Annotated in this window: 332 protein-coding genes, 3 tRNA genes, 2 rRNA genes, 2 other RNA genes and 9 pseudogenes (2 of these 348 only partly in view); 203 read left to right on the top strand and 145 right to left on the bottom strand. The window is 61.0% G+C overall.

What is annotated here, in order from left to right; translation table 11 throughout:
* The 8 genes from J3P94_RS24075 to J3P94_RS24040 all read left to right on the top strand — a co-directional run.
* Positions 1 to 591 (top strand): 23S ribosomal RNA (locus J3P94_RS24075) (it extends 2,301 nt beyond the left edge of the window).
* 149 nt (positions 592 to 740) lie between these two features.
* Positions 741 to 856 (top strand): 5S ribosomal RNA (gene rrf / locus J3P94_RS24070).
* A gap of 155 nt (positions 857 to 1,011) precedes the next feature.
* Positions 1,012 to 4,464: an exodeoxyribonuclease V subunit gamma gene (gene recC, locus J3P94_RS24065; protein WP_434569904.1), complete on the top strand. Its 3,453-nt coding sequence runs from the start codon at positions 1,012 to 1,014 to the stop codon at positions 4,462 to 4,464.
* The gene (gene recB, locus J3P94_RS24060; protein WP_434569903.1) at positions 4,461 to 8,150 is read left to right on the top strand and encodes an exodeoxyribonuclease V subunit beta; all 3,690 of its coding nucleotides are present in this window, start codon (positions 4,461 to 4,463) and stop codon (positions 8,148 to 8,150) included. The genes recC and recB overlap by 4 nt, the downstream gene beginning before the upstream one ends.
* Positions 8,147 to 10,243 carry an exodeoxyribonuclease V subunit alpha gene (gene recD / locus J3P94_RS24055; protein ID WP_434569902.1) on the top strand — a complete coding sequence of 699 codons (2,097 nt, stop codon included), beginning with the start codon at positions 8,147 to 8,149 and terminating at the stop codon, positions 10,241 to 10,243. Before recB ends, recD begins: the two co-directional genes overlap by 4 nt.
* A 133-nt stretch (positions 10,244 to 10,376) precedes the next feature.
* A complete protein-coding gene (locus tag J3P94_RS24050; RefSeq protein WP_305497013.1) occupies positions 10,377 to 10,952 on the top strand; it encodes a YfiR family protein in 576 nt (191 codons plus the stop codon).
* Entirely contained in the window at positions 10,949 to 12,217 is a 1,269-nt protein-coding gene (locus J3P94_RS24045; protein WP_305497012.1) for a diguanylate cyclase domain-containing protein, read from the top strand. The genes J3P94_RS24050 and J3P94_RS24045 overlap by 4 nt, the downstream gene beginning before the upstream one ends.
* 5 nt (positions 12,218 to 12,222) lie before the next feature.
* Positions 12,223 to 12,726 carry an OmpA family protein gene (locus J3P94_RS24040; protein ID WP_434569901.1) on the top strand — a complete coding sequence of 168 codons (504 nt, stop codon included), beginning with the start codon at positions 12,223 to 12,225 and terminating at the stop codon, positions 12,724 to 12,726.
* Here the strand turns inward: J3P94_RS24040 and J3P94_RS24035 are convergent.
* Positions 12,723 to 13,670: a LysR family transcriptional regulator gene (locus J3P94_RS24035; RefSeq protein WP_434569900.1), complete on the bottom strand. Its 948-nt coding sequence runs from the start codon at positions 13,668 to 13,670 to the stop codon at positions 12,723 to 12,725. The genes J3P94_RS24040 and J3P94_RS24035 overlap by 4 nt on opposite strands.
* A 139-nt stretch (positions 13,671 to 13,809) precedes the next feature.
* Between J3P94_RS24035 and J3P94_RS24030 the strand changes: the two genes are divergently transcribed.
* Both J3P94_RS24030 and mmsB read left to right on the top strand, forming a co-directional pair.
* Positions 13,810 to 15,336, top strand: coding sequence for a CoA-acylating methylmalonate-semialdehyde dehydrogenase (locus J3P94_RS24030; RefSeq protein ID WP_434569899.1), 1,527 nt, complete (start codon positions 13,810 to 13,812; stop codon positions 15,334 to 15,336).
* Between the two features lie 10 nt (positions 15,337 to 15,346).
* Positions 15,347 to 16,234, top strand: a complete 888-nt coding sequence (gene mmsB / locus J3P94_RS24025; protein WP_434569898.1) for a 3-hydroxyisobutyrate dehydrogenase — start codon at positions 15,347 to 15,349, stop codon at positions 16,232 to 16,234.
* Positions 16,235 to 16,371: 137 nt separating this feature from the next.
* Here the strand turns inward: mmsB and J3P94_RS24020 are convergent, their stop codons facing one another.
* Together J3P94_RS24020 and J3P94_RS24015 are read right to left on the bottom strand one after the other, a co-directional pair.
* The gene (locus J3P94_RS24020; protein WP_434569897.1) at positions 16,372 to 16,716 is read right to left on the bottom strand and encodes a cupin domain-containing protein; all 345 of its coding nucleotides are present in this window, start codon (positions 16,714 to 16,716) and stop codon (positions 16,372 to 16,374) included.
* Between the two features lie 96 nt (positions 16,717 to 16,812).
* A complete protein-coding gene (locus tag J3P94_RS24015; RefSeq protein ID WP_434569896.1) occupies positions 16,813 to 17,694 on the bottom strand; it encodes a LysR substrate-binding domain-containing protein in 882 nt (293 codons plus the stop codon).
* Positions 17,695 to 17,891: 197 nt separating this feature from the next.
* Here J3P94_RS24015 and J3P94_RS24010 point away from each other — a divergent pair, with 197 nt between their 5' ends.
* Complete coding sequence (locus J3P94_RS24010; RefSeq protein ID WP_434569895.1) at positions 17,892 to 18,656, top strand: sulfite exporter TauE/SafE family protein; 765 nt, start codon at positions 17,892 to 17,894, stop codon at positions 18,654 to 18,656.
* Here the strand turns inward: J3P94_RS24010 and J3P94_RS24005 are convergent.
* Positions 18,646 to 18,960, bottom strand: a complete 315-nt coding sequence (locus J3P94_RS24005; protein ID WP_434569894.1) for a putative quinol monooxygenase — start codon at positions 18,958 to 18,960, stop codon at positions 18,646 to 18,648. The genes J3P94_RS24010 and J3P94_RS24005 overlap by 11 nt on opposite strands.
* A 199-nt stretch (positions 18,961 to 19,159) precedes the next feature.
* Here J3P94_RS24005 and J3P94_RS24000 point away from each other — a divergent pair, with 199 nt between their 5' ends.
* The 3 genes from J3P94_RS24000 to J3P94_RS23990 all read left to right on the top strand — a co-directional run bounded on the left by J3P94_RS24000 (position 19,160) and on the right by J3P94_RS23990 (position 21,830).
* Complete coding sequence (locus J3P94_RS24000) at positions 19,160 to 19,750, top strand: NAD(P)H-dependent oxidoreductase (protein ID WP_434569893.1); 591 nt, start codon at positions 19,160 to 19,162, stop codon at positions 19,748 to 19,750.
* A 171-nt stretch (positions 19,751 to 19,921) separates the two neighbouring features.
* Positions 19,922 to 20,833 carry a LysR substrate-binding domain-containing protein gene (locus tag J3P94_RS23995; RefSeq protein ID WP_434569892.1) on the top strand — a complete coding sequence of 304 codons (912 nt, stop codon included), beginning with the start codon at positions 19,922 to 19,924 and terminating at the stop codon, positions 20,831 to 20,833.
* A gap of 103 nt (positions 20,834 to 20,936) precedes the next feature.
* On the top strand, positions 20,937 to 21,830 hold the full coding sequence (locus tag J3P94_RS23990; protein WP_434569891.1) for an NAD-dependent epimerase/dehydratase family protein: 894 nt from the start codon (positions 20,937 to 20,939) through the stop codon (positions 21,828 to 21,830).
* Between the two features lie 153 nt (positions 21,831 to 21,983).
* On the opposite strand, the gene J3P94_RS23985 is transcribed toward J3P94_RS23990, so the two are convergent.
* Positions 21,984 to 23,429 carry a SulP family inorganic anion transporter gene (locus J3P94_RS23985; protein ID WP_434569890.1) on the bottom strand — a complete coding sequence of 482 codons (1,446 nt, stop codon included), beginning with the start codon at positions 23,427 to 23,429 and terminating at the stop codon, positions 21,984 to 21,986.
* Positions 23,430 to 23,762: 333 nt separating this feature from the next.
* Here J3P94_RS23985 and J3P94_RS23980 point away from each other — a divergent pair, with 333 nt between their 5' ends.
* From J3P94_RS23980 to J3P94_RS23965, 4 genes are all read left to right on the top strand, one after another.
* Positions 23,763 to 25,112, top strand: coding sequence for a gluconate:H+ symporter (locus tag J3P94_RS23980; RefSeq protein ID WP_434569889.1), 1,350 nt, complete (start codon positions 23,763 to 23,765; stop codon positions 25,110 to 25,112).
* A 24-nt stretch (positions 25,113 to 25,136) separates the two neighbouring features.
* Entirely contained in the window at positions 25,137 to 25,997 is an 861-nt protein-coding gene (locus J3P94_RS23975) for a MurR/RpiR family transcriptional regulator (protein WP_434569888.1), read from the top strand.
* 1 nt (position 25,998) lies between these two features.
* A complete protein-coding gene (locus J3P94_RS23970; RefSeq protein ID WP_434569887.1) occupies positions 25,999 to 27,471 on the top strand; it encodes an N-acyl-D-amino-acid deacylase family protein in 1,473 nt (490 codons plus the stop codon).
* Between the two features lie 124 nt (positions 27,472 to 27,595).
* Positions 27,596 to 27,964, top strand: coding sequence for a glyoxalase superfamily protein (locus tag J3P94_RS23965; protein WP_434569886.1), 369 nt, complete (start codon positions 27,596 to 27,598; stop codon positions 27,962 to 27,964).
* A 336-nt stretch (positions 27,965 to 28,300) separates the two neighbouring features.
* Here the strand turns inward: J3P94_RS23965 and J3P94_RS23960 are convergent, their stop codons facing one another.
* The 6 genes and pseudogenes from J3P94_RS23960 to J3P94_RS23935 form a co-directional block, all read right to left on the bottom strand.
* Positions 28,301 to 29,005: a methyl-accepting chemotaxis protein gene (locus J3P94_RS23960; protein WP_370871140.1), complete on the bottom strand. Its 705-nt coding sequence runs from the start codon at positions 29,003 to 29,005 to the stop codon at positions 28,301 to 28,303.
* Between the two features lie 201 nt (positions 29,006 to 29,206).
* A pseudogene (locus J3P94_RS23955) lies at positions 29,207 to 30,085 on the bottom strand (methyl-accepting chemotaxis protein); the annotation flags it as partial.
* Positions 30,086 to 30,550: 465 nt separating this feature from the next.
* Positions 30,551 to 31,492, bottom strand: a complete 942-nt coding sequence (locus tag J3P94_RS23950; protein ID WP_434569885.1) for a LysR family transcriptional regulator — start codon at positions 31,490 to 31,492, stop codon at positions 30,551 to 30,553.
* Between the two features lie 69 nt (positions 31,493 to 31,561).
* The gene (locus J3P94_RS23945) at positions 31,562 to 33,091 is read right to left on the bottom strand and encodes a tripartite tricarboxylate transporter permease (RefSeq protein ID WP_434569884.1); all 1,530 of its coding nucleotides are present in this window, start codon (positions 33,089 to 33,091) and stop codon (positions 31,562 to 31,564) included.
* On the bottom strand, positions 33,088 to 33,621 hold the full coding sequence (locus J3P94_RS23940; RefSeq protein ID WP_434569883.1) for a tripartite tricarboxylate transporter TctB family protein: 534 nt from the start codon (positions 33,619 to 33,621) through the stop codon (positions 33,088 to 33,090). The genes J3P94_RS23945 and J3P94_RS23940 overlap by 4 nt, the downstream gene beginning before the upstream one ends.
* Positions 33,622 to 33,673: 52 nt before the next feature.
* Positions 33,674 to 34,690, bottom strand: a complete 1,017-nt coding sequence (locus J3P94_RS23935; protein WP_434569882.1) for a Bug family tripartite tricarboxylate transporter substrate binding protein — start codon at positions 34,688 to 34,690, stop codon at positions 33,674 to 33,676.
* A gap of 420 nt (positions 34,691 to 35,110) precedes the next feature.
* Here J3P94_RS23935 and J3P94_RS23930 point away from each other — a divergent pair, with 420 nt between their 5' ends.
* From J3P94_RS23930 to J3P94_RS23890, 9 genes are all read left to right on the top strand, one after another.
* Positions 35,111 to 36,115, top strand: coding sequence for a 4-hydroxythreonine-4-phosphate dehydrogenase PdxA (locus tag J3P94_RS23930; protein WP_434569881.1), 1,005 nt, complete (start codon positions 35,111 to 35,113; stop codon positions 36,113 to 36,115).
* Between the two features lie 318 nt (positions 36,116 to 36,433).
* Positions 36,434 to 37,609 (top strand): L-rhamnonate dehydratase, encoded by a 1,176-nt coding sequence (locus tag J3P94_RS23925; RefSeq protein ID WP_434569880.1) that lies wholly within the window; start codon positions 36,434 to 36,436, stop codon positions 37,607 to 37,609.
* Positions 37,610 to 37,661: 52 nt separating this feature from the next.
* Positions 37,662 to 38,657 carry an AraD1 family protein gene (gene araD1 / locus J3P94_RS23920; protein WP_434569879.1) on the top strand — a complete coding sequence of 332 codons (996 nt, stop codon included), beginning with the start codon at positions 37,662 to 37,664 and terminating at the stop codon, positions 38,655 to 38,657.
* A gap of 23 nt (positions 38,658 to 38,680) precedes the next feature.
* Positions 38,681 to 40,261, top strand: coding sequence for an aldehyde dehydrogenase (NADP(+)) (locus tag J3P94_RS23915; protein ID WP_434569878.1), 1,581 nt, complete (start codon positions 38,681 to 38,683; stop codon positions 40,259 to 40,261).
* Positions 40,262 to 40,379: 118 nt separating this feature from the next.
* Positions 40,380 to 41,051, top strand: coding sequence for a histidine phosphatase family protein (locus J3P94_RS23910; RefSeq protein WP_434569877.1), 672 nt, complete (start codon positions 40,380 to 40,382; stop codon positions 41,049 to 41,051).
* 24 nt (positions 41,052 to 41,075) lie between these two features.
* The gene (locus J3P94_RS23905; protein WP_434569876.1) at positions 41,076 to 41,921 is read left to right on the top strand and encodes a phosphatase PAP2 family protein; all 846 of its coding nucleotides are present in this window, start codon (positions 41,076 to 41,078) and stop codon (positions 41,919 to 41,921) included.
* A 262-nt stretch (positions 41,922 to 42,183) separates the two neighbouring features.
* A complete protein-coding gene (locus J3P94_RS23900; protein ID WP_434569875.1) occupies positions 42,184 to 43,833 on the top strand; it encodes a ShlB/FhaC/HecB family hemolysin secretion/activation protein in 1,650 nt (549 codons plus the stop codon).
* Positions 43,834 to 43,857: 24 nt separating this feature from the next.
* Positions 43,858 to 51,633, top strand: a complete 7,776-nt coding sequence (locus tag J3P94_RS23895) for a DUF637 domain-containing protein (RefSeq protein ID WP_434569874.1) — start codon at positions 43,858 to 43,860, stop codon at positions 51,631 to 51,633.
* Complete coding sequence (locus tag J3P94_RS23890; protein ID WP_434569873.1) at positions 51,630 to 51,992, top strand: hypothetical protein; 363 nt, start codon at positions 51,630 to 51,632, stop codon at positions 51,990 to 51,992. The genes J3P94_RS23895 and J3P94_RS23890 overlap by 4 nt, the downstream gene beginning before the upstream one ends.
* Before the next feature lie 229 nt (positions 51,993 to 52,221).
* Here J3P94_RS23890 and J3P94_RS23885 read toward each other — a convergent pair whose 3' ends face one another.
* Both J3P94_RS23885 and J3P94_RS23880 read right to left on the bottom strand, forming a co-directional pair.
* Positions 52,222 to 52,398, bottom strand: a complete 177-nt coding sequence (locus J3P94_RS23885) for a hypothetical protein (protein WP_434569872.1) — start codon at positions 52,396 to 52,398, stop codon at positions 52,222 to 52,224.
* 121 nt (positions 52,399 to 52,519) lie between these two features.
* Positions 52,520 to 53,089: a hypothetical protein gene (locus J3P94_RS23880; RefSeq protein ID WP_434569871.1), complete on the bottom strand. Its 570-nt coding sequence runs from the start codon at positions 53,087 to 53,089 to the stop codon at positions 52,520 to 52,522.
* 216 nt (positions 53,090 to 53,305) lie between these two features.
* On the opposite strand from J3P94_RS23880, the gene J3P94_RS23875 reads away from it, so the two are divergent.
* Entirely contained in the window at positions 53,306 to 54,139 is an 834-nt protein-coding gene (locus J3P94_RS23875; RefSeq protein ID WP_434569870.1) for an oxidoreductase, read from the top strand.
* Positions 54,140 to 54,162: 23 nt separating this feature from the next.
* A pseudogene (locus tag J3P94_RS23870) lies at positions 54,163 to 55,134 on the top strand (AraC family transcriptional regulator N-terminal domain-containing protein).
* A 41-nt stretch (positions 55,135 to 55,175) separates the two neighbouring features.
* Here J3P94_RS23870 and J3P94_RS23865 read toward each other — a convergent pair.
* The 8 genes and pseudogenes from J3P94_RS23865 to J3P94_RS23830 form a co-directional block, all read right to left on the bottom strand.
* A pseudogene (locus tag J3P94_RS23865) lies at positions 55,176 to 55,378 on the bottom strand (integrase arm-type DNA-binding domain-containing protein); the annotation flags it as partial.
* A 145-nt stretch (positions 55,379 to 55,523) separates the two neighbouring features.
* Positions 55,524 to 55,917: a transfer-messenger RNA gene (gene ssrA, locus J3P94_RS23860) on the bottom strand.
* Between the two features lie 93 nt (positions 55,918 to 56,010).
* A complete protein-coding gene (locus tag J3P94_RS23855) occupies positions 56,011 to 56,301 on the bottom strand; it encodes a hypothetical protein (RefSeq protein ID WP_434569869.1) in 291 nt (96 codons plus the stop codon).
* A 122-nt stretch (positions 56,302 to 56,423) separates the two neighbouring features.
* A complete protein-coding gene (locus tag J3P94_RS23850) occupies positions 56,424 to 59,234 on the bottom strand; it encodes an FAD-binding and (Fe-S)-binding domain-containing protein (protein ID WP_434569868.1) in 2,811 nt (936 codons plus the stop codon).
* Positions 59,231 to 59,902, bottom strand: coding sequence for a LutC/YkgG family protein (locus tag J3P94_RS23845; protein ID WP_434569867.1), 672 nt, complete (start codon positions 59,900 to 59,902; stop codon positions 59,231 to 59,233). Before J3P94_RS23845 ends, J3P94_RS23850 begins: the two co-directional genes overlap by 4 nt.
* On the bottom strand, positions 59,899 to 61,356 hold the full coding sequence (locus J3P94_RS23840; RefSeq protein ID WP_434569866.1) for a LutB/LldF family L-lactate oxidation iron-sulfur protein: 1,458 nt from the start codon (positions 61,354 to 61,356) through the stop codon (positions 59,899 to 59,901). Before J3P94_RS23840 ends, J3P94_RS23845 begins: the two co-directional genes overlap by 4 nt.
* The gene (locus J3P94_RS23835; protein WP_434569865.1) at positions 61,353 to 62,177 is read right to left on the bottom strand and encodes a (Fe-S)-binding protein; all 825 of its coding nucleotides are present in this window, start codon (positions 62,175 to 62,177) and stop codon (positions 61,353 to 61,355) included. Before J3P94_RS23835 ends, J3P94_RS23840 begins: the two co-directional genes overlap by 4 nt.
* 150 nt (positions 62,178 to 62,327) lie before the next feature.
* Positions 62,328 to 64,022 (bottom strand): lactate permease LctP family transporter, encoded by a 1,695-nt coding sequence (locus tag J3P94_RS23830; protein WP_434569864.1) that lies wholly within the window; start codon positions 64,020 to 64,022, stop codon positions 62,328 to 62,330.
* 263 nt (positions 64,023 to 64,285) lie between these two features.
* Here J3P94_RS23830 and J3P94_RS23825 point away from each other — a divergent pair, with 263 nt between their 5' ends.
* Positions 64,286 to 65,053, top strand: a complete 768-nt coding sequence (locus J3P94_RS23825; RefSeq protein WP_434569863.1) for an FCD domain-containing protein — start codon at positions 64,286 to 64,288, stop codon at positions 65,051 to 65,053.
* Positions 65,054 to 65,173: 120 nt separating this feature from the next.
* On the opposite strand, the gene smpB is transcribed toward J3P94_RS23825, so the two are convergent.
* The gene (smpB, locus tag J3P94_RS23820; RefSeq protein WP_030139770.1) at positions 65,174 to 65,656 is read right to left on the bottom strand and encodes an SsrA-binding protein SmpB; all 483 of its coding nucleotides are present in this window, start codon (positions 65,654 to 65,656) and stop codon (positions 65,174 to 65,176) included.
* A 118-nt stretch (positions 65,657 to 65,774) separates the two neighbouring features.
* Between smpB and J3P94_RS23815 the strand changes: the two genes are divergently transcribed.
* The 3 genes from J3P94_RS23815 to J3P94_RS23805 are packed head-to-tail and all read left to right on the top strand — an operon-like array spanning position 65,775 to position 67,928.
* Complete coding sequence (locus tag J3P94_RS23815) at positions 65,775 to 67,178, top strand: sodium-dependent transporter (protein ID WP_305496927.1); 1,404 nt, start codon at positions 65,775 to 65,777, stop codon at positions 67,176 to 67,178.
* Positions 67,179 to 67,185: 7 nt separating this feature from the next.
* Positions 67,186 to 67,629, top strand: a complete 444-nt coding sequence (locus tag J3P94_RS23810) for a type II toxin-antitoxin system RatA family toxin (protein WP_434569862.1) — start codon at positions 67,186 to 67,188, stop codon at positions 67,627 to 67,629.
* Positions 67,626 to 67,928 (top strand): RnfH family protein, encoded by a 303-nt coding sequence (locus tag J3P94_RS23805; protein WP_434569861.1) that lies wholly within the window; start codon positions 67,626 to 67,628, stop codon positions 67,926 to 67,928. The genes J3P94_RS23810 and J3P94_RS23805 overlap by 4 nt, the downstream gene beginning before the upstream one ends.
* Positions 67,929 to 67,988: 60 nt before the next feature.
* Here the strand turns inward: J3P94_RS23805 and bamE are convergent, their stop codons facing one another.
* On the bottom strand, positions 67,989 to 68,516 hold the full coding sequence (gene bamE / locus J3P94_RS23800) for an outer membrane protein assembly factor BamE (RefSeq protein ID WP_305496923.1): 528 nt from the start codon (positions 68,514 to 68,516) through the stop codon (positions 67,989 to 67,991).
* 97 nt (positions 68,517 to 68,613) lie between these two features.
* On the opposite strand from bamE, the gene fur reads away from it, so the two are divergent.
* On the top strand, positions 68,614 to 69,018 hold the full coding sequence (gene fur, locus J3P94_RS23795; protein WP_305496921.1) for a ferric iron uptake transcriptional regulator: 405 nt from the start codon (positions 68,614 to 68,616) through the stop codon (positions 69,016 to 69,018).
* Positions 69,019 to 69,092: 74 nt separating this feature from the next.
* Here fur and recN read toward each other — a convergent pair whose 3' ends face one another.
* Positions 69,093 to 70,766: a DNA repair protein RecN gene (gene recN / locus J3P94_RS23790; protein WP_434569860.1), complete on the bottom strand. Its 1,674-nt coding sequence runs from the start codon at positions 70,764 to 70,766 to the stop codon at positions 69,093 to 69,095.
* Between the two features lie 240 nt (positions 70,767 to 71,006).
* Between recN and grpE the strand changes: the two genes are divergently transcribed.
* The 8 genes from grpE to J3P94_RS23750 all read left to right on the top strand — a co-directional run bounded on the left by grpE (position 71,007) and on the right by J3P94_RS23750 (position 81,452).
* Positions 71,007 to 71,573: a nucleotide exchange factor GrpE gene (grpE, locus tag J3P94_RS23785; protein WP_181287537.1), complete on the top strand. Its 567-nt coding sequence runs from the start codon at positions 71,007 to 71,009 to the stop codon at positions 71,571 to 71,573.
* 101 nt (positions 71,574 to 71,674) lie between these two features.
* A complete protein-coding gene (gene dnaK, locus J3P94_RS23780) occupies positions 71,675 to 73,591 on the top strand; it encodes a molecular chaperone DnaK (protein ID WP_434569859.1) in 1,917 nt (638 codons plus the stop codon).
* 290 nt (positions 73,592 to 73,881) lie between these two features.
* A complete protein-coding gene (gene dnaJ, locus J3P94_RS23775; protein ID WP_030139779.1) occupies positions 73,882 to 75,006 on the top strand; it encodes a molecular chaperone DnaJ in 1,125 nt (374 codons plus the stop codon).
* 9 nt (positions 75,007 to 75,015) lie between these two features.
* The gene (dapB, locus tag J3P94_RS23770; protein ID WP_434569858.1) at positions 75,016 to 75,822 is read left to right on the top strand and encodes a 4-hydroxy-tetrahydrodipicolinate reductase; all 807 of its coding nucleotides are present in this window, start codon (positions 75,016 to 75,018) and stop codon (positions 75,820 to 75,822) included.
* Between the two features lie 254 nt (positions 75,823 to 76,076).
* On the top strand, positions 76,077 to 77,213 hold the full coding sequence (carA, locus tag J3P94_RS23765; RefSeq protein WP_305496914.1) for a glutamine-hydrolyzing carbamoyl-phosphate synthase small subunit: 1,137 nt from the start codon (positions 76,077 to 76,079) through the stop codon (positions 77,211 to 77,213).
* A gap of 105 nt (positions 77,214 to 77,318) precedes the next feature.
* Positions 77,319 to 80,540 carry a carbamoyl-phosphate synthase large subunit gene (carB, locus tag J3P94_RS23760; protein ID WP_305496913.1) on the top strand — a complete coding sequence of 1,074 codons (3,222 nt, stop codon included), beginning with the start codon at positions 77,319 to 77,321 and terminating at the stop codon, positions 80,538 to 80,540.
* A gap of 2 nt (positions 80,541 to 80,542) precedes the next feature.
* Positions 80,543 to 81,019, top strand: coding sequence for a transcription elongation factor GreA (greA, locus tag J3P94_RS23755; protein ID WP_030139783.1), 477 nt, complete (start codon positions 80,543 to 80,545; stop codon positions 81,017 to 81,019).
* A 28-nt stretch (positions 81,020 to 81,047) separates the two neighbouring features.
* The gene (locus J3P94_RS23750) at positions 81,048 to 81,452 is read left to right on the top strand and encodes an MFS transporter (protein WP_305496910.1); all 405 of its coding nucleotides are present in this window, start codon (positions 81,048 to 81,050) and stop codon (positions 81,450 to 81,452) included.
* Positions 81,453 to 81,461: 9 nt separating this feature from the next.
* On the opposite strand, the gene J3P94_RS23745 is transcribed toward J3P94_RS23750, so the two are convergent.
* The gene (locus J3P94_RS23745; protein WP_181287543.1) at positions 81,462 to 81,770 is read right to left on the bottom strand and encodes a YhbY family RNA-binding protein; all 309 of its coding nucleotides are present in this window, start codon (positions 81,768 to 81,770) and stop codon (positions 81,462 to 81,464) included.
* Positions 81,771 to 81,876: 106 nt separating this feature from the next.
* Here J3P94_RS23745 and rlmE point away from each other — a divergent pair, with 106 nt between their 5' ends.
* The 16 genes from rlmE (at position 81,877) to J3P94_RS23665 (ending at position 97,419) form a co-directional block, all read left to right on the top strand.
* Positions 81,877 to 82,527, top strand: a complete 651-nt coding sequence (gene rlmE, locus J3P94_RS23740) for a 23S rRNA (uridine(2552)-2'-O)-methyltransferase RlmE (protein ID WP_305496908.1) — start codon at positions 81,877 to 81,879, stop codon at positions 82,525 to 82,527.
* A 192-nt stretch (positions 82,528 to 82,719) separates the two neighbouring features.
* Positions 82,720 to 84,633 (top strand): ATP-dependent zinc metalloprotease FtsH, encoded by a 1,914-nt coding sequence (gene ftsH / locus J3P94_RS23735; protein WP_305496907.1) that lies wholly within the window; start codon positions 82,720 to 82,722, stop codon positions 84,631 to 84,633.
* An 8-nt stretch (positions 84,634 to 84,641) separates the two neighbouring features.
* Positions 84,642 to 85,493, top strand: a complete 852-nt coding sequence (gene folP / locus J3P94_RS23730) for a dihydropteroate synthase (RefSeq protein WP_434569857.1) — start codon at positions 84,642 to 84,644, stop codon at positions 85,491 to 85,493.
* Positions 85,494 to 85,509: 16 nt separating this feature from the next.
* Entirely contained in the window at positions 85,510 to 86,847 is a 1,338-nt protein-coding gene (glmM, locus tag J3P94_RS23725; RefSeq protein WP_434569856.1) for a phosphoglucosamine mutase, read from the top strand.
* 66 nt (positions 86,848 to 86,913) lie between these two features.
* Positions 86,914 to 87,669, top strand: a complete 756-nt coding sequence (gene tpiA / locus J3P94_RS23720) for a triose-phosphate isomerase (protein ID WP_305496904.1) — start codon at positions 86,914 to 86,916, stop codon at positions 87,667 to 87,669.
* Between the two features lie 4 nt (positions 87,670 to 87,673).
* Complete coding sequence (gene secG / locus J3P94_RS23715) at positions 87,674 to 88,057, top strand: preprotein translocase subunit SecG (RefSeq protein ID WP_025211789.1); 384 nt, start codon at positions 87,674 to 87,676, stop codon at positions 88,055 to 88,057.
* Between the two features lie 21 nt (positions 88,058 to 88,078).
* Positions 88,079 to 88,164, top strand: a tRNA-Leu gene (locus J3P94_RS23710).
* 97 nt (positions 88,165 to 88,261) lie between these two features.
* Positions 88,262 to 88,338, top strand: a tRNA-Met gene (locus tag J3P94_RS23705).
* Positions 88,339 to 88,476: 138 nt separating this feature from the next.
* Positions 88,477 to 88,935, top strand: a complete 459-nt coding sequence (rimP, locus tag J3P94_RS23700; RefSeq protein WP_053118762.1) for a ribosome maturation factor RimP — start codon at positions 88,477 to 88,479, stop codon at positions 88,933 to 88,935.
* Positions 88,936 to 88,994: 59 nt separating this feature from the next.
* Entirely contained in the window at positions 88,995 to 90,476 is a 1,482-nt protein-coding gene (nusA, locus tag J3P94_RS23695) for a transcription termination factor NusA (protein ID WP_047229054.1), read from the top strand.
* Between the two features lie 27 nt (positions 90,477 to 90,503).
* Positions 90,504 to 93,023 carry a translation initiation factor IF-2 gene (gene infB, locus J3P94_RS23690; RefSeq protein ID WP_434569855.1) on the top strand — a complete coding sequence of 840 codons (2,520 nt, stop codon included), beginning with the start codon at positions 90,504 to 90,506 and terminating at the stop codon, positions 93,021 to 93,023.
* Positions 93,024 to 93,182: 159 nt separating this feature from the next.
* The gene (gene rbfA / locus J3P94_RS23685) at positions 93,183 to 93,584 is read left to right on the top strand and encodes a 30S ribosome-binding factor RbfA (protein WP_181287552.1); all 402 of its coding nucleotides are present in this window, start codon (positions 93,183 to 93,185) and stop codon (positions 93,582 to 93,584) included.
* 3 nt (positions 93,585 to 93,587) lie between these two features.
* Positions 93,588 to 94,505: a tRNA pseudouridine(55) synthase TruB gene (gene truB, locus J3P94_RS23680; RefSeq protein ID WP_030139793.1), complete on the top strand. Its 918-nt coding sequence runs from the start codon at positions 93,588 to 93,590 to the stop codon at positions 94,503 to 94,505.
* A gap of 143 nt (positions 94,506 to 94,648) precedes the next feature.
* Entirely contained in the window at positions 94,649 to 94,918 is a 270-nt protein-coding gene (rpsO, locus tag J3P94_RS23675; protein ID WP_011332409.1) for a 30S ribosomal protein S15, read from the top strand.
* Between the two features lie 194 nt (positions 94,919 to 95,112).
* Entirely contained in the window at positions 95,113 to 97,218 is a 2,106-nt protein-coding gene (gene pnp / locus J3P94_RS23670; RefSeq protein WP_434569854.1) for a polyribonucleotide nucleotidyltransferase, read from the top strand.
* A gap of 125 nt (positions 97,219 to 97,343) precedes the next feature.
* Positions 97,344 to 97,419, top strand: a tRNA-Thr gene (locus J3P94_RS23665).
* 13 nt (positions 97,420 to 97,432) lie between these two features.
* Here the strand turns inward: J3P94_RS23665 and J3P94_RS23660 are convergent.
* Positions 97,433 to 97,978, bottom strand: a complete 546-nt coding sequence (locus J3P94_RS23660) for a hypothetical protein (RefSeq protein ID WP_434574290.1) — start codon at positions 97,976 to 97,978, stop codon at positions 97,433 to 97,435.
* A 299-nt stretch (positions 97,979 to 98,277) separates the two neighbouring features.
* Between J3P94_RS23660 and J3P94_RS23655 the strand changes: the two genes are divergently transcribed.
* On the top strand, positions 98,278 to 98,583 hold the full coding sequence (locus J3P94_RS23655; protein ID WP_434569853.1) for a DUF6388 family protein: 306 nt from the start codon (positions 98,278 to 98,280) through the stop codon (positions 98,581 to 98,583).
* Between the two features lie 81 nt (positions 98,584 to 98,664).
* On the opposite strand, the gene nadC is transcribed toward J3P94_RS23655, so the two are convergent.
* Positions 98,665 to 99,513, bottom strand: a complete 849-nt coding sequence (nadC, locus tag J3P94_RS23650) for a carboxylating nicotinate-nucleotide diphosphorylase (RefSeq protein ID WP_434569852.1) — start codon at positions 99,511 to 99,513, stop codon at positions 98,665 to 98,667.
* A gap of 267 nt (positions 99,514 to 99,780) precedes the next feature.
* Between nadC and J3P94_RS23645 the strand changes: the two genes are divergently transcribed.
* The 5 genes and pseudogenes from J3P94_RS23645 to J3P94_RS23625 all read left to right on the top strand — a co-directional run bounded on the left by J3P94_RS23645 (position 99,781) and on the right by J3P94_RS23625 (position 105,772).
* Positions 99,781 to 101,991 carry a DUF1631 domain-containing protein gene (locus tag J3P94_RS23645; RefSeq protein ID WP_434569851.1) on the top strand — a complete coding sequence of 737 codons (2,211 nt, stop codon included), beginning with the start codon at positions 99,781 to 99,783 and terminating at the stop codon, positions 101,989 to 101,991.
* 64 nt (positions 101,992 to 102,055) lie between these two features.
* Entirely contained in the window at positions 102,056 to 102,616 is a 561-nt protein-coding gene (gene ampD, locus J3P94_RS23640) for a 1,6-anhydro-N-acetylmuramyl-L-alanine amidase AmpD (RefSeq protein WP_434569850.1), read from the top strand.
* On the top strand, positions 102,613 to 103,449 hold the full coding sequence (ampE, locus tag J3P94_RS23635) for a regulatory signaling modulator protein AmpE (RefSeq protein ID WP_305496891.1): 837 nt from the start codon (positions 102,613 to 102,615) through the stop codon (positions 103,447 to 103,449). The genes ampD and ampE overlap by 4 nt, the downstream gene beginning before the upstream one ends.
* 325 nt (positions 103,450 to 103,774) lie before the next feature.
* Positions 103,775 to 104,866: pseudogene (locus tag J3P94_RS23630) on the top strand (methyl-accepting chemotaxis protein); the annotation flags it as partial.
* Positions 104,843 to 105,772 carry a methyl-accepting chemotaxis protein gene (locus J3P94_RS23625; protein ID WP_434574289.1) on the top strand — a complete coding sequence of 310 codons (930 nt, stop codon included), beginning with the start codon at positions 104,843 to 104,845 and terminating at the stop codon, positions 105,770 to 105,772. The pseudogene J3P94_RS23630 and the gene J3P94_RS23625, both read left to right, overlap by 24 nt.
* Before the next feature lie 117 nt (positions 105,773 to 105,889).
* Here J3P94_RS23625 and J3P94_RS23620 read toward each other — a convergent pair whose 3' ends face one another.
* Entirely contained in the window at positions 105,890 to 106,666 is a 777-nt protein-coding gene (locus J3P94_RS23620) for a TatD family hydrolase (RefSeq protein WP_434569849.1), read from the bottom strand.
* 20 nt (positions 106,667 to 106,686) lie between these two features.
* Complete coding sequence (cra, locus tag J3P94_RS23615; RefSeq protein WP_434569848.1) at positions 106,687 to 107,682, bottom strand: catabolite repressor/activator; 996 nt, start codon at positions 107,680 to 107,682, stop codon at positions 106,687 to 106,689.
* Positions 107,683 to 107,970: 288 nt separating this feature from the next.
* On the opposite strand from cra, the gene ptsP (J3P94_RS23610) reads away from it, so the two are divergent.
* The 4 genes from ptsP (J3P94_RS23610) to J3P94_RS23595 all read left to right on the top strand — a co-directional run bounded on the left by ptsP (J3P94_RS23610) (position 107,971) and on the right by J3P94_RS23595 (position 115,265).
* The gene (ptsP, locus tag J3P94_RS23610; RefSeq protein ID WP_434569847.1) at positions 107,971 to 110,835 is read left to right on the top strand and encodes a phosphoenolpyruvate--protein phosphotransferase; all 2,865 of its coding nucleotides are present in this window, start codon (positions 107,971 to 107,973) and stop codon (positions 110,833 to 110,835) included.
* Positions 110,835 to 111,776, top strand: a complete 942-nt coding sequence (gene pfkB / locus J3P94_RS23605) for a 1-phosphofructokinase (protein WP_434569846.1) — start codon at positions 110,835 to 110,837, stop codon at positions 111,774 to 111,776. The genes ptsP (J3P94_RS23610) and pfkB overlap by 1 nt, the downstream gene beginning before the upstream one ends.
* 13 nt (positions 111,777 to 111,789) lie before the next feature.
* On the top strand, positions 111,790 to 113,532 hold the full coding sequence (locus J3P94_RS23600) for a PTS fructose-like transporter subunit IIB (protein WP_434569845.1): 1,743 nt from the start codon (positions 111,790 to 111,792) through the stop codon (positions 113,530 to 113,532).
* A 191-nt stretch (positions 113,533 to 113,723) separates the two neighbouring features.
* Complete coding sequence (locus tag J3P94_RS23595) at positions 113,724 to 115,265, top strand: alkaline phosphatase D family protein (RefSeq protein ID WP_434569844.1); 1,542 nt, start codon at positions 113,724 to 113,726, stop codon at positions 115,263 to 115,265.
* 144 nt (positions 115,266 to 115,409) lie between these two features.
* Here J3P94_RS23595 and J3P94_RS23590 read toward each other — a convergent pair whose 3' ends face one another.
* The gene (locus J3P94_RS23590; RefSeq protein WP_434574287.1) at positions 115,410 to 117,935 is read right to left on the bottom strand and encodes a PepSY domain-containing protein; all 2,526 of its coding nucleotides are present in this window, start codon (positions 117,933 to 117,935) and stop codon (positions 115,410 to 115,412) included.
* 284 nt (positions 117,936 to 118,219) lie between these two features.
* Entirely contained in the window at positions 118,220 to 120,538 is a 2,319-nt protein-coding gene (locus J3P94_RS23585; RefSeq protein WP_434569843.1) for a TonB-dependent receptor, read from the bottom strand.
* Positions 120,539 to 120,747: 209 nt separating this feature from the next.
* On the opposite strand from J3P94_RS23585, the gene J3P94_RS23580 reads away from it, so the two are divergent.
* Complete coding sequence (locus J3P94_RS23580) at positions 120,748 to 121,428, top strand: Fe2+-dependent dioxygenase (protein WP_434569842.1); 681 nt, start codon at positions 120,748 to 120,750, stop codon at positions 121,426 to 121,428.
* Positions 121,429 to 122,190, top strand: coding sequence for a tetratricopeptide repeat protein (locus J3P94_RS23575; RefSeq protein WP_434569841.1), 762 nt, complete (start codon positions 121,429 to 121,431; stop codon positions 122,188 to 122,190).
* A 36-nt stretch (positions 122,191 to 122,226) separates the two neighbouring features.
* Here the strand turns inward: J3P94_RS23575 and J3P94_RS23570 are convergent, their stop codons facing one another.
* From J3P94_RS23570 to J3P94_RS23550, 5 genes are all read right to left on the bottom strand, one after another.
* On the bottom strand, positions 122,227 to 123,390 hold the full coding sequence (locus tag J3P94_RS23570) for a type III PLP-dependent enzyme (protein ID WP_434569840.1): 1,164 nt from the start codon (positions 123,388 to 123,390) through the stop codon (positions 122,227 to 122,229).
* Between the two features lie 638 nt (positions 123,391 to 124,028).
* The gene (locus J3P94_RS23565) at positions 124,029 to 125,186 is read right to left on the bottom strand and encodes an osmoprotectant ABC transporter ATP-binding protein OsmV (RefSeq protein ID WP_434569839.1); all 1,158 of its coding nucleotides are present in this window, start codon (positions 125,184 to 125,186) and stop codon (positions 124,029 to 124,031) included.
* The gene (locus tag J3P94_RS23560; protein ID WP_305496867.1) at positions 125,183 to 125,836 is read right to left on the bottom strand and encodes an ABC transporter permease; all 654 of its coding nucleotides are present in this window, start codon (positions 125,834 to 125,836) and stop codon (positions 125,183 to 125,185) included. The genes J3P94_RS23565 and J3P94_RS23560 overlap by 4 nt, the downstream gene beginning before the upstream one ends.
* A gap of 15 nt (positions 125,837 to 125,851) precedes the next feature.
* Positions 125,852 to 126,754, bottom strand: coding sequence for a glycine betaine ABC transporter substrate-binding protein (locus J3P94_RS23555; RefSeq protein ID WP_434569838.1), 903 nt, complete (start codon positions 126,752 to 126,754; stop codon positions 125,852 to 125,854).
* Positions 126,755 to 126,778: 24 nt separating this feature from the next.
* Positions 126,779 to 127,495 carry an ABC transporter permease gene (locus J3P94_RS23550; protein WP_186612146.1) on the bottom strand — a complete coding sequence of 239 codons (717 nt, stop codon included), beginning with the start codon at positions 127,493 to 127,495 and terminating at the stop codon, positions 126,779 to 126,781.
* Between the two features lie 334 nt (positions 127,496 to 127,829).
* Between J3P94_RS23550 and J3P94_RS23545 the strand changes: the two genes are divergently transcribed.
* Positions 127,830 to 129,413: a peptide chain release factor 3 gene (locus J3P94_RS23545; protein ID WP_434569837.1), complete on the top strand. Its 1,584-nt coding sequence runs from the start codon at positions 127,830 to 127,832 to the stop codon at positions 129,411 to 129,413.
* 506 nt (positions 129,414 to 129,919) lie between these two features.
* Positions 129,920 to 130,171: a hypothetical protein gene (locus J3P94_RS23540; RefSeq protein WP_434569836.1), complete on the top strand. Its 252-nt coding sequence runs from the start codon at positions 129,920 to 129,922 to the stop codon at positions 130,169 to 130,171.
* A gap of 249 nt (positions 130,172 to 130,420) precedes the next feature.
* Here the strand turns inward: J3P94_RS23540 and J3P94_RS23535 are convergent, their stop codons facing one another.
* The 9 genes and pseudogenes from J3P94_RS23535 to J3P94_RS23495 all read right to left on the bottom strand — a co-directional run bounded on the left by J3P94_RS23535 (position 130,421) and on the right by J3P94_RS23495 (position 143,136).
* Positions 130,421 to 131,401, bottom strand: a complete 981-nt coding sequence (locus tag J3P94_RS23535; protein ID WP_305496858.1) for a peptide ABC transporter ATP-binding protein — start codon at positions 131,399 to 131,401, stop codon at positions 130,421 to 130,423.
* A complete protein-coding gene (locus J3P94_RS23530; RefSeq protein WP_305496856.1) occupies positions 131,401 to 132,369 on the bottom strand; it encodes an ABC transporter ATP-binding protein in 969 nt (322 codons plus the stop codon). Before J3P94_RS23530 ends, J3P94_RS23535 begins: the two co-directional genes overlap by 1 nt.
* A gap of 10 nt (positions 132,370 to 132,379) precedes the next feature.
* Complete coding sequence (locus J3P94_RS23525; protein WP_434569835.1) at positions 132,380 to 133,291, bottom strand: ABC transporter permease subunit; 912 nt, start codon at positions 133,289 to 133,291, stop codon at positions 132,380 to 132,382.
* Between the two features lie 10 nt (positions 133,292 to 133,301).
* Entirely contained in the window at positions 133,302 to 134,312 is a 1,011-nt protein-coding gene (locus J3P94_RS23520; protein WP_434569834.1) for an ABC transporter permease subunit, read from the bottom strand.
* Between the two features lie 74 nt (positions 134,313 to 134,386).
* Positions 134,387 to 135,983 (bottom strand): annotated as a pseudogene (locus tag J3P94_RS23515) (ABC transporter substrate-binding protein).
* Positions 135,984 to 136,058: 75 nt separating this feature from the next.
* Entirely contained in the window at positions 136,059 to 137,492 is a 1,434-nt protein-coding gene (locus J3P94_RS23510; protein WP_434569833.1) for an OprD family porin, read from the bottom strand.
* A 171-nt stretch (positions 137,493 to 137,663) separates the two neighbouring features.
* Positions 137,664 to 139,265: an ABC transporter substrate-binding protein gene (locus J3P94_RS23505; RefSeq protein WP_434569832.1), complete on the bottom strand. Its 1,602-nt coding sequence runs from the start codon at positions 139,263 to 139,265 to the stop codon at positions 137,664 to 137,666.
* Positions 139,266 to 139,653: 388 nt separating this feature from the next.
* Complete coding sequence (locus tag J3P94_RS23500; RefSeq protein WP_434569831.1) at positions 139,654 to 141,279, bottom strand: ABC transporter substrate-binding protein; 1,626 nt, start codon at positions 141,277 to 141,279, stop codon at positions 139,654 to 139,656.
* A gap of 255 nt (positions 141,280 to 141,534) precedes the next feature.
* Complete coding sequence (locus tag J3P94_RS23495; RefSeq protein WP_434569830.1) at positions 141,535 to 143,136, bottom strand: ABC transporter substrate-binding protein; 1,602 nt, start codon at positions 143,134 to 143,136, stop codon at positions 141,535 to 141,537.
* A gap of 292 nt (positions 143,137 to 143,428) precedes the next feature.
* Between J3P94_RS23495 and J3P94_RS23490 the strand changes: the two genes are divergently transcribed.
* The 7 genes and pseudogenes from J3P94_RS23490 (at position 143,429) to J3P94_RS23460 (ending at position 159,882) form a co-directional block, all read left to right on the top strand.
* Positions 143,429 to 155,842 (top strand): hemagglutinin repeat-containing protein, encoded by a 12,414-nt coding sequence (locus J3P94_RS23490; RefSeq protein ID WP_434569829.1) that lies wholly within the window; start codon positions 143,429 to 143,431, stop codon positions 155,840 to 155,842.
* A gap of 420 nt (positions 155,843 to 156,262) precedes the next feature.
* Positions 156,263 to 156,385 (top strand): annotated as a pseudogene (locus J3P94_RS23485) (IS3 family transposase); the annotation flags it as partial.
* 280 nt (positions 156,386 to 156,665) lie between these two features.
* On the top strand, positions 156,666 to 156,959 hold the full coding sequence (locus tag J3P94_RS23480; RefSeq protein ID WP_434569828.1) for a hypothetical protein: 294 nt from the start codon (positions 156,666 to 156,668) through the stop codon (positions 156,957 to 156,959).
* A 309-nt stretch (positions 156,960 to 157,268) separates the two neighbouring features.
* Positions 157,269 to 157,382, top strand: a pseudogene (locus J3P94_RS23475) (helix-turn-helix domain-containing protein); the annotation flags it as partial.
* A 632-nt stretch (positions 157,383 to 158,014) separates the two neighbouring features.
* Positions 158,015 to 158,278: a hypothetical protein gene (locus tag J3P94_RS23470; protein WP_434569827.1), complete on the top strand. Its 264-nt coding sequence runs from the start codon at positions 158,015 to 158,017 to the stop codon at positions 158,276 to 158,278.
* Between the two features lie 266 nt (positions 158,279 to 158,544).
* Positions 158,545 to 159,015: a hypothetical protein gene (locus J3P94_RS23465; RefSeq protein ID WP_434569826.1), complete on the top strand. Its 471-nt coding sequence runs from the start codon at positions 158,545 to 158,547 to the stop codon at positions 159,013 to 159,015.
* Positions 159,016 to 159,327: 312 nt separating this feature from the next.
* On the top strand, positions 159,328 to 159,882 hold the full coding sequence (locus tag J3P94_RS23460) for a hypothetical protein (RefSeq protein WP_434569825.1): 555 nt from the start codon (positions 159,328 to 159,330) through the stop codon (positions 159,880 to 159,882).
* A 148-nt stretch (positions 159,883 to 160,030) separates the two neighbouring features.
* Here the strand turns inward: J3P94_RS23460 and J3P94_RS23455 are convergent, their stop codons facing one another.
* Positions 160,031 to 160,747: an SIMPL domain-containing protein gene (locus J3P94_RS23455; protein WP_434569824.1), complete on the bottom strand. Its 717-nt coding sequence runs from the start codon at positions 160,745 to 160,747 to the stop codon at positions 160,031 to 160,033.
* A gap of 346 nt (positions 160,748 to 161,093) precedes the next feature.
* On the opposite strand from J3P94_RS23455, the gene J3P94_RS23450 reads away from it, so the two are divergent.
* The 4 genes from J3P94_RS23450 (at position 161,094) to J3P94_RS23435 (ending at position 165,734) form a co-directional block, all read left to right on the top strand.
* The gene (locus J3P94_RS23450) at positions 161,094 to 162,356 is read left to right on the top strand and encodes an ATP-binding protein (RefSeq protein ID WP_434569823.1); all 1,263 of its coding nucleotides are present in this window, start codon (positions 161,094 to 161,096) and stop codon (positions 162,354 to 162,356) included.
* Positions 162,349 to 162,909 carry a response regulator transcription factor gene (locus J3P94_RS23445; protein ID WP_003177957.1) on the top strand — a complete coding sequence of 187 codons (561 nt, stop codon included), beginning with the start codon at positions 162,349 to 162,351 and terminating at the stop codon, positions 162,907 to 162,909. Before J3P94_RS23450 ends, J3P94_RS23445 begins: the two co-directional genes overlap by 8 nt.
* A gap of 90 nt (positions 162,910 to 162,999) precedes the next feature.
* On the top strand, positions 163,000 to 164,727 hold the full coding sequence (locus tag J3P94_RS23440) for an ABC transporter ATP-binding protein/permease (protein WP_434569822.1): 1,728 nt from the start codon (positions 163,000 to 163,002) through the stop codon (positions 164,725 to 164,727).
* A gap of 260 nt (positions 164,728 to 164,987) precedes the next feature.
* Complete coding sequence (locus J3P94_RS23435) at positions 164,988 to 165,734, top strand: FadR/GntR family transcriptional regulator (protein WP_305496837.1); 747 nt, start codon at positions 164,988 to 164,990, stop codon at positions 165,732 to 165,734.
* Positions 165,735 to 165,898: 164 nt separating this feature from the next.
* On the opposite strand, the gene J3P94_RS23430 is transcribed toward J3P94_RS23435, so the two are convergent.
* Positions 165,899 to 166,240 carry a hypothetical protein gene (locus J3P94_RS23430; RefSeq protein ID WP_434569821.1) on the bottom strand — a complete coding sequence of 114 codons (342 nt, stop codon included), beginning with the start codon at positions 166,238 to 166,240 and terminating at the stop codon, positions 165,899 to 165,901.
* Positions 166,241 to 167,003: 763 nt separating this feature from the next.
* Here J3P94_RS23430 and kdgD point away from each other — a divergent pair.
* The 5 genes from kdgD to J3P94_RS23405 all read left to right on the top strand — a co-directional run bounded on the left by kdgD (position 167,004) and on the right by J3P94_RS23405 (position 173,779).
* Positions 167,004 to 167,915, top strand: a complete 912-nt coding sequence (gene kdgD / locus J3P94_RS23425; protein WP_186613371.1) for a 5-dehydro-4-deoxyglucarate dehydratase — start codon at positions 167,004 to 167,006, stop codon at positions 167,913 to 167,915.
* Between the two features lie 67 nt (positions 167,916 to 167,982).
* On the top strand, positions 167,983 to 169,428 hold the full coding sequence (locus J3P94_RS23420; protein ID WP_434569820.1) for an aldehyde dehydrogenase family protein: 1,446 nt from the start codon (positions 167,983 to 167,985) through the stop codon (positions 169,426 to 169,428).
* Between the two features lie 85 nt (positions 169,429 to 169,513).
* Positions 169,514 to 170,878: an MFS transporter gene (locus J3P94_RS23415; RefSeq protein WP_434569819.1), complete on the top strand. Its 1,365-nt coding sequence runs from the start codon at positions 169,514 to 169,516 to the stop codon at positions 170,876 to 170,878.
* Positions 170,879 to 170,890: 12 nt separating this feature from the next.
* Complete coding sequence (gene garD / locus J3P94_RS23410) at positions 170,891 to 172,444, top strand: galactarate dehydratase (protein WP_434569818.1); 1,554 nt, start codon at positions 170,891 to 170,893, stop codon at positions 172,442 to 172,444.
* 393 nt (positions 172,445 to 172,837) lie between these two features.
* Positions 172,838 to 173,779 carry an AEC family transporter gene (locus J3P94_RS23405; protein WP_434569817.1) on the top strand — a complete coding sequence of 314 codons (942 nt, stop codon included), beginning with the start codon at positions 172,838 to 172,840 and terminating at the stop codon, positions 173,777 to 173,779.
* A gap of 115 nt (positions 173,780 to 173,894) precedes the next feature.
* Here J3P94_RS23405 and J3P94_RS23400 read toward each other — a convergent pair whose 3' ends face one another.
* The 6 genes from J3P94_RS23400 to gatC form a co-directional block, all read right to left on the bottom strand.
* Positions 173,895 to 174,275, bottom strand: coding sequence for a carboxymuconolactone decarboxylase family protein (locus tag J3P94_RS23400; protein WP_003177973.1), 381 nt, complete (start codon positions 174,273 to 174,275; stop codon positions 173,895 to 173,897).
* Positions 174,272 to 175,330 (bottom strand): calcium/sodium antiporter, encoded by a 1,059-nt coding sequence (locus J3P94_RS23395; RefSeq protein ID WP_434574285.1) that lies wholly within the window; start codon positions 175,328 to 175,330, stop codon positions 174,272 to 174,274. Before J3P94_RS23395 ends, J3P94_RS23400 begins: the two co-directional genes overlap by 4 nt.
* A gap of 49 nt (positions 175,331 to 175,379) precedes the next feature.
* Positions 175,380 to 175,757, bottom strand: coding sequence for a septal ring lytic transglycosylase RlpA family protein (locus tag J3P94_RS23390; RefSeq protein ID WP_434569816.1), 378 nt, complete (start codon positions 175,755 to 175,757; stop codon positions 175,380 to 175,382).
* A gap of 149 nt (positions 175,758 to 175,906) precedes the next feature.
* Positions 175,907 to 177,352, bottom strand: coding sequence for an Asp-tRNA(Asn)/Glu-tRNA(Gln) amidotransferase subunit GatB (gatB, locus tag J3P94_RS23385; protein WP_434569815.1), 1,446 nt, complete (start codon positions 177,350 to 177,352; stop codon positions 175,907 to 175,909).
* Between the two features lie 10 nt (positions 177,353 to 177,362).
* Positions 177,363 to 178,814 carry an Asp-tRNA(Asn)/Glu-tRNA(Gln) amidotransferase subunit GatA gene (gene gatA / locus J3P94_RS23380; protein WP_434569814.1) on the bottom strand — a complete coding sequence of 484 codons (1,452 nt, stop codon included), beginning with the start codon at positions 178,812 to 178,814 and terminating at the stop codon, positions 177,363 to 177,365.
* Between the two features lie 16 nt (positions 178,815 to 178,830).
* Positions 178,831 to 179,118: an Asp-tRNA(Asn)/Glu-tRNA(Gln) amidotransferase subunit GatC gene (gatC, locus tag J3P94_RS23375; protein ID WP_072388421.1), complete on the bottom strand. Its 288-nt coding sequence runs from the start codon at positions 179,116 to 179,118 to the stop codon at positions 178,831 to 178,833.
* A 214-nt stretch (positions 179,119 to 179,332) separates the two neighbouring features.
* Here gatC and mreB point away from each other — a divergent pair, with 214 nt between their 5' ends.
* From mreB to tldD, 8 genes are all read left to right on the top strand, one after another.
* Positions 179,333 to 180,370: a rod shape-determining protein MreB gene (gene mreB / locus J3P94_RS23370; protein WP_002555108.1), complete on the top strand. Its 1,038-nt coding sequence runs from the start codon at positions 179,333 to 179,335 to the stop codon at positions 180,368 to 180,370.
* A 169-nt stretch (positions 180,371 to 180,539) separates the two neighbouring features.
* The gene (gene mreC, locus J3P94_RS23365; RefSeq protein ID WP_434569813.1) at positions 180,540 to 181,628 is read left to right on the top strand and encodes a rod shape-determining protein MreC; all 1,089 of its coding nucleotides are present in this window, start codon (positions 180,540 to 180,542) and stop codon (positions 181,626 to 181,628) included.
* A complete protein-coding gene (gene mreD / locus J3P94_RS23360) occupies positions 181,625 to 182,113 on the top strand; it encodes a rod shape-determining protein MreD (RefSeq protein ID WP_434569812.1) in 489 nt (162 codons plus the stop codon). The genes mreC and mreD overlap by 4 nt, the downstream gene beginning before the upstream one ends.
* 163 nt (positions 182,114 to 182,276) lie before the next feature.
* Positions 182,277 to 182,873 carry a Maf family protein gene (locus J3P94_RS23355; protein ID WP_434569811.1) on the top strand — a complete coding sequence of 199 codons (597 nt, stop codon included), beginning with the start codon at positions 182,277 to 182,279 and terminating at the stop codon, positions 182,871 to 182,873.
* Between the two features lie 56 nt (positions 182,874 to 182,929).
* Positions 182,930 to 184,387 carry a ribonuclease G gene (rng, locus tag J3P94_RS23350; protein ID WP_305496813.1) on the top strand — a complete coding sequence of 486 codons (1,458 nt, stop codon included), beginning with the start codon at positions 182,930 to 182,932 and terminating at the stop codon, positions 184,385 to 184,387.
* Positions 184,388 to 184,448: 61 nt separating this feature from the next.
* Entirely contained in the window at positions 184,449 to 188,252 is a 3,804-nt protein-coding gene (locus J3P94_RS23345) for a YhdP family protein (RefSeq protein ID WP_434569810.1), read from the top strand.
* A gap of 144 nt (positions 188,253 to 188,396) precedes the next feature.
* Positions 188,397 to 189,260 carry a carbon-nitrogen hydrolase family protein gene (locus tag J3P94_RS23340; RefSeq protein WP_434569809.1) on the top strand — a complete coding sequence of 288 codons (864 nt, stop codon included), beginning with the start codon at positions 188,397 to 188,399 and terminating at the stop codon, positions 189,258 to 189,260.
* Positions 189,261 to 189,265: 5 nt separating this feature from the next.
* Entirely contained in the window at positions 189,266 to 190,708 is a 1,443-nt protein-coding gene (tldD, locus tag J3P94_RS23335) for a metalloprotease TldD (RefSeq protein WP_003197828.1), read from the top strand.
* 155 nt (positions 190,709 to 190,863) lie between these two features.
* On the opposite strand, the gene yjgA is transcribed toward tldD, so the two are convergent.
* Positions 190,864 to 191,388: a ribosome biogenesis factor YjgA gene (gene yjgA, locus J3P94_RS23330; protein ID WP_014336624.1), complete on the bottom strand. Its 525-nt coding sequence runs from the start codon at positions 191,386 to 191,388 to the stop codon at positions 190,864 to 190,866.
* A gap of 108 nt (positions 191,389 to 191,496) precedes the next feature.
* Between yjgA and pmbA the strand changes: the two genes are divergently transcribed.
* The 6 genes from pmbA to J3P94_RS23300 all read left to right on the top strand — a co-directional run bounded on the left by pmbA (position 191,497) and on the right by J3P94_RS23300 (position 196,867).
* Positions 191,497 to 192,843: a metalloprotease PmbA gene (gene pmbA / locus J3P94_RS23325; protein ID WP_434569808.1), complete on the top strand. Its 1,347-nt coding sequence runs from the start codon at positions 191,497 to 191,499 to the stop codon at positions 192,841 to 192,843.
* A gap of 259 nt (positions 192,844 to 193,102) precedes the next feature.
* The gene (locus tag J3P94_RS23320; RefSeq protein ID WP_434569807.1) at positions 193,103 to 193,498 is read left to right on the top strand and encodes a FagA protein; all 396 of its coding nucleotides are present in this window, start codon (positions 193,103 to 193,105) and stop codon (positions 193,496 to 193,498) included.
* Positions 193,491 to 194,867, top strand: coding sequence for a class II fumarate hydratase (locus tag J3P94_RS23315; RefSeq protein ID WP_434569806.1), 1,377 nt, complete (start codon positions 193,491 to 193,493; stop codon positions 194,865 to 194,867). Before J3P94_RS23320 ends, J3P94_RS23315 begins: the two co-directional genes overlap by 8 nt.
* Before the next feature lie 27 nt (positions 194,868 to 194,894).
* Entirely contained in the window at positions 194,895 to 195,335 is a 441-nt protein-coding gene (locus J3P94_RS23310) for a hypothetical protein (RefSeq protein WP_434569805.1), read from the top strand.
* 1 nt (position 195,336) lies between these two features.
* Positions 195,337 to 195,948: a superoxide dismutase gene (locus tag J3P94_RS23305; RefSeq protein WP_434569804.1), complete on the top strand. Its 612-nt coding sequence runs from the start codon at positions 195,337 to 195,339 to the stop codon at positions 195,946 to 195,948.
* 28 nt (positions 195,949 to 195,976) lie between these two features.
* A complete protein-coding gene (locus J3P94_RS23300) occupies positions 195,977 to 196,867 on the top strand; it encodes a ZIP family metal transporter (RefSeq protein ID WP_434569803.1) in 891 nt (296 codons plus the stop codon).
* A 70-nt stretch (positions 196,868 to 196,937) separates the two neighbouring features.
* Here the strand turns inward: J3P94_RS23300 and J3P94_RS23295 are convergent, their stop codons facing one another.
* The 10 genes from J3P94_RS23295 to J3P94_RS23250 all read right to left on the bottom strand — a co-directional run bounded on the left by J3P94_RS23295 (position 196,938) and on the right by J3P94_RS23250 (position 203,947).
* Entirely contained in the window at positions 196,938 to 197,213 is a 276-nt protein-coding gene (locus tag J3P94_RS23295; RefSeq protein WP_434569802.1) for an HPr family phosphocarrier protein, read from the bottom strand.
* Between the two features lie 15 nt (positions 197,214 to 197,228).
* A complete protein-coding gene (gene rapZ, locus J3P94_RS23290) occupies positions 197,229 to 198,086 on the bottom strand; it encodes an RNase adapter RapZ (protein ID WP_434569801.1) in 858 nt (285 codons plus the stop codon).
* 2 nt (positions 198,087 to 198,088) lie between these two features.
* A complete protein-coding gene (ptsN, locus tag J3P94_RS23285; RefSeq protein ID WP_210642854.1) occupies positions 198,089 to 198,553 on the bottom strand; it encodes a PTS IIA-like nitrogen regulatory protein PtsN in 465 nt (154 codons plus the stop codon).
* A gap of 12 nt (positions 198,554 to 198,565) precedes the next feature.
* On the bottom strand, positions 198,566 to 198,874 hold the full coding sequence (hpf, locus tag J3P94_RS23280; RefSeq protein WP_039592236.1) for a ribosome hibernation-promoting factor, HPF/YfiA family: 309 nt from the start codon (positions 198,872 to 198,874) through the stop codon (positions 198,566 to 198,568).
* Positions 198,875 to 198,950: 76 nt separating this feature from the next.
* Entirely contained in the window at positions 198,951 to 200,444 is a 1,494-nt protein-coding gene (locus tag J3P94_RS23275; RefSeq protein WP_434569800.1) for an RNA polymerase factor sigma-54, read from the bottom strand.
* Between the two features lie 163 nt (positions 200,445 to 200,607).
* The gene (gene lptB, locus J3P94_RS23270; protein ID WP_305496791.1) at positions 200,608 to 201,333 is read right to left on the bottom strand and encodes an LPS export ABC transporter ATP-binding protein; all 726 of its coding nucleotides are present in this window, start codon (positions 201,331 to 201,333) and stop codon (positions 200,608 to 200,610) included.
* Positions 201,333 to 201,881 (bottom strand): lipopolysaccharide transport periplasmic protein LptA, encoded by a 549-nt coding sequence (gene lptA, locus J3P94_RS23265; RefSeq protein ID WP_305496790.1) that lies wholly within the window; start codon positions 201,879 to 201,881, stop codon positions 201,333 to 201,335. Before lptA ends, lptB begins: the two co-directional genes overlap by 1 nt.
* Entirely contained in the window at positions 201,868 to 202,440 is a 573-nt protein-coding gene (lptC, locus tag J3P94_RS23260) for an LPS export ABC transporter periplasmic protein LptC (protein ID WP_434569799.1), read from the bottom strand. Before lptC ends, lptA begins: the two co-directional genes overlap by 14 nt.
* 7 nt (positions 202,441 to 202,447) lie before the next feature.
* Positions 202,448 to 202,972 carry a KdsC family phosphatase gene (locus J3P94_RS23255; protein WP_305496788.1) on the bottom strand — a complete coding sequence of 175 codons (525 nt, stop codon included), beginning with the start codon at positions 202,970 to 202,972 and terminating at the stop codon, positions 202,448 to 202,450.
* Positions 202,973 to 203,947 carry a KpsF/GutQ family sugar-phosphate isomerase gene (locus J3P94_RS23250; RefSeq protein WP_434569798.1) on the bottom strand — a complete coding sequence of 325 codons (975 nt, stop codon included), beginning with the start codon at positions 203,945 to 203,947 and terminating at the stop codon, positions 202,973 to 202,975.
* A gap of 273 nt (positions 203,948 to 204,220) precedes the next feature.
* On the opposite strand from J3P94_RS23250, the gene J3P94_RS23245 reads away from it, so the two are divergent.
* From J3P94_RS23245 to hisC, 10 genes are all read left to right on the top strand, one after another.
* Positions 204,221 to 205,030, top strand: coding sequence for an ATP-binding cassette domain-containing protein (locus tag J3P94_RS23245; protein ID WP_434569797.1), 810 nt, complete (start codon positions 204,221 to 204,223; stop codon positions 205,028 to 205,030).
* Positions 205,030 to 205,827 carry a lipid asymmetry maintenance ABC transporter permease subunit MlaE gene (mlaE, locus tag J3P94_RS23240; RefSeq protein WP_434561153.1) on the top strand — a complete coding sequence of 266 codons (798 nt, stop codon included), beginning with the start codon at positions 205,030 to 205,032 and terminating at the stop codon, positions 205,825 to 205,827. The genes J3P94_RS23245 and mlaE overlap by 1 nt, the downstream gene beginning before the upstream one ends.
* On the top strand, positions 205,827 to 206,294 hold the full coding sequence (mlaD, locus tag J3P94_RS23235; protein ID WP_030139861.1) for an outer membrane lipid asymmetry maintenance protein MlaD: 468 nt from the start codon (positions 205,827 to 205,829) through the stop codon (positions 206,292 to 206,294). The genes mlaE and mlaD overlap by 1 nt, the downstream gene beginning before the upstream one ends.
* 11 nt (positions 206,295 to 206,305) lie before the next feature.
* Positions 206,306 to 206,959 carry an MlaC/ttg2D family ABC transporter substrate-binding protein gene (locus tag J3P94_RS23230; RefSeq protein ID WP_434569796.1) on the top strand — a complete coding sequence of 218 codons (654 nt, stop codon included), beginning with the start codon at positions 206,306 to 206,308 and terminating at the stop codon, positions 206,957 to 206,959.
* Between the two features lie 8 nt (positions 206,960 to 206,967).
* The gene (locus J3P94_RS23225; protein WP_434574283.1) at positions 206,968 to 207,273 is read left to right on the top strand and encodes an STAS domain-containing protein; all 306 of its coding nucleotides are present in this window, start codon (positions 206,968 to 206,970) and stop codon (positions 207,271 to 207,273) included.
* A gap of 114 nt (positions 207,274 to 207,387) precedes the next feature.
* Positions 207,388 to 207,627: a BolA family protein gene (locus tag J3P94_RS23220; protein ID WP_090281791.1), complete on the top strand. Its 240-nt coding sequence runs from the start codon at positions 207,388 to 207,390 to the stop codon at positions 207,625 to 207,627.
* Positions 207,628 to 207,649: 22 nt separating this feature from the next.
* The gene (murA, locus tag J3P94_RS23215) at positions 207,650 to 208,915 is read left to right on the top strand and encodes a UDP-N-acetylglucosamine 1-carboxyvinyltransferase (RefSeq protein WP_434569795.1); all 1,266 of its coding nucleotides are present in this window, start codon (positions 207,650 to 207,652) and stop codon (positions 208,913 to 208,915) included.
* 129 nt (positions 208,916 to 209,044) lie between these two features.
* Positions 209,045 to 209,680 carry an ATP phosphoribosyltransferase gene (gene hisG / locus J3P94_RS23210; protein WP_305496776.1) on the top strand — a complete coding sequence of 212 codons (636 nt, stop codon included), beginning with the start codon at positions 209,045 to 209,047 and terminating at the stop codon, positions 209,678 to 209,680.
* Positions 209,681 to 209,804: 124 nt separating this feature from the next.
* Complete coding sequence (hisD, locus tag J3P94_RS23205; RefSeq protein WP_434569794.1) at positions 209,805 to 211,142, top strand: histidinol dehydrogenase; 1,338 nt, start codon at positions 209,805 to 209,807, stop codon at positions 211,140 to 211,142.
* Between the two features lies 1 nt (position 211,143).
* Complete coding sequence (hisC, locus tag J3P94_RS23200) at positions 211,144 to 212,196, top strand: histidinol-phosphate transaminase (RefSeq protein WP_434569793.1); 1,053 nt, start codon at positions 211,144 to 211,146, stop codon at positions 212,194 to 212,196.
* Between the two features lie 71 nt (positions 212,197 to 212,267).
* Here the strand turns inward: hisC and J3P94_RS23195 are convergent, their stop codons facing one another.
* The 3 genes from J3P94_RS23195 to algW all read right to left on the bottom strand — a co-directional run bounded on the left by J3P94_RS23195 (position 212,268) and on the right by algW (position 216,523).
* A complete protein-coding gene (locus tag J3P94_RS23195; protein ID WP_434569792.1) occupies positions 212,268 to 212,987 on the bottom strand; it encodes a DUF4198 domain-containing protein in 720 nt (239 codons plus the stop codon).
* Between the two features lie 14 nt (positions 212,988 to 213,001).
* Positions 213,002 to 215,107 carry a TonB-dependent siderophore receptor gene (locus J3P94_RS23190; protein WP_434569791.1) on the bottom strand — a complete coding sequence of 702 codons (2,106 nt, stop codon included), beginning with the start codon at positions 215,105 to 215,107 and terminating at the stop codon, positions 213,002 to 213,004.
* Between the two features lie 255 nt (positions 215,108 to 215,362).
* Entirely contained in the window at positions 215,363 to 216,523 is a 1,161-nt protein-coding gene (gene algW, locus J3P94_RS23185; protein ID WP_305496771.1) for a Do family serine endopeptidase AlgW, read from the bottom strand.
* A gap of 104 nt (positions 216,524 to 216,627) precedes the next feature.
* Between algW and J3P94_RS23180 the strand changes: the two genes are divergently transcribed.
* The 3 genes from J3P94_RS23180 to cysN all read left to right on the top strand — a co-directional run bounded on the left by J3P94_RS23180 (position 216,628) and on the right by cysN (position 220,482).
* Positions 216,628 to 217,386 (top strand): Nif3-like dinuclear metal center hexameric protein, encoded by a 759-nt coding sequence (locus tag J3P94_RS23180; RefSeq protein WP_434569790.1) that lies wholly within the window; start codon positions 216,628 to 216,630, stop codon positions 217,384 to 217,386.
* A 270-nt stretch (positions 217,387 to 217,656) separates the two neighbouring features.
* Positions 217,657 to 218,574 (top strand): sulfate adenylyltransferase subunit CysD, encoded by a 918-nt coding sequence (gene cysD, locus J3P94_RS23175; protein ID WP_007912374.1) that lies wholly within the window; start codon positions 217,657 to 217,659, stop codon positions 218,572 to 218,574.
* Positions 218,575 to 218,583: 9 nt separating this feature from the next.
* Entirely contained in the window at positions 218,584 to 220,482 is a 1,899-nt protein-coding gene (gene cysN / locus J3P94_RS23170) for a sulfate adenylyltransferase subunit CysN (RefSeq protein WP_434569789.1), read from the top strand.
* A gap of 167 nt (positions 220,483 to 220,649) precedes the next feature.
* Here cysN and J3P94_RS23165 read toward each other — a convergent pair whose 3' ends face one another.
* The 3 genes from J3P94_RS23165 to J3P94_RS23155 are packed head-to-tail and all read right to left on the bottom strand — an operon-like array spanning position 220,650 to position 224,057.
* Positions 220,650 to 221,558, bottom strand: a complete 909-nt coding sequence (locus J3P94_RS23165; RefSeq protein ID WP_434569788.1) for an acyltransferase — start codon at positions 221,556 to 221,558, stop codon at positions 220,650 to 220,652.
* A complete protein-coding gene (gene pta / locus J3P94_RS23160) occupies positions 221,559 to 223,658 on the bottom strand; it encodes a phosphate acetyltransferase (RefSeq protein ID WP_305496764.1) in 2,100 nt (699 codons plus the stop codon).
* 60 nt (positions 223,659 to 223,718) lie between these two features.
* On the bottom strand, positions 223,719 to 224,057 hold the full coding sequence (locus J3P94_RS23155) for a DUF3565 domain-containing protein (protein WP_434569787.1): 339 nt from the start codon (positions 224,055 to 224,057) through the stop codon (positions 223,719 to 223,721).
* On the opposite strand from J3P94_RS23155, the gene J3P94_RS23150 reads away from it, so the two are divergent.
* From J3P94_RS23150 to J3P94_RS23140, 3 genes are all read left to right on the top strand, one after another.
* A complete protein-coding gene (locus tag J3P94_RS23150) occupies positions 224,026 to 224,511 on the top strand; it encodes an FKBP-type peptidyl-prolyl cis-trans isomerase (RefSeq protein ID WP_305496761.1) in 486 nt (161 codons plus the stop codon). The two genes, J3P94_RS23155 and J3P94_RS23150, sit on opposite strands and share 32 nt — an antisense overlap.
* Before the next feature lie 115 nt (positions 224,512 to 224,626).
* The gene (locus J3P94_RS23145; RefSeq protein ID WP_434569786.1) at positions 224,627 to 225,109 is read left to right on the top strand and encodes a glutathione peroxidase; all 483 of its coding nucleotides are present in this window, start codon (positions 224,627 to 224,629) and stop codon (positions 225,107 to 225,109) included.
* Positions 225,110 to 225,357: 248 nt separating this feature from the next.
* Positions 225,358 to 226,461, top strand: coding sequence for an NADH:flavin oxidoreductase (locus tag J3P94_RS23140; RefSeq protein ID WP_434569785.1), 1,104 nt, complete (start codon positions 225,358 to 225,360; stop codon positions 226,459 to 226,461).
* A 109-nt stretch (positions 226,462 to 226,570) separates the two neighbouring features.
* Here J3P94_RS23140 and J3P94_RS23135 read toward each other — a convergent pair whose 3' ends face one another.
* Positions 226,571 to 227,770 carry a glycosyltransferase family 4 protein gene (locus J3P94_RS23135; RefSeq protein WP_434569784.1) on the bottom strand — a complete coding sequence of 400 codons (1,200 nt, stop codon included), beginning with the start codon at positions 227,768 to 227,770 and terminating at the stop codon, positions 226,571 to 226,573.
* Positions 227,771 to 227,809: 39 nt separating this feature from the next.
* On the bottom strand, positions 227,810 to 228,568 hold the full coding sequence (gene cysZ, locus J3P94_RS23130) for a sulfate transporter CysZ (protein WP_434569783.1): 759 nt from the start codon (positions 228,566 to 228,568) through the stop codon (positions 227,810 to 227,812).
* A 311-nt stretch (positions 228,569 to 228,879) separates the two neighbouring features.
* Here cysZ and trxB point away from each other — a divergent pair, with 311 nt between their 5' ends.
* Entirely contained in the window at positions 228,880 to 229,842 is a 963-nt protein-coding gene (trxB, locus tag J3P94_RS23125) for a thioredoxin-disulfide reductase (protein WP_212799028.1), read from the top strand.
* Positions 229,843 to 230,028: 186 nt separating this feature from the next.
* On the opposite strand, the gene J3P94_RS23120 is transcribed toward trxB, so the two are convergent.
* From J3P94_RS23120 to J3P94_RS23090, 7 genes are all read right to left on the bottom strand, one after another.
* On the bottom strand, positions 230,029 to 231,279 hold the full coding sequence (locus tag J3P94_RS23120; RefSeq protein ID WP_434569782.1) for a 2-aminoadipate transaminase: 1,251 nt from the start codon (positions 231,277 to 231,279) through the stop codon (positions 230,029 to 230,031).
* A gap of 289 nt (positions 231,280 to 231,568) precedes the next feature.
* Positions 231,569 to 231,907, bottom strand: a complete 339-nt coding sequence (locus J3P94_RS23115) for a HopJ type III effector protein (RefSeq protein WP_434569781.1) — start codon at positions 231,905 to 231,907, stop codon at positions 231,569 to 231,571.
* On the bottom strand, positions 231,900 to 232,196 hold the full coding sequence (locus J3P94_RS23110; RefSeq protein WP_434569780.1) for a DUF1244 domain-containing protein: 297 nt from the start codon (positions 232,194 to 232,196) through the stop codon (positions 231,900 to 231,902). The genes J3P94_RS23115 and J3P94_RS23110 overlap by 8 nt, the downstream gene beginning before the upstream one ends.
* Before the next feature lie 97 nt (positions 232,197 to 232,293).
* A complete protein-coding gene (gene folX, locus J3P94_RS23105; protein ID WP_025211888.1) occupies positions 232,294 to 232,674 on the bottom strand; it encodes a dihydroneopterin triphosphate 2'-epimerase in 381 nt (126 codons plus the stop codon).
* Entirely contained in the window at positions 232,675 to 233,232 is a 558-nt protein-coding gene (gene folE, locus J3P94_RS23100) for a GTP cyclohydrolase I FolE (RefSeq protein ID WP_434569779.1), read from the bottom strand.
* A gap of 20 nt (positions 233,233 to 233,252) precedes the next feature.
* Positions 233,253 to 233,957, bottom strand: a complete 705-nt coding sequence (gene folM, locus J3P94_RS23095) for a dihydromonapterin reductase (RefSeq protein WP_434569778.1) — start codon at positions 233,955 to 233,957, stop codon at positions 233,253 to 233,255.
* A 219-nt stretch (positions 233,958 to 234,176) separates the two neighbouring features.
* Positions 234,177 to 234,737, bottom strand: coding sequence for an antibiotic biosynthesis monooxygenase (locus J3P94_RS23090; RefSeq protein ID WP_434569777.1), 561 nt, complete (start codon positions 234,735 to 234,737; stop codon positions 234,177 to 234,179).
* Positions 234,738 to 234,956: 219 nt separating this feature from the next.
* Between J3P94_RS23090 and J3P94_RS23085 the strand changes: the two genes are divergently transcribed.
* Entirely contained in the window at positions 234,957 to 235,916 is a 960-nt protein-coding gene (locus J3P94_RS23085) for a MerR family transcriptional regulator (protein ID WP_434569776.1), read from the top strand.
* Between the two features lie 53 nt (positions 235,917 to 235,969).
* On the opposite strand, the gene J3P94_RS23080 is transcribed toward J3P94_RS23085, so the two are convergent.
* Positions 235,970 to 236,575, bottom strand: a complete 606-nt coding sequence (locus J3P94_RS23080; RefSeq protein ID WP_305496748.1) for a hypothetical protein — start codon at positions 236,573 to 236,575, stop codon at positions 235,970 to 235,972.
* Between the two features lie 51 nt (positions 236,576 to 236,626).
* Positions 236,627 to 237,103, bottom strand: a complete 477-nt coding sequence (locus J3P94_RS23075) for a PAS domain-containing protein (RefSeq protein WP_434569775.1) — start codon at positions 237,101 to 237,103, stop codon at positions 236,627 to 236,629.
* Between the two features lie 155 nt (positions 237,104 to 237,258).
* Between J3P94_RS23075 and J3P94_RS23070 the strand changes: the two genes are divergently transcribed.
* From J3P94_RS23070 to J3P94_RS23055, 4 genes are all read left to right on the top strand, one after another.
* Complete coding sequence (locus J3P94_RS23070; protein WP_434569774.1) at positions 237,259 to 237,714, top strand: flavodoxin; 456 nt, start codon at positions 237,259 to 237,261, stop codon at positions 237,712 to 237,714.
* A gap of 166 nt (positions 237,715 to 237,880) precedes the next feature.
* Positions 237,881 to 238,663 carry a class II aldolase/adducin family protein gene (locus tag J3P94_RS23065; protein ID WP_434569773.1) on the top strand — a complete coding sequence of 261 codons (783 nt, stop codon included), beginning with the start codon at positions 237,881 to 237,883 and terminating at the stop codon, positions 238,661 to 238,663.
* The gene (locus tag J3P94_RS23060) at positions 238,663 to 239,565 is read left to right on the top strand and encodes an alpha/beta fold hydrolase (protein WP_434569772.1); all 903 of its coding nucleotides are present in this window, start codon (positions 238,663 to 238,665) and stop codon (positions 239,563 to 239,565) included. Before J3P94_RS23065 ends, J3P94_RS23060 begins: the two co-directional genes overlap by 1 nt.
* A gap of 126 nt (positions 239,566 to 239,691) precedes the next feature.
* Positions 239,692 to 240,603, top strand: coding sequence for an SDR family oxidoreductase (locus J3P94_RS23055; protein WP_434569771.1), 912 nt, complete (start codon positions 239,692 to 239,694; stop codon positions 240,601 to 240,603).
* A gap of 42 nt (positions 240,604 to 240,645) precedes the next feature.
* Here J3P94_RS23055 and J3P94_RS23050 read toward each other — a convergent pair whose 3' ends face one another.
* Positions 240,646 to 241,410 carry an N-acetylmuramoyl-L-alanine amidase gene (locus J3P94_RS23050; RefSeq protein WP_434569770.1) on the bottom strand — a complete coding sequence of 255 codons (765 nt, stop codon included), beginning with the start codon at positions 241,408 to 241,410 and terminating at the stop codon, positions 240,646 to 240,648.
* 645 nt (positions 241,411 to 242,055) lie between these two features.
* Here J3P94_RS23050 and J3P94_RS23045 point away from each other — a divergent pair.
* The 3 genes from J3P94_RS23045 (at position 242,056) to J3P94_RS23035 (ending at position 248,005) form a co-directional block, all read left to right on the top strand.
* Positions 242,056 to 243,849, top strand: coding sequence for a DUF1302 domain-containing protein (locus tag J3P94_RS23045; RefSeq protein WP_305496736.1), 1,794 nt, complete (start codon positions 242,056 to 242,058; stop codon positions 243,847 to 243,849).
* Positions 243,850 to 243,871: 22 nt separating this feature from the next.
* On the top strand, positions 243,872 to 245,239 hold the full coding sequence (locus J3P94_RS23040) for a DUF1329 domain-containing protein (protein ID WP_305496735.1): 1,368 nt from the start codon (positions 243,872 to 243,874) through the stop codon (positions 245,237 to 245,239).
* A 213-nt stretch (positions 245,240 to 245,452) separates the two neighbouring features.
* Positions 245,453 to 248,005, top strand: coding sequence for a LuxR C-terminal-related transcriptional regulator (locus tag J3P94_RS23035; protein WP_434569769.1), 2,553 nt, complete (start codon positions 245,453 to 245,455; stop codon positions 248,003 to 248,005).
* A 17-nt stretch (positions 248,006 to 248,022) separates the two neighbouring features.
* On the opposite strand, the gene J3P94_RS23030 is transcribed toward J3P94_RS23035, so the two are convergent.
* Positions 248,023 to 248,808, bottom strand: a complete 786-nt coding sequence (locus J3P94_RS23030; RefSeq protein ID WP_434569768.1) for an IclR family transcriptional regulator — start codon at positions 248,806 to 248,808, stop codon at positions 248,023 to 248,025.
* 161 nt (positions 248,809 to 248,969) lie between these two features.
* Here J3P94_RS23030 and hmgA point away from each other — a divergent pair, with 161 nt between their 5' ends.
* The 3 genes from hmgA to maiA are packed head-to-tail and all read left to right on the top strand — an operon-like array spanning position 248,970 to position 252,227.
* Positions 248,970 to 250,274 carry a homogentisate 1,2-dioxygenase gene (hmgA, locus tag J3P94_RS23025; RefSeq protein WP_434569767.1) on the top strand — a complete coding sequence of 435 codons (1,305 nt, stop codon included), beginning with the start codon at positions 248,970 to 248,972 and terminating at the stop codon, positions 250,272 to 250,274.
* A 3-nt stretch (positions 250,275 to 250,277) separates the two neighbouring features.
* Positions 250,278 to 251,582 (top strand): fumarylacetoacetase, encoded by a 1,305-nt coding sequence (gene fahA / locus J3P94_RS23020; RefSeq protein ID WP_434569766.1) that lies wholly within the window; start codon positions 250,278 to 250,280, stop codon positions 251,580 to 251,582.
* A gap of 9 nt (positions 251,583 to 251,591) precedes the next feature.
* Positions 251,592 to 252,227, top strand: coding sequence for a maleylacetoacetate isomerase (maiA, locus tag J3P94_RS23015; protein WP_434569765.1), 636 nt, complete (start codon positions 251,592 to 251,594; stop codon positions 252,225 to 252,227).
* Positions 252,228 to 252,348: 121 nt separating this feature from the next.
* Here the strand turns inward: maiA and J3P94_RS23010 are convergent, their stop codons facing one another.
* Entirely contained in the window at positions 252,349 to 253,152 is an 804-nt protein-coding gene (locus J3P94_RS23010; RefSeq protein ID WP_434569764.1) for a SirB1 family protein, read from the bottom strand.
* Between the two features lie 187 nt (positions 253,153 to 253,339).
* Here J3P94_RS23010 and J3P94_RS23005 point away from each other — a divergent pair, with 187 nt between their 5' ends.
* On the top strand, positions 253,340 to 254,359 hold the full coding sequence (locus J3P94_RS23005) for a Glu/Leu/Phe/Val dehydrogenase dimerization domain-containing protein (RefSeq protein WP_434569763.1): 1,020 nt from the start codon (positions 253,340 to 253,342) through the stop codon (positions 254,357 to 254,359).
* 67 nt (positions 254,360 to 254,426) lie between these two features.
* On the opposite strand, the gene J3P94_RS23000 is transcribed toward J3P94_RS23005, so the two are convergent.
* Positions 254,427 to 254,687 carry a YebG family protein gene (locus J3P94_RS23000; protein WP_003205410.1) on the bottom strand — a complete coding sequence of 87 codons (261 nt, stop codon included), beginning with the start codon at positions 254,685 to 254,687 and terminating at the stop codon, positions 254,427 to 254,429.
* A gap of 291 nt (positions 254,688 to 254,978) precedes the next feature.
* Here J3P94_RS23000 and J3P94_RS22995 point away from each other — a divergent pair, with 291 nt between their 5' ends.
* Positions 254,979 to 255,479 (top strand): phosphate-starvation-inducible protein PsiE, encoded by a 501-nt coding sequence (locus J3P94_RS22995; RefSeq protein ID WP_186611035.1) that lies wholly within the window; start codon positions 254,979 to 254,981, stop codon positions 255,477 to 255,479.
* Here the strand turns inward: J3P94_RS22995 and J3P94_RS22990 are convergent.
* Positions 255,476 to 255,793 (bottom strand): DUF3509 domain-containing protein, encoded by a 318-nt coding sequence (locus J3P94_RS22990; protein ID WP_434569762.1) that lies wholly within the window; start codon positions 255,791 to 255,793, stop codon positions 255,476 to 255,478. The genes J3P94_RS22995 and J3P94_RS22990 overlap by 4 nt on opposite strands.
* Positions 255,794 to 256,301: 508 nt before the next feature.
* Between J3P94_RS22990 and J3P94_RS22985 the strand changes: the two genes are divergently transcribed.
* Positions 256,302 to 256,712: an HPF/RaiA family ribosome-associated protein gene (locus J3P94_RS22985; protein WP_434569761.1), complete on the top strand. Its 411-nt coding sequence runs from the start codon at positions 256,302 to 256,304 to the stop codon at positions 256,710 to 256,712.
* A gap of 84 nt (positions 256,713 to 256,796) precedes the next feature.
* On the opposite strand, the gene fecA is transcribed toward J3P94_RS22985, so the two are convergent.
* From fecA to J3P94_RS22965, 4 genes are all read right to left on the bottom strand, one after another.
* Positions 256,797 to 259,136 carry a TonB-dependent Fe(3+) dicitrate receptor FecA gene (fecA, locus tag J3P94_RS22980; protein ID WP_434569760.1) on the bottom strand — a complete coding sequence of 780 codons (2,340 nt, stop codon included), beginning with the start codon at positions 259,134 to 259,136 and terminating at the stop codon, positions 256,797 to 256,799.
* Between the two features lie 109 nt (positions 259,137 to 259,245).
* Positions 259,246 to 260,193, bottom strand: coding sequence for a FecR domain-containing protein (locus J3P94_RS22975; protein WP_434569759.1), 948 nt, complete (start codon positions 260,191 to 260,193; stop codon positions 259,246 to 259,248).
* A gap of 8 nt (positions 260,194 to 260,201) precedes the next feature.
* Positions 260,202 to 260,690: a sigma-70 family RNA polymerase sigma factor gene (locus J3P94_RS22970; protein ID WP_434569758.1), complete on the bottom strand. Its 489-nt coding sequence runs from the start codon at positions 260,688 to 260,690 to the stop codon at positions 260,202 to 260,204.
* Positions 260,691 to 260,846: 156 nt separating this feature from the next.
* Entirely contained in the window at positions 260,847 to 261,722 is an 876-nt protein-coding gene (locus J3P94_RS22965) for a helix-turn-helix domain-containing protein (protein WP_434569757.1), read from the bottom strand.
* A gap of 135 nt (positions 261,723 to 261,857) precedes the next feature.
* Here J3P94_RS22965 and J3P94_RS22960 point away from each other — a divergent pair, with 135 nt between their 5' ends.
* Positions 261,858 to 262,757 (top strand): DMT family transporter, encoded by a 900-nt coding sequence (locus J3P94_RS22960; protein WP_434569756.1) that lies wholly within the window; start codon positions 261,858 to 261,860, stop codon positions 262,755 to 262,757.
* Positions 262,758 to 262,916: 159 nt separating this feature from the next.
* Here J3P94_RS22960 and J3P94_RS22955 read toward each other — a convergent pair whose 3' ends face one another.
* The 5 genes from J3P94_RS22955 to norR all read right to left on the bottom strand — a co-directional run bounded on the left by J3P94_RS22955 (position 262,917) and on the right by norR (position 268,095).
* Positions 262,917 to 263,888: a 2-hydroxyacid dehydrogenase gene (locus J3P94_RS22955; RefSeq protein ID WP_434569755.1), complete on the bottom strand. Its 972-nt coding sequence runs from the start codon at positions 263,886 to 263,888 to the stop codon at positions 262,917 to 262,919.
* Positions 263,889 to 264,090: 202 nt separating this feature from the next.
* The gene (locus tag J3P94_RS22950; RefSeq protein ID WP_434569754.1) at positions 264,091 to 264,840 is read right to left on the bottom strand and encodes a YkgJ family cysteine cluster protein; all 750 of its coding nucleotides are present in this window, start codon (positions 264,838 to 264,840) and stop codon (positions 264,091 to 264,093) included.
* A 78-nt stretch (positions 264,841 to 264,918) separates the two neighbouring features.
* Positions 264,919 to 265,245 (bottom strand): hypothetical protein, encoded by a 327-nt coding sequence (locus J3P94_RS22945; RefSeq protein WP_434569753.1) that lies wholly within the window; start codon positions 265,243 to 265,245, stop codon positions 264,919 to 264,921.
* A gap of 116 nt (positions 265,246 to 265,361) precedes the next feature.
* Positions 265,362 to 266,264, bottom strand: a complete 903-nt coding sequence (locus J3P94_RS22940) for a chemotaxis protein CheV (protein WP_030139917.1) — start codon at positions 266,262 to 266,264, stop codon at positions 265,362 to 265,364.
* Between the two features lie 277 nt (positions 266,265 to 266,541).
* The gene (gene norR / locus J3P94_RS22935; RefSeq protein ID WP_434569752.1) at positions 266,542 to 268,095 is read right to left on the bottom strand and encodes a nitric oxide reductase transcriptional regulator NorR; all 1,554 of its coding nucleotides are present in this window, start codon (positions 268,093 to 268,095) and stop codon (positions 266,542 to 266,544) included.
* A 150-nt stretch (positions 268,096 to 268,245) separates the two neighbouring features.
* Between norR and hmpA the strand changes: the two genes are divergently transcribed.
* From hmpA to J3P94_RS22895, 8 genes are all read left to right on the top strand, one after another.
* Positions 268,246 to 269,427 (top strand): NO-inducible flavohemoprotein, encoded by a 1,182-nt coding sequence (hmpA, locus tag J3P94_RS22930; protein WP_434569751.1) that lies wholly within the window; start codon positions 268,246 to 268,248, stop codon positions 269,425 to 269,427.
* 302 nt (positions 269,428 to 269,729) lie between these two features.
* Positions 269,730 to 270,239, top strand: a complete 510-nt coding sequence (locus J3P94_RS22925; protein WP_434569750.1) for a disulfide bond formation protein B — start codon at positions 269,730 to 269,732, stop codon at positions 270,237 to 270,239.
* 781 nt (positions 270,240 to 271,020) lie between these two features.
* A complete protein-coding gene (gene cyoA, locus J3P94_RS22920) occupies positions 271,021 to 271,968 on the top strand; it encodes a ubiquinol oxidase subunit II (protein ID WP_305496696.1) in 948 nt (315 codons plus the stop codon).
* A gap of 3 nt (positions 271,969 to 271,971) precedes the next feature.
* A complete protein-coding gene (gene cyoB, locus J3P94_RS22915; protein ID WP_305496694.1) occupies positions 271,972 to 274,002 on the top strand; it encodes a cytochrome o ubiquinol oxidase subunit I in 2,031 nt (676 codons plus the stop codon).
* 3 nt (positions 274,003 to 274,005) lie between these two features.
* A complete protein-coding gene (locus tag J3P94_RS22910; RefSeq protein ID WP_053125033.1) occupies positions 274,006 to 274,632 on the top strand; it encodes a cytochrome o ubiquinol oxidase subunit III in 627 nt (208 codons plus the stop codon).
* Positions 274,633 to 274,968, top strand: a complete 336-nt coding sequence (cyoD, locus tag J3P94_RS22905; RefSeq protein ID WP_249876093.1) for a cytochrome o ubiquinol oxidase subunit IV — start codon at positions 274,633 to 274,635, stop codon at positions 274,966 to 274,968.
* Between the two features lie 11 nt (positions 274,969 to 274,979).
* Positions 274,980 to 275,867, top strand: coding sequence for a heme o synthase (cyoE, locus tag J3P94_RS22900; RefSeq protein WP_039591595.1), 888 nt, complete (start codon positions 274,980 to 274,982; stop codon positions 275,865 to 275,867).
* A 319-nt stretch (positions 275,868 to 276,186) separates the two neighbouring features.
* Positions 276,187 to 276,360 (top strand): hypothetical protein, encoded by a 174-nt coding sequence (locus J3P94_RS22895; RefSeq protein ID WP_434574337.1) that lies wholly within the window; start codon positions 276,187 to 276,189, stop codon positions 276,358 to 276,360.
* A gap of 184 nt (positions 276,361 to 276,544) precedes the next feature.
* On the opposite strand, the gene J3P94_RS22890 is transcribed toward J3P94_RS22895, so the two are convergent.
* The 4 genes from J3P94_RS22890 to J3P94_RS22875 form a co-directional block, all read right to left on the bottom strand.
* The gene (locus J3P94_RS22890; protein ID WP_434569749.1) at positions 276,545 to 277,249 is read right to left on the bottom strand and encodes a hypothetical protein; all 705 of its coding nucleotides are present in this window, start codon (positions 277,247 to 277,249) and stop codon (positions 276,545 to 276,547) included.
* A gap of 121 nt (positions 277,250 to 277,370) precedes the next feature.
* Positions 277,371 to 278,114, bottom strand: coding sequence for a DUF72 domain-containing protein (locus J3P94_RS22885; RefSeq protein ID WP_434569748.1), 744 nt, complete (start codon positions 278,112 to 278,114; stop codon positions 277,371 to 277,373).
* A gap of 76 nt (positions 278,115 to 278,190) precedes the next feature.
* Positions 278,191 to 279,204 carry a sensor domain-containing diguanylate cyclase gene (locus J3P94_RS22880; protein ID WP_434574282.1) on the bottom strand — a complete coding sequence of 338 codons (1,014 nt, stop codon included), beginning with the start codon at positions 279,202 to 279,204 and terminating at the stop codon, positions 278,191 to 278,193.
* 115 nt (positions 279,205 to 279,319) lie between these two features.
* Positions 279,320 to 280,222: a LysR family transcriptional regulator gene (locus J3P94_RS22875; protein WP_434569747.1), complete on the bottom strand. Its 903-nt coding sequence runs from the start codon at positions 280,220 to 280,222 to the stop codon at positions 279,320 to 279,322.
* A 98-nt stretch (positions 280,223 to 280,320) separates the two neighbouring features.
* Here J3P94_RS22875 and J3P94_RS22870 point away from each other — a divergent pair, with 98 nt between their 5' ends.
* On the top strand, positions 280,321 to 281,496 hold the full coding sequence (locus J3P94_RS22870) for an aspartate aminotransferase family protein (RefSeq protein ID WP_434569746.1): 1,176 nt from the start codon (positions 280,321 to 280,323) through the stop codon (positions 281,494 to 281,496).
* 153 nt (positions 281,497 to 281,649) lie between these two features.
* Positions 281,650 to 282,384 carry an OmpA family lipoprotein gene (locus J3P94_RS22865; RefSeq protein WP_018604257.1) on the top strand — a complete coding sequence of 245 codons (735 nt, stop codon included), beginning with the start codon at positions 281,650 to 281,652 and terminating at the stop codon, positions 282,382 to 282,384.
* A 291-nt stretch (positions 282,385 to 282,675) separates the two neighbouring features.
* On the opposite strand, the gene J3P94_RS22860 is transcribed toward J3P94_RS22865, so the two are convergent.
* On the bottom strand, positions 282,676 to 283,113 hold the full coding sequence (locus J3P94_RS22860) for a YhcB family protein (protein ID WP_305496666.1): 438 nt from the start codon (positions 283,111 to 283,113) through the stop codon (positions 282,676 to 282,678).
* 148 nt (positions 283,114 to 283,261) lie between these two features.
* Here J3P94_RS22860 and J3P94_RS22855 point away from each other — a divergent pair, with 148 nt between their 5' ends.
* The 3 genes from J3P94_RS22855 to zapE all read left to right on the top strand — a co-directional run bounded on the left by J3P94_RS22855 (position 283,262) and on the right by zapE (position 286,466).
* Positions 283,262 to 283,891 carry an alpha/beta hydrolase gene (locus J3P94_RS22855; RefSeq protein WP_305501353.1) on the top strand — a complete coding sequence of 210 codons (630 nt, stop codon included), beginning with the start codon at positions 283,262 to 283,264 and terminating at the stop codon, positions 283,889 to 283,891.
* A 24-nt stretch (positions 283,892 to 283,915) separates the two neighbouring features.
* On the top strand, positions 283,916 to 285,271 hold the full coding sequence (locus J3P94_RS22850) for a tryptophan--tRNA ligase (RefSeq protein WP_434569745.1): 1,356 nt from the start codon (positions 283,916 to 283,918) through the stop codon (positions 285,269 to 285,271).
* A 100-nt stretch (positions 285,272 to 285,371) separates the two neighbouring features.
* A complete protein-coding gene (zapE, locus tag J3P94_RS22845) occupies positions 285,372 to 286,466 on the top strand; it encodes a cell division protein ZapE (RefSeq protein WP_305496664.1) in 1,095 nt (364 codons plus the stop codon).
* A gap of 181 nt (positions 286,467 to 286,647) precedes the next feature.
* Here the strand turns inward: zapE and J3P94_RS22840 are convergent, their stop codons facing one another.
* Positions 286,648 to 287,544, bottom strand: a complete 897-nt coding sequence (locus tag J3P94_RS22840) for a GlxA family transcriptional regulator (RefSeq protein WP_305501352.1) — start codon at positions 287,542 to 287,544, stop codon at positions 286,648 to 286,650.
* Positions 287,545 to 287,788: 244 nt separating this feature from the next.
* Between J3P94_RS22840 and J3P94_RS22835 the strand changes: the two genes are divergently transcribed.
* Positions 287,789 to 288,925, top strand: a complete 1,137-nt coding sequence (locus tag J3P94_RS22835; RefSeq protein ID WP_434569744.1) for an acyl-CoA dehydrogenase family protein — start codon at positions 287,789 to 287,791, stop codon at positions 288,923 to 288,925.
* Positions 288,926 to 289,059: 134 nt separating this feature from the next.
* Here the strand turns inward: J3P94_RS22835 and J3P94_RS22830 are convergent, their stop codons facing one another.
* Positions 289,060 to 290,100, bottom strand: coding sequence for an NADP(H)-dependent aldo-keto reductase (locus tag J3P94_RS22830; RefSeq protein ID WP_434569743.1), 1,041 nt, complete (start codon positions 290,098 to 290,100; stop codon positions 289,060 to 289,062).
* A 245-nt stretch (positions 290,101 to 290,345) separates the two neighbouring features.
* Between J3P94_RS22830 and rplM the strand changes: the two genes are divergently transcribed.
* From rplM to J3P94_RS22795, 7 genes are all read left to right on the top strand, one after another.
* The gene (rplM, locus tag J3P94_RS22825; protein WP_003205365.1) at positions 290,346 to 290,774 is read left to right on the top strand and encodes a 50S ribosomal protein L13; all 429 of its coding nucleotides are present in this window, start codon (positions 290,346 to 290,348) and stop codon (positions 290,772 to 290,774) included.
* A gap of 14 nt (positions 290,775 to 290,788) precedes the next feature.
* Positions 290,789 to 291,181, top strand: coding sequence for a 30S ribosomal protein S9 (gene rpsI, locus J3P94_RS22820; RefSeq protein ID WP_003228056.1), 393 nt, complete (start codon positions 290,789 to 290,791; stop codon positions 291,179 to 291,181).
* Between the two features lie 257 nt (positions 291,182 to 291,438).
* Positions 291,439 to 292,032: a ubiquinol-cytochrome c reductase iron-sulfur subunit gene (gene petA / locus J3P94_RS22815; protein ID WP_305496657.1), complete on the top strand. Its 594-nt coding sequence runs from the start codon at positions 291,439 to 291,441 to the stop codon at positions 292,030 to 292,032.
* Entirely contained in the window at positions 292,032 to 293,243 is a 1,212-nt protein-coding gene (locus J3P94_RS22810) for a cytochrome b (protein ID WP_305496655.1), read from the top strand. Before petA ends, J3P94_RS22810 begins: the two co-directional genes overlap by 1 nt.
* Positions 293,243 to 294,025, top strand: a complete 783-nt coding sequence (locus J3P94_RS22805; protein WP_305496653.1) for a cytochrome c1 — start codon at positions 293,243 to 293,245, stop codon at positions 294,023 to 294,025. Before J3P94_RS22810 ends, J3P94_RS22805 begins: the two co-directional genes overlap by 1 nt.
* A gap of 152 nt (positions 294,026 to 294,177) precedes the next feature.
* Positions 294,178 to 294,795 carry a glutathione S-transferase N-terminal domain-containing protein gene (locus tag J3P94_RS22800; RefSeq protein WP_003178195.1) on the top strand — a complete coding sequence of 206 codons (618 nt, stop codon included), beginning with the start codon at positions 294,178 to 294,180 and terminating at the stop codon, positions 294,793 to 294,795.
* A gap of 16 nt (positions 294,796 to 294,811) precedes the next feature.
* Positions 294,812 to 295,222: a ClpXP protease specificity-enhancing factor gene (locus tag J3P94_RS22795; RefSeq protein WP_434569742.1), complete on the top strand. Its 411-nt coding sequence runs from the start codon at positions 294,812 to 294,814 to the stop codon at positions 295,220 to 295,222.
* Between the two features lie 320 nt (positions 295,223 to 295,542).
* On the opposite strand, the gene J3P94_RS22790 is transcribed toward J3P94_RS22795, so the two are convergent.
* From J3P94_RS22790 to J3P94_RS22775, 4 genes are all read right to left on the bottom strand, one after another.
* Positions 295,543 to 296,121 carry a BON domain-containing protein gene (locus J3P94_RS22790; protein ID WP_030139689.1) on the bottom strand — a complete coding sequence of 193 codons (579 nt, stop codon included), beginning with the start codon at positions 296,119 to 296,121 and terminating at the stop codon, positions 295,543 to 295,545.
* Positions 296,118 to 296,711 carry a phosphoheptose isomerase gene (locus J3P94_RS22785; RefSeq protein ID WP_007928463.1) on the bottom strand — a complete coding sequence of 198 codons (594 nt, stop codon included), beginning with the start codon at positions 296,709 to 296,711 and terminating at the stop codon, positions 296,118 to 296,120. The genes J3P94_RS22790 and J3P94_RS22785 overlap by 4 nt, the downstream gene beginning before the upstream one ends.
* Before the next feature lie 97 nt (positions 296,712 to 296,808).
* Positions 296,809 to 297,171 (bottom strand): YraN family protein, encoded by a 363-nt coding sequence (locus J3P94_RS22780; protein ID WP_434569741.1) that lies wholly within the window; start codon positions 297,169 to 297,171, stop codon positions 296,809 to 296,811.
* Positions 297,171 to 298,982 (bottom strand): penicillin-binding protein activator, encoded by a 1,812-nt coding sequence (locus J3P94_RS22775; protein WP_434569740.1) that lies wholly within the window; start codon positions 298,980 to 298,982, stop codon positions 297,171 to 297,173. The genes J3P94_RS22780 and J3P94_RS22775 overlap by 1 nt, the downstream gene beginning before the upstream one ends.
* Before the next feature lie 236 nt (positions 298,983 to 299,218).
* Between J3P94_RS22775 and rsmI the strand changes: the two genes are divergently transcribed.
* From rsmI to lpxC, 18 genes are all read left to right on the top strand, one after another.
* A complete protein-coding gene (gene rsmI / locus J3P94_RS22770) occupies positions 299,219 to 300,091 on the top strand; it encodes a 16S rRNA (cytidine(1402)-2'-O)-methyltransferase (protein ID WP_434569739.1) in 873 nt (290 codons plus the stop codon).
* A gap of 74 nt (positions 300,092 to 300,165) precedes the next feature.
* An RNA gene (rnpB, locus tag J3P94_RS22765) (RNase P RNA component class A) lies at positions 300,166 to 300,519 on the top strand.
* 308 nt (positions 300,520 to 300,827) lie between these two features.
* Positions 300,828 to 301,283: a division/cell wall cluster transcriptional repressor MraZ gene (mraZ, locus tag J3P94_RS22760; RefSeq protein ID WP_186530428.1), complete on the top strand. Its 456-nt coding sequence runs from the start codon at positions 300,828 to 300,830 to the stop codon at positions 301,281 to 301,283.
* On the top strand, positions 301,280 to 302,227 hold the full coding sequence (gene rsmH, locus J3P94_RS22755; RefSeq protein ID WP_305496646.1) for a 16S rRNA (cytosine(1402)-N(4))-methyltransferase RsmH: 948 nt from the start codon (positions 301,280 to 301,282) through the stop codon (positions 302,225 to 302,227). Before mraZ ends, rsmH begins: the two co-directional genes overlap by 4 nt.
* Entirely contained in the window at positions 302,224 to 302,517 is a 294-nt protein-coding gene (gene ftsL / locus J3P94_RS22750) for a cell division protein FtsL (RefSeq protein WP_003178214.1), read from the top strand. The genes rsmH and ftsL overlap by 4 nt, the downstream gene beginning before the upstream one ends.
* Positions 302,517 to 304,256 (top strand): peptidoglycan D,D-transpeptidase FtsI family protein, encoded by a 1,740-nt coding sequence (locus tag J3P94_RS22745; protein ID WP_305501351.1) that lies wholly within the window; start codon positions 302,517 to 302,519, stop codon positions 304,254 to 304,256. The genes ftsL and J3P94_RS22745 overlap by 1 nt, the downstream gene beginning before the upstream one ends.
* Entirely contained in the window at positions 304,256 to 305,719 is a 1,464-nt protein-coding gene (locus J3P94_RS22740; protein WP_434569738.1) for a UDP-N-acetylmuramoyl-L-alanyl-D-glutamate--2,6-diaminopimelate ligase, read from the top strand. Before J3P94_RS22745 ends, J3P94_RS22740 begins: the two co-directional genes overlap by 1 nt.
* Positions 305,712 to 307,079, top strand: coding sequence for a UDP-N-acetylmuramoyl-tripeptide--D-alanyl-D-alanine ligase (locus J3P94_RS22735; protein WP_434569737.1), 1,368 nt, complete (start codon positions 305,712 to 305,714; stop codon positions 307,077 to 307,079). Before J3P94_RS22740 ends, J3P94_RS22735 begins: the two co-directional genes overlap by 8 nt.
* Positions 307,079 to 308,161 (top strand): phospho-N-acetylmuramoyl-pentapeptide-transferase, encoded by a 1,083-nt coding sequence (gene mraY / locus J3P94_RS22730; RefSeq protein ID WP_030139681.1) that lies wholly within the window; start codon positions 307,079 to 307,081, stop codon positions 308,159 to 308,161. Before J3P94_RS22735 ends, mraY begins: the two co-directional genes overlap by 1 nt.
* A gap of 5 nt (positions 308,162 to 308,166) precedes the next feature.
* A complete protein-coding gene (gene murD, locus J3P94_RS22725) occupies positions 308,167 to 309,513 on the top strand; it encodes a UDP-N-acetylmuramoyl-L-alanine--D-glutamate ligase (RefSeq protein WP_434569736.1) in 1,347 nt (448 codons plus the stop codon).
* Positions 309,510 to 310,727, top strand: a complete 1,218-nt coding sequence (gene ftsW / locus J3P94_RS22720; protein WP_370870999.1) for a putative lipid II flippase FtsW — start codon at positions 309,510 to 309,512, stop codon at positions 310,725 to 310,727. The genes murD and ftsW overlap by 4 nt, the downstream gene beginning before the upstream one ends.
* Positions 310,717 to 311,787 (top strand): undecaprenyldiphospho-muramoylpentapeptide beta-N-acetylglucosaminyltransferase, encoded by a 1,071-nt coding sequence (gene murG / locus J3P94_RS22715; RefSeq protein WP_434569735.1) that lies wholly within the window; start codon positions 310,717 to 310,719, stop codon positions 311,785 to 311,787. The genes ftsW and murG overlap by 11 nt, the downstream gene beginning before the upstream one ends.
* The gene (murC, locus tag J3P94_RS22710) at positions 311,780 to 313,240 is read left to right on the top strand and encodes a UDP-N-acetylmuramate--L-alanine ligase (protein WP_305496639.1); all 1,461 of its coding nucleotides are present in this window, start codon (positions 311,780 to 311,782) and stop codon (positions 313,238 to 313,240) included. The genes murG and murC overlap by 8 nt, the downstream gene beginning before the upstream one ends.
* Positions 313,237 to 314,202 carry a D-alanine--D-alanine ligase gene (locus tag J3P94_RS22705; RefSeq protein ID WP_305496638.1) on the top strand — a complete coding sequence of 322 codons (966 nt, stop codon included), beginning with the start codon at positions 313,237 to 313,239 and terminating at the stop codon, positions 314,200 to 314,202. The genes murC and J3P94_RS22705 overlap by 4 nt, the downstream gene beginning before the upstream one ends.
* A 3-nt stretch (positions 314,203 to 314,205) precedes the next feature.
* Positions 314,206 to 315,072: a cell division protein FtsQ/DivIB gene (locus J3P94_RS22700; protein ID WP_434569734.1), complete on the top strand. Its 867-nt coding sequence runs from the start codon at positions 314,206 to 314,208 to the stop codon at positions 315,070 to 315,072.
* 15 nt (positions 315,073 to 315,087) lie between these two features.
* Positions 315,088 to 316,347 carry a cell division protein FtsA gene (gene ftsA, locus J3P94_RS22695; protein WP_058542749.1) on the top strand — a complete coding sequence of 420 codons (1,260 nt, stop codon included), beginning with the start codon at positions 315,088 to 315,090 and terminating at the stop codon, positions 316,345 to 316,347.
* 97 nt (positions 316,348 to 316,444) lie between these two features.
* Entirely contained in the window at positions 316,445 to 317,638 is a 1,194-nt protein-coding gene (gene ftsZ, locus J3P94_RS22690) for a cell division protein FtsZ (protein ID WP_305496634.1), read from the top strand.
* Positions 317,639 to 317,750: 112 nt separating this feature from the next.
* The gene (gene lpxC / locus J3P94_RS22685) at positions 317,751 to 318,662 is read left to right on the top strand and encodes a UDP-3-O-acyl-N-acetylglucosamine deacetylase (protein ID WP_030139673.1); all 912 of its coding nucleotides are present in this window, start codon (positions 317,751 to 317,753) and stop codon (positions 318,660 to 318,662) included.
* Positions 318,663 to 318,793: 131 nt separating this feature from the next.
* Here the strand turns inward: lpxC and J3P94_RS22680 are convergent, their stop codons facing one another.
* The 5 genes from J3P94_RS22680 to J3P94_RS22660 form a co-directional block, all read right to left on the bottom strand.
* Positions 318,794 to 320,278, bottom strand: a complete 1,485-nt coding sequence (locus J3P94_RS22680; RefSeq protein ID WP_434574280.1) for a sensor domain-containing diguanylate cyclase — start codon at positions 320,276 to 320,278, stop codon at positions 318,794 to 318,796.
* A 228-nt stretch (positions 320,279 to 320,506) separates the two neighbouring features.
* Positions 320,507 to 321,886, bottom strand: coding sequence for a heavy metal sensor histidine kinase (locus J3P94_RS22675; protein WP_434569733.1), 1,380 nt, complete (start codon positions 321,884 to 321,886; stop codon positions 320,507 to 320,509).
* Positions 321,861 to 322,535, bottom strand: coding sequence for a heavy metal response regulator transcription factor (locus tag J3P94_RS22670; RefSeq protein WP_434569732.1), 675 nt, complete (start codon positions 322,533 to 322,535; stop codon positions 321,861 to 321,863). The genes J3P94_RS22675 and J3P94_RS22670 overlap by 26 nt, the downstream gene beginning before the upstream one ends.
* Before the next feature lie 9 nt (positions 322,536 to 322,544).
* Positions 322,545 to 325,658: a multidrug efflux RND transporter permease subunit gene (locus J3P94_RS22665; protein WP_434569731.1), complete on the bottom strand. Its 3,114-nt coding sequence runs from the start codon at positions 325,656 to 325,658 to the stop codon at positions 322,545 to 322,547.
* Positions 325,655 to 326,812, bottom strand: coding sequence for an efflux RND transporter periplasmic adaptor subunit (locus J3P94_RS22660; protein WP_434569730.1), 1,158 nt, complete (start codon positions 326,810 to 326,812; stop codon positions 325,655 to 325,657). The genes J3P94_RS22665 and J3P94_RS22660 overlap by 4 nt, the downstream gene beginning before the upstream one ends.
* Before the next feature lie 342 nt (positions 326,813 to 327,154).
* On the opposite strand from J3P94_RS22660, the gene J3P94_RS22655 reads away from it, so the two are divergent.
* Positions 327,155 to 327,412, top strand: coding sequence for a hypothetical protein (locus J3P94_RS22655; protein WP_434569729.1), 258 nt, complete (start codon positions 327,155 to 327,157; stop codon positions 327,410 to 327,412).
* Positions 327,413 to 327,434: 22 nt separating this feature from the next.
* Here J3P94_RS22655 and J3P94_RS22650 read toward each other — a convergent pair whose 3' ends face one another.
* On the bottom strand, positions 327,435 to 328,403 hold the full coding sequence (locus J3P94_RS22650; RefSeq protein ID WP_434569728.1) for a LysR family transcriptional regulator: 969 nt from the start codon (positions 328,401 to 328,403) through the stop codon (positions 327,435 to 327,437).
* 312 nt (positions 328,404 to 328,715) lie between these two features.
* On the opposite strand from J3P94_RS22650, the gene J3P94_RS22645 reads away from it, so the two are divergent.
* From J3P94_RS22645 to J3P94_RS22630, 4 genes and pseudogenes are all read left to right on the top strand, one after another.
* Positions 328,716 to 330,287 carry an efflux transporter outer membrane subunit gene (locus J3P94_RS22645; RefSeq protein WP_434569727.1) on the top strand — a complete coding sequence of 524 codons (1,572 nt, stop codon included), beginning with the start codon at positions 328,716 to 328,718 and terminating at the stop codon, positions 330,285 to 330,287.
* 11 nt (positions 330,288 to 330,298) lie between these two features.
* Positions 330,299 to 332,480 (top strand): annotated as a pseudogene (locus J3P94_RS22640) (FUSC family protein).
* Positions 332,470 to 332,670 carry a DUF1656 domain-containing protein gene (locus J3P94_RS22635; protein WP_434569726.1) on the top strand — a complete coding sequence of 67 codons (201 nt, stop codon included), beginning with the start codon at positions 332,470 to 332,472 and terminating at the stop codon, positions 332,668 to 332,670. Before J3P94_RS22640 ends, J3P94_RS22635 begins: the two are co-directional and overlap by 11 nt.
* 10 nt (positions 332,671 to 332,680) lie before the next feature.
* A complete protein-coding gene (locus J3P94_RS22630; protein WP_434569725.1) occupies positions 332,681 to 333,544 on the top strand; it encodes an efflux RND transporter periplasmic adaptor subunit in 864 nt (287 codons plus the stop codon).
* Between the two features lie 171 nt (positions 333,545 to 333,715).
* Here J3P94_RS22630 and J3P94_RS22625 read toward each other — a convergent pair whose 3' ends face one another.
* The 16 genes from J3P94_RS22625 to yaaA all read right to left on the bottom strand — a co-directional run bounded on the left by J3P94_RS22625 (position 333,716) and on the right by yaaA (position 355,247).
* Positions 333,716 to 334,663, bottom strand: coding sequence for an IS110 family transposase (locus J3P94_RS22625; protein WP_434568586.1), 948 nt, complete (start codon positions 334,661 to 334,663; stop codon positions 333,716 to 333,718).
* An 879-nt stretch (positions 334,664 to 335,542) separates the two neighbouring features.
* Complete coding sequence (locus tag J3P94_RS22620) at positions 335,543 to 336,367, bottom strand: SDR family oxidoreductase (RefSeq protein WP_434569724.1); 825 nt, start codon at positions 336,365 to 336,367, stop codon at positions 335,543 to 335,545.
* Positions 336,368 to 336,397: 30 nt separating this feature from the next.
* Positions 336,398 to 336,862 (bottom strand): multidrug transporter, encoded by a 465-nt coding sequence (locus J3P94_RS22615; protein ID WP_434569723.1) that lies wholly within the window; start codon positions 336,860 to 336,862, stop codon positions 336,398 to 336,400.
* Between the two features lie 215 nt (positions 336,863 to 337,077).
* Positions 337,078 to 338,529, bottom strand: a complete 1,452-nt coding sequence (locus J3P94_RS22610; RefSeq protein ID WP_434569722.1) for a mannose-1-phosphate guanylyltransferase/mannose-6-phosphate isomerase — start codon at positions 338,527 to 338,529, stop codon at positions 337,078 to 337,080.
* 150 nt (positions 338,530 to 338,679) lie between these two features.
* Entirely contained in the window at positions 338,680 to 339,345 is a 666-nt protein-coding gene (locus tag J3P94_RS22605) for an alginate O-acetyltransferase AlgF (RefSeq protein WP_434569721.1), read from the bottom strand.
* A gap of 14 nt (positions 339,346 to 339,359) precedes the next feature.
* Positions 339,360 to 340,535 carry an alginate O-acetyltransferase gene (locus J3P94_RS22600; RefSeq protein ID WP_305496611.1) on the bottom strand — a complete coding sequence of 392 codons (1,176 nt, stop codon included), beginning with the start codon at positions 340,533 to 340,535 and terminating at the stop codon, positions 339,360 to 339,362.
* 11 nt (positions 340,536 to 340,546) lie between these two features.
* A complete protein-coding gene (locus J3P94_RS22595) occupies positions 340,547 to 342,112 on the bottom strand; it encodes an MBOAT family O-acyltransferase (protein WP_434569720.1) in 1,566 nt (521 codons plus the stop codon).
* A 220-nt stretch (positions 342,113 to 342,332) separates the two neighbouring features.
* The gene (locus J3P94_RS22590; protein ID WP_434574278.1) at positions 342,333 to 343,457 is read right to left on the bottom strand and encodes a mannuronate-specific alginate lyase; all 1,125 of its coding nucleotides are present in this window, start codon (positions 343,455 to 343,457) and stop codon (positions 342,333 to 342,335) included.
* A gap of 23 nt (positions 343,458 to 343,480) precedes the next feature.
* A complete protein-coding gene (locus J3P94_RS22585; protein ID WP_434569719.1) occupies positions 343,481 to 344,932 on the bottom strand; it encodes an alginate O-acetyltransferase in 1,452 nt (483 codons plus the stop codon).
* 12 nt (positions 344,933 to 344,944) lie between these two features.
* On the bottom strand, positions 344,945 to 346,537 hold the full coding sequence (gene algG / locus J3P94_RS22580) for a mannuronan 5-epimerase AlgG (RefSeq protein WP_434569718.1): 1,593 nt from the start codon (positions 346,535 to 346,537) through the stop codon (positions 344,945 to 344,947).
* 26 nt (positions 346,538 to 346,563) lie between these two features.
* Positions 346,564 to 348,048, bottom strand: a complete 1,485-nt coding sequence (locus J3P94_RS22575; protein ID WP_305501346.1) for an alginate export family protein — start codon at positions 348,046 to 348,048, stop codon at positions 346,564 to 346,566.
* Between the two features lie 5 nt (positions 348,049 to 348,053).
* Complete coding sequence (gene algK, locus J3P94_RS22570) at positions 348,054 to 349,538, bottom strand: alginate biosynthesis TPR repeat lipoprotein AlgK (RefSeq protein ID WP_434569717.1); 1,485 nt, start codon at positions 349,536 to 349,538, stop codon at positions 348,054 to 348,056.
* A 15-nt stretch (positions 349,539 to 349,553) separates the two neighbouring features.
* On the bottom strand, positions 349,554 to 350,723 hold the full coding sequence (locus J3P94_RS22565; protein ID WP_305496605.1) for an alginate biosynthesis protein Alg44: 1,170 nt from the start codon (positions 350,721 to 350,723) through the stop codon (positions 349,554 to 349,556).
* A 35-nt stretch (positions 350,724 to 350,758) separates the two neighbouring features.
* Entirely contained in the window at positions 350,759 to 352,240 is a 1,482-nt protein-coding gene (alg8, locus tag J3P94_RS22560; RefSeq protein ID WP_370870998.1) for a mannuronan synthase, read from the bottom strand.
* A gap of 100 nt (positions 352,241 to 352,340) precedes the next feature.
* Complete coding sequence (locus tag J3P94_RS22555; RefSeq protein ID WP_305496603.1) at positions 352,341 to 353,657, bottom strand: nucleotide sugar dehydrogenase; 1,317 nt, start codon at positions 353,655 to 353,657, stop codon at positions 352,341 to 352,343.
* An 810-nt stretch (positions 353,658 to 354,467) separates the two neighbouring features.
* A complete protein-coding gene (gene yaaA, locus J3P94_RS22550; RefSeq protein ID WP_434569716.1) occupies positions 354,468 to 355,247 on the bottom strand; it encodes a peroxide stress protein YaaA in 780 nt (259 codons plus the stop codon).
* A gap of 301 nt (positions 355,248 to 355,548) precedes the next feature.
* Here yaaA and J3P94_RS22545 point away from each other — a divergent pair, with 301 nt between their 5' ends.
* The 5 genes from J3P94_RS22545 (at position 355,549) to moaE (ending at position 359,823) form a co-directional block, all read left to right on the top strand.
* Positions 355,549 to 356,673 carry a polysaccharide deacetylase family protein gene (locus tag J3P94_RS22545; RefSeq protein ID WP_434569715.1) on the top strand — a complete coding sequence of 375 codons (1,125 nt, stop codon included), beginning with the start codon at positions 355,549 to 355,551 and terminating at the stop codon, positions 356,671 to 356,673.
* A 340-nt stretch (positions 356,674 to 357,013) separates the two neighbouring features.
* Positions 357,014 to 358,408, top strand: coding sequence for a PhoH family protein (locus tag J3P94_RS22540; RefSeq protein WP_030139644.1), 1,395 nt, complete (start codon positions 357,014 to 357,016; stop codon positions 358,406 to 358,408).
* A gap of 246 nt (positions 358,409 to 358,654) precedes the next feature.
* Entirely contained in the window at positions 358,655 to 359,128 is a 474-nt protein-coding gene (moaC, locus tag J3P94_RS22535) for a cyclic pyranopterin monophosphate synthase MoaC (protein WP_434569714.1), read from the top strand.
* Complete coding sequence (locus J3P94_RS22530) at positions 359,125 to 359,367, top strand: MoaD/ThiS family protein (protein WP_305496595.1); 243 nt, start codon at positions 359,125 to 359,127, stop codon at positions 359,365 to 359,367. The genes moaC and J3P94_RS22530 overlap by 4 nt, the downstream gene beginning before the upstream one ends.
* Before the next feature lie 3 nt (positions 359,368 to 359,370).
* Complete coding sequence (moaE, locus tag J3P94_RS22525; protein WP_434569713.1) at positions 359,371 to 359,823, top strand: molybdopterin synthase catalytic subunit MoaE; 453 nt, start codon at positions 359,371 to 359,373, stop codon at positions 359,821 to 359,823.
* An 82-nt stretch (positions 359,824 to 359,905) separates the two neighbouring features.
* On the opposite strand, the gene rhlB is transcribed toward moaE, so the two are convergent.
* The gene (rhlB, locus tag J3P94_RS22520; protein ID WP_434569712.1) at positions 359,906 to 361,381 is read right to left on the bottom strand and encodes an ATP-dependent RNA helicase RhlB; all 1,476 of its coding nucleotides are present in this window, start codon (positions 361,379 to 361,381) and stop codon (positions 359,906 to 359,908) included.
* Positions 361,382 to 361,479: 98 nt separating this feature from the next.
* Positions 361,480 to 362,136: an alpha/beta hydrolase gene (locus J3P94_RS22515; RefSeq protein ID WP_434569711.1), complete on the bottom strand. Its 657-nt coding sequence runs from the start codon at positions 362,134 to 362,136 to the stop codon at positions 361,480 to 361,482.
* 472 nt (positions 362,137 to 362,608) lie between these two features.
* On the opposite strand from J3P94_RS22515, the gene J3P94_RS22510 reads away from it, so the two are divergent.
* The 4 genes from J3P94_RS22510 to J3P94_RS22495 all read left to right on the top strand — a co-directional run bounded on the left by J3P94_RS22510 (position 362,609) and on the right by J3P94_RS22495 (position 366,770).
* Entirely contained in the window at positions 362,609 to 363,640 is a 1,032-nt protein-coding gene (locus J3P94_RS22510) for an amino acid ABC transporter substrate-binding protein (protein WP_434569710.1), read from the top strand.
* A gap of 65 nt (positions 363,641 to 363,705) precedes the next feature.
* On the top strand, positions 363,706 to 364,887 hold the full coding sequence (locus tag J3P94_RS22505) for an amino acid ABC transporter permease (protein WP_305496587.1): 1,182 nt from the start codon (positions 363,706 to 363,708) through the stop codon (positions 364,885 to 364,887).
* A 10-nt stretch (positions 364,888 to 364,897) separates the two neighbouring features.
* A complete protein-coding gene (locus J3P94_RS22500) occupies positions 364,898 to 365,995 on the top strand; it encodes an amino acid ABC transporter permease (protein WP_186610952.1) in 1,098 nt (365 codons plus the stop codon).
* Positions 365,996 to 366,005: 10 nt separating this feature from the next.
* Positions 366,006 to 366,770 carry an amino acid ABC transporter ATP-binding protein gene (locus tag J3P94_RS22495; RefSeq protein ID WP_003178331.1) on the top strand — a complete coding sequence of 255 codons (765 nt, stop codon included), beginning with the start codon at positions 366,006 to 366,008 and terminating at the stop codon, positions 366,768 to 366,770.
* Between the two features lie 57 nt (positions 366,771 to 366,827).
* Here J3P94_RS22495 and J3P94_RS22490 read toward each other — a convergent pair whose 3' ends face one another.
* Together J3P94_RS22490 and J3P94_RS22485 are read right to left on the bottom strand one after the other, a co-directional pair.
* A complete protein-coding gene (locus J3P94_RS22490) occupies positions 366,828 to 367,313 on the bottom strand; it encodes a type II toxin-antitoxin system MqsA family antitoxin (RefSeq protein WP_434569709.1) in 486 nt (161 codons plus the stop codon).
* Positions 367,310 to 367,622, bottom strand: a pseudogene (locus J3P94_RS22485) (type II toxin-antitoxin system MqsR family toxin). The gene J3P94_RS22490 and the pseudogene J3P94_RS22485 overlap by 4 nt, the downstream one beginning before the upstream one ends.
* A 165-nt stretch (positions 367,623 to 367,787) precedes the next feature.
* Here J3P94_RS22485 and J3P94_RS22480 point away from each other — a divergent pair.
* From J3P94_RS22480 to J3P94_RS22460, 5 genes are all read left to right on the top strand, one after another.
* Positions 367,788 to 368,447, top strand: a complete 660-nt coding sequence (locus tag J3P94_RS22480) for a FadR/GntR family transcriptional regulator (protein ID WP_434569708.1) — start codon at positions 367,788 to 367,790, stop codon at positions 368,445 to 368,447.
* Positions 368,437 to 369,765 carry a CynX/NimT family MFS transporter gene (locus J3P94_RS22475; protein ID WP_434569707.1) on the top strand — a complete coding sequence of 443 codons (1,329 nt, stop codon included), beginning with the start codon at positions 368,437 to 368,439 and terminating at the stop codon, positions 369,763 to 369,765. The genes J3P94_RS22480 and J3P94_RS22475 overlap by 11 nt, the downstream gene beginning before the upstream one ends.
* A gap of 87 nt (positions 369,766 to 369,852) precedes the next feature.
* Complete coding sequence (locus J3P94_RS22470; protein WP_434569706.1) at positions 369,853 to 370,323, top strand: nuclear transport factor 2 family protein; 471 nt, start codon at positions 369,853 to 369,855, stop codon at positions 370,321 to 370,323.
* Positions 370,324 to 370,365: 42 nt separating this feature from the next.
* Complete coding sequence (locus tag J3P94_RS22465; RefSeq protein WP_434569705.1) at positions 370,366 to 370,689, top strand: GIY-YIG nuclease family protein; 324 nt, start codon at positions 370,366 to 370,368, stop codon at positions 370,687 to 370,689.
* Between the two features lie 79 nt (positions 370,690 to 370,768).
* Positions 370,769 to 371,704, top strand: a complete 936-nt coding sequence (locus J3P94_RS22460; RefSeq protein WP_434569704.1) for a glutathione S-transferase family protein — start codon at positions 370,769 to 370,771, stop codon at positions 371,702 to 371,704.
* 157 nt (positions 371,705 to 371,861) lie between these two features.
* On the opposite strand, the gene J3P94_RS22455 is transcribed toward J3P94_RS22460, so the two are convergent.
* Positions 371,862 to 372,218: a glutaredoxin family protein gene (locus J3P94_RS22455; protein WP_434569703.1), complete on the bottom strand. Its 357-nt coding sequence runs from the start codon at positions 372,216 to 372,218 to the stop codon at positions 371,862 to 371,864.
* Positions 372,218 to 373,222 carry a nucleoid-associated protein YejK gene (gene yejK / locus J3P94_RS22450; RefSeq protein WP_434569702.1) on the bottom strand — a complete coding sequence of 335 codons (1,005 nt, stop codon included), beginning with the start codon at positions 373,220 to 373,222 and terminating at the stop codon, positions 372,218 to 372,220. The genes J3P94_RS22455 and yejK overlap by 1 nt, the downstream gene beginning before the upstream one ends.
* 394 nt (positions 373,223 to 373,616) lie before the next feature.
* Between yejK and J3P94_RS22445 the strand changes: the two genes are divergently transcribed.
* Positions 373,617 to 373,898 (top strand): HU family DNA-binding protein, encoded by a 282-nt coding sequence (locus J3P94_RS22445; protein ID WP_030139622.1) that lies wholly within the window; start codon positions 373,617 to 373,619, stop codon positions 373,896 to 373,898.
* 293 nt (positions 373,899 to 374,191) lie between these two features.
* On the opposite strand, the gene rlmF is transcribed toward J3P94_RS22445, so the two are convergent.
* From rlmF to J3P94_RS22420, 5 genes are all read right to left on the bottom strand, one after another.
* Positions 374,192 to 375,211, bottom strand: a complete 1,020-nt coding sequence (gene rlmF / locus J3P94_RS22440) for a 23S rRNA (adenine(1618)-N(6))-methyltransferase RlmF (protein ID WP_434569701.1) — start codon at positions 375,209 to 375,211, stop codon at positions 374,192 to 374,194.
* Between the two features lie 262 nt (positions 375,212 to 375,473).
* A complete protein-coding gene (locus J3P94_RS22435) occupies positions 375,474 to 378,320 on the bottom strand; it encodes a valine--tRNA ligase (RefSeq protein WP_434569700.1) in 2,847 nt (948 codons plus the stop codon).
* A gap of 240 nt (positions 378,321 to 378,560) precedes the next feature.
* Positions 378,561 to 378,926, bottom strand: a complete 366-nt coding sequence (locus tag J3P94_RS22430; protein WP_305496568.1) for a DNA polymerase III subunit chi — start codon at positions 378,924 to 378,926, stop codon at positions 378,561 to 378,563.
* A gap of 7 nt (positions 378,927 to 378,933) precedes the next feature.
* Positions 378,934 to 379,362: a DNA polymerase III subunit chi gene (locus J3P94_RS22425; RefSeq protein ID WP_305496566.1), complete on the bottom strand. Its 429-nt coding sequence runs from the start codon at positions 379,360 to 379,362 to the stop codon at positions 378,934 to 378,936.
* Positions 379,363 to 379,420: 58 nt separating this feature from the next.
* On the bottom strand, positions 379,421 to 380,911 hold the full coding sequence (locus tag J3P94_RS22420) for a leucyl aminopeptidase (protein WP_434569699.1): 1,491 nt from the start codon (positions 380,909 to 380,911) through the stop codon (positions 379,421 to 379,423).
* A gap of 316 nt (positions 380,912 to 381,227) precedes the next feature.
* On the opposite strand from J3P94_RS22420, the gene lptF reads away from it, so the two are divergent.
* From lptF to pdxJ, 8 genes are all read left to right on the top strand, one after another.
* A complete protein-coding gene (lptF, locus tag J3P94_RS22415) occupies positions 381,228 to 382,349 on the top strand; it encodes an LPS export ABC transporter permease LptF (protein WP_305496562.1) in 1,122 nt (373 codons plus the stop codon).
* Positions 382,342 to 383,403, top strand: coding sequence for an LPS export ABC transporter permease LptG (gene lptG / locus J3P94_RS22410; RefSeq protein ID WP_434569698.1), 1,062 nt, complete (start codon positions 382,342 to 382,344; stop codon positions 383,401 to 383,403). The genes lptF and lptG overlap by 8 nt, the downstream gene beginning before the upstream one ends.
* Before the next feature lie 236 nt (positions 383,404 to 383,639).
* A complete protein-coding gene (gene lepA / locus J3P94_RS22405; RefSeq protein ID WP_053124835.1) occupies positions 383,640 to 385,439 on the top strand; it encodes a translation elongation factor 4 in 1,800 nt (599 codons plus the stop codon).
* 5 nt (positions 385,440 to 385,444) lie between these two features.
* Entirely contained in the window at positions 385,445 to 386,299 is an 855-nt protein-coding gene (gene lepB, locus J3P94_RS22400; protein WP_305496556.1) for a signal peptidase I, read from the top strand.
* A 184-nt stretch (positions 386,300 to 386,483) separates the two neighbouring features.
* Positions 386,484 to 387,173 carry a ribonuclease III gene (gene rnc / locus J3P94_RS22395; RefSeq protein WP_030139612.1) on the top strand — a complete coding sequence of 230 codons (690 nt, stop codon included), beginning with the start codon at positions 386,484 to 386,486 and terminating at the stop codon, positions 387,171 to 387,173.
* Entirely contained in the window at positions 387,166 to 388,068 is a 903-nt protein-coding gene (era, locus tag J3P94_RS22390) for a GTPase Era (protein WP_072345611.1), read from the top strand. The genes rnc and era overlap by 8 nt, the downstream gene beginning before the upstream one ends.
* Positions 388,069 to 388,240: 172 nt before the next feature.
* Positions 388,241 to 388,924 (top strand): DNA repair protein RecO, encoded by a 684-nt coding sequence (recO, locus tag J3P94_RS22385; RefSeq protein ID WP_434569697.1) that lies wholly within the window; start codon positions 388,241 to 388,243, stop codon positions 388,922 to 388,924.
* A gap of 50 nt (positions 388,925 to 388,974) precedes the next feature.
* Positions 388,975 to 389,718: a pyridoxine 5'-phosphate synthase gene (pdxJ, locus tag J3P94_RS22380; protein ID WP_434569696.1), complete on the top strand. Its 744-nt coding sequence runs from the start codon at positions 388,975 to 388,977 to the stop codon at positions 389,716 to 389,718.
* A gap of 181 nt (positions 389,719 to 389,899) precedes the next feature.
* On the opposite strand, the gene mltF is transcribed toward pdxJ, so the two are convergent.
* On the bottom strand, positions 389,900 to 391,360 hold the full coding sequence (gene mltF, locus J3P94_RS22375; RefSeq protein ID WP_305496550.1) for a membrane-bound lytic murein transglycosylase MltF: 1,461 nt from the start codon (positions 391,358 to 391,360) through the stop codon (positions 389,900 to 389,902).
* Positions 391,361 to 391,647: 287 nt separating this feature from the next.
* Between mltF and purL the strand changes: the two genes are divergently transcribed.
* Complete coding sequence (gene purL, locus J3P94_RS22370) at positions 391,648 to 395,544, top strand: phosphoribosylformylglycinamidine synthase (RefSeq protein ID WP_434569695.1); 3,897 nt, start codon at positions 391,648 to 391,650, stop codon at positions 395,542 to 395,544.
* A gap of 4 nt (positions 395,545 to 395,548) precedes the next feature.
* Positions 395,549 to 395,860 carry an NGG1p interacting factor NIF3 gene (locus J3P94_RS22365; protein WP_434569694.1) on the top strand — a complete coding sequence of 104 codons (312 nt, stop codon included), beginning with the start codon at positions 395,549 to 395,551 and terminating at the stop codon, positions 395,858 to 395,860.
* 332 nt (positions 395,861 to 396,192) lie between these two features.
* On the opposite strand, the gene nagE is transcribed toward J3P94_RS22365, so the two are convergent.
* The 5 genes in view from nagE to J3P94_RS22340 are tightly spaced (at most 53 nt apart) and all read right to left on the bottom strand, a layout consistent with a single transcriptional unit that may run on beyond the window.
* Positions 396,193 to 397,902, bottom strand: coding sequence for an N-acetylglucosamine-specific PTS transporter subunit IIBC (gene nagE, locus J3P94_RS22360; RefSeq protein WP_434569693.1), 1,710 nt, complete (start codon positions 397,900 to 397,902; stop codon positions 396,193 to 396,195).
* A 34-nt stretch (positions 397,903 to 397,936) separates the two neighbouring features.
* Positions 397,937 to 400,450, bottom strand: coding sequence for a phosphoenolpyruvate--protein phosphotransferase (gene ptsP / locus J3P94_RS22355; protein WP_434569692.1), 2,514 nt, complete (start codon positions 400,448 to 400,450; stop codon positions 397,937 to 397,939).
* 53 nt (positions 400,451 to 400,503) lie between these two features.
* Positions 400,504 to 401,526 (bottom strand): SIS domain-containing protein, encoded by a 1,023-nt coding sequence (locus J3P94_RS22350; RefSeq protein ID WP_434569691.1) that lies wholly within the window; start codon positions 401,524 to 401,526, stop codon positions 400,504 to 400,506.
* Positions 401,507 to 402,613: an N-acetylglucosamine-6-phosphate deacetylase gene (gene nagA, locus J3P94_RS22345; RefSeq protein ID WP_434569690.1), complete on the bottom strand. Its 1,107-nt coding sequence runs from the start codon at positions 402,611 to 402,613 to the stop codon at positions 401,507 to 401,509. The genes J3P94_RS22350 and nagA overlap by 20 nt, the downstream gene beginning before the upstream one ends.
* A 16-nt stretch (positions 402,614 to 402,629) precedes the next feature.
* Positions 402,630 to 403,140: the 3' portion of a GntR family transcriptional regulator gene (locus J3P94_RS22340; RefSeq protein ID WP_305496537.1), read on the bottom strand. Its footprint extends 221 nt past the window's final position; 511 of the gene's 732 nt are visible here — the last part of the coding sequence; the start codon falls outside the window, past its right edge; the stop codon is at positions 402,630 to 402,632.

Below are 403,140 nucleotides of genomic sequence, written 5' to 3'. Positions count from 1 at the left end.
GGTCGTAGAGTATAAAGGCAAAAGCGCGCTTGACTGCGAGACAGACACGTCGAGCAGGTACGAAAGTAGGTCTTAGTGATCCGGTGGTTCTGTATGGAAGGGCCATCGCTCAACGGATAAAAGGTACTCCGGGGATAACAGGCTGATACCGCCCAAGAGTTCATATCGACGGCGGTGTTTGGCACCTCGATGTCGGCTCATCACATCCTGGGGCTGAAGCCGGTCCCAAGGGTATGGCTGTTCGCCATTTAAAGTGGTACGCGAGCTGGGTTTAGAACGTCGTGAGACAGTTCGGTCCCTATCTGCCGTGGACGTTTGAGATTTGAGAGGGGCTGCTCCTAGTACGAGAGGACCGGAGTGGACGAACCTCTGGTGTTCCGGTTGTCACGCCAGTGGCATTGCCGGGTAGCTATGTTCGGAAAAGATAACCGCTGAAAGCATCTAAGCGGGAAACTTGCCTCAAGATGAGATCTCACTGGGACCTTGAGTCCCCTGAAGGGCCGTCGAAGACTACGACGTTGATAGGCAGGGTGTGTAAGCGCTGTGAGGCGTTGAGCTAACCTGTACTAATTGCCCGTGAGGCTTGACCATATAACACCCAAGCAATCTGTAGACTCGAAAGAGGCCAGATTGCGGTGTGTGAAGACGAGATGAACCGAAAGTTCGAGTCAAAACCCACAAACTATCGCATACCCATTCGCTGGAACGTGACCGCAAGGCACGCGCTGGCTACCGAATTTCTTGACGACCATAGAGCATTGGAACCACCTGATCCCATCCCGAACTCAGAAGTGAAACGATGCATCGCCGATGGTAGTGTGGGGTTTCCCCATGTGAGAGTAGGTCATCGTCAAGATTAAATTCCGAAACCCCTATCTGCTGACGCAGGTAGGGGTTTTGTTTTGCCCGCAAGAAAATTCTTACGACAAGTGCAGAAAGCTCCCGGCTGTCACGGCCCCCCGACAATGCTAAGGTTCCGCCCTGGCTTTTGCATTTTTCAAGGACGCCTTTATGCCGGACGCTAAGTCCCTCAGCCCTGCTTTCATGGTGGTCCACGGGAACCGCCTTGATGAGCTGCGCAGCCTGGTGATAAGCCTCATGCGGCGCTATCCGCTGGCCCCTCTTGAAAATGAAATCGCGCTCGTACAAAGCAACGGCATTGCCCAATGGCTGAAGCTGGCACTGGCTGAGGATCCCCTTGACGACGACATGGGCGGCTGCGGCATCGCGGCTGCGATTGATGTGCAGCTGCCCGGCAGTTTCATGTGGCAGCTCTATCGAATGGTGCTCGGGCGTGACGAGATTCCAGCCAAGTCCTTGCTGGACAAGGCCCCGCTTACATGGCGGCTGATGCGCCTCCTGCCGCAATTGATTGAACAGCCCCATTTCGAGCCCCTGCGGCGTTTTCTGACCCATGACACGGACTTGCGCAAGCGGTACCAGTTGTCCGAGCGCCTTGCAGATTTGTTCGACCAATATCAGGTGTACCGAGCCGACTGGCTCGAAGACTGGGCCCAAGGGCGCCATCAGACCCGCAACGTCCGGGGTGAAATCAAGCCGCTCGCGCCGGCGAATTGCTGGCAAGCGGAATTGTGGCGGGCGTTATTGCTGGATGTGGGAGAGCAAGGCATGGCTCAAAGCCGTGCGGGTGTTCATCAGCGCTACATCGAGCGCATCAATAGTCTGGAAGCCGCTCCAAAAGGTCTGCCTGCACGGGTAATAGTCTTCGGTATTTCCTCACTGCCCGCCCAAGCGCTCGAAGCCCTGGCCGGTCTGTCACGGTTCAGTCAGGTTCTGCTGTGCGTCCATAACCCATGCCGTCACCATTGGGCAGATATCGTGGCCGACAAGGATCTGCTTCGCCACCAATACAAGCGGCAGGCACGCAAGAGCGGCATGCCGGACGTCCTGGACCCGCAAACCTTGCATCAGCATGCTCATCCGTTGCTGGCTGCCTGGGGGAAACAGGGTCGCGACTATATCAACTTGCTCGACAGCTATGACGAGCCAAATACCTATCGCTCGGTATTTCGCGAAGGGCGGATCGACCTGTTCAGCGAAGGCAATCCCACTACGCTCCTCAGCCAGTTGCAGGATGACATTCTTGAGCTGCGGCCACTGAGCGAAACTCGGGAAAAATGGCCCGCGGTCGATACCTCGCGAGACGGATCGATTCGTTTTCATATCGCCCACAGCGCCCAGCGTGAAGTCGAGATTCTTCATGATCAGTTGCTTGCCCATTTCAGCAATGACCCGGCTTTACGCCCTCGGGATATCATCGTCATGGTCCCCGACATCGACAGTTATGCGCCGCATATTCGCGCGGTATTCGGCCAACTCGACCGGGTCGATCCCCGCTTCATCCCATTCACACTGACGGACCAAGGTCAGCGTGGACGCGATCCGCTGCTGATTGCCGTCGAGCATTTGCTGAAACTCCCCGATAGCCGTTTTCCCGTCAGCGAAATCCTTGATTTGCTGGACGTCCCGGCATTGCGCGAACGATTTGGAATTGAGGAGGCCGATTTACCGACACTGCACCGTTGGATCGAGGGCGCAGGCATCCGTTGGGGGATAAGCGCCGAGCACCGAGCCGGGCTGGGCTTGCCTGCGGAGTTGGAGCAGAACAGTTGGCGTTTCGGCCTGCGTCGCATGTTGTTGGGGTATGCCGTTGGTGATTCGCAAGCCTATGAAGGCATAGAACCCTATGACGAAATCGGTGGTCTGGATGCCGCATTGATCGGTCCGTTGGTTGCATTGCTCGATGCCTTGGAGGTTGCTTACCAGGCGCTCAGTCAACCCGCCTCACCTCAGGACTGGGGGACGCGCCTGCATGACCTGATGCAGTTGTTCTTTCTGGCGAGCAACGAGCATGACGATTATCTGCTGGCCCAGCTCGAGGATTTGCGTGAAAACTGGTTAGAAACCTGCGAGTCGGTCGGCCTGCACGACGAGCTGCCGTTGACGGTTGTCAGAGAGGCCTGGCTGGCGGGGCTGGATCAAGGGCGACTGTCCCAGCGCTTCCTCGCCGGAGCGGTCAATTTTTGTACCTTGATGCCGATGAGGGCGATCCCCTTCAAGCTGGTCTGCCTGTTGGGCATGAACGATGGTGATTATCCACGGGCCCAGCCGCCATTGGATTTCGATCTCATGGGCAGTGATTATCGACCGGGGGATCGCTCTCGACGCGAGGACGATCGCTACCTGCTGTTGGAGGCGCTGCTTTCTGCGCGGGAAAAACTCTACATCAGTTGGGTCGGGCGCAGCATCCGCGACAACAGCGAGCGGCCTGCCTCAGTCCTGGTCGGACAATTGCGCGATCATCTGGCAAGTGGCTGGCAGTCGGCGGATGTCCATGGCGACCTTCTTGAAGCGCTGACCCAGGAGCACCCCCTGCAACCGTTCAGCGCTCGTTATTTCTACCAGGGCGATGAGCTGTTCAGCTATGCCAGCGAATGGCGAGGACTTCATGAGGATCATGAGCACGCTGGCAAGCCTGGGGCCCTGGAGCCCTACGTTCAGGAGGAACCCCTGGGGCTTGGTCAGTTGCAGGACTTCCTGCGTAATCCTGTCCGGCACTTTTTCAGCCAGCGACTCAAGGTGTTCTTCGAGCCTCTCGAAGCCCCATTGGCGGACGACGAACCTTTCATCCTGGATGCCCTGCAGCGCTATAGCCTGAGCGACAGCCTGCTCGAGGCTGCCCTTGTTCGCCTTGACCAAGCGGACCTTGCATTGGAGGCTCACGCCAGGAGGCTTCAGAACAGCGGCCTGTTACCCATGGCTGGCTTTGGCCAATGTATGCAGCGTGAATTGATCGAGCCGCTGCCTGATCTACTGCAACGCTACCAGCAACTTCTTGCGCTATGGCCGACTCCGCTGACCAGTGCCGTGCCCGTCAGCCTGCAATTACACGGTGTGAACATTGAAGGTTGGCTCAGCGGCCTGCACCAGCGCTCCGATGGTGCGGTCCTCGCCATCACTGCCATTCCCAACAGTATCGGTTCTACCAGGACCCGGAAATGGCACCGCTTGATACGACCCTGGGTGAACCATCTCGTGGCTTGCGCCAACGGTCTGTCGATGACGACGGCATTGGTCGCCAGCGATGACAGCTTGCTGCTGAATCCTTTTGACGAGTCGGTAGCCCGCAAGCTGCTCGGCGATTTGTTGCAAGCCTGGCAGGCTGGCATGCGCCAACCGCTGCCAATCGCAGTGAAGACCGCCTTCGCCTGGCTCGGCCAGAGTGATCTGGACAAAGCCGAATCGGCCGCTCGAAAAGCCTACGAAGGCGATGGGCTGACGTCTGAAGGCGAGCGGCGCGAAAGCCCCGCCCTGGCTCGGCAATATGCCGACTTCGATGCGCTTATCGCTGACGAAACATTCCCCGACTGGTGTGACGCGCTCTATCGACCGCTTCTGGAAGCACCGTGGCGTTCGTTGGCGGGTGAGGAAGCGCATTCATGAGTCGACAAACACCCTTGGCGCTGGCTTTCCCACTACGCGGCAGTCAATTGATCGAAGCCAGCGCAGGAACTGGCAAGACCTTTACCATCTCGGCGTTGTACTTGCGCCTGGTGCTGGGACATGGCGGCTCGACGGCCGGCTTTGGCCGTGAGCTGCTTCCTCCGCAGATACTGGTGGTGACTTTCACCGACGCTGCCACCAAGGAATTGCGCGAACGCATCCGCACCCGCCTCGCGGAAGCGGCGCGTTTTTTTCGTGACGAGATTCCCGCTCCCGACGCGTTGATAAACGCACTGCGTGATGAGTTTGATAAAGGGCAATGGCCTGGCTGTGCGAATCGGCTGGATATCGCCGCACAATGGATGGATGAAGCCGCCGTTTCGACGATCCACAGCTGGTGCCAGCGGATGCTTCGTGAGCATGCCTTTGACAGTGGCAGCCTGTTCACCCAGACCCTGGAAACCGACCACAGCGAATTGCTCGGCGAGGTGCTGCGCGATTATTGGCGATTGTTCTGCTACTCGATGGAGGGTGAGGCACTGGATTGGGTGCGAGCGCACTGGGGCGGTCCTGCTGCTTTGTTGCCACGGGTGAGGGGGTTGTTTGCCAACTCGCGAGGTGGTGACGATGGACTTGAACCGGCTGAACTCATCGCCGCGTCCCTGCGTGAGCGCAGCGCAGCCTTGCTCGATCTCAAGGCGCCCTGGCGGCAGTGGGCGGTGGAGTTGCTGGAGATCTGCCAGCAAGGCGTAGCCAATAAAACCGTCGACGGGCGGAAGATGCAGGCTCGTTACTTCGAGCCATGGTTTCAGAAGCTATCTGCATGGGTTGAAGACGAGAGCTTGGAGCTGCTCGACATCGGCACCGGCTTCACGCGCTTGACGCCCGAAGGCATGGCCGAGGCCTGGAAGGGCGACGTGCCCAACCACCCAGGGCTGGACGCCATGGCGGGCCTGAAGGCCGGCCTGGATGCCTTGCCCACTCCTGACGCTGCGGTGCTGCAGCATGCTGCACAGTGGGTCGGGGCGCGCTTCGAGGCGGAGAAGCGGCGCCGGGCGGAAATGGGATTTGACGACATGCTGCTGCGCCTGGACGCAGCTTTGCAGGCTGAAGGTGGGGAGCGCCTGGCGAGCCTGATTCGCGAGCAGTTTCCGGTTGCGCTAATTGACGAGTTCCAGGACACCGACCCGGTCCAGTACCGCATCTTCGAGAGTATCTATCGCATTGGCGACAACGATCCTGAAACGGGGCTGTTCCTGATCGGGGATCCGAAACAGGCTATTTATGCGTTTCGCGGCGCCGACATCTACACCTATCTGCGCGCCCGCCAAGCCACTGCCGGCAGGTTGCATACGCTGGGGACCAATTTCCGTTCCAGTCATGCCATGGTCGGCGCCGTGAACCATATTTTTCAATACGCCGAATCGCGGCTGAATGGGCGCGGGGCTTTTCTGTTCCGCGAGCCATCGGGTGAGAATCCGGTGCCATTCCTGCCGGTCGACTCCCAGGGCCGCAAGGAGTCCTTGCAGCTTGCGGGGCGGACGGTCGCGGCTTTGAATATCTGGCATCTGGCCTCGGACCAGCCGCTCTCCGGAGCGGTGTATCGACAGCAAATGGCCGTGGCCTGCGCCAGTGAAATCACGGCGCTGCTCAATGGCGGCCAGTCAGGGCACGATGGTTTCGTTGGTGATGGGCAAATGTTACGGGGGCTTCGACCGGCGGATATCGCCATCCTGGTGCGTGATGGCAAGGAAGCGCAGGCCGTGCGAAACGAGTTGTCGGCACGGGGTGTGCGCAGCGTTTATCTATCCGATAAGGACTCGGTCTTCGCCTCGCAGGAAGCAAGGGATTTGCTGGCCTGGCTCAAGGCTTGCGCCGAGCCGGACGTCGAGCGGCCGCTGCGAGCTGCGCTGGCCAGCGTCACCCTGAATCTGCCGCTTGCAGAACTGGAGCGCCTCAACCAGGACGAGTTGGCCTGGGAACGCCGAGTCATGCAGTTCCGTAGCTATCGGATGGTCTGGCGCACCCAGGGCGTGCTGCCCATGCTGAGGCGCCTGCTGCATGACTTCAAGCTGCCCCAGGCCTTGATGATGCGTGGCGATGGCGAGCGGGTGCTGACTAACCTGTTGCATCTGTGCGAGCTGTTGCAGCAGGCCGCCGTCGAGCTGGATGGCGAGCAGGCCTTGATTCGCTATCTGTCCGAACACCTTGCATTGACCGGGCAGGCGGGAGAGGAACAGATCCTGCGCCTGGAAAGCGACGAGCAACTGGTCAAGGTGGTCACGATCCATAAATCCAAGGGGCTTGAGTATCCGTTGGTCTTCCTGCCGTTCATATGCTCGACGAAACCGGTGGACGGCAGCCGATTGCCGTTGCATTACCACGATGAAGCCGGTCATGCGCAGATCAGTCTTACGCCCAGCCCCGAGTTGATCGCCAAGGCCGACGACGAGCGCCTGGCCGAGGATCTTCGGCTTCTATACGTGGCGCTTACCCGCGCGCAGCATGCCTGCTGGTTAGGTGTGGCCGATCTCAAGCGAGGCAGTAACAGTCGCTCGATCCTGCATCTGTCTGCGCTGGGGTATCTGTTGGGCGGTGGTGCGCCGTTGACCGAGTCGGTGGCGTTGAGACGTTGGCTGGAAGATCTGCAGCAGGGTAGCGACGCGGTGAGCTGCCAGGATATGCCGGAGGCCAACGATCAGCACTATCGACCCCCACGTAACGATGCGGTGTTGCTTGAACCCTTGCTTCCGGTACGTAAAGCCAGCGAGAACTGGTGGATCGCTTCGTACAGCGCGCTGCGCTTTGGAGAAAGTCTCAGCGCCGGCACCGATTCCGCGCCGGAAAACCCGCAGGCGCAGAAAATGTTCGATGACGAACGGCTTGATCCCGACGCTCCCAGGGAAGTCCTTGCCGTCGGTGGTGATATCCATCGGTTCCCGCGCGGTCCCAACCCCGGTACGTTTCTCCATGGTCTCTTGGAATGGGCTGCCGGAGAAGGATTTACCGCCTCGCCAATGGCCATCGAAGATGCCATCGCGCGACGTTGCAACCGCCGCGGCTGGAAAGGCTGGATCAACACCCTTGGAGATTGGTTGCAGCACCTGGTCACGACGCCCTTGCAGATCGGTGGCGGACAGCCTCCGGTGGTACTGGCTCAGTTGAGCCAATTTCAGGTCGAGATGGAGTTCTGGTTCTCCAGTCACAAGGTTGATGTGCTCAAGCTTGATGAGCTGGTTTGCCAGTCAACCCACGGTGGCGCGGCTCGTGTCGCCGCAGAACCGGCACTGCTCAACGGAATGTTCAAGGGCTTCATCGACCTGACCTTCGAGCATGACGGCCGGTATTACGTGGCTGACTACAAATCCAACTGGCTGGGCGCCGATGACATGGCCTACACCGCTCAAGCCATGGAGCAATCGATTCTGGATAATCGTTACGACCTGCAATACACGCTGTACCTGTTGGCCCTGCATCGCCAGCTCAAGGCGCGCCTGCCAGACTATGACTACGACCGGCATGTCGGTGGCGCGTTGTATCTTTTCCTGCGCGGCACACGTTCAGCCAGCCAGGGCGTGTTTTTCACCAAGCCCCCTCGGGCATTGATCGAACAGCTTGACCGCCTGTTCCAGGGAGCACCCGCGCCCAAGGCCGAGCCGGCATGGGTGCAAGGAGAATTGTTATGAGTCGCTCCTTTGCCGACCTGCTGCCTCAATCGCTCGACGACGAAGGGCTGGTCGACCTGGCGCCCCTGAGTCGTGCCGAGGACCTGCTGCTGTTGCTCACGCGCTGGGTGGAACGTGGCTGGTTGCGGGCCCTGGACAAGGCATTCGTGGTGTTCCTGCATGAATTGTCGCCTGGCGATGATCCGCTGGTATTGCTGGCGGCTGCGCTGACCAGCCACCAACTGGGCCATGGGCATGTTTGCCTGGACCTGTTCGAGACACTCAAGGAACCTGATTTCGCCCTGTCACTGCCCCCCGAGGGCGACCTGCAGACAGGCGTGATGCTGTTGCCTTCGCAGATCCTGAGAACGCTGGACGGTGCCCATTGGTGCAAGGTCCTGGCGTCCAGCAGCCTCGTGGCCCTGGCGGTCGATGACAGCGAAGAGGCGCAGCAACGGCCACTGGTATTGTCCGGCAAACGGCTTTACCTGCGTCGTTACTGGGGCTATGAACGACGGATCGACGCGGCGTTGCGTCAACGCCTGGCCGAACAGGAAAGCGCCCCTGATGACCTGCGCGAGCGGCTGGACGGACTGTTCGGGCCGGCCAGCACGACCGGCCCGATCGACTGGCAGAAGCTGGCTTGCGCGCTGGCGACGCGGAGCGCGTTCAGCATCGTTACCGGCGGCCCGGGCACGGGTAAGACCACCACGGTCGTGCGCTTGCTTGCCTTGCTGCAGGCACCTGCCGTCGAGGCGGGGAAACCGCTGCGGATTCGCCTGGCCGCACCCACCGGCAAAGCCGCTGCGCGGCTGACCGAGTCGATCAGCCAGCAAGTTCGGACGCTTGATGTGATCGATGCCGTACGCGAGAGGATTCCCTGCGATGTCACCACGGTGCATCGCCTGCTCGGCAGTCGTCCCGGCACCCGACATTTTCGCCACCATCGTGGCAATCGATTGCCGTTGGATGTGCTGGTGGTCGATGAGGCGTCCATGATCGATCTGGAAATGATGGCCAATCTGCTGGACGCGCTGCCGTCCCATGCGCGGTTGATTCTGTTGGGCGACAAGGACCAGCTGGCTTCTGTGGAGGCCGGCGCGGTACTGGGGGATCTGTGTCGGGACGCCGAGGACGGCTGGTATAGCCCACAGACGCGCGCCTGGCTCGAGTCCGTCAGCGGCGAGAGCCTGGCGGCGAGCGATCTGAAACAGGATCTCGACGACAGTCACCCCCTCGCGCAGCAAGTGGTGATGCTCAGGCATTCCCGACGCTTTGGCGAAGGCAGCGGTATCGGCCAACTGGCCCGACGGGTCAATCGACAGCAACCTGAAGAAGCTCGTCAATTGCTGGAGGAGGGCCAATATGCCGACCTGTTCTCCCTGGCGCTGAAGAGCCAGCACGACGGGACGCTCGAGCGCTGGTTGCTCGATGGTCGACCCGGTGGTCCGCAGGGCTATCGGCATTATCTGAGCCTGCTGCGACAGCGACGTCCGCACATTTCTCGCCCGCTGGAGGACAGTTGCTGGACTGATTGGGCGCGTGAGGTCTTGTCGGCCTTTGACGAGTTCCAATTGCTCTGTGCCGTACGCAAGGGGCCGTGGGGCGTCGAGGGCCTGAACCCGAGAATCACCGCCGCGCTGCTCAAGGCTCGCCTGATCGATAGCGATCACCAGTGGTACGAGGGGCGTCCGGTACTGATGACTCGCAACGACTACGGGCTGGGATTGATGAACGGCGATATCGGGATCGCTCTCAAGTTGCCCGAGCGTGACGGTCCTGACGCTGGCAAGCAGGTCCTGCGGGTCGCCTTTCCTCGTAACGATGGCCGGGGTGGTGTGCGTTTCGTCCTGCCCAGCCGCCTGAATGACGTGGAAACCGTTTACGCCATGACGGTGCACAAGTCCCAGGGGTCGGAATTCACTCACACGGCCCTGATTCTTCCGGATGCCCTGAACCCCGTTTTGACCAAGGAACTGGTGTATACCGCCATTACCCGAGGCAAGCAGTGGTTCAGCCTGATAGAGCCGCGCACGGGAATATTCGAAGAAGCAGTTCGGCGCAAGGTCAAGCGGTTGAGCGGGTTGATGCTGGAATTGGATGGAAACGACTGAAGCTCGGGTTTGCCTGTTTGTTCAAAGGTTGTGATTAGTCTGTTTTCTGACGGAAATTTGCGTAGGACTCTGTCTCGCTGGCTTTTTGACACTGTGCTATCGTTTCGCACTTATCCACACCAAGAGATTCTCCATGGAAGCGGCGGTTCGGGGGGCGGCGCGCGGAAACGGCCGGAGGCATTATGTGCTCGCCGGTCTGCTGTGCTTGCTGTCGCCTGCAATTGCCGCCCAAGAGCCGACCTCTACCACTCGGGCCGAACAGCGGGCCGAAGCGGTCACCCAGGTCGTGTTGGGGATCCTCAGCTACGCTCGCTGGCCTGTTGAACCGACGCAATTGCAGCTGTGCATCGTCGGTCCGACCCAATACACCGACGACCTGGTCAAAGGCACCGCCCAGGCCACCGGCAGGCCTGTGACGGTACAGCGCTTGCTGGCCGACCATCCCGGCATCGCGAGCGATTGCAATGCCGTCTACATCGGCAGGCTGACCAACGACGAACGCTCCCGATTGTTTGAGTCCCTGATCGGCAAGCCGGTGTTGAGCATCAGCGAAGGCGGCGACCAATGCACCGTGGGCAGCCTGTTCTGCCTGCGGGTCGGAGATGAACAGGTGTCGTTCGAGGTCAACCTCGACTCGGTGGCACGCAGCGGTGTACGCATCCATCCGAGCGTCCTCCAGCTGTCACGCCGTAGGCCCGCCGCGCCATGAATTCGTCCAGATCACGAATTCGTCCCACGTTGGGCTCGGTCATCGGTCGCGGTCACCTGATCGTTGCGCTGGTGGCGATCACCATGGCCAGCGTCTCCCTGACCTTGCTGGGCGTGCTTGCCTTACGGGTCTATGCCGATCACAACTTGCATCTGATTGCCCGTTCGATCAGCTACACCGTGGAGGCGGCCGTGGTTTTCGATGACGCTGCGGCGGCCACCGAAGCGCTGGCCCTTATTGCTTCCACTGAAGAAGTCGCCGATGCCCAGGTCTTCAATGAAAGTGGCCGTCTGTTGGCTCATTGGCGGCGACCGGAAACCGGTCTCCTGTCGGAACTGGAAATGCACATCGCCAAGGCATTCCTGGAAAAGCCCATCAGCCTGCCAATCATCCACCAGGAACAGAACATAGGCAGGATCCTGCTGGCAGGACACGGCGGTAGCTTGTTGCGCTTTCTGCTCAGCGGCCTGGCCGGGATCATTCTGTGCACGGCGGTCAGTGCCTGGGTCGCCCTGTATCTGGCGCGCCGTCAGTTGCGGGCGATTACCGGACCTTTGCGTAGCCTGGCTGAAGTGGCCCACGCCGCCCGTTGCGAGCGTGCCCTGGATCGCCGAGTGCCACCGGCCGATATCGCTGAACTGGATAATCTGGGCAACGACTTCAACGCACTGCTTGCCGAGCTGGAATCCTGGCAGACCCATCTGCAAAGTGAAAACGAGACCCTGGCTCACCAGGCCAGCCACGACAGCCTGACCGGGCTGCCGAACCGGGCCTTTTTCGAAGGTCGGCTGATCCGTGCCTTGCGCAATGCCAACAAGCTCGACGAGCAAGTGGCCGTCCTCTACCTGGACAGTGATCGCTTCAAGGGCATCAACGACAACTTTGGTCATGCCGCCGGTGACGCGGTGTTGACCGCCGTGGCGACCCGGGTCCGGGCGCAGTTGCGTGAGGATGACCTGGTCGCGCGCCTGGGCGGTGACGAGTTTGCCGTGCTGCTGGCGCCGTTGCACAAGACCGAGGATGCCGAACGGATCGCTGAAAAAATCATCGCCAGCATGGAGATGCCGATTCAATTGCCCGGCAATGCCTCGGTCCTGACGTCCCTCAGCATTGGCATCGCCGTTTACCCCGATCATGGCGCCACGCCCGGCGCCTTGCTCAGCGCCGCTGATGCGGCGATGTACCAGGCCAAACGCCTCGCCCGAGGCGGCCAACACACGGCGGGGTCGGAGCACCCGGTCGCGGATCTTCAAACCAGGAGCTGATTTGCATGTTTTCCAATTCGCGTTTTTCTCTGCTGCGTTATGCAGCATTTTTGTTCATCGCCATTTTTGCCCTCAGCGGATGCCAGACGACGCCGCAAAAAGGACTGAGCCCAGCGCAGATCGCTGTTCTCAAGGAGCAGGGGTTCAAATTAACGGACGATGGCTGGGCCTTCGGACTTTCGGGCAAAGTGCTGTTTGGCAGTGACGTGGAAAGCCTCAACCCGGCCAGCACCGAGATCGTCGAGCGGATCGGCAAGGCACTGCTGGGTGCGGGAATCGAGCGGGTACGTATCGACGGCCACACCGATGCATCGGGCTCCCAGGCCTATAACGAACAACTGTCGATACGTCGGGCCGAAAGCGTTGGCAAAGTCTTGAGAGGCGTGGGCATGCGCGAAGAAAACGTCCAACTGCGTGGCCTGGGCAGCAGCCAACCCGTCGCCCCCAACGACACCGCCAGCGGGCGCACCGAAAATCGTCGCGTTGCCATCGTGGTCATCGCCGACTAATCGGCAAACACCATCTCCCGGCTGTCACCCATGAGTAGTGGCTGGTTCTGTTCGGTGACTTCCCGGATGTAATCCCACAACAACGTGATCCGCTTGAGCTTGCGCAGGTCTTCCCGGCAGTACATCCAGAACTGCCGGGTGACCGTGATCTCCTCCGGCAGCACCGGCAGCAGGCGTGGGTCTTGGGCGGCCAAAAAGCATGGCAGGATCGCCAGTGACCGGCCTTGTTGCGCCGCCACGAATTGCGCGATCACGCTGGTGCTGCGCAAATGAGCGTGGGCGCCGGGCAATACGTTGGCCAGGTAGAGCAGCTCGGAACTGAACGCCAGGTCATCCACGTAGCTGATGAACGAGTGCTTGTTCAGGTCTGCCGGGCGGTGGATCGGTGGGTGATTGTCCAGGTATTGCCGGGTTGCATAAAGCTGCAACCGATAGTCGCAGAGTTTGCAGCACACGTACGGTCCGTGTTCCGGGCGCTCGAGGGCGATGACGATATCGGCTTCGCGCTTGGAGAGGCTGATGAAGTGCGGCAGCGGCAGGATGTCCACCGAGATCGCCGGGTAGGCGTCGACGAAGTGGCTCAACTGCGGGGTGATGAAAAAGCTGCCGAAGCCTTCGGTGCAGCCCATGCGCACATGCCCGGACAGCGCGACGCCTGAGCCTGAAACCTGTTCGCAAGCCATGTGCAGCGTGCTTTCGATCGACTCGGCATAGCCCAGCAAACGTTGGCCTTCAGCCGTCAGGACAAAACCGTTGGTCCGGGATTTTTCGAACAGCAGCGTCCCCAAGGAAGCTTCCAGCGAGCTGATGCGTCGCGACACCGTGGTGTAGTCGACGGCCAGACGCTTGGCGGCCGTGCTGGCCTTGCGGGTGCGGGCCACTTCGAGGAAAAACTTGAGGTCGTCCCAATTCAGCGACCCTAAGGAGGTGATGTTTTTTTGCATGATGGACCGGTTTTTATGTGCGTTCTTATTAGAAGTTTGCACATCTATACTCCAAAAACCGTCTCATCACCAAGGTGACTCTTCACCTTGGTCGGTGCTGAACCAGCGCATCCCTATAAGAACAATCCCGGAGGCCAGCATGAACGTTTCCCTTACGCCCAGCGACACAGCCCTGCAAACCGTCAGATTGCTGATCGATGGCGAGTGGGTCGAGTCCCAATCCAGCGAGTGGCACGACATCGTCAACCCGGCCACCCAACAAGTGCTGGCGAAGGTACCGTTTGCCACGGCCTCGGAAGTCGATGCCGCCATCGCTGCTGCCCAGCGTGCTTTCCAGACCTGGAAATTGACGCCGATCGGTGCGCGGATGCGCATCATGCTCAAGCTCCAGGCGTTGATCCGCGAGCATTCCAAGCGCATCGCCGCGGTGCTCAGCGCCGAACAAGGCAAGACCATCGCCGACGCCGAAGGCGATATTTTCCGCGGCCTGGAAGTGGTCGAGCACGCCTGCTCCATCGGCACCCTGCAAATGGGCGAGTTTGCCGAGAACGTCGCCGGTGGTGTGGATACCTATACTTTGCGTCAGCCGATTGGTGTGTGCGCGGGCATTACCCCGTTCAATTTCCCGGCGATGATCCCGCTGTGGATGTTCCCGATGGCCATCGCCTGCGGCAATACGTTCGTGCTCAAGCCGTCGGAGCAGGATCCGCTGTCGACCATGCTGCTGGTGGAGCTGGCCATCGAGGCCGGTGTGCCGCCGGGCGTGCTGAACGTGGTGCACGGCGGCAAGGATGTGGTGGATGCGCTTTGCACTCACAAGGACATCAAGGCCGTTTCCTTCGTCGGCTCAACGGCGGTCGGCACCCATGTGTATGACCTGGCGGGTCGCCATGGCAAACGCGTGCAATCGATGATGGGCGCAAAGAACCACGCCGTGGTGCTGCCCGACGCCAATCGCGAGCAAACCCTGAACGCCTTGGTCGGTGCCGGTTTCGGCGCGGCGGGCCAGCGTTGCATGGCGACTTCGGTGGTAGTGATGGTGGGCGCGGCCAGGCAATGGTTGCCGGAGCTGAAGGCGCTGGCGCAGAAACTCAAGGTCAATGCCGGCAGCGAGCCGGGCACGGATGTCGGCCCGGTGATTTCCAAGCGAGCCAAGGCGCGCATCCTTGAACTGATCGAGAGCGGCGTGCAGCAAGGCGCAAAACTTGAACTGGATGGCCGCGACATCAGCGTGCCGGGCTTCGAGCAGGGCAACTTCGTCGGTCCGACCCTGTTTTCCGGCGTAACCACCGACATGCGCATCTACACCGAGGAAATTTTCGGCCCGGTGCTGGTGGTGCTGGAGGTCGATACCCTCGATCAAGCCATCGCCCTGGTCAACGCCAATCCGTTTGGCAACGGCACCGGCCTGTTCACCCAGAGCGGTGCGGCGGCGCGCAAATTCCAGAGCGAAATCGACGTCGGCCAAGTCGGTATCAACATCCCGATCCCGGTGCCGGTGCCGTTTTTCAGCTTCACTGGCTCCCGCGGCTCGAAACTCGGCGACCTCGGCCCTTACGGCAAACAAGTGGTGCAGTTCTACACTCAGACCAAGACCGTCACCGCGCGCTGGTTCGACGATGACAGTGTCAACGACGGTGTGAACACCACCATCAACTTGCGTTAAGGAGCCGGACATGAACATCGCATTTATCGGCCTCGGCAACATGGGCGCCCCGATGGCGCGCAACCTGCTCAAAGCCGGCCATTCGCTGAACCTGTTCGACCTGAACCAGACGGTGCTGGCCGAACTGGCGGCGCTCGGCGGCACCATCAGCGCCTCGCCTCGCGATGCGGCCCAGGGCGCGGCGCTGGTGATCACCATGCTGCCGGCCGCTGCCCATGTGCGCAGTGTCTGGCTGGGCGAAGACGGCGTGCTGGCAGGTATCGCCGCCGGCACGCCGGCGGTGGATTGCAGCACCATCGATCCACAAACCGCCCGTGACGTGGCGGCTGCCGCTGCCAGGCAGGGAGTGGCAATGGCCGATGCGCCTGTCTCGGGCGGCACCGGCGGCGCGGCGGCGGGCACCCTGACCTTCATGGTCGGCGCCACGCCTGAGCTGTTCGCCACCTTGCAACCGGTACTGGCGCAAATGGGCCGCAACATCGTGCATTGCGGCGAAGTCGGCACCGGGCAGATCGCCAAGATCTGCAACAACCTGCTCTTGGGGATTTCCATGGTCGGCGTCAGCGAGGCCATGGCCTTGGGCGATGCCCTGGGGATCGACACCCAGGTGCTGGCCGGCATCATCAACAGTTCGACCGGTCGATGCTGGAGTTCCGATACCTACAACCCATGGCCCGGCGTGATCGAAACGGCCCCGGCGGCGCGTGGATATACCGGCGGGTTTGGCGCGGACCTGATGCTCAAGGATTTGGGCCTGGCCACCGAAGCCGCGCGGCAGGCCCGTCAGCCGGTGATACTGGGGGCGGTGGCGCAGCAGTTGTACCAGGCGATGAGCCAGCGGGGCGAGGGCGGCAAGGATTTCTCGGCGATTGTGAACAGCTATCGCAAGCCGCAGTGAACCTGTGATATCGAGAGGCTTTTGTGGCGAGGGACCTTGCTCCCGCTTGGGTGCGAAGCGCCCATGAAAATTGGGTTGCTGCGCAACCCAGCGGGAGCAAGCTCCCTCGCCACAGGTGGTCCCTCGGCTTTTTTGTTTCAGGCAAACACGAAATATTTACGCACGGTCTCGACCACTTCCCACGTGCCTTTCATGCCTGGTTCGACGACAAAAATATCACCGGCGCGCAGATGAATCGGCGCCATGCCGTCCGGGGTGATCACGCAGTAGCCTTCCTGGAAATGGCAATACTCCCACTTCACGTAGTCCACCCGCCACTTGCCGGGCGTGCAGATCCAGGTGCCCATGATCTTGCTGCCGTCTTCGCTGGTGTAAGCGTTGAGGTTGACGGTGTGCGGGTCGCCTTCGAGTTTTTCCCATTTGCAGGCATCGAGTACAGGCAGCGGATGAGTATCGCGCAGGATGGTGATGGGGGCGGTCATGTGAGCTCCGAAGGGGCAGGAAAGAACCTGCACCCTAGCGTGGAGAAGGACCAGGCAGATGCCTGAACTCGACACCGGGCTGCCCAGAAGCGCGCATCAATCGGCCAGATGCCGGGCCAGGGCCTTGGCGTAGGCCGGCAGACGCTCGAAATTCCGTGCGCAAAGCAACAGGGCCCGGTGCGCCCAGGCCTCCTGCAGCGGCACGTAGTGATATGAGGATTGGGATGGACGGCGTTCGATAGCGGCCTTCGGCACGACGGCAATACCCGCGCCATGGGCAACCATGCGGATCACCCCGTCAAAGCCCTCGGCGCGAATGCGGATCTGCATGCGCATTCCGGTGTGCAGCGCCTGTTCCTCCAGGTAAATCGCCAGCGCGCTGGTGGCGTTCAGGCCGACATAGTCGTGGTTAAGGGTCTCGCTGAAACTCGGCGTGCGGCCGTCAGCCAAGGGATGCCCCGACGGTAGGACCAAAACCAGCGGATCGTCACGAAAAGGCCAAGTCTGAAGGCCAGCGGTGTCCACCGCGTCGGAAACGATACCCAGGTCTGCGGCGCCCTGGCGCAACGCGTGGGTGATCCGTGAGCTGGGCAATTCCTGCTGGTCGATGTCCAGGTTGGGGTGGCTGTTGAGGAAACTGGCGAGTAATTCGGGCAGGTATTCGGTCATCGCGCTGGTGTTGCACAGCAGCCGCACCTGGCCTTTGACGCCTTTGGCGTATTCGGCCAGGTCCTGTTGCAGATGTTCGGCGTGCTGCAGCAAGACCCGGGCATGCTGGGCCAAGGCTTTGCCGGCCGGCGTCGGAGTGACGCCGCGCCGCCCGCGTTCGAGCAGGTCGATGCCCAGGGACGCCTCCATGGCGCGAACCCGGGCGCTTGCCGCTGCCAGGGACAGATGGCTGCGAGCGGCGCCGGCGGTGATGTTGCCGGTGTCGAGGATGTTCAGGTAGAGGCGCAGGTCGGTGAGGTCGAAGTGCATGGGATGCTCTTGGGGGCTGCGGTGTCTGGTTTATTGCTTTCGCGAGCAGGCTCGCTCCCACACGGTTTGCAATTCAACTGTGGGAGCGAGCCTGCTCGCGAAAGCGGCAATGTAATTTTTTTGCCTATCGCCAGACAAGAGGCACTCTCAGTATATGGCACATTTTCAAACCCGGGCATGGGCTTCAGGATAACCCCATGAACACACTTATCGCTTTCTACCAAAACCTCGGCCTGGCCCTTTCTTTATTGGTCATTGGCACCTTTTTGCTGGCCGGCGCAGTCAAGGGGGTGATTGGCCTTGGCCTGCCGACCATTTCAATGGGACTTCTCGGCCTGGCTATGGCTCCGGCACAGGCTGCGGCACTGTTGCTGATTCCAGCCACGCTGACCAATGTCTGGCAACTGGCATCTGGCGGGCATCTGCAAGCATTGATCCGGCGCTTGTGGCCGCTGCTGCTGGCGATTTTCATCGGCACCGGCCTTGGCACGTTGTGGATCGGCAATGTGGGCGGCGCCTGGGCAGTACGGGCGCTCGGCGCGGCGCTGGTGTTGTATGCGCTGAGCGGGTTGTTGCTGCCGACGTTGCGAGTGAGCGCCCGGGATGAACACTGGCTCGCGCCACTCTGTGGCGTGTTGACCGGTGTGATCACCTCGGCCACAGGCGTGTTCGTCATCCCGGCGGTGCCTTATCTGCAAGCGCTGGGCTTGAGCAAGGATGAGTTGGTGCAGGCCCTCGGCCTGTCATTCACCGTCTCGACACTAGCGTTGGCGGCCGGCCTGCTGTGGCGCGGTGTGCTGGGGGGCGGTGAACTGAGCGCTTCGCTGCTGGCGCTGGTGCCGGCGCTGCTGGGGATGTGGCTGGGGCAATGGTTGCGCCAGCGGATCAGCGCCGTGCTGTTCAAGCGGGTGTTTTTCATTGGCCTTGGCGCGCTCGGCGGCCATTTGTTGATCAACGGCTAGCCGAGGATCGACTGAGCATGTCGACGCGGCGGATCTCGAAGTCGCGTTCCAGATAGTCCATGCGCTGCTCGAAGAACTGCTTCATGTGCGGCAGGTTCGAATGCACTTCCAGGTCCGCCTGGGATGCCCAGATCTCATAGAAGATAAACAGGGTCGGGTCCTGCTGGTCGCGCAGCATGTGATATTCAATGCAGCCAGGCTCGGCACGACTTGGTTCGACATAGGCGAGAAACAGCGTTTCGAAGGCTTCGGCTTTTTCCGGGCGGGTCTTGGCGTGCAGGATGAAACCGTGCAATTCACTCATCAGGTGGGCTCCTGGTAAAAGGGTCCGGCGAATTTTACGGCAACAATCAAGCTGTGATTCGTGCGTTTAGGTCAAAACAGTTTTGTCGTTTCGCTGCTTATTCCGCGCGAAGCTCATCGGTACTCTGCCGCCATCATTTTCAATCTTCCCTTCGGCGGCCGTTCAACGGCGTACGTCGTGGAACCTGATGAGGCTCCTGATGAAAAAAGTCCTGTTGCTCAATGGCGGTAAACAATTCGCTCACTCCGACGGTCGCTATAACGCAACCCTGCACGACACCGCGCTCAGCGTGCTCGACCGTGGCGGCCTGGATGTAAAAACCACGTTCATCGACGGCGGCTACGACATCAAGGAAGAGGTCGCGAAATTCCTTTGGGCCGACGTGATCATTTACCAGATGCCCGGCTGGTGGATGGGTGCTCCCTGGACGGTAAAAAAATACATCGACGAGGTCTTCACCGAAGGCCACGGCAGCCTCTATGCCAGCGACGGCCGCACCCGTTCCGATGCTTCGCAGAAATATGGCAGCGGTGGCCTGGTGCAGGGCAAGCAGTACATGCTGTCGCTGACCTGGAACGCCCCGCAGCAAGCCTTCGACGACCCGACTGATTTCTTCGAAGCCAAGGGCGTGGACGCGGTGTATTTCCCGTTCCACAAGGCCAACCAGTTTCTCGGCATGAGCGGTCTGCCAACGTTTCTCTGCGTGGACGTGATGAAGCGTCCGAACGTCGAAGAAGATGTGGCGCGGTATGAGCGGCATTTGATTGAGGTGTTCGGTCTTTCTCGGTAATCGGGCTAGTATCCGGCTGACTTGAAGCGAAGGTGTCGTGGCGAGGGAGCTTGCTCCCGCTGAGGTGCGAAGCGCCTCCAAAAAGCGGTCGCTACGCGCCCAGCGGGAGCAAGCTCCCTCGCCACAAAGGCGATCGTTACATCGGTATATGCATTCCACGAGAGGATGTCTGTGAAAGCCAGATCCGACGAGTTGCAGATTTTTGTCTGCGTGATCGAGTGCGGATCGATTTCCGCCGCCGCCGAGCAGGTCGGGCAGACGCCGTCGGCGGTCAGCCGCACGTTGTCGCGCCTGGAGGCCAAGCTCGACACCACGCTGATCAACCGCACCACGCGGCGCATGGACCTGACTGAAGAAGGCAGGTACTTCTTCGAGCAGGCCAAGGGCATTCTCGACCAGATGGACGAGCTGGAAGAGCGCCTGTCTTCCCGCCAGAAGAACCCCGCCGGGCGCTTGCGGATCAATGCCGCATCGCCGTTCATGCTGCACGCGATCGTTCCTCATATCGAAGAATTCCGCACGCTCTACCCGGACATTCAGCTCGAACTCAACAGCAACGACTTGATCATCGATCTGCTCGAGCAAAGCACAGACGTCGCCATCCGCATCGGCACCCTGACCGACTCGACGCTTCATGCACGGTCGCTGGGATGCAGTCCGTTGCACATCCTCGCCAGCCCGGCCTACCTCAAGCGCCATAGCACACCTTCAAGCGTGGCCGAGTTGGCGGAGCATTCGCTGCTGGGGTTTGCCCAGAACGACGGGCTCAACCAGTGGCCGCTGCGCCACATCCACGGTGATCGCTGGCCGATCCAGCCGGCCATCAGCGCGTCCAGCGGCGAAACGGTGCGTCACCTGGCGCTGCAAGGGCAGGGCATCGCTTGCCTGTCGGATTTCATGACGCGCGACGATATCAGCGCCGGCCGCCTCAAGGTGCTGCTGGCCGGTGCCAACAGCGGCTACCGCCAGCCGATCAACGCGGTGTACTACCGCAACTCTCAACTGGCGCTGAGGATCCAGTGCTTCCTGGACTTTATCCAAGGCAAGCTCGCCGGGTACGCCTCGCGGGAATTCAAGGGCTGATTCGTGACTTCAAGGCAAGAGTGATTTGGGCAACGTGGACTGTTTCGGCAAGGAACGCTCCTCGATACTCGTCCCATCACTTATTTCGCCAAGGAGTTATTCCATGAAAGTATTTGTTACCGGCGCTGCCGGCTTCATCGGCGGTTCCATTGCTACCGGTCTCGTGCGGGCCGGCTATCAGGTCACTGGCCTGGTGCGCAACGCCGAACAAGCCGACGAGTTGAGCGCGCTGGGCATCACGCCGGTTATCGGCACCCTTGAAGACAGCGCGCTGCTGATCAAACAGGCACGAGCCGCTGATGCGGTGATCAACGCCGCCAGCAGCGATCATCGTGGCGCGGCCGAAGCGTTGGTCGAAGCGCTCAAGGGCTCGAACAAGGTGTTGCTGCATACCAGCGGTTCGAGCATCGTCGGCGACGCATCGGGCGGTCGTGCCAGCGATGACATCTACTACGAAGACTCCCTGCCGCAACCTACCGCCGACAAGGCGCCCCGTGTCGCGATCGACAACCTGATTCTCGACGCGGCAAAGCATGGCGTGAATTCGGCGGTGATCTGCAACACGCTGATCTATGGCCACAGCCTGGGCGTCAAGCGTGACAGCGTGCAACTGCCGCGCCTGCTCAAGCAGGCACGCAAAAGCGGCGTGGTGCGGCATGTCGGACCGGGGCAGAACATCTGGTCCAATGTGCACATCGAGGACGTGGTCGAGTTGTACACCCTGGCCCTGACCCGCAACCAGCCTGGCACCTTCTATTTTGTCGAAAGCGGTGAAGCTTCGTTCATCGGGATGACCACCGCGATGGCTCAGGCGCTGAACCAGGGCGAACCGCAGGATTGGCCGCTGGCGGATGCCGAAGCCGAGTGGGGTTATGAAATGGCCAATTACGGCCTGGGTTCCAACAGCCGCGTACGCGGCAAGAATGCCCGCGAGCTGTTGGGGTGGACACCGAAGCGCACGTCGGTGGTGGCTTGGATTCTTGATGAGATGGTGTGAGTTACATCAGAGCTGGTGAGATCCATAAGTAAAACCCAGGACCTGTGGGAGCGAGCCTGCTCGCGAATGCGGAAGACCACGCAACATGTGCTTCGACTGACCGGCCGCCTTCGCGAGCAGGCTCGCTCCCACAGGGTCTTGTGTTGGCATTCGTCAGTCGTGATGCACACCCGCGCGCTTGAGCATCTGCTTGCAACGCTCGGACAGATGAAACACCCGCAGATGCTTGCCCGCCTTGCTGTAGCGCTCGCGCAGGGTCATCAACGCAGCGATGGCCGAGTAGTCGACGAAGCTCAAGTGGCGGCAGTCCAGGGTCACCAGGTCGGGGTCGTTGGCCGTGTCGAACTGGTTGAGGAACGGCGTGGTCGAGGCGAAGAACAACGTGCCGTGCAGCCGATAAAGCTTGCTGCCATCGGCTTCCAGGTGCGTGTCGGCGTACAACTCCCGGGCCTGTTGCCAGGCGAAGTTGAGTGCCGCGATGATAATCCCGCAGAGCACCGCGACGGCCAGGTCGGTAAACACGGTGATGACGGTGACCGCGATGATCACCAGTACATCATTGGCCGGCACCTTGTTGATGACCCGCAACGAGGCCCAGGCAAAGGTCTGCTGAGCGACCACGAACATCACGCCCACCAGCGCGGCCAGCGGGATGCGTTCGATCAATGGCGACAGGAACAGCACGAACAGCAACACCATCACCCCAGCCACTACTCCGGACAAGCGGCCGCGCCCGCCGGAGCTTAGGTTGATCACCGTCTGGCCGATCATGGCGCAACCGCCCATGCCGCCTAACAGGCCGGACGCCATGTTTGCCGCGCCCAATGCCACGCACTCACGGTCCGGATAACCACGGCTCTCAGTGATTTCGTCGGTGAGGTTGAGGGTCAGCAGCGTTTCCAGCAGGCCGACCATCGCCATGACCACCGCATAGGGCGCGATTATCAGCAGGGTTTCCAGGTTCCAGGGGATATCCGGCAGGGTAAGGACCGGCAAGCCACCGGCGATGTGGGCCATGTCGCCCAGCGTCCGGGTCGGCAGGCCAAGCAAGTAGACCGCCAGGCCAATCCCGAGGATTGCCACCAGGGCCGGCGGTACGCTACGGGTCAGGCGCGGGAGCAGATAGACGATGGCCATGGTCAACGCCACGAGGCCGGCCATCAGGTACAGCGGGGCGCCGCTCAGCCAGGTTCCGTCGCTCTTGAAGTGCTCCAGTTGCGCCAACGCGATGACGATCGCCAGGCCGTTGACGAAACCGAGCATCACCGGGTGCGGCACCATCCGCACCAGCTTGCCCAGCCGCAGCAGCCCGAACGCCATCATGATCAATCCGCCCAGCAGCACCGTGGCCAGCAGGTACTGCACGCCGTGTTGCACCACCAGCGCGACGATCACCACCGCCATCGATCCCGCCGCCCCCGACACCATGCCCGGCCGCCCGCCGAACAGGGCGGTCAACGTGCAGATGATGAAGGCGCCATACAGACCCATCAGCGGATTCAGATGCGCAACCAGGGCGAAGGCAATGCATTCCGGGAGCAAGGCGAAAGAGGTGGTGAGGCCGGCGAGGGCGTCGGCGCGAAGACGAGCTGGTTTCATGGTTTACCTGATTGGGCGCCGGTGAAGCGTCGGCTGCCGAAGACGTGGTGCGAAAAGCAGGGGGAATGGTACGGAATCGAGGACCTTGGGGCCAGCGATTGGCTTTCCGGGGGCCTGCTTTGCAGGCCAGCGGGAGCAAGCTCCCTCGCCACGAAGGGCCTGTCTGGCGATGAAAATTCGGCTGTGGATTTTCATCGGCGCCTTGTCTCGATGTCCCTGCGCGACATTTTTTGTCTGTGGGCGAAAATTATTTTCAACGGGTTTGTAGATTTATTCTCGAAATGATTTATGAGTTTCATAAACAACGACGTGACCCCATTCGAGGAGTAACGCATGGCCCCTGATTTCGGTTATTGGCTGTTGGTCTACGCGGCGATCGCGATCATTGCGCTGATTGTCCTGATCGCGCGCTACCGTCTCAACCCGTTCATCGTGATTACCCTGGTTTCCATCGGCCTGGCGCTGCTGGCCGGGATGCCAGCGTCCAGCGTCGTGGGCGCCTACGAGGCGGGTGTGGGTAAAACGCTGGGGCACATTGCGCTGGTAGTGGCCTTGGGCACGATGCTCGGCAAGATGATGGCCGAGTCCGGCGGCGCGGAGCGGATGGCGCAGACGCTGATCGAGCGCTTCGGCGAGCGCAACGCTCATTGGGCGATGGTGTGTATTGCGTTCCTGGTGGGGTTGCCGTTGTTTTTCGAGGTCGGCTTTGTGCTGCTGGTGCCTATCGCATTCACGATTGCCCGGCGTGTCGGCGTGTCGATCCTGATGGTCGGCTTGCCGATGGTGGCCGGGTTGTCGGTGGTCCACGCCCTGGTGCCACCGCATCCTGCGGCGATGCTGGCGGTGCAGGCATTCCAGGCTTCGGTGGGGCAGACCCTGCTGTATGCGATCCTGATCGGCATTCCCACCGCAATCATCGCCGGTCCCCTGTACGCCAGATTCATCGTGCCACGCATTCAGCTGCCGGCCGAGAACCCATTGGAGCGGCAATTTCTCGACCGCGAACCACGTGCCAACCTGCCGGGGTTCGGTATCACGTTGGGGACGATCCTGTTGCCGGTGGTCCTGATGTTGATCGGTGGCTGGGCCAACCTGATTTCCACGCCGGGCAGCGGTTTCAATCAGTTCCTGTTGTTTATCGGCAACTCGGTGATCGCCTTGCTCCTGGCGACCATTCTCAGCTTCTGGACCCTCGGCCTGGCCCAAGGCTTCAACCGTGAATCGATCCTCAAATTCACCAACGAGTGCCTGGCGCCGACGGCCAGCATCACTTTGCTGGTGGGCGCCGGCGGTGGTTTGAACCGGATTCTGGTGGACGCTGGCGTGACCCAGCAAATCGTGGGGCTGGCCCAGGAGTTCCAGTTGTCGCCGTTGGTCATGGGCTGGCTGTTCGCCGCGTTGATGCGCGTCGCCACCGGTTCGGCGACGGTGGCAATGACCACGGCCTCGGGCATTGTCGCGCCCGTGGCGATCGGCCTCGGTTATCCCCATCCTGAGCTGTTGGTGCTGGCGACTGGCGCCGGGTCGGTGATCTTTTCCCACGTCAACGACGGCGGCTTCTGGTTGATCAAGGAATACTTCAATATGACCGTCACCCAAACCTTCAAGACCTGGACCGTGCTCGAAACGCTGATCTCCCTGGTCGCGTTCGGCCTGACCCTCGGGCTTGCGCGCGTGCTCTGACCGCGCTCCAACAGAGGTGCCGTCATGGACATCCTTTACCAGATCCGCTCCCGTCAGGATTTCTTCAGTGCAGGCGAAGGAAGAATCGCCCGACTGATGCTCGACGACGTAGGATTTGCCGCTTCCGCCAGCCTGGATGAACTGGCCCAACGCGCCGAAGTCAGCAGTGCCACGCTGTCGCGGTTTGCCCGGACTGTCGGTTGCCGCGATTTGCGCGATCTGCGCCTGCAACTGGCCCAGGCCAGTGGCGTCGGTAGCCGTTTCCTCGACCCCACGGGCGCGCCCGAGCAGTCGGCGTTTTATGGGCAGATCGTCGGCGATATCGAATCGACGCTGCGCCAGCACCTGTCGGCATTCGAAGAGTCACGCTTCGCCGACGCGGTTCGGATGATCGGCAAGGCGCGGATGATCCATGCGTTCGGGCTCGGCGGGTGGTCGGCGCTGTGCGGCGAAGAGTTGCAGGTGCGGCTGGTGCGTTTCGGCTACCCGATCGCCGCCTGCCGCGACCCGCTGATGATGCGTATCACGGCCACTTCGCTGAGCGATCAGCATCTGGTGATTGCCTGTTCATTGACTGGTATCACCCCGGAGCTGCTCGGCGCGGTCGAACTGGCGCGCAGCTACGGTGCAGCGATCCTGGCGATCACCCGCACCGACTCGCCGCTGGCCCACCTGGCGGATGTGGTGCTGCCCCTGCAAGGCGCCGAAACCTCCTTCATCTTCAAACCCACGGCGGCGCGCTACGGCATGCTGTTGGCGATCGATGTGCTCGCCACCGAGTTGGCGCTGGCCCATCCGCAAGACAATCAAGAGCGCCTGCGGCGGGTCAAGCTCGCCCTGGACGATTACCGAGGCGGCGAGGACGACCTGCCGCTGGGAGACTGACATGCACTACGACACGCTCATTCGCAACGCGCTGATCATCGACGGCAGCGACAAGCCCGGCTACAGCGCCGACGTGGCGATACGCGCCGGTCGTATCGAGCACATCGGCGACCTCGGCGCCGCCCGGGCGGCTGAAGAAGTCGACGCCGCCGGCCGGGTATTGGCGCCGGGATTCATCGACGTGCATACCCACGACGACACGGTGGTCATACGCCAACCGCAGATGCTGCCCAAACTCAGCCAGGGCGTGACCACGGTCATCGTCGGCAATTGCGGCATCAGCGCTGCGCCCGTCAGCCTGCGGGGCGATCCACCGGACCCGATGAACCTCCTCGGTACTGCCCAGGCGTTCGCCTACCCACGTTTCGCTGATTATCGTGCGGCGGTGGAAGCTGCCACGCCGGCGGTCAATGTCGCGGCACTGGTCGGGCACACGGCGCTGCGCAGCAACCACCTGGACGATCTGCTGCGCACCGCCAGCGCCGGAGAAATCGCCGCCATGCGTCAGCAACTGCGCGAAAGCCTGGAGGACGGTGCGCTGGGTTTATCCACCGGGCTGGCCTACGCCAACGCGTTCTGTGCGTCGACCGATGAAGTCATGCAACTGAGCGAAGAGTTGGCAGCGTTCGGCGCGGTCTACACCACCCACTTGCGCAGCGAATTTGAACCGGTGCTGGAAGCGATGGACGAGGCCTTCCAGATCGGCCGTCATGCCCGGAGCCCGGTAATCATTTCCCACCTCAAATGTGCGGGGGCCGGTAATTGGGGGCGTAGCCCACAGGTGCTCGCGGCGTTGGAAAGTGCCGCCAGAAGCCATCCCGTCGGTTGCGACTGTTATCCCTACGCGGCGAGCTCTTCGACGCTGGACCTCAAGCAAGTGACCGATGCCCATCGCATCACCATCACCTGGTCGACGCCGCACCCGCACGTGAGCGGACGGGACTTGATCGACATCGCCGCCGAATGGGGCATCCCATTGCTGGAAGCCGCGCGCCGCCTGCAGCCGGCCGGCGCGGTGTACTACGGCATGGACGAAAGCGACGTAAGACGCATCCTCGCGCACCCGTTGTCGATGGTCGGCTCCGACGGTTTGCCCGAGGACCCGTTTCCCCATCCTCGGTTGTGGGGCGCTTTCCCACGGGTGCTGGGACATTTCAGTCGAGATATCGGGCTTTTTCCGTTACACACCGCCGTGCACAAGATGACCGGCCTTTCGGCTGCACGCTTCGGCCTGAAGGAACGGGGTGAAATCCGCGAAGGATATTGGGCCGACCTGGTGTTGTTCAATCCGCAAACCGTCCGCGACGTCGCCGATTTCAACCAGCCGCAACGGGCTGCCGAGGGCATCGATGGCGTATGGATCAACGGCGTCCTGAGTTATCGCGATGGCCAGGCAAACGGCTGCCGGGCAGGTCGATTCCTGGCGCGGGAAGGCAATCTTCGCCAGGGATTTCGGACTTTTAAAGGTGTGTAAGCGGCTGATATAACGTTAATTGACGCCACAATAATGGCACTACGACACTAAAGAAGCCGGCTTATAGGCCGAAGCATTGGGGTCAACCCATCTAAACTGGGTCATTTCAGCCAGGGAGCAACCCATGAGCTTCGGTAAGACCACCCCGATCCTGCGGATTTTCGATGAAACCAAGGCCTTGGCGTTCTATGTCGATTTCCTGGGCTTTACCGTCGACTGGCAACATCGCTTTGGTGACGACTATCCGCTGTACCTGCAAGTGTCGCGCGGTGATTGCGTGCTGCACCTGTCCGAACACCACGGCGATTGCACACCGGGTTCGGCGCTGCGGATCGAGACCGATGAGCTGGAAGCGTTCCAGCAACAGTTGATGGCCAAGCAATACCGCTACGCCCACCCACAAATCCAGGCCATGCCATGGGGTAGCCAGGACATGACCATCAGTGATCCGTTCGGGAATCGGCTGGTGTTTACCAATGCGATCAGTGTGTAACAGGCAGGGTCGAACAGTGCAACGGCATGTTAGTCTCGTTTCCCCAATGCGAAGGCGAAGGAGAACGCGCGCATGACTGATCATCGCCCAGATTCTCAAGAGTCGTATGACTTGAAGACTGATGCCGAGCGTTCCAAGAGGAACGTTTGCCCAACTCCCGACAAAGAGCCGGAAGCTATAGATATGGTTTCGGGATTGGGGACCCGAATTCACCGTCGGTTCCAAGACATCGGCGGAGTTGAGCTGGATTTACCCACTCGATAATTCAACACCGCACCAATGCTGGTGCGTGAAGTGTCCGCCCGCCTCCTGAAAGAAGCGGGCAAACGCGTTTCGTCAAACCCTGAAATGACTGACCATCTGCTGCAATTGACTGCCCAGCCGCGCCAGTTCAACGCTGGACGCCGCGGTTTCTTCGCTGGCGGCGGCGGTCTGTTCGGACACGTCGCGCACGTTGATGATGCTGCGGCTGATCTCTTCGGCCACGGCGCTTTGCTGCTCGGCGGCGGCGGCGATCTGCTGGTTCATCGATTGGATGTTCGACACCGTACGGGTGATGTTCTCCAGTGATACGCCGGCCTTGCGGGTCAGGGCCACGCTGCTGTCGGTGAGGTTGCGGCTGTTGTTCATCACGGCGGCCACTTGCTGGGTGCCGTTCTGCAGGCCGGCCACCAGGCCTTCGATTTCCTCGGTGGATTTCTGGGTGCGCTGGGCCAGGCCACGGACTTCGTCGGCGACGACCGCAAAGCCACGACCGGCTTCACCGGCGCGGGCGGCTTCGATGGCGGCGTTGAGCGCCAGCAGGTTGGTCTGTTCGGCCACGGCCTTGATCACGTCCATCACTGCGCCAATCTTGTCGCTTTCCTGTTGCAGCACGCTCATGGCGTCGGTGGAACGCACCACTTCACTGGCCAGGCGTTCGATCTGGGCAATGGCTTCGCTGACCACCTGGTCGCCGGCACGGGCTTCGCCGTCGGCGGCGGCCGCTGCCTGGGAGGCTTCTTCGGCGTTGCGGGCAACTTCCTGCACCGTGGCGGTCATTTCGTGCATGGCGGTTGCGACCTGGTCGGTCTCGACTTTTTGGCTGTTGACCCCAGCACTGGTCTGTTCGGTGACCGCCGACAATTCTTCGGCGGCGCTGGCGATCTGAGTCACGCCATCACGGATGCCGCTGATGAGGTCGCGCAGCGTCACGCCCATGCGCGCAATGCCCTGTTGCAGTACGCCCAGCTCATCGCGACGGGTGACGATCACATCCTGAGACAGGTCGCCACTGGCGATGCGTTCGACCACGGTCAGGGTTTCGCGCAGCGGACGGGTGATCTGGCGGGTGATGATGACGGCGGCAATGATGCCGACCAACAACGCCAGCAACGTGCTGACCAGTTGCAACGTACGCGCCTGGGCGCTTTCGGCGTCGCGACGGTCGAGCTGGATCTGGTACAGCTGTTCGCTCAGGGAAACGATGGTCGCGCCCTGGTCGGTCATTTCCTTGCGCGCCTGCACCACGTCGGCCGTGGCCGATTTGAAGGCCTGCACGGCGCTGCGGTATTGCACCAGGGTGGTTTCCAGCTGACGCAGTTCGTCCTGATGGACGCTGGCAAAATATTCGTTCAGCGGCTTGAGCGAAGCAATCGCCGCGTCCAGTTGGGCGAAGGCCTTGCGTTCGGTATCGGCGTTGGGGTTGGCGGTGTAGCCGCGCACTTCATAGCGCGCGAGCATGAACGCCTGCTTGGCTTCAGTGATGGCCTGGAACTGGGCGAAGCGTTCATCGTTGAGGGCCATTTGCTTGACATCGGCGTCGATGGCCTCGATCAGCTTGTAGGCCGTTTCGGCGTTTGCCCCCATGACATCACGAGCGCTGTTGCCGGTGCGGTAAGCGCTGCGCATTTTGTTCAGCGACACCTGATAGGCGCTGATGGTCGCGCTCTGCTCTCTGAGCAGCTTGACGTTTTCCGGGCTCTTGAAGCTGTTGAGCAGCGCGTTCTGTTGCGCGACGAAACCGTCGAGGGTGGTTTGCACATTCTGTGCAGCGGTTTCGTCACCGTTGGCCAGCATGTATTGCAGGCGAGTCACGCGCAGTTTGGTCAGGCCGGCGTTGAGCTGGGTGATGTCGCTCATCCAGTTGCTGCGGTCGATCAGGCCGCCAAGGCTGGTCCAGCTGGTCAGGGCCAGCAGGCAGGTCAGGACCAGCACCAGGCCGAAGCCCAGGCCCAATTTCATGTTGACGCTAATGTTGCCAAACCAGCTATTCATCAAATTCCTCCAGGAACGTTGTGCTGCTTATCGTCGGTTGGCTGGAAGATTGTTGTTGTTAAGAGCCAGCAAAAACGTGTAACGGAGCTTTATCGGCGGAAACGGAGGGATCTGTAAGATTTTTTTCCACATCGGGAAAGGCAGGGGGCACAGCGGGCGACTCGGCCTGAAATTCAGGCAAAAAAAAGCCCGCGGGAGAGCGGGCTAAAACCTTAGTTTCTTGAATGAGCGAGGCGATGTTAGCGAATCCCGCGAGGACGTGGGGTGAAGAAAAGTTCATGCAGGGGCTGGCCTCATCGATTGGCTGATCGGCCGTCTGACGCGGGCCTTTCAGTTCAATAACGCATGCTCGGCACGTACCGAATTCATGAACGCCTGCATCGCCGACGACTGAATGCGATGGCGGCGGGTGATCAATCCGTACGGTGGCAACCGGGCTTCGAACTTGATCGGCAACACGGCGAGCAAGTCACGACCTGGATAATCCTCGACGACCGATATCGGGGTGACGCCGAGCATGTCGGTCTGCTGGACCAATGAGAGCAAGGTCATGATCGAGGTGGTTTCGACGATGCTGCTGGGGATATCGACCCGGGCGTTGTGAAACACCTGGTTGATGATTGCGCGCATCGGGCTCGGGTGTTGTTGCAACACCCAGGTCATGCTCTGTAGCTCGGCCCAGCCCAGTCGGGTCGCCTGCGCCAGTGGATTCTGCGCGCCACAAATGACACACAGCGCTTCTTCCCCGAGGCTATCGAAGAGCAACTCTTCGGCGCGGGCTCCGGCGGGAATACGGCCCAGGACAATGTCCAGTTGATCCTGCAACAGCGCTTGTACCAGCACGTCGCTGGTGTCGACCTGGATGCTCATGGACAAGCGGGGATGGCTTTGTTTCAGGGTCGCGATGGTGCGCGTCAGCAGTCCCGAAGCCAGTGCCGGAATGGCGCCGACTGCCACCCGGCCGAGGTTGCCGGATTCGAGTGCCACCAGTTCTTCGCGCATGCCGCTGAGCTCGGCGAAGACCATACGTGCGTAGTAAATGACGGTTTCCCCGAATGGGGTGGAGCGCATGCCACGGGGCAGGCGTTCGAACAGCTCGACGCCGAGCAAGTCCTCGGCTTCGTGCAGCATTTTGGTGGCAGCCGGTTGGGTCATGCCGATGTGGTCGGCTGCGCGGCGCAGAGAACCTAATTCCTGCAATGCCAGCATCAGCCGCAGTTGGCGCAGACGCAGTCGACTATGGATGACATTGGCAACAGGAATTCGGGTCATGGGCGGTGCTCGCTGGAAAGTCCGTGGCAAGCCTGACAATAAATGCCAGGCGTTACCAGCAGTGCCGAGTCACAGCAATGATTTCGCCTCGGCGACGTGGGGTTTACGCAGGCCCACCAGCAGGCCCAGTGCCTTGGAGATCAGCGGCCAGAACAGCATCAGCAGCGCGGCGGTGGTCAGGCTGCCCACCAATGGGTTGGACCAGAAAATTCCCAGGTGTCCGTCAGAAAACAGCATCGACTGACGGAATGCGTCTTCGGCCTTGTCCCCCAGGACGGCTGCCAGCACCAGCGGCGCAATCGGATAGCCGAGTTTCTTGAACAGGTAACCCAGCGCACCGAAGCCCAGCATCAGTACCACGTCGAAGAACGAGTTGTGCACCGAGTACGCACCGATGGCGCAGACCATGATGATGATCGGCGCGATGATCGAGAACGGAATGCGCAGGATCGACGCGAACAGCGGCACGGTGGCCAACACCACGATCAGGCTGACCACATTGCCCAGGTACATGCTGGCGATCAGGCCCCAGACAAAGTCGTGTTGCTCGACGAACAGCGTCGGCCCAGGGTGCAATCCCCAGATCATCAAGCCACCGAGCATCACCGCTGCCGTGGCGGAACCCGGAATGCCCAGCGTCAGCATCGGCAGCAGCGCGCTGGTACCGGCAGCGTGGTCGGCGGTTTCCGGGGCGATCACCCCTTCGATCTCGCCTTTGCCGAAGTTGTCGCGGTTTTTCGAGAAACGTCGCGCCAGGCTGTAGCTCATGAACGATGCCGCCGTCGGGCCGCCGGGGGTGATGCCCATCCAGCAACCGACCAGTGTGCTGCGCACGATCGTCCACCAGTAACGCGGCAGTCTGGCCCAGGTGCGCAAGATCACCATCGGTGTGATGCGCGCATGTTCGCCACGAAACACCAGGCCTTCCTCGACCGTGCAGAGGATTTCGCCGATGCCGAACAGGCCGATCACCGCCACTTCAAAACTGATCCCGGTCATCAGGATCGGCTGGTCGAACGTCAGGCGCAGGTTGCCGGAAACCGTGTCCATGCCGACTGCCGCCATGGCGAAGCCAATCATCATCGCGACCACGGTTTTTAATGGCGGGTTCTTGCTCATGCCGATGAAGGTGCAGAACGCCAACAGGTACACCGCGAAGAACTCCGGCGAGCTGAAGGACATGGCGAACGCTGCGATTTTTGTCGACAGGAACGTCAGCAACAACACCCCGCACAACGCACCGATCAGCGCCGAGCTGAACGCGGCGGTCAACGCCTCGGCAGCCCGGCCTTCACGGGCCATCGGGTAACCATCGAAGGTGGTCGCCACCGATGAAGGCTCGCCAGGAATGTTGAACAGGATCGAGGTGATCGAGCCGCCAAACAGCGCGCCCCAATACATGCACGACAGCAGGATGATCGCCGACACCGGCGACATGGTGAAGGTCAAGGGCAGCAACAGCGCCACGCCATTGGGCGCGCCGAGACCGGGCAACACACCGACCAGGATGCCCAGCAGAACGCCGATCACCATCAGACCGATGTGGCCCGGGGTCAGGATCAGGTTCATGCCCTGCAACAGGGAATCGAACTCGCTCATTTGAAGGTTCTCCCGGCCAGGGCAATCCAGTCGCCTATTGGGCCGGCATCCAGCGGGACCTTGAACCACAGCGCGAAAATCAGGTAGCTGGCGAGCGCCGCACCGAGGGCAACCGCACCGATCATCCACTTGCCGTAAGGCTTGGCGCGGACCTTGTCGCGCCACATGAACCAGGCAATGAAGCAGGCCGACGCGAGGTAGATGCCGGTGAAGGGCATCGCACCGACGAACAGGGCAATGGGCAGGAAAACCGATAGCACTTGCTTGAACGCACTGCGGGTGAGGAATGCAACACTCAGGGCCTGCCAGCGCACCACCGTCAGCACGCCGTTGGCGACGCTCGCCGCACTCAGTATCAGGCCGATATAGAACGGGAAGTAACCCGGTTCAGGGCCGGCATCGCCCCAGCCGATGCCTTGTTCGACACTGCCGAACATCACCACGGCACCGAGCAGGGTAGTAAACAGCGTCAGGCCGAGCTCGACCCAACGGGTACCGACCAGCGCCGGTGAATCCGAAGAATGGGACATCAAACACCTCCAGTAGGTGACGACCGCCCTAGGGCGAGCGGCCCTGGCAACTTCAGTTTTTCAGCCAGCCGGCTTCCTTGAACACCGGGGTGACGCGGGCGACGTCCTTTTCGATGTAGGCGGTCAGGGGCTCGCCTTCGAGGAAAGTCGGCACCAGCGCGTTCTGTTTGACGTAGGCCTTGAACTCATCGGTCTGCGTGACTTTGCGCATCAGCTCGACATAAAAGGCCCGTTGTTCGGCACTGACATCGCCGGGCATGAACACCGTACGCGGGAAGCGGTACTGATCGATGCCCAGGCCCTGTTCGTGGCAGGTTGGAACATCGGCCCAACTTTTGTTCCCGGCGACTTTCTCGGTGTAGCTCATGCGCTCCTTGCTGAATACGCAGAGCGGTTCGACTTGATCACCGCGCCATTGGCTGATGCTTTCACTGGGGTTGTTGACGTTGGCCGCGATGTGTTTGCCGGCCAGTTGGGTCGCGGCTTCACTGCCGCTCTTGAACGGGATGTACACCAGTTTGCTGTTGTTGGTCTGGTTGAGCAGCAGGGTGAGGGTCTGGTCGACGTCCTTGGACTGGCTGCCCCCCATGCGCAGCTTCGCCGGGTCGGTCTTGGCCGCTTCGTAGAAACCTTTCGCATCTTTCCACGGCGCGCCCTTGTAGCTCCAGAGGATAAAGTCATCTTCGGCCACGGCGGCAATCGGGGTCAGTTCCTGCCATTGGTAGCCGAGCTTGGAAACCAGCGGCAACAGGTAAACGTTATTGGTGGCGATCACCAGTTTCTCTGCATCGCCCTTGTTCATCTTCATGTCGAGGAAGGCCTCGGCACCATTGCCGCCACCCTTGTTGAGGACAATGGTGTTGACGTCGAGCAGCTTATGGGTGGTGATGATCGACTGGATCAGGCGACCGAGCTGGTCGGTTCCGCCACCCGGGCCGCCGGCGACGACGATTTCGACATTCTTGTCCGGTTGCCAGGCGGCGTGAGCAAGGGCGGGAAGGACGCCGACGGCAATCAGGGCGCCGCCTAGAAGAAGACGCGATGTGCGACGGACGAATGCATTTCGCATGATGGGCCTCGTTTTTGTCGTTGTTATGAGTGACTTGTCTGCGCGATGAAGCCGCAAGCCTGGCCTGAGTGTGGAAAGGTGCCGGCGCCGCGTCTAGTCAAAACAATACATACACCGATAGCCTGGGGTTATAGCTCGCGAGAAGGAGCGGTGAACATCGTTCAGAGTCGAGGGCTGGGGCTTTTTTTGAAACAAGCAGAAATAGAACCCGAAGGCTGAAAGCGCGCGGTGCCATAACCCGAAGCTATCACCTGATTTCAAGTTTTGATTAGACGGTTATCGCCAGGCCTCCGATAGTGCTCGGCAACGTCTTCAGGCCGACGGCATTTCACAACAATAACAAACGGGGTACATGCCATGGCTCAGGACGAGAGCTTTGCGTCATGACCGGGCATGGCATGGACCCTTGAGGAGTGAAGCATGAAAAAAACCACTATCGCCATGGTCCTGGGTGACCCGGCCGGCATTGGCCCGGAATTGATTGCACGCTTGCTTGCCGAGCCCGAGGTACGCAGCAAGGCCAATGTCATTCTGATTGCCGACGAAGCGGAAATGCGTCGCGGCATGCGCATCGCCGGCAGCGAGTTTCCTTATCGCCGGGTGGAGACCCTGGATGTGTTGGAGTTCGTCGATGACACGCCACTGTTCCATGACTTTCGCGGCGATACGGTCGGCGAGTTCCCCCGTAGCGAGGCCAGCGTGATTGGCGGTCGCTACAGCCTCGACACTCTGGAAAAGGCCCTGCGCCTGACCGAAGCCGGGACCACCGACGCGATCCTGTTCGGGCCGCTGAACAAGACCTCGCTGCACATGGCGGGCATGGCCCACAGCGATGAACTGCACTGGTTTGCCGAGTTGCTGGATTTCCACGGACCGTTCTGCGAATTCAACGTGCTCGACAATCTTTGGACTTCACGCGTGACCTCCCATGTGGCCCTGTCCGCGGTGCCGGGCCTGCTCAGCGAGCAACGGGTGGTGGAAGCGATTCAACTGATCGACACCGCCCTCAAGCGCAATGGTCTGGAGCAACCGCGAATCGGTGTTTGCGGCTTGAACCCGCACAACGGCGACAACGGTTCGTTCGGTCGCGAGGAGCTGGATATCATCGGTCCGGCCGTACGTTCGGCGCGGGCGCTGGGCATCGCGGCGCAAGGGCCGTATCCGGCAGACACGATCTTTCTCAAGGTCCAGGGCGATGCCAATGCCTTCGACGCTGTCGTGACCATGTATCACGACCAAGGCCAGATCGCGATCAAGTTGATGGGTTTCTCCCGTGGCGTGACGGTGCAGGGCGGCTTGCCGATCCCGATCACCACCCCGGCCCACGGCACCGCTTTTGATATCGCCGGGCAGGGCAAGGCCAACCTCGGCGCTACGCGTCAGGCCTTCGAAATCGCATGCCGGATGGGGCGCAACCGGCACTGATCCTGAAAGCAATGCGGCCCGTTGTGGGAGCGAGCCTGCTCGCGATTACGGTAGTACAGACACATTTTCAGTGGCTGATACACCGCTTTCGCGAGCAGGCTCGCTCCCACATTTGTTTGTGTATGGCTGATAACCCGATCTGCGCTCTTACTCGGATGTGCTATCACCTCAGGCTATCGGCGGATACGCATAAGTGATTATCCGCAGTCCTCGGACGCTGGCTAAAGTCGGCCCATCGGATGCCGGAGCCCCTTCCGAAAAGGCTCTGCGCACACGACTGACAATGACAAGACGCCGCAGCCCAAGGAACTGTATTTCATGAAAATCAAAGCGATCCGTACCCGCGTTTTCGAGTGGAAGGGCAAAGTCGTCCCGCCCCAGGCGCACTTCTGCACCAACGCCAGCGACATCCTGTTCGAGCGCGGCGACGCGATGGGCTCCTTCCGTTTCCACGGCTGGCTGGTGGTGGAAGTCGAGACCGACAACGGCTTCGTCGGTATCGGCAACTGCGCCTTGGCACCGCGTGTGGCCAAGGAAATCATCGACACCTACCTGGCACCGATCGCCATTGGCGAAGATCCTTTCGACAACGAATACATCTGGCAGAAAATGTACCGTCAGAGCCACGCCTGGGGCCGAAAAGGCATCGGCATGGCGGCGATCTCGGCGATCGACATCGCGATCTGGGACATCATGGGCAAAGCGGTCAACAAGCCGGTGTTCAAGTTGCTCGGCGGTCGCACCAAGGAAAAGATCTGGACTTACGCTTCCAAGCTCTACGCCAACGACAACCTCGATCTGTTTCTCGAAGAGGCCCAGGGCTATCTCAACCAGGGTTTCACCGCGCTGAAGATGCGCTTTGGCTACGGTCCGAAAGACGGTCCGGCGGGGATGCGCCGCAACATCGAACAAGTGCGCGCCCTGCGGGAACTGGCCGGCCCTGACGTCGATATCATGCTCGAATGCTACATGGGCTGGACCCTGGAATACGCGAGGCGCATGTTGCCGAAGCTGGCCGAGTTCGAACCGCGCTGGCTGGAAGAACCGGTGATCGCCGACGACATCGAAGGCTACATCGAACTGAAGAAGATGGGGATCATGCCGATCTCCGGAGGCGAGCACGAGTTCACCTCCTACGGCTTCAAAGACCTTTTGGAACGCCGCGCCGTCGACGTCATCCAGTACGACACCAACCGCGTCGGCGGCATCACTGCCGCGCGCAAGATCAACGCCATGGCCGAAGCCTGGTCGGTGCCGGTCATTCCCCATGCCGGGCAGATGCACAACTACCACTTGACGATGTCCACCACCGCCTCGCCGATGGCCGAGTTTTTCCCGGTGTTCGACGTCGAGGTTGGCAACGAACTCTTCTACTACGTGTTCAAGGGCGAGCCGCAACCGGTCAACGGGTACATCCAGCTCGACGACAACACGCCGGGCCTGGGCCTGGAAATATCCGATGAATACCTGAGCGACTTCAACATCATCGAGTGACCTGGACGCGCCGCAAACGAGCGGCGCCTACCCTGACTATCTGGAGGCCACCATGCGCCTGATTCAATTTGAAAACTCCGCCGGAGAGCGCCAGGTCGGCGTCGTCGATGGGGCACTTGTTCAAGTGCTCAAAGGAACCCGCAATACCCGTGAACTGGCGCTTGCAGCGATCCGCGGCAATCGCAGCCTGCATGAAGAAGTCGCTTCGCGCGGCACCGAGCCGGGCCCGGATTACGCAGCGCTGTTGCACCAAGGCAAAGTCCTGCCGCCGCTGGATCACGAAGACCCAGCCCACTGCCTGATCAGCGGCACCGGCCTGACACATCTGGGCAGCGCCTCGGCGCGGGACAAGATGCACCAGCATGACGGTGAGGTCGAGGCCGGCATGACCGACACCATGCGCATTTTCAAATGGGGGATCGAGGGCGGCAAGCCCGCGCCGGGGCAGGTCGGTGCGCAACCGGAATGGTTCTACAAGGGCGACGGCAGCATCGTCGTGCGCCCCGGCGCGGACTTCCCGGTACCTCCGTTTGCCGAAGATGCCGGCGAAGAGCCGGAGCTGACCGGCCTCTATGTGATTGGCGACGATGGCCTGCCGTATCGCATCGGTTATGCCTTGGGTAACGAGTTCTCCGACCACGTCATGGAGCGGCGCAATTACCTGTACCTCGCCCACTCGAAACTGCGCAGTTGCTCCTACGGCCCGGAGCTGCGCGTCGGTGAGTTGCCCAAGCATCTGGTCGGCACCAGTCGCATCGAGCGCAATGGCGAAACCCTCTGGGAGAAGGCTTTTCTCAGCGGCGAGGACAACATGTGCCACAGCCTGGCCAACCTGGAATTTCACCACTTCAAGTACGCGCAGTTCTTGCGGCCGGGTGATGTCCATGTGCATTACTTCGGCACCGCTACCCTGTCGTTCGCCGACGGTGTGAAGACACAGCCGGGGGATCGCTTTCGGATCAGCCTCGATGAGTTCGGTGCGCCGCTGGTCAACGGTATCGGCGAGAGTGCCCAGCCGCTGCCCATCGGCCAGGTGCGTGCGCTCTAAGCCTTCAACAGGAAAATGCCCTCATGACATTGCCACAGGGATACAACTACATCGGCGGCCGTCGCAGCGCCAACGGCACCCTGCAACTGCAAAGCTTCGATGCGAGCACCGGCGAGCCCTTGCCCGGCACCTTCTTCCAGGCATCCGAAGCCGAAGTGGATGCCGCCGCCAAGGCCGCCGCTGCGGTTTACCCGAATTACCGCAACCTGAGCGCGGAAAAACGCGCTTCGTTTCTCGATGCAATCGCCGAGGAAATCGACGCGCTGGGCGATGACTTCATCGCTACCGTGTGCCGCGAAACCGCATTGCCTGCCGGGCGCATTCAAGGGGAGCGCGGTCGCACCAGCAGCCAGTTGCGTCTGTTTGCCAGCGTGCTGCGTCGTGGCGACTTCTACGGTGCGCGGATTGACCGCGCGTTGCCCGATCGCCAGCCACTGCCACGTCCGGATCTGCGTCAATACCGCATCGCCCTGGGGCCGGTGGCGGTGTTTGGCGCCAGCAACTTTCCGCTGGCCTTTTCCACGGCTGGCGGTGACACCGTTTCGGCGCTGGCAGCGGGGTGCCCGGTGGTGTTCAAGGCCCACAGTGGCCACATGGCGACTGCCGAGTGGGTGGCGGACGCGGTCATCCGTGCCGCTGAACGGACTGAAATGCCGGCCGGCGTGTTCAACATGATTTATGGCGGGGGTGTCGGTGAATGGCTGGTCAAGCATCCGGCCATTCAGGCGGTGGGCTTCACCGGTTCGCTTAAGGGCGGCAACGCCTTGAGCCACATGGCCGCCACCCGGCCACAGCCGATTCCGGTGTTCGCGGAAATGTCGAGCATCAATCCGGTGTTCCTGCTGCCCGAAGCGTTGGCGGTACGCGGCGAGCAGATCGCGGCGCAGTTGGCCGGTTCGGTGACGTTGGGGTGCGGTCAGTTCTGTACGAATCCGGGCCTGGTCATTGGCCTGCGCTCGCCGCAGTTCAGCCTGTTTCTGGAACGCTTCTGCGCGAGCATGAACCAGCAACCGCCACAAACCATGCTCAACTCGAGCACCCTGGCCAGTTACAGCCGCGGTCTCGGTGAACTGCACGAACATCCGGGCCTGACGCACCTGGCGGGCAAGCCGCAACAGGGCGACCAGGCACAGCCGCAGGTGTTCAAGGCCGACGTCAGCCTGTTGCTCAAGGGCGATGCATTGCTTCAGGAGGAAGTGTTCGGGCCGACCACCATCGTCATCGAAGTGGAGAGTCGGACACAGTTGGCGGCGGCGCTGCACGGCCTGCGCGGACAATTGACGGCCACGTTGATCGGCGAGGCTGATGAATTACTGGAGTACCGTTGGCTGACAGAAGTACTGCAGGAAAAAGTCGGGCGGATCCTGCTCAACGGTTATCCGACCGGGGTGGAGGTGTGCGAGGCGATGGTGCACGGCGGACCGTATCCGGCGACATCCGATTCACGAGGAACATCAGTGGGCACGTTGGCTATCGATCGTTTCTTGCGGCCGGTGTGTTTCCAAAATTACCCGGATGCGTTGTTGCCCCAGGCATTGCAGGACGGCAATCCGCTAGGGATTCGGCGGCTGGTGGACGGGGAGGTAACTGATCGAGCGCTGTGAGCGGCGCGATCGTTGAATCCGAAGTTTTTTTTCACATCGCTTTCACTGCCTGCCTACGTCGGCCTCTCTACTGTCGCGCCATCGAATCACTGGGTGGATGCCGTCGGGGCGGCTTGATGTGGAACTGAGACTGAGTCTTTTCGGCCTGACGCGCTTGATCGACAGGCGCCGTTTTGCCCGTTACCAAAACACCGTGGTCGTGCTCGCCTCGGCGCTGCTGGCTGTCCCGTTGGTCCTGTGGCTACTCAGCCCGGCAGCGGTGCCGGACCTGGCCCATGGCAACGTCGCCGGCGCCCGGGCCCTGGCCAATGGCTGGGCCAAGGGCGAAATGATCGTGCTGGTGCGCCATGTCGAGCGCTGCGACCACTCCAAGGCTGCTTGCCTGGGTGACCGCGAAGGCATCACCGACCGCGCCCGTGCCGTTGCGGTGGGGCTCGGGGCCCGGTTCGAACAACTGGGCCTGGACCACGTCGACCTTTACAACAGTCCACGGGTGCGCACCGCGCAGACGGCGGGCTACATGTTCAACAAGGTGAGCGCCGGTGACGATTGGCTGTTCGACTGCCGCCATGACCTGCTGCGCAATGCCCTGGCCCACAAAGTGGCCGGTCGCAACCTGATCCTGGTCACCCACAGCGAATGCATGCAGGCGATGGAAACCGCGCTTCTGCGCCCGACCTCGACGTTCGGCTACGGCGCTTCGCTGTTTGTTTCCATCGCCCAGCCACAAGCGCCACGGTTGCTCGGTTTTATCGAAGCCCCTGACTGGCGCTCGGTGACATTCCAGTAATTCTTCCCACGACCAGGACCGCTCATGCTGACGTCTGCCCGCGCCCGTTTCTACGGGCTCAACCTCGGAATTCCCTTGGCCTGTGCCGCCGTGGTGTTCCTGCTGTTCGATATGACCCGCATCGACATTGCCATCAGCAATCTTTTCTACGACCCGTTGCATCAGGTCTTTCCGTTGGGGCATGTGCGGCTGTTCGAGCAAATCACTCACAAATGGGCCAGGGCCATTCCGAACTGGACGGGGGAGGCGGCCATAATCGGCGCCGTGCTGTCGTTTTTCTGGCCGCTCCTCACACCGGAAAAACGCCCTGGGCTACTTCGCGTACTGGACAGGACCCGACTGGCGAAACCGCTACGTTTTGCCTACAAACACCGGCGCGATTTCCTCTACGTTGTTTTCGCCTTTTCGCTCAGTACCGGGGTTATCCATTACCTCAAGGGCCATACCAGCGTGTACTGCCCGGTGGAAACCACGCAATACGCCGGCAAGATCGAGCACAAGGAATGGTTCCAGAATTTCGACCTGCTGAAAGTGGCCGGTGACGGCCGTTGCTGGCCGGGTGGTCACGCGTCCGGCGGCTTCACCCTGCTGGCGCTGTACTTCGTCGCCCGTCGTTATCGCTGGCGTCATTCCAAAGCGGTGATGTATGGGGCGTTGGCCTTGGGGTTCGTCTATGGCACGACGCGGGTCCTGCAGGGTTGGCACTACATGTCCCATACCTTCTGGGCGGGGATCTTTGTCTGGTTGAGCTGTTGGTTGATGGCGCTGCTGTTTTATGGACGAGGCGCCTTGGAGCAGCCGCTGTCGAATCGACAGCGCACGGTGCCGCCCGTCGTGCCGGCGTTGGGCAACGCGCCTTCCTCCGCCTGAACGGCAGGCCTGGAAATTGCGGATAGCGCGAATCAACCAAGCCATTCGGACGCGTCCTGTGAGATGCGTCTCTTTTCTACGCAGAAAGTTTTCCCTCTCCTGAACTGACGGCGATATGCGCGGTCTGGTATGCGCGCAACGCTGTGCCTGCATCCGGTTGGCCTGCTCGCACGCTTGCTGTCATTTCTGTATCGAGGGATCGAACATGTCCGTAATTGCCTTAGGGACGAGGCTTGTCGCTGCGTCGCTATATTTTCTAGCGATGAACATCGCCATTGCCGCGCCCACCCCCGGCGATACGGACCTGATCCGCGAACGCCAGGACCGCCTGCTCGAAGAACAGCGCCGGCGCCTTGAAGAACTCAAAGACCTGCCGGGCAAATCCGCCGCGCCCCAGGCCCCCACCACGCCGGCCGACAGCCGTTGCTTTCCGATCAAGACCATCGAGCTCAAGGGCGCCGATGCCTTGTCCGAACGTGAGCGTCAACGTCTGCTCAAGCCTTACATCGGTCAATGCCTGGGCGTGCCGCAGCTTAACCAGCTGCTCAAAGCCATCACCGACCATTACCTGGAAAAAGGCCTGGTCACCAGTCGCGCCTATTTGCCACAACAGGACTTGTCCAGCGGACATCTGCAAGTGCTGGTGGTCGAGGGACGGCTGGAAGGGCTGAAGGGGGAAGAGGGCAGTGGCTTGTCCGAACGGGAATTGGCCATGAGCTTTCCCGGCAAGCCGGGCGAGTTGCTCAATCTGCAGGAAATCGAGCAGATGGTCGATCAACTGAACCGCTTGCCGTCCAATAACGTGGCGATGGAACTGACGCCGGGGCAGAACATCGGCGGCAGCGAAGTGCTGGTCAGGAACACCCCGCAGAAACCCTGGCGCGCCGGCCTGTCACGGCATAACGATGGGCAGAAGACCACCGGCGAGCAGCAATGGGGCGCTTCCCTGGACTGGGACAACCCCTTGGGCCTGGCTGACCAACTGGCTCTGCGTGGCGGCCACGACGCCCTCAGCGATCATCAGAAGACCTCGCGCAACGGCATGCTTTATTACAACCTGCCGTTTGGCTGGTGGAACCTGACCTACAGCTATAGCCAAAGCGAGTACAGGGCGCTGGGCCAGGCCAATGGCTTCAATTTCAAGCAGAGCGGCGACAGCCAGAATCATCAGTTGCGGCTGGAGCGGGTGATCCACCGCGATGCCCTGAGCAAGACCTCCCTCAACACCGGGCTGGCCTACCTGCGCACCAACAATTTCGTCGAAGACAGCAAACTCGCCGAAAGCAGCAATCGCATCAGCGAGGCGCAATTGGGTATCAATCACGGGCGGCGGATCGGCACTGCTTTTGTCAACCTCGACCTGGGCATGCAGGATGGTATCGGTGCCCTCGACGCCCAGGGCGATCACGACCCCGGGCCTGGCCTGCCGGATGCGCGTTATCGCAAATACACCGCCACCCTCAGCTACCTGCAACCCTTTGTACTGGGCGGCGAGTCTTTCAGTTTCAGCAGCCTGATGACCGGTCAGCGCAGTGAAGACGCCCTGTTCAGCCCGCAGCGCATGAGCCTGGGCGGGTTGTCGTCGATTCGGGGCTACAAGGACCAGACACTGTCCGGCGACAGCGGCGGCTACTGGCGCAACGACCTGCGCTGGAGCCGGCCGGTGACGCTGCAATGGCTGCGTCCGGTGTTCGCCGAGTACGGCACCAGTCTGGGTTATGACCAAGGCGTGATCCGCGGCAACCGCTACAGCGGTGACGAGCACGGGCGCATGTCAAGCAACTCGTTGGAGCTGTTCGCCCGGGGTGAGCATCTGAACGCCAGCGTCACTTTTGCCCATTCCCTGGAACGCCCGGACGCCCTGACCGAGCGCGAAGCGCCGATCTATTTCCGCGTGGATTTTTCTATTTAACGCCGCTGCAACGAGACCTTGATCATGGACGACCGCCAATACGCCTTCCTGGCCCGCCAGCCTTCCGCTGCCCTGAAAACCCGTGACGCCTTCTGGGGCATGCCCAAGCGTGGGCTGGCGTTCCTGTTGATCAATGTCATGTTCTGGCAGCCGCTGTGGGCCCAGGCCGAGGGCATCGTCGTCAGCGCTCCGGGCACCAGTCTCGGCCAGGCCGGCAATGGCGTGCCGATCGTCAACATCGCCAAACCCAATGGCAGTGGCCTGTCTCATAACCAGTTCAAGGATTACAACGTCGGCAGCAACGGCGTGATCCTCAACAACGCCACCAAACCCGCCCAATCCACGCAGTTGGGCGGGGTCATCCTCGGCAACCCGAACCTCCAGGGCACGGCCGCCAAAACCATCCTCAACGAGGTCAACGGCGGCAGCCCCAGCCAGTTGCGCGGCTACACCGAAGTGGCGGGGCAGTCGGCTCACGTCATCGTCGCCAACCCTTATGGCATCACCTGTAACGGCTGCGGTTTCATCAATACGCCGAAGGCGACCCTGACCACGGGCAAACCGATCATCGAAAACGGCCAGGTGGGCCGCTATCAGGTGGACCAGGGCAGCGTCGCCATTGAGGGCGCGGGCCTAAATGCCAACAACGTCGACCGCTTCGAAATCATCACCCGCAGCGCCAGAATCAATGCCGAGATCCAGGCGAAGAATCTGACCATCGTTGCCGGGCGCAACGACGTCAACGCCGACACGCTCGACGCTACCGCTCGCGCCGACGACGGCAGCACCCAACCGGAGCTGGCAATCGATTCCTCGGCCCTGGGCGGCATGTACGCCGGCACGATCAAACTGGTGGGCACCGAGGCCGGCGTCGGTGTGAAGCTGGACGGCAAAATGGTTGCCAGTGGTGGTGATATCCAGCTTGATGCCAATGGCCGTCTGAGCCTGGCCGAGACAGCGGCGACCGGGGCTGTCGATATCCACGCCAAAAGCCTGGAAACCCGTGGCCAGGTGTACGCCGGCACTCGACTCGAGGCCAACACCCAGGGTGACCTGACCAGCCAGAAAAACCTGGTGGCGCGCGACAGCATCCGCCTGGACAGCGGTGGCACGTTGACCAACAACGGTATTGTCGAGGCCGGGGTCAACGCCGATAACAGCCGAAATACCGGGGGCGATGTCACCCTTACGGCAAGGCAACTGAACAACGCCGGCAAGACGGTCATCGCCAGTCGCGACCTGACCGTCACGACCACCGCGGCGCTGAACAACCAGGGCGGCACGCTTAGTGGCGGGCGCAAGACCACGATCACCGCCGACGTTGTGGATAACCGCAACAAAGGCCGGATCCTCGGCAATAGCGAACTGCAGTTGAACGCCAATCGGGTCCTGAATGCCCAGGGCGGGTTGATCAACAGCCAAGGGACTCTGATCGCCCATCTGGGCCATCTGGACAACAACTCGGGCGAACTCTCCAGCCTGAACAGCGCGACCCTGATCCTCGGCAGCCTGGACAACCTGACCGGCCTGGTGATGGCCGGCAGAAACCTCGACATCACCAACACGGGCGCGATCAACAACCAGGGCGGCGAGCTGTCCAGCCAAGGCGCCATGAGTGTGCGCACCGGCAGCCTGAGCAACCGCGACAAGGGCACCGTCGCCGCCAACGACACGTTGTCGGTCACGGCGACAGGCCAGGTGGACAACGCCCAGGGCGGGCTGATCGCCAGCCGTACCGCCGGCATCGAACTGGATGCCGGGCGCCTGGACAACGCCAAGGGCACGCTGCAAGGCCAAGGGCTGGTGACCGTGGATGTGGCGGGCGACATCGATAACCAGGGCGGCAGCATCATCGCTCGGGACGCCGACCTGAATGTCTTCGCAAACAATCTGGACAACCGTGGCGGCGTACTGTCCAGCGTCAAGGCCGCGCTCCAGGCGCGGGCCACAGGTGTGCTGAGAAACGGTTATGACGCGAACCGTCAGGGCGGCACGATCCAGGCACAGGGGCTGTATATCAAGGCCTTGGCCGGGCTGTTCAACGACGGTGGGCGCATCGCCGCACAAGCGGGCGATGTGGTAATCGATAACGCCGGTGTGGATGTCGACAACCGCAACGGCGGGATCTACGCCGTTGGCAACCTCCGAGTCATTGGCCGCGCACTGGACAACAGCAGCGGCGGACAGGTCAGCGCCAATCGCATCGACCTCGATCTCTCGGGGGCTCTGAACAATAACGCCGGCATTATTGAAAGCCAGGACAGCCTGGATATCCTGGCCGCCAGCCTGAGCAACCAGAAGGGCCAACTGCGCACCTTGGGCAAGGCCAGCACGACGGTATTCCAGATTGGCGGCCTGTTCGACAACAGCGACGGCACTTTGGAAACCGCCAGCCAGGATGTGGGCCTGGACACCGGCAGCCTGCATAACGTGGGTGGCGAGTTGTTGCACACGGGCCTGGGATTGTTCGGCATCAGCCAGGCCAACCTGGGGCAGGCCGGCGGTCGCCTGGTGACTTACGGCAATCTGACCGTGAAGGCTGATCGCTGGACCAACAGCACCGCGATTCAGGCCGGGAAACTGGTCGTTGAAGTCGACCAATTCACTCAGACCGCCACGGGCCAGTTGCTCAGTACGGATAGCATGGTGGGCCGTGGCACCGACTGGCGCGTCGACGGCCTGGTCGGCAGCGATGGCGCCATCGACCTGCAACTGACCGGCGAATATGCCGGTAATGGCCGCCTGAGCAGTCTCGGCAGCTTGGGGCTCAAGGCCGCGCTGATCAATCTGGAGGCGGGCGGCAGTATTGCCGGCGGCGACAGCACAACCGTCGTGGTCGATGGCGTTCTCAACAGCTACGGTCGGCTGACCTCGGCGGCGGACATGAGCGTCACTGCCGCCACCATCAACAACTACGGCACGTTGGGCAGTGCTGACGGACTCGGCGTATCGACCGGCGACCTGCTCAACGAGCACGGATTGATTTTCAGCGGCGCCGATACCCGCCTGCGGGTAAACAGCCTGACCAACCGTTACGCCGACATCTACAGCCTGGGCAACCTGAGCATCGATCGCGACGGCCTCGGCACCCGCGCCCGCAGCATCCTCAACAGTTCCGGTACGTTGCAAAGCGACGGCAGCATGCGCCTGGCGGCCAGCACCATCGACAACGTCCGCGAGGTATTGACCTCCCATGACGCCGGCATCTACACCGCCTCCATCAGGGAAGTGGCCTGCCTCGAAGGCGTCAACGCCGGTGACTGCAGCGGCGGCAAGGAAAACCACGTCTGGCAGATCGTCCAGCGTGACAAGTTCGAAGTCACCGCGGCCAGCGCCGCTTCCAGCATCACCACCGGCGGCAATCTGGATATCCAGGGCGACAGCCTGACCAATCGGAGCAGCAGCATTGGCGTCGGCGGGGCACTGACCGCCAACCTCGTCAGCCTGGACAACATCGGTATCGAGACCGGTGAGATCGAAACCTCGCGCACCTTTATGTCCGAACGTACGCGCAGTCCGGGTGGCTGGCGCGCCGCCGCGAATGATTTCACCAACAGGTACTGGTTGCAGAGCCCGGGGTACAACGTCAACGACCTGGGCGGCCTTGAAGCGGCGATGAGTCGTTTCATCGGCATGACCGAGCGTGAGCTGCCCCAGTTCCGCACCCAGACCAGTACCACCGATAACCAGACCTATGCCGCGATCATCCAGGCCGGTGGTGCCGTTGATGTTCGCACCCAGGGCAACGCCGACAACAGTGTCGTGCGCGGGGGCTACAACTACGTCGGTGCCGGGCCGCGTACCGATACCCAGGCGGACACTGCATTCTCGACCCGCATCAACGTCAATCGGCAGCTGCCGCCGGACCTGACCCAGCAGCAGGTCGATCCGCTCACCTTGCCGGGCTTCGATTTGCCCACCGGGCAAAACGGACTGTTCCGCATGAGCGGCGACGGCTCGGCCACGCCGACCCAAGGCGCGGGGCTGACCCAAGTGCGTGGCCTGCCGGACCGTTCGTTCCAGGCCAACCCGCAAAAATACCTGATCGAGACCAACCCGGCGCTGACCGACCTGCGCCGGTTCATGAGCTCGGACTACCTGCTGACAAATCTGGGCTACGACCCGGACACCGCCGCCAAGCGCCTGGGCGACGGTTTCTACGAGCAACGCCTGATCCAGCAAGCCGTGATCGCCCGCACCGGCCAGCGCTTCCTCGACGGCCAGACCTCCGATGACGGCATGTTCAAGTACCTGATGAACAACGCCATCGCCAGCAAGGACGCGCTCAAATTGTCGTTGGGCGTGAGCCTCACCGCCGAACAGATCGCGGCCCTGACCCATGACATCGTCTGGATGGAAACCCGGACGGTGAACAACCAGCAGGTGTTGGTGCCGGTGCTGTATCTGGCCCAGGCCAACCATCGGCTGGCGGCCAGTGGTGCGTTGATCCAGGGCTCCGATGTAAGCCTGATCGCTGGTAAGAACCTGAGTAACTCCGGGACTTTGCGCGCCTCAAGCAACCTGAGAGTCGCGGCCGGCGACAACCTGGTCAACAGCGGTTTGCTGGAAGCGGGAAGTCGCCTCGAGGCGCTGGCCGGCAAGGACCTCACTAACAGGGCCGGCGGCATCATTACCGGGCGGGACGTCAGTGTCGTTGCCCTCACGGGCGACGTGATCAACGAACGTACCGTCACCACTCACGAAAGCAGCAGCGGCTACCGCACCGAACGCACCGACTTCATCGACAGCGCGGCCCGCATCGAAGCGGGAAACAACCTGACCATCAGTGCCGGGCGTGACATCAACAACGTCGGCGCAGTGCTGAAAAGCGGGACCGACACCACGCTCAATGCCTCGCGCGATGTCAATCTCGTCGCCGCCGAACGCATCACCAGCGGCACTCGCGGCCGGCATCGTGACCAGGACATCAAGCAATACGGCTCCAGCCTCGACAGCGGCCGCGACCTGACCGCCAACGCCGGCCGCAACCTCCTCGTCGTCGCCAGCCAGATCGACGCCAAGCGCGACGTCACCCTCGCCGCCAAAGAAAACCTGACCATCGCCTCGGCTGCGGATGAACAGCACTCTTACGGCAAGAGCAAGAAGGTCACCAGCCAAGAGGATCATGTCAACCAAGTAGCTTCGACGGTCAAGGCGGGGCGCAACGTTGCCGTGAGTGCGGGGCAGGACCTGGCGCTGATTTCCAGCAAGGTCAACGCTGCTAACGAGGCCTATTTCGTGGCGGGTGGCAGGCTTGAGCTGCTGGCTGCGCAAAACAGCCACTATTCGCTGTACGACATGAAGAAAAAAGGCGGGTGGGGGAGTAAGAAAACTCAGCGGGATGAGGTGACCAAGGTTACGCATGTGGGCAGCCAGATCACCACGGGCGGTGACCTGGTATTGCTCAGCGGGAGTGACCAGCGTTATCAGGCGGCCAAGCTGAACAGTGGCAATGACCTGACGTTACAGAGCGGCGGTTCGATTACCTTCGAGGGCGTCAAGGACCTGAGCCAGGAAAGCCATACAAAGAGCGATTCAAGTCTGGCTTGGAACTCGATGAAGGGGAAAGGCCACACCGACGAAACCTTGATTCAAAGCCAATTGCAGGCTCAGGGGAATGTGGCCATCAAAGCGGCCGATGGCTTGAAAATCGATATCAAGCACATCAACGAGAAAACCGTCAGCCAGACCATCGATGTCATGGTCAAGGCTGATCCCAAGTTGGCGTGGCTCAAGGAGGCCGAGCAGCGAGGGGATGTGGATTGGCGGCTGATAAAGGAAACCCACGAGTCGTTTAAATACAGCCATTCGAGCCTGGGCCAGGGCGCGATGCTGGCGATCATTATCATCGTTACCGTGCTGACGGCGGGTACTGCAACCGCCGCTACAGTCGGCGCCAGTGCTGGCAGCGCTGCTGCTGGGGCGGCAACTGCCGCAGGTGCGTCAGCTGCCACGGCTGCGACTGTAGGCGCTGCTGCATCGGCCGCCGCAACGGCGAGCTTTTCGGCAGCAGTCGCGCAAACGGCGGTCAGTACGATCAACAACAAGGGTGATCTGGGGGCGACCTTCAAGGACGTCTTTTCGTCAGACAACCTGAAAAACTACGTAATCGCCGGGATCACGGCCGGTTTTACCAAGGGCGTCATCGACCCCGCGCTCGGCGGCAATACGGTGCCGTTCAATAACCTCACGAAGGGTTTTGATTTAAATACGCTTCAAGGCGTGGGTGGCTTTGCGCTGCATGCCGGGGCTCAGGGTGTTGCGGGAGGCATCATCAAGACCGCCATCAATGGCGGTAGCCTCGGTCGGAACCTCAGTGATGGGTTGGTCTATCAGGCAAGTACCATCGCAGCGGCCACAACGTTCAATTTTGTCGGTGGTTATGCCCAGGACCATTGGCAAACCGCGAAGAATGCGGGCGATACCACAGGCATGACCATGTGGGCCGAAGGCGGCGTCGCTCGTACTGCCATGCACGCATTGGCGGGAGGAGCGATCTCCAGCGCTACCGGTGGCGACTTCAAGACCGGCGCCATCGCGGCGGGTGCCAGCCAGGCCATGGCTGGAGAACTTAATTCGATTTTCGATACGCAGCCTGATCTGCGACAAGCGGTTTCTCAGGTTGTCGGTTTGACGGCCGCTGGTCTTGCTGGCGGTGATGTCGAGAAAGCCTCTTGGGTCGCGTTGATGGCTGACGAATACAATCGTCAGCTTCACCAGAAAGAGACCGTTGCACTTGAGAAACTGCAAAAGGAAACACCTGAAAAATCTTATGAATTGAAAGCGGCTGCGTGTGCTCTGGTTCATTGTTCCGCCTCGGTTCCGGTGGACGATCCAAACTACCAGGCGGTCAAAGCGCTTGAGGCGGACGGCAAGGGATTCTCAGGTGCGCAAGGCGCGCTGATTGCAACCGGTGCCTATGACGAATATTCGAAGTGGGACCAGGCCAATGATGACCTGCTGGTAAACGATAAGGAGCTCAGACAGTCGTCCCAGGCAAGCCGCGCGGTACTCGGCGCAATAGGGGCCGCGGCAGGATTCGGCGGCGCGATACTTTCCACGCCCGCTTGTATCACCGGAGCCGGTTGCGCTATACCTGCGTTCTCCGGTCTGGGCGGCGCAGCGTCGTTTGTCGATGGGTGGCAGGCCACCGGGCAGCTGTTCGCTCCTTACGATTACACGCAAGGAAGCAAGGTACTCGCGTCCTTCGACAGCGCAACCTATCCAGGCGACGTAAACCCCCTCCGCGACTATGGAACCGAGGCCGCCAAGGCCGCGATGGAAATAGCGTTGCTCAAGGGCGCAGGGAAATACCTTGATGGGAGTGGGGCTTCGGTACTGGTTTCGGGGGTTAAAGGGGGTGGAGCAAAAGTAACGGCGGGGTCAGTAGAAAAGCAAGCGACGCCTAGTTTTCCCAATCAGTTTCCAGACCACCCAACAGGTGTTCCAACACTTATCTCAGATACAAAGTTGACTCAAGGCGCAGGAAAGTACAATTATATTGTTCTTGAAGATGGTCAGTTAGTAATAGGACGAAAATTTAATGATGTAGGTGGTGGTCATATCGATCTCGCGAATGGTAAGCCGGTTATTGCTGCGGGAGAGGTAAAAATTGTGAACGGCAATGTTAAATATATTGATAACACATCAGGGCACTATGAACCCTCTGGTCCCGCTGCTCAAGCCGCAGCAGAAAATGCATTTTCTAAAAAAGGGCTTGATGTGGGAGGTAAGTACATAGAAAAAGTATGGGTGTCTGATCCTGCTGACACCAGAAAGGGTGCCTGGGTGCCTAAATGAATGAAGTCATTAAACAGTTTGATATTCTTTGTGATGTGGCTGCGGCCGCCTTTGGTGAAGAACTAGAGATTTCCTACGAGACGTCTTTGCTAAATATTTTGGAATTTGTTAAAAGAAATCCGGAGTATAAAGAAGATTTCATAGAGAGATTTAAGTTGATTTTAATGTCTGGGGGCTCGCCATTTGAAGTTGTGGCATTTTGCATGCGTGAGCTTCAATGGTACGAAATTAAAGAATTTGTAATTTCAAAGATGAATCCTTCGGAGGATCCTCGTAGTGAGGCCCTGCGAAGCACATTAACCGCCTATGATGAATTTTGGCCTGATGCGGATCTTTATCGCTACTATGGCGCAGACTAGTTGGTGCAGGCGAAAAGCGGGATGGTTGTGGAAATCAGCGCTGAGGTTGATGGCTTTAAAACGTTGTCGGCGGATTTTCCAGTTTCATGTTGTATAAGCTTAAGTATGGTAAAGGTCTAGCCGACTGGCGCGCAGATAACTAAGCGTCGAAAGACCCTAATAAGCTTGAGTGAGGGACAGACCACATTCCTACCCAATTTCTGCGATAAAAACGTGGTCTGCCGCTTTTTCAGGCCTTGGTCGACTGAGTGAAGGCCCAAGCAAACACGATAACGGCAATGACGGGTCTGATCAGATCCGTCGCTGGCGCCTGACCGGTAAACACCCCGAGGCCGAAAAATACGAAGGCCGCCAGAGCTGCGAGAACACCCAGTGCTGAAATCCAGCGGAAATATCGTGGGAACATCACATCAATCCTTTACAAAAAATTACTACAGACCAGGTTTTATGAGTAAGAGGCAACGGCTTCTTCGATAAAACAGGATGTGTCTTCGTTATCCTATGTATCTTTTTTTTCGGGTCAGATTTCAATTCGTACCCACAGGCACGCTCACCTCTTTGCGCTCACCCGTCGCGGAAATTTCATACACCTTCATGATGTAGTTATCCGCGATCACCGTTTCAACGAGATAGTTCTTTTGCGGTCGTGGTGTGAATACCAGCGGAGCAGGCTGTGGTGTTATGCCGTAGCCGAACAACGTATGCATGGGTATGCCATTGAGGGTAGCGATCTGCCTTTTCACCGACGCACTCACTTTCAGGGGCTTTTCGGCCTCTACCAGCGTATCGATGCTGTCCGTGCCACCTGCCATTTTTTTCAGGTAACCCGGTATGCGCTTGAAGTAGCCTGCATCGTAGACAGGCTCGCCAGCGGAAGACATGGCGTACTCGACCGCGTTGGCAGGACCCAGCGAATAGCTGACGGGGTGATCACCCGCGCCGCCGAGGGTGCGGAAGGTAAGGCTTGCATGATGCTCATCCGCCGCCAGTGGAACTACTGGCATGGAAGAGGGTTGAACGCTCGCTTGGCGGCTGCCACAACCGGTCATTGCAAAAGCGAGAGTCACTGCTAATGGAACAGCAAGATATGTTTTCATTCGATCCATGAACTGAATGGGAGATTTCAGGGCTTGTGAAGCGGGCCCAGTATACCCGCGGAAGCCTCGGCTGAGGCATGTGAGTCTAGGGTAGGGCGCTGGCGGCGATGCCTCTGACGCGCTGATAGGAATAGGCAATGCCCCAAGGCAAACCGGCATAGGAGGGGGATTTTTCGCTCGCTACCATGGCTACCTGTTCATCCATTGAAGTTCACCATGCCCAGTCGCAAAACCCTATTCATCACCGGCGTGAGCAGTGGCCTGGGCAACGCCCTGGCGCAGGAGGCACTTGCAGCGGGCCACCGCGTCATCGGCACCGTGCGCAATGAGGCGGCGTTGCAGGCCTTCGAGTCGCTGTCGACGGAGCGTGCCCATGGCGTCATCCTGGACGTCACCGAGTTCGACCGGATCGACAGCGTCGTGGCGGCGACGGAGGCAGCCCACGGCCCGGTCGATGTGCTGGTCAATAATGCCGGCTATGGCCACGAAGGCATCTTCGAAGAGTCGCCACTGGAGGAAATGCGTCGTCAGTTCGACGTCAACGTGTTTGGCGCGGTGGCGGTGACCAAGGCCTTCGTGCCGTATTTTCGCCAGCGCCGTGCCGGTCATATCCTCAATATCACTTCCATGGGCGGCACGATTACCATGCCGGGCATCTCCTATTACTGCGCGAGCAAGTTTGCCCTCGAAGGTCTCTCCGATACGCTGAGCAAGGAGCTGCTACCGTTCAACATCTTCGTGACGGCCGTCGCGCCCGGCTCGTTTCGCACCGACTGGGCCGGCCGTTCGATGCAGCGCACGGCGCGGAGCATTGCCGACTACGACGCCAGTTTCGATCCGATACGTAAAGCGCGCGTGGAGAAAAGCGGCAAACAACTGGGCGACCCGCGGAAAGCGGCGCAGGCCATGCTGCAGATCATTGCCAGCCCGACGCCACCCGCGCATTTGCTGTTGGGCAGTGATGCGCTGAAGCTGGTGCGGGAGAAGCTGAGTCGTGCCGCCAGTGAGATTGATCAATGGGAAGCGCTGACCCGTTCGACTGACAGTTGAACGGCCCGCAAAAGGGGACGTCGATGACTCAGGCCGCTGCGCGCATGGTGCAGTTGATGGAACAGCTCGCACCGGTGGAAGGCTACAACCTCAGCGCGCTGGACGACGTCCGCTTCCTGCGTTCGAACCGCCCCCTGACGCGCACGCCGGTGCTGTATGAACCCGGCATCGTGATCCTCTGCCAGGGGCGCAAGCGCGGTTATCTGGGCGATGACGTCATATGTCTATGACGCCCAGCATTACTTGGTGGTGTCTGTCCCCGTTCCATTCACCATGGAGACCGACGCCAGCGCCTCGGAACCCATGCTGGCGGTCTACATGCGCCTCGACTTGCAACTGGCCAGCGAACTCATGTTGCGAGTGGACGAAACCCACGGCCCCAGCGACGCCCAGCCCAAAGGCATGTACGCCTCGCCCATGGATGAGCCGCTGCGCGCCTCGACGCTGCGCTTCCTGGAGGCGATGAGCCGCTGCGCGCCTCGACGCTGCGCTTCCTGGAGGCGATGAGCCGTCCGGGCGAGGCGCAAATATTGGGCCCGTCTCTGATGAGGGAAATCTACTATCGAATCCTGACCGGCGAACAGGGCGGCTCGATGCGCGCCGCCCTCAGTCGGCGGGGACATTTCGGCAAGATCACCCGGGCGATACGCAAGGTCCACAGTTGCTATCACGAGCATCTGGACGTCGAAACCCTGGCCCAGGAAGCCGGCATGAGCGTCCCCAACTTTCACCTGCATTTTCGCAACGTGACGGGCGCATCACCCATGCAGTACCTGAAGTCGACCCGCCTGCACCAGGCGCGATTATTGATGCTGCGCAACACCATGAATGCCTCGACGGCGGCGTTCAGTGTCGGCTATGAAAGCGCCTCGCAGTTCAGCCGCGCGTTCAAGCGGATGTTTGGCCGGACGCCGCAGGCCGAGGTGGAATGGATGAGAGCGACTTACGCGTTGCCGGAGGGGGTGGCGGCGTCGGGGTATGTTTCTTCGCATTAGGGGTAGGGTGGTGGTTGTGGCAGGGGGCAATCCTCGGGACGCAAAGAGTACTTGCGATAATTGCCCAGTCCCATGTTGATGCGATTCTGGTTACCGGGTCGCGGTAGTTGAAGTTCCACAGCATCGAGCCACTGCTCCTGACTCGGAGCTAAAGGCCGTCACCATCGCTGAGCACGTAATCTTTATCTTTTGCCTTGACCGTCTTGAGCTGGCGGTCGGATAGGCGATGGGCTTGCGCAGGCATGAGAGCTACCTCTGACACCGTTTTGGAATACCAAAACGAGCGGAACTCAAAATTCGTCTACGGAAGCCAATGGCCCTGAAACCCTTGATTTCAGGGGATTTCAGGCACAAAAAAAGACGTCCGTGGACGTCTTTAGATGATGAAGTGGTGGAGCCGGGGGGATTTGAACCCCCGTCCGCCAGTACTCCGCTGTCGGTACTACATGCGTAGCCGTGTCTATTGAGTTAACCCTCAGCGACCCGACGGGCAGGGTGCATTGGGCGAGTTGTGTAAGTTTTAGCCGCTTCGTCCACAACGTACTGCACGGCGATTCCGTTCTATATGACAATCACTTTGGGTTTACGGACATCCCCTGGTGATTGCTGGACCCGAAGGTACCAGAAGGGAAGGGCTAAGGCTGCTTACGCAGCGAGAGCGTATTCCCCGTAGGTTTCGTCATTGGCAACTATAGGAAGTTGCAACAGTGGATTTACGAGTTCTGTTACCAACTCGGCATGCACCTAAAGTTTCGCAACCGGCGTCGAATCCTAAACGGCCCCGAACCTGGCGCTCTGTGAATCTGTAGAGCGACAGGCCTGCGTAGTGTACGCCAAAACGCATCAGGGGCCAACCCGAAGGTTGGCCCACTGCATTCAGGAGTTTTTACCGTCTTTGTTGGTCTTCTGCATCTCTTGGATGGTCTGGGTGGTTTCAGAGATGCATTTCTCGGTGCCTTCCTTGGTTTTCAAGGCTTGATGGGCCTTCGCTTGCTGAAGGCTCGCCTCGATCTGGCTTTGCGAATCCGAGCCTTGGTACTGGGTCTTGGCATTCTCAATGGTTTTGATGTTGGTGGCGCAGAGACTGTCCGAATCGCCGGCAGCAAACGAGGGTGATGCCAGCATCGAAGCAGTGACAAACAGACCTAACAGCACAGAGCGTTTCATATGTCTCTCCTTGACCCAAGGGCAGCATTTGCTGGCCATCAGGGCGGCTACCTGTTGAGGAAGTCCCGCGTTTGCGGGACCTGATCAATGGACTGCCGTTGTTCGTCAGGGTTCTATTTTTTTCACATCGCCCTGGCCCGTGTCACTCGGTCGACCAGATAAACCAGCCCGTGGTAATCAATCGCACCGTGTTGCGTAAGACCGATCTCACAGGTCCGGCTGGTGGAGATTCCTTCGCTGCAATGCTCTACCGCGCCCTTCAGCGTGCGCAACGAATGGGCGTTCAGTTCCGGCGTGGTGAAGCCTTTGTCCCCGGCAAATCCGCAGCAATGGATGCCTTCCGGGATGACCACGTTTTTGCTGCACCTGCGCGCCAGATCAATCAACGCCTGGCTTTCGCCAAGGTGCTGCGTGCTGCAGGTGACGTGCACCGCAATGGGCGCCTCTTGAGGCGTGAAGTCGAGGCGATCCATCAGGTGCGTGCGAATGAAACGCACCGGGTCGTAAAGGTCCAGACGTACCTCACCCAGGTCTTGAACCAGGCGCAGGGTGCATGGGCTGGTGTCGCAGTAGATCGGGTCGAGCCCGCCACGGCTGGCGTGCAGCAGCGCGCCGATCAGCTCCTGGCGCTTGTGCTCGGCCTGTTCGGCGTAGCCTTTGGATGCAAAGGGCTGGCCGCAGCAGAGGCTGTCTACGTTGTCCGGGAAAACGACTTGGTAACCGGCTTTTTCCAGCAGCCCGCGGGTCTTGTCGTGTAACGACATCTGTTCTTTGTCCCCTGCCGCCGGGCCCATGACCCGCGACACGCAGGCCGCCAGATAAACCACCCTCGGGCGTTCGTCCGACAAGCTGGGGCTGAACCGAATCGCCCTCTCCGGCTGCGGCATGGCGTTGGTCCACTGCGGGACCTGCCCTTTGGACAGCCGCGTCAGCCCGGCGGACAAGCGTGCCAGGCGCGGCGTTCCCAACATCATTCGCGCACCGTTGGCGACGTGCAGGGTAAAGCGCGCCCCTTGCAGCGCAGTGGCGAAATTGCCCGCAAGCCAATCGGCGGTTTTCGTACGCGTCGCAGTGCGGCTGCGGAGTTTTTTCACCAGCTCGCCAGTATTGATGCCTACAGGACAACGTTGAGCGCACAGCCCGGTGGCGGCACAGGTGTCGATGCCCTGGTATTGATAGGCCGTTTCCAGCTCGGAGGTATCGATACCGGCGCGCTTTTTCGCTTGAATGTCGCGCCAGATCACGATGCGCTGGCGCGGGCTCAAGGTCAGGTCCTTGGAGGGACACACCGGCTCGCAGAAGCCGCACTCGATGCACTTGTCGACTATTTCATCGGCCGCCGGCAATGGCTTGAGGTGCTTGAGGTGGATCTGCGGGTCCTCGCTGAGCACCACGTCCGGGTTGAGGATGCCGTTGGGGTCGAGCAAGCGCTTGAGCTGCCACATCAATTGATACGCATCAGTGCCCCATTCCAGCTCGACGAACGGTGCCATGTTGCGGCCGGTGCCGTGTTCGGCTTTCAGCGAGCCGCCGAATTCCACCGCCACCAGTTGCGCTACGTCATCCATGAACGCCTGGTAGCGTGCGACTTCTTCAGTGCTGTTGAAGCCTTGGGTGAAGACAAAGTGCAGATTGCCTTCCAGTGCGTGTCCGAAAAGGATCGCTTCGTCGTAGTGATGTTTGTCGAACAGCGCGATCAGGCGATTCACGCCGGCGGCCAGTTGCTCGACCGGGAAGGTCACGTCTTCGATGATGACCGTGGTTCCGGTCTTGCGTACCGCGCCTACGGCGGGGAAGGTGTCTTTGCGGATGGCCCACAGGCGGGCGTTTTCTCGCGGGTCCTCGGTGAAGTCGACTTGCCTTTCCACCGGGAAAGCCGCCAGGGAAGCCATGATCCGGGCCAGTTGTTCCTGTAGTAACGATGACGAAGCGGCGCGGGATTCGATCAGCAAGGCGCAGGCATTGTTCGACAGGTGCTGTACGAAATCCGGCATGCCCGGCTTGTCCTGCACCGAGCGCAGGCTGCGGCGGTCCAGCAGCTCAACGGCGGAGACCGGCTGGCTTTTCAGTACGGTCACGGCGTTGCAGCAGGTCTCCACATCCGGAAACACGATCAGTGCCGAGGCCTTGTTCGGGTGGTCGATGACGGTGTTGTAGGTCACCGCGCTGATGAATCCCAGGGTGCCTTCAGAGCCCACCAGCAGATGGCTGAGGATATCCACCGGCTCGTCGAAATCCACCAGGGCATTGAGCGACAGGCCGGTGGTATTTTTCAGACGGTATTTGTGGCGAATTCGGTCGGCGAGCTCCGTGTTGGCGCGTGTCTCATGGCCAAGGGTTGCCAGTCGCTCCAGCAGTTCGCCGTGGCTCGCCCTGAATGCCGCCACGCTGGCGGCGTCTTCGGTGTCCAGGCGCGTGCCATCGGCGAGTACCAGGCGAATGCCGGCCAGGGTGTGATAGGTGTTCTGCGCCGTGCCGCAGCACATGCCGCTGGCGTTGTTGGCGACGATGCCGCCAATCTTGCAGGCGTTGATCGACGCCGGATCCGGGCCGATCTTGCGCCCGAAAGGGGCCAGCCAGGCGTTGGCCTGGGCGCCGATCACGCCCGGTTGCAAACGGATCTGTGTGCCTTGCTCGCGAATTTCCCGGCCGTTCCAGTTGTCCCCAAGCACGATCAGCACTGAGTCGCTGATGGCTTGGCCGGACAGGCTGGTGCCGGCCGCACGGAAGGTCACCGGAACCCGGTCGCGCTGGGCCAGTTGCAGCAGGGCGATGATTTCGTCTTCGCTTTCGACGCGTACCACCAGTTTCGGAATCAGCCGATAAAAGCTCGCATCGGTGCCGAAGGCCAGGGTCGACAACGGGTCGTCGAAGCGTCGTTTTTGCGGGATCAGTTGGTGTACGTCGCGCAGGAAAGGGGCCGGAAGCGTCATTGGTCCTCCAGAATCAACACCACCAGATCCTTTGGGCCATGGGCGCCGTAGGCCAGGACTTGCTCGATATCGGCGGTCTTTGACGGGCCCGACACCAGCAGGGCGTTGGTCGGCATGCCTTGGGCCCATTCGAATTCCTGCTGCACTTCATAGAAGTTGTCACGGATCTCGCTGGCCTTGAGCAAGGCGAAGTGCACCGGCGGGACGAGGCTCATCAGGCGCGGTTCCTCCCGCGTAGGCCAGAGAATCAGGCTGCCGGTCGCGGCGATCGCGCCGAGGGTTCCGGTCAGGCTGGCAGGCGTATCGTTGAACAGCTCGGCTTTCCATTCCTCGATGGGGCGGTCGTAGGCCTTGAGGACAGGAAAGTCAGGGTTATCCGCCCAGAGCTGTAGGATTTTTCGCCCATGGGGCGTTGTCGGAGCGATAAGCAAACTCGGCAGTTGCCGGTCGCGCAGCAATTGCGCCAGCAGCGTCGGCCAGGCTTCGCCGGACGTCAGGTGAATTTCGGTGTGCACCGCTTCCATCAGCTTGCGCAATTGTGGAATGCGTTCCTCGGGCGCGTAGCGGTAGGTCTGTGTCACCAGTTCGACATCGTAGTTGTCGGCAACGGGCGTGGTGCCGGTCAGGCTTTTACGCAGCTTGGCGAGGATATTTTCCTTGGCAGTCATCGGCGGTCTCCCTGCGGGGTCAGGTGGTCGCGGGCCAGGTCATGCAACGAGCGGGCGGCGGGTTTCGGGGCGCTGTGGTTCTGGGTCCAGGGGCCGACATTCTGCGGTGTCAGGCCGCGCAGGCGCGTGGCGAGGAAAGCGAACAGCCGGTACAGCCGTGGCGAGCTGTTGAGCCGGGCCCAGGCATTCCAGATGAAGCGCTCTTTGGCCGAGTATTTACTGCCTTGGCCGCGCATGACCGGGTTGGGGCTATCCGGCGCCTTGACGTTTTCTTCTCGCAGCCGTCGCAGCAGGGCCGGGATCGGAATCTTCACCGGACACACTTCGCCGCAGGCACCGCACAGCGAAGACGCGCTCGGGTGATCCGGCACTTTGGCCAGGCCGACCATGTGCGGCGTGATGATTTTTCCAATAGGTCCCGGGTAAACCTCGCCGTAGGCATGACCACCAATTCGCGTGTAGACCGGGCAATGGTTCATACAGGCGCCGCAGCGAATGCAGTTCAGGGTCTGGCGCAGCTCACTGTCGGCAAATGCCTGGCTGCGACCGTTGTCGAGCAGGACCAGGTGAACTTCCTGCGGCCCGTCCAGTTCGTTTGCCTTGCGCGGGCCGGAGATCATGTTGACGTAGGTGGTGATCGGCTGGCCCAGCGCCGAGCGGGTCAGCAGCGAGAGCAGCGGCACGACGTCCCGCAGGTTCTCCACGACTTTTTCAATGCCGGTCACCGCAATGTGCACCGGCGGCACCGTGGTCGACATCCGCCCGTTGCCTTCGTTTTCCACCAGCAGCAGCGTGCCGGTTTCGGCGACGGCGAAGTTGACGCCGGAAACGCCGACGTCGGCTTCGAAGAATTTCTGCCGCAAGACCTTGCGACCGATCTGAATGAGTTGGTCGACGTCCTTGGTGTACTCCACGCCAAGTTTGTCGTGGAACAAGGACGCGACCTGACCGGCATTCTTGTGGATTGCCGGCATGATTATGTGTGAAGGCTTCTCGTGGTCGAGCTGGACGATGTACTCCCCCATATCGGATTCGAGACATTCAATGTCCCGAGCCTCGAGGAAATGGTTCATCTCCATCTCTTCGCTGACCATCGATTTGCCCTTGATCACTTGCCGCGCCTCGTGAGCGCGGATGATCGAGAGGACGATGCCATTGGCCTCGTCCACCGTTTCCGCCCAGTGCACGTTCACACCGTTGCGGGTCAGGTTGGCTTCAAGTTGCTCGAGCAGGTCGGGCAGCTTGGATAACGCGCGGGCGCGGACAGCATTGCCCAGCACCCGCAGGTGTTCTCTTTCGTGGGCATCGCTGAAGGACGTTGCCCGTTTTGTCATCAGTGAATCCATCGCGCTGCGAAAGTTGTTTCGCAGTTGCGTGTCGTCCAACGCCTTGTGGGCTCGGGCGCGAAAATCTTCCTGCACTGCAACGGTCGGAATCAGCGTCGGCGTGCTCATGCGACACCTCCGGTACGCTGCCAGAGGAAGCTCGCCAGATGCTGGCCGCGTAGCGCTTCGCGCTGTTTTTCCAGCGCGCCGTTGATGTTCATCAGGCAACCGCAGTCGGCGCTGATCACCTGATGCGCGCCGGATTCCTTCAGCGCGCGGGTCTTGTCGGCCACCATCGCGCCGGAAATATCCGGCATGCGAACGCTGAACGTCCCACCAAAACCGCAGCATTCACTTTCGTGACTGTGGTCGACCCGTTCCACGTTGCGCAGCTGTGCCAACAACGCACGGCCATGCAGGTGCGTATTCATTTCCCGTCGTGCCGAGCAGGACGTATGCAGCGCGACCTTTACCGGCGTGCCACCGTCGTTCAATTGCACCTTGCACACGAACAGCAGGAACTCGGCCAGCTCATAGGTCCTGGCCGCCAGGGCCTGGACCTGTTTGAGCGTTTGCGGTTCGTCCTTGAACAGGTCGGCGTAATGTTCACGCAGCATGCCGGCACACGAGCCCGACGGCACGACCACCGGATAATCCCCGGCAAACAGGGCCAGTTGCGCTCGCGCCACCGTCCGCGCCTGCTCGGTATACCCCGACGTGTAGGCCGGTTGCCCGCAGCACGTCTGGCCTTGCGGGTAGTCGACCTGGATGCCTTCGCGCTCAAGCAGATGAATCGCGTCCATCCCGGCTTCGGGGTAGAACAGATCCACCACGCAGGTTCCGAACAGATAGACCCGTCGGGGTTTCTCGCTGGGATACTGGCGCGGCTCAGGCAATGGCGGGGCGACTCGGGTCGCGTTCGGCACGGCGTTGTAAAAAAGCTCGCTCATCAGGCGTGTCTCCGGGTGGTCCCGGTTATCCGTCTGCTGAGGCTGCTGAATATAGAGAGGAAATCTTTCAGCAGCCTTGCAGACCCGGTGGTGAATAGCGGACGCCGAATCACGTTTCAGCGTCGGGTTTTTTAATGTTTCGTGTATTACTCAGTGAACCAGCATGCCGGTGAACCAGTAGGCCTGGGCCAACGTGATCAAGCCGACGATCGTTGCAAAGAATAGGCTGTGTTTCAGGGTGAAACGGAACAGATCCGATTCCTTGCCCACCAGGCCGGTTGCCGCGCAGGCTACGGCGATCGATTGCGGCGAAATCATTTTGCCGGTGACGCCGCCACTGGTATTGGCTGCCACGAGCAATGTGTCGTTGACACCGATCTGGTGCGCGGTTGTCGCTTGCAGCGAGCCGAACAGCGCATTGGACGAGGTATCGGAGCCGGTCAGGAATACGCCCAGCCAGCCGAGGAATGGCGAGAAGAACGGGAACGCGGCGCCAGTTCCGGCCAATACCAGGGCCATGGTTGATGACATGCCCGAGAAGTTGGTGACGAAGGCGAATGCCAGCACCATGCCGATGGACAGGATAGGCCAGCGCAGTTCGTAGAAGGTCTCTTTCAAAGTGGTAAGACCAGTTCTGAAGTTGATCTTCAAGACGATCATCGAGATGAGTGCCGAGAAGAAAATCGCCGTGCCGGTGGCCGAAATCGGATCGAGCTTGAACACCGCCGGAATCGCCGTGGGGTTGATCACGATAGGGGCGACCTTGATGACCAGTTGATCCAGGTGCGGGATCGCGAAGTTGAATACCCAGCCATACATCGAGCCACCGGCGGCGAACATCGCCTTGAAGGGTTTCAGGGTCCAGATGGTCACCAGCACGGTCAGGATCAGGAACGGTGACCAGGCCTTGACGATTTCCCCCAGGCTGTAGGGCGAAGCCACGGTACTGCGCGGCTGGCCGAAACCGCCGACGCTGGCGGTGATCGCTGCGCTGGAGGTTGCGCCGGCAATCTGGGCACCGGCGGTACGCTTGGGCTGCCAGATTTTCAGGAACAGCGTCAGGGATACCAGGCTGGCCAGGGCCGACGTGATGTCCGGCAGTTCCGGGCCGATGAAGTTCGAAGTGAAGTACTGGGTGATGGCGAAACTCAAGCCCGCCACCAGGGCAGCCGGCCAGGTTTCCCGCACACCGCGCAGGCCATCCATCATGAACACCAGCCAGAACGGCACGAACAGCGACAGCAATGGCAACTGGCGACCGGTCATGGCGCCGATCTTGAAGGCGTCGATTCCGGTGACCTGGCCCGCAACGATAATCGGAATGCCCAGTGCGCCGAAGGCTACCGGAGCGGTGTTGGCGATCAGGCACAGGCCGGCGGCGTAGAGCGGGTTGAAACCCAGGCCGACCAGCAGCGCGGCGGTAATCGCGACGGGAGCGCCGAAACCGGCGGCACCTTCCAGGAATGCGCCGAAGCAGAAGCCGATCAGCAACACTTGCAGGCGTTGGTCATCGGTAATCGACAGCACCGAGCTGCGGATGATTTCGAACTGGCCGCTCTTGACGGTCAGTTTGTAGAGAAACACCGCGGCGACGATGATCCAGGCAATCGGCCAAAGACCATAGGCAAAGCCATAGCCGGCGGCGGCAAACGCCATGTCGGCCGGCATCTGGAAAGCGAAGATCGCGACGGCAATCGCCAAGGCCAGGGTGATGCTGCCCGCCACGTGCCCCTTGAGGCGAAACACCGCCAGGGCGAGGAAGAAAAACACGATGGGAATGACGGCCGCGAGTGCGGACAAGCCTAGGCTGCCGAGCGGGCTGTAAAGCTGTTGCCAGGTTTGCATATTGGGTGAGCCCCTAATTGTTGTTGGTCAGGCACTGGTCAGCGGTTTTGGATAATTGGTAATACCAATTTACAAGCGCTGTCGGCTAGGGTAAAAGCCTTGGTCGTCGTGTGTCAATTTGCCGCTTTGAAACTTTCGTCGAATAAGCGGTGCAGATGACATCTGATCTGCTGGCATTAATATTTTTTGTTGGGTGTGGACGAGGCCCGGATGGGCCAGAATAGAGAGCCCGGCGAGCCGTCGGGACCGTGGAGAATCGAGTTATGGGGTTTGATCAGATTCGTCAGCGCCGTTTGTCTGACGATATTGTCGAGCGGCTGGAAGGCATGATCCTCGAGGGCACGTTGAAGTCCGGCGAGCGATTGCCGGCCGAACGGACCCTGGCCGAGCAGTTCGGTGTGTCACGCCCTTCGTTGCGTGAGGCAATCCAGAAGCTGACGGCCAAGGGTTTGCTGATCAGTCGTCAGGGCGGCGGCAACTATGTGGTGGAGTCGCTGGGCTCGACGTTCAGTGATCCGCTGCTGCAGCTCCTGGAAAGCAATCCCGAAGCACAGCGTGATCTATTGGAGTTCCGGCATACCTTGGAGGCGTCCTGCGCTTATTACGCAGCATTGCGGGCTACCGAGGTCGATCGCGAGCGGCTGACAGCGGCGTTCGATGAGTTGCAGGATTGTTACTCGCGTCACGAACAGGTGAGTCGGGCGGAGGAGGGCGCGGCGGATGCGCGCTTTCATCTGGCGATCGCCGAGGCCAGTCATAACGCGGTTTTGCTGCACACCATTCGCGGCTTGTTCGACCTGCTCAAGCGCAACGTGGTGACCAATATCGGCGGCATGTACAAACAGCGCAGCGAGACCCGCGACATGCTGATCAGTCAGCACCGGGAGTTGTATCAAGCCATCATGGATGGTCACGCCGAGCTGGCACGGGAGGTTTCCAGCCGACATATCCTGTATGTGCAGGAGGTGCTGGAAGAGGTGCGTCAGGAAGTGCAGCGGGTTGCCCGGGCGGAGCGGCGCAAGGGGATGTAGCCCTGTTGCGGATCGTGTGGGAGCGAGCTTGCTCGCGATGGCGGTCTGTCTGACACATCAATGCAAGATATGCCGATGCCATCGCGAGCAAGCTCGCTCCCACAGTGGCTCGCGGTCGGGCTAGTCTTCCTTGCCCTTGTTACGCACCGCGCGCTGCAACTCGCGCCCGGCATCGCGTTCGCGCTCGGTGTCGCGCTTGTCGTATTCCTTCTTGCCCTTGCCCAGTGCTATTTCGCACTTGATCAAATGCTTGCTCCAGTACAGCGAGGTACAGACGCAGGCATAACCCTTCTGCTGCACGGAGGCGAAGAGCTTCTCCAGCTCCCGCTTGTTGAGCAGCAGTTTGCGCGAGCGCACAGGATCGGCAATGACATGGGTGCTGGCGGTGGTCAGCGGCGTGATGTGGCTGCCCAGCAGCCAGGCTTCGCCGTCCTTGAGCAGGACGTAACTGTCGACCAGTTGCGCCTTGCCGGCACGCAAGCTTTTTACTTCCCAGCCGGCCAGGACCATGCCAGCCTCGAAACGCTGTTCGATGAAGTAATCGTGTCGCGCCTTTTTGTTTTGCGCGATGGTCCCTGTGGGGTGTTTCTTCTGTTTAGCCATAGGGGCGGCATTATAGGCAGTTGCGTGCGTGTCGGCTACGGTGAAGCAGCATGCTTGAGCAGGTTGAATGAATCCCGGACAATGCGGCCTCTTTTTTGAACGCTTGGGCGTGATCACGATGTCGACAGACAAGGTTTCTGTCCACGGCAGTTGGGCTAGCCGCTGGGTCTTCATATTCGCTGCGACCGGTTCGGCCGTAGGGCTGGGTAGTATCTGGAAGTTTCCGTACATGGTCGGCGTCTACGGCGGCGGTGCCTTCGTATTGATGTTCCTGGCATGCATCGCCCTGATCGGTGCGCCGGTCATGTTGGCCGAAACACTTATCGGTCGTCGCGCCCGGCAAAGCCCGGCCAATGCCTTGAAGGTGCTGGCGACGGAGGCGGGCCATTCGGCCAGGTGGTCGTGGGGCGCGTTCGCCGGAATGGTCACGGCACTGTTGATTCTTTCTTTCTACAGTGTGGTTGGCGGCTGGTCCCTGGATTACATCATCGATATGGGGCGGGGAGATTTCCAGGGGGCGACGCCCGATCAGGTCGGCGCCTACTTCGGCAACGTGATCGCCGACCCTTGGAGGCTGACACTTTGGCACACGCTTTTTATGGTGCTCTCGGCCGTAGTGATCGCCCGAGGCGTGGTCGCCGGGCTTGAGCGCAGCCTGCGGATCATGATGCCGCTGCTGTTCGTGATGATCCTGGTGCTGCTGGGCTACAGCATGACCACCGGACATTTCATGGAGGGCGTGCATTTCATGTTCGACTTCCAGCCGGAGAAAGTCATGGACGGGCTGCTGCCGGCCATGGGGCATGCGTTTTTCTCCCTGAGCGTTGGCGTCGGTTCGATCATGATCTACGGCGCCTACATGCCCAAGAATGCCTCGCTGACCAGGACTGTCTTCGGGGTTGCGTTGCTGGATACCTTCGTGTCGCTGCTGGCGGGGGTGGCATTGTTCCCGATTGTCTTCGCCGCAGGCCTGAACCCCAGTGAAGGGCCTGGGCTGATGTTCGTCAGCCTGCCTTTCGCCTTCGGCAGCATGCCGTTCGGCCAGGTCATGGGCGTGGTGTTTTTTGTCCTGGTGGCAGTCGCTGCCTGGAGTTCGGCCATTTCCTTGCTCGAACCGATGGTCGCTTACCTGGTTGAACGTACCCGCCTGAGCCGCGCCTGGGTCACTTTCTGGCTGGCCTTCACCTGCTGGTTCGTGGGATTGGGTACGGTGTTTTCCTTCAATATATGGAAGCAGGCAAAGTTTTTCGTGAACGAAGGCGGTCTGTTCCACCTCTATCAGTGGGGAGCGACCGGAGGGCTGGATTTCTTCGGAGTGATTGATTTCTTCACGTCGCGGATCATGCTGCCTTTGGGTGGATTGTGTTTCGTGGTGTTTGCAGGGTGGATCATGGGGCGTGACGCGGTGCGTGATGAACTGTCGCTGCGCAGCCCGGTGGTGTTCGCCTTGAGTCTGTTCTTGATGCGCTATGTGGCGCCCATCGGCATCCTGGTAGTGTTTGCCGCCCAGCTGTGGAAGTGACGCTTACATGACGACACATATTCAACGCTCGGCCTTGCTGCCCTACCCGGCGCAGGCGCTGTACGATCTGGTCAACGATGTGGCGAGTTATCCGGAGTTCTTGCCCTGGTGCTCGTCCGCCGAGGTGCTTGAAAGCTCCGATACCCACATGCGCGCCAGTCTCAATGTGGCCAAGGGCGGATTGAGCCAGCACTTTGTCACGCGTAACACCTTGGTGCCGGGGCAGTCGATCGAAATGAACCTCGAAGAGGGGCCGTTCAATCAGCTCCATGGTGTCTGGGTGTTCAAGCCGCTCGGGGAAAAGGCCTGCAAGATCAGCCTGGATCTCTCGTTCGACTACGCGGGACCAATCGTGCGGGCGACCTTGGGGCCGCTGTTCAACCAGGCGGCCAATACGCTGGTCGATGCGTTCTGCCAACGCGCCAAACAGAACGCCGAGCTCAAGCGTTGATCGAAATCGAAGTGGTGCATGCCAGCGTCGACCGCCAGGTCTTGCGCACGTTTGCAGTGCCCGAAGGTACCAGCGTTCGCGCTGCGCTGTTGGCGTCGGGTATTGCCGAGGACTTTCCGGAGCTGGACTTGAGCGCGTGTCCGATCGGTATTTTTGGCAAGGTGGTCGCCGATCCGGATCAGCAAGCGGTGCAAGCTTGTGATCGGCTCGAAATCTATCGACCGTTGCTGGCTGATCCGAAAGAAATTCGTCGTCTGCGAGCGGCCAAGGCAGCCCAGGCACGTCAGGCAGATCAGTAAGCAACGCCCTAATTGCAGGCATTAAAAAACCCGGCATGCCGGGTTTTTTGTTGTCGCAATTTATTGCGGCGAGGTGTCCAGAGGCTCGGGCGTCGGGACAGGTACGGTCTCGACGTTGTCCACATCCTTCTGGATCTGATCCAGCAACGAACCTGGCTTGGCCGGTTTTTCCGGTTTCGGCTGTTCGGCATTCTGGGTCGGGTCGGTGACGGTCGTACCGCTGTCCTTGCCCATGATGGCCTCATCGCGGCTCACACCAGGCATGAAATCACCCGACAGGCTGACAAGTTGGTCATTGGCATTGAAGATAACGCTGATGCGTTCCTGTTGCCGTTCACCACCGCCTGGCTGCAGGCTGTACAGGTAATCCCAGCGATCGGCATGGAACGTGTCGGTCAGCAGGGGGTTGCCCATGATAAACCGTACTTGCCGACGGGTCATTCCCGGGCGTAACTGGTCTATCATGTCCTGCGTGACGACATTGCCCTGCTGGATGTCGATTTTGTAAACCCCGGGGAATGAACAACCGGCGAGTGCGAGCAGTCCCACGAAGGTGAAACTGGTTAGCAAGAGCTTGGTGTTTTGCATCGGTGGGCGACTTCCACTATCTTGGCTGGGACAACGTAAACGCCGATCATACCCGCATTAAGAGAAGCTGCGAAGCAGCATCGCGAGAAAGCTGACCATGGTTGAAAATAGCGAACTACGCAAAGCCGGCCTCAAAGTGACCCTGCCAAGGGTCAAGATTCTGCAAATGCTCGATTCCGCCGAGCAACGCCACATGAGTGCCGAAGACGTCTACAAGGCGCTCATGGAAGCTGGCGAGGACGTCGGTCTGGCCACGGTTTACCGTGTATTGACCCAATTCGAGGCGGCGGGACTGGTGGCTCGTCATAATTTTGATGGCGGTCATGCTGTCTTCGAATTGGCGGATGGAGAGCACCATGACCACATGGTGGATGTAGAGACTCGCGAGGTAATCGAGTTCGTCAGTCCTGAAATCGAGAAGCTGCAAAAGGCGATTGCTGACGAGTATGGCTTCGATTTGATCGATCACCATCTCGTCTTGCATGTCCGCAAGCGCAAGTAAGTTCGTCACGTAGGCGAAAGCCCGCAAAACGAAAGAAGGCGACCCTCGGGTCGCCTTCTTGCTTTACAGCGCTTTCAGCTTTTTGCCGCAACCACCATTTTTTTGGCATGGGCCAGGGATTCCTTGGTCAGGTCGATGCCTCCCAGCATCCGCGCCACTTCTTCCACGCGCTCGTTCTTGTCGAGCTTGGAGACGGCGGTGCGAGTAGCGTCTTCGCCACGCACCTTATGCACGAACAAATGTTGATGGCCCTGGGCTGCGACCTGAGGCAGGTGAGTCACCGTCAATACCTGCCCGCGCTCACCCAGCCTGCGCAGCAATTGACCGACGATCTCCGCTGTCGGACCGCCAATGCCCACGTCGACTTCGTCAAAGACCAATGTCGGTACACGGGATGTCTGCGCCGTGATGACCTGGATGGCCAGGCTGATGCGCGACAACTCACCGCCGGACGCCACTTTTGCCAGCGCCTTGAGCGGTTGCCCGGGGTTGGCACTGACCAGTAGCTCCACTTGTTCCAAGCCATTGGGTTGAAGCTCGTCGCCGGCGTTGGGGTGCAGTTCGATGGTAAATCGGCCGCCTGGCATGCCAAGACGCTGGATTTCCTGCTCCACGGCACCGGCCAGGCCGGTGGCGGCCTTGCGGCGCAGTTCGCTGAGTTCCCTGGCCTTTTCCTGGTAATGCCGCGCGTAGGAAGCCAGTTCATCTGCGAGTCGCTCGATGGATTCATCGTTGGCGTTCAGGGTCTCCAGTTCTTCCAGCAGCCGTTGCTGCAGTTCGACGACTTCGGTTGGCTGGACGCGGTGCTTGCGTGCAAGCGTATAGATAGTGTCCAGGCGTTCTTCCAGGTATTGCAGGCGCGCGGGGTCGGCATCGAAATGATCCAGGAACCGGTTCAGTTCCCCAACGGCTTCCTCGACCTGGATCTGTGCGCTAGTCAGCAGGTTGCCGGCCTCGCTCAGGGCGCCTACCGAATTGCTGACGCTGGAGAGCCGGTTCAGGCTCGCCGTCAATGCGCTGAGCACATTGCCCGAGTCGCTTTCGCTGCATTGTTCGACTACCTGGCGGCAGACGCCCAGCAGTGCTTCGGCGTTGGTCAGGTTCTTGTGTTCCTGCTCCAGTTCCTCCAGTTCGTTTTCACCCAGGGCCAGGTTCTCCAGCTCTTCGAGCTGGTAGCTCAAGAGCTGGTGGCGGGCGCGTTGTTCGTCGCCGGAATTGGCGAGTCGGTCCAGCTCCTGCCGTGTCTGGCGCCAGCGTTGGGCTGCCAGGTGAACCTGGCGGGCCAGGTCGGTGGCTCCGGCGTATTCGTCGAGCAGGCGGCGATGGGTATCGGTCTTGAGCAGGGACTGGTGTTCATGCTGGCTGTGAATATCGATCAGCAGTTCGCCGAGCGCTTTCAGATCACCCAGCGGGCAAGGGGCGCCATTGATATAGCCGCGGGAGCGACCTTCGGCGGTGATGACCCGGCGCAGGATGCATAGGCCGTCGGTGTCCAGGTCCCGTTCGGCCAGCCACGCACTGGCTTCGGGAATGTCGACCAGGTCGAAAGTTGCCAGGATGTCGGCCTTGTCTGCGCCGGGGCGCACCACGCCGCTGTCGGCACGATCACCCAGGGTCAGCCCGAGGGCATCGAGCATGATCGATTTGCCAGCGCCGGTTTCACCGGTAATCACGCTCATGCCCCGGTCGAGTTCGAGGTCGAGATGTTCGACGATGGCGTAGTTGTGTACGGACAGGTGCACCAGCATAAGGCCGCTCCCAGGCATTAGGTCTGGTTATTTATACAGTGTTTTGTCGCGAACTGACAATGCCTGGCCTTAGCTCGATTTGCTTGGATTGCGTGATTTTTTAGCGCGGCTGGGAATGATATGCAGCTGTTTTTTGTAAGGTTAATTCGTCGCGCGGCCCTTGAAGCTGAAAAACGTGGCCCCATATACCGGGGCAGAAGCGCGAGTCGAGCTCGCGGACGAAGTTGAAAGGAGAAATCTATGGCTGACGAACAGACGCAGGATACGCAAAATCTAGACGCCAATCAGGCTCCCCAGGATTCGGGCGAAGACCTGTCGGCTCGTGTACAAGTGCTCGAAGAGCAACTGGCCGGTGCTCAGGATCAGGCGTTGCGCGTAGCAGCCGACCTGCAGAATGTCCGCCGCCGCGCCGAGCAAGACGTGGAAAAGGCCCACAAATTCGCCCTGGAGCGTTTCGCCGGCGACCTGCTGCCGATCATCGACAGCCTGGAGCGCGGCCTGGAGCTGTCCAACCCGGACGACGAGAACATCCGTCCGATGCGTGAAGGCATCGAGCTGACGCTGAAAATGTTCCAGGACACCCTCAAGCGTTATCAGCTCGAAGCGATCGATCCCCACGGTGAACCCTTCAACGCCGAGCACCACCAGGCCATGGCGATGCAGGAAAGTGCCGACGTCGAGCCGAACAGCGTGCTGAAAGTATTCCAGAAGGGCTACCTGCTCAACGGCCGCTTGCTGCGCCCGGCCATGGTTGTGGTCAGCAAGGCGCCAGCGCCGGTTTCGCCTTCTATCGATGAGCAGGCTTGAAATCGGGCGCAACGGCCCCATTAAGAAGTCAAGCGTTTAAGTACTACCGCAGTTAGCCACCACTGCTGCGGCAAAAAAATTCAAGTTCCGGGAGAGTTAACATGGGCAAGATTATCGGTATCGACCTGGGGACCACCAACTCGTGCGTCTCCGTGCTGGAAAACGGCAAGGCTAAAGTCATCGAGAATGCTGAAGGCGCGCGTACCACGCCGTCGATCATCGCTTACGCCAACGATGGCGAGATCCTGGTGGGCCAGTCCGCCAAGCGTCAGGCTGTGACCAATCCGCATAACACCCTGTACGCGGTGAAGCGTCTGATCGGTCGCAAGTTCGACGAAGAAGTCGTGCAGAAAGACATCAAGATGGTGCCGTACAAAATCGCCAAGGCTGACAACGGCGACGCATGGGTTGAAGTGAACGGCCAGAAAATGGCGCCGCCACAGATCTCGGCTGAAATCCTGAAGAAAATGAAGAAAACCGCCGAAGACTACCTCGGCGAGCCAGTGACTGAAGCGGTCATTACCGTTCCTGCGTACTTCAACGACAGCCAGCGCCAGGCGACCAAAGACGCCGGCCGCATCGCTGGCCTGGACGTGAAACGTATCATCAACGAACCAACCGCAGCCGCTCTGGCCTACGGTATGGACAAGGCCAAAGGCGATCACACCGTGATCGTTTATGACCTGGGTGGCGGTACTTTCGACGTTTCCGTGATTGAAATTGCCGAAGTCGACGGCGAGCACCAGTTCGAAGTATTGGCAACCAACGGCGATACATTCCTCGGTGGTGAAGACTTCGACATCCGCCTGATCGATTACCTCGTCGATGAGTTCAAGAAAGAAAGCGGCATGAACCTCAAGGGTGACCCGCTGGCCATGCAGCGTCTGAAAGAGGCCGCTGAGAAAGCCAAGATCGAACTGTCCTCGAGCCAGTCGACCGACGTGAACCTGCCGTACATCACCGCAGACGCTACCGGTCCGAAGCACCTGAACGTGAAAATCTCCCGCGCCAAGCTCGAAGCGCTGGTAGAAGACCTGGTTCAGCGCACCATCGAACCTTGCCGCATTGCGATGAAGGACGCCGGTATCGACGTTGGCTCGATCAACGACGTGATCCTGGTCGGCGGCCAGACCCGTATGCCGCTGGTTCAGAAGCTGGTAACCGATTTCTTCGGCAAGGAAGCACGCAAGGACGTGAACCCGGACGAAGCCGTTGCCATGGGTGCTGCCATCCAGGGTGCCGTTCTGGCCGGCGACGTGAAAGACGTTCTGCTGCTCGACGTCAGCCCGCTGACCCTGGGTATCGAAACCATGGGCGGCGTGATGACCGCGCTGATCGAGAAAAACACCACGATTCCTACCAAGAAATCCCAGGTGTTCTCGACGGCCGACGACAACCAGAGCGCCGTGACCATCCACGTGCTGCAAGGTGAGCGTAAGCAAGCGGCCCAGAACAAGTCGTTGGGCAAGTTCGACCTGGCCGAGATTCCACCGGCTCCACGCGGTGTGCCACAAATCGAAGTGACCTTTGACATCGACGCCAACGGCATCCTGCACGTCGGCGCGAAAGACAAGGCCACCGGCAAGACCCAGTCGATCGTGATCAAGGCCAACTCCGGCCTGTCCGAGGAAGAAATTCAGCAGATGGTTCGCGACGCTGAAGTCAACGCCGAGGAAGACCGCAAGTTCGAAGAGCTGGCCAGCGCTCGTAACCAGGGCGACGCCTTGGTTCACTCGACCCGCAAGATGGTTGCCGATGCCGGCGACAAAGTGACTGCTGAAGAGAAGGCCGCGATCGAAGCCGCCGTGGTTGCCCTTGAAGCTGCCGTCAAAGGCGACGACAAGGCTGCCATCGAAGCGAAGATCGAAGAGCTGTCGAAAGTCTCCGCGCCAGTGGCCCAGAAGATGTATGCCGAGCAGGCCCAGCCAGCTGAAGGTGCTGCGCAGCAAGGCGAATCGGCCGAGAAAGCCGATGACGTGGTCGACGCTGAGTTCGAAGAAGTAAAAGACAACAAGTAATCGCTTGTTGGTCGGCCGGTTGACTGCGTTTGTGCGGTGGCTGGTAGGATGTCGCCGCGCGGGAGCTTGCTCCCGCGTTGGCGTGTCTGGAGTCAGTGAATTTTTACAGCATGCGACAGCGTTCGGGTGCTGGCGGTGTGTTCGGGAATGCTCCTGCTTTCCGGGCGATATGCGCCGAGACCAGGATCGTTGAATCGACGTGAGTTGGGTCCGGGCCTGTATTGGGGCTCAACGAGTTTGGCAAGGTTCAGGAGAGGTTTGCCGGACGTCCTATAAGAGTGCAAAGACTAATGGCGAAGCGTGATTTTTACGAAGTATTGGGTGTCGAGCGGGGAGCCAGCGAGGCAGAGCTGAAAAAGGCTTACCGTCGCCTGGCGATGAAGCACCACCCAGACCGTAATCCCGGCGATAAAGCGTCGGAAGAGATGTTCAAGGAAGCCAACGAAGCTTACGAAGTTCTGTCCGATTCCAGCAAGCGCGCGGCCTACGACCAATACGGGCATGCCGGCGTCGACCCGAGCATGGGTGGCGGCGGTGCCGGTTTCGGCGGCCAGAACTTCTCCGATATCTTCGGCGATGTGTTCAGTGATTTTTTTGGCGGCGGCCGCGGCGGCGCCCGTGGTGGTGCCCAGCGTGGCAGCGATTTGCGCTACACGCTGGAGCTGAACCTGGAAGAAGCGGTGCGCGGTACTACCGTGAATATCCGGGTGCCGACGCTGGTCAATTGCAAGCCGTGCGACGGTTCGGGCGCCAAGAAGGGCTCCTCGCCGGTCACCTGCCCGACTTGCGGCGGCATCGGCCAGGTTCGCATGCAGCAGGGCTTTTTCTCGGTCCAGCAGACCTGCCCGCGTTGCCATGGCCAAGGCAAGATCATTTCCGATCCGTGCGACTCCTGCCACGGCGAAGGGCGTGTCGAAGAGTACAAGACGCTGTCGGTCAAAGTACCGGCCGGTGTCGACACCGGTGACCGCATTCGTCTGTCCGGCGAAGGCGAAGCGGGTGCCCAGGGCGGCCCGACCGGCGATCTGTATGTAGTGATCAACGTGCGCGAGCACGCGATCTTCCAGCGTGATGGCAAGCATCTGTTCTGCGAAGTGCCGATCAGTTTTGTTGATGCGGCCTTGGGCGGTGAGCTTGAAATCCCGACCCTTGATGGTCGCGTCAAACTGAAGATTCCCGAAGGGACGCAAACCGGCAAGCAGTTCCGCATTCGCGGCAAGGGCGTGGCTCCGGTGCGTGGCGGCGGTGCGGGCGACTTGATGTGCCGCGTCGCGGTAGAGACACCGGTCAACCTGAGCCGGCGCCAGCGGGAGCTGCTCGAAGAGTTCCGCAGTTCCCTGGCGGATGACAACAGCCACTCGCCGAAAACCACCGGTTGGTTCGAAGGTGTGAAGCGCTTCTTCGGCGATCTGTAAGGAGTGGGCATGCGACGTATAGCTGTGATGGGCGCCGCGGGGCGTATGGGCAAGGCGCTGGTCGAGGCGGTGCAGCAGCGCTCGCCGCTCTCTGGTCTGACGGCTGCCATCGTCCGGCCCGACAGTACGCTGGTGGGCGCCGATGCTGGCGAGCTGGCCTCGATCGGACGTATCGGCGTGCCAATGTCCGGTGGGTTGGAAAAGGTACTCGATGAGTTTGACGTCCTGATCGACTTCACCCTGCCAGAAGTCATGCTGAAAAACCTCGCCACCTGCCGCAAGGCTGGCAAGGCCATGGTCATCGGCACGACCGGCCTGGATACCGCGCAGAAGCAATTGTTGGCCGATGCCGGCAAGGACATACCGATCGTGTTCGCGGCGAACTTCAGCGTGGGCGTGAATCTCTCGCTCAAGCTGCTGGACCTGACGGCGCGGGTGTTGGGTGATGATGCGGATATCGAAATCATCGAGGCGCATCACCGTCACAAGATCGATGCGCCTTCGGGAACAGCCTTGCGCATGGGCGAGGTGATTGCCGATGCGCTGGGTCGTGATTTGCAGGAAGTGGCTGTGTATGGGCGCCAGGGGCACACCGGTGCGCGTGAGCGAGACACCATCGGTTTCGCGACCGTACGTGGTGGCGACGTGGTAGGTGATCACACCGTGCTGTTCGCCACCGAGGGTGAGCGCCTGGAGATTACGCACAAGGCGTCGAGTCGGATGACTTTCGCCAAGGGCGCCGTGCGTGCCGCGCTGTGGCTGGATGGTCGCGACCCCGGCTTGTACGACATGCAGGACGTTCTCGACCTGCGTTGATGCCTTCAAGGCGGGGTTCAGGTTACACTGAGCCCCGTTTTACACCGCTTCGCGACGGCCTGTCGCATTCCCCTGCCTTTAAGGCTCATTAGCGGTGGACCAAAAAAGCCTTTTTCTGTAAGCTACAGCTTTAGTGTGTCCACTAAAAGCGCGCAGAATAATTCAGTGAACAAGCGGGGTGACGTGTCCATACGTCACTCCGCTTTTTTACAACCTGCGATCGCCCTTTCAGGCTTTATTTACGGGAGGTCTTCTTGACTAAGCCAGCCATACTCGCCCTTGCTGATGGCAGCATTTTTCGCGGCGAAGCCATTGGAGCCGACGGTCAGACCGTTGGTGAGGTGGTGTTTAACACCGCAATGACCGGCTATCAGGAAATTCTTACCGATCCTTCCTACGCCCAGCAAATCGTTACCCTGACTTACCCGCACATCGGCAACACCGGCACCACGCCGGAAGATGCCGAGTCCGATCGTGTCTGGTCCGCTGGCCTGGTCATCCGCGACCTGCCGCTGGTAGCGAGCAACTGGCGTAACAAGATGTCCCTGTCCGACTACCTGAAAGCCAACAACGTCGTGGCGATCGCCGGTATCGACACCCGCCGCCTGACCCGCATCCTGCGGGAAAAAGGCGCGCAGAACGGCTGCATCATGGCCGGTGACAATATTTCCGACGAGGCCGCCATTGCCGCTGCCCAGGGTTTCCCAGGCCTCAAGGGCATGGATCTGGCGAAAGTCGTCAGCACTCAGAAACAGTACGAATGGCGCTCCTCGGTCTGGGATTTGAAAACCGATAGCCACGCGACGATCGAGGCTTCCGAACTGCCGTATCACGTGGTCGCTTACGATTACGGCGTCAAGCTGAACATCCTGCGCATGCTGGTCGCGCGCGGTTGCCGCGTTACCGTAGTGCCGGCCCAGACCCCGGCGGCTGACGTCCTGGCCCTCAAGCCCGACGGCGTGTTCCTGTCCAACGGCCCGGGTGACCCGGAGCCATGCGACTACGCGATCCAGGCGATCAAGGACGTGCTGGAAACCGAGATACCGGTATTCGGTATCTGCCTGGGGCACCAGTTGCTGGCCCTGGCTTCGGGCGCCAAGACCCTGAAAATGGGCCATGGCCACCACGGTGCCAACCACCCGGTCCAGGACCTGGATACCGGTGTCGTCATGATCACCAGTCAGAACCACGGTTTTGCGGTTGACGAGGCGACCCTGCCGGCCAACGTACGGGCCATCCACAAGTCGCTGTTCGACGGCACGCTGCAAGGCATCGAGCGCACCGACAAGAGCGCGTTCAGCTTCCAGGGCCACCCTGAAGCGAGCCCGGGCCCGAACGATGTGGCGCCGCTGTTCGATCGCTTCATCAATGAGATGGCCAAGCGACGCTGACCGCGTGAAATCCGAGGGCGGCCCCGGAAACGGTGGCCCCCGCGGGCGCTTCAAAGATTGTTCGACGGCCTAGCCGACTGACCTGCGGATTTGAGTGACAAACCCATGCCAAAACGTACAGACATAAAAAGCATCCTGATTCTCGGCGCTGGCCCGATCGTGATCGGCCAGGCCTGCGAATTCGACTACTCCGGCGCCCAGGCTTGCAAGGCCCTGCGCGAAGAGGGTTATCGCGTCATCCTGGTGAACTCCAACCCGGCCACCATCATGACCGACCCGGCCATGGCTGACGCCACCTACATCGAGCCGATCAAGTGGCAGACCGTTGCCAAGATCATCGAGAAGGAACGTCCGGACGCGCTGCTGCCGACCATGGGTGGCCAGACCGCACTGAACTGCGCTCTGGACCTGGAGCGCGAAGGCGTCCTGGAGAAGTTCGGTGTGGAAATGATCGGCGCCAATGCCGACACCATCGACAAGGCCGAAGATCGTTCGCGCTTCGACAAGGCGATGAAATCCATCGGCCTGGACTGCCCGCGCTCGGGCATCGCCCACAGCATGGAAGAAGCCAACGCCGTGCTGGAACGCCTCGGCTTCCCGTGCATCATCCGTCCGTCCTTCACCATGGGCGGCACGGGTGGTGGCATCGCCTACAACCGTGAAGAATTCGAAGAAATCTGCGCCCGTGGCCTGGACCTGTCGCCAACCAAGGAACTGCTGATCGACGAGTCCCTGATCGGTTGGAAAGAATACGAAATGGAAGTTGTCCGCGACAAAAAGGACAACTGCATCATCGTTTGCTCCATCGAGAACTTCGATCCGATGGGCGTGCACACCGGCGACTCGATTACCGTTGCACCGGCCCAGACCCTGACCGACAAGGAATACCAGATCCTGCGTAACGCCTCCCTGGCGGTACTGCGTGAGATCGGCGTGGAAACCGGTGGCTCCAACGTCCAGTTCGGCATCTGCCCGAACACTGGCCGCATGGTGGTCATCGAGATGAACCCGCGCGTGTCCCGTTCGTCGGCCCTGGCCTCGAAAGCCACCGGCTTCCCGATCGCCAAGGTCGCCGCCAAGCTGGCCGTCGGCTACACCCTGGACGAACTGTCGAACGACATCACCGGCGGCAAGACCCCGGCGTCCTTCGAGCCGTCCATCGACTACGTGGTGACCAAGCTGCCGCGTTTCGCCTTCGAAAAATTCGCCAAGGCTGACGCTCGCCTGACCACCCAGATGAAGTCGGTGGGTGAAGTCATGGCCATCGGCCGGACTTTCCAGGAATCCCTGCAAAAAGCCCTTCGTGGCCTGGAAGTGGGTGTCTGCGGCCTTGATCCGAAGCTGGACCTGAGCAAGCCGGAAAGCATGAGCGAGCTCAAGCGCGAGCTGACCGTGCCGGGCGCCGAGCGTATCTGGTACGTGGCGGATGCCTTCCGCGCCGGCATGACTGTCGAGCAGATTTTCGACATGAACATGATCGACCCTTGGTTCCTGGTGCAGATCGAAGATCTGATCAAGGAAGAAGAGAAGGTCAAGACCATGGGCATGTCCAGCATCGATCGCAACACGATGCTGGGTCTCAAGCGCAAGGGCTTCTCCGACATGCGCCTGGCCAAGCTGCTGGGTGTGACCGAAAAGAGCCTACGCACTCACCGCCACAAGCTGGAAGTCTTCCCGGTCTACAAGCGCGTCGACACCTGCGCGGCCGAGTTCGCCACCGACACTGCCTACCTGTACTCCACGTACGAAGAAGAGTGCGAAGCCGCGCCTTCGACCCGGGACAAGATCATGATCCTGGGCGGCGGTCCGAACCGGATCGGCCAGGGCATCGAGTTCGACTACTGCTGCGTCCACGCGGCACTGGCGCTGCGCGATGATGGTTACGAAACCATCATGGTCAACTGCAACCCGGAGACCGTTTCCACCGACTACGACACCTCTGATCGCCTGTACTTCGAGCCAGTGACCCTGGAAGACGTGCTGGAAATCGTCCGTGTCGAGAAGCCAAAAGGCGTGATCGTCCAGTACGGCGGGCAGACCCCTCTGAAACTGGCCCGCGCCCTCGAAGCCGCAGGCGTGCCGATCATCGGCACCAGCCCGGATGCCATCGACCGCGCCGAAGACCGCGAGCGCTTCCAGCAGATGGTCGAGCGCCTGAACCTGCGCCAGCCACCAAACGCCACCGTGCGCAGCGAAGACGAAGCGATTCGTGCGGCGGCGAAGATCGGTTATCCGCTGGTGGTGCGCCCGTCCTACGTGCTGGGCGGCCGTGCGATGGAAATCGTTTACCAGGAAGACGAACTCAAGCGCTACCTGCGCGAAGCGGTCCAGGTGTCCAATGACAGCCCGGTTCTGCTCGACCACTTCCTCAACTGCGCCATCGAAATGGATGTGGACGCGGTCTGCGACGGCAAGGATGTCGTGATCGGCGCAATCATGCAGCACATCGAGCAGGCAGGCGTTCACTCCGGTGACTCCGCCTGTTCGTTGCCGCCATACTCGTTGCCGGCCCACATCCAGGACGAGATGCGTGAACAGGTCAAGAAAATGGCCCTGGAGCTCGGGGTTGTCGGCCTGATGAACGTGCAGCTGGCGCTTCAAGGCGAAGACATCTATGTCATCGAAGTCAACCCGCGCGCCTCTCGGACCGTACCGTTCGTGTCCAAGTGCATCGGTGTTTCCCTGGCGATGATCGCTGCTCGCGTGATGGCCGGTAAAACCTTGGCGGAGCTGAACTTCACCAAGGAAATCATCCCGAACTTCTACAGCGTGAAAGAGGCGGTGTTCCCATTCGCCAAATTCCCTGGCGTAGACCCGATTCTCGGCCCGGAAATGAAATCCACCGGTGAAGTGATGGGCGTTGGCGACACCTTCGGCGAGGCCTTTGCCAAGGCCCAGATGGGCGCCAGCGAAGTCCTTCCAACGGGCGGCACGGCGTTCATCAGCGTGCGTGATGACGACAAGCCACTGGTTGCGGGCGTGGCCCGTGATCTGATCAACTTGGGATTCGAAGTGGTCGCCACTGCCGGTACCGCCAAGCTGATCGAGGCGGCGGGCCTGAAAGTGCGCCGCGTGAACAAGGTGACCGAGGGTCGTCCGCACGTGGTCGACATGATCAAGAATGACGAAGTCACGCTGATCATCAACACCACCGAAGGTCGTCAATCGATCGCCGATTCCTATTCCATTCGTCGCAATGCGCTGCAGCATAAGATCTACTGCACCACGACTATTGCTGCCGGCGAAGCGATCTGCGAAGCGCTCAAGTTCGGACCCGAGAAGACCGTACGTCGCTTGCAGGATCTACATGCAGGATTGAAGGCATGAGCATAACCAAGTACCCGATGACTGTTCAGGGCGCGAAGGCCCTGGAGGAAGAGCACGCTTTCCTGACCAAGGTCGAGCGTCCGCGCTTGAGCCAGGCGATCGGCGAAGCCCGTGAACTGGGCGACCTGAAGGAAAACGCCGAATACCACGCTGCCCGAGAGGAGCAGGGCATGGTCGAGGCGCGTGTCCGTGACATCGAAGGCCGCATGCAGAATGCGGTGATCATCGATGTCACGACGATTCCGCATACCGGCAAGGTCATTTTTGGCACTACGGTGGAGATCGCCAACGTCGAGACCGACGAAAGCGTGACTTACCAGATCGTTGGCGAGGACGAGGCAGACATCAAGCTCGGCAAGATTTCCGTCGGTTCACCCATTGCTCGCGCCTTGATTGCCAAGGAAGAGGGTGATGTGGTGGCGGTGAAGACGCCGGGTGGTGTCATCGAGTATGAGATTGTCGAAGTCCGTCATATCTGAACGAAGGCGCCCGCTGCGTGCGGGTGCCATGATCTGGCAGCTCACCCAGATGTTATGGGTGGGCGGCGTCTGGTTGCTGCACGTCGGTCTGCTGCCGGTGCTGGGTCGGATTGGCCTGGCACCGCTGCTCATCAATGAAATCGCGGGTATGCTGACGGCGCTGCTGGTGGGCTTTTCAGCAGTGTGCGTGATATTCCAGGCTTTGGTGCTGGTTCAGGCCGAGGGTCTTGGCAGTCTATGGCGCGACATTCGCGGGCAATTGCTGCTCATGGCCTTGTACGCTTGCGGGATGTTCCTGGCGGTGCGTCTCGGCTGGCCGGACGCGAGCCAATGGCAGGTATTCAGCTATCTGGTGCTGGGTTTTTCCGGCCTGGTGCTGGTGTTGCAGCCGGTTCCCGGATGGAGCGGCAGGGTGCGCGAAGCACACCCTTGACCGTTTGCATCATTTGAAGCGGTGAACGTTCGACAGTTGCTTGTTGACGCTGAAGTTCTTGCGATAAATCAGCGCCATCTTGCCGATGACCTGGACCAGGTCAGCCTTGCCGACCTTGCACAGCTCGGCAACGGCAGCCAGGCGGGCTTCGCGGTCGAGGATGTTGAGCTTGATCTTGATCAGCTCGTGATCGCCGAGGGCGCGTTCCAGTTCAGCGAGGACACCTTCAGTCAAACCGTTGTCAGCCACAGTCAAAACCGGTTTCAGATGGTGGCCGATGGATTTGTATTGTTTCTTCTGCTCTTGAGTGAGCGGCATAATCTGACCCCTGCGTCTGATCTTGTAAAAAGCGGCGGCCAGTTTACCCGAGCGAGTCCGGGACCGCCCACTTAATCACGACCCGATTTATTTTCAGAGGTGGCCCGTGGCCCGTTCCAAGACTAGCCAGAACTGGCTCAGAGAGCATTTCAACGATCCGTACGTCAAAATGGCGCAAAAAGACGGTTATCGCTCGCGCGCCAGCTATAAATTGCTGGAGATCCAGGAGAAGGATCGCCTGATTCGTCCTGGCATGACCGTGATCGACCTCGGCGCAGCGCCGGGTGGCTGGTCGCAGGTGACCAGTCGTCTGATTGGCGGCCAGGGGCGATTGATCGCTTCGGACATCCTGGAAATGGACAGCATCCCTGACGTGACCTTTATCCAGGGTGATTTCACCGAGGACGCCGTATTGGCGCAAATCCTCGAGGCCGTCGGAAATACGCAAGTCGACCTTGTGATTTCCGATATGGCCCCCAATATGAGTGGATTGGCGGCTGTCGACATGCCTCGTGCAATGTTCCTCAGCGAGCTGGCCCTGGATCTGGCGGGGCGGGTTCTGCGTCCGGGTGGTGATTTTCTGATCAAGGTCTTCCAGGGTGAAGGCTTCGATGAATACCACAAGGGCATGCGCAAATTGTTCGACAAGGTGCAGATGCGCAAGCCTTTGTCGTCCCGCGACCGCTCTCGCGAGCAGTATCTGCTGGCGCGAGGGTTTCGCGGAATCGAAGGCGCTTCCAGTGATGAGCGGCTTTGAAACAGGCCGATAGTTTTTTTGTATCGCATTGCGGGCGTCGCGTAACGAAAATTGCGCGAGTCAAAGTTTCACAAAGGGTTACAGACGGCGCCTGCCAGAGTCGCAGGTAATGTAGTAAGTTAGGCCGGTGAATATCATGCGAAGCGCGCGCCAGTAGCGGAGCTTGCTTCAGAGGGTAGTTAATTGAACGATATGGCAAAGAATCTGATCCTGTGGTTGATCATCGCCGCGGTCCTTGTGACTGTGATGAACAACTTCTCCAGCCCTAACGAGCCGCAGACCCTCAACTATTCCGATTTCCTCCAGCAGGTCAAGGAAGGCAAGGTCGAGCGCGTAGCCGTTGATGGTTATGTGATTACCGGCAAGCGCAGCGATGGCGACAGCTTCAAGACCATTCGTCCGGCGATCCAGGATAATGGTCTGATCGGCGACCTGGTGGACAATCACGTCGTGATCGAAGGCAAGCAGCCTGAGCAGCAAAGTATCTGGACCCAGCTCCTGGTCGCGAGCTTCCCGATCCTGGTGATCATCGCGGTGTTCATGTTCTTCATGCGCCAGATGCAAGGCGGGGCCGGAGGGAAGGGCGGGCCGATGAGTTTCGGCAAGAGCAAGGCCCGACTATTGTCCGAAGATCAGGTCAAGACCACCCTGGCTGACGTCGCCGGTTGCGATGAAGCCAAGGAAGAAGTCGGCGAGCTGGTTGAATTCCTGCGCGATCCGGGCAAGTTCCAGCGCCTGGGCGGGCGTATTCCCCGCGGCGTACTGATGGTGGGACCACCTGGTACCGGTAAAACCTTGCTGGCCAAGGCAATCGCTGGCGAAGCCAAGGTTCCGTTCTTCACCATTTCCGGTTCCGACTTCGTCGAGATGTTCGTCGGCGTCGGTGCGAGCCGTGTTCGCGACATGTTCGAGCAGGCGAAGAAGCACGCACCGTGCATTATCTTCATCGACGAGATCGACGCCGTTGGTCGCCACCGTGGCGCCGGCATGGGCGGCGGTCACGATGAGCGCGAGCAGACCCTCAACCAGTTGCTGGTCGAGATGGACGGTTTCGAGATGAATGACGGCATCATCGTGATCGCCGCCACCAACCGTCCGGACGTGCTCGACCCTGCGCTGCTGCGTCCAGGTCGTTTTGACCGCCAGGTCGTGGTGGGGCTGCCGGACATTCGTGGTCGCGAGCAGATCCTGAAGGTTCACATGCGCAAGGTGCCAATGGGGGATGACGTTGCTCCGGCGGTCATCGCTCGCGGCACACCGGGTTTCTCCGGTGCTGACCTGGCGAACCTGGTAAACGAAGCGTCGCTGTTTGCTGCTCGTTCCGGCAAGCGTGTCGTGGAGATGAAGGAATTCGAACTCGCCAAGGACAAGATCATGATGGGCGCCGAGCGCAAATCCATGGTCATGTCGGAAAAGGAAAAGCAGAACACCGCTTACCACGAGGCAGGACATGCCATCGTCGGTCGTGTCGTGCCTGAGCATGATCCGGTGTACAAGGTTTCCATCATTCCGCGCGGTCGTGCACTGGGTGTGACGATGTTCCTGCCGGAAGAGGACCGCTACAGCCTGTCCAAGCGCGCGCTGATCAGCCAGATCTGTTCGCTGTACGGTGGCCGTATCGCCGAGGAAATGACGTTGGGCTTCGACGGCGTGACGACGGGTGCCTCCAACGACATCATGCGCGCAAGCCAGATTGCACGGAACATGGTTACCAAGTGGGGCTTGTCCGAAAAGCTTGGTCCGTTGATGTATGCCGAGGAAGAGGGCGAAGTATTCCTGGGTCGTGGCGGCGGGGGCCAGCATGCAAGCTTCTCTGGTGAGACAGCCAAGTTGATCGACTCGGAAGTTCGCAGCATCATTGACCAGTGCTACGGCACGGCCAAGCAGATCCTCACGGACAACCGCGACAAACTGGACGCGATGGCCGACGCATTGATGAAGTATGAAACCATCGATGCCGAGCAGATCGACGACATCATGGCTGGCCGCACGCCTCGTGAGCCTCGTGACTGGTCTGGTGGTGGCACGGGTACCTCCGGTACTCCGCCAGCGGTACAGGGTGAGCGTCCCGAGACGCCCATCGGTGGTCCGGCCGCCGACGTCTAAGGCTTGAAATGACTTCTGTTCAGTCCTCTAACCGGTTGCCTTGCGGCAACCGGTTTCTTGATTTGGCCCGTGCGCACGTCATGGGCATTCTTAATGTCACTCCCGATTCCTTTTCCGATGGCGGAAGATTCTGCCAGCTCGACGCTGCATTGCGGCATGCCGAGGCCATGGTGGCAGCGGGCGCAACGCTGATCGATGTTGGCGGTGAATCGACCCGTCCCGGTGCGCGGGCGGTGTCCCCTACCGAAGAGCTGGAGCGAGTGGCGCCGATTGTCGAGCGTATACACCGCGAGCTTGATGTCATCATCTCGGTTGATACGTCCACGCCTGCGGTCATGCGCGAGGCAGCGCGACTGGGGGCGGGGCTGATCAACGATGTCCGGTCCTTGCGGCGCGACGGTGCTCTGGACGCCGCGGCGGCAACCGGGTTGCCGGTGTGCCTGATGCATATGCTCGGCGAGCCGGGGACCATGCAGGACGATCCGCACTATGATGATGTGACCAGGGAAGTGGCCAGGTTCCTCGCGGAGCGCCTGGACCAGTGTGCTGCCGTGGGCATCCCTGCCGAGCGGGTCATCCTTGATCCCGGGTTCGGCTTTGCCAAGACCCTGGCTCACAACCTGAGCCTGTTCAAACATATGGAAGCCTTGCATGCCCTGGGGCGCCCCCTGTTGGTTGGCGTCTCGCGAAAGAGCATGATAGGCAATGCCTTGGGCCGCCCGGTGGGAGAGCGCCTGTATGGCGGTCTCGCCCTGGCTGCATTGGCCCTTACCAAAGGTGCGCGCATTTTGCGCGTGCATGATGTAGCCGAAACGATGGATGTCGTGCGGATGATCGACGCTGTGGATTCAGCCGAATAAGAATGACGGAGCACTTATGAGCAAGAAATATTTTGGCACCGACGGTATTCGTGGTCGGGTCGGCGAATACCCTATTACCCCTGATTTCATGCTCAAGCTCGGCTGGGCCGCCGGCATGGCGTTCCGCAAGATGGGCGCGTGCAAGGTGCTGGTCGGCAAAGACACGCGGATTTCCGGCTACATGTTCGAATCGGCTCTCGAGGCCGGCCTTACGTCGGCGGGCGCCGATGTGATGTTGCTGGGGCCGATGCCGACGCCGGCCATTGCCTACCTGACCCGTACATTCCAGGCCCAGGCGGGCATTGTGATCAGTGCTTCGCACAATCCTCATGACGACAACGGCATCAAGTTTTTCTCTGGCAAGGGCACCAAGCTGCCGGATGAAATCGAGCTGATGATCGAAGAGCTGCTGGATGCGCCGATGACGGTGGTCGAGTCGAGCAAGATCGGCAAGGTGTCGCGGATCAACGATGCATCAGGTCGTTATATAGAGTTCTGCAAAGGCAGTGTTCCGACCGGTACGAGCTTTTCCGGTCTGAAAATCGTTGTCGATTGCGCGCATGGCGCAACCTATAAGGTCGCGCCCAGCGTTTTTCGCGAATTGGGCGCCGATGTGGTGGTGCTCTCTGCCCAACCCAACGGGCTGAACATCAACCACAATTGCGGCTCGACCCATACCGAGGCATTGCAGGCTGCGGTCCTGGCCGAGCATGCCGATCTAGGGATTGCTTTCGACGGCGACGGTGACCGGGTATTGATGGTCGACCATACCGGTACGGTCGTTGATGGCGATGAGCTGTTATTCATCATCGCGCGCGATCTGCATGGTCGCGGCAAGCTGCAGGGCGGCGTGGTCGGTACGTTGATGAGCAACCTCGGGCTTGAATTGGCCTTGGCGGACCTGGATATCCCGTTCGTACGGGCCAATGTCGGCGATCGCTACGTGATCTCTGAATTGCTGGAGCGCAACTGGGTGATCGGTGGCGAGAACTCCGGCCACATCGTCTGTTTTGACCATACCACCACTGGTGATGCGATCATCGCTGCCCTGCAAGTGTTGATGGCGCTCAAGGCGCGTAACGAGGGGCTTGCGCAGTCGCGCCAGGCGTTGCGTAAATGTCCGCAAGTGTTGATCAATGTGCGTTTCGGCGGAGGTGTCAATCCTCTCGAGCACACGACGGTCAAGCAGGCTAGCGAGCGCGTAACGCAAGCAATGGCTGGCCGTGGCCGGGTGTTGTTGCGCAAGTCTGGCACGGAGCCTTTGGTGCGTGTCATGGTCGAAGGCGAGGATGAAGCACAGGTCCGCGGTTATGCCGAAGAGCTGGCGAAGCTGGTTACTGAAGTTTCTGCCTGAATTCGGCTTGCCAGTCATGAATCGGTTGGGTAACATCTGCGCCCACTTTGACCGACGAGGTACAGCATGCGTCGCCCTATGGTAGCTGGTAACTGGAAGATGCACGGTACCCGCGCCAGCGTCGCTGAGCTGATCAAGGGCCTTCGTAACCTGGCCTTGCCAAGCGGTGTTGATGTAGCGGTGTTCCCGCCTTGCCTGTATATCAACCAAGTGGTTGATGGCTTGAAAGGCAAGTCGATTTCGGTGGGTGCACAAAACTCTGCAGTGGAATCCATGCAGGGTGCGTTAACCGGTGAAATCGCGCCGAGTCAGCTGGTGGATGCAGGATGTTCACTGGTCCTGGTCGGTCATTCCGAGCGTCGCCTGATCATGGGCGAGCAGGACAAGACCCTGATTCGCAAATTTGCCGCGGCACAGGCTTGTGGTCTGATCCCGGTGTTGTGCGTAGGGGAGACCCTCGAACAGCGTGAGGCAGGCAAGACTCTCGAAGTTGTTGCTCGCCAGTTGGGCAGCATCATCGAGGACCTGGGTGTCGGTGCGTTTGCAAAGGCAGTCATCGCTTACGAGCCGGTCTGGGCCATTGGCACCGGGCTGACTGCTTCGCCTCAACAAGCGCAGGATGTGCACGCCGCCATCCGCGCGCAGTTGGCGCAAGAAAATTCTGAAGTGGCACGAGGTGTGCGGCTTCTATACGGCGGCAGCGTGAAGGCGGCCAATGCGGTCGAACTGTTCGGCATGCCGGATATCGATGGGGGGCTCATTGGTGGAGCGTCCCTGAATGCAGATGAGTTCGGTGCGATCTGTCGCGCCGCGGGAAACTGAAAAAATGCTGGAAACAGTCGTAGTCGTTTTTCATCTGCTGGGCGCACTGGGTGTAGTTGCTCTCGTATTGCTGCAGCAGGGTAAAGGTGCGGATGCTGGTGCGTCTTTCGGTGCAGGTGCTTCAAATACTGTATTCGGAAGCCAAGGTTCCTCTACCTTTCTTAGTAAGTTTACTGCTATACTCGCCGCCGGTTTCTTCATAACCAGCTTGGGGTTAGGTTACTTTGCTAAAGAGAAGGCTCATGAGCTGACTCAAGTAGGTTTGCCAAACCCAGCGGTGTTGGAAGCGCCAAAGCAACAACCGGCTTCTGATGATGTCCCGGTGCTTCAAGAGCAAAAGTCGGCCAATCCGGCGACTGACGTACCTCCAGCTCAAGAGCAGAAGTAAGAAGGTTTCAAACGCTGTATTGCCGAGGTGGTGGAATTGGTAGACACGCAACCTTGAGGTGGTTGTGCCCATAGGGTGTAGGGGTTCGAGTCCCCTTCTCGGTACCAATTATCAGGAGAGCCCGCAATTGCGGGCTTTCTTGTAGGTGGAAGCGTTACATTGACCCTGTAAGGGATCGGTCGTATACTTCCGCCCCAGCTTTGTCGCGGGATGGAGCAGCCTGGTAGCTCGTCGGGCTCATAACCCGAAGGTCGTCGGTTCAAATCCGGCTCCCGCAACCAGTTTCAGGGCCCCTTCCAAGGGGCTTTTTGTTAGCTGGACATTTACAACGCCGCTGTTCGACGGCGTTTCAGGGATGGGCGATTCGCCCATTTTTTTTTATTTGCATGGCATGCACATACATGCACGAGGGGGTTCAGGTGTCGAGCAAGCTAGAACAGTTGCAGGCCTTGTTGGCCCCGGTGGTCGTGGCCCTTGGCTATGAATGCTGGGGTATTGAGTTTTCGGCTCAAGGTCGCCACTCACTGTTGCGCGTTTATATCGATAAGGAAGGCGGCGTGTTGGTGGATGATTGCGCCATCGTCAGCCGTCAGATCAGTGGTGTGCTGGATGTTGAAGATCCCATCACCTCCGAATACACCCTTGAAGTTTCCTCGCCTGGCATGGAACGCCCTCTGTTCACTCTTGAACAGTTCGCTTTGTTTGCCGGTGAACAAGTGAAGATAAAGCTGCGCTCGCCCTTTGAAGGCCGACGCAACTTCCAAGGCCTTCTGCGCGGTGTGGAAGAACAGGATGTCGTGGTGCAGGTAGATGACCATGAGTTCCTGTTGCCGATCGATATGATCGACAAGGCCAACATTATTCCCAGTTTTGACTGATACGTGCCAGATACTGCGGATCCCGCGGATCCAATGGCTTGCGAAAGGCGAGGCGTACGATGAGCAAAGAAGTACTGCTGGTTGTTGAGTCGGTATCCAATGAAAAGGGCGTACCGGCTAACGTTATTTTTGAAGCACTCGAGCTGGCCCTGGCCACTGCTACCAAGAAGCGCTTCGAAGACGAAGTTGATTTGCGTGTGGAGATCAATCGCCACACCGGTGCCTACGAGACTTTCCGTCGCTGGACGGTAGTCGAGGAGGCCGACCTGGATGATCCGGCTATCGAAACCTGGCCGAGCAAGGTTGCAGAAACGCATCCTGGCGCCAAGGTGGGTGATGTCGTCGAAGAAAAGATCGAGTCCATCGAATTTGGCCGCATTGCTGCACAGACTGCCAAGCAGGTCATTGTGCAGAAAGTTCGCGAAGCCGAGCGCGCGCAAGTCGTCGATGCCTATCGCGAGCGCCTGGGAGAGATCATCTCCGGCACCGTTAAAAAAGTCACCCGCGACAACGTGATCGTTGATCTGGGCAACAATGCCGAAGCATTGCTGGCTCGTGAAGACATTATTTCTCGCGAAACTTTCCGGGTGGGCGTGCGGTTGCGTGCGCTGCTCAAGGAAATCCGCACCGAGAACCGCGGCCCGCAGTTGATCCTGTCGCGTACCGCGCCGGAAATGCTGATCGAGTTGTTCCGCATCGAAGTGCCGGAAATTGCTGAAGGCCTGATCGAAGTCATGGCCGCCTCCCGTGATCCGGGTTCGCGGGCCAAGATCGCGGTCCGCTCCAAGGACAAGCGCATCGACCCGCAAGGTGCCTGCATCGGCATGCGTGGTTCGCGCGTCCAGGCCGTATCCGGCGAGTTGGGCGGCGAGCGTGTGGATATCGTCCTGTGGGACGATAACCCGGCTCAGTTCGTGATCAATGCCATGTCGCCCGCTGAAGTGGCGGCAATTATCGTCGACGAGGATGCCCATGCCATGGACATCGCCGTTGGCGCAGACAATCTCGCTCAGGCCATCGGTCGCGGTGGTCAGAACGTGCGTCTGGCTAGCCAATTGACTGGCTGGACCCTGAACGTGATGACCGAATCGGACATCCAGGCCAAGCAGCAAGCTGAAACCGGCGACATCCTGCGCAACTTCATCGAAGAGCTTGAAGTCGATGAAGAGCTGGCGCAGGTGCTGGTGGATGAGGGCTTTACCAGCCTGGAAGAGATTGCCTACGTACCGGTGGAGGAAATGCTCAACATCGACGGCTTTGACGAGGACATCGTCAACGAGCTTCGCGCTCGTGCCAAGGATCGCTTGTTGACCAAAGCCATCGCTACTGAGGAAAAGCTGGCAGACGCCCATCCGGCCGAAGACCTGCTCTCGCTTGAGGGCATGGACAAGGATTTGGCGATGGAACTGGCGGTGCGCGGCGTAATTACCCGCGAAGACCTGGCCGAGCAGTCTATTGACGATCTGCTCGACATCGACGGCATTGACGATGATCGTGCCGGCAAGTTGATCATGGCCGCCCGAGCCCACTGGTTCGAGTAATTAGGCGCGGCCTGAGGAGAGAAGTGCATGACGCAAGTCACGGTGAAACAACTGGCCGATGAGGTCAAAACACCGGTAGAGCGCCTGTTGCAGCAGATGCGTGAGGCAGGTCTGCCGCACACCGCCGCCGAGGAACATGTGACCGACAGTGAGAAGCAGTCCCTGCTCACTCACTTGAAGAGCAGTCACAAGGCGAAAGTGGAAGAACCGCGCAAGATCACTCTGCAGCGTAAAACCACCAGCACCCTGCGTGTTGCCGGTAGCAAAAGCATCAGCGTTGAAGTACGCAAGAAAAAAGTCTTCGTACAGCGCAGCCCGGAAGAAATCGAAGCCGAGCGCAAACGCGAAATGGAAGAACGTCGCGCGGCAGAAAATGCTGCACGTCAGAAGGCTGAAGAAGAAGCCAAGCGTCGCGCCGAAGAAGAAGCGCGTCGCCAGCCTGCTGCTGCGCAATCTGCTCCAGCCGAAGTGGTCGAGACGCCTGCGGCGGCAGCTGAGCCAGTGCGTGAAAGCGCTCCTGTCCTGGCAGCTGCCCCGGCGCCGGCGGACACACGCAAGCGCGACGAACAGCGTCGTCCGGACAAACCACGTGCCGACGACAGCCGTCGTGGCAGTGGCGATGGCGAGCGCAAAAACGCTCCTCATCGTGCTTCGGTCAAGGAAAAGGCGCCTGCGCCGCGTGTTGCGCCACGTACCACCGACGAAGAAAGCGATGGCTTCCGTCGCGGCGGTCGCGGCAAGGCCAAGCTGAAGAAACGCAACGCCCACGGTTTCCAGAGCCCTACCGGCCCTGTCGTGCGTGAAGTGAAGATTGGCGAGACCATCACTGTGGGCGATCTGGCCCAGCAGATGTCGGTCAAGGCTGCTGAAATCATCAAGTTCATGTTCAAGCTGGGCACGCCAGCCACCATCAACCAGGTACTGGACCAGGAAACTGCCCAACTGGTTGCCGAAGAGCTGGGCCACAAAGTGACCCTGGTCAGCGACACCGCCTTGGAAGATTCCCTGGCCGAGTCCCTGAAGTTTGAAGGTGAAGCGGTTTCCCGTGCGCCGGTCGTGACCGTCATGGGTCACGTTGACCACGGTAAAACCTCGCTGCTCGACTACATCCGTCGTGCCAAGGTAGCCGCTGGCGAAGCGGGTGGTATCACCCAGCACATCGGTGCCTACCACGTTGAAACTGACCGCGGCATGGTGACGTTCCTCGATACCCCGGGCCACGCCGCGTTTACCGCGATGCGTGCTCGTGGTGCCAAGGCGACCGACATCGTGATCCTGGTGGTTGCAGCGGACGACGGCGTGATGCCGCAAACCATCGAAGCCGTTCAGCATGCCAAGGCTGCTGGCGTGCCGCTGGTGGTTGCGGTGAACAAGATCGACAAGCCGGGCGCCGATCTCGATCGCATCCGTAGCGAACTGTCGGTTCACGGCGTGACTTCCGAAGAATGGGGTGGCGACACTCCTTTCGTTCCGGTCTCGGCGAAGATGGGTACCGGCGTTGACGAACTGCTCGAAGCCGTTCTGTTGCAAGCCGAAGTTCTGGAATTGACCGCTACACCTTCGGCTCCTGGCCGTGGCGTGGTCGTTGAATCGCGTCTCGACAAGGGCCGTGGTCCGGTCGCGACTGTCCTGGTTCAGGACGGTACCCTGCGTCAGGGCGACATGGTGCTGGTCGGTTCGAACTATGGCCGCGTGCGCGCCATGCTCGACGAGAACGGCAAGCCAATCAAGGAAGCCGGTCCGGCTATCCCGGTCGAGATCCTCGGCCTGGACGGTACCCCGGATGCTGGCGACGAGATGAGCGTTGTGGCTGACGAGAAGAAGGCCCGTGAAGTGGCTCTGTTCCGTCAAGGCAAGTTCCGCGAAGTCAAACTGGCTCGCGCTCACGCCGGCAAGCTGGAAAATATCTTCGAGAACATGGGCCAGGAAGAGAAGAAGACGCTCAACATCGTCCTCAAATCCGACGTCCGTGGTTCGCTCGAAGCGTTGAACGGCGCCTTGAATGGCCTGGGTAACGACGAAGTGCAAGTGCGCGTTGTCGGTGGCGGTGTCGGTGGTATCACCGAATCCGACGCCAACCTGGCACTCGCTTCCAACGCTGTACTGTTCGGCTTCAACGTGCGTGCCGATGCCGGCGCGCGCAAGATCGTCGAGCAGGAAGGCCTGGATATGCGTTACTACAACGTGATCTACGACATCATCGAAGACGTCAAGAAAGCCTTGACCGGTATGCTCGGCAGCGACGTTCGCGAGAACATCCTGGGCGTGGCCGAAGTGCGCGATGTGTTCCGTTCGCCGAAGTTCGGCGCGATCGCCGGTTGCATGGTGATCGAAGGTGTCGTTCACCGTAACCGTCCGATCCGCGTATTGCGTGAAGACATCGTGATCTTCGAAGGCGAGCTGGAATCCCTGCGCCGCTTCAAGGATGACGCTTCCGAAGTACGTGCCGGCATGGAATGCGGTATCGGCGTCAAGAGCTACAACGACGTCAAGGTCGGCGACAAGATCGAAGTCTTCGAGAAGGTCCAGGTTGCTCGCAGCCTCTGACTCGCGTACTTCAAGAGCCGTACCGGGCAGTCGCATGAATATGCGCTGCCTGGCTGGCGGACTCTAAACGCAACGCCCGGTCTGGCTTTTGCCAGGCCGGGCGTTTGCCGCTTTCAGACCTCACGGGTTTGACCGTGGGGCAGTAACAGGTAACAAGACATGGCAAAAGAATATAGCCGTACCCAACGAATCGGCGATCAGATGCAGCGCGAGCTGGCCCAACTGATCCGTCGCGAAGTCAAAGACCCGCGCGTCGGCCTGGTGACCATTACCGCTGTTGAAGTCAGCCGTGACGTCGGTCACGCCAAGATCTTCATCACGGTGATGGGTCAGGACAGCGCCGAAGAAATCGCCCAGAGCATCAAGGTGCTCAACTCGGCAGCCGGTTTCCTGCGCATGCAACTGGCACGGGAGATGAAGCTGCGCAGCGTTCCACAGCTGCACTTCCACTACGACGAAAGCGTCGTGCGGGGTGCGCATCTGTCGGCGCTGATCGAGCGTGCCGTGGCTGAAGACAGTCAGCATCCGGCTGCCGCTGAACCCGAAGACACCAAGGAGTAATCGGTGGCTCAGGTCAAACGTATCCGTCGTAACGTCAGCGGCATCATCCTGCTCGACAAGCCGTTGGGATTTACCTCCAACGCGGCGTTGCAGAAGGTTCGCTGGCTGCTCAATGCTGAAAAGGCCGGGCACACTGGCAGCCTCGATCCACTGGCTACCGGCGTGCTGCCGCTGTGCTTCGGCGAGGCGACCAAGTTCTCCCAATACCTGCTCGATTCCGACAAGGGTTATGAAACCTTGGCGCAACTGGGCAAGACCACTACCACGGCGGACGCCGAAGGTGAGGTTTTGCTGGAGCGCCCGGTGACCGTTGGTCAGGCGGATGTCGAAGCGGTATTGCCGAAATTTCGCGGGCAAATCAGTCAGATACCGCCGATGTACTCCGCTTTGAAGCGCGATGGACAGCCGTTGTATAAACTGGCCCGTGCAGGCGAAGTAGTGGAGCGCGAACCGCGTTCTGTTACTATTGCGCGCTTGGAATTGCTGGCCTTTGACGGTAATACTGCGCGGCTCGCCGTGGATTGCAGCAAAGGCACCTATATCCGTACCCTGGTGGAGGATATTGGCGAGCAGCTCGGCTGTGGCGCATACGTGGCAGAATTGCGACGGACCCAGGCCGGGCCTTTCACGTTGGCCCAGACGGTCACGCTGGAAGAGCTTGAAGCGGTGCATGCCGAAGGCGGCAACGAAGCGGTCGACCGTTTCCTGATGCCATCGGACAGCGGCCTGCTGGATTGGCCGCTCTTGCAGTTCTCGGAACACAGCGCGTTCTACTGGCTCAACGGCCAGCCGGTACGCGCCCCGGATGCGCCGAAGTTCGGCATGGTCCGGGTACAGGATCACAACGGTCGCTTCATCGGTATCGGTGAAGTGAGCGAAGACGGGCGTATTGCGCCGCGTCGACTGATTCGGTCGGAATGACCGGAACCAGCCTGCGTAACAGCGGGTTGGCGAGTGTGGCTGTTAACAGGCACGGTCACTACTCATTTATAGATACAGGGATTTGTCCCTGGCCTGTTGAAGCTGTTTCCTCGGAACAGTTTCCTGACTAAAAGGATTGCCTCATGGCTCTCGACGTTCAAGAAAAAGCTCAAATCGTTGCTGACTACCAGCAAGCTGTTGGTGACACTGGTTCGCCAGAAGTGCAAGTTGCACTGCTGACCGCCAACATCAACAAACTGCAAGGTCACTTCAAGGCCAACGGTAAGGATCACCACTCCCGTCGTGGTCTGATCCGCATGGTAAACCAGCGTCGCAAGCTGCTGGACTACCTGAAAGGCAAGGACGTGAGCCGTTACAGCGCTCTGATCGCTCGCCTGGGTCTGCGTCGCTAATCAGCGATTGCGCTAGAGGTTGGTGGTCTGTCGTACGTCAGTGGGTTTCCCGCTGGCGCATGGCAGGCTCCCAGCCTCAAGTTTTATCTGGATACACGTTTTACCCTGGACAGGCGTCGGGCCGATTCCCGTCATTGCCCAAGAATTTCGCAAGAAGACAAGTTCCCCAAGAGCCACAAAGAAGGTAGGACACCGTGAACCCGGTAATCAAAAAATTCCAGTTCGGTCAGTCGACCGTTACCCTCGAGACTGGCCGTATCGCCCGTCAGGCCTCCGGCGCAGTGCTGGTCACCGTTGACGACGACGTCAGCGTATTGGTGACCGTAGTGGGTGCCAAGCAAGCCGATCCAGGCAAGGGCTTCTTCCCACTGTCTGTGCACTACCAGGAAAAGACCTACGCCGCGGGCAAGATCCCTGGCGGTTTCTTCAAGCGTGAAGGCCGTCCTTCCGAGAAAGAAACCCTGACTTCCCGACTGATCGACCGTCCGATCCGTCCGCTTTTCCCTGAAGGTTTCATGAACGAAGTGCAGGTTGTCTGCACCGTCGTTTCCACCAGCAAGAAGACCGATCCGGACATCGCTGCGATGATCGGTACCTCGGCTGCGCTGGCGATCTCCGGCATTCCTTTCGATGGCCCGATCGGCGCTGCCCGCGTTGCGTTCCACGAAAGCACCGGCTACCTGCTGAACCCGACCTACGAGCAACAGAAGGCATCGAGCCTGGACATGGTCGTGGCCGGTACTTCCGAAGCCGTGCTGATGGTTGAATCCGAAGCCAAGGAACTGACCGAAGACCAGATGCTGGGCGCCGTCCTGTTTGCCCACGACGAGTTCCAGGTGGTCATCAACGCCGTTAAGGAACTGGCTGCCGAAGCCGCCAAGCCAACCTGGACCTGGGCTCCTCAGCCAGAAGCCACCGAGCTGCTCGGCGCGATCCGTGCCGAGTTCGGCGAAGCGATCTCCCAGGCCTACACCATCACCATCAAGGCCGACCGCTATGCGCGTCTGGGCGAGCTGCGTGACCAGGTCGTTGCCAAGTTCTCCGGCGAAGAAGGCCAGCCATCGGCCAGCGACGTCAAGGCGGCTTTCGGTGAAATCGAATACCGCACCGTTCGCGAAAACATCGTCAACGGCAAGCCGCGTATCGACGGTCGCGACACTCGCACCGTGCGTCCGCTGAACATCGAAGTCGGCGTCCTGCCAAAGACCCACGGTTCGGCACTGTTCACCCGTGGTGAAACCCAGGCGCTGGTCGTTGCGACACTGGGCACCGCCCGTGACGCGCAACTGCTCGACACCCTGGAAGGCGAGAAGAAAGACCCGTTCATGCTGCACTACAACTTCCCTCCGTTCTCGGTGGGCGAGTGTGGTCGCATGGGTGGCGCCGGTCGTCGCGAAATCGGTCACGGCCGTCTGGCCCGTCGTTCGGTCCAGGCCATGCTGCCAGCCGCTGACGTGTTCCCGTACACCATTCGCGTGGTATCGGAAATCACCGAGTCCAACGGTTCGAGCTCGATGGCTTCGGTCTGCGGCGCTTCCCTGGCTCTGATGGACGCTGGTGTGCCGATGAAGGCGCCGGTGGCCGGTATCGCCATGGGTCTGGTCAAGGAAGGCGAGAAATTCGCCGTCCTGACCGACATCCTGGGTGACGAAGACCACCTGGGCGACATGGACTTCAAAGTGGCCGGTACCGCCAAGGGCGTCACCGCGCTGCAGATGGACATCAAGATCAAGGGCATCACCGAAGAGATCATGGAAATCGCCCTGGGCCAAGCCCTGGAAGCGCGCCTGAACATTCTCAGTCAGATGAACCAGATCATCGGTCAGTCCCGTACCGAACTGTCGGAAAATGCTCCGACCATGATCGCGATGAAAATCGACACCGACAAAATCCGTGATGTCATCGGTAAAGGCGGCGCGACTATCCGTGCGATCTGTGAAGAAACCAAGGCTTCGATCGACATCGAAGACGACGGTTCGATCAAGATCTTCGGCGAAACCAAGGAAGCGGCAGAAGCAGCACGCCAGCGCGTCCTGGGCATCACCGCAGAGGCCGAGATCGGCAAGATCTACGTCGGCAAGGTTGAACGCATCGTCGACTTCGGCGCGTTCGTCAACATCCTGCCGGGCAAGGACGGTCTGGTTCACATCTCCATGCTGAGCGATGCTCGCGTCGAGAAAGTGACCGACATCCTGAAAGAAGGCCAGGAAGTGGAAGTGCTGGTACTGGACGTGGACAACCGCGGCCGTATCAAGCTGTCCATCAAGGACGTCGCAGCAGCCAAGGCATCGGGCGTTTAATCACTCCCTCGCTTGACCGCTGAACAAGCAAACGCCCCGACTGGTTCGGGGCGTTTTGCTGTGTGCTGAAAATCCCTTCAGGACAGGTTGCCTGTCCCCCGGGGACGATGCTAGGTTTAGCCACCGCCCGTGTAGCTCAGTCGGTAGAGCAGCGCACTCGTAACGCGAAGGTCGCAGGTTCGATTCCTGTCTCGGGCACCAACCCCCCCCCTGGTTATTTCACCTTCCTGCTCAGCTCCTCGACCGTGCGTTTGAGCTGTGTCATTTCGTTGTCCTGATCGCTGAGCTCCCGTTTCAGGGACGAAATTTCGCTGCTGCTCGAACTCGAACTGGAACCGCTGTTGCGCTTGAGTTCTTCCACTTGCTTGCCAAGGTCGTTCAGATCGCGTTCCTGTTCCTTGATGATGCGCTTGAGATCGTCTATCTCCTTGCTGCTGGAGGTGGAGCTGGAGCCACTGTTGCGTTTGAGTTCTTCGATTTGTCGGGCCTGCTCGCCCAGGGTGCGCTTCTGACTGTCCAGCTCGGCGGTGTTGTCCTTGACTGCTTCTGGTAGTTTTTCCAGATCACCCACGCTGATATTGGTCTTGACCAGAATATCCTTGTCGAATGAGTTGCGAAGCAGCGGGATAGTGTCAGACGGCAGAGGGGTGCCGGAGGAAACTTCGATTGCCGCTTGAACGGCACCGATCAAGGTCAGGCTGCCGAGCAGGAGGGACGTGGTTGCAAACCGGGTCGACGAACGTTTCGCAAGACTGCGCATCATTGGGTTCCTGAAGAAGTGCTGATATGGCACATCGCTATGACTGGTTGCCATGACAAATGTTCCTGGGCACCTTGCCGTCAGGCATGAGATTTTTTCTGCGGTGGATGTAAAGAGCCGTGTAAATCGTTGCCAAAACATCCTATATTCGTCACCTGCATGAGCATCGCCCAGCAGTTTTCAGATGATCCACGAATGGTTCTGAAGGCCAGGAAAACCGAGCTTCCAACGGCTTCCTGCGTCAGAGAGATCCTTGATGATCCAGATCCATCTTCCATTCCCAGATCAGCGAGAACGCCATGACCGCTAAAGAATTGTCCCAAGAAGCCAGACACGAAGAAGCCCTGGAAAAGTACCTCGAAGAAACGCCGCAGTTGCGCGATGAGATCAAGGACTTGTCCGCCGATGATCAGAAAGACCAGGTCCAGTGGGCATTCGAGGATGAGGCTGAAGCCCAGGGCCTGCAGCCTTGGGAGCTGACACTCAAGTACACCAGTACGCCGGAAGAGTTCGAGGCGCAGCGCCTTATCTTGCACAAGGAGGCGGCCGAGGTGTTGGGTGTGGATTGGGATGAGTACTGCGAGATGAATAATCTTGTAGTTTAAAAGCAGCTACAAGCCACAAGTCCCAAGCTGCAAGACAAGCGCCGAACCGCTTGAAGCTTGCAGCTTGGGGCTCGCAGCTCCTTAGAGACTAAGCCGCATCGACAGGTCCACGGCTTTCACGTCCTTGGTCATCGCACCGATGGAGATATAGTCCACTCCGGTCTCGGCGATCGGGCGCAACGTGCTTTCGTTGATGCCGCCGCTGGCTTCCAGTTTCGCCTTGCCGCCGTTCAGGCGCACGGCTTCGCGCATGTCGTCCAGGCTCAGCTCGTCGAGCATGATGATGTCGGCATCGGCCGCCAGCGCTTCTTTCAATTCCGCCAGGCTTTCCACTTCGATTTCCACCGGCTTGCCCGGGGCGATCTTGTGGGCGGCGCTGATAGCCTGGGCAATGCCACCGCAGGCGGCGATATGGTTTTCTTTGATCAGGAAGGCGTCGTAGAGGCCGATGCGATGGTTATGGCAGCCGCCGCAGGTCACCGCGTACTTCTGGGCCAGGCGCAGCCCGGGCAGGGTCTTGCGGGTATCCAGCAACTTGACCTGGGTGTCGGCAACAAAGTCCGCGAGGTAGCGGGCCCGGGTGGCAACGCCCGAGAGCATCTGCAGGAAGTTCAGCGCGCTGCGTTCGCCCGTCAGCAGTGAGCGAGCCGGGCCTTCGAGGTGGAACAGCGCCTGGTCGGGGCTTGCCCGGTCGCCGTCGCGCACTTGCCAATGCACCGCGACGCGGGGATCCAGTTGTCTGAACACCGCATCGACCCAGGCCGTGCCGCTGATGATCGCGGCTTCGCGGGTGATGATGGTGGCCTTGGCCAGGCGTTCGGCGGGGATCAGTTGTGCGGTGATGTCGCCGCTGCCGATGTCTTCGAGCAACGCACGGCGCACGTTGGCTTCGATTTCGGCGGTCAGATCGGCGAGGCGTAGATTCGGCATGACGGGCTCCACAAACAAAGTGGCCGGATTATAGGGCCAGGCTGCAGGCGAACCCAAGGCGCCACTTGCGCGCACCCGAATGAAACCTGCATTTGGTCGCATGGGCGCAACATTTTCCCGATTGTCCTGTCACTTGTTCCGAGTATTTCGAGCTGGTTCACAAGTGTCCACTGGTGCGCCAGGGTTCTTTTACCCGATAATCCGCCTTTCGATTGACGCCATGACTTTGACGTCGCGAACCGAAGAATACCCTTTCAGGAGGCCAGGATGCACAACGACGGGAATGTAGTGCCTTTGCACAAGGCGTCTACCGATCAGGCGAGTCGCTCGCCGCTCGCCCGCCTGCCTGTGATTCTGCTTCAGGTTCGCGACAAGGCTGCGCAGCAGTTGCGCCTTGGCTTGCAGGAATTGTTCGATAACGCTGACGATACCTTGTTCGAAATGGCCGATCGGGCGCGGAACGATGTGGAGCAGAACCTCTACTTCGAAGCCATGCGAGACCTGCGGCTGAAGCGCAAGAGCATCGAACGTGAATTCCTCGAGCAGTTTTTCGAGGCGTTCGTCAATCTTGCCCAGTACGATCTGACCCAGGCTACCCTCGCGCCCGTATTGGGCGCCATACCGGCCCATCCCAACCATGATGACCTCGAACGCCGGCTGGCGGTGGAAACCATGGTCACCCGGGTGCTCAGTCGCGATGGCCTGTCTCTCGATCAACTCACGGCGCGCCTCGGCGCGTTACTGTCGCGGCCCCTGGCGAACCAGCACAACCCCTTGAGCCCGGCCCTGCTGTGTGAGAATTTTCTCCAGGCCGGGCGTAACCTGGGCGTAGGCATCAAGGTCAAGCTGATCCTGCTCAAGCTCTTCGAGCGGTATGTGCTCAGCGAATGCGATAACCTTTATTCCGAGGCCAATCAGCTATTGGCGGCAACCGGGATCTTGCCGGATTTGAAGGTTTCTCCGTCGCGGCGGGCCTCGGACCGTGTCGAAGAGCCTGCTCGACCCAGCACTGCCGGGCCTGCCAGGCCAAGGGTCGACGATGTCGATGACAGCGTGCACGAAGTCTTCGCCACTTTGCAGAAGTTGTTGGTCCAGGTGCGCGGCAGTGTCGCGCCGACCCTTGAGCCCAGTGCACCGGCCCAGCCAATCACGACCCGTGACCTTTTGCGCTTGTTGTCTCATTTGCAGCAATACGTGCCGGCCCCCTCGGTTCAGGATGACTTCGACCTGCGCAGCCAGCTTGAACAGCTGTTGACCCGGGTCAGCGTCAAGAGCGGCAAATCCCGCGTGGTCGAAGGCGCGGACGAAGACGTGATCAACCTGATCGCGATGATGTTCGAATTCATCCTTGATGACCGTAACCTGCCGGACTCCCTCAAGGCCTTGATCGGCCGGCTGCAGATCCCGATGCTCAAGGTCGCGGTGCAGGACAAGAGTTTTTTCAGTCGCAATAATCATCCGGCGCGCCGGCTGCTCAATGAAATCGCAGCGGCGGCGATGGGTTGGGGTGATTGCGATGATCCTCAGCGCGACAGCCTCTACCTGCGCATCGAGCAGGTGGTGCAGCGCCTGTTGAACGACTTCGTCGACGATCCGGCGATATTTTCCGAAGTGCTGGCCGATTTCCTGGCGTTCACCAGCGACGAGCGCCGCCGTTGTGAATTGCTTGAGCAGCGCATCCGTGACGCCGAAGAGGGAAGGGCAAAGGCCGACCTGGCTCGTCAGCGGGTCGAAGGGGCACTGAACCAGGTCATGTTGGGCAAAATCCTGCCCCAGGCCGTAGTGGATTTTGTGCAGCAGGCCTGGAGCCAGGTGCTGCTGCTGACCGGCTTCAAGCATGGCGAGCATTCAGCCGAATGGCGGGCCGACGTGCTGACCCTGGAACAATTGGTCTGGAGTGTCCAGCATCACGAAGAGGCCGATGCGGGCCTGCGTTTGCTGGCGATGGTGCCGGAGCTGCTCAAGGCCCTGCGCGAGGGGCTGAGTCGCTCGGCGTTCGATCCGTTCGCCACCAGCGAATTTTTCAGCGAGCTGGAACTGCTTCATGTCCAGGCCCTGCAGCGGCTGGGCCAGGCAACGGAGGCTGGCGAGCCGGTGGATCTGCCGGTCATGGTCGAAGTGGCGGAACCCATCGTCCTTCGCACTGCGCCACAGACGCCCGCGCAGGAGCCGACCGTGCGTTTGCCGGCTGATGATGCAGTCCTGCTTCAGGTCGATCAATTGCGCCTGGGATGCTGGGTAGAGTTCCAGGAAGACGAAGACAACAGCCTGCGTTGCAAGCTGGCGGCGATCATCCAGGCCACCGGCAAGTTCGTTTTCGTCAACCGCACCGGCCTCAAGGTCCTGGAGCACAGCCGCACCAGCCTCGCCCTGGAGTTCCGCCGGGGAGCGGCACGTCTGCTGGACGACACGCTGCTGTTCGACCGGGCACTGGAGTCTGTTCTCGGCAACCTGCGCCAGCTCAATCGCGGCAAGTGATCGCGCAGCCGACGTAGATCGCGGCATACTGGCGGCAATCACCGTCGTCATCGAAGGAACCCGTATGCAGCTGGACCCCGTGAGCGGTTGGTGCGATGGCGTGCGTCATTGCCCTTCGCCCAATTTTAATGCGCGCCCCGAAGGCGAGATCTCTCTGCTGGTGATCCACAACATCAGCCTGCCGCCGGCACAGTTCGCGACTGGCAAGGTGCAGGAATTTTTCCAGAATCGTCTGGATGTCACGGAACATCCCTACTTTGCCGGTATTGCCGACCTGCGCGTTTCTGCGCATTTTCTGATCGAACGTGACGGCGCGGTGACGCAGTTTGTCTCTTGTCTGGAGCGTGCGTGGCACGCGGGGGTTTCGTGCTTCGAAGGGCGGGAGACGTGTAACGATTTTTCCATAGGCATCGAGCTTGAAGGCACCGATGATCTGCCGTTCACCGACGCGCAATATGTCGCCCTGGTGGACCTGACCCGGCAGTTGCGCGCGGCGTTTACGGCGATCACGGTACAGCGCATCTGTGGGCACAGCGACATTGCCCCGGGGCGCAAGACCGATCCGGGACCGGCATTCGACTGGGCGCGCTATCGCGCGGCCCTGACAGAAGGGGAAGGACAATGAGTTTTCTGGTGTTGCTGCTGGCAGTCTGGATCGAGAAATTCTCGGCCCTGCGCCAGCGGGTCCAGCGTGACGGCGGTTGGCTGGGCGAGCTGAACAAGCTCGAAGCGAGCCCACGCTGGGTCAATCGGCCCTGGCTGGTGCTGATGGTGATGGTGCTGTTGCCGGTGGCGCTGTTGGCGTTGCTGCTGTGGGTACTGGAGCCGGTGGCCTATGGTCTGCTGGCACTGCCGGTGCACCTGTTGGTGGTGATCTACAGCCTGGGGCGCGGCGATCTGTTGGCTGAACTCGGGCCGTTTCGCGACGCTTGGCGCCGTGAAGATTTGCAGGCAGCGAATCATGTGGCCAAGCGCGACCTGAACATCGATGCCGATGGCGGCGAGCAGTTGCTGGAGCGGGTCCAGGGGCACTTGCTGTGGCAGGCGTACCAGAGTTTTTTTGCAGTCATCTTCTGGTATTTCCTGCTGGGCCCGGTGGCTGCCCTGAGCTATCGATTGCTCGCCCTGGCCGCCGAACACAGCCACAACCCCGGCGTGGCCGAGCGTGCGGCGCAGCTGCGCCACGCGTTCGATTGGGTCCCGGTGCGGTTGCTGGCGGCGAGCTTCGCCCTGGTGGGCAACTTCGTGGCGGTCAGCCGGGTGATGCTGCACGAACTGCTGAACTGGAACATCAGCGCGGCCGACCTGATCAACAAGGTAGGCCTGGTGGCCGGCGAGATCCCGACCCCCGTCGCCGGGCCGGACGGCATCAACAGCCTGGATCGGCTGTGGGAACTGCTGTTGCGCGCGGCGGTACTCTGGTATGCCGGGTTTGCGTTGTGGACGGTGTTGGCCTGATAGAACGGATCTTGTGGCCAACAGCTTTTGTGGCGAGGGAGCTTGCTCCCGCTCGGCTGCGCAGCAGCCGCAACCCGGCCAAAGAAATCTGCTTGAAAAAACCCAGGGGCCTGCTTTGCAGGCCAGCGGGAGCAAGCTCCCTCGCCACGGTGGGCTGCGCTCATTCCTCTCGTTAACCTTAAGTTACAAATCTCCCCGCCGATTTAAGCTATACAGAAGCAGCGTCCGCATAGTGGCCTTCTGCTGCCTGCCCGCGCGCCTATAAAAATAATAATTATCGGGAGACTTCCTTGTGAAGAGTTTGCTCTGGCCCGCCGTCGCCCTGATGAACCGCCTGAGCTTCGGCATGAAGTTCAGCCTGATCAGTGTGCTGTTCCTGCTGCCGATGCTGGTGACCAACTTCTTTCTGGTACGTGATTCCTACCGGGAGTTTCAGGGCACCCAAGTCGAGTTGCAAAGCCTCGACTTGCTGGGCAGCAGCCTGGCTCTGCGCCGCGACCTGGAGACCTTGAACAACCTGGTGCAGATCAATGCCAGCCTGGGCCAGTCCGGCAAGGCGGGCGACGTGGAAAGCCGGATCGGCACCCTGGAGCAACAGATTCTCGCGCGCCTGCAAGGCATGCAGGCGATGGCCGCAGAGCCTGAGCACGTCAGCGCCTTCGATGCCAAGCGCGACGAAATGATTGCCGCCTTCAAGGCCCAGCAGGCCGAAAGCTCACTGCAAAGCAAAAGCGCGTTGATCGGCAGGTTGCTCAACAACGCGCAGATATTTGGCCAGGTCATTGCCAGCCAGGCGGGCCTGAGCCGCGACAACCAGGGCGACATCCGCCAACTCAGCGAGCTGATGGTCGGCGTGACCCCCAAGGTCACCCAGATCCTGGGCGAAGGGCGTGCGCTGGGGGCTTCGTCGTTGGGCTTGGGGTTCCTCAATTCTGCTTCGAGCACCCGGTTTGACGAGTTGCTGGTACAGGTCGAAAAACTCCAGGGCGAATATGATCTGAAATTGCAGGACGCCCTTGGCTCCAGCAAGGCGGCCGGGCAGGCGCTTGCCGAGCAGGCTGGCGTCAGCAAGAATTCCCTCAAACAGGCCGCCGAACTGATCGAGGAACAGGTGGTGATGGCTGATACGCTCGACGCCCCCTGGTCGGCGTTTTACCAGCAGGTCAGCGGCCTGATGGAACAGACCTATCGGCTGAACGAAGTGACACTGGGTTTTCTCGGTGTCCAGTTGCAGCACCGCCTGGAGCAGAACCGCAGCCACATGGTGCTGCAAGCGGTGGCATTGGCGGTGGTGTTCCTGTTGATTTTTTACCTGTACGCCGGTTTCTACGCCTCGACTCGCACCACGCTCAAGCACTTGGGCGCAATGATGGACAAGGTCGCGGCCGGCGACATGACAGTCAATTTCGTGGCTCGCAGCAAGGATGAGTTGGGCGAGCTGGGTGAAGTGTTCAACGGCACCGTGGCGAAAATCCATGACTTGATCGAGCAGGTCGGTCGCACGGTTGCCGAGGTCGAGCGCCAGGCCGGTCAGGTGCAAGCCGTGTCTGCCCAGAGCAACCAGGCCGTGGCCGGGCAGCGCAGCCAGATCGAGCTGGTCGCCACGGCGATGAACCAGATGTCGGCCACTGCCCAGGAAGTCGCCAGCAGTGCTGCGGCGGCGGTCAGCAGCGCCCATAGCGTGAATGATGAAACCCTTAGCGGACGCGGCCTGGTTGAATCACAGCAAAGCAGCATCGCCCGGCTGGCCAGTGAAATCGATCAGTCGGTGCAAGTGATCAATCAACTGGCCACCGACAGCCAGGCCATCAGCCGTGTACTGGATGTGATCAAGAGCATCGCCGAGCAGACCAACCTGCTGGCGCTCAATGCCGCGATCGAAGCGGCCCGGGCCGGCGAGCAGGGGCGTGGGTTCGCGGTGGTGGCCGATGAGGTCCGGACCCTCGCCAAGCGAACCCAGCAATCGACCGAGGAAATCGAGGCGATGATCAGCCGGCTGCACAACGGCGTGGGTGCCGCCGTCAAGGCCATGGGCAGCAGTCATGAAATGGCCAGCGGCACCGTTGGCCAATCGGAAAGGGTCCAGCAGGCCCTGGAAAATATCCTCGGCGCCGTAGGCATGATCGTCGACCAGAACCAGCAGATCGCCGCGGCCGCAGAGCAACAGACGGCGGTCGCCCATGACATCGACCAGAACATCGTCGAGATCAACCGCGCCGGCGAACGCACCGCCGAAGGCGCGCACCAGACCGAAGACGCCAGCCGCGAGCTGTCCGCGCAGGTGGTGCAGCTCAAGCAGTTGATCAATGCATTTCGGGTTTGATTCCTGTGTCTACACCGTTCCAATGTGGGAGCGAGCCTGCTCGCGAATGCGCTGTATCAGTCGCGCATAGGGTGTCTGATACACGGTATTCGCGAGCAGGCTCGCTCCCACAGGTTGTCACCAATTGAACAGTTGGCGGGCGTTGGCCGTGCTGGCCTCGGCCAGTCGCTCCGGGCTGATTCCCATGATCTGCGCCAACGCCGCGCAAATCGCCGGCAAATGCGCCGGGCTGTTGCGCTGGCCGGGGAACATCGCCGGGGCCATGTCTGGTGAATCGGTCTCCAGTACCACCGCCTCCAGCGGCAGCTTTGGCAGCACCCGGTGCATGCGCAAAGCCTGCGGCCATGTCGCGGCGCCGCCGAGGCCGAGCTTGTAACCGAGCCTGAGGTATTCGCGGGCCTCTTCGAAGCTGCCGGCGAAGGCGTGGATGATGCCGGTGCGGGCGGGGCGGATACGCTTCAGGGTCGCGATCACCGCGGCGTGGCTGCGGCGCACATGGATCAGTGCCGGCAGTTCGAACTCCACGGCCAGGCCCAGTTGTGCCTCGAACAATGCTTGCTGGCGATCACGGTCCAGGGTCTCGATGTAATAGTCCAGGCCGATCTCCCCCACCGCACACAACTGCCGATGCCCGGCCAGGCGGGCCAGCCAGTCATGCAATTGCTGAAGATCTTCGCCACGATGCTGGTCGAGGTACACCGGGTGCAGGCCCAGCGCGGCATGCAGGTCGGGGTCGCTTTGCACGAGGTCCCAGACCCGTTGCCAGTTGTCCCGAGATACCCCCAGCAAGACCATTTGCCGAACGCCCAGGGCGCGGCTTTCGGCCAGCAGCGCCGAGCGATCCGCGTCGAAATCCGGGAAGTCCAGGTGGGTGTGGGTGTCGATCAGCTCCATGGTTCGATCCGGGAAAATCCTCAGCTTTGGTGGATACGCTGTTTGAACGTGCGGGCAATCGCCTGGACACCAGGCTGGTAGTCATCGTTCTCGATGGCTGCCAGCGCCAGTTCCAGCGCCTTGGCGGCGATCAGTTGATGCTGTTGGGACATGGCATTGACCGGCAGCGGCAGGAAATCCAGCAGTTGCGTGTCACCAAACGTGCCCAGGCGCAGCGGCCGCGACTTGAGCGGAAAATCATGCAGGGCGTCGAACACGCCTTGCAGCAGTACATAGGACGTGGTGATCAGCGCATCGGGCAAATGCCCCAGGCGCGCGAGCATCTCGTCCATCAGTTGGCGACCGCATTCACGGCTGAACGACTCGCCGTGTTCGATCAACACCTGGCCGTCGAACCCGGCCAGCGCCTCGCGGAACCCCGCGGCCCGCTCCTGGCTGATGCTCAGTTCGGGACGGGCACTGATCAGTGCGATCTGCCGCGGGTGGGTGTCCAGCAGGCTGCGGGTCAGTTGCAGGCTGGCCTGGCGGTCATCGCTGATCACCGAGCAGAAGTGTGCCGGTTCCATCACCCGGTCGATGGCGATGATCGGGATACCCTTGGCCTGGAGCTGACGGTAACTGTCGTCCTCGGCCGGCAGGCAACTGGCGACGATCAGCGCATCGCAGCGCCGGGCGCGGAACAGTTGCAGCAATTGGCGCTCGCTGTCAGGCGCGTCGTCGGAACTGGCTATCAACAGTTGATAGCCCCGGGCGCGGGCGCCTTGCTCCAGGAGTTTGGCAATACGGGCATAGCTGGGGTTTTCCAGGTCCGGCAGGATGAAACCCAACGTCCGCGTATGCCGGCTGCGCAGCCCGGCGGCCTGGGGGTTAGGCGTGAAGCCATGTTCTTCGACCACCGCCCGCACCCGTTCGACGGTCGCGTTGCTGATGCGTTGCTGTTCGGCCTTGCCGTTGATGACGTAGCTGGCGGTGGTGACGGACACACCGGCAAGCTGGGCGATATCACTGAGTTTCAACCCGGTTTTCCTTGTTTTTTCGAGTGTGCCGCGACATTGAAGGTCCATCCTACCCGATTCGGCACGATGGTCACCCCCGAGGCGCTTTCGACAAGTTGCACTTCAAGGATGAGAGATTATCGAGTAACGTGCCAATCTTTCTAGATTAAACGTTTCAGCAAGCGTATTTTCAGGCTCTCGGGATTTTCTGGCCGCACTGCCGCGATACCGCCGGAAGCTGTCCCACACGCTAAGCTGATTCATTCAAAACAATACCTGGCGCCCACCGGACGCCAAAAAGGAGAAAGCATGCTCGAGCTCACTCTAGAGCAGATATCCATGGCCCAGGTGGCTGTGGATAAAGACGCCGCGCTGCAATTGCTCGCCGACAAACTGGTGGCCGATGGCCTGGTCGCCGAAGGTTACCTCGCCGGTTTACAAGCCCGCGAGGCCCAGGGCTCGACCTTTCTTGGCCAAGGTATTGCCATTCCCCACGGTACCCCGCAGACCCGCGACCTGGTGTATGCCACCGGCGTGCGCTTGCTGCAATTCCCGGACGGCGTGGATTGGGGCGATGGCCAGATCGTTTACCTGGCGATTGGCATCGCGGCCAAATCCGACGAGCACCTGCGCCTGTTGCAACTGCTGACCCGCGCCCTCGGCGAGACGGACCTGGGTCAGGCCCTGCGCCGCGCCGGGTCTGCCGAGGCGCTGTTGAAACTGCTGCAAGGCGCGCCGCAGGAACTGGCGCTGGATGCGCAGATGATTGGCCTCGGCGTGTCGGCCGACGATTTCGAAGAACTGGTGTGGCGCGGCGCTCGTCTGTTGCGCCAGGCCGACTGCGTGAGCAACGGCTTCGCCGGTGTGTTGCAGCAGGTCGAGGCGCTGCCGTTGGGCGACGGCCTGTGGTGGCTGCACAGTGAACAGACCGTCAAGCGCCCTGGCCTGGCTTTCGTCACGCCGGACAAACCCATCCGCTACCTCGGCCAGCCCCTGAGCGGACTGTTCTGCCTGGCGAGCCTCGGCGAGGCCCATCAGGCCTTGCTGGAAAGACTCTGCGCGCTGCTGATCGAAGGTCGCGGCCACGAACTGGGCCGCGCCACCAGCAGTCGCAAGGTCCTCGAAGTGCTGGGCGGCGAGCTGCCCGCCGACTGGCCCAGCGCCCGCATCGGCCTGGCCAATGCCCACGGCCTGCATGCGCGTCCGGCGAAAATCCTCGCGCAATTGGCGAAAAACTTCGAAGGCGAGATCCGCGTGCGCATCGTCGACGGCCAGGACAGCGCCGTGTCGGCCAAGAGCCTGAGCAAACTGTTGAGCCTGGGTGCCCGTCGCGGCCAGGTCCTGGAGTTCATCGCCGAGCCGAGCATTGCCGCCGATGCGCTGCCGGCCTTGCTGGCCGCCGTCGAAGAGGGGCTCGGCGAAGAGGTCGAACCGCTGCCGCCACCGAGCGCGCCACGGGAAACCACCATCGCCGAAGTCGCCAGCGTGATGCTGGCGCCCGAATCCGGCAGCCTGCTCCAGGCGGTCGCCGCCGCACCGGGCATCGCCATCGGCCCGGCGCATGTTCAAGTGCTGCAAGACATCGACTATCCGTTGCGCGGCGAGTCACCGGCCATCGAGCGCGAGCGCCTGCAAAAGGCGTTGAGCCAGGTGCGCCGCGACATCGAAGGCTTGATCGAGCGCGCGAAGGCCAAGGCCATCCGCGAAATTTTCATCACTCATCAGGAAATGCTCGACGACCCGGAGCTGACCGACGAGGTCGACACCCGCTTGAAGCTGGGCGAGAGCGCGCAAGCGGCGTGGATGGGCGTGATCGAAGCCGCCGCGAAAGAACAGGAAGCCCTGCAGGATGCCTTGCTTGCCGAACGTGCCGCCGACTTGCGGGACGTCGGCCGGCGGGTGCTGGCGCAACTGTGTGGCGTGGAAACGCCGGCTGAGCCGGATCAACCGTACATCCTGGTGATGGACGAAGTCGGCCCCTCCGACGTGGCCCGCCTGGATCCAGCTCGGGTGGCGGGGATCCTGACCGCCCGGGGCGGCGCCACCGCCCACAGCGCGATTGTTGCCCGTGCCCTGGGCATTCCCGCCCTGGTCGGTGCCGGGGCAGCGGTGTTGCTGCTGGCGCCGGGCACCTCCTTGCTGCTGGACGGCCAGCGCGGTCGGCTGCATGTCGACCCGGACGCTGCCACATTGCAACGCGCCGCCGAAGAGCGCGACACCCGCGAGCAGCGCCTCAAGGCCGCCGCCGAGCAGCGTCACCAACCGGCGCTGACCCGCGACGGTCACGCCGTGGAAGTGTTCGCCAACATCGGCGAAAGCGCCGGCGTCACCAGCGCGGTGGAGCAGGGCGCGGAGGGCATCGGCCTGCTGCGCACCGAATTGATTTTCATGGCTCACAACGAGGCCCCGGACGAAGCGACCCAGGAAGCCGAATACCGCAAGGTGCTCGATGGCCTAGCCGGTCGGCCGCTGGTGGTGCGCACCCTTGATGTGGGCGGCGACAAACCGCTGCCGTACTGGCCGATCGCGAAGGAAGAAAACCCCTTCCTCGGGGTGCGCGGCATCCGCCTGACCTTGCAGCGTCCGCAGGTGATGGAAGCGCAGTTGCGCGCCTTGTTGCGCTCGGCGGACAACCGTCCGCTGCGGATCATGTTCCCCATGGTTGGCAGCGTCGACGAGTGGCGCCAGGCCCGCGACATGACCGAGCGCCTGCGCCGGGAAATCCCGGTGGCGGACCTGCAACTGGGAATCATGATCGAAGTGCCGTCCGCCGCGTTGCTCGCGCCGGTGCTCGCCAAGGAGGTCGACTTCTTCAGCGTCGGCACCAATGACCTGACCCAATACACCCTGGCGATCGACCGGGGCCACCCGACTCTGTCGGCCCAGGCCGATGGCCTGCATCCAGCGGTATTGCAGTTGATCGACATCACCGTGCGCGCGGCCCATGCCCATGGCAAATGGGTCGGCGTGTGCGGCGAGCTGGCGGCTGATCCGCTGGCGGTGCCGGTGCTGGTGGGCCTGGGTGTCGACGAATTGAGCGTTTCGGCCCGCAGCATCGCCGAGGTCAAGGCGCGGGTTCGCGAATTGAGCCTGGCGCAAGTACAAACCCTGGCCCAAGAGGCCTTGGCCGTGGGCAGCGCCGACGACGTGCGCGCATTAGTGGAGGCGCTGTAATGGCGAAGATTCTTACCCTTACCCTCAACCCGGCGCTCGACCTCACGGTGGAGTTGGCGCGCCTGGAACCGGGCCAGGTCAACCGCAGCGATGCCATGCACGCCCACGCCGCCGGTAAAGGCGTGAACGTCGCCCAGGTGTTGGCCGATCTCGGCCATACGCTGACGGTCAGTGGATTTCTGGGCGAGGACAACGCCCAGGTGTTCGAGACGCTGTTCGCTCAGCGTGGCTTCGTCGACGCGTTCATCCGCGTGCCCGGCGAAACCCGCAGCAACATCAAGCTGGCCGAGCAGGACGGCCGCATCACCGATCTCAACGGCCCGGGCCCAATGGTCGACGAAGCCGCGCAGCAGGCGTTGCTGGCGCGCCTTGAGCAAATCGCCCCCGGCCATGATGTAGTGGTCGTGGCGGGCAGCTTGCCCCGTGGCGTCAGTGCGCAATGGCTGCAGGCGCTGATCATGCGCCTGAAACAACTTGGCCTGAACGTGGCCCTCGATACCAGCGGCGAAGCCTTGCGCGTCGCCCTGGCGGCGGGGCCGTGGCTGATCAAGCCGAACACCGAAGAGCTGGCCGATGCGCTGGGCTGCGCCGTGGTCAGCGAATTGGCCCAGGCGCAAGCGGCGCAGCGCCTGCATGCCGAGGGTATCGAGCACGTGGTGATTTCCCATGGCGCCGACGGCGTGAACTGGTTCAGCGTCGGTTCGGCGCTGCATGCTTCGCCGCCCAAGGTGACGGTTGCCAGTACCGTGGGCGCCGGTGATTCGCTGCTGGCCGGCATGCTGCACGGCTTGCTCGGTGCGTACACGCCGGAGCAGACCCTGCGCAGCGCCACGGCCATCGCCGCCATGGCGGTCACGCAGATCGGTTTTGGCATCCACGACACCGCGTTGCTGGCGTCGCTTGAACAGGGCGTGCGCGTGCGCCCCCTGACAGAACAATAAGAGGGTTCGCAAGATGAAATTAGCCATTGTGACGGCCTGCCCGAACGGCATGGTCACCAGTGTGTTGTGCGCCCGTCTGCTGGACGCGGCGGCCCAGCGCCAGGGCTGGAGCACCAGCGTTGAAGTGCATGACCCGGCGCACCCCGAGCGCCAGTTGTCGGCCGCCACGCTTGAGGCGGCCGAGTGGGTGCTGCTGGTTGCCAGCGGCCCGGTGGACCTGTCGCGATTTGTCGGCAAGCGGGTATTTCGCAGCACTCCGGCCCAGGCCCTGCAAGACGTTGATACGGTGCTGCGGCGTGGCGCCGAGGAAGCCGCGGTACTGGCCGAGGCCGACGTGCTCGCCGAAGCACCGCAGGCCTCCACCGAACGCGCCCCGCGCCTGGTGGCCATCACCGCGTGCCCGACCGGCGTTGCCCACACCTTCATGGCCGCCGAAGCCTTGCAGCAGGCAGCGGCGCGCTTGGGCTACGACTTGCAGATCGAAACCCAGGGCTCGGTGGGCGCGCGTAATCCGCTAAGTCCCGAGGCGATTGCCGAGGCCGACGTGGTGCTGCTGGCGACCGACATTGAAGTCGCCACCGAGCGTTTCGCCGGCAAGAAAATCTACCGCTGCGGCACCGGCATCGCGTTGAAGCAGGCCGAAGCCACGCTGAACAAGGCCTTGGCCGAAGGTCGGCAGGAAAGCGTCGCCAGCGAGGCTTCCGGCGGTCCGGCGAAGGCGGAAAAAAGCGGCGTCTACAAACACTTGCTGACCGGTGTTTCGTTCATGCTGCCGATGGTGGTGGCGGGTGGTTTGTTGATTGCCCTGTCGTTTGCCTTTGGGATCAAAGCATTCGAGGTGCAAGGCTCACTCGCTGCCGCGCTGAAAACTGTCGGTGACCACGCTTTCCAATTGATGGTGCCGTTACTCGCGGGATACATCGCTTACTCCATCTCCGACCGTCCAGGCCTGGCTCCCGGCATGATCGGTGGCCTGTTGGCGAGCTCTTTGGGAGCGGGTTTCATCGGTGGGATCGTGGCGGGTTTCCTGGCGGGCTACTGCGTAAAAGCGATCAGTTGGCTTGTACGTTTACCCCAGAGCCTTGAAGCATTGAAGCCGATTCTGATCATTCCCTTGTTGGCCAGCCTGGTGACGGGGCTGGTGATGATCTATGTGGTAGGACCGCCTGTAGCTCAATTGCTCAATGGATTGACCGACTTCCTGAGCAACATGGGCACAGCCAATGCAGTTATGTTGGGGGTTCTGCTCGGCGGGATGATGTGTGTAGATCTGGGCGGGCCGATCAACAAGGCGGCCTATTCCTTTTCGGTCGGGCTCCTGGCCTCGCAGAGCGGCGCACCGATTGCGGCGGCCATGGCCGCTGGGATGGTGCCTCCGATTGGGTTGGGTATTGCGACCTTCCTGGCTCGCAGTAAATTTGCACAGGTCGAGCGAGAGGCGGGCAAAGCGGCCATGATCCTCGGCATGTGTTTCATCTCCGAAGGTGCGATTCCGTTCGCCGCCAAGGACCCATTGCGAGTAATTCCCTCGAGTATCGTCGGGGGAGCGCTTGCCGGCGCACTGTCGATGTATTTCGGCTGCAAACTCGCCGCTCCCCACGGAGGCCTGTTCGTGTTGTTGATCCCCAACGCCATCAATCATGCGTTGCTGTACCTGCTGGCAATCGTCGCGGGCAGCCTGCTGACGGCGGTGACCTATGCGCTGCTCAAGCGGCCTGAGGCGGTGGAGATGGCGCTGGAGCCGGCGAAGGCCTGACCCAACCCTGTTGTTTCCTGTGGGAGCGAGCTTGCTCGCGATAGCGGTGTATCAGTCGACATTTTAGTTGCCTGACACCCTGCCATCGCGAGCAAGCTCGCTCCCACAGTTGATCTTGGGGCGTCCTGAGTCCCTGTCACACCCACTTCACACAGACATGCTTAAGTTTTCCCATTTCAAGGGAGAACACCATGAGCGAATTCGACCTGGGCCGTCGCCGTGTAATGCAAGCCGTTGGTGCCGGTTTGCTGCTGCCGGGGCTGGCGCCGGCGGTGATTGCTTCGGTCAAGGATCGGCCGGTGCTGACCGAAGGCGTGCAGTCGGGCGACTTGCAGGGCGACCGGGCGATGATCTGGAGTCGCAGCGACCGCCCGGCGCGGATGGTAGTGGAGTGGGACACCCGCGGCCAGTTTTCCAATCCTCGGCGCTTTGTCTCGGCGCTGGCCGACAGCCGCAGCGATTTCACCGCCCGGGTCGAACTCACCGGCCTGCCGCCCGACCAGGCGATTTTCTACCGCGTGCATTTCGAAGACGCCCGCAGCGGTGTCGCCAGCGAGCCCTGGCTCGGCCATTTGCGCAGCGTGCCGCAGTTCAAGCGCAACATCCGGTTTGTCTGGAGCGGCGATACCGTCGGCCAGGGATTTGGCATCAACCCGGACATTGGCGGCATGCGCATCTACGAAGCCATGCGCCTGCGCCTGCCGGACTTTTTTATCCACAGCGGTGACACCATCTACGCCGACGGCCCGGTGCCGGCGCAGGTCACCACCGAGGGCGGCCGCATCTGGCGCAACCTGACCACCGAAGCCAAGAGCAAGGTTGCCGAGACCCTGGACGAATATCGCGGCAACTACCGCTACAACCTGATGGATGAAAACGTTCGTCGTTTCAATGCCGAGGTGCCGCAGATCTGGCAATGGGACGACCACGAGGTGGTCAACAACTGGTCGCCGGGCAAGCAACTGGACGAGCGCTACCAGACCAAGGATATCCACAGCCTGGTAGGCCGTGCGCGACAGGCCTGGCTGGAATATGCGCCGATGCGCCTGCAGAAGGCCGACCATGGTGGACGGATCTATCGCAAGCTCGGCTACGGACCGATGCTCGATGTGTTCGTGCTGGACATGCGCAGCTACCGCGAAGCCAATGACGCCAACCTCGGCGCGGCGAAACCGTTCCTGGGGCGTGAGCAACTGAACTGGCTCAAGCGCGAACTGAAGCAATCCCGGGCGCAATGGAAGGTCATTGCCGCCGACATGCCCATTGGCCTCGGCGTGCCCGACGGCGAAGTCAGCCCCGGTGTGCCGCGCTGGGAAGCGGTCGCCAACGGTGACCCGGGCGAGGCTCAGGGGCGTGAAGTGGAAATTGCCGAACTGCTCGGTTATCTGCGCAAGCATCAGGTGCGCAACTACGTCTGGCTGACTGCCGATGTGCACTATTGCGCCGCCCACCATTATCATCCTGAACAGGCCGCGTTCCAGGACTTCGAACCGTTCTGGGAGTTTGTCGCCGGGCCGCTGAACGCCGGCAGCTTCGGGCCCAATGCCCTGGACAAGACCTTCGGTCCCGAAGTGGTATTCCAGAAAGCGCCCCCTGCGCAGAACACCTCGCCGTTTGCCGGTTATCAGTTCTTTGGCGAGGTGAACATCGACGGGCAGAGCGGGGAGATGAGCGTGGTGTTGCGCGATCTTGAGGGCGTGGCGGTGTTCGAGAAGAAGTTGCAGCCGGTTTAATCCAAAGCTCACCACAAAACCAATGTGGGAGCGAGCTTGCTCGCGATGGCGGTATGTCTGTCAATAAAATGCTGACTGACAATCCGCTATCGCGAGCAAGCTCGCTCCCACAGGGTTTTAGGGTGGATTCAAAATAAGCGTTCGTCAGTAAACATCCCGCCGATACCGGCCCTGCTCGATCAGCTTTTCCACTTCCTCGCGGCCCAGCACCAGGTTGAGCACGTGGTCCACGCCTGACGCCATCCCCTGCAAGCTGCCGCAGACATAGATCACCGCGCCGTCGGCCAGCCATTGCTTGAGCAACGCGGCCGATTCCAGCAGGCGGTCCTGGACGTAGATTTTCTTTTCTTGATCCCGGGAGAACGCCAGGTCCAGGCGTTCCAGGTCGCCGGAGGTCACCCATTCCTGCAGTTCGTCGCGGCAATGAAAATCATGCTCGCGGTTGCGCTCGCCAAACAGCAGCCAGTTGCGCTGCATGCCCTGGGCAACGCGGGCCTTGAGCAAACTGCGCAAGCCGGCCAGGCCGGTGCCGTTGCCCAGCAGAATCATCGGCACGCCCTGGGGCGGCAAATGGAAGCTGCTGTTGCGACGGACCCGCAGGCTGATGGGACTGCCCAGCGGCGCGTGCTCGGTCAGCCAGCCGGAACCGATGCCCAGGCTGCCATCGGCGTGACGTTCCTGGCGTACGATCAGTTCCAGTACACCGTCGGCGGGGATCGAGGCGATGGAATATTCACGCATCCCCAGCGGTGCCAACGCCTCCACCAGCGCCTGGGCGTGCAGACCCACCAGGTGGGCGCGGTTTTCCGGCAGCTGACGCGTGGCGAGGGCTTGTTCGAGCGTCTGCTGCAAACCATCGACCTGCACCCGAGCGATACCGGCGATACCCAGGCCATCGAGGAAGTGTTCGATAGCCCACGGGTCATTGCGCGGCAGGATTTCCACCAGGTCACCGGCCAGCCAACTGCTCGGACCGGGGGCGCCGAGGCCGAGCAGGTACACGCCCGAACCGCTGCTGTCGGGGTTGAGCAGCGTGCGCTGGCTCAAGGTCCAGTGTTCAAAGCTCGGCGCTTGCCACGCATCCGCCGGAGGCTGGCCGGTCAGCTCGGCCAGTTGCTGTTGCCAGTGCCGCAAGGCGTACGGGTCGCCGCTGTCCACTTCCACCGGCGCGAACAGCGTCTTGCCGCCGTGCTCCGCCAGCCAGTTGTGCAGACGGCGGGCGAAACCGCAGAAATTGTCATATTGCCGGTCACCGAGGCCGAGGACCGAGTATTGCAGGCTTTCCAGGCTCATCGCCCGGCCGAGCACCTTGCGCTCGAAACCGCGAGCGCTGTCCGGTCCTTCACCGTCGCCAAAGGTGCTGACGACAAACAAGGCGCGGGTGGCGCTGTTCAAGTCCTTTTCGCTGACGCCGGCCAACGGCTGGACCTTCACCGGTAGCCCGGCGGCCTGGAGCTGGCCGGCGGTCTGCCAGGCCAGTTGCTCGGCAAAACCGCTCTGGCTGGCAAAGCCGATCAGCCACGCCGGGGCATCGCCAGGGTTGCCTGCAAGCGCCTGGCGAGCCTGGCGGACCTGACGTTTTTTGCGTCGGCGGTCCAGGTAGAGCAGCCAGCCGGTGATGAAAAACAGCGGCATGGCCAACGCGGCGGCGGTCACCAGGATCCGCCCGACCAGGCCGAAGTAACTGCCGACATGCAGGGCATAGATGCTGGTGAGCAATTGCGCCTTGAGGCTCTTGTCGGTGTAGCGGCTGTGACGGCTGATGACGCCGGTGCTCGGGTCGAGCATCAGTTGGTTCAGGGCGCGGTCATGGGGGGCGTCCTTGAGCAGGTAGAACACGGTCGCCGGTTGCCCGGCCACCGGCGGCATGCGCACGTTGTAGGCGGACAGACCAGGACCGGCGGCGCTGTATATGCTGCTCCACATGGCCCGGTAATCGGCGATCGGCGCCGGCCCGCTCGGTGCCGGGCCACGGGTGCGCACGCGCTCATCCTTGGGCGAATCGGAAAGCAGGCGGGTCAGGCCTTTGTTGTACCACTCATAGGACCAGGTCAGCCCGGTCAGGGCGGCCAACAGATAGAACAGCAAGCACCAGGTGCCCGCGACGGAGTGCAGGTCCCAATTGAAGCTGCGGCCCTTTTTTGCCCAGTCGAGGGTCAGCCAGGCGCGCCAGTTTTTCCACTGGCGTGGCCAGCGCAGGTAGAGGCCGGACAAGCAGAAGAACACCAGGATCAGCGTGCAGGCGCCGGTGATCTGCCGGCCTACGTCGTCCAGGGTCAGGACGCGGTGCAGCCTGAGCATCAGGCCGAAGAAATCCTGGCCCACCACGTCACCCAGGAACTGCGCGTTATAGGGGTTGAAGTAGCGCATCGGCCCGCGTTTCTCTCCGGGCGGGGCGGTGAAGATCGCCCGCGCGGCGTTGCCGCTGTCGGTCTCGACCCAGAGCATGGCGACGGTCTTGCCGGAGGCGGCTTCGATCTGTTCCACCAGTTCGGCGGGCGGCAGGACGCCGGCCGGTTGTTTTTCAACCGTCAGCACCTCGGGGTTCAATGCCCGCAGAATCTCGTCCTGGAAAGACACCACCGCACCGGTAACGCCCATCAACGCCAGGACCAGCCCGGCACTGATGCCGAAAAACCAGTGCAACTGGAACAGGGTTTTCTTCAACACGTCGCCCGCCTTGTTCATTCAGTACTGTTTGTCACGGCGTGCATTATGCCGTGTGTTATCGAGAAGCATTCATAAACACACATAAAAGCCCCATTCATTTGCATGAACGGGGCTTTTGCCCGGTGCCGGTCAGTAATGGGGCGGTGGCTGGATCCTGTGGGAGCGAGCCTGCTCGCGAAGACGTCGTGTCAGTCAGGCATATGCCAATTGACACTCCGCTTTCGCGAGCAGGCTCGCTCCCACCGGTTCACTCCCCGCCATCGGCGTCGGGTTCTTTCAACCGGTCAGAAGTGGAAATTGGTACTCAACAACGCCGTGCGCCCGGCCGCCTGGTTGGCGAAGTGGGTCGAGAATGCCTTGTCGTAGTAAGTCTCGTCGGTCAGGTTCTGCACGTTGAGTTGCAGGTCCAGGTGCTTGCTGACCTTGTAGCTGGCCATGGCGTCATAACGCACATAAGAGTCGACCATGGTGGTGTTCGCCACGCTGCCGAACACATCATCCACATAAAAGGCCCCGCCACCGATGGTCAGCTTTGGCGTGAGCGCGTAGGTGGTCCAGACGCTGGCGCTGTTTTTCGGCGTGTTCGGCAACTCGTTGCCATCGCTGGTGCTCATCGGCCCGCCATCGACCTGCTCACTGTCCAGGTAACTGTAGCCGGCGAACACCTGCCATTTCTCGGTGAGCTTGCCGCTGGCCGACAGCTCCAGGCCGTCGACGCGAGTCTTGCCGGCGTTTTCATAGGTCGTGGTGTCGACCTGCACCCGGGCGTTTTCCTTCTCGGTGCGGAAAATCGCCGCGGTCAGCGAAAGCCGGCTGTCGAGCAAGTCCCACTTGGTGCCGATCTCGTAGTTCTTGGTGGTTTCCGGCTCCATGTCACTGGCGAGCAGGTTGCCACTGCGGTCTGGCGTCCCACCGAGCGGATTGCCCTCGATGCCTTCGCCAACCATGCTGCCGGGCGGCGTGGCCGAGGTCGCGTAGGACGCATAGATGCTGCCGTTGTCGGCTGGTTTCCAGACCAGGCCGAACTGGCCGGTGACGAATTCGCTGGTGTCGTCACCCTTGGACGTGGTGGTACCGGCGGCGTCGTAAGTCTTGTATTTCGTGTCGAAGTGGTCGTAGCGCAAACCCATGTTCACCAGCCACTGCGGTGACAGTTCCAGCGTGTCGAACACGTAGAGCGCGCGGGTGACGCTGGTGGTGTCGGTGCCGGCGTAATTGCGCGAAATCGCGCCGTTCCAGGGATCGTTCGGGTTCGGGTTGGACAGCGACGTGCAGTTGTAGCCGCTCGGCGCGCCGACCAGGGCCGGCGTGCAGTTGGTGTTCGCGGCGGTGGTGCCCGGTACGGTGTCGGTGTTGACGTTGTACGAAGTCTTCTCGCCGGTCTCGCGGCTCAGCTCGATGCCGGTGGAGAAACTGTTCTTGAAGCCGGCCACATAAAAATCACCGGACAGATCAGTCTGGTTAGTGGTGGTGTCGACGTTGCTGACGCGGCTGTTGACGCGGCGCCAGACTGTACCGTTGTTGACGTTGCCCTTGCTGTCGTCGGGTTGGGTGAGGATGTAGTCCTGCATGCTGGAGCCGTGGCGCAGGGTGTTCTTGACGGTCAGCGCATCGCTCAGGTCATGCTCGATGGCGATGGTCGCGGTGTCGACGCGGGTCTTGCGGAAGTCGCGGTCGGTGAGGCCATAGAAGTTGCTGTTGTCGCCGCCGGCATAGGGCTTGTCCGGGTTGGCTTTGGTGCGGTCGGCGGTGCGGCCCGAGGCGGGAACCCTGTAGGGAATGCCCGAATCCGGCAGGTCGTTGCTTTCCAGGTGATAGTAGTCGAGGTTGACCCGGGTGTCGGTGCCCAGGCCGAACGCCAGCGACGGCGCGACGCCCCAGCGATCGTAGTTGACCTGGTCACGACCGGCGACGTTGCTTTCGTGGCTCATCAGGTTGAGCCGGCCGGCGGCGCTGTCGCTGAACTGGTAATTGCCGTCGAGGGTGTAGCGCTGGGTCTGGTCCGAACCCCAGGTGAAGCCGCCGTCGAACGAGTCGCCCAAGTGGGCTTTCTTGCTCACCAGGTTGATGGTGCCGCCGGCGGCGCCGCGGCCGCCGATGGCCGAGTTCGGGCCCTTGCTGACCTCGATGGACTCCACCGCAAAGATCTCCCGGCTTTGCGAACCGGTATCACGCACGTTATCCAGATAAGTGTCGCCCTGGGCATCGAAGCCACGGATGAAAGGTCGGTCGCCCTGGGGGTTGCCGCCTTCGCCGGCGCCAAAAGTGATGCCCGGCACGGTACGCAGGGCGTCCTGCATGTTGAGGGCGCCGGTGTCCTTGAGCACCTGCTGGGGAATGACCGTCACCGAGCGCGGCGTGTCGACCAGCGGCGCGGTGTATTTCGAGGACGAGGCTTTTTCGACCTGGTAGGACGTCGTGTCCTGGGCCTCGCCCGTAATGCTGGTAGCGTCCAGGGAGATGGCGTTGCGCGGGGCTTTTTCGTCGATCTTTTCCGCCGCTTGGGCCATCTGCGCGATTGACGTCGCACCGAGGGCGACGCCGATGGCGGAGGCCAGCAGACGAGGTGAATTAACCGGTAATTGTGATTGTTGACGCGACATGAACAGTGCCTTCCCCAAGGTTGAGGCGGCGGAATATAGGGTAAACAGTTTTATGTATCAATTGCGAAACATTGCTATTTGTGAGGAATTTACATTCTTTACATTTTGCCTTTACGGTTTCTGCCCAGTGGTGCGTTGGCGGGGGTTGTGCACAGTCAATAAGAATCACTAACATTGGCGCCCCGCGTTATCCACAGGTCTCGAATGCCATGTTGCTGCACATTCCCGGTGTGTTTTCTCCTGAAGAAGTGCAGCGTATACGCGAGGCCCTGGAGCAGGCCGAATGGGCAGATGGCAAGGTCACGGCCGGTTATCAATCGGCCAAGGCCAAGCACAACCTGCAACTGCCCGAGGGGCATCCCCTGGCCAAGGAAATCGGCGCGGCCATGCTGGATCGGTTGTGGAAAAACCCTTTGTTCATGTCGGCGGCGCTTCCACACAAAGTCTTCCCGCCGCTGGTGAATTGCTACACCGCTGGCGGCAGTTTCGATTTCCATATCGACAATGCCGTACGCCAGCCCAAGGGCAGTGCCGAGCGGGTGCGCACCGACCTGTCGGCCACGCTGTTCTTCAGCGACCCGGAGGACTACGACGGCGGCGAGCTGGAAATACAGGACACCTACGGCACCCAACGGGTCAAATTGCCGGCCGGGGACATGGTGTTGTATCCGGGCACCAGCCTGCACAAGGTCAACGCGGTTACCCGTGGCGCACGCTATGCCTCGTTCTTCTGGACCCAGAGCCTGGTGCGCGAAGACAGCCAGCGCGCGCTGCTGTTCGAGATGGACGGTGCGATCCGGGAACTGACCCGGGACGTGCCCGAGCATCCGTCGTTGATTCGCCTGACCGGCACCTACCACAACCTATTGCGTCGCTGGGTCGAGGTGTAGGTGGCGGATTTTCGTCTGCGCCGCGAGGAAGTGCTCGACGGCGAGGCCCTCAAGGCCATGCTCGAGGACAGCCCGGCGCGGGCGGCCCAGGCGATTTTGATCGCAGCGGGCGAAGGGCTGCTTGAGGCCCAGGCGCTGCTGGGGCAGATCCTGCTCGAAGGGCGCGGTATCGAACAGGACAAAACCCTGGCCCGGCGCTGGTTCGAAATCGCCGCCCAACGCGGGCACCTGATGGCGCGCAACATGCTGGGGCGATGCCATGAGCATGGCTGGGGCTGTGTCGCCGATCCTTCGGTCGCGGCCGGACATTATCGCCAGGCAGCCGAGGCAGGACTGGATTGGGCGATGTACAACCTGGCCAACCTGCTGGCGACTGGGCGCGGCGTTTCTGAGAATCAGCCGCAGGCATTGGTCCTTTATTGGCGCGCGGCCGAGCTGGGGCACGCCAAATCTATGAATCTGTTGGGGCGGTATCTGGAAGAGGGGCGTTTCTGCCCGGCGGACCCGGTGGCGGCGGCCCAGTGGTATCGACGTTCGGCCGAAGGCGGGGATTTTCGGGGGCAGTTCAGCCATGGCTGCGTATTGATTGCCGATGCCCGTATCGAAGAGGGCTTGGTGTGGTTGCGCCGGGCGTTGGCCGGAGGGAATCTGAATTTTCTTAGTGTCGCCGTGCAAACCTTGCAGACGGCGCGGCTGACTGCGTTGTCTCCACTGATCGAGGCCTATCAGGCGCGAATCCAGCAGATGCAAAAAAGCCCGTGAGCCAGTCACGGGCTTTTGGGTCAGGCAAGCGCGTTTTTACACGTAGAACGACTTCAGCGGCGGAAAGCCATTGAACTCCACAGCGCTGTAGCTGGTGGTGTAGGCACCGGTCGACAGCCAGTACAAACGATCGCCAATCGCCAGGTTCAGCGGCAAACCGTATTTGTAGTTCTCGTACATGATGTCGGCGCTGTCGCAGGTCGGGCCGGCGATGACCACTTCTTCCATCTCGCCTTTCTTCTCGGTCCAGATCGGGAACTTGATGGCTTCGTCCATGGTTTCGATCAGGCCGGAGAATTTGCCCACGTCGGTGTACACCCAACGCTCGACGGCGGTACGCGACTTGCGCGCCACCAGCACCACTTCGCTGACCAGGATGCCGGCGTTGGCGATCAACGAACGGCCCGGTTCGAGGATGATTTCCGGCAGTTCGTCGCCGAAGTCTTCCTTGAGGAAGCGGATGATTTCCTCGGCGTAGGTTTCCAGGCTGTTGGTACGGGTGATGTAGTTGGCCGGGAAGCCACCGCCCATGTTGATCAGCTTCAAGACGATGCCGTCTTCTTCTTTCAAACGCTCGAAAATCACCTTGACCTTGGCGATGGCCGCGTCCCAGACGCTGATGTCGCGCTGTTGCGAGCCGACGTGGAACGAGATGCCGTACGGCACCAGGCCCAGGTCGCGGGCGAGGATCAGCAGGTCCATGGCCATGTCGGTCTGGCAGCCGAACTTGCGCGACAGTGGCCAGTCAGCCGTGGTCGAACCTTCGGTGAGGATGCGCACATAGACTTTCGAACCCGGCGCGGCCTTGGCGATGTTGCGCAGGTCGGCTTCGGAGTCGGTGGCGTAGAGGCGCACGCCCTTCTCGTAGAAGTAGCGGATGTCCTTGGATTTCTTGATGGTGTTGCCGTAGCTGATCTGGTCCGGGCCGACGCCACGGCTCATCACCTTGTCCAGCTCATAGATCGAGGCGATGTCGAAGTTCGAGCCTTTATCCTTGAGCAGATCGATGATTTCCACCGCCGGGTTGGCCTTGACGGCGTAGTAGACCTTGGCGAATTCGAAACCGGCGCGCAGGTCGTCATAGGCCTTCGAGATCATCGCGGTGTCGATCACCACGAACGGGGTTTCCTGCTTGTCGGCGAACGCCTTCATTTTCTGAAAGGTTTCGCGCGCAAAATAATCTTCGACCTGGATCGACATACTTGGGACTCCTACTGGCAAACATCAGGATCAATGGGTTTGAGGGCAGCAACCCCCGCGAACGTCCTCCGTATCCCCACTTTGGTTCGCCTACTTCCCAAGGCATTGCCGCCGAAAGCAAAAAGGCCATCCAAGTCGTTTGAGAGCTACTGCGCTTGGCAATACTGCGTTGGGAAGAGGCTCGGAATGCTCATTTACAATCAGTAAACTCCGCTTCCTCGCCTCTTCCCGCCTTGTCTTGCCTGCGCTCGCTACGCTCTCAAACGACTTGGAACATGATTCCCTTGGCCTTGCTGTCTCGTCGTCAGTACTTGAGCCGGATGGATCGTTTCCAGCATGGACGTTCGGCGCGAACTTTAGGGCGTGAGGGGCCTGAGATCAACTAAAAATGTCGCGTTTTTGCACGTCTCCGTCGTGCGGCGCGCGACAGCTCATGATGTAACCGACCGGTGTGACAGGTTGATGTTCCCTCGGATCGGTATTCGAGCCTGTTGGATGTCACGTTTGCACTTGTGGCGAGGGAGCTTGCTCCCGCTTGGGTGCGAAGCGCCCATCGCTTTTTTTGGGGCCGCTTCGCGACCCAGCGGGAGCAAGCTCCCTCGCCACAAAAGCCAGCTACAAAGGCACTCTTTCCCCGCCTAGATGGACGCGGTCTCAGCCGGCGAGACGATGCTGGTCTTGCCGCCACGGGACTTGCCGGAGCTCAGGTATTCGGCAATCGATTCCTGGGTCACTTCCCCAAGGAAGACCCGCTCGGCATCCATCACCGGCAGCCACGAACGGTTGAACTCATACATACGCGACAACAGGATCCGCAGGTGTTCGTCGTAGGCCGCGGTGGCGTTGAATTCCCGCAGGAACTGCCCGCAAGTGCCGGTCTGGCGGTACAGGTCGCGACGGCGCACATACCCCAGCGCCTTGTTCTCGGCGCAGGTAACCACCACGTAGCGCCGGTCGTGTTCGTCCATCAACTCCAGCGCCTCGGCCACCGGTGTTTCGGGGCTGACCGACGGGGCGTTGTCCGCCGCGTCTTCGGCCTTGACCAGCAACAGGCGCTTGAGGGTGCTGTCCTGGCCGACAAAGTTGCTGACGAATTCATCGGCCGGGTGGGCGAGGAGCGTGTCCGGGTGATCGCACTGGACCAGTTTGCCGGCGCGGAAGATCGCGATCTTGTCGCCCAGCTTGATGGCTTCGTCGATGTCGTGGCTGACCATGATCACGGTCTTGTTCAGCGCCCGTTGCATCTCGAAGAACTCGTTCTGGATCATCTCGCGGTTGATCGGATCGACCGCGCCGAAAGGTTCGTCCATCAGCAGCAACGGCGCATCGGCGGCCAGGGCGCGGATCACGCCGATCCGCTGCTGCTGGCCGCCCGACAGTTCACGGGGGTAGCGATGCAGGTACTGCTTGGGTTCGAGCTTGATCATGCTCATCAACTCGCGGGCGCGGTCGTGGCATTTCTGCTTGTCCCAGCCGAGCAGGCGCGGCACCACGGTGATGTTCTCCTCGATGGTCATGTTCGGGAACAGGCCGATCTGCTGGATCACGTAGCCGATGTTGCGGCGCAGGGTCACCTCGTCGAGGCCGGTGGTGTCTTCTCCGTTGATCAATACCTTGCCCGAGGTCGGCGGTATCAGGCGGTTGATCATCTTCAGCGTGGTGCTTTTGCCACAGCCCGACGGCCCGAGGAACACGCAGATCTCGCCTTCGTTGACGGTCAGGTTCACCGAGTCCACGGCTTTGACATCCTTGCCGTTGCTCTTGAAGGTTTTGCTGAGGTTTTGAAGTTCGATCATTTTAATAGTCCTTTCGGGGTCAGCGAGCGTTGCAGCCATTGCAGAAGCAGGTCAGCGAAGATGGCCAGGAGGCTGACCAGCACGGCGCCGACGATCAGCATCGACATGTCGCTGCGGCTGATGGAAGCGAGGATGAGCACGCCCAGGCCACCGGCGCCGATGGTGGCGGCGATGGTCATGACGCCGATGTTCATGACCACGGCGGTGCGTACGCCGGCGAGGATCACCGGCACGGCAATCGGCAATTCGACCATGCGCAGGCGCTGGCCGAAGGTCATGCCGATGCCGCGGGCGGCTTCACGAATGCCCGGTTCGACGCCGGTCAAGGCCAGGTACGTGTTGCGCATGATCGGCAGCAGCGAATAAAGGAACACCGCGGTGATCGCCGGCATCGGACCCAGGCCCTGGCCGAACTTGGAATAGAACGGCAGCAGCAGGCCGAACAGGGCAATCGACGGAATGGTCAACAGTACCGTGGCGCTGGCTTGCAACGGGCCGGCGAGCGCCGGGAAGCGGGTCATGAAAATGCCCAGCGGCACGCCGACGATTATCGCCAGGGTCACGGCGATGCCCACCAGGGTGATGTGCTGCCAGGTCAGGTGCAGCACCAGCGGCCAGTCCAGATGGGAAAAGGCGTCAAGAAAATCCATGGCTTTTCCTCCAGGTCATTGGGTTGAGAGCAGGGAATGCTGGCGCAGGAAATCGGCGGCAACGGCGGAAGGGCTTTCATGATCGACATCCACACGGGCGTTGAGCTGGCGCATGGTTTCGTCGTCGAACAATTCGGCCAGTGGCTTGAGCTGCGCGGCCAGTTGCGGATGGGCGTCGAGGAAGGCCTGGCGCACCACTGGCGCGGCGGTGTAGTCGGGGAAATAGTGCTTGTCGTCTTCCAGCAGCTTCAGCTTGAACGCGTTCAGTCGGCCGTCGGTGGTGTACACCAGTCCGGCGAACACCTGGCTGTTGCGCAGGGCGGTGTAGACCAGGCCGGCGTCCATCTGCCGGATATTCTTGCGGGTCAGGTTCATGCCGTAGCGCTCGACCATGCCGGCCAGGCCGTCGGAACGGTTGGCGAACTCGGTGTCCAGCGCGACCAGGTGATTTTCCTCGGCCTCGGCCTGCAGCACCGTATTCAATTGGCTGATGGAATTGATCTGCGGGTACTTCTTCGCGACTTTGTCCGGCAGGGCCAAGGCGTAGGTGTTGCTGAATTTCGACGGCGCGAGCCAGACCAGGCCTTTTTTCGCGTCGAGTTCTTTCACCCGGGCGTAGGACTGAGCGCTGTCGAGTTTTTCCGTGACATGGTTGTAGGAAACCAGCGACACGCCGGTGTATTCCCAGAGCAAATCCAACTGCCCGGTTTCATGGGCGCTGCGGGCCAGGTTGCTGCCCAGCCCGCCAGTGACCTGAGCGTCGTAGCCCTTGTCGCGCAGGTATTGCGCGGTGATCTCGGCCAGCAGGGTCTGCTCGGTGAACACCCGGGCACCGAGGCGGATCAGCGGTTTTTCAGCGGCTTGGGCGAATCCCGCGAACAGCAGCAGGCAGCCCAGGATCAAGCTCAACTTCTTCATAACGATTCCTTTATCCAGCCAGGCTCAGGACGGTCGCAGACCGCGTTCCAGCCAGAGGCGGCTGGCCAGGGTTACCAGGCCGTCGAGCAGCAATGCCAGCAAGGCGGTGCAGGCCGCGCCGAGCAGCAATTGCGGCTGATTGTTCAAGGCAATGCCCGGGAAGATCAGGCTGCCAAGGCTGTTGGCGCCGATCAGGAACGCCAGCGGTGCGGTGCCGACGTTGATCGCCAGGGCTACGCGCACGCCACCGACGATGATCGGCACGGCGTTGGGCAGTTCGACTTTCCACAACACCTGGCGCGGGGTCATGCCGATGCCGACGGCAGCTTCCTTGAGCGAGCCCTGGACATTTTTCAGGCCTTCATAGGTGTTGCGCACGATGGGCAACAGCGAGGCGAGGAACAGGGCGAAGATCGCCGGCCCGCTGCCGATGCCCAGGATACCCAGGGCAATGGCCAGCACGGCCAGGGGCGGCACGGTATTGCCGATGTTGAACACTTGCATGAAGCGTTCGGCGCGCCCGACCATGCCGGGGCGGCTGAGGGCGATGCCGGCGGGAATGCCGACGATCAGGGCCGCCAACATGGAAGCCAGTACAAGCATCAGGTGCGCTTGCAGGTAGAACAGCAGGTCGTCGCGGTAACGGTGGATCGTATCGATGCCGATCCAGTGGACCAACAGGGCCAGGAGGGCGACGACGACCGCCCCCCCGATAAGCCCTTTGCCATAGCGGATAGCCACAGGCGGACTCCTTTGTCTTTTTTTGTCGGCGCACGCTTTCCCGGGCGGCGGACCTTCATTGGTTGCCGGGAAAACGTTCGCGAGAAGCAGCTCTTTTCGATGCCGTCAAAACGGCTGTCGAAGCGAGCCATGAGCGCAGCCTCGTCAGGCTAACTTGCTGATTTTTCAGACCCTGACGGTTGCTCGTATCAGGGTGGTGGACGCCTCCACGCGGCAAAAGGTTCCCATGTGCGGCAGCATCTGGCCACCCTTGATGTGCTCAACGGTTCGGTTCCTGGCACAAGTTGAGCTATAATCGCCGCCCTTTTTTGAATCACCTGCCAGGCGATTTCCCATGACCAAACAGGCCGCCGAAGTCGCGAAACGCCGCACTTTCGCCATTATTTCCCACCCCGATGCCGGTAAGACCACCATCACCGAAAAGCTCTTGCTGATGGGCAAGGCGATTGCGGTGGCAGGCACGGTGAAATCCCGCAAGTCCGACCGCCATGCCACCTCCGACTGGATGGAGATGGAAAAGCAGCGGGGTATCTCCATTACCACGTCGGTCATGCAATTCCCGTATCGCGATCACATGATCAACCTGCTCGATACCCCGGGCCACGAAGACTTCTCCGAAGACACCTACCGTACCCTGACCGCGGTGGACTCGGCCTTGATGGTCCTCGACGGCGGTAAGGGCGTCGAGCCTCGGACCATCGCGCTGATGGACGTCTGCCGTCTGCGGGACACGCCGATTGTCAGCTTCATCAACAAGCTCGACCGCGACATTCGCGACCCGATCGAACTGCTCGACGAAATCGAAGCGGTCCTGAAGATCAAGGCCGCGCCGATCACCTGGCCGATCGGTTGCTACCGCGACTTCAAGGGCGTTTACCACCTGGCCGACGACTACATCATCGTCTACACCGCCGGCCACGGTCATGAGCGCACCGAAACCAAGATCATCGAGAAGCTCGACTCCGACGAGGCCCGCGCGCACCTGGGCGACGAATACGAACGCTTTGTCGAGCAGCTAGAGCTGGTGCAGGGCGCCTGCCATGAATTCAACCAGCAGGAATTTCTCGACGGCCAGCTGACTCCGGTGTTCTTCGGTACCGCCCTGGGCAACTTCGGCGTCGACCATGTGCTCGACGCCGTTGTCGACTGGGCTCCGCGCCCGCTGCCGCGCGTTGCCAACGAGCGCACCGTGGAGCCGGTGGAAGAGAAATTCGCAGGCTTCGTGTTCAAGATCCAGGCGAACATGGACCCCAAGCATCGCGACCGCATCGCCTTCATGCGCATTTGCTCCGGCAAGTACGAGAAGGGCATGAAGATGCGCCACGTGCGCACCGGCAAGGACGTGCGCATCGGCGACGCCTTGACCTTCTTCTCCTCGGAACGCGAGCAACTGGAAGAGGCCTTCGCCGGCGACATCATCGGCCTGCACAACCACGGCACCATCCAGATCGGCGACACCTTCACCGAAGGCGAAGCCCTGGGTTTTACCGGCATCCCGCATTTCGCCCCGGAACTGTTCCGCCGCGTACGCCTGAAGGATCCGCTCAAGTCCAAGCAACTGCGCCAGGGCCTCCAGCAGTTGGCCGAAGAGGGTGCCACCCAGGTGTTCTTCCCGGAGCGCAGCAACGACATCATCCTCGGCGCCGTCGGTGTGCTGCAGTTCGACGTCGTCGCCAGCCGCCTGAAAGAGGAATACAAGGTTGAATGCTCCTACGAGCCGATCACCGTGTATTCCGCCCGCTGGATTGAATGCGAAGACAAGAAAAAACTCGAGGAATTTTCCAACAAGGCCGTGGAAAACCTCGCGCTGGACGGCGGCGGCCACCTGACCTACCTGGCGCCAACACGGGTCAACCTCGCGCTGATGGAAGAGCGCTGGCCAGATGTGAAATTCCGCGCGACGCGTGAGCATCACTAAGCCCCAGGCGTCTAAACCGAAAACCTGTGGGAGCGAGCCTGCTGGCGAAAGCGGAGTGTCAGCCATATCCATTTTGGATGTGCCGCCGTCATCGCGAGCAAGCTCGCTCCCACATTGTTCTGTGGCAGTCTTCAATCTCCCGGCCACCCCTAGTCCCTGTGGGAGCGAGCCTGCTCGCGAAAGCGGTGGGTCAGCCTGCCTGGATGCCGGATGTGCGGGCATCTTCGCGAGCAGGCTCGCTCCCACATTAGTCCTGCGACAGTCTTCAATCTCCCGGCCACCCATAATCCCTGTGGGAGCGAGCCTGCTCGCGAAGGCGGTGGGTCAGCTTGCATGGATGCTGTGGTGTTAGTGGGTTTGGGAATAAACCTTATTCGAAACCGATCTTTAGTCGAGCGGCATTTCTGGCTGTTCCGTGGCGTCCTATCTGATGAACCGGTCTGTTCGGAACAATATTTCCTGAGCACCGTCGGCCCCGGCTTTATCCGGTAAAGAAGGAATTGGCTATGAATAAGCTGCTGCGCATGATGTTTTTTCTAAAGGTGTTGGTGATGCTGTCCCTCGGTTCCACCGCAGCGTGGGCCGAATGCGATGAGCACGAGAAGCACGCGTCGAGTGGCTCGGTGGTTCAAGGCGAGTTGATGCTTGCCGCGACCGATGCGGACGCAGGCGATCCGGACGATGGCGAGGATGATGATGGTTCGCCAATCGACACGCCGGATGGCGATGAGGATGAAGAGGGCGATAGCCAGACGTAGGTTTGTGGCCTACAGAAACCCCCTCCAGCCCCAACTGATACTCAGTCGGGGCTGGAGGGGTTTTTTATGTCGGGTGCATGACCCAAGGCAAAGGATGGTCCCGTGGCGAGGGAGCTTGCTCCCGCTGGCCCGGTCCGACGCTTCGGGCGCAGCAGGCCCAAAAAAGAGGGTCCGCTTCGCGGCCCAGCGGGAGCAAGCTCCCTCGCCACAAGTGCTTTTCTGCCTTACGTGCTTTGCTGCTTTTTAGCCTTACGCCGCGCCGTCAAGGAACCGCTCGGCGTAGTGACACGCCACCAATCGGTTATCCAACGGGCGAAGGGCCGGCTCTTCGGTCTTGCAACGCTCGGTCGCGTACGGGCAGCGCTTGTGGAAGGCGCAGCCGGACGGTGGGTTAAGCGGGTTGGGCAGTTCGCCGACGATCTTGATCTTCGGCTTGTTCGGGTCCGGGTGGATGGTCGGGGTGGCCGACAGCAGCGCCTGGGTGTAGGGGTGCAGTGGGCGGCTGTAGATGGACTCGTTGGGGCCCATTTCCACCGGGCGGCCGAGGTACATCACCATCACGTCGTCAGCGACGTGCTGCACCACCGCCAGGTTGTGGGAAATGAACACATAGGCGGTGTTGAATTCCTGCTGCAGGTCCATGAACAGGTTCAGCACCTGCGCCTGGATCGACACGTCCAGCGCCGACGTCGGTTCGTCCGCCACCAGCACCTTGGGTTGCAGCATCATGGCGCGGGCTAGGGCGATGCGCTGGCGCTGGCCGCCGGAGAACATATGCGGGTAGCGCTGGTAATGCTCGGGGCGCAGGCCCACCTGCTTCATCATCGCCTGGACTTTGTCGCGACGCTCGGTGGCCGAGAGGTTGGTGTTGATGAGCAACGGCTCGGCCAGTTGATCACCGATTTTCTGCCGCGGGTTGAGGGACGCATAAGGACTCTGGAAGACCATCTGCACGTCTTTGCGCAGTTGCTTGCGCTCGGCCTTGTTGGCGCCGGCCACTTCCTGCCCGGCGATTTTCAAGGAACCGGCGGAAGGCTCTTCGATCAGCGTCAGGGCTCGGGCGAGGGTGGATTTGCCGCATCCGGATTCACCGACCACGGCCAGGGTCTTGCCGGCTTCCAGTTCGAACGACACACCGTTGAGGGCGCGCACGGTCGCATGGCCCTTGAACATGCCACGGGACACTTCGTAATGACGGGTCAGGTCACGGGCGGTAAGTACGACGGCCATCACGCCACCTCCTGGTTCAACGGGTAGAAGCAGCGGGCGAGGCTGTTGGATTTCGGATCGAGCGCAGGGCGCTCCTGGCGGCAGTTGTCGCGCACGTACGGGCAGCGCGGCGACAGCAGGCAGCCTTGCGGGCGGTCGTAGCGACCGGGCACGATGCCCGGCAACGTCGCCAGGCGCTCGGCGCCCATGCTGTGCTCCGGAATCGCCGCCAGCAGTGCTTCGCTGTACGGGTGGGCCGGGATGTCGAACAGCTGCGGCACCTTGCCCACTTCCACGGCCTGGCCGGCGTACATCACGCACACGCGCTGGGCAGTTTCAGCCACGACGGCGAGGTCATGGGTGATCAGCACCAGGCCCATGTCCTGCTCTTTCTGCAGGGCCAGCAGCAGATCCATGATTTGCGCCTGGATGGTCACGTCCAGAGCGGTGGTCGGTTCGTCGGCGATCAGCAGTTTCGGCTCGCCGGCAATCGCCATGGCAATCGCCACGCGCTGGCTCATGCCGCCGGACAGTTGATGCGGGTAGGCGTCCATGCGGCTGGCGGCGCCAGGGATCTCGACTTTTTCCAGCAGTTCGATGGCGCGTTTGCGCGCGGCCTTGCCGGACATCTTCAGGTGCAGGCGCAGCACTTCTTCGATCTGGAAACCCACGGTGTAGCTGGGGTTGAGCGCGGTCATCGGGTCCTGGAAAACCATCGCCAGGTCCTTGCCGACGATCTGCCGGCGCTGGCGGTTGCTCAGCTTGAGCATGTTCTTGCCGTCGAAGTTAAGCGCGTCGGCGGTGACGATGCCGGGGTGCTCGATCAGGCCCATCAGCGCCATCATGGTCACGGATTTACCCGAGCCCGATTCGCCGACGATCGCCAGCACCTCGCCTTTATCCACGCTCAGGTCCAGGCCGTCGACCACCGGCACGGCGGTGGCGTCGCCGAAGCGGACGTTGAGATTCTTGATTTCTAGCAATGACATGGGAATCTCCTCAGGCGGCATTCTTGAGTTTCGGGTCCAGCGCATCGCGCAGACCGTCGCCCATCAGGTTGATTGCCAGCACGCTGAGCAAAATGGTCAGGCCGGGCAGGCTCACGACCCACCAGGCGCGTTCGATGTAGTCGCGGGCCGAGGCCAGCATCGTGCCCCACTCAGGGGTTGGTGGCTGCACGCCAAGGCCGAGGAAGCCCAGGGCGGCGGCGTCGAGGATCGCCGAGGAAAAGCTCAGGGTCGCCTGGACGATCAGCGGTGCCATGCAGTTGGGCAGCACGGTGATGAACATCAGGCGCGGCAGGCCGGCACCGGCCAGGCGGGCGGCGGTCACGTAGTCGCGGTTCAGCTCGCCCATCACGGCGGCGCGGGTCAGGCGCACGTAGGACGGCAACGAGACGATGGCGATGGCGATCACGGTGTTGATCAGGCCTGGGCCGAGGATGGCGACGATCGCCACGGCCAGCAGCAGCGAGGGCAGGGCGAGCATGATGTCCATCAGGCGCATGATGGTCGGGCCGAGGATACGTGGGAAGAACCCGGCGAACAGCCCCAGCAGGATGCCTGGGATCAGCGACATCACCACCGACGACAGGCCGATCAGCATCGACAGCCGCGAGCCCTCGATCAGGCGCGAGAGCAAATCGCGGCCCAGTTCGTCGGTGCCCAGCAGGAACTGCATCTGCCCGCCTTCGAGCCACGCCGGCGGCGTTAGCAGGAAGTCACGGTATTGCTCGCTCGGGTCATGCGGCGCGACCCATGGGGCGAAGAGTGCGCAGAACACGATCAGGATCATGAACATCAGCCCGGCGACGGCGCCCTTGTTGCGGGAAAACGCTTGCCAGAATTCTTTGTACGGGGACGGGTACAGCAGGCTTTGATCGACTGCTACCGAGGTAGTTGGAGTACTCATGGTTTTGATCTCAGCGCTGGTGACGGATACGTGGGTTGGCAAAGCCGTAGAGGATGTCCACGACGAAGTTGACCAGAATCACGATGCAGGCGATCAGCAGAATGCCGTTTTGCACCACAGGATAATCCCGCGCGGCAATGGCTTCGATCAGCCACTTGCCGATGCCCGGCCAGGAGAAGATCGTTTCGGTCAGGACCGCGCCGGCCAGCAGTGTGCCGACTTGCAAGCCGATCACGGTCAGTACCGGGATCAGCGCGTTGCGCAGGCCGTGCACGAACACTACGCGCGACGGCGACAGGCCTTTGGCCTTGGCTGTGCGGATGTAGTCCTCACGCAGTACTTCGAGCATCGATGAGCGGGTCATCCGCGCGATGACTGCCAGTGGAATAGTGCCCAAAACGATTGCAGGCAGGATCAGGTGATGCAGGTAGTCGAGTACCGCACCGGGCTCATCGCTGAGGATAGTGTCGATCAGCATGAACTTTGTCGGGCGTGCGACATCGATGAGCAGGTCGTTTTGACCGGATACCGGCGTCCAGCCCAAGCTGACCGAGAAGAACATGATCAGAATCAGCCCCCACCAGAAGATCGGCATCGAATACCCCGCCAGGGAGATGCCCATCACCCCATGGTCGAACAGGGATCCTCGCTTGAGTGCCGCGATCACCCCGGCCAGCAGGCCGAGGATACCGGCGAACAGCAGCGCGGCCATGGACAGCTCGAACGTCGCTGGAAACAGGGTGCAGAACTCGCTCCATACGCTTTCACGGGTACGCAGCGATTCGCCAAGATCGCCCTGGGCCAGTTTACCGATGTAGTCCAAGTACTGGGCATACAGCGGTTTGTTCAGGCCAAGGCGTTCCATTGCCTGAGCATGCATTTCGGGATCGACCCGACGTTCGCCCATCATCACTTCCACGGGGTCGCCGGGGATCATGCGAATCAACGCGAAGGTCAGCAAGGTGATGCCGAAGAACGTGGGAATCAGTAATCCCAGTCGGCGGGCAATAAAACTAAACATCTTCAGGTGTACCTCATCAGCCGGTTAGGCGTGCCCGGCAATCCTTTGGTGGAGGTTGCCGGGCGTTTTCTTATCTACTTCACCTGGGTGGTGGCGAAGTTGTTAGTGGTGAGCGGGCTAATCACATAACCCTCTACGTTCTTGCGCATTGCCGTGAACATGCGGGTGTGGGCCATGCTGATCCATGGCTGGTCCTGGTTGAAAATCACCTGGGCCTGCTCATAGAGCCTCGCGCGCTCCTCGGGGTTCACTGTGGCGCGTGCCTGGTCGAGCAGCGCCTGGAATTTCTCGTTGCACCAGCGCGCGTAGTTTTCGCCGTTCTTGGCGGCTTCGCAACTGAGCATAGGCGTCAGGAAATTATCCGGGTCGCCGTTATCGCCCGCCCATCCGGCGGAAACCATGTCGTGCTCGCCGTTTTTTCGCGCGTTTGAGCATTTCGCCCCATTCCATCACGCGGATATCGACCTTGATCCCGACTTTCGCCAGGTCGGCCTGCATCATTTGCGCGCCGAGCATCGGGTTGGGGTTGGTCGGACCGCCGCCGTTGCGGGTGAACAGGGTAAACACGGTGCCTTCCGGCACGCCGGCTTCCTTGAGCAACTGGCGCGCCTTGTCGAGGTCGCGGGTCGGGTTCTTCAGGTCGTGGTTGTAACCCAGCAGCGTCGGCGGGTAAGGGTTGACCGCGGCGGTGGCGTTGCCCTTGCCGAACAGCGCGTTGACGTAGGCTTCCTTGTCGAAGGCCAGGTCGATGGCTTTGCGCACCCGCACGTCGCTCATGTATTTGTGGCTGGTGTTCAGGGCGGTGTAGGAAACGGTCATCGCATCCAGCTCGGTGACCTTCAGGTTCGGGTCTTTCTTGATGCTGGGGATATCGTCCGGTTTCGGGTACAGCGCGATCTGGCACTCATTGGTCTTGAGTTTTTGCATGCGCACATTGTTATCGGTGGCGATCGCCAGCACCAGCGCATCGGCCGGCGGCTTGCCCCGGAAGTAGTCCGGGTTGGCCTTGAAGCGGACCTGGGCGTCTTTGTTGTAGCGCTGGAAGATGAACGGCCCGGTGCCGATCGGCTTGCTGTTCAGCTCCCCGGCCTTGCCTGCCTTGAGCAATTGGTCGGCGTATTCGGCCGGGTAGATCGAGGAGAACGCCATGGCGATGTCGGCCAGGAACGGTGCTTCGCGGCGGGTCAGGGTGAACTTGACCGTGTGCTCGTCGACCTTTTCGACGTTCTTGAGCAGTTCCTTGAAACCCATGCTTTCAAAGTACGGGAAACCCACGCTCGACAGTTTGTGCCACGGGTGATTCGGGTCCAGCTGGCGCTGGAAACTCCAGACCACGTCGTCGGCGTTCATGTCGCGGGTCGGCTTGAAGTAATCGGTGGTGTGGAACTTGACGCCTTTGCGCAGGTGGAAGGTATACGTCAGGCCGTCGTCGCTGATGTCCCAGGACTCGGCCAGGGCAGGAATCACTTCGGTGGTGCCGGGCTTGAAGTCGGCCAGGCGGTTGAAGATCGTTTCGGCCACGGCGTCGGCGGTGACTGCAGTCGTGTACTGGACCATGTCGAAGCCTTCCGGACTGGCTTCTGTGCAAACCACCAGGGGTTTGGCCGTGGCGCCAACGGCAACACTCAGCAGTGCGGCGGCAATGGCGGCGCGTAGGGGGTTCATGTTCATCGTCAATCCTCTGCAATCGGTTGAACGGCAAAAAACCGAACGGTCAACCTTGTGGGTCGACCGTCGGTGGAAAGGTTAGAGAATGTTGAACGGGATGGTGGTGACCAGGCGGAATTCGTTGATGCTGCCGTCAGATTGGTTTTCGCTGGCGCGGTGTGCGGTGTAGGTCGCACGGATCGCGGTTGCTTTCAGAGGGCCACTCTGTACGGCATAGGATGCGCCGATGCCGTATTCGTAATGGTGTTCGCCGTCCTGAGTCTGGATACCATCGTAGCCTTTGCCAACCACGCCGTTGTTTCCGCTGTAGTGGGTACCGTCGATGCCCCAGCCACGTGCCTGGTAAATATTGAATTTCAGGCCTGGAACGCCATATTCAGCCATGTTCAGGCCATAGGCGACCTGGAAGGATTTTTCGTTCGGGCCGTTGAAGTCCGACAACAGGGAGTTGGCCAGGTAGATGCCGTTGGTTTCGTTCAGGTAGTCGAAATACTCGTTACCGTTCACTTGCTGGTAGGAAAGAGTAAGCGTGTGCGCCTGATGCGTCAGGCCGAACGACAACGAATAGGTGTCATTGTCGATGTCGCCGATCAGCGCTTTGCCTTCTTCCTGGGTTTTGTAATAGTTCAGCCCGGTAGTCAGGCTCAGCACGGAGCTGTCGCCAAGTACATGGCTGGCGCCGAAATAATATTGGTTCCAAAGATCTTCGGCCTTGGTGGCCCAGAGACTGGTGGTCAGGCTGGCGAGCGGCGTGTAGGTGATACCGGCTGTGTGGATGTGGTCGGATTCTTGACGACCGTTGGCGTACTCGGCGCGGAATTTGCGCAGACTTTGTTCCGAACGCGGGGACACGCGATCGAACGTTGCTGCGTCGAAAGTCAGGTTTTCCAGCTCCGCGACATTCAAGCTCACCCCTTGAAAGCTCGAAGGCAAGGCACGGTTACCGATCGTGTCGACTTGTGGGCTGCTGTAGCTTTGGCGACCGGCTGTCAGGGTGCTGTTGGAGAAGCGCGCCTTGACGTTAGCCAAGCCCAGTTTGCTCCACTGGCCCACTGCGTCACCGCCTTTTTCGGTCAGGGTACGGTTATTGCCTGAAGCAACGCCCGTTTTTGGCGCTCCGCCATTGCCCGCCGCCATGTTCTCGCGATCGCGTTCCAGCGCAATGGCGTTATAGGCAGCGATTTCAGTGCTGAACCCGACGGTCCCTTCGGTAAAGCCCGAGGTGTAATTGACGATGGTGCCCTGAACCCAGTTGATACGACGGTCGGTTTCGGCCAGAGCGCCATTTTTGTTGTAGACGAACTTCCCGCCACGCTTGAGCTGCTCGTTCGCATACCAGTTACGCGTGGACCCTGTCACCGATTGCCCTTCCAAGAAGCCGGTAGCTTCGCTTTGGGCTTTTTTTTCTTTGATGGAGACAGGGCTGACAGCCTGGCTTTGAGGATCTGCGTAAGCCGTGGCCGTAACGCTGCTGATGGCCAGGGCCAGTATCGCGGTGCTGCTCAGTTTCATGGGTAACGCTCCTTTTTCTTTCTTTTTTATGCCGTTCTTTTTCGGTGATACGGCTATTGGTTTACAACTCATTTGCAGCTTGCAAACGTTTGCCAGGCGCTTGATCGGCGAATTAAGGCAAAACGCTGGCGGAGGGCTTCCAAAGGAAGCCCTCGCTGCATGGCTAAACGGTTATGGGTTCAGGCTGACGCCCGAGAAGACGTTGCGACCGAAGGGGCTGACCTTGAACCCTTCGACTTTGGCACTCAGCGGCTGATTGACCGTCGAGTGGGCGATAGGCGTGATCGGCACTTGCTGCTTGAGCAACTGCTGGGCCTGTTTATAAAGCACGGTGCGCTGCTCGCGGTCGGTGACGATCTTGGCCTGCTTGATCAGCTTGTCGTAGTCCTGGTCACACCATTGGGAGTAGTTGTTGCCGCCAATGGCGTCGCAGCTGTACAGCGTACCCATCCAGTTGTCCGGGTCCCCATTGTCGCCGGTCCAGCCGATCAGGTTGATGTCGTGCTCGCCGTTCTTGGTGCGCTTGATGTACTCGCCCCATTCGTAGGTGACGATCTTCACCTTCAAACCGATCTTCGCCCAGTCGGACTGGAGCATCTCGGCCATCAGCTTGGCGTTGGGGTTGTACGGGCGTTGCACGGGCATGGCCCAGAGGGTGATTTCGGTGCCTTCCTTGACCCCGGCGGCCTTGAGCAGCTCCTTGGCTTTTTCCGGGTCGTAGGGGGCGTCCTTGATGGTGTCGTCGTAGGACCATTGGGTTGGCGGCATCGAGTTTTGCGCCAGTTGTCCCGCGCCCTGGTACACGGCGTTGAGAATGCCCTGCTTGTTCACTGCCATGTCCAGCGCCCGGCGTACTTCGACCTGGTCGAAGGGTTTGTGGCGAACGTTATAGGCGATATAGCCAAGGTTGAAACCGGGCTTCTCGATCAGTTGCAGCTTGGGATCGTTCTTCAGCGCCGGCACATCGGCCGGGCGTGGATGCAGGGTAATCTGGCATTCGTTGGCCTTGAGCTTCTGCACCCGCACCGACGCATCGGTGTTGATCGAGAAGATCAGGTTGTCCAGCTTGACCCGCTCAGGCGCCCAGTACTGCTTGTTGGCGACGTAGCGGATGTTGGAGTCTTTCTGGTAACTCTTGAACTCGAAAGCCCCGGTGCCGATCGGCTTCTGGTTGATGTCGCTCGGCTTGCCGCTAGTGAGCAGCTTGTCGGCGTACTCGGCCGAAAGGATCGAGGCGAAGCTCATGGCGATGTTCTGGATGAATGCCGCGTCCACGCTGTTGAGCGTCATGACCACCGTCAGCGGTCCTGTCGCTTCGACCTTGGCGATGTTTTTGTTCAGGCTCATGCCGTTGAAGTACGGGAACTCGGTGGGGTAGGCCTTGCGAAACGGATGCTGCGGATCAAGCATGCGGTTGAAGGTGAACAGCACATCGTCGGCGTTGAAATCCCGGGTCGGCGTGAAGTAGTCGGTGGTGTGGAATTTCACCCCTTCGCGCAGGTGGAAGGTGTATTTCAGGCCGTCTTCGGAAATGTCCCAGCTCGTCGCCAGGCCCGGCACGACATTGGTCGCGCCTTTTTCAAACTCGGCCAGACGGTTGTACAGCGGTTCGGCAGCATCGTTGTCGGTCGCGGTGGTGTATTGCGCGGTGTCGAAACCGGCGGGGCTGCCTTCGGAACAGAACACCAGGCTGCCGCCGGCGGCCTGGGCCGCGGATGTAGCGGCCAGCAGGCCGGTGCCCAGCAATGCGGATAAAACCAAGGTATGGCGCATGACGCTCCCTCTCTCGTTCGGGGTGTTTGACAGTGAACCGGTGTCCTTCCAGGAACGGGGCCGGGGCACTGGGCTCATTCCAATGCGTGAACAGCGCTGCCGCAGGATTGGCAAAACCTCCAGCCCCGACGGTATGAGTCGTGGGCCAGGCGGTATATGCGTAATGCCTGAAAGACTTGTGAAAAGGCGACACGTCCTAAACCAGCTGCTGTGGTACGCAGTGCTTTTGGATGTAGGCAATTTCCTAGGTCTTGGTCTCGGCAGATAAAGCTACGGTGCGTCGTGGGAGCGAGCCCTGCTCGCGATGGCGTTGATGTAGATCGCCATCGCGCTCAAAAAGGGGCTGCTAAGCAGCCCAGCGGGAGCAAGCTCCCTCGCCACAGGTCACTTATTTGCTGACGCTGACGCCGTAGAAGGAGTTCAAGCCAAAGGGGCTGATCTTGAAGTCCTGCACGTTGGCGCGCATGGGTTGATACACCGTCGAGTGAGCGATAGGTGTCATCGGCACGGCGTCCTTGAGGACGTGTTGCGCCTGTTTGTAGAGGTCGGTGCGCTTGGCCTGGTCGGTGGTGCGCTTGGCTTCCTTGACGAGGCCGTCGAACTTCTTGTCGCACCATTTGGAGAAGTTGTTGCCTTGCAGCGAGTCGCAGCCAAACAACACGTTGAGCCAGTTGTCCGGGTCACCGTTATCACCGCTCCAGCCGATGATCATGGCCTGGTTCTCGCCGCCCTTGGAGCGCTTGATGTACTCGCCCCACTCATAGCTGGTGATCTTGACCTTCAGGCCGATCTTGGACCAGTCGTTCTGCAGCATTTCCGCCATCAGTTTGGCGTTCGGGTTGTACGGACGCTGAACCGGCATGGCCCACAGAACGATCTCTGTGCCTTCCTTGACGCCGGCTTCCTTGAGCAGAGCCTTGGCTTTTTCAGGGTCGTATTTGGCATCTTTGATGGTGGTGTCGTAGGACCACTGGGTCGGAGGCATGGCGTTGACCGCCAGTTGTCCCGCACCTTGGTACACCGAGTCGATGATCTGTTGCTTGTTTACAGCCATGTCCAAGGCTTGACGAACGCGCAGGTCAGCCAACGGGTTGGGCTTGTCGTCGCCTTTGACTTTTTCCATCACGTTGTAAGCTACATAACCCAGGTTGAAACCCGCCTGGTCAGGCATCTTCAGCGCTTTGTCGTCCTTGAGGGCCTTGAGGTCGGCCGGGCGTGGGAAGAGGGTGATCTGGCACTCGTTCTTCTTCAGCTTCTGGATACGCACCGACGGGTCGGTGGTGATGGCGAAGATCAGGTTGTCGATCTTCACGTCTTCAGGCTTCCAGTAGTCCTTGTTGCCGGTGTAACGGATGTTGGAGTCTTTCTGGTAGCTCTTGAACACGAACGGGCCGGTGCCGATCGGCTTCTGGTTGATGTCGGCAGGCTTGCCGTCCTTGAGCAGTTGGCCGGCGTATTCGGCGGACTGGATCGAGGCGAAGCTCATGGCCAGGTTCTGGATGAACGCGGCGTCGACATCCTTGAGGGTGAACTTGACGGTGTGGTCGTCGACTTTATCGACCTTGGTGATGTTGGTGTCCATCCCCATATCGGTGAAGTACGGGAATTCGGTCGGGTACGCCTTACGGAACGGATCGTCCTTGTTGATCATGCGGTTGAACGTGAACAGCACGTCATCGGCATTAAATTCACGGGTCGGCTTGAAATACGGGGTGGTATGGAACTTGACGCCTTCACGCAGGTGGAACGTGTAGGTCAGGCCGTCTTCGGAAATGTCCCACTTGGTGGCCAGGCCAGGAATCACGGCGGTACCGCCGCGCTCAAACTGGGTCAGGCGGTTGAACATGGTTTCTGCAGAGGCATCGAAGTCGGTTCCGGTGGTGTACTGACCAGGGTCAAAACCGGCCGGGCTGCCTTCGGAGCAGAACACCAGGTTAGTCGCGGCGGAAGCGAAAGGAGCGCTGGCTAACAAGCCTGCGCCGACTAAAAACGGAATGACCGCGTGTTTAAGCATGTTGGCCTCATGATTTGTTGTCATTTTTGGATTTGAGGGCGACCTCGTGAGTCGTCCTGCGGATACTTATGCAGGCCCCATACCCAATGCAAGATCCAGAGCGGTTTCAAGTCTGAAACAGTGGCACGTACGTACCTTAATGTCGCATCTTTATAACTTTTGACGCATTTGAACGTTTGCGCAGGTTTTTTTGGGGCAAGCGGCGCTCCGTGCCGGTGCGTTGTGAGGTTGCAACGCACCGGCCTGGGGCGGGTTTTACTTGTTCAAACCCACGCCGTAGAAGGGTGTAAGCCCGAACGGGCTGAGCTTGAAATCCACCACTTCCTTGCGTATCGGCTGGAACACCGTCGAGTTGGCGATGGGCGTGATGGGCACCTGCTGCTTGAGGATTTTCTGCGCCTGGCGGTACAGGTCGATGCGTTGCTGGCGGTCGGTCGAGACCTTGGCCTGCTGGATCAGCCGGTCGTAGGCCGGGTCGCACCACTTGGCGTAGTTGCTGCCCTTGACCGCCGCGCAGCTGTAGAGCACGCCGAGCCAGTTGTCTGGATCGCCGTTGTCGCCGGTCCAGCCGTAGATCATCGCGTCGTGTTCGCCATTCTTGGCGCGCTTGATGTACTCGCCCCATTCGTAGCTGACAATGTTGGCCTTGATGCCAACTTTGGCCCAGTCCTGCTGGATCATTTGCGCAGACATTCGCGCATTGGGGTTGGAGGCGCGCTGCACCGTCATTGCCCATAAATCGATGGTTGTACCGGGCGCAACCCCGACTTCCTTGAGGAGTGCCTTGGCCTTGGTTACGTCATGGGGCGCATCCTGGATCGCCGGGTCGAACGACCATTGAGCCGGGGGCAAGGCGTTCTGGGCCAACTGCCCGGCGCCCTGATACACGGCCTTGATGATCGCCGGCTTGTCGATGGCCATGTCCAGTGCCTGACGGACCTTGAGCTGGTCCAGCGGCGGATGCGTCACGTTATAGGCGAGGAAACCCAGGTTGAAACCGGGCTGCCTGAGCACGCGCAGGTTCGGGTCCTGCTCCATCACTTCGATGTCGGCCGGGCGCGGATAACCGCTGACCTGGCATTCGCCGCGCTTGAGCTTTTGCAGGCGCACGGCGGCGTCCGGCGTGATGGAAAAAATCAGGTTGTCGAGCTTCACGTCCTCGGGTTTCCAGTACGCCGTATTGGCGGCGTAGCGAATCTGCGAATCCTTCTGATAGCGCTTGAACACAAACGGCCCGGTGCCGACGGGCTTCTGGTTGAGGTCGCCGGCCTTGCCTTCCTTTAATAGCTGCGCTGCGTACTCGGCGGACTGCACCGAGGCAAAACTCATCGCCAGGTTTTGCACGAATGCCGCGTCGACGTTGTTCAGGCTGAAGCGCACGGTGTGCTCGTCGATCTTTTCGACGCTTTTGATCGTGGTGTTCAGGCCCATGTCGGTGAAATACGGCGACTCGGTGGGGTAGGCCTGGCGGAACGGGTGTTGCGGATCGAGCAGGCGCTGGAACGTGAACAGCACGTCATCGGCGTTGAAGTCGCGGCTCGGGGTGAAATAGTCGGTGGTATGAAACTTCGCACCCTCGCGCAGGTGGAAGGTGTAGGCCAGGCCATCGGCGGATACGTCCCAGCTTGACGCCAATCCGGGCTCGACTTCGGTGCCGCCGCGCTTGAACTGGGTGAGGCGGTTGAAGACGGTTTCGGCCGAAGCATCGAAGTCGGTGCCGCTGGTGTATTGGCTGGGATCGAAGCCGGCGGGGCTGGCTTCGGAGCAGTAGACCAGGGTGGTCGCGGCCTGGGCCAGCGGGGCGCCGCTCAGCAGGGCAAGCGTAAGCAAGAGGGGTTTGAAGGTGGTTCTGTCCATGAAATCCCTTAGGTCTTGATGAGGGTTTTTCTGAAGGGTAGCGGGTGGGGCGGGCGCGTAGGAAATATCTAAAAGTGAGGACGACCCGTGGGTTTGGGCATACCGCGCTTTTCATCAATATTTAATTGACGCCGGAATAATGGCTATCTAGTATCGCGCCACTATTTTGATATTGCTTTTTCGGGGCGGGGACGATGCGCGTCTTCCCGCCTCGGGACGAAGTCATGTTCGGCTCTGCCGCGACCGACTTCGGCATGGATGACCTTTAATTGCTCTGCAACGAGACCTGATCATGGACGACCGCCAACACGCCTTCCTGGCCCGCCAACCTTCTGCTGCCCTGAAAAACCGCGAGCGGTTTCTCGGCATGCCCAAGCGCGGCCTGGCGTTCCTGTTGGCCAACGTCATGTTCTGGCAACCGATGTGGGCCCAGGCCGAAGGCATCGTGGTCAGCGCCCCGGGCACCGGCCTGGATCGGGCCGGCAATGGCGTGCCCATCGTCAACATCGCCAAGCCGAATGCCAACGGTCTGTCCCACAACCAGTTCAAGGACTACAACGTCGGCAGCAACGGCGTAATCCTCAACAACGCCACCTCGCGCACCCAGACCACGCAACTGGGCGGGATCATCCTCGGCAACCCGAACCTCCAGGGCGCGGCTGCCACGACGATCCTCAACGAAGTCAACGGCGGCAGCCCCAGCCAGTTGCGCGGCTACACCGAAGTGGCCGGGCAGTCGGCCCATGTCATCGTTGCCAACCCGTATGGCATCAGTTGCAACGGCTGCGGCTTTATCAACAGCCCGAAAGTGACCCTGAGCACCGGCAAACCAATCGTCGAAAACGGTCGGCTGGATCGTTATCAAGTGGACCAGGGCAGCGTCGCCATCGAAGGCGCGGGCCTCAACGCCAGCAATGTCGATCACTTCGAAATCATCACCCGCAGCGCCAAGATCAACGCCGAGATCCAGGCGAAGAACCTGACGATTGTCGCCGGGCGCAACGACGTCAACGCCGACACCCTCAACGCCACCGCCCGCGCCGATGACGGCAGTGTGAAGCCGGAACTGGCGATCGACTCCTCGGCGCTGGGCGGGATGTATGCCGGCGCGATCAAGCTGGTCGGCACCGAGGCCGGCGTCGGGGTGAAGCTGGACGGCAAGTTGATTGCCAGCGGCGGTGATATCCAGCTTGATGCCAATGGACATTTGAGCATGGTCGATACCTCGGCCAGCGGGGCGGTCAACGTCAAGGCTGCGAGTCTTGACGCGAAGGGCCCGGTTTACGCCGGCACGACGTTGAATGCGCAGACCCAGGGCGACCTGAGCAACCGGCAAACCCTCGCCGCGCGGGACAGCATCACGTTGAATGCCGGTGGGCAGCTAACCAACAACGGCATTATCGAAGCTGGAGTTAACGCGGATAACACGCGCAATGCTTCGGGAGATGTGAGCCTTACAGCGCAGAACCTGAACAACAACGGCAAGAGCATCGTCGCCAGCCGTAACCTCACCGCCAACGTTGCGCAAACCCTGAACAACCAGGGCGGCACCCTGAGCGCCGGGCAAACCGCCACGGTAAAAGCCGGGACGCTGGACAACCAGAACAAGGGGCGCGTGCTGAGCAGCGGCGCGCTGGGCGTTACTGCCGACAAACTCCTCAACACCCAAGGCACCGTCAGCAGCAACGGCAACCTGACGGCCAATGTCGGGCAGTTGAATAACCACGACGGCGAAGTCTCCAGCGCCGCCGCCACTCAAGTCATCGGCACTGCGCTGGACAACAGCGATGGCCTGCTCACCGGCGACGTGGCGCTGAACATCGGGTTGATCGGTGCCCTGAACAACCAGAACGGCGTGTTGGGTTCCGGCAAGCACCTAAGCGTTACCGCCACCAGCCTGGACAACACCCTCGACGGTAGCCTGGTCAGCGATGGCAGTCTGAGCGTGCGCATCAGCGGCCTGCTCGACAACCGACAAGGCAGCCTCGGCGCCAAGGGCATGACCGATGTCCAGGCAGACAGCCTGGACAATCGCGCCGGCAAGGTCCAATCCGTGAAGGACCTGGAACTGACGGTCGCCAAGCTCGATAACCGCGGGCAAGGCTTGCTCAGCAGCCAGGCGGGGCTGCGTGTCGATGGCTCGCAATTGGATAATCGCGCCGGCCTGCTCAGTGCCGTCGGCCCTGTGCATTTGCAGGTGACTGACGTCGACAACAGCGGCGGACGAATCTCCAGCAAAACCGACCTCACCGCCGACGTCTCGCACCTGAACAACCAGGGCGGCGAACTGGTCGCCCAAGGTGTGCTCACCGTTAGCGGCCAGGACCTGGATAACCGCGGCGGATTGGTTGGCGCGACCAACGCACTGAAACTCGACATCGACACGCTGGACAATCGAAACGGCGAAATCTCCAGTACCGCCGATATCAACATCACCGGCCAGCGCCTGGACAACAGCGACAACGGTAAGGTCCTCGCCGGCACTGATCTGGGCCTGAAAGTCGCGGCCATCATCAACCAGACCAAAGGCCTGCTGTTCAGTACGGGCGTCACCACTGTCGAGGGCAAAAGCCTGGACAACAGCGGCGCCAATCTGGTTGCCCGCCAGGGTTTGGATATTCGCCTGGACAATGCGTTGATCAACGTCGGCGGCGCCATCACCACCGAAGCCGGCCTGACCGTCAACAGCCAAAGCCTGGATAACCACGTCGACGGCCTGCTCAGCGCCAAAGGCGCCACCCACGTGACCACTGGCACGTTCGACAACACCGCCGGCGGTTATCTGGTCAGTGGCGACACCCTTGATCTCACCGCCAACCAAGTCAACAACGGCGCCGCCAGTCGCATCGCCAGCGACAAGGCGCTGACCGCCAGCGTCACCGGCCTGGATCAGCAGGGCGGCGAACTGTTCAGCAAAACAGCCTTGACCCTGGACCTCAACAATGGCCAGTTGAACAACCTCAAGGGCGTGATCAACGCGCCGCTCCTGGTGCTGAAAAACCTCAAGGACGTGGACAACCGTGGCGGCGAGATTTCCAGTGCCCAGGCGTTCACCCTGGCGGCACGCAACCTGGACAACCGTGACGGTAAGCTGATCAGCAACCAGGCGCTGACCCTGCGTATCGACCAAGCGTTTAACAACATCAAGGGGCTGCTTTCCGCGCAATCCATCGACACCCAAAGCGCCAGCCTGGACAACACCGATGGCCTGATCAGCAGTCGTGGCGCCCTGGTCATGACCGTGGACGGTCAACTGACCAATCGGGACGCCGCGATCATTGCCGACCGTGACCTGCACATCGAGGCCACCCACCTCGACAACGGCGCCGGCCAGATCGCCGGCAAAACCAATGTCACGGCCACTATCGACAGTGTGAACAACCAGGGCGGCCAGATAATCGCCCTCGGCGGATTGACGCTGACCGGCGCCTCGCTGGACAACCGCGCCGCAGGGCTGGTCGGAGCGACCGACACGCTGACGTTGAACGTCGGTTCGATCGACAACCGTGGCGGCGAACTGTCCGGCCACGCCGACGTTGCTTTGACAGGCGACGCGCTGAACAACAGCAACGGCGGCCAAGTCATCGCCAACGGCGCGTTGGCCCTGAAGGTGAAGGAAGTGCTCAACCGCACCAAGGGCCTGCTGTCCGGCAAGACCGGTCTGACCTTGAGCGGCGAGACGCTGGATAACAGCGGCGGCGCGCTACTGACCCAAAAGAACCTCACCGCGCACCTCGACGGCGACCTGAACAACGCCAAGGGCACGTTGAGCGCCGAAGGCGAGCTTGAAGTCACCGCCGCCAGCCTCACCAACACCCTGGGCAGCGTTTCCAGTGCCGGAGCGTTGGCACTCACCCTCGACAACGCCGTGCTGAACCAGGGCGGCGAAATCGTCACCGATGCCGGCCTCACCCTCAAAAGCTTGAGCCTGGACAACCGCAGCCAAGGCAGCATCAGCGCCAAGCAGGCGGTGCTCGTCGAGACCGGGGCGTTTGACAACAGCCAGGCCGGACGCCTGAGCAGCGGCGCCAACCTTGACCTGACCACGAAGCAGTTGACCAACCAGGACGGCGGCCGCATCGCCAGCAGCGGTGCGATGACCGCCAGCGTCACGGGCCTCGACCAGCAGGGCGGGCAGCTTTTCAGCAACACGTCGCTGAGCCTTGATCTGAACCAAGGGCAACTGAACAACCAGAGTGGCTTGATCAACGCCCCCTTGCTGATGCTGAAAAACCTCAAGGGCGTCAACAACGCCGGCGGCGAAATCTCCAGCGCCCAGGCGTTCACCCTGGCCGCGCAAAAGCTCAACAACGACAATGGCAAGTTGCTGAGCAACCAGGCCCTGACCCTGCGCATCGATAACGCGCTGACCAACCTCAAGGGCCTGATCGCCGCCGCCGCGCTGGACGTCGAGGCCGCGAGCCTGGACAACAGCGCCGGCACCCTGACCAGTCGCGCCAACCTCGACCTGAAACTGGCCGGCCCGCTGATCAACCAGAATCAAGGCCTGATCAACGCCGCCGACGCCTTGACCGTCAGCACCGGCAACTTGAACAACCACCAGGGTTCGTTGCTGGGCAGCGCCATTGCCATCGACTTCGGTGCCGCCACCGGTGACCTGAACAACAACGCCGGCCTGATCACCACCGCCGGTATACTGAGCCTCAAGCACCTGCGGGACCTGGACAACCAGGGCGGCGAAATCTCCAGCAGCCAGCCCCTCGACCTGACGGCTCGCGATTTCAACAACAGCGCCGGCAAACTCATCAGCAACGGTTTACTGACCGTAAAGGCCCGCGACGTCATCAGTCAGGGCGGCCTGATGTCCGGTTTCAAAGGCATCGACCTGAGCGCCGCGAGCCTGGACAACCGCAACGCCGGCACGCTGTCGAGCCGCGACGAAGACGTCAGCGTGACCCTGAGCGGCGCGCTGCTCAACGGTGCTGACGGTGCGTTGGCCGGCAAGAAAAAACTCACCGTCACCGCGGCCAGCGTCGACAACCGCGGCGGGATTCTGTCCAGCGGCGCCGACCAGACCTTGACCGTCACCGGCGGTTTGCTGAACAACGCCCAAGGCGGCTTGGTCGACAGCGGCGCGACCCTGGTCATCAACGCCATGACCCTGGGCAACGCCGGCGGCACCGTCAACGCGCAAAACGCACTGACCTTCACCGGCACCACCCTGGACAACACCGGCGGCAAGCTGATCGGCAACTCTGCCGTGACCCTGGACCTGCTCGGCGCCCTGACCAACACCAACGGCAAACTCGCCAGCGCCGGCCCGCTGCGGGTCGAGCGCGCCACGCAGCTCGACAACCAGGGCGGCCAGATCGCCAGCCAAAGCTTGCTGACCTTGCTCATTGGTGGCCTGGACAACCGCAATCGCGGCACCGTCGCGGCCAATGACGCACTCGTCCTGACCGCCTCCGGCGCGGTGCAGAACGGTGGCGATGGCCTGATCTACAGCCAGAACGGCGCCGTGCGAATCGACGCCAATAGCCTCGCCAACGGCAAGGGCACCGTGCAGAGCCAGGGCAACCTGACCCTGGTCGTCGACCAAGACATCGACAACCAGAGCGGCCGCATCCAGGCCAAGGCCGGTGACCTGACCGTTGAAGCGCGCAACCTCGACAACCGCGGCGGCGTGCTCGCCAGCCTGCAAGGACTGCTGAAGACCGACCTGACCGGCGTGTTGAAAAACGGCTACGACCTGAACAACAACCGCCAGGGCGGCATCACCCAGGCGCAGCGCTTGAACCTGATCGCATTGGGCGGCCTGGACAACTACGGCGGACGCATCTCGGCGCAAACCGGCGATGCCGTCATCACCACCGGCAACCTCGACAACCGCAACGGCGGCCTCTACGCCAAAGGCAAAGTGAACGTTACCGCCAACAATTTCGACAACAGCGGCGACAACGACGGCCAGATCGCCGGCAGCCAGATCGACCTGAACCTGACCGGCGCCTTGAACAACCGCCTGGGTATCATCGAAAGCGACAGCACGCTGATGATCAAGGCCGCGAGCCTGGATAACCAGACGGGGCAGATCCGTGCCTTGGGTACGGGGGGCAAGACCAATTTCCAGATCGGCGGGTTGTTCGATAACCGCAGTGGTGTGTTGGAAAGTGCCAACACTGACCTGACCCTTGGCGCCTCCAGTTTCCTCAATACCGGCGGCAGCTTGCTGCACGTTGGCACCGGCACGTTCGATATCTCCACCGCCAATGTCACCGGAGCCGGCGGTACGGTCGTGACGCGTGGCGGCCTGACTATCAGCACCGACACTTGGACCAACAGCGGGGTCATCCAGGCCGGACGCCTGAACGTCAACGTCAACCATTTCACCCAGACTGCCGGTGGCCAGTTGCTGGCTTCCGACAGCTTCATCGGCAGCGGCGTCAATTGGTTCAACGAAGGCCTTGTTGCCAGTAATGGCAGCCTGAAAATCGACCTGGGTGGTGCCTATTGGGGGGCCGGTCGTCTCAATAGCCTGGGGACGCTTGGCCTCAGCGCGGCCCAGGTGAGCCTCAACAGCGTCAGCTCCAGCATAACGGGCGGCGGCGATACCACCATTGGCGTTAATGGTCAGCTCGATAATGCCGGTCGCTTGACCTCGGCGGCGCGCCTGACGATTGGCGCCACGGGGATCAACAACTTTGGGACGTTGGGTGGTGGTCAAGCTTTGACCGTCACGACCGGCGCGCTGGCCAACCACCAAGGGCTGATTTTCAGCGGCGGCGACATGGGCCTGCGGGTCGATACGCTGAACAACCTCGATGCCAACATTTACAGCCTGGGAAATCTCAGTATTGACCGTAACGGCCTGGGCGCGCTGGCGAGCAGTATCGTCAACAGCTCCAGCTCGATTCAAAGCGACGGCAGCATGAGCCTGGCCGCCAGCACGATTCAGAACATCCGCACGCTGCTGACCATGGGCAGCAGTGGAATCTATACCGCCAAAATCTACGAAATCGCCTGCATCGAGGGGTACAACGCCGGTGACTGCAGCGGCAAGCAGAACCATGTATGGGAGCTGCTGCAACGCGAGAAAACCGAAGTGACCGCTGCCACCGCGGCCTCCAGCATCACGGCGGGTGGAAACCTGAGCCTGAGCGGCGGCGATCTGCTGAACCAGAGCAGCACTATCGCCAGCGGCGGCAACCTGACGGCCTCGCTGGTTAACTTGACCAACAACGGCGTCGAAACCGGCGAGACCGAAACGACGCGGGTGTTCCGTTCCGAGCGGACCCGAAATGCGGGTGGGTGGTACAACGCGGCCAGTAACTTCACCAATAAATATTGGTTTGAAAGTGCCGGTTACGATGTCAACAGCCTGAGCGGCTTGGAAGCGGGTATTGCCAACTTCATTGGCATGACCGAAATGGAGTACACGAGTTTAGGCACCACCCGGAAACTCGCCGGCGGTGACCAGAGCTACGCAGCCGTGATCCAGGCCGGTGGCGCCGTCAATATTAATGCGCAAAACAACATCGACAACAGCGTTGTGCGGCCTGGTTACAGCTACGTCGGCAGCGGTCCACGGACCAATACCGGGGCAGCCGGCAGCCCGTACTCCACGCGCATCACACTTAATCAACAACTACCGCCCAATCTGGCGCAACAACAAGTCAATCCGGTAGCCCTGCCTGGTTTCAGCCTGCCCACTGGCCAGAACGGCCTGTTCCGCCTGAGCGGGCAGCGCGGTGGTGCACCAGCCATCAGCGGCCCGCAAAGCTGGACACTGGGTAACGCAAGCCTGACTCCGGTTCAGCGCCAACAGGGCCTGCCTGCCGTCCAGGCCAGGGACCTGCAAGCAGGCAACGTCCCTCAAGCCAGCGCCAGCAACCTTGACCTGAGCATCGCAGCGCGCCAGGCAACCGCCATCGGCGACCAGGCCAGCAGTTTCGACACCAATACGGCCGGCGCCCCTGCGTCCGGCGCCGTGCCTGGCCGCACCACCGCGTTTACGGTCAACCGCGTCCAGGGCCTGCCTACGCACACCGTTCCGGCCAACCCGCATAAGTACTTGATCGAAACCAACCCGGTGCTCACCGACCTCAAGCAATTCATGAGCTCGGACTATCTGCTGGCAAACCTCGGCTACGACCCGGACCAGAGCGCCAAGCGCCTGGGTGACGGGTTGTATGAGCAGACCCTGATCCAGCAAGCCGTGGTCGCCCGCACCGGCCAGCGTTTCATCGACGGCCAGACCTCCAACGAGGACATGTTCAAGTACCTGATGAACAACGCCATCGCCAGCAAGCAGACGCTCAACCTGGCCCTGGGCGTCAGCCTCACCTCCGAGCAAGTCGCGGCGCTGACCCACGACATCGTCTGGATGGAAAACGTCGAGATCAACGGTGAACAAGTTCTGGTCCCCGTCCTGTACCTGGCTAACGCCAACAACCGCCTGGCGGCCAACGGCGCGCTGATCCAGGGCAGCGACGTCACTCTGATCGCCGGCAAGGACCTGAATAACGCCGGGACCCTGCGTGCCAGCAACAACCTGTTCGCGACCGCCACCAACGACCTGGTCAACAGCGGTCTGGTGGAAGCGGGCAATCGCCTCGACCTGCTGGCGGGCAACAACCTCGTCAACAAGGCCGGCGGCATCATTGCCGGACGCGAGGTCACGCTCACCGCCACCCGGGGCGACGTGATCAACGAGCGCACCGTCACCACCCACGAAAGCGACAGCGGTTACCGTCGCGAACGCACCGATTTCATCGACAGCGCCTCACGTATCGAAGCCGCGAATAACCTGACCATCAGCGCCGGACGTGACATCAACAACGTTGGCGGCGTGCTCAAAAGCGGAGCCGACACCACCCTCAACGCCACCCGCGACGTCAACCTTGCCTCCGCCGAGCGCATCACCAGCGGCAATCGTGGCACGCATCGCAACGAAACCATCACCCAGTACGGCTCCAGCCTCGACATAGGTCGCGACCTGACCGCCAACGCCGGCCGCGACCTCACCGCTGTAGCCAGCCAGATCGACGCCAAGCGCGACATCACCATGAGCGCCATCGGCGACCTGACCTTGGCGTCTGCGGCGGATGAGCAGCATTCATATGGCAAGAGCAAGAAGGTCACGGCTCAGGAAGACCATGTGAGCCAAGTCTCCACCAGCGTGACGGCGGGTGGGAACGTGACGCTGAGTGCCGGGAAAGATCTGGGGTTGATCGCCAGTCGGGTGAGCGCTGGGGATGAAGCGTATCTGGTCGCCGGTGCGAACCTGGTGCTGCAATCGGCTGAGGATTCAGACTACAGCTTCTATAGCAAGACCAAGAAGTCTTCTTCCGGGAAGAAGTTTCGGTTGGATGAGACCAGTAGTGTCACCAACGTTGCCAGCTCGGTTACCTCCGGAGGCAACAACGTCCTGACCGCCGGCAACGACCTGCTGATCAAAGGCAGCAACGTCATTTCCGAAAAAGGCAGCGTCGGCCTGGGGGCTGGCAACGATGTGGAAATTCTTGCCGTTACCGACTCCGAGAGCGCTCGCCACGAGCGCAGCAAAAGCAAAAGCAGTTGGGGCGGTTTGAAGTCGAGCAAGGTCCAGGACAAGTTGGCCGAAACTCAGACAACCGCCGTCGGTAGCCTGATCTCGGGCGACACCATCGCCGTCAGCGCCAAACGCGATGCCACTGTCACTGGCTCTGCGCTGGTCAGCACCAATGACCTGGCGGTACGCGCGGGCCGCGACCTGACCATCGATGCGGCAGAAAACACTTTCTCCCGCACCCAAATGCACAAGGAGAAAAATCGCGACCTGACGGGCGTGTTAACAGGCAACAATTTGGGCCTCGACGACATTACCGGCAACCAGCACCTGTCGATCAGCAACCAGAAACACAACGGCACCGCGTCGCAGACCACCCTGACCGGCAGCACCATCGGCTCCAGCAAAGGCAACGTCAGCCTCATTGCCGGTGGCGACCTCAACGTCATCGCCAGTGACTTGGTCAGCACCAAGAACATGAGCCTTCGCGGTTCGAACGTCACCATCGCCGCAGGCATGGAAACGGCGAAGCAAAGTACTGCCGATAAATCCAGCAGCCTGGCCGTGGGGCGTGTCGTCGGTGGGGCGATCATCGACACGGTCAATACCATTCGCTCGTCGGTCGAAGCCGCGAAGGATGCCGATGACCCTCGGCTCAAGGCCGTGAAGCTCGCGCAAGCGGCGCTGGCGGCTTACAACCTTGGCGGGATGGCTTCGGAGGCCAACGATCAAAAAAACGGTTTCGCCGATAAACAGGGCGGTACCGCGAGCAACGGCTCGTTGATCAAAATCGGTACCGAGCTCGCCAGTACCCACAGCAAAAGTACCAGCGATTACGCCAGCCAAACCGCCAAACAAAGCACCCTTAACGCGGGCGCCACGTTATCCATCATCGCTAAAGGCAATGCGGCGGAAAACGACGGCGATCTACACGTCATCGGCAGCAGCATCAAAGCGGCCAATACTTCTCTGCTCGCCAGCAACGACATCATCCTGGAAAGCGCACAGAACACGGCGGATTGGTCCAACCGTAACAGCAACAACAAGACCGCTATCGGCGCGAGCTTCAACATCGGCCAGCAAAACGGCTTCACCCTGGACCTTGGCGCGCAACTCGCAAAAGGCATGGGCAACGGCAGTTCTGTCACGCAGGTCAACACGACGGTCGATACCGGTTCGTTGCTGTTGCGCAGCGGTGGCGACACCACACTGGCGGGCGCTCAGGTCCGCGCTGATGAAATCAACGCGCTGATCGATGGCAACCTCAACATCATTTCCCGTCAGGACACCCAGGAACAGAAAAGCAAGCAAAGCAGCGGCGGTTTTGGTGCGAGCATCTGCATTCCACCGTTCTGCTACGGCACACCTGTAGCCGCCTCGGCCAACCTGGCCGCCGGCAACATGAACAGCGAATACAAGGCCGTCACGGACCAGACCGGCCTGTTCGCGGGAACGGGTGGCTACACCGTTGACGTGGGCAAGACCACCACGCTTGAAGGCGGGGTGATTGCCAGTGATGCCTCGGCGGATAAAAACACGCTGATCACCGACCGACTCATCGCGCGCGACATCAAGAACGTCAGTGAAATCGAGGCTCAGTCCGCAGGTATCAGCATCTCGGGCAGTTACGGTGGCGCTGGGGCGAGCGCCTCGGTGGGGGGCTTGTACGGCATTGCCCTAAGCGAATCCGACAAGAGCCATACACGTAGCGCGGTGAGTGAAGGCACGATCATCGTCCGCAATCCGGAGGGGGCACAGGACACGGTTGGCCTGAATCGCGATACGAAGAATGCCAACGAGCTTTTGGACAAGCCTGATGAAGAGGCGATGAACGAGCGTATCGAGCTGGTGAAGAGCTCGGTGGAGTTGGTGAAGGGGATTGGGGACGCGGTTGCGGCGGCCAAGATCAAGGAGGCTCAGAATCCCGAGAGCGACGCGTCAAAAGTTGCTGTCGAGAAACTCAAGGATCAAGGGATTTTCAATCCGACAGAAGAGCAGATCAGCCAGCAGGTTCAACGTGACTATGGAATGGGCAGCAGCTTCCAGAAAGCGTCCCAGGCCATCGCTGCGATTGTACAAGGCGTTCTTGGGGGAAATATCACGGGAGCGTTGAGTGGCGCGGCGGCGCCCTACATTGCCCAAGAGATCAGAGACGCTACCGAAGGTGATCCGACTGCAAACTTGATGGCTCATGCGGTGCTGGGCGCATTGGTTGCCAGGGCCAGCGGTAACTCAGCCCTTGCTGGAGCAGTAGGGGCGGTCGCGGCGGAAGAGGCGGCCCGGATCATCAAGGAGCAGTTGTACGGCGCTGTGAGCAACGACCAGCTCACGCCGGAGCAGAAGCAAACCATATCCAGCCTTGCCACGTTGGTTGCAGGTATCGGTGGAGCATCTGCCGGGACAAGTTCGCTTGACGCGGTGACTGCGGCGCTGGTTGGGAAGAACGCGGTAGAAAACAACCAACTGAGCTTCCAGGATGTAAATAATTTCGCACAAGAAATCATAAAGGCTAACAAGGAAGGGAAGTCCACCGAACCCATTTGGGAAAAATACAAGGCGTTGAGCGCCAAGCAACGTGCGGAGATGTTGGCTTCAAATTGTGGGGCGAGTTGCTCAATTTATTATCAAGCTGAAATGGATGGCGGTATCGTTGCTGCGGATGGGCTCAGTAGCCTGACGTGGTTCTTTGACCTGTCGCCCGAAGATGCGCAGCGGATACGTCAGTTTGTCACCGAGGAAAATCAGGGTGACATGGCGCTGCTCTATAACTCCTTGCCAGCCTGGGAAAAGGTTGCCCTGGTGGCGAAGGATACCGCCGAGGCGTTGGGTGCGGGTGGCTTGGCATCTAGGGGCAAGACGTCTGTTGCGGCGGTGGTTGCCAAAAATACGGGTAAAACCAACGGAACTGGCGCAAGGTTCGCCGATCAAGCCAAGCTTGACGACCATTTTGCACGTCATGGCAGTGACTTCGGCGCCAAAAGCGCTATCGAATACCAAGCGCAGGCTGACAGGTTTTTGACCACTCCGAAGGCCGCCAGCGTTCTAGAGAAAACTAGGGCAAATGGAGATGTCGTGCGATATAACCCTGGTACTGATGAGTTTGGTGTCGTTTCGAGCAGCGGAAGCATTCGCACCTACTATAAGCCTGATCCTGCGGTGCATGGTAAAGGCTCAAATTTGGATTACTTTAATGGTCAATGAAAATCACGATTATGTTTGCCCTGTTTGTGGGTACGACCGTCTTGATGAGCCGGCTTACGATAGCTTCGGCTGTGCCACGTACAATATTTGTCCGTGCTGTGGCACAGAGTTTGGATACGATGACTCGACAGTAGCGCATGCAGAGCTACGCAAAAAATGGATTTCTGAGGGTAAATTGTGGTGGAGTAAGCATCAATCGAAACCTAATGATTGGGATCCGGTAAGGCAGTTAAAAAAACTAGCCTCGTAATTGGCGAGAATTAGAAGAGAGAAAATAAAAACGAATAAAAACGGTACGGATTTATTTCGCGGGGGAGCCAAGGGTAGCCATCACCTCAAAAAGGGGACGGATTTATTTTAAAGCAGTGTCCCGTCCTGAATAAGGTTTACACCTTCTGATCTGCTTTTCAGGAGGACGTAATGGAATCAGTAAAAAGGCGCAGTCAGCGAGACTACACGCTGACCTTCAAATTGTCGGTCGTCGATCAGGTCGAAAAAGGCGAGCTGAGTTATAAAGAGGCTCAGGAGCGCTACGGGATTCAATAGAGAAAAGGGGACAAGAAAAGGGGACAGATTTGTTTTCTGCCACAAAGGGGACTGCCACAAAGAAAAAGGGGACAGGTTTATTTTCTTTCGGAAAAAAAGGGACAGATTCATTTTCTGAGCCTGTCATGACGGGGAATGATCAGGCCCTGATTGATTATGTAGGGGCAGAAGCTGATCGGAAAATAAATCTGTCCTCTTTTTTTCGCCCTTTTTTCCTCCCTTTTTTCCTCCCTTTTTTCAAAGTAAAAAATATTCTATATCATAGACAGGAAGTAAGGTGTTTGTGGACGGTTCTTGGTTTGATGAGTTTATAAAGCCTAGGCTAGGTGGGTATTCATTTGAGTGCTCAATATTTGTTAATGGTGACTTTGGTGATCTTGAGAGGATAGAGCTGGAAGGTTTAGATAAATTAGGAGCGGTGGAGTTTTGGTCCAAAGGTTGGGTGGGGTTAGATGTGTATGACTGTGCTTGTGATGGGCAGATTATGAATGTATTGCTTTCGCCTGAGGAGAAGGACTCCGTTTTGCAAGAGTTTGAAAGATTTATTGGTGTGTTAATGCAGAGTGGTTAGGGAGTAAGGCAATCGCCACATTGACTCTGATGGTGATTAATGATGTTGGACCAAAAAGGGGACGGATTTATTTCTTGCAAAAAGGGGACGGATTTATTTCTAGCGTAAGAGAGACCAAGTGAGCCTGTGATGATATTGAGAAAAGGGGACAGATTTGTTTTCTGAGCCTGTGATGATGCGGAGTGGTCAGGCCCTGGTTTGATCGTGTAGCGGCAAAGCTGATCGGAAAATAAATCTGTCCCCTTTTTTTCTTTTTTTTCGCTTTTTTTTCGTTTTTAACCGGCAGGGTCGATTTTCGAGGATCTGACCATGCCATGGCGAGAGCTGAAACCTATGGACCTGAAACTGCTATTCATCGCGGACTACATCAAAGGCCCGCCCAGCTTCAGTGCGCTTTGCCAGGCTTACGAGATCAGGAGAAAAGGGACGAGGAAAAAAGGGGACAGATTTGTTTTCTGAGCCTGTAATGATGCGGAGTGGTCAGGCCCTGGTTTGATCGTGTAGAGGCAAAGCTGATCGGAAAATAAATCTGTCCCCTTTTTGTCCTTTTTTGTCCCCTTTTTTCTCTTTTTTCTCAAATTTGGACTTTAATGGTCACTGAGAATCACGATTATGTTTGCCCTGTTTGTGGGTACGACCGTCTTGATGAGCCGGCTTACGATAGCTTCGGCTGTGCCACGTACAATATTTGTCCGTGCTGTGGCACAGAGTTTGGATACGATGACTCGACAGTAGCGCATGCAGAGCTACGCAAAAAATGGATTTCTGAGGGTAGATTGTGGTGGAGTAAACACCAATTGAAACCTAATGATTGGGATCCGGTAAGGCAGTTAAAAAAACTACTCTCGTAATTGGCGAAAATTAGAAAAGAGAAAAATAAAACGAATAAAAAACGGTACGGATTTATCGCGGGGGGACAAAAGACAGTTCTCACCTAACATATCGCGTATGGGGCGAAGCCAAGAGCTTATTGAGAAATAAATCCGTCCCTTTTTATGAAATTAATGTTCGGAATGGAATTATCAATACGGTTTTCCCAAAGTGATGGAGAGGCTATGGTCAATAACAGTTTAATTGAGCGATTTATTGCTCAAGAGTTGAGCCCTCATGTTCGTAAGGTTTTAAGTGAGGCCCTTCAGCAAAGAGCTGATTCCGATAAGGTTTTAGCTAGGCAGTGTGAGTTTAATTGTTTTGATGTTGAATTTGATTTTTTAAAAGAAATGGTTGTTGTTCAAGATATTCTCGACTCAGGGGAAGAGAGTAGCGTGGAACTGCCGATCGCAGATTTTGTTATTCTCTGTAGTTTGAATGATCGTTAATGGGGTGGTGGGGACGGACCATTTGGCCGAAATGTGGGTTTCTCAGGGGCAGACCACGTTTCCAAAGGCAATACTTTTAATTCAACCAAAGAGGGGACGGATTTATTTCTAGCGAGAAAAGGGTACAGATTTGTTTTCTGAGCCTGTGATGATGCGGAGTGGTCAGGCCCTGGTTTGATCGTGTAGAGCAAAGCTGATCGGAAAATAAATCTGTCCCCTTTTTCGTCCCCTTTTTCAAGGCCCGCTAAATCTGACGAGATTCCATAATGAAAATTAACACAATTCATCCCATGATCGGCTTGGTTCGTTATGACTCTTGGAAGTCGGAGTGGGCGAAAAAAGACGAGATTGATGAATTTTCCTATATAAGTAATAAGTGCAATCCTGAGGATGTATTGCTATCGTGCAAGCTTTTTTTTCCTGATTTTATTGTTGATGGGGGTGGGGTTTTTTTAGAAAGTAAATATGATGGTGGTGTTGTTGAATCTTGGCTAGAGCAATTCGATGGCGATCTGCAAGCGACTGAAAGAATGATTAACCACACGCATATTTATGATGTCTTTGAAGGATGTTCTGAGGACGTCGATGATAGGGTGTTCGAACAGTTGGCAGAGGTTATTGCATTATCGTGGCGGTTGGTTTTGAGAGAAAAATTTGCTGATAAGGACTTTAGTGTGGTGGTTTCTAACTCGGATCAGGACTATGGTCCGGTGGTTACATTTTTTCAGGTAATTTAACGGTGTAAAAGGCATTCTTACACTTAGAGACTTTCCAGAGGTCGCTGGCAAAATCAGCCAGAAACAGCTTCGGCATATGAAAAAAGGGACGAAAAAGGGGACTGGGGTAAAAGACCAAAAAGGGGACGGATTTGAATGGCACTTACTTAACCTTCTTCGGCGGTCCATTTTTCCTGATCTCGTCCCTTGCTGATCGATGTGTTTTTGCCTGCTAAGGCATGAACGGTACGATTCGATGGTGTGAAATGCAAAAAAACTGGAACGGTTCGTCGGTCAGCTATGAGTCATCTAATTCATACGCATGGAGTGTTTATGTATAAGTTTCCACTGATAGTCTTAACTCTGGTCCTGACGTTACCCGGCTGTAAATCCAACGTCAGAGATTCCTCCCCCACGCTGCTCAACAATGGCATCCAGTTCCAGCAAAACAAAGTGACCGTCGATGCGCAGCACGCCAAGGTCATCTTGAAAGCGTCCGGGGCTACTTATCCGGTGGAGTTTTCCATCAGGCGTGCGGCGGATCCTGATCAGCGTTTGGATGTGCAGGGAACCGTGGTGGATACCGGTCGGGGCAAGGTGTTTGGCTGGATTGCCAAGGTCAACGAGACGGTGCACAGCGCAACCTTGAAGCACTTTCCGCAATTGGAGGTGGAGGCTGATGTTGATCAGCCCTTCGAGGTGTCAGGCTTCGCCAGTGGCGGGAGCATCGGTAATGGTTACCGTTGTGGTCCGGTCCGAAGCACTTTTACGCCGCAGCGAAGCAAGGTTTATCTGGTGGAATTCCAGTTTGTGGGCAACCGGTGCGAGCAGCATGTGTTTGATGTCACGCAGCCACAGGAGCGGGTTCCTGTGGCGAGCTTGCCTTAGCTCGGAGCGAGTGGGATGGGTGGCTTGATGTTGTCATGTCGTACTGAGGTGTCTGGTTTGGGGCTGCTGTGCAGCCCAGCGGGAGCAAGCTCCCTCGCCACGGGGACGCGGTGGTCAGCCGGTGATACTGGCTGGCCACCGCCAATCACTACTGCATCAACACCTCAACCACCCCATCCGCGGTCATCGTCACTTTGCTGGTGCCCGCTTCCACCTCAGGCGTCACCGACTCGGCATCCATCGACGCCGCTTTCATCATCATTTGCGGGCGCATGTACGGTTGTGGATAACCGTTGGTGTTGAAGTTCAGATTGACGATCTTGTAGCCCTTGCCGCCCAGGGCTTCGGTGGCGAGTTGGGCGCGGGCCTTGAAGGCGTTGACGGCGTCCTTGAGCAGGGCGTCTTCGCTGGTCTGGCGGGTGGCGGTGGCGATGGCGAAGTCCATGCCGGCCATTTTCATGTCGCCCAGCAGTTCGCCGGTGAGTTTGGACAGGGCGGCGAAGTCGGCGCTTTCCAGGCGTAATTCGGCGCGTTCGCGCCAGCCGGTGATTTTCCCGCCTTTGTTGTCATAGACCGGGTAGCTGTTGCGGCTGCCCTGGCGCAGGTTGATGTCCTTGACTTGCTTGGCCTGGCCGATGGCTTTGTTCAGCGTGGTGCTGACGGCGGCGGCGAGTTTGGCCGGGTCGGTGTTCTGTTCCTCGGTGTAGAGGGTGACGATCATCAGGTCGCGGGCCACTTCCTGGCTGGCTTCGGCGTGCAGGGAAATCTGGTTGTAGTGCAGCTCATCGGCGGCCAGGGCCGGCAGGCTGGCGACGGCGCCGAGGCTGAGGGCGAGCAGGGCGGCGGGGCGACTGAACGTGTGCATGAAAGCTCCTTGGGATGATGCGCAGGGGTAGGTTCCGAGCCTGCGTGAACGATAAGACTCTAGCTTTTATGGGCGGGTTCGCACAGTTACAACTTCTATACAGATGATGCCCGGCGAAGGGCTTTTGTGGCGAGGGAGCTTGCTCCTGCTGGACCGGTCCGACGTTTCGGGCGAAGCAGGCCCAACCGATGGCGACTGCTGCGCAGCCGAGCGGGAGCAAGCTCCCTCGCCACAGAGGGGATATGTAGCCTTCAAGGCTGTGGCGCTTTGCCGCATCTTCGCCTCTGCCTGCCGCGCCTTGGTTATACTCCGTGCGATCCGCCTGGAGCGCTCATCAGGAGAGCTCATGCTCGCCCCTTTGCAAATGACTTCCGCTTCGCGCCAGAACCTCTGGCGTCTGACGTTCATCCGCATTCTGGTCCTCGCGGCCCAGGCCGGCTCCGTGGGGCTTGCCTATTGGTTCGACCTGCTGCCGCTGCCCTGGCTGCAACTGGCGATTACCCTGGCGTGCTCCAGCGTACTCTGCGCACTGACGGCGATTCGCCTGCGCACTTCCTGGCCAGTGACCGAGCTCGAATACGCCGTGCAACTGGCCTGCGACCTGTTTATCCACAGTGCGCTACTGTATTTCTCCGGCGGGTCGACCAATCCCTTCGTGTCGTATTACCTGGTGCCGCTGACGATTGCTGCGGTCACGCTGCCGTGGCGTTTTTCGCTGATCCTGTCCGGCATCGCCCTGGCGCTGTACACCTTGTTGCTGGCGCGATTCTATCCGCTGGAAACCTTCCCTATCGCCCGGGAAAACCTGCAGATCTACGGCATGTGGCTGAGTTTTGCCTTGGCCGCCGCGGTCATCACGTTTTTTGCCGCGCGCATGGCCGAAGAGCTGCGTCGCCAGGAAGAGCTGCGGGCGATTCGCCGCGAAGAAGGCCTGCGCGACGAGCAACTGCTGGCCGTGGCGACCCAGGCCGCCGGCGCCGCCCATGAATTGGGCACGCCGCTGGCGACCATGAGCGTGCTGCTCAAGGAAATGCGCCAGGACCATCATGATCCGGCGTTGCAGGAAGACCTCGGCGTGCTGCAGGACCAGGTCCAGCTGTGCAAGGAAACCCTGCAATACCTGGTGCGTGCCGCCGAGGCGAACCGCCGGCTGGCCATCGAAATGCAGGACGTCACCGACTGGCTCGACGAGGCGCTGAATCGCTGGCACCTGATGCGCCCCGAAGCCAGTTATCGCTTCCAGTGCCTGGGCCAGGGCACGGTGCCGCGCATGGCGCCGCCGCCGGACCTGACCCAGGCCTTGCTGAACCTGCTGAACAACGCCGCCGACGCCTGTCCGGAAGGCCTGGAAGTGGTGCTGGACTGGAACGCCTATGAACTGACGATCTGCATTCGCGACCACGGCGCCGGTGTGCCGCTGGCGATTGCCGAGCAGATCGGCAAACCGTTTTACACCACCAAGGGCAAGGGTTTCGGCCTCGGCCTGTTTTTGAGCAAGGCCAGCGTGACACGCGCCGGCGGCTCGGTGAAACTCTACCCCCATGAGGAGGGCGGCACGCTCACCGAGCTGCGCCTGCCCCATGCCGACCGAGGAGACGAATATGAGTGACGAGATCCAAGTCGACGGCGAAGAACTGCCGCACCTGTTGCTGGTGGACGACGACGCCACCTTCACCCGCGTCATGGCCCGGGCCATGTCCCGACGCGGTTTTCGCGTCAGCACCGCCGGCTCCGCCGAAGAGGGCCTGACCATCGCCCAGGCCGACCTGCCCGACTACGCCGCCCTCGACCTGAAGATGGATGGCGACTCAGGGCTGGTGCTGCTGCCCAAGCTGCTGGAACTCGACCCGGAAATGCGCGTGGTGATTCTCACCGGTTATTCGAGCATCGCCACGGCGGTCGAAGCGATCAAGCGCGGCGCCTGCAATTACCTGTGCAAACCGGCCGACGCCGACGACGTGCTGGCCGCGCTGTTGTCCGAGCACGCCGACCTGGACACGCTGGTGCCGGAAAACCCGATGTCGGTGGACCGCCTGCAGTGGGAACACATTCAGCGGGTGCTGACTGAGCACGAAGGCAACATCTCCGCCACCGCCCGCGCCCTGGGCATGCACCGGCGGACCTTGCAGCGCAAATTGCAGAAGCGTCCGGTACGTCGCTGAACCTGCGCTGAACGAATGCTGTCCCCCTCGCGACACATCGGGCCGTTGCTTTATGATCGGCCCGAGTTTTCCCCTTATCGAGCCTTAACCATGAATCAGAACGCTGAATATTCCGCGGTCAATGACGCGGTGCGCGGCCAGTTTTTCCGCCGTGTCTGGCAAATGACCACGCCATACTGGCGCAGTGAGGAGAAGGGCAAGGCCTGGACGCTGTTGATCGCCGTGATTGCGCTGTCGCTGTTTAGCGTGGCGATTTCGGTGTGGCTGAACAATTGGTACAAGGATTTTTATAACGCCCTGCAGGAAAAGAACAGTGAGGCGTTCTGGAAGTTGATCCTGTATTTCGGCGGCATCGCCACGGTGGCGATCCTCGGCGCCGTGTATCGTCTGTACCTCACCCAGATGCTCACGATTCGCTGGCGGGCCTGGCTCACCGAGCAGCATTTTGCCCGTTGGCTGAACGACAAGAATTATTACCGGCTGGAGCAGGGCGGCTACACCGACAACCCTGACCAGCGGATTTCCGAAGACCTCAACAGCTTCACTTCCACCACGTTGAGCCTGGGCTTGGGGCTGCTGCGTACCGTGGTCAGCCTGGTGTCGTTCTCGATCATTCTGTGGGGCGTGTCGGGCAGCATCGAAGTGTTCGGCTACACGATTCCTGGCTATATGTTCTGGTGCGCGCTGCTGTATGCGGCGGTGGGCAGCTGGCTGACGCATTTGATCGGGCGACGCCTGATCGGCCTGAACAACAACCAGCAGCGCTTCGAAGCCGACCTGCGTTTCTCCATGGTGCGGGTGCGGGAAAACGCCGAGAGCATTGCGCTGTATAACGGCGAACCCAACGAGAACCGCCGCCTGAGCGAGCGTTTCGGCCTGGTGTGGCACAACTTCTGGGACATCATGCGCGTGTCCAAGCGCCTGACGTTCTTTACCTCTGGGTATGGGCAGATCGCGATCATCTTTCCGTTTATCGTCGCTGCGCCGCGTTATTTTTCCGGGAAGATCCAGCTGGGCGAGCTCATGCAGATCAACTCGGCGTTCGGCAATGTGCAGGACAATTTCAGCTGGTTCATCGATGCTTACGCCTCGCTCGCCGCCTGGCGCGCCACTTGTGACCGTCTGCTGAGTTTCCGCCAGGCCATGAGCGACAACGAAGACCGGGTACCGGCCATCGATGTGCAGAACCAGGGCAACGAACTGAAAGTCCGCAACCTCGGGCTGGACCTGAGCGACGGACGCCATTTGCTGACCCGCGCCGAATTGAGTGTCGAACCGGGCGAGCGGGTGATGCTCAGCGGTCGTTCCGGCAGTGGCAAGTCCACCTTGCTGCGGGCGATGGGACATTTGTGGCCCGCCGGGCACGGCAGCATCCTGCTGCCTGCGGCGCGTTACCTGTTCCTGCCGCAAAAGCCTTACCTGCCGATTGGCAGCCTGCGCGAGGTATTGAGTTATCCACAAGCGGGCGATATCTACCCCAACGAACGTTATGCACAGGTGCTGGAAACCTGTCGCCTGCCGCATCTGATTTCGCGGCTGGACGAAAGCAACCATTGGCAACGCATGCTCTCGCCGGGCGAACAGCAGCGCCTGGCCTTCGCCCGGGCATTGCTATACGCGCCACTGTGGCTGTACATGGACGAAGCGACTTCGGCGATGGATGAAGAAGACGAGGCAACGCTGTACCAGGCGTTGCTCGACCAGCTGCCAGGCCTGAGCATCATCAGCGTCGGCCATCGAAGCAGTTTGAAACGTTTCCATGCACGACATGTGCGCATCGAGGATGGCCAACTGGTGGAGCAGTTTGTAACCGCCTGAACACCATAGAACCTGTGGGAGCGAGCTTGCTCGCGATTGCGGTTTGTCAGTTGATATTGCATGGCTGACCCACCGCTATCGCGAGCAAGCTCGCTCCCACAAGGGTTTGCGGTGGAGCCGGGCCTCTGTGTCCATAGTTGCACAATGTAGGAGCGAGCTTGTTCGCGATGAAAGCTACTCGGTTTCTGCACCAACGGTGATCGTACAACCACGTTGCGCTATGATGCGTATTCAGCCGCTTGTCAAAATAGAGATACACCATGGAAAACCCGCTCAACGTCCCACGTCTTCCCCGCAAGCGCCGCAGCCTGGCGCAGGAGCTGGTGACGGTGCTGTCCGAGCAGATTCGCGACGGCCTGCTCAAGCGTGGCGATAAATTGCCCACCGAGTCGGCGATCATGGAGGCCCATGGCGTCAGCCGTACCGTGGTGCGCGAGGCGATCTCCCGTTTGCAGGCGGCAGGGCAAGTGGAAACCCGCCACGGTATCGGCACCTTCGTGCTCGACACGCCGAGCCCGAGCGGCTTTCGCATCGACCCGGCGACGGTGGTCACCTTGCGTGACGTGCTGGCGATCCTGGAGTTGCGCATCAGCCTGGAGGTGGAGTCGGCCGGGCTGGCGGCGCAGCGGCGTAGCGACGAACAATTGGCAGCGATGCGCGCGGCGCTCGACGCCCTGAATGAAAGCGCGGCCCACGCCAGCGACGCGGTGGCCTCGGACTTCGCTTTCCATCTGGAAATCGCCCTGTCCACTGGCAACCGCTATTTCACCGACATCATGACCCACCTGGGCACCAGCATCATCCCGCGCACCCGGCTGAACTCGGCGCGCCTGGCCCATGACGACCAGCAGCACTACATGGATCGCCTGAGCCGCGAGCACGAAGAAATCTACGAAGCCATCGCCCGCCAGGATTCCGATGCGGCCCGCGCGGCCATGCGCCTGCACCTGACCAATAGCCGCGAGCGGCTGCGCCAGGCCCATGAAGAGGCGCAAGCGCAAGGCTGAGATATCCGCTGCTTTCGTGGTGAGGGAGCTTGCTCCCGCTGGGCTGCGCAGCGGCCCCTCTCCAAATGAGCGCTTCGCACTCAAGCGGGAGCAAGCTCCTTCGCCACGGAAGGTCCTGTGTTGAGTTCTGTTCAGCAGATGAACCAACCGCAACGGAAGGACGGTTACGGCTCGATCTTCAACTTCACCGGGTCTGAATAAAGGTCCTGGCCAGACTCGCTGGAAAACCAGTACTGCAATTCAACTTCTTTTCCCTGATACGTTTCCAGCACGCTCTTGGGCACGGTCACCCGTAATCCCGTCAATTTAATCGGCCCTTGGTCGGGGTCGTCCCATCTGCCCGCAGGCACTTCTTCTCCTTTCCACCCAGGGATGTCACCGGCGCGAAGCGTCGGAAAAACCAACCAGAGGGCGGAAATCTTGTCGGCATCAGGGATCAAGACGTTAAGGGTATCTCCTAAAGCTGCCAAACTGATCGAGAGAATGGGGGGGGCGAATGCAGTCATAGTCCAACTCCTTGTAAGCCTGCCGCGAGGGTGTTTCGGGCGGCCCACGTCAAAATATTGTAGGCGCGAAGAGCAGTGCCAAGGCGTGCCCTACCACCAGGCGGACACTTCTCCCAAAAAAGGATTTCAGCGCTGCCATGGCGTAGTGGTGAGCTCCTTTGCCTAGTCGACAATCGGAGCGAGAACCACCGGGGACTCAACCCTCGCTATTGAGCATTTGACCTTCGCGGTCTTGCCATTGTGGTCATCGAACTGAGCGTGTTCGACCCGGAACTTCAGTTCAGGCTTGGATGGGACTGTCCAGGACCAGCCCGTATTTTCCTGAGGGTTGAAATAGGCAGTTACTGCTGTTCCCTCAGGTATCCCGCTGGTGTCCACGTGGATATCTATCCCGGCGATGTTTCTTCAAGGAAATTTCGTTGTTGGGCAGAGCAACGCCCGTGGTGTCCGTAAGGGTCGGTGCAGCAGGAATTTTTGACGACATGATCAATCTTCCTTTCCATGAGGCGCATTGGTGCGCACGTCAAACCTACGAGCCACTGCACGGACGCACAACTGTCAGATCTGATAGTGGTAACGAGCGCCCAGGTATGCCGCGCGCTGTCCTGAACCGTCAGCAGAAGAGGTCGCGCTCGTCCACAACGCCACCCACCGACGAAATTCAGTTGACGTTCGGATTTTAAGTTGTACGATGACCTACAACTTCTCACGAAGCTGAACCGCTTTCCTACAACACAACATTTGCGTCCAGGGTGTTCGAATAATGAATCCACAAGAACTGAAGTCCATCCTCTCGTCTGGCCTGCTGTCGTTCCCGGTCACCGATTTCACTGCCAATGGCGATTTCAATCGCGACAGCTACATCAAGCGCCTCGAGTGGCTGGCCCCGTATGGCGCCTCTGCATTGTTCGCAGCGGGCGGCACCGGTGAATTTTTCTCCCTGGCCGCCAGTGAGTATTCGCAAGTCATCAAGACCGCCGTCGATACCTGCGCCACCAGCGTGCCAATCCTCGCCGGTGTCGGCGGTGCGACCCGCCAGGCCATCGAATACGCTCAAGAAGCCGAGCGCCTGGGTGCCAAGGGCCTGCTGCTGCTGCCGCACTACCTGACCGAAGCCAGCCAGGACGGCGTTGCCGCCCACGTTGAAGCCGTGTGCAAATCGGTGAAGATCGGCGTGGTGGTCTACAACCGTAACGTCTGCCGCCTGAACGCCACCCAGCTGGAGCAGCTGGCCGAGCGTTGCCCGAACCTGATCGGCTACAAGGACGGCCTGGGCGACATCGAATTGATGGTGTCGATCCGTCGTCGCCTCGGTGATCGTTTCAGCTACCTGGGCGGCTTGCCGACCGCCGAAGTCTACGCCGCGGCCTACAAGGCCCTGGGCGTACCGGTCTACTCCTCGGCGGTGTTCAACTTCATCCCGAAAACCGCGATGGACTTCTACCACGCCATTGCCCGCGAAGATCACGAAACCGTCGGCAAGATCATCGACGATTTCTTCCTGCCGTACCTGGACATCCGCAACCGCAAGGCCGGTTACGCGGTGAGCATCGTCAAGGCCGGTGCGAAAATCGTTGGCTACGACGCGGGCCCTGTGCGCACGCCGCTGACCGACCTGCTGCCAGAAGAATACGAAGCCCTGGCCGCGCTGATCGACAAGCAAGGCAAGCAGTAACAGACCCGACAAAGCCGCTGAGCAATCAGCGGCTTTTTGCGTAAGGCTTATTGTAAGGAGAGCACTCGTGGCAGATTCAAAGCGTTTCGATAACTACATCAACGGTCAGTGGGTAGCCGGTGCCGACTATTGCACCAACATCAACCCGTCTGACTTGTCCGATGTCATCGGTGAATACGCCAAGGCTGACGCCGCTCAAGTCAACGCCGCCATCGACGCTGCTCGTGCTGCGTTCCCGGCCTGGTCGACCTCGGGTATCCAGGCCCGTCACGACGCGTTGGATAAAGTCGGCAGTGAAATTCTCGCCCGCCGCGAAGAACTCGGCCAATTGCTGGCCCGGGAAGAGGGCAAGACCCTGCCCGAAGCCATTGGCGAAGTGACCCGCGCCGGCAATATTTTCAAATTCTTCGCCGGCGAGTGCCTGCGCCTGTCGGGCGATTACGTGCCGTCGGTGCGTCCAGGCGTCAACGTTGAAGTCACCCGTGAAGCCCTTGGTGTGGTTGGCCTGATCACCCCGTGGAACTTCCCGATCGCGATCCCCGCGTGGAAAATCGCCCCGGCCCTGGCCTACGGCAACTGCGTGGTGATCAAGCCCGCCGAGCTGGTGCCGGGCTGTGCCTGGGCCTTGGCCGAAATCATTTCCCGCGCCGGTTTCCCGGCCGGTGCGTTCAACCTGGTCATGGGCAGCGGCCGCGTGGTCGGTGAAGTCCTGGTCAACAGCCCCAAAGTCGACGGCATCAGCTTCACCGGTTCCGTGGGCGTGGGCCGGCAGATCGCGGTCAACTGCGTGTCGCGCCAGGCCAAGGTGCAGTTGGAAATGGGCGGCAAGAACCCGCAGATCATCCTCGACGACGCCGACCTCAAGCAGGCCGTCGAGCTGGCAGTGCAGAGCGCGTTCTACTCCACCGGCCAGCGTTGCACCGCGTCGAGCCGCCTGATCGTCACCGCCGGTATCCACGACAAGTTCGTCGCGGCGATGGCCGAGCGCATGCAGTCGATCAAGGTCGGTCATGCCTTGAAAGCCGGCACCGATATCGGCCCTGTGGTCTCCGAGGCCCAGCTCAACCAGGACTTGAAGTACATCGACATCGGCCAGAGCGAAGGTGCGCGGTTGGTCAGCGGTGGTGGTGTGGTGACCTGCGACACCGAAGGTTACTTCCTGGCGCCGACACTGTTCGCCGACAGTGAAGCCTCGATGCGCATCAGCCGTGAAGAGATCTTCGGCCCGGTCGCCAACGTCGTGCGCGTGGCTGACTACGAGGCGGCGCTGGCGATGGCCAACGACACCGAGTTCGGTCTGTCGGCCGGTATCGCCACCACCTCGTTGAAGTACGCCAACCACTTCAAGCGCCATTCCCAGGCGGGCATGGTAATGGTCAACCTGCCGACCGCTGGCGTGGATTACCACGTACCGTTCGGCGGACGCAAAGGATCGTCCTATGGTTCGCGCGAGCAAGGCCGCTACGCGCAAGAGTTCTACACCGTGGTGAAGACCTCCTACATCGGCTCGTAATACGCAACATCGGTTGGTGCCGGGCTCCGGCGCCGACCGTACAATTTGATTTCCCGCATAAAAATAAATAGTGGAAGTAGATTACATGCAAGAGACCAAGCCGACGCACGTCCGCTATTTGATCCTGCTCATGCTGTTTTTGGTGACAACGATCAACTATGCCGACCGTGCCACCATCGCCATCGCTGGTTCCAGCCTGCAAAAAGACCTCGGCATCGATGCCGTCACCCTCGGTTATATCTTCTCCGCCTTCGGCTGGGCCTACGTGGCCGGGCAGATTCCTGGCGGGTGGCTGCTCGACCGTTTCGGTTCGAAAAAAATCTATGCCCTGAGCATTTTCACCTGGTCGCTGTTCACCGTGCTGCAAGGCTATGTCGGTGAATTCGGCATGTCCACGGCCGTGGTTGCGCTGTTCATGCTGCGCTTTCTGGTCGGGCTGGCCGAAGCGCCTTCCTTCCCGGGCAACGCCCGTATCGTCGCGGCCTGGTTCCCCACCGCGGAACGCGGCACCGCCTCGGCGATCTTCAACTCGGCGCAGTATTTCGCCACCGTACTGTTCGCACCGCTGATGGGCTGGATCGTCTACCGCTTCGGCTGGCAGCACGTGTTCATCGTGATGGGCGTGATCGGTATCGTGTTCTCGCTGGTCTGGCTGAAAGTGATCTACAGCCCGCGCCAGCACCCGATGATCAACGAGGCCGAGTTCAATCACATCGCGTCCAACGGCGCGATGGTCGACATGGACCAGGACAAGGGCAAGGAAAAGAAAGCCGATGGTCCGAAGTGGGATTACATCCGCCAACTGCTGACCAACCGCATGATGCTCGGCGTGTACCTGGGCCAATACTGCATCAACGGCATCACCTACTTCTTCCTCACCTGGTTCCCGGTGTACCTGGTGCAGGAACGCGGCATGACCATCCTCAAGGCCGGTTTCATCGCGTCCTTGCCGGCCATCTGCGGCTTTATCGGCGGCGTGCTTGGCGGGGTGATTTCCGACTACCTGCTGCGCAAGGGCCACTCGCTGACCTTCGCCCGCAAGGCGCCGATCATCGCAGGCCTGCTGGTGTCCAGCAGCATCGTGGCGTGCAACTACGTGGACATCGAATGGATGGTGGTGGGCTTCATGGCCCTGGCCTTCTTCGGTAAAGGCGTCGGTGCATTGGGCTGGGCCGTGGTCTCCGACACTTCGCCAAAACAGATCGCCGGCTTGAGCGGTGGCCTGTTCAACACGTTCGGCAACCTGGCGTCGATTACCACGCCAATCGTCATCGGCTACATCATCAGCTCCACCGGTTCGTTCAAGTGGGCGCTAGTGTTTGTCGGTTGCAACGCGCTGATGGCGGTGTTCAGCTACCTAGTCATCGTGGGCCCGATCAAGCGTGTCGTGCTCAAGGAACCAACGGCCAGGGATGTCGACATTTCCAGCCTGTCTGAAGCCAAATCCTGAGGAGCGGCGTCGATGAATCTGATTGAACATGCCGATTCGCCCCGTTACATCCGCCTGCATGAGCGGGACAACGTAGTGATCGTCGTCAACGACCAAGGCGTACCGGCCGGGACCGAATTCCCGGACGGCCTGGTCACCGTCGACTTCGTGCCGCAAAGCCACAAAGTCACCCTGGAGGATATTCCCGAGGGCGGCGAGGTGATTCGCTACGGCCAGGTCATTGGCTACGCGCTGCAGCCGATCCCGCGTGGCAGCTGGGTCAAGGAAGACCAGTTGCGCATGCCTACCGCGCCACCGCTGGACAGCCTGCCGCTGTCCACCGATGTGCCGGCCGCCGATGCGCCGCTTGAGGGCTACACCTTCGAGGGTTATCGCAACGCCGACGGTACCGTCGGCACGCGCAACATCCTGGGTATCACCACCACGGTGCAGTGTGTGACCGGCGTGCTGGACCATGCGGTCAAGCGCATCAAGGATGAGCTGCTGCCCAAGTACCCGAACGTCGATGACGTGGTGGCGCTGACCCACAGCTACGGCTGTGGCGTGGCGATCACCGCCACCGATGCCTATATCCCGATTCGCACCGTGCGCAACCTGGCGCGCAACCCGAACCTGGGCGGCGAGGCGCTGGTGATCAGCCTGGGCTGCGAGAAATTGCAGGCCGGGCAGGTCATGCACGAGGGCGACAGTTCGGTGGATCTCAGCGAGCCATGGTTGTATCGCTTGCAGGACTCCAGCCACGGTTTCACCGAAATGATCGAGCAGATCATGGAGCTGGCCGAGACCCGCCTGAAAAAGCTCGACCAGCGCCGTCGCGAAACCGTGCCGGCCTCGGAGCTGATCCTGGGCATGCAATGCGGCGGCAGCGATGCGTTTTCTGGCATCACCGCGAACCCGGCCCTGGGCTACGCCTCGGATTTGCTGCTGCGGGCCGGTGCGACGGTGATGTTTTCCGAAGTCACCGAAGTGCGCGATGCGATCTATCTGCTGACGTCCCGGGCGCAAACCCGTGAGGTCGCCGAGGAGCTGGTGCGCGAGATGGACTGGTACGACCGCTATCTGGCCAAGGGCGAAGCCGATCGCAGCGCCAACACCACGCCGGGCAACAAGAAGGGCGGGCTGTCGAACATCGTCGAAAAATCCCTGGGCTCGATCGTCAAGTCCGGCAGCAGCGCGATCAACGGCGTGCTCGGCCCGGGCGAGCGCTTCAAGCAGAAGGGCCTGATCTTCTGCGCCACGCCGGCCAGTGATTTTGTCTGCGGTACGCTGCAACTGGCGGCGGGGATGAACCTGCATGTGTTCACCACCGGACGCGGTACGCCGTACGGTTTGGCGATGGTGCCGGTGGTGAAGGTCTCGACCCGCACCGAACTCGCTCAACGCTGGCCCGACCTGATTGATGTCGACGCCGGCCGGATCGCTACCGGGCGTGCAAGCATCGAAGAGTTGGGCTGGGAGCTGTTCCACTACTACCTGGATGTGGCCAGCGGCAAGAAACAGACCTGGGCCGAACGGCACAAGCTGTACAACGACATCACCCTGTTCAACCCCGCGCCGATTACCTGATGGTCTCCTGATCGCTGGAGATCCAGTGTGGGAGCGAGCTTGCTCGCGACGACGACGGTACATTCACCATTGATGCAAGCTGACCCGGCGCTATCGCGAGCAGGGCTCGCTCCCACAGGGGATTTGGCGGATGTGGATTCTGTGACCGCCGCAGATCCAGTGTGGGAGCGAGCTTGCTCGCGATGGCGGCGGTACATTCAGCATTGATGCAAGCTGACCTGGCGCCTTCGCGAGCAAGCTCGCTCCCACAGGGATATGTGGTGAGTGTGGATTTGTGTCCGATCCAGTACAAATGTGGGAGCGAGCCTGCTCGCGAAGAGGCTCGACCAGACGCCAACGCCGTGAGTGGCTATCATTAGCCACCTAACGACACCCTCCTCAAGGTCCCCCGGCATGCTGGCAATTTTCCTCGAAACCCTGAACATCACCGCGCCGGTGTTTGCCATGCTGTTTCTGGGGACGCTGCTCAAGCGTATCAATTGGATCAACGACAACTTCATCTACATCGCCTCGTCGCTGGTGTTCAACGTCACCATGCCGGCGCTGTTGTTCCTCGGCATCCTCCATGCCGACCTGCATGCGGCATTGCAGCCCGACCTGCTGATCTATTTCTCGATTGCCACCCTGGCGAGTTTTGCCATGGCCTGGGGCTGGGCGATCTGGCGGTGTCCGCGTGAAGATCGCGGTATCTACACTCAGGGCGCGTTTCGTGGCAACAACGGGGTAATCGGCCTGGCGCTGGCGGCAAGCATGTACGGTGACTACGGCATTTCCCTCGGCGCGATTCTCGCGGCGCTGGTGATCCTGTTCTACAACACCTTGTCGACCATCGTGTTGGCGGTCTACAGCCCGGTGATCAAGTCCGACCCATGGAGTATCTGCAAAAGCGTGGTCAGCAACCCGCTGATCATCAGCGTGCTCGCCGCCGCGCCGTTCGCCTATTGGCAAATCGGCCTGCCGAACTGGTTCGAGACCTCGGCCAGGTACTTGTCGCAAATGACCTTACCCCTGGCGTTGATCTGCATCGGCGGCACGCTGTCGCTGGCGGCCTTGCGCAAAAGCGGCAAGATGGCCCTGAGTTCGAGCCTGGTGAAAATGGTCGGCCTGCCCCTGGTGACCACGTTGGGCGCCTGGCTATGGGGCTTTCGCGGCGCCGAGTTGGGGATCCTGTTCCTGTACTTCGGCAGCCCCACCGCCGCCGCCAGCTTCGTCATGGCCCGCGCCGCGAATGGCAACCATGAGTTGGCGGCGGCAATCATCGTCATCACTACGCTGATGGCGGCGATTACCACCAACGTGGGGATTTTTGTGCTGCAGTGGGGTGGGTGGATCTAGCCGCGGATTTGCAGTGCCCTTTCGATCCATTCGCGAGCAGGCTCGCTCCCACAGGTGACTGCGATACCCTCTGGCCCTTGTGGGAGCGAGCCCGCTCGCGAAGGCAATCCCACAGTCACTCAGGCTTCTGATAACTATCGATCACTTCCTGCGCCGCCCGAAACGCATCGATCGCCGCAGGCACGCCCGCGTAAACCGCGCAATGCAGCAGTGCCTCACGAATCTCCTCTACCGTGCAGCCGTTGTTCAGCGCACCGCGCACGTGGCCTTTGAGTTCCTGCGGGCATTTGAGGGCGGTGAGGGCGGCGAGGGTGATCAGGCTGCGGGTTTTCAGCGGCAGGCCTTCGCGGCTCCAGACACTTCCCCAGGCGTGCTCGTTGACGAAATCCTGCAGCGGCTGGGTAAATTCGGTGGCGTTGCCCAGGGCGCGATCGACGAAGGCGTCGCCCATCACCTGGCGACGCATGTCAAGGCCGGTCTTCGGAGTGTCGGTCATGGCAAATCCCTCTTGTGGTGTTGGCGGCGCCAGGCGCGCACGGAAGTGAACAGTAAGAACGCCAGCAGCGCCGGCAGCACGTAGAACAGCATCAGCCGTTCCAGTTGGCCGGCCAGGGGCATGCCGGTGGTGAACGACACCACGTGCAGCCCGTAAGCCAGGTACAAGGCCAGCAACAGCAGCCCTTCGGCGCGGGTGACGCGGTAGCCGGAATAGAATACCGGCAGGCACAGCACCGCCACGCCGAGCATTACCGGCAGGTCGAAGTCCAGGGCATTGGGCGAGACCGAGAGCGGCGAAGGGGCGGCGAGGGCGGTCACGCCGAGTACGCCCAGCAGGTTGAACAGGTTGCTGCCGATCACGTTGCCCACCGCAATGTCCCGCTGGCCACGCAGTGCGGCGATCAGCGAGGTGGCGAGCTCCGGCAGCGACGTACTGACGGCAACGATGGTCAGGCCGATAATGCGCTCCGACAGTCCCAGGTCCGTCGCCACTTCCACTGCGGCGCCCAGTAACAGGTGCCCGGCGAAAACCAGCATGGCCAGGCCCGACGCGATCATTACCAGGCTTTTGGGCCAGGCCATGTCGACCACTTCGCCCAGCGGATGCGGTCGTCCCGAATGCCGGGACTGGCGCAGCAGCAGCGCCAGGTACACCGCCAGGGCTATCAGCAGCAGCGCTCCGTCCAGTCGGCTCAGCTCTTCGTTCCAGGCCAGTACGAAAACCAGCAGGCACGCGCCGATCATCAGCGGGATGTCCAGGCGCACCAGTTGTCGCGAGACGCGCAACGGAATGATCAGCGCCGACAGGCCCAGAGTCACGAGGAGGTTGAAAATCGTGCTGCCGATGACACTGCCCACGGCGATGTCGGCGTTTTGCGCCAGGGTCGCCTGCAGGCTGACGGCCATCTGTGGCGCGCTGCTGCCGAAAGCGACGACGGTCAGGCCGATGATCAATGGACGCACCTGCAAGCGCGCCGCCAGGCCGACAGCGGCACGCACCAGCAGCTCGGCGCCGGCGATCAGCAACAGCAAGGCGCCGAGCAATTCGATCAGGCTGAGCAGGGATAAAGCGTTGATCAGGGAAATGGCCGAACTCCGTCTGTCAGTCGTCGAGGGCTTGTACGCGCACCCGCGCGGTACCGCTACGCAGCATGCCCAACTGTTCGGCAGCGGCGCGCGATACATCGATCAGTCGGCCGCGTGAATACGGACCACGGTCGTTGATGCGGACCACGACGCTGTCGTTGTTTTTCAAGTTGGTGATTTTCACCCGGGTGCCGAACGGCAACTGGCGATGAGCGGCGGTCAGGCCGTGCTGGTCGAAACGTTCGCCGCTGGCGGTGCGTTTACCGTGATGCCGGGAACCGTAATAGGAGGCGACGCCGGTCTGGTCGTAGCCGTGTGGATCGACCGTCCCGCTCTGGCTGGCACAGCCGGCCAGCAGGGACAGCAGGGCGCAGGCGCCGAGGAGACGCTTCATGTAGGGGGTTCCAAATACAAATGTGGGAGCGAGCTTGCTCGCGATGGGGCCATCGCAGTCAATATCAAGGTTGACTGTGATGCCGCTATCGCGAGCAAGCTCGCTCCCACAGGGGGTTGAGCCAGATTGGAGGACTGGCTCCATGGCCATCAGCCTTCGAGCTTGCTTTTTAGCAGTTCGTTGACCTGTTGCGGGTTGGCCTTGCCCTTGGAGGCTTTCATGGCCTGGCCGACGAAGAAGCCGAACATCTTGCCGCGCTTGGCTTCGTCCGCCGCGCGGTACTGTTCGACCTGCTCGGCATTGGCCGCGAGCATTTCATCGAGCACGGCGCTGATCGCACCGGTGTCGGTGACCTGTTTCAAGCCGCGCTTCTCGATGATCTCGTCAGCGCTGCCTTCGCCATTGGCCATGGCTTCGAAGACCATCTTGGCGATCTTGCCGGAAATGGTGTTGTCCTTGATCCGCAACAGCATGCTGCCCAGTTGCTCGGCCGAGACCGGCGACTCGTCGATTTCCAGGCCCTGCTTGTTCAACAGGCTGCCCAGTTCGACCATCACCCAGTTGGCCGCCAGCTTGGCGTCGCCGCCGATGCTCACGACTTTCTCGAAGTAATCGGCCTGTTCGCGGCTGGTGGCCAGGACGTTGGCGTCATAGCTCGACAGCCCGAACTGCGCCTGGAAGCGCTCGCGCTTTTGCGGCGGCAGTTCCGGCAGGGTGGCGCGCACTTCGTCGAGGAAAGAGTTCTCGATGACCACTGGCAGCAGGTCCGGATCGGGGAAATAACGGTAGTCGTTGGCTTCCTCCTTGCTGCGCATCGGACGAGTCTCGTCCTTGTTCGGATCGTACAGGCGAGTCTGCTGGATGACCTTGCCGCCATCCTCGATCAGTTCGATCTGGCGTTGGATCTCGCTGTTGATCGCCTTCTCGATGAAGCGGAACGAGTTGACGTTCTTGATCTCGCAGCGCGTGCCGAACTCGGTTTGGCCCTTGGGTCGGATCGACACGTTGCAGTCGCAGCGCAGCGAGCCTTCGGCCATGTTGCCGTCGCAGATGCCCAGGTAGCGCACCAGCGCGTGGATCGCCTTGACGTAGGCCACGGCTTCCTTGGCGCTGCGCATGTCCGGCTCGGAGACGATTTCCAGCAGCGGCGTGCCGGCACGGTTCAGGTCGATGCCGGTGGCGCCGTTGAATTCTTCGTGCAGGCTCTTGCCGGCGTCTTCTTCCAGGTGCGCACGGGTGATGCCGACGCGCTTGACCGTGCCGTCTTCCAGCGCGATGTCCAGATGGCCCTTGCCGACGATCGGCAATTCCATCTGGCTGATCTGGTAGCCCTTGGGCAGGTCCGGGTAGAAGTAGTTCTTGCGGGCGAACACGTTGTGCTGGCCGATCTCGGCGTCGATCGCCAGGCCGAACATCACCGCCATGCGCACCGCTTCGGCGTTGAGCACCGGCAATACGCCGGGCATGCCCAGGTCTACCAGGCTGGCCTGGGTGTTGGGCTCGGAACCGAAGGTGGTCGAGCTACCGGAAAAGATTTTCGATCGGGTGGTGAGCTGGGTATGAATCTCCAGCCCGATCACGACTTCCCATTGCATGTGTTTCTCCTCAGAAGCCGGTTGGGGTGCGGGTGTGCCAGTCGCTGTTCAGCTGATACTGGTGCGCCACGTTGAGCAGGCGGCCTTCCTGGAAATACGGCGCGAGCAGTTGCACGCCCACCGGCAGGCCATCGACGAAGCCGGCCGGCATGGACAGGCCCGGCAAGCCGGCGAGGTTGGCGGTGATGGTGTAGACGTCTTCCAGGTACTCGGCGACCGGGTCGCTGTTCTTGGCGCCGAGCTTCCAGGCCGGGTTCGGCGTGGTCGGGCCGAGGATGATGTCGACCTCGTTGAAGGCGGCCATGAAGTCGTTTTTCACCAGGCGGCGGATTTTCTGCGCCTTGAGGTAGTAGGCGTCGTAGTAGCCGGCGGACAACGCGTAGGCGCCGACCATGATCCGGCGCTGCACTTCGGCGCCGAAGCCTTCGCCACGGGAGCGCTTGTACAGGTCGATCAGGTTCTGCGGGTTTTCGCAGCGATAGCCGAAGCGCACGCCGTCGAAGCGCGACAGGTTCGAGGAGGCTTCCGCCGGGGCGATCACGTAATACGCCGGAATCGCGTGCTGCATGTTCGGCAGGCTGATTTCCTTGATCACCGCGCCGAGCTTTTCCAGCGCCTTGACGCTGTTGTGAACCAGTTCGGCGATGCGCGGATCGAGGCCGGCACCGAAGTATTCCTTCGGCACGCCGATCCGCAGGCCTTGCAGCGAGCCGTTGAGGCTGGCGCTGTAGTCCGGCACCGGTTCATCGATGCTGGTGGAATCGTTCGGGTCGAACCCGGCCATGCCTTGCAGCAGGATTGCGCAGTCTTCGGCGGTGCGTGCCAGCGGGCCACCCTGGTCGAGGCTGGAGGCGTAGGCGATCATGCCCCAGCGCGAGACGCGGCCGTAGGTCGGCTTGAGCCCGGTCAGGTTGGTGAACGCCGCCGGCTGGCGAATCGAGCCGCCGGTGTCGGTGGCGGTGGCCGCCGGCAGCAGGCGCGCGGCCACGGCGGCAGCGGAACCACCGGACGAACCGCCCGGTACGTGTTCCAGGTTCCAGGGATTTTTCACCGCGCCGTAGTAGCTGGATTCGTTGGCCGAACCCATGGCGAATTCGTCCATGTTGGTCTTGCCCAGCGTCACGGCGCCAGCGGCGGCCAGCTTGGCGACCACGGTGGCGTCGTACGGGGCCTTGAAGTTGTCAAGCATCTTCGAGCCGCAACTGGTGCGGATGCCCTGGGTGCAGAACAGGTCCTTGTGGGCGATCGGCGCGCCGAGCAGGGCGCCGCTCTCACCGTTGGCGCGACGGGCGTCGGCGGCCTTGGCCTGGCTCAGGGCCAGTTCTTCGGTGAGGCTGATGAAGCTGTTGAGCTGCGGGTCGAGCTGGGCAATGCGCGCCAGCAGGGCCTTGGTCAGCTCTTCGGAGGAAAATTTCTTGTCGGCGAGTCCGCGGGCGATCTCGGCCAGGGTCATGTGATGCATGAGAGGCTCTTTCCCTTTAGTCGATGACTTTCGGAACCAGGTACAGGCCGTTTTCGACCGCCGGTGCGATGGACTGGTAGGCCTCGCGGTTATCGGACTCGGTGACGACGTCGGCGCGCAGGCGCTGGCTGGCTTCCAGTGGGTGGGCCAGCGGCTCGATACCGTCGGTGTCGACCGCCTGCATCTCGTCGACCAGCCCTAGAATGCTGTTCAGGGCAGAAGTAATGTGTGGAAGATCGGCTTCATTGAGGCCCAGACAGGCCAGATGAGCGATTTTTTCCACGTCGGAGCGTTCAAGCGCCATGGGATTCTCCAGTGGAAAACAAAACGGACGCAGTCTGTCCGTGTGTTAGATTGTCGGAACACTACCGCATTTCTACGGCCCTACGGCCGCGATCTCGGGGTTTGGTGCACAGAAAAGCGGCCAATTTAACATATTGGCGCCTTGCCCAAAATCCCTGTCGTTGTTAGAGTTTGCCGCACTTTTTTACCCACGCGTTGCCTAGGGTCCCTTTCCCATGTTCAAGAAACTGCGTGGCATGTTTTCCAGCGATCTTTCCATCGACCTGGGCACTGCCAACACCCTTATTTACGTGCGCGAGCGCGGTATCGTCCTGAATGAACCCTCGGTCGTGGCCATCCGCACCCACGGTAACCAGAAAAGTGTCGTGGCTGTCGGTACGGAAGCCAAGCGCATGCTGGGCCGCACACCGGGCAACATTGCAGCCATTCGCCCGATGAAGGATGGCGTGATCGCCGACTTCAGCGTCTGCGAAAAGATGCTGCAGTATTTCATCAACAAGGTTCACGAAAACAGTTTCCTGCAGCCCAGCCCTCGCGTGCTGATCTGCGTACCCTGCAAATCCACCCAGGTGGAGCGTCGCGCCATCCGCGAATCGGCCCTCGGTGCCGGTGCCCGTGAAGTGTTCCTGATCGAAGAGCCGATGGCCGCTGCCATCGGTGCCGGCCTGCCGGTGGAAGAAGCCCGCGGTTCGATGGTCGTCGATATCGGTGGCGGTACCACTGAAATCGCCTTGATCTCCCTGAATGGCGTGGTCTATGCCGAGTCCGTGCGTGTCGGCGGCGACCGTTTCGACGAAGCGATCATCACCTACGTGCGCCGCAACTACGGCAGCCTGATCGGCGAATCCACCGCCGAGCGCATCAAGCAGGAAATCGGCACCGCCTACCCGGGCGGCGAAGTGCGTGAAGTCGACGTGCGCGGCCGTAACCTGGCCGAAGGCGTTCCTCGCGCCTTCACCCTCAACTCCAACGAAGTGCTCGAGGCGCTGCAAGAGTCGCTGGCGACTATCGTGCAGGCGGTCAAGAGCGCCCTGGAGCAGTCGCCGCCGGAACTGGCGTCGGACATCGCCGAGCGCGGCCTGGTGCTGACCGGTGGTGGTGCGCTGCTGCGTGACCTCGACAAGCTGCTGGCCCAGGAAACCGGCCTGCCGGTGATCGTCGCCGAAGACCCGCTGACGTGCGTTGCCCGCGGCGGTGGCCGTGCGCTGGAAATGATGGACAAGCACACCATGGACCTGCTCTCCAGCGAATAAGCTGGCGGGATCGTCTATGTTGTTCGCTTCCGGGCAGCACTTTGCAGTGCTGCCCGTTGGCGTTTATCTTCTGTCATTCGTATCCAGGCCGGTTGATGCCGTATGAATAAAGACAACATTTGCCTGGGAGGAGCGGCCTATTAAACCGCTTTTTGCCAAGGGCCCCTCATTGGGCGTACGCCTGCTGGTGTTGGCCGTGCTATCGGTCGCGCTGATGGTGGTCGATGCCCGCTTCACGCTGCTCAAGCCGGTGCGCAGCCAGATGTCGCTGGTGTTGATGGAGTCCTACTGGATCACCGACCTGCCGCAGCGGCTGTGGCAGGGTGTGGCCAGCCAGTTCGGCAGCCGCACCGAACTGGTCGCCGAAAACGAAAAACTCAAGACCGAAAACCTGCTGTTGCAGGGGCGCATGCAGAAACTCGCGGCCCTCACCGAGCAGAACGTGCGGCTGCGCGAGTTGCTCAACTCCTCGGCGCTCGTCAATGAAAAGGTCGAGGTCGCCGAGTTGATCGGCATGGACCCCAACCCCTTCACGCACCGGATCATCATCAACAAGGGTGAGCGCGACGGCGTGGTCCTCGGCCAGCCGGTGCTCGATGCCCGTGGCCTGATGGGGCAGGTGGTCGAGCTGATGCCCTACACCTCCCGCGTGCTGCTGTTGACCGACACTACCCACAGCATTCCGGTACAGGTCAATCGCAACGGCTTGCGGGCGATTGCCAGTGGCACCGGCAACCCCGAGCGCCTGGAGCTGCGGCATGTGGCCGACACCGCCGACATCAAGGAAGGCGACTTGCTGGTCAGCTCGGGTCTTGGCCAGCGATTCCCGGCGGGGTATCCGGTGGCGACGGTCAAGGAAGTCATCCACGATTCCGGTCAGCCATTCGCCATTGTCCGGGCGGTGCCCACGGCCGCGCTGAACCGTAGCCGTTACCTGCTGCTGGTATTCAGCGATAACCGCACGCCTGAAGAGCGCGCCAATGACGCCGCCGTGGCCCAGGAAGTCCAGGATCGGCAAGGTGGCGAATCGACGGTGCCTGCTGCGCCTGCACCCGCACCCGCGGCGGTCCCGGCCACGGTGCCAAAACCCCAAGTGGCGGCACCCGCCACGGCAACCACCCCGCCGGCCGCACCCGCTGCGACGCCTGCCCGGCCGACCGCCCATGCGACGACATCCCAACCTGCACGGCCCGCGGCCAAGCCACCGGCCTCGACACCCGCCGCTACACCGGCGACCAGGGGAGCACGAGAAGAATGAGCAGTACTCGATCCGGTAACGGCTGGATGGTCTGGCTGACCTTCGCCATCGGCCTGTTGCTCAGTGTGTCGCCGCTGCCGCAGTTCATGGAGATCTTGCGTCCGTTGTGGCTGGCCTTGCTGCTGGCCTTCTGGGCACTGGCTTTGCCGCACAGGGTCGGCATGGTTACCGCCTGGTGCCTGGGTCTGACCGAAGATGTGCTTTATGGCACGTTGCTGGGGCAGAACGCGCTTATCCTGACCTTGATCACTTTCCTGGTGCTGTCGCTGCAACAGCGCCTGCGGATGTTTCCCATGTGGCAGCAGAGCCTGGTGATCCTGGTGATCTTCGGGCTGGCGCAACTGGTGCAATTGTGGCTCAGCGCACTGACCGGCAATCGTCAGCCGACGCTGGCGCTGGTCTTGCCGGCCCTGGTCAGTGCGTTGCTCTGGCCTTGGGTCAGCTTCGGTTTGCGTGGCTTGCGCCTGCGTTTCAAGATCAACTGATGCGGTCGGGGTCTCTACACTTTTTTGAATACCTACATCCCAGTGGCGAGGGAGCTTGCTCCCGCTGGGCTGCGTAGCGGCCCCATTTTTACGGTTGCTGCGCAACCGAGCGGGAGCAAGCTCCCTCGCCACAAAAGCCGGCGCGTACAAGGGAGATGTCTTGATGAAACCGCTTTACCTTGCCTCGGGCTCGCCGCGTCGGCGTGAATTGCTCACGCAGATCGGCGTTCCCTTTACTGCGATCAGCGCGGACATCGACGAAACTCCCCTCGACCACGAAACCCCATCGGCCTATGTCGAGCGCCTGGCGCGGGGCAAGGCCCAGGCTGGGCTGCACTCGTTGCAGAACGGCACCGATTGCTGTGTGCTGGGTGCCGATACCGCGGTGGTAGTGGATGGCCGGATTCTCGGCAAGCCTCAAGACCAGGCCGATGCCAAGTCAATGCTGCTGAGCCTGTCCGGTCGCGACCATGAGGTATTGACCGCGATTGCCGTGCTCGATGGCCAGCGTTGCGAATCCCGGGTGGTTCGCAGTCGGGTGCGCTTTCGCCCGGTCACGGAGCAGGAAGCGATTGCCTATTGGGCCAGCGGCGAACCCCGGGACAAGGCGGGCGGCTATGGTATCCAAGGGCTGGGCGCGGTGTTCATCGCCGACCTTAAAGGCAGTTATTCGGCCGTGGTCGGCCTGCCACTATGCGAAACCTTCGAGCTGCTCGGCCATTTCGGCATACCCTGTTGGCAAACCTTGAGCGCGCGCTGAGCGCCGTCTGACCAGATGCGGCCATAATCGTGAATATGCCTGAACGAGACCCTGCCATGAGTGAAGAGATCCTGATCAACATCACGCCGATGGAATCGCGCGTGGCGGTGGTTGAAAACGGCGTCCTGCAAGAGGTCCATGTCGAGCGTACGCAAAAACGCGGGATCGTCGGCAATATCTACAAGGGCAAGGTGGTACGGGTGCTGCCGGGCATGCAGGCGGCCTTCGTCGATATCGGCCTGGACCGCGCGGCGTTCATCCACGCCTCGGAAATTTCGATGCGCGAAGGGCCGGCGGTAGAGAGCATCAGCGCCTTGGTCCATGAAGGCCAGAGCCTGGTGGTGCAGGTCACCAAGGACCCCATCGGCTCGAAGGGCGCGCGCCTGACCACCCAGTTGTCGATTCCGTCGCGCTATCTTGTGTACATGCCGCGCACCGCCCACGTTGGCATCTCCCTGAAGATCGAGGACGAAGCCGAACGCGAGCGTCTGAAGAAGGTTGTCAGCGACTGCGTTGAGAAAGAAGGCATCAAGGAGGCCGGCGGTTTCATCCTGCGCACGGCCGCCGAGGGCGCCGGGGCCGATGAAATCCTCATGGATATCCGCTACCTGCGCAGGCTCTGGGACCAGATCGCCGAGCAGATCAAGACCATCGCCACGCCGAGTGTGATCTACGAGGACCTGGGCCTGGCGCTGCGGACCCTGCGGGACCTGGTCAGCCCGAAGATCGAGAAAATCCGTATCGATTCCCGGGAAACCTTCCAGAAAACCACCCAATTCGTCGCCGAGCTGATGCCGGAAATCGCCGACCGCCTGGAGCACTACCCTGGCGAGCGGCCGATTTTCGATCTGTACGGCGTCGAAGATGAAATCCAGCGAGCCCTTGAACGCAAGGTGCCGCTCAAATCCGGCGGTTACCTGGTGGTCGATCCGGCCGAGGCGATGAGCACCATCGACGTCAATACCGGTGCATTCGTCGGCCATCGCAACCTTGAGGAAACCATCTTCAAGACCAATCTTGAAGCGGCCACGGCCATCGCCCGGCAACTGCGCCTGCGTAACCTGGGCGGGATCATCATCATCGACTTCATCGACATGGAAGACGAAGAGCACCAGCGCCAGGTGCTGCGGACCCTGGAAAAACAGCTCGAACGCGACCACGCCAAGACCAACATCATCGGCATTACCGAACTGGGCCTGGTGCAGATGACTCGCAAGCGCACCCGCGAGAGCCTTGAGCAGGTGCTGTGCGAGCCGTGCAGCAGTTGCCAGGGCCGGGGCAAGCTGAAGACTCCAGAAACCGTGTGTTACGAAATCTTCCGGGAAATCCTCCGGGAGGCGCGCGCCTACCAGGCCACCGGCTATAGAGTGTTGGCGAACCAGAAGGTGGTGGATCGCCTGCTGGATGAGGAGTCCGGCAACGTCGCGGAACTGGAGGCCTTTATCGGGCGCACGATTCGCTTCCAAGTGGAAACCATGTATTCCCAGGAACAGTACGACGTGGTGTTGCTCTGAAGCGGCGCGCGCAGCGCCAGGGCCGCGAATATGAATGCCTTTGCCAGGGGAGCCCGCTGACATGGAGCGTCTGACACGCCTTATGGGGACGCTGACTCGCTGGGGGCTGGGCCTGTGTGCGCTGCTGCTGATACTGCTGGCCTTGTATGTCAGCCTCGGCCGGGAGTTGATCCCGCTGGTGGCCGAGTATCGCGCCGAAGTCGAGAGCCGGGCCAGCGAAGCGTTGGGCATTCCCGTGCACGTTGGTAGCCTCGAAGGCAGTTGGAGCGCCCTGGCGCCCGTCCTGGCGGCGCGCGACGTGGTAGTCGGCGAGGGGCCCAACGCCTTGCACCTGGATCAGGTACGTGCCGTGCCTGCGGTGTGGGACAGCCTGCTGGCGCGCCAGGTGCGCATCGCTCATCTGGAAGTCAGCGGCCTGAAGGTCAGCCTGAAAGAGGGCGCTGACGGCAAATGGTCCCTTGAAGGCCTGCCGGTGAAGGATGATCAGCCGCTCGATCCGCAGCAGTTGCTTGAGCGCATGCAGATGATTTCAAAACTGTCGGTGCTCGACAGTCAGGTCACCTTGCAACCGCTGGACCATCCGCCCCTGAGCCTGACCTATGTTGGTCTGAGCTTGCGCACCGGTCCGGCTCGCCAGCGCCTGGACGCACGTCTTACCCTGCCTGACGGCCAGCCCGTGGCGCTCAACCTGCGCACCCGTATCCGCGCCAGCGATTGGCGAAATGGCGAGGCCGACGCGTACCTGAGCCTGCCGCAAAGCGACTGGTCGAAATGGCTGCCGAAACGCCTGACCCGGCAGTGGGATTTTGCCGAGATCAAGGCCGGTGGGGAATTCTGGCTCAGTTGGGGCGAGGGCACGGTGCAAAGCGCGGCCGTGCGGTTGAACGCGCCACAGATCAAGGGCGCCTATGCCGATCGCAAGCCCGTGCAGATCCACAACCTGGCTCTCAACGGATATTTCCAGCGCAGCAGCCAGGGGTTCACCGCGACCTTCGACTCGCTGGCGATGAACCTGGGTGAGACGCGCTGGGAAACACGCCTGCAATTGCAACAGAACGGCGCCACCGAGAAGGTCGAGGAGCGTTGGCACGTGCAGGCCGATCGCCTTGACCTGACGCCGCTCACGCCGTTGCTCAATGCCTTGGCGCCATTGCCCGAAGGTGTCGCCACGGCGGTCGACCGGCTCAAGGTGACCGGTGGCCTGCGCAACGTGTTGCTGGATTACCGGCCACAGAACACCGGCGATCAGAAAATCAGCTTCGCCACCAATCTGGACACGGTCGGGTTCGACGCCTATCGCGGCGCCCCGGCGGCGCGCAACGTCTCCGGCAGCCTCAGCGGTGACCTCGGCGGCGGTGAGCTGCGCATGGACAGCAAGGATTTTTCCCTGCACCTGGACCCGATTTTCGCCAAGCCGTGGCAATACTTGCAGGCCAATGCCCGGCTGACCTGGAAGCTCGACAAGCAGGGATTCACCCTGATCGCACCGTACTTGAAGGTGCTGGGAGAGGAAGGGCGGATTGCCGGCGACTTCCTGATCCGCCTGCATTTCGACCACAGCCAGGAAGACTACATGGACCTGCGGGTCGGCCTGGTGGACGGTGACGGGCGCTACACCGCCAAGTACCTGCCGGCCGTCCTCAGTCCGGCGCTGGATGAATGGTTGCGCACCGCCATTGTCAAGGGCGCGGTGGACGAGGGTTTTTTCCAGTACCAGGGCTCGCTGAACAAAGGTGCCGAGGACGCGTCTCGCAGCATCAGCCTGTTTTTCAAGGTGCATGACGCCGAGCTGGCGTTCCAGCCGGGCTGGCCTTCGGTCAGCAAGGTCAGCGGCGACGTCTTTGTCGAGGACAGCGGCGTGCGTATCTATGCCAGCCAGGGGCAACTGCTGGACACCCAGGTCAAGGATGTAGCGGTAACCATTCCCCATGCGCCGGCCGGGCAGAATGTCCATCTGTTGTTGGACGGCGGCTTTGCCGGGGTATTGGGCGACGGGCTGAAAATCCTCCAGACCGCACCCATCGGCACGGCCGAGACCTTCGCCGGTTGGGAAGGCGAGGGCGATCTGCAAGGTAAGGTGAAGCTGGATATCCCGCTGGCCAAAGGTGAACAGCCGAAGATCCTGGTGGATTTCAGTACCGACAAGGCCAGGCTCAAGCTCAGCGAGCCGGCGCTGGAGCTTACCCAGCTCAAGGGCGATTTCCGTTTCGACAGCGCCAAGGGGCTCAGTGGCAAGAACATCGCGGCCCGGGCATTCGACCGGCCGGTAAGCGCGCAGATTTTTGCCGAAGGCCGTGCCGGTGCGCTCGACACACGGGTGGTAGCGTCCGGGCGGGTCGAGGTCAAGAAGCTTACGGATTGGTTGAGCGTGACCCAGCCATTGCCCATCTCCGGCGTGGTTCCCTATCAGTTGCAAGTGACGCTCAACGGTGCCGACAGCCAATTGTCGGTCAGCTCCGATCTCAAGGGCGTGGCGGTGGATCTGCCGGCGCCCTTCGGCATGGCTGCGGATGTCGGGCGCGACACAGTGTTCCGTATGACGTTGCAAGGGGCGGAGCGGCGCTACTGGGTCGACTACGGGGACGTGGCCAGTTTCACTTACGCCGCGCCGAGCGGAAAAATCGCTGACGGGCGTGGCGAATTGCTGCTGGGCGCCGGCGAGGCGGTTCTGCCTGGCGCCAAGGGGCTGCGGCTGCGCGGCACATTGTCGGAGCTGGACGTGAGCCCCTGGCAGGATCTGTTGGGCAAATATGCCGGCAAGGACCCGGGCGGCAGTGCCCGGCAGGTGCTCAACAGTGCCGATCTCAAGGTTGGCAAGCTCACCGCGATGGGCACGACGCTTGACCAGGCCTCGGTACAGTTGGACCGCAAGGCCGATGCCTGGGCCCTGCGGCTCGATAGCCAGCAGGCCAAGGGCAGCGTCAACCTGCCGGATGCGAAGGCCGCGCCAATCGGGATCCGCCTCGACTATGTGCGCCTGCCGGCTGCGGACCCGACGGTCCAGGCCGACGAAAACGCCCCGGACCCGCTGGCCTCGGTCGACCCGAGCAAAATCCCGGCGATGGATATCGCCATCGACCAGTTGTTCCAGGGGCCGGATCTCATTGGTGCCTGGTCGCTGAAAGTCCGGCCGACGGGCAAGGGCATCGCGCTGAATGACCTGGACATGGGCCTCAAGGGCATGGTCCTGCATGGCAATGGCGCCTGGGAGGGCCTGCCCGGTTCCACCAGCAGTTGGTACAAAGGCCGGATCAAGGGCAAGAACCTTGCCGATGTGCTCAAGGGTTGGGGGTTTGCGCCTAGCGTGACAAGCCAGGAATTCCATCTGGACGTCGACGGACGCTGGCCCGGTTCACCTGCATGGGTCGCCACCAAGCGTTTCTCCGGCAGCCTCGATGCGTCACTCAACAAGGGTCAGTTCGTCGAAGTCGAAGGCAGCGCCCAGGCCTTGCGGGTTTTCGGCCTGTTGAACTTCAACTCCATCGGCCGGCGCTTGCGCCTGGATTTCTCCGATCTGTTCGGCAAGGGGCTGAGCTACGATCGGGTCAAGGGCCTGCTGGTGGCGAGCAGCGGTGTGTACGTGACTCGCGAGCCGATCACCCTGACCGGACCTTCGAGCAACCTGGAACTCAACGGAACGCTGGACATGGTGGCCGACCGGGTCGATGCCAAACTGCTGGTAACCTTGCCCGTCACCAATAACCTGCCGATCGCCGCGTTGATCGTCGGCGCACCGGCGGTGGGTGGGGCGCTGTTTCTGATCGACAAGCTGATCGGCGACCGCGTCGCGCGTTTTGCCAGCGTAAGATACGACGTCAAAGGGCCGTGGAAAGAGCCGAAGATCACTTTCGACAAGCCGTTTTGACAGAAAATGCGAAGCCCCCTTGTGGGAGCGAGCTTGCTCGCGATAGCGCCGGGTCAGCAAAGGAAGAGGTGACTGATGCACCGCTATCGCGAGCAAGCTCGCTCCCACAGGGGCAATGAGGCATAAGAAAAATAAGGAGGCACCATGCCAATCGCCGTGATTCAAATGGTCAGCCAGAGCGATGTGCTCGCCAACCTGGCCCGTGCCCGGGTGTTGCTGGAGCAGGCCGCGGCGGGTGGCGCACGGCTGGCGGTGCTGCCGGAAAACTTCGCGGCCATGGGCCGGCGGGACGTTGCCGATATCGCGCGGGCCGAAGCCTTTGGTCAGGGTCCGATCCTGCCGTGGTTGAAACAGGTCGCGCGCGACCTCAGGTTATGGATTGTGGCCGGCACGTTGCCGTTGCCGCCGGTGGGCCAGCCCGAGGCCAAGGCCCATGCATGTTCGTTGCTGGTGGACGACCAGGGCGAGATCGTCGCGCGTTATGACAAGCTGCACCTGTTCGACGTGGACGTGGCGGACAATCGCGGTCGTTACCGCGAATCCGATGACTATGCTTATGGCGGCAACGTGGTGGTTGCCGACACACCGGTGGGCCGGGTTGGCCTGACGGTCTGCTACGACTTGCGTTTTCCCGAGCTCTACAGCGAGTTGCGGGCGGCCGGGGCCGAGCTGATTACCGCGCCTTCGGCGTTTACCGCGGTGACCGGCGCTGCGCATTGGGACGTACTGATTCGCGCCCGGGCCATCGAAACCCAGTGCTACGTGCTGGCGGCCGCCCAGGGTGGGTTGCATCCGGGGCCCCGGGAAACCTTTGGCCATGCCGCGATAGTCGACCCGTGGGGGCGTGTGCTCGCGCAACAGGATCAAGGCGAGGCCGTGCTGCTGGCCGAGCGCGACGACAGTGAACAGGCGTCCATCCGGGCGCGCATGCCGGTGGCGAGCCATCGGCGCTTTTTCTCGCAGGGCGCCCGACAGCGACCTGTCCAAGACGACGAATTCAAGGCGTAAAACATATGAGCGGGTTGTTGTCCTCAGTCAGTGAACACCTTTTAGCCCCCGGCGGCGTGACCCTCGAAAGCCTGCAAGGCGTGCTGGGCGACCTGGCCGGTCCGGGCATCGATGCGGCCGACCTGTATTTCCAGGGACAGATTTCCGAGTCCTGGTCGCTGGAAGACGGCATCGTCAAGGAAGGCAGTTTCAACCTCGACCAGGGTGTGGGCGTGCGTGCCCAATCCGGCGAAAAGACCGGGTTTGCCTACAGCAACGCCATCACCCTTGAGGCCCTCGGCGCCGCGGCTCGTGCGGCTCGCTCGATTTCCCGGGCCGGGCAGAATGGCACGGTCCAGGCGTTCAGCAGCCAGGACGTGGCCCAGCTGTATGCGCCGGACAACCCACTGGAAGTCATGAGTCGCGCCGAAAAGGTCGAGCTGCTCAAGCGCATTGACGTCGCCACGCGTGCCCTCGACCCGCGTATCCAGCAGGTGTCGGTGAGCATGGCCGGGGTCTGGGAGCGGATTCTGGTGGCCTCCACCGACGGTGGCCTGGCGGCGGATGTGCGGCCGCTGGTGCGTTTCAACGTCAGCGTGATCGTCGAGCAGAACGGTCGCCGTGAGCGCGGTGGCCACGGTGGGGGTGGTCGTACCGACTATCGTTATTTCCTCAGCGAAGACCGCGCCATGGGCTATGCCCGCGAAGCGCTGCGCCAGGCGCTGGTGAACCTTGAGGCCATCCCGGCCCCGGCCGGCACGTTGCCAGTGGTGCTTGGGTCCGGCTGGTCCGGCGTGCTGCTGCACGAAGCCGTGGGCCACGGCCTGGAAGGTGACTTCAACCGCAAGGGCAGTTCGGCCTACAGCGGCCGCATGGGCGAGATGGTCGCCTCGAAACTCTGCACCATTGTCGATGACGGCACGCTCGCCGGGCGTCGTGGTTCGCTGAGCGTCGACGACGAAGGCACCCCGACCGAATGCACCACGCTGATCGAGAACGGCGTGCTCAAGGGTTACATGCAGGACAAGCTCAATGCCCGCTTGATGGGCGTGGCCCGCACCGGCAACGGTCGCCGCGAGTCTTACGCGCACCTGCCCATGCCGCGCATGACCAACACCTACATGCTCGGCGGCCAGAGTGATCCGGCGGAAATCATCGCGTCGGTGAAGAAGGGCATCTACTGCGCCAATCTCGGCGGCGGCCAGGTGGACATCACCAGCGGCAAGTTCGTGTTTTCCACCAGCGAGGCCTACCTGATCGAAGACGGCAAGATTACTGCGCCGGTCAAGGGTGCGACGTTGATCGGCAACGGGCCGGAGGCGATGAGCAAAGTTTCCATGGTCGGTAACGACCTGGCGCTGGACAGCGGCGTGGGCACGTGTGGCAAGGATGGGCAGTCAGTGCCGGTGGGTGTCGGTCAGCCGACCCTGAAGATCGATGCGATTACCGTGGGTGGCACGGGCGCATAAAAATATTCAGGGATGTGCGCACGTCATCGTGGCGAGGGAGCTTGCTCCCGCCGGGCTACGCAGTAGCCCCAATGCGGTTGCTACGCAACCGAGCGGGAGCAAGCTCCCTCGCCACGGTAACTGCCGCCTCTTGCAGAGGAGTCGAGCTGTTACGATCAGCGCAGGCCGCGTTGAGTCTCGTCCAGCTCACGGATGTACTTGAAGATTTTACGGCTCGACGCCGGCGGCTTGTTCTGCGCCAGTTCGTGCTGGGCCTGACGGATCAGCGAGCGCAGTTGCTGGCGATCGGCCTCCGGGTAGTCGATGACGAATTTTTCCAGAGTGCCGTCATCGCCTGCGATCAGGCGATCACGCCAGCGTTCCAGGTTGTGGAAACGCTCGTTGTACTGCCGGGTGGAGGCATCGAGCTGGTCGAGCAGAACCAGGATGGCGTCAGTGTCCTGGTCGCGCATCAGCTTGCCGATGAATTGCAGGTGCCGTTTACGCGCGATATTCGCGGTGTGCTTGGGCGCATCGGCCAGGGCCCGGCGCAAGGCGTCGGTCAAGGGCAGTTTGGCCAGCAAGTCAGGCTTGAGTGTTGTCAGGCGCTCGCCGAGGTCAACCAGAGCATGCAGCTCGCGTTTGACCTGGGATTTGCTTTTTTCACCCTCGTAGAGGGAGTCGTCGTAAGAATCAACCATGGTGGCAGTCCGCAAAGAAACGCCGCCATGATAACCAGTCGGGGGCCGCTTGTCCGGCCCGGTCGCTCGATGGCCATTACCGAAAGCAGAATTTGAGTGGAGAACACCATGAGTGCAGTTCAAAGCGTCGGCCCGCAAGCGTTGCCGGCACTGCAGGAACAGGTCGAGCAGATCCTCGCCGAAGCCAGGCGACAGGGCGCCAGTGCGTGCGAAGTGGCGGTGTCGCTGGAGCAGGGGCTGTCGACGTCGGTGCGCCAACGCGAAGTGGAGACCGTCGAATTCAATCGCGACCAAGGCTTTGGCATCACCCTTTACGTGGGGCAGCGCAAGGGGTCGGCCAGCACCTCGGCCAGCGGCCCTGACGCCATTCGCGAAACAGTCGCCGCTGCACTGGCGATTGCCCAGCATACGTCCGAAGACGAAGCCTCCGGCCTGGCCGATGCCGCGCTGATGTGCAAGGAGCTCAAGGACTTCGATCTGTTCCACGCCTGGGACATCACGCCCGAGCAGGCCATCGAGCAGGCACTGCGCTGCGAAGCGGCGGCATTCGACGCCGACAGCCGGATCAAGAATGCCGACGGCACTACGCTCAATACCCACCAAGGGTGCCGCGTTTATGGCAACAGCCATGGTTTCATCGGCGGGTACGCATCGACGCGTCACAGCCTCAGCTGCGTGATGATCGCCGAGGCCAATGGGCAGATGCAGCGCGACTACTGGTACGACGTGAGTCGCCAGGGCACATTGCTGGCGGACCCGGTGAGCATCGGCCAGAAGGCTGCGCAACGGGCCGCCAGTCGCCTGGGCGCGCGGCCTGTGCCGACCTGTGAGGTGCCGGTGCTGTTCTCCGCCGAGTTGGCCGGTGGCTTGTTCGGCAGCTTCCTGTCAGCGGTGTCCGGCGGCAACCTGTACCGCAAATCCTCGTTCCTCGAAGGCGCGCTGGGCCAGAAACTGTTTCCGGAGTGGATGACCATCGACGAGCGTCCGCACCTGATGCAGGCCATGGGCAGTTCGGCTTTCGACGGGGATGGCCTGGCCACCTATGCCAAGCCGTTCGTGGAAAACGGCGAGCTGGTTTCGTACATCCTCGGCACCTATTCGGGTCGCAAATTGGGCATGCCGAGCACCGCTAACGCCGGTGGCGTGCACAACCTGTTCGTCACTCATGGCGAGGAAGACCAGGCTGCGCTGCTGCGGCGCATGGGGCGTGGGTTGTTGGTCACCGAGCTGATGGGCCACGGCTTGAACATGGTGACAGGCGATTATTCCCGTGGCGCGGCGGGGTTCTGGGTCGAAAATGGCGAGATCCAATTCCCGGTCCAGGAAGTCACCATTGCCGGCAACATGCGCGACATGTTCAAGCAGATCGTGGCGGTGGGCAGCGACTTGGAGCTGCGCAGCAACATCCGCACCGGCTCGGTGCTGATCGAGCGAATGATGGTGGCGGGTAGCTGAAACTCATCGCTTCAAAAAAGGCGCGTCATCCGTTGGGATGACGCGCCTTTTTTGTGCCCGCAGAAACCCGCGAAAAGAGAGCTTTTGTGGCGAGGGAGCTTGCTCCCGCTCGGTTGCGCAGCGACCGCAAAATCCTGGGGCCGCTGCGCGACCCAGCGGGAGCAAGCTCCCTCGCCACGATGGTGAGTGCTATCTTGTTGTTGTGTTGGTTCTTATTATCATCTAATAATGAATCTCATTCGCCGATTGAGCCCCGGTCATGAGTCTTGCCCTGCACGAACAACCCTACCTTGAAAACTGGCGCTGGATGAGTCGCCAGATCCGCTGTGCGATGAGCCCGGACGAGCCGCGGCTGATCGAACACTACCTGGCCGAGGGGCGCTACCTGGCCTGCTGCACCGCCACCTCGCCGTGGATGATTGGCGAAACTGCCTTCCGGCTGTTGCTCGACACCGCTTCGGATGTCGCGCTGCCCTGGCACTGGCGCAACCTCTGCCTGGATCAAGCCTGGCGCCCTTTGCGTGAACTTGAGCGGCAGGCGCTTTGCCGCTGCCGCCTCAAGCGTTGGCAAAGCCATGCCTGGGCGCTGGCTAGCTGCGCGCTGGAGCCGTCGATTTCCCTTATTGAACTGGAGCAAGGATTTCCCGATGAGTAATACCCGTATCGAACGCGACAGCATGGGTGAACTTCAGGTCCCCGTGGACGCACTCTATGGCGCGCAGACCCAGCGCGCGGTGGATAATTTTCCGGTCAGCGGCCAGCGCATGCCGGCGCAGTTCATTCGTGCCCTGATCCTGGCCAAGGCCGCCGCCGCACGCGCCAATGTCGAGTTGGAGCAAATCAGCGTCGCCCAGGGCAAAGCCATCGTCGATGCGGCCCAGGGCCTGCTCGAAGGCGACTTCATGGCGCATTTCCCGGTGGATATCTTCCAGACCGGCTCCGGCACCAGTTCCAACATGAACGCCAACGAAGTGATTGCCACGCTTGCCAGTCGCTTGCTGGGAGAGGTGGTCAACCCGAACGACCACGTCAATTGTGGCCAGAGCAGCAACGACATCATCCCCACCAGTATTCATGTCAGCGCCGCGCTGGCCCTGCACGAGCAATTGCTGCCGGCGCTGTTGCACCTGGTCCAGGTGATCGAACGCAAGGCCGAAGAAGTCCACCCCTTCATAAAGACTGGCCGCACCCACCTGATGGATGCCATGCCGGTGCGCTTGAGCCAGGTGCTCGACGGTTGGGCGCAACAGATCAAGGCCAACATCGGCCACTTTCAGGATCTGTTGCCGAGCCTGCAATCCCTGGCCCAGGGCGGTACGGCGGTTGGCACTGGCGTCAATGCCCATCCACGCTTCGCCGAATTGTTCAGCCAGCAACTGACGCAACTGACCCAGGTGCAATTCACCCCGGGCAAGAACCTGTTCGCGCTGATCGGCTCCCAGGACACTGCCGTGGCGGTTTCCGGGCAGCTCAAGACCACTGCCGTGTCGCTGATGAAAATCGCCAACGACCTGCGCTGGATGAACTCAGGGCCGCTGGCCGGGCTGGGCGAGATCGAGCTCGAAGGCCTGCAGCCGGGCTCCTCGATCATGCCCGGCAAGGTCAACCCGGTCATCCCCGAAGCCACCGCCATGGTCGCGGCCCAGGTCATCGGCAACGACACGGTGATTACCATCGCCGGCCAGTCGGGCAATTTCGAACTCAACGTGATGCTGCCGATCATCGCCCAGAACCTGCTGAGCAGCATCGCCCTGATGTCCACCGCCAGCCGATTGCTGGCGGACAAGGCCATCGCCACGTTCAAGGTCAACGAAGCCAGGCTCAAGGAAGCGCTGTCGCGCAATCCTATCCTGGTCACGGCACTGAATCCGATCATTGGTTACCAGAAGGCCGCTGAAATAGCCAAGAAGGCTTATCAGCAGGGTCGCCCGGTGATCGATGTCGCCTTGGAACACACCGACCTGTCGCGCGCCGAACTGGAGATCCTGCTGGACCCGGAAAAGCTCACCGCCGGTGGTGTGTAACCCCGACACTTGTGTGGAGGACTCATCATGGAGCATTGGAAACGTACGATCGAACGGGCCAATCACCATTTCCTGCAGGGTGAGTGGGTGGATGCCCGCGAAGCCTACCTGCAGGCCCTGGCCCTGGCGCAGGTGTTGTTCGAGCGTTGGGCGGATGCCGACGAAGCCGTGGCCGCCTGTGTCGTGTCGCATCACAACCTGGCGGATCTGCACTTGCGCCTGAACCAGCCGGAGGAGAGCGCCGAGTACCTCTGCGCGATTCACCAACGGTTATTGCAGACCATGCAGGACGAACGCCTGGCGCCGGCCCTGCGTGCCGCCGCGATGCGCCAAAGCGACAGGACCTACGTCGAACTGCTGAATTTCATCAGCGAGCATGGCGAGTACCCACGCACTCAGCGCCTGCTGCACAACGCTGCTGTTTCGTCCCGGCACAGCCAAATCCCTCATCATTACGGAGTCCACTGAGATGGCTTTCACCTTGCCTGCATTGCCTTACGCCTACGATGCCCTGGAACCGCACATCGATGCGCAGACCATGGAGATTCACTACACCAAGCATCACCAGACTTATATCAACAACCTCAACGCGGCGGTGGATGGCACTGAATATGCCGATTGGCCCATAGAAAAACTGGTGGCCAGCGTGGAGCAATTACCGCAGGCGCTACGAGCCGCGGTGATCAACCAGGGCGGTGGTCATGCGAACCACTCGCTGTTCTGGGAAGTGATGACGCCCCACGGTGGCGGCCAGCCGGACGGTGCGCTGGCAGCGGCGATAGACGCGCAGTTGGGCGGTCTCGATCAGTTCAAGGAAGCCTTCACGAAAGCGGCACTGACCCGCTTCGGCAGCGGCTGGGCCTGGTTGAGTGTGACCCCGCAAAAGACTCTGGTGGTGGAAAGCAGCGGCAACCAGGACAGTCCGCTGATGGGCGGCAACACGCCGATCCTGGGCCTGGACGTCTGGGAGCATGCCTATTACCTGCTGTATCAAAACCGCCGTCCGGAATACATCAACGCGTTCTACAACGTGATCAATTGGCCAGAAGTCGCCCGGCGCTATCAGGCTGCGCTTGCTTAATGTTCTTATAAACAACCCAAGGCTGACTATGGACACTGAAACTCTGGCGATAGGCGGCGGGCGAATGTTCCGCTATGCCTTGGGCTCGCTGTTGCTGTTGGCCGGCATGACATTATTGGTGGCCCAAGGGCTGGCGTGGCTGGACCTTGAGCCAAAAATGTTGCGTGCGCTCCAGGGCGGTGGGCTTTGCGCCTTGGGTACGGCGTTGGGCGCGGTGCCGGTGCTGGTGATACGGCGCATGCCTCAAGCCATGAGCGATTCACTGCTGGGCTTCGGGGCGGGGGTGATGCTCGCCGCCACCGCGTTTTCGCTCATCGTGCCGGGCATTGCCGCAGCCGAGCAGTTGGGCTTCACGCCTTGGGCGGCCAGCGGGCTCATCTGTTTCGGCATCCTGTCGGGTGCGTTCGGACTGTACCTGGTGGACCGCAAGGTCTCTGCCAGCCCTGAAAGACTGGTTGCGACCCCAGGACGACCGGTTATTGCGCCGCGGATCTGGTTGTTCGTGTTCGCCATCATCGCCCACAACATCCCGGAAGGCATGGCGGTGGGCGTTTCGGCGGGCGGCGGCATGGCGGATGCCGATAGCCTGGCGATGGGCATCGCTTTGCAGGATGTGCCGGAAGGGCTGGTGATTGCGCTGGTGCTGGCCGCGGCGGGGATGTCGCGGGTCAAGGCGTTCCTGATTGGCGCAGCGTCAGGGCTGGTCGAGCCGGTGTTCGCATTGCTCTGTGCCTGGCTGGTGACGTTGGCCGAGGTGCTGTTGCCGTTGGGGTTGGCGCTGGCCGCCGGAGCGATGCTGTTGGTGGTGACCCATGAGGTGATTCCAGAATCGCGCCGCAATGGGCATGAAAAACTGGCGAGCCTGGGGCTTTTGATTGGGTTCTGCTTGATGATGGTGATGGATACGGCGTTGGGGTGATGTGCAAGTGGATGAGCTTTTGTGGTGAGGGAGCTTGCTCCCTCACCACCGGCAAGTCAGCAGTACCTGATTACTCGCCTTCGTCGAAATAGTTGTTGATCAGTGCCACCAGCGCATCCATGGCTTCCTGCGCCTGTTCACCTTCGGTACTCAGGTGGATCCTGGTGCCTTTACCCGCAGCCAGCATCATCATCGCCATGATGCTCTTACCGTCGACTGTCGCCTCCGGCGTGCGCCCGACCCTGATCGTGGTTTCTGGAAACTTGCCCGCGACACCTACGAATTTCGCCGATGCACGGGCATGCAAACCCAGCTTGTTGATGATTTCAATTTCCCGAGCAGGCATCGCGATGTGAATCCTTTAGCTGAGGTCGCGGTGGCGAACCTGGACATTCTTCAAGGTTTGTTGCAGGAGCTGACCCAGGCGTTCGGTCAGGTACACGGAACGGTGATGACCGCCAGTGCAGCCAACGGCAATCGTGACATAGGCACGGTTGTTGGCGGCAAAACGCGGCAGCCATTTGAGTAGATAGCTGGAGATGTCCTGGTACATTTCCTCGACATCCGGCTGGGCAGCCAGGTAGTCGATCACCGGCTGGTCGAGCCCGGACTGCTCGCGCAGTTCAGGTTTCCAGTAAGGATTGGGCAGGCAGCGGACATCAAACACCAGGTCGGCATCCACGGGCATGCCACGCTTGAAGCCGAACGACTCCACCAGGAAGGCCGTACCGGGTTCCGGCTGGTTCAGCAGGCGCAACTTGATGGTGTCGCGCAACTGGTACAGATTCAGGTGGGTAGTGTTGACCTTCAGGTCCGCCAGGTCGGCAATCGGCCCCAGCAGTTGGCTCTCGTCATGGATCGCTTCAGCCAGGGAGCGGCTGGCGTTGCTCAACGGGTGGCGTCGACGGGTTTCCGAAAAGCGCTTAAGCAGGGTTTCTTCGTCTGCGTCCAGGTACAACACGTCGCACTGGATGTGCCGGCTGCGCACTTCCTCAAGCAACGCCGGGAAGCGCGACAAATGGCTCGGCAGGTTGCGGGCGTCGATGGACACGGCGACCAGCGGTTGCGCCAGCTCGGTATGGATCAGGGCGCGCTCGGCCAGTTCCGGAAGCAGGCCGGCCGGCAAATTGTCGATGCAATAGTAGCCGCTGTCCTCAAGGACGTTGAGGGCCGTGCTTTTACCGGAGCCGGAGCGGCCACTGACGATGATCATGCGCATGTTTAATGGCCGTTCTGCTCGTCCAGGACTACCTGATACAAGGCTTCGTTGCTCGGGGCGCTGCGCAGTTTTTCGCGTACTTCCTTGCGGTCGAGCATGCTGGCGATCTGGCGCAGCAGCTCGAGGTGCGCATCGGTCGCCGCTTCCGGGACCAGCAATACGAACAGCAGGTCGACCGGGGCGCCGTCGATGGCGTCGAAATCGATGGGGGCTTCAAGGTGTAGCAGCGCACTGATCGGCGCGGAACAACCCTTGAGGCGGCAATGGGGAATGGCGATGCCGTTGCCAAAACCGGTGGAACCGAGTTTTTCACGGGCAACCAACGCCTCGAAAACGTCCTGCATTTCCAGATCCGGCACTTCGCGGTGGATCAGGTTGGCGATTTGTTCGAGGGCTTTCTTTTTACTGCCACCCGGCGCGTTCACCTGGGAACGGCCGGGGGTCAGGATGGATTCTAGTCGGATCATGGATTGGGGGGGTTAACGACCGGTTGCGCCCTGGAGGAGGCTCTGGGTCTTTTCCTTATGCTTTTTGAGTTGGCGATCCAGCTTGTCGGTCAGCAGGTCAATCGCGGCATACATGTCTGAATGCTCTGCGTTGGCAACTACTTCTCCGCCGGGAATATGCAGCGTGGCTTCGATTTTCTGCAGCAGCTTCTCGACGTTCATCGTGACTTGCACGTTGGTGATCTTGTCGAAATGCCTTTCCAATCGGTCGAGTTTTTCGCCGATGTAGGTGCGCAGGGGTTCGGTCACTTCCAGTTGGTGTCCACTGATGTTGACTTGCATACAGCTTCTCCTTCGTTGCCAGTGCATAAAGCGGCAGGTAGAAATACCTGCCACTGGAACGCTGTGGCGTGGCCTGTTACATCAACCGCTTGCGTTCGCTCGAAGGCGCGATTCCCAGGGATTCGCGGTATTTGGCGACGGTACGGCGGGCCACCTGAATGCCTTGTGCCTCCAGTAAACCAGCGATCTTGCTGTCACTCAACGGCTTTTTCTGATTTTCCGCAGCGACCAGTTTTTTAATGATCGCGCGGATGGCCGTGGACGAGCATTCACCGCCTTCGGAGGTACTGACGTGGCTGGAGAAAAAGTATTTCAATTCATAGATGCCCCTTGGGGTATGCATGAATTTCTGGGTAGTCACCCTCGAAATCGTCGACTCGTGCATGCCCACCGCCTCGGCGATGTCATGCAAGACCAACGGTTTCATCGCTTCGTCACCGTACTCCAGGAAGCCGCGCTGATGCTCGACGATCTGGGTGGCGACTTTCATCAGGGTTTCGTTGCGGCTTTGCAGGCTCTTGATGAACCAGCGCGCCTCCTGCAACTGATTGCGCATGAAGGTATTGTCGGCGCTGGTGTCGGCACGCTTCACAAAACCGGCGTATTGGGCATTGACCCGCAGCTTGGGTACCGATTCCTGGTTCAGCTCCACCAGCCAGCGATCGTTGTGCTTGCGTACGATCACATCGGGGACGACATACTCGGGCTCGGTGGATTCGATTTGCGAGCCGGGGCGCGGATTCAGGCTTTGCACCAGTTCGATGACCTGGCGCAGCTCATCTTCCTTGAGCTTCATCCGACGCATCAACTGGCTGTAGTCGCGGCCGCCCAGCAGGTCGATGTAGTCGGTGACCAGGCGCTTGGCTTCGGCCAGCCATGGCGTCTTGGCGGGCAGCTGGCGCAATTGCAGCAGCAGGCATTCGCCCAGGTTGCGAGCGCCAATGCCGGCGGGTTCGAATTGCTGGATGCGATGCAGGACAGCTTCGATCTCGTCCAGCTCGATATCGAGCTCCGGGTCAAAGGCTTGGAGGATTTCCTCGAGGGTCTCGTCCAGGTAGCCCTGGTTGTTGATGCAATCGATCAACGTCACCGCGATCAGACGGTCGGTATCCGACATCGGCGCCAGGTTCAGTTGCCACAGCAGATGGCTTTGCAGGCTTTCGCCAGCAGAGGTGCGAGTGGTGAAGTCCCACTCGTCGTCGTCACCGCCTGGCAGGCTGCTGGCGCTGGTCTGGTAGACGTCTTCCCACGCCGTGTCCACGGGCAGGTCATTGGGAATGCGTTCGCTCCATTCGCCATCGTCGAGGTTATCTACCGTCGGGGCGGCTTCCTGATAGGACGGTTCCGGGACCTCCGGGGTGGTTTTCTGCTCGACGTTGTCGGCCAGTGGGTCGGTATTGTCGAAGTCGTCGCCTTCTTCCTGGCGTTCGAGCATCGGATTGGACTCCAGCGCCTCCTGGATTTCCTGTTGCAGGTCCAGGGTCGACAATTGGAGTAGGCGGATAGCCTGTTGCAGCTGCGGTGTCATCGTCAGCTGCTGGCCCATTCTCAAGACTAGCGATGGTTTCATGGCTGGGGCTTAACACCTTATTCGCCGGCGCACATGCGCCATCCACTACAGGGCGCCGAAGCGCCAAACTTAAGCAAATTATATGCCTGAAACTGAAGTGTTTGCCTAGGGGGCTATCTCAATTAATTGAGGGCGCCCGGGCATCCGCCAGGCCACCTTTGGCTTAAAGGCGGAACTCATGGCCCAGGTATACTTCCTTGACCAGTTCGTTGGCCAGGATGGTGGCGGAGTCGCCCTCGGCGATCAGCTGGCCATCGTTGACGATGTAGGCGGTTTCACAGATATCCAGCGTCTCGCGCACGTTGTGGTCGGTGATCAGCACACCGATTCCCTTGGCCTTGAGGTGATGGATGATCTGCTTGATGTCGCCCACCGAAATCGGGTCCACGCCGGCAAACGGCTCATCCAGCAGAATGAATTTCGGCGCGGTGGCCAGGGCGCGGGCGATCTCCACGCGGCGACGTTCGCCACCGGAAAGGCTCATGCCCAGGTTGTCGCGAATGTGGCTGATATGGAACTCCTGCAGTAGGCTTTCCAGCTCCTGGCGACGGCCGGCCTTGTCGAGCTCCTGGCGGGTTTCCAGGATCGCCATGATATTGTCGGCTACCGACAACTTGCGGAAGATCGACGCCTCTTGTGGCAGGTAGCCAATGCCAGCCTTTGCCCGGCCATGCATCGGCCGGTGGCTGACGTCCAGATCATCGATCAGCACTCGACCCTGGTCGGCCTGCACCAGGCCGACAATCATGTAGAAACAGGTGGTCTTGCCCGCGCCATTGGGGCCGAGCAAGCCTACGATCTGGCCGCTTTCGATGGACAGGCTGACGTCACGCACGACTTGGCGGTTCTTGTAGCTCTTGGCCAGATGCTGAGCTTTCAGAGTTGCCATTACTGGGCCTTCTGCTCGTCGGTTTTCTTTTTCGGCTGGATCACCATGTCGATGCGCGGGCGCGATTCGGTGACCTTGCTGCCAGTGGCGCGACCAGCGCTGGCGAGTTTCTTGTTGGTGTCGTAGACGATTTTCTCGCCTTGGGTCACGTTGTTGTCCTTGTCGACAACCTTGGCGCGGTCGATCAATACGACGCGGTCCTGGGAGGCGTGGTACTGGATGGTGACGCCATAACCCTGGACCGGCTTGGTGTCGCCCGCGGTCTGCATTTGCTCGAAGTAGGCCAGGTTGCCTACCGAGGTGACCACGTCGATGTCGCCGGACTGGGTGCGGGTGATGGTCACGGTATTGCCGGTGACCTTCATCGAACCCTGGGTGATGATCACGTCACCTTTATAGGTGGCGACGCCGTTCTTGTCGTCCAGTTGCGCGTCGTCGGCCTGGATGCGGATAGGCTGGTCGCGGTCGGTGGGGAGGGCCCAGGCGCTCGCGCTTCCCAGTGCTGCGCCCAGACTGAGCAAAATAGGGAGGGTTTTAGCGAGCTTCATACTGTCCTCTTACGTTCGATAGCAGGTGTATCCTGCTTTCCTTCAAATAGGCCTTCATTCCCGTGCCGGTCGACACGCCGCCGGCGCCGTCGATTCTAACGGGTTGCTCGGTCTGCGCATATTGGCGCTGCGGGAAGACTGTCATACGGGTACTGGTAATGATGGTCGTACGGTTCTTCTCATCGGTTCGGGCCACGCGTACCGAGTCGATCAGTTCCACCTCGGTGCCGCCGGGATTGACCTCGGCACGCTCGCTTTGTACGTGCCACGGAAACTCCGTGCCGCGGAACATGTTCAGGTCCGGCTTGGTGACCAGCGTGATGTCGCTGGCCTTCACGTGATCGACCTTGTCCGACGTCATCTCATACTGCAGCTTGCCGTCAGGCAGGTACTGCAAGGTGTGCGTGTTGGTCGCGTACCAGTCGATATCGTTTTCCGGCGCCTGGACCGCAGGCTGGTCGAGGAAGCGTTCCGGGCTGATGTTCCAGTAGCCCACCGCCGCGAAGATGGCGGCGATACAGCCGAACACCAGGATGGTGCGAATTTTCTTGCTTAGCATAGGTGGCTCACAGGTACGCGGCGTTGGCCGCTTCGAGGTGGCCCTGGGCACGCAGGATCAGTTCACAGAATTCGCGGGCCGCGCCTTCGCCGCCCCTCGCCGTGGTGACGCCATGGGCGTGCTCGCGTACGAAGGCAGCCGCGTTGGCCACTGCCATGCCCAGGCCGACACGGCGGATCACCGGAAGGTCTGGCAGATCGTCACCGAGGTAGGCGACCTGCTCATAGCTTAGATTGAGTTGGCCGAGGAGTTCATCCAGCACCACCAATTTGTCTTCGCGCCCCTGATAAAGGTGCGGGATGCCGAGGTTCTTCGCGCGCCGTTCGACCACCGGGGTCTTGCGACCGCTGATGATAGCGGTCTGCACGCCGGTGGCCATCAGCATCTTGATGCCCTGGCCATCAAGGGTGTTGAACGTCTTGAATTCGCTGCCGTCTTCGAGGAAATACAGGCGGCCATCGGTCAGCACACCATCCACGTCGAACACTGCCAGTTTGATTGCTTTGCCGCGTTGCAACAGGTCTGTGCTCATTTACATGACTCCCGCACGCAGCAAGTCGTGCATATTCAGGGCGCCCACCGGGCGGTCTTCGTCGTCGACCACCACCAGGGCGCTGATCTTGTGGTCTTCCATGATCTTCAAGGCTTCGGCGGCCAGCATCTCGGCCCGGGCCGTCTTGCCGTGGGGGGTCATGACCTCATCGATGGTCGTGCTGTGGATATCGATGGTGCGATCCAGGGTGCGACGCAGATCGCCGTCGGTGAAGATCCCGGCGAGCTTGCCGTCCGCCTCCAGGATAACGGTCATGCCCAGCCCCTTGCGGGTCATTTCCATGAGGGCGTCCTTGAGCAGCGTGCCACGTTGTATCTGCGGCAATGCCTCCCCCGCGTGCATCACGTTCTCGACCTTGAGCAGCAGCCGGCGGCCCAGGGCGCCACCGGGGTGGGAGAAAGCGAAATCCTCGGCGGTAAAGCCCCTGGCTTCCAGCAAGGCCACGGCCAGGGCGTCGCCCATGACCAGCGCCGCCGTGGTGGAAGAAGTGGGGGCCAGGTTCAGCGGGCAGGCTTCGTGTTCGACATGCACGTTGAGGTTCACCTCGGCGGCCTTGGCCAGCGGCGAGTCGGGATTGCCGGTGAGACTGATCAACTGGATACCCAGGCGCTTGATCAACGGCAGCAGGGTAACGATTTCATTGGTGGAGCCGGAGTTCGACAATGCCAGGATGATGTCGTCCCGAGTGATCATGCCCATGTCACCGTGGCTGGCTTCGGCAGGATGGACAAAAAACGCCGGGGTGCCGGTGCTGGCCAGGGTCGCGGCAATCTTGTTGCCGATGTGCCCGGATTTGCCCATGCCTACCACCACCACGCGGCCCTTGCTGGACAGAATCATCTCGCACGCGCGTACGAAATCAGCATCGATATGGGCCAGCAAACCTTGCACGGCTTCGAGTTCGAGGCGCAGGGTACGTTGTGCCGATTGAATCAGTTCGCTGGATTGGCTCATGTCAGAAATCGTATAGCCCGATGAAAAGGCGGCGATTATACCGGCAATGAACGATTCCCTCACGTTAGTTCGTCATGCTTTGTTCAGGCAGCCCCAACGCTTGACATGAAATGTGACGTTTTACCTCAAGCAAGGCTTAACGGGCGGGCGCCGGCCTTGGGCGCTTGGCCGTTGCAGTGATATAGTTCGCCGCCGGTTCGTGTGCCCGGCGTTACCGGCGTTTGTCGGCTGGCCGGGACATCCGAATATGAGGCTGCATCGCAAGGAGTTTAGATGAGTGCCGACAACGCCTACGCGGTCGAGCTGAAGGGGCTGTCCTTCAAGCGAGGGACGCGCAGCATTTTTAATGACATCGATATTCGCATCCCACGCGGCAAGGTGACCGGCATCATGGGGCCTTCCGGCTGCGGCAAGACCACGCTGCTGCGCCTGATGGGGGCACAATTGCGCCCCAGCGCCGGCGAAGTCTGGGTCAATGGCCAGAATCTTCCGCAATTGTCGCGCAGCGATCTGTTCGATGCGCGCAAGCATATGGGCGTGCTGTTCCAGAGCGGTGCGCTGTTTACCGATCTCGACGTGTTCGAAAACGTGGCGTTTCCCCTGCGGGTCCATACGGAACTGCCGGAAGAGATGATCCGCGATATTGTCCTGCTCAAATTGCAGGCAGTCGGGCTGCGCGGTGCCCTGGAACTGATGCCGGACGAACTGTCCGGTGGCATGAAGCGTCGGGTCGCGTTGGCTCGGGCGATTGCCCTCGATCCGCAGATCCTCATGTACGACGAGCCCTTCGTCGGGCAGGACCCTATCGCCATGGGCGTGCTGGTGCGCCTGATCCGCTTGCTCAACGATGCGCTGGGCATCACCAGTATCGTGGTGTCCCACGACCTGGCCGAAACCGCGAGCATCGCTGACTACATCTATGTGGTCGGCGATGGCCAGGTGCTGGGGCAGGGCACGCCCCAGGAGTTGAAGGATTCGGACAACCCGCGTATTCGCCAATTCATGAAAGGTGATCCGGACGGCCCGGTGGCGTTCCATTTTCCGGCCACGGATTACCGTACCGATCTGCTGGGGAAGCGCTGATGCGCAAGAAGTCATTAATAGAAAGAGTCCGCCTGTTCGGTCGCTCCGGCATCGACGTGGTGGCAGTGCTGGGGCGTTCCTCGCTGTTCCTGATGCATGCCTTGCTCGGTCGCAACTCGACCGGCGGCGGTTTTGGCCTGCTGGTCAAGCAACTGCATTCGGTGGGGGTGATGTCCCTGGTGATCATCGTCGTCTCGGGGATTTTCATCGGCATGGTCCTGGCGCTCCAGGGCTTCAGCATATTGTCCAGCTACGGTTCGGAGCAGGCGGTCGGGCAGATGGTTGCGCTGACCTTGCTGCGTGAGCTCGGCCCCGTGGTCACGGCACTGCTGTTTGCCGGGCGCGCCGGTTCAGCGTTGACGGCCGAGATCGGTAACATGAAGTCCACCGAACAGCTGTCCAGCCTGGAAATGATCGGGGTCGACCCGCTCAAGTACATCATTGCCCCGCGCTTGTGGGCCGGCTTCATTTCCCTGCCGGTGCTGGCAATGATCTTCAGCGTCGTGGGGATCTGGGGCGGCTCATGGGTTGCCGTCGATTGGCTGGGGGTCTATGAAGGCTCCTATTGGGCCAACATGCAGAACAGCGTCGATTTTCTCGACGATGTGCTCAACGGTGTGATCAAGAGTGCCGTATTCGCTTTCGTGGTGACCTGGATCGCCGTGTTTCAAGGTTATGACTGTGAGCCCACGTCAGAGGGGATCAGCCGTGCCACAACCAAGACCGTGGTATACGCCTCGTTGGCCGTCCTGGGCCTTGACTTTATTCTGACCGCCTTGATGTTTGGAGATTTCTGATGCAAAACCGCACCCTGGAAATCGGTGTCGGCCTTTTCCTGCTGGCTGGCATCCTGGCTTTGCTGTTGCTGGCCCTGCGGGTCAGTGGACTGGCGCCGACCGCAAGCACCGATACTTATAAACTTTATGCTTATTTTGACAATATCGCCGGTTTGACGGTCAGAGCCAAGGTGACCATGGCCGGTGTGACCATCGGCAAGGTCACGGCAATCGATCTGGATCGCGACAGTTTCACCGGTCGGGTGACGCTGCAGCTGGAAAAGCGCGTGGATAACCTGCCGACTGACTCCACTGCATCTATCCTCACGGCTGGGCTGTTGGGTGAGAAATACATCGGTATCAGCGTGGGCGGGGAAGACACCCTGCTCAAGGATGGCGGGACCATTCACGACACGCAGTCGTCGCTGGTGCTTGAGGACCTGATCGGTAAATTCCTGCTCAATACCGTTAGCAAAGACGCCAAATGAGGAGCTTTTGAATGATCTCTATCCTGCGACGCAGCCTGCTGGTCCTGCTGGCGGCGCTGCCGCTGATGGGCAACGCCGTGGCGGCGCCTTCGGCGCACGACATCATCAAGACGACCACCGACCAACTGTTGGCCGATCTGTCGGCGAATAAGGAAAAGTACAAGCAGGACCCGAGCGCATTCTACGAGTCCTTGAATCGTATCGTCGGGCCGGTGGTGGATGCCGACGGTATTTCCAAGAGCATCATGACCGTCAAGTATTCGCGCAAGGCTACGCCCGCGCAGATGACCCGCTTCCAGGAAAACTTCAAGCGCAGCCTGTTCCAGTTCTATGGCAACGCCTTGCTCGAGTACAACAACCAGGGGATCACGGTCGACCCGGCCAAGGATGAGTCAGGCGAGCGCACCAGCGTCGGCATGACGGTCAAGGGCAACAATGGCGCCGTTTACCCGGTTTCCTACACGCTCGAGAAAATCAACGGCGAGTGGAAAGTACGCAACGTGATCATCAACGGCATCAACATCGGCAAGTTGTTCCGTGACCAGTTCGCCGATGCGATGCAGCGTAATGGCAATGACCTGGACAAGACCATCAACGGTTGGGCCGGTGAAGTCGCCAAGGCCAAGGAAGTTGCCGAAGACGCCCAAGAGAAGCAGCAACAATGAATGAGCCGGTGAGTGAATCGGCCATTCGCCTGAGCGAGGCCGGCGAGCTGCTGCTCAGCGGCGTGCTGGATTACCGTACCGGCCCTGGTTTGCGCAAGCGGGGCCAGGCGCTGATCAAGTCCGCGAGGGCCGCTGAACTGGTAATCGACTGTTCGGGTGTGCAGAAGTCCAGCAGCGTCGGCCTGTCGCTGCTGCTGTGCTTCATGCGCGACGCCAGGGCCGCCGGCAAGACGTGGAGCATCCGCGGGATGCCCGAAGACATGCGCGAAATAGCCCAGGTCAGCGAATTGACCGAGCTGTTGACGCATCCCTGACCCACATCGCTGGAAGCGCCCCCTGTCAGAGTCCTGCTTCGCGGGGTTCGCAGGCGCGGGGCTTTTTTGTATGATGTGCGACCCGTGCGCACAGGGCGCCGATTGAGGTTGAGCATGCAGGCTGTAGAAGTGAAGAGCTTTCTTGAAGGAAAGCTGCCTGATACGCAGGTAGAAGTTGAAGGCGAAGGCTGCAACTTCCAGTTGAACGTGATCAGCGATGAACTGGCGGCGTTGAGCCCAGTGAAGCGTCAGCAGAGCATCTATGCCCATTTGAACCCATGGATCGCCGATGGCAGCATCCACGCGGTCACGATGAAATTTTTCAGCCGCGCGGCCTGGGCCGAGCGCACCTGAGCCCAAGGGCCTCGAGATTCTTATGGATAAACTGATTATTACCGGCGGCGTTCGTCTTGATGGCGAAATCCGTATTTCCGGGGCAAAGAACTCCGCCCTGCCGATCCTGGCCGCGACGCTGCTGTGCGATGGCCCGGTGACCGTGGCCAACCTGCCGCACCTGCACGACATCACCACGATGATCGAGCTGTTCGGTCGCATGGGCATTGAGCCTGTAATCGACGAGAAGCTCAGCGTCGAAATCGACCCGCGCACCATCAAGACCCTGATCGCGCCGTACGAACTGGTGAAGACCATGCGTGCGTCGATCCTGGTACTCGGCCCGATGGTCGCTCGTTTCGGTGAAGCCGAAGTCGCCTTGCCTGGCGGTTGCGCCATCGGTTCGCGTCCGGTGGACCTGCACATCCGTGGCCTCGAAGCCATGGGCGCGGTGATCGACGTCGAAGGCGGCTACATCAAGGCCAAGGCGCCTGAAGGCGGCCTGCGTGGCGCGCATTTCTTCTTCGACACCGTCAGCGTGACCGGTACCGAAAACATCATGATGGCCGCCGCCCTTGCCAAGGGCCGCAGCGTGCTGCAAAACGCTGCCCGCGAGCCTGAAGTCGTCGACCTGGCGAACTTCCTGATCGCCATGGGCGCCAGGATCAGCGGCGCCGGCACCGACACCATCACCATCGATGGCGTCGAGCGCCTGCACTCGGCCACCTATAAAGTGATGCCGGACCGTATCGAAACCGGCACCTACCTGGTAGCCGCCGCCGTCACCGGTGGTCGCGTCAAGGTCAAGGACACCGATCCGACCATCCTCGAGGCCGTCCTGGAAAAACTCAAGGAAGCCGGTGCCGAAGTCACCTGCGGTGAGGACTGGATCGAAGTGAACATGCACGGCAAGCGGCCGAAAGCCGTCAACGTGCGGACCGCTCCATACCCGGCGTTCCCGACTGACATGCAGGCGCAGTTCATCTCCCTCAACGCCATTGCCGAAGGCACGGGCGCGGTGATCGAGACGATCTTCGAAAACCGTTTCATGCACGTCTACGAGCTGCACCGCATGGGCGCCAGGATCCAGGTCGAAGGCAACACGGCCATCGTCACCGGGACCGAAAAACTGAAAGGCGCGCCTGTCATGGCGACCGACCTGCGGGCTTCGGCCAGCCTGGTCATCTCTGCACTGGTTGCCGAAGGCGACACGCTGATCGACCGCATCTACCACATCGACCGTGGCTACGAGTGCATCGAAGAGAAGCTGCAGATGCTCGGCGCCAAGATCCGTCGCGTACCGGGCTAGTACCGGCTGAACGGGCACAAGGAGGTGCCCTCTGATTTCGTTTCACATCGAGGGTGGTTGCACCCTCGATGTCTGTCTGGCGCCGCTTGCGACCAGGCATGAGTACCTTGATAAGGACTGACGTTTCCCATGTTGACCATCGCACTGTCCAAGGGCCGCATCCTTGACGACACCCTGCCGCTTCTGGCCGAAGCGGGCATCGTGCCGACCGAGAATCCGGACAAGAGCCGCAAGCTGATCATTCCTACGACCCAGGCCGATGTGCGCTTGTTGATCGTGCGCGCCACCGATGTGCCGACCTATGTGGAACATGGCGCCGCTGATCTGGGCGTAGCCGGCAAGGACGTGCTGATGGAGTATGGCGGCCAGGGCCTTTACGAGCCGCTGGACCTGCGGATCGCCCGTTGCAAGCTGATGACCGCCGGCAAGGTCGGTGCCCCCGAGCCCAAGGGCCGCCTGCGGGTGGCGACCAAGTTCGTCAACATTGCCAAGCGTTACTACGCCGAACAAGGCCGTCAGGTCGACATCATCAAGCTCTACGGTTCGATGGAGCTGGCGCCGCTGATCGGCCTGGCGGACAAGATCATCGACGTCGTCGACACCGGCAATACGTTACGGGCCAATGGTCTTGAGCCGCAGGATTTCATCGCCGACGTCACCTCCCGGCTGGTCGTCAACAAGGCTTCGATGAAAATGCAGCACGCCCGCATCCAGGCTTTGATCGATACCCTGCGCAAGGCAGTGGAATCGCGACACCGCGGCTGATTCACCTGCGCGACTTCTGCGTCGCGCCCGTCTATCCGCGTCATAGCCAATTTTCTCAGGTGCCCACGCGAATGGACTGGTAGCTTAGGGCGCCTGAGCATTTGCCATTAATGAGGCCCTCGCCATGACCGCTCCCACCTCGATTCGCCGACTCAACGCTGCCGACCCGGATTTCGCACATCATCTGGATCATCTGCTGAGCTGGGAGAGTGTGTCCGACGACTCGGTCAATCAGCGTGTGCTCGACATTATCAAAGCCGTACGCGAGCGTGGTGATGCCGCACTGGTGGAGTTCACCCAGAAGTTCGACGGCCTGCAAGTCGCCTCGATGGCCGACCTGATCCTGCCGCGCGAGCGCCTGGAGCTTGCCCTGACCCGAATCACCGTGCCCCAGCGCGAAGCCTTGGAAAAAGCTGCGTCCCGCGTGCGCAGCTATCACGAAAGACAGAAGCAGGATTCCTGGAGCTACACCGAAGCCGATGGCACGGTGCTTGGCCAGAAGGTCACGCCGCTGGACCGCGCCGGCCTGTATGTGCCGGGTGGCAAGGCCTCCTATCCGTCTTCGGTGTTGATGAACGCGATTCCGGCCAAGGTGGCTGGCGTGACCGAAGTGGTCATGGTCGTCCCGACCCCGCGCGGGGAAATCAACGAACTGGTGTTGGCGGCCGCCTGCATCGCCGGCGTCGACCGAGTGTTCACCATCGGCGGTGCGCAGGCCGTGGCTGCGTTGGCCTATGGCACCGAAAGCGTGCCGCGGGTCGACAAGGTGGTCGGGCCGGGCAATATCTATGTCGCCACCGCCAAGCGCCACGTATTTGGCCAGGTCGGCATCGACATGATCGCCGGCCCTTCGGAGATCCTCGTGGTCTGCGACGGCCAGACCGACCCGGACTGGATCGCCATGGACCTGTTCTCACAGGCCGAGCACGACGAAGATGCCCAGGCCATCCTGGTCAGTCCGGATGCCGGGTTCCTCGACAAGGTCGCTGCCAGTATCGTTAAGCTGCTGCCGACCATGGACCGCGCCGAGATCATCAACACCTCGATCAATGGCCGTGGAGCGCTGATCAAGGTCGAAGACATGGAGCAGGCCATCGAGGTCGCCAACCGCATCGCGCCGGAACACCTGGAGTTGTCGGTGGCCGACCCGCAAGCCTGGCTGCCGAAGATTCGCCATGCCGGTGCGATCTTCATGGGCCGTCACACGTCCGAGGCATTGGGTGATTATTGCGCGGGCCCCAACCACGTGCTGCCGACCTCCGGCACCGCGCGTTTCTCGTCGCCGCTGGGCGTTTACGATTTCCAGAAACGTTCGTCGATCATCTTCTGCTCCGAGCAGGGCGCGTCCGAACTGGGCAAGACCGCTTCGGTGCTGGCCCGCGGCGAATCGCTGAGCGCCCACGCCCGTAGCGCCGAGTACCGCATTCTTGACGAGCCATCCATTGAAGGGCAGGGGAACTGAAATGAGTAAATTCTGGAGCCCGTTCGTCAAGAACCTGGTGCCCTACGTGCCGGGTGAACAGCCGAAGCTGACCCGGCTGGTCAAGCTCAACACCAACGAAAATCCCTACGGCCCATCGCCCAAGGCCTTGGCCGCGATGCAGACCGAGCTGAACGACAATCTGCGCCTGTATCCGGACCCCAACAGTGATTTGCTGAAAAGCGCCGTGGCCCGGTATTACGCAGTGCAGACCAACCAGGTGTTCCTGGGCAACGGTTCGGATGAAGTGCTGGCGCACATTTTCCACGGCTTGTTGCAGCACGATCAGCCGTTGTTGTTCCCGGACATCAGCTACAGCTTCTATCCGGTTTATTGCGGGCTGTACGGTATCCAGTTCGATGCGGTGCCGCTGGATGAGCAATTCCGGATCGACCCGGCCGACTACGCCAAGCCTAATGGCGGGATCATTTTCCCCAACCCGAATGCGCCGACCGGCTGCCTGCTGGCGCTGGAAGCGGTCGAGCAGATCCTCAAGGCCAGCCCGGATTCGGTGGTGGTGGTCGACGAGGCCTATATCGATTTCGGCGGCGAGACGGCCATCAGTCTGCTGGATCGTTATCCGAACCTGCTGGTGACACAAACCCTGTCCAAGTCACGCTCGCTGGCGGGGCTGCGCGTGGGCCTGGCGGTGGGCCATCCGGACTTGATCGAAGCGTTGGAGCGGATCAAGAACAGCTTCAACTCCTACCCGCTGGATCGCCTGGCGAATGTCGGCGGCGCGGCAGCGTTCGATGATCGCGAGTATTTTGACCAGACCTGCCGGTCGGTCATCGAGCACCGCGAATGGGTAGTTGGGCAGCTTGAAGCCAAGGGTTTTGAAGTACTGCCGTCGGCGGCCAACTTCATCTTCGCCCGTCACCCCCGACATGACGCGGCGGGGCTGGCGGCGAAACTGCGCGAGCAGGGCGTGATCGTGCGGCATTTCAAGCAGGCGCGCATCGCCCAGTTCCTGCGGATCAGCATCGGCACACCGGAGCAGAACCAGGCACTGATCGAGGCTATGGGCGAGCTCTAACCTTCAACACGGCCCTGTGGGAGCGAGCCTGCTCGCGAAGGCGTCGGCTCAGCTCCCGCAGTTTTCGAGCCTCACTCGTGATGCGGCTCACCCAGGAATGTCAGCGAAGTAAACACCCCGCGCGTCGCCACGTCCTTGTTGTCCTTGAGCGGGATTTCCATGCTTGCGGCGATCACGTTCAAACCTTCATTGCGCACCAGCACCTTGGCCCGGCCTTCGGCGTCGGTTTCAGTGCTCACGGTGTTCGGTGCGCTGCGGTAGTCGCCGACCAGCTTCACGCCGGCCGCCGGTTTGCCATCGAGCAGCACCCGCACCGGCAACGATTGGCCGGGGCCGACGGTCAGCGGGTCGACTTCCGGCAGGATCACGAACTTGATCGGTTCGAGCTTCGGCAGCTTGGCGCCCGGCTCGTAGATCGCCAGGCTGTATTTAAAAGTCTGGGTTGATTCAATCGCCCCAGGCACTTTGCTGCGGCCTTCGTTGATCCATTTCTTGTCGGCGGTCTGCGACCACATGCCGTTGTCCAGGGCGACCGCTAGCACGGCCGGCGGCTTGAGCGGCTGCAGGCGCGCGTGGTCCGACAAACGCTCCACCGTGACCGGGATCATCTTGCCGCCGAGGTCGTAGGCCCAGGCACCACTGATTTTCTGCGCCTTGAAGGCGTTGTCTTCGGCGCCGTGGCCGTAGATCACCTCGATATTGCCGCGGCGTTGTTCGGTCCACAGGCCATGGGCCGAGGCGTCGATAGCCAGGAGCATACCGAGCAGGGCAAAGGTCTTGGGGTATTTCATGCTGATTTTCCTTTTTATAGATCGAGGGTGAGGCTGACAGTGAAGTTGCGCGGATCGCCGGGGGTGACCCAGTAATTGCTGTAGGAGCGTTCGTAGTATTTTTCGTCGAGGACGTTGTTCAGGTTCAGGCCGACGGTCACGTTGTCACTGGCCTTGTAATGGGCCAGCAGATCCACGGTGTGGTAGGCCGGCAGTTCGAAGTCCTTGCCGGCCTCGCCCGAGCGATCACCGACATAAGTGAATGCCGCGCCAACGTCCGAGCCGCGCAGGTGGCCGTTCTGGAATTGGTAGACCCCCAGCAGGCTGCCGCTGCGCTTGGCGACGCCGAGGATCCGGCTGCCCTCGGGAATCTGCTCGTCGCCCTTGGTCACTTCGGCATCGATGTAGGCGAAGGCGCCAATTACCCGCACGGCGTCGGTCACCTGGCCGGTGACCTGGAGGTCGATGCCCTGGCTGCGGGCCTTGCCCACGGCGCGGCTGAAGTCGGTTCCGGCGACTTGGGTCAGGACGTTTTCCTTCTCTATATGAAAAGCCGCCAAGGTGGTGCTCAGGCGATCGTCGAACAGCTCACTCTTGATTCCGAGTTCATAACCGACACCTTCCTCCGGGTCGAAGGTCTTGCCACTGGCATCCAGGCCGTTATTGGGCTTGAACGAAGTGGAGGCGTTGGCGAACAGCCCGACTTCAGGCGTCAATTGATACAGCAGCCCCGCGCGTTGCGTCAGGGCGTCATGGCGCTGGCGACTGGTGACGTCGTTGACATGGTTGTCGATGCTTTGCTCGAAGTGCTCGTAACGCGCGCCAAGCAGGCCGCGCAGTTTGTCGGTGAAGACAATTTGGTCTTGCAGGTTCAGGGCCCTGCTTTCGACATGCTCGAAGAAGTCCGTGCCGGAGCGCGTACCGTTGGGTTTCGGCTGGCCGTAGATCGGGTTGTAAATGTCGATGGGATAAGCGCTGCCAGCAATGGTCGTCACGCGCTCGTTCTTGCGGTAGTCCTCGTATTCCGTGCCGATCAGCAGTTCATGTTGCCAGGGGCCGAGGTCGAACTGGCCGCGCAGTTCCAACTGGGTGATGCTGTCGTGCCAATCGTTGTCGCGCTCGCGGTAGCGACGGTTCACGGTGTGGCCGTCGGCGTTCAGGGCGCGCGCCTCTGAGGCGAAGCCCCAGAGTTCACCCTGCTTGTAATGGCTGGCCAGACGCAGTTGCCAGGTATCGTTGAGCTGATGCTCAAGGGCGGCCTGGAGCATGTTGTTGTGATTATCGATGTCGCCGTCGTTGGGTTCGCCGAGGAAAGTCGAGCGTGAGACGCCACCCCAGCGATTATTCGGAGCGACGATGCCGCGATCGAACGTCGAGCTGTGGCGCACGACTTCGCTTTCCACCAGCAGTCGAGTGTCCGGGCTCAGTTGCCAACTGATGGACGGGGCCACGAAGACGCGCTTGCTGTCGACGTGATCACGGAAGCTGTGGTTGTCCTCCACCGCCAGGTTTACTCGCGAAAGCAGGTTGCCTTCGGCGTCCAGTGGCGTATTGACGTCCATCGCGGTGCGATAGCGGTCCCAGCTGCCTGCGCTGGTCTGCAGTGTGGTGAAGGCTTCGGGTTGGGGTTTCTTGGTGACAATATTAACCGTCCCGCCAGGGTCTCCCCGACCATAAAGGCCGGCCGCCGGGCCCTTCAGAACTTCGATGCGTTCGATATTGGCGGCGTCCGGGGTGCTTGGGTAACCGCGGTTGGCGCTGAAGCCATCCTTGTAGAATTCCGACGTGGTGAAGCCGCGCACGCTGTATTCATAAAGCGTCAGGCCGCCGAAATTGTTCTGCTTCGATACGCCACCGGCATATTCCAGCGCCCGTTCGACGCTGGTGCTGCCCAGGTCCTTGAGCACGCTGGCAGGAATCACGCTGATGGATTGGGGTACGTCACGCAGGGCGGTGTCGGTTTTGGTCGCGCTGGCGGAGCGGGTGGCGCGATAACCTGAAACGGGGCCGGTAGGGGATTCGTACTCGGACGTGACGTTGATGGCGTCCAGTTCCAGGGGCTGGCTTTCTTCGGCGAAGGCGGGATCACCGAGCAGGCCCAGGGCGAGGCTGGCAGCGGAAATCCGTTTGAAGGATGACATGTTATGTTGTTCCAATTTTTAGTATTGAAACAATATAACACTACTAATGAGAATTTATGCTATTTCTGGCTCCTGCGATTCGCGGATAGTTTTTGTGGCGAGGGAGCTTGCTCCCACTGGGTCGGTCCGACGCTTCGGGCGAAGCGGCCCCAGCAGGATCGGATGCGGTCGGTCTGATAGTTTTGAGGTGACAGGTTTTAGGGCCGCTGCGCGACCCAGCGGGAGCAAGCTCCCTCGCCACGGGGGGATGCAGTTTTACTCTTCTTCCTTGAGCACCACGGGTGCCGGCGGTGGACGCAGGCCGATTTCGGCGGTGAGCTTGAGCTCCTTGCCGTTGCGCATCACCTGGATGGTGACCTTGTCGGTGGGCTTGATCCGCGCCACCTGGTTCATCGAGCGGCGGCCGTCGCCGGCCGGTTCGCCATCGATGCTGAGGATCACGTCGCCCAATTGCAGGCCGGCTTTCTGGGCCGGACCGTCGCGGAAAATCCCCGCCACGACGATGCCGGGGCGCCCGGACAAGCCAAAGGACTCCGCCAGTTCCTGGGTCAGCGGCTGGACTTCAATGCCCAGCCAGCCGCGAATCACCTGGCCGTGCTCGATGATCGACTTCATCACCTCCATGGCCAGCTTCACCGGAATGGCAAAGCCAATGCCCTGGCTGCCACCGGACTTGGAGAAGATCGCCGTATTGATCCCGGTGAGATTGCCATTGGCATCCACCAGCGCACCGCCGGAGTTGCCGGGGTTGATCGCGGCGTCGGTCTGGATGAAATCCTCGTAGTTGTTCAGGCCCAACTGGTTGCGACCGGTGGCGCTGATGATGCCCATGGTCACGGTCTGGCCGACGCCGAACGGGTTGCCGATCGCCAGGGCCACGTCGCCGATACGGATGCTGTCGGAGCGGCCGATGGTGATTGCCGGCAGGTTTTTCAAATCGATTTTCAGCACGGCCAGATCGGTTTCCGGGTCGCTGCCGATCACCCGCGCCAGGGTTTCACGACCGTCCTTGAGTGCCACCACGATCTGGTCGGCACCACTGGTGACGTGGTTGTTGGTCAGGATGTAGCCTTCCGGGCTCATGATGACGCCCGAGCCCAGGCTTGATTCCATGCGCTTCTGCTTGGGGGAATTGTCACCAAAGAAGCGTCGGAATTGCGGGTCCTCGAACAGCGGGTGACCGGACTTGTTGACGACCTTGGTGGTGTACAGGTTGACCACCGCCGGCGCGGCGAGGGTCACCGCATCCGCATAGGACACGGGGCCCTGCTGCGGAGCCTTGGCCTGCGGTGCCTGTTGCAGATTGACGTCGAGGCTTGGCAAGCCGACCCATTCCGGGTAGCGCTGGATAATCAGTAGTGCGACAAGTACGCCGGCCAACAGCGGCCAGCCGGAAAAACGCAGCGCCTTGAGCATTAAGCACGTCCTACAAAGGTTGCAGGCGGAATGGGACCGCCCATAATGTCGCGCATTATACGAGGCCGCGCACGCCTCTGAACGGGATATTTAGGAGTCTTTTTATGGCCGTAGCCCTGAGCACCCTGGTTGAAGAAGCGGACCGGTACCTGGCAAGCAGCCGGGTCGCCGATTACTGCCCCAATGGCTTGCAGGTCGAGGGCGCGCCGCAGGTGATGCGCATCGTCAGCGGCGTGACCGCCAGCCAGGCACTGCTCGACGCCGCCGTGGAGGCCAGCGCCGACCTGGTGCTGGTGCATCATGGTTATTTCTGGAAGGGTGAGAACCCGTGCATCACCGGCATGAAGCAGCGGCGCCTGAAAACGCTGCTCAAGCACGAAATCAGTCTCCTGGCTTACCACTTGCCGCTGGATCTGCACCCCGAGGTAGGCAATAACGTGCAACTGGCCCGGCAGCTGGACATCACCGTCGAGGGGCCGCTGGATCCGGAGAACCCGAAAATCGTCGGCCTGGTCGGCTCCTTGTCCGAGCCGATGACGCCCCGGGATTTCGCCCGCAAGGTCCAGGAAGTGATGGGGCGCGAGCCGTTGTTGATCGAAGGCGAGCAGATGATCCGCCGGGTGGGCTGGTGCACCGGCGGCGGCCAGGGCTACATTGATCAGGCGGTACTCGCCGGGGTTGACCTGTATCTCAGCGGCGAAGCGTCGGAGCAGACCTTCCACAGCGCCCGGGAGAACGGCATCAGCTTCATCGCCGCCGGGCATCATGCGACCGAGCGCTACGGCGTCCAGGCGCTGGGTGACTATCTGGCGCGACGCTTCGCGCTGGAGCACATCTTCATCGATTGCCCGAATCCTATCTGACTGTTTATATCCCTGTGGGGAGTTGTAGCCCCTGTGGGAGCGAGCTTGCTCGCGATAGCGGCGGATCAGTCGACATTAATGTAGCTGACACTCCGTCATCGCGAGCAAGCTCGCTCCCACAGAAAAGCATGTGCGGGGCCCGAACCACTGGGCATATCCATATGCTGTTTCGATCTAGTTGGCGCCCTGATTAGAAGAGGTCGCTGTGCTAGGATTCCCCGCTCGAACACGGCCCGCTGGCCGTTCATAAGAAAGCTTTCGTGAGTAGCCATGGTCGACAAACTGACGCATCTGAAACAGCTGGAGGCGGAAAGCATCCACATCATCCGCGAGGTGGCCGCCGAGTTCGATAACCCGGTGATGCTGTACTCCATCGGTAAAGACTCCGCCGTGATGCTGCACCTGGCACGCAAGGCGTTTTTCCCCGGCAAGCTGCCGTTTCCGGTGATGCACGTCGACACCCGCTGGAAATTCCAGGAGATGTACAAGTTCCGCGACAAGATGGTCGAAGAACTGGGCCTGGACCTGATCACCCACATCAACCCGGACGGCGTCGCGCAGAACATCAACCCGTTCACCCACGGTAGCGCCAAGCACACCGACATCATGAAGACCGAGGGCCTGAAGCAGGCGCTCGACAAGCATGGTTTCGACGCTGCATTCGGCGGCGCCCGTCGCGATGAAGAGAAGTCCCGCGCCAAGGAGCGCGTCTACTCGTTCCGCGACAGCAAGCACCGCTGGGACCCGAAGAACCAGCGCCCCGAGCTGTGGAACGTCTATAACGGCAAGGTCAACAAGGGCGAGTCGATCCGCGTCTTCCCGCTGTCGAACTGGACCGAGCTGGACATCTGGCAGTACATCTACCTCGAAGGCATCCCGATCGTGCCGTTGTACTTTGCCGCCGAGCGTGAAGTGATCGAGAAGAACGGCACGCTGATCATGATCGACGACGAGCGCATCCTCGAGCACCTGTCCGACGAAGACAAGGCGCGCATCGTCAAGAAGAAAGTGCGTTTCCGTACCCTTGGCTGCTACCCGTTGACGGGCGCGGTGGAGTCCGAGGCCGAAAGCCTGACGGACATCATTCAGGAAATGCTCCTGACGCGAACTTCCGAGCGCCAGGGCCGGGTCATCGACCACGATGGCGCAGGCTCGATGGAAGACAAGAAACGTCAGGGTTATTTCTAAGGGGTTGTCATGTCGCACGCATCTGATTTGATCAGCGAGGACATCCTCGCCTACCTGGGCCAGCACGAACGTAAAGAGCTGCTGCGCTTTTTGACCTGCGGTAACGTCGACGACGGCAAGAGCACCCTGATCGGGCGCCTGCTGCACGACTCGAAGATGATCTACGAAGATCATCTGGAAGCGATCACTCGCGATTCGAAGAAAGTCGGCACCACCGGTGACGACATCGACCTGGCGTTGCTGGTCGACGGCCTGCAGGCCGAGCGCGAGCAAGGCATCACCATTGATGTCGCCTACCGCTATTTCTCCACCGCCAAGCGCAAATTCATCATCGCCGACACGCCCGGCCATGAGCAGTACACCCGCAACATGGCCACCGGTGCCTCCACCTGTGACCTGGCGATCATCCTGGTGGACGCCCGCTACGGCGTGCAGACCCAGACCCGTCGCCACAGCTTCATCGCCTCGTTGCTGGGCATCAAGCACATCGTCGTGGCCATCAACAAGATGGACCTCAAGGACTTCGACCAGGGCGTATTCGAGTCGATCAAGGCCGACTACCTGAAGTTCGCCGAAGGCTTGAAGATGAAGCCCACCAGCATGCACTTCGTGCCGATGTCGGCGCTCAAGGGCGACAACGTGGTGAACAGGTCCGAGCGTTCGCCGTGGTACACCGGCCAGTCGCTGATGGAAATTCTCGAGACCGTGGAAGTGGCGGGCGACCGCAACTTCACCGACCTGCGTTTCCCGGTGCAGTACGTCAACCGTCCGAACCTGAACTTCCGCGGTTTCGCCGGCACCCTCGCCAGCGGCATCGTGCACAAGGGCGACGAAGTGGTAGTGCTGCCGTCGGGCAAGAGCAGCCGCGTGAAATCCATCGTCACCTTCGAGGGCGAGCTGGAACACGCCGGCCCAGGCCAGGCTGTGACGTTGACCATGGAAGACGAGATCGATATCTCCCGTGGCGACCTGCTGGTACACGCCGACAACGTTCCGCCGGTGACCGACAGCTTCGAAGCGATGCTGGTGTGGATGGCCGAAGAGCCGATGCTGCCGGGCAAGAAGTACGACATCAAGCGCGCCACCAGTTACGTGCCCGGCTCGATTGCCAGCATCGTCAACAAGGTCGATGTGAACACCCTTGAAGAAGGCCCGGCCAGCGCGTTGCAGCTCAACGAAATCGGCAAGGTGAAGATCGCCCTGGATGCGCCGATCGCCCTGGACGGTTACGAGAGCAACCGCACCACGGGCGCCTTCATCATCATCGACCGCCTGACCAACGGCACCGTCGGCGCCGGCATGATCGTCGCCCAGCCGCTGGCCCACGGCAGCAGCACGCACCATGGCAAACTGGCCCATGTGTCGGTGGAAGAACGCACCCAGCGCTTCGGCCAGCAGCCGGCCACCGTGCTGTTCAGCGGCCTGTCGGGCGCGGGCAAGAGCACGCTGGCCTATGCGGTAGAACGCAAGCTGTTCGACATGGGCCGCGCGGTGTTCGTACTCGATGGTCAGAATCTGCGCCACGACCTGAATAAAGGCTTGCCGCAGGACCGTGCCGGGCGCACCGAGAACTGGCGTCGTGCGGCTCACGTCGCCCGTCAGTTCAACGAAGCGGGCCTGTTGACCCTGGCCGCGTTCGTTGCACCGAGTGCCGAAGGGCGCGAGCAGGCCAAGGACCTGATCGGCCGCGAGCGCCTGCTGACAGTCTACGTCCAGGCCTCGCCGACGGTGTGCGCCCAGCGTGATCCGCAAGGGCTGTACGCCGCCGCCGGCGACAACATCCCGGGCGAGTCCTTCCCGTATGACGTGCCGCTGGATGCTGATCTTGTGATCGACACCCAGTCGCTGACCCTGGAAGAGAGCGTCAAGCAGGTGCTGGATCTGCTGCGCAAGCGTGGGGCGATCTAAGGATCAGCGCTGTAAATGAAAAGCCCGCAGATGAGTGATCATCCGCGGGCTTTTTTGTTGTCTGGAAAATTGCTATCGCGAGCAAGCTCGCTCCCACAGTAGATTCGTGGCGCTCACACATACCCTGTGGGAGCGAGCTTGCTCGCGATGAGGCTTGTACAGTCACCTCAAGACTTGGCGGGATGCTCGCGATGCATCTGCTCAAGCAACGCATCCTTGTCCTGCCACAACTGGTTGATCCAGCCCTGGAATTCCAGGCGATACTCCCCATCCTGGTCGTAGCTTTTGCCGATGAACTGCGGTGGGATCTTCAGCTCCTGGAAATGCACCACCACCTCGCCAACGTTGCCGCAGAGCAAATCCCAATAGCCCGGACGACCGCCCGGATAATGGATCGTCACGTTGATGATCGACTCCAGTTGCTCGCCCATCGCATCAAGCACAAACGCGATGCCGCCGGCCTTGGGCTTGAGCAGGTAGCGAAACGGTGATTGTTGCTGGGCATGCTTACCCTCGGTGAAGCGCGTGCCTTCGACGAAATTGAAGATGCCCACGGGGTTGTTGCGAAATTTCGCGCAGGTCTTGCGGGTGGTTTCCAGGTCCTTGCCTTTCTTCTCCGGATGCTTTTCCAGGTACGTCTTGGAGTAACGCTTCATGAACGGAAACCCCAGCGCCCACCAGGCCAGGCCGATCACCGGCACCCAGATCAGCTCCTGCTTGAGAAAGAACTTCAATGGGCGGATGCGTCGGTTCAGCACGTATTGCAGCACCATGATGTCGACCCAGCTCTGGTGGTTGCTGGTGATCAGGTACGAGTGCTGGTAGTCCAGGCCTTCCAGGCCGCTGAGGTGCCAGCGGGTAGGGCGTACCAGGTTCATCGAGGCCTTGTTGTTACTGATCCAGGCTTCATGGATGTGGCTCATCAGCCAGTCGGTGAAACGCTGGGCGGCGGGGAAGGGCAACAACAGCTTGAAGATCGCCACGACGAACAGCGGCGTACAGCAGGCGATGGTGTTCAGCGCCAACAGCAGCGAGGCAATGACGCCGCGCACGGGGGCAGGCAGGAAATCCAGCATTTAAATGTCCAGAGGTCGGTTGGCGGCTTGGATCGCTGTCAGGGCGATGGTGTACACGATGTCATCGACCTGGGCGCCGCGCGGCAGGTCGTTCACCGGTTTGCGCAGGCCTTGCAGCATCGGCCCGAGGCTGACGCAGTCGGCGCTGCGCTGCACGGCCTTGTGGGTGGTGTTGCCGGTGTTCAAATCCGGGAAAATGAACACCGTGGCGCGGCCGGCTACCTGGCTGTTGGGCGCCAATTGCCGGGCCACGGCCTCGTTGGCGGCGGCGTCGTATTGCAACGGCCCGTCGATCAGCAAGCCATGTTGTGCCTCGTGGGCCAGCAGGGTGGCTTCGCGGACCTTCTCCACTTCTTCACCGCTGGCCGATTCGCCGCTGGAATAGCTGAGCATCGCCACCCGTGGCGTGATGCCGAACGCTGCGGCTGAATCGGCGCTTTGCAGAGCGATTTCGGCCAGCTCCGCTGCACTGGGGTGCGGGTTCATCACGCAGTCGCCGTAGACCAGCACTTCCTCGGGAAACAGCATGAAAAATACCGAGGACACCAGCGAACAGCCGGGTGCGGTCTTGATCAGTTGCAACGCCGGGCGAATGGTATTGGCGGTGGAGTGGATGACCCCCGAGACAAGCCCGTCGACTTCATCCAGCGCCAGCATCATGGTGCCGATCACCACGGTGTCTTCCAGTTGCTGCTCGGCCATCGGTGCGTTCAGACTCTTGCTTTTGCGCAGCCGCACCATGGGTTCCACGTAGCGCTCGCGGATCGTATCCGGGTCAAGTATCTCCAACCCTGGCGGCAATTCGATGCCTTGGGCGCGGGCCACCGCTTCAACGTCGGCCGGCTTGGCCAGCAACACGCAACGGGCGATGCCCCGAGCCTGGCAAATCGCAGCCGCCTGCACGGTCAGCGGTTCGCTGCCTTCGGGCAAGACGATACGCTTGTTGGCCGCTTGGGCGCGCTGGATCAGTTGGTAGCGGAACACCGCCGGCGACAGGCGCATTTCCCGTGGCGTGCCGCAGCGTTGGTGCAGCCAGTTGGCGTCGAGGTGACTGGCAACAAAATCGGTGATGATCTCCGCGCGTTCGCGGTCATCGATGGGGATTTCCTTGTTCAGGCTGTTGAGCAGGTTGGCGGTGTCGTAGGAGCCGGTGCTCACCGACAGCACCGGCAACCCCGCCTGCAAGGCGCCTCGGCACAAGTCCATGATGCGCGGGTCGGGCAGGGTGTCGCTGGTCAGCAGCAGGCCGGCCAGCGGCACGCCGTTGATCGCGGCCAGGCTCACGGCCAGGATGATGTCATCGCGATCGCCCGGGGTGACCACCAGTACGCCGGGCTTGAGCAGCTCCACCGTGTTGCGCATGGTGCGGGCGCAGATGATGATGTTGCTCATGCGCCGGGTTTCGTAGTCGCCGGCGTTGAGCACCTGCGCGCCCATCAGGTCGGCCACGTCGCGGGTGCGCGGGGCGTTGAGTTCGGGGCGAAAAGGGATGCAGCCGAGCAGGCGGAAGTCGCCGCTGCGCAGCAGGGGCGAGTGCTCCTTGAGCCGTGCTGAAAACGCTTCCATGCTTTCGTCGGTGCGCACCTTGTTGAGTATCACGCCGAGGACCTTCGGATCTTTCGGCCCGCCGAACAGTTGCGCCTGCAACTCGACACGACCGGACAGTTCGGTCAGCACTTCGTTTTCCGGCGCCGAGACCAGGATCACCTCGGCGTCCAGACTCTTGGCCAGGTGCAGATTGACCCGGGCGGCGTAGCTGGCGCTGCGGGTCGGGACCATGCCCTCGACAACCAGCACGTCCTTGCCGATCGCGGCCTGTTGATACAGGGTGATGATTTCTTCCAGCAACTCATCGAGCTGGCCATCGCCGAGCATGCGCTCCACATGGGCCAGGCCCAGTGGTTGCGGCGGCTTGAGGCCGTGGGTACGGGCCACCAGCTCGGTGGAGCGTTCCGGGCCGGTATCGCCAGGGTGGGGCTGGGCGATGGGTTTGAAAAAGCCGACTTTCAGCCCGGCCCGTTCGAGGGTACGCACCAGCCCGAGGCTGATGGAGGTCAGACCCACACCAAAGTCGGTGGGCGCGATAAAAAAAGTTTGCATGCGGATTCTCTAGAGGGCCATGGCAAGGCTGCAGCCTATGACTGGCTGTCTACCGTCAATTCAGTCGCCAAGGTTAGCGCTAACCGGGCCTTGAGCGCACCAGCCGCAATCAAAGGGCTGGCCTATTTTTTCAGTACGTTGCGCCGGGTCCAGCACCCAGGCCCGGGATTGCCACGGTGGCTGGTGGCGCAGGTGCTGGGTGTGGCCGCAGGACAGCTCGGCCACCCAGTGCCCGTCCTCATCCTGATGGAAACCGGTGACCGTTGGTCTGTTCGAGCTAGCCCGTTTGTCCGGGTTCCGTTCGCTTTCGGGCAAATCCTTGTTTAGACTTGTCCGTTCTTCATTCTTATGCAAAAGGTCTCGCCCCATGCTGATCGCCGCCAATAAGGCTGTCTCCATCGACTATACCCTGACCAACGACGCTGGTGAGGTCATCGACAGCTCCGCCGGCGGCGCTCCGCTGGTCTACCTGCATGGCGCAGGCAACATCATCCCGGGCCTGGAAAAAGCCCTGGAAGGCAAAACCACCGGTGACGAGCTGAAAGTGGCCGTTGAGCCGGAAGACGCTTATGGCGAATATTCCGCCGAGCTGGTCAGCACCCTGAGCCGCAGCATGTTCGAAGGCGTGGATGAGCTGGAAGTGGGCATGCAGTTCCACGCTTCGGCGCCTGATGGCCAGATGCAGATCGTCACTATCCGTGACCTCGACGGCGACGACGTGACTGTCGACGGCAACCACCCGTTGGCCGGTCAGCGCTTGAACTTCCAGGTCAAGATCGTCGACATCCGTGATGCCAGCCAGGAAGAAATCGCCCATGGCCACGTCCATGGTGAAGGCGGCCATCAGCACTGATTTCTGCGCTACGCTCAAGTTGACTGGAGAGGCGCCCTATGGCGCCTTTTTAGTCGCTTGCTGTTAGCATCGCCCATGGCTGTTTCGAAAAGATCCGCAAACCCTGGAGTTCGTCATGAGTGCTTTCCACGACCTTAAACTGCAAGCCCTGGATGGTCAGGAGCTTCCCCTCGCGCCATTCAAGGGCCAAGTCGTGCTGGTGGTCAACGTCGCCTCCAAATGTGGCCTGACGCCTCAGTACGCGGCGCTGGAAAATCTTTATCAGCAATACAAGGACCAGGGGTTCAGCGTGCTGGGCCTGCCCTGTAATCAGTTCGCCGGCCAGGAGCCGGGAACCGAGCAGGAGATCCAGGAATTCTGCAGCCTCAATTACGGCGTGACGTTCCCGCTGTCGAGCAAACTGGAAGTGAACGGCCACGACCGTCACCAGCTGTACCGTCTGTTGGCGGGTGAAGGTGCCGAGTTTCCCGGGGACATCACCTGGAACTTCGAAAAATTCCTGCTCGGCAAGGACGGTCGGGTGTTGGCGCGTTTCTCGCCGCGCACGCCGCCGGATGATCCTTCGGTCATCCAGGCAATTGAAAAAGCGCTGGCTTGAAGCTCAGCTTGTGATTGCTCCGTGGCGAGGGAGCTTGCTCCCGCTCGGTTGCGTAGCGACCGCCAGAAGCCAGGGCCGCTTCGCAGCCCAGCGGGAGCAAGCTCCCTCGCCACGGGATGCTTGAGCCCTACCTCAGCGCGGCCTTTTGATCCTTAATCACTCCAATCAATAGTGCTTCCCAGCGCTGTGCATGCCCCATATTATCGTCGTCATATCCGATCTGTGACCTCGTTTTCATGGAGTGCCCCATGCCTGTAAAAGCCCTGTTCAAACCCTTTCATCTCGGCGCGCTGGAACTGCCGACCCGGGTCGTGATGGCGCCGATGACGCGCTCCTTTTCGCCTGGCGGAGTGCCGAACTCCAAGGTGATCGAGTATTACCGTCGTCGCGCGGCGGCCGGGGTCGGCCTGATCATCACCGAGGGCACCACGGTCGGCCATCAGGCGTCCAATGGCTATCCGAACGTACCGCACTTCTATGGCGACGCCGCGCTGGCCGGCTGGAAAAAAGTGGTCGATGCCGTGCACGCCGAAGGCGGCAAGATTGTTCCGCAACTGTGGCATGTGGGCAACGTGCGGCGCCTCGGCACCGAGCCGGATGGCGCCGTGCCGGGCTACGGCCCGACTGAAAAACTCAAGGACGGCCAGGTCGTGGTCCATGGCATGACCCAGACGGACATCGACGAGGTCATTGCGGCATTCGCCCAAGCGGCAAAAGACGCCCAGAGCATCGGCATGGACGGGGTGGAAATCCACGGTGCCCACGGCTACCTGGTGGACCAGTTTTTCTGGGAAGGCATTAACCAGCGCACCGACGGTTATGGCGGCAGTCTGGCCAACCGTTCGCGCTTCGCGATCGAGCTGATTCGCGCGGTGCGTGCTGCGGTAGGTGAGGGCTTCCCGATCATTTTCCGTTTTTCCCAATGGAAACAGCAGGACTACACCGCGCGCCTGGTGCAGACGCCCGAAGCGCTGGGAGAATTTCTCAAGCCCCTGGCGGATGCCGGCGTGGATATCTTCCACTGTTCTACGCGTCGCTTCTGGGAGCCGGAATTCGAAGGCTCCGACCTGAACCTGGCCGGCTGGACCCGCAAGCTCACGGGCAAGCCCACCATTACCGTCGGCAGCGTCGGCCTTGATGGTGAGTTCCTGCAATTTATGGTGAACACCGACAAGGTTGCGCAACCGGCCAGCCTGGAAAATCTGCTCGAGCGCCTGAATAAGGAGGAGTTCGATCTGGTGGCGGTGGGGCGCGCGCTGCTGGTGGATCCGGACTGGGCGCAAAAAGTGCGTGAAGGGCGCGAACAGGAGATCCTGCCGTTCAGCCGCGAGGCGTTGATGACGTTGGTCTGAGTGGCGCCTGCCTTCGCGAGCAGGCTCGCTCCCACATCCGATCTGGTTTGGCCGAGATCCGAGGTGGGAGCGAGCCTGCTCGCGAAGGCGATATCAACATCACCGAAGCTCAACGCACCGTCGGCGCCGCAGGCAGCACCTGCTCACCCACACAAACCCCGCGTAACTGCGCCTCGAACTGCTCGATCACCGATGCCCAGCCCTGGCGACTGGCATGCTGGCGCGCATTGAGCCGCACACAACGCAAGGCCTCGCGCTCTTCCAGCAGCCAGCGGGCCGCGTCGCAAAAGGCTTCTTCATCCCCTGGCATCGCCAGCACACCGTTGTAGCCGTGACGGATGTGCTGCGCCGCCGCAGCCTGATCGTAGGCCACCACGCCCAGCCCCGAGGCAAGTGCTTCGAGCACGACGTTGCCGAAGGTTTCGGTCAGGCTCGGAAAGACAAACACATCCCCGGACGCATAATGCGCAGCCAGCGCTTCGCCACGCTGTGCGCCGCAAAAGATCGCCTCGGGCAATAGCTGTTCGAGGGCGGGCCGCTGCGGGCCGTCACCGATTATCACCAGTCTGATTCGCCGTGCCGGGAAGGCGCTGCTCAGCATGTCGAAACTGCGCTTGAGCAGCCCGAGGTTTTTCTCCGGCGCCAGGCGTCCGACGTGGATGACGGCAATATCCTCCTCGCCCAGGCCCCATGTTTCACGAAGGTCTATGGAGCGTTTGGCTGGATGGAACAATTGGCTGTCCACGCCGCGGGACAGCAACGCCACGCGTTCGAAATGCCGGCGTTCCAGTTCCAGGCGCTGGCTGAGGCTGGGCACCAGCGTCAGGCTGGAGCGGTTGTGGAACCAACGCAGGTAATGGGTCAGCCCGCGGCTTAGCAAGCCGAGGCCATATTGCTGGGTGTACTGCTGGAAATTGGTATGGAAGCCGCTGACCACCGAAATCCCCAGGCGCCGCGCTGCTCGTAGCGCGGACAAGCCCAGCGGGCCTTCCGTGGCGATATACAGCACGTCCGGGCGATGACGTTTCCAGCGCCTGAGCAACTTGTGCATCGACGCCTGCCCCCATTGCAGCCCCGGATACCCTGGCAAAGGCCAGCCCCGGCATAGCAGTAACTGCTCGTCACTGGCCAGGCCGTGGTCCCCGGCCTGGCGGGGGCGGATCAGTTCCACCCGGTGCCCGCGGGCACGCAAGCCGTCGTAGAGACGACCCAGGGTGTTGGCTACGCCATTGATTTCCGGCGCAAAGGTTTCGGTGACGAGGGTAACGTGCAAGAGTGTGGTCATGACCCCAGTGTCGACCGGGGCCATTTCGTCATTGTGACGCCAGGATGATGGATTTGTGACGGCTCAGCCCTGACGGGCCAAAGCGGTCTCGGCACCTTGTTCGCGCACCCAGAACAGCGTCGCCCCGGCCACCGCCGCCGGCATCATCAAAATGTTCACGAAGGGGATCAACAGCACCAGGTAGACGCTGCCGCCAAAACCCAGGCTCTGCCAGCGTTTTTCCCGCAGCCAGGCGAGCATTTCGTTCCAGCCCAGCTTATGGTTGTCCGCCGGGTAGTCGATGTACTGGATCGCCATCATCCAGATGCCGAACAGCAGCCACAGCGGTGCGGCGACGATATTGATCACCGGGATGAATGACAGCACGAACAACCCCAGGGCCCGGGGCAGAAAATAGCCGAGCTTGCGCGCCTCCCGGGCCAGGGTACGCGGGATCATCGCAACCAGCTCGCCCCAACTGAACGCGGGGAAATCATCGGTGCCGCGAACCACTACCTCGACTTTCTCGGCGAGAAAGCCATTGAAGGGCGCCGCAATGATATTGGCGAGCATGGTGAAGCTGAAAAACACCATCAGTACGACAAGGACGACGAACAATGGCCAGAGCACGTAACTGAGAAAGCTCAGCCAATCCGGCAACGACGGCATCAGCGTGTCGACCCACAGGCTGAATTGATGACCAGCGAGGTAGATCAGTCCAACGAATAACACCAGATTGATCGCCAGCGGCAACAAGACAAACAGGCGCAGGCTTGGGCTCAGGACCAGTTTGAGTCCTTCTCGCAAATATTGCGGGCCGGACAGGACAGGGGCGGCGGGCATAGGTGGCTCCGAGGGTAGGTGGACGCGCCGACCTTACCGGCTTTGCCCGACGCGCGAAAGCCACGACACTGTGTGTAACAAAGGTTTAGCGCAGGATCGCACCTATCGGAAGCGCTGCCGCGGATAGAGCTCACCTATGAGCTGGATTGTTAAACCATATTTCCTTAATCTTCGCTCCCTCGATACGCTGCACCCATTCTTTTACAGGACTGTCGAAACCAAGCCTTCCCCAAGTGCGTCAACGGTCCTTTTTTATTCGCGCCGCTCACCCGGCGTTCCGGCCCGCAAGGTCCGGTCAACAGGAGCAGGTCATGTCTGAAGTCCGTCATTCGCGAGTGATTATCCTTGGTTCCGGCCCTGCCGGTTACAGCGCTGCGGTTTATGCGGCCCGTGCCAACCTAAAGCCGCTGCTGATCACCGGCATGCAGGCCGGCGGTCAGTTGACCACCACCACTGAAGTCGACAACTGGCCGGGTGATGTCCATGGCCTGACCGGTCCGGCCTTGATGGAACGCATGAAGGAACACGCCGAGCGCTTCGAGACCGAGATCGTTTTCGACCACATCAACGCCGTGGATTTCGCCGCCAAGCCCTACACCCTGACCGGCGACAGCGCGACCTACACCTGTGACGCCCTGATCATTGCCACCGGCGCCAGCGCCCGCTACCTGGGCCTGCCATCGGAAGAAGCTTTCATGGGCAAAGGCGTGTCCGCCTGCGCCACCTGCGATGGTTTCTTCTACCGCAACAAGCCGGTCGCCGTGGTCGGTGGCGGCAACACCGCTGTTGAAGAAGCGTTGTACCTGGCCAACATCGCCAGCACGGTCACGCTGATCCACCGTCGCGAAACCTTCCGCGCCGAGAAGATCCTGATCGACAAGCTCAACGCCCGCGTCGCCGAAGGCAAGATCATCCTCAAGCTCAACGCGACCCTGGACGAAGTGCTGGGCGACAACATGGGCGTGACCGGTGCCCGCCTGAAGAACAACGACGGCAGCTTTGACGAGATCAAGGTCGACGGCGTCTTCATCGCCATCGGCCACACGCCGAACACCTCGTTGTTCGAAGGCCAGCTGGAGCTCAAGGACGGTTACCTGGTGGTCAAGGGCGGTCGCGACGGCAACGCCACGGCCACCAGCGTCGAAGGTATCTTCGCGGCCGGCGACGTGGCCGACCACGTCTACCGCCAGGCGATCACCTCGGCCGGCGCCGGTTGCATGGCGGCCCTGGACACCGAGCGTTACCTGGATGGCTTGCAGAACGTTTCGTTCTGATCCATCGGGCAATAAAAAACCGGCTTCGGCCGGTTTTTTATCGGAGAGGATTCAACGCAACTACTGTGAATAACTTCTGTGGGAACGAGCCTGCTCGCGATGGCGTCAGACCAGCCAGAATCGATGCTGACTGTTATACCGCCATCGCGAGCAGGCTCGCTCCCAAAAGGTTTGGTGTTGGTCTGTTCAGCCCAGTTTTGTCAGGCACGCCTCGAGAATATCCAATCCCTCTTCCAGCACCGCCGGCTCGGTCGTCAACGGCGCCAGCAGCCGAATGATGTGCCGGGATTTGCCGCTGGGCATCAGCAGCAAGCCCGAATCCCGTGCCGCCGCCAACAATTGCGTCAGTTGCGCCGACGCCGGGGTGCCATCGGCGTGGGCCAGTTCGATGCCGCGCATGGCGCCGACGCCGGTCAACCGCCCCAGATAGGGGGACAGCCCGCGACGGCGCCAGGATTCGTAGCGGCTTACTATGGCCTCTTCCTGTCGCGCGCCCCAGGCCCGCAGGTTCGCGTCGGTCATCTCGTCCAGGGTCGCCAGCGCGGCGGCGCAGGCGATAGGGTTGCCCGAGTAGGTTCCGCCGAGGCCGCCCTTGGGCAGGTTGTCCATCAGGGCTTTGCGTCCCATCACCGCCCCCAGCGGGACACCGCCAGCGATGCTCTTGCCCAGCAGGATCAGGTCCGGTTCGATGCCCAGCCGCGAAAACGCAAAACGTTGGCCGGTACGGCCGAAACCGGACTGGATCTCATCGATGACCAACACGATGCCCTTGTCGTCACAAAACTGGCGCAGCGCCTGGGCGAAGGCTATGTCCATCGTCAGGAAACCGGCTTCGCCCTGCACCGGCTCGACGATGAAACAGGCTACGTCGTTTACGTCGATCTCGACGCTGAACAGCCGATCCATGGCTTTGAGGGCTTCGGCACAGGTCACGCCGTTGTCCTGGCTGGGATAGGGCAGGTGATAGACCGGTCCGGGCAGGACACCGACTTTCTGTTTGTAAGGCGCAACCTTGCCGTTGAGGTTGAGGGTGGCCAGGGTCCGGCCGTGGAAACCGCCATCAAATGCGATCATGGCGGTGCGCCCCGTGGCGCCGCGGACGATTTTCAAGGCGTTCTCCGCTGCCTCGGCGCCGCTGTTGGTAAGCATGCCGCTAAGCGGATAGTCCACCGGGATGAATCTTGCCAGGCGCTCCATCAATTCGAGATAAGGCCGGTGCGGCGCGGCATTGAACGCATAGTGAGTCAACCGGGTGGCTTGCTCGCGAATCGCCTCGACGACACGCGGATGACAGTGGCCGAGATTCAGCACGCCGATGCCGCCGACAAAATCAATGTAGCGCTTGCCATCCGTGTCCCAGACTTCGGCATTTTTTCCATGGTCGAGGCTGATGGGGTGAACGAAGGAAATCGATTGGCTGATGCTTTCGCGGCTCATGGATGACGGCTCGGAGAAAGAAATATTGCCTTTATCTAAGCCGCGGGGAGAGGTGCCCGGCAAACGAAATAAAGTTGCCGGGTCAATCATAAAAGTCGGGATGTGGTTAGTGCGAAGCGTGCCAGAACCGCTTTTGTGGCGAGGGAGCTTGCTCCCGCTGGACTGCGAAGCAGTCCCAAATCAGCAAGTGCGGTGTATCAGTTGCAGCGAGGCGGGGCCAGGGGGCTACTTCGTAGCCCAGCGGGAGCAAGCTCCCTCGCCACGAGAGCTGTTTTCCAGAGTCTTTGAATCAGCGCCGTTGCAGCGGCTGCGCCTCGAACTTCACGCCGGCGAGACCATGGACCATCAACGCGCGGATATTGCCGTGATCGCTGCCCTCGGGCGTGGCCAGCACCGAACGGTAATGCTCGCCAAACGCCAGGAGTGCTTCTTCATCGCTCAAGCCTTCAAGCAACGCCAGACCCAGGGTCTTGCACGAACCTTCGTTCTGCCCGGCGGCGTTCTCGACGCCACCGTTGTTGAAAGCCCGGGGCTGGTAGTCGTAGCCAGCGGCGACAAAGGCCAGGGTATCGGCGAAAACATGTTCGCCACTGTTGAGGCTGGCGCGGAAGGTGTTCAGGTCAGGCATCGGGAGTTCCTTTGGCAAACGCCGCTTGCTGTTCGGCGCTGGCTTCTTTCTGGTATTGAGCTTTCCATTCGGCATAGGGGATGCCGTAGACGACTTCGCGGGCATCGTCGAGGCTGACCTCGATCTGACGCTCATCGGCGGCAGCCTTGTACCACTTCGACAGGCAGTTGCGGCAGAAACCGGCGAGGTTCATCAGGTCGATGTTCTGCACATCCTTGCGGCTGTCCAGATGGGCAACCAGCCGGCGGAAGGCGGCGGCTTCGAGTTCGAGGCGTTGTTGATCGTTCATGAGGATCTCTGCGAGACAGCTTCAAGGGGCAAGCTTCAAGCTGCAAGTGGGTTTGCGATGTTCAGGCTCGAAGCTTACAGCTTGAGGCTTGCAGCTGCTACGAAGTAGCCCGACTTGCCGCGAGGGTAATCGACACTGACTCGGCGAAGCGCAAGGCGTGCGGCTTGTCGACTTCGACCTCGGCGTACAGCACCGACTCGTTGGCCATGACCAGGTCGAGCAGTTCCTGGGTCAGGCGTTCGAGCAAGGCGAATCGGTTGCCCTCCACATGGGCGATGATTGCCTTGGTGATGGTGCGGTAGTTCAGGGCGTGGTCGATGTCATTGTCGCGCACTGCCTCTTGGGCTGCGTAGAGGATGGTCAGGTTGATCAACACATCCTGCTTGTTGAGGATCTCGTCCTCGTTGATGCCAATGAACGTACGCAGGCGCAGGTCCTTGACCTTGATGCGCGCCATGGCGGGCTGAAGTTGTGGCATTTATTGGCTCCGTCGAATCAATTGCAGGAACTCCTGGCGCGTGGTGCTGGACTCGCGAAAGGCGCCGAGCATCACCGAGGTGTTCATCGTCGAGTTCTGTTTTTCGACACCGCGCATCATCATGCACATGTGCTGGGCTTCTATCACCACCGCAACGCCGGCGGCCTGGGTGACCTGCTGCACCGCGTCAGCGATTTGCCGGGTGAGGTTTTCCTGGATCTGCAGGCGACGGGCGAACATATCCACCAGCCGGGCGATCTTCGACAGCCCCAGGACCTTGCCCGTAGGAATATAAGCCACATGGGCCTTGCCGATGAAGGGCAGCAGGTGATGTTCGCACAATGAATAGAGTTCGATGTCGGCAACGATCACCATTTCATCGCTGTCGGAGGCGAACAGGGCGCCGTTGACGATCTGTTCGATGCTCTGTTCATAGCCATGGCAAAGGTACTGCATGGCCTTCGCGGCCCGCACCGGTGTATCAAGCAGGCCTTCGCGTTCCGGGTCTTCGCCCAGGCCGATCAGGATCTCGCGGTAATGCTCGGGCGACAGGGCCATTGCGCTTCCTCGGTACAGGATTATTTGATGTGCCGCCCACCGTTGACGGTCAGGGTCGTGCCGGTGACGTAGGGGTTGTCCAGCAGATAACGCAGGCTCTGGTAGATCACTTCACTGCCCGGCTCGAAACCCAGCGCGGATTTGGCCAGAGCCTTGGCCCGATAGGCTGCATCGTCGTCGGGATTGAACAGTAGCAGGGCCGGGGCGATACCGTTGACCTTGATGGCGGGTGCGTATTTCGCCGCGAAAGAAAGCGTGAGGCTTTCCAGGCCAGCCTTGGTGGCGCAATAGGCGATGTGCTTGCTGCTGCCCTTGCGCGTCACGTCATCACTGATGTGCACGATATCCGCCGGCACCGAGCGCCGCAGCAGCTCGGCGCACTGCAGGTTGATCAGGTAAGGCGCGAGCATGTGCACGCCAAACATCGCGCCGAAGGCGGCCGCCTCATCGCCTGGGGTTTCGGCAAGCCAGGCCGAGGCGTTATGCACAATGGCGCGTAGCTGGTCGGTGTGCTGCTTGAGTTGTTCGATGAAGGCGAGGATTCCCGCTTCACTGGAAAAGTCGGCAAACAGCATCGTGGCCCCTGAGTCCCGTAGCGTCTGCACGCCCGGGCGTTCGGTGCGATAGGTGGCGATGACCGGTTGCCCGTCTTCCAGCAACCGACGGGCGCAGTGCAGGCCGACACGCTGGGCTGCGCCGGTGATGAGGATCGGAGCGGTAGGCATGGAGCGGCTCGGTTTGCGGCGGAAAAGCAAAACTATAACAGTGCCGGATGCCGTGTACCTATTGGCAACCGATCCAGTGAATGCATTGCCAATTTCACTGTGGGAGCGAGCCTGCTCGCGAAGGCGTTGGTCCAGCTGGATTCAATTTGGCTGGCACGCCGCTTTCGCGAGCAGGCTCGCTCCCACAGGGACACCTCTTGAAGCTGATGGCATGCTGTATCAATGATTCTGCGTCGCCGGCACTGGTCGTTGTGGTGCGCCAGCGAGCCAGTTCGCCAGCAAGTGGGTCGATAAGGGGATAAACAGATAAACCATCAACGGCGTCAGGATGAGCGTGCTGATCAGCACCCGGCTCAACATGCCCAGTTCACCCAGTAATGGCCCCAGCAGGAAATTGAACAACAACGAAACCGGAAAAAACGCCAGCCAGATAGCCACCGCCTGTTTCCAGCGCGGCGGGCGCTGGTTGACGGCGCCGAACCAACCGTCGATGCCCCGCACTCGATGTTCGGAGGGATGGGCAAACAGCTCGCTGCCGCGTCCCAGCCAAGCCGTGCGCGAGGCCGAATGTTCCCATGCATGCAGGGTCTGCTCATCGGCGAAACGGAAGATGATCTGGAATTCGTCGTCTTCGGGCGGCGGCGCAAGTACGCCTGAGCCCAGGTAGCCGGGGAAGTCGGTCGCCAGTTGCTCGCCTTCGCGCAACCAGGCGATCAGGTCCTGATAGCGGCCATTGGCGACGCGGCGGGCAACCATCAACGTGACGGGTGAGGCAGACATTTTGTATCTCCATGTTACGGCTGCGGCACTCCGGGTAGGAGATTCGCTTGAAGAACGGCCCCAGGGTAAGGGGCGGCGTTCGATGCCTGAAGGCAAGCAAGGATTATTCCTTGTAGCGCAAAAAACAACAAATTCGAATATGGTTCGCCATCTCCCTTGTAAAGACATCCCCGGTGAGGAGTAAACTGGGTTCCAATTGGAGCCGGGTAAGCCTTCGGAATGAGCGTGATCATCGAAGAGAACCTTGCGTTTCAGGCCGCCATGGCTTTGAAAAGCGAGGAGTTGTTTCCCATCCGCGAAGTGGCGCGGGTGACTGGCGTGAATCCGGTGACCTTGCGCGCGTGGGAGCGGCGCTACGGCCTCATCCAGCCCACACGCACCGAAAGCGGGCACCGCCTGTATTCATTGAGCGATATCGAAAAGGTTCGCAGCATTCTCGCCTGGATCGAACGCGGGGTAGCGGTGAGCAAGGTGGGAAAGATTCTCGCCAGGACCGAGTCGGTGCAGCCAGCCTCCAGGTTCATTTCGCCCGATCTGGTGCGCGCCGATTACGCCCAGTGGCAACAGCTCGTGGCTGACGCAGTCGGCAACTTTGACGATGTGGAGCTGGATCGGGTCTATGGACAGATTTTTTCCAGCTATACGGCACCGGTCGTCTTCCAGGACATCCTTATGCCGCTCTGGCGAGCATTGCTCCAACGCCAGCATGAGTTCGGGCAGACCAGTGAGTGGCTGTTTTTCGACGGTTTCTTGCGCTCGCGTGTCATGCAACGCCTCTTGCTGAAGCGCGACACTTCGTCGCGCCGGGTCCTGGTCAGCGCCATAGCCGGCCAATGCCGGGAATTGGAGTTGCTGGTCACGACGCTGTTCATCTCCAAGGCCGAGGTGGGTGTCAGGGTCATGACTGTCGGCCAACCCTTTGACGAATTGACCCTCATTTGCCAGAAGATCAAGCCTTTGGCGCTCGTGCTGGTTTCCAATCATGCGCCGGCCGCGGAGCTGCCCAAGCGGCTGAACAGGCTGGCGATGAGCCTCGATTGCCCGGTCATGCTCGCCGGTGATGCATCAGACCTGGCGCAGGAAAGCCTGGCGGGCTCTTCAATTGCCTGCCTGGGAAATGAAGGCATGCTGATGCGCCAGCGCTTGCGTCAATTTCTGGCGGGCAACCTGGACACTTGAATGGCTTGCTAGGGTTTGTACGAAAAGTCGCGCAGGCACTTTTCGTACAAAGCCTAGAGGTGCATCGCCGGATGGGTCAGACGATGTTGCTGGAGGATGTACTGACGCAGGCGCTCGGTTTCGTCCTGGTCATGCTGATTCAGATGGTAGGCATACAGGCCCTGATCGGTTTCCCGTTCGAACGTACCGCGAAGCGAAATTCTCTCGTAGCCTGAAGGGCTGAACCACAACGCGAACTGTTTTGGCGGTTTGGTGCGGTTGCGAATTTCCAGCAGAACGCCCTTGCAAGAGACCTCATGCACCCATAAAGGACCTGGCTGACCCTTGGCATTTTCCAGCGCAACCGGTGCCTCGAGCGTCAGGCGCCATGGGCGCACCTTAGGTCCGTCCTCATAGATACTCGGCACACCCAGGCGCAGGTGCATGGCATGGAATTCGTCTTCCACCAGATGCAACGGAAAGGTCATCTGCTGGTTTTCGAAATTGGCTTGTAACGTGACCTGCTCGTTTGCCGCCAGGCGCGTCAAAAGATCACGGATCTGCGACCCACCGTTTACCAGCAAGCTCGACGTGACATCCCGCTCGTTCAACTGCGGGCTGTGCTGCATGGTCCGGATGAAATCCAGCTCATCCTGGGTAAGAAGGGCGTCGCGCTGCATACGGTGCTCGAAAAATATGTACGAGTTCACGGTGATTGTAGTGACTGACCATTAATTCGCCGTTTTGTTTGCGCCGTTCGTCGCATCCAGGCGCGCAATCGTCTCCCGTGCTTCAGCCAACTCCTTTTCGAGCTGGGCGATTCGCTGTTGAGCCTTCATCTGGATTGTCACGTCCTTCTGCACACCGACGAAATAAGTGTGCCCGTCAGACTGGTTTTTCACGGTCGACACCGACAACTCATTCCAGAACAGCGTGCCGTCCTTGCGATAGTTGCGAAGGACCTGTCGGCATGATCCGCCTTGCTTCAAGGCCATGCGGATATGCGCCAGGGCCGGTTGATCGCGATCGCCGGACTGCAGGAAACGGCAGTCCTGGTAGAGGATCTCGTCGCGGCTGTAGCCGGTCAGCCGTTCAAACGCCGGGTTTACATAAATCAGGATATTGTCTTCGTCGCCTTCCTTTTCGGCGATGACGATCCCGTCGTTCGAAGCGCTGATCACCAACTGCATCAAGTGAGCATTAATCATGAAGCCTCCAGCAATGGTCATCCCTGCGTGCGCTGCATTCTAGAAGAACCCTGGGAGATGTCCACTTGCCATTATCGGTTGTTGAGAATCAATCCCGGCATCACTGTTCAGCCTGCTAACATTGCGGCTCTTTATTCCGCTTCAGGATCAGATTGATGAAAGTCGCCATCCTTTCCGGCTCCGTATACGGCACTGCCGAAGAAGTCGCCCGGCATGCCGCCAAATTGCTTGATGACGCCGGTTTCCAGACATTCCACAATCCGCGGGCAACCCTGGCGGATATCCAGGCGTTTGGCCCGCAGGCGTTGCTGGCCATAACGTCCACTACCGGCATGGGTGAGCTGCCGGACAACCTGATGCCATTGTATTCGACGATTCGCGACCAATTGCCCGCGTCGTTTTGCGGCCTGCCCGGTGCGGTGATCGGCCTCGGGGATGCCAGCTATGGCGATACGTTCTGCGGTGGTGGCGAGCAGATGCGCGAATTGTTCGCCGAGCTGGGCGTCCACGAGGTGCTGGCCATGTTACGCCTGGACGCCAGTGAGAGTGTGACGCCGGAAAGCGATGCCGAGCCCTGGCTGGGCGAATTGATCGCTGCATTGCGCCATTGATGGAGGAGCGGCCGGCACTGATCGCGGATGTTCGCCTGATGACCCGCTCGGTCAGTAAGCTGGCTGCCAATGCAACTACCGGCCCTGGCGGAGCTGACTAGACTGGTTTTCTGTTCATGGAGGTTGGATACGCCTCCACCATAACAAGAAGCCAGAGGTCATAACCGTGAGCGTGACGCCCATTCAATCGACACCCGGCATCAAGGACCAGGTCAGCGCCGCGGAATGGCAAACCCGCGTCGATCTTGCCGCCTGTTACAGGCTGGTCGCGCTGCACGGCTGGGACGACCTGATCTTTACCCATATCTCCGCCAAGGTCCCCGGCACCGAAGATTTCCTGATCAACCCGTTCGGGTTGATGTTCCATGAAATCACCGCGTCGAGCCTGGTCAAGGTCGACCAGGCCGGCAACAAGCTGATGCCCAGCCCCTATGAGATAAACCCGGCGGGTTACACCATTCACAGTGCGGTGCACGAGGTGCGGCACGATGTGATGTGTGTGTTGCACACCCACACGGCCGCCGGTGTCGCGGTATCGGCGCAAAAACAGGGCGTGCTGCCGATCAGCCAGCAATCGCTGTTCGTGCTGTCGAGCCTGGCGTATCACCCTTACGAAGGGGTCGCCCTCAATCCTGAAGAGAAGGCCCGCCTGCAAGCGGACCTGGGCGACAGTAATTTCCTGATGCTTCACAACCACGGCCTGCTGACCTGTGGCGGCACCATCGCCGATACCTTCCTGATGATGTTCATTTTCCAGCGAGCCTGTGACATCCAGGTTCTGGCGCAGACCGGCGGCGCCGAGTTGATCGCCATCGAGCCTCAGGTGCTGGCCGGTGCCCGGGCGATGGTTGCCGGGGTGACCCGAAGCGCCCAAGGCATGGGGGGCGCGCTGGCCTGGCCGGCATTGCTGCGCAAACTCGATCAGCAAGATCCGGGTTATAAAAGCTGATGCCCATGGTCCAGATTCCGCTGCGTATCTGGCGCCAGCGCGGACAGACCTTCATGTTTCGGGGTCACGCTATCCGCTATTGGGTGGCGGGCCACGGCGAGCCTCTGCTGTTGATCCACGGGTTCCCGACCGCCAGTTGGGACTGGCATTACCTGTGGCAGCCGCTGGCACAGCGTTACCGGGTGATCGCCTGCGACATGCTCGGTTTCGGTGACTCCGATAAACCCGTGGATCACGCCTATAGCCTGTTGGAGCAGGCCGATCTGCAGCAAGCGTTGCTGACGCATTTGAATGTGACGCAGGGAGTTCATGTGCTGGCCCACGATTATGGCGACAGCGTGGCCCAGGAGTTGATTGCCCGGCACAGCGAGGCGCGCGCCGACGTCGCCAGTTGTGTCTTTCTCAATGGTGGACTGTTCCCCGAGACCCATCGTCCGGTGCTGATGCAAAAGTTGCTGCTCAGCCCCTTGGGGTGGCTGATAGGCCGGGCCTTCTCCAGGGACGGGCTGGTGAAGAGTTTCCAACGGATTTTCGGCCCCAGGACCTGCCCGACCGAAAGCGAGATGGATGATTACTGGAGCCTCGTCGAAACCCATCACGGGCCCCGGATCATGCACAAACTCATCGCCTATATTCCCGAACGACGGGTGCAACGCGACCGTTGGGTGCAGGCGATGCAGCGCGACGAAGTGCCGTTGCGGGTCATCGACGGGGCAATCGATCCGATTTCCGGTGCGCACATGGTGGCGCGTTACCGAGCCTTGATTCCGAACGCCGACACGGTGCTGTTGCCTGACATTGGCCACTATCCACACACCGAGGCACCTGTTCAGGTACTCAAGCATTACCTGGCATTTCGCGAAATCATCGCGGCGCCGATCAGGCAAATGGCCTGTTCATGACCGATTGCCTGGCATCATCCCCTCACCTTATCGCCCACCATTCACTCTGAGCCCAGTTGATTGTGGCCTGCCGACTTGTGCCGGACACTCGTGCCAATGTCCTATCGGCCTGCTGGAGTTCTGCCCATGAGTGAATCTGTGCGCTTCGAAGATAAAGTCGTGATCGTCACGGGAGCCGGCGGCGGCCTTGGCCGCGCTCATGCGCTGCTGTTTGCCCGGCAGGGCGCACGCGTGCTGGTGAACGATCTCGGCGGCTCAGCGCAGGGGGAGGGCGCCAACGCCTCGGCAGCGGATCGGGTGGTGGCTGAAATCCGTGCCGCCGGTGGTATTGCCGAAGCCAATCATGACTCGGTCACTGACGGCGACAAGCTTGTGCAAAACGCCCTCGACGCGTTCGGCAGGGTGGATGTGGTCGTCAATAATGCCGGTATCCTGCGCGACAAGACCTTCCATAAGATGGACGATGCCGACTGGGACCTGGTTTACCGTGTCCATGTCGAAGGTGCCTATAAAGTCACCCGCGCCGCCTGGCCGCACCTGCGCGAGCAGAACTACGGACGAGTGATCTTCACCGCCTCCACGTCCGGCATCTATGGCAACTTCGGCCAGTCCAACTACGGCATGGCCAAGCTTGGCCTGTACGGCCTCACTCGCACCCTGGCTATCGAAGGTCGCAAGAACAACATCCTCGTCAACGCCATCGCCCCCACCGGCGGCACCCGTATGACCGAAGGCCTGATCCCGCCGCAGGTATTCGAACAACTCAAACCTGAACTCGTCAGCCCGCTGGTCGTGTACCTGGCCAGCGAAGCCTGCCAGGAAACTTCCGGATTGTTCGAAGTAGGCGGCGGCTGGATGGGCAAGGTGCGCTGGGAGCGCAGCCTCGGTGCCGGCTTTGATCCGCGCGAGGGGTTTTCACCCGAGGACGTCGCCGCTCACTGGCAGCAGATTTGCGACTTCGAAAACGCAGTCCACCCGAACGACAACCTGGAAGCTTTGAAAGAGATGATGGCGAACCTGCAGCGTCACGCCATTTGAATCGGGTCCCTGGGCACGTTATCGCCAAGCGCGGCACCGCGCTCAGGGGAAGTACTTCTGCACCAGGGCCGCGAGATTCGCAGCGGTCTCCATGTCCATCACACCGTCATGTTTCGCCGGGCGAAAATGCAGCTGGAAGGCGCGGACCAGGCGTTGGAACCCGGTACTTGTTGACGCAGCCGAGGTGTCATAACCGTATCGTTTGAACCACCCGATCAGTTGTTCGCGAGGGGGAATTCCATCGGCTTGGTATGCCTGTATAAAAGTTTCTTGCGGGGCGTCATCAAACCAGGCGCCAATACCCTTGAGATACAACGCATGCCACGGAAACATCGGGCCAGGATCACTCTTGCGCCCGGCGGCGATATCCGAGTGCCCCACCACGTTTACCGGACTGATTTCCGGATAGCGTTTGAGGATATCCGTTGCCAGGTATTCGATCGCCTCGATTTGCTGGGGCGCATAAGGCGGAAAGGTAAATTGCCCTTGGTTGTCCGTCGCCAGGTTGACGATTTCGACGCCGAGCGAAGTGTCGTTCAGGTTGCTGCGATTACCCCAACTGCTCACCCCGGCATGCCAGGCCCGCTGGCGCTCGTCCACCAGATTGAAAATCTGCGGCTCCTCGAAGCCCGCCTTCAAATAGGTAGGGTCGGCAAAATCCGGGATGAGGTAATGAGCACTCACGGACGGGCCGGTCAAAGCGTTTATCGAAGAGGCGAAGTTGCCCGCGGTGTAATGGAAAACTAGAAAGCGAACGCGACTGTTGTAGCCTTTTTTTGAACGATGGGTTGTGTTGTTTATTAGCATTATCAAATAACTCACTGGTTAATAATCGAAGCGAAGCGCTGCGATTGAATTTCAGCGTAACAGTGGATATTTGAGGCGTACGTAGTTGGCTTCTGGCTTTGTTGTAGGAAGAGACGGCAAAAAATAGTGTCGTTAAAGTTTCATCGGTAAATATTGCTCAAGTTATGTAGGAAACAAGAAAGTCCCCCCGCGGAAATAACCCGGAAATAAAAAAGGCCGCTGCAAAACGCAGCGGCCTAAACGTGACGTTGTAAAGGAGCTACAAATCAACGTCAGTGGACACGGGGACGATGGATTGATGCGCAATCCATCCGAATGACGGTGCGCCAGGCGCGAGGGACGCCTGGCGGCTTGCGCTTGCAGGCCCGTTGTCCTGCAAGCCCGGCCAGCATAGGGATTGGACGTTTTCGGAAACAGCCCGGATCCCGACATGCACTGTTGCAGTGCATGCAACAGTGCAAAAGCAGCGATGAAAATGCACGCCGTTGATAACCTCTCATCCAGTCCATTCATGCACCACGCAAAGGCCCGGCCCGCAAGGGCTGTCATCCCTTGGAGGTACATCGCGAATACCCCCTTGGTGCGCTTATCGCCCATGACGTGGGGCAGTAGGGTGGAGGCTCTGTCACTCACCGGGGAAGACGCATGACAACAATAACAATGCGCGCCATCTTCAAGCCGCAGGCGCTGGCCGTCGCGGTGGCCTTGGGTTGCTGTGCCCAGGCGCAGGCCGTTTCATTCAACATTGGCGAAATCGAGGGGCAGTTCGACTCCTCGCTGTCGGTTGGCGCGAGCTGGGGCATGCGCGATGCCGACAGGGATCTGGTCGGCACCGTCAATGGCGGTACGGGCCAGTCTTCCACCGGTGACGACGGCCGATTGAATTTCAGGAAAGGCGAGACCTTCTCGAAAATCTTCAAGGGCCTCCATGACCTCGAACTCAAGTACGGCGACACCGGCGTGTTTGTCCGTGGCAAGTATTGGTACGACTTCGAGCTCAAGGACGAAAACCGCGAGTTCAAGGACATCAGCGACAGTAACCGCAAGGAGGGCGCCAAGTCGTCGGGGGCGCAGATCCTCGATGCCTTCGTCTATCACAATTATTCCATCGCCGATCTGCCGGGCACGGTACGCGCCGGCAAGCAGGTGGTCAGTTGGGGCGAAAGTACCTTCATCGGCAACTCCATCAACAGCATCAACCCGGTGGACGTGTCCGCGTTCCGTCGCCCGGGTGCGGAGATCAAGGAAGGCCTGATCCCGGTCAACATGCTGTTCGCCTCCCAGGGCTTGACCGACAAGCTCACCGTCGAAGGTTTCTACCAACTGGAGTGGGACCAGACGGTTGTGGACAACTGCGGCACTTTCTTTGGTAACGATGTGGTCGCCGACGGTTGCACCGATGGCTATACCGTAGGCAGCCCGGCGATTGCACCTTTCGTGCCGTTGACCAACGCGTTCGGCCAGGGCATCCAGGTGACCAGCGAAGGCGTGGTCATTCCCCGTGGCGGTGACCGCGATGCGCGGGACTCCGGCCAGTGGGGCACGGCGTTGCGCTGGCTCGGCGATGACACCGAGTACGGCCTGTACTTCATGAATTACCACAGCCGCACGCCGACCGTTGGCACCACTACGGCGGGGCTCTCTACGCTGGCTGCGCTGCCGGGGATGGTCGCGACTGCAAACGCCATCGCCCCTGGCAGCGGCGCGGGCCTGGCGCAAAGCGTGATGTTGGGGCGCGGTGGGTATTACCTCGAATACCCTGAAGACATCCGCCTGTACGGCGCCAGTTTCTCCACCACGTTGCCGACTGGCACGGCGTGGACCGGCGAAATCAGTTACCGCCCCAATGCACCGGTACAGGTCAATACCAACGACCTGACCCTGGCCTTGGTGAACCCGATCGCCGGAGGCGCCGCGTCACCGATCGCCACTTCGCCGGGCGCGGACAACACTGGTTACCGCCGCAAGGAAGTGACCCAGGTCCAGAGCACCCTGACGCACTTCTTCGACCAGGTGCTGGGCGCCGATCGCCTGACCGTGGTCGGTGAGGCCGCGGTCGTCCACGTCGGCGGTCTCGAATCGAAGGACGAGCTGCGTTATGGACGCGATTCGGTCTACGGCCAGTACGGCTTCAACGGCGACACCGACGGTTTTGTCACCTCGACCTCCTGGGGTTATCGCGCCCGGGCGATTCTCGACTATTCCAACGTTATCGGCGGGGTGAACTTCAAGCCCAACCTGTCCTGGTCCCATGACGTGGCCGGCTATGGACCCAACGGTTTGTTCAACGAAGGCGCCAAGGCGGTCAGCGTGGGCGTCGATGCCGATTACCGCAACACGTACACCGCCAGCCTGAGCTACACCGATTTCTTCGGCGGCGATTACAACGTTCTCGAAGACCGCGACTTCCTCGCGCTGAGCTTCGGCGTGAACTTCTGATCTGGCTGACAAGGAAAACCCAATGCGCAAGATGATCCTGCAATGCGGTGCCCTGGCCCTGAGCCTGCTGGCCGCGAACGTAATGGCGGCGGTCTCGCCGGAGGAAGCGAACAAACTGGGCACCAGCCTCACCCCGCTGGGCGCGGAAAAGGCTGGCAACGCCGATGGCTCGATCCCGGCCTGGACCGGCGGTATCCCGAAGAACGCCGGTGCCGTGGACAGCAAAGGCTTCCTCGCCGACCCGTTCGCCAGTGAAAAACCGCTGTTCACCATCACCGCCGCGACCGTGGATAAGTACAAGGACAAACTCTCCGAAGGCCAGGTCGCGATGTTCAAGCGCTACCCGGAAACCTACCGGATCCCGGTCTACCCGACCCACCGCAGCGTTGGCCTGCCGCCGGAGATCTATGAGGCGGCCAAACGTAGCGCACTGAACGTGAACGCCATCAACGACGGCAACGGCCTGGCCAACTTCACTGGCAACCGCTACTACGCGTTCCCGATTCCCAAGACCGGCGTGGAGGTGCTGTGGAACCACATCACCCGCTACCACGGCGGCAACCTGCGGCGCGTCATCACCCAGGCCACACCGCAGACCAACGGCAGCTTCACGCCGATCCGCTTCGAAGAAGAGATCGCCGTGCCGTTCCTGATCAAGGACGCCGATCCGGAAAAAGCCAGCAACGTACTGACTTATTTCAAGCAAGAGGTGACGGCCCCGGCGCGCCTGGCCGGTAACGTGTTGCTGGTGCATGAAACGCTCGACCAGGTGACGGAGCCGCGTCTGGCATGGATCTACAACGCCGGCCAGCGTCGCGTGCGTCGTGCCCCACAAGTGGCCTATGACGGCCCGGGCACCGCTGCCGACGGCTTGCGTACTTCCGACAACTTCGACCTGTTTTCCGGCGCCCCGGATCGCTACGACTGGAAGCTGGTAGGCAAGAAGGAAATGTACATCCCGTACAACAGCTACAAACTCGATTCACCGAGCCTCAAATACGATGACGTGATCAAGGCCGGGCACATCAACCAGGACCTGACGCGCTACGAGCTGCACCGGGTTTGGGAAGTAGTGGGTACGGTCAAGCCCAGCGAGCGGCACATCTACGCCAAGCGCCACATGTATATCGATGAGGACAGCTGGCAAGCGGCACTGGTGGACCACTATGACGGGCGCGGCCAGTTGTGGCGCGTGGCCGAAGGGCATGCCCAGTTCTATTACGACCATCAGAACCCGGGCTACACACTCGAAGCGCTCTACGACATCATCGCTGGCCGCTACATTGCCCTGGGGATGAAAAACGAAGAGAAGCACGCCTACGTCTATGGGTTCGAGGCTCGGGCAGCCGACTACACGCCGGCAGCGTTGCGGTCGAGCGGGGTTCGCTAGATCGTCTTGGCAGAATACCCGTGGCGAGGGAGCTTGCTCCCGCTGGGCCGCGAAGCGGCCCCAAAGCCCTCCAGACCCTGAGCAAAACCAATGACCGACAGCTGAGCTGCCGGTCATTTTTTTATGAGCAGCAATCAGCGCGCTGAATATTTCTCCTAAGGTGCTCGACACAGGTCTAGGGTGATGGAACAACAATAAAAGGGACCTTGCACAATGACCGCCATGACCCCGTGTCCGGACCGTCCCGGGCTGCTGCCGCGCCTGTCTTCGACGCATGTGCCACGCCGGTCCTTGAGCGAGTCGTTGCTGGCTTCCGAGGCGCGGGTAAAGCTGCTTTACGCACCGGCGGGCAGCGGCAAGAGCGCGTTGTTCGCTGAATGTTTCCTGCAAGCGCCCCCGGGCTGCCGGCTGCATTGGCTGCCGCTGGGGGGCGCGGCGATGGATGTCGCGCAATTCTGTGAGTGCCTGGCCCAGGCCCTCGGATTGCCGGTGGTCGATGAGGCGAGCCTGTTGGCTCACCTGGCACGGTTGCAAACCCCGACATGGTTGTTTCTGGATGATTATTGTCGGGTGCCCAATCCGGCACTCGACCAATTGCTCGACCGCTTGCTGAACACCAGCAGTCCGGCGCTGCATCTGTGGCTCAATGGCCGTCGCCGCCCGCACTGCAATTGGCCGCGCTTGTTGCTGGACGACGAGCTGCACGAGTTCGACGCGCAAGCCCTGGTTTTTACCGCCGAGGATGTTCAGCAATTGCTCGGGCATTTGCCCGGCCCACTGGCAGCACGCACCGCCCGCGAGGTGGTTCAGCGCAGTGGTGGCTGGTGTGCCGGGGTGCGCTTCGCCTTGCTCGAACGTTGCGAGTGGGCGCGGAGCAACGCTTCGTCGGGGCGTGCCGGGACTTTGCCCGACTACCTCGAATATGAATTGTTTGGCGCCTTGTCCCCGGAGCTGGCGCAGGCCTGGCGCGTGCTGGCGCATTTGCCGCGCTTCAATGCCCGGCTTTGCGAGCATCTGTTCGGCGATACGGTGGGGGCCGAATGCCTTCCCTTGCTGCTGGACCTGGGATGCTTCATCGAGCCGTGGGCGCAGTCTTCGGAATGGATGCAGATTTTCCCTCCGCTGGCCCGCCTCGTGCGTGACGAGCCCTGGCCCCAGGCGCGCTCCTGGCACCGGCGGGCCTGCCAATGGTTCGCCGCCGAGCAGGATTGGCCGATGGCATTCGAACAGGCCATGCAAGCGGGGGAGTTCGAGACGGCCGTGAGTGTCCTCCAGCATCTGAATTTCGAGCATGTCTTGCAGGGCAACAACGTCCAGCTGTTATTGAGCCTGCATGACCAGCAGGACGAGGCGTTGTCCCTCGATACGCCGCAATCGGTGGGGCTGGTTACCGCAGCCTTGCTCTGCGCCGGACGTTTCGCCGAGGCCGAGCGGTGCATCGAGCAATTGGGCAGGTTCGCGCCACAGCCGCTCGCCTGCCGGCAGCGAGAACTGATTGCCCGCTGGCAAGTCTTGCGTGGTTGGCTGCTGCATCTGGACGGCGAGGGCGAACCGGCGCGTGAGCATTTCCTTCAGGCCGAAGCCGGCCTCGAACCGCACGCCTGGGCCCTCAAGGTGCTGTGCCTGATCGGCCAGACGCAGCAGGCACTGCTCAAAGGTGAGCTGGCGTCCGCGCAATGGATCAACCGTCAGGCGCTGTGCCTGGCCCGGGCTCATGGCTCGCTGGTGTTCGAAGGATTGCTGGAACTGGATCACGCCCAAGTGCTTGAGCAACGCGGCGCGCCCCATCGGGCGGATCATTTGTTGAGCGCCGTCCAGGTGCTGCTCGACAGGCCAGGCCAGGATTTTTCCGCGTTGCTGGGACGTATCGCCCTGCGACGTGGGCGCCTGGCGTTACGCATGGGATCTGACGAGCAGGCTGCCGAACACTTTCAGGCCGGCCTGGAGGCGGGCCTGCGCAGCCAGGACAAACAAGTGCTCTACGGCTTTCTCGGCAAGGCTTGCCTGGCGGCCAACCGGGGTGACTATGGCGAAGCCTTCATGCAGCTGCGCGACGCCGAGCGGATCATGCAGCAGCGACACATCCCCGACACGGTCTATCGCGGCGTGCTGCTGCAAACCAGCTGTCAATTCTGGTTGCAGCAAGGGCGCCCGGAACTTGCCCATGAAGTCTTGACCCGGGTCTTGCGGCATTTCCACGGGCCGCAGGCCAAGCAGGCGCCGCCAGCCACCCTGGAACTGATTCCGCGCCTCGAGTATCTGCTGGTGCTGGCCGAGGTCTACCTGCATCGGGCGCATGAGCCGCAGGCTCGCCTGCAGGCGATGATCGCCCAGGCACGACAGCGCGAAATGCACGCATTGGAAACGGAGTTGCAGTTGGCGCTGGCGGAGGTCGTCTGGTTGTCCGCCGATCGCACCTCTCTTGGCTCGATCGCGCCGGAGGCGCTCAAGCAAGTGGCCTGTTGGCGGGCGCAGCAAGCCTTGGGTGAGCTGCGTATGCGCCAGCCTGAACTGGTGCACTGGATGCAATCTCAGGAGCGGATCGAGCTGCCGGGACGCGCGGTGGAAGAAACGCTGCTCAGCCAGCGCGAACTGGAAGTACTGGAACTCATTGCCCAGGGCCATTCAAACCAGCAGATCGCCGAGCGCCTGTTCATCTCGCTGCATACGGTGAAAACCCATGCGCGGCGGATCCATAGCAAGCTGGGCGTACAGCGGCGGACACAAGCGGTCGCAAAAGCGAAAAACATGGGCGTGATGAGTTAGCGAATATCTTGCTGGGCTCATGACCCTGAGTCATACCCCATTCGCCGGCTCACGGCCCGGGTCGCGGTCAACAGGCGCTGCGCCGCCGGGCCGTTTTCGTCGGCGTGGAACAGCGATGTCGGACCCACAATGGTCATGACTGCTGCCACCTGGCCCATGGCGTTGAAAACCGGTGCGGACAAGGCATCAATGCCGGGCATCAACAAGCCATGCACATGGTGCAGGCCGCGACTGCGGATCTGCCCCTGCAAGGCGGCATAGACATTGTCATCGGCCAAGGCGTGGTCAGTGGCGTCGCGCACCTCCTGTTCGCGCAGCTCGATGGTTTCGCGCTCCGGCAGGTAGGCACTGAAAACCAATCCCGTGGATGAGCTGAGCAACGGCAGGACCGAGCCCAGTTGCGTCACCACGGTCACGGCCCGCACGGCGGGTTCGATCCGCACGACGGTCGCGCCGTGATTGCCCCACACCGCGAGAAAACAGGTTTCGTTCAAGTCGTCGCGCAGTTCGGCCAAGGGCAGGGCGGCCACTTGCAGCACATCCATGCCGTTGAGCGCCGCCAGCCCTACGCGCAAGGCTTCGCGGCCCAGACCGTAGTGGTTGGTTGCGCTGTTCTGTTCGGCGAAGCCACTCGCGATCAAGGCTTGCAGGTAACGATGAACCTTGCTGGCCGGCATCTGCACATGTTCGGCCAGGCGTGACAGCGAGGTGGAAGGGGACAACTCGGCCAAGGCCTTGAGGATGTCGGTGCCGACCTCAGCGGAGCGGACTTTCTGTTTACCGTTGCTGGGCGGGTTTTCCATGGAGGTTCTGGTCCGGAAGCGAATGGGCGTCTTTATAGCTTGACGGTGGTCGCCGAGCAAATTACGTTATGCGTAATCAAATTACGATAAAAATAACCCGGTGCGCCCAGGCTCCTCCACAGAGCGACGGGACGCATCCAGTCCTGTATTCAGGAGGCTCCATGAACCTCGATTCCACGGCGTCGGACCTGGCTTACCAGTCTGGCTTCGGTAACGAATTCGCCAGCGAGGCGCTGCCCGGCGCACTGCCCGTTGGCCAGAACTCTCCGCAGAAGGCCCCGTACGGCCTGTACGCCGAACTGTTTTCCGGCACCGCCTTCACCATGGCCCGCAGCGAAGCGCGGCGAACCTGGATGTACCGCATCCGTCCTTCGGCCAACCACCCGGCCTTCGCCAGGTTGGAACGGCAATTGGCCGCAGGCCCGCTGGGTGAGGTGACACCCAATCGCCTGCGCTGGAGCCCGTTGCAGATCCCTGCGGAGCCCACCGATCTGATCGACGGCCTGGTCCAGATGGCGGCCAATGCCGGTGCGGACAAACCCGCCGGTATCAGCATCTATCACTACTGCGCCAACCGCTCGATGGAGCGGGTGTTCTTCAGTGCCGATGGTGAGTGGCTGATCGTGCCGCAACTGGGGCGGCTGCGCATCGCCACTGAGCTAGGTGTGCTGGAAGTGGCTCCGCTGGAAATCGCTGTACTGCCTCGGGGGCTGAAATTTCGCGTCGAACTGCTCGATGCGCAAGCCCGCGGCTACATCGCCGAGAACCACGGTGCGCCGTTGCGCCTGCCAGACCTCGGGCCGATCGGCAGCAATGGCCTGGCCAATCCAAGGGATTTCCTGGCCCCGGTCGCCCATTACGAAAACCTCGTGCAACCGACCACGCTGGTACAGAAGTTCCTCGGTGAACTGTGGGCCTGCGAGCTGGACCATTCGCCGTTCGACGTGGTGGCCTGGCACGGCAACAATGTGCCATACAAATACGATCTGCGGCGATTCAACACGATCGGCACGGTCAGCTTCGACCACCCCGATCCGTCGATTTTCACCGTGTTGACTTCGCCGACCAGTGTCCATGGCCTGGCGAATCTCGATTTCGTGATTTTCCCGCCGCGCTGGATGGTTGCGCAAAACACCTTCCGTCCGCCGTGGTTCCATCGCAACCTGATGAATGAATTCATGGGCCTGATCCAGGGTGCCTACGATGCCAAGGCCGAGGGCTTCCTGCCGGGCGGCGCGTCGCTGCACAGCTGCATGAGCGCCCACGGCCCGGATGGCGAGACCTGCACCAAGGCGATCAATGCCGAGCTCAAGCCAACAAAAATCGACAACACCATGGCCTTCATGTTCGAGACCAGCCAAGTGCTGCGTCCCAGCCGTTTCGCCCTGGACTGCGCACAATTGCAAACTGACTACGACGCCTGCTGGGCCTCGCTGCCGGTCACTTTCGACCCGACCCGGAGATAACCCATGACCCAAGTTTCCCCTACCCTCAGCTGGGTTGTTTGCGCTAATGGTCATCCCGACTTCCCGCTGCAGAACCTGCCGCTGGGCATCTTCAGTGTCGCTGGCGAAGCTCCCCGTAGCGGCGTGGCGATTGGTGAGCGGATCTTCGATCTGCAGGCCGCGTTGCAGGCGGGCCTGTTTGACGGCAAGGCGGCTGAAGCCGTCGAGGCCATGCAGGGCGGCCAGTTGAACGCCTTTTTCGACCTCGGCCGCGAAGCCCGGGTTGCCCTGCGCGAAAGATTGCTCGAACTGTTGCGCGAGGACAGCCCCCAGCGGGACGCGATCCAGGCCCAGGGCGCGCGGTTGCTGCCGCTGGCGGCGGACTGCCAGATGCACCTGCCGGCGAAAATCAATGACTACACCGACTTCTACGTAGGCATTGAGCACGCGCAGAATGTCGGCAAGCTGTTTCGGCCGGACAATCCGCTGCTCCCCAACTACAAATACGTTCCCATCGGTTATCACGGTCGCGCTTCGACGGTTCGCCCGTCCGGTACCGATGTGCGCCGTCCGCAAGGCCAGACGCTGCCGCCCGGCCAGGCCGAACCGATCTTCGGCCCGTGCGCGCGGCTGGATTATGAGCTGGAGCTGGGTATCTGGATCGGCAAGGGCAACGCCCTGGGCGAGCCCATTGCCATCGGCGATGCGGCCGAGCACATCGGCGGTTTCTGCTTGCTCAACGATTGGTCGGCCCGGGATATCCAGGCCTGGGAATACCAGCCGCTGGGGCCTTTCCTGTCGAAAAGTTTCCTCACCAGCGTATCGCCGTGGGTGGTGACGGCCGAGGCTCTTGAGCCGTTCCGTCGCCCGCAGCCGGCACGCCCGGAAGGCGACCCCCAGCCGCTGCCGTATCTGCTGGACAAGCGTGACCAGGCTGGCGGAGCCTTTGATATCGAACTGGAAGTCCTGCTGCTGACCGAATCCATGCGCGAGCAGGGCCTGGCGCCTCATCGCCTGACCTTGAGCAACACCCGGTACATGTATTGGACCGTGGCGCAAATGGTCGCGCACCACAGCGTCAACGGTTGCCAATTACAGGCCGGCGATCTGTTTGGCTCGGGCACATTGTCAGGGCCTGAAAATGGTCAGTTCGGCAGCCTGCTGGAAATCACCGAGGGCGGTAAAAAGCCGATCGAACTGGCGTCCGGCGAAATCCGCAAATTTCTCGAAGACGGTGACGAAATCATCCTGCGCGCCCGTTGCGGCCGCGAAGGTGCCGCCTCCATCGGTTTCGGCGAATGCCGCGGCAAAGTCTTGCCGGCGCATTGAGGGGGCGGCATGGAGCTTTACACCTACTACCGTTCCACGTCGTCTTACCGGGTGCGCATCGCGCTGGCGCTCAAGGGCCTGGATTACCGGGCCCTGCCGGTCAACCTGATCGCGCCGCCCGGGGGCGAACATCGCCAGCCGGCCTACCTGGGGATCAATCCCCAGGGGCGGGTACCCGCGCTGCGTACCGATGAGGGCGCTTTGCTGGTCCAGTCTCCGGCGATCATCGAGTACCTGGAGGAACGTTATCCACAGGTGCCGTTGCTCAGCCGTGACCCCGTGCTTCGCGCACATGAGCGTGGCGTGGCCGCACTGATCGGCTGCGACATCCATCCACTGCACAATGTCAGCGTGCTCAACAAGCTCAGGCAGTGGGGCCACGACGAAGCGCAGGTGACGGAGTGGATCGGGCACTGGATCAGCCAGGGGCTGGCCGCAGTGGAGCAGTTGATTGGCGAAGACGGCTATTGTTTCGGCGCGGCGCCAGGCCTGGCGGACGTTTACCTGATCCCGCAGCTGTATGCGGCCGAGCGCTTCAATGTGTCGTTGCAAGAGTATCCACGAATCCGCCGGGTGGCGGCGTTGGCGGCAGCCCATGCGGCGTTCCAGCAAGCGCATCCGGCGAGTCAGCCTGATACTCCCTGAGTCGCCCCTGTGGGAGCGAGCCTGCTCGCGAAGGCGGTGGGTCAGACGCTCTGATAGTGAGGCCGCCTGCTTCATCGCGAGCAGGCTCGCTCCCACAGGGTGTGTAATGGGCCGCCGGGGCTCAATGCACAATCGTATTCGGTGGCAGATGCCCCAATCGCTCGGTCAGCCGGATCCGCTGGATCGGGTCATCACTGAGCATCAATGCATGTTCGAGATCGAAACGCTCGGCGTTGGGGCAATCGAGTCGCTGGTAGAGGCTGGCGCGGGCCAGGTAGTCGGCGGCGCTGGCGTTACCCAGTTCCAGCACCCGTTCGGCATCGACCAGCGCGGCGATGTAGTCGTCGTTGGCCAGATGCAGTTGCCTGAGATTACGCGACAGCCGCTGGAGCATCTGCATCGGCTCGGCGCAGACCATGTGCTCGGCCTTGAGCGGCAGGTTGGCGCCGTATTGGCGATGCAGCAAGTCCCGGCAGTCATTGGGGTACAAGCGGCGACCGCCGCAGGGGTCGAGCAGGTGGTCCGCGCCAGGTACGCGCAGCAGGAAATGGCCGGGGAAATTGACGCCGGTCATCGGGATTTCCAGGCCCTTGGCCAGTTCCAAGGCTATCAGGCCCAAGGCCAGCGGTTGCCCTCGCTTGCGGACCAGGACCTTGTCCAGCAGCGCCGCGCCAGGCCGTAGCGGCGTAGCGTCGTCCTGGGCGAAACCCAGATCATTGAGGCGTCGAAGCAGGGGCTGGCCCAATTCGCTGACAGGCATCATAGGCAGGCCGTGGCTGACTTTCTGCTGCAGCTCCCTGAAATCCTTCAATAACGCTGGCACGTCCACTTCACGATCATGCTCGGCGGCGATCCACAGGGCTGCTTCGAGCAGTGCGGGTGGCGAGCGGTGCAGACAGTCAAAAAAGGCTTGGCGCGGTTTCATCACAGTCTCCGGACTATGCCTCGTTTTAGCTCTGCCACGAGGTTTCGTCCAGTCTCGCAAAGAGGGGGTAGCCGGTTATGCCGAAAAGACTGACGATCATGCGGCGTTATTCCGGCGTGCTCCTGCAATTTTCAATTGCGCGCCTATACTGGCGAGACAGACAAAAAAGTGATTCGGGAGCCTGTCGATGTTTGCTCTCATGCAAAGCTCCCGCCTTGAATCGCTGCACTTGAGCGTAGACCCGGCAACCGGGTTGAAGGCGGTGATTGCCATTCATTGCAGCCGTCCTGGGCCTGCACTGGGTGGCTGTCGTTATCTTTCCTACCCCGACGACGAAAGTGCCGTGGCCGACGCCGTGCGCCTGGCCCAGGGCATGAGCTACAAGGCCGCGCTGGCCGGCCTGCCCGTGGGCGGGGGCGTGGCGGTCATCATGCGTCCGGCACACGTCGAGAGCCGTGCGGCGCTGTTCGAAGCCTTCGGCCGCTGCATCGAGCAACTGGATGGTCGCTACATTACCGCCATCGACAGTGGCACATCGGTGGCGGACATGGACTGTATCGCCCAGCAGACTCGTCATGTCACCAGCACCACTGCCGCGGGAGACCCGGCGCCCCATGCGGCCATGGGGGTGTTCGCCGGGATCCGCGCCACGGCCATGGCTCGCCTGGGCAGCGACAACCTGGAAAGCCTGCGGGTGGCCATCCAGGGCTTGGGCAATGTCGGTTATGCGCTGGCTGAGCAACTGCATGCGGCGGGCGCCGAACTGCTGGTCAGCGATATCGACCCCGGTAAAGTGCAACTGGCGATGGAGCAACTGGGCGCCCATCCCATCGCCAACGACGCACTGCTCAGTACTCCATGCGACATCCTGGCTCCCTGCGGCCTCGGCGGGGTACTCAACAGCCAGAGCGTGGCGCAACTGCGCTGCTCGGCCGTTGCCGGCTCGGCGCATAATCAGTTGAGCAACCTGCAAGTCGCCGACCAGTTGGAAAGACGCGGGATCCTCTATGCACCGGACTACGTGATCAATTCCGGCGGCCTGATCTATGTTGCCTTGAAACACCGCGGCGAAGAGCTGCCGACCATCACGGCGCATCTCGCCAAGATCGGTGCCCGGCTCACGGAAGTCTTCGCCCATGCCCAGGCCGAAAAACGCTCACCGGCCAGGGTGGCTGACGAGCTCGCGGAGCGTCTGTTGTACCGATAAAAAAAGATCGCAGCCTTCGGCAGCTCCTACACCGTGTCGGAGCTGCCGAAGGCTGCGATCTTTTTGATCATTCGTCCGACGGATTGAGCAGTTCGGACAACGCGTCTGGCTGGCTCTTGAATGCCTTGGCGAACACATCGCGATTCTTCGCCATGTAGATGCCGGCTTCCTCCACCTGTTGTTCGCTCAGCGATGGAACGGCTTTTTGCAACACTTCGGCGAGCAATTCAGCGAGTTCCAGCATTTTGTCATGACGGTCAGCTTCGGCTTTATCCATGAACAATCGCTCCAGATCTCGGCTGCTGCGGTATACCACTTCGACGGCCATTCACCACCTCACATGCCTTCACATTGGTTTTGTCTGTGACTACTGTATTTATATACAGGCCAAAGGATAAGCGAATCCTGACGCTTTGAATAGTGGCTTTTTAATGTAGACCGGTTTCGAAGTTTGTCGCCCAAGACAAACGTGCCCGCGACGGGACCGCTGATGTCGCCAACGTGTCGAATGCCAGCCCGGTGCCATCTCACTGCGGTCGCTGGCCTTTTTTCTGCATGCAGAACAACCGTCACGTCCAACCCGCATCATCCGGTCGAGTCGACCTAAGGAAACTACATCGTGAAAATCAACTGGGCCGAGAACCTGCGCCAGAATGTCCACCAACTGGCTGAATCCCTGGGCAACCTGTTCGTCGAGACCTTCCACTACCTGGCGTTGTTCGCCATCGGTGCGGTGACGGCATGGGCCGCCGTGATGGAGTTCCTGCAGATGATCGAGGAGGGTCATATCAAGATCGATGACATCCTCCTGCTGTTCATCTACCTGGAGTTGGGGGCGATGGTCGGGATTTACTTCAAGACCAATCACATGCCGGTGCGATTTCTCATCTACGTGGCGATCACCGCGTTGACGCGCCTGCTGATTTCCAACGTCTCGCATCACAGCCCGCCGGACCTGGGCATCATCTACTTGTGCGGCGGCATCCTGCTGCTGGCGTTCGCGATCCTGGTGGTGCGCTACGCGTCGTCGCAGTTTCCCTCGGTGAAGATCGAACACCCGCACCGTAAGGTCGGCGCGGGTTCGAGCGAGCATGCCGAAGTGGAGAAGGGCGAAATCTAGAGACCGGCGGCGCTGGACGCCTGGCCCTGTGCCTGCGGTGGCGGCACCTTGATGTTGTCGCCGCCGGTCATGGCTTCGAGGATGGCCACGGCGCTGTGGCCCTGCTCGATGGCAATGCCGAATTGAATGCTCTGCACCAGGCGCTTGAGCCGTTCCGGGTCGTTGCGTTGCTGCGTGCTGATCATGCGCTTGGCAACGACGCGCCCGGCCTTGGACAAGGTCAGCATGATGCTGCCGTCCAGGCCCTGGATGCTCAGGTTGATCTGGTATTGCGGCGCGAAGGCGTCCGTAATGATCTGAAAAGGGTTGTCCATGATGCGTCACCGCCTGATTGAACGTGCAGTTGTTGACCGGCCATGATCGGGATTAGTTCGCAACACCGGACCACCGGCCATTCCATGATCGTATCCATCGCCAGATTCCCGGGGCGGGCAGGCGGCTGACCCACTGATCGCAGCCCGCGGCGCCTCCTGCAAGGGAGGTAGCAAGGGGCATGCCGGAAAAACTGTCGGACAATGATCACGGCGCCTGGACGCGCAATGCTCTGGAATGCGGTTATGGCGGCAGCCCGTTTCGGGGCACTGGCGGGACGATGTTCGCTGACGGTGCAGGGCACGCAGGCGGATTGGAATGAACAAGCGGGGCGAGACAACTCCCGACATTAACAGCGCTGTTGCTCGTTGTCCGGCTTTATTTGCAAATGAATATTTATCTTTTTTCGGGGGTTGAATTGTTCTTCCGCCAGCCCGACTCTGTACTCAAGGGGCCGTTGCGCTAACGTCGATTGGCCCCTGGCGAGCTAGCCGAAATAAGGGATGAACTATGCAAATCCAAGTCAACAGCGATAACCATATTCAAAGCAGCATCCGACTGGAGGAGTGGGTACGTACTACCATTGAAAGCACGCTCGAACGTTACGAAGAAGACCTGACACGGATCGAGGTTCATTTGGGGGATGAGAACGGCGACAAGCCCGGTCCCCACGATTTGCGTTGCCAACTTGAGGCTCGGCCAAAAGGCCACCAGCCAATTTCCGTAACGCACAAGGCCGAGTCGCTGGAGCTTGCAATCGAAGGCGCAGCCACCAAGCTGGAACATAAACTGGAGCATCTGTTCGGCAAACTGCGCGGCAAGCGCGCCGCCACCACCGGCCAGACCGAGTCGATTGCACTGGCTGATGCCATGCTGGAAGAAGAATTCCTCGAGAACGAACGGGCTGCGCTTAACGGCTGAACCCGGTCACTGAAATTACCCACCAAACAGACGGGCCTGCAATTGCAGGCCCGTCTTGTTCCAGCTATTCACCGCGGCCCCGAATCAGAACGCCACGGACGTTTGCACATACAACGTGCGCGGTTCCCCTACGTACTTGCCCCGATTGTTGTCGTCAAACGAGCGGGTGAAGTATTGGGTATTGAAGATGTTCTTCACGCCCACCGCGACGTTCAGGTCCGACAGTTGCGGGCCGAAGTCATAAGCGGCGCGGCTGCTGAACAGCATGTAGCCAGGGATATTGCCGGTGCTGCCATCGGCGCTTTCCGCGCGGGTATTGGCGTTGTCGGCAAACTGCGCGCTCTGGTAGGTGCTGTCCAGGTTCAGCTTCCACGGCCCATCCGTGTAACCCACGCCCAGCGTACCTTTGTGCCTGGAGGAGAAGGGCACGCGGTTGCCCTTGTTCGGTCCGTCTTCGCGGATGGTGGCGTCGACGTAGGCGTAAGTGGCGTACACGTCAAAACCGGCCAGCGCCGGGCTCAGGCCGTCGAGGGCATAATTGATGCTGGTTTCGATGCCCTGGTGGCGGGTCTCGCCCCGGGCGATCACCGAGTCGTTGGTCTGATTGCTTTCGTACTGGTTGTCGAAGTTGATCAGGAAGGCGCCGATCTCTGCCCGCAGGTTGCCATTGTCATAACGGGTGCCAAGCTCCCAGGTGCGGGCCTTCTCCGGCTTCACTTCACCGCTGCTGACGCGGTTGGGCATCTGGCTGTACTGCACGCTGCCGAACGAGCCTTCGGTGTTGGCATACAGATTCCATTCGTCGGTCAGGTGGTACAGCACATTCAGCGCTGGCAGGGCGGTGTTGTAGTCGCCCTTGTACTTCACGTTGGTCAGGTTGTTGGTTTGTTGCGATTCGATCATTTCGTAGCGAATACCGGGCGTGATCGTCCATTTGCCGATATCGATCCGGTCATCGATGAAAAATGCATTGGCTTCGGTTCCGCCGCGGGTATCGCGGTCGTTGCGGCTGGAGGTGGTCGGCAGCTCGTTGCTGGCGATCGGTGTGCGATAACGCAGTTCATGACCGGCTTCGTTGATATAGCGATAGCCGACGCCGACCTCGTGGCTGGTCGGGCCGAGATCGAAGCCTTGGGCGAGACGGGTTTCCAGGCCGCGTACCCAATATTCACGAGGCGACAGGGACAGGAAGGAGCCCTGGTCCAGATAGCCGCTGCGCAAGGTCTTGGTGAAAAACGTGTTGGCGGTGAATTCTCGCCGGTCCTGCTGGTAGCGGTAGCCGAAATTGACCAGGGTACGACGACCCCAGAACCGGTCTTTCTGGCGGGTGGACTGATACGGGTCGGCGTTGTAGTCGGCCACATTCAGGCCGCCGGGCATGTCGGCCTCGCCTTCGTAATACTGGGCCATGGCGTTGAAGCTGTTGGCCTCGTCCAGTTGATAGTTGCCCTTGAGGATCAGATCGTCGATCTGCGTGTCGCTGTGCTCACGCCAGTCGCCGCCGCGGGTGCCGGAATACAACAGGGCGCCGCCCAGGCCGTTATCGGCGGTGCCGCCGGCCAGCAGATTGGCGGACGTCTTGAAGCCATCGTGGCTGGAGGACGGGCTCGTCTCGGTCTGGAAACCGCCTTTGACGGTCGGTGCATCGGGTATTGCCCGGGTCACGAAGTTGACCACGCCGCCGACGTTTTGCGGGCCGTAGCGCACCGCGCCGCCCCCGCGCACGACATCCACCGCGTCCAAGTTGCCCATGCTCACGGGGGCAAAGGACAGCTGCGGTTGGCCATACGGCGCGAAAGGCACTGGAACGCCATCCATCAGTACCGTCGAGCGGGAAGCCAGGCGCGGATTGAGGCCACGGATACCGAAATTCAGCGCCATGTCATGGCTACCGGTGCCGTTGTTTTCCGGTGCGTTGACGCCGGGAATGCGATTGAGCACGTCCCGGGCCTGGGTCGCGCCCTGGCGTTCGAATTGTTCGCGGCGGATAACGTCCCGAGCGCCCGGGTGTTCGAAGACGTTGGTCGGCGCTGCGTCGCCGAGCCAGTCACCGACCACGGTCGTGGTGCCGATGTCCAGTGCAGTGCTGCTGACCGGTTGCAGGCTGAAAGCATTGTCCCCCTCGGGCCGGGCTTGCAGGCCTGTGCCTTCAAGCAGCGCGTTCAAGCCTTGCTCGGGGCTGTAGCTGCCTTCCAGGCCGCGACTCTGCAGGCCGCCGGTCAGTTGCGAGCCGAAGGAAATCAACACGCCGGCTTCGCGGCCGAATTGATTGAGAGCGTTTTCCAGCGACGACGGCGCAATGTGATAGGCCTTGGCCTCTGCAGCCAGCACGGCGGGCAGTGCAACGAAACTCAAGCTGGCCCCCAGGAACAGTTGACGCGCGGCGCGAGCGAGCGGGGTGAGACGGGTGGGTTGCTGCGGCATGGATGGGAATCCCGAGAAGGTTATATCGAAGTGGCTTTCCTTCTCTGTCACCCGAGGTGTGGAAAACGGCTCACTGGCAAATCATTTTTTTGGGTGGGCCGCCATGGGCTCAAGCGCGAGCTTCGACCGTGACCCAATAGCGGGTGAAACGCCGCACTTTTACCGGCAGGCTGATTTCCAGCAGATCAAGGATTCGCTCGCCGTTGTCCAGCGGATAAGTTCCGGAGACCAGAAGGTTGGCGACCGCCTCGTCGCAGTGCAGCTGGCCGCGTCGGTAGCGGCCCAGTTCCTCAAGGAAATCCGCCAGGCGCATGTGCGCGGCGACCAGCATGCCCTCCGTCCAGGCACCGCTGTTGGCGTCAAGCGCCGTGGCGGGACCGGTGCCGTTGATGCCAAGGGACGCTTGTCGGGAATCCCCCAGCAGAAAAGCCGGGCCGTGCCTGCCGCGAATGCCCACCTGGCCGGCAAACACTGCGACTTGGGTGTGGTCTGCATACTCACGCACGTTGAAACGGGCGTCGTGGCTTTCCAGCAGGCCATGGGCGGTCAGCACCTGCAGGGGGCGTGGGTCCTGGGCTGCGGTCAATAGCAGTTCCCCTTCCAGCAGGCGGATCAGGCGGCGCTGAGCGTCGAAGCGAATATCGACCGCGCTGCCGCTGTTGAGCTGCAGCTGGCTGCCGTCATCCAGCGCCAGGCGACGCCGCTCGCCCACCGGGCTGCGGTAATCGGCGAGCAATGGCGGCAACAACTGGCGTTCACGCAGGCCCCAGGTCGCGGCCGAGCCGGCACCCAGCAGCAGCAACATCTTGAGGGCCCGGCGCCGCGTTGCCGACTTCGGTGTGTTGAGCGTCGCATGGGCCAACGGAGAAGACACATTGCGCAGCCGCTGGTTGACCCGCTGGATATGCTCCCAGGCGCGGCGATGTTCGCTGTGTGCATTGAGCCACTGTTCCCAGGCTTGCTGCTGGCGCGTATCGAGTGGCCCCTGCTGCATTTCCAGCAGCCAATGCACCGCCTGCTCGGCGACTTGCGCGCTGACGTTCGGCGCGCTGGGCATCGGCGGGTTCACAGGGCGAAGTAGCAGCGCATCGCTGCCTTGTTCAGGTGGCGCTTGACCGTCGCCAGGGAAATACCCAGTTCACGGGCGATTTCGTTGTAGGTCAGGCCATCGATCTGCGCCAGCAGGAACGCCTTTTTGACCGCACGTGGCAGACCATCGAGCAATTGGTCCAGCTCCAGCAGGGTCTGCAGGATAATCGCCCGCTCCTCTTCCGACGGCGCCACTTGCTCCGGCATCTGGGCGAGGGTGTCGAGGTAGGCGCGTTCCAGGTCCTGGCGGCGGTAATGGTTGAACAATACGCGCTTGGCGATGGTGGTGAGAAATGCACGGGGCTCCAGGACCGGCTGCGGATCGCGCGCGGTCAGCACGCGCATGAACGTGTCCTGGGCCAGATCGGCGGCACTGTCGGGACACCCGAGTTTTCTTCGCAACCAGCCGTTGAGCCAACTGTGGTGGGCGTTGTAGAGCACTTCGACGGTGTGTGCAGGCGGCAACGAGGAACATCCCGACAGCGGTAAGCTGTGCTAGAGAACAAGAATTGTTCGCATTGTAGAGTCGCGCAGAGGGAAACGGCAATCGGGATGAGTGTTTCGTTTCGGTTATGGACCGGATCGGGCTTTCGCGAGCAGGCTCGCTCGCACATGGATGCGCTAGGGCAAAAACGCCTGCCGATACTCCCCGGGAGCTGCCCCCAAGGCCTGGCGAAAGCGGTTGGTAAAATGGCTGGCGCTGGCAAATCCGCAGGCCAGAGCCACCTCGCCCAACGGTTGTAAGGTATGGCGCAGTAAGTGCCGCGCCCGGGCGAGACGCCGCGCCAGGACGTACTGGTGCGGTGGCAGGCCGAAGGTTTCGCGGAACATCCGGGCGAAATGGTATTCGGACAGGGCACACAGCGCCGCGAGTTGACCAAGGCTGATGGCTTCGGCCAATTGAGCGTCGATGTAATCCACCAGCAAGCGTCGCTGGTGCGCGGCCAACCCACCCTTCAGGCGCAGGCCCTGGCGCTGGCCAACCTGATTGAGCAGCAGGTGGCTGAGCAGCTCATGGGCCAGGCTGGTGCCGAGCAGGCGCTCAGCCGGCTCGGCCCAGTCCAGCTCGATCAACTGTCGAAAGCGCTGTGCCTGCCGCGGGTCATCGAGAAAGGTTGCCTCGTGCAATTGCACTTGTCGCGGTTCGCGATCCAGCAGCGTGACGCAACCCAGGGCGAATTGCTCGGGGCTGAAATACAGGTGGGCGAGGCGAATGTCGCCGTTGATGACCCAGGCCGATTCATGCCCGGCCGGCAATACGCAGAGTTTGCCGGGCGCCCCCGTGGTGTCGGGACGCTCGCGGCGAAAAGTGCCGGTGCCGCCGGCGATGTAGCACGACAGCGTATGGTGGGTTGGCGCCTCGTAGTCACGGGCGTCGTGATGGTTGCTCCACAAAGCCGCCGCCATGCCGTCACCGAGCTCGGCGCTGTGCTCCAGGCGAGCATTGGGCGAGCTATTGAGGGCTTGGAAGACTTGCAGGGTTTGCAGACTGGTCATGATCGGTTTCTCCAGCTCGAATCCTACTCCCTCGAGGCGCCCATGCCAGCCTGTCCCTGATAAAAACCGCAAGTTTACGCAAGCGTCGGGCAGGTATCGGCGTGAGACTGGCCGTCATTGCCAGGAGTCGTCGCCATGAACCTTTCGTTGTACCTGCTTACCGTGCTCATCTGGGGGACCACCTGGATCGCCCTGAAACTGCAGTTGGGCGTCGTCGCCATTCCGGTGTCGATTGTCTATCGCTTCGGCCTCGCCGCGCTGATCCTGTTCGTGATGCTCCTGCTCAGCCGACGCCTGCAGGTCATGAACCGGCGCGGTCATTTGATCTGCGTCGCCCAGGGCCTGTGCCTGTTCTGCATCAACTTCATGTGTTTCCTGACCGCCAGCCAATGGATTCCCAGCGGCCTGATCGCCGTGGTGTTTTCCACCGCGACGCTCTGGAACGCCTTGAATGCGCGGGTGTTCTTCGGTCAGCGGATCGCCCGCAACGTCTTGCTCGGCGGTGCCCTTGGGCTGCTCGGGCTGGCGTTGTTGTTCTGGCCGGAGCTGGCCGGGCACCGCGCAAGTCCGCAAACGCTGCTCGGGTTGGCGCTGGCGCTGTTGGGCACCTTATGTTTCTCGGCGGGCAACATGCTGTCGAGCCTGCAACAGAAGGCCGGCCTCAAGCCGTTGACCACCAACGCCTGGGGCATGGCCTACGGGGCCGCGATGCTGTCGGTGTGGTGCTTGTTCCAGGGCATTCCGTTCGAGATTGAATGGAATACGCGCTACGTCGGCTCGCTGTTGTACCTGGTGATTCCGGGTTCGGTCATCGGCTTTACCGCGTACCTGACGCTGGTAGGGCGCATGGGGCCGGAGCGGGCGGCGTATTGCACCGTGCTGTTCCCGGTGGTGGCCTTAAATGTCTCGGCTGTTGTCGAGGGTTATCAGTGGACGGCACCGGCGCTGGTCGGACTGGTGCTGGTGATGCTGGGCAACGTGTTGGTGTTTCGCAAGCCGCCACCCGTGACCGTGAAAGTCGCGCTGGCTCGTTAAGCCACAACCTCTGAGGTGTGGCGAGGGAGCTTGCTCCCGCTGGGTTGCGAAGCAACCCCAAGGCGTATCTGCCACCGCGCTACATCAGATAAACCGCAAGGGGCTGCTGTGCAGCCCAGCGGGAGCAAGCTCCCTCGCCACGGTGAGTACTCGGCCCGCTTATTTCCAGACTTGCGGGTTGACCAGGTTCTTCGGTCGTTCGCCCAGCAGGGCGCTGCGCAGGTTTTCCACGGCCAGATTGGCCATGGCCTCACGGGTTTCATGGGTAGCCGAACCGATATGCGGCAAGGTGACGGCATTTTTCAACTGGAACAGCGGCGACTCGGCCAGCGGTTCCTTTTCGTAGACATCCAGCCCGGCGCCGCGGATGCGGTTGTTCTGCAAGGCTTCGATCAACGCTGGCTCATCCACCACCGGACCGCGGGAAATGTTCACCAGGATGGCGCTCGGTTTCATCAGGGACAGCTCGCGCTGGCCGATCAGGTGGCGGGTTTTCTCGCTCAACGGCACCACCAGGCAGACGAAGTCCGCTTCGGCCAGCAACTGGTCCAGTTCGCGGAACTGTGCGCCCAACTGGTTTTCCAGCTCGGGCTTGCGACTGTTGCCGCTGTAGAGGATCGGCATGTTGAACCCCAGCCGACCACGCCGGGCAACAGCCGCGCCGATGTTGCCCATGCCGATGATGCCCAGGGTCTTGCCATGTACATCGCTGCCGAACAGCTGTGGCCCGACAGACGCCTGCCACTGTCCAGCCTTGGTCCAGGCGTCCAGTTCGGCGACACGCCGGGCACTGCTCATCACCAGGGCGAACGCCAGGTCGGCGGTGCTTTCGGTGAGCACGTCGGGAGTGTTGGTGAGCATGATCCCGCGTTCATTGAAGTACGCCAGGTCGTAATTGTCATAGCCCACCGACACGCTGGAGACCACTTGCAGCTTCGTGGCGTGCTGCAGTTGCTCGCGGCCGAGCTTGCGGCCAACGCCAATCAGCCCATGGACATGGGGCAAGGCTTCGTTGAACTGCGCATTGATGTCGCCGTTCGACGGGTTGGGCACGATCACGTCGAAGTCCTGGCGCAGGCGCTCGATCATGGGGGGCGTGATACGGCTGAAGGCGAGTACGGTTTTTTTCATCGTGCAAGGCTCATCTGCGGAGAATACCAAGCACGCTAACATTCCTGGCGCGGGTTAGGCGAGAGGAGAGGATCTAATCGTAACGCCGCCAGTCCTTTGTGGGAGCGAGCTTGCTCGCGATAGCAGTGTGTCAGGCACCGATAGGCTGGCACGTATATCGCCATCGCGAGCAAGCTCGCTCCCACAGGGGAATTGAGTAAATTCAGGCGGCCCGCAGCGAAATAAACGCGTAGTTGACCGGCTCCTCGGTGACAACACTTGCGCCGCTGTCGGTGACCTGGCGAGCAATATCATCACCGGACAAGTGGAACTGCCATTCGCCCGCCTCTTGGTCCATTGGCTGCGCGCGAGCCTGATCGATGGCGGCGGCAAACGCCGCCATGTTCGGCAGGTACGCGGTAAATCCGTCGCCCTTCAGCGCGGTGGTATGGATGCCCAGGGACACGCAAATGCGTTCCTTGATGGCGATCTCTTCACGGTCGGCCTGGCGGGAGCGCTCGATCAACCGGGCCAGTTCCTGATCTACCAACTGACCGCCGACGATCAACTGCGGCCCCGTTTCCCACGACTCAGGTGGACAATCCTTGGCGGCGGTATCGAGAGGAATGTGCGGGTTGATTTCCATGGGATAGATGCGGCACACCAAGGGACGACGCTCATAGATGCGGCACAGGTTGTCGGCGTCCAGATTATGGCAAGGACCGGGATTATAGGCGGCGAAGGTGATCGCCACGCGGGCCTCGCTGACGCCGCTGCGCACTACTGCCGAGCGCCGTTCGGCGTGCTCGCGTTGCGCCACCGGCAGGCCGAGGCCATTGGGCAGGAAGGCCTCGACCAGGACAATCACCTGGCCGCCATCATTCGCCCACATCCTGGCTTCATCGAGCGTCAGGGGAACGTGATGGCCCGTGCAGCATTTACCGCACCCTACGCAGGAAAACGTTGTGTTCATTGATTGACCGAAGGCAATTGGCTAAAGCGGCGACAGAAAAACGCCGTGATAAGCCATGCAAAGCAATTTATGCGCCATTCATCGGGAGGTTTCGGTCGGGCGGATCGAGTCCCATTCGGTCACGAACGCGCTCTTGGTTTTCTTGCGGTAGAGGCACAGCTCGGTGCCGGTCGCGCCTTTCATGTGCTTTTGCGGATATTGGCCTTGCAGCAACAGCGCCGTGTAGCCGACCCGGTCGTCGAATTGCGCGGGGCTGCCGACCGGTTCGGCATTTTTCAAACCGCTGGCCTTGATGCAACTGGCGAGGACTTTCTTGTCATAGGCAGCCCAGGCATCGGAGCTGGAGGCATAGGCCTGGGCAGCCAGGGCGCTGAGAGCAAAAAAAATCAGGCAGGGTACTTTCATCGGCAAGATCCTTGTTCTGGGAGGCCAGCGCAGGAGTATGCCTGAGGTTGGGAAGGTATCGAGGCCGCGAACTCGCAGCCTCGTGCACTCGGCGCACCGTCGGAATGCGGGCGGGTTCAGCGACCTTGTTCGGCGACGGCCTTGGCCGCCGTGATCAGGCACTTGGTCAGTTCCGGCGAGGAGAACTTGGTCAGTACCCCGTTGGCGCCCGCCAGCCGCGCTTTCTCACTGTTCATCGCGCTGTCGAGCGAGGTGTGCAACAACACATAGAGGTGAGCGAAGTCGGGTGTTTCCCGCAGGGTCCGGGTGAGGGCGTAACCGTCCATCTCGGACATTTCGATGTCGGAAACGATCAGGTTGATCTCCTGCGCCGTGCCTTGCAGCTCAAGCAGGCAGTCGATGGCTTCCTTGGCGCTGCGGGCGGTGTGGCATTGCAGGCCCAGGTTGCGCAGGGTATGCACCGATTGCTGGAGCGCCACCTGGCTGTCATCGACCACCAGGATTCGGGCGTTGCCGAGGACTTCGGCGTCTTCCATGCTCAGTTCGGTGGGCGCCGTCTCGATTTGCGCCGGGGCGATGCCGTGGATGACTTTTTCGATGTCCAGCACCTGCACCAGCGTGCCGTCCACCGAAGTCACGCCAGTGATGAACGCACGCACACCGCCGGAGCCGTAGGGCGGCGGCTTGATGTCGGTAGTCAGGCAATGCACGATCTTGCTCACCGCCTGCACGTGCAGGCCCTGCTTGGAGCGGCTGACGTCGGTGACGATCAGGCACCCGCCGTCCGGGTCTTCCAGCGGCCGCTCGCCAATGGCGCGGCTGAGGTCGATCACCGACAACGACGTTCCGCGCAACGTGGCGATGCCTTTTACGTGTGGGTGCGACTCCGGCAGTTTGGTCAGCGGCGGGCAGGGAATGATTTCGCTGACCTTGAGCAGGTTGATTGCCATCAGCTTGCCGCTGCGCAAGGTAAACAGCAGAAGCGAAAGGGAATCTGCGCGGGCTTTGTTGGAAGACATAAAAACCTTCTGTGGAAAAAGGTGGGGCGAGCATGAAGATCGCCAAGACAGCTTTTGATAACGGGTTATCGACTTGTCGGGGGCAGGCTTTAGGGCGAAAAACTGTCAATGGCGAGGATCGCTGCAGCACTGTCCACATAACGCTGCTTTTGTGGCGAGGGAGCTTGCTCCCGCTCGGCCGCGCAGCGGTCGCAAAATTCGAAACCGCGCTGCAGGTGAGGGCTGCTTCGCAACCCAGCGGGAGCAAGCTCCCTCGCCACAGAATCTCCTCGGCAAACTATTTGAGGCCCAGCCGCCTGGCCATCCGCCCCAGGTTGGCCCGATCCAGGCCCAGTTCCCGGGCAGCGCTGGCCCAGTTGTGCTGATGGCGTTCCAGGCAGCCGCTGATCATTTGCCGTTGATAATTTTCCGTGGCCTGGCGCAAGTCACCGGAAACCTTCACCGTGGAGGCTGGCGCGGGGCTGTTGTTCGGAGCATTTTCCGGGAGTACATGAGGCAGATCCAGATCATCGGCGCTCAAGCTGAGAATCTTCGGCCGAACCGGATGCTTGCCCAATGCCTTCAACGCGCTGCGACCGATCAGGTGTTCCAGTTCGCGCACGTTGCCCGGCCAATCGTAGGCCAGCAACGCAGCCTGGGCGTCGCTGGTCAGGCGCAGGCTGCCAAGGCCCATGCGCGAGCGGTTCTGTTCCAGGAAGAAGCCGGCGAGCAGCAGCACATCGCGCCCGCGATCACGCAGCGCAGGCACTTGCAGCGGGTAGACACTCAACCGGTGGTAGAAGTCGGCCCGATAACGGCCATTGCGCACTTCCTCGGCGAGGTCGCGGTTGGTCGCCGCAATCAGGCGCACATCGACGCGGTGCTCCTTGTCCGAGCCCAGGCGTTGCAGCTGGCCGCTTTGCAACACGCGAAGCAATTTGGCCTGGACGGTCAGGGACAGTTCGCCCACCTCGTCGAGGAACAGCGTGCCGCCATCCGCCAGCTCGAATTTGCCGCGCCGGTCATGGGTGGCACCGGTGAACGCGCCTCGAACATGGCCGAAGAGTTCACTTTCCACCAGCGTGTCAGGCAGCGCCGCGCAATTGAGGCTGATCAGCGGCTGGTCGGCACGGTGGGAGGCGGCGTGAATGGCCTGGGCGACCAATTCCTTGCCGACGCCGGTTTCGCCAGTGATCAGTACCGTCAGGTCACTGCCCCCGACCAGCTTGATCTCTTCCACCAGGCGTTTATGGGGCTTGCTCTGGCCGACCATGTCGCGCTGCTGCTGGCCGCTGGCCTGACGGTAGACCTCGGCGCGGCGATGCTCGTCCTCGGCCCTCAACGCAAGGCGCTCGATACGTTCGGCGGCGCTGACAGTGGCGGCGGCGAGGCTGGCGAAGGCTTGCAGGGCGCTCAGGTCAATAGGTTCGAAGCGTTCCGGGTCCAGCGAGTCCAGGGTCAGCAAGCCCCAGGGCTGCTCATCGACAAACAGCGGGCAACCCATGCAATCGTGAACCTCCAGATGTTCATCCAGCCCTTCCACCAATCCGTCGTACGGATCGGGCAGGTCACTGTCGGTGGCGAAGCGAGTGGGCTGCGGATTGGCCAGCAAAGCTTCGAAACGCGGATGCTCGCTGACCCGGAATCGCCGGCCCAGGGTGTCGGTGCTCAAGCCATCCACGGCCAGCGGGACGAGGCAGTCGCCGTCCAGGCGCAACAGCGCAGCGGCATCGCAAGGCAACAGGCTGCGCAGGGCTCCGAGCAGGCGCCGATAGCGCTCGCCTTCAGGCAGTTCGCGGGACAGGTCGGCTACTAGCGGCAATAGCGAGGTCAGCAAGGAAGTTGCGGTCATAATGACTCCATCTAGTCATAAGGACTATAAGTGCTGTCTTATCGATATGACTACATCGTCTTCAACTGCCTGAAATACAAGGTCAAAATTTGTGGCATGAAAACTGATAGGCATAGGTAACTGTTATTTGTACCACGCGAGGAGTCACCCATGCTGAGTCGAGAACAACGCGCCATCATCCGTTCCACTGTCCCCTTGCTTGAGAGCGGTGGGGAAGCGCTGATCACTCACTTCTACCGCATGATGCTGTCCGAATACCCGCAAGTGCGCCCGCTGTTCAACCAGGCTCACCAGGCCAGCGGCGACCAGCCGCGTGCGCTGGCTAACGGTGTATTGATGTATGCGCGGCACATCGATCAACTCGACCAGTTGGGCGACCTGGTGGCGAAGATCGTCAACAAGCACGTGGCCTTGCAGATCCAGCCACAGCATTACCCGATCGTCGGCTCCTGCTTGCTGCGGGCAATCGCCGAGGTACTGGGCGAAGAGATCGCTACACCTGAAGTGATTTCGGCGTGGGGCGCGGCCTATAACCAGTTGGCCGATATCCTGATCGGCGCCGAAACCAGCTTGTATGACCGCAAAGCCGCGGCACCCGGCGGCTGGCGCGGTGAACGTGAGTTCATCCTGAAGGCCAAGGTGCAGGAAAGCGCGGAAATCACTTCGTTCTACTTCGAACCGGCGGACAAGGGGCCTATCCTGCAAGCCGAGCCCGGCCAGTACATCGGTATGAAGCTGGTGCTGGACGGTGAAGAAGTGCGCCGCAACTATTCGTTGTCGGCCTTGGCGAACAATGGCCAGTACCGCATCAGCGTCAAGCGCGAGGCGGGCGGACGGGTATCCAATTACCTGCACGACCATTTCCAGGTCGGCAGCAGCATCCAGCTGTTTCCGCCATCGGGAGATTTTTACCTCACCGCCAGCGACAAGCCGCTGGTGCTGATCAGTGGCGGCGTCGGCATCACTCCGACCCTGGCGATGTTGCAAGCGGCGCTGCAAACCGAGCGCCCGGTGCATTTCATTCACTGCGCGCGCAATGGCCAGGTCCATGCCTTTCGCGAGTGGATCGACGACCTGGCCAAGCGGCACCCGCAACTCAAGCGTTTCTACTGTTATGACGAGCACGACGGCGCTGGGCCGGCGGCTGACAAGGTAGGGCTGTTGAGTGAGGAGCAACTGGCGCAGTGGTTGCCCGAGCAGCGAGACCTGGACGCGTACTTCCTTGGGCCGAAGGGGTTCATGGCGGCCATCAAGCGTCATCTCAAAGCCTTGGGCGTACCGCCGGGACAAAGCCGTTATGAATTCTTCGGGCCGGCGGCTGCTTTGGAATAAATGCCAGGGCAATCCGGGTGACCGGGTTGCCTTCTTCGCGAGCAGGCTCGCTCCCACAGAGGATCTGCGTATCCGGAACACGCATGCACGACGCATGATCTGTGGGAGCGAGCCTGCTCGCGAAAGGGGCGGCATGACCGGCGCTGCGCTGGAATTAATCCCCGCTTAACCTCTTTCCTGTCTATTCCCTCCATATTGCCGACTGCGCTCGTTCACGATCTGCGTGTAGACTTCGGCGATCCGAAAGCGCGCCGGTCGCCGCAAGGCCGCGCGTCGATCCATGCCTATCAAAGGGAAAAGCAATGAGTGAGGAAATGCTGCGGCTGGGCCGTGAGCGGCGCTATCTGGTGCTGCTGGGGTTGATCTGCCTGGGACTGATCGGCGGTGCTTTATATATGCAGGTGGTGCTTGGTGAAGCGCCATGCCCGCTGTGCATCCTGCAGCGCTATGCGTTGTTGCTGATTGCCATCTTCGCTTTTATCGGCGCGGCCATGCGTACGCGCCGCAGCCTGACGGTCTTCGAAGGCCTTGTCGTGCTTTGCGCGCTGGCAGGGGCGGGTGTGGCCGGGCACCATGTGTACACTCAGTTTTTCCCCGCGGTCAGTTGCGGCGTAGATGTGTTGCAGCCAATTGTCGATAGCCTGCCGCTGGCGAAGATCTTCCCGCTGGGCTTCCAGGTCGATGGTTTCTGTTCCACCCCGTACCCGCCGATCCTCGGCCTGTCACTGGCGCAATGGGCACTGGTGGCGTTTGTCCTCACCGTCGTGCTGGTGCCATTGCTGGTGTCGCGCAATCGCAAGACGCTGCGCTGAAGTATCGTGGAAAAACGCCCCGGCTCTTCTTCGGAACCGGGGCGTTTTACGTTTCAGGGTCGATGAGGCACCGTCTTGATCAGAGGCAGGAACACCCTGCGACAGTGTGCGACATGTTGTCACATATCTGCTGTCTCGCTGCCGTCCGAGGGCCGAATTGCCGCCTCATTCTGCAACAAAAAAACCGCCTGATCACCCTTCGCTTTCAATTGGGAGCCGCTCTGCAGCAGGCATTTTTAACAGCGCAGCGGGTTGCCTTCAAGGCCCCGTAAAATGGGCGCCTAAAGCGGGTCAAAGCTCGCCGTAAATTGCTGGAGCTGTCTAAATCGGGCGTAGTAGCCTTACGTTTTTTGGGGTTCTTGTTGAGAATTAATTTCGATAACATGCTGGCCCGTTGCAATATCGGCGGCAGATTATTGCCGGATCGGAGAAAAATTATTTCGGGTTAAGACATGGTCTCGAACGCCGCAGCTCACTACAATCGCCCGCACCGATTTTCCGACCCGGCTCAGGCTTGAGCACGAGAGTGGTCGAAGGGCGCCAGCGCCCCATGCGACCCCAGGTGTCGGTGCCTCCAACTACCCGCACCAAACGGAATTGGGCTTGAACAGGCCTTTGACCAACGAATAAGAACTCACTGCTGGCCCAGGATGTGTCGAACAGCGTCTGACGTTCGACGGGCAGCCCTTATTCAATCCAAGAAAATGCCAACCCTTGGCAGGGTGAAGTGTTGGCGATCAAAACCCAACTGCATTGCGCAAGCTGCTTTAGAGGTCGTGAGATGAGTAAAAACAGGTACCCCCGATTACTAGGCTTGTTGCCGCTGCTCGGCACGTTGCTGCTGGGAGGCTGCAACATGACCCTGCTCGATCCCAAGGGCCAGGTCGGCCTGGATGAGCGAAACCTGATCATCACCGCCACGCTGCTGATGTTGCTGGTCGTCGTGCCGGTTATCGTCATGACGTTCCTGTTCGCCTGGAAATATCGCGCGTCCAACACCAGTGCCACCTACACGCCGAAATGGTCCCACTCGACCAAGATCGAAATCGCGGTGTGGACCATTCCGGTACTGATCATCATTGCCCTGGGTTACATCACCTACAAGTCGACCCACGCCCTGGACCCGTACCGTCCGCTGGATTCCGACGTCAAGCCGATCACCATCGAAGTGGTCTCGATGGATTGGAAGTGGCTGTTCATCTATCCGGAACAAGGCATTGCCACGGTTAACAAGATCGTGTTCCCGGCCCACACGCCGATCAACTTCAAGGTCACCTCCGACACCGTGATGAACTCGTTCTTCATCCCGGGCCTGGGCGGCCAGATCTACGCGATGGCCGGCATGCAGACCAAGCTGCACCTGATCGCCAACCAGAACACCGAACTTGAAGGTATCTCCGCCAACTACAGCGGCGCGGGTTTCACCGGCATGAAGTTCAAAGCGACCGCCACCACCCAGGAAGAGTTCGACGCCTGGGTAAACGAAGTGAAGAAGGCACCTAAACAGCTTGAAAAAGCTGAATACGAAGCCCTTTCCAAGCCGAGCCAGAACAACCCTGTCGAACTCTACTCATCGGTCACGCCGAACCTGTTCCAGACCATCATCGATAAGTATGAAGGGATGAATCCGGGCAAGCCGATGCATCACGAGAAGAAAGACAAGGAAGTGGCCCACAACATGGAAGGGATGGACATGAGCTCGCATTCAGCTGCCGGGGCAGAGGAGTAAACGATGTTTGGTAAATTAAGTTGGGAAGCGATCCCGTTCCACGAGCCGATTGTCATGGTGACCCTCGCCATCATCGCGCTCGGTGGTCTGGCGTTGTTCGCGGGTATCACTTATTTCAAGAAGTGGACTTACCTGTGGACTGAATGGTTGACCTCGGTCGACCACAAGAAGATCGGCGTGATGTACATCATCGTCGCCATGGTCATGCTGCTGCGCGGTTTTGCCGACGCGATCATGATGCGTACCCAGTTGGCCATGGCCACCGAGGGCTCGCCCGGCTACCTGCCGCCTGAACACTATGACCAGATCTTCACCGCCCACGGTGTGATCATGATCATCTTCATGGCGATGCCATTCTTCACCGGCCTGATGAACCTTGCAGTGCCGCTGCAGATCGGCGCGCGTGACGTTGCCTATCCATTCCTGAACTCCCTGAGCTTCTGGCTGCTGGTGTCCGGCGTGGTGCTGATCAACGTTTCCCTGGGTGTTGGCGAATTCGCCAAGACCGGTTGGGTTGCCTATCCGCCGTTGTCGGGGCTGCAATACAGTCCGGGCGTGGGGGTGGATTACTACATCTGGGCGCTACAGCTATCCGGGTTGGGGACAACGCTGACGGGGGTCAACTTCCTGGCCACCGTGTTGAAGATGCGTACCCCTGGCATGAAGCTGATGGACATGCCGATCTTCACCTGGACCTGCACCTGGGCCAACGTGCTGATCGTCGCTTCGTTCCCGATCCTCACCGCTACCCTGGCACTGCTGACGCTTGACCGCTACATGGATTTCCACATTTTCACCAATGAACTGGGTGGCAATCCGATGATGTACGTCAACCTGTTCTGGGCCTGGGGTCACCCTGAGGTGTACATCCTGATCCTGCCGGCGTTCGGTATTTTCTCCGAAGTCATCTCGACCTTCTCCGGCAAGAAACTGTTTGGCCACCACTCGATGATCTACGCTTCCGGCGCGATCTCGGTACTGGGCTTCATGGTCTGGCTGCACCACTTCTTCACCATGGGTTCGGGTGCCAGCGTCAACGCCTTCTTCGGCCTGGCGACGATGCTGATCTCGATTCCGACGGGTGTGAAGCTGTTCAACTGGCTGTTCACCATCTACCAGGGCCGCCTGCGTTTCACCAGCCACGTGCTGTGGACCCTGGGCTTCATGGTGACCTTCGCCATCGGCGGCATGACCGGCGTACTGCTGGCCATCCCGGGTGCGGACTTCGTGTTGCACAACAGCCTGTTCGTGATCGCGCACTTCCATAACGTGATCATCGGCGGCGCCGTGTTCGGCTACATCGCGGGCTTTGCGTTCTACTTCCCGAAAGCGTTCGGCTTCAAGCTGCACGAAGGTTGGGGCAAGGCAGCGTTCTGGTTCTGGATCTCGGGCTTCTTCGTCGCGTTCATGCCGCTCTATGCACTGGGCTTCATGGGCATGACCCGTCGCCTGAACGCCACCACCAACCCTGAGTGGGTGCCGTACCTGTACGTTGCCATGTTCGGTGCGGTGATGATCGCTGTCGGTATCGCCTGCCAGCTGATCCAGCTGTACGTCAGTGTGCGTGACCGCAAGAAGCCGGAAAACATGTGCGAACACGGTGACCCGTGGAATGCCCATACCCTGGAATGGTCGACTTCTTCGCCACCACCGTTCTACAACTTCGCCGTGCTGCCGAAAGCGGAAACCATCGACCCGTTCACCGAAGCCAAGGAAAACGGTACCGCGTACCAGACTCCGGCCAGGTACGCGCCGATCCACATGCCCAACAACACCGCTACCGGTGTGGTCATGGGGGCTCTGTTGACCGTGTTCGGTTTCGCGATGATCTGGCACATCTGGTGGCTGGCCATCGCCAGCCTGGTCGGCACCGTGGTGTATTTCACCATCCATGCCGCCCGTGATGATCAGGGCTACATGGTGCCGGTGGATGTCATCGAGCGCATCGAAGCCGAGCAGCACAAGCGTCTGGTCGCGGCCGGGAAAGTCCCAGCCTCCGCCACCCGTGTTGAAACCTCGTTGGAACAGGCTTAAACCATGTCGAACTTAGTGACCAATGTTGGACACGCCCATGGTCATGACCATGGGCACGATGACCATCACCACGACTCGGGCGAGATGACCGTATTCGGTTTCTGGCTCTACCTGATGACCGACTGCATTCTGTTTGCGTCGATCTTCGCGGTATATGCGGTGCTGGTTAACAACGTCGCCGGTGGCCCGTCGGGCCACGACATCTTCGAACTGCCTTATGTACTGGGCGAAACGGCGCTGCTGCTGTTCAGTTCGATCACCTACGGCTTCGCCATGCTGGCGTTGTTCAAGGGTAAGAAAACCCAGGTACTGGGCTGGTTGGCAATGACCTTCCTGCTGGGCGCCGGCTTTATCGCCATGGAGATCAACGAGTTCCACATCCTGATCGCCGAAGGCTACGGCCCTAGCCGCAGCGGCTTCCTGTCCGGGTTCTTCACCCTGGTCGGCACCCACGGTCTGCACGTGACCAGCGGTCTGATCTGGATGGCGATCATGATGTACCAGGTCCAGAAAAACGGCCTGACCGCCACCAACAAGACGCGCCTGAGCTGCCTGAGCCTGTTCTGGCACTTCCTGGACGTGGTGTGGATCTGCGTATTCACCGTTGTTTATCTGATGGGGACCCTGTAAATGGCTAACGCACATTCCCATGATGGCCATGACGCCGGCCACGGCAGCGTCAAGTCCTACGCCATCGGTTTCATCCTGTCGGTGATCCTGACCGTCATTCCGTTCGGCCTGGTGATGTATCCAACGCTGCCGAAGAGCCTGACGCTCTGGATCATTCTGATCTTCGCCGTGGTCCAAGTATTGGTCCACCTGGTGTACTTCCTGCACCTGGACCGCTCGGCCGCCCAGCGTAACAACGTCATTGCGTTTGTCTTCGCTGCGCTGGTGATCGTACTGCTGGTCGGCTTGTCGTTGTGGATCATGTTCAGCATCCACTCCAACATGATGGCGCACTGAGGAAAGTCCGGATGTCACTGAAGCACTTTATCCAAATCACCAAGCCGGGGATCATTTTCGGTAACGTGCTTTCTGTGGCGGGCGGGTTTTTCCTGGCCTCGAAAGGGCATGTCGATCTGGCCATCTTCCTGGCAGCGATGATCGGCACTTCCCTGGTGGTGGCGTCCGGTTGCGTGTTCAACAACTGCATCGACCGCGACATCGACATCAAGATGGAACGCACCAAGAATCGGGCGCTGGTCCAAGGCCTGATTCCGGTGCAACTGGCCCTGGCATTCGCCACGGTGCTGGGCGTGGCCGGCGTGGCGCTGTTGTACTGGGTGGCCAATCCGTTGGCGGCGTTGTTCGCGGTGATCGGTTTTGTCATCTACGTCGGTCTCTACAGCCTGTACCTCAAGCGCAAGTCGGTCCACGGCACGCTGGTGGGCAGCCTGTCGGGGGCGATGCCGCCGGTGATCGGTTATGTCGCGGTCAGCAACAGCTTCGACATGGCTGCGCTGACGCTGCTGGTGATGTTCAGCCTGTGGCAGATGCCGCATTCCTATGCCATCGCGATCTTCCGCTTCAACGACTACCTGGCAGCCTCGATCCCGGTGTTGCCGGTCAAGCGTGGTATCCAGGTGGCCAAGAAGCACATCCTGCTCTACATCCTGGCCTTCCTCGTGGCGACCTTGATGCTGACGTTCAGCGGTTACGCCGGCATGAGCTACCTCGCCGTCGCCGCCGCCATGGGCATGTACTGGCTGTACATGGCCTGGACCGGTTACAAGGCGGTGGATGACACGGTCTGGGCACGCAAGCTGTTCGTGTTCTCGATCTTCACCATCACCGCGCTGAGCGTCATGATGTCCCTGGACTTCAAAGTGCCAAGTGAGCTGCTGCTGACGTACGCGCCTTAAGCTTCAGACGCTGCACAAAAAGCCCCGCCTTCGAGAGAAGCGCGGGGCTTTTTCATAGGCGGAACTTCGGACCCTGTGGGAGCGAGCTTGCTCGCGATAGCGGTGGGTCAGCTTGCCTGGATGCTGAATGTGCCGACGTCATCGCGAGCAAGCTCGCTCCCACAAGGATTGCGGAGTGCTCGTTAATGCTCTATGAATGCTGGTCAATTTGATAATAGCGATTTATGACGAGCAAGGACGAGTTGGAAAACCTGACCTCCGAGCAAGAGAAGACGCTCAAGCGAGCCATGGAAGCAGAGTTGAAAGTACGAGGTACCTTATGAAAAAACGCGATCTGTTTGCCGAGATGATGCAAGGCGTCGAAGAGATGGCCGCTCACCGCGAGGGCAAGATTACCCTTCGCCAGATAAAACGCCCAGGCGGCTTTGTTGATCAAGCTGGTCGAGAAGTTTCCGGACATGGTCGAACGGCTTGGCGCTGTTTGAAAAGCTGATAGCCATGAAAAAGCCCCGCCTTCGAGAGAAATGCGGGGCTTTTTCATAGGTAATATTCAGGGCCTTGTTGACCTTCCTGTGGGAGCGAGCCTGCTCGCGAAGCGGTGGGTCAGTTGAGCTGAGGCTGACTGACACGGCGCATTCGCGAGCAGGCTCGCTCCCACAAGGGCCCGGATTCGGGGGTTATTGCTGGGCGATGCTGTAGCCGTCGAAGGCTTTTTGCTGCTGCAAGGCGGTGATAATGCTTTTGCGGGTGACCGGCTGTTCGGTGCCGTCGTTGTCCAGGAAGGTTTCGCTTTCCAGCTCGGCTTCGTCGCCTTCGCCGATGAAGTTGAAGCCGAGGAATTCGAAGGCCTCGCGGTCGACGTTCGGCTTGGAGCGTGGTGTGCGCAAGGGCAGGGTGACGCTGATGCCGTCCTTGCTGATGACAAACACCTCGGCTTCCTTCTTGGCGCGCGCGGCCTTGCCCTTGCCGCCGCTCGGGTTGCTCATGGCCTGATGGGTCTGGTTCAGCACCTTCAGGGCCAGGCCGTAGACCAGTTCCTGGAAGGCCGGGTCATCCTTGTAGCTGGAAAGGATACGGCTGATCGGGAAGCGGCTGCTGAGGTCTTCCAGCGCGGCGAAATCGGCGGCTTCGGCGTCCTTGAGCTGCTTGAGCTGGCCCATCAGTGCGTAGGCCTTGTCGTCGTCGAACGCATCGTGAGCCTGGCGAATGGCGGTGCGCAGTTCGCGGATCTGGTCGCTTTCGCGGTTCGACTGGAAGGCATCGAGGACCATTTCGCTGATGCTTTTGGCCTGGGGCAGATGCTGTGAAAGATTGATGGAGTTTTCGTATTCCGCTTTGGACGACAGGGAGACTACAGATTCAGCGGTATTGGAATCGGACATTGAAATTTCACTACTTCTGTTAGCGGGATATGGCGAGAAAACGCACGGGGCTTTTTTCGGTCGCCTAATCTATTGGACCCGGGCGGTGTTGTCACGGTCGGACCGGCCACCGGTGACTATTTCAATCGCCCAGCAGCTCCAGCAATCGCAACGCATCGGGCGTCGCGGCGCCGCTGGCGGTGTTGTCGAAGATGCACCAGGTCGGCGTGTCCGGGGCGGCCTTCAGTAGGACTGTCAGTCGCTGCAGCCAGGCGTCTTCGTAGGCGGAGTAATAAATGCGCGGCGAGCCATGCAGCCGGTAATAACGCACGCCCGCCCAGCCCGCCGGTTGATCGCCGCCCGGCACAGGCGACGGGTCGGCGGCGACGCGGGCGATGCGCTCTTTCTCAAGCAATGCCATGGCCTGTGGCGCGAGCCAGCTCGGGTGCCGGGGTTCGAGTACCGCGTGGCCTTGATAACGGTCACGCAAGGCTTTGAAAAAGTCCTCGGCCTGGGCGTTATCGAAGGCCAGCGACGGCGGCAACTGGATCAACAGGCAACCAAGTTTCTCCCTCAATTGCGAGCATTGCCCGAGGAACTCATCCACCAGCCCCTCGCAATCATGCAAGCGCCGCTCATGGGTGATCTGCTTGGGCATCTTGACTGAGAAGCGAAAGCCCGTCGGCACACTGTCGGCCCATTTTGCATAGGTGGCGGGACGGTGCGGGCGGTAGAACGAACTGTTGATTTCCACCGCCGGGAAGCGGGCGCTGTAGCGCTGCAAATGGGTGCCTTCAAGGGGAAAAGCGGGCCATTGCTCCCTTGGCAGTGACCAGCCCGCGCAGCCCACCAGCACGGGCGAAGAGGAGAGGAGTCGAGTCGGCAATGGCGAGGACCTGATTGCGGGAGTTACAGCCTATGACCACCGTAGCGGCCTGAGAATCCAATCGGACATTGCCCGTTCAATCACAAATCACATTCTTGCCGGCCATCTTGGAGCGATACAGTGCCTGGTCAGCCCGATCCAGTAGCGCCGCTTGCGGTTCGTCTTCGCGGCGTTGCACCACGCCAAAACTCATGGTGATCTGGAAATCGCCCACCGGCAGCAGGTCGGACAAGCCGCGGCGAATGGTTTCGGCCAACAGGACTGCGTCGGCCTTGGATGTGTTGGGCAAGATCATGATGAATTCATCGCCGCCCCAGCGCACCAGCAGGTCGCCGTCGCGCTCGCAGCGCTTGACCGCCTGTACCACTTGCACCAGCGCTGCATCGCCGAAGGCATGGCCGTAGCGATCGTTGATGTCCTTGAAGTCGTCGACGTCCATGGCAATCAGCGACAACGGCTCGCGAAAGCGCTGCGCACGTTCGCAGGCCAATGGCAGCGCCTGCTCCAGGCGATAGCGGTTGGCGACCAGCGTAAGGGCGTCGGTTTCGGCGAGCCTGCGGTTTTCCTCGAGCTGGATTTGCAACTGTTCGTTGACCCGGGACAGTTCGTGGGTGCGTTCTTCGATGATGGCTTCGAGGGACTTGTTGCGCCGTTCAAGTTGTTCGAACAGACGCTTCTTGTCATCGATGCTGCGATGGGCACCGATCATGCGGGCGACGCTGCCATCGGGGTTGCGGGCGATCACGTAGCCGCGGTCTTCGATCCAGATATAGGAGCCGTCATAGGCGCGGCAGCGGTATTCGGCCTGGTACTTAGGGGCGCGTTGTTTGAGGTAATCGTCGAATAGCGCCATCACATGGGGATAATCTTCCGGGTGGATCACACTCTCCCAGGTCAGCACGGTATTGCTCAGGGAGTGAGGCGTGTAGCCGAGCATCGTGTACCAGCCGGGATTTCGATAGACGAAGCCGGTGTTGGCGTTCCAGTCCCAGATGCCATCGCTGACCAGTTCCATGATGGTGTGCAGCACGTTTTCGTCCAGATCGGACAAATCGAACCGCAGCAAATCGATCTTCGAGGCGTCGTCCATCATCGTTCCCTCAATCAGCCCTGATATCAAAATGCTTTCCAGGGATTAAGAGTAGCCGATGGGGCGGGGCGCCACTAGCGGGGGCAATCTTCCTCGCCACGGAGAATTTATTACTTCAGGGTTTGCTCCATTTTTGCAGCGCAAACTCGACGAAACTGCGCAGCTTCGGCAAACGATAGCGATCCTGGGCGTACATCAGGCTCATCGGCCGGTGGGGCAGTTGATAATTCTGCAACAGCGCCACCAAGTGTCCATCCTCCAGATCCTGCGCCACCAGCGCGTCCGGCAGCATCACCACGCCCATGCCGGCCAGGGCGGCGCGGTGCAGGCCCGACGAGCTGTTGATCAGCATCGGCCCGCGCACCGGCACTTTGATTTCCCCGTCCGGCCCGTTGATGGGCCAGTGCTCCTGGGCGAAACGCCATTCGTCTCCGGCGGAATAGGCAAACGACAGGCAGTCATGCTGTTGCAGGTCTTCGGGCTTTTGCGGCGTGCCGCGTCGTGCCAGGTAGGCCTTAGAGGCGCAGACGGTCAGGGTGTAGTCCATCAGGGGACGAACGATCAGCTTCGGGTCGGGACTGCCCAGGCGAATGGCGACGTCGAAGCCGTGGTCGAGCAGGTCCAGACGCTGGTTGGTCAAGACAACGTCGAGCTTGACCTGGGGATAACGCTGGCTGTACTCGGCCAGCGCCGGGGCGAGGCGCTCCGTGCCGAAGGTCAGCGGCGCGGTGATACGCAAGGTGCCGCTGGGGTCGCCTTGGGTCTGCTCGGCCAGGCGTTCGGAATCGGCAACCAGCCCGATCACTTCCAGGCAGCGTTGATAGTAGGCCGAGCCGAATTCAGTCAAGCGCTGACGACGCGTCGTACGGTTGATCAGGCGCACACCCAGGCGTTGCTCCAGCGCCCGGAGGTGATTGCCGACCATGGTCGTGGACATTTCGCACGCCTGGGCCGCTGCGGTCAGGCTGCCGGTTTCCACTACTTTCACGTAAACGGTCATTGCCTGGAACAGGTCCATTATCAAGCTCTGCTTTTAAATGAATGAAGTAAAGCGAGGTTTATCCAACGAGAGTGGTTAACCATACTGGAAAAAACCACCCGATGGAGCTAGATGTCATGACTGCCGCCTGCCTGATGAGCACTTACCAACCCTTGGCGCTGAACTTCACCCATGGCTTGGGTACGCGCCTGTGGGATCAGGATGGTCGCGAATACCTTGATGCGGTGGCGGGCGTAGCAGTGACCAACGTGGGTCATTCCCATCCGCGGTTGGTGGCAGCCATCAGTGAACAGGCCGGCCTGCTGCTGCACACGTCCAACCTGTACAGCATCGACTGGCAGCAGCGGTTGGCCCACAGACTCACCCAGCTCTCGGGGATGGAACGGGCGTTTTTCAACAACTCCGGCGCCGAGGCGAATGAAACCGCATTGAAGCTGGCCCGCCTGCATGGCTGGCACAAAGGCGTCGAACAGCCCTTGGTCGTGGTGATGGACAATGCTTTCCATGGGCGCACCCTGGGCACGATGTCCGCCAGCGACGGACCCTCGGTGCGGCTCGGCTTCAATCGGTTGCCGGGGGACTTCATCAAGGTGCCGTTCGGCGATCTCGGCGCATTGGAAAAAGTCCAGCAAGTCCACGGCGAGCGCATCGTTGCGATCCTGGTCGAGCCGATCCAGGGCGAAAGTGGCGTACAACTCGCGCCACCGGGTTACCTGAAGGCTTTGCGGGAGTTGTGCAGCCGGCGCGCCTGGTTATTGATGCTCGACGAGATCCAGACCGGCATCGGCCGCACCGGGCAGTGGTTCGCGTTCCAGCACGAGGGCATCGTCCCGGACGTGATGACCCTCGCCAAAGGCCTCGGCAACGGCGTGCCCATCGGTGCCTGCCTGGCGCGCGGCAAGGCCGCCGGACTGTTCACCCCCGGCAGCCACGGCAGCACGTTCGGCGGCAATCCTCTGGCCTGTCGGGTCGGCTGCACCGTGCTGGACATCATCGAGGAGCAAGGCCTGCTGGAGAACGCCAGACGTCAGGGCGAGCAATTGCTCAGCCGGTTGCGGGCTGAGTTGGCGGACAACCCGAACGTGCTTCAGATACGTGGCCAAGGCTTGATGATCGGCATAGAGCTCAAGCAACCGGTGCGCGACCTGACCCTCTGTGCCGCCCGGGATCATGGTTTGCTGATCAACGTCACCCGGGGCAAGACCATTCGCCTATTGCCGCCGCTGACGATCGACGGGCGGGAAGTCGAGATGATCGTCAGAGGGGTGAGCCGCTGCCTGGCGCAGGCGTGAGGCTACCTCGTCCGGGCCGATGACTTGTGGTGATCGGTCCGGGCGAAGCGCAGCGCGACGGGACGGAATTTTTGACGATTGTCGCGTTCCAACGCCAGCCAGAGTCGATTGCCTACACTTTGGCACTCAGACTGAAAAACCAGGAGCATCTTCATGTTCACCTCGCGTCGCTTGATCGTTGTCGCTACTGCCGTGGCCCTGTTGTCCGGCTGTGCGTCGCCCAACCCCTATGACAACCAGGGCCAGGCCTCTACCGAATCTTCGGGCATGAGCAAAACCGCCAAGTATGGCGGCCTCGGCGCCCTGGCCGGGGCATTGGCCGGTGCGGCCATCGGCCACGATAATCGGGGCAAGGGTGCGTTGATCGGCGCGGCGGTGGTGGGGGCCTCCGCGGCCGGCTACGGTTACTACGCGGACCAGCAGGAAAAGAAATTGCGCGCCAGCATGGCCAATACCGGCGTTGAGGTGCAGCGCCAGGGCGACCAGATCAAGCTGATCATGCCGGGCAACATCACCTTCGCCACCGATTCGGCGAACATCGCATCGAGCTTCTACCAGCCGCTGAACAACCTGGCCAACTCCCTCAAGGAATTCAACCAGAACCAGATCGAGATTGTCGGCTACACCGACAGCACCGGCAGCCGCCAGCACAACATGGACCTGTCCCAGCGCCGTGCCCAGAGCGTGGCGACCTACCTGACGTCCCAGGGCGTGAGCGGTGCCAACCTCTCGGCCCGTGGCGCCGGCCCGGACAACCCGGTGGCAAGCAACGCCGACGTCAACGGCCGTGCGCAAAACCGTCGCGTCGAGGTCAACCTCAAGGCTATTCCTGGCCAGCAGTACCAGGCGCCGCAGCAGCAGGGGCAGACTTACCAGCAATACCCATGACCGCTGGACGGTGATGAAAACGGGGGCCATGGAAACATGGCCCTTTTTTTACGGCTGTCGCCTGGGCCTTCGTGGCGAGGGAGCTTGCTCCCGCTGGGCTGCGAAGCGGCCCCAAAACCAGGCAGCTCGGTGTGCCAGGAAAATCGAGTTCGCTGCTATAAGGGCCGCTTCGCGACCCAGCGGGAGCAAGCTCCCTCGCCACAGGTGATCAAAATTGAATAGGAGAAATTGGTAGCAATAAAAAGCCCGCCCGATCATGCGATCGGGCGGGCTTTTTGGTGTTGCTGGAAATTACTTCTTCAAACCGTAATGCTCATCCAGCATCCCCGGGGAGTTCGGGGCCTTGGGGGCGTAGTCCCGTGGCGGTTCCTGGATCCCTTTGGGCGGGGTCAGGCGCTCCCGTGGCGTCTGCGCCGTGTCGGCTTGCAGGGCGGCCAGCAGGCGCTGGCGCGTCTGCTCGTCCAGGGCCAGGCGGTTGGCGCCCTCGGACAGATGATCCTGGACTTCCTGGTAGCTCTGGGTGAGCTTTTTCACCAGGGAAGCGGTGCTGTTGAAGTGGGTTACCACTTCATTCTGGTAACTGTCGAAACGTTCCTGGATGTCGTCGAGCTGACGTTGGGTGCTGTTGGGCACCGCGTTAGGCAGCAGTCGGGCAATCAGGAAACCAATGGCGACACCGGCAACCAGGGCAAGAGTCGGCAACAGCCAAACTAAGAGCGAGTGTTCCACGAGTCCTTCCTCTATAAACGGCTTTGCTTTACGTTAACGGCTCGGACCTGCGCTGTATACCGCGAAGAACATCGCAATCATGCCAGGCACAGACTTTTAGCTAGACGAGTCGACCCTATTCGGGGTCACGGAGTTCTTTCCCTTGCTTATGCGCGAAACCCCTGTAGTCATCGATGGCCCGGTCGGCCAACTGGAAGCCTTGTACCTGGACAGCGAAGCGCCCCGTGGCCTGGCGCTGATCTGCCACCCCAACCCGGTACAGGGCGGGACCATGCTCAACAAAGTGGTCTCGACCCTGCAGCGTACCGCCCGCGACGCTGGCCTGGTTACGTTGCGTTTCAATTATCGCGGCGTCGGCGCCAGTGCCGGTAGCCATGACATGGGCACCGGCGAAGTGGACGATGCCCAGGCCGCGGCCGCCTGGTTGCTGGAAAAATACCCGCAACTGCCCCTGACCCTGTTTGGTTTTTCCTTCGGCGGCTTCGTCGCCGCCACCCTTGGCGGACGCCTGGAAGCCCAAGGCCAGGCGCTCAAGCACCTGTTCATGGTTGCTCCGGCGGTGATGCGCCTGGATGCGCAAGCGCCCCTGCCGACCAGCGGCGAATTGACCGTGATCCAGCCGGAAACGGACGAAGTGGTCGATCCCCAACTTGTCTACACATGGTCCGACGCGCTCCAGCGCCCCCATGAGCTGCTGAAAGTGGCAGAATGCGGACACTTTTTTCATGGCAAGCTGACTGATCTCAAGGATCTGCTCCTGCCGCGCCTCTCGAATTGACAGCAGTCTGACAAGCGATAACCCATGACGACTCGTACCCGTATCCTGACCGGCATCACCACCACCGGCACCCCGCACCTGGGCAACTATGCCGGCGCCATCCGTCCGGCGATCCTCGCCAGCCGCGAAAGCAATGCCGATTCGTTCTATTTCCTGGCCGATTACCACGCCCTGATCAAATGTGATGACCCGCTGCGCATCCAGCGCTCGCGCCTGGAAATCGCCGCGACCTGGCTGGCCGGTGGCCTGGATGTGGACCGCGTGACGTTCTATCGCCAGTCCGATATCCCCGAAATCCCGGAACTGACCTGGCTGCTGACGTGCGTCGCCGCCAAGGGCCTGCTCAACCGCGCCCACGCCTACAAGGCGTCGGTGGACAAAAACGTCGAGACCGGCGAAGACCCGGATGCCGGCGTGACCATGGGCCTCTACAGCTACCCGATCCTCATGGCGGCCGACATCCTGATGTTCAACGCCCACAAGGTGCCGGTCGGTCGCGACCAGATCCAGCACGTGGAAATGGCGCGGGACATCGGTCAGCGCTTCAACCACCTGTTCGGCAAGGGCAGGGAGTTCTTCACCATGCCCGAGGCGCTGATCGAGGAAAGCGTCGCCACGCTGCCGGGCCTCGATGGTCGCAAGATGTCCAAGAGCTACGACAACACCATTCCGTTGTTCAGCAGCGCCAAGGACATGAAGGACGCGATCTCGCGGATCGTCACCGACTCGCGCGCGCCGGGCGAAGCCAAGGACCCGGACAACTCGCACCTGTTCACGCTGTTCCAGGCCTTCGCCACTGCCGAGCAGTCCGCCGCGTTCCGTAGCGAACTGTTGCAAGGCCTGGGTTGGGGCGAGGCGAAGAATCGTCTGTTCCAACTGCTCGACGACCAATTGGGTGAGGCGCGCGAGCGGTACCACCAGTTGATCGAACGCCCGGCGGACCTTGAAGACATCCTGCAACTGGGCGCGAAAAAAGCCCGGGCCGTAGCAACGCCGTTCCTCAATGAACTGCGCGAGGCAGTTGGCCTGCGGTCCTTCGTCAGCCAGGTGCAAGTGGCAACGCAGACCAAAAAGAAAGCGGCCAAGGCTGCGCGCTTCGTCAGCTTCCGCGACGATGACGGCAGTTTCCGCTTCCGCCTGCTTTCTGCCGATGGCGAGCAGTTGTTGCTTTCGAACAACTTCGCCGACGGCAAGACCGCTGGCCAGGTGACCAAGCAATTGCAATCCGGCCAGCCCTTGGACGTGCGCAGCGATGAACTGAATTTCAGCGTCTGGCTCGACGGCGAATGCGTGGCCCACAGCCCGGTCTTTGCCGACAGTAGCGCCCGAGACGCGGCCATCGATGCGTTGCGCGTGGCACTGACGCCTGCCCAGGATTGATTGAAGGCGTTCCCGACCATCGGCCCGAATAAGGGCCGATTGCCATTCCTCTGGGCCATCGCTACAGTGACGGCCCGTTTTTGTTGCCTTGCTAACGAATATGACGCCCCTAGAACGATATCAAGCTGATCTGAAACGCCCGGAATTCTTCCACGACGCAGCCCAGGAAACGGCCGTGCGGCATTTGCAGCGCCTGTACGACGACTTGGTTGCCGCGTCGAACAACAAGCCGGGCTTGTTGGGCAAACTGTTCGGCAAAAAAGACCAGACACCGGTCAAGGGCCTGTACTTCTGGGGTGGCGTCGGCCGTGGCAAGACTTACCTGGTGGACACCTTCTTCGAAGCGTTGCCCTTCAAGGAAAAGACCCGGACGCACTTTCACCGCTTCATGAAGCGTGTGCACGAGGAAATGAAGACCCTGGGTGGCGAAAAGAACCCGCTGACCCTCATCGCCAAGCGCTTCGCCGCCGAGACGCGGGTGATCTGCTTCGATGAGTTTTTCGTTTCAGACATCACCGACGCCATGATCCTTGGCACGCTGATGGAAGAACTGTTCAAGAACGGCGTGACCCTGGTCGCCACCTCGAACATCGTCCCCGACGGCCTGTACAAGGACGGTCTGCAACGGGCGCGCTTCCTGCCGGCGATCAAGCTGATCAAGGAGCACACCGAAATCGTCAACGTCGACAGCGGCGTGGACTATCGCCTGCGTCACCTCGAACAAGCGGAGCTGTTCCATTTCCCGCTGGATGCCGCCGCTGAAGAAAGCCTGCGCAAGAGCTTCCGCGCCTTGACGCCGGAATGCACCCAGGCAGTGGAAAACGATGTGCTGATCATCGAAAACCGGGAAATCCGTGCGATCCGCACCTGCGACGACGTGGCCTGGTTCGACTTCCGTGAACTGTGCGATGGCCCCCGCAGCCAGAACGACTACATCGAGCTGGGCAAGATCTTCCACGCCGTGCTGCTCAGCGGCGTCGAGCAGATGAGCGTCACCACCGATGACATCGCCCGCCGTTTCATCAACATGGTCGACGAATTCTACGACCGCAACGTGAAGCTGATCATCTCGGCTGAAGTCGAGCTCAAGGACCTCTATACCGGCGGTCGCCTGAACTTCGAATTCCAGCGGACCCTCAGTCGCCTGCTGGAGATGCAATCCCACGAATTCCTGTCGCGGGCGCATAAGCCGTAGGGCGTTCGGAGCACAAAAGAAGGCCTGCGATTGCAGGCCTTTTTATTTGCTGATTCCCCACCGGACCCTGTGGGAGCGAGCTTGCTCGCGATAGCGTCCTGCCAGCCAATATCCATGCTGCTGAACCACCGCCATCGCGAGCAAGCTCGCTCCCACACTGGATTTTTGCCATGTACTTGGCTCACGCCGCCTGCTGGAATTGCTGCCGGTACTGGTTCGGTGACAGGTCGGTGTGCTGCCGGAACAGTCGTGCGAAAAAGCTCGCGTCGTCGTAGCCGACTTCATAGCTGATCGTCTTGATGCTCTTGCGGCTGCCGGACAGCAGGCCCTTGGCGGTTTCTATCCGCAGGCGTTGCAGGTAGTGCAAGGGCTTGTCGCCGGTGGCGGTCTGGAAGCGGCGCATGAAATTGCGGATGCTCATGCCGTGCTCCCGGGCGACGTCCTCGAAGCGGAACTTGTCGGCGAAATGCTCCTCCAGCCATTGCTGGATCTGCAGGATGATCACGTCCTGATGCAGTTTCTGCCCGCCAAAGCCGATGCGTCCCGGCGAATAGTTGCGTTGCACTTCATACAGAATGTCCCGCGCCACGGCTTGGGCGACGTTGGCGCCGCAGAAGCGTTCGATCAAGTAGATGTAAAGGTCGCAGGCCGAGGTGGTGCCACCGGCGCAGAACAGATTGTCGGCGTCGGTCAGGTGCTTGTCCTGGTTCAGGTGCACCTGAGGGAAACGCTCCTTGAAGGCATTGAAGAAGCGCCAGTAGGTGGTGGCTTCCTTGCCATCGAGCAGCCCGGCCTCGGCCAGCCAGAATACTCCGGTGGCTTCGCCGCAGAGCACCGCGCCGCGAGCGTGTTGTTCGCGCAGCCAGGGCAGGACCTGGGGATAACGTTGGCAGAGCGTGGCAAAGTCATCCCAGAATGCCGGCAGGATGATCACATCGGTATTTTCGAGGCCACCGTCCACCGGCATGAGCACATCGCTGAAGCTGTTGACTGGCTTGCCGTCAGGGCTGACCAGCCGGGTTTCGAACGCTGGGGTCAGGCCGTGGCCAAGCTGTTTGCCGTAGCGCAGGCTGGCCAGGTGGAAAAAATCCTTGGCTTGCATGAGGGTGGAAGCGAAAACCCGGTCGACTGCCAGGATGCTGACGCGCCGCAAGGGCGTGGAGGCGTGCATGGACATAACTCATCTTTATTTTTATAGGGGAAAGTGGTCACCAGACGGCTGGATCGTCTTATTTTTTGTCGGATGTGTCCAGTGTCCTGTCGTACGCCGCAGGCTTAGGCTCTGTCGGATAACCACGTCCAACAATAACCAAAGGTGCGCCATGATCCCCAGAACCCTGTTCAGTCCCGAACACGAGTTGTTTCGCGACACCGTACGAACCTTCCTTGAAAAAGAAGCCGTGCCGTACCACAGCCAGTGGGAGAAACAGGGGCACATCGATCGCCAGCTCTGGAACAAGGCCGGGGAGGCGGGGATGTTGTGCTCGCATCTGCCGGAGGCCTACGGCGGGCTGGAAGCGGATTTTCTCTACAGCACGGTGGTGATCGAGGAAATCGGCCGCCTGGGGCTGACCGGGATCGGTTTCTCGTTGCACTCCGATATCGTCGCGCCTTACATCCTGCATTACGGCAGCGAAGCGTTGAAGCATAAATACCTGCCGAAACTGGTGTCCGGCGAAATGGTCACGGCCATCGCCATGACCGAGCCGGGCGCCGGTTCCGACCTGCAAGGCGTGAAGACTACGGCAGTACTCGACGGTGATGAATACGTGATCAACGGCTCCAAGACGTTCATTACCAATGGCTTCCTGGCCGAGCTGGTTATTGTCGTCGCCAAGACCGACCCGAAGGCGGGGGCCAAAGGCACCAGCCTGTTCCTGGTGGAGGCGGGCACGCCGGGCTTTGAAAAAGGCAAGCGCCTGGAAAAAGTCGGAATGAAGGCCCAAGACACGTCTGAGCTGTTCTTCCAGGATGTCCGCGTGCCGAAGGAAAATCTGCTGGGCCAGGCCGGAATGGGCTTCGCCTACCTGATGCAGGAACTGCCTCAGGAGCGCCTGACCGTCGCCATCGGTGGCCTGGCCTCGGCCGAGGCGGCGCTGCAATGGACGCTGGATTACACCCGGGACCGCAAGGCGTTCGGCAAATCCATCGCGGATTTCCAGAACACCCGCTTCAAACTGGCGGAAATGGCCACCGAGATCCAGATCGGCCGGGTCTTTGTCGACCGCTGCCTGGAGCTTCATCTGCAGGGCAAGCTCGATGTACCGACGGCGGCGATGGCCAAGTACTGGGGCACCGACCTGCAATGCAAGGTGCTCGACGAATGCGTGCAGCTGCATGGCGGCTACGGTTTCATGTGGGAATATCCGGTCGCCCGGGCGTGGGCTGATGCGCGGGTGCAGCGGATCTATGCGGGGACCAACGAAATCATGAAGGAGATTATTGCGCGGTCGCTTTGATTATTGCGTTGGATGTCAGATCGCTTTCGCGAGCAGGCTCGCTCCCACATGGGTTTTGTGTCGATCGCAATGTAGCGGTCAGACAAAAAGCCAGTGTGGGAGCGAGCCTGCTCGCGAAGGGGCCTATGAATCAATCAAGGCGCCGGATTCGGCTGGTCCTTGTGAATCGCCTCGATTCCCGCCAGCACTTCATCCGACAGCTTCAGGTCGAAGCTGGCGATGTTGCTGTCCAGTTGCTCCAGCGTGGTGGCGCCGATGATGTTGCTGGTCACGAACGGCTGCTGGGTAACAAATGCCAGGGCCATTTGCGCCGGGTCCAGGCCGTGTTCGCGGGCCAGTGCCACATAGCGGCTGCAGGCGGCTTCCGATTGCGGGTTGAAGTAACGCATGAAGCGGCTGTACAGCGTCAGGCGGCCCTTGGCGGGCCGTGCGCCGTTTTCGTATTTGCCCGACAGGAAACCGAACGCCAGGGGCGAATAGGCCAGCAGGCCGCATTGCTCGCGAATGGCGATTTCCGCCAGGCCGATTTCGAAGCTGCGGTTGAGCAGGTTGTACGGGTTCTGGATCGACACCGCGCGAGGCCAACCGCGGGCTTCGGCCAGGGCGAGGAATTTCATGGTGCCCCACGGCGTCTCGTTGGACAGGCCTATATGGCGGATCTTGCCGGCGCGGACCTGCTCGTCCATGGCTTCGAGGGTTTCCTCCAGAGGGGTGAAATCTTCGTCGGCCTTGTGCGTGTAGCCCAATTGGCCAAAGAAATTGGTGCTGCGCTCCGGCCAGTGCAGTTGGTACAGGTCGATCCAGTCGGTCTGCAGGCGCTTGAGGCTGGCGTCCAGCGCTTCGACGATGTGGCGGCGGTTGTGCTTGAGATTCTTGTCGCGGATATAGTCGATGGTATTGCCCGGGCCGGCGATCTTGCTGGCCAGGATCCAGTCGGCGCGGTCGCCACGGCTCTTGAAATAATTACCGATATAACGCTCGGTGGTGGCGTAGGTCTCGGCCTTCGGCGGCACGGGGTACATCTCGGCGGTGTCGAGGAAATTGATCCCGGCACCCTTGGCGCGTTCAATCTGGGCGAACGCCTCTGCTTCGCTGTTCTGCTCGCCCCAGGTCATGGTTCCGAGGCACAGGGCGCTGACATTCAGATCGGTACGGCCTAGCTTGCGATAGTCCATCAGGGACTCCTTGGGCAAAACAATCATAAAAGCAGGTTGAAATATTTTTCGCAATCTGCATAATTGCGCACCTCTTTCTGCAGTGGAAGTGATGCGCCGCCGCCGAAGAATCTTGCCGTTGAACGGACGCGCCGACCCGAGCCCCCGAAAGCGTCTGTATCCGGCTGCCTTTGACTTGTCAAAGTACGCACTATTCAGTAAGATCCGCCGTCTAATTTACAGGGCGGCCCCTGAGGCTATAAAGAATGAAAACTTTTACTGCTAAACCGGAAACAGTAAAGCGCGACTGGTTTGTCGTCGACGCTGCTGGTCAGACCCTGGGTCGTCTGGCCACCGAAATCGCGAGCCGTCTGCGTGGCAAGCACAAGCCTGAGTACACCCCTCACGTTGACACCGGCGACTACATCGTCGTGATCAATGCCGAGCAAGTACGTGTTACTGGCGCTAAAACCACTGACAAAATGTACTACTCCCACTCCGGTTTTCCTGGCGGCATCAAGTCGATCAACTTCGAAAAGCTGATCGCCAAAGCCCCTGAGCGCGTGATCGAGACCGCGGTTAAAGGCATGCTGCCTAAAAACCCACTGGGTCGCGACATGTATCGTAAGCTGAAGGTTTATGCGGGCGCTGCTCACCCTCATACTGCTCAGCAGCCCCAAGAACTGAAGTTTTAACGGAATAGTTCATTATGTCGGCGACTCAAAATTACGGCACTGGCCGTCGCAAGACTGCAACCGCACGCGTTTTCCTGCGTCCGGGTACTGGCAACATCTCCATCAACAACCGCTCCCTGGATAACTTCTTCGGCCGCGAAACTGCCCGCATGGTAGTTCGTCAGCCGCTGGAACTGACCGAGACCGTCGAGAAGTTCGACATCTACGTCACCGTTATCGGTGGTGGTGTAAGTGGCCAGGCTGGCGCAATCCGCCACGGCATCACTCGCGCCCTGATGGATTACGACGAAACTCTGCGCAGCGCCCTGCGTAAAGCTGGCTTCGTAACTCGCGATGCTCGCGAAGTAGAACGTAAGAAAGTCGGTCTGCGTAAAGCGCGTAAGCGTCCGCAGTACTCGAAGCGTTAATTTCGCTTCCGCGTTCAAAAGGCGCCCAGTTCCTCACGGAGCTGGGCGTTTTTTTTATGCTCGAAATAATTGCTCTGTGACAACTTGCCACATTCGTAGAGCCCCTATACTACAAGGCCTGGCGGTTTGGCCGCTGGGTAATTACCTTGTCAGAATTGGGGGTTTTCATTACCATTCGGCAAAATTTTTATAAGTTCAGATTTTTACTTAGTAGACGCCTGATTTAACAGGCCACAAAGCTGATGGGAGAGGACTGAATGAGCAATGACGGCGTGAATGCAGGCCGGCGTCGCTTCCTGGTAGCAGCCACATCCGTGGTGGGTGCTGCAGGAGCGGTGGGGGCTGCGGTCCCGTTCGTGGGGTCATGGTTTCCCAGTGCCAAGGCGAAAGCCGCAGGCGCACCGGTGAAAGTGAATGTCAGCAAGATCGAGCCAGGCCAGCAGATGATTGCTGAGTGGCGCGGCCAGCCGGTATTCATCGTCCGCCGTACAGAGGAGATCCTGGGGAATCTGAAAAAGATCGAGGGCCAGCTGTCCGATCCCTCTTCCAAGAACTCGGTCCAACCGGAGTACGTCAACCCTGAAACCCGTTCGATCAAGCCGGAAGTGCTGCTGCTGATCGGGATTTGCACTCACCTGGGTTGCTCGCCAACGTTCCGTCCCGAAGTGGCGCCTGCCGACCTGGGCAAAGACTGGGTCGGTGGTTATTTCTGCCCATGCCACGGCTCCCACTATGACCTGGCCGGTCGCGTCTACAAATCGCAGCCTGCACCTCTGAACCTGCCAGTTCCCCCGCATTCCTATGAGTCGGACGACATCATTGTCGTTGGCGTCGATACGGAGAAAGCGTGATGAGCAAATTAATGGACTGGTTTGATGCGCGCTTTCCCGCGACCAAGATGTGGGAAGACCATCTCAGCAAGTATTACGCGCCGAAGAATTTCAACTTCTTCTACTTTTTTGGCTCCCTGGCATTGCTCGTCCTGGTCAACCAGATCGTTACCGGTGTCTGGCTGACCATGAGCTACACCCCGTCGGCGGAGGAAGCGTTTGCCTCCGTCGAGTACATCATGCGTGATGTCGAGTACGGCTCGATTCTGCGTCTGCTGCACTCCACCGGCGCCTCGGCGTTTTTCATCGTGGTCTATCTGCACATGTTCCGTGGCCTGCTCTACGGTTCGTACCAGAAGCCGCGTGAGCTGGTGTGGGTGTTCGGCATGCTGATCTACCTCGCGCTGATGGCCGAAGCCTTCATGGGTTATCTGCTGCCGTGGGGCCAGATGTCCTACTGGGGCGCCCAGGTGATCATCTCGCTGTTCGGTGCGATCCCGGTCATCGGCGATGACCTGACCCAGTGGATCCGTGGTGACTACCTGATCTCGGGCATTACCCTGAACCGCTTCTTCGCCTTGCACGTCGTGGCCTTGCCGATCGTGATCCTCGGCCTGGTGGTGCTGCACATCCTGGCGTTGCACGAAGTCGGCTCGAACAACCCCGATGGCGTGGACATCAAGAAACACAAGGACGAGAACGGCGTGCCGCTGGATGGCATCGCCTTCCACCCGTACTACACCGTGAAAGACATCGTCGGCGTGGTGGTCTTCCTGTTCATCTTCTGTTCGATCGTGTTCTTCTTCCCGGAAATGGGCGGCTACTTCCTCGAGAAGCCGAACTTCGAACAGGCCAACGCCTTCAAGACCCCTGAGCACATTGCCCCTGTCTGGTACTTCACCCCGTTCTACGCGATCCTGCGGGCGGTTCCCGACAAGCTGCTGGGCGTAATTGCCATGGGTGCCGCGATTGCCGTGCTGTTCGTCCTGCCCTGGCTGGACCGCAGCCCCGTCAAGTCGATGCGCTACAAGGGCTGGCTGAGCAAGATCTGGCTCTGGGTGTTCTGCATCTCGTTCGTGATCCTCGGCGTGCTGGGTGTGCTGGCACCGACACCGGGCCGGACGCTGCTATCGCAGGTCTGCACCTTCCTGTACTTCGCCTACTTCATTCTGATGCCGTTCTACACCAGGCTCGAGAAGACCAAACCGGTTCCGGAAAGGGTGACTGGCTGATGAAAAAGCTATTTTCTGTACTGATCCTTGCTGCGTTGCCTGTCCTGTCCTTTGCGTCCACATCGAGTGGTCCGGAGCTGGAAAAAGTCGACATCGACGTTTCCGACAAAGCGGCCATGCAGGACGGCGCCCGTACTTTCGCCAACTATTGCATGGGCTGCCACAGCGCCAAGTTCCAACGCTACGAGCGCGTGGCCGATGATCTGGGTATTCCCCATGAGTTGATGCTTGAAAAACTGGTGTTCACCGGCGCCAAGCTGGGCGACCACATGAACATCGGCATGCAGCCGGCGGATGCCAAGACCTGGTTCGGCGCGGCGCCGCCCGACCTGACCCTGGTGGCGCGCGTGCGTGGTACCGACTGGCTCTATGGCTATCTGCGTTCGTTCTATGAAGACCCTGCGCGCCCCTGGGGTGTGAACAACAAGGTCTTCCCGAACGTCGGCATGCCGAACGTTCTGGTCGGCCTGCAGGGGCGTCAGGTGATAGGCTGCAAGCAGGTTCAGATCGTCGAGGACGGCAAGAAGCAATATGATCCGCTGACCGGCACCGCTTTGACCCATGAGGCCTGCGACCAGCTGACCATCGTGCCGAACTCCGGCAGCCTGACCCCGGAGCAGTTCGACGAGAAGGTCAAGAACCTGGTGACCTTCCTGGCCTACTCGGCCAACCCGGTGAAGCTGGAACATCAGCGCATCGGTACGTATGTATTGCTGTACCTGGCGTTCTTCTTCGTATTCGCTTATCTGCTCAAGCGTGAATACTGGAAAGACGTGCATTGATAAAGCTGTAAGCCGTTGCTGTTAATCGTGCGCGCCCAAGGGCGTCTCTGAAGGTGTAACGAGCCTGGTCGGCCAGGTGGTTACGGGAGACGCCCTCTGGGCGCGCTCGTTTTTCCGTTTTTCGATAATTTCAACAAGCGAGGAGGATCGCCATGGGCGTGACCAATCGGTTGGCCTGTTACTCCGACCCCGCCGACCACTATTCCCACCGGGTACGTATCGTACTGGCCGAGAAGGGTGTCAGCGCCGAGATCATTTACGTCGAAGCGGGCCGTCAGCCGCCGAAGCTGATCGAGGTGAACCCTTACGGCAGCCTGCCCACGCTGGTCGATCGTGACCTGGCACTGTGGGAGTCGACCGTGGTGATGGAATACCTGGATGAGCGTTATCCGCATCCGCCTTTGCTGCCGGTGTACCCGGTCGCGCGTGCCAACAGTCGTTTGCTGATCCATCGCATCCAGCGTGACTGGTGCGGGCTGGTGGACCTGATCCTGGATTCCAGGACCAAGGAGCCGGCGCGTGTCGTGGCGCGCAAGGAATTGCGCGAAAGCCTGACCGGCGTGTCGCCGCTGTTTGTCGACAAGCCGTTTTTCCTCAGTGAGGAACAAAGTCTGGTGGATTGCTGCCTATTGCCCATACTCTGGCGTTTGCCGATCCTGGGTATCGAACTGCCACGGCCCGCCAAGCCGTTGCTTGATTATATGGAGCGCCAATTTGCGCGTGAGGCTTTCCAGGCGAGTCTGTCTGGTGTCGAACGTGACATGCGCTAAGGCTTAGGGAGCCGCTATGAACTCCAGTCGACCTTATCTGGTCCGCGCGCTCTACGAGTGGATTGTGGACAACGATTGCACCCCGCACATGCTGGTCAATGCCGAGTATCCGTCGGTACAGGTGCCGCAGGGTTTTGCCAATGACGGGCAAATTGTCTTGAACGTATCGCCGGCCGCTGTGCGTCATTTGCACATGGACAACGATGCGGTCAGTTTCGAGGGGCGCTTCGGTGGGGTGCCGCATACGCTGTACGTGCCGATTGCCTCCATCCTGGGGATCTATGCCCGGGAAAATGGCCAGGGAATGGTATTCGAGCTGGAAGTGCCGTTGGACGGTGAGGAAGAGTTCGAGGCGGATGAGGACCTGCCGCCCGACGATGAGCCGCCGCGGCCTAGTGGGCGGCCTAGTTTGAAAGTGGTGAAGTGATTCGGGTCTGTGTGAAAGGCCGGTTACTTGGTTGAGAAAATGCCCGTGTCGTGAGATGCGGGCATCTTTTTGAGTGCCCCACCAATCGGTACCCATGTGCATCACAGATATCCCGTGGGAGCGAGCCTGCTCGCGAAGAGGCCACCACATCCGACATTTTGATCGGCTGATACTCTGCCTTCGCGAGCGGGCTCGCTCCCACAGAGAAAATGCAAAACCCACCGAAACCAGGTCGGCTTTAAGGAATATCCCGTAAAAAAAACGGCGCCTCTCCATCGCGGAGCAGACGCCGTTTTTCTTGAGCGAATGAGCGCTGGATATCAGTCGATGTACTCAAACAACTTCACAATCTTCTGCACCCCAGACACACCCTGAACCAGATTGGTCGCCTGAGCGGCCTCCTGTTTGGTCAGCAACCCCAGCAGATAGACAATCCCGTTCTCTGTCACAACCTTAATGCGCGAACCAGGAATGCTGGCGTCGGTGAGCATCTGCGTCTTGATCTTGGTGGTCAGCCAGGCGTCGTTCTGGCGGGCCAGCAGTGAGGAGGGCTGGAGGACCTGCAGCTCGTTGTGCACGGTCTTGACCCGCTGCACCGCGCTGGCTTCCTGTTCGGCCTTGGCCTTGAGGTCGGCGCGGGGTGTCTGGCCGGCCAGCAGCACAACGCCGTTGAAGCTGGTGACGACGATGTGCGAATTGTTGTCCAGGTCCGGGTCGGCCTTGGCAATGTTCACGCCCACTTTGGTTTCGATCAACGAGTCGTCGATCTTGCTGCCGAAGGTGCGGGTGCCGCGGTCGTCTTCAATCGGCTTTTCCCGGCTGGCGTTAACCACCGATGTGCAGCCGCTGATGCCGAGGCACAGGGTCAGGGCCAAAAGGCCTAGGCGATTAGGGGTCATTCTTCACTCCCGAACAGTTGGCTGTCGATCAAGTCGCAAAGGCAGTGGATCGCCAGCAGGTGGACTTCCTGAATACGTGCGGTGACATTGGCCGGTACGCGGATCTCGACGTCTTCAGGCAACAGCAGTGAAGCCATGCCGCCGCCGTCGCGACCGGTCAATGCTACGACAATCATTTCGCGATCATGTGCGGCCTGGATCGCTTGAATAATATTCGCCGAGTTGCCACTGGTGGAGATCGCCAGGAGCACATCGCCAGGCTGGCCGAGGGCGCGGATCTGTTTGGAGAACACTTCGTTGTAGCTGTAGTCGTTGGCGATTGAAGTAATCGTCGAGCTATCGGTCGTTAGTGCGATGGCCGGCAGGCTCGGACGTTCGCGCTCGAAGCGGTTGAGCAGTTCCGAAGAAAAGTGCTGGGCGTCGCCGGCCGAACCGCCATTGCCGCACGAAAGCATCTTGCCCTCGTTGAGCAAGGCATTGACCATCACTTGGCTGGCTTGCTCGATGTGCGGTGCAAGTACGTCCATCGCCTGTTGCTTGGTGTCGATACTGGCCTGAAAAAGCTGGCGGATTCGCGATTGCATGTCCATCTGTGTGACCTTAAGTAGCGCGACTTATCGGCACAAATGTGCGGCGCGCAAAGCAAAGAGCAAAAAAGTTGAGTGAAGGTGTCCGGCTCGGCTGCGCTCAACTGTCGAAGGCGTTTTGCAGCCAATTCAGTTGGTCGACGTTGCTATCGATGGCAACCACGTCGAAGCGACAAGGATGATCGGCCCAGCGAGACTCGCGTTGCAGGAAATACTGCGCCGCGAAAACCAGCTTCTGGCGCTTGCGCTGGTCAATGCTGTCGAGCGCGCCACCCCATTGGGTATTTTTTCTGTAGCGGACTTCGACGAATACTACTGTATCGCCGTCAAGCATGACCAGATCCAGCTCGCCGCGTTTGCACAGCCAGTTTTGCGCCAGCAGTCGCAGGCCGTGTTGCTCAAGATGCGCGAGGGCGAGGCCCTCGGCATCCCTGCCGCTTTGCTGGCGCGATCGGTCGGGCATCAGCGCGGAGTGTCCGGCAGGCGCTGGACCTGGCCGTTGACGAACTGCGCCCAAGGGAGTTGACGTTGCACGCGCTGGGTCGGGGAGACAGCCAGGCTGCCCGACAGGCCTTCGATGCGGCTGTCCGGCAGGGCCTTGAGCTGGCCGAGGCGCGGAGCCAGGCGATAGGCGTCAGCGCCCATCGCGTACAGCCGGCCCAGGCTGCCGGCCGCCTGGGGCCACTGCGCGGTGACCTGCTGGCGCAGCGGATCGTTCGCGTCTAGCAGCCATGGGGTTTCGCAGAAGCGAACGCCGTTCATGTCGTTGTACTGGTTCTGGTCGCCGCTGACGCTGAACACCGAGGAGGTCGCGTAGACCGGCACGTCGCCGGCGTACTGGAAGTTCAGGGTCGGCTTGATCTGCTGGGCCTGCTGCGGGGTCGACGCGAGGAAAATGAACTCGATATCCTGGCGACGCGATGGCTGCGCCGCGACCGCGGTGCCTACCGTGCTTTGCAGGCTCTTGGCGCGACCTTCGCTCTGGCGCAGCTGGAACATGTCGGCGATCTGCTGGGCCAGTTGCACCGGCTGGTCGACACGCTCGATTGCCATGATGGTCCCGCCATTGGTCTGCCAATCCTGACTGAAGGCTTTCAATACGCGATCGCCCCATTCGCCTTTCGGCACCATCACGGCTGCGCGATGCAGGCCGTCGGCGCGGGCGCGCCGGGAGACTTCGCGGGCTTCGTCTTCAGGCGCCAGGCCGAACTGGAACAGTTGCGGCGGGCCTTGTTCGCCTTCGCTGTAGTTCAACGCCAGGGTGGTGATCGGCAATTGCGGGCGTGTGCTGATCTGTTTGACCAATGGTTTTTCCAGCGGGCCGACCACCAGCTGTACGCCGTCGGCCTGGGCCTTGCGATAGAAGTCGTCCATCGAGGTCAGGCTGGCGCTGTCATAGAACTGGATGCTCGGCGGCTTCTGCCCGGCCTGTTGGGCTTGGTAATGCGCGGCCATGAAGCCTTCGCGCAGTGCTTTTGCGACCGCGGCCAGCGGGCCATTCTGCGGTAGCAACACGGCGATCTTGCCCAGTGGCTGGCTTGCCAGCTCCTTGAGCTTGACCAGTGGCGTCGGCAACTGGAGTGCGGCCGGGTGTTTCGGGTTCTGTTCGCGCCAGCTGTCGATGGCGGCTTGCTGCTGCTCCAGGGTGCCGGCGGTTTTCACGGCTTTGGCCAGGCTCAGCCAGCCACCAAGATCGTCGGTAGTGGTCGGTTGCAGTTGATCAGTGGGCAGCGAGGCGATCAGTGTCCAGATGGCTTCGTGATTTTTTGCCTTTGCTTCGTCTTCAAGCAGCGGAGCAATGAAGATCCGTTCGCGGGCAGCGGCCAGGGTCTGGCCATCGGCCTCCAGGGCGCGAGCGCGGACGGTACCGGTGCGGACTTGCTGCTCCACGGGCATTTCGCTCAGGTGCTGCAGGCTCGGATGGCTCAGCGAAGTCAGCGCGGCCTTGGGCTGGTTGCGCGTCATCGCCAGTTCGGCCGACAGCGTGTTGGCGAAAATCTGCTGGCCGGGCTTGAGCTGCTCCATCGGCACTTGTTGCAGGATCTGTGCGGACTGGCCGGCATTGCCCTGGCGGTAGGCCAGGTCGGCGGCGCTCAAGCGCAGCAGGGCGGCCTGTTCCGGGGTTTTACTCTGGGCGGCCTGTTCGAGCAATTGCTCGATACTGGCGTCCGGGGTCCGTGGAAGTTCGCCAAGGCTGGACGAGGGCGAGCTGACGCAAGCCGCCAGGAGGGCAGCGAGGCAGAGGGCGGAGAGCAGCCGCAGGCAAGCGATCATGTAAGTGTTCCTGATACGAGATCAAATTAGCGTCGAATTGTACCCAAGCACTGGCCGGGGCGCGATGTTAGTGGTGTGAATCGATCAATTTAGGTATTTCAAAGCGTGCATTGCAGCACAAAGCTGCTGCTCACTCGAGTGTCTGACCTGTGGCGAGGGAGCAAGGGTTAATGTGAGCGGCTGAGAATGGCGGCACACGCTACAATGCCCACTTTCATGATCATGAGGTGTGCGCTTTGACTGCTCCAGGTGCTTTGAATTCCGCTGCCGGCTCGCTTTACGTGGTGGCGACGCCCATCGGCAACCTGGACGATATCAGCGCCCGCGCGCTGAAGATCCTTGGCGAGGTCGCCCTTATCGCCGCCGAAGACACGCGTCACTCCCAGCGTCTGCTGCAGCACTTCGGTATTTCCACGCCATTGGCAGCTTGCCATGAACATAACGAACGGGACGAAGGCAGTCGTTTCATTACCCGTCTGCTGGCCGGCGACAATGTGGCGCTGATTTCCGATGCCGGCACGCCGCTGATTTCCGATCCGGGTTACCACCTGGTGCGCCAGGCCCGCGCTGCCGGTATCAATGTAGTGCCGGTGCCAGGTGCCTGCGCATTGATCGCGGCGTTGTCGGCGGCCGGCTTGCCATCGGACCGGTTTATCTTCGAAGGTTTCCTGCCGGCCAAGGCGGTGGGGCGGCGAGGGCGCCTGGAAGCTATAAAGGAGGAACCTCGAACGCTGATCTTTTATGAGGCGCCGCACCGTATCCTCGAATGTCTCCAGGACATGGAGCTGGTGTTCGGTCCCGAGCGCCAGGCATTGCTGGCTCGGGAACTGACGAAAACCTTCGAGACCTTGAAGGGGCTGCCTCTGGCGCAGTTGCGTGCGTTTGTCGAGAGTGACAGCAATCAGCAGCGTGGCGAGTGTGTGGTGCTGGTCGCGGGCTGGACACCGCCCCAGGACGAAGACGCGGTCAGCGGCGAAGCAATGCGCATCCTTGATCTGTTGCTGGAGGAAATGCCCCTCAAGCGAGCGGCGGCCCTCGCCGCGCAGATCACCGGCGAGCGCAAGAATGTGCTGTATCAGGCTGCGCTGGATAAACAGAAGGCCCAATGAAACCGGCGCGCCAAGCTGGCCAAGGGCTTTTAGCGCTTGTTCTTCGGGCGCGCTACCGTTAACCTTCGCGGCGGAGAGTCGATCGGACAGTCGCTGCCCTCTATGAAAATTAGGGGGGGGAGGAAAGTCCGGGCTCCATAGGGCGAAGTGCCAGGTAATGCCTGGGAGGCGCGAGCCTACGGAAAGTGCCACAGAAAATAACCGCCTAAGCGCTTCGGCGCCGGTAAGGGTGAAAAGGTGCGGTAAGAGCGCACCGCACGACTGGCAACAGTTCGTGGCTAGGTAAACCCCACTTGGAGCAAGACCAAATAGGGTCCCAAGGCGTGGCCCGCGCTGGGACCGGGTAGGTTGCTAAAGGTGTCCAGTGATGGCCATCGTAGACGAATGACTGTTCAAGACAGAACCCGGCTTACAGATCGACTCTCCACCTTTTCCCACCCTGCCGGAATCAATGGCAGAAGCAGTTCCTAAGATCAAAAAAATCTTACTCTTAATAAATCACTTTAACTTCTGCGTGCAGCCCCCTGTGTGCCTTCGAGTTAAAGCGAATTTTCCTACGTCAGTTTCTTGTTACCCCTCCTGAAACGCTCCTAAATCTCCGATCTATAAGGCTTTTCCTTCGTTCCGTGCCTTGACGGTGCGGTGGGCGCATTCCTATAGTGTGCGCAAGTGGCGGAAAGTGGCATGAAGTGGGTTTTTTTGAAGGTAAAACGCCAAAAAGTGGAGAAACGCTGACGTGTTTCGCGGAGCTAACGCTATCAGTCTCGATGCAAAAGGCCGTCTCGCCATGCCGAGCCGGTATCGTGACGAGCTCGTTTCGCGAAGTTCAGGGCAGTTAATCGTCACGATCGACGCCGTTGATCCATGTCTATGCGTTTACCCTCTCGATGAGTGGGAAATCATCGAAACCAAACTGCGCGCACTGCCTTCGCTGCGGGAAGAGAACCGTCGCCTGCAACGCTTGCTGATCGGTAATGCCGTCGACCTCGAACTCGACGGCAGCGGTCGTTTCCTGGTGCCGCCGCGTCTGCGCGAGTACGCCAGGCTGGACAAGCGCGCGATGCTGGTGGGCCAACTGAACAAGTTCCAGCTATGGGACGAAGATGCCTGGAATGCGGTTTCTGCCGCCGACCTTGCTGCTATTCAACAACCGGGCGCCATGCCTGATGAACTGCGTGATTTGATCCTGTGACTACTGATAGCGGCTTTAACCACATCACCGTACTGCTTGACGAAGCCGTCGAGGCTCTCGCCGTACGTCCTGATGGCTGCTATCTGGACGGCACGTTCGGGCGTGGCGGGCATAGCCGGCTGATTCTCAGCCAGCTTGGTCCGGACGGTCGGCTGCTGGGGTTCGACAAGGATCCTCAAGCGATTGCCACCGGGCAAGCGCTAGCGGCCGAAGACGGCCGCTTTGTCGTTGTGCAGCGCAGCTTTGCGGAGCTCGGTTCGGAAGTCGCCCAGCGCGGCCTGGCAGGCAAGGTCAGTGGCGTGTTGCTTGACCTGGGCGTGTCCTCGCCGCAGCTGGACGACCCGGAACGCGGCTTCAGTTTTCTCAACGACGGTCCGCTGGACATGCGCATGGATCCGTCCCGTGGCATCAGCGCGGCTGAGTTCGTCAATACCGCGTCCGTAGAAGAAATCGCCCGCGTGTTCAAGGAATACGGCGAGGAACGTTTTTCCGGGCGCATGGCGCGCGCGGTGGTCGAGCGTCGCGACATCAAGCCGTTCGAGCGTACCGGTGATCTGGCCGAAGTGCTGAAGGTTGCCAACCCTGCCTGGGAAAAAGGCAAGAACCCGGCGACCCGGGCTTTCCAAGGGCTGCGTATCCACGTCAACAACGAATTGGGCGATCTTGAGGCCGGTCTCGAAGCCGCTCTCGAGGCGCTGGAAATCGGTGGGCGCCTGGTGGTGATCAGCTTCCATTCCCTGGAAGACCGTATCGTCAAGCTGTTCATGCGCAAGCTCACCAAAGGCGAAGCCGATAACCTGCCGCGCAATCTGCCGGTGCGTTTCGAGGCCTTCGTACCGAAAATCAAGATTCATGGCAAAGCGCAGTTCGCCTCCGAGGCCGAGCTCAAGGCCAACCCTCGCGCCCGTAGTGCCGTCATGCGTGTCGCGGAGAAGTTGCGGTGAGCAAGCTCTTCGCCAAGCCCCTGCCAGGCGGCAGCTTTTTCATGCTGCTGCTGTTTATTGGCGTGCTCGTGTCGGCCATTGCCGTGTCTTACAGCGCGCATTGGAACCGGCAGTTGCTCAACACCCTTTACAACGAGCTCAGCGTGCGCGACAAGGCGCAGGCCGAGTGGGGGCGGTTGATCCTGGAGCAAAGTACCTGGACCGCCCACAGCCGTATCGAAGTCCTGGCGACCGAACAACTGAAGATGCGCATCCCCGGTGCGGCCGAAGTGCAAATGGTGGCGCCATGATGAAGCTCGAAGGGGCGCTGTTCCCGTGGCGGTTCCGCCTGGTCCTGGGTTTGCTCGGGATCATGGTCGCGGCCATCTCGTGGCGCATCATCGACTTGCAAGTAGTCGACCGTGACTTCCTCAAGGAGCAGGGCGACGCCCGTAGCGTGCGTCATATCCCGATCCCGGCTCACCGTGGCCTGATCACCGACCGCAATGGCGAGCCGCTGGCTGTCAGTACCCCGGTGACCACCTTGTGGGCGAACGCCAAGGAAATGCAGCAGGCCAAGGAGAAGTGGCCGGCGCTGGCTGCCGCCCTCGGCCAGGACCCCAAGGCTCTGACCGAACGCCTCGAAGCCCAGGCCAACAAGGAATTCATCTATCTGGTGCGCGGGCTGACGCCCGAGCAAGGCCAGAGCGTGCTCGACCTGAAAGTGCCGGGCGTCTACGGCATCGAAGAGTTTCGGCGTTTTTATCCGGCCGGTGAGGTCACCGCCCATATGGTCGGGTTTACCGACATCGATGACCGGGGACGGGAAGGGGTCGAGCTGGCCTACGACGAATGGCTCGCCGGTGTCGCCGGCAAGCGCCAGGTCATCAAGGATCGGCGCGGCAGGCTGATCAAGGATGTCCAGGTCACCAAAAACGCCAAGGCCGGCAAGCCCTTGGCGTTGTCCATTGACCTGCGCCTGCAATACCTGGCCAACCGCGAGCTGCGCAACGCCATCGTCGAGAACGGTGCCAAGGCCGGCAGCCTGGTGATCATGGACGTGAAGACCGGCGAGATCCTCGCCATGGTCAACCAGCCGACCTACAACCCGAACAACCGTCGCAACCTGCAGCCGGCAATGATGCGCAACCGCGCGATGATCGACGTGTTCGAACCCGGTTCGACGATGAAGGCCGTGTCCATGGCCGCCGCCCTGGAAACCGGGCGCTGGAAGCCGAGCGACACCGTCGAGGTCTATCCGGGCACGTTGCAGATCGGCAAGTACACCATTCGTGACGTATCCAAGACCGAAGGACCGGTGCTCGACCTGACCGGCATCCTGATCAACTCCAGTAACGTCGGCATGAGCAAGATCGCCTTCGATATCGGTGGCGAGGCGATTTATCGCCTGGCCCAGAAGATCGGCCTTGGCCAGGACACGGGCCTGGGCTTCCCAGGCGAGCGCGTCGGCAACCTGCCCAACTATCGTGAATGGCGCAAGGCGGAAACAGCCACTCTGTCCTACGGCTACGGTGTTTCCGTGACGGCGATCCAGCTCGTCCACGCGTTTTCCGCGCTGGCCAACAATGGCCGTATTGCCCCGCTGACGCTGATCAAGACCGACAAGGCGCCGCAAACCACCCAGGTAATCCCTGAGGACGTCGCCAAGACCATGCAGGGCATGCTGCAACAGGTGATCGAGGCGCCGCGCGGTGTCTATCGCGCTCAGGTTCCGGCCTATCACGTTGCCGGCAAGTCCGGTACGGCGCGCAAGACTTCCGTGGGCACCAAAGGTTATGCCGAGAATTCCTATCGTTCGCTGTTCGCCGGCTTCGGGCCGATGAGCGACCCGCGCTATGCCATCGTGGTGGTCATCGACGAACCGAGCAAGGCCGGTTATTTCGGCGGCCTGGTATCGGCGCCGGTGTTCAGCAAAGTGATGTCCGGCACCCTGCGCCTGATGAATATCACCCCGGATAACCTGCCGCCGACCCAGCAGGCGAGTACCGCCCCGGTCGTCCCCCTGAAAGCCGACGGAGGGCGTGGCTGATGTCCCTGAGCCTGAACAAGATTTTTGCCCACGCCGGGCATGACCTGCTGATTCGCGAGCTGGCCCTCGACAGCCGCGACGTGCGCGCCGGAGACCTGTTCCTGGCGGTGCCGGGTGGCCGTTTTGATGGTCGGGACCACATCGCCGACGCCTTGAAGCGCGGCGCGGCGGCGGTGGCTTATGAAGTGAACGGCGCAACCGTGCTGCCGATCACCGATGTTCCGCTGATTCCGGTCAAGGGACTGGCGGCGCAGCTGTCGGACATCGCCGGGCGTTTTTATGGCGAACCGAGCCGTCACCTGAACCTGATCGGCGTGACCGGCACGAACGGCAAGACCAGCGTTACCCAGTTGGTGGCGCAGGCGCTGGATCTGCTCGGCCAGCATTGCGGCATCGTCGGAACGCTGGGCAACGGTTTCCATGGCGCGCTGCAAAGCGGCCTGCACACCACGCCGAACCCGATTGCCGTGCAGGCGACCCTGGCCGACCTGAAGAAGGCCGGCGCCAAGGCCGTGGCGATGGAAGTCTCTTCCCATGGCCTCGATCAGGGTCGCGTCACTGCACTGGCATTCGACGTCGCGGTGCTGACCAACCTGTCCCGGGATCACCTGGACTACCACGGCTCCATGCAAGCCTACGGCGAGGCCAAGGCCAGGCTGTTCGCCTGGAACGACCTGAAGTGCCGGGTCATCAACATTGATGACGAGTTCGGCCGCCAGCTGGCCGCCGAGCAACGCGAGTCCCGGTTGATCACCTACAGCCAGGAAGACCCCAGCGCCTACCTTTATATCCGTCAGGCGCAGTTCGATGACGAAGGCGTGCGCGCCACGCTGGTCACGCCCCAGGGCGAACACCACTTGCGCAGCACCTTGCTGGGGCGTTTCAACCTGAGCAACGTGTTGGCCGCCATTGGCGCCTTGCTCGGGCTGGACTATGCCCTGGACGAAATTCTCAAGGTGCTGCCGAAACTCGAAGGCCCGGCCGGCCGCATGCAGCGCCTGGGCGGCGGAACCCAGCCGCTGGTGGTGGTCGACTATGCGCATACCCCCGATGCACTGGAAAAAGTCCTCACGGCCCTGCGCCCGCACGCCAAGGGCAAGTTGCTCTGTCTGTTCGGCTGCGGCGGCGATCGTGATCGCGGCAAGCGCCCATTGATGGCCGAGGTCGTGGAACGACTGGCCGATGGCGTGCTGGTCACCGATGACAATCCGCGCAGTGAAGATCCAGCGCGCATTTTCGACGACATCCGCGCCGGTTTCTCGGAGGTCGACAACGTCACCTTCGTGGCCGGGCGTGGCCAGGCCATTGCCCAATTGATCGCCAGCGCTTCGGCGGACGATGTCATCGTCCTGGCCGGCAAGGGGCACGAGGACTACCAGGAGATAAACGGCGTGCGCCAGGCCTTTTCCGATCTGGTGGAAGCCGATCACGCCCTGACCGCATGGGAGGTGGCCCATGCTTAAGGCCTTGAAGCTCAGCGAGCTGACCAACGCTTTGAATGCGCGCCTGATCGCCGCGGACGCCTCGTTCGACGGCGTCAGCATCGACAGCCGCGCGATCGCGCCGGGGCAGTTGTTCGTCGCCCTGGCCGGACCACGTTTCGACGGTCACGATTACCTCAACGAGGTGGCAGCCAAAGGCGCGGTCGCGGCACTGGTCGAGCGGGAAGTAAGCAACAGCACGCTGCCGCAGTTGCTGGTCAGTGACACTCGCCAGGCCCTGGGCCAGCTCGGTGCGCTGAATCGCGCGGCGTTTGCCAATCCGGTCGCGGCCATCACCGGCTCCAGCGGCAAGACCACGGTCAAGGAAATGCTCGCGAGCATCCTGCGCACGCGCGGTCCGGTCCTGGCGACCCGTGGCAACCTGAACAATGACCTCGGCGTGCCTTTGACCCTGTTGGAACTGGCGCCGGAGCACAGCGCCGCGGTCATCGAGCTCGGCGCTTCGCGGCTCGGCGAGATTGCCTACACGGTCGGCATGACCAAGCCTCACGTGGCGGTGCTCAACAACGCCGGGACCGCCCATGTCGGCGAGTTCGGCGGCCCCGAGAAAATTGTCGAGGCCAAGGGCGAGATCATCGAAGGGCTGGCTGACGATGGCGTCGCCGTGCTCAATCTCGACGATAAAGCTTTCGAAATCTGGAAGACCCGGGCCGGGGAGCGCAAGGTGCTGACCTTCGCCCTGAGCAACCTGGCGGCGAATTTCTACGCCAGCGACCTGGATCGCGACGCCCGTGGTTGCCCGGCTTTCAACCTGCACAGCCCTGATGGCGCGGAGCGCGTGCAGTTGAACCTGCTTGGCACGCATAACGTTGCCAATGCCCTGGCCGCCGCGGCCGCCGCTCATGCGCTGGGTATTTCGCTGCCGGGCATTGTCGCCGGGTTGAACGCCGTACAGCCGGTGAAGGGCCGTAGCGTCGCGCAGTTGGCGAGCAACGGCATGCGGGTAATCGACGACACCTACAACGCCAACCCGACGTCCATGTGCGCTGCTGTGGATATCCTTGCCGGTTTCTCCGGTCGCACCGTGCTGGTGCTCGGGGATATCGGTGAATTGGGCGAGTGGGCGCAGCAAGGCCATCACGATGTTGGTGCCTACGCGCGCGGCAAGGTCGATGCGCTGTACGCCGTCGGCCCGATGATGGCCCACGCCGTGGCGGCGTTTGGCGAGCACGCACAGCATTTCACCACGCAGGCCGAGCTGATCCAGGCCCTGGGCGCCGAGCAAGACCCGAACACCACCCTATTGATCAAGGGCTCACGCAGTGCGGCGATGGAAAACATCGTTGCGGCTTTGTGCGGCACCCGTATGGAGAAACATTAATGCTGCTGCTGCTAGCGGAGTACCTGCAACAGTTCCACAAAGGCTTCGCGGTCTTCCAGTACCTGACCCTGCGCGGGATCCTGGGTGTGCTGACCGCGTTGTCGTTGTCGCTGTTCCTGGGCCCGTGGATGATCCGCACCCTGCAGAGCCTGCAGATCGGCCAGTCGGTTCGTAACGACGGCCCGCAGTCGCATCTGTCCAAATCCGGCACCCCGACCATGGGCGGCGCGCTGATCCTGTCGTCCATCGGTATCAGCACCTTGCTCTGGGCCGACCTGGCGAACCGTTACGTCTGGGTCGTGCTGCTGGTGACGCTGTTTTTCGGCGCCATTGGCTGGGTCGACGACTACCGCAAGGTCATCGAGAAGAACTCCCGTGGGCTGCCAAGCCGCTGGAAATATTTCTGGCAGTCGGTGTTCGGCCTCGGCGCGGCGATCTTCCTTTATATGACCGCCGCCTCGCCGGTGGAAACCACTCTGATCCTGCCGATGCTCAAGGACTACAGCATCCCGCTGGGCGCAGGTTTCATCGTGCTGACCTACCTGGTGATCGTCGGTTCGAGCAACGCGGTCAACCTCACCGACGGCCTCGACGGCCTGGCGATCATGCCGACGGTGATGGTCGGTGGTGCGCTGGGAATCTTCTGCTACCTGTCGGGTAACGTGAAATTCGCTGAATACCTGCTGATTCCTTATGTGCCGGGGGCGGGCGAGCTGATCGTATTCTGCGGCGCGCTGATCGGTGCCGGCCTGGGCTTTCTCTGGTTCAACACCTACCCGGCGCAAGTCTTCATGGGCGACGTCGGTGCGCTGGCGCTGGGCGCGGCCCTGGGCACCATCGCCGTCATCGTTCGCCAGGAAATCGTCCTGTTCATCATGGGCGGCGTGTTCGTGATGGAGACCCTGTCAGTCGTCATTCAGGTTGCTTCCTTTAAATTGACCGGCCGCCGGGTATTTCGCATGGCGCCGATACACCACCACTTTGAACTCAAGGGCTGGCCCGAGCCGCGCGTGATCGTCCGTTTCTGGATCATCACCGTGATTCTCGTGCTGATCGGCCTTGCCACCCTGAAGCTGAGGTAGAACGAGTGTCCCTGATCGCTTCTGACCACTTCCGCATCGTTGTCGGCCTCGGCAAGAGCGGCATGTCCCTGGTTCGCTTCCTGGCGAACCGGGGTGTGTCGTTTGCCGTCGCCGATACGCGGGAAAATCCGCCTGAGCTGGCCACGCTGCGTCGTGACTATCCCCAGGTGGATGTGCGTTGTGGCGAGCTGGACGTCGAGTTCCTGTGCCGCGCCGACGAACTCTACGTGAGCCCCGGCCTGGCCCTGGCGACCCCGGCCCTGCAGGCTGCCGCCGCCCGTGGCGTGAAATTGTCCGGCGATATCGAGCTGTTCGCGCGCAACGCCAAGGCGCCGATTGTCGCCATCAGCGGTTCCAATGCGAAAAGCACCGTCACCACGCTGGTCGGTGAAATGGCCGCGGCCGCCGGCAAGCGTGTCGCCGTAGGCGGTAACCTCGGCACCCCGGCGCTGGATCTGCTCAGCGACGAGGTCGAGCTGTACGTCATGGAACTGTCGAGCTTCCAGCTCGAGACCACCGATCACCTAGGCGCTGAAGTGGCCACCGTGCTGAACATCAGCGAAGACCACATGGACCGCTACAGCGGCCTGCCGGCCTATCACCTGGCCAAGCACCGGATTTTCCGTGGTGCCCGGCAAGTGGTGTTCAACCGCCAGGACGCCTTGACCCGTCCGCTGATGAGCGAAGGGCTGCCATGCTGGACTTTCGGCCTCGGCGCTCCAGATTTCAAAGGCTTCGGTTTGCGCGAAGAGAACGGCGAGAAGTATCTGGCCTTCGAATTCCAGAACCTGATGCCGGTGCGCGAACTGAAGATTCGCGGCGCCCATAACCAGGCCAATGCCTTGGCCGCGCTCGCCCTCGGGCATGCCGTCGGGCTGCCGTTCGACGCCATGCTTTCGGCGCTGCGCAGCTTTGCCGGGCTCGAGCACCGCTGCCAGTGGGTGCGCGACCTGGATGGCGTGGCCTGGTACAACGATTCCAAGGCCACCAATGTTGGCGCCGCCCTGGCTGCCATCGAAGGCCTCGGCGCGGACATCCAGGGCAAGCTCGTGCTGATCGCCGGTGGCGACGGCAAGGGTGCCGATTTTAAAGACCTGCGCGATCCGGTGGCGGCCAACTGTCGTGCCGTGGTGCTGATGGGCCGCGATCGCGAACTGATCGCCCAGGCCCTCGGCGATGCCGTGCCGCAGGTTCGCGTCGCTTCGCTGGACGAAGCCGTGCAGCAATGCCGTGCCCTCGCGCAACCGGGCGATGCCGTGCTGTTGTCGCCGGCCTGCGCCAGTTTCGACATGTTCAAGAATTACGAAGAGCGCGGGCAACTGTTCGCCCGGGCTGCGGAGGACTTGGCATGAGCCTGATGAACATCATCAAGCCGTACCCGTCGCCGCTGATTACCGGTCGCGGTATCGACCTGGACTTCCCGATGCTCGCCGGCTGCCTGGCGCTGCTCGGCCTGGGCCTGGTGATGATCACCTCCGCCTCGTCGGAAGTGGCCGCCGTGCAATCGGGCAACACCCTCTACCACATGATCCGCCACCTGATTTACCTGGTGATCGGCCTGGGCGCGTGCATTGTCACCATGATGGTGCCGATCGCCACCTGGCAACGCCTGGGCTGGCTGATGTTGCTGGGTGCCTTCGGCCTGCTGGTGATGGTGCTGGTGCCGGGTATCGGCCGCGAGGTCAACGGCTCCATGCGCTGGATTGGCTTCAGCTTCTTCAACGTGCAGCCTTCGGAAATCGCCAAGGTCTTTGTGGTGATCTACCTCGCCGGGTACCTGGTGCGTCGTCAGAAAGAAGTGCGCGAGAGCTGGATGGGCTTCTTCAAGCCGTTCATCGTGCTGCTGCCGATGGCCGGCCTGCTGCTGATGGAGCCGGACTTCGGCGCGACGGTGGTGATGATGGGCGCGGCGGCCGCAATGCTGTTCCTCGGCGGTGTCGGGCTGTTCCGCTTCACCCTGATGGTAGCGCTGGCGTTCGCGGCAGTGACCGTCCTGGTGCAGGCCCAGCCGTACCGGATGGCGCGCCTGATCACCTTTACCGATCCGTGGGCCGACCAGTTCGGTTCCGGCTACCAGTTGACCCAGGCGTTGATCGCCTTCGGTCGCGGCGAGTGGCTGGGCGTGGGCCTGGGCAACAGTGTGCAAAAGCAGTTCTACCTGCCGGAAGCTCACACTGACTTCGTGTTCTCGGTTCTCGCCGAGGAGCTGGGGGTAGTGGGTTCCCTGTGCACCGTCGCGCTGTTCGTCTTCGTTTGTGTGCGCGGCATGTACATCGGCTTGTGGGCCGAGAAGGCCAAGCAGTTCTTTGCCGCGTACGTGGCGTACGGCCTGTCGTTCCTCTGGATCGGCCAGTTCCTGATCAACATCGGGGTGAACGTCGGTCTGCTGCCTACCAAGGGCCTGACGCTGCCGTTCCTCAGTTATGGCGGCAGCTCCCTGGTGATCTGCTGTGCCTGCCTCGGCTTGTTGCTGCGCATCGAGTGGGAAAGTCGAACCCACCTGGGCAGTGAAGAAATGGAATTCCATGAAAGCGACTTCGCCGAGGAGCCGACTCATGGGCGCTAACGTGCTGATCATGGCGGGCGGAACCGGCGGGCATGTATTCCCGGCGCTGGCCTGTGCCCGGGAGTTCCAGGCGCGCGGCTACACCGTGCACTGGCTCGGCACGCCCCGGGGCATCGAGAATGAACTGGTACCCGCCGCCGGCCTCGAGCTGCATCGGATCAACGCCAGTGGCCTGCGGGGCAAAGGCAAGCTGTCGCTGCTCAAGGCACCGCTGATGCTGCTCAAGTCGATCTGGCAGGCGCGGGCGGTCATCCGTCGGCTGCGGCCGGTGTGTGTCGTCGGCTTCGGCGGTTATGTGACCGGTCCTGGCGGCGTCGCGGCAAAACTGGCCGGTGTACCGGTGATCGTTCATGAGCAGAACGCGGTCGCTGGTACCGCCAATCGGTTACTGGTGCCGTTGGCCGCTCGAGTGTGTGAAGCCTTCCCCGACACCTTTACCCTGTCGGGCAGCCGTCGCACCACCGGTAACCCGGTGCGCACGGAGCTGTTCCTCGATACACCGCGCCCGGCCCTGGCCGGACGCAAGGCGCGTTTGCTGATCCTGGGTGGAAGTCTGGGAGCGGAACCGTTGAACAAACTGCTGCCCGAAGCCTTGTCCCAGGTCGCCGCCGAATTGCGCCCTGAAGTGTTTCACCAGGCTGGCAAAAACCACGATGAAGTGACCGCCGAGCGCTATCGCGCCGTTGGCGTCGAGGCGCAAGTGCAGCCTTTCATCAAAGACATGGCCCAAGCCTATGGCTGGGCCGACCTGGTGGTCTGCCGCGCAGGCGCGCTGACCGTCAGTGAACTGGCTGCCGCCGGTCTGCCCTCGATGCTGGTGCCTTTGCCCCACGCCATCGACGATCACCAGACCCGCAACGCCGATTATTTGGCCCGCGAAGGCGCTGCCTTCCTGATGCCACAAAGAACGACTGGCGCCGCGGATCTAGCCGCGCGCCTGACAGAGGTCTTGATGCAGCCGCAAACACTCGAAGACATGGCCCGCGCCGCGCGCCGCCTGGCCAAACCCGATGCCACGGCCCAAGTGGTCGATACCTGCCTGGAGGTGGCCCATGGTTGAGAATCGTAAAGCCATGCCGCAGCCGGAAATGCGCCGCATCCGCCGCATCCACTTCGTCGGGATCGGCGGCGTGGGCATGTGCGGGATCGCCGAGGTGTTGCTGAACCTGGGTTACCAGGTCTCGGGTTCCGACCTGAAGGCTTCGCCGGTCACTGAGCGCCTGGAATCCTTCGGTGCACAGATTTTCATCGGCCATCGTGCCGAGAACGCCGCCAACGCCGATGTGCTGGTGGTCTCCAGCGCCGTGAACACTTCCAACCCGGAAGTCGCCACCGCCCTGGAGCGTCGCATCCCCGTGGTGCCGCGCGCCGAGATGCTCGCCGAGCTGATGCGCTATCGCCACGGCATCGCCGTCGCCGGTACTCACGGCAAGACCACCACCACCAGCCTGATCGCCTCGGTGTTCGCTGCCGGTGGCCTGGACCCGACGTTCGTGATCGGTGGGCGCCTGAACGCCGCGGGCACCAACGCCCAACTGGGCACCAGCCGCTACCTGATCGCCGAAGCCGACGAGAGCGATGCAAGTTTCCTGCACCTGCAACCGCTGGTGGCCGTGGTCACCAACATCGACGCCGACCACATGGCGACCTACGACGGTGACTTCAACAAACTGAAGAAAACCTTCGTCGAATTCCTCCACAACCTGCCGTTCTACGGTCTGGCGGTGGTGTGCCTGGACGATCCTGTGGTGCGCGAAATCCTGCCGCTGATCAAGCGTCCGACCGTGACCTACGGCTTTGGCGAAGACGCCGACGTGCGCGCCATCAACGTGCGCCAGCAGGGCATGCAGACGTTCTTCACCGTGCTGCGTCCTGATCGCGAGCCGTTGGACGTGTCGGTGAACATGCCCGGCAACCACAACGTGCTCAACTCGCTGGCGACCATCTGCATCGCCACCGACGAAGGCGTCAGCGATGAAGCCATCGTCCAGGGCCTGTCGGGGTTCCAGGGCGTGGGTCGACGCTTCCAGGTCTACGGCGAGCTGCCGGTGGACGGCGGCAACGTGATGCTGGTGGACGACTACGGCCATCACCCGACCGAAGTCGCGGCGGTGATCAAGGCCGTGCGCGGTGGCTGGCCGGAGCGTCGGCTGGTGATGGTCTACCAGCCGCACCGCTACAGCCGCACCCGCGACCTGTACGACGATTTCGTCCAGGTGCTGGCCGACGCCAACGTGCTGCTGTTGATGGAAGTCTACCCGGCCGGCGAAGAGCCGATCCCGGGCGCCGACAGCCGTCAGCTGTGCCACAGCATCCGCCAGCGCGGCCAGTTGGACCCGATCTACATCGACCGCGGCGTGGACCTCGCGCCGCTGGTCAAGCCGCTGCTGCGCGCCGGCGACATCCTGCTCTGCCAGGGCGCCGGTGATATCGGTGGCCTGGCCCCGAAACTGTTGAAAAGTCCGTTATTCGCCGGAGCCACCGTGGCCTCCAGCGAGGGGAAACTGAAATGACTGCTGCCTACGCCAACCTGGTCTCGACCCTTGATCCGAAAGCCTTCGGCCGCGTGGCCGTGCTGTTCGGTGGCAAGAGCGCCGAGCGCGAGGTCTCTCTCAAGTCCGGCAACGCCGTGCTGCAAGCCCTGCAAAGCGCCGGCGTCGACGCATTCGGCATCGACGTGGGCGACGACTTCCTGCAGCGCCTGCTGAGCGAAAAGATCGATCGCGCCTTCATCATCCTTCATGGCCGTGGCGGCGAAGACGGCAGCATGCAGGGCTTGCTCGAATGCCTGGGCATCCCCTACACCGGCAGTGGCATCCTGGCTTCCGCCCTGGCGATGGACAAGTTGCGCACCAAACAGGTCTGGCACAGCCTCGGCATCCCGACGCCGCGTCACGCGGTGCTGGCGTCCGAGGCCGATTGTATTTCGGCGGCGACGGAACTGGGCTTCCCTTTGATCGTCAAACCGGCCCATGAAGGTTCAAGTATCGGCATGGCGAAAGTGAATTCGCTGCCTGAGTTGACCGCAGCCTGGAAGGACGCCAGTTCCTACGATTCGCAAGTGTTGGTCGAGCAATGGATCACCGGTCCCGAGTTCACCATCGCCACCCTGCGTGACCAGGTGTTGCCCCCGATTGCGCTGGGCACGCCCCACACGTTCTACGACTACGACGCCAAGTACATCGCCAATGACACCCAGTACCGCATTCCCTGCGGGCTGGACGCTGCCAAGGAAAAACAATTGATGGACCTCACGGCCAAGGCCTGTGAGGCGCTGGGTATCGCCGGTTGGGCGCGGGCGGACGTGATGCAGGACGCCGATGGGCAGTTCTGGTTCCTGGAAGTCAACACCGCCCCCGGCATGACCGATCACAGCCTGGTCCCGATGGCGGCTCGCGCTGCCGGCCTGGATTTCCAGCAACTGGTGCTGTCGATCCTGGCCGCCAGTGTCGGCAATCAAGAGTCCAGGGGTTAAGCCATGCAAGGCGCATCGCTTCGTCATCAGCCATCCGCACCCGGTCGCAAGCCGGTGCCGCGGGGTGCCAGCCGAATGGTGGCCAAAGAGCCGATGTCGGCGCGCTTGCCGAAAGCCAATTTTGGCTTTCTCAAGAGCCTGTTCTGGCCGGTGATGCTGGTGGTATTGGGGTTCGGCACGTATGAAGGCGCGCAGCGGCTGCTGCCTTATGCCGATCGGCCGATCGCCCGGATCAACGTCCAGGGTGACCTGAGCTACATCAGCCAGCAGGCGGTGCAGCAGCGGATCGCTCCGTTCGTCGCGTCGAGCTTTTTCACCATCGACCTGGCGGGCATGCGCACCGAGCTGGAGCAGATGCCCTGGATCGCCCACGCCGAAGTGCGGCGGGTATGGCCGGACCAGGTGTCGATTCGTCTGGAAGAGCAGTTGCCGGTGGCCCGTTGGGGCGACGAGTCGCTGTTGAACAATCAGGGCCAGGCGTTTACGCCACGGGAACTGGCCAATTATGAACATTTGCCACAACTGTTCGGTCCACAGCGGGCCCAGCAGCAAGTGATGCAGCAATACCAGGTGTTGAGTCAGATGTTGCGCCCACTGGGCTTCTCCATCGCGCGCCTGGAATTGCGTGAGCGCGGCAGCTGGTTCCTGACCACTGGCGCGGGCAGCTCGGGGCCGGGCATCGAGCTGTTGCTCGGGCGCGGCAACCTGGTGGAAAAGATGCGCCGCTTCATTGCCATCTATGACAAGACGCTCAAAGAACAGATTACGAACATTGCGCGCATCGATCTGCGCTACGCCAACGGCCTCGCTGTTGGCTGGCGGGAACCTGTAGCGCCGACGACGGCCGAACCCGCCGTCGCGAAGAATTAAGAAGAGGCAGGACCCATGGCAAACGTGCAAAGCGGAAAAATGATCGTCGGTCTGGATATCGGCACTTCCAAGGTGGTAGCGCTGGTAGGCGAGGTCGCGGACGACGGCACGCTGGTCATCGTCGGGATCGGTACACACCCGTCCCGTGGCTTGAAGAAAGGCGTGGTGGTGAACATCGAGTCCACCGTCCAATCGATCCAGCGCGCCATCGAAGAAGCGCAGCTGATGGCCGGTTGCCGGATCCACTCGGCGTTCGTCGGTGTCGCGGGCAATCACATCCGCAGCCTGAACTCCCACGGCATCGTGGCGATTCGGGACCGTGAAGTCAGCTCCGCCGACCTTGAGCGCGTACTCGACGCGGCACAGGCCGTGGCGATTCCGGCCGATCAGCGGGTGCTGCACACCCTGCCGCAGGATTACGTGATCGATAACCAGGAAGGCGTACGCGAGCCTCTGGGTATGTCCGGCGTACGCCTGGAAGCCAAGGTCCACGTGGTCACCTGCGCCGTGAACGCCGCGCAGAACATCGAGAAGTGTGTGCGTCGCTGCGGCCTGGAAATCGACGACATCATCCTCGAGCAACTGGCTTCGGCCTACTCGGTGCTGACCGACGACGAGAAAGAACTCGGCGTGTGCCTGGTCGACATCGGCGGTGGCACCACCGACATCGCGATCTTCACCGAAGGCGCCATCCGCCACACGGCAGTGATCCCGATTGCCGGCGACCAGGTGACCAACGACATCGCCATGGCGCTGCGCACCCCGACCCAGTACGCCGAGGAAATCAAGATCCGTTACGCCTGCGCCCTGGCCAAGCTGGCCGGTGCCGGTGAAACCATCAAGGTGCCGAGCGTCGGCGACCGTCCGCCGCGCGAATTGTCGCGCCAGGCCCTGGCCGAAGTGGTCGAGCCGCGCTACGACGAACTGTTCACGCTGATCCAGGCCGAACTGCGCCGCAGCGGCTACGAAGACCTGATCCCGGCCGGCATCGTGCTGACCGGCGGTACGTCGAAGATGGAAGGCGCGGTCGAGCTGGCCGAAGAGATTTTCCACATGCCGGTGCGCCTGGGCGTGCCCCATGGCGTCAAGGGCCTGGATGACGTGGTGCGCAACCCGATCTATTCGACTGGTGTGGGCCTGTTGATGTACGGCCTGCAAAAGCAGTCCGACGGGATCTCGTTCTCAGGCATCGGCAGCCGTGACAGCTATAGCAGCGAAGAGCCCAAGGCACCGCTGTTCGAGCGGCTCCAGGCTTGGGTGAAGGGCAATTTCTAAACGATTTCAGATTCAGGCGTCGGGTTTCAGGCCCGGCGTTGCAAGACGGCAACAAACGCAGTAGGCGAAAAAACTAGAGAATGAAAGGAGAGGGAAAATGTTCGAACTCGTAGACAACATCCCCGCCAGCCCGGTTATCAAGGTAATCGGTGTCGGCGGTGGCGGCGGCAACGCTGTCAACCACATGGTCAAGAGCAACATCGAAGGCGTTGAGTTCATCTGCGCCAACACCGATGCTCAGGCGCTGAAAAACATCGGCGCCCGGACCATCCTCCAACTCGGTACCGGCGTGACCAAGGGCCTGGGTGCCGGCGCGAATCCCGAGGTTGGCCGTCAGGCTGCCCTGGAAGATCGCGAGCGCATCGCTGAAGTCCTGGCTGGCACCAACATGGTGTTCATCACCACTGGCATGGGCGGCGGTACCGGTACCGGTGCAGCGCCGATCATTGCCGAAGTGGCCAAGGAAATGGGCATCCTCACCGTTGCGGTGGTGACCCGTCCGTTCCCGTTCGAAGGCCGCAAGCGCATGCAGATCGCCGATGAAGGCATCCGCGCGCTGAGCGAAAGCGTCGACTCGTTGATCACCATCCCCAACGAGAAGCTGCTGACCATCCTCGGTAAGGACGCCAGCCTGCTGTCGGCTTTCGCCAAGGCCGATGACGTACTGGCCGGTGCCGTTCGCGGTATCTCCGACATCATCAAGCGTCCGGGCATGATCAACGTCGACTTTGCCGACGTACGCACCGTGATGTCCGAAATGGGCATGGCGATGATGGGCACCGGCTGCGCCAGCGGTCCGAACCGTGCACGTGAAGCCACCGAAGCGGCCATCCGCAACCCGCTGCTCGAAGATGTGAACCTGCAGGGCGCCCGCGGCATCCTGGTAAACATCACCGCCGGTCCGGACTTGTCCTTGGGCGAGTACTCCGACGTGGGCAGTATCATCGAGGCGTTCGCTTCCGACCACGCGATGGTCAAGGTCGGCACCGTTATCGATCCGGACATGCGTGACGAACTGCACGTGACCGTGGTTGCCACTGGCCTGGGCGCGAAAATCGAGAAACCGATGAAGGTGATCGACAACACCGTGCAGACCGCCATGGCTTCGCAGCCACAGCAGCAAGCTGCCGCTCGTCAGGAAGCTCCCGCGGTGAACTACCGTGACCTGGACCGTCCGACCGTCATGCGCAACCAGGCCCAGGCCGGTGCTGCGACTGCCGCGAAGATGAATCCGCAAGACGATCTGGATTACCTGGACATCCCGGCATTCCTGCGTCGTCAGGCCGATTGATGGAATGTATCAGGGGTATACGGGTGATTGGTGTTCAGCAAAGGTCTGGTCTGCTATCATCGCCAGCCTTTGTTGATACCAGTTCGCAATTTGCGCTGAAGCGGCCCATGCCATGATTAAACAACGCACCCTGAAGAATATTATCCGTGCCACAGGTGTCGGCCTGCACTCCGGCGAGAAGGTCTATCTGACCCTCAAGCCCGCGCCTGTCGACACCGGCATTGTGTTTTGTCGTGCCGACCTCGACCCTGTGGTGCAGATTCCTGCTCGCGCGGAAAACGTTGGTGAAACCACTATGTCGACCACGCTGGTCAACGGTGACACCAAAGTGGACACGGTGGAGCATTTGCTCTCGGCCATGGCTGGCCTGGGCATCGATAACGCCTACGTCGAGCTCTCCGCGTCCGAAGTCCCGATCATGGATGGCAGCGCCGGACCTTTCGTATTCCTGATTCAATCGGCTGGCCTGGAAGAGCAGGACGCGGCCAAGAAGTTCATCCGCATCCTGCGGGAAGTGACAGTGGAAGACGGCGACAAGCGCGCCACTTTTGTCCCTTTCGAAGGTTTCAAGGTGAGCTTCGAGATCGATTTCGATCACCCGGTTTTCCGTGACCGCACCCAGAGCGCAAGCGTGGATTTTTCCAGCACTTCGTTCGTTAAAGAAGTCAGCCGCGCCCGTACCTTTGGTTTCATGAGTGATATCGAGTACCTGCGCAAGCACAACCTCGCACTCGGTGGCAGTGTGGAAAACGCGATCGTGGTCGATTCCGATGGCGTGTTGAACGAAGACGGCCTTCGTTATGAAGACGAATTCGTCAAACACAAGATCCTCGATGCAATCGGCGACCTCTACCTGCTGGGCAACAGCCTGATTGGTGAGTTCAAGGGCTTCAAGTCCGGCCACGCACTGAACAACCAGCTGCTGCGCAAGTTGATTGAGCAGAAAGACGCTTGGGAAGTCGTGACGTTCGAAGACGCCAGCACCGCACCAATCTCTTACATGCGCCCTGTAGCGGCCGTGTAAGCAAAAAACCTCTCTAGTTTTTTAAGGGCTGCCTTCGGGTGGCCTTTTTTTATGGCTGGGTTTTATGTCGGCTGCGAAAGGCTTTTGTGGCGAGGGAGCAAGCTCCCTCGCCACAAAAGCAGGAGCAAGGCTTACATCGCACAAACAACTCGATTACGCCCGCTGGCCTTGGCCTGGTAGAGCGCCTTGTCGGCGGCGAGCAGCAACGCCTCAAGTTCGTTGTAAGGCCCGTTCGCCCACGTAGCGATGCCGATACTGACTGTCATGGTCAATTCACCGGGCAGTTGCTCAACGGCTTCGCGAATGTTTTGCGCCATGGTGAACGCTCCTGCGGTCGTCGTCTCCGGCAGCACCACCGAGAACTCTTCACCGCCATAACGCGCCGCCAGGTCGGCCGGTCGGCGCACGTACCCGCCGATCAGTTGCGCCAGGGTTCGTAACGCCTCGTCACCGCGCTGGTGGCCCAGGCGATCATTGAGCGCCTTGAAGTGGTCGGCATCGATCATCAGGATCGACAACGGTTGACCGGAGCGCTGGGCGCGCAGCCACTCCAGTTGCAGCGTCTGGTCCAGCGTCCGGCGGTTGGCCAGGCCTGTCAGCGGGTCGACGGATGCCAGCAGGGCCAGTTCCCGTTCAGCGGTGTGCCGGCGTCTTAATTCCCGACGCAGCAGCCAGGTGAGCCAGAGCAAGCTGAAGCACAGCGCGCCCGTGGCGCCACTGACCAGCAGCGCCGTGCGTTGCCATGACGCGAAAACCTCTTGGGAAGAGAGCGCGACCACGACGACCAGCGGCAGATTACCTACCTGGGAAAAGGTGTACAGCCGCTGCTTCTGATCCACGCTGGACACGCTGGTAAAACTGCCATCGCCTTCGCGCAGGATCCGCACGAAGTTCGGTCGGCTGCTGAAATCCTTGCCGATCATGTCTTCGGCCAGAGGCGGCTCCTGAGCCAACAGGATCCCGTCGCGGCTGACCAGGTTGACCGTGCCGCCATGGCCGATGTTCAAGCTCTTGAAGAGCTGGCTGAAGTAGCCCAGGCGCATTGCAGCCTCGGCCACACCCATGAACTCTCCCCGGTCGTCGTTCAAGCGGTAGCTGAAGCTGATGCGCCAATCATGCGGACTGCTCCGGGCCCGGAACGGACGGCTGATCTTCATGCCCGGGCCCGGATCCTTCAGATGGGACTGGAAATATTCCCGATCGGCGTAATTGCCCTTGCGCGGTTCGACCGAAGCGGAATCGGCGACCACGTCGCCGCGCTTGTCGAGCAGCAATATGTCGCCTTTATAAGGGGCTGCGGTGGCGCGGTCGAACAGGGCGAGGTGGCGGATCGTTGGCGAAACGTCCTGGAGATCCTGGCGTTTCGCTGCGGCAATCAGGCCTTGCAGCGAAAGATCGTAGAGTTCGACATTGCGCAGTACGTCGGCGTCGATCAACTGCACAATGTTGCTCGCCGCGCGCGTCGCTGCCTGCTGCGCGCTGGCGTGTTCCCGGATCAGCAGGAACGTCACGATAGCTACGATGGCGATGACAACCAGCGAGCTGGCCAAAACGAGTACCCGTTCCGAACGTATCGAAAGCGGGATGTTGCCGGGTGTTGCACTGCTCGTGCTCATGATTCCGATCTGCATTGTCATGTGGCTGGGATCCTTCCCATAGGCTGCTCATCTTTAACAACGGATGACTGGCATCAGACAATGCTGGCCTTTTGCAAGATTGTGCTTGTGACACTGGAATTGAGCAATCCACATCGTGGCTTATTGCATGGACATCGAGGTTGGATGGACTGCCGACTTCGCGAGCAGGCTCGCTCCCCCAGTGTTGTCCTTGGGCGGGCTTGCTCCTCAGGCCGGCAAGCGGATCCCGAAGGTATTGGCACCACGGTCGCTGCGCACGAATACATCGCCGCCGTGCATGAGCGCAATCGCCTTGACGATGGCCAGGCCCAGGCCGTGGTTGGCGCCACTGTTGCTGCGGGAGACGTCGACCCGGTAGAAGCGCTCGAACAGGCGCGGCAGGTGTTCGCCGGCGATAGGCTCGCCGGGATTGGTGACGCCCAGGGTGACCTGGTCGCCGGTGGCTTCGATGTCCACGTCGATCACCTGGCCGGGCGCGGTGTGCTGGACGGCGTTGCTCAGCAGATTGATCAAGGCCCGGCGCAGGTGGGCGATCTCGATACTGGCCTGGGCATCGCCGCTGACGCGAACCTGGACCTGGGCGTCTTCGAGGATGAAGTCCAGATAATCAAGGGTGGTTGCCACCTCATCGGCCAGGGAGGTCGTGGTCAGCTTGGTGGCCTTGCTGCCCTGGTCGGCGCTGGCCAGGAACAACATGTCGTTGATGATCGAGCGCAGTCGCTCCAGCTCTTCGAGGTTCGATTGCAGCACTTCGAAGTAATGCTCTGCCGAGCGCCCACGGGTCAACGCCACCTGCGTCTGGCCGATCAGGTTGGTCAGTGGCGAGCGCAGTTCATGGGCCACGTCGGCATTGAATGACTCCAGCCTTGAATACGCCTGCTCGACGCGGTCCAGGGTTGCGTTGAAGGAACTGACGAACTGATTGAGTTCCGGTGGCAGCGGCGACAATTGCAAGCGCCCGGTGAGCCGGGGCGGGGCCAGGCGCCGGGCTTCGTCCGACAACTTGATGAGTGGCTTGAGGCCGATGCGCGCCACCCAGTAGCCCAGCAACGAGGCCAGCAGCACGCCGACGATCGCCAGGCTCACCAGCGCGACCAGCAAACGATGCTGAGTCTGGTAGAAGGTCTCGGTGTCGATACCGATCATGAACCGTAGCGGCGGCCGCTGGTCCTTGGCCGGGAACTGGCTCACCAGCACTTTCATCGGGTAATGCTGCGTCGCCAGCTTCAGGTCACGTTTGCCCAATGGACCTGCGGCGAAGGCACGGATCTGTGCATCGGGGTTACCGTATTCAAAGCGCGGGTCATCGCTGACGATCCAGAAGTGGATGCGTTTGTCCTCTTCGCCGAGCAAGCGCAGCTTGTTGTTGATCTTGACCCAGTGCTCCGGCGTGCCATAGCGGCCGACGGTGGACTCCAGCACGCTGTAGCGGGCGTCGAGCTCCGCCTCCGGCAACAGGCCGAGACCTTTTTCGACCTGCTGGTACAAGCCGCCGCCAATCAACAGGAACACCAGCGCCGCCACCAGCGTGAACATGCCGCTCAGGCGCAGGGCGATGCTGTTACTCACCGCGATTCTCCAACACATAACCCATCCCTCGGATGGTATGCAGAAGCTTGTGCTCGAAAGGCCCGTCGAGCTTGGCCCGCAGGCGTTTGATCGCCACTTCGACGACGTTGGCGTCGCTGTCGAAATTGATGTCCCAGACCATTTCGGCAATCGCGGTTTTCGAAAGGATCTCGCCTTGGCGGCGAGCCAGCACGCTGAGCAGCGAAAACTCCTTGGCGGTCAGGTCCAGGCGCTGCCCGGCGCGGCTGGCCTTGCGGCTGATCAGGTCGATCCACAGGTCGGCGATGCTCACCTGCACCGGTTCATGGCCGCTGCTGCGGCGGGTCAGGGCTTGCAGGCGGGCCACTAGCTCCAGGAACGAAAACGGCTTGCCCAGATAATCGTCGGCGCCATCGCGCAGGCCCTTGATGCGATCTTCGACCCGTTCGCGGGCGGTGAGCATGATGACCGGCGTCTGCTTGCGGGCGCGCAGGGCCCGCAGCACGCCAAAGCCGTCGAGGCCCGGCAGCATGACGTCGAGCACGATCACCGCATAGTCGCTTTCCAGGGCCAGGTGCAGCCCTTCGACGCCGTCCCCTGCCACGTCCACGGTGTAACCCTGTTCGGTCAGGCCGCGGTGCAGGTAGTCGGCGGTTTTTTCTTCGTCTTCGATGATCAGAACGCGCATGGCCCGGCCTCAGTCTGCATTTGCCAGCGCCGCCGTCGGCGCAGAACCGGGTCGAGGCGCGGGCCGATGAAACAATCGCTCCAGCCACAAGTATATGACCGGGGTGGTGAACAGCGTCAGTGCCTGGCTCACCAGCAGGCCACCGACCACCGCGATGCCCAGTGTTTGGCGCAACTCCGCGCCGGGGCCATAGCCGAGCATCAGCGGCAGGGCGCCGAGCAGGGCGGCCAGGGTCGTCATCATGATCGGACGGAACCTCGTCAGGCAGGCCTGGAAAATCGCTTCCTGCGGCGCCATCCCGCCGTTGCGCTGGGCATCGAGGGCGAAGTCGATCATCAGGATGCCGTTCTTCTTGACGATGCCGATCAGCAGCACCAGGCCGATCAGCGCCATGATCGAGAAGTCCTGGCCCAACAGCCAGAGCATGATCAACGCGCCGAGGCCGGCCGAGGGCAATGTGGAGATGATCGTCAACGGATGGACGAAACTCTCGTAGAGCACGCCGAGGATGATGTACACCGCCACCAACGCGGCGAGGATCAGCCACGGCTGGCTTTTCAGCGAACTCTGGAACGCCTGGGCCGCGCCCTGGAAGCTGCCGGTGATGGCGGCGGGCATGCCGATCTCGTTCTTGGCCTGGTCGAGCAGGCGCACGGCATCCCCCAGCGCCACGCCCGGTGCGAGGTTGAACGACAGGTTGGCGGCCGGGAACATGCCGTCGTGGGCAATCGACAGCGGGCCGTTGGTCGGTGCGTCGAAGCGGGCGAGGGCCGAGAGCGGGACCATTTCCCCGCTCAGCGGCGAGCGCAGATAGAAATACGCAAGGCTTTCGGCCTTGCCGCGTTGCTGGGTGTCGAGTTCCAGGATGACGTTGTACTGGTTGGTCTCGGTCTGGAATTCATTGATCTGCCGCTGGCCGAAAGCGTCGTAGAGCGCCTGGTCGACATCGCTGGCGGTGAGCCCGAAACGCGCCGCCGCGCTGCGGTCGATGTTGATGTGGGTGATGCTGCCGCCCAATTGCAAGTCGTTGGAAATGTCGCGAAATGCCGGAATGCTGCGCAGCTTGTCGGTTAGTTTCTGCGTCCAGGCGTTGAGGGTCGGCCCGTCATTGCTCTTGAGCACGTATTGATACTGCGCGCGGCTCGGGCCGGAGCTGAGGTTGATGTCCTGTCCGGCCCGCAGGTACAGCACAACGCCGGGAATCTTCAGCAACTTGGGGCGGATCCGGTCGATGAAGCCGCTGGCCGATACATCGCGCTCGCCCCGAGGCTTGAGGGCGATCCAGAAACGGCCGTTGGCGATGGTCTGGTTGTTGCCCGAGACGCCGACGGAGTGCGAGAAGGTCTGCACTGCCGGGTCGGCGGCGACGATCTCGGCCAGGGCCTTGTGCTTGGCCACCATGTCCGGGAACGAGATGTCGGCGGCCGCCTCGCTGGTGCCCAGCACCAGGCCGGTGTCCTGGACCGGGAAGAAACCCTTGGGGATGAACACGTAGCCCACGACCGCGAGGGCGAGGGTCAGGCCGAACACGCCGATCATCAGTTTCTGGTGGGCCAGGGCCCGGCGCAGGCCGCGTTCGTACCAGCCGAGCAAGCGCTCGCCGAAACCCGGCCTGGCCTGCGCGTGATGTTTCGGGGCGCGCATGAACAAGGCGGCCAAGGTCGGCGCCAGGGTCAGGGACACCACGACGGAAATCAGGATGGTCGAAGTGGCGGTCAGGGCAAATTCCTTGAACAACCGCCCGACCACGCCGCCCATGAACAGCAGCGGAATGAACGCCGCCACCAGCGAGAAACTGATGGACACCACCGTGAAGCCGATTTCCCCGGCGCCCTTGATCGCCGCCTCGCGCATGCCATCGCCGGCTTCCAGGTGCCGGTGGATGTTCTCCACCACCACGATGGCGTCGTCCACCACGAACCCCACCGAGATGACGATCGCCACCAGGGTCAGGTTGTTGAGGCTGAAACCCATCACATACATCAGCGCGAAACTGGCGGTCAGCGACACCCCGAGCACTGCCGAGACGATCAATGTCGCCGAGAGCTGGCGCAGGAACAGCGCCATCACCGCCACCACCAGCAGCACCGCGATCAGCAGGGTGATTTCCACTTCATGCAGCGAAGCGCGAATGGTCTGGGTGCGATCGATCATCACCTTGACCTGTATGGCGGCCGGCAGCATGGCTTCCAGGGTTGGCAGCGCCGCCTGGATGCGGTCGACCGTCTCGACGATGTTCGCCCCCGGCTGGCGGAAGATCACCAGGTTGACGCCGGGCTGGTCGTCGGACCAGGCCTGCACGTAGGCGTTTTCCGAACCGTTGACGACTTTGGCGATGTCCTTGAGATGGACCGGTGCGCCGTCCCGGTAGGAAACGATCAGCTCGCCGTATTCCTCCGGCTTGAACAGCTGGTCGTTGGTGGACAAGGTGGAAATACTCGACTCGCCATACAGCGCGCCCTTGGCCAGGTTGAGGCTGGCCTGCTGCAGGGACTGGCGAATATCGGCGAGGGTCAGGCCGATGGCGGCAAGCCGGTCGGCCGAGGCCTGGACCCGGATCGCCGGCCGCTGCTGGCCGGTGATATAGATCTGTCCAACACCGTCGATCTGGCTGATCTGGCGGGCGAGCAGCGTCTCGACGTAATCACTCAGTTCGGTGCCTGGCATCAGGTCGGAGCTGATGCTGAGAATCAGCACCGGGCTGTCGGCCGGGTTGACCTTGCGCCAGGTCGGCAGGTTCGGCATGTCATTGGGCAGCTTGCCGGCGGCGGTGTTGATCGCCGCCTGCACTTCCTGGGCGGCGGTGTCGATGCTCTTGTCGAGACTGAATTGCAGGGTCAGGTTGGTCGAGCCCAACGCACTGCTTGAGGTCATCTGGGTAATGCCGGGAATGGCGCTGAATTGCACCTCCAGTGGGGTCGCCACGGACGATGCCATGGTTTCGGGACTGGCGCCGGGCAGTTGGGCGTTGACCTGGATGGTCGGGAATTCCGCCTCGGGCAGAGGCGCGACGGGCAGGCGGGGAAAGGCGATCAACCCCAGCAACACCAGGGCGAACGTCAGCAGCACCGTGGCGATGGGGTGGTCGATACACCACGCCGATATCGAGCCGCGGCCCTTCATGGCTGCGCCTGCCCGGTCTTGGCGAGGGCGGGCGGATCGCTGAGCACCTGGACACTGGCGCCGGGCTTGAGGCGTGACTGGCCGTCACTCACCAGCTGATCGCCGGCGTTCACGCCTTTGATGATGTGCCTGTCGCTGTCCTGGTAAACCATTTGCACCGGCACGCTTTCGACCTTGTCACCCTTGACCCGATAGACGAAATGTTGCTCCAGCCCGCGTTGGACCACGGTGGGCGGCACTACCAGGGCGCCCTTGTCGATGGCGGTCTGGATTTTCAGCGTCACCAGTTGCCCCGGCCACAGCCGTTGCGCGGCGTTATTAAATTCGGCCTTGGCCCGCAGGGTTCCGGTGTTGGTGTTGATCTGGTTGTCGATGAGGCTGAGCCGTCCCTCGCCGAGCAATTCCCCGGTCGCGCCGTCGGCCCCGATGTAGGCCTTGACCAAGGCCTGGTCCGGGGCGGCGATCAATCGCTGCAGGGTCGGCAGCATTTGCTGGGGCAAGGAAAACTCTACGGCGATCGGGTCGATCTGGGTCACCGTGAACAGGCCTTCGGTGTCGCTGGTGCGCAGGAAGTTGCCTTCATCCACATTGCGAATGCCGACGCGACCGCTCACCGGTGAGCGGATCTGCGTGTAGGACAGCTGCACCTGCGCCGAATCGATGGCCGCCTGGTTGCCCTGGGCAGTGGCCTTGAGCTGGTTGACCAGCGCCTGTTGCTGGTCGTAGGTCTGCTTCGATACGCCGTCATCGACGCTCAGCAGCTTGTAGCGCTTGAGGTTGACCTGGGCCACGGCCAGTTGCGCCTGGCTCTCGCTGAGCTGGGCGCGGGCCTGGTCGAGGCTGGCGCGGATCGAACGATCATCGATGGTCGCCAGCAGGTCCCCCTTCTTGACCAGTTGCCCTTCCTTGACCAGCAGCCTGGTGAGGATGCCGTCGATCTGCGGACGGATCACCACGCTGTGCATCGACAAGACCGTGCCGATGCCGCTGGCGAAGCGCGGCACATCCTGCTCGACAACGCTTATCACCTTCACTGGCACGGCGGTGGAAGCACTGGGTTTGCTGGCGACGGGCTTCATGATGAACCAGAGGGCGAGGGCGGCCAGGGCGATCAGTAACGCGACGAGCAGGACGGTTTTTTTCTGGATAGGCATGAACGTGAAACGCCGGTTCGGGACGGAGGATTTCCTGGCTTTCTTATATAGCGTTGTGAGCCCGTCAGGAAGGTGACCGCTAGCTGTCAGGGCTGTCAGTTTTGTCTTGGTTTCCCGTCAGACGGAACTCCACCGCGGCATCTGCTCCGTGGCACCGCGATTTCGCGCAGGTATACTGCTGCGTTTCGCGGCTCGGCTACCGAGCCACGCATACTCAATTGTGGCGAGGGAGCTTGCTCCCGCTTGAGTGCGAAGCGCTCACAGAAATGGGGCCGCTTCGCAGCCCAGCGGGAGCAAGCTCCCTCGCCACGGTTTGTTGTCCCACTCAAGTGAATAACTCAAATGACTTCCCCAATACCATCGCCCGCAGACGAACGCTTGCCAGGCGAATCGTCTGGCCAGACGGACAGCGATGTTTCCAGCGCCGACGATGACAAGGCGCCGATTCCAGCCTTCAAGTTCCCGTTCAAACCTGGTGAACTGGCAGCGGCCAAAGGCGCTGGCCAGCAACCGTGGTACAAGAATGGCGCGAAGAATGGCCATACCAAGACCCCCGGCGCCGCGCCTCCCGGCACGCGCCGTTCGATGGGCAAACGCTGATTCCCCCAGCGCGGTCGCGGATTCAGTTCGCGACCCGTGCTCCCGTCAGGCTTCCACTCAATTCATAGGCCGTCAGTTCGGCCTGGTGCGCCGCGAGGATTTCCGGCAACGAGCCTCGCAGGTATTCGACCCACGTCTTGATCTTCGCATCCAGGTACTGGCGCGAAGGGTAAATGGCGTAAAGGTTCAGTTCCTGGGAACGGTAGTTGGGCATGACCCGCACCAGCGTGCCGTTGCGCAAGCCTTCGATGGCGGCGTACACCGGCAGCACGCCCACGCCCATGCCGCTGGTGATCGCGGTTTTCATCGCATCGGCGGAATTCACCAGGAACGGTGAGCTGTTGATGGTGACCATCTCCTGGCCTTCCGGGCCGTCGAACACCCATTTCTCCAGCGGAATGACCGGGCTGACCAGGCGCAGGCAGGCGTGGTTCAGCAGGTCGCTGGGTTTCTGCGGGCAGCCGCTGGCCTTCACGTAGGCGGGCGACGCGCAGACGATGCTGTAGGTGATTCCCAGGCGCTGGGACACGAAGCCGGAGTCCGGCAACTCGCTGGCGAGTACGATCGAGACGTCGTAGCCCTCGTCGAGGATGTCCGGCACCCGGTTGGCCAGGGTCAGGTCGAAGGTCACGTCCGGGTGCGTCTTGCGATAACGGGCGATGGCATCGATGACGAAATGCTGGCCGATGCCGGTCATGGTGTGGACTTTCAATTGTCCGGCCGGGCGCGCATGGGCATCGCTGGCCTCGGCTTCCGCCTCTTCGACATACGCCAGGATCTGCTCGCACCGCAGCAGGTAGCGTTTGCCGGCTTCGGTCAGGGCGATGCGGCGAGTGGTGCGGTTGAGCAGACGGGTTTGCAGATGCGCTTCCAGGTTGGAAACCGCACGCGAGACGTTGGCCGTGGTGGTGTCGAGTTGCGCGGCGGCGGCAGTGAAGCTGCCGGCTTCGGCAACACAGCTGAACGCACGCATGTTTTGCAAAGTGTCCATGGAGGGCTCTCTTGGGAGGTGCCAAATTGTGACATGAAGTTACAGAGATGCGGGACCCCGACTAATGGATTATCACGATAACGGTAACAAAGATTCGCAGAAAGGTCGGCTTATCGCCGTTGGGGGTGATGCCTAGAATTGCCGCCAGTCCTGGATCCTGTGGGAGCGAGCCCGCTCGCGAAACAGGCATCACAGTTGTTCTCGGTGTGCCTGCGCGGCCGCTTTCGCGAGCAGGCTCGCTCCCACAGGCGTGTTCCAGGGCGAAATTCTTATCGTCTCCTCTTGCCTCTCCATCTCAGGAATATTGCGCCCGTGCCGCGTTGCATCAGCAGAGAGCTGAAGACTCTCAGTGTTTGGGTTTTGACGCTGACCCTCAGCGGTTGTATCGGGACGGGAGGGATCGCGCCGCAAGGCGAGCTCTTGTTGGCCGACCAGTTGGCGACCGATGCGGCGATACGCAAGGCCGCCCGCGATGCTCACTGGCCGACCCGTCAGTGGTGGAAAGCCTATGGTGACCCGCAACTGGACGGCTGGATTGACCTGGCCGTGCGGGACAGCCCGAGCCTGGCCATGGCCGTCGCCCGGGTGCGCCAGGCCAAGGCCATGGCGGGTGTCGCCGAGGCCGCCGAGTCGCTGCAGATCAATGGCGAGTCGGCCCTCAAGCGCCACAACTGGCCCACCGATCAGTTTTATGGCCCCGGCGAACTGGCCAACACCACCACGTGGGACAACAACGCCGCCCTGGGCCTGAGCTATGCGTTGGACCTGTGGGGCCGCGAGCGCAGCGCCAGCGAGCGGGCCGTCGACCTGGCCCATGCCAGCGTCGCCGAGGCGCGGCAGGCGCAGCTGGAATTGCAGGACAATATCGTGCGCGCCTACATCCGGTTTTCGCTGCATTACGCCCAGCGCGACATCGTCGCCGCGACCCTCCATCAGCAAGAGCAGATCGTCGAACTGGCGCAGAAGCGCCTGGACGGTGGCATCGGCACCCATTTCGAAGTCAGCCAGGCCCAGGCGCCATTGCCGGAAACCCATCGTCAGCTCGATGCGCTCGACGAAGCTATTGCCCTGAGCCGCAATCAACTGGCGGCGCTGGCCGGCAAGGGCCCGGGCGACGGCGCGCGCCTGCAACGGCCGAGCCTGGCGCTGGGGGCTGCGTTGAAACTGCCATCGGCATTGCCCGCCGAACTGCTCGGCCAGCGCCCGGATGTGGTTGCCGCGCGCTGGCAAGTGGCAGCCCAGGCCCGTGGGGTCGAGGTGGCGCGCGCGGGTTTTTACCCCAACGTCGACTTGGTCGGTAGCCTGGGTTACATGGCTACTGGCGGTGGGGCGCTGGAGTTCCTGACCGGCAAGAAGCTCACCTACAACGTCGGCCCGGCCATCTCGCTGCCGATCTTCGATGGCGGACGCCTGCGTGGCGAGTTGGGCGAGGCTGCGGCGGGTTATGACATCGCCGTGGCGCGCTACAACCAGACGCTGGTGAATGCCCTCAAGAGCATTTCCGATCAGTTGATTCGCCGTGAGTCGATGGACAAGCAACAGGCCTTCGCCGCCGAATCGGTGGCCGCCGCCCAGCGCACCTACGACATTGCGCTGGTGGCGTTCCAGCGCGGGCTCACCGACTACCTCAACGTGCTGAACGCCCAGAGCTTGTTGTTCAAGCAACAACAGGTGCAACAGCAGGTAAACGCCGCGCGGTTGAGCGCCCAAGCCGATTTGGTCACCGCATTGGGCGGCGGGCTGGAGGCCGGCAGCGACATGCCTGTGGCAGGCGCTCCCATGTTGCGAGGGAGCTTGCTCCCGCTGGGCTGCGAAGCAGCCCCAGGTTCTTCAGATGGGTGCTGCGCACCCGAGCGGGAGCAAGCTCCCTCGCCACGATGCTGAGCAGGCCTTTCATGACGTATTTACTTCGGCTTCATCGCCTCGAATGGCGCCGTGGCTTTTTCGACTGGGCCCGCAGCGATGGGGTGACCTGGGTCTACATCTTCAAGGTATTGCTCGCCGCGTTCCTGACCCTGTGGCTGGCGATGCGCCTGGAGTTGCCGCAACCGCGTACGGCGATGATCACCGTGTTCATCGTCATGCAGCCCCAGAGTGGCCAGGTCTTCGCCAAGAGTTTCTATCGCCTGCTCGGTACCTTGGCCGGCTCGACGGTGATGGTGGCGCTGATCGCCCTGTTCGCTCAGAACACCGAGTTGTTTCTCGGCTGCCTAGCGATATGGGTCGGCATCTGTTCGGCCGGAGCAGCGCGTTATCGCAACTTTCGCGCCTACGGTTTTGTGCTGGCCGGGTACACCGCGGCGATGATCGGCCTGCCGGCCCTGGCCCATCCGGAAGGGGCTTTCATGGCGACGGTGTGGCGGGTGCTGGAAATTTCCCTGGGGATTCTCTGCGCCACCGCGATCAGCGCTGCAATCCTGCCGCAAACCGCGAGCGCGGCCATGCGCAACGCGCTCTACCAGCGCTTCGGCGTGTTCGCCCTGTTCGTCACCGATGGCTTGCGCGGACGCAGCCAACCCGAGGCATTCGAGGCACGCAACGTCGCTTTCATCGCCGAGGCGGTGGGCCTGGAAAGCCTGCGCAGCGTGACCGTGTTCGAAGACCCCGCACATGCGCCGGCGCAACGGCCGACTCAGTCGCCTGAACAGCGAATTCATGGGCGTTACCACGCGCTTCAACGCCTTGCATCAGTTGCTTGAACGCTTGCGCAATGGCGCGGCGGATGCGGTGGTGGATGCGATCAAACCCGGCTTGCAAACCCTGGCAGAATTGCTCGACGGCTTCAGCGCGCGGGCCTTGACCGACGCCGATGCGACGCGCCTGGCAGCGGCGCTGGCGGCCTACAAGGCCGACTTGCCAGCCCGGGTGCGCCAGCTGCGGGGACAATTTCAAGAGACGGATCCCAGTGAGGCGCAGCAGCTGGATTTCCATACTGCATACGAATTGCTGTATCGCTTCGTCGAAGACCTGCATGGCTACGCCCAGACCCACGCGTCACTGGCCGATCACCGCCACGAACGTGAGCGCTGGGACGAACCCTTCGTGTCGCAGACCAATGGCCTGGCCGCCGCGGCTGCCGGTTTTCGTGCTGCCTTCATCCTGGTGGTGCTGGGCAGCTATTGGGTCGCCACGGCCTGGCCGAGCGGTGCGACCATGACGATGATCGCCGCCGCCACCGTGGGCTTGTCGGCCGCCACGCCGAACCCCAAGCGCATGGCGTTCCAGATGGCCTGCGGCACGTTGTTCGGGGCGTTGATCGGGTTCGTCGAGATGTTCTTCATCTTCCCGTTGATCGACGGCTTCCCCTTGCTCTGCGTGATGTTGGCGCCCGTGATCATGCTGGGCGCGTTTCTCAGCTCACGTGCGCAATACGCCGGCGTCGGGCTGGGCCTGCTGATTTTTTTCAGCACCGGCTCGGTGCCGGACAACCTGACGGTCTACAACCCCTACGCCTTCATCAACGACTACCTCGCGATGATCCTCGGCATGCTGGTGTGTGCGGCTGCCGGGGCGATCATCCTGCCGCCCAACAGCCGCTGGATGTGGCGCCGGCTGGAACAAGACTTGCGCGAACAAGTGGTGTTCGCCATCAGCGGCAAGCTCAAGGGCCTCGCGTCGGGATTCGAGAGCCGTACCCGCGATCTGCTGCACCAGGCCTACGGGCTGGCGGCGGGCCAGCCCCGGGTGCAACGGGACTTGCTGCGCTGGATGTTCGTGGTGCTGGAAGTCGGCCACGCGATCATCGAGTTGCGCAAGGAACAGGCGACGCTGCCGGTGCATCCGGCCTATGCCGAAAGCCAGCCATGGCGCCAGGCGATCCGGGTGATGGGGCGGGCGCTGGTGCGGCTGTTCCGCCAGCCCGGCCAGAACAATCTGGAGCGCGCCCTGGTCGCGGTGGACCAGGCCATCAGCCGGGTCCAGGCTACCGACGAACCTTTCGCCCCGCATTTCGACACCTCCGCCCTGCGCCGGGTAAAGAGCTACCTGCACTTCATCCGCACCTCCCTGCTGGACCCGCAATCACCCTTGGCGGCTTATGCCGCGTTGCTGCCCCAGGAACCTGAACATGCTCCGTGAGATCGCCTTCCACGGCGTATACATGCCGACCATGACCCTGATGTTTTTCATCGCCGCCGGCCTCGCCTGGGCTTTGGATCGTTTTCTGTCGGGGCTGGATCTGTACCGTTTTTTCTGGCATCCGGCGCTGTTGCGCCTGAGCCTGTTCACTTGCCTGTTCGGCGCGCTGGCGCTGACGGTCTACCGTTGAGATCGATGCGATGAAGAAATTTTTCAGCCTGCTGGCGACGCTGTTGGTGCTGGCGCTTGCGCTGTGGATCGGCCGGACATTGTGGGTGCATTACATGAACACCCCATGGACCCGCGATGGCCGGGTCCGGGCCGACATCATCAATGTCGCCGCCGACGTCAGCGGCGAAGTGATCGAGGTGCCGGTGCGCGACAACCAGTTGGTCAAGAAGGGTGACTTGCTGATGCGCATCGACCCCGAGCATTACCGCATTGCGCTCAAGCAGGCGCGTTCGCTGGTGGCGTCCCGCAAGGCCACTTGGGAGATGCGCAAGGTCAACGCTCATCGGCGCGCCGACCTGGACAGCCTGGTGATTTCCCGGGAAAACCGTGACGACGCCAGCAATATCGCCGACTCGGCCCTGGCTGATTACCAGCACGCCCAGGCGCAGCTGGAGGCGGCCGAGCTGAACCTGGCTCGCACCGAGGTCCGTGCGGCGGTGGACGGCTACGTCACCAACCTCAATGTGCACCGTGGCGACTATGCGCGCATCGGCGAGGCGAAGATGGCCGTGGTGGACATGAATTCGTTCTGGGTCTATGGCTTCTTCGAGGAAACCAAGTTGCCCAAGGTGCGGGTCGGCGATACCGCGCAGTTGCAGTTGATGAGTGGCGAACTGCTCAAGGGGCACGTGGAAAGTATCTCCCGGGGCATCTACGACCGCGACAACCCCGAGAGCCGTGAACTGATTGCCGACGTGAACCCGACCTTCAACTGGGTGCGCCTGGCCCAGCGGGTGCCGGTGCGTATACATCTGGATGAAGTACCGGATGGCGTGCTGCTGGCGGCGGGGATGACGTGCACGGTGGTGGTAGAGCCCCACGACAAGCGCTGAGCCCCTGTGGGAGCGAGCCTGCTCGCGATAGCGGTGGTTCAGCCAACATCAATATTGAATGTGAGACCGTATTCGCGAGCAGGCTCGCTCCCACACTGGATCTTCGGCGGGCATGAATGTTGTGTTCAGCCAAAGTCCCCTGTGGGAGATTCTATGGTGCAGGACTAGCCCCTAAATGCCTTTTGGTAAGTATTCGCTCTGGTTCTTCAACAGAGCGAATACCACTCGGGCAAGCTTGCGGGCCAGCGCTACCAATGCCTCGGTTGTGCTGAGCCCTCGGGACCTCAAACCCTCGTAAAATCCCTTCCACGCCGCCGTGCGACTCGCCGACATCGCGGCGTTGTGCATCAATCGGCGTGCCTCCGGATCACCTCGCTTAGACAGGCAGCGGCGTCCCTTCTTTTTTCCCGAGTCCGATATGCGCAGGTCCAGACCCAGAAAAGCGATGAAGGCATCGGCATTTCTGAAATCTCCACGCTGGAACGACGTGAGCAAACGGGCACCGCTTAACAGACCGATGCCTTCGACTTTCATGCAGCGCTTGAGCTGACTGCCCAAACCGGCTGCATCCAACTGCGTCTGGATTGTTTTCTCAAGCAAAATTTCGAGTCTTTGCATGGCCTTTATCTGGTTCTCAAAGGCCGTTTTGAGCAACGGTTCGTTTGACCAGCTTTGCTTGAGGCTGACACGCGCCTGAACCAAGGCTGCCCGCCGCCGGAAAAGGCTTATAAGCCTGCAATACAGGGGCGATGGCGGGGACCAAGGGTGCAACTGGTGGCCTTCGTTGTTCAAGTAGCGAGCCAACAACCGAGCATCCAGCGCATCGGTTTTAGCGCGCATTTTCACACCTTTGCGGTAATGACTGAGTTCGTAACCGCCGATCATATAAATCACACAGCCATGCGCATAAGCCAGATCGGCGAAGTCCTGGTGATAGATATTCGTGGCTTCGATGGCGACATCCATTGGCGCAGGTAATGCCTTGAGCCACTTCTTGATATCAGCTTTGGTGTTGGGGATCGTTTCGAGTCGATCGGATTGGGCGTGATAAATCACCAACTCATCTTTGGCGACATCCACACCTACGATCGGCTGGGCGGTGGCGACGGGCATTGCCATTGAAAATCCTCCGGGCTAAGGTTTGAACACTTGAAGGGTTCACCCAGAGGCGCAGGCTTGTTCCTATCGTCGGTCTAGGCCAGATGCATTCTTTATCGGCGCTTGGGTGAAAGGAGGAGGGGTGAAATCTCCCACGGTCTGTACTGCGGCTAACAGTCAGAATCGAGCCTAGTCCCTCCTCCTCCCTTCAAGTCCTACCATACAAGCGAGCCTGCTCGCGAAAGCGGTGAGTCAGCTGCATGGACGGTGACTGACACGCCGTCATCGCGAGCAAGCTCGCTCCCACATTGGTTCTTCGGCGGGCATGAATGTTGTGTTCAGCCAAAGTCCCCTGTGGGAGCGAGCCTGCTCGCGAAAGCGGTGAGTCAGCTGCATGGACGGTGACTGACACGCCGTCATCGCGAGCAAGCTCGCTCCCACATTGGTTCTTCGGCGGGCATGAATGTTGTGTTCAGCCAAAGTCCCCTGTGGGAGCGAGCTTGCTCGCGATAGCGGTGGTTCAGCTGCATGGACGGTGACTGACACGCCGTCATCGCGAGCAAGCTCGCTCCCACATTGGTTCTTCGGCGGGCATGAATGTTGTGTTCACCCAAAGCCCCTGTGGGAGCGAGCTTGCTCGCGATAGCGGTGGTTCAGCCAACATCAATATTGAATGTGAGACCGTATTCGCGAGCAGGCTCGCTCCCACTTTTTTACCGGTTGCTCTTGGATTTTTGTTCACCCGTGGCGAGGGAGCTTGCTCCCGCTGGGCGGCGAAGCCGCCCCAAACCAGCCACTGCGGTGCGTCAGGTAAACCGCATCAGCCGGATTGCGACTGCTGCGCAGCCGAGCGGGAGCAAGCTCCCTCGCCACAACAGCAAAGCTTGCAAGCCTTGATAGTTACAACGACCGACCCAACCCGAACCGCTTCATCAAGCCTTTCTCCAGCAACCCCTTGGGCAACAGACCGGCCATCAACGGCAAGGACCGGCTGCCGTTGCCCAGACGCAACAAGCGCGGCGGTTTGGGTTGTTGCACGGCTTTGAGCAGTGCGGCGGCGAATTCGGCGGTGGGGGTGGGGTTGTCCTGGGAGGCCTTGGCGCGGGCGCGGATACCGTCACGCAGGGGCCACCAGGGCGATTGTTCGCTGATCAACTGCTCGGCTTCATGGCCGGCATTTTTCGCGAAGCTGGAGGCAATGGCACCGGGCTGGACCTCCATCACGCGGATCCCGAACGGCGCCAGTTCCATGCGCAGCGCATCACTCAAGGCATGCACGGCAGCCTTGGAGGCGCAGTACGCCCCGGCAAATGGCGTGACCAGCACACCGGAAACACTGCCGATGTTCACCACCAGCCCCTTCGCCCGGCGCAGCACCGGAAAGAGCGCGCGGGTCACGCCGACGATGGCGAACACGTTGGTTTCGAACTGACGCTGCATGGCCGGCACGCCGCCATCCAGCAACGGACCCATGGCGCCATAACCGGCGTTGTTGACCAGCAGATCGAGGCCGCCATGTTCCTGGTTGATTCGCTCGCCGAGCTGTTCCAGCGCCTGAGCGTCATTGACGTCCAGTTGTACCGCGGTGAACCCGGCGGCGCGCAACTGCGCCACATCGTCATCCTTGCGCGCGCTGGCCCAGACCTGGTAACCGGCGGCCTTGAAAGCCTCGGCGAGGGCGCGGCCGATGCCGCTGGAACAACCGGTGATCAACGCAACGGGCATGGCGCTTTCCTTGTGCAAAAAATGGGAGGGTCAGTTGGAGAAACTACCTTGCAGTCGCTCGGCACGAAACTCCAGGGTTTGCGGGCGGTAGCCGGGGCGCAGTGGCGGTATCGGCAGGCAATCCTGCCAGTCGGCGCCGGGTTGCAATTCGCCGGGGCCGCGGTAGCGCGGTGAGCTGTACTGGTTGTCCGCCAGGTTGATGGTATCGCCGGGGGCATAGGCTGCGATTCGCCAGCGCAGTTTGGTCAGGGGCACGTCGTTGCCGTTACGCATTTTCAGCAGCAGTGGGCGATCGGCGGGGCACTGGTCAGGAGCGAACGTGACGCGCAGGTCCAGACGTGCCAGTTGCCGGGTTTCCCGGTTCTCTTCCCAGAGTACCCATGCCGCCACCAGCCCCAACCCGACAAACGCCGCCAGGGACACCGGCAATGCCTTGGCCGGGTAGCGCAACAGCAGGATGAGCCAGGTGATGACCAGCAAGACGCCGATAAACATGGTTGAAGCCTCCGTGACCGTCGGCACATCCTACCGAAGGGGGCGGGCCATGGGTATTGCTCCCTGGATGGGTCACCGAACGCCCAGGAAAAAGCCCCCGCCCAACCCGCTGCGGATAGGGGACGCAGTGGGCTGGACGGGGGCTTCTTGTACGACTGATCTTTTGTTGCCGATCGTTACTACTGATCGTTGCTACTGGTTGTTGCTACTAGTTGTTACTGGGCGATGGTTTTCACCGACACGCCGCGTTCGATCGGGGTGGAGCGACCGTAGATGTCTTCGAAGCGCTCGATGTCGTCTTCGCCCAGGTAGCTACCGGACTGCACTTCGATGATTTCCAGCGGGATCTTGCCCGGGTTGCGCAGGCGGTGGACCGACGCGATCGGGATGTAGGTCGACTGGTTTTCGCAGAGCAGGAACACATTCTCGTCGCAGGTCACTTCGGCGGTGCCGCTGACCACGATCCAGTGTTCGGCGCGGTGGTGGTGCATCTGCAGCGACAGGCACGCGCCCGGCTTGACCGAGATGTGCTTGACCTGGAAACGACCGCCCATGTCCACCGAGTCGTAGGAACCCCATGGACGATAGACTTCGCAGTGGTTCTGGGTTTCGGTGCGGCCCTGGGCATTGAGGGTGTTGACCATCTGCTTCACGCCTTGGACCTTGTCCTTGTGGGCGATCATCATGGCGTCCTTGGTTTCGACCACGACGATGTTGTCCAGGCCGATCACCGACACCAGCTTGCCGTTGCCGTGGATCATGCAGTTGCGGCTGTCCTGGACCACGACGTCGCCCTTGGTGACGTTGCCGTTGGCGTCCTTCGGATTGACTTCCCACAGCGACGACCAGCAGCCGACATCGCTCCAGCCGGCCGACAGCGGCACTACGCAGGCGCGTTGGGTTTTTTCCATCACGGCGTAGTCGATGGAGTTGTCCGGGCAGCAGGCGAAAGTGGCTTCGTCAAAAGTGATGGTGTCGGCGGTCTGCTCGCTGCGCTCCAGGGTCAGCAGGCAGGTGTCGTAGATGTCCGGATCGTGCTTTTTCAGCTCTTCGAGGAAGCGGCTGGCGCGGAACAGGAACATGCCGCTGTTCCAGAAGTAACCGCCGGCATCGACGAACTCAGTGGCGCGCTTGACGTCGGGTTTTTCGACGAAGTGCGAAACGCGGCTGACGCCTTCAGGCAGCAGGGCATCGTTGGTCGACTTGATGTAGCCATAACCGGTTTCCGGCTTGGTCGCCGGTACGCCGAACAGCACCATTTCGCCACGCTCGGCGGCCACGGTGGCCAGCGCCAGGGCGCGTTGCAGGGCCTTCTGGTCTTCGACGACGTGGTCGGCCGGTAGCACGAGCATCAGTTCGTCGCGGCCTTCATTGACCAGCATCATCGCAGTCAGGGCCACGGCCGGTGCGGTGTTGCGACCGAACGGTTCCATCAGGATGCGCTGGGCTTCCAGGTTGCGGGCCGACAGCTGCTCGTTGACGATGAAACGGTGGTCCTTGTTGCAGACCACGATCGGCGTGTCCATGCCTTCGAACACCAGGCGCTCGAGGGTCTGCTGGAACAGGGTGTGTTCGCCGGTCAGGGCCAGGAACTGTTTAGGGAATTGCTTGCGCGAAAGCGGCCAAAGACGTGAGCCGCTACCACCTGACAAGATCACCGGAATCATGTGTGTTACTCCTACAAAATCGAAATGGTTTCAGAGCTACTGCGTTCTGTCGTTTCACTCTCTTGTTGTTGTTCCGTGCCTGAATGACGCCTCGGTTCAAAGTGGGAGCAGGTTGGCTCCCACAGGCAGGGCGTCAGTCAGGAAAACTCATCAGCGGGTCGACACCGGGCGTTTCACCCAGACTGGCGACAGGCTGCTGCCGGAGCCGGTTACGTACAACACGGCCGCTTCGCCACGCTCCAGGGCAACAGGCTTGACGTCGCCGACTTTCTTGTCGCCTTCGTACAGTGCCAGGCTCACTTTCACCGGGTTGATTTCACGTTCGCCACGGCTCTTGGCCGCTACGTTCGGAACCACTTCGGTCTTGCCATCAGCGGTCTTGAGGGTCAGCGGCTTGTCGCTGAGGTTTTGCACGCGGACCAGGGATTTCTGCTTGTTCTTGAACGGTGGCTCTTCGATCAGTTGTGGCTGGCCGCTGGCGTTATTGACCAGGGTGTAATAGTGATCGGAGGCCAGTTTAACCGGTACGGTCTGGCTGCCCACCTTGGCGCTGTAGTCGCCGCCAGGCATGAAGCTGAAGTCGCTGCTGGCCAGCGGGGCCACGTCGCTGATATTGGTGCTGCCGACGGTGGCGCTGACTTCGGCGTTGCTGGCGTTGTAGATCCGCACGAAGCTCGAACCTTTTGGCGCGACCGGGCCGTACAGGGCCGAGTCACCGGCAAACGCTGAGAAGGACAGGGCACTCATGCTGGCGACCAGGGCAACGGCCTTGAAGGAGCGAGCAGCGAGACGGCGAGGAGTAGTGTTGAAAGTCATGGTGGACCTCTCTTTCAGTTTTGCGCCCGGTCGGGCGTCTCGGATTGTGTGTTTGCAGCTACGTTCTGTTGGCGGGCGCCGGCTTGTTTGAGCTCGGCGACCCATTGCGGATCGGCGTCGCCGATCTCGTTGTTCACGGGCAGATAACGTTCAGGAAACTCCCAGATCAGCACTTGTGGCGGGCTGTTCTTGAAGGCGTCGCTCTTGAGGTAGCTGAGCATCGGCAGAATCGGGCCATGGCCGTCTTCGGCGTAGTTGACGACGTCGCTGTGCAGGGCTTGCTTGAGTGCACCGACGAAGTTCCAGTTCGGGTTGGCGCTGTAGCTGGTACCGATCAGGGCCACGGGCACCTGGGCATCGGCGAACAGTGCGTCTTCGCTGGCCGGCTGGTCGTCGGCTTCGCGGGTGTTGCGCTTGACCAGCGGTTCCTGGGCTGGCATCAGGTTTTCGAACAGCGGGTCCAGCGGCAGGAACTGACGCAGGTCGCCCTTGTGGATGATTTTTTCCGCAGGCTCTGTGACGAAACGCTGTGGCTCACCGTTCAGTGGTGTGCGTTCGGCAATCGCTTTGGCCAGATGTTCCGCAGCGATTTGCGCGCCTTCCGGAGTCCAGTGGGTGTCGGTGCGCAGGAACACTTGCTGACCGCTTTGCTTGGCCTGTTGCAGCGGGGCGAGCAAGTCAGGGGCAAGGATCTTGTCCGCCGCGACACGGGCGTGGAAATCCTGGTACAGGTTGGCGTGAATGCTCGAAGGCTTCACTTCACCCAGGTGCTCCGGATACAGCCGCGCCTTGGCCGGCACGATGGCCATGACCAGGGTAATGCCTTGCTCCTTGAGCTTCTGGCGCACGCCTTCGATCAGCGCGTAGTTGCCTTGCAGGTTCTGGTCTTCGTTGACGATCGGGTTGAATTCCTCGTCGCTGAACAGCCACTGATCGCGGCCCAGGACCACGCCTTTGCGGCCCTCGTTGAACAGCTTGTAGTCCAGCGCCGCCCAGATGTTGGTGCCCAGGCGTTTGATCGGGAATTCTTCGTCGTAATGCGTTTCCACGGCCTTGGCCCAGCGACCGTTGAGCACGGTCGCATCGGGGTTGGTGCTGAAGCCGAGGAAGCTGCGCATCGACCAGATACCCAGCGCTGTCAGTATCAGCATGAACAGTGCGACATAGAAGATGCGTAATGAGCGGGTCATGTCCGGATCCCTCAGAACTGGAAGTAAAGGAACGGCGAGAAGCTTTGCGCCGACAGTTTGAGAATCGAGGCGATGAACAACACCAATACCAGGGTGCGCATCACGTAGCGCGACCAGTCCACGGTCCAGTAGGCCGGTTGCACCTGGGCTTCGACGCCGACGGTGTAGCCTGGTTCATGGATGGTCGACGGGTTGTCGCCCGGTACGGCTTTGATCAGTCCCGGTTGCGCGGTGGCAGGCCCATTGGCTTCGGTGCTTTCTTCAGGCTTGGCCTTGACCGGCGGACGATTGGTGTAGAAGTCGCGCAGGCCGAAGAAGGCGAGGGTGATGTAGGCCACCGCCAACGTGGCGATCTGCAGGCCGGTGAGGTTGGCGCGGGTCAGTTCCGACAGCGACCAGTCACCGAAGCTGAACATCGCGCTGTACATGCGACCGGCGACGTGCAGGTTTTCGGCACGGAAGATCACCCAGCCCATCACCACCAGCAGGAAGGTCAATGCCCAGCGGATCGGGTTGATGCTGCGTGGCGTGGTGTTGATGCCCACCGCTTTTTCGATGGCCAGCCACATGCCGTGCCAGGCACCCCAGATCACGTAGGTGATGTTCGCACCGTGCCACAGACCACCGAGCAGCATGGTCAGGAACAGGTTGCGATAGGTCATCAGCGTGCCTTTGCGGTTACCGCCCAGGGTGATGTAGAGGTAGTCGCGCAGCCAGGTCGACAGGCTGATGTGCCAGCGCCGCCAGAACTCGGTGATCGACTGGCTGATGTAGGGCTGCTTGAAGTTTTCCATGAAACGGAAACCCATCATCAGGCCCAGGCCGATGGCCATGTCGCTGTAGCCGGAGAAGTCGAAGTACAACTGCGCGGTGTACGCCAGGGCGCCAAGCCAGGCGTCGCCCGTGGTCGGGTTCTCCAAGGCGAAGCAATGGTCGGCCACCACCGCCAGGGTGTCGGCGATGAACACTTTCTTGATGAAGCCCTGCATGAAGCGCGTGCAGCCTTCGGAGAACTTGTCCAGCGTGTGGGTGCGGTTGTTGAACTGGTCGGCCAGGTCACGGAAACGCAGCACGGGGCCGGCGATCAGGTGCGGGAAGATTGCCACGAATGCCGCGAAGTCGATCAGGTTGCGAGTGGCCGGTGTGTCACCGCGATACACGTCGATGATGTAGCTGATGGACTCGAAGATGTAGAACGAGATACCGATCGGCAACAGTACATGGGTCAGGATGAACGGGTTCAGCCCGAAGCTGGTGATGATCGCGTTGAGGCTGTCGACACCGAAATTGGCGTACTTGAAATAGCCCAGGATGGCCAGGTCCACGCCCACACCGAGCAGCAGCCAACGTTGGGCCGGCTTGGTGCGCACGCCGGCGGCGCCGACTTTCAGGCCGATCCAGTAGTTCCACAGGGTGACGCCGGCGAACAGGGCGAGGAAGTCCACCCGCCACCAGGCATAGAACACGTAGCTGGCGATCAGCAGCAGCAGGTTGCGATAGCGTTGCCCGCTCAGGTAGTACAAGCCGAGAAAGATCGGCAGGAACAGGAACAGGAACACATTGGATGAAAATACCATCCCGATCTCTCCATGTTGAATCAACAGTCAAGGGCCAGAGCCCCCCCAAACCCCCCCACGAAAACCGGGGGGCTATTACATTCGAAACACACCACTTCCCTTGTGGGAGCGAGCTTGCTCGCGATGACGGTGTATCAGTCGACATCAAGGCGAATGTCAGACCGCTATCGCGAGCAAGCTCGCTCCCACAGGGTTCCCCTGCCAGGCAGAGAGAAAGGTGTCAGCTTCCTTTTTCGCCTTTCTCCCGCGAAGGGTCATACACCCGGGTCAGGTCGCCGCCGAGCCGGAAGGTCTTGAACGGTTGCATTTCATGCTTGCGTTCCAGCACGTCCTCGGAGCAGGTGTAGAGGCTGCAGAACGGTTCGAGCCAGGCGAATTTCGAATCGATCTTCAGATCCTTCATGTCCTGCTCGTCGCCGTTCTTCTCTTCGAAGATGTCCGGGTCTTCCACCCCGGCCAGCACCCGGTCGCCCAGTCGCTTGAGGGCGCCATTGTTTTCCTGGCGCAGGTCCACGCCGTTGACCTGGGCAAAACTGGCGATCATCGCCAGCGGCGGCAGGGCATAGTTGTGGTAGGACAGGGCGCGTTGCTTGCGCTTGAGCTCGTTGGGCAAGAAGCCTTCGGCGTCTACCTGGTTGACGCCGACCTTGTATTCCTTGACGGCCCAGTCGAACAGGTCACGACGGTTGGTCGCCACGGCGGTCGCCATCACTGACCAGGCGGCCCAGTACGAGTGGTTGTTGGTCTTGTCCAGCGGCAGGTTGTCCCAGTCGCTGACGACCTGGTCGGCCATCTTGCTGAACCAGCTCTCGATCAGTTGCGCCTGTTCCTGGTGGTTCGCCAGCGGGCGCGACTCGGAGAACTTCAGGCGCACATAGGCCGAAGCCATGCTGCCCAGCGCCCATTTGCGCATGGACTTGCCGGTGTGGTTGAAGTCCTTGGACATCAACGCATCGGCCTTGGCCCAGGCGGTCAGCCAGTTCAGGGTGCATTCCAGCTGCTCGGGGCGGCCGTCGCGCATGAACTGCATGACCTGCTTGCTGATGCCGCGCTCGATCTTGGTGATGTCGGCAGTGCTGTCGCGGAAGGCTTTTTCCGATTGCACGTTCAGCGTGGCGCGAGCCTTGTCGGAGCCCTCGTACTTGCTGCGAAACTGCAGCGAGCCGGTGTAAGGCGTCGGCACGGCTTCGCAGCCCTGGCCGCCGGAGCCTTCCTTGACCTTTTCAATCGGTGCGAAGTAGCCCTGCGGCGGGCGCAGTGGAGCCGCGGCCTGCGTGGCCCCGGCGAACATCGCCAGGGTCAGCAGCGATGGCGCCAACAGCGTTTTCAACGTTCGGGTGCGCATGGTTCTGGTCATGAGACGAGACCTCATTGTCCGATTTGAGCCGTTTGTTGCTCGGCTTGCGGAGATGCATTGCGTTTGCAGACTTTCGCTTCCACTTGCAGTGGCTCTTTACCGGCTTCAGGACCCTGGACCTCTAGAGCCAGGAGGTTCTGCGAGGCCCAGTCTTCGTCGGTGCGCAGTTGGAAGGCGAAACGCCCGTCGGTTTCGGAGGTGTTCGGTTTTTCGATCTTGATGTCCTCGTGGCGCCCATTCATGTACCAGAGGGTGGCTTGCAAGGTTTTCACCGAGGTGTCGGCGAAGCGGATGTCGATCTGGTGACTGCCGTTACGCAGGTCCATATTCTTGCTGTTGACCATCAATTCGTTCTTGCCCGGCTTGAGCTTGGCCTTGCTGCTCATCAGCGCCGGCTTGCCTTCGCAACCGTTGTTGTCCAGCAACGCCATCATCTGGCGGTAGATGGTTTCCTGGTCCAGGCGATACAGCGGCGAGAATTCCCAGATGAGAATCTTTGGCGGATTCTTCTGGAACTCTTCGCTGCCCAGGTACTGGATCATCGCGCCCTCGAAACCGCCGCCCGGGAAGGCCACGTTGAGAATGTCGGCGCCGATGGCTTCTTGCAGGAAACCGGCGAAGTTGTAGTTCTTGCCGCTGTGGCTGGTGCCCACGAGGGTGATCTGCGGATTGCCGGAATCACCGAACAGGTCGCCGTCGCCAGCCTCGCCCTTGGGCTCGGTGGTGAACTGGTCCATGTACTGGATCGCGTAGCTGGTGCCGCAGAGTTGCCCGGCCATGTTGTGCAGGGTGCCGGTCTTGCCCATGCGGCCAGACTTCTTGGTCTCGAATTCCTGCTTGGGAATGTCAGCGAAAGCCGGGATCTGCTTGACCTTCTCGGCCACGATCTTCGCCGTGCGCTGGGCGCCGTACGGGGTCCAGTGCTGGTCGCCACGGAAGTAGAAGTCGTGGGCCGGCAGGGTTTCGGGCAGGTTTTCGTTGGTCAGTGGCGACAGGTCCGGCACCACGTAACCCATCTGCGCGAAACGGCCGAGCATGGTTTTATAGTTGGCCAAGGCCTTTTCATAGTCGAAGGATGCCTTTTCCTGCGGGTTGAGCTTGTTGCGGTTCACCAGGCCACGGGTCGGCTGGTAGACGATTACCAGCTCGACGCCTTTTTTCTTGAACGCATCGTGCAGTTGCTGCATGCGCTTGTAACCGGCCGGTGTGGTATTGAACTCGGTACGCAGGTCTTCCTGGGTACGGAACAGCCAGTCGCCCTGGGCCTGCACCAGCGTGGTGAAGTTCTGCTGGTAGCGCGTGGTGTAGTTCTTCGCGTCATGGGCAGCCGGGCACAGGTTGCAGCAGGGTTCGGCGGTAAAGGTCGGTGCTTTGGCTTCATCGGCGCGCGCGCCGCTTGCGGCGGCGAGAATGCCGGCAGTCAGGGCGGACAGGCCCAGAAGTTTGATCATCTGTGGGTTCATAAAGGTCATTCCTCAGTCCCGCATTTCGGTCTGGCGTTCGACAGGGTCGATCAGCACGGCTTTTTGCTGGCGCACCAGCAGGTCGAGGATTTCGTCCTGGCGTTCGCCCAGGATCCCCGTGAAGCTGATGCCGCTGGATTTGGTCGGCGCAAGCATGGACACGCGGTACAGCTCGACGCTCAACGGCGAGTCGATGGACAGCGGGCCGCTGCCATTGCCGGCCAGTTCACCGCCGACCACGATCAGCGACACTTCGGTATCGAACGGGTCGAGCTTGATGTCCCGGTCGGTGTCGGAGAGGTCCTTGATGTGGCCGTAGAGGCCGGTCAAGCCGTTGGCCATGGACAGGTTTTCGTACAGGCGGATGTTCACGCTGTTACGAATCCGGATGCCGTGGCGCTGGTTGCTGATCACCTTGTTGCCCCACAACAGGTTGTCACCACTCTCATAAAGCGTGATGCCGTCGGTGTGGTTCTTGTAGATCTCGTTGTAGGCGATCACGTTGTTCACGCTGTTACGGTCGATCACCAGGCCCGAGAGTTTGTTGTCGTAGCTGCGGTTGTTGAAAATGAAGCTGTCGTTGACCTCACGGGAAATAATGATCCCGTGCTTTTTCTTGGTCCCATAGACGGTGTTGTCGGCAATGATCAGCCGATGGGAACGGTCGTGGGGGTCGATGCCGTAGACGATGTTGTCTTTGTAGGTGTTGCTCTTGACCACGAAGTCGTTGGTTTCGTAGCAGTAGAAGCCGTACCACATGTCCGAGAACTCGGAACCGATGATCCAACCGGTCGGTTCCTTGCGTTTGAGGACCTTGGCCATGTTCGGCGTGTACTGGGAAATACTGACGCCGTACGACTTACTGTTGGCGTAGCCGAAGCTGGCCATCTTGGTGTTGACGATGTAGGTCTCGGTGCCGCCCCAGGACAGCAGGAACGGCCGGAACTCGTTGGCCGAACGGAACGTCGCGGGGCCGTTGTCCTTTTCACGCCAGCCGGTGACCTTGGTGTCGCGGATGAACATCCGGCCATCGTTGACCAGGAACGAGCCACCCTCTTGGGACAGGCGCAGTTCCTGGGTCTGCTTGTCGATCTCCAGGATGCCTTTTTCGCCCACGACAATCGGAATCCGCGCCAGGAAGACGCCTGGCGAAGTTTCCTTGAGGTACTGCTTGGGCACCTTCTTGACCAGATCCTTGAGGTTCATGTAGCCGTCGTCGATGAAGATGGCCTGCGGGATGCCGTGCTGGCGCACCACCCACTCGGCCATCTTGTTGTCGCCGCCGATGAAGTCCTTCAAGGCGTTTTCCTGCATCATCCGCCGCACGCTGACCTTGCCGGGCTTGCTGCGCACGATCTTGGCCGCGACCGCTTCGGCGGTGTAGCCGGAGAGGTCGGGCAGGGTCGGTGCGGCCAGTTCCAGCGGTGCGGTTGGCGCGCTGCTGACGGTGTAGGTCTTGGCTTGCTGCAGTTCCTTGACCACGTTGCCCGGCTTGACCACCGGTTCAACGTTGGCGAACGCCGACGAGCCGGCCAGCAGCATGGCTGCGGCCAACAGGCTGATCGAACCTTTCATCGCCTGGCTGTTCCTGAGGTAGTGGTTCATATCGGGCACTCCCATGGCCGTTCGCATCAGAAGCGCCAGATCACGTCGACAAAGGCGCGATGCATGTACGAATCGACCTCTTTGCCGTAGGCGTCGCCTGGCTTGAACACGCCGCCACGAAAGCGCACCAGCGCCGACGGCTCATCAATCGATTGACTCAGCGCAGCCGGCAGCAGGCCTTGCTTGAAGTACTTGGTGACGACCAGGTCGACTTCCTGGCCCAGGTCCTTGTTGCCGTCGCGCAGCGGCAGGGACGAGGTGGACAGGATCGCGCCGGTCACGTCATCGGTGTTGTTTTCCACGGCGTTGATGCCGTTGCTGCCCACTGCCTTGTTGCCGTCCACGCGCCAGAACTTGTGGTACACCAGGCTGGCGTCGTATTCGTCACGCAGCTGCCAGGAACCGAACAGGCTGGCGCTCTGGGTGTTGGCCATCTCGCCACGGAACGCCTCGCCGAAACGATGCACGCGCGAGCGGGTGCCGGTGAAGTTCGAGCGGTTGCTTTGCAGGCCGTTCTGTTCGTAGTCCTCGCTGGCGCGGGCATAGGCCGCACCAACTTGCCATTGCGGGTCGAGGCGCAGGCGGATACCCAGGTCGGTGGCCCAGCCGTCGACGTCGTCGCTGCGCTTGAGCTGCGCGGGGCGGGTGCCGTCGGCGTTGAGCGGGTTGACGGTGTCGCGGTCGCCGGTCATGCCGGTGACGCTTGCCCAGTAGTTGACGGTATTGGTGTTGCGCCAGTTGTAGGCGTCGCTGTTGGCTTCCAGGCCGAGCCAGGTCAGATCACCGTTCTGGGTCTTGTCCAGAGTGTCGGTGGCCTGGCCCGGGACCGGGTAGTCGAGGCTGCCGCTGTCATGGCTGTGGTGGGCACGGATCCCGGCCCATTGGCCTGGCATCCACTGATAGCCGACGTCACCGTAGACATGCATACGGTCCTTGTCCTGGGGCGACAGCTCCTTGAGGTCGGTGCGGTATTCGCTGAACCGCTCGGCGACGCCCAGGTTGGCGCGCAGCAGCGTGGTGTCGAAGGTCCAGTTCAGGGCTTCGATGTTGGTGTCGCGCCATTGCCCGTCGTCATTGCGCAGGCGTTGGCGGCCGAACTTCAACTGCTCGCCCGGATAAGGGGTCAGGCCCCGGTAGCCAATCCAGAATTCGCGCATGGCCAGGTAGCTTTTCTTGGCCTCGCGGTCGCCGCTGTCGGTTTGCTGGGTCGCGTCGTCCGACTGTTGCAGGGTGTCGGTCTCGATGATGTCGGTGGACGTCACGGCCTGGGCCATGGCATAGGCACTCCACGCACCGCTTTCGCCGTAGACCCAAGGGCGCAGGTCGAGGCCGATGCCGTTGACGTCGCCACCACGCTGGGTGCCGAGGTCGCGGTCATCTTCGGACTGGCCGGTGATCTTCACTTCCAGGCCGAAATTCTTGCTATCGGTCAGGGCCGCCAGGGTCGGGCAGGACCACAGCAGGGCAAACGACAGGCCAATACCAGCCTGTACAAAAGGATTGAGCTTCAAAAGCTTCATAGAGGTTCCTCGCCGTCATCTTCTTTTAGGGCTTGCAGTTCCAGCGTATCGGGGCTCATGGCGCCGCGAATGGCCTGCTCTTGTTGTAGCAGGCGTTGCGCTTGTGCAAGTTGTTCCGGCGGTAATTGTTCTTCGAGGGTCTGGGCAAGCTCGATGGCTTGCGGGGTGTTTTGCGCCTTGGCCAACTGGCTGAACACATAAGCGTTGACCGGGTTGGGCTTGGTGCCCTTGCCTTGGGAAAACAGCTGGGCAATGGCGTAGTCGGCGCTGTTCTGGCCGTTGCGGGCGGCCTTGAGCAGGTGATCCAGGGCCTTTTGCGAGTACACCTGGCCCAGGTAGCCGCGACGGTAGATCTGGCCGAGGTAGTAATCGGCGGCCACTTCACGGCCCACGGCTTTCTGGAAATGCGCCTCGGCGACCTTGGCGTCGGCGGGTACCCACTTGCCTTCGTAGTACAGCTTGCCCAGCAACAGCTCGGCGCGCGGCTGGTCGGCGGCGCGGCCGTTTTCCAGGTACTGCATCATCTTGTCGACGTCGCCCAACTCAGGGAAATCGTAGAGCAGCTGCGCCAGGCTGACCCAGGAAGCGGGGTTGCCGGGCGCGATGCCTTCGAGCAGCGACTGAGCGGTTTTCTCGTCGGTCTTGCCCAGGCTGGAATCGGCCAGGACACGCGCGACACTGTCCACGCGCTGGGCGGAGACGACGCCACGGGCGTGACCGGCCTGCATCTGCTTGATCAGCTCGGCCTGCTGTTCCGGCTGGCCGCGTTTCTGATAGACCGTGGCCAGTTCGACGTAGCAGATGTCGGTGGTCGCCAAGGCGGCCTTGCAGACTCTTTCCACTTCGTCCAGATGCTGGTCGTACGTACCCTGGGTGCGATAGAGGAGGATCTGCGCCAGGCCCGCTTCCGGATAACCGGCGCTGCGCCATTGGCTGATCTGTTGCTGCGCGTTGACGTTCGGGAAGCTGTGGGGATATTGCAGGTACAGCATCGCCAGTGGGATCAGCGTATTGCCTTCACCGTTGGCAAAGGCTTTTTTCAACAGGCCTTCGGCTTCGTGCTTTTCAGCTTCGGTGGAACCGGGCTTGGCCACCAGCAGGCGACCCAGGCGAGCCTGGGCGCGCGGCGAGATGTCGGCGGCGGCGCGGTAGGTCGCCTCGGCCTTTCTCATCTGCTCGGGGTCGCGGCTGTCTACCTGGATATCGGCCAGGCCCACCTGGGCCTCGCTGTAGCCCAGGTCTGCCAGTTGCTGATAGTTCTGCTGCGCCAACGCCGTGTCGCCGCGCTTGAGGGCTTCGTTGGCCAGGCGCTGGTCGGGCAGGCCGGCGCAACCGGCCAGGCTCACGGCCAGTGCCAAGGCGCAGAGGGTCCCCACTTGGAAACGGGCTTGCGGCGCATCATCCTGACCGCGTTGATCCTTTCGCGAGCTGGCTCGCTCCCACAAGCTCTGTGGGGTGTTAAGGATTTTTATAATGGTCACGGGCATTTCCTCGACTTAAAGACCGACGGCCATGGCTTTGTCGATCAGCCAGTTCAAGTTCGGGCCACGGTCGCTGACGACTTCTACCGGACGACCGGCCAGCGCGCTGTCCAGGGCTTCGTCAGGCTGGATCAGCACACGGATATCGGAAGACAGGTCGGCGCTTTTCAGGCTGGTGCTGCTGACGATCTTGCCGGTGCGGGTGGCGTCTTCGCCGGCTACCTGGAAGCTGACCGGGGTGCCTGGACGCACGTCGCCGAACTGGCGATAGGAGAAACGCGCCTCGACGTTGGCTTCGGCGCCGCGAGGAACCAGTTGGAAGATCACGTCACCCTTGCTGGCGTACTGGCCGTTGGAAACCAGTTGCTGGGCCACGATGCAATCGCATGGCGAGGTCAGGGTGCCGGTCATTTGCTTGCCGAACAGTTCCTCGACCTTGGCTGGCTGCAGCTGGTTGTCGTCCAGGTGACCCTTGAGCACGTCGAGCATGCTGGTGCTGAAGGTCGCCAGCGGGGCGCCTTTGGCGGCCAGGCCGTCGGCCTTGACCAGGCTTTGCACGGTGCCGTCGCGCGGCATGGTGATGGCCATGCCCGGTACGTTGACGATGCCGGCCTGGGCGTGGCTGACGAAGTACATGCCGTACACCGACTTGAAGATGAAACCGAATGCCGCCAGGCCGACAATGAAGATGCCCAGGCTGAAGGTCACGGCGCGCAGGCGACCGAAGGCGCTCATGCCACCGTTTTCATCTTTCTGCTTGCGAGCCTTGGTGAAGTTGTCGCGTTGCAGGGTCGCCAGCACATCACCGACGCCGACGATGTCGCCGGCCAGGTGCGAGGTGATGATATGGCGCAGTGTCGAGATGTCCCGCGGCTCCAGGTTCTGGAACTGGCAACCGGCGCGGCCGGTCTGGCGGTCGTAGGAACGGATCTGCAATTCGACGTCCATGGCCAGGCCGAGGTTGTCGATCACGAACTGCAGGCGCGCCTTGTAGGTCTCGCCAACCTTGAGCGGCAGTTGGCCGGCGTTGAAGCACAACCCACCGGCGGACAGGTCGAGGACCTTGACTTCCATCGGCGTACGGTCGGGGCCGAAGAAGCGCAACTTGGCCGGGATTTTGACCCGGGCGTGTTGGCGTTGGGCTTCGGATTCATGCACTACGTTGACATTCACGGCGGTGTTCATAGGGGCGATTTCCTAGTTAATTCATTCAAGTCCGGTCAGACCATCGTCAGCAGCACGGCGACAAAGATGCTGCCGGCGGAGAAGGTCATGGTCCGAGACGACCAAGTGTTGAACCAACGTTGAAAGCTGGCGAGATCACGGGTCAGGTGGGTGGGCTGGCGAGTCCAGGATTGTTGATCGAGGCGGAAGAACACGTAGATCTTCACCAGCGCGCCGACGATCTGGTTGTAATAGAGAATCGCCGGGTAGGCCGGGCCGATCCGGTGTCCGGAGCACGACAGCAGCAGGGTCAGGAGCAACCGCGTGATGCCGATCCACAGCAGGTACACCAGGATGAACGCGGTGCCGTACTTGACACTGGCGATGATCGCCACGGTCAGGCCCAGCAGCGAGGTCCACATCGACACGCGCTGATCGAACAGCACTACCGAGGTGAACAGGCCCAGACGTTTCATGCCCAGGCCCAATGCCCGGGAGTTCTGCCGCAGGTTGTTCCCGTACCAGCGGAACATCAGTTTGCGGCTCGCCTTGATGAAGCTTTTTTCCGGCGGGTGCTCAACCGTGTTGATGGCGGCGTCCGGCACGTAGAACGTGTCGTAGCCCAGGCGCATCAGGCTGAACCAGCTCGACTTGTCATCGCCGGTGAGGAATTTGAAGCGGCCCAGGCGCCAGTGTTGCAGCGAGTCGCTTTCGACGTCGGCGATGAAGTCCGGGTTGGTCACCACGGTGGCGCGGAACACCGACATTCGCCCGGTCATGGTCAACACGCGCTTGGACAGGGCCATGGAGCACATGTTGATGTGACGCTGGGCGAAACGCAGCTTGTGCCACTCGCTCATGATGTAGCCGCCGCGCACTTCGCAGAACTCGTTGGTGGTCAGGCCGCCGACGTTGCCGAACAGCTGGAACCACGGCACGGTCTTGCGCACGACGCCTTCGGCCAGGACGGTATCGCCGTCGATCACGGCCACGACGGCGCGGTCGTCCGGCAGGTGACGGGAGATGGCACGGAAACCGAAGGCCAGGCCGTCACGCTTGCCGGTACCGGGAATGCGCACGAAGTCCAGCTTGACGTGCTCTGGCGGGTTCATGCGGGCCCAGAGGCTCTTGACCAGCAGTTCGTCGGACATTTCCACGATGGAGCAGACCACGGTGGTCGGCAGCCCGCAGTCGATGGCTTCGCGGATGACCGAGCTGTAAACCTGGGCGGTGGTCAGCGCATCGATGCGGAAGCTGGTGACCATCAGGTAGACGTGGGACGGATCCGCCGCCTTGCCCAGCTTGCGCACTTTGCGGCGCAGGTGTGGGTAGACGATGTACAGGAAAATCATGCCGCGCACGAAATGCGTCGCGCCCATGGAATAACGCCAGATGCCCACGGCGCCGATCAGGAAGATGAAATCCTTCGATTCGGAGTCGAACGTGGACGTGGGCAGCGCCGTGGCGATGCCCATCAATAAACTCAAGTAAAACAGCCAACCGGCGGCCTGAAGCAGGCCGTGCTTTAGCCTGTGCATAATCTGCATCCGTCTCTATCTCGGGCGGGCCTTGTGGGCGGCCCGATGGGTTAAGGCAGGCGAAAGGCCGGCCGAGGCATGCCCCGGCCGGCTAACAGACTTACCAGCAGATGCCTTCGGTCCGGCCACTCGGGGAGGTGGCCTTGGACATGAAGCCAACCAGGTCGATGACCTGCTTGCCTTCCGGTACGTTCTCGGTCAGCGCGCGGAACTTCTCGTCGCGGTTACCAAGGATGATGATGTCGGAGTTGTCGATCACCGCGTCGAAGTCGGAATTGAGCAAGGACGAGACGTGAGGAATCTTCGACTCGATGTAATCCTTGTTCGCACCGTGGACGCGTGCGTATTCGACGTTGCTGTCGTAGATCTTCAGGTCGAAACCCTTGCCGATCAGCATTTCCGCCAGTTCCACCAGTGGGCTTTCACGCAGGTCGTCGGTGCCGGCCTTGAAGCTCAGGCCCAGCAGGGCGACTTTGCGCTTGTCGTGGCTGGAGACGATGTCGAAGGCGTTCTGCACCTGGGATTCGTTGCTGCGCATCAGCGAGTTGAGCAGCGGCGCTTCCACGTCCAGCGAGCCTGCACGGTAGGTCAGGGCGCGCACGTCTTTTGGCAGGCACGAGCCGCCGAAAGCGAAGCCTGGACGCATGTAGTACTGGGACAGGTTCAGGACCTTGTCCTGGCAGACTACGTCCATCACTTCACGACCATCGACGCCGACGGCCTTGGCGATGTTGCCGATCTCGTTGGCGAAGGTCACCTTGGTGGCGTGCCAGACGTTGCAGGTGTACTTGATCATCTCGGCGACGGCGATGTCCTTGCGGATGACCGGTGCGTCGAGTTCTTCGTACAGCGATTGCAGGACGTCGCCCGAGGCTTTGTCGAACTCGCCGATGACGGTCATTGGCGGCTGGTCGTAGTCCTTGATCGCGGTGCTTTCACGCAGGAACTCAGGGTTGACCGCGACGCCGAAATCGACGCCGGCTTTCTTGCCGGAGCAATCTTCGAGGATCGGGATGACCACATTGGCCACGGTGCCCGGCAGTACGGTACTGCGAACCACGATGGTGTGACGGGTGGTCTTGTCACGCAGGACAAAACCGATCTCGCGGCACACGGCTTCGATGTAGTTCAGTTCCAGGTCGCCGTTCTTTTTGCTCGGTGTACCGACGCAAATCATCGACAGGTCAGTATCACGAATAGCTTCGGCGAAGTTGGTAGTACCGCGCAGGCGACCTGTTTGAATGCCTTGCGCCAATAGCTCGCCCAGGCCCGGTTCAACGATCGGCGATTTACCGGCGTTGATCATGTCGATCTTGTCTTTGGCGACATCTACGCCAACTACATCATGGCCCCGTGCAGACAGGCAACCGGCACATACTGCACCGACGTAACCCAAACCAAATATGCTAATGCGCATCGCATTTACCTCTGTTTTCACGCCATCAAATGGCCGGAGTTAATAAGTGTTCAGCGGTCATCGCGCACTCGGAAGTGTGGAATGCAGGCGCCACAGTGCCGTGTGCAGGCATACTAAGTTCCGAGTGTCTAAATAAATGCACTCAAGTTGTGCGCAAAGCGGCCTAGTTGTTATGACCTGCCCTGTTATGCAGCCAGTCCTCGTTGGCGGGACGTTCGTGCAACGGTCGTTCACTTTCCGATTTCTGGCAAAAAGCCCACAAAATCAGAAGCTTGTGTGCTCGGGTGAGCACGTTATAGGGGCGCAGCCTTGGCCTTGTAGGGGATACAAATGGTGCTTTATCTCCCGTCCTTTTAAGGGTGGATCCAATTAGACGACCGTTTCGCTAAGTTGTCGTGACAACTCGGTTACTTCGGACGACGTGCCACGTAAGTTATCTCGTACACGCTCGGCGAGAATCGTTACGGGTGGTATGAGCCGTGCAATTTCACATAGTTCCGATCCGCTCATCGCCATTTTCGAAATTTTTCGAAATATCTGCCTAGATGGCACTGCTCTCAAATTGATAGCACGCGCGCTTTTGGCCTTTAGTTTCGGGGAGTTGGCGGGGGTAGATAGTTTTGTGCCACTACTGATGAAAAATTTCCGTGCCACTACGGAAAAATCTGACATTTGTCGAGTGAAAGAAAAGTTAGAGCAGGGGGTGTTTGTTTTGTTGACGCCAAGAAAGTGTCAAGTGCGGTGGGGAAGTGGGATGACATATAGCGGGATGATCGAGGCCCCTTATCGGGGCCCGAAACAGGTATTGCGTTATTGCGGGGCGTGGTCGCGCAAAAAGACCAACTTGTTCGGGGAGGATTGTTCGGGGTTGTAACGATAGCCCTGTACATCGAAGTGTCTGAGTTGCACGGGATCGTTGATGCGCTGCTCGATGACAAACCGGCTCATCAAGCCCCGGGCTTTCTTGGCGTAGAAACTGATGATCTTGTATTGGCCGTTCTTCAGATCCTTGAACTCGGCATCAATGACGCGGGCTTTCAGTGCGCTACGCTTGACCGCCGAGAAATATTCATTGGAAGCCAGGTTCAACAGTACGTCGTCGCCCTGATCGGCCAAGGCTTCGTTCAGCCATTCGCTGATGCGGGTGCCCCAAAATGCATAAAGGTCCTTGCCCCGGGCATTGGCCAGCTTTGTGCCCATCTCCAGGCGATAAGGTTGCATCAAGTCCAGCGGACGCAGCAGACCGTAGAGGCCGGAGAGCATGCGCAGGTGCTGTTGGGCGTAGTCGAAATCGGCTTCACCGAGGCTTTGCGCGTCGAGGCCGGTGTACACATCGCCCTTGAACGCCAGCAACGCCTGTTTGGCATTGGCCGGGGTAAACGCCGGGTTCCAGCTGCCGAATCGCGCGGCATTGAGGCCGCCGATCTTGTCGGAGACGTGCATCAACTCGCTGATCTGCGCCGGCGAGAATTCGCGCAATTGTTCAATCAGCTCTTGGGAGTGATCCAGGTACTGCGGCTGGGTAAAACGCTCGGTGGCCGGCGGTGTTTCGTAATCGAGGGTCTTGGCGGGGGAAATCACCATCAGCATGCAAACGTCTCCTTTAAGGGTGCGGCGATTCTAGGGGGTTGTCCGGGTGGACTCCAGCTATTGAGGTGATAGGGGATGGGTGGTGGGCGGATTGATTGCAGAGAAGCCCTTGTGGCGAGGGAGCTTGCTCCCGCTCGGTTGCGCAGCGACCGTAAGATCTGGGGCCGCTGCGCCCGAAGCGTCGGACCGACCCAGCGGGAGCAAGCTCCCTCGCCACAGAAGCTCCCTCGCCAGTTTGCCAATGGGTACTGCCTCTCGATCAGCTATCATCCCGCGCGGGTTTCGTTATGGAGCATCCCTTTTGCGTATCGTCCTTTTACTGTCGGCCTGGTTGTTGAGCCTCGGCGCTTTCGCTGCGCCCAACGACGTCGCTACCCTGGACCGCAGCACCTGGCCTGAACAGCTCACCAGCCCGACGCTGTTCGATGTGGCTTCGCGGGCCGAGGTCCTGATGTTCGCCCGGGTATTGCTGGATGCCGATGCCATGGACGAAATAGCCCTCAAGCAATACCTGGGGCTGCGCTCGGTCAATATGGCCGCGGTGAACGCCTTGCGCGCAAGGCTATGGCAGCGCCTGCTTTCGAGCTACAACTTCGCCCAGCGCAGTTGCACGCTGGATGCCTCCTTCTGCTACCTCGTCGAGGACATGGCGACCCTGCGCGAAGAAGCGGCCCGGTTCCGGCTCGACGACAATTCCTATTACATCAAGTGGGCCGAGCCGAGCCGGATCTTTCATACGCAGTACCGCGACGAGCTGCTGCGCAAGGCTGCTCTGTTTCCCCAGGTCAGCAGCGAAGTAGAGCGTTTCGGCGATTACGAGCGCAACGGTGAGCAGATGAATGATCGACTGTTCTTGCTGACCTTCGACAGCGCTGCCAACGTCGCGCCGGACCACACGCCATGGCTGACCGAGTACCTGCGCAAGTCGAACATGAACGGCACGTTTTTTGTGCTGGGCAAGGACATCCAGGCGCGCCTGACAGACGGCTCGGCAAATGATCTCCAGACTCTGTTTGCTGGGCAATGCGTCGGGGTGCAGGGCTGGGAGTTCCGCTCCCACAGCCATTGGCAGGACTGGCAGGACTCGGTACGGCGCAGCGTTGACCTCGTCAAGGGCCGGCTGCCGGAGAATTACGTGCCCTTGTTCCGTCCGCCACAGGGCCAGCGTCGAGGCGATGCCCAGGCATTTTTCAGGAACCAGGGCCTGCAAGTGGCGCTATGGGATATCGATCCCCAGGACAGCACCAACCGCCTCAAGCCCGAGCAGAGTGCCCAGCGCGCGCTGACGCTGATGCTGTTGTGGCGCCACGGGGTCATCAACTTCAACGCCAAGCAGGACGCGGTGAAAACGGCGCTGCCCTGGCTCGTTACGCAAACGGCGCAAAGCGGGATCGGCTGGGAGGAGTGTCAGGACGCGTTTCGCTGAAAAAAAGGCAAAAGTCCCGTAAACATTGGGCGGGGCGGGAATCGGGTCGCGCATTCAGGGCGACCGGACTTCCGACTTTAACGGCGTCGGGGCAGTACGCCAAGGGTTATTCGTCACTCTGAAAAATAAACTTCAAAAAAGCGTCAAAGTGCTTTTTCCTGTCATCGTTTTTGGAGTATCAAGAAGTCAGACCGCCGAAACCTGCAACACAGGTGGCGTCTTCCAAGACCCAGATTGTGTGCAGTTCACCCGAAATCCTCGCGGGTGAATTCGGTGGCTACCTCGAGGCGCAGCACTGTCACGGTATTGCGTCGAATGGCCCCCACAAAGGTGACCGAGTATGGATGACCACGGACGTAGCCCTTCCTCCAACCAGCCAATCCTGTATGTACTCGATACCAACGTATTGATCCACGATCCAAACGCGCTGCTGAATTTCGAAGAACACCATGTTGCCCTGCCGATGACCGTCCTTGAAGAGCTGGACAAGCTCAAGAGTGGCCATCACAGCGTAGCGGCCGAATGTCGACAGGCGATCCGCCTGATCGACAAGACCCTGGGCGATGCCTCTCCAGAAGACGTTGAACTGGGGGTGCCGATCCAGCGCGGCAAGAGCGGTCCCAAGGGCCTACTCTCGATCCTGATGAGCAAACGCACCGAACCCAACCTGGTGCTGCCTGAACACCTGAACGACAACATCATCATCAACCAGTTGATCGACCTGCACGCGCGCAACAAGGATCAAGCCGTGGTGCTGGTGACCAAAGACATCAACATGCGCCTCAAGGCCCGCGCCTGCGGGATCGCGGCGGAGGACTACAGCACCGACCAACTGGTCGACGACGTATCGCTGTTGCCTAACGGCTACCACACCATGACCGGCTCCTTCTGGGACCGCGTGAGCAAGGTCGAGACCCGCCAGGACCATGGGCGCACCTGGCACCAGGTGCAACTGATCGACAACCTGCCGGCGGTGCACATCAACGAATTCATTATCGATGAACAAGGATTCGTCGGCTGGATCAAGGAAATCCAGGTCGACAAGCTGCTGATCCTCGACCTGCACCAGGAACCCCTGCTGCATCAGGAGGCGTGGGGCCTCAAGCCTCGCGACATCTACCAGAGCCTGGCGCTGTTCGCCTTGCTCGACCCGGACATCCACCTGGTCAACCTGTCCGGCGCCGCCGGTTCCGGCAAGACCATCCTGGCCCTCGCCGCCGCCATCGAACAGACCATGGTCAGCAAGCGCTACCGGCGCATCATCGCCACTCGCAGCGTGCAGGGCCTGGACCAGGAAATCGGCTTCCTGCCCGGTACCGAAGCGGAAAAAATGGAGCCGTGGCTGGGTGCAATTACCGACAACCTCGAAGCCTTGCACATGGATGACGAGAGCACCCATGGCAGCGTCGACTACATCCTCAGCAAAGTGCCGTTGCAGTTCAAATCCCTCAACTACATCCGAGGCCGCAGCTTCCAGCAGAGCCTGATCCTGATCGACGAATGCCAGAACCTGACCCCACACCAGATGAAAACCATCATCACCCGTGCCGGCGCCGGTTCCAAAGTGGTGTGCCTGGGTAACCTGGCGCAGATCGACACCCCTTACCTGTCCGCGACCAGCTCCGGGCTGACCTACCTGACCGAACGCTTCAAGGACTTCCCCAACGGCGTCCACATCACCCTGCAGGGCGTACCGCGCTCGATCCTGGCCGAATACGCCGAATCTCATCTGTAACCCCAGCGAACCGGGCGGCTATCAAGGTCGCCCGGTTTTTTATGACTGGACGAAAACCCTGTGGGAGCGAGCTTGCTCGCGATGACGGAGTGTCAGATAAAAATAGGTGTCTGACACGCCGCCATCGCGAGCAAGCTCGCTCCCACAAGGGATTTGCGGTAATAGATCCAAGCAGGTACGACAATCAACCCTGCCGGAATTTGACTCACAGGTTTACAATCGACGCTCCTGATCAGGAGTTACCCTGTGCTGACCCATCTCGATTCCCAAGGTCGCGCCAACATGGTCGACGTGACCGACAAGGCCGTGACGTTCCGCGAAGCCAGCGCCGAAGCCTTTGTGCGCATGCTGCCCGATACCCTGCAAATGATCGTCAGCGGCGGTCATCCCAAGGGCGATGTGTTCGCCGTCGCGCGCATTGCCGGTATCCAGGCGGCAAAAAAAACCAGTGACCTGATCCCGCTCTGCCATCCGCTCATGCTCACCAGCGTCAAGGTCGAACTGGCCGCCGAAGGCGAGGATCGCGTGCGCATCGTGGCCCGCTGCAAGCTGTCGGGACAGACCGGTGTCGAGATGGAGGCGCTCACCGCCGCCAGCGTCGCCGCGCTCACCATCTACGACATGTGCAAGGCCGTGGACCGGGGCATGACCATCGAGGGCGTGCGTGTGCTGGAAAAACTCGGCGGCAAGAGCGGCCACTTCCAGGCGGATGCGTCATGAACATCACCGTGAAGTTCTTTGCCCGTTATCGCGAAGCGCTCGGCGTGGATTCGCTGAAAGTGGAGGGCGTTTTCGCCACGGTTGACGATGTACGCGCATTGCTCGCTCAGCGTGACGGAGCCGAAGTGCTGCGAGAGCAGAACCTGATGTGCGCCCGCAACGAAGACCTGTGCCAGCTCGACGAACCGCTGGCGGACGGCGACGAAGTGGCCTTCTTCCCCACCGTGACCGGAGGCTGAGCCATGGCGATTCGGGTGCAGGCCGAGCCGTTCGACCCGGGGGCCGAGGTCAATGCGATGCAGGCAGCAAATGTCGGCATCGGCGCAGTGGTGAGTTTTGTCGGCTACGTGCGCGACTTCAACGACGGCCTCGATGTGTCCGGGATGTTCCTCGAGCATTATCCGGGCATGACCGAAAAAGCCCTGGGCAAGATCGCCACCGAAGCCGAGCAGCGCTGGCCGCTGCTCAAGCTGGAGGTGCTGCACCGCATCGGCGCCCTGGAACCGGGTGAGCCGATCGTTTTTGTCGGCGCCGCCAGCGCCCATCGCCAGGCGGCATTTGAGGCCTGCGCCTTTGTCATGGACTACCTGAAGACCCGCGCACCGTTCTGGAAAAAGGAAAATACCGCCGACGGCCCGCGTTGGGTCGAGGGGCGGGACAGTGATCATGCGGCGGCGGATCGCTGGAAGCGGTAGGCAACCTGTTGAACTGCCAGGGTATCCAAGACAAAAAAAAGCGCAGCCTGGTTGGGCTGCGCTTTCGGTACTGTGAAGACGGTTAAGGTCGCTTGCGCTCGACCGGCCGCAACAGATGAGTCGGCGGCATCTCGCAACTGATCTTGCGGCCCAGCAGTGCCTCGATCGAGGGTAACTGGTAGGAATCATCCTCGCCGGCGAAGCTGATCGAAACCCCGGCGGCCCCGGCACGACCGGTGCGGCCGATACGGTGCACGTAGTCGTCCGGCACTTCCGGCAGGGTGAAGTTGATCACGTGGCTGATGCCGTCGATGTGAATGCCGCGACCGGCCACGTCGGTGGCGACCAGCACGCGGATCTTGCCTTCGCGGAAACCTTCGAGTGTCTTGATGCGCTTGTGCTGCGGCACGTCGCCCGACAGTTGCGCGGCGTTGACGCCATCGCGCACCAGGCGTTCTTCGATGCGCCGCACTTCGTCCTTGCGGTTGGCGAAGACCATCACCCGCTCCCAACCGTTGTCATTGACCAGGTTGTAGAGCAGTTTGTATTTGTCGGCACCGGCGACCGCATAGATGTGCTGTTCGACATTTTCGCTGGCGACGTTTTCGGCTTCGATCTCGACGATTGCAGGATCGGTGGTCCATTGCTTGGCCAGGTTCATCACGTCTTCGGTGAAGGTGGCGGAGAACAGCAATGTCTGGCGTTCGTTTTTCGGCGGGGTCTGGCGAATGATCTGGCGTACCTGGGGGATGAAGCCCATGTCGAGCATTCGGTCGGCCTCGTCGAGCACCATCACTTCGACCATGTCCAGGTGCACGTCGCCGCGCTGGTTGAAGTCCAGCAGGCGGCCCGGCGTCGCCACGAGGATGTCGCAGTGACGGGCCTCGAGGTGCTTGAGCTGCTTGTCGAAATCCATGCCGCCGACGAACGTCATCACGTTCAGGCCGGTGTACTTGGTCAGGTCGGCGGCATCCTTGGCGATCTGCACCACCAGCTCACGGGTTGGCGCGATGATCAGCGCCCGCGGCTCGCCCATGTAGCGTTCCTTGGGGGGCGGGGTCTGGAGCAACTGGGTGATGATCGAAATCAGGAACGCGGCGGTCTTGCCGGTGCCGGTCTGGGCACGACCGATAGCGTCCTTGCCGGCGAGGGTATAGCCCAGCACTTGCGCCTGGATCGGCGTGCAGTACGGGAAGCCCAGGTCCTGGATGGCATGCATCAGCTCGGGGGCGAGCTTGAAATCGTGGAAGCGGGTCTTGCCTTCCTGGGGTTCTACGACGAAGTCTTCGAGCTTCCAGGCAACGACCGGCGGTTTGGGTGCGCGCTCGCGACGTGGCTTGGGGGCTTCGCTGCGTGGTTTTTCCGGCTCGGATGCCACCACAGGTTGCGCGACGGATGCGGTCGACGGCGATAGTTTTGCGTCCGCAACGGGGGCGGTCCGACGTGGTTGGTGCGCATCGGTGCGGCTCGCGCCGTGGACGGGGGCGCTGGCTTCAGGCGCGAGTTGCTCGGCCTCGCTTTTACCGAACATCTTCTTGAGTGCTTTGAGCACGGTCATCTCATCGGTTGGTTAAGGAATGTACGCCGGCCAGTGTAATGCAAGAAACGGGCGCGGCGTAGTGTGATCATCAAAGCGCTGGCGTGGCTATCTGCCTCTTAGCGCAAGCGTTCCGCCAGCCAGGTACCGATGTCGCGAATCTCCTCGGGTAACACTTCGTGGCCCATTGGGTATTCTTGCCATGTCACGGTGACACCATGCTGCTTCAGATACTCTTTCGCGGTCCGGCCCATCGGGTTGAGTACCACTTCGTCGTACTGTCCGTGCAGCGCCAGTACCGGAATGCGTTGCTGGCTGGCCGACAACTGCAGTTCTTCGCCGAAAGTTGGCGCATAAGTGGACAGCGCAATCACGCCGCCCAGCGGTCCCTGCCACTTGACGAATGCCGTGTGATAAACCACTGCTCCGCCTTGGGAAAAACCTGCCAGGAAAATCCGCGAGGCGTCTATTCCGCTGGCTCGCTGGTTTTCCATCAGGCTGATGACCCGTTGCGCCGAGGCTTCCAGTTGTTGCTCGTCGATCGCCCGCGCTGGGCTCAAGGCACGAATGTCATACCAGCTGGGCATGGCGTAGCCACCATTGATGGTCACCGGTTGCGTCGGTGCCTGGGGCAATACGAAGCGTGTGGTCAGCAGGCTTTGCTGCAGCATTTCGGCGACCGGCATGAAGTCGTAGCGATCGGCGCCCAGGCCGTGCAGCCAGATAACGCACGCATCGGCAATGCCGGAGGGCTCGAGAATCAAGGGGTCGGTCATGGTGTGCTCCAAAAATGTGCGGGTGCGCTCAATCAGTGCCTGATTGCAGTGCGCGCCTGGTGCCTCAGTTAATTAGATGTCGCAATGCTACAAGTTTTTGTCTTGACGTCGCCAGTAACGGACAAGCGCAGCGGTGTGGTACGGGCTTTGCTATTGGTTTAGCCGAGTGATGATTCTTACGCAGCGCGGTAACACTATCAGCTCGACGCGACGCATGGGATATCAGAAATCCGGTGATGGATGTTCGCCAATAGCCGCTACGGGCTTCGCGAACGTGAAGGGCTACAGCCCGTTCGGCCGATTGGTGAGAAGTGAGTAAGGCGCCGTTTATAGCCGCTCTCATTTATTAGACTCATAGCGAAGGCCCAGACGTCGGTTGACCCTAAAAAAAGCCAACAAGGGTCGGCAATGCCTCAAAAGGGTGCGACAGGGTCCCAGCTCCGACACAACAAGAGCAAAACTGGAGGTTTGAATGAAGTTACTGAAATCCACCCTGGCAGTCGTGACTGCAGCAGCAGTTCTCGGTGTCAGCGGGTTCGCTCAGGCGGGTGCAACCCTGGATGCCGTGCAGAAGAAAGGCTTTGTACAGTGCGGTGTGAGCGATGGTTTGCCGGGTTTCTCGGTACCTGATGCCTCCGGCAAGATCCTCGGCATCGACGCTGACTTCTGCCGCGCCGTGGCCGCCGCCGTATTTGGCGACGCCAACAAGGTGAAATTCAGCCAGCTGAACGCCAAAGAGCGTTTCACCGCGCTGCAGTCTGGCGAAATCGATATCCTGTCGCGCAACACCACCATGACCAGTTCCCGCGACGCCGGCATGGGCCTGGTGTTCCCTGGCTTCATTACCTACTACGACGGCATCGGCTTCCTGGTAAACAACAAGCTGGGCGTCAAGAGCGCCAAGGAACTGGACGGCGCGACCATCTGCATCCAGGCCGGTACCACCACTGAGCTGAACGTTTCCGACTACTTCCGCGGTAACGGCCTGAAGTACACCCCCATCACTTTCGACACCTCCGATGAAAGCGCCAAGTCGCTGGAATCCGGTCGCTGCGACGTGCTGACCTCCGACAAGTCCCAGCTGTTCGCCCAGCGCAGCAAGCTGGCTTCGCCGAAGGACTACGTAGTTCTGCCGGAAACCATTTCCAAGGAGCCACTGGGCCCAGTCGTGCGTAATGGCGATGAAGAATGGTCGAAAATCGTCCGCTGGACTGGCTACGCCTTGCTCAACTCCGAAGAAGCCGGCATCACTTCGAAGAACGTCGAAGCTGAAGCCAAAGCCACCAAGAACCCGGACGTTGCCCGTATGCTGGGTGCTGATGGCGAATACGGCAAAGACCTGAAACTGCCGAAAGACTGGGTTGTTCAGATCGTCAAGCAAGTCGGCAACTACGGCGAAATCTTCGAGCGCAACCTCGGCAAGAGCACCCCGCTGGAAATCGATCGTGGCCTGAACGCTCTGTGGAACGCAGGCGGCATTCAATACGCACCACCAGTGCGCTGATGGTTCTATCACCCGGTGGGCCAACCACCGGGTGATGTTCTGTTCCATTCCTTGCGGGGCACTTCATGCAAAATTCAATCGGCGCACCTAAGCAGAGGCTCAGCCTCAGCGATCCACGAGTGCGTGCGTGGGTATTTCAGATCGTCACCATCGTGGCGGTCATTTCTTTGGGCTGGTTTCTGTTCGACAACACGCAGACCAACCTTGAGCACCGGGGTATTACCTCCGGTTTCAGCTTCCTGGAGCGCAGTGCCGGTTTCGGCATCGCTCAAACCCTGATCGACTACACCGAGGCGGACAGCTATGCCCGCGTCTTCGTCATCGGGCTGCTCAACACGCTGCTGGTGACCTTCATTGGTGTCATCCTGGCGACAATCCTCGGTTTCATCGTCGGCGTAGCCCGCCTGTCGAAGAACTGGATCATCGCCAAGGTGGCGACGGTGTATGTGGAGGTCTTTCGCAACATCCCGCCGCTGCTGCAGATCCTATTCTGGTACTTCGCGGTGTTCCTGACCATGCCGGGGCCGCGTAACAGCCATAACTTCGGCGACACCTTCTTTGTCAGCAGCCGTGGCCTGAACATGCCGGCGGCGCTGATGGCTGAAGGGTTCTGGCCGTTTGTGGTCAGTGTCGTGCTGGCGATTGTCGCCATCGTGCTGATGACCCGCTGGGCCAACAAGCGTTTCGAAGCGACCGGCGAGCCGTTCCATAAATTCTGGGTCGGCCTGGCGCTGTTCCTGGTGATCCCGGCGTTGTGCGCACTGATCTTCGGTGCGCCCGTGCACTGGGAAATGCCGCAGCTCAAGGGGTTCAACTTTGTCGGTGGCTGGGTACTGATCCCGGAACTGCTGGCCTTGACCCTGGCGCTGACGGTGTACACCGCGGCGTTCATCGCCGAGATCGTGCGTTCGGGCATCAAGTCGGTCAGCCATGGCCAGACCGAGGCGGCTCACTCGCTGGGCCTGCGCAACGGTCCGACCCTACGCAAGGTGATCATCCCGCAAGCCCTGCGCGTGATCATCCCGCCACTGACCAGCCAGTACCTGAACCTGGCGAAGAACTCTTCGCTGGCGGCCGGTATCGGTTATCCGGAAATGGTTTCGCTGTTTGCCGGCACGGTGTTGAACCAGACCGGGCAGGCCATTGAAGTCATTGCCATCACCATGAGCGTGTACCTGGCGATCAGTATCAGCATTTCCCTGCTGATGAACTGGTACAACAAGCGCATTGCGCTGATCGAGCGGTGAGGAAACGCGCATGACATCCCATACTTTCAAACCTGATATGCCGCCACCGAGCAAAGTGTTCGGGCCGATGGCATGGATGCGCGCAAACATGTTCTCCAGCTGGCTCAATACGCTGCTGACCCTGTTTGCGTTCTATCTGATCTACCTGGTGGTTCCACCGATTCTCAGCTGGGCGATTCTCGATGCCAACTGGGTCGGCACCACTCAAGCCGATTGCACCAAGGAGGGCGCCTGCTGGGTGTTCATCCAGCAGCGTTTTGGCCAGTTCATGTACGGCTATTATCCAGCGGATCTGCGCTGGCGCGTGGACCTGACCGTGTGGCTGGCCGTGATCGGCGTGGCGCCGCTGTTCATCTCGCGTTTCCCGCGCAAGGCGATCTACGGCCTGAGCTTCCTGGTGCTGTACCCGATCATTGCCTGGTGCCTGTTGCACGGCGGCGTGTTCGGCCTGGCGACCGTGGCGACCAGCCAATGGGGCGGCCTGATGCTGACCCTGGTGATCGCCACCGTCGGTATTGCCGGCGCTTTGCCGTTGGGCATCGTCCTGGCGCTGGGGCGTCGTTCGAACATGCCGGCGATTCGCGTGGTCTGCGTGACCTTCATCGAGTTCTGGCGCGGCGTGCCGTTGATCACGGTGCTGTTCATGTCCTCGGTGATGCTGCCATTGTTTCTGCCTGAGGGCATGAACTTCGACAAGCTGCTGCGGGCATTGATCGGCGTGATCCTGTTCCAGTCGGCCTACGTGGCCGAAGTGGTGCGTGGCGGTCTGCAAGCGATTCCGAAGGGGCAATACGAAGCGGCCGCGGCGATGGGCCTGGGCTACTGGCGCAGCATGGGCCTGGTTATCCTTCCGCAGGCGCTGAAGATGGTGATCCCGGGGATCGTCAACACCTTCATTGCGCTGTTCAAGGACACCAGCCTGGTGATCATCATCGGTCTGTTCGACCTGCTCAACAGCGTGAAACAAGCTGCCGCCGACCCGAAATGGCTGGGCATGGCCACTGAAGGCTATGTGTTTGCCGCCCTGGTGTTCTGGATTTTCTGTTTTGGTATGTCCCGCTATTCCATGCATTTGGAACGCAAGCTGGACACTGGCCACAAGCGTTAGGAGTTGACTCATGAGTGAAGCGATCAAACAGCCTGTGAGCCCTGAAGGCATTATTCAGATGCAGGGCGTGAACAAGTGGTACGGCCAGTTCCATGTGTTGAAAGACATCAACCTGAACGTCAAGCAGGGCGAGCGTATCGTCCTGTGCGGCCCTTCGGGTTCCGGCAAGTCCACCACCATCCGCTGCCTCAATCGCCTGGAAGAACACCAGCAGGGCCGCATTGTGGTCGACGGTGTCGAGCTGACCAACGACCTCAAGCAGATCGAAGCGATCCGCCGCGAAGTCGGCATGGTGTTCCAGCACTTCAACCTGTTCCCGCACCTGACCATCCTGCAGAACTGCACTCTGGCGCCGATGTGGGTGCGCAAGATGCCCAAGCGCAAGGCCGAGGAAATCGCCATGCATTATCTGGAGCGCGTACGCATTCCGGAACAGGCGCACAAGTACCCGGGCCAGCTTTCTGGCGGTCAGCAGCAGCGCGTGGCGATTGCCCGCGCCCTGTGCATGAAACCGAAAATCATGCTGTTCGACGAACCGACCTCTGCCCTCGACCCGGAAATGGTGAAAGAGGTTCTGGACACCATGATCGGCCTGGCCGAAGACGGCATGACCATGCTGTGCGTGACCCACGAGATGGGTTTCGCCCGCACCGTGGCCAACCGCGTGATCTTCATGGACAAAGGTGAAATCGTTGAACAGGCTGCGCCGAATGACTTCTTCGACAACCCGCAGAATGACCGTACGAAGTTGTTCCTGAGCCAGATCCTGCATTGATCCGATCTTAGGCGGTGAAAATAGACCCGGACTTGTCCGGGTTTGTTTTTTTTCGGGTCAGAGATCCGCCGTGTCATGTTCCGGATGACGACCCGACAACAGTTGCTGCAAATGGGCTTCGTCGTTCAGCGAGTGGACTTCAGCCATCAGGTGCGGATGCCGATCAAGCAGGCGCATCAGCACGATTAACGACTGAGCCGGGGTAACTTCGCCGCGTTCATAACGGGAAAACGCGTTATGCCCGCCTCCGGATAGCAGCTTCACCGCGTCTTTTTGCGTGAGGTGCAGTTTGCGGCGGATGCGTTTGATTTCCGCACCTGTCGCCAGCGCGTAATCTTCCAGCAATTGGTCGCTGGCCCTGGAGTAACGTTCGGCGCTGTCGGTGTCGTGATCGAATTCGATTTCACCGCAGATCCGGCATTCCCATCCGGCAATATCGTGTACTTGCCGAGTCACCTGCCGGTAGTCGACCGTAAAGCTACGGCCTTTGAAGTGATGCATCGCGTCGATGCTGCCGCAGCTGACACATTGCTGGGGTTTCATTGATTTTTCTCCTTGAAGGAGACCACCGGATGCCCACCGCCGGGGCGGTAAGTTACCTTGATGTAAATCTCCCGATCCTGAAATGTCGTGTGATAGACGTCTTGCCAGATTCGGTGGTCGGCATACGTGGTCATCGATTTATGCAGCATCCTGTATTCCAGCAGGTGAACGATCCGCAGCATCTGAGCGAGACTCAACATCATCCTCTTGTCCACCTTCGCGGGCGTTCAATGTGAACGCCTTGCTTCCCAACCTGTGAACCTCGGCCTTGACCACTGCCAGGTCGTAATGGGGTGTGCTCTTTTCCATAAGAAGCCGTTTGCCTTGTCCCAATGATTACCCATAAAGGGTAAATCTGACTAATCGAAAATTCGGATTCTTTGCCTCCAATAAAACGTAGGCGATTGCCGTCCTACGCGAAGCTGACTAACATGTCAGAAAATTCATCCCATGATTGGATGAAAGGCGAGTCCCATGTCAGAAATGTCCCCGCTAATAAAGCGCTCCCTGGTCGATCAAGCCTTGGAGCAACTGCGCCAACGCATCAGCGACGGCGTGTGGGCTGTCGGCCAGCGCCTGCCTACCGAGCCGGAATTGGTCGCCGAGCTAGGCATCAGCCGAAACACGGTGCGCGAAGCCATGCGCGTGTTGGCGTTTTCCGGATTGATCGAGATTCGTCAGGGCGACGGCAGTTACGTGCGTGCGGTCGTCGACCCGCTGGACACGCTCAAGGCGCTCTCCCGTTGTTCGTTGGAGCAGGCCCGGGAAACCCGGCACATCCTTGAAGTCGAGGCCATCGGCCTGGCGGCGCTACGGCGCACCGAGGACGATCTGCTTGCCTTGCGCCAGGCGCTGAAAACCAGCGGCGAGCATTATCACGGCGACCTGGAGCACTACATCGCCTGCGACCTAGTGTTCCATCGCCGGCTGGTGGACGCCGCGCACAACCCGGCCCTGAGCGAGCTGTATCGCTATTTCTCCAGCGTGATCGGCGCTCAATTGCGCCAAAGCCTCAATATCATTCCCCGCCATCAACACGTGTTCGACCTGCACATCGAAATCCTCGAAGCCGTCGAACGCCAGGATCCGGAGCGGGCCAAGGCCCTCTGCCGGCAGTTGATCAATGAACCCTGAACCCGAGCTTTCCATGTCCCGCGATCCGCTTGACCGCACTACCGCAACGCCGAACAAACGCGGCGCCGAACTCGAAGAATTGCTGATCGACGCCGAGGCGGACGACGAGCAGGCCCAGCAGAGCCAGCCGCTGATGCGTCGGCCCTGGTTGTTGTTGCTAGGCCTGATCCTGGTCGCGTTGAACCTGCGCCCGGCCTTGTCGAGCATGGCGCCGCTGCTCAGCGAAGTGTCGAAGAGCCTCGGCCTGTCGGCCGCCCAGGCCGGTCTGCTGACAACCCTGCCAGTGCTCTGCCTGGGCCTGTTCGCGCCATTGGCGCCAGTGCTGGCGCGCCGCTTCGGCGCTGAACGAGTGGTGCTCGGGATCCTGCTGACGCTGGCTGGCGGCATCATCCTGCGCAGCTCGTTCGGCCAGTTCGGCCTGTTCGCGGGCAGCATCCTCGCTGGCGCCAGCATCGGTGTGATCGGCGTGTTGCTGCCGGGCATCGTCAAGCGCGACTTCGCCAGGCAGGCCGGCACCATGACCGGTGTCTACACCATGGCGCTGTGCCTGGGTGCGGCGATGGCGGCGGGCGCGACGGTGCCATTGAGCGAGCACCTGGGCCATGACTGGGCCCTGGGCTTGGGCTTCTGGATGCTGCCGGCCCTGCTGGCCGCAGTGTTCTGGCTGCCGCAAGTGGGCCAGAAACACGGGGCGCATCAAGTGGCGTATCGTGTCCGCGGGCTGCTGCGTGATCCCCTGGCCTGGCAGGTGACCTTGTACATGGGGCTGCAATCGTCCCTGGCCTACATCGTGTTCGGCTGGTTGCCGTCGATCCTCATCGGTCGCGGGCTGACCCCGACCCAGGCGGGGCTGGTGCTGTCCGGCTCGGTAATCGTGCAACTGGTCAGCTCTCTCGCGGCGCCCTGGCTGGCAACGCGCGGCAAAGACCAGCGCCTGGCGATCGTGATCGTCATGCTGATGGTGCTCGGCGGGCTGTTCGGCTGCCTCTACGCGCCCATCGAAGGGTTGTGGGGCTGGGCGATCCTGTTGGGCCTGGGGCAGGGCGCGACGTTCGCCCTGGCTCTGACGCTGATCGTGCTGCGCTCGCGCGACGCCCATGTGGCCGCCAACCTCTCCGGCATGGCCCAGGGTTTTGGTTATACGCTGGCGTCACTGGGGCCGTTCGCGGTCGGCGTGGTACATGACTTGACCGGTGGCTGGAATGCCTTGGGCTGGATCTTTGGCCTGGTTGGCCTGGGCGCGATCATCGCCGGCCTCGGCGCCGGCCGGGCGTTGTATGTCGGTGTCGTCAGCGAAAGAGTCGGGGAGCTTCGCTGATATCATTTTCAAAGCGAATGACGATAGTGTTCCACGCGACGGCAGACTATCGTGCAGGCCTACTGAAACGATTTTCGGAGTCCGTCCATGAGCGATGCCCACACAGCCCTGATCACCCGGTTCTACCAGGCGTTCCAGCGCCTCGATGCCGAGGCCATGAGCGCCTGCTACACCGACGACGTGGTGTTCAGTGATCCGGCCTTCGGCGAACTGCGTGGGCGCGATGCCGGCGACATGTGGCGCATGCTCACCACGCGGGCCAAGGATTTTTCCCTGACGTTCGATAACGTGCGCAGCGACGAACGTTCCGGCGGCGCCCATTGGGTGGCGACTTATCTGTTCAGCCAGACCGGCAATACAGTGGTCAACGACATCCAGGCGCGCTTCGTGTTTCGTGACGGCAAGATCTGCGAGCACCACGATCATTTCGACCTGTGGCGCTGGTCGCGCCAGGCCTTGGGCACCAAAGGCCTGCTGTTGGGCTGGACACCGCTGGTGCGCAACGCCGTCCGCGCCCAGGCGCTCAAGGGCCTGCGGGCGTTCCAGGCCAGTCGCTGATAAGATCGCGGCTTGTTACCATCGCGGCTGTTGAATATTTCCGTGACCACCGTTGAATCACCCCCCGACCTCGCTGCCCCCGCCCCGCCCGAACCGGCCAAGCCCTGGTTCGTCTATCTGGTGCGCGCCGCCAACGGCTCGCTGTACTGCGGCATCAGCGATGACCCGGTGCGGCGTTTCGCCAAGCACCAGAGCGGCAAGGGCGCACGTTTCTTTCTCTCCAGCCCGGCGGTCGCGCTGGTCTATACCGAGGTCTGCCGTGACAAGGGCGAGGCGTTGCGGCAGGAGCGGTTGATCAAGAAGCTCAAGAAAAGCGCCAAGGAATGCTTGGTGGCCAGTGCGCTGTCGCTTCATCAGCCTGGCTGATAGGCCTTCATCAGGCCGGTAGGCTGGTCCCGTCAGGCGCGCTAAGCTGCAAGACTTCATCCCAGCAGTGGCGAATCTCATGTCTGAACTGATCCTCCATCATTACCCAACCTCCCCATTCGCAGAAAAAGCCCGCCTGCTGCTGGGTTTCAAAGGCCTGTCCTGGCGTTCGGTAGGTATCCCGCCAATGATGCCCAAGCCGGACCTGACGGCCTTGACCGGCGGTTACCGCAAGACGCCGGTGTTGCAGATCGGCGCGGACATCTACTGCGACACGGCGTTGATAGCTCGGCGACTTGAGCAGCAGAAAGCCTCCCCGGCGCTGTTTCCCGAGGGCCGGGAAATGATCGCTCCGTCCTTTGCCGCATGGGCGGATTCGGTGGTGTTTCAGCATGCGGTAAGCCTGGTGTTCCAACCGGAATCGGTGGCGGTGCGTTTTGCCAAGTTGCCGCCCGAGGCGATCAAGGCGTTTATCAGCGACCGTGCCGGGCTGTTCAGTGGCGGCACGGTCACGCGTCTGTCCGCCGAGCAGGCCAAGCACCAGTGGCCTGTGATCATGGCGCGCCTGGAGCAGCAGTTGCAGCGTGAAGAGGGCGACTTCCTGCTGGGCGATCCGTCGATTGCCGACTTTGCCATGGCCCACCCGCTGTGGTTTCTCAAGGGCACGCCTGTCACTTCACCTTTGGTGGACGCTCATCCGGCGGTATCGGCGTGGCTGGCGCGGGTGTTGGGTTTCGGCCATGGCGCGTCGAGCCAGATGAGTTCCGAAGAGGCCTTGGAGGTGGCTCGCAATGCGACGCCGGCAGCGCTGCCGGATGAGTCATTCGAGGAGCCGAACGGGTTTGTGGCGGGGCAGCGGGTGAGCATTGCGGCGACTGATTACGGTGTCGATCCGGTGGTTGGGGAGTTGTTGTTTGCCGGTAGCGAAGAATTGATTCTGCGTCGTCAGGACGTGCGTGGCGGGGTGGTGCATGTGCACTTTCCGCGGTTCGGGTTTCGCATCGAGGCGGTCTGATTTTTGCTGAGGTGGTGACTGGTCTAACGCCATCGCGAGCAAGCTCGCTCCCACATGGATCTGTGGTGGGTATTGGATTGTTTGCCGCAATCACTGTGGGAGCGAGCCTGCTCGCGAAGGGGGGGGGCGGGCCGACATCACTGTTGGCCCGGCAGATTTATATCGCGGCCAACGCCTTGAGAATATTCTCCGGCTCATACCCACGAATCAACGTGCCATTCACATCCAGGATCGGAATCCCCCGGCCGCCCAGCGCCTCGTAGGCTTTGCGAGCTTCGGCGTCCTTCTCGATATCGAACTCGCGAAACAGCACGCCTTTCTCGTCCAGGAACCGTCGGGTTGCCTTGCAGTACCCGCACCAGTCGGTGGCGTACAGCACGACGCGGGCGTTGCTGCGGACCTGTTCCGAAACCATTTGTGACGGATTGAGCACCCGCTCGATCTTGCCCCAGTTCTGGTACGCGACCACCACCAGCAGAACCAGCAGGCACTTTTTCAGTACCCGGGTGAGCATCAGTTACGCCGCTTGAGCTGATCGGTCAGCGAGGTCGGTAAACCCTTGATGATCAGCGTGCCGGCCTCTTCGTCGTATTCGATCTTCGAGCCCAGCAGATGCGCTTCGAAGCTGATGGACAAGCCTTCGGCGCGGCCGGTGAAGCGGCGGAACTGATTGAGGGTGCGTTTATCCGCCGGTATCTCCGGCGACAGGCCGTAGTCCTTGTTGCGGATGTGATCGTAGAACGCTTTCGGGCGCTCGTCGTCGATCAGCTCCGAGAGCTCTTCCAGGCCCATCGGCTCGCCGAGCTTGGCCTGGCTGCTGGCGTAGTCCACCAGGGTCTTGGTTTTCTCCCGGGCGTCATCTTCGGGCAGGTCTTCGCTTTCGACGAAGTCGCTGAAAGCCTTGAGCAGGGTGCGGGTTTCGCCGGGGCCGTCGACGCCTTCCTGACATCCGATGAAGTCGCGAAAGTACTCCGAAACCTTCTTGCCGTTCTTGCCCTTGATGAACGAGATGTACTGTCTGGACTGTTTGTTGTTCTGCCATTCCGACACGTTGATCCGTGCCGCCAGGTGCAACTGGCCCAGGTCCAGGTGGCGCGACGGGGTCACGTCCAGCTCGTCAGTCACGGCCACGCCTTCGCTGTGGTGCAGCAGGGCGATCGCCAGGTAGTCGGTCATGCCTTGCTGGTAATGAGCGAACAGCACGTGGCCGCCCACCGACAGGTTGGATTCTTCCATCAGCTTTTGCAGGTGTTCCACCGCCACGCGACTGAACGCAGTGAAGTCCTTGCCGCCGTCGAGGTATTCCTTCAACCAGCCACTGAACGGATGCGCCCCGGATTCGGCATGGAAGAAGCCCCAGGCCTTGCCTTGCTTGGCGTTGTAGCTCTCGTTGAGGTCGGCGAGCATGTTCTCGATTGCCGTGGACTCCGCCAGTTCGGAATCGCGGGCATGGAGCACAGCGGGCGTGCCGTCGGGTTTTTTGTCGATCAGGTGGACGATGCAATGACGGATCGGCATGGATTTCTCGGCTGATGAAAGAGAGGAGGGCGCGCTCCCCGAAAAAGGGCCCAGTGTACCGCAATCACTGGTTTTGGGACGTGGTGAAGGCCCTTTCAGACCGGTCTGACACCCAACGAGCATTTTTTTACCGATTTAGCGCAATAAAGCTGACCAAATGGGTAGGTAGAGGCGGATATTTCACAGGCGTTGTGCTAGTTTTGCCCGGTCTTACGCGAAGTCACTGCGTTAAGCGTGCATTCAGCATTTGTCAGGTCGAACCAAACCCGGATTTCGGCATCTATTACCCCGATCCGTCGTGGTGATGACCGAGGGAGGCTGATCAGATAGATCGGCTCGATGGCTGACACTGCACTCTGCAATCCATATGAATTTGATAGGGAAGGAACACTACATGGCTCTTACTAAAGACCAACTGATCGCTGATTTGGCTGAATCTGTAGACGCACCAAAAGCTACCGTGCGTGCGCTGCTGGACCAACTGGGCCAAGTGGTTGCCGATCAGCTGGAAAACGGCGGCGAACTGACCTTGCCAGGTGTTGGCAAGCTGAAAGTCACCGAGCGTCCTGCCCGTACCGGTCGCAACCCTTCGACTGGCGCAGCCATCGAAATCCCGGCCAAGAAAGTGATCAAGCTGGTTGTGGCCAAAGGCCTGACCGACGCGGTCAACAAGTAAGATCGTTTTATGAAAAACCGTGCCGCGGAGCGATCCGGGCACGGTTTTTTGTTGCCTTGAAAAAGTGGCCAGTGGTGAGTAATGCTGCTCACTCAAGAAAAACGACGTACCTGTGGCGAGGGAGCTTGCTCCCGCTCGGCTGCGAAGCAGTCGTATTCCGGCGGGTACGGTGTGTTTGATGCTGCGTATTCGGCAGGTTTTGGGGCCGCTACGCAGCCCAGCGGGAGCAAGCTCCCTCGCCACGGGAATGTCGATACCTTAAGTGAACCGCATCAGGCTGTGTTGAGGGAGGTTCAGTCCTTGCGAGCCCAGCGCGCCTGGCGCCAGGCTTGTTGCTGCGCCTGGTCCTGAAAGGTCCAGGCCACGAACCGACTCTGCTTCTGCCCCTGGGACATTTCCACCACCTGGCTGTGCAGCGCTCCGGCCTTCTTCAGCGCGGCTTGAATTGCCGGCAGGTTCGACGCCTTCGATACCAGCGTGCTGAACCACAGCACTTGTCCGGCGACCTGGGCGCTCTCACTGATCAACTGCGTGACGAAGCGCGCCTCGCCACCCTCGCACCACAGCTCCGCCGCCTGGCCGCCGAAATTCAACACCGGCAACTTGCGCTTCGGATCCGCCTTGCCCAGTGCCCGCCATTTTCGCTGGCTGCCCTTGGTGGCTTCCTCCAGGGAGGCGTGGAACGGCGGGTTGCACATCGTCAGGTCGAACCGTTCGGTACTTTCCAGAAGCCCCGACAGGATGTGCTTGCGGTTGGGTTGCTGGCGCAGCTGGATGGCTTTGTTCAGGCCGTTGGACTGGACGATGGCCATGGCCGACGCGATTGCCGTCGGGTCGATTTCCGAGCCCAGGAAGTGCCAGCGGTAATCGCTGTAGCCGATCAGCGGATAAACGCAGTTGGCGCCGGTGCCAACGTCCAGCACCTTGACCGCCGCGCCGCGAGGAATTTCGCCTTCATTGTGGCTGGCGAGCAGGTCGGCGAGAAAATGCACGTAGTCGGCGCGCCCCGGCACGGGAGGGCACAGGTAGTCAGCGGGAATATCCCAATAGGCGATGCCATAAAAGGACTTGAGCAGCGCCCGGTTGAACACTCGCACCGCCTCGGGGCTGGCAAAGTCGATGCTTTCCTTGCCGTAGGGATTGATGATCACGAACTTCGCCAGTTCCGGTGTGCTCTTGATCAGCGCCGGAAAGTCATAGTGGCCCTGATGGCGATTGCGCGGATGCAGGCTGGCCTTCTCCCGCGGCGCTTTGGCCTCGGCGACGGGCTTGGGCTTCTGGCGGGGAGGGCGGGGAGGGCGAGGAGCGGTCATGGCAGGTCGATTCAGGGCTGGCTCAAAAAGTGGCGGGCATTGTCCCACATTCGGCGTTGATGGCTGCGCGAATTAAATGTGGAGGCGAGCTTGTGTGGGAGCGAGCTTGCTCGCGATGGCTGTGTATCAGCTGGCATATAAATTGGCTGACCTGCCGCTATCGCGAGCAAGCTCGCTCCCACAGGTTCTCTATTGTCTGAAGGATGGAGCAGGCAGAAAAAAGGAGGCCACCTGGGCCTCCCTTTTCAATCACGAACCACCGTTACAGGCTGGCAATCCGCGCGTGCTGCTCGGCCAGCTTGCCCAGGGCCTGTTCGGCCTCGGCCAGTTTGGCCCGCTCCTTCTCGATGACTTCGGCCGGTGCCTTGTCGACGAAGCCGGCATTCGACAGCTTGCCGCCGACGCGCTGGACTTCGCCCTTCAGACGCAGGATTTCCTTGTCCAGGCGCGCCAGTTCGGCGGCCTTGTCGATCAGGCCGGCCATTGGCACCAGCACTTCCATCTCGCCAACCAGGGCGGTGGCTGACAGCGGTGCTTCTTCGCCCGTAGCCAGTACCGTCACCGATTCGAGTTTCGCCAGCTTCTTGAGCAGCGCTTCGTTCTCGTTGAGACGGCGCAGGTCTTCGGCGTTGGCGTTTTTCAGGAACAGGGTCAGCGGTTTGCCTGGGCCGATGTTCATTTCGGCGCGGATGTTGCGCAGGCCGAGCATGAAGGTCTTCAGCCACTCGATGTCGTCTTCGGCTGCCGGATCGATGCGGCTTTCGTTGGCCACCGGCCACGGTTGCAGCATGATCGTCTTGCCCTGGGCACCGGCCAGCGGTGCGACGCGCTGCCAGATTTCCTCGGTGATGAACGGCATGAACGGATGCGCCAGGCGCAGGGCCACTTCCAGTACGCGAACCAGGGTGCGACGGGTGCCGCGCTGGCGCTCGACCGGTGCGTTTTCGTCCCACAGTACCGGCTTGGACAGTTCCAGGTACCAGTCGCAATACTGGTTCCAGATGAACTCGTACAGCGCTTGTGCGGCCAGGTCGAAACGGAACTGGTCGAGCTGGCGGGTCACCTCGGCTTCGGTGCGTTGCAACTGCGAAATGATCCAGCGATCAGCCAGGCTCAGCTCGTAGGCTTCGCCGTTCTGGCCGCAGTCTTCGCCCTTGTCCAGCACGTAGCGCGCGGCGTTCCAGATCTTGTTGCAGAAGTTGCGATAGCCTTCGACGCGGCCCATGTCGAACTTGATGTCGCGACCGGTGGATGCCAGCGAGCAGAAGGTAAACCGCAAAGCGTCGGTGCCGTAGCTGGCGATGCCCTCGGCGAATTCTTCGCGGGTGGCCTTCTCGATCTTCTTCGCCAGTTTCGGCTGCATCAGGCCCGAGGTGCGTTTCTGCACCAGGGTTTCCAGGTCAATGCCGTCGATGATGTCCAGCGGGTCGAGGACGTTGCCCTTGGACTTGGACATCTTCTGGCCCTGGCCGTCGCGCACCAGGCCATGGACGTAGACAGTCTTGAACGGTACTTGCGGCGTGCCGTCCTCGTTTTTCACCAAGTGCATGGTCAGCATGATCATCCGGGCGACCCAGAAGAAAATGATGTCGAAGCCGGTGACGAGCACGTCGGTGGAGTGGAATTTCTTCAGGAACTCGGTCTGTTGCGGCCAGCCCAGGGTCGAGAACGTCCACAGGCCCGAACTGAACCAGGTGTCGAGAACGTCGTTGTCCTGCGCCAGCGCTACGTCCGGGCCAAGGTTGTGCTTGGCGCGGACTTCGGCTTCATCGCGACCGACGTAGACCTTGCCCGACTCGTCGTACCAGGCCGGGATGCGGTGGCCCCACCACAGCTGGCGGCTGATGCACCAATCCTGGATGTCGCGCATCCACGAGAAGTACATGTTTTCGTATTGCTTGGGCACGAACTGGATGCGGCCGTCTTCCACGGCGGCAATCGCCGGCTCGGCCAGCGGCTTGGTCGACACGTACCACTGGTCGGTCAGCCACGGCTCGATGATGGTGCCAGAGCGATCGCCTTTCGGGACTTTCAGCCCATGGTCGTCAACGCTGACCAGTAGGCCGGCGGCGTCGAATGCGGCAACGATCTGCTTGCGCGCTTCAAAACGGTCCAGGCCGGCGTATTCGGCCGGGATCTGGCCGTCGACGCTTTCGTTCAGCGTGCCGTCGAGGTTGAATGCCTGGGCGGCCGGCAAGACATTCGCGTTCTTGTCGAAGATGTTCAACAGCGGCAGGTTGTGGCGCTTGCCGACTTCGTAGTCGTTGAAATCGTGGGCCGGGGTGATTTTCACGCAACCGGTGCCGAATTCAGGATCGCAATAGTCGTCGCCGATGATCGGGATGCGACGGCCAACCAGCGGCAGCTCGACGAACTGGCCGATCAGCGCCTGGTAGCGCTCGTCGTTCGGGTTCACCGCTACGGCGGAGTCGCCCAGCATGGTTTCCGGACGCGTGGTGGCGACGATCAGGTAATCCTTGCCTTCGGCGGTCTTGGCGCCGTCGGCCAGCGGGTACTTCAGGTTCCACAGGAAACCTTTCTCGTCGTGGTTCTCCACTTCGAGGTCGGAAATCGCCGTGTGCAACTTGGTGTCCCAGTTGACCAGGCGCTTGCCGCGATAGATCAGCCCGTCTTCATGCAGGCGCACGAAGGCTTCCTTGACCGCTTCGGACAGGCCGTCGTCCATGGTGAAGCGCTCGCGGCTCCAGTCGACGGACGAGCCGAGGCGACGAATCTGACGGCTGATGTTGCCGCCGGATTCGTCTTTCCATTCCCAGACTTTCTCGAGGAATTTCTCGCGACCCAGGTCATGGCGATTCTGGCCTTGGGCTTCGAGGCGACGTTCCACCAGCATTTGCGTGGCGATACCGGCGTGGTCGGTGCCCGGCTGCCACAAGGTGTTGCGGCCTTGCATGCGACGGAAACGGATCAGGGCGTCCATGATCGCGTTGTTGAAGCCATGGCCCATGTGCAGGCTGCCGGTGACGTTCGGCGGCGGGATCATGATGGTGTAGGAATCGCCCGCGCCTTGCGGAGCGAAATAATTCTCGGACTCCCAGGTGTTGTACCAGGAAGTTTCAATGGCGTGCGGCTGGTAGGTCTTATCCATGCGCGGCGGGACCCTATTGGCATTTATTCAGGAAAAGCCGGGAAGTATAGCGGGCGGGGCGGGTGCAAGCCACAGGCTGCGAGCTGGAAGCTTGGCAGAAGGCTTGTGGGCGCAACCGAACAATGTGGGAGCGAGCTTGCTCGCGATAGCGGTAGATCGGCAACATTGATGTTGACTGACACACCGCTATCGCGAGCAAGCTCGCTCCCACAAGGTGTTCGGTGATCAGTAGATCCGGGATTACTCGTACTGGCTCAACAACCGCTCCATACGCGCATCCAGCCGGCGTTTGATCTCGGTTTCGATGTGCGGGGCGAAATCGTCGATCACGTCTTGCAGGATCAGTTGGGCGGCGGCGCGCAATTCCTGGTCCAGATGCAACAGGGCGTCGGGGCCTTTTGGTTCGGCCTTCGGGGCTGGCTTGGGTTCGGGCTGGCCGGTGATCGGTTCGAACAGCAGCGGAATCTGCTCGTCATGCACGGCTTCGTGTTCCACCGTGTCGGTCAACAGCGGTGGCTGCAGGGTGTCGTCACCGAGCAGTTGGCGGATCGACTCGAGGTCATCCAGCAGGTGAGCAGGTTTTTGCGGCGGTTTTGGAGTGTCCATCGTAGGCTCAGAGTCGCTGTAAACGGTGGTCTTGCAGAGCATAGCCCTGTTCGCGGTAGAAACGGAAACTCTCCCGCGCGGCTTGCCGGATGGCCGGGTCTTCAACCACGACTTCCGCCACGCGGGCGAAACGCTGGGCAAACGCCGGCACTTTCAGGTCGAGATTGACCAGCAGGTCCTGATGCTGACCGCAGTCTTCCCCCAGCCCGAGCACGATCAGCCCTTCGGGTTCGCTTTCGGCCGGACCGTGGGGCACGAAACTCTCGCCCTTGAACGCCCACAGTCGCGCGTCCAGGTCTTCGCGCTGAGCGGCATCGCTGCAATGCAGATAGATGCGATGGCCCATGCGCCAGGCTTTCTCGGTGAGCTTGCAGGCGAAATCCAGTCGCGCCGAGGGATCGGCGCTGGGCAGGATGTAGAAGTCGACTTTGGTCATTGCGTTCCTTGAATCGCCGAGGCGTCACCCGAGGGCGACGCACCGGCGATCATCGGTGTCAGGCCTTGGCGCGGTCCAGCAGGTACTGGGTCAACAGGGGTACCGGACGGCCAGTGGCGCCCTTGTCCTTGCCGCCGCTGGTCCAGGCCGTGCCGGCGATGTCCAGGTGCGCCCAGTTCAGGTTCTTGGTGAAGCGCGACAGGAAGCACGCTGCGGTGATGGTCCCGGCTTTCGGGCCGCCGATGTTGGCGATGTCGGCGAACGGGCTGTCCAGCTGTTCCTGGTACTCATCGAACAGCGGCAACTGCCAGGCGCGATCGTCGGCCTGCTGGCCGGCGCTGAGCAGTTGGCTGATCAGCTCGTCATTGTTGCCCAGCAGGCCCGAGGTATGGGCGCCCAGGGCGACGACGCAGGCGCCAGTCAGCGTGGCGATGTCGATCACCGCTTGCGGCTTGAAGCGTTCGGAATAGGTGAGGGCGTCGCACAGCACCAGACGGCCTTCGGCATCGGTGTTGAGGATTTCCACGGTCTGGCCGCTCATGGTGGTGACGATGTCGCCCGGGCGCGAAGCCGTGCCGCTGGGCATGTTCTCGGCGCAGGCGAGGATGCAGACCAGGTTGATCGGCAATTGCAGCTCGAGCACGGCGCGCAGGGTGCCGAACACGCTGGCGGCGCCGCCCATGTCGTATTTCATTTCATCCATGCCGGCGCCGGGCTTGAGGCTGATGCCGCCGGTGTCGAAAGTGATGCCCTTGCCCACCAGGGCGTACGGCTTCTCGGATTTCTTGCCGCCGTTGTATTGCATCACGATCAGGCGTGGCGGCTGGGCGCTGCCCTGGCCGACGGCATAGAACGAACCCATGCCCAGGTCCTTGATTTTTTTCTCGTCGAAGACCTCGACCTTCAGACCCTTGAATTCCTTGCCCAGTGCCTTGGCCTGTTCACCCATGAAGGTCGGGTGGCAGATGTTCGGCGGCAGGTTGCCCAGGTCGCGGGTGAAGGCCATGCCGTTGGCGATCGCGGTGGCGTGGGTCACGGCGCGCTGGACTTCGGCCTGGGCGGCCTTGATGGTCAGCAGGGTGATTTTTTTAAGTGCACGGGGTTCGGCTTTCTGGCTCTTGAACTGATCGAACTGGTATTCGCCATCCACCAGGGTCTCGGCCAGCAGGCGATTCTTGCCGTAGCTGTCGCGGCCTTTTACAACCAGTTCGTCCAAGGCCAGCACGGCGTCGCCACCGCCCAGGTTTTTCAGGGTGCCCAAGACGCCGGCAATGATCTTGCGAAACGGACGGTCGCCCAGTTCAGCGTCCTTGCCAACGCCCACCAGCAACACGCGCTCGGCCTTGAGGTTGGGGAGGCTGTGCAGCAGCAGGCTCTGGCCGACCTTGCCGGCCAGGTCGCCGCGCTTGAGTACGGCGCTGATGGCGCCGCCGCTCAAGGCGTCGAGCTGGGTGGCGACGACGCCGAGCTGGCGGTTCTCACCAACGGCAACCACCAGCGTGGCAGTCTTCAACGTTTCTGGGCTGACGCTTTTTACAACCAGTTCCATGTCCGGATCCTTGAGTCAATGGTCAAGAGGCCAGGCGCCGCGACGACAGTGGCGCGCTGAACAGCTGTCTTCTATATAAAAGAAGCGCCGGAGCTTGCCGGCGACAAAGGCCGCAGTTTGAACCCCGGCGCCCGAAGCTGACAACCCTCGCAACGGTTAACTTTTTTGGCTGGGGAGCGTCTGCTTAAAGCATGCGCAGTGACAGGCGCCTCCAATCACAGGATAATGCGGCTCTTTTTTCGGCTGCTCGCAGTATGCGTCGGCTCGATACGTTTCTTGTTTGGCCGCCTAGCCTGACAATCGTGGAGTGTCTGGTTTGATCGTCTTCCGTTATCTATCCCGCGAAGTCCTGCTGACCCTGAGCGCGGTCAGTGCCGTGCTGCTGGTCATCATCATGAGCGGGCGCTTCATCAAGTACCTTGCCCAGGCGGCTTCGGGCGCCCTCGATCCGGGCTCGCTGTTCCTGATCATGGGGTTCCGCCTGCCGGGCTTCCTGCAACTGATCCTGCCGCTGGGATTGTTCCTCGGGATCCTGCTGGCCTACGGTCGCCTGTACCTGGACAGTGAAATGACCGTGCTGTCGGCCACCGGCATGAGCCAGCAGCGTCTGTTTCGCATCACTCTGTTCCCGGCCACATTGGTGGCGCTGGTGGTGGCCTGGCTGAGCCTGAGCCTGTCGCCCCAGGGCGCCAACCAGTTCCAGCTGCTGATCAACCAGCAGGACGCCATGACCGAATTCGACACCCTGGTGCCGGGGCGCTTCCAGGCCCTGCGTGACGGGACGCGTGTCACCTACACCGAACAATTGTCGGACGACCGGGTCAACCTCGGCGGCGTCTTCATCACCCAGAAAAATATCTCATCGGACACCAAGAAGGACCGCGGGATTTCCGTGCTGGTGGCTGAAAAGGGCCGCCAGGAAATCAACCCCGACGGCAACCGCTACCTGATCCTGGAAAACGGCTATCGCTACGATGGCACCCCGGGGCAGGCCGATTATCGGGCGATCAAGTACGACACCTACGGTGTGCTGCTGCCCAAGCCCGATGTCAGCGATGAAGTCACCGACCGCGATGCCATGCCTACCGCCAGCCTGCTGGGCAGTGACGACATCCGCGCCCGTACCGAACTGCAATGGCGCCTGTCGCTGCCGTTGCTGGTGTTCATCGTGACCCTCATGGCGGTCCCGCTGTCGCGGGTCAATCCGCGCCAGGGTCGTTTCCTCAAGCTGCTGCCGGCGATTCTTTTGTATATGGCCTACCTGACCATCCTGATTTCCGCCCGCAGTGCCCTGGAGAAAGGCAAGATCCCGCCGGCCCTGGGCCTGTGGTGGGTGCATTCGATCTTCCTGGTCATTGGCCTGGGCTTGCTCTATTGGGAGCCGTTGCGCTTGAAGCTGGCCAGTCGTCGCAGCGCGCTGGAGGTGGCCCGTGGTTAAACTCGACCGCTATATCGGCAGCAGCGTGTTCATGGCGATCCTCGCGGTGCTGGGGATTATTCTTGGCCTGGCGACCCTGTTCGCGTTCATCGACGAGATGGGCGATGTCAGCGATACCTATACATTGCTGGACGTGGCGAGCTACGTGTTGCTGACGGCACCACGGCGCCTGTACGACATGTTGCCGATGGCTGCGCTGATCGGTTGCCTGATCGGCCTGGGGAGCCTGGCGAGCAACAGCGAACTGACCATCATGCGCGCCGCCGGCGTCTCCATCGGCCGCATCGTGTGGGCGGTGATGAAACCGATGCTGGTGCTGATGCTGGTCGGGCTGCTGGTCGGCGAGTACGTCGCGCCGGCCACCGAGAACACCGCCCAGGCCAATCGCTCCCTGGCCCAGGGCGGCGGTGATGCCCAAAGCGCCAAGCATGGCTTGTGGCACCGCCAGGGTGACGAGTTCATCCACATCAACTCGGTCCAGCCTAACGGCACGCTGTACGGCGTGACCCGGTATCGCTTCGACGACGAGCGGCACCTGCTGTCGTCGAGCTTCGCCAAACGCGCCAATTTCGCCGAGGATCACTGGCAACTGACCGACGTCACCACCACCTTGTTCCATGACAAGCGCACCGAGGTGGTCGCCGCTCCGCAGGAACGTTGGGACGTGCAGATCAGCCCGCAGTTGCTCAGCACCGTCGTGATGGCGCCGGAGTCGCTTTCGATCACCGGTTTGTGGGGTTACATCCACTATCTGGCGGACCAGGGCCTGAACAATGGCCGATACTGGCTGGCATTTTGGGTCAAAGTGTTGCAGCCGCTGGTCACTGCCGCCCTGGTGTTGATGGCGATTTCCTTCATCTTTGGTCCGCTGCGCTCGGTGACCCTCGGCCAGCGCGTCTTCACCGGTGTGCTGGTGGGCTTCACCTTCCGTATCGCCCAGGACCTGCTGGGGCCATCGAGCCTGGTGTTCGGTTTCTCGCCGCTGCTCGCGGTGCTGGTGCCGGCCACGGTCTGCGCGCTGGCCGGGCTCTGGCTGCTGCGCCGGGCGGGTTGATCCATTTTATTGTGGCGGGGGGAGCTTCTGTGGCGAGGGAGCTTGCTCCCGCTGGACTGCGCAGCAGTCCCCTGCAGCCTGCCCCACACATCGCCGTGGCGCATAATCGAGGGGCCGCTTCGCAGCCCAGCGGGAGCAAGCTCCCTCGCCACACGTGACGCTTGCACGATGGATCAGGTACAATTCCCGGCTATTTTTCGGCGGGCCTTGCCTGCAGCCTTTTTGAGTGTTGATCCGTGAGTGATTTGAGTCATATCCGCAATTTCTCCATCATCGCCCACATTGACCATGGCAAGTCGACGCTGGCTGATCGCTTCATCCAGATGTGCGGCGGTCTGGCCGAGCGTGAAATGGAAGCCCAGGTCCTGGACTCCATGGACCTCGAGCGTGAGCGCGGGATCACCATCAAGGCCCATAGCGTTACCCTCTATTACAAGGCTCGCGACGGCGTCACCTACCAGCTCAACTTCATCGACACCCCCGGCCACGTCGACTTCACCTATGAAGTCAGCCGGTCGCTGGCGGCCTGCGAAGGCGCGCTGTTGGTTGTCGATGCCGGCCAGGGCGTCGAGGCCCAGTCGGTCGCCAACTGCTACACGGCCATCGAGCAGGGCCTGGAAGTCATGCCGGTGCTGAACAAGATCGACCTGCCCCAGGCCGATCCGGACCGCGTGAAAGAAGAAATCGAGAAAATCATCGGCATCGACGCCACCGACGCGGTCACTTGCAGCGCCAAGACCGGCCTGGGCGTGGATGAAGTGCTCGAGCGCCTGGTCACTACCATTCCGGCGCCGACCGGCAATATCGAAGATCCGCTGCAAGCGTTGATCATCGACTCGTGGTTCGACAACTACCTGGGCGTGGTCTCCCTGGTTCGCGTGCGCCATGGCCGCGTGAAGAAGGGCGACAAGATCCTGGTCAAGTCCACCGGCAAGATCCACCTGGTGGACAGCGTCGGTGTGTTCAACCCGAAACACACGGCCACCGTCGACCTGAAGGCTGGCGAAGTCGGTTTTATCATCGCCGGCATCAAGGACATCCATGGTGCACCGGTCGGCGACACCCTGACCTTGAGCTCGACCCCCGACGTCGACGTGCTGCCGGGCTTCAAGCGCATCCAGCCGCAGGTTTATGCGGGCCTGTTCCCGGTCAGCTCCGACGACTTCGAGGATTTCCGCGAAGCGCTGCAGAAGCTGACCCTGAACGACTCGTCCCTGCAGTACACCCCGGAAAGCTCCGACGCCCTGGGCTTCGGCTTCCGCTGCGGGTTCCTCGGCATGCTGCACATGGAAATCATCCAGGAGCGCCTGGAGCGCGAATACGACCTGGACCTGATCACCACGGCGCCGACGGTGATCTTCGAGCTGCTGCTCAAGAACGGCGAGACCATCTACGTCGACAACCCGTCCAAGCTGCCGGACCTGTCGGCCATCGAGGACATGCGCGAGCCAATCGTGCGGGCGAATATCCTTGTGCCTCAGGAACACCTGGGCAACGTCATTACCCTGTGCATCGAGAAGCGTGGCGTGCAACACGACATGCTGTTCCTCGGCACGCAGGTCCAGGTGACCTACGACTTGCCGATGAACGAAGTGGTGCTGGACTTCTTCGACCGCCTGAAATCCACCAGCCGCGGCTATGCTTCGCTGGACTATCATTTCGATCGTTACCAATCGGCTAATCTGGTGAAGCTGGATGTGTTGATCAACGGCGAGAAAGTCGATGCCCTGGCATTGATCGTGCACCGTGACAACGCGCACTACAAAGGTCGCGCGTTGACCGAGAAGATGAAGGAGCTGATTCCGCGGCAGATGTTCGACGTGGCAATCCAGGCCGCCATTGGCGGGCAGATTGTGGCGCGCACAACCGTCAAGGCACTCAGAAAGAACGTATTGGCCAAATGCTACGGCGGCGACGTCAGCCGTAAGCGCAAGCTGTTGGAAAAGCAGAAGGCCGGTAAAAAACGCATGAAGCAGGTCGGTAACGTGGAAATTCCACAGGAAGCCTTCCTTGCGGTGCTCAGGTTGGATAGTTAGGTCCTATGTCGCTAAATTTCCCGCTGTTGCTGGTGATCGCCGTGTTCGTCTGCGGCCTGTTGGCGTTGCTTGATCTGTTGTTCCTGGCGCCTCGGCGTCGGGCCGCCATTGCCTCATATCAGGGCAGCGTCAGCCAGCCTGATGGTGTGGTCATCGAAAAGCTCAACAAGGAACCGCTGCTGGTCGAATACGGCAAGTCGTTCTTCCCGGTGCTGTTCATCGTCCTCGTGCTGCGCTCGTTTCTTGTGGAGCCGTTCCAGATCCCGTCCGGCTCGATGAAGCCGACCCTGGACGTGGGCGACTTCATCCTGGTGAACAAGTTTTCCTACGGGATCCGGCTGCCGGTGATCGACAAGAAAGTCATCGAGATCGGCGACCCGCAACGGGGTGATGTCATGGTGTTCCGCTTCCCGAGCGACCCGAACGTCAACTACATCAAGCGTGTGGTCGGCCTGCCGGGCGACAGGATTCGCTACACCGCCGACAAGCGTCTGTTCGTCAACGGCGAACTGGTGGCTGAGCAGTTGATCGGCTCCGAACCGGGCACGCTGGGCAGCGCCGAGCTCTACAAGGAAAAACTCGGCGAGGCGGAACACCTGATCCGCAAGGAAATGAGCCGCTACCGCGCCACGCCGGACCATTCGTGGACCGTGCCGGCCGGGCACTATTTCATGATGGGCGACAACCGCGACAATTCCAACGACAGCCGCTACTGGGATGATCCGAACATTCCCAGGGACATGCTGGGCATGGTCCCCGACCGCAACATCGTCGGCAAGGCCTTTGCGGTCTGGATGAGCTGGCCGGAACCCAAACTCAGTCACCTGCCGAATTTCTCGCGGGTTGGCCTGATCAAGTAATCACACACGGCGCTGTTGAACACAGCGCCGAATGCATTTCTGGAGCCTGCACAAGGCTGCCCGAAGGCATGAAGCCAACGATAGTCAGGACGTCATTTTTGAACACAGCGTTAATTGTCCCAAGCCAACGGCGCTCAGCCGCCGTGGCGGTGGAATCCAGCCACGAACTCAGCGTGGGTAAACCGTGAGCGTTTCTCTAAGCCGTCTCGAGCGTCAGCTCGGCTACACTTTCAAGGATCAGGAGCTGATGCTCCTGGCCCTGACTCACCGCAGTTTTGCCGGGCGCAACAACGAACGCCTGGAATTCCTCGGCGATGCCATCCTCAACTTCGTGGCCGGCGAGGCGTTGTTCGAACGCTTCCCCCTGGCGCGGGAAGGCCAGTTGTCGCGTTTGCGTGCACGGTTGGTAAAAGGTGAGACCCTGGCGGTACTGGCCCGTGGTTTTGACCTGGGCGATTACCTGCGCCTGGGCTCCGGCGAGTTGAAAAGTGGCGGTTTTCGTCGCGAATCGATCCTGGCCGATGCCCTGGAAGCGCTGATTGGCGCGATCTATCTGGATTCCGGCATGGAAATGGCCCGCGAGCGCGTGCTGGCCTGGCTGACTTCCGAGATCGACAGCCTGACGCTGGTGGACACCAACAAGGATCCCAAGACGCGCTTGCAGGAATTCCTGCAGTCGCGCAGCTGCGAACTGCCGCGCTACGAAGTGGTGGATATCCAGGGTGAGCCACATTGCCGAACCTTCTTCGTCGAATGCGAAGTGGTCCTATTGAATGAAAAAAGCCGAGGCCAGGGCGTCAGCCGTCGTATTGCCGAACAGGTAGCGGCCGCTGCAGCACTGATCGCCCTGGGCGTGGAGAATGGCAATGACTGATACAACCGTCACCCGCTGCGGCTATGTCGCCATCGTTGGCCGGCCGAACGTGGGCAAGTCGACGTTGCTCAACCACATCCTCGGCCAGAAGCTGGCTATCACGTCGCGCAAGCCGCAGACCACTCGCCACAACATGCTCGGCATCAAGACCGAAGGCGCCGTCCAGGCGATCTACGTCGACACGCCCGGCATGCACAAGGGTGGCGAGAAGGCCTTGAACCGCTACATGAACAAGACGGCCTCGGCGGCGTTGAAGGACGTTGACGTGGTGATCTTCGTGGTCGACCGCACCAAGTGGACCGAAGAAGACCAGATGGTCCTCGAGCGTGTCCAGTACGTGACCGGTCCGTTGATCGTTGCGCTGAACAAGACCGACCGCATCGAAGACAAAGCCGAGCTGATGCCGCACCTGAGCTGGTTGCAGGAGCAGTTGCCGAATGCCCAGATCATCCCGATTTCAGCCCAGCACGGTCACAACCTCGACGCGCTGGAGCGGGTAATCGCCGAGCACCTGCCGGAAAACGATCACTTCTTCCCCGAAGACCAGATCACCGACCGCAGCAGCCGTTTCCTCGCCGCCGAACTGGTGCGCGAGAAAATCATGCGCCAGATGGGTGCCGAGCTGCCGTACCAGATCACGGTGGAAATCGAAGAGTTCAAGCAGCAGGGCAAGACCCTGCACATCCATGCCTTGATCCTCGTCGAGCGTGACGGCCAGAAAAAAATCATCATTGGCGACAAGGGTGAGCGCATCAAGCGCATCGGCACCGAGGCGCGCAAGGACATGGAGCTGCTGTTCGACTCCAAGATCATGCTCAACCTGTGGGTCAAGGTGAAGGGTGGCTGGTCCGACGACGAGCGGGCGCTGCGCTCGCTGGGTTACGGCGACCTCTGATTATCTGACTGGATATACCGAGAACCATTGTGGGAGCGAGCTTGCTCGCGATGAGGGGCTGATATTCAACATCTGTGTTGACTGACAGACCGCTATCGCGAGCAAGCTCGCTCCCACATTGGTTTCGGGGTCTTTATAAAATTTTGCTCGCTCATTGAGAACTGCGACTTCCATGTCTCAACCTATCGCTCAATCCGCCTACGTCCTGCATTCCCGCGCCTACCGCGAAAGCAGCGCCCTGGTGGACTTCCTCACGCCTCAAGGGCGGCTGCGGGCGGTGTTGCGGGGGGCTCGGGGCAAGGCCGGGACGCTGGCGCGGCCGTTCGTGCCGCTGGAAGTCGAGTTTCGCGGCCGGGGTGAGTTGAAGAATGTCGGGCGCATGGAAAGCAATGGCGTCGCCTCCTGGCTCAATGGCGAAGCGCTGTTCAGTGGCCTGTACCTCAACGAATTGCTGATCCGCCTGCTGCCCGCCGAAGATCCCCATCCCGCCGTGTTCGACCATTACACCGCCACGTTGCTGGCCCTGGCCGAGGGTCGACCCTTGGAGCCATTGCTGCGCTCTTTCGAATGGCGTCTGCTGGATGACCTGGGCTACGGTTTTGCCCTGGACGCCGACCTGCACGGTGATCCTATTGCGGCTGACGGTCTGTATCGCCTGCAAGTGGATGCAGGCCTGGAGCGGGTCTACCTGCTGCAACCGGGACTGTTCAACGGCGTCGAGTTGCTGGCCATGGCCGAAGCCGACTGGACAGCGCCTGGCGCGCTGGCGGCGGCCAAGCGTCTGATGCGCCAGGCCCTGGCGGTTCATTTGGGCGGCCGGCCGCTGGTCAGTCGCGAGTTGTTTCGCAAGCCCTGATCTCCCCGTATGCTGTGGGCCGAATCTCTGTCCATTCAGGAGCGCTTTTCGTGAGCACCAGCAATCGCATTCTTCTCGGCGTGAACATCGACCATGTCGCCACTCTGCGCCAGGCCCGTGGTACGCGTTACCCGGACCCGGTCAAGGCCGCGCTGGACGCCGAAGAGGCGGGCGCCGATGGCATCACCGTGCACTTGCGCGAAGACCGTCGGCACATCCAGGAACGCGACGTTCTGCTGCTCAAGGATGTACTGCAGACTCGCATGAATTTCGAAATGGGCGTGACCGAGGAAATGATGGCGTTCGCCGAACGCATCCGTCCGGCGCACATCTGCCTGGTTCCGGAGACGCGCCAGGAATTGACCACCGAAGGCGGCCTGGATGTAGCGGGGCAGGAGTCGCGGATCAGCCTGGCGGTGGAGCGCCTGTCGAAGATCGGCGCCGAGGTCTCGCTGTTCATCGATGCCGATGAACGGCAGATCGAAGCTTCCAAACGAGTCGGTGCGCCGGCCATCGAGCTGCACACCGGCCGTTACGCCGACGCCGAGACACCTACGGACGTGGCCGATGAGCTGCAGCGGGTCGCCGACGGCGTCAGCTTCGGCCTGGCCCAGGGGCTGATCGTCAATGCCGGCCATGGTCTGCATTACCACAACGTTGAAGCCGTCGCGGCCATCAAGGGCATCAACGAGCTGAACATCGGCCACGCGCTGGTAGCCCATGCGTTGTTTGTCGGGTTCAAGTCGGCTGTGTCGGAGATGAAAGCGTTGATCCTGGCGGCTGCCCGACCCTGATCCCACCGAGTAAGCACCCCAATCAAAACTGTGGGAGCGAGCTTGCTCGCGATGAGGGCCTGATATTCAACATGAATGTTGACTGACAGACCGCTATCGCGAGCAAGCTCGCTCCCACAGGGGCGCTGGGAGGACATAAAACTTGTGGATAAACCAGGCAAGACTGTGGGGAAGGCAGCTGTCAGAGCTGTGGAGATTCCTGGTTAGGCTTGCTCTTGTCCACGCCCGGTACATGCAGGTTGCCTTCGGCCACCTGGTCGCCTTCGAGCTGTGGCTGCGTCACCCATGTGAGAATGTCGTAGTAGCGACGGATGTTCGCCACGAAATGCACCGGTTCGCCGCCCCGGGCGTAGCCGTAGCGGGTCTTGCTGTACCACTGTTTCTGGGACAGGCGCGGCAGGATCTTCTTCACGTCGAGCCACTTGTTCGGGTTCAGTCCTTCCTTGGCGGCGAGCTTGCGCGCATCGTCCAAGTGACCACTGCCCACGTTGTAGGCGGCGAGGGCGAACCAGGTGCGGTCCGGCTCCTCGATGCTCTCGTCCAGCTGCTCCTTCATATAGGCCAGGTACTTGGCGCCGCCCATGATGCTCTGCTTCGGATCGAGGCGGTTGGACACACCCATGGCCTGGGCGGTGTTCTGGGTCAGCATCATCAGGCCGCGCACGCCGGTCTTGGAGGTGACCGTTGGTTGCCACAGCGATTCCTGGTAGCCGATGGCAGCCAGCAGGCGCCAGTCGACCTTTTCCTTCTTGGCGTAGGTCTTGAAGTGTTGCTCGTATTTGGGCAGGCGTTGCTGCAGATGCTGGGCGAAGGTGGTCGCGCCCATGTAGCCGAGGACGTCGACGTGCCCGTAATAGCGGTCCTTGAGGCGTTGCAGCGTGCCGTTCTTCTGCACCTTGTCGAGGTAGGCGTTGATTTCGTTGAGCAGGCTGTTGTCTTCGCCGGGGCCCACCGCCCAGCTCTGGCTGCGGGCATCGCCGAGGTCGAACGCCACGCGCACGTTAGGGAAGTACACCTGGTTCATCGCCACTTCGTTGGAATCCACCAGCGTCAGGTCGATCTGGCCTTCATCGACCATGCGCAGCAGGTCGACGACTTCAACCGCGTCGGATTCCTCGTATTCGATTCCCGGATACTGCTGTTTCAACTGCGCCAGCTGCTCCGCGTGGGAGCTGCCCTTGAGCACCATGATCTTCTTGCCCGCCAGGGCGGCCGCGTCGGTGGGGCGGGACTGGCCGTTGCGGTAGATGACCTGCGGGGTAACCTCCAGGTAGGCGTGGGAGAACCGTACCTGTTTCTTGCGCTGTTCGCTGCTGACCAGGCCCGCCGCGGCCAGCACCGGGCCATTGGGCTTGCCGACCTGGCTGAACAGGTCGTCGAGGTTGTCAGCGGTCTCGATCTTCAGCTCGACCCCCAAATCCTCGGCGAAGCGCTTCACCAGCTCGTATTCGAAGCCGGTTTCACCATTGCGATCCTGGAAGTAGGTGGCGGGGCTGTTCCGGGTAACCACCCGCAGCACGCCATCCTCCTTTACGCGCTCCAGTGTGTTGGGTTTCTCAACACAACCACTGAGCACCAGGAAGAGTCCGGTTGCGATCAGCCATCTGGCGTACCGCGGACGCAAAGCCGTTGGGGAAAACATCTGCGCAGTATACGCAAACGGCCTCGACCGCCATATATCGACAGCAAAAGGCCAGTCTGCTAGAAGTTGCAAAACGTGTCCGCAACGCAGGCGGGCCGGCGTGCGGCGGCGGTTGCGCCGGAAAAAAATAACTCCGCTGAATTATCCCAATGACGCCTGGCTGCAGCCGTCGGCGGGATGACCGACGTCCGGCTGGCATCACACGTAGCGTTTCGGGTGCCGTCGCCAGCGGTTTAGGCTAGAATGCACGGCCTCAAAGCACACCCCTTCCCGAGGCTGTCCCGAAGATGTTGATCCTGCGCGGCGCTCCTGCCCTTTCTGCCTTTCGCCACAGCAAACTTCTTGAGCAACTGAGCCAGAAAGTACCGGCTGTCAGCGGCTTGTATGCTGAATTCGCTCACTTCGCCGAAGTCACCGGCGGTTTGACCGGCGACGAACAGCAGGTGCTCGCGCGCCTTCTGAAGTACGGTCCCAGCGTTCCCGTCCAGGAACCGACCGGTCGTCTGTTTTTGGTATTGCCGCGTTTCGGCACCATTTCGCCGTGGTCGAGCAAGGCCAGCGATATTGCGCGCAATTGCGGCCTGGCGAAAATCCAGCGTCTGGAGCGCGGCATTGCTTTTTATGTCGCCGGTGAGTTCAGCGAGGCCGAGGCCCAACTGATTGCCGATGGCCTGCATGACCGCATGACCCAGCTCGTTCTGGGCAACCTGGAGCAGGCCGCCGGCCTGTTCAGCCACGCCGAACCCAAGCCGCTGACCGCTATCGACGTGCTGGGCGGTGGCCGCGCCGCGCTGGAAAAAGCCAACGCCGAGCTGGGCCTGGCCCTGGCCGAAGACGAGATCGATTACCTGGTCGACGCCTTCCAGGGCTTGCAGCGCAACCCGCACGACATCGAACTGATGATGTTCGCCCAGGCCAACTCCGAGCACTGCCGCCACAAGATCTTCAACGCCAGTTGGGACATTGACGGCCAGAGCCAGGAAAAAAGCCTGTTCGGCATGATCAAGAACACCTACCAGATGCACAACGAAGGTGTACTGTCGGCCTACAAGGACAACGCGGCGGTGATCGTCGGCAACGTTGCCGGCCGCTTCTACCCGAACCCTGAGACCCGCCAGTACGGTGCGGTCCAGGAGCCGGTGCACATCCTGATGAAGGTCGAGACCCACAACCACCCGACCGCCATCGCCCCGTTCCCGGGCGCGTCCACCGGTTCCGGTGGCGAGATCCGCGACGAAGGCGCTACCGGCCGTGGCGCCAAGCCCAAGGCCGGCCTGACCGGCTTCACCGTGTCGAACCTGCAGATCCCGGGCTTTGAACAGCCGTGGGAAAAGCCTTACGGCAAACCTGAGCGCATCGTCAACGCCCTCGACATCATGATCGAAGGCCCGCTCGGCGGGGCGGCATTCAACAACGAATTCGGCCGTCCGGCCCTGACCGGTTACTTCCGTACTTTCGAGCAGTCCATCAACACCCCGCGCGGTGAAGAGGTTCGTGGCTATCACAAGCCGATCATGCTCGCCGGCGGCATGGGCAACATCCGCGCCGAACACGTACAGAAGGGCGAGATCCTGGTCGGCTCCAAGCTGATCGTCCTCGGCGGCCCGGCCATGCTGATCGGCCTGGGCGGCGGCGCCGCTTCCTCCATGGCCACCGGGACCAGCTCGGCGGACCTGGACTTCGCCTCGGTCCAGCGCGAAAACCCGGAAATGGAACGCCGCTGCCAGGAAGTCATCGACCGTTGCTGGCAGCTGGGCGAGCAGAACCCCATCAGCTTCATCCATGACGTCGGCGCGGGCGGCCTGTCCAATGCCTTCCCGGAGCTGGTCAACGACGGCGGTCGTGGTGGTCGCTTCGAATTGCGCAACATTCCGAACGACGAGCCGGGCATGGCCCCGCACGAAATCTGGAGCAACGAATCCCAGGAACGTTACGTCCTGGCGGTCGGCCCGGCCGACTTCGAGCGCTTCAAGGCGATCTGCGAGCGTGAGCGCTGCCCGTTCGCGGTCGTCGGCGAAGCCACCGCCGAGCCGCAACTGACCGTCACCGACAGTCATTTCGGCAACAGCCCGGTGGACATGCCGCTGGAAGTGCTGCTGGGCAAAGCCCCGCGCATGCACCGTTCGGCCGTCCGCGAAGCCGAGCTGGGGGATGATTTCGATCCGTCCACCCTCGACATCGCCGACTCCATCGAGCGCGTCCTGCATCACCCGGCCGTGGCGAGCAAGAGCTTCCTGATCACCATTGGCGATCGCAGCATCACCGGCCTCGTGGCGCGCGACCAGATGGTCGGCCCATGGCAGGTGCCGGTGGCCGACGTGGCCGTGACCGCCACCAGCTTCGACGTCTACACCGGCGAAGCCATGGCCATGGGCGAACGTACCCCGCTGGCGCTGCTGGACGCTCCGGCGTCGGGCCGCATGGCGATCGGCGAGACCCTGACCAACATCGCGGCCTCGCGCATCGGCAAGATCTCCGACATCAAGCTGTCGGCCAACTGGATGTCCGCCGCCGGTCACCCGGGTGAAGACGCCCGCCTGTACGACACCGTCAAGGCTGTCGGCATGGAGCTGTGCCCTGAGCTGGGCATCACCATTCCGGTGGGCAAGGACTCCATGTCCATGGCCACCCGCTGGAACGATGAAGGCGTGGACAAGAGCGTGACCTCGCCGCTGTCGCTGATCGTGACCGGTTTCGCCCCGGTCACCGACATCCGCCAGACCCTGACCCCGCAACTGCGCATGGACAAGGGCACCACCGACCTGATCCTGATCGACCTGGGCCGTGGCCAGAACCGCATGGGCGCCTCGATCCTGGCCCAGGTGCATGGCAAGCTCGGCTCGCAAGCGCCGGACGTCGACGATGCCGAGGACTTGAAGGCGTTCTTCGCCGTGATCCAGGGCCTCAACGCCGACGGTCATCTGCTGGCCTACCATGACCGTTCCGATGGTGGCTTGCTGACCACCGTGATGGAAATGGCCTTCGCCGGCCACTGCGGCCTGAACCTGACCCTGGACAGCGTGGCCGAATCGGCCAGCGAAATCCCGGCCATCCTGTTCAACGAGGAACTCGGTGCGGTGATCCAGGTTCGCCAGGACGCCACCCCGGATATCCTCGCCCAGTTCAGCGCCGCCGGCCTGGCCGAGTGCGTCTCGGTGATCGGCCAGCCGATCAACAACGCCCACATCAACATCACCTTCAATCGCGACACCGTCTTCGAAGGCCAGCGCCGCCTGTTGCAGCGCCAGTGGGCCGAGACCAGCTACCAGATCCAGCGCCTGCGCGACAACGCCGACTGCGCCGAGCAGGAATTCGACGCGATCCTGGAAGAAGACAACCCGGGCCTGAGCGCCAAGCTCAGCTACGACGTGAACGACAACGTGGCCGCGCCTTACATCAAGAAAGGCGTTCGCCCGCAAGTGGCGGTCCTGCGCGAGCAGGGCGTCAACGGCCAGGTGGAAATGGCCGCGGCGTTCGACCGCGCCGGGTTCAACGCGATCGACGTACACATGAGCGACATCCTCGCCGGCCGTGTCGACCTGAACGACTTCAAGGGCATGGTCGCTTGCGGCGGCTTCTCCTACGGCGACGTGCTGGGTGCCGGTGAAGGCTGGGCCAAGTCGGCGCTGTTCAACAGCCGCGCCCGCGACGCGTTCCAGGGCTTCTTCGAGCGCACCGACAGCTTCACCCTCGGCGTGTGCAACGGTTGCCAGATGATGTCCAACCTGCACGAGCTGATCCCGGGCAGCGAGTTCTGGCCGCACTTCGTGCGCAACCGCTCCGAGCAGTTCGAAGCGCGCGTGGCGATGGTCCAGGTGCAGGAGTCGAACTCGATCTTCCTGCAGGGCATGGCCGGTTCGCGCATGCCGATCGCCATTGCCCACGGCGAAGGCCATGCGGAATTCGAAAGCGAAGAAGCATTGCTTGAAGCCGATCTGTCCGGTTGTGTGTCGCTGCGTTTTGTCGACAACCATGGCAAGGTCACCGAAACCTACCCGGCCAACCCGAACGGCTCGCCACGCGGGATCACCGGCCTGACCAGCCGCGACGGCCGCGTCACGATCATGATGCCGCACCCGGAGCGAGTGTTCCGCGCGGTGCAGAACTCGTGGCGTTCGGACGACTGGAACGAAGACGCGCCATGGATGCGCATGTTCCGCAACGCGCGCGTCTGGGTGAACTGAGGCGGTGTACAAGCTCTGCTTCTTCGTCCCGGCCAGCCATGTGGACGTGGTCAAAAGCGCTGTATTCGCCGCCGGTGGCGGGCGGATCGGCGACTATGACCACTGCGCCTGGCAAGTACTGGGCCTGGGCCAGTTTCGCCCCTTGGACGGCAGCCAGCCGTTTATTGGCGAGGCGGGGCAGGTCGAGCAGGTCGAGGAATGGAAGGTGGAGCTGGTAGTGGCCGACGGGTTGATCCGGCCCGTGGTGGAGGCGCTGAAACAGAGCCACCCCTACGAGACACCGGCGTATGAAGTATGGCGTTTGGAGGATCTCTGATCGTCTCTCGCTGAAATGAAAAAAACCCGCTGACTGATTCAGCGGGTTTTTTTATTGCCTGCGATTCTGTGTACGCGAATCCCGTGGCGAGGGCGCTTGCTCCCGCTCGGCTGCGTAGCAGTCGCAAAAACCGGGGCCGCTGCGCGACCCAGCGGGAGCAAGCTCCCTCGCCACGGGTATTTTGTGCATCAGATATTTAACGTTGCTTGTGCCGGCCCCATCGCGAGCAAGCTCGCTCCCACAGGGTAGGGTGTGAATCACATCTGCACATCAAAAGAATCCACTGTGGGAGCGAGCTTGCTCGCGATGGCGTACTTCCAGGCAATAAAAGATCAGGCTTTGACATCCGCCTTACGACTCACGATCACCGCCTCCAACGCCCGCCACACCCCCGGCGCTTTCTCTCCCAGCAACAAGTGCCAAACGCCATCCTCCAGCGCGCTGACCCCCTGGCAGCCAAGCGCTTTTAGCTGGCTTTCCGACAATCCCTTACCATCGGCCAGTTGCACCCGCAAACGGCTCATCGCCACGCAATCGAGTTGCACCACGTTGTGATTGCCGCCCAAGGCATCCAGCCATTTCTGTGCTTCGACAGCGCCGGCCTGTGGTGACGGTTCAACGCTATCCAGTACAGCGACAGAGGCCGTCTGTTCGGAGGAGGGCAAGGCCTGGCGAATTTCATCGGCGATGCTGTCAGCCATCGGCCCGACCACCACCTGCAAGCTACCGCCATAGCCCGGGCGAACCACGGCCATGGCGCCGAGGGCCTTGAGCTGGGCGTCGGACGCCTTGTTGCGGTCCACCATGTCCAGGCGCAGGCGAGTAGTACAGGCGCCGACGGTGATCAGGTTGTCGGCACCGCCCAGCGCCTGGATGTAGGCTGCGGCTCGCTGGTTTTCGGCGATGACCGGTTTGTCGCCCGCCGGCACCTCTTCACGCCCCGGGGTCTTGAGGTCGAAGCGGCGGATGCAGAAGTCGAACACCAGGTAATAGATCAGCGCGTACGCCAGGCCCACCGGGACGACCAGCCAGCCGTTGGTGGATTTGCCCCAGCCCAGCACCATGTCGATGAAACCACCCGAAAAGGTGAAGCCCAGGTGAATGTCCAACAGGTTGGTCACCGCCATCGACAGGCCGGTGAGCAGCGCGTGGACCAGGTACAACAGCGGCGCAAGGAACATGAAGGCAAATTCGATCGGCTCGGTGACGCCGGTCAGGAACGAGGTCAGCGCCATCGACAGCAGGATCCCGCCCATTACCTTGCGCCTCTGGGGCAGGGCGTTGCGGTACATCGCCAGGCATGCGGCGGGCAGACCGAAGAGCATCACCGGGAACATGCCGGTCATGAACTGGCCGCCCTTGGGGTCGCCGGCGAAATAGCGGGTCAGGTCACCGGTGACCACCGCGCCGGTCGCCGGGTCGGTGAAGCTGCCGAAGATGAACCAGGCCATGTTGTTGAGGATGTGGTGCAGGCCGGTGACGATCAGCAGCCGATTGAACACGCCGAACACGAACGCGCCGAAGCTGCCGCTGGCCATCAGCAGTTCGCCGAAGCCGTTGATGCCATGCTGGATCGGCGGCCAGATCAGGCCGAACACGACGCCCAGGCCCACGGCGCTGAAACCGGTGACAATCGGCACGAAACGCCGACCACCAAAAAACGCCAGGTACTCCGGCAGCTTGATGTCCTTGAAGCGGTTGTACAGCGCGCCAGCCAGCAGGCCACTGATGATCCCGGCGAGCATGCCCATGTTGATGGTCGCGTCGAGTACCTTCAGCGTCGCGATCATGACCAGGTAGCCGATCGCCCCGGCCAGCCCGGCGGTGCCGTTGTTGTCCCGGGCGAAGCCCACGGCAATGCCGATGGCGAAAATCAGTGCCAGGTTGGCGAAGATCGCCTGGCCGGCGTCGTGAATGATGGCGATATTCAACAGGTCCGTGTCACCCAGGCGCAACAGCAGGCCGGCAATCGGCAGGATCGCGATCGGCAGCATCAGCGCCCGGCCGAGGCGTTGCAGCCCTTCGATGAAATGCTGGTACATGGCGTCTCTCCTTTTTGTTGTTATTCGACGTGGCTCAGCCCAGAGGCCAGTGTTGGTGACAGGCCTGGCGCACGGCGGCGGCGCTCGGCAGATTGAGCAAATCGGTACTGATGCGGCGGCATTGGGCAGCGTCGAGGTGGCGCACGCGGTCCTTGATTTCACCAATCTGTGGCGGGCTGACCGATAGCTCCCGCACGCCCAGCCCGATCAACACCGGTGTCGCCAGGGGATCGGAAGCCAGGGCGCCACACACGCCGACCCAGCGTCCATGCCTGGCCGCGCCGGCGCAGGTCTGGGCGATCAGCCGCAACAGCGCCGGGTGCAGGGCATCGACCCGGGCGGCGAGGCCGGCGTGGTCGCGGTCCATGGCGAGGGTGTACTGGGAGAGATCGTTTGTGCCGATGGACAGGAAGTCCGCGTGCTCGGCCAGTTGCTCGGCGAGCAGGGCGGCGGCCGGCACTTCGATCATCACCCCCAGATGCGGACGCTCGCCCAGGCCCAGCTCGGTGCCCAAGGCATCAAGGCGCTGGCGGATGTGCAGCAGTTCGTCGACTTCGGTGACCATTGGCAACAGGATCCGGCAGCGATTCAACGGACGGGTCTGCAGCAGGGCGCGCAATTGTTGATCGAGCAATTCCGGGCGCACCTGGGCCAGGCGTATGCCGCGCAGGCCGAGCACCGGGTTGGCTTCGGCCGGCAGCGGCAGGTAATCCAGCTGCTTGTCGCCGCCGACATCGATGGTGCGGATGATCACCGGCCTGTCGCCCATGGCATCGAGCACGGCTTGATAGGCCTGGCGTTGCTCGCTTTCGTCGGGGGCCGTGTGACGGTCGACAAAAAGAAATTCGGTGCGCAACAAACCGACGCCATCGGCACCGTTGGCGAAGGCCTCGCCCGCTTCGGCGCTGGAAGCGACGTTGGCGGCGATTTCGACATCGACCCCATCAACGGTTCGCGCCGGCGTGTGGGCGAGGGACTGATGCCAGGTGCGCAGGGCGGCGCGTTGGGCTTGGGCTTGGCGGACCTGCGTCAGGCGCTCGGCGCTGGGCGTGAGTTCGAGGCGGTCATTGCCAGCGTCCAGCACCACCGTTCGCCCCGGCGCCTGTTCGAGCAGCGCCTCGCCCAACGCCACCAGGCAGGGCAGGCCTTTGCCCCGGGCCAGGATCGCTACGTGGGACGTCGCGCCGCCTTCGGCCATGCATACGCCCGCCACGCCTTGGGCGCCGAGTTGCAGCAGGTCCGAGGGGGTCAGCTCCTGCGCGGCGACAATCGCGCCCACCGGCACGTCGAATTGCCACGCTTCACCCAGCAAGACCCGCAAGACCCGCTGGCGCAAGTCGTGCAAATCATTGGCGCGCTCGGCCAACAACGTGCTGCCCAATTGCCGCAGCACCTGGCACTGCACGTCGATGGAGCGGCTCCAGGCGTGGGCCGCCGCGCAACCCTGATCAATGGAAAGGTAAGCGGCGTCCAGCAGGACCGGGTCTTCCAACAGCGCCAGATGAGCGCTGAAGATCGCCTGCTCCTCCGCGTGGTGCCGGGCCTTGGCGTTTTCCAACGTAACACCGATGTCGCGGCTGACCTGCTCCAGGGCTTGGCGCAGCCGTTGTCGTTGTTCTTCAACGTCGTGACCACCGGGGTCCTCGGGCAATTGAATGCCCTCCAATCGAACCAGCGGGCCGGTGACCAGGCCGGGTGCGGCGCAGACACCGTGCAGCACGCCATCTTCGGCGGCATGGCTCGGCGCCTGGACCCGTGGCGTGTCGGCGTGAACCTCTTCGGCCAAGGCTGTGGATAACGTCTTCAACAACGCTTGCAACGCCGCTTCGGCATCACTGCCGCGGCAACTGACATGGACTTCGGCCTGCTCGGTGATTGCCAGGCCCATCATGCCCATCACGCTGTCACATGGCGCCGAGCGGTCGCCGAAATGCAGGTGCGAGCGGCTTTTGAAGCGTTGCGCAGTCTGGCGAACCAGGGCGGCGGGGCGGGCGTGCAGGCCGCCTCGGTGGACGATGCGGACCTGGCCGGACACTTCGATACCGACCTGCGGTTCGTCGCTGCGGGTTTCGCCCGCCGCCCGGGCGACGATGTGCAGCAAGGGCTCGCCGACCTTGACCGCCTTGAGGGTGATGGGCCGTGCCTGGAAGCGCTCGCCATTGGTAATGATCAGCAGGCTCACCAGGCTTTTGCAGCGCAGTGCCACGCGGTCCAGGTCGTAGCGCAGCAACGCTTGTCCGTTGCTGACCCGGGCGCCTTGCTTGACCAGCATCGAGAACCCGTCGCCCTGCAACTCGACGGTGTCCAGCCCCAGGTGCAGCAGCAGTTCGGCGCCGTTGTCGGCCCGCAGGGTCACGGCGTGGCCGGTGCGAGCGACGTGGATCACCTCGCCGTCACAGGGCGCGTAGAGCGTGTCGTTCAGTGGGTCGATGGCAATCCCGTCGCCCATCGCGCCGCTGGCGAACACCGCGTCCGGGACGTTGGCGAGGGTGAGCAGCGGACCGCTGAGCGGGGCGCTGAGGGTCAGCTCTTTATTGTTATTGGGCATGGGCTCGCTCTCTTTGAAATCGGGTTGGCCTTGCGTTAAAAGACGCCGTCGGCTCAGTGGGTTCGGGTGACCTTGCTCAGGTGCCGTGGCTGGTCCGGATCCATGCCTCGGGCCACGGCCAGCCGGGCGGCCATGCCATAAAAGCTCTGGATCGCCAGGATCGGGTCCAGGGCCGGGTGTTCGGCGCGGGACAGCGTCAGGTCGCGTTCGGCAATGTCATCGGGGGCGGCCAGCAATACCCGCGCGCCGCGTTGGCGCATGTCGGCGGCCAGGCTCAACACGCCGGCCTGCTCGGCACCCCGCGGAGCGAAGACCAGCAGCGGATAGTGTTCGTCGATCAGCGCCATCGGCCCGTGACGGACTTCGGCGCTGCTGAAGGCCTCGGCTTGAATCGCCGAGGTTTCCTTGAATTTGAGCGCCGCTTCCTGGGCGATGGCGAACCCGGCGCCACGGCCGATCACCATCAACCGCGTACAGTCGCGCAGGGCCTCGACGGCCGGGCTCCAATCCTGGCGCGCGGCGTCGCGCAAGCCTTCGGGCAACGCGCGGCCAGCCTCCAGTAACTCGGAATCGTCCTTCCAGTGCGCCACCAGCCGCGTGCTGGCGCTGAGGGTGGCGATGAAACTCTTGGTCGCGGCGACGCTGTTTTCGACGCCGGCGCACAGCGGCACGCTGAATTCACAGGCAGCCTCCAGCGGCGAATCCTCGGCGTTGACCATCGCCACGCTCAGCGCGCCACGCTTGCGCAACAGACGCAGGCTGTTCACCAGGTCGGGGCTCTGCCCGGACTGGGAAAAGGCAAAGGCCACCTGGCCGCTGACCTTGAGCGGCGCCTGTTGCAGGGTTACCACCGACATGGGCAACGACGCCACCGGCAAGCCGAGGTGCTGCATGGTCAGGTAGGCGAAGTAACTGGCGGCATGATCGGAGCTGCCCCGGGCGACGGTCATCGCCACTTGCGGCGGCTGGCGGCGCAGGCGTCCGGCGATTTCCTGCAGGGCCGGATCCAGCCGCTGCAACTGGCGCTCGACGGCATCGGACGAGGCGAGGGCCTCTTCAAGCATTCTGGAAGACAATGGCTTCTCCTTCGACCATCACGTCGGTCAGGTTCAGGGAACGGTCAAGGCGCACACAGTCGGCCCAGGCACCGCGGTGCAGGCGTCCGCGTTCGGGCAGGCCGAGGTAATCGGCGGGAAATTGCGACAGGCGTTGCGAGGCTTCGGCGATGGGCAGGCCGATCTTCACCAGGTTGCGCAGGGCCTGGTCCATGGTCAGAGTGCTGCCGGCCAGCGTGCCGTCGGCCAGCCGCACGCCGCCCAGGCATTTGGTCACGGTGTGGCTGCCCAGCTTGTATTCGCCGTCGGGCATGCCGGCGGCGGCCGTCGAGTCGGTGACGCAATACAGGCACGGAATCGAACGCAGGGCCACGCGCATGGCGCCGGGGTGTACGTGCAGCAGATCCGGGATCAATTCGGCATATTGCGCATGGGCCAACGCCGCGCCGACGATGCCCGGTTCGCGGTGATGCAACGGGCTCATGGCGTTATACAAATGGGTAAAACTGCTGGCCCCGGCGGCCAGCGCCGCGACACCTTCTTCGTAGCTGCCCAGGGTATGGCCGATCTGCATGCGCACGCCGCGGGCGCTGAGGGCGCGGATCAAGGCATCGTGCCCGGCGATTTCCGGCGCGATGGTGATCACCCGGATCGGCGCCAGGGCGAGATAAGCCTCCACTTCCGCCATCAACGCGGTGTGGGCGAAATTCGGTTGGGCGCCGAGTTTCCCGGGGTTGATATATGGCCCTTCCAGATGCACGCCGAGCACCCGCGCGCTGCCGCCGGGCCGCTGTTCGCAGTATTCGCCGAGGGCCTTGAGCACCCCGGCGATTTCTTCGCTCGGTGCCGTCATGGTGGTGGCGAGCAGCGACGTGGTGCCGAAGCGCACGTGGGTTCGGGCGATCGTCTCGAACGCCGTCGCGCCCTCCATGATGTCCTTGCCGCCACCGCCGTGCACATGCAGGTCGATGAAGCCGGGCAGCAGATAGGGCAGGTCGTTGCTCGCCGGGTCGCAGGGCTGGCCTTCGATGGCCGCGACCTTGCCGTGTTCGTGGAACAGGCGGCCGCGTATCCAGCCGTTGGCGGTGAGGATGTTGTCTTCGGACATGGGAATTCTCTGGTCTCTAGCGCCGCAGCTCGGCGACAAAGTCGTAGTAGTCGTTGCGGCAATAGGTGTCGGTGACTTCGATGGGCGTGTTGTCTTCCAGGTAGCCGACCCGCGTCATCAGCAACATCGCGGTGCCGGGGGCGATGCCCACCAGGGCGGCGAATTCATCCGAAGCGTTGATCGCCTGGATGTGTTGCAGCGCGCGAACGACCGGTTTGCCAATGCCATCGAGGAACTCGTACAGCGAATCGCCCACCGCCTGTGGCTTGGGAATGATCGATGCCGGCAGCGTGCTCATTTCAATCGCCATGACCGTGTCATCGGCCTTGCGCAGGCGCTTGAGCCGCGCGACTTTGTCGGTGGGCGACAGGCCCAGGCGGATCAGTTCTTCGTGGGTCGGCGGGGTGATCTCGCGCTCCAGCCATTGCGAACCGGGCACGAAGCCCTTGAGCCGGAGCATCTCGCTGAAGCCGCTGAGGCGTGACAGCGGTTGTTCCAGGCGCGGGGTGATGAACGTGCCCGAACCC

It is taken from the genome of Pseudomonas sp. Z3-8, from assembly GCF_051131975.1.
In the GTDB taxonomy this organism is placed as follows: Bacteria; Pseudomonadota; Gammaproteobacteria; order Pseudomonadales; family Pseudomonadaceae; genus Aquipseudomonas.
Note: the sequence above shows the minus strand (reverse complement) of the source record. Positions and strands in the feature narration are given on the sequence as shown.

Coding starts and splice junctions, on each gene's coding strand:
- mraY (WP_030139681.1), top strand. CDS start 307,079: ATGCTGCTGCTGCTAGCGGAGTACCTGCAACAGTTCCACAAAGGCTTC.
- yaaA (WP_434569716.1), bottom strand. CDS start 355,247: ATGCTGATGGTGATTTCCCCCGCCAAGACCCTCGATTACGAAACACCG.
- petA (WP_305496657.1), top strand. CDS start 291,439: ATGAGCAATGACGGCGTGAATGCAGGCCGGCGTCGCTTCCTGGTAGCA.
- lpxC (WP_030139673.1), top strand. CDS start 317,751: ATGATTAAACAACGCACCCTGAAGAATATTATCCGTGCCACAGGTGTC.
- J3P94_RS22460 (WP_434569704.1), top strand. CDS start 370,769: ATGTCTGAACTGATCCTCCATCATTACCCAACCTCCCCATTCGCAGAA.
- J3P94_RS23950 (WP_434569885.1), bottom strand. CDS start 31,492: ATGACCCGAATTCCTGTTGCCAATGTCATCCATAGTCGACTGCGTCTG.
- folP (WP_434569857.1), top strand. CDS start 84,642: ATGACTTCTGTTCAGTCCTCTAACCGGTTGCCTTGCGGCAACCGGTTT.
- nusA (WP_047229054.1), top strand. CDS start 88,995: ATGAGCAAAGAAGTACTGCTGGTTGTTGAGTCGGTATCCAATGAAAAG.
- J3P94_RS24035 (WP_434569900.1), bottom strand. CDS start 13,670: ATGCAAAAAAACATCACCTCCTTAGGGTCGCTGAATTGGGACGACCTC.
- cysD (WP_007912374.1), top strand. CDS start 217,657: ATGGTCGACAAACTGACGCATCTGAAACAGCTGGAGGCGGAAAGCATC.
- J3P94_RS22990 (WP_434569762.1), bottom strand. CDS start 255,793: ATGGACAACCCTTTTCAGATCATTACGGACGCCTTCGCGCCGCAATAC.
- J3P94_RS23890 (WP_434569873.1), top strand. CDS start 51,630: ATGAATGAAGTCATTAAACAGTTTGATATTCTTTGTGATGTGGCTGCG.
- J3P94_RS23570 (WP_434569840.1), bottom strand. CDS start 123,390: ATGTCGATCCAGGTCGAAGATTATTTTGCGCGCGAAACCTTTCAGAAA.
- araD1 (WP_434569879.1), top strand. CDS start 37,662: ATGCGCCTGATTCAATTTGAAAACTCCGCCGGAGAGCGCCAGGTCGGC.
- garD (WP_434569818.1), top strand. CDS start 170,891: ATGAATCTGATTGAACATGCCGATTCGCCCCGTTACATCCGCCTGCAT.
- J3P94_RS23600 (WP_434569845.1), top strand. CDS start 111,790: ATGAAATTAGCCATTGTGACGGCCTGCCCGAACGGCATGGTCACCAGT.
- J3P94_RS23545 (WP_434569837.1), top strand. CDS start 127,830: ATGACCAAACAGGCCGCCGAAGTCGCGAAACGCCGCACTTTCGCCATT.
- pmbA (WP_434569808.1), top strand. CDS start 191,497: ATGAGTGCAGTTCAAAGCGTCGGCCCGCAAGCGTTGCCGGCACTGCAG.
- J3P94_RS22735 (WP_434569737.1), top strand. CDS start 305,712: ATGCTTAAGGCCTTGAAGCTCAGCGAGCTGACCAACGCTTTGAATGCG.
- J3P94_RS22960 (WP_434569756.1), top strand. CDS start 261,858: ATGAACCTTTCGTTGTACCTGCTTACCGTGCTCATCTGGGGGACCACC.
- ftsH (WP_305496907.1), top strand. CDS start 82,720: ATGGCAAAGAATCTGATCCTGTGGTTGATCATCGCCGCGGTCCTTGTG.
- J3P94_RS22890 (WP_434569749.1), bottom strand. CDS start 277,249: ATGTCCGATTCCAATACCGCTGAATCTGTAGTCTCCCTGTCGTCCAAA.
- J3P94_RS23815 (WP_305496927.1), top strand. CDS start 65,775: ATGTCGACAGACAAGGTTTCTGTCCACGGCAGTTGGGCTAGCCGCTGG.
- J3P94_RS22590 (WP_434574278.1), bottom strand. CDS start 343,457: ATGCGCACCCGAACGTTGAAAACGCTGTTGGCGCCATCGCTGCTGACC.
- J3P94_RS22625 (WP_434568586.1), bottom strand. CDS start 334,663: ATGGCAATGCCCGTCGCCACCGCCCAGCCGATCGTAGGTGTGGATGTC.
- J3P94_RS22795 (WP_434569742.1), top strand. CDS start 294,812: ATGAACTCCAGTCGACCTTATCTGGTCCGCGCGCTCTACGAGTGGATT.
- J3P94_RS22700 (WP_434569734.1), top strand. CDS start 314,206: ATGCAAGGCGCATCGCTTCGTCATCAGCCATCCGCACCCGGTCGCAAG.
- J3P94_RS22785 (WP_007928463.1), bottom strand. CDS start 296,711: ATGGACATGCAATCGCGAATCCGCCAGCTTTTTCAGGCCAGTATCGAC.
- J3P94_RS23850 (WP_434569868.1), bottom strand. CDS start 59,234: ATGACGCTTCCGGCCCCTTTCCTGCGCGACGTACACCAACTGATCCCG.
- trxB (WP_212799028.1), top strand. CDS start 228,880: ATGTCTGAAGTCCGTCATTCGCGAGTGATTATCCTTGGTTCCGGCCCT.
- hpf (WP_039592236.1), bottom strand. CDS start 198,874: ATGCAAGTCAACATCAGTGGACACCAACTGGAAGTGACCGAACCCCTG.
- purL (WP_434569695.1), top strand. CDS start 391,648: ATGTTGATCCTGCGCGGCGCTCCTGCCCTTTCTGCCTTTCGCCACAGC.
- J3P94_RS22955 (WP_434569755.1), bottom strand. CDS start 263,888: ATGAAAAAAACCGTACTCGCCTTCAGCCGTATCACGCCCCCCATGATC.
- J3P94_RS22475 (WP_434569707.1), top strand. CDS start 368,437: ATGAACCCTGAACCCGAGCTTTCCATGTCCCGCGATCCGCTTGACCGC.
- J3P94_RS23830 (WP_434569864.1), bottom strand. CDS start 64,022: ATGCAAACCTGGCAACAGCTTTACAGCCCGCTCGGCAGCCTAGGCTTG.
- J3P94_RS23245 (WP_434569797.1), top strand. CDS start 204,221: ATGAGTGCCGACAACGCCTACGCGGTCGAGCTGAAGGGGCTGTCCTTC.
- recD (WP_434569902.1), top strand. CDS start 8,147: ATGAGTCGCTCCTTTGCCGACCTGCTGCCTCAATCGCTCGACGACGAA.
- recO (WP_434569697.1), top strand. CDS start 388,241: ATGTCTCAACCTATCGCTCAATCCGCCTACGTCCTGCATTCCCGCGCC.
- J3P94_RS22500 (WP_186610952.1), top strand. CDS start 364,898: ATGACATCCCATACTTTCAAACCTGATATGCCGCCACCGAGCAAAGTG.
- J3P94_RS23450 (WP_434569823.1), top strand. CDS start 161,094: ATGCTCGCCCCTTTGCAAATGACTTCCGCTTCGCGCCAGAACCTCTGG.
- cyoB (WP_305496694.1), top strand. CDS start 271,972: ATGTTTGGTAAATTAAGTTGGGAAGCGATCCCGTTCCACGAGCCGATT.
- hisD (WP_434569794.1), top strand. CDS start 209,805: ATGACCGCTCCCACCTCGATTCGCCGACTCAACGCTGCCGACCCGGAT.
- J3P94_RS22865 (WP_018604257.1), top strand. CDS start 281,650: ATGTTCACCTCGCGTCGCTTGATCGTTGTCGCTACTGCCGTGGCCCTG.
- J3P94_RS24015 (WP_434569896.1), bottom strand. CDS start 17,694: ATGCACTTCGACCTCACCGACCTGCGCCTCTACCTGAACATCCTCGAC.
- dnaK (WP_434569859.1), top strand. CDS start 71,675: ATGGGCAAGATTATCGGTATCGACCTGGGGACCACCAACTCGTGCGTC.
- J3P94_RS23510 (WP_434569833.1), bottom strand. CDS start 137,492: ATGAAACTGAGCAGCACCGCGATACTGGCCCTGGCCATCAGCAGCGTT.
- J3P94_RS23135 (WP_434569784.1), bottom strand. CDS start 227,770: ATGGCCCCGGTCGACACTGGGGTCATGACCACACTCTTGCACGTTACC.
- J3P94_RS22610 (WP_434569722.1), bottom strand. CDS start 338,529: ATGATTCCGGTGATCTTGTCAGGTGGTAGCGGCTCACGTCTTTGGCCG.
- J3P94_RS23560 (WP_305496867.1), bottom strand. CDS start 125,836: ATGGATTTTCTTGACGCCTTTTCCCATCTGGACTGGCCGCTGGTGCTG.
- rpsI (WP_003228056.1), top strand. CDS start 290,789: ATGTCGGCGACTCAAAATTACGGCACTGGCCGTCGCAAGACTGCAACC.
- J3P94_RS23935 (WP_434569882.1), bottom strand. CDS start 34,690: ATGCGAAATGCATTCGTCCGTCGCACATCGCGTCTTCTTCTAGGCGGC.
- J3P94_RS22850 (WP_434569745.1), top strand. CDS start 283,916: ATGACGACTCGTACCCGTATCCTGACCGGCATCACCACCACCGGCACC.
- J3P94_RS22650 (WP_434569728.1), bottom strand. CDS start 328,403: ATGGACACTTTGCAAAACATGCGTGCGTTCAGCTGTGTTGCCGAAGCC.
- J3P94_RS22670 (WP_434569732.1), bottom strand. CDS start 322,535: ATGCGCGTTCTGATCATCGAAGACGAAGAAAAAACCGCCGACTACCTG.
- algW (WP_305496771.1), bottom strand. CDS start 216,523: ATGCTCAAGGCGCTGCGTTTTTCCGGCTGGCCGCTGTTGGCCGGCGTA.
- J3P94_RS23430 (WP_434569821.1), bottom strand. CDS start 166,240: ATGACTGCATTCGCCCCCCCCATTCTCTCGATCAGTTTGGCAGCTTTA.
- ftsW (WP_370870999.1), top strand. CDS start 309,510: ATGAGCCTGATGAACATCATCAAGCCGTACCCGTCGCCGCTGATTACC.
- J3P94_RS23745 (WP_181287543.1), bottom strand. CDS start 81,770: ATGCCGCTCACTCAAGAGCAGAAGAAACAATACAAATCCATCGGCCAC.
- J3P94_RS22855 (WP_305501353.1), top strand. CDS start 283,262: ATGCGCGAAACCCCTGTAGTCATCGATGGCCCGGTCGGCCAACTGGAA.
- J3P94_RS22805 (WP_305496653.1), top strand. CDS start 293,243: ATGAAAAAGCTATTTTCTGTACTGATCCTTGCTGCGTTGCCTGTCCTG.
- J3P94_RS23525 (WP_434569835.1), bottom strand. CDS start 133,291: ATGAGTACTCCAACTACCTCGGTAGCAGTCGATCAAAGCCTGCTGTAC.
- folE (WP_434569779.1), bottom strand. CDS start 233,232: ATGGCCCTGTCGCCCGAGCATTACCGCGAGATCCTGATCGGCCTGGGC.
- J3P94_RS22740 (WP_434569738.1), top strand. CDS start 304,256: ATGTCCCTGAGCCTGAACAAGATTTTTGCCCACGCCGGGCATGACCTG.
- J3P94_RS24020 (WP_434569897.1), bottom strand. CDS start 16,716: ATGACCGCCCCCATCACCATCCTGCGCGATACTCATCCGCTGCCTGTA.
- J3P94_RS23085 (WP_434569776.1), top strand. CDS start 234,957: ATGAGCGTGATCATCGAAGAGAACCTTGCGTTTCAGGCCGCCATGGCT.
- J3P94_RS23990 (WP_434569891.1), top strand. CDS start 20,937: ATGAAAGTATTTGTTACCGGCGCTGCCGGCTTCATCGGCGGTTCCATT.
- J3P94_RS23305 (WP_434569804.1), top strand. CDS start 195,337: ATGGCTTTCACCTTGCCTGCATTGCCTTACGCCTACGATGCCCTGGAA.
- J3P94_RS23580 (WP_434569842.1), top strand. CDS start 120,748: ATGTTGCTGCACATTCCCGGTGTGTTTTCTCCTGAAGAAGTGCAGCGT.
- J3P94_RS23055 (WP_434569771.1), top strand. CDS start 239,692: ATGAGTGAATCTGTGCGCTTCGAAGATAAAGTCGTGATCGTCACGGGA.
- J3P94_RS24045 (WP_305497012.1), top strand. CDS start 10,949: ATGAATTCGTCCAGATCACGAATTCGTCCCACGTTGGGCTCGGTCATC.
- J3P94_RS23435 (WP_305496837.1), top strand. CDS start 164,988: ATGGAAAACCCGCTCAACGTCCCACGTCTTCCCCGCAAGCGCCGCAGC.
- J3P94_RS23905 (WP_434569876.1), top strand. CDS start 41,076: ATGCTGACGTCTGCCCGCGCCCGTTTCTACGGGCTCAACCTCGGAATT.
- J3P94_RS23945 (WP_434569884.1), bottom strand. CDS start 33,091: ATGAGCGAGTTCGATTCCCTGTTGCAGGGCATGAACCTGATCCTGACC.
- J3P94_RS22880 (WP_434574282.1), bottom strand. CDS start 279,204: ATGGACGACGCCTCGAAGATCGATTTGCTGCGGTTCGATTTGTCCGAT.
- lepB (WP_305496556.1), top strand. CDS start 385,445: ATGTCGCTAAATTTCCCGCTGTTGCTGGTGATCGCCGTGTTCGTCTGC.
- kdgD (WP_186613371.1), top strand. CDS start 167,004: ATGAATCCACAAGAACTGAAGTCCATCCTCTCGTCTGGCCTGCTGTCG.
- J3P94_RS23835 (WP_434569865.1), bottom strand. CDS start 62,177: ATGAGCGAGCTTTTTTACAACGCCGTGCCGAACGCGACCCGAGTCGCC.
- J3P94_RS23555 (WP_434569838.1), bottom strand. CDS start 126,754: ATGAAGAAGTTGAGCTTGATCCTGGGCTGCCTGCTGCTGTTCGCGGGA.
- ptsP (WP_434569847.1), top strand. CDS start 107,971: ATGCTCGAGCTCACTCTAGAGCAGATATCCATGGCCCAGGTGGCTGTG.
- J3P94_RS23340 (WP_434569809.1), top strand. CDS start 188,397: ATGCCAATCGCCGTGATTCAAATGGTCAGCCAGAGCGATGTGCTCGCC.
- J3P94_RS22655 (WP_434569729.1), top strand. CDS start 327,155: ATGACTTCCCCAATACCATCGCCCGCAGACGAACGCTTGCCAGGCGAA.
- infB (WP_434569855.1), top strand. CDS start 90,504: ATGACGCAAGTCACGGTGAAACAACTGGCCGATGAGGTCAAAACACCG.
- J3P94_RS23145 (WP_434569786.1), top strand. CDS start 224,627: ATGAGTGCTTTCCACGACCTTAAACTGCAAGCCCTGGATGGTCAGGAG.
- dapB (WP_434569858.1), top strand. CDS start 75,016: ATGCGACGTATAGCTGTGATGGGCGCCGCGGGGCGTATGGGCAAGGCG.
- J3P94_RS22430 (WP_305496568.1), bottom strand. CDS start 378,926: ATGGACACTCCAAAACCGCCGCAAAAACCTGCTCACCTGCTGGATGAC.
- hmpA (WP_434569751.1), top strand. CDS start 268,246: ATGCTGAGTCGAGAACAACGCGCCATCATCCGTTCCACTGTCCCCTTG.
- J3P94_RS24040 (WP_434569901.1), top strand. CDS start 12,223: ATGTTTTCCAATTCGCGTTTTTCTCTGCTGCGTTATGCAGCATTTTTG.
- J3P94_RS22585 (WP_434569719.1), bottom strand. CDS start 344,932: ATGAACCCACAGATGATCAAACTTCTGGGCCTGTCCGCCCTGACTGCC.
- rng (WP_305496813.1), top strand. CDS start 182,930: ATGAGTGAAGAGATCCTGATCAACATCACGCCGATGGAATCGCGCGTG.
- J3P94_RS23090 (WP_434569777.1), bottom strand. CDS start 234,737: ATGTCTGCCTCACCCGTCACGTTGATGGTTGCCCGCCGCGTCGCCAAT.
- J3P94_RS23985 (WP_434569890.1), bottom strand. CDS start 23,429: ATGAAACCAGCTCGTCTTCGCGCCGACGCCCTCGCCGGCCTCACCACC.
- J3P94_RS23855 (WP_434569869.1), bottom strand. CDS start 56,301: ATGAAACGCTCTGTGCTGTTAGGTCTGTTTGTCACTGCTTCGATGCTG.
- J3P94_RS24000 (WP_434569893.1), top strand. CDS start 19,160: ATGAAAAAAGTCCTGTTGCTCAATGGCGGTAAACAATTCGCTCACTCC.
- mreB (WP_002555108.1), top strand. CDS start 179,333: ATGTTCAAGAAACTGCGTGGCATGTTTTCCAGCGATCTTTCCATCGAC.
- J3P94_RS22565 (WP_305496605.1), bottom strand. CDS start 350,723: ATGAACACCGCCGTGAATGTCAACGTAGTGCATGAATCCGAAGCCCAA.
- J3P94_RS23310 (WP_434569805.1), top strand. CDS start 194,895: ATGGAGCATTGGAAACGTACGATCGAACGGGCCAATCACCATTTCCTG.
- J3P94_RS23035 (WP_434569769.1), top strand. CDS start 245,453: ATGACCGCCATGACCCCGTGTCCGGACCGTCCCGGGCTGCTGCCGCGC.
- yejK (WP_434569702.1), bottom strand. CDS start 373,222: ATGCCGATCCGTCATTGCATCGTCCACCTGATCGACAAAAAACCCGAC.
- folX (WP_025211888.1), bottom strand. CDS start 232,674: ATGCCACAACTTCAGCCCGCCATGGCGCGCATCAAGGTCAAGGACCTG.
- J3P94_RS23530 (WP_305496856.1), bottom strand. CDS start 132,369: ATGTCATTGCTAGAAATCAAGAATCTCAACGTCCGCTTCGGCGACGCC.
- J3P94_RS22605 (WP_434569721.1), bottom strand. CDS start 339,345: ATGACTTTCAACACTACTCCTCGCCGTCTCGCTGCTCGCTCCTTCAAG.
- J3P94_RS22945 (WP_434569753.1), bottom strand. CDS start 265,245: ATGAAAGTACCCTGCCTGATTTTTTTTGCTCTCAGCGCCCTGGCTGCC.
- J3P94_RS23915 (WP_434569878.1), top strand. CDS start 38,681: ATGACATTGCCACAGGGATACAACTACATCGGCGGCCGTCGCAGCGCC.
- J3P94_RS23345 (WP_434569810.1), top strand. CDS start 184,449: ATGGAGCGTCTGACACGCCTTATGGGGACGCTGACTCGCTGGGGGCTG.
- cysZ (WP_434569783.1), bottom strand. CDS start 228,568: ATGCCCGCCGCCCCTGTCCTGTCCGGCCCGCAATATTTGCGAGAAGGA.
- pfkB (WP_434569846.1), top strand. CDS start 110,835: ATGGCGAAGATTCTTACCCTTACCCTCAACCCGGCGCTCGACCTCACG.
- J3P94_RS23180 (WP_434569790.1), top strand. CDS start 216,628: ATGGCCGTAGCCCTGAGCACCCTGGTTGAAGAAGCGGACCGGTACCTG.
- J3P94_RS23885 (WP_434569872.1), bottom strand. CDS start 52,398: ATGTTCCCACGATATTTCCGCTGGATTTCAGCACTGGGTGTTCTCGCA.
- J3P94_RS23925 (WP_434569880.1), top strand. CDS start 36,434: ATGAAAATCAAAGCGATCCGTACCCGCGTTTTCGAGTGGAAGGGCAAA.
- alg8 (WP_370870998.1), bottom strand. CDS start 352,240: ATGCACAGGCTAAAGCACGGCCTGCTTCAGGCCGCCGGTTGGCTGTTT.
- J3P94_RS22425 (WP_305496566.1), bottom strand. CDS start 379,362: ATGACCAAAGTCGACTTCTACATCCTGCCCAGCGCCGATCCCTCGGCG.
- ftsZ (WP_305496634.1), top strand. CDS start 316,445: ATGTTCGAACTCGTAGACAACATCCCCGCCAGCCCGGTTATCAAGGTA.
- rplM (WP_003205365.1), top strand. CDS start 290,346: ATGAAAACTTTTACTGCTAAACCGGAAACAGTAAAGCGCGACTGGTTT.
- J3P94_RS22480 (WP_434569708.1), top strand. CDS start 367,788: ATGTCAGAAATGTCCCCGCTAATAAAGCGCTCCCTGGTCGATCAAGCC.
- hisC (WP_434569793.1), top strand. CDS start 211,144: ATGAGTAAATTCTGGAGCCCGTTCGTCAAGAACCTGGTGCCCTACGTG.
- gatA (WP_434569814.1), bottom strand. CDS start 178,814: ATGCATCACATGACCCTGGCCGAGATCGCCCGCGGACTCGCCGACAAG.
- ftsA (WP_058542749.1), top strand. CDS start 315,088: ATGGCAAACGTGCAAAGCGGAAAAATGATCGTCGGTCTGGATATCGGC.
- tldD (WP_003197828.1), top strand. CDS start 189,266: ATGAGCGGGTTGTTGTCCTCAGTCAGTGAACACCTTTTAGCCCCCGGC.
- J3P94_RS23595 (WP_434569844.1), top strand. CDS start 113,724: ATGAGCGAATTCGACCTGGGCCGTCGCCGTGTAATGCAAGCCGTTGGT.
- J3P94_RS22775 (WP_434569740.1), bottom strand. CDS start 298,982: ATGATCGCTTGCCTGCGGCTGCTCTCCGCCCTCTGCCTCGCTGCCCTC.
- J3P94_RS23980 (WP_434569889.1), top strand. CDS start 23,763: ATGGCCCCTGATTTCGGTTATTGGCTGTTGGTCTACGCGGCGATCGCG.
- J3P94_RS24030 (WP_434569899.1), top strand. CDS start 13,810: ATGAACGTTTCCCTTACGCCCAGCGACACAGCCCTGCAAACCGTCAGA.
- bamE (WP_305496923.1), bottom strand. CDS start 68,516: ATGCAAAACACCAAGCTCTTGCTAACCAGTTTCACCTTCGTGGGACTG.
- J3P94_RS22680 (WP_434574280.1), bottom strand. CDS start 320,278: ATGAGCACGAGCAGTGCAACACCCGGCAACATCCCGCTTTCGATACGT.
- fahA (WP_434569766.1), top strand. CDS start 250,278: ATGACCCAAGTTTCCCCTACCCTCAGCTGGGTTGTTTGCGCTAATGGT.
- J3P94_RS23320 (WP_434569807.1), top strand. CDS start 193,103: ATGAGTCTTGCCCTGCACGAACAACCCTACCTTGAAAACTGGCGCTGG.
- J3P94_RS22875 (WP_434569747.1), bottom strand. CDS start 280,222: ATGGACCTGTTCCAGGCAATGACCGTTTACGTGAAAGTAGTGGAAACC.
- ampE (WP_305496891.1), top strand. CDS start 102,613: ATGAGTTTTCTGGTGTTGCTGCTGGCAGTCTGGATCGAGAAATTCTCG.
- ampD (WP_434569850.1), top strand. CDS start 102,056: ATGCAGCTGGACCCCGTGAGCGGTTGGTGCGATGGCGTGCGTCATTGC.
- norR (WP_434569752.1), bottom strand. CDS start 268,095: ATGACCGCAACTTCCTTGCTGACCTCGCTATTGCCGCTAGTAGCCGAC.
- J3P94_RS22435 (WP_434569700.1), bottom strand. CDS start 378,320: ATGGATAAGACCTACCAGCCGCACGCCATTGAAACTTCCTGGTACAAC.
- recN (WP_434569860.1), bottom strand. CDS start 70,766: ATGCTGGTGCACCTGTCCGTACACAACTACGCCATCGTCGAACATCTC.
- cysN (WP_434569789.1), top strand. CDS start 218,584: ATGTCGCACGCATCTGATTTGATCAGCGAGGACATCCTCGCCTACCTG.
- J3P94_RS22635 (WP_434569726.1), top strand. CDS start 332,470: ATGCTCCGTGAGATCGCCTTCCACGGCGTATACATGCCGACCATGACC.
- mlaD (WP_030139861.1), top strand. CDS start 205,827: ATGCAAAACCGCACCCTGGAAATCGGTGTCGGCCTTTTCCTGCTGGCT.
- J3P94_RS23075 (WP_434569775.1), bottom strand. CDS start 237,103: ATGATTAATGCTCACTTGATGCAGTTGGTGATCAGCGCTTCGAACGAC.
- J3P94_RS23660 (WP_434574290.1), bottom strand. CDS start 97,978: ATGCGCAGTCTTGCGAAACGTTCGTCGACCCGGTTTGCAACCACGTCC.
- J3P94_RS23140 (WP_434569785.1), top strand. CDS start 225,358: ATGCCTGTAAAAGCCCTGTTCAAACCCTTTCATCTCGGCGCGCTGGAA.
- J3P94_RS22660 (WP_434569730.1), bottom strand. CDS start 326,812: ATGCCTATCCAGAAAAAAACCGTCCTGCTCGTCGCGTTACTGATCGCC.
- J3P94_RS23195 (WP_434569792.1), bottom strand. CDS start 212,987: ATGAAATACCCCAAGACCTTTGCCCTGCTCGGTATGCTCCTGGCTATC.
- J3P94_RS22910 (WP_053125033.1), top strand. CDS start 274,006: ATGTCGAACTTAGTGACCAATGTTGGACACGCCCATGGTCATGACCAT.
- grpE (WP_181287537.1), top strand. CDS start 71,007: ATGGCTGACGAACAGACGCAGGATACGCAAAATCTAGACGCCAATCAG.
- J3P94_RS23895 (WP_434569874.1), top strand. CDS start 43,858: ATGGACGACCGCCAATACGCCTTCCTGGCCCGCCAGCCTTCCGCTGCC.
- J3P94_RS23405 (WP_434569817.1), top strand. CDS start 172,838: ATGCTGGCAATTTTCCTCGAAACCCTGAACATCACCGCGCCGGTGTTT.
- rhlB (WP_434569712.1), bottom strand. CDS start 361,381: ATGACCGTGCTCAAAGCACTCAAGAAGATGTTCGGTAAAAGCGAGGCC.
- yjgA (WP_014336624.1), bottom strand. CDS start 191,388: ATGGTTGATTCTTACGACGACTCCCTCTACGAGGGTGAAAAAAGCAAA.
- lptB (WP_305496791.1), bottom strand. CDS start 201,333: ATGGCAACTCTGAAAGCTCAGCATCTGGCCAAGAGCTACAAGAACCGC.
- J3P94_RS23565 (WP_434569839.1), bottom strand. CDS start 125,186: ATGATCGAACTTCAAAACCTCAGCAAAACCTTCAAGAGCAACGGCAAG.
- nagA (WP_434569690.1), bottom strand. CDS start 402,613: ATGTCCGAAGACAACATCCTCACCGCCAACGGCTGGATACGCGGCCGC.
- J3P94_RS23620 (WP_434569849.1), bottom strand. CDS start 106,666: ATGGAGCTGATCGACACCCACACCCACCTGGACTTCCCGGATTTCGAC.
- J3P94_RS23505 (WP_434569832.1), bottom strand. CDS start 139,265: ATGCGCCATACCTTGGTTTTATCCGCATTGCTGGGCACCGGCCTGCTG.
- mreD (WP_434569812.1), top strand. CDS start 181,625: ATGAGCAGTACTCGATCCGGTAACGGCTGGATGGTCTGGCTGACCTTC.
- dnaJ (WP_030139779.1), top strand. CDS start 73,882: ATGGCGAAGCGTGATTTTTACGAAGTATTGGGTGTCGAGCGGGGAGCC.
- J3P94_RS22555 (WP_305496603.1), bottom strand. CDS start 353,657: ATGCGCATTAGCATATTTGGTTTGGGTTACGTCGGTGCAGTATGTGCC.
- J3P94_RS22630 (WP_434569725.1), top strand. CDS start 332,681: ATGAAGAAATTTTTCAGCCTGCTGGCGACGCTGTTGGTGCTGGCGCTT.
- J3P94_RS23050 (WP_434569770.1), bottom strand. CDS start 241,410: ATGCTAATAAACAACACAACCCATCGTTCAAAAAAAGGCTACAACAGT.
- algG (WP_434569718.1), bottom strand. CDS start 346,537: ATGAACCACTACCTCAGGAACAGCCAGGCGATGAAAGGTTCGATCAGC.
- ptsN (WP_210642854.1), bottom strand. CDS start 198,553: ATGATCCGACTAGAATCCATCCTGACCCCCGGCCGTTCCCAGGTGAAC.
- J3P94_RS23070 (WP_434569774.1), top strand. CDS start 237,259: ATGAAAGTCGCCATCCTTTCCGGCTCCGTATACGGCACTGCCGAAGAA.
- J3P94_RS23940 (WP_434569883.1), bottom strand. CDS start 33,621: ATGTCCCATTCTTCGGATTCACCGGCGCTGGTCGGTACCCGTTGGGTC.
- J3P94_RS22790 (WP_030139689.1), bottom strand. CDS start 296,121: ATGACCCCTAATCGCCTAGGCCTTTTGGCCCTGACCCTGTGCCTCGGC.
- J3P94_RS22940 (WP_030139917.1), bottom strand. CDS start 266,264: ATGTCTTCCAACAAAGCCCGCGCAGATTCCCTTTCGCTTCTGCTGTTT.
- J3P94_RS22600 (WP_305496611.1), bottom strand. CDS start 340,535: ATGACCCGCTCATTACGCATCTTCTATGTCGCACTGTTCATGCTGATA.
- hisG (WP_305496776.1), top strand. CDS start 209,045: ATGTTGACCATCGCACTGTCCAAGGGCCGCATCCTTGACGACACCCTG.
- J3P94_RS23355 (WP_434569811.1), top strand. CDS start 182,277: ATGAAACCGCTTTACCTTGCCTCGGGCTCGCCGCGTCGGCGTGAATTG.
- J3P94_RS23220 (WP_090281791.1), top strand. CDS start 207,388: ATGCAGGCTGTAGAAGTGAAGAGCTTTCTTGAAGGAAAGCTGCCTGAT.
- J3P94_RS23460 (WP_434569825.1), top strand. CDS start 159,328: ATGTATAAGTTTCCACTGATAGTCTTAACTCTGGTCCTGACGTTACCC.
- era (WP_072345611.1), top strand. CDS start 387,166: ATGACTGATACAACCGTCACCCGCTGCGGCTATGTCGCCATCGTTGGC.
- pta (WP_305496764.1), bottom strand. CDS start 223,658: ATGCAAACTTTTTTTATCGCGCCCACCGACTTTGGTGTGGGTCTGACC.
- J3P94_RS22895 (WP_434574337.1), top strand. CDS start 276,187: ATGAAAAAACGCGATCTGTTTGCCGAGATGATGCAAGGCGTCGAAGAG.
- cyoD (WP_249876093.1), top strand. CDS start 274,633: ATGGCTAACGCACATTCCCATGATGGCCATGACGCCGGCCACGGCAGC.
- J3P94_RS23880 (WP_434569871.1), bottom strand. CDS start 53,089: ATGAAAACATATCTTGCTGTTCCATTAGCAGTGACTCTCGCTTTTGCA.
- J3P94_RS23440 (WP_434569822.1), top strand. CDS start 163,000: ATGAATCAGAACGCTGAATATTCCGCGGTCAATGACGCGGTGCGCGGC.
- J3P94_RS24050 (WP_305497013.1), top strand. CDS start 10,377: ATGGAAGCGGCGGTTCGGGGGGCGGCGCGCGGAAACGGCCGGAGGCAT.
- rlmF (WP_434569701.1), bottom strand. CDS start 375,211: ATGACCGCTCCTCGCCCTCCCCGCCCTCCCCGCCAGAAGCCCAAGCCC.
- J3P94_RS23045 (WP_305496736.1), top strand. CDS start 242,056: ATGACAACAATAACAATGCGCGCCATCTTCAAGCCGCAGGCGCTGGCC.
- mlaE (WP_434561153.1), top strand. CDS start 205,030: ATGCGCAAGAAGTCATTAATAGAAAGAGTCCGCCTGTTCGGTCGCTCC.
- J3P94_RS23540 (WP_434569836.1), top strand. CDS start 129,920: ATGAATAAGCTGCTGCGCATGATGTTTTTTCTAAAGGTGTTGGTGATG.
- J3P94_RS22925 (WP_434569750.1), top strand. CDS start 269,730: ATGAGTGAGGAAATGCTGCGGCTGGGCCGTGAGCGGCGCTATCTGGTG.
- J3P94_RS23230 (WP_434569796.1), top strand. CDS start 206,306: ATGATCTCTATCCTGCGACGCAGCCTGCTGGTCCTGCTGGCGGCGCTG.
- rpsO (WP_011332409.1), top strand. CDS start 94,649: ATGGCTCTCGACGTTCAAGAAAAAGCTCAAATCGTTGCTGACTACCAG.
- J3P94_RS22530 (WP_305496595.1), top strand. CDS start 359,125: ATGAACATCACCGTGAAGTTCTTTGCCCGTTATCGCGAAGCGCTCGGC.
- J3P94_RS22445 (WP_030139622.1), top strand. CDS start 373,617: ATGGCTCTTACTAAAGACCAACTGATCGCTGATTTGGCTGAATCTGTA.
- J3P94_RS23455 (WP_434569824.1), bottom strand. CDS start 160,747: ATGCACACGTTCAGTCGCCCCGCCGCCCTGCTCGCCCTCAGCCTCGGC.
- J3P94_RS23155 (WP_434569787.1), bottom strand. CDS start 224,057: ATGGAGACAGCCTTATTGGCGGCGATCAGCATGGGGCGAGACCTTTTG.
- J3P94_RS22505 (WP_305496587.1), top strand. CDS start 363,706: ATGCAAAATTCAATCGGCGCACCTAAGCAGAGGCTCAGCCTCAGCGAT.
- J3P94_RS23500 (WP_434569831.1), bottom strand. CDS start 141,279: ATGCTTAAACACGCGGTCATTCCGTTTTTAGTCGGCGCAGGCTTGTTA.
- J3P94_RS23585 (WP_434569843.1), bottom strand. CDS start 120,538: ATGTCGCGTCAACAATCACAATTACCGGTTAATTCACCTCGTCTGCTG.
- J3P94_RS22975 (WP_434569759.1), bottom strand. CDS start 260,193: ATGCCCAGCGCGCCGAACGTCAGCGCGCAAGTCGCCGAGCAGGCGGTG.
- J3P94_RS23965 (WP_434569886.1), top strand. CDS start 27,596: ATGAGCTTCGGTAAGACCACCCCGATCCTGCGGATTTTCGATGAAACC.
- recC (WP_434569904.1), top strand. CDS start 1,012: ATGCCGGACGCTAAGTCCCTCAGCCCTGCTTTCATGGTGGTCCACGGG.
- J3P94_RS22800 (WP_003178195.1), top strand. CDS start 294,178: ATGGGCGTGACCAATCGGTTGGCCTGTTACTCCGACCCCGCCGACCAC.
- J3P94_RS23445 (WP_003177957.1), top strand. CDS start 162,349: ATGAGTGACGAGATCCAAGTCGACGGCGAAGAACTGCCGCACCTGTTG.
- J3P94_RS22965 (WP_434569757.1), bottom strand. CDS start 261,722: ATGACCAGTCTGCAAACCCTGCAAGTCTTCCAAGCCCTCAATAGCTCG.
- murC (WP_305496639.1), top strand. CDS start 311,780: ATGGTTGAGAATCGTAAAGCCATGCCGCAGCCGGAAATGCGCCGCATC.
- murA (WP_434569795.1), top strand. CDS start 207,650: ATGGATAAACTGATTATTACCGGCGGCGTTCGTCTTGATGGCGAAATC.
- J3P94_RS23010 (WP_434569764.1), bottom strand. CDS start 253,152: ATGAAACCGCGCCAAGCCTTTTTTGACTGTCTGCACCGCTCGCCACCC.
- J3P94_RS22510 (WP_434569710.1), top strand. CDS start 362,609: ATGAAGTTACTGAAATCCACCCTGGCAGTCGTGACTGCAGCAGCAGTT.
- J3P94_RS23825 (WP_434569863.1), top strand. CDS start 64,286: ATGGGGTTTGATCAGATTCGTCAGCGCCGTTTGTCTGACGATATTGTC.
- cyoE (WP_039591595.1), top strand. CDS start 274,980: ATGTCACTGAAGCACTTTATCCAAATCACCAAGCCGGGGATCATTTTC.
- zapE (WP_305496664.1), top strand. CDS start 285,372: ATGACGCCCCTAGAACGATATCAAGCTGATCTGAAACGCCCGGAATTC.
- J3P94_RS23810 (WP_434569862.1), top strand. CDS start 67,186: ATGACGACACATATTCAACGCTCGGCCTTGCTGCCCTACCCGGCGCAG.
- J3P94_RS23255 (WP_305496788.1), bottom strand. CDS start 202,972: ATGAGCACAGACCTGTTGCAACGCGGCAAAGCAATCAAACTGGCAGTG.
- J3P94_RS23120 (WP_434569782.1), bottom strand. CDS start 231,279: ATGAGCCGCGAAAGCATCAGCCAATCGATTTCCTTCGTTCACCCCATC.
- J3P94_RS23490 (WP_434569829.1), top strand. CDS start 143,429: ATGGACGACCGCCAACACGCCTTCCTGGCCCGCCAACCTTCTGCTGCC.
- J3P94_RS22985 (WP_434569761.1), top strand. CDS start 256,302: ATGCAAATCCAAGTCAACAGCGATAACCATATTCAAAGCAGCATCCGA.
- J3P94_RS23840 (WP_434569866.1), bottom strand. CDS start 61,356: ATGAGCACGCCGACGCTGATTCCGACCGTTGCAGTGCAGGAAGATTTT.
- J3P94_RS23275 (WP_434569800.1), bottom strand. CDS start 200,444: ATGAAACCATCGCTAGTCTTGAGAATGGGCCAGCAGCTGACGATGACA.
- J3P94_RS23495 (WP_434569830.1), bottom strand. CDS start 143,136: ATGGACAGAACCACCTTCAAACCCCTCTTGCTTACGCTTGCCCTGCTG.
- moaE (WP_434569713.1), top strand. CDS start 359,371: ATGGCGATTCGGGTGCAGGCCGAGCCGTTCGACCCGGGGGCCGAGGTC.
- J3P94_RS23315 (WP_434569806.1), top strand. CDS start 193,491: ATGAGTAATACCCGTATCGAACGCGACAGCATGGGTGAACTTCAGGTC.
- J3P94_RS23415 (WP_434569819.1), top strand. CDS start 169,514: ATGCAAGAGACCAAGCCGACGCACGTCCGCTATTTGATCCTGCTCATG.
- murG (WP_434569735.1), top strand. CDS start 310,717: ATGGGCGCTAACGTGCTGATCATGGCGGGCGGAACCGGCGGGCATGTA.
- J3P94_RS23975 (WP_434569888.1), top strand. CDS start 25,137: ATGGACATCCTTTACCAGATCCGCTCCCGTCAGGATTTCTTCAGTGCA.
- J3P94_RS23190 (WP_434569791.1), bottom strand. CDS start 215,107: ATGTCATCCTTCAAACGGATTTCCGCTGCCAGCCTCGCCCTGGGCCTG.
- J3P94_RS22810 (WP_305496655.1), top strand. CDS start 292,032: ATGAGCAAATTAATGGACTGGTTTGATGCGCGCTTTCCCGCGACCAAG.
- J3P94_RS22495 (WP_003178331.1), top strand. CDS start 366,006: ATGAGTGAAGCGATCAAACAGCCTGTGAGCCCTGAAGGCATTATTCAG.
- J3P94_RS22420 (WP_434569699.1), bottom strand. CDS start 380,911: ATGGAACTGGTTGTAAAAAGCGTCAGCCCAGAAACGTTGAAGACTGCC.
- J3P94_RS23750 (WP_305496910.1), top strand. CDS start 81,048: ATGATCTGGCAGCTCACCCAGATGTTATGGGTGGGCGGCGTCTGGTTG.
- secG (WP_025211789.1), top strand. CDS start 87,674: ATGCTGGAAACAGTCGTAGTCGTTTTTCATCTGCTGGGCGCACTGGGT.
- gatB (WP_434569815.1), bottom strand. CDS start 177,352: ATGCAATGGGAAGTCGTGATCGGGCTGGAGATTCATACCCAGCTCACC.
- rbfA (WP_181287552.1), top strand. CDS start 93,183: ATGGCAAAAGAATATAGCCGTACCCAACGAATCGGCGATCAGATGCAG.
- J3P94_RS23295 (WP_434569802.1), bottom strand. CDS start 197,213: ATGCCTGCTCGGGAAATTGAAATCATCAACAAGCTGGGTTTGCATGCC.
- J3P94_RS23470 (WP_434569827.1), top strand. CDS start 158,015: ATGGTCAATAACAGTTTAATTGAGCGATTTATTGCTCAAGAGTTGAGC.
- J3P94_RS24005 (WP_434569894.1), bottom strand. CDS start 18,960: ATGAGTGAATTGCACGGTTTCATCCTGCACGCCAAGACCCGCCCGGAA.
- J3P94_RS23645 (WP_434569851.1), top strand. CDS start 99,781: ATGCACAACGACGGGAATGTAGTGCCTTTGCACAAGGCGTCTACCGAT.
- J3P94_RS23300 (WP_434569803.1), top strand. CDS start 195,977: ATGGACACTGAAACTCTGGCGATAGGCGGCGGGCGAATGTTCCGCTAT.
- mmsB (WP_434569898.1), top strand. CDS start 15,347: ATGAACATCGCATTTATCGGCCTCGGCAACATGGGCGCCCCGATGGCG.
- folM (WP_434569778.1), bottom strand. CDS start 233,957: ATGCCTACCGCTCCGATCCTCATCACCGGCGCAGCCCAGCGTGTCGGC.
- smpB (WP_030139770.1), bottom strand. CDS start 65,656: ATGGCTAAACAGAAGAAACACCCCACAGGGACCATCGCGCAAAACAAA.
- J3P94_RS23535 (WP_305496858.1), bottom strand. CDS start 131,401: ATGGCCGTCGTACTTACCGCCCGTGACCTGACCCGTCATTACGAAGTG.
- fecA (WP_434569760.1), bottom strand. CDS start 259,136: ATGCCGCAGCAACCCACCCGTCTCACCCCGCTCGCTCGCGCCGCGCGT.
- J3P94_RS22870 (WP_434569746.1), top strand. CDS start 280,321: ATGACTGCCGCCTGCCTGATGAGCACTTACCAACCCTTGGCGCTGAAC.
- J3P94_RS23165 (WP_434569788.1), bottom strand. CDS start 221,558: ATGCTGGATTTCCTGCCTGCCCCCGTGCGCGGCGTCATTGCCTCGCTG.
- J3P94_RS22830 (WP_434569743.1), bottom strand. CDS start 290,100: ATGGACTATCGCAAGCTAGGCCGTACCGATCTGAATGTCAGCGCCCTG.
- mltF (WP_305496550.1), bottom strand. CDS start 391,360: ATGTTTTCCCCAACGGCTTTGCGTCCGCGGTACGCCAGATGGCTGATC.
- J3P94_RS22515 (WP_434569711.1), bottom strand. CDS start 362,136: ATGACCGACCCCTTGATTCTCGAGCCCTCCGGCATTGCCGATGCGTGC.
- maiA (WP_434569765.1), top strand. CDS start 251,592: ATGGAGCTTTACACCTACTACCGTTCCACGTCGTCTTACCGGGTGCGC.
- J3P94_RS23115 (WP_434569781.1), bottom strand. CDS start 231,907: ATGCCTGACCTGAACACCTTCCGCGCCAGCCTCAACAGTGGCGAACAT.
- J3P94_RS22615 (WP_434569723.1), bottom strand. CDS start 336,862: ATGTTTATCGGCGTCTTGCTGGTCATCACCTGGCTCATCCTGCTGTTG.
- J3P94_RS22705 (WP_305496638.1), top strand. CDS start 313,237: ATGACTGCTGCCTACGCCAACCTGGTCTCGACCCTTGATCCGAAAGCC.
- J3P94_RS22665 (WP_434569731.1), bottom strand. CDS start 325,658: ATGAAGGGCCGCGGCTCGATATCGGCGTGGTGTATCGACCACCCCATC.
- rapZ (WP_434569801.1), bottom strand. CDS start 198,086: ATGCGCATGATCATCGTCAGTGGCCGCTCCGGCTCCGGTAAAAGCACG.
- J3P94_RS23030 (WP_434569768.1), bottom strand. CDS start 248,808: ATGGAAAACCCGCCCAGCAACGGTAAACAGAAAGTCCGCTCCGCTGAG.
- J3P94_RS23930 (WP_434569881.1), top strand. CDS start 35,111: ATGAAAAAAACCACTATCGCCATGGTCCTGGGTGACCCGGCCGGCATT.
- J3P94_RS23655 (WP_434569853.1), top strand. CDS start 98,278: ATGACCGCTAAAGAATTGTCCCAAGAAGCCAGACACGAAGAAGCCCTG.
- nagE (WP_434569693.1), bottom strand. CDS start 397,902: ATGTACCAGCATTTCATCGAAGGGCTGCAACGCCTCGGCCGGGCGCTG.
- J3P94_RS23060 (WP_434569772.1), top strand. CDS start 238,663: ATGCCCATGGTCCAGATTCCGCTGCGTATCTGGCGCCAGCGCGGACAG.
- recB (WP_434569903.1), top strand. CDS start 4,461: ATGAGTCGACAAACACCCTTGGCGCTGGCTTTCCCACTACGCGGCAGT.
- J3P94_RS23000 (WP_003205410.1), bottom strand. CDS start 254,687: ATGGCCGTCGAAGTGGTATACCGCAGCAGCCGAGATCTGGAGCGATTG.
- J3P94_RS22620 (WP_434569724.1), bottom strand. CDS start 336,367: ATGCCCGTTGCGTTGATCACCGGTTGTTCCAGCGGCATCGGCCGCGCC.
- cyoA (WP_305496696.1), top strand. CDS start 271,021: ATGAGTAAAAACAGGTACCCCCGATTACTAGGCTTGTTGCCGCTGCTC.
- J3P94_RS23625 (WP_434574289.1), top strand. CDS start 104,843: ATGACAGTCAATTTCGTGGCTCGCAGCAAGGATGAGTTGGGCGAGCTG.
- carB (WP_305496913.1), top strand. CDS start 77,319: ATGCCAAAACGTACAGACATAAAAAGCATCCTGATTCTCGGCGCTGGC.
- J3P94_RS24010 (WP_434569895.1), top strand. CDS start 17,892: ATGAACACACTTATCGCTTTCTACCAAAACCTCGGCCTGGCCCTTTCT.
- J3P94_RS22470 (WP_434569706.1), top strand. CDS start 369,853: ATGAGCGATGCCCACACAGCCCTGATCACCCGGTTCTACCAGGCGTTC.
- hmgA (WP_434569767.1), top strand. CDS start 248,970: ATGAACCTCGATTCCACGGCGTCGGACCTGGCTTACCAGTCTGGCTTC.
- J3P94_RS22835 (WP_434569744.1), top strand. CDS start 287,789: ATGATCCCCAGAACCCTGTTCAGTCCCGAACACGAGTTGTTTCGCGAC.
- J3P94_RS22455 (WP_434569703.1), bottom strand. CDS start 372,218: ATGCTCACCCGGGTACTGAAAAAGTGCCTGCTGGTTCTGCTGGTGGTG.
- tpiA (WP_305496904.1), top strand. CDS start 86,914: ATGCGTCGCCCTATGGTAGCTGGTAACTGGAAGATGCACGGTACCCGC.
- J3P94_RS23520 (WP_434569834.1), bottom strand. CDS start 134,312: ATGTTTAGTTTTATTGCCCGCCGACTGGGATTACTGATTCCCACGTTC.
- nadC (WP_434569852.1), bottom strand. CDS start 99,513: ATGCCGAATCTACGCCTCGCCGATCTGACCGCCGAAATCGAAGCCAAC.
- J3P94_RS22780 (WP_434569741.1), bottom strand. CDS start 297,171: ATGCCCGACCGATCGCGCCAGCAAAGCGGCAGGGATGCCGAGGGCCTC.
- J3P94_RS23150 (WP_305496761.1), top strand. CDS start 224,026: ATGCTGATCGCCGCCAATAAGGCTGTCTCCATCGACTATACCCTGACC.
- J3P94_RS22745 (WP_305501351.1), top strand. CDS start 302,517: ATGAAGCTCGAAGGGGCGCTGTTCCCGTGGCGGTTCCGCCTGGTCCTG.
- lptA (WP_305496790.1), bottom strand. CDS start 201,881: ATGAAGCTCGCTAAAACCCTCCCTATTTTGCTCAGTCTGGGCGCAGCA.
- J3P94_RS22675 (WP_434569733.1), bottom strand. CDS start 321,886: ATGTGTTGGAGAATCGCGGTGAGTAACAGCATCGCCCTGCGCCTGAGC.
- J3P94_RS22950 (WP_434569754.1), bottom strand. CDS start 264,840: ATGAACACAACGTTTTCCTGCGTAGGGTGCGGTAAATGCTGCACGGGC.
- J3P94_RS23900 (WP_434569875.1), top strand. CDS start 42,184: ATGAACATCGCCATTGCCGCGCCCACCCCCGGCGATACGGACCTGATC.
- J3P94_RS23390 (WP_434569816.1), bottom strand. CDS start 175,757: ATGAAGCGTCTCCTCGGCGCCTGCGCCCTGCTGTCCCTGCTGGCCGGC.
- J3P94_RS23110 (WP_434569780.1), bottom strand. CDS start 232,196: ATGAACGATCAACAACGCCTCGAACTCGAAGCCGCCGCCTTCCGCCGG.
- fur (WP_305496921.1), top strand. CDS start 68,614: ATGGTTGAAAATAGCGAACTACGCAAAGCCGGCCTCAAAGTGACCCTG.
- J3P94_RS23250 (WP_434569798.1), bottom strand. CDS start 203,947: ATGAGCCAATCCAGCGAACTGATTCAATCGGCACAACGTACCCTGCGC.
- J3P94_RS23400 (WP_003177973.1), bottom strand. CDS start 174,275: ATGACCGACACTCCGAAGACCGGCCTTGACATGCGTCGCCAGGTGATG.
- lptC (WP_434569799.1), bottom strand. CDS start 202,440: ATGCTAAGCAAGAAAATTCGCACCATCCTGGTGTTCGGCTGTATCGCC.
- J3P94_RS23040 (WP_305496735.1), top strand. CDS start 243,872: ATGCGCAAGATGATCCTGCAATGCGGTGCCCTGGCCCTGAGCCTGCTG.
- glmM (WP_434569856.1), top strand. CDS start 85,510: ATGAGCAAGAAATATTTTGGCACCGACGGTATTCGTGGTCGGGTCGGC.
- ptsP (WP_434569692.1), bottom strand. CDS start 400,450: ATGCCCAATAACAATAAAGAGCTGACCCTCAGCGCCCCGCTCAGCGGT.
- J3P94_RS22490 (WP_434569709.1), bottom strand. CDS start 367,313: ATGAAACCCCAGCAATGTGTCAGCTGCGGCAGCATCGACGCGATGCAT.
- J3P94_RS22595 (WP_434569720.1), bottom strand. CDS start 342,112: ATGGTATTTTCATCCAATGTGTTCCTGTTCCTGTTCCTGCCGATCTTT.
- J3P94_RS23970 (WP_434569887.1), top strand. CDS start 25,999: ATGCACTACGACACGCTCATTCGCAACGCGCTGATCATCGACGGCAGC.
- J3P94_RS23465 (WP_434569826.1), top strand. CDS start 158,545: ATGAAAATTAACACAATTCATCCCATGATCGGCTTGGTTCGTTATGAC.
- J3P94_RS23960 (WP_370871140.1), bottom strand. CDS start 29,005: ATGACCGCCACGGTGCAGGAAGTTGCCCGCAACGCCGAAGAAGCCTCC.
- gatC (WP_072388421.1), bottom strand. CDS start 179,118: ATGGCGCTTGAACGCTCCGACGTGGAAAAAATCGCTCATCTGGCCTGT.
- J3P94_RS23005 (WP_434569763.1), top strand. CDS start 253,340: ATGTTTGCTCTCATGCAAAGCTCCCGCCTTGAATCGCTGCACTTGAGC.
- J3P94_RS23845 (WP_434569867.1), bottom strand. CDS start 59,902: ATGACTGCCAAGGAAAATATCCTCGCCAAGCTGCGTAAAAGCCTGACC.
- J3P94_RS23875 (WP_434569870.1), top strand. CDS start 53,306: ATGCCCAGTCGCAAAACCCTATTCATCACCGGCGTGAGCAGTGGCCTG.
- J3P94_RS23080 (WP_305496748.1), bottom strand. CDS start 236,575: ATGCAGCGCGACGCCCTTCTTACCCAGGATGAGCTGGATTTCATCCGG.
- J3P94_RS22540 (WP_030139644.1), top strand. CDS start 357,014: ATGGATGACCACGGACGTAGCCCTTCCTCCAACCAGCCAATCCTGTAT.